The organism is Oenococcus sp., assembly GCF_047725585.1.
Taxonomy (GTDB): Bacteria; Bacillota; Bacilli; order Lactobacillales; family Lactobacillaceae; genus Oenococcus; species Oenococcus kitaharae_A.
The window spans coordinates 57,672-477,931 of record NZ_JBDNNF010000001.1; the positions used below are offsets into that span (position 1 = coordinate 57,672).

The 420,260-nt window shown below is 43.3% G+C and carries 414 protein-coding genes, 5 tRNA genes, 3 pseudogenes and 2 riboswitches (1 of these 424 only partly in view); of the genes and pseudogenes, 125 read left to right on the plus strand and 297 right to left on the minus strand.

The window, feature by feature from the left end:
- The 3 genes from ABF487_RS00255 to ABF487_RS00265 form a co-directional block, all read right to left on the minus strand.
- On the minus strand, positions 1–239 hold the beginning of the coding sequence (locus ABF487_RS00255) for a sigma factor (RefSeq protein WP_007747251.1). 325 nt of this gene lie to the left of the window's left edge; 239 of the gene's 564 nt are visible here — the first part of the coding sequence; it begins with the start codon at positions 237–239; the stop codon falls past the left edge of the window.
- A gap of 206 nt (positions 240–445) precedes the next feature.
- Positions 446–1,180 carry a 23S rRNA (guanosine(2251)-2'-O)-methyltransferase RlmB gene (rlmB, locus tag ABF487_RS00260; protein WP_415624768.1) on the minus strand — a complete coding sequence of 245 codons (735 nt, stop codon included), beginning with the start codon at positions 1,178–1,180 and terminating at the stop codon, positions 446–448.
- A complete protein-coding gene (locus tag ABF487_RS00265) occupies positions 1,173–1,577 on the minus strand; it encodes a Mini-ribonuclease 3 (RefSeq protein WP_263779677.1) in 405 nt (134 codons plus the stop codon). The genes rlmB and ABF487_RS00265 overlap by 8 nt, the downstream gene beginning before the upstream one ends.
- A 70-nt stretch (positions 1,578–1,647) precedes the next feature.
- On the opposite strand from ABF487_RS00265, the gene ABF487_RS00270 reads away from it, so the two are divergent.
- From ABF487_RS00270 to ABF487_RS00280, 3 genes are read left to right on the plus strand one after another with little or no spacing between them, the layout of a single operon-like run.
- The gene (locus ABF487_RS00270) at positions 1,648–2,505 is read left to right on the plus strand and encodes a transporter substrate-binding domain-containing protein (RefSeq protein ID WP_415624767.1); all 858 of its coding nucleotides are present in this window, start codon (positions 1,648–1,650) and stop codon (positions 2,503–2,505) included.
- A 3-nt stretch (positions 2,506–2,508) separates the two neighbouring features.
- On the plus strand, positions 2,509–3,201 hold the full coding sequence (locus ABF487_RS00275) for an amino acid ABC transporter permease (RefSeq protein ID WP_007747258.1): 693 nt from the start codon (positions 2,509–2,511) through the stop codon (positions 3,199–3,201).
- The gene (locus ABF487_RS00280; protein WP_007747260.1) at positions 3,194–3,946 is read left to right on the plus strand and encodes an amino acid ABC transporter ATP-binding protein; all 753 of its coding nucleotides are present in this window, start codon (positions 3,194–3,196) and stop codon (positions 3,944–3,946) included. Before ABF487_RS00275 ends, ABF487_RS00280 begins: the two co-directional genes overlap by 8 nt.
- Positions 3,947–3,986: 40 nt before the next feature.
- Here the strand turns inward: ABF487_RS00280 and ABF487_RS00285 are convergent, their stop codons facing one another.
- From ABF487_RS00285 to ABF487_RS00315, 7 genes are all read right to left on the minus strand, one after another.
- Entirely contained in the window at positions 3,987–5,135 is a 1,149-nt protein-coding gene (locus tag ABF487_RS00285) for a low temperature requirement protein A (protein WP_415634165.1), read from the minus strand.
- A 77-nt stretch (positions 5,136–5,212) separates the two neighbouring features.
- Complete coding sequence (locus tag ABF487_RS00290) at positions 5,213–6,217, minus strand: tRNA dihydrouridine synthase (protein ID WP_415634166.1); 1,005 nt, start codon at positions 6,215–6,217, stop codon at positions 5,213–5,215.
- 1 nt (position 6,218) lies between these two features.
- Complete coding sequence (locus ABF487_RS00295) at positions 6,219–7,466, minus strand: NlpC/P60 family protein (RefSeq protein ID WP_007747266.1); 1,248 nt, start codon at positions 7,464–7,466, stop codon at positions 6,219–6,221.
- Between the two features lie 58 nt (positions 7,467–7,524).
- A complete protein-coding gene (locus tag ABF487_RS00300; RefSeq protein WP_415634167.1) occupies positions 7,525–8,499 on the minus strand; it encodes a LysM peptidoglycan-binding domain-containing protein in 975 nt (324 codons plus the stop codon).
- A gap of 316 nt (positions 8,500–8,815) precedes the next feature.
- Positions 8,816–9,721, minus strand: coding sequence for a S1C family serine protease (locus ABF487_RS00305; protein ID WP_415634168.1), 906 nt, complete (start codon positions 9,719–9,721; stop codon positions 8,816–8,818).
- A gap of 74 nt (positions 9,722–9,795) precedes the next feature.
- A complete protein-coding gene (locus ABF487_RS00310) occupies positions 9,796–10,389 on the minus strand; it encodes a guanylate kinase (RefSeq protein ID WP_415624762.1) in 594 nt (197 codons plus the stop codon).
- Between the two features lie 88 nt (positions 10,390–10,477).
- Positions 10,478–12,046, minus strand: coding sequence for an ABC-F family ATP-binding cassette domain-containing protein (locus ABF487_RS00315; RefSeq protein ID WP_415625799.1), 1,569 nt, complete (start codon positions 12,044–12,046; stop codon positions 10,478–10,480).
- Between the two features lie 50 nt (positions 12,047–12,096).
- Here ABF487_RS00315 and ABF487_RS00320 point away from each other — a divergent pair, with 50 nt between their 5' ends.
- Complete coding sequence (locus ABF487_RS00320) at positions 12,097–12,417, plus strand: lactoylglutathione lyase (RefSeq protein WP_415634366.1); 321 nt, start codon at positions 12,097–12,099, stop codon at positions 12,415–12,417.
- Between the two features lies 1 nt (position 12,418).
- On the opposite strand, the gene pta is transcribed toward ABF487_RS00320, so the two are convergent.
- Both pta and ABF487_RS00330 read right to left on the minus strand, forming a co-directional pair.
- Positions 12,419–13,408 (minus strand): phosphate acetyltransferase, encoded by a 990-nt coding sequence (gene pta / locus ABF487_RS00325; protein WP_415624760.1) that lies wholly within the window; start codon positions 13,406–13,408, stop codon positions 12,419–12,421.
- Between the two features lie 45 nt (positions 13,409–13,453).
- On the minus strand, positions 13,454–14,134 hold the full coding sequence (locus ABF487_RS00330) for a uracil-DNA glycosylase (RefSeq protein ID WP_263779667.1): 681 nt from the start codon (positions 14,132–14,134) through the stop codon (positions 13,454–13,456).
- Between the two features lie 15 nt (positions 14,135–14,149).
- Here ABF487_RS00330 and ABF487_RS00335 point away from each other — a divergent pair, with 15 nt between their 5' ends.
- Positions 14,150–14,689, plus strand: a complete 540-nt coding sequence (locus ABF487_RS00335) for an LURP-one-related/scramblase family protein (protein WP_263779666.1) — start codon at positions 14,150–14,152, stop codon at positions 14,687–14,689.
- Here the strand turns inward: ABF487_RS00335 and smpB are convergent, their stop codons facing one another.
- From smpB to helD, 3 genes are all read right to left on the minus strand, one after another.
- Positions 14,690–15,157 carry an SsrA-binding protein SmpB gene (smpB, locus tag ABF487_RS00340; protein ID WP_415634169.1) on the minus strand — a complete coding sequence of 156 codons (468 nt, stop codon included), beginning with the start codon at positions 15,155–15,157 and terminating at the stop codon, positions 14,690–14,692.
- A complete protein-coding gene (gene rnr / locus ABF487_RS00345; RefSeq protein ID WP_415634170.1) occupies positions 15,157–17,334 on the minus strand; it encodes a ribonuclease R in 2,178 nt (725 codons plus the stop codon). The genes smpB and rnr overlap by 1 nt, the downstream gene beginning before the upstream one ends.
- Positions 17,335–17,438: 104 nt before the next feature.
- On the minus strand, positions 17,439–19,727 hold the full coding sequence (gene helD / locus ABF487_RS00350; protein WP_415634171.1) for an RNA polymerase recycling motor HelD: 2,289 nt from the start codon (positions 19,725–19,727) through the stop codon (positions 17,439–17,441).
- A gap of 89 nt (positions 19,728–19,816) precedes the next feature.
- On the opposite strand from helD, the gene ABF487_RS00355 reads away from it, so the two are divergent.
- Positions 19,817–20,512, plus strand: a complete 696-nt coding sequence (locus tag ABF487_RS00355) for a histidine phosphatase family protein (protein WP_415624757.1) — start codon at positions 19,817–19,819, stop codon at positions 20,510–20,512.
- An 18-nt stretch (positions 20,513–20,530) separates the two neighbouring features.
- Here the strand turns inward: ABF487_RS00355 and ABF487_RS00360 are convergent, their stop codons facing one another.
- The 9 genes from ABF487_RS00360 to ABF487_RS00400 all read right to left on the minus strand — a co-directional run bounded on the left by ABF487_RS00360 (position 20,531) and on the right by ABF487_RS00400 (position 29,342).
- A complete protein-coding gene (locus tag ABF487_RS00360) occupies positions 20,531–21,370 on the minus strand; it encodes a class A sortase (protein WP_263779661.1) in 840 nt (279 codons plus the stop codon).
- Complete coding sequence (locus tag ABF487_RS00365) at positions 21,370–22,386, minus strand: lipid II:glycine glycyltransferase FemX (RefSeq protein ID WP_415634172.1); 1,017 nt, start codon at positions 22,384–22,386, stop codon at positions 21,370–21,372. Before ABF487_RS00365 ends, ABF487_RS00360 begins: the two co-directional genes overlap by 1 nt.
- Complete coding sequence (gene rfbD / locus ABF487_RS00370; protein WP_263779659.1) at positions 22,386–23,225, minus strand: dTDP-4-dehydrorhamnose reductase; 840 nt, start codon at positions 23,223–23,225, stop codon at positions 22,386–22,388. Before rfbD ends, ABF487_RS00365 begins: the two co-directional genes overlap by 1 nt.
- 196 nt (positions 23,226–23,421) lie before the next feature.
- Entirely contained in the window at positions 23,422–24,651 is a 1,230-nt protein-coding gene (locus ABF487_RS00375) for a DUF2075 domain-containing protein (protein WP_415634173.1), read from the minus strand.
- A 203-nt stretch (positions 24,652–24,854) separates the two neighbouring features.
- Positions 24,855–25,844 (minus strand): dTDP-glucose 4,6-dehydratase, encoded by a 990-nt coding sequence (gene rfbB, locus ABF487_RS00380; RefSeq protein WP_415634174.1) that lies wholly within the window; start codon positions 25,842–25,844, stop codon positions 24,855–24,857.
- Positions 25,845–25,846: 2 nt separating this feature from the next.
- The gene (rfbC, locus tag ABF487_RS00385; protein WP_263779656.1) at positions 25,847–26,416 is read right to left on the minus strand and encodes a dTDP-4-dehydrorhamnose 3,5-epimerase; all 570 of its coding nucleotides are present in this window, start codon (positions 26,414–26,416) and stop codon (positions 25,847–25,849) included.
- Positions 26,417–27,292 (minus strand): glucose-1-phosphate thymidylyltransferase RfbA, encoded by an 876-nt coding sequence (gene rfbA / locus ABF487_RS00390; protein WP_263779655.1) that lies wholly within the window; start codon positions 27,290–27,292, stop codon positions 26,417–26,419.
- Positions 27,293–27,319: 27 nt separating this feature from the next.
- Positions 27,320–28,189, minus strand: coding sequence for a glycosyltransferase (locus tag ABF487_RS00395; protein WP_415634175.1), 870 nt, complete (start codon positions 28,187–28,189; stop codon positions 27,320–27,322).
- A gap of 295 nt (positions 28,190–28,484) precedes the next feature.
- Positions 28,485–29,342, minus strand: coding sequence for a glycosyltransferase (locus ABF487_RS00400; protein ID WP_263779653.1), 858 nt, complete (start codon positions 29,340–29,342; stop codon positions 28,485–28,487).
- Positions 29,343–29,479: 137 nt separating this feature from the next.
- On the opposite strand from ABF487_RS00400, the gene ABF487_RS00405 reads away from it, so the two are divergent.
- Positions 29,480–30,712, plus strand: a complete 1,233-nt coding sequence (locus tag ABF487_RS00405) for a Fic family protein (RefSeq protein ID WP_415634176.1) — start codon at positions 29,480–29,482, stop codon at positions 30,710–30,712.
- Position 30,713: 1 nt separating this feature from the next.
- Here ABF487_RS00405 and ABF487_RS00410 read toward each other — a convergent pair whose 3' ends face one another.
- The 7 genes from ABF487_RS00410 to ABF487_RS00440 form a co-directional block, all read right to left on the minus strand.
- Positions 30,714–31,622, minus strand: coding sequence for a nucleoside hydrolase (locus tag ABF487_RS00410; protein WP_263779651.1), 909 nt, complete (start codon positions 31,620–31,622; stop codon positions 30,714–30,716).
- Positions 31,622–33,328, minus strand: a complete 1,707-nt coding sequence (locus ABF487_RS00415) for an adenine deaminase C-terminal domain-containing protein (protein WP_415633691.1) — start codon at positions 33,326–33,328, stop codon at positions 31,622–31,624. Before ABF487_RS00415 ends, ABF487_RS00410 begins: the two co-directional genes overlap by 1 nt.
- 12 nt (positions 33,329–33,340) lie before the next feature.
- The gene (locus tag ABF487_RS00420; protein WP_415633690.1) at positions 33,341–34,405 is read right to left on the minus strand and encodes an ABC transporter substrate-binding protein; all 1,065 of its coding nucleotides are present in this window, start codon (positions 34,403–34,405) and stop codon (positions 33,341–33,343) included.
- 21 nt (positions 34,406–34,426) lie between these two features.
- Positions 34,427–35,476 carry an ABC transporter ATP-binding protein gene (locus ABF487_RS00425; RefSeq protein ID WP_415634177.1) on the minus strand — a complete coding sequence of 350 codons (1,050 nt, stop codon included), beginning with the start codon at positions 35,474–35,476 and terminating at the stop codon, positions 34,427–34,429.
- A 9-nt stretch (positions 35,477–35,485) separates the two neighbouring features.
- A complete protein-coding gene (locus ABF487_RS00430) occupies positions 35,486–36,274 on the minus strand; it encodes an ABC transporter permease (RefSeq protein WP_263779646.1) in 789 nt (262 codons plus the stop codon).
- 2 nt (positions 36,275–36,276) lie between these two features.
- On the minus strand, positions 36,277–37,095 hold the full coding sequence (locus ABF487_RS00435; protein ID WP_415634178.1) for an ABC transporter permease: 819 nt from the start codon (positions 37,093–37,095) through the stop codon (positions 36,277–36,279).
- Between the two features lie 203 nt (positions 37,096–37,298).
- The gene (locus tag ABF487_RS00440; RefSeq protein WP_263779644.1) at positions 37,299–38,393 is read right to left on the minus strand and encodes a helix-turn-helix domain-containing protein; all 1,095 of its coding nucleotides are present in this window, start codon (positions 38,391–38,393) and stop codon (positions 37,299–37,301) included.
- A 219-nt stretch (positions 38,394–38,612) separates the two neighbouring features.
- Here ABF487_RS00440 and ABF487_RS00445 point away from each other — a divergent pair, with 219 nt between their 5' ends.
- Genes ABF487_RS00445 through ABF487_RS00470 form a run of 6 tightly spaced genes read left to right on the plus strand, consistent with a single transcriptional unit; the run spans position 38,613 to position 44,454 of the window.
- Complete coding sequence (locus ABF487_RS00445; protein WP_263779643.1) at positions 38,613–39,695, plus strand: ABC transporter ATP-binding protein; 1,083 nt, start codon at positions 38,613–38,615, stop codon at positions 39,693–39,695.
- A complete protein-coding gene (locus ABF487_RS00450; RefSeq protein WP_415634179.1) occupies positions 39,688–40,644 on the plus strand; it encodes a carbohydrate ABC transporter permease in 957 nt (318 codons plus the stop codon). The genes ABF487_RS00445 and ABF487_RS00450 overlap by 8 nt, the downstream gene beginning before the upstream one ends.
- Positions 40,644–41,474, plus strand: coding sequence for a carbohydrate ABC transporter permease (locus ABF487_RS00455; RefSeq protein WP_263779641.1), 831 nt, complete (start codon positions 40,644–40,646; stop codon positions 41,472–41,474). Before ABF487_RS00450 ends, ABF487_RS00455 begins: the two co-directional genes overlap by 1 nt.
- The gene (locus tag ABF487_RS00460) at positions 41,471–42,838 is read left to right on the plus strand and encodes an ABC transporter substrate-binding protein (protein WP_415634180.1); all 1,368 of its coding nucleotides are present in this window, start codon (positions 41,471–41,473) and stop codon (positions 42,836–42,838) included. The genes ABF487_RS00455 and ABF487_RS00460 overlap by 4 nt, the downstream gene beginning before the upstream one ends.
- An 18-nt stretch (positions 42,839–42,856) precedes the next feature.
- Complete coding sequence (locus ABF487_RS00465; protein ID WP_415634181.1) at positions 42,857–43,552, plus strand: glycerophosphodiester phosphodiesterase family protein; 696 nt, start codon at positions 42,857–42,859, stop codon at positions 43,550–43,552.
- 35 nt (positions 43,553–43,587) lie between these two features.
- Positions 43,588–44,454, plus strand: coding sequence for a metallophosphoesterase family protein (locus ABF487_RS00470; protein ID WP_415634182.1), 867 nt, complete (start codon positions 43,588–43,590; stop codon positions 44,452–44,454).
- A 59-nt stretch (positions 44,455–44,513) separates the two neighbouring features.
- Here the strand turns inward: ABF487_RS00470 and ABF487_RS00475 are convergent, their stop codons facing one another.
- From ABF487_RS00475 to ABF487_RS00490, 4 genes are read right to left on the minus strand one after another with little or no spacing between them, the layout of a single operon-like run.
- Positions 44,514–45,350, minus strand: a complete 837-nt coding sequence (locus ABF487_RS00475) for a carbohydrate ABC transporter permease (protein ID WP_263779637.1) — start codon at positions 45,348–45,350, stop codon at positions 44,514–44,516.
- The gene (locus ABF487_RS00480) at positions 45,347–46,207 is read right to left on the minus strand and encodes a carbohydrate ABC transporter permease (protein ID WP_263779636.1); all 861 of its coding nucleotides are present in this window, start codon (positions 46,205–46,207) and stop codon (positions 45,347–45,349) included. The genes ABF487_RS00475 and ABF487_RS00480 overlap by 4 nt, the downstream gene beginning before the upstream one ends.
- Positions 46,207–47,403 carry an ABC transporter substrate-binding protein gene (locus tag ABF487_RS00485; RefSeq protein ID WP_415634183.1) on the minus strand — a complete coding sequence of 399 codons (1,197 nt, stop codon included), beginning with the start codon at positions 47,401–47,403 and terminating at the stop codon, positions 46,207–46,209. The genes ABF487_RS00480 and ABF487_RS00485 overlap by 1 nt, the downstream gene beginning before the upstream one ends.
- A gap of 49 nt (positions 47,404–47,452) precedes the next feature.
- Positions 47,453–49,099: an alpha-glucosidase gene (locus tag ABF487_RS00490; RefSeq protein ID WP_263779634.1), complete on the minus strand. Its 1,647-nt coding sequence runs from the start codon at positions 49,097–49,099 to the stop codon at positions 47,453–47,455.
- A gap of 86 nt (positions 49,100–49,185) precedes the next feature.
- Here ABF487_RS00490 and ABF487_RS00495 point away from each other — a divergent pair, with 86 nt between their 5' ends.
- The gene (locus ABF487_RS00495) at positions 49,186–50,085 is read left to right on the plus strand and encodes an AraC family transcriptional regulator (RefSeq protein ID WP_263779633.1); all 900 of its coding nucleotides are present in this window, start codon (positions 49,186–49,188) and stop codon (positions 50,083–50,085) included.
- A 248-nt stretch (positions 50,086–50,333) separates the two neighbouring features.
- Here the strand turns inward: ABF487_RS00495 and ABF487_RS00500 are convergent, their stop codons facing one another.
- From ABF487_RS00500 to ABF487_RS00515, 4 genes are all read right to left on the minus strand, one after another.
- On the minus strand, positions 50,334–50,501 hold the full coding sequence (locus ABF487_RS00500; RefSeq protein WP_263779632.1) for a hypothetical protein: 168 nt from the start codon (positions 50,499–50,501) through the stop codon (positions 50,334–50,336).
- A 310-nt stretch (positions 50,502–50,811) separates the two neighbouring features.
- The gene (locus ABF487_RS00505; protein WP_263779631.1) at positions 50,812–51,768 is read right to left on the minus strand and encodes a GRP family sugar transporter; all 957 of its coding nucleotides are present in this window, start codon (positions 51,766–51,768) and stop codon (positions 50,812–50,814) included.
- Between the two features lie 29 nt (positions 51,769–51,797).
- On the minus strand, positions 51,798–52,721 hold the full coding sequence (locus ABF487_RS00510; RefSeq protein WP_263779630.1) for a sugar phosphate isomerase/epimerase family protein: 924 nt from the start codon (positions 52,719–52,721) through the stop codon (positions 51,798–51,800).
- A 69-nt stretch (positions 52,722–52,790) separates the two neighbouring features.
- A complete protein-coding gene (locus ABF487_RS00515) occupies positions 52,791–53,840 on the minus strand; it encodes a Gfo/Idh/MocA family protein (protein ID WP_263779629.1) in 1,050 nt (349 codons plus the stop codon).
- A gap of 208 nt (positions 53,841–54,048) precedes the next feature.
- On the opposite strand from ABF487_RS00515, the gene ABF487_RS00520 reads away from it, so the two are divergent.
- From ABF487_RS00520 to ABF487_RS00540, 5 genes are all read left to right on the plus strand, one after another.
- Complete coding sequence (locus ABF487_RS00520; protein ID WP_263779628.1) at positions 54,049–55,041, plus strand: LacI family DNA-binding transcriptional regulator; 993 nt, start codon at positions 54,049–54,051, stop codon at positions 55,039–55,041.
- A 218-nt stretch (positions 55,042–55,259) separates the two neighbouring features.
- Positions 55,260–55,571 (plus strand): PTS sugar transporter subunit IIB, encoded by a 312-nt coding sequence (locus tag ABF487_RS00525; protein WP_263779627.1) that lies wholly within the window; start codon positions 55,260–55,262, stop codon positions 55,569–55,571.
- Positions 55,568–55,912 carry a PTS lactose/cellobiose transporter subunit IIA gene (locus ABF487_RS00530; RefSeq protein ID WP_263779626.1) on the plus strand — a complete coding sequence of 115 codons (345 nt, stop codon included), beginning with the start codon at positions 55,568–55,570 and terminating at the stop codon, positions 55,910–55,912. Before ABF487_RS00525 ends, ABF487_RS00530 begins: the two co-directional genes overlap by 4 nt.
- A 56-nt stretch (positions 55,913–55,968) precedes the next feature.
- Positions 55,969–57,399, plus strand: a complete 1,431-nt coding sequence (locus ABF487_RS00535; RefSeq protein ID WP_263779625.1) for a 6-phospho-beta-glucosidase — start codon at positions 55,969–55,971, stop codon at positions 57,397–57,399.
- 74 nt (positions 57,400–57,473) lie between these two features.
- Complete coding sequence (locus ABF487_RS00540) at positions 57,474–58,211, plus strand: GntR family transcriptional regulator (RefSeq protein WP_263779624.1); 738 nt, start codon at positions 57,474–57,476, stop codon at positions 58,209–58,211.
- Here the strand turns inward: ABF487_RS00540 and ABF487_RS00545 are convergent.
- Complete coding sequence (locus ABF487_RS00545; protein ID WP_415634184.1) at positions 58,208–59,122, minus strand: ROK family protein; 915 nt, start codon at positions 59,120–59,122, stop codon at positions 58,208–58,210. The two genes, ABF487_RS00540 and ABF487_RS00545, sit on opposite strands and share 4 nt — an antisense overlap.
- 200 nt (positions 59,123–59,322) lie before the next feature.
- Between ABF487_RS00545 and ABF487_RS00550 the strand changes: the two genes are divergently transcribed.
- On the plus strand, positions 59,323–59,688 hold the full coding sequence (locus tag ABF487_RS00550) for a hypothetical protein (RefSeq protein WP_415634185.1): 366 nt from the start codon (positions 59,323–59,325) through the stop codon (positions 59,686–59,688).
- 56 nt (positions 59,689–59,744) lie between these two features.
- Here the strand turns inward: ABF487_RS00550 and ABF487_RS00555 are convergent, their stop codons facing one another.
- The 3 genes from ABF487_RS00555 to ABF487_RS00565 all read right to left on the minus strand — a co-directional run bounded on the left by ABF487_RS00555 (position 59,745) and on the right by ABF487_RS00565 (position 63,795).
- Positions 59,745–60,770: a polysaccharide pyruvyl transferase family protein gene (locus ABF487_RS00555; RefSeq protein ID WP_263779622.1), complete on the minus strand. Its 1,026-nt coding sequence runs from the start codon at positions 60,768–60,770 to the stop codon at positions 59,745–59,747.
- The gene (locus ABF487_RS00560) at positions 60,763–62,154 is read right to left on the minus strand and encodes a sugar porter family MFS transporter (protein ID WP_263779621.1); all 1,392 of its coding nucleotides are present in this window, start codon (positions 62,152–62,154) and stop codon (positions 60,763–60,765) included. Before ABF487_RS00560 ends, ABF487_RS00555 begins: the two co-directional genes overlap by 8 nt.
- A 231-nt stretch (positions 62,155–62,385) precedes the next feature.
- Positions 62,386–63,795, minus strand: coding sequence for a C39 family peptidase (locus ABF487_RS00565; RefSeq protein WP_263779620.1), 1,410 nt, complete (start codon positions 63,793–63,795; stop codon positions 62,386–62,388).
- Positions 63,796–64,147: 352 nt separating this feature from the next.
- On the opposite strand from ABF487_RS00565, the gene ABF487_RS00570 reads away from it, so the two are divergent.
- Positions 64,148–65,680 carry an ATP-binding cassette domain-containing protein gene (locus ABF487_RS00570; RefSeq protein ID WP_263779619.1) on the plus strand — a complete coding sequence of 511 codons (1,533 nt, stop codon included), beginning with the start codon at positions 64,148–64,150 and terminating at the stop codon, positions 65,678–65,680.
- Here ABF487_RS00570 and ABF487_RS00575 read toward each other — a convergent pair.
- The 5 genes from ABF487_RS00575 to ABF487_RS00595 form a co-directional block, all read right to left on the minus strand.
- Complete coding sequence (locus ABF487_RS00575; RefSeq protein WP_263779618.1) at positions 65,677–66,840, minus strand: class C sortase; 1,164 nt, start codon at positions 66,838–66,840, stop codon at positions 65,677–65,679. The genes ABF487_RS00570 and ABF487_RS00575 overlap by 4 nt on opposite strands.
- Positions 66,837–67,724 (minus strand): class C sortase, encoded by an 888-nt coding sequence (locus ABF487_RS00580; RefSeq protein ID WP_415627806.1) that lies wholly within the window; start codon positions 67,722–67,724, stop codon positions 66,837–66,839. Before ABF487_RS00580 ends, ABF487_RS00575 begins: the two co-directional genes overlap by 4 nt.
- Before the next feature lie 76 nt (positions 67,725–67,800).
- A complete protein-coding gene (locus ABF487_RS00585; protein WP_415634186.1) occupies positions 67,801–69,321 on the minus strand; it encodes a SpaH/EbpB family LPXTG-anchored major pilin in 1,521 nt (506 codons plus the stop codon).
- Positions 69,318–70,481 (minus strand): pilin N-terminal domain-containing protein, encoded by a 1,164-nt coding sequence (locus ABF487_RS00590; protein ID WP_415634187.1) that lies wholly within the window; start codon positions 70,479–70,481, stop codon positions 69,318–69,320. The genes ABF487_RS00585 and ABF487_RS00590 overlap by 4 nt, the downstream gene beginning before the upstream one ends.
- Positions 70,478–73,117, minus strand: a complete 2,640-nt coding sequence (locus tag ABF487_RS00595) for a SpaA isopeptide-forming pilin-related protein (protein ID WP_415634188.1) — start codon at positions 73,115–73,117, stop codon at positions 70,478–70,480. Before ABF487_RS00595 ends, ABF487_RS00590 begins: the two co-directional genes overlap by 4 nt.
- Positions 73,118–73,463: 346 nt before the next feature.
- On the opposite strand from ABF487_RS00595, the gene ABF487_RS00600 reads away from it, so the two are divergent.
- Complete coding sequence (locus tag ABF487_RS00600) at positions 73,464–74,219, plus strand: MerR family transcriptional regulator (protein WP_415624714.1); 756 nt, start codon at positions 73,464–73,466, stop codon at positions 74,217–74,219.
- Between the two features lie 28 nt (positions 74,220–74,247).
- On the opposite strand, the gene ABF487_RS00605 is transcribed toward ABF487_RS00600, so the two are convergent.
- The 34 genes and pseudogenes from ABF487_RS00605 to ABF487_RS00770 form a co-directional block, all read right to left on the minus strand.
- Positions 74,248–74,547, minus strand: coding sequence for a hypothetical protein (locus ABF487_RS00605; protein WP_263779610.1), 300 nt, complete (start codon positions 74,545–74,547; stop codon positions 74,248–74,250).
- 288 nt (positions 74,548–74,835) lie between these two features.
- Positions 74,836–74,972: pseudogene (locus ABF487_RS00610) on the minus strand (hypothetical protein); the annotation flags it as partial.
- A gap of 441 nt (positions 74,973–75,413) precedes the next feature.
- Positions 75,414–76,055: an energy-coupling factor transporter transmembrane component T family protein gene (locus ABF487_RS00615; protein WP_415634367.1), complete on the minus strand. Its 642-nt coding sequence runs from the start codon at positions 76,053–76,055 to the stop codon at positions 75,414–75,416.
- 5 nt (positions 76,056–76,060) lie between these two features.
- Positions 76,061–77,437 (minus strand): ATP-binding cassette domain-containing protein, encoded by a 1,377-nt coding sequence (locus tag ABF487_RS00620; protein WP_415624713.1) that lies wholly within the window; start codon positions 77,435–77,437, stop codon positions 76,061–76,063.
- The gene (locus ABF487_RS00625; RefSeq protein WP_263779606.1) at positions 77,434–77,733 is read right to left on the minus strand and encodes an MTH1187 family thiamine-binding protein; all 300 of its coding nucleotides are present in this window, start codon (positions 77,731–77,733) and stop codon (positions 77,434–77,436) included. The genes ABF487_RS00620 and ABF487_RS00625 overlap by 4 nt, the downstream gene beginning before the upstream one ends.
- A complete protein-coding gene (locus ABF487_RS00630; RefSeq protein ID WP_415634189.1) occupies positions 77,730–78,308 on the minus strand; it encodes an ECF transporter S component in 579 nt (192 codons plus the stop codon). Before ABF487_RS00630 ends, ABF487_RS00625 begins: the two co-directional genes overlap by 4 nt.
- Positions 78,309–78,459: 151 nt before the next feature.
- Positions 78,460–78,549, minus strand: a riboswitch (TPP riboswitch).
- A 175-nt stretch (positions 78,550–78,724) separates the two neighbouring features.
- Positions 78,725–82,291: a glycoside hydrolase family 68 protein gene (locus tag ABF487_RS00635; protein ID WP_415634190.1), complete on the minus strand. Its 3,567-nt coding sequence runs from the start codon at positions 82,289–82,291 to the stop codon at positions 78,725–78,727.
- Between the two features lie 329 nt (positions 82,292–82,620).
- On the minus strand, positions 82,621–83,016 hold the full coding sequence (locus ABF487_RS00640) for a type II toxin-antitoxin system HicB family antitoxin (protein ID WP_415625858.1): 396 nt from the start codon (positions 83,014–83,016) through the stop codon (positions 82,621–82,623).
- Positions 83,016–83,213 (minus strand): type II toxin-antitoxin system HicA family toxin, encoded by a 198-nt coding sequence (locus ABF487_RS00645; RefSeq protein ID WP_415634191.1) that lies wholly within the window; start codon positions 83,211–83,213, stop codon positions 83,016–83,018. The genes ABF487_RS00640 and ABF487_RS00645 overlap by 1 nt, the downstream gene beginning before the upstream one ends.
- Before the next feature lie 275 nt (positions 83,214–83,488).
- On the minus strand, positions 83,489–84,625 hold the full coding sequence (locus ABF487_RS00650) for a YcjF family protein (protein WP_415634192.1): 1,137 nt from the start codon (positions 84,623–84,625) through the stop codon (positions 83,489–83,491).
- A gap of 73 nt (positions 84,626–84,698) precedes the next feature.
- Entirely contained in the window at positions 84,699–85,937 is a 1,239-nt protein-coding gene (locus ABF487_RS00655; RefSeq protein WP_415634193.1) for a hypothetical protein, read from the minus strand.
- Positions 85,938–86,087: 150 nt separating this feature from the next.
- Positions 86,088–86,240: a hypothetical protein gene (locus ABF487_RS00660; protein WP_415634194.1), complete on the minus strand. Its 153-nt coding sequence runs from the start codon at positions 86,238–86,240 to the stop codon at positions 86,088–86,090.
- Between the two features lie 51 nt (positions 86,241–86,291).
- Entirely contained in the window at positions 86,292–86,531 is a 240-nt protein-coding gene (locus tag ABF487_RS00665; RefSeq protein ID WP_415634195.1) for a hypothetical protein, read from the minus strand.
- A gap of 70 nt (positions 86,532–86,601) precedes the next feature.
- A complete protein-coding gene (locus ABF487_RS00670) occupies positions 86,602–88,143 on the minus strand; it encodes a lipopolysaccharide biosynthesis protein (protein WP_415634196.1) in 1,542 nt (513 codons plus the stop codon).
- Positions 88,144–88,176: 33 nt separating this feature from the next.
- Positions 88,177–89,358, minus strand: coding sequence for a glycosyltransferase family 4 protein (locus tag ABF487_RS00675; protein ID WP_415634197.1), 1,182 nt, complete (start codon positions 89,356–89,358; stop codon positions 88,177–88,179).
- Positions 89,351–90,643, minus strand: coding sequence for a hypothetical protein (locus tag ABF487_RS00680; RefSeq protein WP_415634198.1), 1,293 nt, complete (start codon positions 90,641–90,643; stop codon positions 89,351–89,353). The genes ABF487_RS00675 and ABF487_RS00680 overlap by 8 nt, the downstream gene beginning before the upstream one ends.
- Positions 90,633–91,469 carry a glycosyltransferase family 2 protein gene (locus ABF487_RS00685; protein ID WP_415634199.1) on the minus strand — a complete coding sequence of 279 codons (837 nt, stop codon included), beginning with the start codon at positions 91,467–91,469 and terminating at the stop codon, positions 90,633–90,635. Before ABF487_RS00685 ends, ABF487_RS00680 begins: the two co-directional genes overlap by 11 nt.
- A 26-nt stretch (positions 91,470–91,495) precedes the next feature.
- Entirely contained in the window at positions 91,496–92,173 is a 678-nt protein-coding gene (locus tag ABF487_RS00690; protein WP_415634200.1) for a CpsD/CapB family tyrosine-protein kinase, read from the minus strand.
- Complete coding sequence (locus tag ABF487_RS00695) at positions 92,142–92,942, minus strand: YveK family protein (RefSeq protein ID WP_415634201.1); 801 nt, start codon at positions 92,940–92,942, stop codon at positions 92,142–92,144. The genes ABF487_RS00690 and ABF487_RS00695 overlap by 32 nt, the downstream gene beginning before the upstream one ends.
- Positions 92,943–93,021: 79 nt before the next feature.
- Positions 93,022–93,669, minus strand: coding sequence for an acyltransferase (locus ABF487_RS00700; protein WP_415634202.1), 648 nt, complete (start codon positions 93,667–93,669; stop codon positions 93,022–93,024).
- Positions 93,662–94,816 (minus strand): glycosyltransferase family 4 protein, encoded by a 1,155-nt coding sequence (locus tag ABF487_RS00705; RefSeq protein WP_415634203.1) that lies wholly within the window; start codon positions 94,814–94,816, stop codon positions 93,662–93,664. The genes ABF487_RS00700 and ABF487_RS00705 overlap by 8 nt, the downstream gene beginning before the upstream one ends.
- Entirely contained in the window at positions 94,813–96,003 is a 1,191-nt protein-coding gene (cps2T, locus tag ABF487_RS00710; RefSeq protein WP_415634204.1) for a beta 1-4 rhamnosyltransferase Cps2T, read from the minus strand. Before cps2T ends, ABF487_RS00705 begins: the two co-directional genes overlap by 4 nt.
- 561 nt (positions 96,004–96,564) lie before the next feature.
- Positions 96,565–96,981, minus strand: a complete 417-nt coding sequence (locus ABF487_RS00715) for a hypothetical protein (protein ID WP_415634205.1) — start codon at positions 96,979–96,981, stop codon at positions 96,565–96,567.
- An 87-nt stretch (positions 96,982–97,068) separates the two neighbouring features.
- A complete protein-coding gene (locus ABF487_RS00720; RefSeq protein ID WP_415634206.1) occupies positions 97,069–98,157 on the minus strand; it encodes a hypothetical protein in 1,089 nt (362 codons plus the stop codon).
- A 144-nt stretch (positions 98,158–98,301) separates the two neighbouring features.
- Entirely contained in the window at positions 98,302–98,592 is a 291-nt protein-coding gene (locus tag ABF487_RS00725) for a helix-turn-helix domain-containing protein (RefSeq protein WP_415634207.1), read from the minus strand.
- A gap of 24 nt (positions 98,593–98,616) precedes the next feature.
- Entirely contained in the window at positions 98,617–98,973 is a 357-nt protein-coding gene (locus ABF487_RS00730; protein ID WP_415634208.1) for a type II toxin-antitoxin system RelE/ParE family toxin, read from the minus strand.
- Between the two features lie 188 nt (positions 98,974–99,161).
- Positions 99,162–100,064 carry a phosphotriesterase gene (locus tag ABF487_RS00735; protein ID WP_415634209.1) on the minus strand — a complete coding sequence of 301 codons (903 nt, stop codon included), beginning with the start codon at positions 100,062–100,064 and terminating at the stop codon, positions 99,162–99,164.
- An 18-nt stretch (positions 100,065–100,082) separates the two neighbouring features.
- Positions 100,083–101,228, minus strand: a complete 1,146-nt coding sequence (gene dgoD, locus ABF487_RS00740; RefSeq protein ID WP_415634210.1) for a galactonate dehydratase — start codon at positions 101,226–101,228, stop codon at positions 100,083–100,085.
- Between the two features lie 38 nt (positions 101,229–101,266).
- Entirely contained in the window at positions 101,267–102,550 is a 1,284-nt protein-coding gene (locus ABF487_RS00745; protein ID WP_415634211.1) for a PTS galactitol transporter subunit IIC, read from the minus strand.
- A 33-nt stretch (positions 102,551–102,583) separates the two neighbouring features.
- A complete protein-coding gene (locus ABF487_RS00750; RefSeq protein ID WP_415634212.1) occupies positions 102,584–102,886 on the minus strand; it encodes a PTS sugar transporter subunit IIB in 303 nt (100 codons plus the stop codon).
- Positions 102,879–103,352 carry a PTS sugar transporter subunit IIA gene (locus ABF487_RS00755; protein ID WP_415634213.1) on the minus strand — a complete coding sequence of 158 codons (474 nt, stop codon included), beginning with the start codon at positions 103,350–103,352 and terminating at the stop codon, positions 102,879–102,881. Before ABF487_RS00755 ends, ABF487_RS00750 begins: the two co-directional genes overlap by 8 nt.
- A 13-nt stretch (positions 103,353–103,365) precedes the next feature.
- On the minus strand, positions 103,366–103,989 hold the full coding sequence (locus ABF487_RS00760; RefSeq protein ID WP_415634214.1) for a bifunctional 4-hydroxy-2-oxoglutarate aldolase/2-dehydro-3-deoxy-phosphogluconate aldolase: 624 nt from the start codon (positions 103,987–103,989) through the stop codon (positions 103,366–103,368).
- Between the two features lie 14 nt (positions 103,990–104,003).
- Positions 104,004–106,085 (minus strand): BglG family transcription antiterminator, encoded by a 2,082-nt coding sequence (locus ABF487_RS00765; protein WP_415634215.1) that lies wholly within the window; start codon positions 106,083–106,085, stop codon positions 104,004–104,006.
- Positions 106,086–106,602: 517 nt separating this feature from the next.
- Positions 106,603–107,445 (minus strand): MurR/RpiR family transcriptional regulator, encoded by an 843-nt coding sequence (locus ABF487_RS00770; protein WP_415634216.1) that lies wholly within the window; start codon positions 107,443–107,445, stop codon positions 106,603–106,605.
- 134 nt (positions 107,446–107,579) lie between these two features.
- On the opposite strand from ABF487_RS00770, the gene ABF487_RS00775 reads away from it, so the two are divergent.
- The 4 genes from ABF487_RS00775 to ulaG are packed head-to-tail and all read left to right on the plus strand — an operon-like array spanning position 107,580 to position 110,738.
- Entirely contained in the window at positions 107,580–108,038 is a 459-nt protein-coding gene (locus tag ABF487_RS00775) for a PTS sugar transporter subunit IIA (RefSeq protein WP_415634217.1), read from the plus strand.
- 1 nt (position 108,039) lies between these two features.
- On the plus strand, positions 108,040–109,359 hold the full coding sequence (locus tag ABF487_RS00780; RefSeq protein ID WP_415634218.1) for a PTS transporter subunit IIC: 1,320 nt from the start codon (positions 108,040–108,042) through the stop codon (positions 109,357–109,359).
- 21 nt (positions 109,360–109,380) lie between these two features.
- Positions 109,381–109,668 (plus strand): PTS sugar transporter subunit IIB, encoded by a 288-nt coding sequence (locus ABF487_RS00785; RefSeq protein WP_415634219.1) that lies wholly within the window; start codon positions 109,381–109,383, stop codon positions 109,666–109,668.
- Entirely contained in the window at positions 109,665–110,738 is a 1,074-nt protein-coding gene (ulaG, locus tag ABF487_RS00790; RefSeq protein ID WP_415634220.1) for an L-ascorbate 6-phosphate lactonase, read from the plus strand. Before ABF487_RS00785 ends, ulaG begins: the two co-directional genes overlap by 4 nt.
- Positions 110,739–110,921: 183 nt before the next feature.
- Here ulaG and ABF487_RS00795 read toward each other — a convergent pair whose 3' ends face one another.
- The gene (locus ABF487_RS00795) at positions 110,922–111,689 is read right to left on the minus strand and encodes a hypothetical protein (RefSeq protein ID WP_415634221.1); all 768 of its coding nucleotides are present in this window, start codon (positions 111,687–111,689) and stop codon (positions 110,922–110,924) included.
- A 457-nt stretch (positions 111,690–112,146) separates the two neighbouring features.
- Here ABF487_RS00795 and ABF487_RS00800 point away from each other — a divergent pair, with 457 nt between their 5' ends.
- The 5 genes from ABF487_RS00800 to ABF487_RS00820 are packed head-to-tail and all read left to right on the plus strand — an operon-like array spanning position 112,147 to position 117,157.
- Positions 112,147–114,201, plus strand: a complete 2,055-nt coding sequence (locus ABF487_RS00800; RefSeq protein ID WP_415634222.1) for a BglG family transcription antiterminator — start codon at positions 112,147–112,149, stop codon at positions 114,199–114,201.
- Positions 114,182–114,634: a PTS sugar transporter subunit IIA gene (locus ABF487_RS00805; protein ID WP_415634223.1), complete on the plus strand. Its 453-nt coding sequence runs from the start codon at positions 114,182–114,184 to the stop codon at positions 114,632–114,634. The genes ABF487_RS00800 and ABF487_RS00805 overlap by 20 nt, the downstream gene beginning before the upstream one ends.
- A gap of 21 nt (positions 114,635–114,655) precedes the next feature.
- A complete protein-coding gene (locus ABF487_RS00810; protein WP_415634224.1) occupies positions 114,656–116,077 on the plus strand; it encodes a PTS galactitol transporter subunit IIC in 1,422 nt (473 codons plus the stop codon).
- 27 nt (positions 116,078–116,104) lie between these two features.
- Positions 116,105–116,395, plus strand: a complete 291-nt coding sequence (locus ABF487_RS00815; RefSeq protein WP_415633998.1) for a PTS sugar transporter subunit IIB — start codon at positions 116,105–116,107, stop codon at positions 116,393–116,395.
- Between the two features lie 30 nt (positions 116,396–116,425).
- A complete protein-coding gene (locus ABF487_RS00820) occupies positions 116,426–117,157 on the plus strand; it encodes an L-ribulose-5-phosphate 4-epimerase (protein ID WP_415634225.1) in 732 nt (243 codons plus the stop codon).
- A 662-nt stretch (positions 117,158–117,819) separates the two neighbouring features.
- Here ABF487_RS00820 and ABF487_RS00825 read toward each other — a convergent pair.
- Together ABF487_RS00825 and ABF487_RS00830 are read right to left on the minus strand one after the other, a co-directional pair.
- A complete protein-coding gene (locus ABF487_RS00825; RefSeq protein WP_415634226.1) occupies positions 117,820–118,779 on the minus strand; it encodes a hypothetical protein in 960 nt (319 codons plus the stop codon).
- A gap of 223 nt (positions 118,780–119,002) precedes the next feature.
- The gene (locus tag ABF487_RS00830; RefSeq protein WP_415634227.1) at positions 119,003–119,260 is read right to left on the minus strand and encodes a hypothetical protein; all 258 of its coding nucleotides are present in this window, start codon (positions 119,258–119,260) and stop codon (positions 119,003–119,005) included.
- Positions 119,261–119,638: 378 nt separating this feature from the next.
- Here ABF487_RS00830 and ABF487_RS00835 point away from each other — a divergent pair, with 378 nt between their 5' ends.
- Positions 119,639–120,667 (plus strand): DUF6625 family protein, encoded by a 1,029-nt coding sequence (locus ABF487_RS00835; protein WP_415634228.1) that lies wholly within the window; start codon positions 119,639–119,641, stop codon positions 120,665–120,667.
- Positions 120,668–121,096: 429 nt separating this feature from the next.
- On the opposite strand, the gene ABF487_RS00840 is transcribed toward ABF487_RS00835, so the two are convergent.
- From ABF487_RS00840 to ABF487_RS00890, 11 genes are all read right to left on the minus strand, one after another.
- On the minus strand, positions 121,097–122,002 hold the full coding sequence (locus ABF487_RS00840; protein WP_415634229.1) for an LCP family protein: 906 nt from the start codon (positions 122,000–122,002) through the stop codon (positions 121,097–121,099).
- A gap of 180 nt (positions 122,003–122,182) precedes the next feature.
- Positions 122,183–123,469 (minus strand): O-antigen ligase family protein, encoded by a 1,287-nt coding sequence (locus ABF487_RS00845; protein WP_415634230.1) that lies wholly within the window; start codon positions 123,467–123,469, stop codon positions 122,183–122,185.
- Positions 123,470–123,534: 65 nt separating this feature from the next.
- On the minus strand, positions 123,535–125,004 hold the full coding sequence (locus ABF487_RS00850; protein WP_415634231.1) for a flippase: 1,470 nt from the start codon (positions 125,002–125,004) through the stop codon (positions 123,535–123,537).
- Between the two features lie 66 nt (positions 125,005–125,070).
- The gene (locus ABF487_RS00855; protein ID WP_415634232.1) at positions 125,071–126,069 is read right to left on the minus strand and encodes a hypothetical protein; all 999 of its coding nucleotides are present in this window, start codon (positions 126,067–126,069) and stop codon (positions 125,071–125,073) included.
- Entirely contained in the window at positions 126,053–127,273 is a 1,221-nt protein-coding gene (locus tag ABF487_RS00860) for a glycosyltransferase (protein ID WP_415634233.1), read from the minus strand. Before ABF487_RS00860 ends, ABF487_RS00855 begins: the two co-directional genes overlap by 17 nt.
- Before the next feature lie 29 nt (positions 127,274–127,302).
- Positions 127,303–128,298 carry a DUF6625 family protein gene (locus ABF487_RS00865; protein ID WP_415634234.1) on the minus strand — a complete coding sequence of 332 codons (996 nt, stop codon included), beginning with the start codon at positions 128,296–128,298 and terminating at the stop codon, positions 127,303–127,305.
- A gap of 17 nt (positions 128,299–128,315) precedes the next feature.
- Positions 128,316–129,281, minus strand: a complete 966-nt coding sequence (locus ABF487_RS00870) for a glycosyltransferase family 2 protein (RefSeq protein WP_415634235.1) — start codon at positions 129,279–129,281, stop codon at positions 128,316–128,318.
- 35 nt (positions 129,282–129,316) lie between these two features.
- The gene (locus ABF487_RS00875; protein ID WP_415634236.1) at positions 129,317–130,474 is read right to left on the minus strand and encodes a glycosyltransferase; all 1,158 of its coding nucleotides are present in this window, start codon (positions 130,472–130,474) and stop codon (positions 129,317–129,319) included.
- Between the two features lies 1 nt (position 130,475).
- On the minus strand, positions 130,476–131,147 hold the full coding sequence (locus ABF487_RS00880) for a sugar transferase (protein ID WP_415634237.1): 672 nt from the start codon (positions 131,145–131,147) through the stop codon (positions 130,476–130,478).
- A gap of 22 nt (positions 131,148–131,169) precedes the next feature.
- The gene (locus tag ABF487_RS00885) at positions 131,170–132,912 is read right to left on the minus strand and encodes a polysaccharide biosynthesis tyrosine autokinase (protein WP_415634238.1); all 1,743 of its coding nucleotides are present in this window, start codon (positions 132,910–132,912) and stop codon (positions 131,170–131,172) included.
- Positions 132,912–133,613 carry a YveK family protein gene (locus ABF487_RS00890; RefSeq protein ID WP_415634239.1) on the minus strand — a complete coding sequence of 234 codons (702 nt, stop codon included), beginning with the start codon at positions 133,611–133,613 and terminating at the stop codon, positions 132,912–132,914. Before ABF487_RS00890 ends, ABF487_RS00885 begins: the two co-directional genes overlap by 1 nt.
- A 211-nt stretch (positions 133,614–133,824) precedes the next feature.
- Here ABF487_RS00890 and ABF487_RS00895 point away from each other — a divergent pair, with 211 nt between their 5' ends.
- Positions 133,825–134,946, plus strand: coding sequence for a helix-turn-helix domain-containing protein (locus tag ABF487_RS00895; RefSeq protein ID WP_415634240.1), 1,122 nt, complete (start codon positions 133,825–133,827; stop codon positions 134,944–134,946).
- Between the two features lie 34 nt (positions 134,947–134,980).
- Here ABF487_RS00895 and ABF487_RS00900 read toward each other — a convergent pair whose 3' ends face one another.
- From ABF487_RS00900 to ABF487_RS00910, 3 genes and pseudogenes are all read right to left on the minus strand, one after another.
- On the minus strand, positions 134,981–137,413 hold the full coding sequence (locus tag ABF487_RS00900) for a SpaA isopeptide-forming pilin-related protein (RefSeq protein WP_415634368.1): 2,433 nt from the start codon (positions 137,411–137,413) through the stop codon (positions 134,981–134,983).
- 45 nt (positions 137,414–137,458) lie between these two features.
- Positions 137,459–138,238 (minus strand): annotated as a pseudogene (locus ABF487_RS00905) (MSCRAMM family protein); the annotation flags it as partial.
- Between the two features lie 50 nt (positions 138,239–138,288).
- Positions 138,289–142,536, minus strand: a complete 4,248-nt coding sequence (locus ABF487_RS00910) for a SpaA isopeptide-forming pilin-related protein (RefSeq protein ID WP_415634241.1) — start codon at positions 142,534–142,536, stop codon at positions 138,289–138,291.
- A 411-nt stretch (positions 142,537–142,947) separates the two neighbouring features.
- On the opposite strand from ABF487_RS00910, the gene ABF487_RS00915 reads away from it, so the two are divergent.
- From ABF487_RS00915 to ABF487_RS00925, 3 genes are read left to right on the plus strand one after another with little or no spacing between them, the layout of a single operon-like run.
- Complete coding sequence (locus ABF487_RS00915; RefSeq protein WP_415634242.1) at positions 142,948–144,051, plus strand: hypothetical protein; 1,104 nt, start codon at positions 142,948–142,950, stop codon at positions 144,049–144,051.
- The gene (locus ABF487_RS00920) at positions 144,048–145,256 is read left to right on the plus strand and encodes a hypothetical protein (RefSeq protein WP_415634243.1); all 1,209 of its coding nucleotides are present in this window, start codon (positions 144,048–144,050) and stop codon (positions 145,254–145,256) included. Before ABF487_RS00915 ends, ABF487_RS00920 begins: the two co-directional genes overlap by 4 nt.
- A complete protein-coding gene (locus ABF487_RS00925) occupies positions 145,253–146,155 on the plus strand; it encodes an ABC transporter ATP-binding protein (RefSeq protein WP_415634244.1) in 903 nt (300 codons plus the stop codon). Before ABF487_RS00920 ends, ABF487_RS00925 begins: the two co-directional genes overlap by 4 nt.
- Here the strand turns inward: ABF487_RS00925 and ABF487_RS00930 are convergent, their stop codons facing one another.
- The 4 genes from ABF487_RS00930 to gnd all read right to left on the minus strand — a co-directional run bounded on the left by ABF487_RS00930 (position 146,156) and on the right by gnd (position 149,934).
- Positions 146,156–147,034 (minus strand): LppW family protein, encoded by an 879-nt coding sequence (locus ABF487_RS00930; RefSeq protein ID WP_415634245.1) that lies wholly within the window; start codon positions 147,032–147,034, stop codon positions 146,156–146,158. It lies immediately after the preceding gene.
- A 44-nt stretch (positions 147,035–147,078) separates the two neighbouring features.
- Complete coding sequence (locus ABF487_RS00935) at positions 147,079–147,960, minus strand: DegV family protein (protein ID WP_415634246.1); 882 nt, start codon at positions 147,958–147,960, stop codon at positions 147,079–147,081.
- Position 147,961: 1 nt separating this feature from the next.
- Positions 147,962–148,849, minus strand: a complete 888-nt coding sequence (locus ABF487_RS00940) for a DegV family protein (RefSeq protein ID WP_415632859.1) — start codon at positions 148,847–148,849, stop codon at positions 147,962–147,964.
- 182 nt (positions 148,850–149,031) lie between these two features.
- Positions 149,032–149,934 carry a phosphogluconate dehydrogenase (NAD(+)-dependent, decarboxylating) gene (gene gnd / locus ABF487_RS00945; RefSeq protein ID WP_415625754.1) on the minus strand — a complete coding sequence of 301 codons (903 nt, stop codon included), beginning with the start codon at positions 149,932–149,934 and terminating at the stop codon, positions 149,032–149,034.
- A 94-nt stretch (positions 149,935–150,028) separates the two neighbouring features.
- Between gnd and ABF487_RS00950 the strand changes: the two genes are divergently transcribed.
- Together ABF487_RS00950 and ABF487_RS00955 are read left to right on the plus strand one after the other, a co-directional pair.
- Positions 150,029–150,877, plus strand: a complete 849-nt coding sequence (locus tag ABF487_RS00950; RefSeq protein ID WP_263779553.1) for a MurR/RpiR family transcriptional regulator — start codon at positions 150,029–150,031, stop codon at positions 150,875–150,877.
- A gap of 72 nt (positions 150,878–150,949) precedes the next feature.
- Positions 150,950–151,924: a Gfo/Idh/MocA family protein gene (locus ABF487_RS00955; RefSeq protein ID WP_415634247.1), complete on the plus strand. Its 975-nt coding sequence runs from the start codon at positions 150,950–150,952 to the stop codon at positions 151,922–151,924.
- 41 nt (positions 151,925–151,965) lie between these two features.
- Here ABF487_RS00955 and ABF487_RS00960 read toward each other — a convergent pair whose 3' ends face one another.
- Genes ABF487_RS00960 through ABF487_RS00970 form a run of 3 tightly spaced genes read right to left on the minus strand, consistent with a single transcriptional unit; the run spans position 151,966 to position 154,176 of the window.
- Entirely contained in the window at positions 151,966–152,337 is a 372-nt protein-coding gene (locus tag ABF487_RS00960) for a hypothetical protein (protein ID WP_263779551.1), read from the minus strand.
- 48 nt (positions 152,338–152,385) lie between these two features.
- Positions 152,386–153,309 (minus strand): alpha/beta hydrolase, encoded by a 924-nt coding sequence (locus ABF487_RS00965; RefSeq protein ID WP_415634248.1) that lies wholly within the window; start codon positions 153,307–153,309, stop codon positions 152,386–152,388.
- Positions 153,310–153,327: 18 nt separating this feature from the next.
- A complete protein-coding gene (locus tag ABF487_RS00970) occupies positions 153,328–154,176 on the minus strand; it encodes a DUF368 domain-containing protein (RefSeq protein ID WP_415634249.1) in 849 nt (282 codons plus the stop codon).
- A gap of 78 nt (positions 154,177–154,254) precedes the next feature.
- Between ABF487_RS00970 and ABF487_RS00975 the strand changes: the two genes are divergently transcribed.
- Together ABF487_RS00975 and ABF487_RS00980 are read left to right on the plus strand one after the other, a co-directional pair.
- Entirely contained in the window at positions 154,255–154,683 is a 429-nt protein-coding gene (locus ABF487_RS00975; protein ID WP_263779548.1) for a helix-turn-helix domain-containing protein, read from the plus strand.
- A complete protein-coding gene (locus ABF487_RS00980) occupies positions 154,673–155,470 on the plus strand; it encodes an SAM-dependent methyltransferase (protein ID WP_415634250.1) in 798 nt (265 codons plus the stop codon). The genes ABF487_RS00975 and ABF487_RS00980 overlap by 11 nt, the downstream gene beginning before the upstream one ends.
- Here ABF487_RS00980 and ABF487_RS00985 read toward each other — a convergent pair.
- The 4 genes from ABF487_RS00985 to ABF487_RS01000 all read right to left on the minus strand — a co-directional run bounded on the left by ABF487_RS00985 (position 155,457) and on the right by ABF487_RS01000 (position 159,340).
- Entirely contained in the window at positions 155,457–156,323 is an 867-nt protein-coding gene (locus tag ABF487_RS00985; protein ID WP_415634251.1) for a fructosamine kinase family protein, read from the minus strand. The genes ABF487_RS00980 and ABF487_RS00985 overlap by 14 nt on opposite strands.
- A gap of 270 nt (positions 156,324–156,593) precedes the next feature.
- Complete coding sequence (locus ABF487_RS00990; RefSeq protein WP_415634252.1) at positions 156,594–157,832, minus strand: ABC transporter permease; 1,239 nt, start codon at positions 157,830–157,832, stop codon at positions 156,594–156,596.
- Entirely contained in the window at positions 157,825–158,754 is a 930-nt protein-coding gene (locus ABF487_RS00995; protein ID WP_263779544.1) for an ABC transporter ATP-binding protein, read from the minus strand. Before ABF487_RS00995 ends, ABF487_RS00990 begins: the two co-directional genes overlap by 8 nt.
- Before the next feature lie 82 nt (positions 158,755–158,836).
- Positions 158,837–159,340: a hypothetical protein gene (locus ABF487_RS01000; protein WP_263779543.1), complete on the minus strand. Its 504-nt coding sequence runs from the start codon at positions 159,338–159,340 to the stop codon at positions 158,837–158,839.
- Between the two features lie 92 nt (positions 159,341–159,432).
- Here ABF487_RS01000 and ABF487_RS01005 point away from each other — a divergent pair, with 92 nt between their 5' ends.
- A complete protein-coding gene (locus ABF487_RS01005) occupies positions 159,433–160,836 on the plus strand; it encodes an MFS transporter (RefSeq protein WP_415634369.1) in 1,404 nt (467 codons plus the stop codon).
- Positions 160,837–160,868: 32 nt separating this feature from the next.
- Positions 160,869–161,546, plus strand: coding sequence for a hypothetical protein (locus ABF487_RS01010; RefSeq protein ID WP_007744333.1), 678 nt, complete (start codon positions 160,869–160,871; stop codon positions 161,544–161,546).
- A gap of 56 nt (positions 161,547–161,602) precedes the next feature.
- Here the strand turns inward: ABF487_RS01010 and msrA (ABF487_RS01015) are convergent, their stop codons facing one another.
- The 6 genes from msrA (ABF487_RS01015) to purR form a co-directional block, all read right to left on the minus strand.
- On the minus strand, positions 161,603–162,145 hold the full coding sequence (msrA, locus tag ABF487_RS01015; RefSeq protein ID WP_007744334.1) for a peptide-methionine (S)-S-oxide reductase MsrA: 543 nt from the start codon (positions 162,143–162,145) through the stop codon (positions 161,603–161,605).
- Between the two features lie 10 nt (positions 162,146–162,155).
- Positions 162,156–162,989 carry an energy-coupling factor transporter transmembrane component T family protein gene (locus ABF487_RS01020; RefSeq protein WP_263779542.1) on the minus strand — a complete coding sequence of 278 codons (834 nt, stop codon included), beginning with the start codon at positions 162,987–162,989 and terminating at the stop codon, positions 162,156–162,158.
- Positions 162,982–164,673 (minus strand): ABC transporter ATP-binding protein, encoded by a 1,692-nt coding sequence (locus ABF487_RS01025; RefSeq protein ID WP_007744336.1) that lies wholly within the window; start codon positions 164,671–164,673, stop codon positions 162,982–162,984. Before ABF487_RS01025 ends, ABF487_RS01020 begins: the two co-directional genes overlap by 8 nt.
- Positions 164,674–164,676: 3 nt before the next feature.
- Positions 164,677–165,246, minus strand: a complete 570-nt coding sequence (locus ABF487_RS01030; RefSeq protein WP_036593654.1) for an ECF-type riboflavin transporter substrate-binding protein — start codon at positions 165,244–165,246, stop codon at positions 164,677–164,679.
- A 99-nt stretch (positions 165,247–165,345) separates the two neighbouring features.
- Positions 165,346–166,635 carry a bifunctional N-acetylglucosamine-1-phosphate uridyltransferase/glucosamine-1-phosphate acetyltransferase gene (locus tag ABF487_RS01035; protein ID WP_007744345.1) on the minus strand — a complete coding sequence of 430 codons (1,290 nt, stop codon included), beginning with the start codon at positions 166,633–166,635 and terminating at the stop codon, positions 165,346–165,348.
- Complete coding sequence (gene purR / locus ABF487_RS01040) at positions 166,622–167,476, minus strand: pur operon repressor (protein ID WP_007744347.1); 855 nt, start codon at positions 167,474–167,476, stop codon at positions 166,622–166,624. The genes ABF487_RS01035 and purR overlap by 14 nt, the downstream gene beginning before the upstream one ends.
- 103 nt (positions 167,477–167,579) lie before the next feature.
- Here purR and ABF487_RS01045 point away from each other — a divergent pair, with 103 nt between their 5' ends.
- Positions 167,580–168,959, plus strand: coding sequence for an aspartate kinase (locus ABF487_RS01045; protein WP_415634253.1), 1,380 nt, complete (start codon positions 167,580–167,582; stop codon positions 168,957–168,959).
- Here the strand turns inward: ABF487_RS01045 and thrC are convergent.
- Positions 168,956–170,419, minus strand: a complete 1,464-nt coding sequence (gene thrC, locus ABF487_RS01050) for a threonine synthase (protein WP_415634254.1) — start codon at positions 170,417–170,419, stop codon at positions 168,956–168,958. The two genes, ABF487_RS01045 and thrC, sit on opposite strands and share 4 nt — an antisense overlap.
- Before the next feature lie 54 nt (positions 170,420–170,473).
- On the opposite strand from thrC, the gene ABF487_RS01055 reads away from it, so the two are divergent.
- Together ABF487_RS01055 and thrB are read left to right on the plus strand one after the other, a co-directional pair.
- Positions 170,474–171,775 carry a homoserine dehydrogenase gene (locus tag ABF487_RS01055; protein ID WP_415634255.1) on the plus strand — a complete coding sequence of 434 codons (1,302 nt, stop codon included), beginning with the start codon at positions 170,474–170,476 and terminating at the stop codon, positions 171,773–171,775.
- Positions 171,768–172,661, plus strand: a complete 894-nt coding sequence (gene thrB / locus ABF487_RS01060) for a homoserine kinase (RefSeq protein WP_415634256.1) — start codon at positions 171,768–171,770, stop codon at positions 172,659–172,661. The genes ABF487_RS01055 and thrB overlap by 8 nt, the downstream gene beginning before the upstream one ends.
- 32 nt (positions 172,662–172,693) lie before the next feature.
- On the opposite strand, the gene ABF487_RS01065 is transcribed toward thrB, so the two are convergent.
- From ABF487_RS01065 to ABF487_RS01090, 6 genes are all read right to left on the minus strand, one after another.
- Positions 172,694–172,945 carry a Veg family protein gene (locus ABF487_RS01065; RefSeq protein ID WP_007744363.1) on the minus strand — a complete coding sequence of 84 codons (252 nt, stop codon included), beginning with the start codon at positions 172,943–172,945 and terminating at the stop codon, positions 172,694–172,696.
- A 70-nt stretch (positions 172,946–173,015) separates the two neighbouring features.
- Positions 173,016–173,894 (minus strand): 16S rRNA (adenine(1518)-N(6)/adenine(1519)-N(6))-dimethyltransferase RsmA, encoded by an 879-nt coding sequence (gene rsmA / locus ABF487_RS01070; RefSeq protein WP_263779535.1) that lies wholly within the window; start codon positions 173,892–173,894, stop codon positions 173,016–173,018.
- Positions 173,887–174,447, minus strand: a complete 561-nt coding sequence (rnmV, locus tag ABF487_RS01075) for a ribonuclease M5 (RefSeq protein WP_263779534.1) — start codon at positions 174,445–174,447, stop codon at positions 173,887–173,889. Before rnmV ends, rsmA begins: the two co-directional genes overlap by 8 nt.
- Positions 174,432–175,232 (minus strand): TatD family hydrolase, encoded by an 801-nt coding sequence (locus ABF487_RS01080; protein WP_263779533.1) that lies wholly within the window; start codon positions 175,230–175,232, stop codon positions 174,432–174,434. Before ABF487_RS01080 ends, rnmV begins: the two co-directional genes overlap by 16 nt.
- A 23-nt stretch (positions 175,233–175,255) precedes the next feature.
- The gene (locus ABF487_RS01085) at positions 175,256–176,194 is read right to left on the minus strand and encodes an L-lactate dehydrogenase (RefSeq protein WP_415634370.1); all 939 of its coding nucleotides are present in this window, start codon (positions 176,192–176,194) and stop codon (positions 175,256–175,258) included.
- Positions 176,194–177,045, minus strand: coding sequence for an aldo/keto reductase (locus tag ABF487_RS01090; protein ID WP_415634257.1), 852 nt, complete (start codon positions 177,043–177,045; stop codon positions 176,194–176,196). The genes ABF487_RS01085 and ABF487_RS01090 overlap by 1 nt, the downstream gene beginning before the upstream one ends.
- A 53-nt stretch (positions 177,046–177,098) precedes the next feature.
- Between ABF487_RS01090 and msrB the strand changes: the two genes are divergently transcribed.
- A complete protein-coding gene (msrB, locus tag ABF487_RS01095; protein WP_263779532.1) occupies positions 177,099–177,542 on the plus strand; it encodes a peptide-methionine (R)-S-oxide reductase MsrB in 444 nt (147 codons plus the stop codon).
- Here the strand turns inward: msrB and ABF487_RS01100 are convergent.
- From ABF487_RS01100 to ABF487_RS01125, 6 genes are all read right to left on the minus strand, one after another.
- On the minus strand, positions 177,527–177,802 hold the full coding sequence (locus tag ABF487_RS01100; protein WP_241778146.1) for a hypothetical protein: 276 nt from the start codon (positions 177,800–177,802) through the stop codon (positions 177,527–177,529). The genes msrB and ABF487_RS01100 overlap by 16 nt on opposite strands.
- A gap of 27 nt (positions 177,803–177,829) precedes the next feature.
- Positions 177,830–178,690 (minus strand): HAD family hydrolase, encoded by an 861-nt coding sequence (locus tag ABF487_RS01105; protein ID WP_263779531.1) that lies wholly within the window; start codon positions 178,688–178,690, stop codon positions 177,830–177,832.
- Positions 178,687–180,093: a cysteine--tRNA ligase gene (gene cysS, locus ABF487_RS01110; RefSeq protein ID WP_415634258.1), complete on the minus strand. Its 1,407-nt coding sequence runs from the start codon at positions 180,091–180,093 to the stop codon at positions 178,687–178,689. Before cysS ends, ABF487_RS01105 begins: the two co-directional genes overlap by 4 nt.
- Positions 180,094–180,270: 177 nt before the next feature.
- Positions 180,271–180,759, minus strand: a complete 489-nt coding sequence (locus tag ABF487_RS01115) for an MscL family protein (RefSeq protein WP_263779529.1) — start codon at positions 180,757–180,759, stop codon at positions 180,271–180,273.
- A 90-nt stretch (positions 180,760–180,849) separates the two neighbouring features.
- Positions 180,850–181,794, minus strand: a complete 945-nt coding sequence (locus tag ABF487_RS01120) for an AEC family transporter (protein ID WP_415625730.1) — start codon at positions 181,792–181,794, stop codon at positions 180,850–180,852.
- The gene (locus ABF487_RS01125) at positions 181,794–183,419 is read right to left on the minus strand and encodes a malolactic enzyme (protein WP_415634259.1); all 1,626 of its coding nucleotides are present in this window, start codon (positions 183,417–183,419) and stop codon (positions 181,794–181,796) included. Before ABF487_RS01125 ends, ABF487_RS01120 begins: the two co-directional genes overlap by 1 nt.
- An 83-nt stretch (positions 183,420–183,502) precedes the next feature.
- Between ABF487_RS01125 and ABF487_RS01130 the strand changes: the two genes are divergently transcribed.
- On the plus strand, positions 183,503–184,390 hold the full coding sequence (locus ABF487_RS01130; protein ID WP_415634260.1) for a LysR family transcriptional regulator: 888 nt from the start codon (positions 183,503–183,505) through the stop codon (positions 184,388–184,390).
- A 23-nt stretch (positions 184,391–184,413) separates the two neighbouring features.
- Here the strand turns inward: ABF487_RS01130 and ABF487_RS01135 are convergent, their stop codons facing one another.
- Together ABF487_RS01135 and ABF487_RS01140 are read right to left on the minus strand one after the other, a co-directional pair.
- Complete coding sequence (locus ABF487_RS01135; RefSeq protein ID WP_415634261.1) at positions 184,414–185,439, minus strand: alpha/beta hydrolase fold domain-containing protein; 1,026 nt, start codon at positions 185,437–185,439, stop codon at positions 184,414–184,416.
- 5 nt (positions 185,440–185,444) lie between these two features.
- Positions 185,445–186,515 carry an alpha/beta hydrolase gene (locus ABF487_RS01140; RefSeq protein WP_415634262.1) on the minus strand — a complete coding sequence of 357 codons (1,071 nt, stop codon included), beginning with the start codon at positions 186,513–186,515 and terminating at the stop codon, positions 185,445–185,447.
- Positions 186,516–186,643: 128 nt separating this feature from the next.
- On the opposite strand from ABF487_RS01140, the gene ABF487_RS01145 reads away from it, so the two are divergent.
- Entirely contained in the window at positions 186,644–187,009 is a 366-nt protein-coding gene (locus ABF487_RS01145) for an acylphosphatase (RefSeq protein ID WP_263779523.1), read from the plus strand.
- Positions 187,010–187,054: 45 nt separating this feature from the next.
- Entirely contained in the window at positions 187,055–187,462 is a 408-nt protein-coding gene (locus ABF487_RS01150) for an NUDIX hydrolase (RefSeq protein WP_415634263.1), read from the plus strand.
- Here ABF487_RS01150 and msrA (ABF487_RS01155) read toward each other — a convergent pair.
- On the minus strand, positions 187,455–188,303 hold the full coding sequence (gene msrA / locus ABF487_RS01155) for a peptide-methionine (S)-S-oxide reductase MsrA (protein ID WP_415634264.1): 849 nt from the start codon (positions 188,301–188,303) through the stop codon (positions 187,455–187,457). The genes ABF487_RS01150 and msrA (ABF487_RS01155) overlap by 8 nt on opposite strands.
- Positions 188,304–188,408: 105 nt before the next feature.
- Between msrA (ABF487_RS01155) and murQ the strand changes: the two genes are divergently transcribed.
- Together murQ and ABF487_RS01165 are read left to right on the plus strand one after the other, a co-directional pair.
- The gene (murQ, locus tag ABF487_RS01160) at positions 188,409–189,326 is read left to right on the plus strand and encodes an N-acetylmuramic acid 6-phosphate etherase (protein WP_415634371.1); all 918 of its coding nucleotides are present in this window, start codon (positions 188,409–188,411) and stop codon (positions 189,324–189,326) included.
- The gene (locus tag ABF487_RS01165) at positions 189,313–190,335 is read left to right on the plus strand and encodes a serine hydrolase domain-containing protein (protein WP_415634265.1); all 1,023 of its coding nucleotides are present in this window, start codon (positions 189,313–189,315) and stop codon (positions 190,333–190,335) included. The genes murQ and ABF487_RS01165 overlap by 14 nt, the downstream gene beginning before the upstream one ends.
- A 37-nt stretch (positions 190,336–190,372) precedes the next feature.
- On the opposite strand, the gene ABF487_RS01170 is transcribed toward ABF487_RS01165, so the two are convergent.
- From ABF487_RS01170 to ABF487_RS01185, 4 genes are read right to left on the minus strand one after another with little or no spacing between them, the layout of a single operon-like run.
- Complete coding sequence (locus ABF487_RS01170; protein ID WP_415634266.1) at positions 190,373–190,792, minus strand: PTS sugar transporter subunit IIA; 420 nt, start codon at positions 190,790–190,792, stop codon at positions 190,373–190,375.
- A gap of 18 nt (positions 190,793–190,810) precedes the next feature.
- Complete coding sequence (locus ABF487_RS01175; RefSeq protein WP_007744400.1) at positions 190,811–191,629, minus strand: PTS system mannose/fructose/sorbose family transporter subunit IID; 819 nt, start codon at positions 191,627–191,629, stop codon at positions 190,811–190,813.
- Complete coding sequence (locus tag ABF487_RS01180; protein ID WP_007744401.1) at positions 191,613–192,518, minus strand: PTS mannose/fructose/sorbose/N-acetylgalactosamine transporter subunit IIC; 906 nt, start codon at positions 192,516–192,518, stop codon at positions 191,613–191,615. Before ABF487_RS01180 ends, ABF487_RS01175 begins: the two co-directional genes overlap by 17 nt.
- A 16-nt stretch (positions 192,519–192,534) precedes the next feature.
- Positions 192,535–193,029, minus strand: coding sequence for a PTS system mannose/fructose/N-acetylgalactosamine-transporter subunit IIB (locus tag ABF487_RS01185; protein ID WP_007744402.1), 495 nt, complete (start codon positions 193,027–193,029; stop codon positions 192,535–192,537).
- A gap of 225 nt (positions 193,030–193,254) precedes the next feature.
- On the opposite strand from ABF487_RS01185, the gene ABF487_RS01190 reads away from it, so the two are divergent.
- The 4 genes from ABF487_RS01190 to ABF487_RS01205 all read left to right on the plus strand — a co-directional run bounded on the left by ABF487_RS01190 (position 193,255) and on the right by ABF487_RS01205 (position 197,163).
- The gene (locus ABF487_RS01190) at positions 193,255–194,121 is read left to right on the plus strand and encodes a YihY/virulence factor BrkB family protein (protein ID WP_007744403.1); all 867 of its coding nucleotides are present in this window, start codon (positions 193,255–193,257) and stop codon (positions 194,119–194,121) included.
- An 86-nt stretch (positions 194,122–194,207) separates the two neighbouring features.
- Positions 194,208–195,491 carry an ABC transporter substrate-binding protein gene (locus ABF487_RS01195; protein ID WP_415634267.1) on the plus strand — a complete coding sequence of 428 codons (1,284 nt, stop codon included), beginning with the start codon at positions 194,208–194,210 and terminating at the stop codon, positions 195,489–195,491.
- Positions 195,492–196,358 carry a carbohydrate ABC transporter permease gene (locus ABF487_RS01200; protein WP_263779515.1) on the plus strand — a complete coding sequence of 289 codons (867 nt, stop codon included), beginning with the start codon at positions 195,492–195,494 and terminating at the stop codon, positions 196,356–196,358.
- A complete protein-coding gene (locus ABF487_RS01205) occupies positions 196,348–197,163 on the plus strand; it encodes a carbohydrate ABC transporter permease (protein WP_415634268.1) in 816 nt (271 codons plus the stop codon). Before ABF487_RS01200 ends, ABF487_RS01205 begins: the two co-directional genes overlap by 11 nt.
- 4 nt (positions 197,164–197,167) lie before the next feature.
- Here the strand turns inward: ABF487_RS01205 and ABF487_RS01210 are convergent, their stop codons facing one another.
- From ABF487_RS01210 to fabZ (ABF487_RS01300), 19 genes are all read right to left on the minus strand, one after another.
- Complete coding sequence (locus tag ABF487_RS01210) at positions 197,168–197,800, minus strand: L,D-transpeptidase (RefSeq protein ID WP_415634269.1); 633 nt, start codon at positions 197,798–197,800, stop codon at positions 197,168–197,170.
- A 65-nt stretch (positions 197,801–197,865) separates the two neighbouring features.
- Complete coding sequence (locus ABF487_RS01215; protein ID WP_415634270.1) at positions 197,866–198,648, minus strand: tyrosine-protein phosphatase; 783 nt, start codon at positions 198,646–198,648, stop codon at positions 197,866–197,868.
- Between the two features lie 37 nt (positions 198,649–198,685).
- A complete protein-coding gene (gene upp, locus ABF487_RS01220; RefSeq protein WP_263779510.1) occupies positions 198,686–199,315 on the minus strand; it encodes a uracil phosphoribosyltransferase in 630 nt (209 codons plus the stop codon).
- A 22-nt stretch (positions 199,316–199,337) separates the two neighbouring features.
- Complete coding sequence (locus tag ABF487_RS01225; RefSeq protein WP_263779509.1) at positions 199,338–200,354, minus strand: L-threonylcarbamoyladenylate synthase; 1,017 nt, start codon at positions 200,352–200,354, stop codon at positions 199,338–199,340.
- A gap of 1 nt (position 200,355) precedes the next feature.
- Complete coding sequence (gene prmC / locus ABF487_RS01230; RefSeq protein WP_415634271.1) at positions 200,356–201,183, minus strand: peptide chain release factor N(5)-glutamine methyltransferase; 828 nt, start codon at positions 201,181–201,183, stop codon at positions 200,356–200,358.
- Between the two features lie 14 nt (positions 201,184–201,197).
- Positions 201,198–202,271, minus strand: coding sequence for a peptide chain release factor 1 (gene prfA, locus ABF487_RS01235; RefSeq protein ID WP_263779506.1), 1,074 nt, complete (start codon positions 202,269–202,271; stop codon positions 201,198–201,200).
- A 94-nt stretch (positions 202,272–202,365) separates the two neighbouring features.
- Positions 202,366–203,136: an acetyl-CoA carboxylase carboxyltransferase subunit alpha gene (gene accA / locus ABF487_RS01240; RefSeq protein ID WP_263779505.1), complete on the minus strand. Its 771-nt coding sequence runs from the start codon at positions 203,134–203,136 to the stop codon at positions 202,366–202,368.
- Positions 203,133–203,996, minus strand: coding sequence for an acetyl-CoA carboxylase carboxyltransferase subunit beta (locus ABF487_RS01245; RefSeq protein WP_263779503.1), 864 nt, complete (start codon positions 203,994–203,996; stop codon positions 203,133–203,135). Before ABF487_RS01245 ends, accA begins: the two co-directional genes overlap by 4 nt.
- Positions 203,993–205,375: an acetyl/propionyl/methylcrotonyl-CoA carboxylase subunit alpha gene (locus ABF487_RS01250; RefSeq protein WP_263779722.1), complete on the minus strand. Its 1,383-nt coding sequence runs from the start codon at positions 205,373–205,375 to the stop codon at positions 203,993–203,995. Before ABF487_RS01250 ends, ABF487_RS01245 begins: the two co-directional genes overlap by 4 nt.
- A 10-nt stretch (positions 205,376–205,385) precedes the next feature.
- Positions 205,386–205,823, minus strand: coding sequence for a 3-hydroxyacyl-ACP dehydratase FabZ (gene fabZ, locus ABF487_RS01255; RefSeq protein ID WP_263779501.1), 438 nt, complete (start codon positions 205,821–205,823; stop codon positions 205,386–205,388).
- Positions 205,820–206,314 carry an acetyl-CoA carboxylase biotin carboxyl carrier protein gene (accB, locus tag ABF487_RS01260; protein ID WP_263779500.1) on the minus strand — a complete coding sequence of 165 codons (495 nt, stop codon included), beginning with the start codon at positions 206,312–206,314 and terminating at the stop codon, positions 205,820–205,822. The genes fabZ (ABF487_RS01255) and accB overlap by 4 nt, the downstream gene beginning before the upstream one ends.
- A 2-nt stretch (positions 206,315–206,316) precedes the next feature.
- On the minus strand, positions 206,317–207,549 hold the full coding sequence (fabF, locus tag ABF487_RS01265) for a beta-ketoacyl-ACP synthase II (RefSeq protein WP_263779498.1): 1,233 nt from the start codon (positions 207,547–207,549) through the stop codon (positions 206,317–206,319).
- Between the two features lie 26 nt (positions 207,550–207,575).
- Positions 207,576–208,307 carry a 3-oxoacyl-ACP reductase family protein gene (locus tag ABF487_RS01270; RefSeq protein WP_415634272.1) on the minus strand — a complete coding sequence of 244 codons (732 nt, stop codon included), beginning with the start codon at positions 208,305–208,307 and terminating at the stop codon, positions 207,576–207,578.
- A gap of 20 nt (positions 208,308–208,327) precedes the next feature.
- Entirely contained in the window at positions 208,328–209,320 is a 993-nt protein-coding gene (locus tag ABF487_RS01275) for an ACP S-malonyltransferase (protein WP_415634273.1), read from the minus strand.
- Positions 209,256–210,215 carry a nitronate monooxygenase gene (locus tag ABF487_RS01280; RefSeq protein WP_415624611.1) on the minus strand — a complete coding sequence of 320 codons (960 nt, stop codon included), beginning with the start codon at positions 210,213–210,215 and terminating at the stop codon, positions 209,256–209,258. The genes ABF487_RS01275 and ABF487_RS01280 overlap by 65 nt, the downstream gene beginning before the upstream one ends.
- Positions 210,216–210,220: 5 nt before the next feature.
- A complete protein-coding gene (locus tag ABF487_RS01285) occupies positions 210,221–210,472 on the minus strand; it encodes an acyl carrier protein (protein ID WP_263779494.1) in 252 nt (83 codons plus the stop codon).
- A 42-nt stretch (positions 210,473–210,514) separates the two neighbouring features.
- The gene (locus ABF487_RS01290; RefSeq protein ID WP_263779493.1) at positions 210,515–211,486 is read right to left on the minus strand and encodes a beta-ketoacyl-ACP synthase III; all 972 of its coding nucleotides are present in this window, start codon (positions 211,484–211,486) and stop codon (positions 210,515–210,517) included.
- Positions 211,473–211,943 carry a MarR family winged helix-turn-helix transcriptional regulator gene (locus ABF487_RS01295; protein ID WP_263779492.1) on the minus strand — a complete coding sequence of 157 codons (471 nt, stop codon included), beginning with the start codon at positions 211,941–211,943 and terminating at the stop codon, positions 211,473–211,475. Before ABF487_RS01295 ends, ABF487_RS01290 begins: the two co-directional genes overlap by 14 nt.
- A gap of 20 nt (positions 211,944–211,963) precedes the next feature.
- Entirely contained in the window at positions 211,964–212,428 is a 465-nt protein-coding gene (gene fabZ, locus ABF487_RS01300; RefSeq protein WP_263779491.1) for a 3-hydroxyacyl-ACP dehydratase FabZ, read from the minus strand.
- A 266-nt stretch (positions 212,429–212,694) separates the two neighbouring features.
- Here fabZ (ABF487_RS01300) and ABF487_RS01305 point away from each other — a divergent pair, with 266 nt between their 5' ends.
- Together ABF487_RS01305 and ABF487_RS01310 are read left to right on the plus strand one after the other, a co-directional pair.
- The gene (locus ABF487_RS01305) at positions 212,695–213,684 is read left to right on the plus strand and encodes a biotin--[acetyl-CoA-carboxylase] ligase (protein WP_263779489.1); all 990 of its coding nucleotides are present in this window, start codon (positions 212,695–212,697) and stop codon (positions 213,682–213,684) included.
- Entirely contained in the window at positions 213,677–214,228 is a 552-nt protein-coding gene (locus tag ABF487_RS01310) for a biotin transporter BioY (RefSeq protein WP_263779487.1), read from the plus strand. Before ABF487_RS01305 ends, ABF487_RS01310 begins: the two co-directional genes overlap by 8 nt.
- Positions 214,229–214,255: 27 nt before the next feature.
- On the opposite strand, the gene ABF487_RS01315 is transcribed toward ABF487_RS01310, so the two are convergent.
- Complete coding sequence (locus tag ABF487_RS01315; protein WP_415634274.1) at positions 214,256–214,681, minus strand: hypothetical protein; 426 nt, start codon at positions 214,679–214,681, stop codon at positions 214,256–214,258.
- Positions 214,682–214,762: 81 nt separating this feature from the next.
- Positions 214,763–215,377, minus strand: coding sequence for a thymidine kinase (locus tag ABF487_RS01320; RefSeq protein ID WP_263779485.1), 615 nt, complete (start codon positions 215,375–215,377; stop codon positions 214,763–214,765).
- A gap of 48 nt (positions 215,378–215,425) precedes the next feature.
- Between ABF487_RS01320 and ABF487_RS01325 the strand changes: the two genes are divergently transcribed.
- Positions 215,426–216,787, plus strand: a complete 1,362-nt coding sequence (locus ABF487_RS01325) for a MurT ligase domain-containing protein (protein WP_263779484.1) — start codon at positions 215,426–215,428, stop codon at positions 216,785–216,787.
- Positions 216,787–217,521, plus strand: coding sequence for a type 1 glutamine amidotransferase (locus tag ABF487_RS01330; protein ID WP_263779483.1), 735 nt, complete (start codon positions 216,787–216,789; stop codon positions 217,519–217,521). The genes ABF487_RS01325 and ABF487_RS01330 overlap by 1 nt, the downstream gene beginning before the upstream one ends.
- Positions 217,522–217,524: 3 nt before the next feature.
- Here ABF487_RS01330 and ABF487_RS01335 read toward each other — a convergent pair whose 3' ends face one another.
- Positions 217,525–218,706 carry an MFS transporter gene (locus tag ABF487_RS01335; RefSeq protein WP_415624601.1) on the minus strand — a complete coding sequence of 394 codons (1,182 nt, stop codon included), beginning with the start codon at positions 218,704–218,706 and terminating at the stop codon, positions 217,525–217,527.
- A 262-nt stretch (positions 218,707–218,968) separates the two neighbouring features.
- Positions 218,969–220,894: a glycoside-pentoside-hexuronide (GPH):cation symporter gene (locus ABF487_RS01340; RefSeq protein ID WP_263779481.1), complete on the minus strand. Its 1,926-nt coding sequence runs from the start codon at positions 220,892–220,894 to the stop codon at positions 218,969–218,971.
- Between the two features lie 211 nt (positions 220,895–221,105).
- Between ABF487_RS01340 and ABF487_RS01345 the strand changes: the two genes are divergently transcribed.
- The 4 genes from ABF487_RS01345 to ABF487_RS01360 all read left to right on the plus strand — a co-directional run bounded on the left by ABF487_RS01345 (position 221,106) and on the right by ABF487_RS01360 (position 226,041).
- Positions 221,106–222,119, plus strand: coding sequence for a LacI family DNA-binding transcriptional regulator (locus ABF487_RS01345; protein ID WP_415634275.1), 1,014 nt, complete (start codon positions 221,106–221,108; stop codon positions 222,117–222,119).
- A gap of 171 nt (positions 222,120–222,290) precedes the next feature.
- Positions 222,291–223,463, plus strand: a complete 1,173-nt coding sequence (locus ABF487_RS01350; protein WP_415634276.1) for a galactokinase — start codon at positions 222,291–222,293, stop codon at positions 223,461–223,463.
- A 26-nt stretch (positions 223,464–223,489) separates the two neighbouring features.
- Complete coding sequence (galT, locus tag ABF487_RS01355; RefSeq protein WP_415634277.1) at positions 223,490–224,965, plus strand: UDP-glucose--hexose-1-phosphate uridylyltransferase; 1,476 nt, start codon at positions 223,490–223,492, stop codon at positions 224,963–224,965.
- A gap of 32 nt (positions 224,966–224,997) precedes the next feature.
- The gene (locus ABF487_RS01360; protein WP_415634278.1) at positions 224,998–226,041 is read left to right on the plus strand and encodes an aldose epimerase family protein; all 1,044 of its coding nucleotides are present in this window, start codon (positions 224,998–225,000) and stop codon (positions 226,039–226,041) included.
- 102 nt (positions 226,042–226,143) lie between these two features.
- Here the strand turns inward: ABF487_RS01360 and ABF487_RS01365 are convergent, their stop codons facing one another.
- From ABF487_RS01365 to ABF487_RS01380, 4 genes are all read right to left on the minus strand, one after another.
- On the minus strand, positions 226,144–226,917 hold the full coding sequence (locus ABF487_RS01365; RefSeq protein ID WP_263779475.1) for a glucose 1-dehydrogenase: 774 nt from the start codon (positions 226,915–226,917) through the stop codon (positions 226,144–226,146).
- Positions 226,918–227,013: 96 nt separating this feature from the next.
- Entirely contained in the window at positions 227,014–227,379 is a 366-nt protein-coding gene (locus ABF487_RS01370; RefSeq protein WP_263779474.1) for an ArsR/SmtB family transcription factor, read from the minus strand.
- Between the two features lie 9 nt (positions 227,380–227,388).
- Complete coding sequence (locus ABF487_RS01375; protein WP_415634279.1) at positions 227,389–227,985, minus strand: cadmium resistance transporter; 597 nt, start codon at positions 227,983–227,985, stop codon at positions 227,389–227,391.
- A 92-nt stretch (positions 227,986–228,077) separates the two neighbouring features.
- A complete protein-coding gene (locus tag ABF487_RS01380; RefSeq protein ID WP_415634280.1) occupies positions 228,078–228,911 on the minus strand; it encodes a metallophosphoesterase in 834 nt (277 codons plus the stop codon).
- Positions 228,912–229,250: 339 nt separating this feature from the next.
- On the opposite strand from ABF487_RS01380, the gene ABF487_RS01385 reads away from it, so the two are divergent.
- From ABF487_RS01385 to ABF487_RS01400, 4 genes are all read left to right on the plus strand, one after another.
- Positions 229,251–230,336, plus strand: coding sequence for a BMP family lipoprotein (locus ABF487_RS01385; protein WP_263779471.1), 1,086 nt, complete (start codon positions 229,251–229,253; stop codon positions 230,334–230,336).
- 62 nt (positions 230,337–230,398) lie between these two features.
- Positions 230,399–231,976, plus strand: a complete 1,578-nt coding sequence (locus ABF487_RS01390; RefSeq protein ID WP_415634281.1) for an ABC transporter ATP-binding protein — start codon at positions 230,399–230,401, stop codon at positions 231,974–231,976.
- Positions 231,973–233,103: an ABC transporter permease gene (locus ABF487_RS01395; protein ID WP_415634282.1), complete on the plus strand. Its 1,131-nt coding sequence runs from the start codon at positions 231,973–231,975 to the stop codon at positions 233,101–233,103. Before ABF487_RS01390 ends, ABF487_RS01395 begins: the two co-directional genes overlap by 4 nt.
- Complete coding sequence (locus tag ABF487_RS01400; RefSeq protein ID WP_263779468.1) at positions 233,100–234,056, plus strand: ABC transporter permease; 957 nt, start codon at positions 233,100–233,102, stop codon at positions 234,054–234,056. Before ABF487_RS01395 ends, ABF487_RS01400 begins: the two co-directional genes overlap by 4 nt.
- Positions 234,057–234,102: 46 nt before the next feature.
- Here ABF487_RS01400 and ABF487_RS01405 read toward each other — a convergent pair whose 3' ends face one another.
- The gene (locus tag ABF487_RS01405; protein ID WP_415634283.1) at positions 234,103–235,632 is read right to left on the minus strand and encodes a peptide ABC transporter substrate-binding protein; all 1,530 of its coding nucleotides are present in this window, start codon (positions 235,630–235,632) and stop codon (positions 234,103–234,105) included.
- 318 nt (positions 235,633–235,950) lie between these two features.
- Between ABF487_RS01405 and treR the strand changes: the two genes are divergently transcribed.
- Complete coding sequence (gene treR, locus ABF487_RS01410) at positions 235,951–236,676, plus strand: trehalose operon repressor (protein ID WP_415624591.1); 726 nt, start codon at positions 235,951–235,953, stop codon at positions 236,674–236,676.
- Between the two features lie 29 nt (positions 236,677–236,705).
- Here the strand turns inward: treR and treC are convergent, their stop codons facing one another.
- The 11 genes from treC to ABF487_RS01465 form a co-directional block, all read right to left on the minus strand.
- The gene (gene treC, locus ABF487_RS01415; protein WP_415634284.1) at positions 236,706–238,364 is read right to left on the minus strand and encodes an alpha,alpha-phosphotrehalase; all 1,659 of its coding nucleotides are present in this window, start codon (positions 238,362–238,364) and stop codon (positions 236,706–236,708) included.
- Positions 238,365–238,367: 3 nt separating this feature from the next.
- Positions 238,368–239,879: a PTS transporter subunit EIIC gene (locus tag ABF487_RS01420; RefSeq protein WP_415632819.1), complete on the minus strand. Its 1,512-nt coding sequence runs from the start codon at positions 239,877–239,879 to the stop codon at positions 238,368–238,370.
- A gap of 18 nt (positions 239,880–239,897) precedes the next feature.
- A complete protein-coding gene (locus ABF487_RS01425; RefSeq protein ID WP_263779462.1) occupies positions 239,898–240,386 on the minus strand; it encodes a PTS glucose transporter subunit IIA in 489 nt (162 codons plus the stop codon).
- A 190-nt stretch (positions 240,387–240,576) separates the two neighbouring features.
- Positions 240,577–240,846 carry a hypothetical protein gene (locus ABF487_RS01430; RefSeq protein WP_263779461.1) on the minus strand — a complete coding sequence of 90 codons (270 nt, stop codon included), beginning with the start codon at positions 240,844–240,846 and terminating at the stop codon, positions 240,577–240,579.
- A 191-nt stretch (positions 240,847–241,037) separates the two neighbouring features.
- Positions 241,038–241,110 (minus strand) — tRNA-Gln (locus ABF487_RS01435).
- A gap of 39 nt (positions 241,111–241,149) precedes the next feature.
- Positions 241,150–242,565 carry an APC family permease gene (locus tag ABF487_RS01440; RefSeq protein ID WP_415634285.1) on the minus strand — a complete coding sequence of 472 codons (1,416 nt, stop codon included), beginning with the start codon at positions 242,563–242,565 and terminating at the stop codon, positions 241,150–241,152.
- Between the two features lie 112 nt (positions 242,566–242,677).
- On the minus strand, positions 242,678–243,010 hold the full coding sequence (locus tag ABF487_RS01445) for a thioredoxin family protein (RefSeq protein WP_415634286.1): 333 nt from the start codon (positions 243,008–243,010) through the stop codon (positions 242,678–242,680).
- A 121-nt stretch (positions 243,011–243,131) separates the two neighbouring features.
- The gene (locus tag ABF487_RS01450) at positions 243,132–243,500 is read right to left on the minus strand and encodes a hypothetical protein (RefSeq protein WP_263779460.1); all 369 of its coding nucleotides are present in this window, start codon (positions 243,498–243,500) and stop codon (positions 243,132–243,134) included.
- Between the two features lie 67 nt (positions 243,501–243,567).
- Positions 243,568–244,551, minus strand: a complete 984-nt coding sequence (locus tag ABF487_RS01455) for a Ppx/GppA family phosphatase (RefSeq protein WP_007744487.1) — start codon at positions 244,549–244,551, stop codon at positions 243,568–243,570.
- Positions 244,552–244,577: 26 nt separating this feature from the next.
- Positions 244,578–246,665 (minus strand): polyphosphate kinase 1, encoded by a 2,088-nt coding sequence (gene ppk1, locus ABF487_RS01460; protein WP_415634287.1) that lies wholly within the window; start codon positions 246,663–246,665, stop codon positions 244,578–244,580.
- Between the two features lie 56 nt (positions 246,666–246,721).
- Positions 246,722–248,611 carry a M13-type metalloendopeptidase gene (locus tag ABF487_RS01465; RefSeq protein ID WP_415634288.1) on the minus strand — a complete coding sequence of 630 codons (1,890 nt, stop codon included), beginning with the start codon at positions 248,609–248,611 and terminating at the stop codon, positions 246,722–246,724.
- 166 nt (positions 248,612–248,777) lie between these two features.
- Here ABF487_RS01465 and ABF487_RS01470 point away from each other — a divergent pair, with 166 nt between their 5' ends.
- On the plus strand, positions 248,778–250,157 hold the full coding sequence (locus ABF487_RS01470; protein ID WP_415634289.1) for a class II fumarate hydratase: 1,380 nt from the start codon (positions 248,778–248,780) through the stop codon (positions 250,155–250,157).
- Between the two features lie 106 nt (positions 250,158–250,263).
- Here the strand turns inward: ABF487_RS01470 and ABF487_RS01475 are convergent, their stop codons facing one another.
- From ABF487_RS01475 to ABF487_RS01600, 26 genes are all read right to left on the minus strand, one after another.
- Positions 250,264–250,932 carry an amino acid ABC transporter permease gene (locus ABF487_RS01475; protein ID WP_415634290.1) on the minus strand — a complete coding sequence of 223 codons (669 nt, stop codon included), beginning with the start codon at positions 250,930–250,932 and terminating at the stop codon, positions 250,264–250,266.
- Positions 250,929–251,585: an amino acid ABC transporter permease gene (locus tag ABF487_RS01480; protein WP_415634291.1), complete on the minus strand. Its 657-nt coding sequence runs from the start codon at positions 251,583–251,585 to the stop codon at positions 250,929–250,931. The genes ABF487_RS01475 and ABF487_RS01480 overlap by 4 nt, the downstream gene beginning before the upstream one ends.
- Positions 251,582–252,445: a transporter substrate-binding domain-containing protein gene (locus ABF487_RS01485; RefSeq protein WP_415634292.1), complete on the minus strand. Its 864-nt coding sequence runs from the start codon at positions 252,443–252,445 to the stop codon at positions 251,582–251,584. The genes ABF487_RS01480 and ABF487_RS01485 overlap by 4 nt, the downstream gene beginning before the upstream one ends.
- Before the next feature lie 12 nt (positions 252,446–252,457).
- The gene (locus ABF487_RS01490) at positions 252,458–253,189 is read right to left on the minus strand and encodes an amino acid ABC transporter ATP-binding protein (protein WP_036593922.1); all 732 of its coding nucleotides are present in this window, start codon (positions 253,187–253,189) and stop codon (positions 252,458–252,460) included.
- Between the two features lie 119 nt (positions 253,190–253,308).
- A complete protein-coding gene (locus ABF487_RS01495) occupies positions 253,309–255,123 on the minus strand; it encodes an ABC transporter ATP-binding protein (RefSeq protein WP_415634293.1) in 1,815 nt (604 codons plus the stop codon).
- Positions 255,123–256,886, minus strand: coding sequence for an ABC transporter ATP-binding protein (locus ABF487_RS01500; RefSeq protein ID WP_007744498.1), 1,764 nt, complete (start codon positions 256,884–256,886; stop codon positions 255,123–255,125). The genes ABF487_RS01495 and ABF487_RS01500 overlap by 1 nt, the downstream gene beginning before the upstream one ends.
- Positions 256,887–257,088: 202 nt before the next feature.
- A complete protein-coding gene (gene manA / locus ABF487_RS01505) occupies positions 257,089–258,057 on the minus strand; it encodes a mannose-6-phosphate isomerase, class I (protein ID WP_415634372.1) in 969 nt (322 codons plus the stop codon).
- Positions 258,058–258,127: 70 nt separating this feature from the next.
- Entirely contained in the window at positions 258,128–258,508 is a 381-nt protein-coding gene (locus ABF487_RS01510) for a DUF956 family protein (RefSeq protein ID WP_007744501.1), read from the minus strand.
- Between the two features lie 105 nt (positions 258,509–258,613).
- Positions 258,614–259,531 (minus strand): PTS system mannose/fructose/sorbose family transporter subunit IID, encoded by a 918-nt coding sequence (locus ABF487_RS01515; RefSeq protein WP_007744503.1) that lies wholly within the window; start codon positions 259,529–259,531, stop codon positions 258,614–258,616.
- Between the two features lie 19 nt (positions 259,532–259,550).
- Positions 259,551–260,354 (minus strand): PTS mannose/fructose/sorbose transporter subunit IIC, encoded by an 804-nt coding sequence (locus tag ABF487_RS01520; protein WP_007744506.1) that lies wholly within the window; start codon positions 260,352–260,354, stop codon positions 259,551–259,553.
- A complete protein-coding gene (locus ABF487_RS01525) occupies positions 260,355–261,341 on the minus strand; it encodes a mannose/fructose/sorbose PTS transporter subunit IIA (RefSeq protein ID WP_415634294.1) in 987 nt (328 codons plus the stop codon).
- Positions 261,342–261,546: 205 nt separating this feature from the next.
- Positions 261,547–261,620 (minus strand) — tRNA-Pro (locus tag ABF487_RS01530).
- 35 nt (positions 261,621–261,655) lie between these two features.
- Positions 261,656–263,503 carry an APC family permease gene (locus ABF487_RS01535; protein WP_415634295.1) on the minus strand — a complete coding sequence of 616 codons (1,848 nt, stop codon included), beginning with the start codon at positions 263,501–263,503 and terminating at the stop codon, positions 261,656–261,658.
- A gap of 68 nt (positions 263,504–263,571) precedes the next feature.
- The gene (locus ABF487_RS01540) at positions 263,572–264,417 is read right to left on the minus strand and encodes a peptidylprolyl isomerase (protein ID WP_007744512.1); all 846 of its coding nucleotides are present in this window, start codon (positions 264,415–264,417) and stop codon (positions 263,572–263,574) included.
- 103 nt (positions 264,418–264,520) lie between these two features.
- On the minus strand, positions 264,521–266,341 hold the full coding sequence (locus tag ABF487_RS01545) for an oligopeptide ABC transporter substrate-binding protein (RefSeq protein ID WP_263779448.1): 1,821 nt from the start codon (positions 266,339–266,341) through the stop codon (positions 264,521–264,523).
- A gap of 144 nt (positions 266,342–266,485) precedes the next feature.
- Entirely contained in the window at positions 266,486–267,391 is a 906-nt protein-coding gene (locus ABF487_RS01550; RefSeq protein ID WP_007744515.1) for an ABC transporter permease, read from the minus strand.
- Between the two features lie 12 nt (positions 267,392–267,403).
- On the minus strand, positions 267,404–268,363 hold the full coding sequence (locus ABF487_RS01555) for an ABC transporter permease (protein WP_007744516.1): 960 nt from the start codon (positions 268,361–268,363) through the stop codon (positions 267,404–267,406).
- Between the two features lie 2 nt (positions 268,364–268,365).
- Complete coding sequence (locus ABF487_RS01560) at positions 268,366–269,367, minus strand: ATP-binding cassette domain-containing protein (protein ID WP_007744517.1); 1,002 nt, start codon at positions 269,365–269,367, stop codon at positions 268,366–268,368.
- Positions 269,364–270,401 (minus strand): ABC transporter ATP-binding protein, encoded by a 1,038-nt coding sequence (locus ABF487_RS01565; protein WP_148126080.1) that lies wholly within the window; start codon positions 270,399–270,401, stop codon positions 269,364–269,366. Before ABF487_RS01565 ends, ABF487_RS01560 begins: the two co-directional genes overlap by 4 nt.
- Before the next feature lie 109 nt (positions 270,402–270,510).
- On the minus strand, positions 270,511–271,515 hold the full coding sequence (locus ABF487_RS01570; RefSeq protein WP_415634296.1) for an NAD(P)-dependent oxidoreductase: 1,005 nt from the start codon (positions 271,513–271,515) through the stop codon (positions 270,511–270,513).
- 26 nt (positions 271,516–271,541) lie between these two features.
- On the minus strand, positions 271,542–272,612 hold the full coding sequence (locus ABF487_RS01575) for an AEC family transporter (RefSeq protein WP_415634297.1): 1,071 nt from the start codon (positions 272,610–272,612) through the stop codon (positions 271,542–271,544).
- Between the two features lie 88 nt (positions 272,613–272,700).
- On the minus strand, positions 272,701–273,057 hold the full coding sequence (locus ABF487_RS01580; RefSeq protein ID WP_007744524.1) for a type II toxin-antitoxin system PemK/MazF family toxin: 357 nt from the start codon (positions 273,055–273,057) through the stop codon (positions 272,701–272,703).
- Positions 273,050–274,210, minus strand: a complete 1,161-nt coding sequence (alr, locus tag ABF487_RS01585) for an alanine racemase (RefSeq protein ID WP_007744526.1) — start codon at positions 274,208–274,210, stop codon at positions 273,050–273,052. The genes ABF487_RS01580 and alr (ABF487_RS01585) overlap by 8 nt, the downstream gene beginning before the upstream one ends.
- Complete coding sequence (gene acpS, locus ABF487_RS01590; RefSeq protein ID WP_007744528.1) at positions 274,191–274,586, minus strand: holo-ACP synthase; 396 nt, start codon at positions 274,584–274,586, stop codon at positions 274,191–274,193. Before acpS ends, alr (ABF487_RS01585) begins: the two co-directional genes overlap by 20 nt.
- Complete coding sequence (locus ABF487_RS01595) at positions 274,583–276,160, minus strand: DEAD/DEAH box helicase (RefSeq protein ID WP_007744530.1); 1,578 nt, start codon at positions 276,158–276,160, stop codon at positions 274,583–274,585. The genes acpS and ABF487_RS01595 overlap by 4 nt, the downstream gene beginning before the upstream one ends.
- 112 nt (positions 276,161–276,272) lie before the next feature.
- Positions 276,273–277,658 carry a UDP-N-acetylmuramoyl-tripeptide--D-alanyl-D-alanine ligase gene (locus ABF487_RS01600; protein ID WP_415634298.1) on the minus strand — a complete coding sequence of 462 codons (1,386 nt, stop codon included), beginning with the start codon at positions 277,656–277,658 and terminating at the stop codon, positions 276,273–276,275.
- Between the two features lie 409 nt (positions 277,659–278,067).
- Between ABF487_RS01600 and ABF487_RS01605 the strand changes: the two genes are divergently transcribed.
- Positions 278,068–279,294 (plus strand): MFS transporter, encoded by a 1,227-nt coding sequence (locus ABF487_RS01605; protein WP_007744534.1) that lies wholly within the window; start codon positions 278,068–278,070, stop codon positions 279,292–279,294.
- A 9-nt stretch (positions 279,295–279,303) separates the two neighbouring features.
- Here the strand turns inward: ABF487_RS01605 and ABF487_RS01610 are convergent, their stop codons facing one another.
- Positions 279,304–280,818, minus strand: a complete 1,515-nt coding sequence (locus ABF487_RS01610) for an ABC transporter permease/substrate-binding protein (protein WP_415634299.1) — start codon at positions 280,816–280,818, stop codon at positions 279,304–279,306.
- Between the two features lie 55 nt (positions 280,819–280,873).
- Here ABF487_RS01610 and ABF487_RS01615 point away from each other — a divergent pair, with 55 nt between their 5' ends.
- A complete protein-coding gene (locus tag ABF487_RS01615; RefSeq protein WP_263779440.1) occupies positions 280,874–281,458 on the plus strand; it encodes a TMEM175 family protein in 585 nt (194 codons plus the stop codon).
- A gap of 70 nt (positions 281,459–281,528) precedes the next feature.
- Positions 281,529–281,969, plus strand: a complete 441-nt coding sequence (locus ABF487_RS01620; protein WP_263779439.1) for a universal stress protein — start codon at positions 281,529–281,531, stop codon at positions 281,967–281,969.
- Positions 281,970–282,011: 42 nt separating this feature from the next.
- Here the strand turns inward: ABF487_RS01620 and ABF487_RS01625 are convergent, their stop codons facing one another.
- The 6 genes from ABF487_RS01625 to tpiA all read right to left on the minus strand — a co-directional run bounded on the left by ABF487_RS01625 (position 282,012) and on the right by tpiA (position 288,903).
- Positions 282,012–284,153: a copper-translocating P-type ATPase gene (locus tag ABF487_RS01625; RefSeq protein WP_415634300.1), complete on the minus strand. Its 2,142-nt coding sequence runs from the start codon at positions 284,151–284,153 to the stop codon at positions 282,012–282,014.
- The gene (locus ABF487_RS01630; RefSeq protein WP_007744548.1) at positions 284,150–284,593 is read right to left on the minus strand and encodes a CopY/TcrY family copper transport repressor; all 444 of its coding nucleotides are present in this window, start codon (positions 284,591–284,593) and stop codon (positions 284,150–284,152) included. The genes ABF487_RS01625 and ABF487_RS01630 overlap by 4 nt, the downstream gene beginning before the upstream one ends.
- Positions 284,594–284,660: 67 nt before the next feature.
- Positions 284,661–285,293, minus strand: a complete 633-nt coding sequence (locus ABF487_RS01635; protein WP_007744550.1) for an NAD(P)H-binding protein — start codon at positions 285,291–285,293, stop codon at positions 284,661–284,663.
- A 55-nt stretch (positions 285,294–285,348) separates the two neighbouring features.
- Positions 285,349–286,695, minus strand: a complete 1,347-nt coding sequence (gene eno, locus ABF487_RS01640) for a phosphopyruvate hydratase (protein WP_007744552.1) — start codon at positions 286,693–286,695, stop codon at positions 285,349–285,351.
- 102 nt (positions 286,696–286,797) lie between these two features.
- Positions 286,798–288,006, minus strand: coding sequence for an ABC transporter ATP-binding protein (locus ABF487_RS01645; protein ID WP_007744554.1), 1,209 nt, complete (start codon positions 288,004–288,006; stop codon positions 286,798–286,800).
- Positions 288,007–288,168: 162 nt separating this feature from the next.
- Positions 288,169–288,903, minus strand: a complete 735-nt coding sequence (gene tpiA, locus ABF487_RS01650; protein WP_007744555.1) for a triose-phosphate isomerase — start codon at positions 288,901–288,903, stop codon at positions 288,169–288,171.
- 20 nt (positions 288,904–288,923) lie between these two features.
- Between tpiA and ABF487_RS01655 the strand changes: the two genes are divergently transcribed.
- On the plus strand, positions 288,924–289,904 hold the full coding sequence (locus tag ABF487_RS01655) for a hypothetical protein (RefSeq protein WP_007744556.1): 981 nt from the start codon (positions 288,924–288,926) through the stop codon (positions 289,902–289,904).
- On the opposite strand, the gene ABF487_RS01660 is transcribed toward ABF487_RS01655, so the two are convergent.
- The 5 genes from ABF487_RS01660 to murB are packed head-to-tail and all read right to left on the minus strand — an operon-like array spanning position 289,876 to position 295,097.
- Positions 289,876–290,184, minus strand: a complete 309-nt coding sequence (locus tag ABF487_RS01660; RefSeq protein WP_007744557.1) for a hypothetical protein — start codon at positions 290,182–290,184, stop codon at positions 289,876–289,878. The genes ABF487_RS01655 and ABF487_RS01660 overlap by 29 nt on opposite strands.
- Positions 290,184–291,194, minus strand: a complete 1,011-nt coding sequence (locus ABF487_RS01665; RefSeq protein ID WP_007744558.1) for a YbbR-like domain-containing protein — start codon at positions 291,192–291,194, stop codon at positions 290,184–290,186. The genes ABF487_RS01660 and ABF487_RS01665 overlap by 1 nt, the downstream gene beginning before the upstream one ends.
- Complete coding sequence (gene cdaA / locus ABF487_RS01670; RefSeq protein WP_007744560.1) at positions 291,181–292,059, minus strand: diadenylate cyclase CdaA; 879 nt, start codon at positions 292,057–292,059, stop codon at positions 291,181–291,183. Before cdaA ends, ABF487_RS01665 begins: the two co-directional genes overlap by 14 nt.
- A 15-nt stretch (positions 292,060–292,074) precedes the next feature.
- Positions 292,075–294,192 (minus strand): cation:proton antiporter, encoded by a 2,118-nt coding sequence (locus ABF487_RS01675; RefSeq protein ID WP_415634301.1) that lies wholly within the window; start codon positions 294,190–294,192, stop codon positions 292,075–292,077.
- Positions 294,192–295,097, minus strand: a complete 906-nt coding sequence (gene murB / locus ABF487_RS01680; protein WP_318528712.1) for a UDP-N-acetylmuramate dehydrogenase — start codon at positions 295,095–295,097, stop codon at positions 294,192–294,194. The genes ABF487_RS01675 and murB overlap by 1 nt, the downstream gene beginning before the upstream one ends.
- 45 nt (positions 295,098–295,142) lie before the next feature.
- Here murB and ABF487_RS01685 point away from each other — a divergent pair, with 45 nt between their 5' ends.
- Complete coding sequence (locus tag ABF487_RS01685; protein WP_415634302.1) at positions 295,143–295,967, plus strand: exodeoxyribonuclease III; 825 nt, start codon at positions 295,143–295,145, stop codon at positions 295,965–295,967.
- On the opposite strand, the gene ABF487_RS01690 is transcribed toward ABF487_RS01685, so the two are convergent.
- The 9 genes from ABF487_RS01690 to ABF487_RS01730 form a co-directional block, all read right to left on the minus strand.
- Positions 295,964–297,097 carry a toxic anion resistance protein gene (locus ABF487_RS01690; protein WP_007744568.1) on the minus strand — a complete coding sequence of 378 codons (1,134 nt, stop codon included), beginning with the start codon at positions 297,095–297,097 and terminating at the stop codon, positions 295,964–295,966. The two genes, ABF487_RS01685 and ABF487_RS01690, sit on opposite strands and share 4 nt — an antisense overlap.
- Positions 297,098–297,105: 8 nt before the next feature.
- The gene (locus ABF487_RS01695) at positions 297,106–298,242 is read right to left on the minus strand and encodes a hypothetical protein (protein ID WP_415634303.1); all 1,137 of its coding nucleotides are present in this window, start codon (positions 298,240–298,242) and stop codon (positions 297,106–297,108) included.
- An 89-nt stretch (positions 298,243–298,331) separates the two neighbouring features.
- Complete coding sequence (locus ABF487_RS01700; RefSeq protein WP_162141368.1) at positions 298,332–298,475, minus strand: hypothetical protein; 144 nt, start codon at positions 298,473–298,475, stop codon at positions 298,332–298,334.
- Entirely contained in the window at positions 298,447–299,064 is a 618-nt protein-coding gene (locus ABF487_RS01705; RefSeq protein WP_415634304.1) for an N-acetylmuramoyl-L-alanine amidase family protein, read from the minus strand. Before ABF487_RS01705 ends, ABF487_RS01700 begins: the two co-directional genes overlap by 29 nt.
- A gap of 11 nt (positions 299,065–299,075) precedes the next feature.
- Entirely contained in the window at positions 299,076–299,609 is a 534-nt protein-coding gene (locus tag ABF487_RS01710) for a 3'-5' exonuclease (RefSeq protein WP_007744576.1), read from the minus strand.
- Complete coding sequence (gene tsaE, locus ABF487_RS01715) at positions 299,606–300,064, minus strand: tRNA (adenosine(37)-N6)-threonylcarbamoyltransferase complex ATPase subunit type 1 TsaE (RefSeq protein WP_415624558.1); 459 nt, start codon at positions 300,062–300,064, stop codon at positions 299,606–299,608. Before tsaE ends, ABF487_RS01710 begins: the two co-directional genes overlap by 4 nt.
- Before the next feature lie 15 nt (positions 300,065–300,079).
- On the minus strand, positions 300,080–300,928 hold the full coding sequence (locus tag ABF487_RS01720; RefSeq protein WP_415634305.1) for an amino acid ABC transporter substrate-binding protein: 849 nt from the start codon (positions 300,926–300,928) through the stop codon (positions 300,080–300,082).
- A gap of 2 nt (positions 300,929–300,930) precedes the next feature.
- The gene (locus ABF487_RS01725; RefSeq protein ID WP_415633638.1) at positions 300,931–301,572 is read right to left on the minus strand and encodes an amino acid ABC transporter ATP-binding protein; all 642 of its coding nucleotides are present in this window, start codon (positions 301,570–301,572) and stop codon (positions 300,931–300,933) included.
- On the minus strand, positions 301,572–302,222 hold the full coding sequence (locus ABF487_RS01730; protein ID WP_007744581.1) for an amino acid ABC transporter permease: 651 nt from the start codon (positions 302,220–302,222) through the stop codon (positions 301,572–301,574). The genes ABF487_RS01725 and ABF487_RS01730 overlap by 1 nt, the downstream gene beginning before the upstream one ends.
- A 439-nt stretch (positions 302,223–302,661) precedes the next feature.
- On the opposite strand from ABF487_RS01730, the gene ABF487_RS01735 reads away from it, so the two are divergent.
- The 5 genes from ABF487_RS01735 (at position 302,662) to ABF487_RS01755 (ending at position 307,579) form a co-directional block, all read left to right on the plus strand.
- Complete coding sequence (locus ABF487_RS01735) at positions 302,662–303,672, plus strand: LacI family DNA-binding transcriptional regulator (RefSeq protein ID WP_007744582.1); 1,011 nt, start codon at positions 302,662–302,664, stop codon at positions 303,670–303,672.
- Between the two features lie 119 nt (positions 303,673–303,791).
- Positions 303,792–304,547, plus strand: coding sequence for a sugar phosphate isomerase/epimerase family protein (locus ABF487_RS01740; RefSeq protein ID WP_415634306.1), 756 nt, complete (start codon positions 303,792–303,794; stop codon positions 304,545–304,547).
- A gap of 1 nt (position 304,548) precedes the next feature.
- On the plus strand, positions 304,549–305,811 hold the full coding sequence (locus tag ABF487_RS01745) for a gluconate:proton symporter (RefSeq protein ID WP_415634307.1): 1,263 nt from the start codon (positions 304,549–304,551) through the stop codon (positions 305,809–305,811).
- A gap of 25 nt (positions 305,812–305,836) precedes the next feature.
- The gene (locus tag ABF487_RS01750) at positions 305,837–306,619 is read left to right on the plus strand and encodes a glucose 1-dehydrogenase (RefSeq protein ID WP_007744586.1); all 783 of its coding nucleotides are present in this window, start codon (positions 305,837–305,839) and stop codon (positions 306,617–306,619) included.
- Between the two features lie 24 nt (positions 306,620–306,643).
- Positions 306,644–307,579: a phosphoglycerate dehydrogenase gene (locus ABF487_RS01755; RefSeq protein WP_007744591.1), complete on the plus strand. Its 936-nt coding sequence runs from the start codon at positions 306,644–306,646 to the stop codon at positions 307,577–307,579.
- Between the two features lie 93 nt (positions 307,580–307,672).
- On the opposite strand, the gene ABF487_RS01760 is transcribed toward ABF487_RS01755, so the two are convergent.
- From ABF487_RS01760 to ABF487_RS01770, 3 genes are all read right to left on the minus strand, one after another.
- Complete coding sequence (locus tag ABF487_RS01760; RefSeq protein ID WP_415634308.1) at positions 307,673–308,614, minus strand: nucleoside hydrolase; 942 nt, start codon at positions 308,612–308,614, stop codon at positions 307,673–307,675.
- Between the two features lie 38 nt (positions 308,615–308,652).
- The gene (locus ABF487_RS01765; RefSeq protein WP_007744593.1) at positions 308,653–309,363 is read right to left on the minus strand and encodes an aspartate/glutamate racemase family protein; all 711 of its coding nucleotides are present in this window, start codon (positions 309,361–309,363) and stop codon (positions 308,653–308,655) included.
- 107 nt (positions 309,364–309,470) lie between these two features.
- Complete coding sequence (locus tag ABF487_RS01770) at positions 309,471–309,830, minus strand: iron chaperone (RefSeq protein WP_007744594.1); 360 nt, start codon at positions 309,828–309,830, stop codon at positions 309,471–309,473.
- Between the two features lie 306 nt (positions 309,831–310,136).
- On the opposite strand from ABF487_RS01770, the gene ABF487_RS01775 reads away from it, so the two are divergent.
- Positions 310,137–310,877 (plus strand): SDR family NAD(P)-dependent oxidoreductase, encoded by a 741-nt coding sequence (locus ABF487_RS01775; protein ID WP_415634309.1) that lies wholly within the window; start codon positions 310,137–310,139, stop codon positions 310,875–310,877.
- A gap of 273 nt (positions 310,878–311,150) precedes the next feature.
- Here the strand turns inward: ABF487_RS01775 and ABF487_RS01780 are convergent, their stop codons facing one another.
- From ABF487_RS01780 to ABF487_RS01835, 12 genes are all read right to left on the minus strand, one after another.
- Positions 311,151–311,696, minus strand: a complete 546-nt coding sequence (locus tag ABF487_RS01780; RefSeq protein ID WP_415634310.1) for a GNAT family N-acetyltransferase — start codon at positions 311,694–311,696, stop codon at positions 311,151–311,153.
- Positions 311,697–311,814: 118 nt separating this feature from the next.
- A complete protein-coding gene (rlmD, locus tag ABF487_RS01785; protein WP_415634311.1) occupies positions 311,815–313,197 on the minus strand; it encodes a 23S rRNA (uracil(1939)-C(5))-methyltransferase RlmD in 1,383 nt (460 codons plus the stop codon).
- On the minus strand, positions 313,194–314,231 hold the full coding sequence (locus ABF487_RS01790; protein ID WP_028291811.1) for a diacylglycerol kinase family lipid kinase: 1,038 nt from the start codon (positions 314,229–314,231) through the stop codon (positions 313,194–313,196). The genes rlmD and ABF487_RS01790 overlap by 4 nt, the downstream gene beginning before the upstream one ends.
- Positions 314,232–314,314: 83 nt before the next feature.
- Positions 314,315–315,748 carry an Asp-tRNA(Asn)/Glu-tRNA(Gln) amidotransferase subunit GatB gene (gene gatB / locus ABF487_RS01795; RefSeq protein ID WP_415634312.1) on the minus strand — a complete coding sequence of 478 codons (1,434 nt, stop codon included), beginning with the start codon at positions 315,746–315,748 and terminating at the stop codon, positions 314,315–314,317.
- On the minus strand, positions 315,748–317,211 hold the full coding sequence (gene gatA / locus ABF487_RS01800) for an Asp-tRNA(Asn)/Glu-tRNA(Gln) amidotransferase subunit GatA (protein WP_415634313.1): 1,464 nt from the start codon (positions 317,209–317,211) through the stop codon (positions 315,748–315,750). Before gatA ends, gatB begins: the two co-directional genes overlap by 1 nt.
- Before the next feature lies 1 nt (position 317,212).
- Positions 317,213–317,515: an Asp-tRNA(Asn)/Glu-tRNA(Gln) amidotransferase subunit GatC gene (gene gatC / locus ABF487_RS01805; protein ID WP_007744617.1), complete on the minus strand. Its 303-nt coding sequence runs from the start codon at positions 317,513–317,515 to the stop codon at positions 317,213–317,215.
- 79 nt (positions 317,516–317,594) lie between these two features.
- Complete coding sequence (locus tag ABF487_RS01810; RefSeq protein ID WP_415634314.1) at positions 317,595–318,149, minus strand: DUF402 domain-containing protein; 555 nt, start codon at positions 318,147–318,149, stop codon at positions 317,595–317,597.
- Positions 318,150–318,205: 56 nt separating this feature from the next.
- A complete protein-coding gene (locus ABF487_RS01815; RefSeq protein WP_415634315.1) occupies positions 318,206–318,766 on the minus strand; it encodes an NUDIX hydrolase in 561 nt (186 codons plus the stop codon).
- Positions 318,759–319,550 carry a recombination regulator RecX gene (recX, locus tag ABF487_RS01820; protein WP_415634316.1) on the minus strand — a complete coding sequence of 264 codons (792 nt, stop codon included), beginning with the start codon at positions 319,548–319,550 and terminating at the stop codon, positions 318,759–318,761. Before recX ends, ABF487_RS01815 begins: the two co-directional genes overlap by 8 nt.
- A 24-nt stretch (positions 319,551–319,574) precedes the next feature.
- The gene (gene map / locus ABF487_RS01825; RefSeq protein ID WP_415624544.1) at positions 319,575–320,387 is read right to left on the minus strand and encodes a type I methionyl aminopeptidase; all 813 of its coding nucleotides are present in this window, start codon (positions 320,385–320,387) and stop codon (positions 319,575–319,577) included.
- A gap of 27 nt (positions 320,388–320,414) precedes the next feature.
- Positions 320,415–321,389, minus strand: a complete 975-nt coding sequence (locus tag ABF487_RS01830; protein WP_415634317.1) for a glycosyltransferase family 2 protein — start codon at positions 321,387–321,389, stop codon at positions 320,415–320,417.
- Between the two features lie 2 nt (positions 321,390–321,391).
- Entirely contained in the window at positions 321,392–322,768 is a 1,377-nt protein-coding gene (locus ABF487_RS01835) for an APC family permease (RefSeq protein WP_415634318.1), read from the minus strand.
- Between the two features lie 104 nt (positions 322,769–322,872).
- Here ABF487_RS01835 and trxA point away from each other — a divergent pair, with 104 nt between their 5' ends.
- The 7 genes from trxA (at position 322,873) to ABF487_RS01870 (ending at position 329,122) form a co-directional block, all read left to right on the plus strand.
- Positions 322,873–323,187 carry a thioredoxin gene (gene trxA / locus ABF487_RS01840; RefSeq protein ID WP_007744629.1) on the plus strand — a complete coding sequence of 105 codons (315 nt, stop codon included), beginning with the start codon at positions 322,873–322,875 and terminating at the stop codon, positions 323,185–323,187.
- A gap of 112 nt (positions 323,188–323,299) precedes the next feature.
- The gene (gene alsS / locus ABF487_RS01845; RefSeq protein ID WP_415634319.1) at positions 323,300–324,982 is read left to right on the plus strand and encodes an acetolactate synthase AlsS; all 1,683 of its coding nucleotides are present in this window, start codon (positions 323,300–323,302) and stop codon (positions 324,980–324,982) included.
- Positions 324,982–325,698 (plus strand): acetolactate decarboxylase, encoded by a 717-nt coding sequence (gene budA / locus ABF487_RS01850; RefSeq protein WP_007744634.1) that lies wholly within the window; start codon positions 324,982–324,984, stop codon positions 325,696–325,698. Before alsS ends, budA begins: the two co-directional genes overlap by 1 nt.
- 266 nt (positions 325,699–325,964) lie before the next feature.
- Entirely contained in the window at positions 325,965–326,840 is an 876-nt protein-coding gene (scrK, locus tag ABF487_RS01855) for a fructokinase ScrK (RefSeq protein WP_007744637.1), read from the plus strand.
- Positions 326,841–326,937: 97 nt separating this feature from the next.
- On the plus strand, positions 326,938–327,939 hold the full coding sequence (locus ABF487_RS01860) for a zinc-dependent alcohol dehydrogenase family protein (protein WP_415624539.1): 1,002 nt from the start codon (positions 326,938–326,940) through the stop codon (positions 327,937–327,939).
- Complete coding sequence (locus ABF487_RS01865) at positions 327,936–328,718, plus strand: fructose permease (protein WP_415624538.1); 783 nt, start codon at positions 327,936–327,938, stop codon at positions 328,716–328,718. Before ABF487_RS01860 ends, ABF487_RS01865 begins: the two co-directional genes overlap by 4 nt.
- A gap of 14 nt (positions 328,719–328,732) precedes the next feature.
- Positions 328,733–329,122, plus strand: coding sequence for a VOC family protein (locus ABF487_RS01870; RefSeq protein WP_415624537.1), 390 nt, complete (start codon positions 328,733–328,735; stop codon positions 329,120–329,122).
- A gap of 260 nt (positions 329,123–329,382) precedes the next feature.
- Here ABF487_RS01870 and ABF487_RS01875 read toward each other — a convergent pair whose 3' ends face one another.
- Positions 329,383–330,372, minus strand: coding sequence for a D-2-hydroxyacid dehydrogenase (locus tag ABF487_RS01875; RefSeq protein WP_007744643.1), 990 nt, complete (start codon positions 330,370–330,372; stop codon positions 329,383–329,385).
- 117 nt (positions 330,373–330,489) lie between these two features.
- Between ABF487_RS01875 and ABF487_RS01880 the strand changes: the two genes are divergently transcribed.
- The 5 genes from ABF487_RS01880 (at position 330,490) to ABF487_RS01900 (ending at position 336,639) form a co-directional block, all read left to right on the plus strand.
- Positions 330,490–331,134 carry a TetR/AcrR family transcriptional regulator gene (locus ABF487_RS01880; protein ID WP_007744644.1) on the plus strand — a complete coding sequence of 215 codons (645 nt, stop codon included), beginning with the start codon at positions 330,490–330,492 and terminating at the stop codon, positions 331,132–331,134.
- Positions 331,127–332,851, plus strand: a complete 1,725-nt coding sequence (locus tag ABF487_RS01885; RefSeq protein WP_007744645.1) for an ABC transporter ATP-binding protein — start codon at positions 331,127–331,129, stop codon at positions 332,849–332,851. Before ABF487_RS01880 ends, ABF487_RS01885 begins: the two co-directional genes overlap by 8 nt.
- Positions 332,851–334,728: an ABC transporter ATP-binding protein gene (locus tag ABF487_RS01890; RefSeq protein ID WP_007744647.1), complete on the plus strand. Its 1,878-nt coding sequence runs from the start codon at positions 332,851–332,853 to the stop codon at positions 334,726–334,728. The genes ABF487_RS01885 and ABF487_RS01890 overlap by 1 nt, the downstream gene beginning before the upstream one ends.
- A 1-nt stretch (position 334,729) precedes the next feature.
- On the plus strand, positions 334,730–335,590 hold the full coding sequence (locus tag ABF487_RS01895; RefSeq protein ID WP_415634320.1) for a hypothetical protein: 861 nt from the start codon (positions 334,730–334,732) through the stop codon (positions 335,588–335,590).
- A 101-nt stretch (positions 335,591–335,691) separates the two neighbouring features.
- On the plus strand, positions 335,692–336,639 hold the full coding sequence (locus ABF487_RS01900) for a GRP family sugar transporter (RefSeq protein WP_007744651.1): 948 nt from the start codon (positions 335,692–335,694) through the stop codon (positions 336,637–336,639).
- A 49-nt stretch (positions 336,640–336,688) separates the two neighbouring features.
- Here ABF487_RS01900 and ABF487_RS01905 read toward each other — a convergent pair.
- A pseudogene (locus tag ABF487_RS01905) lies at positions 336,689–338,368 on the minus strand (oleate hydratase); the annotation flags it as partial.
- Between the two features lie 464 nt (positions 338,369–338,832).
- Between ABF487_RS01905 and ABF487_RS01910 the strand changes: the two are divergent.
- The 7 genes from ABF487_RS01910 to ABF487_RS01940 all read left to right on the plus strand — a co-directional run bounded on the left by ABF487_RS01910 (position 338,833) and on the right by ABF487_RS01940 (position 344,635).
- Complete coding sequence (locus ABF487_RS01910) at positions 338,833–339,711, plus strand: MetQ/NlpA family ABC transporter substrate-binding protein (RefSeq protein ID WP_007744662.1); 879 nt, start codon at positions 338,833–338,835, stop codon at positions 339,709–339,711.
- A gap of 30 nt (positions 339,712–339,741) precedes the next feature.
- Positions 339,742–340,881: a vitamin B12 independent methionine synthase gene (locus tag ABF487_RS01915; protein WP_415634321.1), complete on the plus strand. Its 1,140-nt coding sequence runs from the start codon at positions 339,742–339,744 to the stop codon at positions 340,879–340,881.
- Positions 340,882–340,910: 29 nt separating this feature from the next.
- Positions 340,911–340,982: transfer RNA gene (locus ABF487_RS01920), tRNA-Met, on the plus strand.
- Positions 340,983–341,060: 78 nt separating this feature from the next.
- Positions 341,061–341,522: a YbaK/EbsC family protein gene (locus ABF487_RS01925; RefSeq protein ID WP_415634322.1), complete on the plus strand. Its 462-nt coding sequence runs from the start codon at positions 341,061–341,063 to the stop codon at positions 341,520–341,522.
- A gap of 20 nt (positions 341,523–341,542) precedes the next feature.
- Positions 341,543–342,889, plus strand: a complete 1,347-nt coding sequence (locus tag ABF487_RS01930) for a M20/M25/M40 family metallo-hydrolase (RefSeq protein WP_415634323.1) — start codon at positions 341,543–341,545, stop codon at positions 342,887–342,889.
- A complete protein-coding gene (locus ABF487_RS01935) occupies positions 342,882–343,946 on the plus strand; it encodes a methionine ABC transporter ATP-binding protein (RefSeq protein WP_415624530.1) in 1,065 nt (354 codons plus the stop codon). The genes ABF487_RS01930 and ABF487_RS01935 overlap by 8 nt, the downstream gene beginning before the upstream one ends.
- Positions 343,943–344,635 carry a methionine ABC transporter permease gene (locus ABF487_RS01940; protein ID WP_415624529.1) on the plus strand — a complete coding sequence of 231 codons (693 nt, stop codon included), beginning with the start codon at positions 343,943–343,945 and terminating at the stop codon, positions 344,633–344,635. The genes ABF487_RS01935 and ABF487_RS01940 overlap by 4 nt, the downstream gene beginning before the upstream one ends.
- A 53-nt stretch (positions 344,636–344,688) precedes the next feature.
- Here the strand turns inward: ABF487_RS01940 and ABF487_RS01945 are convergent, their stop codons facing one another.
- From ABF487_RS01945 to ABF487_RS02025, 17 genes are all read right to left on the minus strand, one after another.
- Entirely contained in the window at positions 344,689–345,399 is a 711-nt protein-coding gene (locus ABF487_RS01945) for a GntR family transcriptional regulator (protein WP_415634324.1), read from the minus strand.
- Entirely contained in the window at positions 345,396–346,550 is a 1,155-nt protein-coding gene (gene nagA, locus ABF487_RS01950) for an N-acetylglucosamine-6-phosphate deacetylase (RefSeq protein ID WP_263779401.1), read from the minus strand. The genes ABF487_RS01945 and nagA overlap by 4 nt, the downstream gene beginning before the upstream one ends.
- A gap of 39 nt (positions 346,551–346,589) precedes the next feature.
- Complete coding sequence (clpX, locus tag ABF487_RS01955) at positions 346,590–347,846, minus strand: ATP-dependent Clp protease ATP-binding subunit ClpX (protein ID WP_415634325.1); 1,257 nt, start codon at positions 347,844–347,846, stop codon at positions 346,590–346,592.
- 79 nt (positions 347,847–347,925) lie between these two features.
- Positions 347,926–349,245 carry a trigger factor gene (gene tig, locus ABF487_RS01960; protein ID WP_263779399.1) on the minus strand — a complete coding sequence of 440 codons (1,320 nt, stop codon included), beginning with the start codon at positions 349,243–349,245 and terminating at the stop codon, positions 347,926–347,928.
- A gap of 190 nt (positions 349,246–349,435) precedes the next feature.
- Complete coding sequence (locus ABF487_RS01965) at positions 349,436–349,948, minus strand: hypothetical protein (RefSeq protein ID WP_415634326.1); 513 nt, start codon at positions 349,946–349,948, stop codon at positions 349,436–349,438.
- A gap of 66 nt (positions 349,949–350,014) precedes the next feature.
- On the minus strand, positions 350,015–350,647 hold the full coding sequence (locus ABF487_RS01970; protein WP_415634373.1) for an ABC transporter ATP-binding protein: 633 nt from the start codon (positions 350,645–350,647) through the stop codon (positions 350,015–350,017).
- Between the two features lie 8 nt (positions 350,648–350,655).
- Positions 350,656–352,809, minus strand: coding sequence for a hypothetical protein (locus ABF487_RS01975; protein ID WP_415634327.1), 2,154 nt, complete (start codon positions 352,807–352,809; stop codon positions 350,656–350,658).
- Between the two features lie 130 nt (positions 352,810–352,939).
- Positions 352,940–353,233 carry a lactococcin 972 family bacteriocin gene (locus ABF487_RS01980; protein ID WP_007744680.1) on the minus strand — a complete coding sequence of 98 codons (294 nt, stop codon included), beginning with the start codon at positions 353,231–353,233 and terminating at the stop codon, positions 352,940–352,942.
- Between the two features lie 197 nt (positions 353,234–353,430).
- Positions 353,431–354,303 (minus strand): helix-turn-helix domain-containing protein, encoded by an 873-nt coding sequence (locus ABF487_RS01985; RefSeq protein ID WP_007744682.1) that lies wholly within the window; start codon positions 354,301–354,303, stop codon positions 353,431–353,433.
- 272 nt (positions 354,304–354,575) lie between these two features.
- Entirely contained in the window at positions 354,576–355,448 is an 873-nt protein-coding gene (locus tag ABF487_RS01990) for a helix-turn-helix domain-containing protein (protein ID WP_415634328.1), read from the minus strand.
- A gap of 222 nt (positions 355,449–355,670) precedes the next feature.
- Positions 355,671–356,447: a hypothetical protein gene (locus ABF487_RS01995; RefSeq protein WP_007744685.1), complete on the minus strand. Its 777-nt coding sequence runs from the start codon at positions 356,445–356,447 to the stop codon at positions 355,671–355,673.
- Positions 356,444–357,067 carry an ABC transporter ATP-binding protein gene (locus ABF487_RS02000; RefSeq protein ID WP_007744686.1) on the minus strand — a complete coding sequence of 208 codons (624 nt, stop codon included), beginning with the start codon at positions 357,065–357,067 and terminating at the stop codon, positions 356,444–356,446. Before ABF487_RS02000 ends, ABF487_RS01995 begins: the two co-directional genes overlap by 4 nt.
- A 10-nt stretch (positions 357,068–357,077) precedes the next feature.
- Positions 357,078–357,707 (minus strand): hypothetical protein, encoded by a 630-nt coding sequence (locus ABF487_RS02005; RefSeq protein ID WP_007744687.1) that lies wholly within the window; start codon positions 357,705–357,707, stop codon positions 357,078–357,080.
- Positions 357,695–358,396: a hypothetical protein gene (locus tag ABF487_RS02010; RefSeq protein ID WP_007744688.1), complete on the minus strand. Its 702-nt coding sequence runs from the start codon at positions 358,394–358,396 to the stop codon at positions 357,695–357,697. Before ABF487_RS02010 ends, ABF487_RS02005 begins: the two co-directional genes overlap by 13 nt.
- The gene (locus ABF487_RS02015; RefSeq protein ID WP_007744689.1) at positions 358,393–359,091 is read right to left on the minus strand and encodes a hypothetical protein; all 699 of its coding nucleotides are present in this window, start codon (positions 359,089–359,091) and stop codon (positions 358,393–358,395) included. Before ABF487_RS02015 ends, ABF487_RS02010 begins: the two co-directional genes overlap by 4 nt.
- Before the next feature lie 114 nt (positions 359,092–359,205).
- Positions 359,206–359,637 carry a DUF2712 domain-containing protein gene (locus ABF487_RS02020; RefSeq protein WP_007744690.1) on the minus strand — a complete coding sequence of 144 codons (432 nt, stop codon included), beginning with the start codon at positions 359,635–359,637 and terminating at the stop codon, positions 359,206–359,208.
- A gap of 168 nt (positions 359,638–359,805) precedes the next feature.
- Positions 359,806–359,973: a hypothetical protein gene (locus ABF487_RS02025; protein WP_007744691.1), complete on the minus strand. Its 168-nt coding sequence runs from the start codon at positions 359,971–359,973 to the stop codon at positions 359,806–359,808.
- Positions 359,974–360,168: 195 nt separating this feature from the next.
- On the opposite strand from ABF487_RS02025, the gene ABF487_RS02030 reads away from it, so the two are divergent.
- The 12 genes from ABF487_RS02030 (at position 360,169) to ABF487_RS02085 (ending at position 365,455) form a co-directional block, all read left to right on the plus strand.
- Entirely contained in the window at positions 360,169–360,588 is a 420-nt protein-coding gene (locus tag ABF487_RS02030) for a cytidine deaminase (RefSeq protein WP_007744692.1), read from the plus strand.
- 143 nt (positions 360,589–360,731) lie between these two features.
- Positions 360,732–360,998 (plus strand): hypothetical protein, encoded by a 267-nt coding sequence (locus tag ABF487_RS02035; RefSeq protein ID WP_415634329.1) that lies wholly within the window; start codon positions 360,732–360,734, stop codon positions 360,996–360,998.
- A gap of 51 nt (positions 360,999–361,049) precedes the next feature.
- On the plus strand, positions 361,050–361,370 hold the full coding sequence (locus ABF487_RS02040) for a hypothetical protein (RefSeq protein ID WP_415634330.1): 321 nt from the start codon (positions 361,050–361,052) through the stop codon (positions 361,368–361,370).
- A gap of 183 nt (positions 361,371–361,553) precedes the next feature.
- Complete coding sequence (gene mazE, locus ABF487_RS02045; protein WP_007744700.1) at positions 361,554–361,793, plus strand: type II toxin-antitoxin system PemI/MazE family antitoxin; 240 nt, start codon at positions 361,554–361,556, stop codon at positions 361,791–361,793.
- Positions 361,771–362,127 (plus strand): type II toxin-antitoxin system PemK/MazF family toxin, encoded by a 357-nt coding sequence (locus ABF487_RS02050; RefSeq protein ID WP_007744701.1) that lies wholly within the window; start codon positions 361,771–361,773, stop codon positions 362,125–362,127. Before mazE ends, ABF487_RS02050 begins: the two co-directional genes overlap by 23 nt.
- A gap of 211 nt (positions 362,128–362,338) precedes the next feature.
- Positions 362,339–362,983 carry a hypothetical protein gene (locus tag ABF487_RS02055; protein ID WP_263779132.1) on the plus strand — a complete coding sequence of 215 codons (645 nt, stop codon included), beginning with the start codon at positions 362,339–362,341 and terminating at the stop codon, positions 362,981–362,983.
- Positions 362,984–362,993: 10 nt separating this feature from the next.
- The gene (locus ABF487_RS02060) at positions 362,994–363,239 is read left to right on the plus strand and encodes a hypothetical protein (RefSeq protein WP_415634331.1); all 246 of its coding nucleotides are present in this window, start codon (positions 362,994–362,996) and stop codon (positions 363,237–363,239) included.
- A gap of 12 nt (positions 363,240–363,251) precedes the next feature.
- On the plus strand, positions 363,252–363,479 hold the full coding sequence (locus ABF487_RS02065) for a hypothetical protein (RefSeq protein ID WP_415634332.1): 228 nt from the start codon (positions 363,252–363,254) through the stop codon (positions 363,477–363,479).
- 37 nt (positions 363,480–363,516) lie between these two features.
- Complete coding sequence (locus ABF487_RS02070; protein WP_415634333.1) at positions 363,517–363,882, plus strand: hypothetical protein; 366 nt, start codon at positions 363,517–363,519, stop codon at positions 363,880–363,882.
- A gap of 102 nt (positions 363,883–363,984) precedes the next feature.
- Entirely contained in the window at positions 363,985–364,362 is a 378-nt protein-coding gene (locus ABF487_RS02075; protein ID WP_415634334.1) for a hypothetical protein, read from the plus strand.
- 120 nt (positions 364,363–364,482) lie between these two features.
- Positions 364,483–364,878, plus strand: a complete 396-nt coding sequence (locus ABF487_RS02080; RefSeq protein ID WP_415634335.1) for a hypothetical protein — start codon at positions 364,483–364,485, stop codon at positions 364,876–364,878.
- Positions 364,879–364,966: 88 nt separating this feature from the next.
- Positions 364,967–365,455: a DUF5626 family protein gene (locus ABF487_RS02085; protein ID WP_415634336.1), complete on the plus strand. Its 489-nt coding sequence runs from the start codon at positions 364,967–364,969 to the stop codon at positions 365,453–365,455.
- Here the strand turns inward: ABF487_RS02085 and ABF487_RS02090 are convergent.
- The 5 genes from ABF487_RS02090 to ABF487_RS02110 form a co-directional block, all read right to left on the minus strand.
- Positions 365,452–365,628, minus strand: coding sequence for a hypothetical protein (locus ABF487_RS02090; RefSeq protein WP_415634337.1), 177 nt, complete (start codon positions 365,626–365,628; stop codon positions 365,452–365,454). The two genes, ABF487_RS02085 and ABF487_RS02090, sit on opposite strands and share 4 nt — an antisense overlap.
- A 20-nt stretch (positions 365,629–365,648) precedes the next feature.
- Positions 365,649–365,888 carry a helix-turn-helix domain-containing protein gene (locus ABF487_RS02095; RefSeq protein ID WP_415634338.1) on the minus strand — a complete coding sequence of 80 codons (240 nt, stop codon included), beginning with the start codon at positions 365,886–365,888 and terminating at the stop codon, positions 365,649–365,651.
- A 139-nt stretch (positions 365,889–366,027) separates the two neighbouring features.
- A tRNA-Thr gene (locus tag ABF487_RS02100) sits at positions 366,028–366,100 on the minus strand.
- 70 nt (positions 366,101–366,170) lie between these two features.
- Positions 366,171–366,243 (minus strand) — tRNA-Asn (locus ABF487_RS02105).
- A 122-nt stretch (positions 366,244–366,365) separates the two neighbouring features.
- Positions 366,366–367,016 (minus strand): TetR/AcrR family transcriptional regulator, encoded by a 651-nt coding sequence (locus ABF487_RS02110; RefSeq protein WP_415634339.1) that lies wholly within the window; start codon positions 367,014–367,016, stop codon positions 366,366–366,368.
- Positions 367,017–367,149: 133 nt separating this feature from the next.
- On the opposite strand from ABF487_RS02110, the gene ABF487_RS02115 reads away from it, so the two are divergent.
- The 3 genes from ABF487_RS02115 to ABF487_RS02125 all read left to right on the plus strand — a co-directional run bounded on the left by ABF487_RS02115 (position 367,150) and on the right by ABF487_RS02125 (position 371,112).
- The gene (locus ABF487_RS02115; protein ID WP_415634340.1) at positions 367,150–368,049 is read left to right on the plus strand and encodes an ATP-binding cassette domain-containing protein; all 900 of its coding nucleotides are present in this window, start codon (positions 367,150–367,152) and stop codon (positions 368,047–368,049) included.
- On the plus strand, positions 368,049–369,662 hold the full coding sequence (locus ABF487_RS02120) for an ABC transporter permease (RefSeq protein ID WP_415634341.1): 1,614 nt from the start codon (positions 368,049–368,051) through the stop codon (positions 369,660–369,662). The genes ABF487_RS02115 and ABF487_RS02120 overlap by 1 nt, the downstream gene beginning before the upstream one ends.
- Before the next feature lie 82 nt (positions 369,663–369,744).
- Positions 369,745–371,112: an MFS transporter gene (locus tag ABF487_RS02125; RefSeq protein ID WP_415634342.1), complete on the plus strand. Its 1,368-nt coding sequence runs from the start codon at positions 369,745–369,747 to the stop codon at positions 371,110–371,112.
- Between the two features lie 3 nt (positions 371,113–371,115).
- On the opposite strand, the gene ABF487_RS02130 is transcribed toward ABF487_RS02125, so the two are convergent.
- From ABF487_RS02130 to ABF487_RS02160, 7 genes are all read right to left on the minus strand, one after another.
- The gene (locus tag ABF487_RS02130) at positions 371,116–371,475 is read right to left on the minus strand and encodes a hypothetical protein (RefSeq protein ID WP_415634343.1); all 360 of its coding nucleotides are present in this window, start codon (positions 371,473–371,475) and stop codon (positions 371,116–371,118) included.
- A 59-nt stretch (positions 371,476–371,534) separates the two neighbouring features.
- Positions 371,535–373,025, minus strand: coding sequence for a lysine--tRNA ligase (gene lysS, locus ABF487_RS02135; protein ID WP_415633454.1), 1,491 nt, complete (start codon positions 373,023–373,025; stop codon positions 371,535–371,537).
- A 73-nt stretch (positions 373,026–373,098) separates the two neighbouring features.
- Complete coding sequence (gene hslO / locus ABF487_RS02140) at positions 373,099–373,977, minus strand: Hsp33 family molecular chaperone HslO (RefSeq protein WP_007744711.1); 879 nt, start codon at positions 373,975–373,977, stop codon at positions 373,099–373,101.
- A gap of 41 nt (positions 373,978–374,018) precedes the next feature.
- Positions 374,019–376,199: an ATP-dependent zinc metalloprotease FtsH gene (gene ftsH, locus ABF487_RS02145; protein WP_415625469.1), complete on the minus strand. Its 2,181-nt coding sequence runs from the start codon at positions 376,197–376,199 to the stop codon at positions 374,019–374,021.
- A gap of 55 nt (positions 376,200–376,254) precedes the next feature.
- Complete coding sequence (hpt, locus tag ABF487_RS02150; protein ID WP_415625470.1) at positions 376,255–376,800, minus strand: hypoxanthine phosphoribosyltransferase; 546 nt, start codon at positions 376,798–376,800, stop codon at positions 376,255–376,257.
- Between the two features lie 48 nt (positions 376,801–376,848).
- Positions 376,849–377,751: a tRNA lysidine(34) synthetase TilS gene (gene tilS / locus ABF487_RS02155; protein WP_415625471.1), complete on the minus strand. Its 903-nt coding sequence runs from the start codon at positions 377,749–377,751 to the stop codon at positions 376,849–376,851.
- A 27-nt stretch (positions 377,752–377,778) separates the two neighbouring features.
- A complete protein-coding gene (locus ABF487_RS02160) occupies positions 377,779–378,216 on the minus strand; it encodes an FtsB family cell division protein (RefSeq protein ID WP_415634344.1) in 438 nt (145 codons plus the stop codon).
- Positions 378,217–378,715: 499 nt separating this feature from the next.
- Here ABF487_RS02160 and ABF487_RS02165 point away from each other — a divergent pair, with 499 nt between their 5' ends.
- Positions 378,716–379,888: a pyridoxal phosphate-dependent aminotransferase gene (locus tag ABF487_RS02165; protein ID WP_415634345.1), complete on the plus strand. Its 1,173-nt coding sequence runs from the start codon at positions 378,716–378,718 to the stop codon at positions 379,886–379,888.
- Between the two features lie 64 nt (positions 379,889–379,952).
- On the opposite strand, the gene ABF487_RS02170 is transcribed toward ABF487_RS02165, so the two are convergent.
- From ABF487_RS02170 to ABF487_RS02205, 8 genes are all read right to left on the minus strand, one after another.
- Positions 379,953–380,228 (minus strand): RNA-binding S4 domain-containing protein, encoded by a 276-nt coding sequence (locus ABF487_RS02170; protein WP_007744719.1) that lies wholly within the window; start codon positions 380,226–380,228, stop codon positions 379,953–379,955.
- Positions 380,215–383,778 carry a transcription-repair coupling factor gene (gene mfd, locus ABF487_RS02175; protein WP_415634346.1) on the minus strand — a complete coding sequence of 1,188 codons (3,564 nt, stop codon included), beginning with the start codon at positions 383,776–383,778 and terminating at the stop codon, positions 380,215–380,217. Before mfd ends, ABF487_RS02170 begins: the two co-directional genes overlap by 14 nt.
- A complete protein-coding gene (gene pth / locus ABF487_RS02180) occupies positions 383,778–384,350 on the minus strand; it encodes an aminoacyl-tRNA hydrolase (RefSeq protein ID WP_007744727.1) in 573 nt (190 codons plus the stop codon). The genes mfd and pth overlap by 1 nt, the downstream gene beginning before the upstream one ends.
- Before the next feature lie 38 nt (positions 384,351–384,388).
- The gene (locus tag ABF487_RS02185; protein WP_007744728.1) at positions 384,389–385,183 is read right to left on the minus strand and encodes a DUF6681 family protein; all 795 of its coding nucleotides are present in this window, start codon (positions 385,181–385,183) and stop codon (positions 384,389–384,391) included.
- Positions 385,183–385,572 (minus strand): hypothetical protein, encoded by a 390-nt coding sequence (locus tag ABF487_RS02190; protein WP_036593678.1) that lies wholly within the window; start codon positions 385,570–385,572, stop codon positions 385,183–385,185. The genes ABF487_RS02185 and ABF487_RS02190 overlap by 1 nt, the downstream gene beginning before the upstream one ends.
- Before the next feature lie 52 nt (positions 385,573–385,624).
- On the minus strand, positions 385,625–386,752 hold the full coding sequence (locus ABF487_RS02195; protein WP_415634347.1) for a DUF4097 family beta strand repeat-containing protein: 1,128 nt from the start codon (positions 386,750–386,752) through the stop codon (positions 385,625–385,627).
- Entirely contained in the window at positions 386,745–387,095 is a 351-nt protein-coding gene (locus tag ABF487_RS02200) for a PadR family transcriptional regulator (protein ID WP_007744732.1), read from the minus strand. The genes ABF487_RS02195 and ABF487_RS02200 overlap by 8 nt, the downstream gene beginning before the upstream one ends.
- Positions 387,096–387,167: 72 nt before the next feature.
- On the minus strand, positions 387,168–388,079 hold the full coding sequence (locus ABF487_RS02205) for an RluA family pseudouridine synthase (protein ID WP_415634348.1): 912 nt from the start codon (positions 388,077–388,079) through the stop codon (positions 387,168–387,170).
- A 71-nt stretch (positions 388,080–388,150) separates the two neighbouring features.
- Between ABF487_RS02205 and ABF487_RS02210 the strand changes: the two genes are divergently transcribed.
- From ABF487_RS02210 to ABF487_RS02235, 6 genes are all read left to right on the plus strand, one after another.
- A complete protein-coding gene (locus ABF487_RS02210; protein WP_415634349.1) occupies positions 388,151–388,756 on the plus strand; it encodes an ECF transporter S component in 606 nt (201 codons plus the stop codon).
- A 32-nt stretch (positions 388,757–388,788) separates the two neighbouring features.
- Positions 388,789–388,882, plus strand: a riboswitch (TPP riboswitch).
- 45 nt (positions 388,883–388,927) lie between these two features.
- A complete protein-coding gene (locus tag ABF487_RS02215) occupies positions 388,928–389,545 on the plus strand; it encodes an ECF transporter S component (RefSeq protein WP_007744736.1) in 618 nt (205 codons plus the stop codon).
- Positions 389,546–390,817 (plus strand): ATP-binding cassette domain-containing protein, encoded by a 1,272-nt coding sequence (locus tag ABF487_RS02220; protein WP_415634350.1) that lies wholly within the window; start codon positions 389,546–389,548, stop codon positions 390,815–390,817. It abuts the gene before it with no gap.
- On the plus strand, positions 390,814–391,464 hold the full coding sequence (locus ABF487_RS02225; RefSeq protein ID WP_007744738.1) for an energy-coupling factor transporter transmembrane component T family protein: 651 nt from the start codon (positions 390,814–390,816) through the stop codon (positions 391,462–391,464). The genes ABF487_RS02220 and ABF487_RS02225 overlap by 4 nt, the downstream gene beginning before the upstream one ends.
- A gap of 4 nt (positions 391,465–391,468) precedes the next feature.
- Positions 391,469–392,560: a YdcF family protein gene (locus ABF487_RS02230; RefSeq protein ID WP_415634351.1), complete on the plus strand. Its 1,092-nt coding sequence runs from the start codon at positions 391,469–391,471 to the stop codon at positions 392,558–392,560.
- Positions 392,560–393,474 carry a magnesium transporter CorA family protein gene (locus ABF487_RS02235; protein WP_263779380.1) on the plus strand — a complete coding sequence of 305 codons (915 nt, stop codon included), beginning with the start codon at positions 392,560–392,562 and terminating at the stop codon, positions 393,472–393,474. The genes ABF487_RS02230 and ABF487_RS02235 overlap by 1 nt, the downstream gene beginning before the upstream one ends.
- A 24-nt stretch (positions 393,475–393,498) precedes the next feature.
- Here the strand turns inward: ABF487_RS02235 and ABF487_RS02240 are convergent, their stop codons facing one another.
- Genes ABF487_RS02240 through alr (ABF487_RS02255) form a run of 4 tightly spaced genes read right to left on the minus strand, consistent with a single transcriptional unit; the run spans position 393,499 to position 398,304 of the window.
- Complete coding sequence (locus tag ABF487_RS02240; protein WP_007744741.1) at positions 393,499–395,685, minus strand: LTA synthase family protein; 2,187 nt, start codon at positions 395,683–395,685, stop codon at positions 393,499–393,501.
- Positions 395,686–395,721: 36 nt separating this feature from the next.
- A complete protein-coding gene (locus ABF487_RS02245; protein WP_415634352.1) occupies positions 395,722–396,186 on the minus strand; it encodes a GAF domain-containing protein in 465 nt (154 codons plus the stop codon).
- A complete protein-coding gene (locus ABF487_RS02250) occupies positions 396,179–397,189 on the minus strand; it encodes an NAD(P)/FAD-dependent oxidoreductase (protein ID WP_415634353.1) in 1,011 nt (336 codons plus the stop codon). The genes ABF487_RS02245 and ABF487_RS02250 overlap by 8 nt, the downstream gene beginning before the upstream one ends.
- Positions 397,189–398,304 (minus strand): alanine racemase, encoded by a 1,116-nt coding sequence (gene alr / locus ABF487_RS02255; RefSeq protein WP_415634354.1) that lies wholly within the window; start codon positions 398,302–398,304, stop codon positions 397,189–397,191. Before alr (ABF487_RS02255) ends, ABF487_RS02250 begins: the two co-directional genes overlap by 1 nt.
- 118 nt (positions 398,305–398,422) lie before the next feature.
- Here alr (ABF487_RS02255) and ABF487_RS02260 point away from each other — a divergent pair, with 118 nt between their 5' ends.
- The gene (locus tag ABF487_RS02260) at positions 398,423–398,878 is read left to right on the plus strand and encodes a GNAT family N-acetyltransferase (RefSeq protein WP_415625912.1); all 456 of its coding nucleotides are present in this window, start codon (positions 398,423–398,425) and stop codon (positions 398,876–398,878) included.
- A gap of 3 nt (positions 398,879–398,881) precedes the next feature.
- Here the strand turns inward: ABF487_RS02260 and ABF487_RS02265 are convergent, their stop codons facing one another.
- Entirely contained in the window at positions 398,882–399,892 is a 1,011-nt protein-coding gene (locus tag ABF487_RS02265) for a ribose-phosphate diphosphokinase (protein WP_007744747.1), read from the minus strand.
- A gap of 64 nt (positions 399,893–399,956) precedes the next feature.
- Here ABF487_RS02265 and rpiA point away from each other — a divergent pair, with 64 nt between their 5' ends.
- Positions 399,957–400,658 (plus strand): ribose-5-phosphate isomerase RpiA, encoded by a 702-nt coding sequence (gene rpiA, locus ABF487_RS02270; protein ID WP_263779377.1) that lies wholly within the window; start codon positions 399,957–399,959, stop codon positions 400,656–400,658.
- Positions 400,659–400,714: 56 nt separating this feature from the next.
- Entirely contained in the window at positions 400,715–402,379 is a 1,665-nt protein-coding gene (gene ade, locus ABF487_RS02275; RefSeq protein WP_415634355.1) for an adenine deaminase, read from the plus strand.
- A gap of 70 nt (positions 402,380–402,449) precedes the next feature.
- Here the strand turns inward: ade and hflX are convergent, their stop codons facing one another.
- From hflX to ABF487_RS02340, 13 genes are all read right to left on the minus strand, one after another.
- A complete protein-coding gene (gene hflX, locus ABF487_RS02280) occupies positions 402,450–403,763 on the minus strand; it encodes a GTPase HflX (RefSeq protein WP_415634356.1) in 1,314 nt (437 codons plus the stop codon).
- A 33-nt stretch (positions 403,764–403,796) separates the two neighbouring features.
- Positions 403,797–404,702 (minus strand): ribonucleoside hydrolase RihC, encoded by a 906-nt coding sequence (gene rihC, locus ABF487_RS02285; protein ID WP_415634357.1) that lies wholly within the window; start codon positions 404,700–404,702, stop codon positions 403,797–403,799.
- 53 nt (positions 404,703–404,755) lie between these two features.
- Complete coding sequence (locus ABF487_RS02290) at positions 404,756–405,724, minus strand: substrate-binding domain-containing protein (RefSeq protein WP_415634358.1); 969 nt, start codon at positions 405,722–405,724, stop codon at positions 404,756–404,758.
- A 10-nt stretch (positions 405,725–405,734) separates the two neighbouring features.
- Positions 405,735–406,694, minus strand: coding sequence for an ABC transporter permease subunit (locus tag ABF487_RS02295; RefSeq protein WP_415634359.1), 960 nt, complete (start codon positions 406,692–406,694; stop codon positions 405,735–405,737).
- A gap of 3 nt (positions 406,695–406,697) precedes the next feature.
- Entirely contained in the window at positions 406,698–408,176 is a 1,479-nt protein-coding gene (locus tag ABF487_RS02300; RefSeq protein ID WP_415634360.1) for a sugar ABC transporter ATP-binding protein, read from the minus strand.
- A 12-nt stretch (positions 408,177–408,188) separates the two neighbouring features.
- Positions 408,189–408,587, minus strand: coding sequence for a D-ribose pyranase (rbsD, locus tag ABF487_RS02305; protein ID WP_007744774.1), 399 nt, complete (start codon positions 408,585–408,587; stop codon positions 408,189–408,191).
- Complete coding sequence (rbsK, locus tag ABF487_RS02310; protein ID WP_415634374.1) at positions 408,584–409,510, minus strand: ribokinase; 927 nt, start codon at positions 409,508–409,510, stop codon at positions 408,584–408,586. Before rbsK ends, rbsD begins: the two co-directional genes overlap by 4 nt.
- Before the next feature lie 123 nt (positions 409,511–409,633).
- A complete protein-coding gene (rbsR, locus tag ABF487_RS02315; RefSeq protein ID WP_415634361.1) occupies positions 409,634–410,641 on the minus strand; it encodes a ribose utilization transcriptional repressor RbsR in 1,008 nt (335 codons plus the stop codon).
- 34 nt (positions 410,642–410,675) lie between these two features.
- A complete protein-coding gene (locus tag ABF487_RS02320; protein WP_415634362.1) occupies positions 410,676–412,238 on the minus strand; it encodes a bifunctional metallophosphatase/5'-nucleotidase in 1,563 nt (520 codons plus the stop codon).
- A 3-nt stretch (positions 412,239–412,241) separates the two neighbouring features.
- A complete protein-coding gene (locus ABF487_RS02325) occupies positions 412,242–413,309 on the minus strand; it encodes a PhnE/PtxC family ABC transporter permease (protein ID WP_007744781.1) in 1,068 nt (355 codons plus the stop codon).
- Positions 413,306–414,100 carry a phosphonate ABC transporter, permease protein PhnE gene (phnE, locus tag ABF487_RS02330; RefSeq protein WP_415634363.1) on the minus strand — a complete coding sequence of 265 codons (795 nt, stop codon included), beginning with the start codon at positions 414,098–414,100 and terminating at the stop codon, positions 413,306–413,308. The genes ABF487_RS02325 and phnE overlap by 4 nt, the downstream gene beginning before the upstream one ends.
- Positions 414,097–414,876: a phosphonate ABC transporter ATP-binding protein gene (gene phnC, locus ABF487_RS02335; protein ID WP_415634364.1), complete on the minus strand. Its 780-nt coding sequence runs from the start codon at positions 414,874–414,876 to the stop codon at positions 414,097–414,099. The genes phnE and phnC overlap by 4 nt, the downstream gene beginning before the upstream one ends.
- Positions 414,877–414,944: 68 nt before the next feature.
- On the minus strand, positions 414,945–415,859 hold the full coding sequence (locus ABF487_RS02340; protein ID WP_007744786.1) for a phosphate/phosphite/phosphonate ABC transporter substrate-binding protein: 915 nt from the start codon (positions 415,857–415,859) through the stop codon (positions 414,945–414,947).
- Positions 415,860–416,102: 243 nt separating this feature from the next.
- On the opposite strand from ABF487_RS02340, the gene ABF487_RS02345 reads away from it, so the two are divergent.
- The gene (locus ABF487_RS02345; protein WP_415634365.1) at positions 416,103–416,765 is read left to right on the plus strand and encodes a phosphatase PAP2 family protein; all 663 of its coding nucleotides are present in this window, start codon (positions 416,103–416,105) and stop codon (positions 416,763–416,765) included.
- A 46-nt stretch (positions 416,766–416,811) separates the two neighbouring features.
- Here ABF487_RS02345 and ABF487_RS02350 read toward each other — a convergent pair whose 3' ends face one another.
- The 3 genes from ABF487_RS02350 to ABF487_RS02360 are packed head-to-tail and all read right to left on the minus strand — an operon-like array spanning position 416,812 to position 419,862.
- Entirely contained in the window at positions 416,812–417,744 is a 933-nt protein-coding gene (locus tag ABF487_RS02350) for an N-acetylmuramoyl-L-alanine amidase family protein (RefSeq protein WP_415633464.1), read from the minus strand.
- 47 nt (positions 417,745–417,791) lie between these two features.
- Entirely contained in the window at positions 417,792–419,180 is a 1,389-nt protein-coding gene (locus ABF487_RS02355) for a sensor histidine kinase (RefSeq protein ID WP_007744789.1), read from the minus strand.
- A complete protein-coding gene (locus ABF487_RS02360; RefSeq protein WP_263779368.1) occupies positions 419,161–419,862 on the minus strand; it encodes a response regulator transcription factor in 702 nt (233 codons plus the stop codon). The genes ABF487_RS02355 and ABF487_RS02360 overlap by 20 nt, the downstream gene beginning before the upstream one ends.
- Positions 419,863–420,260: the final 398 nt, after the last annotated feature.

Genomic DNA, 420,260 nt, shown 5'->3' on the forward strand with positions numbered 1-420,260 from the left:
TTATGCTGCAGTGCAGCGTAATAATAGGTGGTAAATTTGCAGTTCCCATTTGTATGGTAACGACGCACTGCGTGCATGAGAACCGTCAAACACTCACTTTCCCAATCATCCAGCTCCAAAACATTGCTTAAATAATGATAATAAATTTTTCTGACTAATCCCTTAGTGACCAAAATAATGTGTTCATAACCCGTCTCATCCCCTTGACTAATTTTATTCAGTGCCTTTTCTATCCGCATCAACTTAACCTCTTCCAAAATTTAAAGTCAGCTTAGCTTACACGATCGATTAGGATAAGCGAATATATGTTCGTATTTTCAGGAATTATCGTGAATAATGTTTTACTAATAATTAAAGGGCACTCGGGGGCGGTGGCTTTTTTCAACAGAAAAAACCGCTCAGCTGAGAACAAAGTATTAAAATAATAAAATTTTAATAGATTACATTAAGACCCAATGCGGCGGCTATTAAAGCCTTGATAGATTAATAATGCGGCAGCAACGCCGGCATTCAGCGACTGCACGTGCCCGACCATTGGAATCGTCAGCATTTGATCAACTTTCTTTTTAGTCTGCGGCGAAATGCCGCGTCCTTCATTGCCGATGACCAATGCGACTGGTCCTTTAGCATTCCATTGGGTATAGTCCTGACCTTTCATATCCGTGCCGAAAATCCAAAAGCCCGCATCTTTTAAACTGTCAATAGCATTATTGATGTTGGCCACGCGGGCAACTGGGACGTGCTCAATTGCTCCGGTTGAGATTTTAGCAACTGTTTGCGTCAATTGGACGGCACGTCTTTTCGGAATAATGATCCCATCAATGCCTGCTGCATCAGCCGTTCGTAAAATCGAACCTAAATTCTGCGGATCTTCGATCTCATCTAAAATAACCAAAAAAGGGTCGTGATCAGTTTTTTTGGCTAGAATTTCTGGCAATGACACGTAACTGTAGGCTTCTATTTCAACTGCCACACCTTGGTGGTTGCCATGATCGGTCAATTCGTCCAAACGTCGGTTATCAACTTTAACAATCGGCTGATGACCAATAACAGCCTTCTTTTCAATCTCCAAAACACGATTTTTTGCCAGAGAATCGCTTAAATAAATACGGCTGACGCTTTTATTGTTATCCAGCGCCTCGATGGCGGCATGAATCCCGTATACAACTTCTTTAGCCACGTGTCTGCCCGCTTTCTACTTTCTCTATCATCCAATTAATGATCTGATCCAAACGCTTTTGATCATTTTTTAAATACAAGTAACCCAAAACAGCTTCAACACCCGTCGAAATCTGATAGGTAGCAAAATCAGTATTTTTGGCCTTCGTATGCGGATGCGAATTGCGCCCGCGTTTATAAATCTCGGTCTCTTCTTCAGTTAAAATGTGTTCTTCTTCTAATAAAAAGTAAAGCTTGGCATGTGCTTTGGCAGCAACAAATTCCTTGGATCGTTTTTGAAGATCGTTCACTTTTGTTAATCCCGTGGAAAGTAAATAAGTTCTAATTTTCAGTTCATCAACGGCATCGCCGATAAAAGCCAGCGAAAGTCCATTGAAACCCTTGACATCTGCAATCATGGTCTTTATTATAGTGTGCAATTCACTTATTTTAGTGTGAAGATTTAATTATTTAGGAGAAAGTTTTAAAATGAAAAAATTAGTAAGCAAGTTTTTTAGCGGTTTAGTGTCGGCGATTGCAGTTACTGGTATTTTTGCGACAGCTGGAAGTCAAGTTCAAGCGGCGGGAAATAAACAGGATGTGCTGTATTCGAAGATCAAAACCCGAGGAAAATTGATTGTTGGTACGTCTGCTGATTTCCCGCCGTATGAATTTTTAGCACAAAAGAATGGCAAGCAGACGCCAGCAGGTGCCGATATGAGTTTGGCTAAAAGGTTGGCTAAGGGTCTGGGCGTCAAACTAGAAATCAAAAATATGTCTTTTGATTCTCTACTCGTGGCTCAAAAATCCGGCAGAGTTGATGTCTTAATTGCCGGCATGGGTTCAACGCCGGAAAGAAAAAAACAAGTAGATTTTTCAATTCCATATTACACAGCGAAAGAGACTCTTGTCATCAACAAATCTGAAGCCAAGAAAATTAAGTCTTATAAAAACTTAGCTGGTAAAAGAGTTGGCGTTCAAACCTCAGCACGTCAGGAAAGTCTGATCAAAAGCTCATTGGCGAAAAATAAACTCTCAGCTGCTCATTTCGTGCAGATGCAGTCCAACAACGATTTAATTTTGGCTTTGCAGACTAATAAAATTGACGCCGTTGCTTTATCAGGCGGTGTCGGCCAGGCTTATGCACACAGTGTATCGGGTTTGAAGTACGTTTACGCAAGCTATCCTAAAGGTGTGCAGAACGAAGAAGGCATGCAGGTTGTGATCCCAAAGCATCAGCAAACACTGGTTGCGCATATTAACAAAATTATCAAAAAAGTTAACAAGCAAAAAGTATTTCCAAAATGGATCGCACAAGCTGGCAAGCAATTAGGTAAGGCAAAGTAAGTGATGAATTTTTTATCCAACACGCTGGCTTGGCGCTTTAGAGACGAGATTTTATCCGGTTTAGAAGTGACGCTGGTTATTTCTATCGCGTCAGTTATTATCGGCTCGATTTTAGGTTTGATCATTGCACTCATGCATATGTCGCATCATAAGACAATCCGGGCAGTTGCCGGTACTTATGTCGAAATTCTTAGAGGCACGCCGATGATTGTACAGTTGGAATTCGTGTACTTTTCGCTGCCTTTGATCTTGGGTGCCATTCTATCGGTCACAGGTATCCATATTCAGCCAAATATTGCCACAATTCCGGCCGGCATTATTGCCGTTTCGATTAATTCATCAGCTTATGTTTCAGAAGCTATTCGCGGTGGATTTAATTCGGTTAATATCGGTCAGACCGAGGCAGCAAGATCATTAGGCCTTTCGCAGAGAACAACAATGCGTTTTGTTGTCATTCCGCAGGCTTTGAAAAATATTTGGCCGGCACTGGGAAATGAATTCGTCGCCCTGATCAAAGAGTCGTCAATTGTCCTGATTATCGGTGCGCCTGATATCATGTACCAAATAAATAACATGCGAGCAACTACTTTTAACGGCGTAACACCTTTAATTATTGCAGCTGCTATTTATTTCATACTCACTTTCAGCCTATCTAGAATCATGAAACATTTTGAAAGGAAGATGAAACATGACTGAAGATACGATTATCGAATTAAAGGGGCTAACCAAGAAATTCGGCAAATCACTTGTTTTGGATCATATTAATGCGAAAATCAACCGTTCTGAAGTAGTGACTTTGATCGGCCCTTCCGGAACCGGAAAATCAACTTTAATCCGTGACCTGAACATGCTGGATACGCCGACTTCGGGATCTGTGTTGTTTGAAGGTCAGGATCTAACAACTTTAAAGGATAAAGAATTGGACGCTGTCCGCCGTAAAATGGGGATGGTGTTTCAATCATTCAACCTCTTTCCACACTTAAATGTTGAACGCAATATTACCTTAGCACCAGTTAAATTAGGTTTGATCCCGGCTTCTCAAGCGCGGGCAAAAGCTCAGGAATTATTGGAAAAAGTCGGTCTGACAGAAAAAATCGATGCCTTCCCCAGTTCCTTATCAGGCGGGCAGGCACAGCGTGTCGCCATTGCAAGAGCACTTGCGATGAACCCGGATGTGATGCTCTTTGATGAACCAACCTCAGCGCTGGATCCAGAAATGGTCGGCGAAGTATTGAAAGTCATGCAGGATTTAGCAGCTGAAGGTATGACAATGGTTGTTGTCACGCATGAAATGGGATTTGCCAAAAAAGTTGCTGATCGCGTCTGGTTTTTAGATCAGGGTAAGATTGCCGAAGACGCTAAGCCCGATGAATTTTTCTCTCACCCGCAAAATCCGCGGGCACAGGAATTTCTCAGCAAACTGCTCGAAGTTAATAATTAAATAAAAACCCGCTCACAGGTTATGAGCGGGTTTTTATGTACTAATTTTCAGCTTTGACCGGTTGGATATAACGATAATGCAAAATGACAAGCAGCATAATCAGGTCTAGGCACAGAATCATCCAACTTTTATGCAGAAAAGCCACAGTCAGCATAGCAGCAAACTCAAACATGAAAAATAAGGGTTTATTTGTACCCCTTGCCTGTTTATCGTGCGAAGTGATCCTCTGAATCAACCACATCACAAAAAGGCTTGCAAACAGCAAAAATGACAGCCAGAGCCTTTGTGCAAGCTGATCTTTCTCCAAGACAAAAATGAGAAAAACACCAAAAAGCATTACCGCATAGATATCCAGCAAAAAAAGCCAGCGTACAGCCATAACCTGAATCGAGGAGGCCATCTGTACATGCAATTCACCAATCACCTGGTAATAGACAGCTGTCACCAAAGCGACGAGAACAATGCTCATAATAAACTCTGTTAGGCCAAGCATTGTCACCGGATGACCAATAGCTTCATAAAGGCCAACAATCACTTCGCCTAAAGCGATCATCGTCATCAGGCCGTACCGCTCAATCAGCGAATCCTTCAAAACAAAAGGCATATGCGTGTTTTCATATTCTCGTCTCAAACGCGGATTTGCGAAAAAAACAACCAGATAATTGATCAGCAGCGTGGCTAAAATGATCACAAACTTACCAGCTGTTGGTGCAAATAGGCCAATAAGCAGCAAAAGCAGAGCAAAGCTGTAGACTGTCGCCCAGGCACGCGATGCCGGCCCATGTGTCGGATCAAAATGGCCGATAATGTACCAAACCGCAATCAGCAGCAATTCCATCGGCACAAAAGCAATTAAGATATTTGTATAATTGCCAGCAATCGCATCAGGAATAAACAAGGCAGCAATACCTGCCAAAATCAGTTGAACATTAATAATCAAAACATTCAGGATGCTGTCATTGCCGTGGTTATCAAAATAGCCCGAGGTCTCATGCCAGCTCCAAAAGAACCAGAAAAACAAGACACTAGCATTGAAAAAACGCGGCCATGAAAAATCTGCCACTAATCCGCTGGTCAGCCTTTCCAAAACAACCGAAAAAATTAAATCGTAGAATAGTTCCAACCAGCTGATTTTACGGTGCCTGATTTGTTCGGTAATATTCCTTGGTCTTCCAAAAAAGTTCAGCATCTTGATCTGCCTCAATTATTTAAGATTATAAAACATCCGCCAAAGGGCTCAGCCATTTTTGTTCTATATCACAACATTCAGCTGAGGCTGCAGGCTCGTTCACGCAGTTCGGTGATAATCGCACGGGCCTCATCAGAACTATGTGTGTTGACCAAGCGGTCCCGATACTTTGCGGCCTCAGCCAGCCCACGAACATAAATTTTGAAGAAACGTCGCAAGGCTTCAAAACGTTTCGGCCCAACCTCAGCAACATATTGGTCATATAAATCTAACTGAAATTCAAAAAGATCCAAGAGCTCCCCTAGGGAATGTTGCTGGGGTGTCTTTTCAAAACAGTAAGGATTTTCAAAAATACCGCGGCCAATCATAATTCCATCCAACCCAGGATGCTGCTCAGCCAATTCGATGCCTTGCCGCCGTGTCTTGATATCGCCGTTTATCTGCAGCATTGTCTGCGGTGCAATTTTGTCTCGCATCTTGACGATCTGATCAATCAGCTCAAAATGTGCCGGGACCTTGCTCATTTCCTTTCGCGTACGTAAATGAACAGTTAGGACTCTAACATCCTGCCGTAAAAGCCAAGGCAGCCAATCATTCATTTCGTCCACACGAGAAAATCCTAATCGCGTCTTCACAGAAACCGGCAGCCCTGCCATTTTGCTAGCAGCGATCACATCGGCAGCCGTCTGCATATGACGGATTAAATCCGAACCACCGCCGTTTTTAACGACGGTTGAATCGGGACAACCCATATTCAAATCAATTGCCTTAAAACCTTGATTTTTGACCGTTTCAGCAGCCCTTGCAAATGCTTCAGGCTGGTCGCCCCATAGTTGGACAACCGGCCGCTGCTGTTCATTAGGTGAAACATGCAGCCGGCCCATCACAGAAAATTTGGCTTTCGGGTGTGTAATACTTAACGCATTTGTGAATTCCGTATTAAAAACGTCCGGCGCGGCCGCCTTTGCGACCACTTGACGAAAAACGCTATCTGTGACAGCCTCCATTGGTGCCAGACTAAAAAAAGGCTCACCAGATTTCTTTGCATTTGTCTGAATGTGATCCCAAAAATCTGCTGTCATATTAGTAAATACCCTCAAATGCGACAGGCGATCCTGTGACTGCTTGTATCTGAACCCGACTATTCGGGCCTTTTAAACCGATCGATTGGCCACCGCCAATGTACATAGCCACGCTGAACTCAGCGCCCTTTCTCCCCCAAAAAAGCAGGTCTCCAGGCAAAGATTGGGCGTAATTCTTTTCTCGCCTTCCGGCTTGGCGCAGACTAGCAGCCTGGACATACACTTTGTCTCCAATGTCGCTAAGACCAGAAATCAAGCGCAAATATGCAACAAAACCCGGTATATCCAATCCTTTTTGATCATTTCCGCCCCAGACAAAAGGAATATTCAGCAAAGATACAGCATTGGCTAGTGTCCTTTTTACTGAGATAATTTCTCGAGTTTGATATTTTTTTGGAATTGCAGTTGGTGACTTGCGTACGGGCTGATACACATCAGGCCCGAAAACAGTATCCTCGCGTCTAATCCGCTGCAGATTTTTAAAAATATCGGCCTTATGCTTTAATTCGGCAATTTCGGCATCGGAAACATGAGGGAACAAACCGCTGATTTTGCTTTGGACATCAAAAGCGTTTACCTTGTCCAATTGTGCGGCGCCTGAACTCTCCCAATTATCAAAATCAGGTGTCAAATTTACGGCTAGGAAACTGGGTGATCGTTCAGCCTCGATCCTTCGAACGACCAATTCCTGATTATTTAGTTCGTCAATAAAGGGCTGAACCTGTTTAAAGACGGCTGATGGCTGACCTGCCAAGCCAGTCTGGAAATCACGAAATTTTAATAGATCGCTTGTTCTGGCAAAATAATAATTCAGTTCTTCAAAACCGCTCACCTCATCATCAAGCCAACGCCCGTGTTTGACGAGATCCAAAATCGATTGGTTGCGAAAAATTTGGAAAGTATAACTCAAATTCTCGCCACGCTGACCATCAGGATTTTCGAAGGGAATAATGCCAATGTTGACTGCAAAAAGAGCCTCATTGTCCGAATATTGATCGCGACTGTAGGCCCACTGGTCAACCGGAAGCATGTGATTGATAAAAATATCCGTCAAACCATCCAAGGCAGATTGGACAGAGGAAAAATTCTTTTCAGCAGCGGCTATCTGAGCAATTAAGTCGTCCGAAATAAAACGGCCTTTAAACTGAAAAGTCCTAAAGTCAGTAAAATACTGACTAACCTCGCCAATGGAAGTATTCGGCGAGAAAATCCAATGATTTTTGATTGTCAAAAAATTGCGATATTGCATATCTCTAATTTACCGTAAAAAAAAAGGCCGGAGCCTAAAATTTTTTTGAAACAGGAACTTACTTGGCATGAATGTATTGGTAACTAGATGCGGAAGCAACAGTTCTTGTACTAATCGCGTTGCCACCGGCATTGCCTTCTTTAATACGGATTGAATCACCATAAACAGCTGTCACAACAGCCACATGGCCATAAGCAGCGCTGGCACCAGCTTGGCCGCCTTGGAAGACAACAACCGAACCGATTGCAGGAGAGTGATCAACACGGAAACCTTGCGCAGCAGCTGATGATGCCCACTGATTAGCATTGCCAAGCATATTTGGTACCCAGCTAAGCATGTTCTTCACGTACCAAGTGCACTGGCCATAATAATATGTATTAGTAGTCGATGCAGCAGTTGAATAACTAGGAGTCACTGCTTTTTTGACAGCAACAGGTGCAGCTGGCGCTGCGGTTGCTTTGGCTGCTGGTGCAGCAGCACTAGCGGGAGCAGCTGGCGCTTGACTTGCGGGTGCCTGACTTACAGGTGCCTGACTTGCCGCCGGTGCGGCTGGGGCCTTAGCTGCTGGTGCGGCGCTGACAGGTGCGGCAGTCAAAGACAATTTTTGGCCGCTAGTGATAAACGTGGATCCATTGTTGTTTGCAATCAGAGTAGAGACAGAGACGTTATAACGGGTGGCGATACCATAAAGCGTGTCGCCCGCAGCAACAGTAACTGTACCATCAGCATTCTTGGGTGAAACACTTGTTGCGGCAGTTGAAGTTGCGGCAGAAGCTGCGGCTGCCGGAGCGGCAGGCGTCGCACTGTCAGGAATATTCAGAGTTTTGCCGGTCAAGATCAGATTAGGATTTTCCAAGCCGTTTGCTTTGATGATGTCGGCCGTGGTCGTCTTATACTCTTGAGCCAGTTTCCAAACGCTGTCTCCTTGCTTGACTGTGACTGTATCAGCGTTAGCCGAAACGGCACCAACCGCTAAAGCAGCCGCTGCCCCAGTTGAGACCAAAAGTACATTTTTAACAGTTTTCGTAGTCATCTATTCTCTCCAACGTGCAAAGTTTCTTTTTTCTAAAAATCTATAAGGATTTCTAAAGCACGTCCTTTAGAATAGGTGGCTTTCTTGACATTAGAATTAATACTTTTTTAAGGTTGCTTTACATTGTTACAAACATATTACATGACCTGCTGTGAATGCCTTAGGCAAGGCTTTTCCACTTGTCAAGTTTTTCACTATAAAAAGATGGCCCACGCTGAATTCCGTAAAAAAGGTCGCCTTAACAGAAAAAATCAACTGATTTCTGTTCACAAAGGCAGCCCATAGCTTAAAACAAAATTTAGATTTTGTTCGCCTCTTAATTGTTCCCCGCAGCCTTCACAATTTCACGAATAGTCGAAACAACTGTATTGGACGGGATGGAAAAACTCATTCCTTCGACGCTGTTGCTGCCATCACTGCTTGAAGAAATTTTCATGGAGTTAATACCAATGACACCACCAGCCATATTAATCAAAGGGCCGCCGGAATTTCCGGGATTAAGTGCAACATCCGTTTGGATGGCCGTCAAACGAACCGGATCGTCATTAATCTGCCGATCATTGGCTGAAACGATTCCCGAAGTTAATGAGTTCGCGTAATCCGACCCTAAAGGAGAGCCTAGCGCTAGAACCTGCTGGCCAGGTACAACACTGCTGGAATCGGCAAATTTGCCCGTTTGCGTCACATTTGCTGACGAAATGCGCAGCACAGCAATATCATGACTGACATTCCGTCCGACTAGGCTGGCCTTGATTCTGCGCCCATTACGGAACAATAATTCAATTTCATCAGCACCGGCCACGACATGATTATTTGTCACAACATAAGCATCACTGCCATCCTTTTCATAAACCAGGCCAGTACCTTCAGCTGCCAGTTGTGGCTGGTCGCTGGAAGAATCAGAGGAACTGCTGGATCCGCCAAAACCGCCAAACCACTGGGAAAAATAATCATTAGCCTGAGCCGAGGGACGCTGATAGTTTTCAACTGTTACTACAGCATTTCTGACTCGTTGATAAGCTTGAGTGGCAGTCGAGCTGTGATTATTGCTTAAATTCACAGTTCTTGTGATGCCGGCTTGTTTTGCAGAATTTGTTTGAGTCCTGTCAGATGCCGGCAGCAGATAAAATTGATAGAACAGCGTCAATACAATGACAGCGCCCACGATGGCGCTCAATAAGCCGATCGCAAAAATACGTAAACCGTGAAAATCTTTTTTCATGCTCTCATCATTATCCACAAAAATAAAATTAAAGTTAAATTTGTGAAAAATCAGTATAAAAAAAGCCGTAGTGTTTAAACGACTTGGTCTGTCATAAAACGGTTAATAACCTGATCAACTGTTTTTTGAGTCAGCTGCCAATCATCGTTGACAATCATCGTTGCGTCTTGTGCGAGTTCGTCAGGAATGTGCATATCTCGTTCGAAGTCTGAGGAGCTGGTTCTTTCAAGCACGTGTTTGGGGTCATCCCCGCGCGCAATTAAGCGTTTTTGCAGGCCAGTCACATCACTGACCGTGACAAACCAGATCACTGCCTGTTCTTTAATCGTCTGTCTATATGTGATGGCTCCGATCGTGTCAACCACGAGACTGATAATACCCGGATGATTGGATTGCCTAGATTTACGCCACGCACGTTCCAAGCCTTCGTATGACGAGCCATAACGATGGCCGGAATAACTGATTTCCTCGATAAAATGATTATCGTTCCAAGTCTGCGCTGTCTCAAAATAATAATCAACACCATCAATTTCGCCTTCTCTTGGTTCGCGGGTCGTGTGGGTAATCACACGCGGCACCCCGTATTTAACCCACAAATATCGAGCCACTGAAGTCTTGCCGGCTCCAGAGGCTCCTGTAATTACGATCACGCGATTTTCGTTTGCCATATTGATTAAAATATTACCAGCTAAAAGCAGATTTTCAATGTGAACAGACAATTTTTTCTACAAACGGTTTTCAAAAAACAGGCAGCTGTTATTCCTCAGTACCCTGTTCCATCTTCGACATAGACGCGATGTCTAGAACTTTATCAATCCAGCCATCGTAAAAACTCTTCTCATGTGTTACAAGAATCAGACTGCCATCGTAACGCTGAATGGCTTTTTTTAAAGCAATTTTAGTCGTCTCATCCAAATGGTTGGTCGGCTCATCTAAAATCAGGAAATTAGACGGTGTCAATTCCATCAAGGCTAATTTGACTTTCGTCTGCTCACCACCGGACAAAAGGCGCATCTGTTTAGTCGCATTGTCAGCATTAATACCGGCCGCTCCCAAACGCTGGCGCAATTGACGCTGTGCTTCTAAGGGATAGGCGGCCTGCATGATCTGCAAAGGCGTCTTTTTATCGTCATCCCAGATTAAATCCTGATCAAAATAATTCGTCTTGGCTGAAGGCGAAAACTTAGACTTACCTGAAATCGGCGGCAGAATTCCTAATAAGGTCTTAATCAAGGTCGATTTTCCGGCGCCGTTGAATCCTGTGAAGACAACTTTATCACCCGCCGACATACTAAAGGTCACAGGATTTAAGACGGGTTTGCTTGGATCATAGCCGACAACCAGCCTCTCGGCTTTTAAAGCATCCGTAGATTGAGAATCGACATAAGGGAAAGTGAATGTTGCTTTGGGATTGGTCTGGGGTGCTGAAATAATATCCATATGCGCCAGCATTTTTTCACGTGATTTGGCCCGGCCCGTCGTTGAAGCACGCGCTTTGTTCTTTTGGATAAAGGTCTTGGTCTTTTTAATCACTTCCTGCTGTTTGTTATAAGCACGCAGCTGCTGTTCGGCTTTTTCAGTCTTTTGCCGCATCGCCTGGTCAAAATTACCGCGATATTTGGTCAGTGTATTAAAAGAGACATCCAAAATGACGTTAGCAACATTGTTCAAAAAATCAAAGTCATGGCTGATAATCAAAGCCGCGCCTTCGTAATTTTGAATATAGCCTTCCAGCCATTTGATGTGCGACACATCCAAATAGTTGGTCGGCTCATCTAAAATAATCACATCGTTAGATTCCAGAAGCAGTTTTGCCAGAATGATTTTGGCACGCTGTCCGCCGGACATTTCGGAAATAATATGATCACGACCGATCGCATCCAGCCCAAGGCCTGTAATGACCTGCTCGACATTATTGTCGATCGAGTAAAAGTCAGCTGCATCCAATTCATTTTGAAAGCGTGTTGCCCGTTCCAGCAGATGGTCGTCGACCGTTTCAGCGTATTTGCTGTACAAATCCGTCATTTTCTTTTCTTTGGCATATAAATCGTTATAGGCCGTATGCAAAAAATCGATCAGAGACATGCCTGAAGGAATATCTGCGTACTGATCCAAATACCCGATCTGAATGTTGTTCTTCCACTCGATCCGGCCGGCAATTGGTAAAACTGCGCCCGTCAGAATGCGGATTAGCGTCGATTTACCGGCCCCATTCTGTCCGACAATCCCGACATGTTCCCCTTTTTCCAGCGTGAATTCCGCATCTGTATATAATTTTTTATCCGCGTAGGCCATCGTTAGGCCGCTTACATCTAATAAAGCCATCAGAGATAGTCTATCATGCTAGAATAATTGCTGATATGAAAGCTCGAAAAATGCGTCCAAAAACAATCCCGGCAGCCGATGTTAAACGTGCTTATCGTTTTTATCGCGATGTTTTTGGTTTTTTACGCGACCCTAAAGACCAGACCACTTTAATTGTCGATGGCCAAGCGATCAATTTCGTCCAAAGCGATCAGCGCATCGAAAGCGAGATTATTGTTCGAGATCATTTGACACAAATCCGTGAACATTTAGCTAATAACTTTCTGGCAGAGATTGGTCAGGCAGAAGAGCGTTTTAACCAAAAAATTGCCCTGAGAATTCACGATTCCGAGGGCAATATAATCGTGATTGAAGGCAATCAGGACAAGTAAATTATTTAGCTAGGGCCTGGGCGGCTGTGATAATCGCCACTTTATAGACATCTTCTTCATTAGCACCACGCGACAAGTCAGATACCGGCGAGGCCATCCCCTGCAGGATGGGTCCGATCGCTTCAAAACCGCCCAAACGTTGAGCCACTTTATAAGCAATATTGCCTGATTCCAGACTCGGAAAAATAAAGACATTGGCATGCCCGGCAACTTTGGAACCTGGCGCTTTTGACTGGGCGACAGAAGGTACAAAAGCTGCATCAAACTGCAATTCACCGTCGATACTGTCAGCCAGATCTGGTGCTTTTTCCTGCGCCAATTTAGTTGCCTGAATAACTTTATCAACCAAAGGATGTGTGGCAGACCCTTTTGTTGAAAAGCTCAGCATGGCTACTTTTGGCTCAATACCAAATACTTTGGCCGTGTGTGCGGACTGAATGGCAATCTCGGCCAAAGCTTCGGCATCAGGGTCGATATTAATGGCCGAATCAGCAAATACATAACGTTCGTCCCCTTTTTGCATCACAAAAGCACCGGAAATCCGTGAAACGCCGGCAGCAGTCTTGATAATCTGCAGCGCCGGGCGAACCGTATCGCTAGTCGGGTGAGCAGCTCCGGACACCATCGCATCGGCTTTACCGCTATAGACAAGCATCGTTCCGAAATAATTGGCATCTTTGAGCCAGACAGCAGCCGTCTTAGCATCTGTCTTGCCGTGACGGCGTTCTACCAACTGATCCACCAGATCATCAAATTGGTTTTCTTCAACCTCATTTTGGTCAATCACAGTCAGGCCGGCTAAATTGAAATGATATTCGGCCGCAGTCTTCTCGATGGCTTTCCTAGATCCCAAGAGAATCGGTACCAGCAGGCCGTCTTTTTCCAAGCGCACGGCTGCGCCCTGGATTCTAGGATCCTCGCCCTCAGGAAAGACAACCCGAATGTGGCGGCCCCTAATCTTATCTGCTAGTTCCGTAAATAGTTCTGTCATATTGCCTCCAGCCTTATTATCATAGAAAACGCTTCCATATGCACGTTATTTCAACCAATTAATTGCATTTCTGCCGTGTGCCTGCAGCCAGTCATTTGTCTGGCTAAAGGGCCTGCTGCCAAAAAAGCCGCGATTAGCCGACAAACCAGACGGATGTGCCGACTGCAGAATCAAATCTTTTTCAGCGTCGATTAACGAGGCTTTTCTCCGTGCGAAATTGCCCCAGAGGATGAAGACTTTCGGCTGCGGCTCGGCACTGGCCAGCTGAATCACTGAATCTGTAAATTTCTCCCAAATCAGCCCGGCATGCGAATTAGCTTGGTGTTCTTTAACTGTTAGCACTGAATTCAAAAGCAGCACGCCTTGTTTGGCCCAAGGGATTAAATCGTGCGATTGCCTTGCCTGTCCCAGATCAGTCTGAATTTCTTTATGAATATTCTGCAAACTGCTAGGTGCCGGAAAATCGTCAGGAACGCTGAAACTCAGCCCTTGTGCTTGGCCCAGCTCGTGATAAGGATCCTGGCCGACGATAATCACCTTCGTATCAGCTAAGCTTGTATCAAGCATAGCAGAAAAAATCTTGTCAGCCGGCGGGAAAACACGGTCCGGCCCTTCATAACAGTCAGCTAAAAAGTTATTGATCTGTTTAAAATACGCTTCACCCAAGACTGGCAGCAGGTGTTTGTACCAATCGGTCTTTTTTAAATTTATTAAATAATCATTCACGGTTAAAATTATAGTATGAGTCGATATTTTTTAACCCAACAGCATGATACGCGTCAAAAAGAAAATCGCGCCTACAACGAAGATTTGACAATCGCTTTTAATATTTCCGGTAAAATCGGCAGCAAAAACGATGTCCTGTATGTTTATGACACACACGGCGTTGAACAGGCCCGTATCCGCCAGGTTTCATATGGTATTCTGCCACGTTTTCAACTGCTCTATCACGATAAATATGTGGCCTCGATCGGCTTCAATTTTGCAGGGTTAGGAGATATTATTTTCATTCGCTACTTAAATTGGGTCGTCACAGGCGAAATTACTTCCGGCAAATACCGCATTCGCCATGGCCGGGTCAAACTGTTAGAAGTTAATCCTGTCTCATTTCCAGACGGCCTGTACTATCAATTGGACGTGACCAAAGACGCCCAAGCACCAGTCCATGTGGCGATTGCGGCCTTATTAGACCGATGGGGTGTTAAAAAAAATCGCAGCCTCCTGCAGCTGCCGACTCGCGCAACGAAATACAAATACAAAATGGCCACGAGAATCAATTAATCAATGATAATTTTTTAGATTTTTGCCCAATTCGCGCTGCATGTCACGCTCTTTGATTGTCTGCCGTTTATCGTAATTCTTTTTACCAGTACCAATAGCAATCAGTATTTTAGCAAAACCTTTTACGAGATAAACGCGCAAAGGGACAATCGTCTTGCCGCCTTGCATAACAGCCTCGTCTAAAGCAGCAATTTCGCGTTTGTGCAGCAATAGTTTGCGCCGCCGGAGCGGATCACTATTGAACTGGTTGCCCTGCTTATAAGGCGAAATATTGGCGTTATTCAAATAGGCCTGACCGTTGCGAATTGTAACGTAAGCATCCCCAATCGTGATTTGGCCCAAGCGGACAGATTTAATTTCCGTACCAGTCAATTGAATACCGGCTTCATAAGTCTCGCCAATCAGATAGTTAAAAGAGGCTCGGCGATTATTGGCCAAGGCTTGGTCTTTTTTCTGTTTTTTAGCCATTAATGCCGACCTCCGCGGAGACGATATTTACCTGTCGACTTGTAGGCTCCTTTTTGTGGACGCTTCTTTTGCCCTCCTTGGCTATTTTGAGAATTATTGCCTGGCCGATGATTATTATCATGATGAAAAGACCGGCGTTCAGGCTCGGCTGCCAGACGAATCTTGGTGATTGGTGCTGCTTGCGGGTTGACCAGTTTGAAATCAATTTTGCGCGTCTCTTTATTGGCATTGACAACCTGTACTTTGACTGCTAGGCCAATTGTAAAAATCCGATGGCGCGTGCGGCCAATCAAAGCCTGTCGCGTCTCGTCATACTGATAGACATCATCGTCCATCGTGCTGATATGGACAAGGCCTTCAATCGTATTAGGCAAACTGATAAACAAGCCGAATTTCAAAGCCGAATTGACAACACCGTCGTATGTCTCGCCAATATGGTCCTCCATATATTCAGCGAATTTCATGTCGTTGGTGGCTCTTTCGGCATCAACTGCGCGGCGTTCTCTTTCAGAGGTATCAACACCGATTTGAGGCAGCTTGTCGCGGACGGCTTCAGTAGCCTTTGGTCCAGTGCCGAATTTGGCATAATGTTTGATCAAACGATGAACGACCAAATCCGGATAACGCCGGATTGGCGAAGTGAAATGCGTATAATATTTGGCCGCAATGCCAAAATGGCCAATTGGCTGAGGAGAATAATGGGCTTGTTTGGTCGCCCGCAACATCATGGTCTGAATCATCATCTCTTCAGGCAAGCCGGCAACAGCTTCTAAGGCGGCCTGGAAATCTTTTGGCTTTAAATTCTTCGGATCAGCCTTAATCGGATGGCCGATTGCACGCATGAATTCAAAGAAATTGGTGACTTTATCGCCTTCAGGCACTTCATGGACACGATACAAAAAAGGTACATGCAGATGATCAAAATGCTGAGCCACGGTCTCGTTAGCAGCCAGCATAAAGGATTCAATCATACGCTCGCCAATCCCGCGATCGCGTACAACGACATCAGTCGGATGACCTTTTTTATCAACGATGATCTCAGCCTCATTGGTCTCAAATTCAATGGCACCGCGAGCTGTCCGCATTTTAGCTAAAATTTTATGCAGCCGGCCCATTTGTTCGATCATTTCAGCCAGATCAGCATATTTGGCCCGTTCGGCGCTATCACCGGCTAAAATTTTATTGATCGAATCATAGGTCATACGTGCATGTGAGCGAATGATACTGGGCTGGATTTTATGTGAAACAATTCTTCCCTGCAAATCAATTTCCATCTCGCAAGACATGGCCAAACGATCCTCATTCGGATTCAATGACGCAATGCCGTTAGAAATTTCTGTCGGCAGCATCGGAATAACGCGGTCAGTCAAATAGACTGAGGTACCGCGTTTGTAAGCCTCCTGATCCAAAGGCGTCCCTTCAGGCACGTAATTAGACACATCAGCGATATGAACACCTAAATGGTAATTGCCGTTGGGCAGCTTCCAGACAACAACCGCATCATCAATATCTTTCGTGTCGGCACCATCAATCGTGATCAGCGGCTGGTCGCGAAAATCAGGCCGGCCATCAGCTAAAGCCTGTTGTAAATCAATTGATTGCGGAATCGCTTTGGCTTGTGCTGCGGCTTCATCCGGGTAAACACTGGGGATTTTCAAGCTATAAACGATCTCAAGGATGTCAACACCAGGCGCATCGGAACGACCGATCACTTTGGTAACAGATCCGATCAAAACGGTCGGATTGCTGCTGGTCGGAAACACACTGGTCGTTGCTGTCACGGAATCGCGATCGCTTGGCGTCAGGCCTTTATTGTCGACAAGATACTTAAATTCCTGCATTTTGTCATCGCTAAAGGTAATTGTCCCGATAAACTGGCTAGGATCCATTGGGTGCGGCAGATCGTCACGATTGACGCCCGAACGAAAAACACCCACCACCTGTTGATTGGCGTGACTGAGAATTTTTTCAACTTTGCCTTCTGGACCGCGGCCATCACGACCAGCATGAACGATTGAAGCCAGCACTTCATCGTTTTGCATGGCCAGATTCGTGTTGGCTCGGCCGATAAACAGGTCTTCTTGACCCTCATCAGTCTTAACGAAGCCAAATCCCTTGGCGTTAGCAACGAAAGTGCCGTTTATGAATTTTTCTGAAGCGAATTGGGTAGTAGGCATACTTTTCATTATATCGGTTATATGAGCAATAAAAAAACGCCATGATCCGAAGATCATGGCGGGTAGGTAGATAGATACTACCTCAGCTGGTCGCATTTATTATATCAGATTTTTTCATAAAGATGCTCATCAACCTGATTAAACAAGCGGCTAAATTCTTGGTCTGAAAGAATCGTGAGACGGTGCATCGCACGGCTGGCAACTGTATACAACAATTCACGGTCATTTTCGCCACTATAATTACGATTATCAACCTGCCATAAAATGACGGCATCAAATTCCAGACCCTTGGCCAGATAGCCCGGTATGACAATCGTACCCGGCACCAGACGCTGGTTTTCCAATGTGATCAGCGTTGAGGCGGCGCCAGCTTGCAAGAGATCTTCATGGACTTCTTTAGCCTGAACAGCAGTTTTTGTGATAATCGCCGTTGTTAATTCATCAGCCAAATTATCCTTTAGTATCTTGACTAAATTAGCCGCGGCATTGCCCTTGATAAACTGCGGTTTTTGTCCCTCACGGGCAAAAGCCTCGATATTTTCTGAATCAGTCAGCAAAGCACTCGTAAAATCAGTGATCTGTTCGGTCGAACGATAAGTCTTTGTTAATTTGATCGTTCTCGACTTGTCCGGGTCAAACAGCTGATACATGGCGGATTCCAGGCTGCTAGCATTTGTCCGTGTGAAGATGGCTTGGTTCAAATCACCCAAAAGCGTGAACTTGGCCTGCGGGAAAGAAAACTTCAAAAATGCCAGCTGGAAGGCCGTGTAATCCTGAACTTCATCAACGAAAAGGAAACGAATCGACCGGTCACCGTGATGGCCGTTGACCAAATCAAACAAATACAGATAAATAGCCGTATCGTTTAAATTCAGCTTGCCGTCTGCTAAATCAGCAGCCGAACGATCACAGGCACGAGACCACTCGTCAGGCTGAATGCCGAATTGATCCAAAGACAGCAAAGTTGGGACGGCTTTGAGAAAACCGAGGAACAACTTGTTAGGATTCATGAAAATACCACGGCGGATGCGTCGGAAAACAGGTTTTAACGCTTCGCGGACGATTTTTTTAGCCAGTTCGTTGCGCTCTTTTTTTTCGGATTCGAATTCTCGTTTGTCCGGATCACCCAGTATCAGCTCAAGATCACTAGCTGCTAGATTTTCAATCGCGATATCCACCCAGCGTTTTTTCATCTCTGAGGAAATCCGGCCCATCGTCTTGCGCAGCAGTGCTTGTTTGGTCGCCTCCAAACGTTGACTGAGCGAATAATTGCCATTGAAGGAATAATAAATTTCAGCAATTTCTTCAGATGAGAAAAAGATTTCTCCTTGAAACATGAGATTTCGAAAGCTCATGCCTGAACGGCCGATATGTTGGGAATACTGGCGAACTGCCTTAAAGAAAGGCAAACTGCCCTTAAAATCAGTCATTTTCACAGACTCAGGATCGTTTTCGCTTTCAAAACGCTCAGCTAGAGTCTGCACTTCGATTTTCGGCAGGCGGTAATTAGCATATTGATAAAAGGTCATTTGAATCATGTTGTTTTCACCCAGATCCGGCAGCACCTCATTCACATAGTCATTAAAAATCTGGTTTGGTGAAAACAAGACGACTTGTCCGGACGTGATCTTGCCGCGGTAGCGATAAAGCAGGTAAGCGATTCGCTGCAAAACAGCCGCCGTTTTTCCCGAACCAGCAGCACCCTGAACAAATAGTAGATCGGAATCTGTGTCTCGAATGATCCGGTTCTGTTCGCGCTGAATCGTCGTCACAATCGACTTCATTTTCGTCGAGGAATCCGAAGATAGTGCCTCTAAAAGCAATTTATCGCCGACCGCTTCTTCAGTGTCGAATAAAGTCAAAATCACGCCATCAGCGATTTCAAACTGGCGTTTTAACTTGACGTCGGCCGTCTGCGTCCCATCAGGTGCCTGGTAATCAATCTTCCCTAAAGCGCCGTCATAATAAATAGAAGAAATCGGGGCTCGCCAATCATAAACGTAAAAATGCCCGCTTTCATCAGCAAACGACGCAAGGCCAATGTAAATTGTCTCTTTTTGAGCTGCCTGATCACCCTGATCAATAAAATCAATCCGCGCAAAATAAGGCCGGCCCTGCAGCTTTTTTAATGTCGCCATCTGAACTTCAGCCTGGGATTGATCGCGTTCGCGCTGTGCCAAAATCTGCTGCTGGGCATGGACGGATGCGCCGGTCTCAACCACCGCATTGAAGTCGGAAAACTTCACGCGAATGTCCTGCCAGCCCTTTTCAGCTTCTTTTAAATTGTCTTTAGCTCTGCTGATCCGTGTACCGGTCTCGACGATTTTCTTGTCAAGTTCCTTTAGCACCAGATCCAGATGCTGTTGTTCATTGTCTCTTATCGTATCTGTCATAAAGTCGTCATAATATTATACGCCAAAAACACTGATTAAGCAGGCAGAATTGCCGGCGGTGGATTTACGCGGCGTGCTAGAATGAAATTATGACAGAACAAGGTATTAACGTATTTTTTGTCCGCCACGGACAGACCTATTTTAATTTGATGGGCCGCTTTCAAGGCTGGTCGGATATTGATCTAACTGAAAAAGGTATTGCAGATGGCAAAGCAGCCGGAATTAGGCTGGCCGGCGTACATTTTAAGGCTGCATTTTCTTCCGACCTGCCCCGTGCCTACAATACAGCCCGCTTTGTTCTAAACGCCAATCAAGCTGATTCTCCGGCTTTGCCAACAGCTGAAAAGGACTTTAGAGAAATCTTTTTCGGCAGCGCTGAAGGCTTGACCATTCAGCAAATTGTCGCTGAATATGATCACGGTTTTGACAAGACTATGCAGGCAGAAGCCGTCGGTTACGGCGACACGATTGAAAAATTCGGTTTTGATGGTTTGATGGATCTCTTTAAAAAGAATGATCCGCTGCATCTTGCCGAAGATTCAGCTGAATTCAATCAGCGTTTAACACATGGCTTGAATATGATCCGAGAGACTTTCAAAGCTGGCGATAATGTGCTTGTTGTGACGCACGGCAGCCTTATGCGTGCCTTAGCGAACAAATTTCAATCAGCCGAACTCGCCTCTCACAAACTCGATAATGGTGCGATTTCTAAATTGATTTTTGAGCCAAAAAAAGACGGCCGTGTGACGATAGCCGCTTGGAACGATACGGAAAAGATCTGGTAACAGGCCTTTTTTATTGCGTTATTTTTTGAATCCGCCCATTGCGCCGTTTGCACCCTCTTCTTGCCCAGGATTAAACCAATTGACGTGTGCATTAGTCTGATTAAGACGCATATCAAATATGCGAAGCAGCGCTTTAGGTGCGGTCATCAAGGGGTATTTTTCGCTCAAGACCGCTCGTGTGATAATCCGGTAATTGATATTGGGAAACAGGCAGGAAATAATCGTCAGTGTCGGCTGTTTGCCAACGGTATTAGCCGGATCCATGACTGATACTTGGTCTTTGTAAACAGTATTTTGGACAACGACGCGATAAACGTATAAATTTTCTTTATCGGCTGCATACACTTTAGTGCCGTCCAAGGCATGCACATCATGTGTACCACCGCTGGTTAAATAAGGCGCATTCTGATTTTCAGTCAGCTGCAAAGGCGAAAATCCCGTCACATGGTTGTTAAAATTATGCGCAGCCAGCGAGTAATTGCTTGGTTGGCCTAGCTGCTGGCCCTTGACTGAAGCTGCGCCTAAATTCAGTGTCTGGCTGCTGTATGGATTGACGTAAATCGGCAGCAGAATATGCTGGCTGGGAATGGCGACATAGCCGATTTTTGTCTCATTTTCATTAGCGTGAGGATTCCATTGAATCATTTTAAGAATCTCGGCAGCATAGGAACGGTCAGGCCGTTTGGCAACTTTTCCCTTGGGTTCATAGACTTTTAAAGGCTGAATGCGCGCATATAATTCTTGAAAATGCTGGTAGCCCAAATATCCTAAAGCAGACAAAAAAATAATCAGCAAAAGCGCCGGCAGCAGCCAGCGGCGAAAACGGTGTTTACTTGTCCCAGTCTGCTTTGTTGCCATCACTTAAAGGTCTGCAGATACTGTTCGTAAGCCGGCTGGTCTAAGACTTTGTCGACTTCGCCGATATATTCCCGTGGTGCATCTTCGTAGGTAAAGCCATGTTTGAAACGGAAAAGACCGTCGGATGGGTCGAACTGACCGACACCGCCAAAATCATATTCGGCTTTGCCTAGTGATAAGCCCCATTTAGTCATCTCCCACTGTACAAGATAAGGCGCATAATGTTTGGAAAATTCCCGATCCGAGCCAGCATACATATACCAGATCTCATCCCCGTGAGCAAAACCGATTCCTGACGCGATTACCTGGCCTTGAAAATGAGCAACAAAGATCTTCAACAGGCCGGTCTGGGCAAACAAATCTACCATGCGGTAAAAATAGCTTTCCGGGCGATAGGTAATCTGCTGATAACCGGCCATTTTTTTATAAGTATCGTAAAAAGCGTCGACAAAATCCCGATTACATCCAGAAGTGACCGTCACGCCGTCTTTGATAGCCCGACGAATCTGGTTGCGGTAGTCACGTTTGAAATGTTTCATCAAATCGTCCGTGTTTGCCATGCCTTTATAGCTCATCACCATATTTTTGCGTGGCTGAATATTGCCATGCATCGTCATGACCTGGCGATTGCGTGTCTGAAAACCGGCCGCAAGATAACGCCGATTCAAATCATCATCATAAGCGACTTCCGGATCCATGCGCAGCAAAAAAGTATTCTTGGGCAAAGCAGCAACAGCTTCATCGACCAGGCTGGCAATTAATTCAACATCCTGAAAATCGGCGATCGGCCCGCGCGGTGAATAGGCTAAAAGCCGTCCTGGCACGGCTTCAATTGTCAAAACAGCCATGGCCGCAATCACCTCGCCCTGATCATTTTCACGATACACAAAAAGATGCCCCCAATTGGCTTTCAAGCCTGCCCAGAGAGTATCCTGTGTTGCCTGCCCGCGCCAGTTCGTGCGGACAAAGCGATTATATTTCTCAACTGCTTGTTTATCTGTTAAATCTAATATCATTACTTATCTATCATACCCGACATTTTCAAAGCTTCCTGCCAAGTCGGGATTTTAAATCCGGTTGCTTTAGCTTTATCTAAATCCAGAATCGAATGACGCGGTCGATAGGCTTTTTGCGGGAATTGTTCCGATGTCACAGGTTCAATGGCGACCGAACTGTTCTTCAAAATTTCTTGGGCAAACCGGTACCAGCTGGCAGTACCGTCGTTTGAAAAGTTATAAATACCCGGTTCTTGATCGCTATCGACTAAATGCTGCATAAATTCAGCCAGCGATTTGGTCCAAGTAGGCCGGCCGATCTGGTCATTAACAACCGTCAGCTTCGGGTGTGTCTCAGCTAATTTTTGCATCGTATAGACAAAATTATGGCCGTATTCGCCATAAACCCAGCTGGTGCGGACCACATAGGCCTTGGCATGCGAAGCAAGGACGGCTTTTTCACCAGCGAGTTTGGCTTTGCCATATTCGTTTTGAGGATCAACTGAGTCCGTCTCCAAGTAGGCTGTCTCTTTTGTGCCATCGAAAACATAATCCGTGGATACATAGACCAGTGTTGCACCAAAAGCCGCGGCAGCCTGAGCTAAATTCGTCGTACCGTCGACGTTAACAGCCCAATTTCGTGCTTTGCCTTCATCTTCAGCGGCATCGACTTTTGTATAAGCCGCAGCATCAAAAATCACGTCAGGTGCCTGAGCCTGAACAGCTTCAAACACAGCTTGCCGATTCGTAATATCCAGCATTTTAGAATCGTAAGCAGAAAATTCTAAGTTCTGCGCTTCTAGTAGTTCGTGCAGCTCGCGGCCCAATTGGCCGTTTGCACCAGTAATTAAATATCTCATAATCCCATCATAGTAAAAAAAGCCGTCATTGCGGTTTTTTCCAGCAAAAACTCACGATTGATCAATCGATAAACAGAACTCAAAAGTTGAAAAGATCGTTTTAGACCGCTTGTCAGAGCTAACTGCGGATCGCAACTGACAAAGATGCAATCTAGCATAAAAACAGCAAACTAAAGCAGCTCGCAGAAGTTGTTTTTCATACGTCAGCCACACTTCGATCATAATCGGCAATCAAGCGCTGCCGTAAAGTCTGATCATGTGCGAAAATATATAATCCTTTAATGCCGCGTTTCATTAAAATATTGACTGTATTTAACACAAGGCTCTCTTTTACCCTTTGAAAGGCCTGCTGATCAACCAAATCTTTGCGTTGCTGAAAAGCTTCTTTGCTTGTGACCTTTGTTAGGTCAACTGCGATGTGATTCTGCTCCTGTAAATAAATCGGGGGCCCTAAAATCAAACCAACGTAATTTAAATCAAAACCTTGGCAAGTATAAACGGAGCCAACTTCGTTAACCGTTTCCGGAATCTCAGCCCAAGGAATTGATTGATAATTATATTGATCCCAAGGCATACAAAAATCACCTTCCTGAATATAGTGCTTTTCCCCATCTAAAAGCGATGCATAGCCCGTCGTCGATACAATACGGGAAAGCCCGACCAACTGGTTTTTGGCAACAATCATCTCACGCATTTGTTCCGCATCGGCGAAAATGCGAAAATCAAATCCTTGCCGAAAGTCTGCTTGTATCGGTAACAGCCGGCGATCTTTTGTGAAACTGTTAATCCAATCAAGCAGATCCGATCCAGCCTGCATGCGAAACTGTTCTTTTAAATGCACGACTTGTTTAGGATAGGCAGAAATCACGTCTAGCAAACGCCGCTCTGTCCAATAATCTTTCGTCTTAATCACTTGCCGACTATCAAAAACCAATACAATGACTTTGGCCAATTTCAAAATTTCGGCAAGCTGATTGTCGGCGGTAAAATTGTTGTAAGGATCGGATCGCGATAACAGCAGATGCGCCTCATCGATAATGACAGCATCGGCAGTCCGACCCTCTTTGGACAAGCGATTAATAAAAGTTGTGGGACGTTGAAAATCCTTTTTCAGTAACTGCGGGTAATGGCCAGCAATATTACGATACACTTTCAGTAATTCCGGATGATTGACAAGAAAGTAATTCCTGCTTCCAGCTAATGATCCGAATTTTTCTCGAGCTGCCTGCTGCAAGCGGAAAAACAAATGGCTTAAGACAACGCTTTTCCCGCTGCCAGCATCCCCAGATAAGACAAAAACAGCCGGAAAATCATGTTTCTCATGTCTGCGAATAAAACTTATTATTTGTTCAATCAACTTTGCTTGTTTATCCGTCAATTTCACTGTGGGCGCTAGTTTTTCTTCGGAACGATTAATCAAATCCATGTTTCTTATCGTAAAATAAAAAACCGCTGCTGCCAAATAAAAAAAGCCATAGACTCGCTTGGGATATTTTAAAATGACCACGCTCCAAAGACTAAGGGATATTTTTTCATATTTAACAAAGTTCCCAAAAAGTCTATTCATCACACGCGAACATTTGCCCATAAAGTCATAAAAAAGCCCAAATATCGGGCTTTTTAAACAAATTATTTCAAGACTGCCTTGCTTTTCAAGGGCTGCCACCATTCTTCGTGCGTCTTATACCAATCAATGGTTTTGACAATGCCTTCGTCAAACATAATCGTCGGTTCCCAACCCAGTTCGCGCTTGATCTTGCTTGGGTCGATTGCGTAACGGCGGTCATGGCCCAAACGGTCAGCAACATACTTGATCCGGTCGGCTGATAAACCAAGATTATCAATAATCAGATGGACGATCTGATTATTCGTCTTCTCATTGTGGCCGCCAACATTGTAGACTTCACCCGGCTTGCCATTGCGCAGCACAAGATCGATCGCGCGGCCGTGATCTTCGACATAAAGCCAGTCACGGATGTTTTCACCATCACCATAAATCGGCAGCTGTTTGCCGGTCATGCCATTAGTCACCATCAAAGGAATCAGCTTCTCAGGAAATTGATAAGGGCCGTAATTGTTTGACGTACGCGTGATATTGACATTCAGGCCATAGGTCTCATAGAAAGCACGTACTTCCAAGTCGGCAGCGGCTTTTGAAGCCGAGTATGGCGAATTAGGTGCCAGAGGTGTCTCTTCATTAAAGTAGCCGCTTTTGCCCAAGCTGCCATAGACTTCATCAGTTGATACCTGGAGAAACTTTTTAATGCCGTATTTTTTGGCTGTCTGCAGTAGATTGACAGTGCCCTCGACATTGGTCTGGACAAACAATTCCGGATGCAGAATCGAGCGGTCGACATGCGACTCAGCGGCGAAATTCACGACTGCGTCAAAATCATAAGTCTTGAATAAATAGTCAACCAGTTCTGCATTGCGAATGTTGCCATGCACAAAAATATGATGCGGATTATCTTTAATATCGTCAAAATTATGCAGATTGCCAGCGTAAGTCAGCAGATCCAGATCAATCAAATTATAATCAGGATACTTGTGCAGCATGTAATGAATGAAATTTGATCCGATAAAACCGGCACCGCCTGTGACAAGAATATTCATAGCCATGTTTATATCTCTCCGTAGACAAAATTATTTTCCGCATCCTTGAAAAGCGGATGATGCTGATCCTTTTCTGAGAGAATCGCATGGGAAACATCAGTCGGCCACTGAATACCGATCTGCGGATCATTAAAAGCGATCCCGCGATCTGCTTGCGGCGCATAATAACCATCAACTTTATAGACGAAATTGACATTCGGCGTCAAAGTAACAAAGCCATGAGCAAAACCTTTTGGCACGAGCAGCTGACGGTGATTATATTCAGAAAGAATGTAGCCTTCCCATTTGCTATAAGTCGGGCTGCCTTTACGCATGTCGACTAAACAGTCCCAGACGACACCAGTCACAACACGCACGATTTTCGTCTGTGTGTAAGGCGCCATCTGATAGTGCATACCACGTAAAACGCCGGCTTCAGCCGATAAGGATTGGTTATCCTGCGTAAAGTCAAATTTCAGGCCGAGTTTTTCAAATTTTTCTTTTGTCCAAGTCTCGGTAAAAAAGCCGCGGCTGTCACCAAAAACGTCTGTTTCAATCAGCTTGACGTCTTGAAGCTGTGTATCAATCAATTTCACCATTTAATTCTTCTCCTGTCCGGCAATTCTCAATAAATATTGACCATAATCATTCTTTTTTAAAGGCTGAGCCAAAGCAATCAGCTGATCAACAGAAATATAACCCATGCGATAAGCGATTTCCTCTAAGGCTGCCACTTGCAGATTCTGCTGTTTTTCAATTGTCGCGATAAAATTCGATGCATCCAAAAGCGAATCATGCGTGCCTGTATCCAACCAAGCAAAACCACGTCCCATGACTTTCACGTCCAGGTCGCCGCGCCGCAGATATTCGGCATTAATATCGGAAATTTCAATCTCGCCGCGTGCTGAAGGCTGGACTTGTTTAGCAATATCGACGACGTCATTATCGTAAAAATACAAGCCGGTAACCGCATAATTCGATTTTGGCTGTTCAGGTTTTTCAACAATTGACAAGGCATGTCCCTGTTTATCAAATTCAACCACGCCAAAACGCTCCGGGTCTTTGACTTGATAGCCGAAGATCGTCGCGCCTGTCTCTTTGGCTTCGGCTGCCTGCAGTAAGGCTGATAAACCAGCGCCGTAATAGATATTGTCGCCCAAAATCAAAGCAACACTGTCTTGACCAATGAAATCTTCACCAAGAATAAAAGCTTCAGCCAGCCCCTTGGGTTCTGGTTGAATCTTGTACTCAATATGTAAGCCGATTTGAGAACCATCAGCGAACAATTCTTGGAACTGAGGCAGAAATTCCTCAGTAGTAATCAGAAGAATATCTTTAATTCCGGCCAGCATGAGTACGGACATCGGATAATAGATCATTGGTTTGTCATAAATTGGAACCAGCTGTTTACTCGTGGCTTTTGTTATCGGATACAGACGCGTGCCCGAACCGCCAGCTAAAATAATGCCTTTCATGAGGCTCCTTTCAAAACTGTCGTCTTTTTATGAGACCGCCAGTTTGGAGAAATCGGCAATTTTATGCTGAATCTCTCTTTCTAATTGAATATTTGCAAATGTTGTGCAGAGATGATCCCCCATCAAAACCTGCCGAATCATTTTCAAGTAAGCCAGGAAATTCGGGTTCTCATCAACATCTTCGATAAAGTGGCTGGGGTGACTTTTCATCTCCCTTTGCCAAGTGCTGTCCTGGTGCGCACGCCGATATAACAAGGGCTTGTGCAGGTGATACAAAGAGCCCCGCAAAAGTGCCGACAGCCAAGTGGCCTGGTCATGCGATTGCGGCAAACCATTGGAATCGATCGATACTTTTTGGAAAACTTCCTTTAAAAACGGGATTAATGTTTTTCTAAATGCCAAGGTACACCCATCGCGTCTAATTAATAGATTGAACAAATTCGGGATCACTTTATAAAGCGGACCCTGTCCACTTTCAGGAATTTTCGCCATTGGTAGAATATTCTGATTTTTTGGAATGAAACTGTAGTCAGATACCAAAGCCTCTATGCCGTTATTTTGACTAAAGCAATTTAGGTAATCTGAAACTTTATCCTCATGCCATAGGTCATCCTGGTCAGTATAAAAAATCACGTCCGTTTTGGCCTGGCTAATCATTTGAATAAAATTCTGACGCCAGCCTTTTCTGATTGGATTGATTTTAAAGTCCCAACTCTTTTCGAGATGACGGCTGCTGATAAATTGCTCAACAATCCGAGCTGTATCATCGCTGGAACGATCATCACGAATAATGACCTGATCCGGCCGGATTTTTTGATCATAGATTGATTGCAATTGATCAGAGATAAATTGCGACCCGTTATAGGTCGCCATGATTGATGCTGCTGTTAATTTCATAACCACCCCCAATTCTCATTGTAAATTTTTCTGACAAAAGGGCAAACGACAGGTCAGCTTTTAGAGGGATTATTCAGAGGACAACAGCTCAAATCTATCAAAGGCAAATGCTGCTGCAAACAGCCGAAAACCCGCTGTCAACAACAACTTCAGTATACAAAGGATTCTTCATGAAATACGAAAAATTTGATCATTATGAACAAAATGAAATTTTAATTTTTTCAAAAATATTAATTTGTTTAAATTAAAATCAAACAATTTTCTTTATTTCGTAATTTTTATGTTTTTAACGAAATCAAGCTTCGGAACGTAACAAACGAGTTTCGATTTCGGTTAATAATTCATTAGCAAGCTTCGGATAGGACAAAGAATGATGATTAAGATATTCCTGGACCGATTTGATGAAGAGCGGAAAATGGTCGTTTTCGCTTGGAATAGCGGCAAAGTGGCCGCTATTAGCCCGTTTTTCCAGTTGCCAGGCACTATCCGCATGGGCACGGCGAACAAACAAGGCTTTTTTAATATGATACAAAGACTGTCTTAACAAGGCCGCCAGCCATGTCGGCTGGTCGTGTGTCTGTGGCAGCCCGTTTCCGTCAATTGGTATCTCGTGAAAAATATTAAGAATGGTTGGGATGATAGTTTTCCTGACAGCCATCGCACAACCCGGCCTTAAAGTAATTAAATTCGCCAAAGTAGCTGATACGCGTGTCAGATTCTGATCATTTGATTCGTCAATTGCAAACATTGTCAGCAGGTTCTGCCTGGCCGGTAAGTAATCAAAGTCTGATACCAGCAGTTCGGCATTCGGATGACTGGCAAATATTTGCATTGACTCAGACACCTTGTTGGCATACCAAAGATCGTCTTGGTCGCAATAAAAAACGATATCTGTGTCCGCATGAGCCAGCATGTGAATAAAGTTTTCCCGCCAGCCTAAACGTTTGGCATTTACTTGAAAATCCCAGCTGTCAGATAAATGATGCTGATAGATGAAATCCCGCGCCACTTTTTCAGTGTTGTCTGAAGAACCATCATCAGAAATCAGCACTTTTGTGACGGGCGTCTTTTGCTCATAAATCGATTGCAGCTGTGCATGGAGATATTTCTCACCGTTGTAGCTTGCGATAATTACCGTGGATGTTAGATTCATGGTCACCTCCTAGTTTCATTGTATGATGACTTTTAACGAACAATTTTCGTACATTGGCCCAAGTAAGCGAAAATACCGTGATTATTGTTTTTAAATTCCCTCATTTTGCTTATTTTGTTAAAATATGAGGGAGCAAGATGGTTTACAAAACATTAAAAACAGTCGCCTACGAGGCGCATAATGATATCAAGACAATTCAGTCCGAGTACGACCGCCGTCAGCAGAACTATGGTGTTTTCAAAACTGGCCTCTTCCCATATTTGAAAAAAGGACGCGCCTTAGCCGAAGATAGCCGAGAAATGTTTCTAATTCCTTTAAGAGAAATCGCAATCTCCTCGGAACGGATTGAATATAACTCAGCGGAAATCAAATCACTGATGGCGCAGCTGCCAGCCCAGGCCCAACAGCTTTATATCGACAACAAGCTGGCTTTAGAACTGCTCAAGACCAATCAACTGGCTGGTTTGAAAACCTCTCAGCCCGAAATCACCATCGCGATGGCACAAGCTGATACAAAATCTTTTCAGCAGGTACGCTTTGCTCCGATGGCGCGTATGTATCGCAGGCTTGTTAGAAAAGACTATCAGCGGATTGAAAGCCTCGTTGATATCCGAAAAATCTATGATCAGCTGCTAGTTGGCTTGATCGATTCTCAGCAGCTGCCGGATGGCGCCTTTTTCCGTGCCGGCCAGACGACTGTACTGGATAAAAATCGTGACAGCGCTTATGAGCTGCCGGCTGATGAAAACGGCTTGGAAAATCGTTTGCAGCATTGGCTGCAGTTTATTTCTAATAAGAACATTCCCTTTATGATTAAAGGCTTGCTGGCACATGCCTATTTGATTAATATCCGGCCTTTCTATGACGGCAACCTGCGAACAGCCCGTTACATGCTGACATCCTATCTCGCCAGAAAACTCGATATTATCACGGCCCTCAGCCTTGCCAGTGCTATCAGTGATGACCAGGAAAAATTTCAAAAAGCACTGTCAACTATAGACGACTACCGGAATTACGCAGAGGGCAGTTTCTTTGTTTTGGATATGCTGTCGATGATTGAGGAAAAACAACAGCAATTGCTGGAAGAATTAAGTGCCAGCGGCCAAGCGTTTCAGCTGAAAAATGACAAAATCCGGCAGCAGCATGCGACGGCCGCGACGGATTATTATGTCTTGAACACACTGCTGCAGTCCGGCCTATTTGCGGCTGATATCGAGCAAGGCCTGCTGGATCGAGACATTCTCAGCCAAGCAAAAAATTTTGGTTTATCAAAACGCGCTGTCGGCCTTGCCTTAAAAGACCTCACAAACAGGCAGCTTATCCAACTGGTCAAGAAAAATCCGATGCAGCATGTGTTTGACCTGAATTAATCTATTGCCATTGTTGTTCAAACCAGTGCGAAAAAGCGACACTATCGATGCTTTTAGCTACTTTAGCATTGGCAGACTGCTTGAGCTTACCGCGATCGTCAATGAGGCTGGCACCACGTGTATATCGACCTGAAGTTTCAATGGCAACAAACGCCGGCACGAGAGTAAAATATTCCGGATGGGCCAAATAAGCCATTGTCAGAGCATCATAAATATTAAAAGCATCTTTAGAACCGCTACGATAACCAGCAAGCATATCAGCGATTGATCGGCCAACTCTGCCAGAAGCTGCTATGGTTGGCAGTATCGTTTTTTTAATTTGTGCTTGTCGACCAATCTCCAAAGGTAAAACTGTTAGTGTCAATCCTTGATTAAAGACAATCTCAGCTGCTTGTGGATCATTAAAAATATTAAATTCAGAAAGAACACCGGCATTTCCGCGACCCCAAGCACCACCCATGATGACGAGATTAGAAATTTTTTCTCGATCTTCAGGATGTTGCTGCAAAAGACGCGCGATATTGGTTAAAGGTGCAATTGCCACAATCGTCATCGGCTGGTCGGCTTTTTTTAATACTCTATCCATGGCGGTCACGGCATCTATTTCAATAACCGAACAGGTAGGATCGGGTAATTCCAAACCGCCGAGGCCATTTGGCCCATGTACTGAGAGAGCTGTCACAGTCTTACCGGTTAAGGGAACAGCGGCGCCAGCAGCCACCGGTATGTGTTTTCCCCAAAAGCTAAGTAGTTTCAAAGCGTTTTCCGTTGATTGTGCCAGGCTGATATTGCCATGAACTGTTGTCAACAAATCAATTCTTAATCCTTCGTTCATAAAGGCCAGTGCCAGTGCCAAGGCATCATCTACACCAGGATCAGTATCTATTAAAATGTGTTTGATTGACTGCATTAAGGCTCCCCTGTCTCTTCTAGCAAAGGAATCTGCCGCTGGCTTTTGACATCGAAAATGCCCTTATCAGAAACCTTAATGGCAGGCGAGACCAATAGCGATAAGGTCGACAGAGACATGATCTCATTACTATTTTCGTAACCCAATTGTTGCATTGCCTTTCGGACTGCTTGCAGTTTTTCACCCAAACATGCGATCGGTTCATCGCTAATAATGCCAGCGATCGGCAAAGGAACATTAGCCAAAACTCTGTCATCTTTGACAACCAAATAGCCCCCCTGTTGGGCCGCGATTTGCCGATAAGCGATCGCCATTGCTTCGGGATCTGTCCCCATCACCATGAGGTTATGATGATCGTGCGCCCAGGTCGTTGCGATGGCACCGGGCTGCTTAATCGCACCGGCAACGAGTGCCAAAGTCATTTGGCCGCTTTTGCCATATCGTTCTTGGACTGCCAGCAAAGCCAAACCCGCACTTTGCCAATCGACTAATCCATGATGCACCGGCAATCTCTTTTTAACCGCTTTCGTAAAGGTACCCTTGGTTGAAATTTGAATCACATTAGCTGTGACTTGATTAACGTTAGCTGACAAACGCACTTGAAAATCAGCTGCCGAACGTTCGGGCACATGAATTGAATGATAATACGACTTATCAAAGCCCTTATGAGGAGGGATGGCTAATTGGTCAACAGGAACGCCCCTTTTATAAACATTTTGGATGGAAAACTGATCCAAATCATCTAAAATAACAAAATCAGCAATCCTACCTGGCGCAATCATACCGCGATCGGCCAAATGCATACGGCGCGCTGGTGTGTAAGTCGCCATATAGATTGCCCACTGGATCGGCAAGCCACACGCCACGGCCAGTTTAATAATCATATTCAACTGGCCGTGCCGCAAATCATCAGCCATTGTGTCATCCGTGACGAGTGCTGCATAATCAAAAAAACGATTCGCGACAATAGCAGCAATATTATCTTGATCGATAGATTTCTTTTGCAATTGGATGAACATACCATTTTCAATCTTTTCTTGAATCGAAGCTGGTGTCTGCTGTGTGTGATCCGATGAAATACCAGCATACATAAATTTGGCCAGATCCTCTCCACTAATAGCCGGTACATGACCCTCTAAGGGCATTCTCGGACGTTGCTGCTGACATAACGCAATGATTTGACGAATTAAAGAGTCGGGTTCGGAAGTAATACCGTTAAAATTCATGGCTTCACCAAGGCAAATAATCCTCGGATCAGTTAACAGTTCGCGCACCTCTTTTAAGCCAATATGGCCGCCAGTTGTCTCCAATTCCGGCGTCGTAGAAGGAACCGATGATGGAATGGCAAAAAAAGTGTCAATTAAAGATGGCTGATTCATAAAGTCTTTCAGACCCTGCAAACCATTTGTATTGGCTATTTCATGAGCATCGGCAATGATTGTTGTGGTACCAAAAGCAATGGCGGCCTGACTAAAATTAGTCGGCGTCGCCATAGAACTTTCAATATGCATATGTGAATCGATAAGACCGGGAATCACATAAGCTCCATTTAAATCAACGATGTTTTCAAAATAAAAATCATTTGGTAATTCATCTGCAATTTGAAAGAAGTTGCCATCAACGATAGCAACTTCCTTTTTTGAAAACGACTGTGTAAATGTATTATAAATTTGGCCATTAATCAATTTAAGATCGGCTTTAATCAATTTTTGTTCTCCTTAATTATTAATCAACGAATTCCAGCGTGTGATCCAAGTCTTTAAGTGCTTATTAACGTAATTGAAATCAACTGTCCTAGCACGGTCAGCCACCTTGCCATAAGTTTTATTCTTAGCTGCAGCAGCATTGAGTTTGACTTTTTGGTTTACTGGTGCATTATTCAAAGAAGTTGTCTTAGCGACCCGCTTTTGTACCGACTGAGAAATTCGAAAATCCAAATACTGATAAGCCGCTTTCAAATTCTTGCTGCCCTTGACAATTGAGACGGTATCATAGTTAGCATATGTGCCACTGTCAGGAACGACGTACTGCAACTTAGAATTTGAAGCCTGCAGCATTCCGACTGCATAGTCCCCGACAATCGCGGCGCTGATTTGACCTGAATTAAACATATTAGCTAAATCGGAAGATTGTGCATAGGTCTTAACTAAATTGGGTTTCAATGTTTTTAGAGCTGAAAAAGCTGCGGCACCGCCCTTATTGGTGATGCTTTTGCCAACGTGGTCAGCAGCAACATACATTGTCGCTGGGCCAAAAGTCGTCGTGATATCAGGAATGGCCAACTTATTTTTGAATTTAGACGACCAGAGCTGGTTCCAATTCGTTATTTTTCCAGTCTTGCTTTGATCATAGATGATGCCGAAACTGTTAATCGTATAAGGTATACTGTTCGTCTGCCGAGCCAACTTTTGCTGACTCTTTGATAAATATTTAAAGTTTTTTAATTTGGAAAAATCCAGTTTCTGAAATACTTTCGCTTTATTAGCTGTTAGTGCATTGTTCTGCGACAATTCAATCACGTCGACACCACTATTTTTATTTTTTTCCACTTGTGTTAAACGGGTCGCACTATCACCAAATTGGGCATTAGTCTTAACACCCGCTTTCTTAGAAAATGGTGTCAATACATCGGTTTGCATTTGTTTAGTACTAAGGCCAAAAGTAGAAATGGTTAAGCTTTTGGATCCCTTCGCATTTACGCTGCCAGCTGTCAGAGATAGGACTGATAAAATAGCCCCAGTGGCAAACATCGCACGTGTCAATAAATTCTTCTTAAATCTCATTTTCAATTCCCTTTAAATTCATTATTTGTTTAAGCCGAGTAATTTCCGACTAGGAAAATCCAAGAAAACAGCTTGCCCGGCCGGATATTTCTTGTCAGAAGAAGAAACAGCGATCACTGTTCCCAATGCTGTCTGAATTTCGTAGCGGTAGCTATCGCCTAAATAAGTCGAAAACAGCACTTCCCCCGGTAAAATATTTTGGCCATCAGCGTCCGGCTGTGTTTCTAAAATATCAATATTTTCAGGTCGGATCGTTAAACTGCTGCTATTTGGAGAAGCACCAGCCGCCTTGAAGACTTGGCCTTCTTTTAATAGAAAATGCTGACGGTCCAAACTCTTTGTGACTGAAAAGAAATTCTCATATCCGATAAAACGAGCAACGAATTCTGTCGCAGGTTCGTGATAAATTTTTTCCGAGCTGTCAAACTGTTCGATCGTACCACGATTCATAACCGCAACATGATCAGAAATAGCGAAACATTCCGATTGATCATGTGTCACAAAAAGCATCGTGAGTTTTAAGCGTTGTTGAATGGCGCGAATCATTTCGCGCATTTCCACTCGTAACTTGGCATCCAAATTGCTCAAAGGTTCATCTAAGAACAGCAGATCGGGTTCAGTGACCAAAGACCTCGCCAACGAGACACGCTGCTGCTGGCCACCAGACAATTCGCTTGGAAAACGTTTTTTATAATCTAACAAACCAACCATATCCAGCATTTCGTCAACTTTTTTGCTTAGCTCCGGCTCTCGCACGTGTTTATTTTTGAGACCAAAAGCCACATTATCTGCCACGTTCAAATGAGGAAATAAGGCATAACTTTGAAATACCATCCCGAAGTTGCGTTTGTAAACAGCTACTTTGCTAATGTCTTTACCGTTCACAAATATTTGTCCCTGGTTGGCTTTAATTAATCCAGCAATCGAACGTAGCGTGGTAGTCTTGCCACACCCGCTTGGTCCCAGCAGAGAAACTAATTCACCGTCTTGGACGTGCAGATTAATATCATTAAGTATTTGTGTTTTGCCATCATAACTTAACGCTAAGTTTTTTACATCTAAAGCAGCCATGTGCCCCCCCTAACTAACGAAACCCTTTAATCCAAGTTTTTTTTCAGCCAGCAGCATGAAAAGCAGTGTTAACAGCATTAAACAGCTTGAGATTGCTGAGACAGTCGGATCATAATTATTTTGCAGATAATTCAAAATTGCCGTCGGCAGCATATTGACATTAGGACCGCTCAAAAATACGGAAACGGGAATATTATTGAAAGAATTTATAAATGATAATAGAAAACCGGACAAAATACTTGTCGTAATATTAGGAACTAATATTTTGAAAAATCCGCTCAAACGCGAACTGCCTAGTATCCAAGCAGCTTCTTCAGCGCTGCCGTCAAACTGGCGCATACCTGCAATGATTAGCCTTGCGCTATATGGCAGGCAAATGAGAAAATGACCAAATAAAAGACTGATAAATAAAGGAAAATGCGCATAAATCACGAGAGATGAATAAAGCGAAAAACCTAACACAACTTCTGGTACCATCACAGGAGCCAAAAAGACATTTTCTAAAAAGCGGTTCATTCGATTACGTTTTCTAGTTAAAGCGTAAGCTGCTGGCAAAGCTGCCGCAGCAGCTGTCAAAGATGCCAACAAAGCAACCTCAAGGCTAGTGATAAAACCCTGAATAAAAGTGTCTTGCGCAAAAATATTAGCATACCAAGAAAAAGTGAAACCTTTAATCGGGAAAGAAATCGTTGGTTCGCTGCCAAATGAGGTCACGACAATCAAAAGCAAAGGTGCCAGTAGAAAAAACAAGGTTACAATACCAATAATTCTCATAAACAAATGCTGATTAGTGGCCATCTTTACCTCCTCTTATCCACTCTCTTTTGAAATTGCCGTAATAAGAGCGTCACGATTAATGCGATGACAATCATCACGGTCGCAATCACGCTGGCAGATTGCCAATTACCTAAAGTCATCGCTTGCTGGTAGAGCAAGGTTGACATAACTAAGCGCCGGTTCCCGCCTAAAATCTGAGGTGTTGTATATGCGGTTAACGCACCAACGAACACAAGCGTGACACCGGTGATAATGCCAGTAGTTAATTGGGGTATCGTCACTTTCCAAAAAATCTTAGCAGGCCGAGTCCCAAGCATTAAAGCTGCATTATCTAACTCTGGATCCAATTTTTCAGATTCGCCAATCAATGTGATGATCATAATTGGGAGAAACAAGTATACAATACCGACCACGATTGAACCGTCCGTATAAAGAAGCGGTACGGACTCCTGAGTCAGGTGCAGCAGTTTTAAAAGATTATTGACAATACCGTTGTTCCCTAAAATCGTAATCCAAGCATAATTTCGAACCACGCCGTTCGTTAAGATAGGGAAAACCACCAAAGTCATCAATAATGTTTTTTTAAAGCCCAGCTGTTTTGATAACCAAATACTTGTCGGTATGCCCATGACGAGAATAATCAGCGTAGCAATCAATGCAATGGTTACCGTACGGAATATAACTAATTGATTTTGCTGATTGGACAAAAAAGACACATAACCATCCGAAGAACTGCTAGAGAAGAAGGTCGGAATCACCATCATGAGCAGTGGGTACACAAAAGTGACAAGCAATAAAGCAATTCCGGGAAATATGAGTCCTATTTTGAATTTCTGTGGCACTTAACTACCTAACCTTTCGCTCTGTAACAACGTGATAACCAATTCATCTTATCACTATTTAACGAACTATATGACCCTAAAATACCTCAACGTTCCTAAAAAAATATTAAAAAAAGCTTAAATTGCTTTTTCATTCGTCTTTGTTCGGATTTTTCTGTGATTGGGCAACGACGAATCTGATGTCTGAATTTTTTTTAGAAAAATTATTCCTTAAAAAATAGACTACGGCGATACTGCTTAGGTGTCATACCTGTTTCGGCATGGAATAATTTAACAAAGTAACTCTTGTCTGCTAAGGAGAGCGCATTCGTGATCTCCTGGAGACTTTTTTTATTTGCGGCCAAAAATTTTTTGGCTAAGGCGACCTTCTGCTGGTTCACATATTGTTTGACTGTCAGACCAAAACTATTTTTAAAAATTGGATTCAAAGCTTCTTTTGAGATGCTGGCAACCTCCGCAATTTCTTTCAAACTTAATTTTTTGTCTAAATGATTGTCGATGTAGTCGCGACAAATCGTCGCTGTATCAGAATTTTTTTCGCCATTTTGCAGTTTGAGCGCATCGAAATAAGGCCAAACTAATGCCTTGATTTCCGAGTGAAAGTCCACGATTGTATGTTTATAAATTTGATCTATCAGCATGATACGAATTTGAGCAGCCGCTTCCAAACTCAAACCGGCATCCAAAGCATGGTCAGCCAAACTGCAAGCTAAAGAAATCAGCAATTCTTTCAGGCGACGCTGGTTTGGCAGTGCTGTGAGTTGGTTTTGATGAACACGGTTGGTAAACAGAGACTTCATTTGATTCATACCACGAATCACGCTTCTTTGATCAAGCGCCTGTAAGGCATCAGCCAGTTGTTCCTGATAAAAAAAGAAAAGTTTTTCCCTATCATCAGTTGATTTGGCTGAAGGCTGGTTTACCAATCCTAGCTGACTATCAGCCAGTACATAAAAAACCACCTGCTGGCACAAAGGTATCTTCTGCCCAGCCGACATGCTGATCAAAGAAGCTAACTGTTGGATTTTTTCAAAAGTCGATCCACTAGGTAAAGAAGACAAAGACGAAAGTTCTCGTTGAAAAAAATCATTAGGCAGGACCAGTAATTGATGGTTCTTGTCCCAAGGGAGAACAATCATTATACGGCTGCGAGCATATACGAAAACAAAATTATCGGCGGCAGCCAGGCGCGATATCTTCTGCAAATCATCGTCGGCCAGACCGAGCAGTACATTGTTATCACTGGTCAAGGCTGTTGCTTTCTTGGCATCCAGCCAAAAAAAAGCTTGATCCGTCATGCAACTTAAAAAAATAAGTTTTTTGTCTGCTTCCTTCATCCGCCCAATAACAAGTAGCCCTAAAAAACAAATTTACACAAATTCATTATATCGTTACACGAATTATCTACGAGGATTGTTAGCATACAGTCATCAATTAAAAGAGGAGATGATCAGCTGCAGAATTGAGAAGATCGTTTGACACAATTTTAAAAAATTTTTGAAAAATGGAGAATTATTTTGTCAATAGAATTTAAGAACATTGTCAAAACTTATGATCAGTCGCCGGTTCTTGAAAGTATTAATGCGGAAATCGCAAATGGCGAATTCTTTGCAATAGTTGGCCCCTCCGGATGCGGCAAGAGCACACTTTTAAGAATGCTGGCCGGGCTGATTGATGTGACTGACGGCGTCATTAAAATAGATGGACAGACGGTCAATAATGTGCCACCAAAAGACCGTAAACTGACGATGGTGTTTCAAGACTATGCTCTATTCCCTTTTTTAACCGTCGAAGAAAACATCGCTTTCGGGCTTAAAGCTCGCAAAATGCCAGAAACTGAAATCAGTCAGCGCGTCACTCGAGCCGTTGATATGGTTGGCCTCGCGGATTTTCGATCAAGAAAGCCTAAAGACTTGTCGGGTGGTCAAAGGCAACGAATTGCCTTGGCACGTGCGATTGCCAGTGATGCCAAAATATGCCTGATGGACGAGCCCTTATCCAACCTGGATGCACAACTGCGTGACCGTATGCGCACTGAAATTCGTGCTTTGCAGCGCAAGTTGCAATTGACTTTGATTTATGTCACGCATGACCAGATTGAGGCGATGACGATGGCCGATCACATTATGGTATTGAACGATCACCATGTACAACAGATCGACACACCATTAGGAATCTACAATCACCCGGCCAACGAATTCGTTGCCAACTTTTTCGGTTCGCCCCAGATTAACTTTCTTTCAGGCAGTTACAAAGAGCACGAACGAGAAATCGTGATTGATACAAAATTGCGTTTGCCTATACAGAATCAATTGACAAAAGAAAACTACTTGGTTGGCATCCGACCGAATCAACTGGATTTTCAGATCGCGAAGAATAATGGCGGTAATGCTTCTCTTACAGATCTGACAAATTTGGGTTCGCAGACTTTATTAACAGCCCGCTTAGATAATGGCCAGCAGTTAAGGCTAACAAAATCGGAACAAATCTCAATGCCGATCAATCAACGGATTGATTTGCATTTAAAAGGCCAGGCTTTTATTTTTGATCCGGAAAAAAAGAATCTTGCGGCTGTGAGTGTCGGAGTCGATCATGGATGAGAGCAAAAATATTATCCATGAGACAAGAATCCCGACATTGGCTGAAAACACAGGCTTGTTTAAAAAGACGAAAATGCGAGCACAGAGGACTAACCAGCGATATGCCCTATTGTTTTTAGGCCCTTCGATCCTGCTCCTAGCAGTGTTCATCTTTTATCCCATGCTTAAAACGATTTATTTAAGTCTGTTTCTGACAAATGGGAGTGGTCATAATACAGTTTTCGCTGGCCTGGGTAATTACGCGGCTCTGCTGAGTTCTCCCGGATATTTGGCCAGCTTGATGTCGACTTTGATTTATGTCGTCGGCGTCTGGGCACTCACTTTGGCTCTGGGCCTGATTTTAGCCAACGCGGCCAGTGTAAAAGTCCGTGCTTCTTCATTTTTTAGAACGATTTTCTCATCCACGATGGGTGTTTCGATCTCCGTTTCAGCTATTTTCTGGCTTTTTATTTTCAATCCGTCTATCGGCATCCTGAATCAAATCGCAGCCTTCCTGCATTTACCGCTATTAAATTGGGCCACCGATCCTAACTTGGCGATGATTTCGGTCATTATTTCAACGGTCTGGATGAATTTAGGGTTCGCTTTCCTGGTGCTATTCAGTGCCTTTCAATCCTTGCCGCTTAGCTTGTATGAAGAGACAGCTATTGAAGGCGTCGGTCCTGTTTATCGCTTCTTTCACGTGACGATTCCGCTGATTTCACCCACTCTATTTTTCGTTTCAATCATTACTTTTATCGAGGCCTTCAAAAGTTTTGGCCTAATTGATTTAATGACGGCTGGCGGTCCGAACAACGCGACTAATCTCTTGGTTTACCATATTTACCAGAATGCATTTTTAAACGGCAACTATTCTCAAGCTAGTGCGGAATCTGTCATTTTAACGATCATCATCGCCTTGCTTACCTTTTTGCAGTTCAGATATCTGGAAAGGAAGGTTAGTTACTAATGGAAAATCTGACACAATGGACGGCCAACCGAAAGTTTTGGCATTATGCCCTTTTAATTATTTTGTCGTTTTTGATTCTCGCCCCTTTTGCAATCGGTCTTTGGACCAGTTTGCTGCCAACTGCTGATATCTCTAGCGGCCACCTCTTTGGGGGATCTATTTCTTTGGACAATTACTGGGCTGCTCTGACACAGACACCGATTATTCGCTATCTTGTCAACAGTGTTCTGATCTCCCTATACACAATGCTGCTGCAGCTTTTCTTCTGTTCAATGGCTGCATATGCCTTTGTCTTTATTAATTTCAAACATCGTGATTTTTATTTTTACCTGGTCTTGTCGACGATGATGCTGCCTTTTGAGGCCGAAGTTATCCCTAACTTTCAGACGATCAAGGCTTTCGGCTTGTTAAATAGCTATACAGGTATGGTTCTTCCTTTTATGACTTCGGCCTTCGGCATTTTCATGCTGCGGCAGGCTTTTAAACAAATTCCTTTTGAATTAAAAGAGGCTTGTGACATTGAAGGCTTGAGTCACTGGCAGTTTTATATGAAGTGTGTATTGCCTTATAGCCGTTTGAGCTTATATACACTCGCTGCTTATAGTTTTCTTTCTGCTTGGAATCAATATCTTTGGCCGATGCTGACGACTTTTAGTGACAACATTCGTCCAGTCCAAGTAGGCCTGCGCGAGTTGCAATCTCAAGAGACCTTTAATAATTGGGGCATGATTCAGGCCAGCGCCGCAATCATCGTGATCCCAACGCTGATCGTCTTATATTTTGGCCAACATTATTTTAAAAGCGGCCTGAATGAAGGAGCTGTCAAATGACCAGTCACAGAAGCATATCACGTTTCCTAATTCTGATATCGGTCAGTTTTCTTGTGACCGCGGGTTTACCATTTACTGCTTGCCGATTTGCACAAGCTGCCAATCCTAAAAGGATTAAAATTGTCTTTTGGAACGAGATGACCGGCCCAGCTCAAGCTCAACTGACGCAATTCGTACAAAAATTCAACCACTCTCAGAGCAAATATGAGGTCGAATCGCATTTCCAAGGAAGTTATGAAGAGGCTGTTCAAAAAATTTTAAACACACATGGCAGCAATGCTTCGCCGGCTCTATTTCAATCTGCTGATATCTCTGTGAGCCAGCTATATCACAGCGGCTATATTACAAAAATACAAAAATTCATTGATCAGGATAAGCAATTTAACATTAATAAAATTTCACCAGTCGCACGATCATTCTATAGCCAAAAGGGTCAACTGCTGGGAATGCCTTTTAATAGTTCACAACCTGTACTTTATTACAATGCCAGTTTGCTAAAAAAATATAAAATTACGCCACCGCCTTTGGACCCGACCTACGCGGATGTGACACGAGTGGCTACGCAATTGTATCAACGCTCCGGAAAAAAAGTGAAGGGTATGACAATGGAGGTCTATGGCTGGTTGTTTGATCAGCTGGTCGCTAATTCAGGTCACTACAGCGTCAATAATGAAAACGGCCGGATTGCAACCCCTAGCAAGGCAACCTTTATCAACCCAGGATCCATAGCAGCTATGAAATGGGTTCAAGATAACATTAAGAAAGGAAACTTTATCAATTATGGTTCCGGCGGCAATGCCTCAGCCAATGAAATCGCAGCTTTCTTATCTGGTAAATTAGGCATCTTTATGGAGTCATCAGCTGAAATCGGACAACTTACTCTTGGTATGAAAAATCAAAAATTAGGTGTCAGCTATTATCCGCATCAAACAGGCAAAAAAGCTAATGGTGTGGCAATTGGCGGTGCAGCTCTTTGGATTGGCAACGATAAACCTGCCGCTGTTCAGCAAGGTGCTTGGACTTTTATCAAATATTTGGAAAGTGCCCAAAATCAAGCCGATTGGCAAAAAGCAACCGGTTATCTCGCATTAAATCGTGATGCGAAAAAGACGAAGACCCTGCAAAAACTGTATCAACAAAACCCGGCTTTAAAAGTACCCAGCGATCAGTTAGCAAGAACCGAGGCTAATAATGCCAATTCCGGCATTTTCGTTGAAGGAATTGTCCAGGAACGAATCATTTTAAACACGGCTTTGGATCAGATTTATAGCCGCAGCAATATTCATACAACGCTGCAGCAGGCCGAAAAGGCCATGAACACCTATATCAGCAACAACAACCGAGCCAATGGCTGGTCAAATTAATTTTAGAAAGTGCCTCATATGCCAGATAAAAAAACACTGATTTTTGCCCATCGCGGCATTCCCGCTTTAATAGCAGAAAATTCTCTTTCCTCTTTTCGATATACACTTGAGCATCATGCCGACGGCATCGAATTCGATGTCCATCTCACCAAAGACCGCATCCCCGTGATCATGCACGATGAACGTTTGGACCGCACAAGTGACGGCAGTGGTTTTATCAAAGATAAGACTTTTGCCGAATTGAGAAAGAGCCATTTAAAAGATGGGCAGCAGGTTCCGTCTTTAAAAGAATTCTTGGAACTCGTTAATCAACAGCCTATCCGCTTGAACCTAGAATTTAAAACCGATCTATTTCATTATGCAAATATTGAAAATATTGTGATGGACATGGTCGGCCAATATGATTTGAAATTCCCGGTCATTTACTCTTCTTTCTATTTAAATTCGCTTAGGAATTGCTATGCAATTGATCCGACCGGCCAATATTGTTTCCTTCATTCGAAATACGTACACAATCCGGCGCATTTTATGAAGGCCAATCATCTTGCCGGACTGCATTTAAAACACTATCAAAAGCTCACTAACGGGTTGCCGCAGAGAATCTGGACCGTTGACGATCCTTTAGTAGAGAAAAAACTCTTGAGGAAAGGCGTCGCTGGTATTTTTACAAATAATTTTCTGAGAGCGGGCCAAGTCGCAACCTTTTTCCAGTAAAATTAAGTTAGCAGCAAAATAATAGGAGCTTTCTCATGGAATTATTGTCCACTGACCAACAAGCCTTCAGGATCTGCCAGCTAACCGATCTGCATCTGGGCAGCCGTCCTTTTTCCGTCGAAGATCAGGAGACGCTCAAACGCATCAGCCGGGTGCTGGCCAGCGAACATTTTGATCTGATCATGATCACAGGCGACTTGATTTGGGGAAATAGAATCAAGCAGCCTGAAGAAGTCCTGAGTTATTTTTATCGCTTGTTTGACCAAATCGGCACGCCAATCGCTGTGACCTACGGCAATCATGATACAGAGGGAGATTTTGGCCGTAGCCGTTTGCGCGAGCTGGAAAAATTGATTAAGCACCCTGCCAGCAAATACGATATTTTTGTTTTTCATGACTTGGAAAACTATGTCTTAAAAATCTTTGGGCGTGATAACCGAGAACTCTCTCACCTGCTCTATGTCTGGGACAGCGGCGCCTACAGCCGCAATAATCGTATGGGCTTGTATGAGCCGATCAGTCCCGAACAGATCCGCTGGTTTGCTCAGCTACCTGAGCCAGAAGACCCGGATCGCGCTGATTTAGGTTTCATCCACATTCCGATTCCTGAATTTGCACAAGCACAAAATCTGATTCGTGATGGCCAAATTGCCGAGAAAGTCGGTTCACCAGAAATCAACTCGGGCCTCTTCTACAGCTTGCTGAAAAAAGAGAATTTCAAAGCTTTGTTCGCCGGCCACGATCACAACAATAATTTTACGGGCAGCTATAAGGGAATTGACCTGGTCTACGGAAACGTTAGCGGCTATAACACTTACGGCAACCTGGCCCGTGGTTATAAATTAATTGAACTGTATCCCGATCATGCAACCTATAAAAATATTCCCTTTATCATTGATTGATTTATATGTATAAGAAAAGACCGCTAAAAGCGGTCTTTTTATGTGGCTAAGGAACAAAATTACTTCACAGCGCCATTGACGACACCGCTGATAATCTGCTTTTGTGCAAATAGGTAGAAAACCAGAACTGGCAGCGAGGCCAGCATATAAGAAGCAAAAGCCAGGTTATAATTTGTTCCGAATTGTGACTGGAAAACCAATTGCGCCATCGGCAGCGTAACAGCTGAATTGCCGTTTCCGCTCAAAACAACCAATGGCAGCAGCAAGTCATTCCATGAGGCTAAGGCTGTCAGAATCGCCACTGTGGCGTGCATGGGTTTGAGCAATGGAAAAATAATTTTCCAGAAAATCTGCCAGCTGTTGGCACCATCCAGATAGGCAGCTTCGTCTAAGCTGACCGTGATATTTTTCAGATAACCAACATACAAGAGAACACTCATTGACATTTGAAAGACCAGATACATCAGCACCAGGCCGAATTTATTGTCAATTCTCAAAAATGACAGCTGTTTGACCAAGGGCAGCATCAGCATGGAAAATGGCACAAACATCGCGCTCACAAGATAATAGTAGGTCCAGCGATAAAAACGCTTATTCATGTTACGGGCAATCGCATAGGAAATGATCGATGTCAGCAGGACAACGACAACGACACTGCAGACCGTGATGACCAGTGAATTGAAGGCCGTTTGAAAGAAATTAGTCGTCGTGATTGCATCTATAAAATTAGCAAACTGTAAAATTTTCGGAAAACGGAAGAAGTTTGCCAGATTGGTGCCCATTTCCGAAGGTTTTTTCAAAGAAATAATAATTGCCATATAAAGTGGTATTAGGATTAGGACTGATAGAACCGTGACAAGAATTGTTGTCAGCCAATTAGTCTTGTGAGCCGTCATAACTGTACCTCCCGTTTATTCAAAACTTTCAACTGGAACACAGAGATTGCCACAATGATGATGAAGTAGATCACTGAATTGGCGCTTTGGTAACCGAACTGATTGCCACTGAGGCCGTTTTGATAAATCAGCATCGAAATTGAGGTCGTCGAAGAGGCTGGACCGCCGCCAGTCAAGGACATGATCTGATCGAAGACCATCAAAAAGTTTCTCATGCTGACAACCAGATTGATCGTAAAGAATGGTGCCAACAGCGGAAATGTAATCGTCCAGAAAGTGTTCCAACTGCTGCTACCATCCATTTTTGCCGCTTCATAGATATCCGTGGGGATTGTCTGCAGACCGGAAATATAAATCAGAATGTTAAAGGCCACAGACTGCCAAGCGACCGTAATCACGATTCCGGTCCAAGCTGTATTGGCGTTTCCCAAAATACTGGAAGAAAGAAAGACCCAGCCCAGTGCTTTGCCCACTGATGGCAGCATGAAAGTGAAAATGTAATTGAAAATATAACCCACGATCAAACCGCCTAGGACATAAGGCAGAAAATAAATGCCTCTAAAGAAAGTCTTGAACTTCACATTTGAATTCAAAGCCAAGGCCAATAAGATACCAATCACATTGACCACAACAGTCGTGACAACCGCAAATTTAAATGTGAACCAATAAGAAGATAGAACTGATCCGTCCGTAAACAGACGGAAATAGTTGCTCAGACCGATGAATCTAAAGGTGCCAAATCCCTTTGAATTGGTCAAACTATAGACGAATCCTGTCAGCAGCGGCACCGTATCAAACAGGAAGAAAATCACGACCAGCGGTACTGTCATTAATAGAAATATTTTTTTGCGGCTCATTATTCGCCATCCCCTTCCGGACCCAAAATATTCTTCAAGCCGCTGTTCATCTGATTAGTAAAGGTCTTGGTCTTCTCGTGATTAACCAGATATGCCTGCAGCATGCTTGGTATTTGCAACTCAGTCGGATACATATATTGCGGCGACATCGTGATGCGTCCCTTGCGTAAATTCGGCACCACATCACTAATGGAGGCAGGATAAGTATTGACTTTTTTCAGCGTTGACAAGGCAAACTGCTGCTTAAGATATTTTTGGTATGACTGTTTTGCCAGTAAATAAGTCAACAATTTTCTCGTCGCGGCATAGTGCTTGGTCTTTTTTGAAATTGAAAAGACAATATCGATCCCGGAAACACTCTTGCTGGGTTTGCTATTGTTGGCAGGGAAGGTAAACATGCCGAGATTAATTTTAGGATTAACCTGTTTGATTAAAGGAATTGCCCAGTTGCCCTGCAGGTACATGTAACTTTTGCCGTTGGCAAAGGCTGAGGTTGCGTCGTTGTAATTATAGGAAAAAACATCACCCTGCGAATACTGACCAAGCTGGCGCAGTTTTTGCAAGGGCCGATTATATTCGGCATCATATTTCCCGATGGTCGCAGCCGTGATATTGAAGGCACGTGCTTTCATCAAATTTCCAGCCAAGGGATTAAAGGCCTGCTGAATCGTCCAGTCATCCTTATAGCCCAAATGCAGCGGCGTCTTCCCTTCGGCTTTCAGCTTTTGGCATAAAGCGATAAATTCCGGCCAGGTCTGTGGGATTTTCAATCCGGATTTTTCAAACAGCGTCTTATTGTACAAAACACCCGAGACATTGGCCGCATATGGTACGCCGTGGATTTGGCTGCTCTTTTCCAGAAACTTCATGTTTGCCACATAGGAAGAGCTGAACTGCTTTAAAATCGGGTCATGTGTCAAATTCCGAAAAACATCTGCCTTGGCGTAATCAACATAATACTGTTCACCGCCCAGGCCGATTAAATCCGGCACCCGGCCTTTGACCATACGTGTTTTCAAAACCGTGTAGGCATCGCCCGGCGCAGAAAGTTCAACATGAATATTTGGATTTTGTTTCTCAAAACCATTAATCAGGCTTTGAAAAGTTGCGGTCGCCTCCGGCTTGAAAACAAATAATTCGATGCTGACACCTTTCTTTTTCGGCGTCCGGACAGCCCAAATCGAGAACAGGGCCATCAGAACTGCCGCAGCAATAATTATCCATATATAAATTTGACGACTTTTTTCATGATGACTCCTTTTTGGACAAGAGCCAAATGGCTTCATAAGGCCTCAGGACGGCCTCTTTAAAACTGCCCTTTTGACGATCCTGATAATTGGCAGCCAGTATAGCAGTGTCATTGGCCAAAAATGGCGAATCCCAAGACAAGTTTTGATCGGAAAAATTTAAAATAACTGACAAATCAGCTGCGGCATCCGATCGCGAAAATGCGAAGACCGCTTCTGGCGTATCAGGGATTTCTCGGTAATCGCCATCCTGCAAAACTGGATTGTCTTTTCGCAGCTGAATGATCTTTTTGTAATAAGCCAGAATAGAATCTTGATCCTGCTGGCTTTGGCTGACATTGATTTTAGAAAAGTTCGGATTGATGCCAATCCAGCTTTGGGCATCTGTAAAACCGGCGCCAGCTTCTGTCCCAGACCACTGGATTGGCGTCCGGGCGTTATCCCGGCTGTTTTGTCCGATACGCGCCACAATATCTTCTTGGCTGAAACCTTCAGCTGCCATCTTGTCGGCATAATTCAGCGACTCGACATCGCGAAAATCCGACAAGGCCTGCCAAGGATAATTGGTCATGCCGATCTCATCTCCTTGGAAAATATAAGGCGTACCCTGCAGAGAAAAAATCAGCGTCGCCAACAGTTTGGCACTTAAATCCCGATATTGCAGGGAATCATTGCCAAAACGCGAGACAATCCGCGGAAAATCGTGGCTGCCTAGGAACTGTCCCGACCAGCCTTGCCCATTCAGTTCAGTCTGCCAAAGACCGATAACACGTTTAAAATCCGCCATCGTAATCGGCCGTTTGACCCAATCGCCGCTGCGCAAATGGTCCAGATTCATTAATTGAAACTGGAAAACCATCGTCATCTCACCGGTCTGCGGGTTCGTATAACGTTTGGCCTCTTTAATATCAGCACCGCCAGTCTCGCCAACTGTCAAAATTTGCGGATCTTTGCCATAACTGCGATTCTTTAGTTCAGTCAGATAACGATGCGTCAAGTCTGAATCATGGGTAATTTTCGTCTGCAGAATTTTTCCGATACCGTCAATAGCATCAAAACGAAAACCTTTAGCACCTTTAGCCATCCAAAAATTAACCACTTCAGCCAGTTTTTCACGCACGAGTGGATTGTGCCAATTCAAATCGGGCTGGCTTTTATCAAAAGAATGATAATAATAACTTTGTCTGAGCTCATCAAACTGCCAGACAGAACCGCCAAAAGAGGCCTCGTCTTCAGATCCAGAGCCTGCCATGTCCTGCGCATCGCGCCAAATGTAAAAATCATCATAGGGCTTGATCGAAGCACGCGATTTGATGAACCAGTCATGCTGATCCGACGTGTGATTGAAAACCATATCCAGCATGATGCCAATATGACGGTCGGCCGCCTGAGCTGTCAAGGTTTCAAAATCAGCCATCGTACCGAACTCAGGATTGATAGCGTAATAGTCGGACACATCATAGCCATTGTCGTGGTTAGGTGATTTGAAAATCGGTGTCAGCCAGATCATTGTGATGCCTAAATCGTGCAGATAATCCAGTTTCTCCGTGATGCCAGGCAGATCGCCAATACCATCATGGTTGCTGTCTTTAAAACTTCGCGGATAAATCTGATAAATTACCTGTTGATTGAGTTGCTCATTCATCGTTAAACTTTCCCCCAAAGAAAAGAATATTTGTTTTTGTAAGCGTTTTCTATTAGAATAACAACTAAAAGTATAACGATACTGACATGAATAAATTGACGAACACATTAAAAGATTTCACAAAACACGGCGACCCGCTCACACCGCTCGCCATTTACGACCAGAATTATCCGCATGGTGGTTTGAATGTGCCCTACCATTGGCATGACGAATGGGAATGGATTTGGGTCCAACAAGGCGATCTCAGTTTTACGATTGACGAAAAGAAGCTGATTGTTCACGAAAATGACATGGTTCTGATTAACAGCTGCGTGCTGCACGAAATCCGTTCAATCAAAAATACGCCTTCCCTGCACCATGCAATTGTTTTTTCTCCGGAAATTTTAAAGAGCAGTTACGAAGATCAGATGATGGTGGAATTGATCAAACCCTTTCTGACTGGGAAAATCGTTTTGAACACCTTGCTGCCGGCCGACCGCAATGCGAAATACCGGGCTTTGATGCAGGGTATTATCACAGCACATGCGACCGGTCAAAAAGATTGGTATTTTCAAAGCAAAATTTTGATTTTGGAACTATTGAATCTTTTCTTTTCGGATCATCTTTATCAGACCCGCCAAGAAAAAGACCACGTTGATTTAAATGAACATTTCTTCCAAGCGGTCAGTTACATTCACGAAAATTACGCCAAAAAGATTACGATCTCTGAGTTGTCGCAGATAACCGGCCTCTCTAGCGAATATTTTATTCGTAAATTCAAAAAGACTTATGACCAGACGCCGCTTACTTACATCAATAATTTCCGCCTTTATAAGGCCAGTCAAATGTTGGCTGAAACGCACAATGACATTACCGAGATCTGTTTTGCCTGCGGATTCAACAGTGTCAGCTACTTTATTAAGCTATTCAAACACGAGAAAAACATGCCACCTGGCAAATACCGCAAACAAGCCCTATCCAACAAAAAGCGTGCAACTGAAAAGTGATCTTCAAGCAATTTAAAAAAATAGTTTAAGCACGTGCATTTTCAAAAATATGTGTTAACATAATTGGTGTAAGCGCTTCCGAAGTTATTCCACTCATAAAAGTAATCACTTAAAGCTATCAGTAGGTCGCTTACATTAATCAATTCCATTTATGCTCGACCCGCAAGCAGGTACATGGTTCTCCGCCCTTATTGCTTGCGGGTTTTTATATACAAAAAATCCCCGGCGAATGTCAGGGATTTATGTTTTTACATCTTCTTTTTTAAATTGAAAAGCGTCCCAACGGCAAAACCGAGTGCCACGCCCAGGGCAATATTAGCTGCCGCAAAGGCAAGGACTGGTTTGACAGGTAATTTTGTTTTAATGGTCAATGGTCCGCCGAACATGTCATGTGCTGGTTTGTTATGGTCTTTCATTCTTGCCTCCTTGTATAAAAAAACAGCTCCCCCGACAGTCTTGAATCATTTGGCACTGCCCAAATGCTCTCACTGTAACCATTTCAATGCCGATGTCTTGAAAGCTATTGCTCAAACACCGAAACATAAATGCTGGTAGGAACTGCTCCGGGTCTCATGAGATCCAATTTGCTCATACGAGAAATCTTTCGAGTGGCTTAAACCGCTTTTATGATCTCTTAAACCCTATAAACATCATAACATAGATCTGATTGAAAAGAAAGCGCTCTCACAAAATTATCCTAAACCTTTAATGCCAAAATCCGCGATCTCATAAAAGATTGGTCAAAAAATCCAAGTTGCTCATGATTGCAGCTCCAAATACTGCAATAATCGTACCGATGATAATCAGCCTCATCTGATAGCTAGTCTTCTTTTCTTTCAATATGAAAATACCACCAAAGGTACCAACAATAAAGCCCATAGAACTGAGCGTTGAAGATACGGCCTGGCCAAGATTTGGATTGGCAATTGAAATAAATAATGCGATGTTGCCAATTCCCCAAACAAAACCAGGAATAAAGTTTTTAAAAGTACTGGCGTTAAAAATCTGCTTAGTCTCATGCGTGATCAAATAAATAAATAAGAAGGCACCGATCACCATACCAACGGACTGCGGAAAAATGATCGTAATCATATATTGGACTCCGTGATCCGCGTTAAGAATACTTTGAGAGACATGCATCCAGCTTTGCAGCAGACGCGGCGTAATAAAGTAGCCCATGAAGCCAAGTGTTGAGAAAGTCAAGGGCAGTAGACCCGCTAATGATGACTTTTCTCGATTGTCAGACCTAGTCTGCGTGCGATCACGCGTCTGAATAAGCATGGCCCCGATAACAATCAAAATGATACCGATAATCGCAACAAACCACTTGGCCATAGTTTGCCACTCTCCTAGTACAGCTGCCCCTAACAATGCATTACCAACAATTTGACTAGTCATCGATAATGGCACTGCTCTGGAAACTCCTAAAGATTTAATCGCAACGAATTGAAAACCTTGTCCAACAGTCCATAAGATACCTGATATTGAACCAATCACAACAATCGTCGAATTCATTGTATAGTTGTGCGGCAATACCCATAATAAATAAATTAGCACACCAAATATCAAGCCACCAAAAGTTAATCCTAGTGTCTGCTGAGATGAATTCCCGCCAAATTTTGTTGCAAACAATCCAAGTGATCCCCAACACAAAGCTGGAATCAGTGCAATGATAATCGCCATTTCTTTGTCCTTCCTAAACCCAGTTTTACTCAAAACAGATATTGAGATAAATAGTGTGCCGACTGAAGCATCCCGGCTTTTCGAACAGCTAGGCTCTTATCAAAGGCCGCGTCTTCCATCTCAACTGCGCCGGTACCATCATAACCAACATCTGTCAGTGCTGAAACAAACTTGCCAAAATCAACATCACCCAGCCCAGGAAGCTTCGGTACCATAAACTGCAGAGGTGTCGCTAAAATACCAACATCGGATAACTTATTCTCTAAGACTTTAATATCTTTGAAATGAATCTGAAAAAGTTTGTCTGAGAATTCATAAATCGGGGCAATGTAGTCCATTTTCTGCCAAACCATATGCGATGGATCGAAATTAATTCCTAAGTTTTTGGTTGGGAGAATTTTGAATATTTCGCGCCATGTCTGCGGTGAATAAAAGATATTTTGCCCTCCTGGCCATTCATCATTTGTAAACAGCATTGGACAATTTTCAATACCAATGCGAACATGCAAGTCCTCAGCATACTGCAGAATGTCTGGCCAGATCTTGGCAACTAATTTATAATTATCTTCTAAATTCGTATTCTGTTTTCTACCAATGAAGGTATTGACCAGGTCCAATCCGAGAATATGTGCTGATTGAATGACCTTCTTCAGATGCGTAATTACAAAACTTCGTCGATCCAAATCCTGATCCATCACATTTGGATAATAACCAAGTGCGGATAGAGAAACACCATGATCGGACAAATATTTTTTGATATAGCTTGCATAGCCATCATCGGCTATTACTTTGTCAACATTTAAATGACTGACGCCAGCATATTTTCTTGTCGCCTTTTCCTCTGGCCAGCTCGCTAATTCGATTTTCTGAAAATGATTTTTCTCAGCAAAATCAACTACCTCTTCAAAAGTTAGATCTGGAAATATTGCACTTAAAAAACCTAATTGAATCATTTTTACTCCTCTCAATATATAGATATATAGAAAATTTTCAAACCATTGATAAATTCATGTAGTAGCTAGCTACTTAGTCACCTGAACCGTTTTACCTAATTTATTAGATTCAACTGCAGCAAAGACAGCTCGCATCGCAGCTAAAACAGTGATCGCATCAATCATCGACGGGCGCTTTTCTAAAATGGCACTGACAAATTCATCAATGACGCCTGAATTGGCTTGGTGATCATTTGTCTGAATCTGATCAGTGTCGTAGAAAATCTTTTCACCATTTTTCAAAATAATTTTAATTGCATAATGTGGATCATCATAAATTTTCATGATGCCCTTGCTACCATAGAGAATCGTAGAATTATCTTCTTCGCCGTAATAGGTCCAGCTAGCAGACATAGTACCGATGGCACCGTTAGCCATTGTGTAGATACTGATCGCATTGTCATCAACCGCAATAAAATTACCGTCAGCATCTTTTTTGTCCAAAGTGGCCATCTTGGCCGATACTGAAACAACCCTGCTATCTAACAAATATTGAATCAGGTCTGTTTTGTGGACGCCTAAATCAAAAATAGCGCCAAACTTAGAACGATTTTGATCAAAAAACCAGGTACCAGGTCCAGCGTTCACACTCCATTGTTCAGGCCCACCGTGGCCAAAAGTAGTCTTAAAACTTAAAACTCTGCCGATCAATCCTTGAGACAGTAATTTTTTTGCAGTCAAGTGTGCCTGAGCCAAGCGCTGGTTGTGGCCAATCATTAAAGCGCGATGATAGTCTCGAGCAGCGTGAATCATGGCCTTGCAATCTTCGATAGTAGTCGCCATAGGCTTCTCACATAAGACATCTTTCCCAGCTTCAAGTGCCTGAATCGATACTTGAGCGTGCGCAGCATTGGCTAAGCAAACACTCACAGCATCTATTTTGCTATCAGCTAATAGTTCCTTGATACTCGCATAGACTTGTCCACCATACTCTTGAGCTGCCCTGGCAGCGCGTTGTGCCGTGTAGTCAAAATAGCCAACCAAGGTCACATTTGGATTCGCTGCATATTCTGGCAGATGCCTCATCTGAGCAATCTTTCCGCAGCCAATAACAGCAACGTTTAATTTTTTTTTAGTCATTTTTCTCCTTTCGTCTGCTCAACAGAGATAATTATATTCTAGAAGCGCTTACATTTCAATTAATATTTCATTTTATAAAATATTTCATTTTTAATTTCATTATTCAATGGAAGAAATCTGCGAAAGAACTATCGCATATAATTGAGCATATGAAGATTTTGCTCAATTTACACATAAAACAGCATTTGCAGAAATCGGGTCCAAAGCAATGAAAACAAAGATAAACGCTTACGATATTGCCAAGGCTGCCAACGTTTCAGCGGCAACTGTTTCTCGTTTTATGCATCACCCTGAAAAAATCAAAAATAGCACAGCTGAGCGCATTCAAGCAGCGATAGACAAGTTCGGCTATGCACATAAAGATACAAAACAAAATGGCCAAAAACGAATTATTTTACTAAACGTGCCTGATATTACGAACATTTTTTACGCAGAAGTGATTGAAGGTGCCAAAGAATCAGCTGAATCCAATGGCTATCATTTACTTGTTGATCAGACTGCCTTGAACGCATCCAATATTCTGCTTTTTGCGACTCTAATTACGAAGCTGCACGTCTTCGGCGTAATTATTCTCAACCAGCTGCCAACGTATATTTTGAACAAGATTGCTAAAATGACGCGTGTCGTCCAATGCTGTGAATATAATCCTAGTGCTCAACTGCCATTCGTATCTATAGACGATTACAGCGCTGCCAAAATGGCAAGTAAACAATTTTTAGTGAGTGGCAAAAAACAACTTGCCATGATCAATGGCAATCAAGACTTTAAATATGCGCATGAACGAGAACGTGGTTTCTGTTCCGCTATCACGGAGGCGGGCGCAAAAATCAATCCAGATTGGATTGTGTCCTTGCCTGTGATTAGTTATGATCTTGCCTATTCAACAGCTGTTCGTCTCCTAAATCAGAAAAACCATCCTGATGCCTTCTTTTGTGTTTCAGACACTCTTGGGGCAGGGGTTGTTAGCGCTGCTCGCAAATTGAAATTAAAAATTCCTGAAGATGTGGCAATTATCGGTTTTGACAACACCATTATTTCGAATGTGATCAGCCCTTCTCTCACAACTATTAATCAGCCAAAATGGCAAGAAGGTTATTTGGCAGTAGATCTGCTTGTCAATAATTACGATCGCGAGCAGCTGAACAATCCCGATAAACAAATTAATTTACCAGTTGAACTGATTGTCAGGGAGTCTACTTAAGTAATAAAGAAAGCGCTTTCAAATAAAATCATTTAGGCCCTTTTTCCCAGTTTACTCGTAAAGAAAGCGTTTACACTAATGAAGGGTTATGCTAACATGAAGTCGTTCGGATGAGTGCTCATTCGAATGAGTCTGTTTGCCGGCCCCGCCTTTTCGGCTAGCGAACAACTTCTTTTAAAGAAAAATGTAAGCGCTAACAATAAGGATTGGAGTTTAGAATGGCTACTAAAATTTTATTAGTTTGTGCAGCTGGTATGTCGACCAGTATGCTGGTTTCCAAAATGAAAAAAGCAGCTGAAGCCGACGGCATTGACGCGGAAATCCAAGCCACGGCAGCGTCTGACGCCGGTAACATCATTGAAGAAATGCATCCGGATGTTCTAATGCTCGGCCCACAAGTCAGGTACATGGAAGATGACTTTAAAAAGAGAATCGATATTCCGGTTGAAGTAATTAATATGCAGGATTACGGCCTAATGAAGGGCGACAATGTTTTAAAGTCTGCTCTGGCCCTGGTAGGACAAAAATGACAGAAGCAAAAACACTCGAAGAAAACGATCAAGAACTGCAGGTTGTGATGCAGTTGATTATGTTTGGCGGAAACGCAAAAAGCTCGGCTTTTGAAGCCTTAAGAGCTGCTAAGACAGGTGATTTCGACCAAGCGGAAGCCAAATTAAAAGAGGCTGACGGCTTCTTATCACAGGCTCACAACGCCCAGACTGCCATGCTGACAGATGAAGCGAATGGCAAGCACGCCCATGTGTCGCTGCTGATGGTACACGGCCAGGATCATATTATGAACGCAATTACCTTCCGTGACTTGGCCGGCGAGTTGATTGACTTGTATCGACGTTTGGATCAGCAAAAATAAGCATATCTGTACAGAAATTGGCGAAAGCCGCAATTAGGCTAAATTGGAGGTATTTTTTGGCGTTCTCAAAAAACTTTTTATGGGGCGGCGCTGTCGCCGCCCATCAACTCGAAGGCGGCTGGCAGGCTGGCGGCAAAGGTATCAGTATTGCTGATGTGATGACAGCTGGTGCCAATGGCGTTCCCCGAGAAATTACAGATGGTGTCATCCCCGGCAAGAATTATCCCAATCATGAAGCGATCGATTTTTACGACCGATATCAAGATGATGTGAAACTTTTTGCTGAATTAGGCTTGAAGTGCTTTCGGACCAGTATTGCCTGGTCTCGGATTTTCCCTCAAGGCGATGAAGAATTGCCAAACGAAGCCGGCTTGGCTTTCTATGACAAGCTTTTTGACGAGCTGCTGAAATACCATATCCAGCCCGTCATTACGTTGTCTCATTTTGAAATGCCCTACCACCTGGTCAAAGCCTATGGCGGCTGGCGCAATCGTAAACTGATCGGCTTTTTCACACATTACGCCGAAGTTGTCTTCAAGCGTTACAAAGACAAAGTTACCTATTGGATGACTTTTAACGAAATCAATAATCAGACCAGCGGCATGAACGACTGGTCGCTGTTTACGAACTCCGGCCTGCAGATTCAGCCAGGCGAAAACGCCGAACTGCTTATGTACCGTGCCAGCCATCATGAATTAGTGGCCAGCGCATTAGCCGTCCAAATCGGCCATCGAATCAACCCGAATTTTATGATCGGCAGCATGTTTTCCACCGGGCCTGTCTACCCGGCCAGCCCTGACCCTAAAGATACGATGAAGGCTCAGAAACTGATGCAGGCCAACTGCTGGTATGCTGACATCCAATGTAAAGGCAGGTATCCAGCTTGGCTGAAACATTATTTTTCCGTTAAAAATTATGATATCGGCATCACGCTGGCCGATGAAGACATATTAAAGGCCGGTACTGTCGACTACATTGGTTTTTCCTATTATGCTTCGCACGTCGTCAAAGCGGCCGCAGACGAACCAGCTGATTTTATGACGCCGGGCCAAAATATCGAGGTTAAAAATCCGGCCCTATCCCGATCCGATTGGGGATGGGAAATCGACCCAGTCGGCTTAAGGGTCACTTTGAATTGGTTCAGCCAGCGTTTTGACCTGCCGTTATTTATCGTCGAAAACGGCCTTGGTGCTTTTGACAAACTAGACGGTGACCAGATCCATGACGACTATCGGATTGATTACCTGAAAAAGCACATTGAACAGATGGCACTGGCCGTCGACGAGGACGGTGTCAATCTGCTTGGCTATACGCCTTGGGGGATCATCGATCTGGTCTCAGCGGGCACCGGCCAAATGGATAAACGCTATGGACTGATTTACGTCGATAAAAACGATGCCGGAGAAGGCAGCCTCAAGCGCCTTAAAAAGGACTCCTTCTATTGGTATCAGAATTTGATTCGGCATAATGGCAGTCAGCTCGCTTAAAATTTTTTAAAACGCATCCATGAGCGGATGCTTTTTTAAACGCCGCATATTTTGCCTGCTAGAAAGGATCTATCATGACACAACAAATCAGCAGCTTGGATACGGCCGCATTGGTTAAGAAAATGACAGCTGAAATTCAAAAAGGCCATATCGGTGACCACAGCCGTAAATTGGCGAGCGAACCGGAACTGATGGCTCGCTACGATGTGACCCGCTACACGCTTCGCCAGGCCTTGTCGCAGTTGGCCAGCATGGGCTACACTTACCAAGCCCATGGCATCGGGACTTTTGTTCGGCCGCGGCGAAACAGCCATACGATCACAATGCAGAATAAAGTTAACCTGGCTGAAGAATTATCACGCCAGACTCATCGGCTGGAGACAAAAAAAGCCCGTCAGCGAACCATTCCTCTTCAGGAAGCTGAATTTTTGCCAATCGGCTGCGAACTTCCGATCGGCACGAGATTAATTGAGGTCAAACGTTTTCGAACTCTGGACGGTGCGCCCTACGTACTGGAATGTTCTTATTATCTGGACGATGTTGTCGGTGCGATTCCAGAAGACGCTTTATATGGGTCTTTATTTGACTTTTTGCGCTCGCAGGCCACTATTAAACCGGGATTCTTAGACGAGATCATTTCAGCCGACACACTGACTGAAAAGGAAGCGGATTTCTTCCATTTGTCTCAGGGCGCACCAGCTTTGGTCGTGCGCGATGATTCCTATCTGAATTCAGGACAGCTTTTTGCCTTTTCCAAGCTGAAATATAATTGCGGGACCACACAGCTGTTTATGTTTAAAAAACTCAGTTAAATCCCTCCCTGATCGACTACCAGTAGCATGTGATACAAAGCCCCATACAGATTGGCATCGTTGTGGAATTTGGCCTCCATGATTTCAGGCATTTTTAAAGTCGCGTCCAGCACCGGAATTGCTTTTCTCAGTGTCAGATATTCCTTTTGAATCGTCTCGATCACGATATTTTGGGCAGAAATGCCGCCGCCAATCACGAAACGTTCACCATCAATCACGGTCTGGACATTATTAATCAAGGCTGCGATTGTTCGGCAGAAATCTTGGAAAATCGCCAAGACCCTTGGGTCTGAAGCATTGATCGCTTTAAAGACAGCTAAGCCGTCTTTTTTATTTGGCAAGTTTAAAAGCTCGGCAATCTTCTGAATCATGACAATTGCCGAACCAGTCTTCCCAATGGTCGTATCGGTTTGAATGTCCTGCCAGTCGGACATAAAGCTCAATTCACCGGCTTGAAAATGGCTGCCATATAAAAGTTGGCTGTTGGCAACGATACCGCCGCCGACGCCCGTGCCTAATGTAATCACAGCACCATTTTTAATGCCCTTTAAATTTCCCAGCCATAATTCTGCCAGTGCGGCTGCTTTGGCATCGTTTTCCACGGTGACAGGAATGGTCTCGCCTAGATTCAGCAATTCCGGTAAGGATTTGTGATCCATAAAAGGCAGACTGCCGCCACCATAAATAATCTCGCCATGGTCATGATCGATTGTGCCCGGCACGCTGAAACAAATACCGCGAAAACGGCCGTCGAAACGTTCGATAATCGTTTTAATTGCAGCCATGAACACATCTAAATTCTGGTCCGGCGTCGCCACTTTGTCGTGTTCGATCAGATTGCCGGAATGATCCAGCAAACCATATTTAATATCCGTCCCGCCAATATCAAAGGCTAAATAATCTTTCTGCATCTTCATTATCCTCATTGCCCATTTAAAACAGACTACCTACATAAACAATTATATATGAAAGCGTTTACATTAGAAACATGTTCGTATTATAATTAAATCAGGCGTTAATTTGCCTGTTTCACCGAACTATTGCAGCACAGTTCAAAACAACCTATTGAAAATCACAGTCAACTTTAATAACCAAAGGAGTGTTCATTTCCATGGAAGAATTCAAAAAGTTTCTCAAAATTACCGCATCATTTGCTTTGATTACCGGCGGTATCTTGGTTGCCAGCACAGTATTTGCGGCTAAGAAAATTGATGAGTCGGCAGACGATTGGACGGACAAAGCCGATTCGCTGAAAGATAAATTCACAGATAAGGTCAAAAAAATCTCTGATAAAACTACCGGCGAAATCTTCCAAGAAGGCAAAAAGACACTTGGCGATGCAGCCAGCAAAGTCAAAGATGTCTTAACTGATGCAACTGGTGTTGTCAAAGACAAGGTCGGCGAGCTTGCCAGCAAAAAAGACGACATGATGCGTAAAGTCGATGAAGTAGAAAAACAGCAGAAAAAACAGGACTAAAAAAAGGACCACAAGGGTCTTTTTTTGATTGAGTCCGTATAATTAAGGGCACAAAACTATTTCATCGTCTGCAAATGCCTGGCAATCAAGCGGTGCAGCTGATCAAAATCGGGGCGAAGATCAAAATCATGTATTTTGCTGGCCATTAAACGATCAACAATCTGCTTCAAGCGATTGGGATCCGTCTCATCCGTATAATCAATCCAATCAATATGTTCAAGCCAATCGACATAAGCATGTTTGCCCTTGCCGTAACTGTTGCCAAAAAGCAGGCACGGTGTCCCGGTCAGCACAGAAAAGACCATGGCATGCCAGCGGTCGGTAATGATCATTTCTTGATGGGCAAACAATTCCAACTGCTGGTTAAATAAGGTTTCGCGTGTCAATGGACTAATTTTGTCAACCGAATCCAAAACCGTATCTGTCCGGTTAATCGGCCGGCCGTTATTCAGGATCGTCTTCATCGAATCCATCAAGGGTTCGTCAACAACTTTTTCGCCATCATGGCGCAGCACAAAAAGTGCACCCGACCGTTTAAAATTGAATTTTCTTGGCTTAAAATACAGCACCATATCAGGCGTAAACAGGACACGATTCTCAAAAGTGGTCTGCATACGGTGATAGCTTTGTGCATCACGTGCAAGCAAAAACAAATGCGGATTTTTCTTGTAGGCCGCTTGGCTTAACCGCTGTTCTTTTTGGCCAAAAGGCGTCTCTTCGAAATGGATAGATTGCGGAAAAGAAATCGTCAAATTATTAACAAAAGTCGAGAAAACGGCACGGCGCGCAGTCTCGTGGTCCGTATAAAGGCTGCCCATGTTGCCGCCGCCAACAAAAGCGACGATATCTTGGGAAGTGATGATTTTCTCAACTGCCGCCATACCGCTTTCGTTATCATCTTCCATAATTTCAATGTATTCAAATTCAGGAAATTCAGCTTCAATATATTTACGTGCAGCTAAAGAGACAGCCTGATCACCCATGTTCGTATAACTAGGAACCCCAAACATAAAAAATTTCGGCCGGCTGTTAGTTGGCAGCACAGAAGCTGCTTTGGTCGTTTCAATAAAAAAATCAGGCATGTTTTTCTCCTTTTTGTGTGACATATTCGTTTTGCATATAGGCTGTGTGGACGCGGCGGCCGTCCAAAACAAAGATTGACAGCAGCACACTGACACCGTTTGCAGCCGTGAAGATAAAGAAGACTGCCGCAGTGCCGAGCGCTGTGATCAAGATAGGATAGATCAAAGCAATCAAAAAGTTCGTCATCCAAAGTGTCGTGGTTGATAAAGCCATAAAACGCGCTTTAACACTGGCTGGGAACATTTCCGACATAATCAGCCAGGTAACAGGGCTGACAACACCTTGGTGACTGGCCAAAAATAGTGCTAACAGGAGCAGAATCACAATGTTGCTAAGCCAGCCTGTCAATAGATGGAGCTGCAGAACCAAGCCCAGAAGCCCTAAAAAGAAGATGTTTCCGGCCAGGCCGATCAAAAGCATTCGATGATGGTCATAACGATCGATCATGCTCGTACCAATAATGCTGGCAATCACTGAGACAATCCCGATCAGAATATTGGCATACAGCGAAGCGCTTTGTCCCATGCCGCTGCGTTCCAACAGAATCGTGCCGTAATACATGACCGTGTTGACCCCCGAAATCTGCTGAATCAAAGCAACAATTGAGCCCGAAATCAGCAGATAAATCAAGCTGCGGCTTTTAAAAATACTGCGCCAGCTCAGTCCCTGAGATGCCTGCCCTTTGGCCGGCTGACTCTCTTTGATACGAACCAGGTCAGCTGCATCGAATCCGAGTTTTTTAAAGGCACGCCGCGCTTTTGCAAACTGCTTTTGCAACAATAGCCAATGCGGGCTGTTAACGATATGAAATGAATTAATCCATAGGACAATCGCAGGCACGCTGGCTAGTAAAATCATGATGCGCCAGATTGGGCCCCAACTGCCCCAGACGTTTCCCAAAAGGGCATTCATACAAAAGGCTGCTAATTGCCCCAAGACAATAAAAATGGCATTTTTGTTCACATTGAACGCCCGCACAGCCTCCGGCGAGATTTCAGCTAGATACATGGGTGACAGACTCGATGCTGCACCAACGGCTAAGCCGAGGATGAATCGAAAGACTGCCATAAAAACAAAGTTCATCGACAAAGCACAGAAGATCGTCGAGACAGTAAATAAAAAAGCGACCCATCGAAGGCTTCGGCGGCGGCCAACTTTATCGGCAACGCGTCCGCTGGCCAAAGCACCAAAGCAGGCGCCGAGAACCAAAGAACTCGACACAATTCCCTGCAGCGCCGGTGTTAGATTCAGCTGATCAGGTTTGCTCATGAAGACCAAAGCACCATTAATGACGCCAGTATCATAACCGAACAGAAAACCGCCCAGTGCAATCACATAGCTGCTGTATCGCAAAAAGCCGTTGCTAATTGAATTTTTCGACATTTTATTAAAGAAAATAACCGCCTCCTAACGGAATTTGTTCATGACGCCAAATAAAAAAGGAAAAAGATCTTAAATAACTTCAAGACTGGCAAGAAAATACCAACCCTGATTCCCGCAAACATGTTGCACAATGAAAACTCTCTTAAGAAAAGATTACCCTTTTTTTACTAATTTTTCAGCAAGACGGATGAATTTCAGTCGGAAAAAGCACAATAAAAGGGCGGAAAAGCCTTAAATGATCGGCATTTCGGCAATATAGGTTTTATCCAGCGCAGCCATCACATAAAGGGTTAATCGGCTTTTTTTGCCAGCAGTCTGTTTTTTGATTTCTGATAAATCTAGGTAAACATTCCCAGATTTAGTCGCGTGCGTATAGTAAAAATGCTGCCCCGCCAAATCCTGGTCTTCTGGATCAGCTGTCAAACTATAAGCCAAGCTGCCGGACTTAATTTTCAAAGGATCGCTGGCATCGGCAAAATCAGCAGGAAAAGCAAGTCGGTGCTGACCCAAATACAAAGCGAAAGTATTTTTTTCATCGGTCGGGCGCAAAAAAGCCTGCTGTCGTTTTGTACGGTCAGCAATCACAGCTGGCTTATTTTCATGAATGATATAGGCCATATGTGTCGACCAGGCGTTTTGAAATTGCGACAGACGATAGCGTTTGGCTGCCTGCTGATTGGAAGCGGCAAAAGGATCGTTGACTAAGACATACTCTGTGTCGTCGATCGTCTGAAAACCGCGTACCAGCAGCAAATGGCCGTGAGTCGGCCCATAGGTGTTTTCCAGATGAGGCAGTGTCTTATCATTGGGGTCATTTGTATACTGCACGCTGACCCCGACCGGATATCCAGCCGCAATTTCTTTTTTCAAGCCGTCAATTGTCGTGAATTCGGCATAAGCCTGAAAACCGTAACTGCCGGCCAAAGCCATGTTAAAAGCCCAATTGCCAAAACCTTGATAGACGTAATCGTAATCCTGATAAGCCGTCTCTTCGACTAAAAGATTGCGGCCCATCCGGTTCATCGCCATCGTGATCGTCGTCGGGCTGCAGATATTGGGCGCCAGCTTCGGATCCCGTACCAGTTGGGCATAGGCCGGCGTCGGGATGTCTTTATTCAACGGCATCCCACTATCATGATCGTGTTTTTGTTCATCTGTCAGAACAGAGAAACCAATCAGCTGCAGCGTCGGCGTCAAAGTCGTGTGATCGCTATGCAAGAAGGCCCTGATTTGGACTTGATCGGCCCGGGCATCGTGCCTGACAATCAGCGTATCTGTATCGACAAAAGCCAGAGAATCGGCATCGTTGGTCACGCTGGCAGAAGCGATCGTGGTTCCCCATTTGCCCCAAGAAAGCCAAGCCGACCACTGATCGCCGACTTTCACGCGTGCCTGCAATTCCAAATAAGTGCTCTGGGGTGTTTGACCATTCCAAGACATTAACAGCTGTGAAAAAGCCGGTGTTTTAAAGGTATCGGACTGAAAAACGCCTTGCGTCTCGTAGTTATCGTCTGTCTTTGCCAGTGCCAATTCCGCCTGGCCCTGATGCCGGTGCAGCGTGAGATCCGTCAAACTGCCGGCAGCGAACTGTCCCTCTTGATTAATTAAAAAAGTATTATCGGCTACTCGGATGAAATTCATGATCAGAAAGGCCCTTTCATGATGATTTTGCTGTTATCGTACCTTAAAAAAGCCGACAAATCAAAAAAATTCGTGAGTTTTCTGAAGGCGGTTTTTCTGTTTGATGCCGGAAGTTGCCGGTGATATTACTGTGATACAATAGCAATAATTATTTGGAGGCTATAGATGCGGAACTAAGCGCTTGTTTCAAATTTTCAAAACGTGATGTTTTGTTAATTCAAAGCAATGGCTGCATGCGCATAAAAATAGTTTTTAAAGAGACGCGCATCAGCCCTAATTTCGAAAGAAAAGAGGGCTTTTTATTATGACAAATTTAACTTTTTAATTCACGAAATGTTAAAAAGGAGAATTTATGCAACTATTAACGATCACAAAGCTGCGAAAAGAAATCGCCGGCCAAGTGCTTTTTTCGATTGACCATTTGGCCATGTCCAAAGGCGATCGTATCGGTATCGTGGGCAATAATGGCAGCGGTAAAACAACACTATTGAAGGCAATTTTCAATAAAGACACAGCGATTCATTACCACGTGTCTGCGGCGATGCTGCCACAAATCCAAGACCTCAATCAGCAGAGCGGCGGCGAAAAACAGAAACAAGTACTGCTGCAGCTATTGAAAATGCCGGTTGAAATCCTGTTATTGGATGAACCCAGCAGCAACCTTGATGCAGACAATCAGCAATGGCTGATAAGCAGTTTGAAAAAATTCTCAGGCAGTCTGATGATTGTGTCTCATGACCGAGCTTTATTGGATAGCCTGGCAAACAAGATTTGGGCTTTTTCCGGCGGGCAGGTCACAGAATATAGCGGCAATTACACGGAATACCAAGCACAATTAAAGGCCGCCCAAGCACGCCAATCAGTCGCTTATGCGCTTAATGAGAAGAAGAAATCCCGCCTAGAGGCTCAGGTTATTAAGCGCACTCAAGCTGCTTACCGCGTGAAAAAAGGCAATCGCGGCAAGTTGTCGCAATCTGACAAGAAAGCGGTCAGCAGAAGCAGTCACGATCATTTGGAAAAGAAGCTCCAGAGCGGCGCTAAAGCTATAGAAAAACGGATTGCGCGCATGCCAAAATTGAAAAAACCAGCACATGAATCCCGACTGCAATTTGTTGATTTATCAAGTAAGGAAAAACATGGGCAAACTTTACTCCGTCTTTCGAATTTCACACTAATGCGAAATCACCAGCAGCTGATTGCCGGCATCGATTTAAAACTGATTTTCGGCGAGCACCTCGTTCTAAGAGGACCAAACGGCAGTGGTAAAACAAGCTTATTAACAGCAATTGCTGGCAGCAAAGACCCAAAAATCTGGCGGAATTCTTCGGCTAGAATTGGCTATTTCAAGCAGACACTGCCTCTAGCATCTCCTGATGAGACACTTTTTGCTCTTTTACGCCGGCAATCCAAGCAGACGAATCAAGTGATTCTTCACTTATTAGGCAGCCTCGGTTTTAATCAAACTCTATTTAACCGGCCGATGAAACTGCTTAGCGGCGGCGAACGCGTAAAAGCAAATTTAGCGGCCGTGCTGCTGGGCCGATTCAATCTATTGCTGCTGGATGAAGCGACCAATTTTTTAGATATCAGGGCCATGGATGCCCTGCGGGATTTCATTAATAGTCATCCTGGCGGTGTAATTCTTGTTTCCCATGACCAAAATTTTGCTGACCAAATTAAAGCAGGCCAATTAGAAATTCATCAAAAAGAGCTGATTAATCCAACTGTGCAGCCGAAATCGTCAAAAAGCAACCAGCTGCTGCTTTTAGAGCAGAAAAAAATCGAGCTCATGTCAGACCCCGAGCCCGATTTTATTGCCATTCGGAAAATAACAAGTTTGATTGCTGATTTAAGCCAGCAATCAAACTCATGCAACAAAATTTAATGATCCAAGTAAACAGCCAACTGGCCATCATGATTGATAAACAGCCACTTTTGCCTGCCATCCGGGTAAAAACGCATCTGGTGGTCGCCCAAATGGCGCATCCCCACCTGGCAGCCATCCCCATCAGTCCCTTCAGTCAGCTTCAGGTAATAGAGACCGCCAGGCAGATCAGCAAACAGCATCCGCCCACGCAGGTCTGAACGCGCCATGATTGGTCGCCCGCGGCGTTTTAAAGGTTTCTTACGGTTGACGGCCATTAAATAACCAGTGACACCGGCCATTTCTTGGCGGCGGCGGTCGTAAATCCGCAGTGCCAAATCAACATGATTTTTCGCTATCAATGAAGCATGAATACTGCGGTATAACCACCGTAATTGACCAGCGGCCAATAATAGAACTGCCGCTAAAATCGAGATTTGAATCCAGTTGTTGGCAGTCGCCGCCTGCCTGGCCTGCTGCCCCATGGCAGGATGATAAGCCACGCGATGGCCTGTGACCAAAAGCCGGTGGGAATTGATCATATAAGGCGTACAAGTCAGCAAAGTCACCAGATCACGGCCGGGCTCGATCCGCAAAGCACGATAATTATTCGGTTTAACGACACGAATCCGATCCACCCGATAAGCTAACTTCTTTTTCAGCACGGTCAGGATAAATAAATCGCCTTTTTTCAGCTGATTTAAATTCGTAAACAAAGTCCGTTGCGCCAAGCCGCGATGGCCCGTGATCACAGAGTGTGTGTTCGGTCCGCCCAGTGGAAAGGAAGTTCCCTGCAAAACACCCGCGCCGTAGTTTAAGATTTCTGAATTAGTCTCATCAAATAGAGGAATCCGCAGGCGTATCTTGGCAATTTCAACACTGCCGATCAAATGTTTTTTCAAATCAACACGGTGCGCGGTATCAGCCCCGGAAAAGGGGTCGACGCCTGGATGCAGGCCGAATTGCGTAATCTGCGCATTCTTTTTAGCCATGGCCGCTTCTTTTTTACTAATATCAGCAGCCGTCTCTTTTTCCAGCAACCTGATGCGCTGCTGGTCAATAAAATTATTCACAGCACCAACGTAAAAGGGATAAAGGGCAATCAAGGAACCAGCCATAAAGAGCAGGATCAGCCACAACTTGTTTTTGTGTTTTTTACGCGAAGAACGGTCTTTTTTCATGGCTGCTCCTTTGCTTTATCGCGATAAAAGCGGCGAATCTGCCAGTAGACAAAGTAGATAAATAATAATAAGGCTGCCGCAATCAGTGAGAGATAAAAGGTCAGATAGGTCGTCTGAGTGCTGACTGTTTTTTTCTGTGCCCGGTCAAATTGACGCTTATCCAATCCAACATGCCGGCCCGTCACTAACAGACGATGGGTATTAATCATATAGGGTGTGCAGGTGACAAGCGTGACAAGGTCCTGATCCTGTTTGATCTGAACATCTTTTAAATCGTCGGGCCGCACGACTTTGATGTCAAACACCTGATAAGCCAATCTTTTCCCAAGAATCTTCAGGAAAAATTTATCCCCTTTTTTCAGGCGGTCGATATGCGTAAACAACTGCTGGTCAGGCAGGCCATTGTGTCCGAGCAAGACAGCATGGGTACTTGATCCACCCGTCGGATAGGAACTGCCATCAAGTAACGTAATCCCTTTTTCCAGCAGGGTGTCGTTTGTCTTATCAAAAATCGGCAGGCTGAGCGATATTTTTGGAATAAAGATACTACCCAGTGAATGCTGATAATAATATTGGCGGCTTTTATTGGGCACGCGCTTGACAGCCCGACCAAGAATATCTTTAATCGGCGAAATCCCGATCTGTTGATTTTCAAGACTCTTCTGGCGGTTTTCTTTTTGCAGGCGTGTGATTTTAGCGGCCTGGCGATCGGCGTTACGTGAATTTTCCTGAGCAACCTTTTTGATCTGCCCTTGGTAGGCGAAATTAATCACACTGTCGGCGGCAAAAGGATAGAAGAAGACGAGAAATCCGATCAAAAACATCAAAGCAATGAACAGTTTTAACAAGACGTTGAAAGTTTCCGGACGATGTTTTTTCATCATTCCTGCTCCGCTTTCCAGCTAAGAAAAACTCCGGACCTAGAGAAACGGCATCCGAAGTTTTAAACAACTTTTGAAATTAGATTTCTGTTTGGTCTTGACGCTTCTTGTTCCAGAGATAGGCACTTGCCATCAAAATCGAACCGATGACCAGGAAGATCACAATTCCCGAACCGCCGGTAGCAGGCAGTATACCCTTTTGAATATTGACAATCGTGATTGTGTTTCTGTCACCATAGCTGCCCTGAGTCACAGTGAACTTAACAGGAGCGGTCAAAAGCGCATAACCTGTAGGTGCTTTTGTTTCCAACAGCGCATAGCTTTCGCCGGCTGCCAGCTTAGCAGAGTAGGCAAGGCCCTTCAGGCTCAGCATGCCTGCGGCATCAGAGGTATAAACAGTTGCGCCTGCTGCTGCGGCATTCCAAGTGTAGCTGCCGTCAGCAGCTTGTGTTGCGTAGGCAACGATGTCGCCACTGGCATTAACTCTCACGAGCTTGAATTCAGCACCAGCTAATTTAGCGGCACTTTGCTTGTCTTCCTTTATGAACTTAGCACCGCCAGTATAGATAACCGGTCCCGGTGTATCAGTTGTTGTCAAGTCTGTCCCATTTCCGATAGCCAGAGAAGCAGTGTTGTTCAATCCGGTATCGGGTGTTGCGGCATTAGTCAGAACTGCCTGATAAGTAATCATTAATTTCTTACCAGCTTGTGCACGAACAGCTGCACTGCTTGTATCAAAGGTAATCTTGTAGCCCAAGCCTTTGCCGGCTGGCTGATTAGCAGCAACTGTATAATCAGTGCCCTTGACCAAGCCTGCAACAGCAACTGAGGCTGTATTAATATCGATACCAAGATCAGGTGTATCAACAACAGTAAAGGTATCTTTGTCCTTGATGTTCCAGGGAACAGCGACCTGGATTGTATAACCGAAGGTCTGGCCGTAAGCAGCGTTGAAAATCTTGCTGCCATCAGGCAGAGTCACAGTCAAATCCAGTTTGCTTTGATCAGTCAAATCCTTAACGATCGGATCTGCCTTTTCATTTTTTGGATAAACATGAATATTGGTATTAATCTGTGTATCAGAACCGTTAGCGTAGATTGGCATAGCCAATACGATTGGTGCGGCTTTGGCAGTCACGTTCGTTGGTGAATCAGTTTCAAGGAAAAGATAAACTTTATCCTTATTGCCATCTTTTAAAGCGAGATTCATAAACGTGTAGGTGCCGTCAGGTGCTGTGGTAACGCCGCTGGAAAGCATTGTTGCATATGCCGGCGCACCATCCGTCGAAGCTGCCTGAATTTTAGCGATGGCCTGCTGGGCTGTATCGCCGGACCCACGGAATGTCAGATATTGATCGGTAACATCGTAGGCTGTAAAAGTAACGCCTGCGAGCGGCATGCCGCCAAAATCCGTTGTAACTTCACCGGTATTTTGTTTATCAGCCGGTAATTGTCCTTCATCGAAAACCCGCTTGTGCAGTGTCACATTAACTGTACTTGTGTCGGCTGCAAAAGCCTGGGTTGAAGCAACGAAAGATGAAAGTGTCAGCGGAAGCAGCAGAATTAAGCCGGCTATAAATGTCCATAGCTTATTTTTCATTTTTCAAGGTTCCTTTTCTTTTTTTGAAGCCATATGAAACTGGTTGCTAATATTGCCAGCAGTCCGGCTAGAGAAATAAGACCGATTGATTCGCCCGTCTGGGGCAGGAATGGAAAGACCTGGCCGTTGCTGCTTTTAACTGCTTTTTCGTAGTTATAGACTCTTGGTGATGCGTTTTTAAAGACATCGGCGGGAATCTGCCCGGCTACTGTTTTTGCAAGTGCCTGGCCGTTGACCGTGATTGCCGGTATATTGGCCAATGCTGAAGCAGCGGGGATTTCGACTTTGATCTGCGTGGCCGCAGCCGAAATTTCATATCCTGTCAGTGTCTGCAATTCTTCAAAATAATAGCTGCCGGCCGCCAATGTGCTGTTATCCAAAGCTACCAGGCCATTAGACCCGGAAACGATTTTTCTAACAGCAGGATCGGTCAAAGGATGATCGCTTGCCTGCCAGCCGTTTGCATTCGTCAGATAGCTTTTCTTGCCAGCGATCAGCTGATAGAAAGCGAATTTAGCGCCTGCAAGAGGCATCTGCGTATTCGTCCGTGTCCGCCCGTATTTGAAGAAATAAGGAATCCGGTTGACGATGGCGGACTTCGTGTAAAGATGAATCACAGACAGCGGGACATTGCTGTTCATTGCGTAAATTGGCAGACTGAAGGCAATCGGATCCGACCGCTGTTCAAACATCAGCTGGTTAACCGACTGTTCGTTGTTTTGCAATTGCACAATCAGGTAAGCCTGCTGAAGGCCGTTTGTCAGGTTAAATGAGGCAATGCCTTGGGCATCAGTGGTTTTTTCAGCCACTTTGGTCAAGCTATGATCAGCAATATAACTGTTGATGGCCGCTTGATCCATCGTCTTAAATTGGCTTAGGAAAACAGCCGAATCGCCTGAGTAGCTTTTCAATTGGTTACTGATGTCGTAAACGGCAAAAGCCGTATTTGCACCAGCAATCAGCCCATCCGAGCCGGCCCGTTCTAACCCGTCGTTTGCCGTTTGGGCCGGCAGATTATCCCAGCTCAAACGATGATGGAGCATGACAGTCACCTGCCCGCTTTCATCGGCCCGCGCAATCGAGGTCTTGACACCATTGACAGCAAACAAGACACCCATCAGAAGAGACGCAATAAGCAGTGATAATATCTTTTTAATCATGACTTATGCCTCCTCTTAATCCGAAATAGATACAGGCCGCTGGCTGCCAAAGCAGTCAGAATAAAGGAAAGCGAGATAACGGCATATTTTTCCGTTCCAGGTCCGCCCGTTGCCGGGAAGACGTTTTTCACAGTATTTTTAACTGTCAAAGCGATTTTATTATTGCCGTTAGCTTCCAATGAAGAAGTCCAGCCATCACTATTCGTCACTGTGACAGTGCCGTCAGCAGCAATTGTGACTGTAATGGTCTTATTGAAGGGCATATAACCGTTAGGGGCTTGTGTCTCTGTCAGCGTATAGGCGCCAACCGGAAGGCCATTGAAGGTAAACGTTGCTGTTGCACCGCTCTCTTGAGCGTTAATAACCGTACCATTCGCGTCTTTTAACGTGAATTGTGCACCAGTAAGCGACTTGCCAGTCGTCTGGTCGATCTTATTGACCACCAGATTAAAGGCTTTGAGCGCATCATACTTGGCCAGCACAATCACAGGTGCACCGAGAGTAGTCTTCTTAAGGTAGAAATTGTCGACACCCGGCAGCGCCGCAGACGTGATTTCTTGATTACTTGCATTAAAGAATTTTCCTTGATCATCAACACGGAAATTAAAGGCCGTTGTCTCTAAAGCGTAGCCGTCCGGGGCTTTGCTTTCCCGGATTTGATAATAGCCCGGTGTAATTTTCGTATTTGCTGATTGATTGCCGTTAATCGTAATCGGGCTGAAGGATAAATCGACAGTCGTCCAATTACTGTTGTATTTCGTAATCACAAATTGCGATCCTGCCAAAGGAGCTTGGTTGTTGCGGCTGTATTTCTCCGCATTGACGCCGAGTTCGCTGTTCGTGATTGTAAAGACACCGTTATTATTAGCAATATTGGAAACAAATCCTGTCACTGCATCTTCGGACACGACCGTATAAACGAAATTCGCACCTAAATTATTGAACTTAGGCAGATAAACCGTATTCGCGCCGCTTTGCAGCTGTGTGAAGCTTTTTGTCCAATTGTCGGACTGAGCCAAGGACCCTTTAGCTTGCTGCCAAGCTGTCGGTGACGTGGTCGAAGCACGATTGACAGTGAAGGCAACCGCTGATGGTAATGGGCTGGCAGATGTCAGCAGATTCCAAAGCTTGTTGACCTGTATCGAGACGCCCGGTGCTTTTGCCGAAGGTATCGCAAAGTCAACTTGGTTGGTCGGGTTGGCACTGTTAGGGGTTAACAGAGTCCGCCCGTTGGTCTGATACCAATGATCAGGCTGGAAAGCCGCATCTTCAGTATTAATGCGAATCTGATAATGAATCTGAACTTCCTGATTCAAGCCGATATTTAGATTTGTCGCCTGCAGATTGCTGCCTGAAATCACAGCCGTCGGCAAACTCGTAATCACATTGCTGCCGACACTGTTCACTGATAAACCAGTCGGATTGGCATACAAGAACTGGCTGCCAAGCGGGTCGTTAATAGGACCATTACTGATTGTGCTGAAATAGCTCAGTGCTAGTTGCGACTGTTCGTATAAATATTGCTGAATAGCGGCCGGCGTATTGGCAGCTTGATAGTATGGCAAACCTGTTGAATCAGTACTTGCTAAGAGCTTCATTCGTTGTTCAACTTCAGCCTGTGTTAAGTAAGTACCATCGTTAGCTAATTGGATACCTAAAGCATGAATTTCAGCACCAGCCGCCTTTTGAATTCTAGCCTCACCAAGCGTGGCCGCCCAAGTATCAGCAATCGTAATACCACTCGCTGAATAACTACTGTTGAGTCGGGAAGTATTTCCTGGTTGATCCAGTGTCGTCGAAAAGCTTGTACCGTATGCCAGGCCACCGATAATGCTTGCATTCGTGACTTTGTATGAGAAAGTCGGAACGCCATCTGTCATCAGGATCATCATTTTCTTATGATTGGCCGGTAAAGATGCCAGCATAGTACTACCATCACGAATACCCGACTGAGTGAAGGTACCGCCAACAAACGTTGGTGACAAAGCGGTATTGATTGCCGCCGCTTGAGCACTTGTGACTGGCGCAGGATTCACATGTGCACTGGCATAATTATTACCAGGACTAGAATATCCGACTAAACCAACATTGATTTTATCAGCATAACCGGAATTCAATAATGTTGCTAAGAAATCTTTGACACCTTGCCTAGCAGCCGCCGCTTTGGCTGATTCCATACTGCCTGACATATCAACAACCAAAACAATATCCAGTGGATCAACCTGCTGCTGCTCATTACCTTTGACATTCAGATAAACATCATACAGACCAGGTACAGCAGTTTGTTTCGCATACTTCCGGATCGCAAAATCCGGATTATTTGTATTGCTGCCGTACTTGATATAGGAATTAGTCTTATTGGCAGGATCGCCATTCCAAGATGTCACCCCGTCCCAAGCACCAGCTGTACCGCCTTGATGATTAACAACATCCGTCTGTCCAGGGATGCTCCAGCTATTTGCCGGAGCCGGCCGCGTGCCGCTGCTATCGGTCTGATAATTCGGTGCGATATTAGAATAAACAGTCCCGGCAGCCTGTGCAGACCTATTTGCATGCAGTAGACCAGTCATTGGCAGGAAAATAGAAAAAAGCAAAACCAGCAGTGAAAAAATGGTTAAATTTCTTGTTCTTTTCAAGTCATCATTGTTCCTTTCTTCATAACACACGACCAAGAGAACTTATACGCAATTTCCACCATGGCCCAAAATGATCGTGGTTTATGATTGTTTTCCTCTTAAGATGTATACGAAGAAGGACAAAGTGATTTCCCAAAAACCTAGACTGAGAATACCTGTCCGCGTTAAATATACCATAAATTGTAAGCGCTTACAATATGTTTACCACTTGATTCTAATAAAGATTTGTGATAGCGATTCCACATTTTTCACATTTTCGATTATTCCAGAAAGAAAAATAGAACGATCTTGATCTTGACATTGACCTTAGGTCATACTTTAAGCTAATCTTTGTCAAGGAGGCAGCATGTATCAGACCAATGAATTAGCCGAGCTAGCCGGTATCACGCCCAGAGCCGTTCGATATTATGAAAAAGAAGGCTTGCTAAAAGCCAGACGCGAACCCGAAAACAACTACCGGCTGTTTGATGAGCAGCAAGTTGATCGACTCCAGCAGATTCTCTTTTACAGGGAACTCGACTTGCCCATCCAGCAGATTAAAAGAATTCTATCGTATCAACATATTGATCGTTTGCAGATCTTAACAGTACAAAAACAGGCCTTGCAAGCTAAAAGACAAAAGCTGGACGCGTTGATCAGGCTGGCTGATCAGACAATTCTTGACGAGAAAGGACAAAAACATATGACAGACGAAGAAAAATTCACAGCTTTCAAAAGGCAGATGCTGAAAACAAATGAGCAAAAATATGGTGACGAAATCCGAGAAAAGTACGGCAGACAAATCGTCGAAGAAGCCAATGCAAAGATGCTGCACATGACTGCAGCAGATTACGAGCGTTTTCAAAATTTGGAAAAAGATCTATTCAAACAGCTGATCACACTGTTAGCAACTCAGGATCTCAATGGTCCAGAAGCCAAACAGGTTTTTGAAGACCATAAATCTTGGCTGAAAATGACGTGGACTAGCTATTCCCCAGCAACTCACCGCGGCCTAGCAGAGATGTACCTGCAGGATAATCGCTTCCAAAGCTACTACGATGATACAGTCGGTGTCGGCGCCACGGCCCTGCTTTGTAAAATTATCAAAAAATACGCAAAATAAAAACGGGTTTTGCCCGTTTTTTTAATCATCATTTCCTGACAAACAAACTCACAACATGTTGCAAAACCCGGTCCAGATAACAGCCAGGCGTTAAAGGCGTCTCGCCTAACAGCATGCGGTACACAATAATTGCCAGGATCACGAACAGTTCGACTGCAGCCGCAAAAAAGAGTGTAAATAGCACACCATCTAAATAAGACTGTTTAATCTCTTGTTTGACCCGCTTATAATCGCGTGCCCATTTCAAATTCCTCTGTTCTGCCTCGGACAAATACCAAGTGTGAACACCGCCTTGATTCGGCGACTGATAAACTCCCTTTGATGCCATGCTGCTCCTAGTAAAATCAATTTTCAGTTAGAAATTAAGATCATTATATGGTAAAAATATGTTTCCACCATTTACCGAAAAGTGGAACTTAATATAAGCGTTAATTTTATCACGTATTTTGTCATCAATTTTCCTATTATGAAGCAAAAGGAATCGCACTTTAGCCACTTATAAAACCCTTGAATTGTCCATATATGCCGATTCGGTGTTTTTTTATAACTGTTAGATACATCATCGCTTCTTGGAAATTGTTGTCCTAGAATCTTCAAACATGGAAGCAGTTGCCTGCCAATGCTTTTTTTCAAAGATGCCGCTGTCTTTAGCAGCTCATCTTGGCTAATCGCCTGCTTCCAATATTGTTCTGTTGCAAATTTTAACTCTCGATGTGCACCTATCCTGGGAAAACCGATGATAGTAGTTGTCATAAAAACCTCTTTTCAAATATCTACTCATTGACAAAGCAAAACTTCTGGCACTTCCTAATGCGTAATCACACAAACACAACAGATTTCAATCCGGAAACAAAGGTATAAAAAAATCGCTCCTGAAATACAGAAGCGATTAACGCGTTACCATCCTGCTTTACTTGTTTTGTTGCCAAAAACAAGTCTTGCCAACCATCTAAAGCAAAGCGTATGAGCTGCCTCTAATGGCGTGCCCGGTAACGAGGGCCATTCCGTCTGGTGTTTTCCGTAAACGGTTCGCACCAGCCAATCACCGGCCATGTTCATCTCTCCCCGCACGTTGGCTTGCATCAAACGCCAACTTTCTCTGCTTTGGTTCAAAACTACTCTCCGGATCAAGTCGTTTGAAATCTATGACTCCCAAGATAACACAAAATTCCTAATTGTCAAACTAATCAAAAATTACAAAAATACCACAGCAAGTTGCATGACGACCAGTAGTACACTCGCAATCACGATATCTCTTTTTTTGATCACAACTTTTTTAAAGTGAGTCCGCGGCGCATTCTCAGTGAAGCCATGAGAAATCATGGCCGTCGACAGACGGGACGACCAGCGCATGGAAATCAGAATAGATTTAAAAAATAATTGCGGTGAATAGGGCGCCATTTTGACGCCGCGCATCATAGCAGCAACGCGAATTACTTTAATTTCCTGTTTGACGCGAGAAACAAAGGACAGTGCGCCGCGCAAACCGTAAATAAACACAGTCGGAAGATGAAAATTTTGTTCCAAAGAATCCAACAGCCAGTCCATATGTGTCGTAAATGAGAAAGCGGCACCCAGATAAACATAAGCTAGGATACGTGTCATCATGACCCAAGCCATCTCCCTGCTGCCAAAAGTATTAAAGGATGTCCAGGCGCCGAGCATGGGAATGATCGGCAAAAAGATCAGCAGCAAATAACGGTGCCAGCTTAGTCTGGAGGCCAACAAGTAAATTATGGTACATCCAGCAACGACTAAATTAACGCGATAATCCAAAATCACCGTGATTTCCAGACTGACAATCAGAATTAAAATAAATTTGATACTCGGGTTCATGGCATTCATGATAAACGCTCCTGATAATGCAAAGTCTGATTCTCTAGTCGCAGATAAAAATCGACTACCGGCAGCAATTGATCCAATTGGTGACTAATGATCACAAAACGCTGACGCTTGCGATCGGCAATTTCACGTAAAATGGCGGCCACCTGCCTAACAGATTGAAAATCCAATCCAGCCAAAGGTTCATCGAGCAATAAGACCGGTGTTTCCATAATCAGCATCACAAGCAATTGCAATTTTTTCTTTTGGCCGCCAGACAGTTGATAGACAATGTGATCACCGAGGCCTGACATATTCAAACGCTGCAAGTAGGCCGCGACCGCTTCTGGCTGCCAATTCTCTGGATGACGCGTTTGCTGCAAACTTAATGCTAATTCCTCATCAACAGTCATTCGCAAATACTGTTTCTCAGAATTTTGAAAAACAAGTGCGACTTCCTCCAAATAAGAAGGAACCTTTAATTTAGAAATATCCCGATCTAAGTAGGTGATTTCCCCCTCGTAATCTTTCAACCGCGTTAGGGCGTTAAACAAAGTTGACTTGCCAGTTCCATTATCCCCAGTCAAAAGTGTAATACCGGCCGCCGCTAAAAGCAGATGCTGAATTGAGAAAAGTTTTCTGTCCCCGACCGAGACCTTTAAATCATCACAAACAAATGCGCCCCTTGTTGGAACTGCGAAATCAAAAACCTGTTTAGTCGGCAAACGTTTCTTAAAATCACTTTCGCTGATCGCCTGAATCGTTTGGTCAGCCATCAGCCAAACTTGATTGGCTAGGTCCTCATAACCGGATAAATCATGATCGACAACAATAATGGTCGTGCCGTCTGCTTGCAGCTGCTTGACTTTTTTTAGTAAATAACGTCTGGACGGCTGATCGATATTAGCGAAGGGTTCGTCTAAAAGCAAGACTTTACTCTGCATAGCCACAATGACAGCTAAGGCAACTTTTTGTTTTTCGCCGCCAGACAGTGTATTTATTTTTAAATTAGACAGTTGGTTAATCCCGACAAAGTCAATCGCTCTCTGTGCTTCTGCTTGAATTCGTTCTTGAGGAACCTGCAAATTTTCCAGCGTAAAGACCAGTTCATCAAAGGGTGTTGGCATAGCAAATTGTGTATTCGGATCTTGAAAGAGCATACCAACATGACGAGCGCGCTGATTGGCCGGCAGATTATCGACGATCGTATTATCGGCAATCACCTCACCTTTCAACTGCGGATAAAAGCCTGCCAAAACACGCAAGAACGTCGACTTTCCAATACCAGAAGCGCCAATCAACAAGTTAAAACTAGCATCCTGAAACGAAATACTGAGATCATTAATAATTTTTTTATTGCCATAAGAAAGAGTCACATGGCTTAAGCTGGTCGTCATTTATCCCGATATTTATCCGTTTTCTTGGCAATCGTGAGTACATCTGATTTTGTTGCCATGTTAATTTTGCTATAAACCATGACCGGTACATCTGTAATTTGAGCAGCAACTTTGGGCAACTCTTTTAAAATAGCCATCAACTGGTCGTAGTCGCCTTCCAAGGTAGATTCAAACGGCCCGACCTGATAATTAACACCACTTTTATCAATATAAGCAATCACGTAATCGACAATCCGAATGACGTCGTCCCGATCTGCCGTGATGGGCAATACTTGCACTGCAATACTAGAAATCATTTAACAATCTCCGATTTATCGTTTGAAAGAATGCCCGATTTTGCAATTAGTTTCTCCGTGAAATACACAATCACACCCGAAAAAATGGCAGCTGAAATCAGACGCGTGATAAACAGACCAATCAAAAGTCCTAATGCGTATTGTGAGTAACCGTTTCTCAATAAATCCCAAATAAATGTGACAAGCGTAACAGTCACAACCGACAAAGATAGGCTCATCTTATCCCAGCGGCGGTAACCAAAGGCGGCAAAGCCAATTTCCGTCCCAAAACCCTGAATAGCGCCAGCGACGATATCCATAATGCCCCACTGTGAACCAAAAACCATTTCAACGATTCCAGCCAGTGTTTCCCCAAGAATAGAAGCACCAGGACGACGTAAGATATAACCCGCCATTGGTCCAGCCATCAGCCAAGGGCCAATGGTGGCATCATTGGCAAATGGACTGAGTCCCATCGGTGTTAGCACGGCTGCGAGGCCGTTATAAGCAAATGCCCATACCCAAAAAATAAAACCAAAAAAAATACTGATCAAAGCCAGAAAAATGAAATCACGCAAGGACCATTTTGTATGCATAAGATACCCTCCAAAAAAAATTTTTTAAACATCGCCATGCAGGACTTACCATCAAAAAAGCCAGTCTCTGTAAGAAGACTGGCTTGAAAAGTATCTATTACGACCGAATATTTATGTGATCAGAACAACGAGCACACGATAATAAAGCGGTAAATCTCTCAAGTAATCTCCCTACGCTAGTGCAAACTAGATCAGGTTATGTGGGTGTAATCTCAGCCTTCAGGCACCCCAGATTTTGATGTTTTGGTTATTTGCGATCAAATAACAATCTAAAGTTTATCATAGCTAATTCCAGCAAGCAAACGCAATTACTGATGATGATCGCATACCTTTTTCCAAATACATAATTTTCTATTTTTTGAACAAACTGAGTCTCTTGGAATCACAGCATCTTCATAACCTAATGCCGACAGTTCTTAAGCCAAGGCACGGCGGTCAACCCAAAAGATTTGATTAGTACCAGTAACTCGCACTTGTGCATATTCATATAATCGCGGCTTCGTTCTGCTGCCGCGATTGGTCTCGACAACCGCTAGCACAGTCACAGTGCGATTTTGCAAATTCAAACTGCTTAACGATGCTGTTGGCAGAACCGTATCATCACTCGTCAAAGCCGGACCATCGGTATAAACCATATCCTGCCGTCCCCAAGGTTCAATGATCCGAGCTGAACTGGCAAAGTTAGTGATTGTCCGCCTTGTGGCATAAGGCTGTACATTCAAAGAACGAGCGTCGACCCAAAAAGTCTGAGAACCATTCGTAACCTGTACATAGGTGTAGCGAAGATTATTGCTTGCGCGCGTCGTCGTGACACTCTGAAGAATCCGAACCGACTGATTACGATAATTATCGATTGAACCATTGCCGTCCAGAGTAGCAGTGCTGGTCAATGCCGGCCCTGCGTTATAGATTGAGTCAGTGCGGCGGCCAGGATCGATAACCGCATAATGGCCAGTTGATGCAGTTGGCGCAGATTGGCTGTCAAAAACCGAAACAGATCGTGTGTCAATCCAATATTCGTTGATACCAGCACCATTTTGAATATTCTGATCATGAACGCGCAAATAAATATAATGCTGACCGTTAGCCCGAACTGTATCCACAGACTCAAGCACAGTGACAAGATGATGATTGACGGAATTAGATACCGCAAAATAATGTTGCGCGCCAGGTGTCGATAAGGCTGCAGCATCCTCGTAAAGGCCATCGTGACGAATGCCCGCCGCAATATAGGCCTGGTAATTCAATCCATATGAACTGTGAACAACAAGGGAAAACGGTGCAAAGTTCAATGCACGTACATCGACCCAATAAGACTGATTGCCATCGCTAACATAGGCGTACTGATAATCTCGATTATTAGTCTTTCTGTGAGTTGTTTCGATTTGCAGAACATACACATTATGCCCATTGAAGTCAGAGGCCCGCCCGTTACCACCAGCAGCAGAGGTCTCCACGCTTGTGTTTGCTGGGCCAAGAAGATAAATACCATCATAAGGACGGCTGGCAACGGTTGCCCACTGATTTCTCGGTTGACTCAAAATAACCGAATCATATTCATTAGCAGCCACACCTCGCTGGTCGATCCAGAATATCAAATTGTTCTTATCGACGTCCCGAACCCTCAAAAATGTGTAATAGCCGCCATTAGAACGGACTGTTAATACTTGCTCTAGTACTTGAACACGGTCTCCTTGAAAATGCGAAGAATGATATTCAGCAGAAGGTACATTCGTATCAGCGGAAGTAAGCGCAGGCCCATTTAAAAAGATACCTTCATCGCGGCCGGACAAATTCCTGATTGTGCCGGTATAATTTGTCGCATTAGAAGACACAATTGCAGCTTCATAATGATCGACTGTGGCCAAAAGAGCACCAATGGCTTTAGCCGAGGCACTTTCAGCAATCGCTCCTTGAGCCATGACAGAACCCGGAATCACACTGGTCTGATCCCCGTTAATAGCGATTTCAAAAGAAGGGCCGAAGGTGGCATAATTATTGGCCCCGGCCGCGAAATTACGATTCGTCATATAAGTGGTAATAATCACACGATTACTGTTGGGCACTTTGATCGCAAAATAAGAATAATTGAAAGTCTTACTATTGCCAGGTTGCGAACTTGATACGACTAAGCCGTTGCCATTCAAAGGACGGTATTGACCGTTAATCGTATCCGAAACAAAGCCTAGCATCATCACATTATCTCCGTTGTCAGAGTTATTAATCGAGGAACGCCCGATCCTTGTCGAGGTAAACAAGTAATACTTGCCATTTAGGTAAACCATCGATGGGCGCTCTAACTCTTCTGAAGCCAAAGTTGCTGTAATTATCGGTGCCATAACCGTGACGCTATTGTCATCGTTCAGCTTAATCAAACCAATCACGGAATTGGCAACTTTAGCAATATTGATACTGCCACTATTAGAAGCTAGCAAAGAATATTGCTGATTGACAGCATCTTGAGAATCCGATGAATAGGAAGATAAATTATTCAAATCTTGAAGATGGTCTGATGTGTTAATAGGTGCCGAACCTTCAAAAGCCAAGTAACGGTCGACGCCGCCATTTGCATTGGCAACGAAAATGATATGCGGGTCACGCAGAGCCGTATCCATTAACGGCTGGCCATTTTTCGTTGCCTGGACCTTACCGTTGTAAGCTTGTTCATTGGTCATATATTGCTGGCCGTCAGCATCAAAAATAATATGATCATCCAAAACTTTCGTGTAGAGGCTATCATCGGGATTCGCATATAACCCAAGCTGCGCCGTCGCTAAATGCGAATAATTATCAGCAATTTCGACAGAGGTGTAATAAAGCTGAATCGTATTATCCGCATTCAAGATAGCCGAACCCGACCATTGCTGAGATTCAATCGGATATTGTTGATGAAAATCCAAACGATCATCTTTGATAGCTGGATTAGAAGCAGCATAAACATGTGCCTGAGGGGTATCGGGGTTATACCCCCACTGGTAATTCTCTTGCACCACATCATTTTGAAAAATTGCGCCGGTTGTTTGCCATTGATCAATCGCAGCTGATGACAAATCGGTGCTTTTTTGATCATCGTTTTTATAAAAAAGATACAAATGCCCGTCAGACCAATTAGCGCCAACACCAGCCATGGCAATCACCACTTGATATGTATGCTGACCGATCGTAATTGTTTGAATCGAGCCATCGGTTGGATTCTGCACTGGCCATGAATCCCAGACATCCAATTGCGTTGGTTGATGATTGACACGACCGCTTGCAGGATCCGGACTAGTATCGACCGTAACTGCGGCTGGTAGATTTTGGATTTTTGTGGGATCGACTGCTGGGTAGGAATAATTAGGATTCTGCCAGTTTGCGGACTGGTTCATACTGTTCAAATCAGAGATGGTCAGATTTGGCGTTCCTTGATGAGTATCCCAATGATCGTTGTTTAACGCGTTGATCTGGCTATCAGTCAAAACATTAATTGATGCATCCAAAAACCCTGAATAAAATACACCATTATCATTTAATTTTGTATAGTGGGCATGAAAATATTGTGAACGAGCCTCTTGGACATCGGTATGAGTCAACCCATCGCGGCTATTATTTGTATTTGTCGAAATAGGCGCAGTAGGAGTTTCAGGCTGTTGTGCATTGGCCGCTGGCTGAGATGTCGTTCCTTCATTGGTTGTCGATGATTGGCCAACAGCATTTTGTGAACCTGCATCGGCTGTGCTGCTATCGGTCTCAGGACTTGTTGTCACTGGATTATTATTAGTAGGCTGTGTGTCCGTAGTCGAAGACTGATCGGCTGTCTTTGCTGCAGGATCTGGATTGGCTGGCTGTTGAGAAACCTGCTCAGCTGTCGTCTGTCCTTGCGGTGTCTGTGCTGCATCAGCCGAAGCCGAAAGTTGAGGAGCGACGACGGCAACAGCCGCGATAACAGCACCAACCACCCAATTTTTACCAGATTTATAAAGTTTCTTTCTTAAAATTTGCACGCTGTGCCCCAAACTTTACCAAATATTCTCAAAACATTAACAGAGCGAAGCGGAAGAACATCTTTATCTTTGCCTATCTCAGAAAATACTCAACAAACATCATTTCATTAGTAAATCAGTTGTTAATTTTAGCATAAACCTCTATTCTTGTACTAAGCCATTTAGTTTGAAAACGCATACATTATATTTTTAAATGGTGAATCACCAGCAGGTCAATGCCTGACTGAAACGAATCGGACAGCTGTAATTAACAAAATAAGGCACATAAAAAAACGACCAATCATGGTCGCTTTTTTGTCAGACAACTATTAAGAGCACAGAAGAGATAATTAGCAGACTTTAAGTTTTTCCTCTAATGCCTCAGTCAGAGTTTGGGAGAAATTAATTCCTTGTGCTTCGGCTCTCCTAGCTAAATCCGCTGGGATAGTTGTGTTCTTTTTTACCGATAAAGATTTAGTTTGTTCGCGTGCTTGAACCAAATCAACTTCAACTGGATAAACGGCTTGTTGGCCCTGAACTTTAATCTGACTAATATCGGATGCGGTTGGATAGGCATCTCGATAATCAACAATTAAGATGGAACCTAGTACTTCTGATGCGCGAATCAAAGCCTGCTTGAGATTATCCCCTTCAGTAAAAGCATTAGGTATATCGGGAAAATTGACAACATAGCCTTGCCCATCTTTCTCAAAAATGGCTGGATATACGAGATAACGTTCTTTCATCAATTTACCTCCTTGATGCTGCGAATAATCGACTGATAAGTCTCAATTCGAATAGCATCTTTTAAATGACTATACGGCACCGGTATCGAACGTCTGCCTGGTTTCTTGAAAATATGGTGATCACCGTTAATATAACTTTCAATATATCCGGCCGCTTTCAACAATTCCACAACTTCTTTTGCCCGGTGTTCCACCATGTAAGACATATTTTATACGTATCTATACGTATTGTCAAACAGCATGCATGCAAGCTGTTGCTCTTCAAAAATCGGCATATCTCCTCCAATCCTAATAGTTCCGTCCTTCTAGCCTAAGCCGACAAATTTGAATTAACTAGACAAATACCTGAGAAATCGTAATGCAAGATTGTAGAAATCTTTTCAACAAAAACACCGATGACAATAAATAGTCATCCAGCCGATCGTTAATTTTCAAAAAAACATACCCTCTGAGGATATGTTTTTCAAATAATTCATTCAGCCTTTTTAACTTGTGCCGAGGGGCTGTGCTGCAAATAATCGGCTAGCAACCCCTGAAATAACTTTTTCAAATCATCAGGCGCTATAGCATCAAGGTTGACTTTACCAGCGATCACGAGTTCCATTAATTCAATATATGCATTACCCAAAGCAATAGTAATTGTGCCGCCAACGGCACCAGAAATCACGCCGCCAACAGCAGTACCAACTCCAGGAATCAGCTTCAAGATGGAAGAGGCCAGTGACTTGCCACCGGCAATCGCTCCCAGAACGCCAAGCACTGCAGGTATAACAGTTTCTAGTGTTTTCTTTTCTATATCAATCCCATACATGGTCGTAATATCGGTAATCATTTTGGTCTGTGTCGGTGCCATCATTGCTGCATCAGCGAGTGGCAGAGGAACAAAGCCCTCGCCAAAAGTAGCTGCCGAATACATTAGCACACGTTGCCGAGCCACATGCCGCTTTAAAGCAATCGATCCCTGCTGTGCATTTACAAAAGAGGTCTGAACGGCCTCAGGAATAATTTTACAAGTAGCCTCAACTAACTGCGAGACACCGAATGCAGCTACACCTTCATCACTTTGAGCTAGCACCGGAATACAATCCGACACTGCCTGAGCTCTAGAAGTAATATCAGCTCTTAACTCTTCTGCAGACTGTTTAGAATAGGCTTTGGTCAGGACAACAATAACCGGAATGCCTTGTTTAATAATATCATCAATGAAACCTTTTTCAGCTTCTTCAAAACTACCTCCTAGAGCGTTGACACAATACCACATGCAATGAACATCGTCGTCAGGATCATCAGTTTTGCTGGTCTTTTTAACAAGTTTTTTAATGTTCTTTTCGGACTGCTTCAAATCCCGTGGATCCAATTCAAACCCAACTGTATCGTAAATCCGAATAGGTAAACCCTCTTTTTCTATTAAACGGATCGTCTTCGTAACGGGTTCGCCAGTTCCGGTAGTGGCCAAATTCTCACGGAATGCAGTATTAATCAAGGTGGACTTTCCAACACCAGTCTTCCCCGCAATCAGAATATTAATCTTCTTTAAATTGCGCTGACCCTGTTTCAATTTCGCTAGTGCATCAGCAACGAAATTCATATAGTCAATCTTATTCGCCATTTCAGCCTTCCCATCCTTATCCAATATGATTTTATTTTACTTCACCATATCGCATGAAAATGTTGCGAATTAATTACTTCTCAGCCGCTTCCGGCAGCCACAAAAAAGTCTTTCCACCCTTAAGCATCAACTGCACATCCTGACCATATAGGCTGAAATCCATCTGTTCACCTGGCTTAGGCACGGCCAGTTCGGCTTCGATCTTGTTCGCCAAGACTGGATCCAGCTCTGTATAATGCCAATCTTTATTGATCACACCAGTAACTACTGCAATTGCACCCTGTATACCATCTTTTTGGCGTCTATGCTGATCGAGATCAATTTCAAAGTGCTGAATTTGCTCACGGTGCCAGGCAACGAGATCTTGATCAAGTTTCAAAGATGGTTTTTCGTAGGTCTCAAGCAGCGAGTAGCTATAGTCGCTGGATAGTTTTCCGTTTCCAAACACCAGAGTTAATTCGCCAATTTTTTGCAGCAAGGCCAATAAAATTTGTTGATAACGAATCAAACTCTCAAAATCACTGACCAAGGCCGTATATTCCTTATAACTCAGATCGTTTTTTGGTGCCATTTTATCCTGCAATTCCAGATTTACCTGAGATAAAAGTTCCGTGGCCTTCTCTGACAAGTCCTGCAACTGCAAAAGTTTGTTATTGCGAATCGTTTTGTCTTCAAAAAGTTCTTGACTGAATTTGGATAAGGACTGCACTGTAACGACAAGTGATTGTAAACGGCTTTTGAATTCTCGTTTCTGATAATCACTGATTTCGCTGACCGACTTATCCATTTTTTCTAACTTGCCGTTAATTTCGGTCATATAGTACTGGCCAACAACTAAGGAAGCAACATTCATCACATTAGCGACTGCAGCAATAGGCAACTGATTGCCCTTAATCGGGATTAGATTTGGCATTCCGTTAATGCCGTTTTCCCCTCTGGTAATACCACGAAAGGCGCCATCCATGGTTCTTGACTTTACTAGGCTCTCGCCATTTTTTAAAACCGCTCTATATAAAATCCCGTTTCCCTTGCCAGTCTTTTGTGAATTCGCAAGAGCGTTCACGATTGCCGGAGTCAAAGAAGCTACTCGTGACAACAAATTCTTATCCGTGATTTCACGCAGCAGATTCGGCTTAATCTCAACAGTAGCAGGTAATTTGCTTACCACGACTGCTGGTTGACTGGGCTCTTCAGATACCGCTGGCATCATATCAGCAGCCCCATCATTTCTTTTACGCGAGTGCCGGCTATATAGAAAAATAAAAACTGTCAGCGTAATCACAACTATGCCGCCCACAATCCAAGCAATCATCTCAAACTCCTAAATCCTTATTTTGAAAATAGCTTAGCACTGTTATGGGCAAAATGGCGGCGCTCACATGCCTATTTTCGGATATAAAAAAACACCTCACAGGTCCCAGCCCGATGCAGTGTTTCCTTTGTTATTGCAATTACCAACTCATTAAACTTTGGCGAGCTTTGACATGACCTTTTTAATATTTTTATTGGTGGTAATACTTTCCAGCATTTTCTTCTGTAATTCTGGTTTGGAAAGACGGTCTTCAATAATTTTTTTTGCAGTGGTAGTAGTCAATTTAGGCGAAATATCGTTCATTTGAGGCCTCCTTGAAGAGATTGTATCATGTTGGTCCTCCTCAACAAACCACTACCAATCGTATTTCTCCCATAGCTTTGTTGTATTGGGCACCGAGACCTTAAAAATATCGTTAATATACTCGTCATGAATGACATGACCGAAGTCGTCCACATAACCGTGAAAATCCAGTTTGCCCTCGTTGGTCCACTGCCTGAGAATACGCAGCAGCTCTTTTTCATCCAAGCCGCAGAATTTCAAGAGGTCGTCATAACGCATCTTAATTGCGACTAATTGCTTATTCGTCAACATACGATCATCATACGAACACATGTTCCTATAAATAAGATTCACTACGATTTTTTGAAAAATGGTTCCCACATCATGCAGCTTTCTTGAATCTAGCAAGCAGCTGTCGAATCATACCCCACAAAAATGCAAACTCCTTTTTTCTGCCAAAAAGTAGCAGAAAAATAACCAGATCCATAGCGAAAGAAATCAAGACAGTTAACAATAGGCCGCCAAAGCCTCGCCATAGAAACATTTTGGACATATAAAAATTTAAAACCATGCTGATAGTCAGGACGACCATATAACCAATATAGTCCCACCAATACTTGAGGGATTTTTCTTGAATGCCATATTTCAAAACAAGGCTGGGTTCCCACCAGGAATTTATCAGCAAATTGCTTAAAATAGTTCCCAGCAGCGTTCCAGCAATGCCCCATCTCATGACGGCAATAAAAAAAAGCGAGAGAAGCAGGTTGAACAAAGCTTCAATCATTGATTTCCAGCCAATTCTGCTATAGAGGCCATAGGCAGCCACAAAATTAATAAGCGGCTGTCGCATCTGATTGATAGCAAAATTAGCAATAATAGCCAAAACTGTTAACTCGGTTAATAAGTACCGCTGCCCAATCCACACATGAATAAAAGGGTTTAAGCAACTTGCCAATAGCGAGGATGAAAAAAAAGTCAACGTAAAGTTGATAAAAATATAGCGCTGAAAAATCTGAAAAACATGTGACTTTGATTCGCTGATAGTAAGATTCCCCAAGCTGGCTGTCACAGCACCCACAGCCTTATTCAAGATGCCCGTTAGAGCATTCACGACTAATGTGTAATTAGCAAACAGTCCGACCGATAACAGACCCAAAAAACTCGATATCAGCAAATTATCGGTTCCAAAAACGACAATGCCGCCTATTTGCGATCCGATTAAACCGATCGTATTATGTACAATCGTATCCAAATCTTTTTTTGGCAATGTGCTATCCGATAACTGTTTCAAATAGTCATAACGACGATCCACAAGTCGCGAAATAGTCACATTAGAAATCAGCGTACAGATAATTTGAATAATCAAAAAGAGAAAATAATTCTGCCAAATTAATAAAATGATGATTTGCAAGACTGATTGCACGGAAGTAAAAATAAATTGATTGGTCAGATTAACATAGTCCTTCTGATCAGCAGTCAAGATGGCCCGTTTATATGCAAACAAATAACTAATGACAGTGTTGGCCAAAAAAAGACAAAAATAGATGCGAATATTTGGTAACGAATTATGTCTGATTAACAAATGAAGAAACGGCAGAACAGCTAGGCCCAACAGCCCAACGATCAACGCAATATAAAAATAAGCTTTGCGATACAGTGCCAGTAAAGCCCGTATTTCGCTCTGCTTGCCCAAAGCCAAAGGACGATACATAGAAAACACAATCGCTGAACCTAGCCCTAGCTCACTAAAGGACAGTAGCATCAAAATATTATTAAAAAGACCGTTCGCTCCTAAATAACGCAGACCTAATTCGTGGATAAAGGTAGTTTGTACGATAAATTTAATTACAATCGTCGCCATCTGTGTCAAGCTAGCGACGCCAGAATTAAGTAACGAATATTTTAATCGGTTAGGTTCTTCCAATCAGCAGTCTCCCTTAGAAAGCCTTTACGCGATCTATTTCTTTTCTTGGCCAGACAGAAGATCCGTATAAAGCGCCAAAACTTCTGAAGCTGTCTTACTAACATCATAGCGGCTGATAGATTCTTTAGCTGCTTGATGAGCAAGGTTCGGTATTGTTTCGCGATTTTCAGCTAGAAAATTAAGTTTTGCAGCTAAATCCGATACGCTTCCCGCTTCATATAAGATCCCATTGTGACCGTCTGAAATGAGTTCACTATTTGCACCACTATTTTCAGCAATCACAATTAGTCCGGCCATCATATACTCAACAGTTGTCAAACCAAAGCCTTCAGGCGAACTAACGACTCCTATCTGGTAGCCTTGCAGACGCGTCATCGCATTTGTAACATAACCACGCAAATGAAAGATGCCAGACATTTTTTCTCTGCTAATTAAGTGCTTCAATTGATTAATATATGATGAATCACCATCGCCAATGAAATCAACCTGAAACTTCTTGCGAATTTTTTCTGGCAATAAAGCCAATGCTTTAATCAATCGGATCTGGCCTTTAAAATCAGAAATACTGCCAATTTGTACAATTTTCAGGTAGGCAGTCGAGGAATACCTCCTATTAACATCGATGATCCTTGCCGAATCAATACCATCAGCTATTTGATAAATCTTATCCACTGGCAGCCCTAATGACTGCCAACTATTTGAAACATATTCGGAAATCGCGACGAAGCGATCTGCGTGTGCCTTCATAAAACTAATGGCATGCCCAGGAACTGTAAAAAAAAGATTGCCAGTAGTGAAGGTTTCTCTTAAATGCCAAATATGCGGTAAATGATATTTTGCCGCCAAATAAGCTCCAAGAGGATTGATACTGACATTTGTATGTATGAGATCTATTTTCGAAAAATCGACCACTGTCGCACTATGTTTAATCGCAACAGATAATTGATATTTAAAAATGCAATAAAAGAGGGGCGTGGCCAAACGCTTCACGAATTTTTTCCATTTCCTATCAGTGCCCACGTACCAGCCAACGCGGCCAATAACATGGTTCTCGATACCCAAATTATTTAGCTGGTCATTCAGCGGCCCGGAAATGGCAGTCAGAACAACAGGCCTAATCTGATTTTGTTTTTGAAAAGCTTTTAAAAGTACCAAAAGCTCATTCGGCGATCCAAAATACTGATCGACATCCACTACATAGAGAACACTAAGCAACTTTAATGGCCTCCTCTTTAAGGCGTACCGTCAAAGCAACGCTGAAAACAAACCAGGAAAAGAAATAGAGAATGTAATAGTCTCTAAATGGTTGCGAAATGACAGTAACTAAAAATAAAGCTGCCAGCAGCCCAACCCAGGTAATTAGCTTATATGCCGGGCGTTCGGCAAAGGAAAGAAAATTTTTCAAATATAGGCCATAAAAAGCCAATGCCACGACGTAAAAACGAATGCCACCCATATACAAAAGTAAAGATAAACTATTGATCGCGAGATGAATATGAATATTCTGAGTATTTAAATCAAGAACATTGAGTCCAACTCCATAGCGAGCAGCCTGATATTTTTGGAAGGCCATCTGTATTAGGTACGCACGTTCATTGGTCGTATCTTGTCCATTATGTTCGATCAATTGGCTTCCAAGACCAAGAAGCTGGTTAATGTAAGGCCGAAAATCTGGGAAAATAAAATATATAGCCGCGCCACTCACAATTAAAATAATAATCCCACCAAAGAAACGAATTAAAAAAGTCAACAGATTTTGATCATCTAGTAGGGCTAGCGCAAGGACAAGGCCAAACACGACCGCTGTTGGAATAAAGGATTTATTTTCATTGTAGAAGATCGAAAAATACAACATGAATAAGCCTTCAGCCAGAGTCAGCCAAATTAGCAATCTTTTCCGATTAAAATAAAAATAAATCACATTCGATACAAGTAAAGACACCCAAAAAAGATTAATGATGTTGGTCCCGCTGTAGCCAATGAGGCCGGTAATGCTATCGGGGATATAAGGATTCCAAGAAATGAACTTCGCAATCATAAAGGAGGAGGTCATTTTTTCAAGGATAATAATCGGCACGTTGAGCCAAAAATAAATATTGGAAAAAGTCAATACCCAGTTAAAAAATTTCCAAAGCAATTTTGAATCATATTTATCAAATAAGTAACAGAAAAAGACCAACAGCAATATTGGCGAAAACACCATAAGCAAATTGTTCACCGCGAGCAGACCAACTCCTAAGGACAGCAAATTTCCTATGATATTGGCTATCAAAAAAAAGATTGACGCCAAATAGAGAATAGTCAGCATTGGCATCTTCTTTTTGTGCAGGAAATCATTCACATCGAAAAAACGCTGATAACAAATGAACAGAAAAACAGCGATCAAGGCGGCCATCCAAATCTGATAATCGGAAGGGAAAAAATATCTGCCAACGAAAACATGGGCAGTGAGAGCAAACAATATAATTTTGTCGGTCAATGTGAAATCTTTATTCTGCATGAGGGGTCTTAATTAATTCCTTCTGTAGTTCATGACAAATCCGCTTAATTGGATTAGGCAGCAAAATAAAAAGGCGCGTGCTTAAACGATTAAGGGGGTATTTTCTGTCAATAATCTTTTTGTGTTCCGCTGTGCGAATCTGTTTGTGGCCTTTAAAAGAGGCAGAACCGGAATGGTAGACAAATGTTTTCAGCGACGCAGCATTCTGCCAGCCGAATTTTTTGATCCTCTGGGAAAAATCAACCTCTTCTCCGTAACCGCTAGCGAAAATCCTCTCGTCAAACCCGCCAACCGCCGAGATTGCTTGACGCTTAATATAGACACAGTGGCCAATACAGGTCGGCAGCCACGCAGCCGGGGCTTTATGGGCAGTAATACGAAGCAGTAAATCCGAAAACCTTTGTGGCGTAATATGGCAAGGCAATTCAGAGTCCTGATTGAACTTCGGCACCGAAACAATGGTGCCTTTATTCGTTAATGCTGTCGCTGTGCCAATCTTCGATTTCGAATAGGCTGCTTCACGTAAATAATCAATCCAATGATCATTTACAACTGTATCAGAATTCAAGATGATCACATCGTTTTTGCTCTGATGAAAACCAATATTAATCGATTTAGAGAAACCGAGATTGCTCGCATTATGGATAATTTGCACATTCGAAGCTCCCTCGAATTCCAACAACAGCAGTCTAATCTTAGCATCAGGTGTTCGATCATCAACTAAAATCAAACGAAAAGCACTTTGATTGACAACAGTCATGATGCTACGCAGACAACGCTTAGTTTGCTGAAATCCAGCAAATATTGGAACAACCACATCTATCATTTGCTTCTCCACTCCCAAAATATCAATTAATATTTATTTTTCGTGACTACTTTATTGAATACGGCCCCTAACAAATTAGCATGGACGCTTCGCAGAAATTTTGCCGCTTTGATAACACTGTGTTTTCTCGCAATACCCTGTGGTGTCACTAGGATAACACCATCAACCTTGGTAGCTAGAATCCGGCCGTCAGCAACAGGAAGAATAGCGGGCGTATCGAAAATAACCATATCAAAGTCTTTTTTAAGCTCTTTAATCAAGTGCGTCATGTGGTTGGAATTCAGAAGATCGGCAGGATTTTCGGAGGAAAAACCACTGGTCATAATCGATAATTTCTTAATTTGAGTTTTCTTGATTGTCTTTTTTAAAGAGACATCTGAATCGTCAAGCATCGAGGCCAGGCCAAGCTGGTTACTGACGCAAAAAGTATCATGAACAGACGGATTTCTTAAATTTGCATCGATAAAGATAGTTTTTTTGCCTAATTTCGCCCAAGAAACAGCTAAATTAGACGCAACAGAAGAAGTTCCTTCCGATTGTTCGGCAGAAGTAACCATGAGTGTGCTGACCGCTTTTTCTGACGAAAATTGAATATTCGTCCTGATTTCGCGGAATTGTTCGGCAGTAATGGAACTTTCGTCAAAAGCCGCTGGCAAGCCAACAATATTTTTTCTAGCGCTTTTTTTGGGGGTGCTTTTTTTCATGCGTAGGTTCATCCGTTTCGCTTTCTTGTGTGATTCGATCCAGCTTTATATTAGCCATCATTGTATTATTATCAATAACTTGATCAGAAATGTTAAAAACAGTACCAAGATTCGGCAACTGAGCTTTTTCAATCAAAAACTTTTCATCTTTAACTGAGTTATCGAAGTATTCATAGAGCAGTGCGATCAAGCCGCCCAAGAGAACGCCGGCAACCAAGCCAACCGCAATGAACAATTTTTTCGGAGGGAAGATCGGCCCTTGCGGAATACCCGCCTTGGAAATAATATGAACATTTTTGATAGACATCAAATTGTTGATACGATTTTTGAAGCGATAGGCTACAGCGTTGGCAATTGCAGCTGCCATCCTTGGATTGTTATTGGAAGCAATAATCGTAAACACTTGCGAATCCGATCCACTGGAGACAATCACATTTTTTTGCAGCTGGGCCAAAGGAATATCAAGCTGATAGCGATCAATTAAAGTCCTTCTGACACCATTGAGAATGATTGGTTTGCGAATAAAATCCTTATATGTATTGATCAGTTGAATATCTGTTTGAATTTGATTGTATTGTTCAATCGAATTACTGTTAGTTTTCCGATTGACGAGCATGTCTGTGCTCGATTGATAAACAGGTGTCACAAAAAAAGTCGTAACGATCATTGTGAGCAAAGCAACCAAAAATCCCGAGAAACTGATGAGTTTCCAATGAGTCTTGAGAATCCTGCCTATATTTTTTGAAATATATTCTTTTTGGTTATCCATAATTTTAATCTAGCGGGTTAGTACTGAATCTATTCAGTTTTCTCCTTTAGTAGTCGGTTGAATAATAATATTCATGAAATTACGTTCGTCTTTTAATATACCTTTCTCGCTTATCAATTAATATAGATTTGGCGCTTAAATCTCGGCTAACCAGGCTGCCAGCACCGACGATCGCACCTTTTCCAATTCTGACACCATCAAGAATGACCACATTAGTGCCAATCCAGACATCGTCTTCAATCACAATTCCCTTCTGGTTCACGCCCTGTTCTTTGATTGATTGACTGCTATCAGCAAAATTATGGTTCTCGGCAATCATCGAGACATTGGGACCGATCATCACATTGCTGCCAATTTTGATTGATCCGGAACAACCAACAAAGCCCATCGGTCCGATCGAACTATTGTCCCCCATCTCCAAACCAAAGCCGATGTGTCCAACGCCATAATAAGAGCTGGGCCGAATCTGTGTGCCATAACCAATCGTCACATTATTGCCAAGAACGATGTCGTGTGTTGACAACCCTTGAACTTCGCTTAAAGCCTCGAATTTGACATTTCTGCCCACATGAATATGCCGCCGATTATGAAGAGAAACATGTTTGCCAATAAACAGCAAACCTTTACTGTCTGCTAAAAAAATTCGGCACCAAAAACCTCTCAATATTTTAATAGCCGTCTCTCGACAAATATTTAATTTTTGCAAGACTGTTAGTCTATTATTCATTAGCCAAAACACCCGTATAAATATCAGAAATTTTTTGACAAAAGGTTTCTATGTCAAAATTATCCGCAATTCTTTTTCTAGCCGCTTTGCCTATTTTTTCTGCCAATAATCTATCCTCAATCAAACCCATCATCGCAACCGAGACTGCCGTTAAATTCCCAAGCGGTACGAGAATCCCTGATTTTTTGTCTTCGATAATTTCTTTTGGCCCGGACACATCATAAGCAATCACGGGCTTTGACCAGGACATCGCCTCTGCAACAACCAGAGAGAACGCTTCACGACGGTTGCTCGTCGAAACAAAGACATCTATCGTCCGATAGACTTTGGCTACATTTTGCTGAAAACCTAAATAATGTATCTTGTCTCTAAAAGGAAACTGGCTAATGGCTTTTTTAAGCTCTGCCTCGCGCCAAGCCTCGCCTCGAAAAGCGTTGCCCGAGAAAATAATCTGCATCTTTGGAAATTTTGGCATCAGTGCCGCGGCGGCCTGCAAGAAATCCATCTGGCCCTTCCAAGCATTGATTCTTCCTATATGGCCAAAGACAAAAGCATCTTCAGGGATCTGTAGTGAGGACCTGAAATCCGACTTTTGGCGTAAATCCGGAATCAGGATACCATTATAGACGACAGCAATTTGCCCTGTCTTGCTATAGCCAGCTTTTGTCAGGTTATCTTTCACCGCCTGAGAGACGGCAATGATTTTATCGGCATATCTAGCAGATAGAAAAGCCGTTAACCGCCACAAGAATTTAGGCTGTTCAATAATCTCATGTACATGCCAGACCAAGGGCTTATGAATGCGTCTTTTTAATAGAATGCCCTCCAGCACCGCCAAAGTGTTTACGTGAATAAGATCCGCCTCATACTTTTTTGCGAGCTTGGCCAAAGCTGTGACCGAAGCAGTGTAATGACGTACATAATCGAAGATACCCTTAGGATTGAAATATTTTCTTCGTAATATCGGATAAGCGACGACTTCTGCAATGATGCCGGACGCCTTCAGTGCATCAAGTAAAGGGCCTGCCTCTGGTAAAATCACGATCGGCCGAAATTGTTTTTTGTCCAGTCCTGTAACTAGATTTAGTAAGACTTTATCAGAGCCATAAAGTTCGGCACTCGCATGGAGATAGAAAATATTTTTCATTGGACAAACAGGCTTTCGTATTTATCCACAATGTGGCTCCAGGTAAATTCATCTGTAACGCGCTTCTCAGCGGCTTCATCATAAGCCTCGATTTGATCATCGCTGAGTCGCCCAGCTAAATTAATCAAATGAGCCAATTGGCCAGCCTGCTTATTCCAATACAGTGCGGCATCCTCTGCAACATTTCGATTGAAGGGCACATCAATAAGCAGATTCAGTCTAGTCATTGACAAAGCTTCCAAAAGACTTGGGTTGGTGCCGCCGACCTCGTGTCCGTGCAGATAGGCAAAGGCATTTTGACGAATATATTTTAGAAGTTCCTGGTCATAGACCGTACCGACAAATTTAATTCGGGAATCATTCTCAAAATGCGTCTTTTTTTGCAGCTGCTTAAAAAATTTATTCTTGCGAACATTTGTCACCAGAACGAAATCTTTTTTTGTTCGGCTAGCAATAAACTCCTTGATCATTGTCTCGAAATTATTCTCGGGTACAAAGCGCCCAACAGCCAGAAAATAGCCATTTTGTTGTACGTGGAAACGATTGAACCACTCATAAACTTTCTCATCTTCTGCATTCAGTAGTGAGCCGATTACGTATGTGCCGTACGCAATGCAAATTGTCTTAGGCTTTAGATTTGCGTAAGTCTTTTGTATGTAAGTTTCGATAGCTGGGTTGTCCGCAATGACTAAATCCACCGCCGCAACCATCTTCTTTTCAGAATAACGCCAATATTTTTTGACGAGAAGCGGCCATTTGGCCCTGGCCCATTCATGACCATCGGGATTGAGATAAAATTTTCCACCAATGTGGTGTATTTGTCTAGCGAATTTGGCAGCAAAGGGACCGATGCGATTAGCTAGTACGTAGAAGATCGGTTCGAAATCATGATTTTGGGTACTAATAGCGATGGCTTCTTTTAAGGCTAGATAATCATAGAGCACTGCTTGAGCCGGACCGATATGGGGCACTTTGATCGAGAAAACATCGGCGCCATTATGTATAAAATGATTATTTTTTTCGGACTCCGGACTATTATCGTAGCGGCTTGCAACATGATAACAAATCTGCGTATTCTTGCGCTCCTCTGTCAATTTTTCGACAAAGGTCTCAAAACCGCCGTAATTTGCAGGAATCCCCTTCGATCCAATAATATAAACTTGCTGAACTTTTTTAATATATCCCATACAAACTTTCTGAATTATAATTTGAGAAAACCGGCCCCCGGCGGAAGTGGTATCAAAAAAACAATATTCTCAACAACCTTAGTAACTAATTGTAAATCATAAAATTATGATTTGTAGGATTTAAAAAACGAAAATACAATTTCTTTCTAAGTAATCATAAAAAAAGAGCATAAGTATCGGCTTTGTATCTACATATTTGAGCAGACTTGGGACTTTTGTATCAGTCCATCTCATTTCCAACGATTTCAAAAAAATTATGGCAAAATTACGCCATCTAGAAGTTCAACCCCTAAATATAAAACCAGAATAAAAAGACCGCCCTATTGTGCGTGAACTAAGTTCAGAGGCCTAGGCAGTTCTGTTGATATTTATCATACATGATTTTGGATTCATAACTAGTATTTTTTCAACATTTGTTATCTTACACGGCCAGATATATTCCAAGAGTTTCTCCAAAAACAAGTCTGCCTTAATAGCGATGATCTATTCTTCTAAACCATATATATTTTCCAAAAAAATCAGTGATATTACCAACCTTTCAGAAGTCTTTTCAAAAAACACCTAGTTTTTTTCTTGAGAAACCAGATACATAGCAACCAAGTATTGAAAATAAATTTCTCTATCGCTGCTGCCAAGAGGGTCAATAACATAGTATTGATTCAAAATGGGTATCATTTCTAGCAGCATAGCGATAGCCCATTCAGCGTTAGTGGCGTTAGCACCGGTTTCCCAGTTAGATTCGCTCATCCAAGCCTTACCTTTAGCAGTGAGCTTTGTTACAGCACTCCCAGCTGAATAAGCATCACTTGAAGACAAGTATTCATTGATTTTACTTATTTGATAATGAAAATCCTGACCAGCGGTATCGCGAATTGCTTGAGTATCGGGATGAAATAAGTCAAGTGGATCATCAGCAGATATCCATACACCAGCGTTTAGTTGCATATTTTGTAAAGCACTTGCATAATCGAAAACCAATTTTTCAACCGCCGTTCGGAAAAGATCAGTCTTTGGATTAGAATGAGTCTTGAGAAATGTGAGCAATCCGTACGTCTGTTCTAGATCCTAAGAAATATATTTTTGACCACTACTGTCTTCATTTCTTTCCACTCTCCTTGGAAATCTTTTTTCAGTTTCTTCTAAAAGGATCTCAAAATACTTTTTATTTAATGCGGTTGGTAAATGAATTTTTGTTGTTTGCAATAATTTGATAGTTTTATTTAATTCTTCAGAAAGGGCTAGTGACAATTTATCTAGAGACTTCAAAGCAATTTTGACCGGCCATAAGATATCTCGTTCCAAAAAAACATCGTGCCAATGCGTCAGTTCACCTTGCCGATTTAAAGCTAAAACTACATCACTGTGATGATGAGAAGTATCCAATCTGAAACTGCTAGAAAGTTGAGTATCTTCTAACCATCGTCCTGTTTCTTTTGTAAATCCAAATTTAGGAAAACTTGTGGTTCCCATAGGATGAGCCAGAGTCAGACTTCTAATCAAACGAAAATACTCAATGGTATCTGCCTCATCTAAAGTGATGGCGGATTTAAAAGAGAGATTACAATCTCCTAATAGTTCCCGTACATATTTGAATAAAAATTTGTCCACCGCATCAATTATGAAATCTGCTTTTATGACAAGCTGATACCAGGAATCTAGTTTGAACTCATTTCGATTGGCCAGAGTAATGATGTGGTTTATATCATCAATTGCGTAATTAATATTAACTTTAGCCCCAAATATCTGCTCCGCTGTAGCCGAAGGATGGAGATCCAAATATTCATTTGTTACATCATTTAATTGAATATAGCTGGTATTGGAGATCTTTTCTATCTGAGGTTCTCTCAATACAAATTCGTGATCTTTCATATAGCTCTCTAGATGCTCTCGATCTCGAAAAGAGTATCGTGTTTTGCGACTGCATTTATAATATTTTTTTACACCTTTAAAATCTTGCAAATCATTTATTATTTTCTGCGTCTTGTCATTAGGCTCACCAGTATACGCAAAACTATTCAGGCGTTTCAACGTACTCATACTAACGCCACTTAAGATTGCAAGCCCGTGATAAGAAATGTTCAATTGATTTTTCAAAAAAGAAACATCTGCCATGAGTACATATGGAATTTTTAACGTTCCTAAATGTTCGTTCATATCCACTCTTTTCTCATCATTGTTGATCATTTTTGTTCAAGAAACTGGCCTTCTACACAGGGATTGAAGTGGCAACAATAAAAGTGCCTGGCATATTGTCCTGTTCAACACTGGTGAAGTACAGGAACCAACAACCGTAAGCATTCATACAAATCTGATTTGGAGACGCTTCCCTAAATTATTAGCTATTTCTTCAATAGTTCCAAAGGAAGGATTGACGTTTCCGCTCTCAATTCTGGCAATCGTTGACTGCGGTTTTCCTAATCTTTCAGCTAGTTCTCTTTGGCTGAGGCCCGCTTGTTCTCTTAAATTTCTTATTTTAATCGCAAGATCTAACCTTTGGCTCTCTTTTTGAATAGCTTGTTTGAATCCGGGTTCTTGACTTTCTCTTTCTGCAATGTATTCATCAATGTTATCAATAACTCTTTTTGGCATGCCTATTCTCCTTTGTGAAATCAGTTAATTATTATTTTCCATAAATCTATCCCGTCTCTGTCTACCTTTCTCTAATTCTTTAGAGGGTGTTTTATCGCTTTCCTTTTTAAAGCCATGCGTGATCACATATTGGTTTGCCTCGAAATGAAAATAGATGCCTCTCAAATACTCTTTCCCAATTCTTGTACGAATTTCATATAAATTGTCTTCTAATTTGGCTGCCCATTGCATTTTAAAAGCCTCTTGCAATCCAACTTCTTGAATCTTTTTGATTACAGAAACTAGTTTGATTCTTTCATTCTTGGGTAGAGAATCCAAGAAATCGGCAAAGTCCGAACGTCCCTCTGAGTTTTTGTCGAAAATAAATTGAACTCTCGTCAAACTTGATGATAGCATATAAGCTATCACATGATTTCCCTACGAAACCAAATTCGGCGAGATTTGGAAAAAGGCGTGAAATTATTAGATTGGTACCCACAGTGATACGTTTATCAAACAAAACAAAAACCAGAGAGTTAATCATCTCTGGTTTATGAATTAGAAATGAATCATATGAATTGAAATAAAAATTAGCTCACAAGAATCCGAGCTGGATTGCTTGTAATCATCTTCTGATAATCTGATTCTGAAATTTTATCCAATAACGCTGTTTTGAGATCGGTCAGGATATAACGTAAGCCTGGCTGGCCACCATAAGCAATCAAATATTTTTTTCTTCCCATATCACCAGCCAAGCATATGTGATCAGCAAATCCATCAGCGACTAGCTGAGCAATCATTGATACTCGCAATGCATCATGATCTTCTAGGTGACGCCCAATATGATCAAAACTGACACTGGCGCCGGTGTCACAAATATGTTCAATATAATCGACATCTTCCGCCAAATCTACATGGCTCAAACACACATGAGTTAAATCAGCCCCGGCTTTTTTCAGGCCTTGCAACTGCTCTAATCCCATAGTTCCACCGTCGCAATGCGTGATAATTGGAATATGAGTATCTCGTTGTACTTGTCCTTCAACGTCAATAAGTCTGCTTTCAGCCTTCGTAATTTCATTCAAACTTGTACCAAGTTTCATAGCCCCTGGCAATATATGGTCACCACCAATACCATTTTCAATTTCGTTGACAAGAAACTGGTAGAGTGCTTGGCCAGACATAGCCGCTAACCACTTTGGCTGGAACTGTTCCTTATGGAAACCTGTCACGCAAATTATATTGACATTAGCGGCTTGTGCAATTTTACGAAGAAGCATAGGGCTACGGCCGTAATTAATTGGCGTTAAATCAACTAATGTACTGCCACCAGCATTTTTAAACGAAATTGCCTCAGACACATTCTTGTCAAGATTATCTAATGTGTAATCTTCATGCTCAGGCAAAGCATCAGGATAGACGTAAAGATGTTCATGAATATAAGTAACACCTAGCGCGTCATCTTTAATTTTCCCCTGTACTGTGTTAATCATAATCTCGCTCCTGCGCCCTTACCACTCAGCTATTGTGCCGTCATAGTTCTTCCATTTAGGGTTGGTCCAAACAAGTCCTTCTTGAGCAACTTCTTTAATTTTGTCTTCATCCATATCAATACCAAGCCCCGGGCCTGTAGGGAGTTCCACATAACTATCTTTATATTGAAAGATTTCTTTATTTTTAACAAAATCAAGCAGATCAAATCCTTGATTATAATGAATCCCCAGACTTTGTTCCTGAATAAAGACATTCGGTGTGCAGGCATCCAGCTGCAGAGTGGCAGCCAAGGCCACAGGGCCATAGGGTGCGTGTGGTGCCACGGCCATATCATAAGCTTCGGCCATGGCGGCAATTTTTCTTGCCTCAAGGATGCCGCCGCACATAGCTACATCCGGTTGAACAATATCGATTGCCCCTTGATTAAATAGTTCTTTAAATTGCCAGCGTGTATACAAGCGCTCCCCAGTGGCAAGAGGAATTGAGACCTCGCGTGCAATATCGTCAAAAGAATCCCAATTTTCTGGCAGCACCACCTCTTCAAGAAACATGGGATGGTAGGGCTCCAGAGCCTTAGCCAAGACTTTGGCCATTGGGCGATGAACACGGCCATGAAAATCAATCCCAATCTCTAAAGCATCCCCAACGGCATCTCGGATAGATTTAACACGATCTACCACAGCCGTCATCTTGTTATAAGAATCAATATAATGCAATTCAGATGTTGCGTTCATTTTAATCGCTGTAAAACCGAGATCCACGCGTTTCTTAGCTTGTTCAGCCACATCGCTAGGACGATCGCCGCCAATCCAGGAATACACGCGAATCTTATCGCGAGCCGGACCGCCGAGCAGTTCATAGACTGGCACACCGAGCGCTTTGCCCTTAATATCCCAAAGCGCCATCTCTAGTCCAGAAATAATCGTGCCATTAATTGGGCCGCCTCGGAAAAAGGAACGGTGCATTTCCTGCCAAAGCTTTTCAATCTGATTGGGATCTCGGCCAATCAGTGTACGGCCAATCTCATAAGCACCACTGACAACTGTTTCTGTTTTGGTGCCGGAGATCATCTCGCCCCAACCAGAAATGCCTTCGTCAGTCATCACTTTGACAAAAATCCAACGAGGCTTAACTTTGTAAACAATCACATCTGAAATCTTCATAAAATTAAATCTTCTTTCCTACACTAAAATTTAAAAAATCAAATTCCCGGAATAATGGCTTTAAAGAAATTTACAATCTCATACCAGATAAAGGACATAATATGTGTGCCTGCATCCTCAGTTGAAACCATACTCATTCCCTTAGTCAATTTAAATCCACCTGCGAGTGCTAATTGTGTATGAACCGGTGCAAGGGCTGTTGCAATCCAAAGAACACCACACGTAATGATGATGGTGGACAGAATTCCACGAAATACGTTCCCCTTTCCAAACGCGACCGGCCATGCAGATAGCCACATTGCCTGATAAGCAATATCAGAAATTGGCAGCAGCTTATTCCCCGGCAAAACAGCAGCAATAATTAATGTGATTGGGACCATAATAATACCGCAGGCGATGGCTGACGAATTAGCAATCGTAAGCGCCGCATCGACACCGATCGTAAATTTATTTCCTGGAAAACGTTTATTCAATAGCTGCTTAACAGAATTTGCAAACGGAATTAATCCTTGCATCAAAATTTGCATCATTTTTGGTGTTAATACCATCGTTGCAGCCGTGCTCATGCCAATAACAAGTACCGTACCAAACGGTTCTTGAGCCAGCAGCCCAATTGCTAGTCCAATAATAAAACCCATGAATAATGGTTCACCAACAAATCCAAATCGTTTCTGAATTTTTTCTGGTCGTGCGTCAATCTTATTAATACCAGGAATAATATCCCATAATTTGTTCAGTAACCAAGCAATTGGTGCCCAGCCCACGGAATTAGCCGTTGGAAACGATATACCTTCTAGACCAAAATATTTTTGAGCTAATGGTGCAGTCCAATCAGCTAACTTGAAACTCACAGCGGCATCCAAACCAGCAACTATTAAGGAAATCCAGGCATTTTTTGTTAGATACCAAACTAAAGCACCAGTGAAGATATAGTGGTTATAACTCCAAAAATCTACCATAACCGTATTAGTGAGTTTAGTAACCAGCATTAATGCGTTTACTCCCAATACAACAAAGACAACGACTGCCGCCAGTGGAAAAGCCCAGGTTGCCGCGGCGCGAGCTGGCCAGCCAACATCCATAATGGATGTCTGAATTCCCCAATGCGCCACCATTGAATGTACTGATGGTCCAACTTGTGCAACGAACCAATTAATCACAATTGTGACACCGGCGAACCCAACACCGGTAGTTAAAGCAGATTTAATCAGCACATTCATCTTCACTCTGAATATCAAGCCCAGAACGAAGATAATGAGCGGCATCATGACCATTGGCCCAAGTTGGCTAATCCAATTTAGTGCATCAACAACAATTTGCATTTCTTTCACCTCTTATTATTGTTCTCAATAAAATTACGCCTTGAGTGCCTCAAGAATTTTTGCTTCGGCTTGATCTTCATTAACACCAGTAACGAAAGGTGTGCCACTAATCGTTTTCACACCATGTGTGACTGTCTCATCCAATTTTCCTGTTGGCACAATGAAATCAACTTTATTCGTTGATAGTTCTCCTTCGACTTCAGAAAACTTGCATTGAATAATATTAGGTTCTGGTAATCCGTTGTCGGCAGCGACTTCACGTACCTTGCCAGCGGCAACAGTTGATGTGATCATAGAAGAAGCACAGCAAACAATGACAGTTTTTTTATTATTCATGATATAAACCCCCAAACTCTTTAAACAATGTTTTCATTTTTTCCGTATCTGTTTCGTTCAGAATAGCCTGCAAATTTTGCTGGCTTTGAACAATTTTCATAATATATTGCAGCATTTCAGGTTGTTTTTCAGCATTGTTGAATAAGATCATAATCGCTAAATTCACAGGAATCGTCTTATCAAAATCATCCATTTGGTGAAAAATAACTGGTTCTTGGAAAGTAGTTACAACAAGTTGTGTCACATTAGAATTCGTAAAATCAGTATGTGGAATCGCCACTTTAATCGCTCCAGTATCGAGACCTGTGGGATATTTCTGCTCGCGCTGAAGGATATTACCCAAAAATTGCTCCTTCACTTTGCCTTCTGGGAACAAGTGATTATACATATCTTCAAAATATTCTTGCGGGTCTGAATATTTTTTGTTAATGAAGATATCCGATGTATCAATCAAATTTAAAACCATATTCATCCACCACTTATTTCGGTACCTTCCCGAGAAAATTACGAACAGATAGGCCAATACCTTGCTCATTCTTACCTTGAATATCTTTACGTTCAAACATGCCTGAGCCGATCCCCAAATAACTAGCACCATTCTCAAAGAATTCTGCAGCGTTATTAATATTTAAACCACCAACTGCCATCAAACGCAGCGTTCCCAAGGGGCCTTGTATCTGTCTAAAAAATTTTGATCCAACTGTTATGGCCGGGAAAATCTTAACGATATCTGCTCCTAATCGAAATTGATTGACGACCTCGGTTGGCGTCATGGCAGCGGGTATAGTTAATACATGTTTTTGTCGCGCAAGTTGAAAAGTAACAGCATCAAACGAGATAGGCCCTAGCATAAATTGTGCTCCGGCTTCAATAGCATCAGAGGCCTGTTTCACATTCAAAATTGTGCCTACGCCGATGCTGACTAGTGTTCCGAATTGATTGTTGCCGTCACGTATGATGCGTAAATAGTCTGGATTGTTTGTTGTCACTTCAACGCCAACTCGGCGGTGGAAGCTTGCTAATACTTTAATGACTGTAAGTGCTTGGTCATATGTGTAGCCACGCATAATAGTCGTAATTTTCGGATAATCATTTATATCCACTTTGTCCTCCTTTTTTATAAAAGCTTATTCAATATTTGAAAAATCTTGAGTTCAGAACCTGCATTTGTAATTTCATTCAACAGGCCTTTATTCCCTGATAATGCAACCAATTGATTGACTGCCCGCAAATGCATATCCGTGTGGACGATCGCGATCGGCACGACGATTTTTATCGTTGAACAACCCGGAAAATCAAAATGGTCTTGAGCAACAAGGAATCCAAAGCCATCTCCAAGTGCGCCATATTCAGGTACTGTATGGGGAATAGCAATCACATTTTTTAAATAAGTTGAGTTATTATCATTTCTTGTTTGTTTAATTAATTGATCTACATATGCTGCTTGAATGATTTGTCCATTAACTAATGGGCGGCACGCCATTTTGATGGCATCTATCCAGGAAAGCGGTGATCGTGCTATCTGAATAAAATTCGGCTGTACATAAGAGGAGATAGCAGGCAATGTCTTGAATCTTTGCTGGTGAGGTGCTGAATAGTTTGAATAGTTCAAAAAATAATCAGTTAAAGTTTTTTTAAGCGCAGATTCGTCGACATTATCAGCATTTTCATGAACCATTTTCAAAATCTGTTTAACATCCCTGTCCGTACTCTGCGGATAAATATCCGTCAAGACTCTGAACCGTAACCTGGATCTTTCTTCCGGTGTCAAAACCGGGTTGACAATGTATTGTGGAATCTCAGTGTTCAACAAAGTCGTTGTAAAAACTAAGTCGTAATCAGATTGGTACTCATTAAATCTGCGCACCGAAGTAGCAGATACGAAATTAATTTCTGGAAAAACATCTCTCAGCATATTGATCATCAAACGTGCGAAGACCAGGCCGTTTGCGCACACAACAGCAGCTTTTTTCTTGATTAATGTGACACGATCTGTGTAATTACCCAATTCCGATCCCAAATAAAAAGCGATCAATTGAAGTTCATCTTTCGGTAGTTTTTTGCCGATCAATTTTTCTACCGGCCCAACACTGTCTCGGACTACATTCATGAGATAATCGTTTTGAGTAGGATCTTCAATCAGTTTTTCAAAATTAATATCATTTAATTTCAAGCCATATTTGGTTCGATAAATAGCCGGCAGCATATGCTCCGTTAATCTTCTAACAAAATCACTATGATTTTGGATCACGATATACGTCTTATTTTGAAAAGCATTCAGCATTTGCTGAACAGCTTCGATGAGTGCCGGCCTGCTGGTCAAAGATTCATTTTGTATGGTGTTCGCTGAAAGAAAAGCCAAAGCCAGCCATTCAATAAAAGCTTGCGAGTTGATATGCCAAGATTGTCGAGAAAATGTATTTTTTAAAAATGTGTATTCTCGAGATTCTGTTACTTCAACATTCTTTGGCAAACTATCATCAGATTCACCATGTTCCATGTGAGCAAGTACAAAACGTAATAAATTAGTCAGTAACTTAAAAGCTGTATCAGAGTACGAGATAACCAATGATCGTTCCATCGTCGAAACTAAATTTAAAGTACGCGACTTTTCAATTCCTGGTATTTGATCCAGGATAATTTCACCCTCTGAGTCAGCCAGCACGTCTCGAACAGTTTGAGAAAGATGTCCAAGAATCTGAAATTCTTGTCCCGCTATCTGATATCCGAATTTTCTAGAATGCGTGATTTCAATTTTTTCTTCTTGAAGGGTCTTGCTTGCTTGACGAATATCTTTTAGAAAAGTATTACTGCTGACCTTCAAAAAATCCGTAATATCATGAAGTCTGAGTCCGGAGGGATGGCTGGCTAATAAAATGAAAATGATCTTGACTCGAGTGAGTTCATCAAAATAATCTAATTTATCGCTTTTGCGATGTAAATTATTTATTGCAGTTGCAGGCAAAGGCCCCACATGCCCAATCAAGTATTCTCGGCTTTGCGGCTTTAATTCAAAACGACCAGTACGCAATTTTTTCAGCGGCTCAAGCTGCTGATGTCTCAAAATCAGATTAATCTTAGAAATTGCGTAATTCAGCTGACGATGAGATAAATTAAACTTGTCCTCAAGCTGCGTTGAAGTCGTATCAGGATTCGTCAGAATCGTAACCAATAAGGATAGAGGTCTCTGCTCAAGCAAATTTTTAACCCCCTTTCACTTTTCCAGTATAGGTACTTAAATTGTAACCGTTTTCATTTAGCCAATCGCTTTTGTCAGCAAACTAAACTAAAATTGTTTGTTAGTGCGAGTGGCGATCTGACTAGATGTTCTTACGTACATAAAAACCATCGCAATGATGCGATGGTTTTTAATTAAAATGATTCAAATTATGAGTATTGATGAAACAAAACAGTAGAAATCGTTGCATGCCAAGTAGTTCAAAACTGAAAATAATTAATAATTTGAAGGTGATGTTGATATGAGCAGATTGCTAGACATAGAAAATAAAATAAATCAATTGGGTGGCTCTGCTTTTCAACTTCTCTGCGACACTTATCTTAAAAAGAGTCTTTTCGCAGAATTGGAATATCATCCTTTAACTAATAAAAATACTATTCATAGATTAAAGGATAGGCCCGCCGGAGCTTATTTTTTAGCCGTACTGAACTTATCCGAAATTTACAGTTTAGCCCACCAAACGCGGCAATACCACAAATCAAGAAGTATGCTTTTTTAATATCGTTGATCGAATGCCTTGGAGAATCCGATCGGCAGAATGACCGAAGCGCTGGGCGACCAGCATATAGAGACAATCATTTATAGCCAGTTGGGAAGTCAGAGAAATTAAGGCCTCGGATCGGAATTGGAAATCTTCAGACACCGAGAAAAAACAGACCTGCCCGAATGCCGCTAGTGGTGAACTCGGAAAGCTTGTAATAACGATCATTGGAACATGGCGTTCCGCTAATGATTCCCCTAATTCCAATGTGTCGGAATCATTACCGGTATGAGAAATAATCACAGCACAATCTTGATCTGTTAACCGGGTCGTCTGCATCAAAGCCATATGATACTCCGTATCATAAATCAAAGTTAGAGGCACTCGTAAAAATTTGTGATAGGCATCCAAAGCCACAATGTTGGACCCACCCAATCCAAAAAAAGCGAGTTTATTGGATTTTACGATCATGTCCGTTGCTTTGCTAAGATCCTTTTCTTTCATCAAATTAAAAGTTCCGTTAAGTGTGGCAATGTTTTCGTCGAAAGTCTTCTTGGCCACCATCATTGGGCTGTCACCCTCGCTAATCGAAACATCAGATAAATTCTTTGAGTTAATTTGATTGGTAAAATCCCATTTGAATTGCGCAAAGTCCGTATAACCCAGGCGACGAATAAAACGGGAAATCGTCGATATTGAAACGCCGCTCGCTGCAGAAAAAGAACTCACATTTACAGGAATCTCATTGTTGGCAAGAGCCAAATAATCTGCGATCTTTTTTTGGCCTGAGCTTAATTTTGGATAAATGCTTTTGATTCTTTTAACAATACTCAGTTCCATTTCAATCCTCCAGGAGAACATTTTATCATTGCAATGAAAGCGTTTTCGTTTATAATAATAAATGAAAAAATGAATCAATTAAATTATACATTTTATGACTTATTTTTTCATATCATAGACGCATTGGAGGAGAAATGGAAGTTATTCCAAGATTATTACCTGATCAAATACAACTAAAGAAACATGCCGAAGATTGGCAATCGGCTCTTCAATTAGCAGCTAAACCACTATTAGCAGGGGGATACATTACAACAGAGTACGTGCAGAACATGATTGATTCTGTCAATAAATTAGGGCCTTATATTGTCATTTCACCTGGCTTAGCACTTGGCCATGCCCGGCCATCCAGTGCGGTAAAAAAGACAGGATTTTCGATTACAACTTTGGATGAAGCGGTTAAATTCGGCAACAAAGATAATGACCCAGTGGATTTAATTGTAATTCTCGCTTCGATTAACAATGTTGATCATTTAGCTCTCTTGCAAAAACTGGTGTCATTTCTTAATGATCCAAAGAATTTAACCTCTTTGCGTCAAATGACCACATCAGATGAAGCAACGAAAGTTGCGCAACAAATAAACGGAGATTTTTAACATGAAAATAATCAATTTTCTTGTCTATCAAGTCCTCAGCAATGAAACCATTTTTCTTGGTCTGATTGCTTTAATAGGATTACTTTTACAAAAAAAGAAGTTTCCTCAAGTAATCGATGGAACCGTTAAAACAATCATAGGTTTGACTGTTCTGTCTTCAGGGGCTGGTATACTGATCAGTTCACTCTCGCCAGTCGTCACGAAGCTAAACCAGACGCTGCACGTCAGAGGCGTTTTGCCAACTAACGACGCTGTATTCGGCGTGGTTCTAAGATTTGGCACAATCGCTAAGAATACTGTCATTACTTTTCTTTTGGCATTCTTTCTGCACTTGCTGCTAGTGAGATTGGCACGCCATCAAGTATTCAAAAACGCCTACCTGACAGCCCATCTTATGCTCTACCATGCAGCTTTTATGAATGTGACCCTGCCAATCGTCTTAAAAACAAATAGTTTTTGGACAATTGTAGTCGGTACCATTTTAAACGCAGCGTATTATACCTACTCACCAGCCATTACAAGAGTCTTAGCTCGTCCTTGGATGCATGATGTCTCAACATTAGGCTTCATGGATCAAGTGGGTTCGATCATTGCTCATTTCATCGGCAAATGGTTTGGCAGTACAAAACCTGAACAAGATGCCGACAACATGAAACTGCCAAAATGGGCTTCAATGTTCCGTGACAATACAATCGTTTTGTTCTTCTTGATGCCGATCATTTTCATTGGTATCGGATTAGCTGTTGGACAAAAAGGCATCCAAGCACTAGCTGGTACTGGTGCCGGTTCGACCAATTGGATCATTTGGTTAATTCTCGAAGGATTCACATTCACGGCTGGCATCGTCGTTTTGCTTCAAGGCGTCAGGATGTTTATCAACTCAATCGTGCCAGCCTTCAAAGGTATTTCTGATAAATTTCTGCCCGGCGCTATCCCAGCACTTGACGCACCAACCATTTTCCCATACTCCCCTATGGGCGGCATGTTCGGGTTCTTGGGCTCAACTGTCGGTTGTATCTTAGTGACTATCGCTACTATTATTTTTCGTTCGCCTGTCATAGTCTTTCCAAGTCCGATCATTATGTATTTTGATGGCAATGTCATGGGAGTCTTTGGAAACAAAGCTGGCGGCTGGCGTGGTGCTATCGCAGCCGGCTTAGTAACCGGTATTATCTCATCAGCCGCTGTCATCTTGTTCTACCCACTGACCGGTGCAGTCTACGGTAGTGGTTTAACCTGGTCCAATATCGACTATGCCGTCGTGTGGATGCCGATTATGTATCTTTTGAAATTAGTTCGTGGTGTGATTGTAGGATTCTAAAAAATTAAGGAGAATATCATTATGAAAATCGTTGCCGTATGTGGTTTAGGAGTTGGTTCTAGTATTATCGCAAAAATGAATATTGAAAGCATCCTTTCTGACGAAGATAAAAGTGATGTCACGGTAGATACTGTCGATCTCGGCAGTATTACCAGTGCACCAGCTGATATTTATGTCACTACTAGAGAATTAGCAGATGAGTTTCCTGAAGACCTCAAGGAAAAAACCATCGTCCTAACAAATTTTGTTGACAAAGCCGATATTAAAGCACACTTGGATCCAAAAATGGAGGAATTAGAAGGTAAATGACAGAAAGAAACATTAACCAAATTACTGAACAAACTTGGATTAATGAAGTGTTTCCGGAATGGGGTACGTGGCTAAACGAAGAAATTGACAGAACCACCGTTGCGAAAAACAAATTTGCTATGTGGTGGTTAGTAAATATGGGTCTTTGGATTAAATCTGATCATCAAACTAATTTAGCCATTGATCTCTGGTGCGGTACCGGTAAAACAACACACGACAAAGCAAAAATGTCGCCTAGACATCAGTGGTCTCGATTAACTGGTGGCAGAGAGATCCAACCCAATCTACGAGCACAGCCAATGGTTATCAACCCTTTTGCTATCCATAATTTGGACGCCTACTTGGTCACACATTTTCATCATGACCATATCGACATCAATGTTGCCGCTGCGATTCTGAAAAATGTCAAGAATCCTATCCCTTTTATTGGCCCCAAATATGTTGTCGATCAATGGATCAACTGGGGCGTTCCCAAAGCAAGATGCAAAGTGGTCAAACCGGGAGATGTGCTGCACATTAAGGATGTTGAAATAGATGTGACTGATTCCTTTGACCGATCTGTTTTGATTACTGACCCGGATAATGAGGAAATACCAGCCGATACAGAAGTACCGGATATGGACCTGAGATCGGTCAATTATGTGATTAAGACAAGCGCCGGTACGATATACGATGCTGGTGATTCGCATTTTTCATCTTACTTTGCAAAACATGGGCAAGATTTTGATATTGATGTGGCTATCGTTGCTTATGGCGAAAACCCTATTGGCATTCAAGACAAGATGACCTCTATTGATGTACTAAGGACAGCGGAAAATCTTAATACAAAGGTTATTATTCCGCTGCACTGGGACGTTTGGACCAATATGCTTGGCGATCCTTTTGAAGTCCAGAAACTTTGGCAGCTCAGAAAGGACAAATTTAATTATCAATTCCATCCTTTCTCATGGCTGCCCGGAGGAAAATTCACCTTCCCAGATGATAAAGATAAATTAGTCTATTATCACGAAAGAGGGTTTAAAGACAAATATACTTATCCGATCAATCTGCCTTACAAATCTTTCCTATAATTGTGTTTCCAACAGTTAAAATATAACTCCTCGGAAATCAAAATACCCTTATTATTTAAGCCGAACACGCTCACATAATAAGGGTATTTTAGTTCCCACATTTTTTTGAAAAATTCATCTGTGCCGTTTTCATAAGGCATTTACATCAAAAAACCGCCAACCCCAGCCAGCCAACCCCCCCGCTCACTCCACAGACACCACCACGTTCTGTGCTTCAATAATCTGCTGGTCATCGGCCTGCAATGTCTCGGAGAAGACCTTGATCAGCCTCTTGCCCGTTGGACGGAAGGTCAAGAAAGTCAGACCGCCGGACGCGATGCCGCCAATAATGGGAACCGTCTTGGTGACTAAGCTGGAAGCGGTCTTTTTAGTAACCTGTACACCGATGGCAGTGCCAATTTTTTTCATCAACGGATACCAGAATGTTTTTGTCAAAGCCGCCTGCAGCATTTTTTTGCCGGCAGTCGCGCCCAGCCCACGGGAAACAAGCATCAAGCCTGAATTAGCTGCAGCCACCCCGAGCATGGCACCTAAATACAGCATCACTTCTCGTTCGCCAGCTTCAGTCAAAGCACCATCTTCATTAAAAATGCTCGGCCGGCCAAACACATAAGCCACCTCTTGGGCCATGCGGACAGCAAAGGCAAAATACTGCAGAATATCCGCCGTTGCGCTGCCAGCCATAATCACAGGATTAGATGGCAATCCCGCGGCAAAAGAGAAAACCGTACTTTTCTCCGTATCATTCAGCACCACGCGATTAGCGATCTTAATCAGATCCTTGGCTTTATACAGGCTCTGCGGGCCCTGATCCACAAGTTGTGCCAATTCCGCGCCCTTCAGATGATTGAAAGTCTTCGCCAAAAAGGCTCTCCGATCTACCTTGACTCCTGGTAATTTAATCGCTTTTGAAACAATCTCAGGTAGGAACTGGTCCTCTTCTTCGTCCATCGTGCTCTCCATAATTTATTAACTTAAAAAGAAGTATACATTAAAAAACGCCATTCATTGATGAGGTTTTACATCGATCACCAACTATTAGGCAAATCAAGATCCCTCAATTGCACCCCACTGAGAAGTAATACCAGAACATGATTAGGGCATTATCCAAAACAAAGAAAATGTCCCACAGTATGCAGAAATCCCCTTGGGACCAACCATATAAACCCGCTGAACTTTCTTATCTCGTTTCACATAAACTTTCTAAAATTAAACTTGAAGAAAAATGCTCATCTCAGGCTGCCTATTAACATTCCGGCTCCAGCTGCAATATTCAAGCCAGGCACGATCTGCCAGATTTATATTCAAGGACATTTATTTGACTCGTGCTGCACAAAAATTGTAAGAAAGCGCATACATTTTGTACTAATTTAAAAATACAATGAAGTTGTCCCAAGGAGGAATTCTTTTGAATGATAGAGATACTGCAATTCTTACAGAGATTATTAAAAATCCAGGTTTAAGAAGCAAAGAATTGGAAGATAAATTCCACCTAACAAGGCGCCAGTTATCTTACTCTATTACTCAAATCAACAAAGAACTGGCGTACGCTAACTTGCCTCGCATACAACGCACACCCCTTGGGACAATTTCTGCACCAAGTGAAATAGCTAATTATCTTGTCGAAGACAAAAAGCTACCGCAGCAAAAATATGTCTATCACACGGAACAGCAACGTTCCATGATTATCATTCTATATATTTTAACTGCCCCGGGTCCCTTGTCCTTGATTAACATCTACCATCTGTTAAGCGTCAGCCAAGCTACCGCTGCCAAAGATATGAGAAACGTTAAAAATCTTTTAAGCAACCGTCATCTCGAATTAAAAAATAGCTGGCAGGATGGTTACTGGATAGACGGAGAAGAATTAGTACAGCGGTCATTAATCAATGAAACAATTTCTAGTCTGGAAAAATATACTGACAGTTCTCAGATAGTCAATCGCTTATCTACCATTTCTATCGATGAAATGATTCACTTCGTTCGACAAATGGAACATACAATTGGCAGCTCTTATTCTGACAATGCATTTAGGTATCTAATCTATTCATTACTTATGAACATAGCCAGAAATCGGTCAGGACGCGTGCAAAATACTAAATATTTTTTCAATCAGATTTCCGACACGAAAGAATTCAGAACAATTTCTCAATTAATTGATCCGAGTTGGGTTCAATCACAATCAGATATAGAGTGGATTTCCATCTTATTTCTTTCCGCTAATACGATTAAGGGTGAGTTTTCTTTCTCTGATTATACTGTTCTACAAGCTATTACCCAGATGGTAGCTGCTTTTGAGCAAAAAACACTCGTTAAAATTCAGAATCATGAAGAATTTGAGAAACGCCTGCTTGCTCATTTGAGACCAGCCGTTTATCGGGTCAAATATGGTTTACACCTTAGCGACATTGATACCTCTCGAATTTCCATCGAGGGACCTCAATATGAATTTTTAACTTCCAGTATTAGAAAAATCATTTCTCCTCTCGAAAAAATCGCAGGAAAAAAATTTCCAGAAGAAGAAGTTAAGCTAATCGTCTTTTATTTTGGTGGTGATTTAGAAAATGCGAAAAGTCTATCGGTGGTTAAACCAAAAGCTGCAGTTGTCTGCACGAACGGTGTCATTGTATCCAAACTTATGTTTCAAAATTTGGTTCATTTATTCCCTGAAATTACTTTCTTATCAGCAACTTCCGTACGAGATTTTGAAACGTTCTCTGCCGATTATGATTTAGTCTTTACGACTGTTCCGCTCAAAACTAGGGCCAGACAGTACGTCATACAGCCAGTCTCCTCTTCTGCGGATGCTATGAGATTACGGTATAGAGTGTTGAATGATTTCGGTCTCAAGAATATGGAACTTGCTTTAGACCAAATTACACAAATTGTTCGCAAGCATACAGAGTCCGTTGACATTTCGGGTCTTAAGGATGATTTAAAACAATGGCTTTCAGCGGAACAACCTACTGCCGGTATTCAAAAAGAACTTCCAGATTTATCTATGTATATTTCCCCACAACTTGTCCGTCTGATAGATAAAAAAGTTGACTGGCGCGATGCTGTACGACTTGCCACAGAGCCACTGCAAAAAAGCGGTATTGTGAATCAGGACTATTTAGATACTATTTTGGAAAATACGGAATCTAAAAGCAACTATAGTTTTCTGGGTTCACGGATAGCTATCCCTCATACGACAGCTGGCCATGGCATTATACAAGACGGCTTTGGTTTCAGTGTTTTCAAACGGGCCGTCAAATTCCCAACTGGACAAAATATCAGTATTATCGTACCAATTGCCATCCTAAATACAAAGAAACATTTGCGCGCGATTGAGCAACTGACGTCAATAGCAAGTGACGATGACCTAGTTAGTAAAATTATTTCTGCCTCAGATACAGAATCTATATATCGATTAATAAAAGTAAAAGAAAAGGAGATAAAAATTGACGTTAATAGACTCTAATCTAATTTTCACCAATATTGAAGCAGATGACAAAACCAGCTTGATTGATTTTTTGGCGAATAAATTATACAGCCGTGGCAATGTCAAGAGCACCTTTAAAAATGCGATTGAAAAGAGAGAACAAACATATCCAACTGGTTTGCCTACAGGGATTATCAAGGTAGCTATTCCACACACCGATGCTCAGTATGTTAATCAGTCGGCTATTGCCTTTGCAAATTTAGAGCATCCAATTGAATTTCAAAATATGGCTGCCAACAAGGAAGCCTTAAAAGTGTCGGTCGTGATGATGTTAGCAATTGCAGAACCACATGGCCAAGTTAAAACACTTGAAAAACTCATGTCTATTTTCCAAGATGAAACTCTTTTAAAGTTTTTATCTAGTGAACATGATTCAGAAAAAATTTATGAAAAACTTGTAACTCTTTTATAGAAGGAAAGATGGTGTTTATCAATGAAAGAAATTGTTAATTTCATTATGTACATAGTCAGTCTGGGGCCAACTGTGATGATCCCGATTGTCATGTTGATCTTTGGCTTGGCTGTCCGAGTACCATTTACAAAAGCCTTACGCGGCGGCCTCATGGTCGGTATTGGATTCATCGGTTTAAACGCAACTGTTTCCATTTTAACCAGCGTCATGAACCCAGCTATTCAAAACATGATTAAAATTATGCACATGAATCTTAAAGTCATCGATGTTGGCTGGCCATCAGCTAGTGCGATTGCTTACGGAACAGCCGTTGGCGTAAGCATTATTCCTCTTGGAATCTTAATCAATATCTTAATGCTGATTTCCAAGACAACCTCGACAATTGATGTCGATATCTGGGACTTCTGGCACTTCGCATTTTCCGGTTCATTGGTATTTGCATTGACACGAGACATTACATTCAGTCTTTTCTGTGCATCGATGAATATGGTCATCATTATGGTCATCGCGGATCGAACAGCCCCTCTGTCCGAGAAATATCTGGGGCTGCCAGGTATCTCCATTCCCCATGGCTATGCGGGTTCTTTCGTCCCGATTGCTCTTGTTATGAATTGGGTTCTTGAAAAAATACCCGGCATAAATAAAATTCATCTTGATGCCAAGGGTTTCAACAAAAAATTTGGCGCTTGGGGTGAACCAACATTATTAGGTTTCATTATCGGATGTGCGATTGGTACGTTAGCCTATGTTGCTGCCCCAGCGCTGTCCATTCCTGATAAGCTGGGCAGAATTATGCTGATGGGTGTCACATTATCAGCTGTGATGATCATTACCCCAAAAATGGCTGCCCTGCTCCTCCAAGGTGTTGTTCCTGTATCGGGTGCGATTCAGAAATTCACCCAAAAGAAATTTTCTGGAAAAAGAAAAATTTATATCGGAATGGATACTGCTGTAGGTATCGGAAGTCCGGTCGTATTAGCTTGTGCTTCTCTGATGATTCCAGTTGCTTTACTCTTTGCCTTTATCCTACCGGGTAATCAGTTCCTGCCAACGATCGGGCTAGTCGGATTTGTCTTCATGTTCCCATTAATCGTAGCAGTGTGCCATGGCGATTTCTTCCGCTCCTTTATCATTGGTGCAGTCAATGTCGTGCTAGGACTATGGATTGGGACTAATTTAGCACCACTCATTACCAACGCGGCACGTGCTGCTAAATTCTCCATTCCAAAGGGATCATCTTTAATCAGTAGTATTGATTATGGCTCTAATCCTTTCCCTTGGATTTTTGTTCACATTGCACAATTCAAAATTCTAGTCTATATCTTTGGCACAATTTTATGCGTCGGGCTGGCTCTTTGGAATCGAAAGAAGATTATCGAAGGCGAAAAAGCAGCAACCGTTGCAGCAGAAACACAATCAGAAAATGCTAAAGGAACGATTTAATATAACGAAATTTGGAGGATATAACTCATGAAAAAGATCTTTGTTGCTTGCGGCTCTGGCGTTGTCACTAGCACAATCGCTATTAATAAACTCAAAGAAGGATTAGACGAACGGAACATTCCTGAGGATGACTATAAAATCGGTCAAGGTTCAGTTGGTGAGATTGAGTCCAACGCTCCTGAATACGATGCTGTCTTGGTTACCTCACAATATGAAAGTGACAATGTTCAAATTCCCATTATCAATGGCATATCGCTCTTAACCGGTGTTGGGGCAGACGAAGTATTAGATAGAATCGCTAAGATTGTCAAATCTTAATCTGCGTCACTAATCGAAAGGAGGTTAGCCATGCTTGAAGACTTAAAAGAAGAAGTCTATGAAGCGAATATGCAGCTGCCTAAGCTGGGCCTTGTCACCTTCACTTGGGGGAATGTTTCGGGTATTGATCGTAAGAAAGGCTTGTTTGTGATCAAGCCTTCTGGTGTAGATTATGACCAATTAAAGCCTGAGGATATGGTTGTCGTGAACTTAAAAGGCGAAGTCGTCGAAGGAGATTTAAACCCTTCTTCAGATACACCGACTCACACGGTCTTATATAATGCCTTTCCGGCCATTGGCGGCATCGTGCACACACATAGTCCCTGGGCTGTGGCCTTTGCACAAGCCAAGATGGATATTCCGGCTTTAGGGACGACCCAGGCAGATACCTTTTATGGTGATGTGCCGGTCTCTGAAGCTTTAAGTAAAGAAGAAATTGAGGCAGCCTATGAAGCAAACACAGGCAAAGTGATTGTCAAAACCTTTCAAGACCGAGGATTAGATCCGCAGGCTATGCCGGCTGTCTTAGTGGCCCAGCATGGTCCCTTTACTTGGGGAGCGACGCCAGCTAAAGCGGTTTATAACGCCAAAGTCTTAGAAGTCGTGGCCGAAATGGATTATCACGCCCTGACGCTAACGCATAACGATAGTCATGTCCCCCAGTACCTATTGGACAAGCATTATGATCGTAAACATGGTCAAAATGCCTACTACGGGCAGCACAATGCAGATTCCAAACAGCATGCGGCACGTGCTTCATAAACTGATAATTTAAAAACTATTCCAATCATCATGTGCCATATCACTCAAACTTTTGCAACAAACTACTTGAGTGAGCATGTTTATGGACAACAGGTGCCGCAAAACCGTTGTATGAGAATACAGCGGTTTTTATGTGAATCCAAAAACCATTATTATTGATAATGCTTTGAACAGGCCACAATTCGTCTAGAAGCTGATAGGACTGGATACCCCCTGTGATTAGCAATTTTTTTGAAACAGCGATCAAGTTTGGATTGGTTAATCTCACTATAGAACGAATCCTTGACTTCGAAGGACAGCCCATCCTCAGCAATACTTTTTTATGAAAATACTAACTGCGGTTGCAAGATTCAGCTCCGAGCTCTCAAAGAGAACTGCTTATTGCTATTACGTATTTGCCATCACGATATGAAGATGCCAATAATAGCCGTTGCTGCTGTCACGATTGCAAAAACAAAAGTCATGTTAAATTTCATAGTAAGTATGTCCTTCTTTCAATGGAGGTAAACAATGCTTAGAGATGTAAACCAATTCTTTTAGTATACAGGAACAGTCGGATGCATCAACACACTACAAAAAAATCGGGACCCTTTGGAAATATTCTGCAAACCTTGTTAACCAGATCTATGAGTAATAATGAACAGATGTATATTGGATAAAAATTAATTATCTTTCAAAGTATCAAAATCACTAAATTTTGAACAACATTCCAGAGCTAACCTGGTATATTCGTCCTTCTTACTTTGATTTGTCATAATTTCTTCAGGAGCTGAATAAATCTCCAAATGATTATTCGTTAATAGAAAATGCCCCGCACTAATACCGTGTCCTTCAATAAAAATCGTTTGTTGCCGGTATTCAGAAATGGAACTAATAATAAGGAAATCCGCTCCATCACTGTTGCTGATGCGCCTAATTCCATTGAGTTTATCCAAATTGTATATTTCTCCAGAAAAAACGATCCCATTATTACCCAGAAAATTATCAGACTGATCATCTTGAGGAAATTTGCGTGTATTCGAACCATCATCTCGAGAAATATAATAAAAATACCTAACGCTATCAACGTAAGATACCGCTCCCCTGTTAGATAACAAAAAAATTTCTTTATTAACCTGTGGCATTAGCCACCTAGGAAGGCTGTTTCGCTTTTTCTCTTTTTCTTTTCCCTCTTTTAATTTTTGGCTTTCCCTTTCTTTCTCTTCTTCTCCTTCAACCACGGAACGGTCATGAAGATAAAGGGCCATAAAAACACTAAAGATGGTTCCGGTCCCAGTAAAAAGAGGGCCATAAACATCCGCAAGATGATTGTGTGATGTCGATTTAATCAAAATATATGCAAATACGGCAGATAAAACGAGAAAAGCCAAAGCAACATAAACTTCAAAATTGATAAACTGTTTTTTCTTAATAGCCTTGAATCTCTTGATAAGATCCCCTTCTTTATAGACCAAAAACGTGCTTCCTAAAAAGAGGAAAACAATTCCAAGATTCATCCAATTCATTGGTTGCCTTAAGAGAAATTTGGGATAATACATGATGATCAAAATAATTCCGAAAACAATCAGCAAAATACAGAACCAAGTTTTCGAACTAGTTTTATCATCGGTTTTTTTCGGCATGCTTTAATTGTAGTGTTCTTAGTAAAAAACACCAAAGCTGATCGCTGGTATAGATTTAGTCATTCTTCACAACCTAGAACCGCATCATATGATTACCAAAATTAGCCACAATTAAGATACGAATTACGTTGAAAGCCTTACATATCAGCATTCAAGCGCCTATCCTAAGCACTAATCTCATGATTTTATTGGTCGCGCCAAAACTTGCTTTTGATCTGCTTAATTACCTACCCATTCTCTCTTTAATCAATTTAACCGGAGATATATGAGCACCCCAGCTCATGATCATGACAACAAGAAGCATTGATAATGCGAACCAAATAATTTTGAACAGTAGTTCCAGCACACCGACCTTAGCGAACTGAGCATTGATAGAAAAAATTTGTACCGCCAGTAGCAGTGTGCCCAACAATAACATATCTAAGTAATTTCCTGTATATTTACGCCAAATGCCATGCCGCTTATTCCGGAAAATGATCATGGGCTCCCACCAAGAGTTAACAAAGATATTGCTGGTGATAGTACCCCATAAGACACCTTTCAAACGTACGGCTTGTGTAAAACGATGTTGCCCCCCCTGCTGCTTCCAGCGAAGTTCGCCTTATGATAAATAACCTGTTCGAATTTTAGCTATAATCTTAACTAAATTTGCTCTTAACTGTTCTTTGATCTTTGTGCCCCCTGAAAATCTTTTTCTATAAATAGAATGAAGTCTTCTTCGCTCCAAGCTAATCAAAACAAAAAAATCATATCGTGTACTGACTGGATTTACTAGATTTAAAAATCCCCATTAGTTTGTAATATTATTCAAATTTATTCATTTATACTAGATAGAGTTGGTTTGAGAAAGGGGCTTCTATTGAACAAAGTTGCCATTGTAATTCCTTATATGGGGAAATTGCCTAAAAATACTAAAACTTTTTTATTGAGTTGTTCTTATAACCCAGAGATAGATTGGAAAATATTCATTGACCAAGACACTGAATATGAAACATTTGCTCCCAGTAATGTCACTTTTATAAAAAGTTCCTTGAAACAAATAAAAGAGAGAATTATCAAGATTACGAAACTGAAATCGATTAACTTGACAAACGGTTATAAGCTTTGTGACTACAGGCCTCTATACGGCCAGATATTTTCAGATTTCCTCACTGGTTACGATTATTGGGGATATTCGGATATGGATGTCGTTTATGGCGACCTAATGAAATATATTAAAGCTGGCATTGGCCAGCATGTTGAAAAAATTGGTGAACTTGGACATCTGACTATTATTCGGAACAGTGCAATTGCTAATAAACGTTACTTATTGCCAATTTCAGAAAATGAAAAACGGATTAATTTATTTAAGGATGTTATCTCGCAAACTGATAAAATATGTCACTTTGATGAGGGCCCAGGATTAGATACTATTTATCAGCAGTATCAGTTAGATGTTTACCATAATGTTGATTTAGCCGGAGATATTTTATTTGAAAATCTAGATCTTAATTCAAATGATAAGCGATTCACAAATAAAAAAAGTTGTTATGTCTGGCATGCCGGACACGCATATTACTCATATCACCGAAACAAAAATATATTTAAACATGAATACGGCTATCTACATTTTCAGAAAAGACACTTCCAGAATTTTATTTCGGAGACTAGTCATCTACGTACTTTTTCAATAACCACTAAGGGATATAGCGAAATGGAGGATTTTTCCGGTTCGAGTATCACTGCAGCTATAGCCAATAATCATTCGCCACTGTTTCAACGCTTAAGATATACTGGGCATTTATACTTTAAGACGAATACATTTACTAACCGAAAAGCTTTTGGATACTATTTACCTGTTAAGTATATTTTGTGGAGAATTTTTAAAAGACGGGACTTTAGAATTTAAATAATGGCAACAATTCAAGCCATGACTACCCATTTTAATAATTAAAGTTGGGTATATACAAATTAAAACAAAGACTATAGATATAAAATCGCCATCTTTGATTAGACAATTATCATGAAATCTGCCTTCATCAATTTGCTTATCTAAATATCTATAAAAATCTTTATAACTAGTTTTAAGTCCTAAATGAAGATCAAAAACCATTTCCTATCATGTAAGTTACTGTTACCAAAAATATGGTCCCATCTGTGGTTACTTTTTACATCTGGAATCATAATCAAATTCTAATTCTTGGTTTTCGATAAATAGTCCAAAACACGCAGTTTGCGCCAACTTTGCAGCTATTAATTTAAATAAAAAAAGAGAGGCAATCGCCACTCACATATAGATAATTATTTTAAAGAAACAGTTTAGCAAAAGATCATCAAGTTACTTTAAGGCATTCTCCAATTCATTATGGACACGGTCTTTTTCAGACTGACTCATTAACTGCATCGATTGACCACCGATCATGGCACCAGTCCCGCGCATCTGGTCTGACTGAATGTTATTTAAAGCAGCGCGATATTTTGTTGCCAGACCGCTAAAACTATTCCAGGACATATCCGTTAAGATATTGGATGACAGAGCATTGATGAATCCTTGGTTAAAGATGGTACTAACATGCCGACGCGCCTTGGCTAAAATAGCCTGCATGACCTGCTGCTGACGCATCTGACGACCGTAGTCGCCTTGTGGATCAAAATGCCGTTCGCGCACATACATCAATAACCTGGTTCCTCTTAAGTTAGGATAAGTTTCTCCTTTAGTAAAGGAAATATTATCTTCTGTGAAAGTTAGATTAGAAGTAATATCGACACCGCCAATCGAATTAGCAATCGACTCCAAGCCGCCCATGTTAATCAAAGCATAACCATTAAATTTGATGTTCACGAGTTTTTCGACCTGTTGAATCGAGGAATCAGCTGAGCCGTAGGCATAAGCGGCATTCAACTTGACCATCTGGCCATTGACATAAATGGGTGTATCGCGCTGCAGGCTCATTAAAAGCGTCTGTTGTTTTTGCGGATTAATCACGGCAATCATCATCGAATCAGTCCGGCCCTTATAGTTACGATCTAAAGCACCTGTATCTGTTCCTAATAACAGAATCGCAATCGGTTTGTTATGCCGGCTTAAGGTGTCGACCCGATCTGTCTTTTTAATCGCCGTACTGGGCTGATGCATCTTTTGAATGGCACCATGAGTGGTCCAGACAGCATAACCGCCGATACCAATGACAGCGATCACAGCAACAGCAATCAAGGAGGTAATAGTGATAATAATTTTCTTCATTTAAATAAATTCCTCAATCTTCCATTCATATGGTCCATTATTTTTAGCAACAATATTTCGATAAGTTCTATCTTTTTATGAGAAACCTGGACATACTGTTTTCTTTATCTACTAATAGTTTTCCCAAGAACATCATAAATTGCAACACTACAAAAGCAGTTCTGAAATAGTCTTGTCAATTTAGCCTGTATAAGCTACTGGCAGAAAATAAGCCAGGGTAACAATGAAAAAGAACAAGAAAGAACTATCAGACATCGTAAAAACCATCAGAACCATAAAGAAAAGAAAGAATAATATGTTTTGGTTGTTTTTGGACCAAATGACTCTTATCAACGGAATTAAAAAACTAAATGCAAATTGGTAAATACCGCCACCAGCTAAAATATTAAATAGCCCCGATGAAAAACCCGAATTGCCACCCAACATGGTTCGGCTATAGCTCATTCTACTGATAAGTGCATCAGAATTATCTAGTCCATCACCAAAAAGAGGTTTACTTCTCCAAGCATTGAATCCAACTTGAAGATCTTCTAAACGCGTTGATACAGAATCATATGTATCATTTTGAGATTTTGTTCTCAATATCCAATATACAAAGAAAGCTACCACCGGTACTGCTAAAACAAAAAATAATAACGCTTTGTTTCCTTTATCAACAACATAACTGGCTGCATAAGCAATCGTACCAACGATGATCCCAGTAGATGAAAAGGTTGAAAGAATCGTGATAACAAAAATAATGTTTTGGGAATCAACTTTAACTCTTTTGTCTACGACAAACAGTTTTAGCAATAGCCCAATCGTTAAAACAAAAGAGTACATAGGCGCTTCAGCAAAAAAAGAGGTATTTCGCAGAAGAGTCATATTAGCTAGGTTCACGCTTTGTGTTTGAAACTGAATACCCAGCAGACTAGGTGTATATCTGATTTGCCCCCAGTCAATCATTGTACTGCCTGTCCAGCGATTGCCTATCAAGGCAATGACCCACATTACTAAGGACAGACACGCAATTGCTACTATCGCTTTAACCATCAAAGAGACAAAGTCGAGCAAATTTCCTTCTTGAAGCAACGAATTAATAAACAAAGCGGCTAATAAAGGGAAAAAAATAAAGAGCAGGCCCTGTCTCACATGAAAGAAGCCAGATGCAACATTCATTAGGACAAAGGGAATCACCATAATCAACCACAAAAAAATAAAATAAACGAAAGGTGCTAAATTTATTCGTTTGTGTATTGTACTTACGATTGAATTTAGAGAAATAACAATTAACAGTAAAAACAAGATAAGAGTTATAACCTGACTATTACGTGTATTGACAGAGACCCAATACACTGAGTTACAAGTCACAAGCAACACAACACAAAAAAACATATAAATCATTTTCTGGAACGCGGAAAAACCTACATGAGTACCGGCATCAATTGTATTTTTTTTAACTAAACTCACACTCAATTCATTATTCATCTTATACTCTCAATCTTATCAATAAATAACGACTCAAATTATTTACGTCTTCTTTCATATCATCCTTAATCCTTTTTTGTCGTTCTTCCCAGTTTTGACATGAATAAACCCTGAAATCTAGTATACAAGGAAATAATTGGCGCATAGCGAAAACCAAAACATAACAAAAGGTACGCAATGACGCCTATTACAATATCCAGAAAAATAATGATAAAGTTAGATGCTGATTGCAGAGGATAAGCATTAATTAAATCCAGACCCAGCCACATAATAACAGCAGCTGAAAACGGCTTCCAAATTTCGAAAAAGAGACCGTGTATATCAAGTTGCGGATGGACGCTCCAAAGTTGATAAGTTGTCACTGAACCCTCCGCTAAAACCGTGGCAAGCATAACACCATCAATGCCCAAAAATGGTATGAAAATTAAATCCAATAAGATATTCAGGATGGAGCCGATGGTTACACTAATCGTATATGATTTGATCTGGTTGCTGGGAATCAAATATTGAACGCCTATCACATTACTCCAAGAAATGATAACAATGACAAAGGCTTCGATAATGATTAAATCTGCAACTTTATCAAAACCAGGACCAAAAAACAAGGGCACAAAATTTGATGCAATTGATATCAAACCAAAGCACATGCCGCAGCTCAGTAAAGTGATAAACTGAAAAGATTTTTGAATATGATTTTTAACTTCCTGCATTTTTTTTTGTTGAAATAAATTGGAAATGTGCGGCATCATTGCCGAACCCAATGCCATAGAGACAGTCAACAGTAATTTCACTAAGGAATCGGATTGTGCATAAAAACCAGCCGCTTTAATTGACACAAAAATACCAGCTAAAGTTTTGTTTAAATACACATAAAGAGAAATAGCAATAGTTGGTACAAAAAGCCAGAAAGATTGAATAATGGCTCTTGCAAAGGATAAGTCCCGGAAGTGAACGAAACGGATATATTTCTTTAGCATAGGAAACATTGTCAAGTTACCAATCAAAGTAGATCCAGATATAATAAATGCATAAACCCAAACATCGGATGATTTTTTAACAAGCAACAATACAGCAGCAAAGCTGGCAATCTTCACAACAGAATTCCTAATAACCGTAACTTTGAAATTTTCCATCCCCATAAAAAACCAAGATACATCCAAAGCTGCGCCTACCAAACCGATAGACTGAAAAATGTAAACAAGAAAAAATCTTTCATGGTTAATATACACTAGCCAAAAGCAAAAAGCAGCGAAAGAAATAAGTATAAAAAAAATTCTAGTAATGAATACAGACCAAAAAACCGATGATCTTTTTTTGGGATCATTTTGATAATAAGCTATTTCTCGATTACCATAAGTAGCCAAACCAAAATTACCAAACAGCAGAAAATAGCTGATGATCGAATTAGTAAAATTCATAATACCAATGCCCTGTGGTCCGATAACTCGAGACACGTACGGTGTCGTAACCAGCGGCAGCGCAATGGCTAAAATTTGATAGGATAAATTGTAAAGAACGTTTTTAAAGACTTTCATTTGTTTTTACATCATAATGATTCCCAAAAACGGAGTTAACTGATCTGATGAACAATTATAATCCGATCAGCGCTTATCCAGAAGCTGTTCAGCTTGTGCGATAGCAACTTGAGTAAATTTAGCACTTCTCAAATCTTTAGCAATATTTTCTGCATTAGATTTCATCTGGGCGTAATCACTATTAGTCATACTCTTGAGCCGTTCTTCTAATTTATTTAGATTTGAAACTGTAATACCAACTTGGTAGTCTAATACAAAATCGGCAATCGCCGCTTGATCCCAAACTATCACAGGAATGCCCATGCTTAAATAAAGGGAGGTCTTATGTGGATTATTATACTTTGTATATTCCCCGTAAACACCGGCGCCAGACGACAAAGAATCACCATCCCAAACTAGCCCGAATTTAGCGTCTAATTTTTGCGGTACTTCGTTCGGAGAAAAATTGCCTACATAATTAATATTATCTGGGTAAGATGATGCAGGATTCGGTCCTAAAAGTTGGATCTTAATGGTAGTCTGCCAATTCGATATGTACGGAACCTTATTCAAGTTTCCGGCCATGACTAAATCAAATTTGGGCGTTTCTTTTCTAATTGCGGCATCGTTAAGATAATCAAAAATTTGTAAACAAATCATCGGCGTACGCACACCATGTTCACTTAACCATTTTTTCATTCTGTTATTATGCACAATTAATGCATCAAAGCGATTTAAGGAAACAATCTCTTTATTTTGGTTACTAACAGAATTAGTAAAAAGTCGCAGAGATTCAACATCATGCACCAATCCAATGGTTTTTACAGGAAACTTCCGGGTAACTTTAAAAAACATATCAGTAAATACATGACTATAAGTGGGGTACTGATAAACTAGAAGTGATGGGATGTTGGATAATTTATTTTTCCAAAAGAAATAGCTAGCAGGTGGGCGTAGCAACTTATTCCATCTCGTAATGTCGAATGTTAGTACTTCATAACCTTCTGACTTCAAAATTCTGGATATATCAGACTTGGCTTTGAATCCTGCAGAATTTAACATACCAGTATCAGTTTGAAGGACCATTTTTTTCATTATATTGTGACCTTTCTTTGGACAAATAGATTTTCCTAACAAATGTATCAAATCCTTTGTCTATATTAAACACTGTTCCTTTGAAAATTCGGTTATCATCTGCCCTCGCCGCAAATGGCACTTTGTTTTCAATCATCTGGTTCATAACATTTCCCCAGTGTCCAGGCCCCTGTTGTAGCGAGGGAAAGAAGTGCCCACTCGTTACGATACCCCCTTTATTTTCACTTTCTGATGATTGGATGATTTTCAAGCCGCTAGCCTGTGCTTCTAAAACCACAAAGGGCATTGCTTCGAAACGTGAAGGCAATAACAGAAAATCAGCCATGTTCATCAAATCTGCTACATCTTTCCTGAGGCCTAAAAATTTAATATAAGTGTGGTAGGGTTTAGATAATGTTTGTAAATCGGCGCTTTGTGAGCCATCACCAACCATGATTAAGAATACTTTTCCCAGCAGTTCTGGATGGTTCTCTAGCAAACTCTTGAAGGCCAAAATACCAAAGCTAGGATATTTTTGGTATTCCAAGCGTCCTACAAAGAGGAAAACACTTGCATTCTTCGGAATATCAAAAGATTCACGCATACTCAATCTTTTAGCTTGGTCCACAACATAGTTGCTCGGGTTCACACCGTTTGGCAAAGTTGTAAACTTTTGTTGATGAAACATCCATTTACCAGCTACATCACTTGCAGCTACCCTGGTCAAATTGGTATGGTCTAATACTTTTCTAAAGCGATGAATTTGTCCATAATAAAGAATTTTTTGAGTGAGATTCTCAAAGCTTAACGAAGTGTTGTGAGAATGGAAAACAATTTTAGTATTTGTTCCTTTGAGTTCACTAACATATACAGCAAAAGAAGGAGAATTAGCATTAATATGCACAATGTCAAAAGGATTTTGATGAAAAAACTCTTTAAGTATTTTTACCTTTTTAAAATGATTAATCCTTCCCAATGGCACAAAGACTTTCATAATTTTGACATTCATTTTTTTTAAATTATCTGGTACCGAAATCCCTTCTTGAGTGTCATCTAGTACATATACATCGAAATATTTCTCAAAATTTTTTCTAAGAAATCCAGCCATGTTAAAAATAAATGTTTCTGTTCCACCGCGATTGCCACTCATTCCAACGAAAAGGATTGAGATACGTTTAGTTGGAGCTGGTGTAACAAGCTCTGTTTTCTGTGTCATTAATGTATACCTTTCATACTTTTATCAAGCTAAAACTTTCTCTTCAAAATTAGTTGGCATCTAGATAATTGTTCTCCCGAAATAACTGTGTTTTTGTAATATTTAAAAAGCCGAGAAAAGTCACCTTCAGGCCAATGCATTTTTTGTCGGTCTAATTGGGCTCTGATGAATGCCATTCCCTGCAAATCCGGTTTGACAAAAAAATGGTTTTGATCGATGCAAAAATCTGTCAAATGACTCAAATCAGTTTGGCCCACTTGCTTTTTTAAATTCAAAATGGACATTTTTCTTTTTTGAAGATGCAGATAACTAAATTCAATTTTTTGATCCTGAGCATATCCAGTTAATGTACCGTTTTGCCACTCAAAAATAAAAAAATGGGTTGATTTAGGGTGAGTCGCTTGGACCAAAGGATATCGTTTAACGCTAGTATCGAAAAGAGCCCCCGGTGTTAAGTCATTTTTCAATGGTTTGCTAGTGTGAAGATTATTAAAAAAAGTATTAATACCCCACATCTCATCAAAGTGAAAGATTCTGGGGCTGGAAAATGCTTCTTTGCAAGAAAAACCAAGATGCCCACTATCAGACAAATAGGATTTAACTATCGATGAGGTGTTTTTAAAAATCGACAAATGCCCTCTATCACCAATTCGGTCAAAGTTAGAAAGATCTTTGATACTAATTGTATTAGACAAGTTGCCTAATACAATATCCAAATCAAAATATCCCCAATGAGTGTAACCGATTAGTTCTCGAGAAAAAAGATCACCATAGATCGGTTTGAAATCTGACAGTTTGTATGGAACGCGTAAATCAATTCGAAATGGCAAGATGGCTTGTATTCTCTTTTTCAATTGAGAAAAAGTTGTTTTAATAACTTTGACATTCTGGGGCAAATCATAATCAACTTCAACATCACTGAAAATCAGAAAATCAAAATTCGAGTTCTTAGCAGCTGACAATAAAAATATAGGAAAATAGTTTGGGAATTCACCAAAATAAACATTAATTAATCCAATCTTCATAGAACCCCCCTTTTTTTTTAAAAATCAATACTTTTGTACAAAACAGATGCAATTTTCTTTAAACGGTATTTAAAAATAAAATATTGAATTTTCCTCTTGATTTCTTTGCCGGAAGAAAATTCAGTATGAGGGAATAGCTCAACAAACTCCTTAGCATAATGATTGGCTTGACCAGAATTACCTAATCTCCAATTCAGTATGATCAGTGGTATTATCGCACCCAAAATCCTCGCATTTGCCGCAGGTATTAGTTCATGAAAAGGTGAAGCAAGAAGGCTAGCTTTCATCAACCGAGTACTTGCCAAACCATTTTCATAATCCTCAATCTTTAAATTATGAACCACTGAATCATCTCTCGATACATAGTCATAATAAACTTCCGAAGAACAATATATTTGAGATGTTTGAGGTAACATTCTCACTAAAACCTCTTCATCTTCCAAAAAATAAATGTCCTCATTTAAAAAAATATCTTGCCACATTGCTCTTTTAGCAATAACGGCAAATAAAAAGCCATAACCAGATTGCTGTAGAATTTTTTTCACAATTTTTGTGCTACTTATTAAACCGGATCCTGATGTTTTCTTAATTATTTTATCCGTTTCTACCACATTGATAGCAAAAATAGCAGCATCTTTTTTTTGTTCTAAGACGGTAGACAGATATTTTTCGATAAAATCATCATACGGTCGATCATCAACATCAGCAAACATGATAAAGTCACCATCAGCCATCGACAATCCCTTATTTCGGGCTGCAGAGACGCCCGCGTTTGGCTGAAAAACATATTTAATATTCGTAAATGCTGTCTTCTTTGCAAAATCTAAAATTTTTTGCTTGCTGTTATCAGTACTGCCATCATCAACGATGATCCATTCAAAATTCGAATATGTTTGATGAAAGATTAAATTTAAGAAATTGTCCAAATATTTGGCACCATTATAGACGGGTGTGATCACACTCACTTTAGCTAAGTCCCTCATTCATTCTCCTTTTTGCTATCTATCAGCCATGGCACCTACTGTTTGATATATGAACTGTAAATGTGCCTCATAATATCATCGACGTTCTGTTTATCAAAAATTAAATCATCTTTCCTAATGACTTGTGGTGCAACACGACGATGCCGCTGTGATTCCTTCTCAATAAGCATAGCTAAAGTATTTACATCCTGCGGATTAAACAAGAAACCTTTTTGGTCCTTATCAATGTAATCTTTTATTCCTTGAGCTGAGGATCCTAAAATCCTCTGCCCGTCTGCAAGAGCTTCTAAGCCTGCCAAGCCCAGTCCTTCACGTAAGGAAGGAAAAACGAAAAGATCCGTTGCAAAATGAAGTTCATGCAAATCATTACGATAACCAAGCAGATGAAATTGTTGACGAATGTTCAACTTATCTGCTAATTCTTCCAAATAACTTTTAAGTGGGCCTACACCGGCAATGAATATCTGAATCTTAGAGTTATTCAGATGAGCTACAGCTCTAAGAATGACCTCATGATTTTTTCGTTTACTTAATTCACCAACGGACAAAATGGCGAAATCATTCTCTTCTAAGCCTAGCTGTTTCCTTAATACTGATCTTGATTTTGCTTTGTACGTATCAGAAATTGTCAATGATCCTCTGACATCAACACCAACTCCTGGGATATATTGAATGTTTTTTTGCCTGAATTTTGCACTGGCAATTTCGAATTCTTCTTTATCAATCGTAATGAGTGTATCAGTGTAACCAGATAAGAACTTTTCGATTGGGTAAATCAACCAATTCTTTTTTGGGCCTCCCTTAAAAAAATAAAAACCGTGGGGCGTGTAGATGGCAGGAATGTGTTCTTTATGTGCTGCTAATCTGCCAATAACACCGGCCATATGTGAATGCGCATGGATTAAATCAATATGATTGGTTTGGATAATTTCGCGTAATTGTCGATATGATTTTAAATTTGCTGAAACAGAACCTAGTTTCCGTAAATAATTCACCTGATGTGCAATGACACCATTTTCATGCATCCATTTTTTTAGTTTCTTGTTTTCATCTGAGGACATGGAGCCAAACTTTTCAAAGTTTGTTGCGACATGTACCTGGAAACCTAAAGATTCGAGAATTTGGATGTTACGTTTATTAAATTGCCAAATCATATTCGCCTTAGCGGATGTTAATAAAATTTTTCTCGGCATTTTAGTAGGCTCCTGTTTTGTTGTGACTCAAAAAAACTAGCCGAATTGTCTTGAGGCAAATCTTGATATCATTTATTGCCGACCGCTCTTCTATGTATTGGAGATCAAGCCTAATCATGTCACCAAAATCCAGATCAGAGCGGCCAGATACCTGCCAAAGGCCGGAAATGCCAGGCTTGACCAACAAACGTTGCTTGTCATAGTCTGAATACTTCCGCAACTCTCTTTGCAGACAAGGCCGCGGTCCGACAAGCGACATATCGCCCTTAATTACATTCCAGAATTGTGGCAGTTCATCCAAAGAATAATGGCGGATCATCCGGCCGATTTTCGTAACGCGCGGGTCTTCTTTCATCTTGAACATGCCACCATGCAGTTCGTTCTTCTCCAAGAGTTCGTCTTTCATATCATCGGCATTGGGTACCATGCTGCGGAGCTTGTACATCGTAAAAGGACGGCCGTTCTTGCCAATACGCTCTTGGGCAAAGAAAATCGGGCCGCCATCTTTTTTGATCACAATAGCTAAAAACAGCATTGGAATAATACTCAAAATTAGGCCAATGCTGCCTCCCAATAAATCGAACAGTCTTTTAGCACACAAATAAAAAATTGATTTCTGACTAAAACCATTCAAATTTTTAATGTGGTCGTCTTCTGCCCGCAATGCCTTCATCTCCTGCTCCTCTCCTTTTAGATCAAAACTCTTCCGCAGCGATGCTATCGACTGGCAGCCCACTAATAATGCGAATCGCATTTTTCTTGAGAATATCAACACTTTGCCGCCCAACCGCACGCGTCAGCAAAGCATAAGCATCTGATAAATGATAGCGTTGATTCATCTCAGAACTATCCGCTCCGCTGGCCACGGCCGCGGCTAAACCTCTGCGGACTAGATCCAAAGCGAGATTAGCGACTTCACTGCCGAATTGGCCATTAATTGAAGCTGCCGCGACTTGCAGAATCGCGCCTTGTTCAACTAAACGATTCAATTGCCCAGGATTGGCCAAGATAGCACGATTGGTCTCAGGATGCGCGATAACCATGGTCACGCCGCGTGTCTTCAATTGAAAAATAATGCTGGCCGCGATCTCTGGAACCTGATCCTCCGGCAGCTCGACTAATAAGAATTTTTTACTATCAGCTAACGTCAACAAATTGCCATGATCGAAAGCTGCTAGAAGGCTCGCTGTCAAAGGTACTACTTGTCCCGGCAGAATGTTAATAGGAATCCCTGCCTCTTTGAGTGAATTCCTCAAAGCGGCGATAGCTGCTTGGATGTCATCGGCTGTATTAGCCTTCTTATCGGCCGATTGGTAAGGTGTGACAACCAAGGTCTGGATATTATCGGCGACCGCCGCTCTAGCTGCCTGCAAAGAAGCGTCAATCGTCACAGGCCCTCTCGTCGGATCAGGCAGCAAATGGGCATGTATATCGACCATTGGAACAATCTTTACAGCTGTCTCTTCATTAGCTGCAGTGCTGGGGGCAGGCGGCGTCTTGGCCTGCCTGCTGGCAGTGCGATTGGTCGTCTCAAAGCTTGACCAGACTTTGGTTGGTTCGACAGCCGGCTTTTTCGGTATTGTCTCTTTGCTTGTGACCTGGTTCTGCACTGTCTCAGATTTTTTTTCCAGTCTATGATGGTGGGTATTCTGATGAACCTGTGCATTAGAAGCTCGCTTCATGGCGTCGCTGCTCATGATATTAGTCGTCGTATAACCATATCCATAACCATATCCATAAGCTTTCTCAGCTCTTTCAGGATCTCTGGATACAAGACCTAAGAGGTGGGCACGAGCTAAGGTCAAAATATGTGCTGCTTCCAAAAGACTCTTTTTCTTTGTCTTGCCTAGTGTAGCAACCAGCACGACTCCATCGGACCGCGGAATCAAAGACTGGGCATCCGGCACCAGCAATAATGGTGTCGAATCAATGACAACAAGATCGAAATTACGACGCATCCAGTCAATAATCTGCACCATCTTATCAGAAGCTAGTAATTCAGAAGGATTTGGCGGCATCGGCCCAGAAGTCATGATAAAGAGATTGGACTGCTCTGAAGTATTGATAATTTCCGCCGGTTGATCATTCATGGCTAAGACGGTTGTCAGACCGCGATCGTTCGTCAGGCCAAAAGTCTTATGTATTGTCGGGCGACGGAAATCTGCATCAACTAAAAGTACCCGTTTTCCTGTCTGAGCCCAGGCAACAGCCAGATTTTGTGCAACTGTGGATTTGCCGTCAGACATCTCAGAACTTGTGAATAGAATCGTCTGGAAATGATTAATGGAGGCCGCCGCAAAATCAATATTTGCACGCAGGACGCGGAACTGTTCCGAGACGACATCTTGCGGATCATCCAGCGTGATCAAAGGTACGCCGTAACGAGAGGATCTTAAATCAACTGCCGATGCTTTTTTAGATCTCTTTTGTGATGACATTATTTTGTCCTCCCTTTATGGAACGATGCATAATTGACCGTACCAAGGCTATTCAATTTCAGTTGTTCCAGAAAGGCCAAATCACGGTAGGTATTATCAGACATTTCCTTAATTAGGACAAACAGTACCGCGATAAATCCGCCCAGCAAAAAACCAGCTAAAGTACATAACCGGACATTCGGAGATACAGGCGTATTAGCTCGCAAGCCCCTTGAGACGATAGAGACATTAGAAATAGATTTACCCATCACCTGAACAGCTTTGGTCTTAAAAACATCAGCCGTCATATTAGCGATATCGCGTGATTCGACTGGGTCATTGGAACGAGCGCTGATAGAAAAAATCTGTGAATTTTGGACACTAGAGACTGTCACCATTTTCGTCAGGCCATTGGAAGTAATGTCCGGGTAACGGTTACGCAGATTACGAGCGACTTGATCCAAAATGACCGGACGTGTCGCTAAATCCCGATATGTATAAATAATTTGAATATCAGCCTGCTGGTTGCCTAAAGCTGCATTTGGATCAGTATTGCTGCTGCGATTGACTAATAAGGCCGCCGTGGACTGGTACTTAGGATGAATAAGGAATTTGCTGCCGGCATAGGCTGCCGCGGCCAGTACCAGAGCCGAAATAATCAGCAGAAAAAAATTCTTCTTGAACAGTTCCCATAGCCGCTGGTAAGAAATCGTTGTGTCCATTAACTCTCCTAAAAAACAACCTAATTAAGTAACAATTTTAATACTAGCACGTATTTATATAAACAATAGTTGATATAAATTGCAATTCTGTTACTTTTCATGTTTTTTAATCCAGATGAAATTGCTTAATAATTTGTCAGCGAAAAAGTATTGGCTATTTTTTGGAGCTAATTAAGTATTTCAAAAAAAATAATATAATATAAACTAAAAAATGCACAATAAAAGTTTAGATTGGCTGGCTAGTGCCGCTTCAGTCGATATTTTTACCTATAGTGACCACAAATTACAGGATTTATCGACGGGTGATAAGCACTTCAATCGTGGTGTCATGCTCAAAGCAAGTAAGCAGGCTAAAAGTGGCCTATACACGATTGTTCAGTATAAGTCTGGTTATATGCTTCTCATTCCAATAAATAAAAATGCAGGCCTGATTTTATTGCCAAAAATGGCTATCAACGAGGACCTTAGGAATGTTTTTTCCAGCATTGATTTTGTTAATCATTCGATTAATACGGCCAAGCTTGCTTTTCATCTTTATACAGGGCTAGATGCGCCAGACTGGGATATCACAATGGTCCAGTTGCATGGTGATTATAAAATTGTCGAACAAACACGACCTATGAACGAGATGGTGGCTTTCCATGTGTATACCGTGAAAATGATCGAGGCCCTCAGCAATCTGGACGAGGATCAATTCAAAGAAAGCCTAGCTGATATGAAAGGCTGCCGCGTCTTTGGTGAAGCGCTGACGACGACGAATATCATTCGCGGGCAGAAAGATATCCTAATTGATTTAATCAGCAAATTAACAGACAATGTTACCAAATTAGGATTGCCGATTGAAAAAGCCATTCCGATTCAGATGGGATCGATTCAGAAGATCGAATATCAGACCAATATCCTGAATTTCGATGCCTGGTTGGAAGAGATCCCTCGAATCTTCTTCAATACTTTTCGCAATTATCGTCAGTCGCTTTTCAAAGATAAAGCCGAGCGAATCAAAGATTATCTGAAAAATCACGCGCAGGATAATCTGCGTTTGAAAGATATTTCTGAAGTCCTGGGAATTTCCGAGCAGAACCTGAATGTGATTTTTAAAAAGAAATTCGGCGCGACAATCAAGCAATTCTCGATTCGGCTGAAGGTCGAAGCAGCCAAAGGCCTGCTGACCACAACAAAGCTGAAGATTAAAGACATCGCCGATTACCTCTCATTTGCCGACGAGAGCTACTTCGTCCAGACTTTCAGCAAGTTGATCGGTGCGACCCCAGCTAAGTTCCGGCAAACACATATTCAGACAAAATTGGAAGAAACAAAAAACGCGCAGCTGTAACACTGCACGTTTTTTTATTGCTTAATTATTAATCTTAATCTTCGTGACGCTTGCGCTTGAGCAACCAAGCTTCGGCAGCTGAAATCGCAATTAACGTCCCGCTGATTGTAGAGAACCAGAAGACCTGTTCGCCCGTATTAGGCAGTTCATTGTGCCGATTAGAGAAGGCAGCAGCAGATGGCTTCTTGTAGTTGACCAGTTTACCAGCGTTAACCGTTTCCGGCTTCCCGGCTGCCTGATCGACAATGACGAAGCTGACCGCCTTGCCATTGAGCTTGTAACCAGCAGGTGCTTTGGTCTCGATGAATTGATACTTGCCCGGAGCCAAGTGATCGACTTTTACAAGACCATTTTCGTCGGAGACAAGGCCTGACTTAATCGTCCGGCCAGTCTGATCGACAAGCTTGAATTCAGCACCAGCTAATGGATTACCTTGTGCATCAGTCTTTGTGAGAACTGCAGAACCTTGATAGTTGACAAAGTCTTGCGGCATCTTGACTGTCACTGGCTGGCCCTTAGCAGAAGCAGCGATCGTGAAGTCGGCTTTCGTCGTATTCAAGATGTAACCCTTTGACGCTTGTGTCTCGACGAAGCTGTAATCGCCAGGCTTCAGATCCGTGACGGTGACATGGCCCTTGGCATTCGATATCAAACCGGTCTGAACATCCTTGCCATCTTTATCAATGACTTTGAATGTTGCGCCAGCAAGTGGATTACCTTGTGCGTCAGTCTTCGTCAAAACAGCCGAACCCTTGTAGTTTATCAAAGTAGTTTTAACCGTTTCCGGCTTGCCCTTGGCAGAATCAGCAATTGTAAATTCAACTGGGCTTGTGTTCAAGATATAGCCAGTAATCGTCTTGGTCTCAACAAAAGCGTATTGACCAGGTGCCAGATTATCAATCGAGACATGACCATCTTTATCAGAAATCAAGCCCGTTTTCACATCATTGCCATCCTTGTCGATGACTTTGAATGTTGCGCCAGCAAGTGGATTACCTTGTGCGTCAGTCTTGGTCAGCGTTGCAGAACCTTGATAGTTAATGAAGTTATCAGAAGCATCGACTTGTACCGGCTGACCTTTGGCAGCTGTATGAATCGTAAACGGAATACCCGTCTTGTTCAAGATATAGCCAACTGGTGCTTGAGTCTCGTAGAAGATGTACTGACCCGGTGCCAAGTTAGCAACAGTCACCTTACCATCAGAACCAGTCGTCAACCCAGTTTGAACATCTTTACCGTTTTTATCAACGACTTTGAAGATAGCACCAGACAATGGATTGCCTGCTTCATCTTTCTTAGTCAGTGTTGCAGAGCCTTGATAGTTGACAAAGTTTTCTGTGACTTTGACAACTGCTGGTTCGCCCTTGGCGGCAGTGTGAATCATAAATGGTACACCAGTCGTATTCAGGACATATCCGGCAGGCGCTTTAGTCTCATAGAACTCATATTGACCAGGTGCCAGATTGTCGACTGTGACATGACCATCTTTATCAGAAATCAGGCCAGTCTGGACATCTTTGCCCTGTTTGTCGACAACTTTAAATGTTGCGCCGACAAGCGGATTACCTTGACTGTCAGTCTTAGTTAACTGAGCAGAACCCTTATAGTTAATGAATTGATCAGAGGCTGTCACAATCGTCGGCTCGCCTTTGGCTTGCGTATGGATTGTGAATGGCGTACCAGTCGTATTTAGGATATAACCAGCAGGTGCCTGTGTCTCGACAAATTCATATTGGCCAGGTGCTAGCTTGTCAACACTGACAACACCTTGATCATCAGAAGTCAAATTAGAGGCAACGACTTGTCCAGCTTTATTGCGGACTTCAAATGTTGCACCAGCTAGTGGCTTGCCATCTTTGTCTGTCTTGATCAGCTGTGCCTTGCCTTGGTAATTGACGAAGTTAGCTGCGACAGTCACGATAGCTGGTTCACCTTTAGCAGAAGTGTGAATAGTGAACGGCGTACCAGTCGTGTTCAGCACATAACCTGCAGGCGCTTGTGTCTCATAGAAGAGATACTGTCCTGGAGCAAGATCCGTGACTGTGACCTTACCTTGGGCATCGGACTGCAAGCCAGTTTGGACATCTTTACCGTTTTTATCGACAACTTTGAAGATCGCGCCTTGTAATGGCTGACCTTGTGAATCAGTCTTAGTTAGTTGTGCAGAACCCTTGTAGTTAATGAACTGAGAAGCTGCATTAACAACAGCAGGTTGTCCAGCTGCTTGGGTGCGAATCGTAAACGGTGTGCCTGTCGTATTCAAGACATAGCCATCAGGAGCTTGTGTTTCAACAAATTCATATTGACCCGGTGCTAGCTTAGTAGCAGTGACAATACCTTGTTCATTCGAAGTCAGGCCAGTCTGAACATCTTTGCCGTTTTTATCAACGACTTTGAAGACAGCGCCTTGCAAAGGATTGCCCTTAGCATCTGTCTTTGTCAGTGTGGCTGTGCCTTGGTAGTTCATGAATTCAGAGGAAGCATTCACAACGGCTGGTGCGTTTTGTGCAGAAGCAGCAATTGTAAAGTCGGTCTTATTCGTATTCAAGACATAGCCATCAGGTGCTTGTGTCTCAACGAAGCTGTAATCACCAGGGGCTAGATCAGTCACTGTGATCTTGCCGTCAGCGCCAGAAGTCAATCCAGTCTGAACATCATTGCCATCTTTATCAATGAGTTTGAAGATTGCACCTTTCAGTGGATTGCCTTGTGCGTCAGTCTTTGTCAAAGTAGCAGAACCCTTGTAGTTGGTCTCTGATGCTGTGGCAGGAGTGCTTGTTGGATTGAAGGCAATTGTGAATGGTGTGTGGACAGTATTCAGTACATAACCATCAGGTGCCTTTGTCTCGACGAAGTAATAATTACCAGGGAGCAAGTTATCTTGACGGATGCGGCCATCTGAATCAGTTGTCAGATTCGAAGCAACAACACTATCGTCAGATGCCTTGCGAATTTCAAAGACAGCGCCTTCCAGATTTTGGCCGTTGCTGGACTTCTTTGTCAGAATGACGGATCCGCGCTTTTCAGCATTTGTGACAGAAACTGTTTTAACATCGGTTGCTGATGGATTGAAGTCAATCGTAAAGGCGTATGTCTTATCAGCATCAAATGAATAACCTGCTGGTGCATCAGTTTCTTTAAAGTAGTAATCACCAGGCTTCAAGTTATCGACTGTAATGTAACCATCATCACCAGTTTTGAGATTAGATTGGATCTCGTTACCGTCGGCTTCATAAAGATTGAAGTAGGCACCGGCAAGTGGCTTATTCGTGTCAGCATCAGTCTTGGCTAGACGAACAGAACCAGTCTTCTCTGTGTTTTGAGCACTTACGCCAAGTGGTGTTACGGTGTTACTTGGTTGAAGGCAATCGTGAAGTTATGGTGAGAGCCATCAAGGACATAACCGTCGGGTGCTTTTGTCTCGACGTAGTAGTAATTGCCAGGCAGCAAACCACTGGCTGTAAATTGGCCATTGGCATCAGTAGCCTGGTTTGACAAAACTGGTTGGGCATTCCCAACTCTGTAGATAGAGAAGACGGCGCCTTGCAAAGGCTGATTCGTGTCAGCATCAGTCTTGTTCATAACTAAGGAACCGCGTTCCTCGGTGTTGCCTGCATAGACAACTGCAGCGGTCGACTGTTGGCCCAATACGATTGAGAAAGGATAAATTGTATTGCTATCTGGCGGATTATATCCAGCAGGTGCCGATACTTCTTTGAAGTAGTAATTGCCAGGTTTGAGATCGCCAATCTGAATTGTACCAGCAGCATCAGTTGTCCGGTCACCACCAATTTGCGTGCCATTAGCTTGATACAAGCGGAAGACAGCACCCTGCAAAGCTTGGTTCGTATCAGAATCAGTCTTATAGAGGATGACTGAGCCAGAGGTTTCAGAATCCGACACATTCACATTAGTCGTGATGTGGCTGGAGTCCAAAGTAAAGTTATGATGCGAAGAATCCAAGTTGTAGCCGGCAGGTGCGGCCGTTTCAACAAAGTAATAACTGCCAGCATCTAAGCCTGAATAACTTAGCTGACCATTTTTATCAGTTGCCAAACCAGCCTGAATCAAATTGCCATTAGCGCTGTACAAGCTGAAGATGGCACCTTGCAGGTTGGAACCGGTATCGGCATCGGTTTTCGTTAAGGTAACGGTGCCTTTTTGATTAGTAACTGGTTGCGTAACGGTCGTGCCGTTCGTTGAGTTATTTGGAACGGTTATTTTGCGTCCCGAAATCAGATCAGCCGGGACAATGTAACCATCAGTTGTTGGACCTTGTGTTTCAAATAAAAGATAATTGCCACTCTTGATGCTGCCCCAAGTGATTTGGCCTGAAGCATCGGTCGTGCCGCTTCTCAAAAGCATACCCTTTTGGCCATTGCTGATAGACCACAATTCGAATTTAGCCCCCGCCAAAGGCGCACCGGAGTTCTGATCAGTCTTAACAATTTGCAAACTGACATTTTTGCCGCTCGCTGAACCGCCATTGTTAACAACACTAGTTGACTGGCTTTCTTCTTGAGTAACCGTCTTTTCACCATCCGCTGTAACTGAAACAGTGTTGGACAAAGTATCATTTATCAAAGAAGAATTAATCAAAGCACGATAATCAACTGAATAAGCTGTAGAAATCTCATGTAAGAATTTAATAGTTAAAGTCTGTTCACCAGTGGTCTGATTAGTTTGTAAATCAACAGTGTAGTCAGTACCTTCGGTTAATTTTATGGCCGTATTTTCTGTGACTGTACCATTTGTGGCGATTGAGGTGCCATACACCACAATCGAATTCGGATCAACAATTTGATTGGTTGAAGGATGATCAACAATAGTTAAATTTTTCACTGTCGACTGAGATTTATTCACCATCAAATTCCAGCGAGCATAAGCTGAATTTGTCGGATCCTGTTCACCAGTCTTCTCAACATAACTGCCACTATTAGGGACCGAGACTGAAGCAGTCAAATCGTGCTCGCTCTGTCCATTCATATATTTGGCCGTATTATTGTAAGACCCTTGATCAATTACCTTTCCTGTTAAATCAGTCTGATAGGTTAAGATGTAAGTTTTGCTGCTTGGACTTGGCAGAACCGCAGTCAAAGTACCTTGTGTACCACTGGTCGTATCCGTGGCAGGCGTGTAAGTGATGTTAGCAGAATCAACCAGATTCCCCACAATTGCTTGCCCGTTGGATGGATTAATCGTTGCTTCATGTAATGAGGCACTACCCGCAACATAATCCTGGTCACCGATGATGTCATCAGAGATACTTGCATTGCTTAATTGTTGTTGGTTGTAATTAGCAATGACAGTCCAAGTAATGCGCTTAGTCTGTGCATTATAACTGCCAGACTTTGTTCCGTCGCTAATAAAGGGAGCATTTGGTTGAAATGGATTGCTTGCAGTGTTAGTGTGATCGTCACCATTTTTATCTTTCCAAGTAGCCTTGGCGGAATTGGTCCATTGGCCGTTAGCAGGCAGTTGCAAAGCATCGAAATTAGTTGTGTAACTCAAGGTATAGTTATCACTCGTACCGTCTAATGCACTATTAAAGGCAATCGTGAAGCCATCACTTGTCGGTGTAATGGTGTAATTAGAAGCTGCAACATCTTTATCTGTGACATTATCATGTAGCACATATGAACCAGGCACAATGGTTAAGCCAGCCGGTGACATAGTATCTGTCAGGCTGTAGTCATGCATTTCCTGGCGACCATCATTAATATTCAGATGCCATTGCAGTGTTCTGTTGTTGTAGTCGACATGGTCATGGCCCTTGGTCAATCCTTCTTCACCAACCTTTTGTTCACCAGAAGTTGCCGTTTTGTCATTACTCGTAACTGTGTTATCAATTGTCGTACTGCCATTGATGGGTGTGTTTACTTGCGAGTCATAATTAATAACGATGCCACTATCCAATCCATTAGGAAAAGTAATTGTCATTTGCTTGTTGCTAATATCATAAGCAACCTGGTAATCAGAGCTCGGCACGGTTCCGCCATTACGATAGGTTAATGTCGGCGTTCCTGTATAAACTTGATCACCAACCAAACTATCTGTCAGCGTTGTACCTGCAGGCAAACTTTTTTCACCATAATTATAATCAATATGCCACTTATAGTTTTGGCTGCCACCATCAGCACCATCGAATCCTTTTGCAAGTAAGCCACCATATGTCGGCGAGACAGAAGCAGAAGATGTGTAATCTTTACCATTATTGGTTAAAGTCGCTTGGTTAGTGAAAGTACCCTTGCCACCATCGTCCGGGATGGCTGAGGAATTGATGTTTGTCGTATATTCAATCTTAAATGCCTGGTGTGTATGTGCATACTGACCAATAAATTGAACTGTGCCATTCGCGTCCACTGTGTAGTCAGTTCCAGGAACCAAAGCCGCACCTGTAGCGGTCACGTTACCGTTCATATCAATTGTTAACGGATAAACAGCCGTATTGCTAAGTGTGGTGCCAGTCGGCATTGGATCTGTCACGGTTGCATTATCAAGTTCTTGGCCGTCCGTATTGACAGTAACATCCCAAAAAACTTGTTTAGGATTAGGGCCTGAAGGTAAGCTGCCGGCTTTTGAGATATCATGCCCACCGGTTGGATTAACAACGATGTTGGTTGTGTCATTACCACTTTTAACAGGAATATCGATTGTAGTCTTGCCGGGAACGGTTACGTTGATTTGTGATTGGTTGTAGTTAAAGGTGCCACTAATGTCTGAATTATTTTCTACTTGATCATTGAAAGTGAAAGTAACCTTACCTTGAGCATCGATCGCGTAACTACCAAAATCACCTAAGGAGCCAGTACCTGCTGTATAAGTGATGTTAGACGGTAATTGGAAACTAAAGTAATCGCCTGCCTTTGGCTGATAGCCATTTAATAAATCATTAGGAATAGACCAGGTATAAGCAAGATCAATTTTGTCACTAGTATTCAGTGATTGGCCATCTACAAGGGGTTGACCGTTCACTGTAATTGCAGCCGAATCAATAATCGTACCATTATCCTTGCTTGGCAAATATTGAGAAATATCGTTACCATCGCTTGCAGCTAAAACCTTCGGAGCCTTCACTGCCGGCTTAGCAGCACTCGAACTCGAAGTAGCTGAACTCGAAGAACTTGCAGCTGACGATGAAGCCGCTTGAGTCAGATCAGCAGAAACTTTCTGATCTTGATAAGTCAGCTCGATTTTGCTCGTGCTGCCAATTGAGCTGCTGTCCAAAGTGACTGGAATGGTCACTTCACCTTGGCTGCCAGCTTTAGCAGCCAGCTTGATATCGTTCTTTTCCGTCAGATAAGTAACTGACGAATTCTCTTTTGTCGCTTGTTTTTCAGCTGTTTTAAAAGCCAGTGGCGAATTCAGAGAAATCTGATAGTCGCTGTCAACAGTTGCCGTTGGCAGATTGACCTTCAAATTATATTGATTTGCATTCTCTGGATCGGCTTTAACGCTTTCCAAGCGAATACTTGTATCACTCTGTGTCGGCGTCGTGACGGCATAGACTTGCGAGCCGATTCCAATATATTGGAAGGCCAAAATCAAAGTCATGATAATCGCATACGTCCGTTGAAATACCTTATACATAGATAAAAACTCCTCAGTGAATTTAAAACTGCAGCAATGCCCGATTAGTTTGTCCTGACGTAATCTAGTCAGAATCAGCCGCTTGTGAAAGACTCTAAAAGAGCTCATCACAAAAACGGGCGGAATGTGCCATAAAGGAATATAGCACTTAGGCGCAGAAAATGAATGTAAAAAAATAATGTATTAGTGTAATTTTTTAATAGTTTTTTGAAATTCTGAGAGTTTTTTTATAAAAACAACGATTATCCAGTCATAAATGTGAAATCGTTATCATAAAATCTCATTTCCTATGAAAATATTTGTGCAGTCTTTTCTTAAAATAAAGTATTTTTCACAAATGTTTACAGCAGTCTGCCAGACAAATACACAAACAGCCGCCATCCCCGGTTGTTTTTCTTTATAATGACTTTAATGCAGGTGCTGGGAGCTTTAATCAGATTTACTTTCATGCGGTTGAAAAAATCGCATTTTTTTGCTGTGCTGGCCGGCCTGATCGTTGTTGTTAGTTTTGCCTTCAGCTTTACATCTCTTCTCGGACAATCCGGCAGCCGCATCAGTGAGAATACAAGCGAGTATGAAGCCACCCAAAATGCGCTCATCGTTTACGACGGTTATGCCAAAATCCCGCGCCCGATCCAAGCCAGTTACAACAATCTTCATAACCAATTAAATCAAGTAGCCGGCGTCTTAGCGGATGACCAGATGGAAAACGGCAGCTCCTACAGCCAGCTGGATTTGCAGCTGCGGAAAACGCAATTAAAGGAACTATCCTACGCGCACCATATCTCAGTTAAAGGCGCTCTTTCCTATCCACAAGTCCAGGCGCGGATTGCACTGGACCGCTACTACCTAGCTCATGGCCGCAATGAAAATTCGCATATCCGCACACTAGCTGATGTCTTAAGCAACTGGACGGGGCTTTTATTAACGGTCTTCAGTCTTTTCTCTGCCATTATCGCAGCCGCGGTCAGTGCTATCAGCGATACGCAAAAATCGACTTTCAAGGGCCTACCCGTGAAAAACCGTCACTATGCCGCCGCTAATTTCCTCACAACAGCTGCTATTACTCTGGGTTCTCTAATCACCAGCAGCTTATTAGTGGGCCTGTTTGCCTTAATATTTGGTGCTCGCCTAACACTCTCCAAAATTGTCTTTTTGTCTTTTGGCCGCTTTCAGGCTATCAATTACTGGCTCGTATTCGCACTGATTCTTTTAACCAGCCTGATTTTATCGCTGCTTTTTTCCTTATTAGGACGCATCATCGAGCAATTTACATCAATTAATTACTTTTTCGGCATCGGCTTTGGCCTGCTTTTCTCCCTACCGGCTAATATCTTTGGCATCTTGTCACTGCTCAATCCTCAGCAGATTCTCAGCGGCGATGCAGGCTTTATCACAGGCCTGCATACCAATCTGCTGCCGATTTATTACCTGATTCTGCTGGGCCTGATCATCGTCAGCTATCTGGCCATGATCCTGCTGGCCGATCATAAAAAAGGAGGCCTGCTGTCATGAGAGCGAATTTTGTCTTTGAATTAAAACGCATTCTAAAAGGTAAAAAGAATCGCCTAGCGATTGGCCTGTTTCTGATTCTGGCTATCATTTTTGCAGGATTTTTTAGTCAAAGCACCTTTGATGGCGAGCAGATTAATCCTGAATTGCTGCGGCAGACTAATCTTTACCAGGTCCAGACACTGCGGCATGTTGAAAAACACGAGGTCCCCAATGGGCCAGTGCTGCAATTCTATCCACCTTCTATCAAAATTAATAGCCGCCGAGTTGCTGACCTGCAAAAACACGATTGGTCAAAATACGCCCGTGACAGCGCTGCTTATTTTCCGGCCTTCACGCGCTGGTATCAACAAGGCGCTGCCCAAAACATGAGTTATCCGACCAACTACGGCGATACGAATAACTACCCAATGGGTTTTGTGGATTCGGCCAATTATTATTATCGTTATTCAGCCAGCTACTATCGAGCAGCAGCTAAAAGCAAGTCTGTCAACCGTCACATGCTTGAAGAGGCTTCATCGGCCGGCAGTACGCTTAATTTTCTAAAATCCGACGCAATTTCAGTCTTTTTTCTCCTTTTGATCATCATCGTCTGCGATCAATTGGTTTCCGATAGAAAACATCGGTCGATTTTTCTCGGACAACCACTTTCTTTGTATCGGCGTACTTGGTCCAAGACGGCCGCGGCATTGACGAGCTGGCTGATTCTTTCGGCCATCGCGATCGCACTGGTCGCCCTTGTAAACGGCCTGCGCTTCGGCTTTTCCGACTGGTTGATCAATCATCCTCTGGCACATAATGGCCGTTTTTACCCCTATTTCACACAAATTCAACCTGCACTAGAATTGCTTCAGGCAATCGCATTATTAGCAATTTTGGGGCTTTTGATCAGCCGGCTAGCCATCTTGCTGAACCTTATTTTAAAAAACGAATTCCTGACAGCATTGGCCTTGGCCGTTCTCGTCTTTTTTGAGCGCATCTACTGGTATCCTTACTGTGGCATCGCTAGCGATTATTCTATCTATCCTTTTCCCTACTTTCAGGTCGGTCGACTGGTCACAGGCCTGCAAAGCTTTATGTACGCGCAAAACGGGCTAACCTTCGCTAAGGGGATGCTCGTGATCGCCTGTTATGTGCTAGACCTAGAAATTCTAATTCAAATTATCCTACTGGCGACAAAATCAGGCTATCTAAGGAGAAAATCATGATCAAAGTAAGTCAATTAGACAAAAGTTTTAAAAATAGAGGCAGCCGGCAGGATGTCTTAAAACAAATCGATCTCACTTTCAAAGAGGGCCAGATTATTGGTCTAGTCGCGCCAAACGGCACTGGCAAATCGACCTTAATCAATCTGATCATGGGCTATCTGCAGCCGACCGCCGGATCGATCGAAATTGATGGCATCCGTTACAAAAATGAAAGTCAGCGCGTGAAAATCCACCGGAAAATCGTCACTTTACCGGATCAATTCGACTTGGAACCGTCCCTTTCCGGCCTGGATCACCTCAAACTTTACGCCGGTGCCTACGGCCACGATAAAGAGCGCGTGACAAAAATTATTGACCAGCTAAACATGTCCGGCTATGTGAAGAAAGCAGTTTCCAGCTATTCCTTAGGCATGCGCCAACGGCTGACTTTTGCGATGGTACTGGCTGCTGATGCCGATTATTTGATGCTGGATGAAGTCATGAACGGCCTGGATTTAAATAATGTCGAGCTGCTGTCGGATATCCTGCGGGCACTGCGCGATTCCGGGAAAACCTTGATTATTGCTTCGCATATCCTAGCTAATCTGCAGTCGATTGCCGACCGGATTATCTTTTTGCATCACGGCAAGGTCGTCTTGGATTCCACGCAGCAGCAAGAGGAGCAATTATTCGTGAAAGCCGATCTGACCCAAGCAGAATTAGCCAAATTGCCCGACGTATTAAGTCGCCATGCCATCAATTCTGTCGGTTACCGTAAGCTTTTTCCGGTTAGTGAACAAGGCTACAATTATGTGATTCAGGAAATCAAAAAAATCTCGCCGGCCGAAATCAGTTTCGGGACGAGAAATCTGGAAGATTATTATTGGAAATTCTTTGGCCGGGAACAATCGGCCGTCTGACTACTTTTTAATGATTGAAGCTGCAATTCGGCTAACCAATTGTTCGCCGCTGGTCTGATCGGTGTTATTTTGTGTCAGGATCGCGACTAGGTAACGTTCTTTTTCAGAAAAACCGATCGAATTCACATACCAGCTGCCATTGTCGGCATTGAGCCAACCGTTTTTAAAGGCAGGATCTTTCATGACACCAATACCAAAACGCTGGCTGGCAGTAATACCCTTCATCAAGTTCAGGATGTAGTCATGATCAACAGCCGGAAGCGTTTTAATGTCTTGCAGCAATTTAATCTGATTGCCAGCTGTGGAAGTAGACAGCCCAAAACCATTGTAATTAGGAATGGTTTCAGTCATACTCAGATTCGACCACAGCCGTTCTAAGGCTGGAAATCCACCAGCAGCGTCAAACAAATCAACGGCAGCATCATTATCTGAATAAGTGATCATAGCTTGAGCCTCTTGATCCAAGTCGCCAGTCAGAGGGCCGTCTTCTTTGACTAAAGCCGTTAAAATCGAGGCCTTAACCGAGCTGGCCAGCCAAAAATTTGCACCGCCGTTGTAGTAGGTCAGCTTATGGCCGGTTTTCGTGTCCAATACATAGACATCAGCCTTGGCCGAGCCAACTAAAGCGTTCACGCGTTTAGTGAAATCAGCTTGCGGCAGCATTTCCCCAACAATCGCAACATTGCGTTTTTTGTTTTTTTTAGCAAAAAACATTTTATCAAAAACACTTCTTGCCTGACTTTCAAACATCACAAAACGATTGATCGGCCGGCCCTTTACGGTCTTGGCCACTACTGGAAAACTATGGACTACGCCGACACCGAGCAAAAGGGTCGAAAGCAGCAACGCGCAGCATATAGATAGGTACTTCTTTCTCATTACAAACTATCATACGCTTAATAAATATAATGAAAAAAAATTGATTAAGCTTCCCGGGCGATCGTTTGCCAATCGTCCATATAGACAAATCCGACGGCCTTTTCTCCTGTATGTACACCGATCAAAGGACCGATCGTGATCAAGTCGCTTCGCAAATCCGGATAGGCTTCTTTAAAAGCCGCCTGCCACTTTGTCGTCAGCTCACGGTTGTTGGCATCAGCCAAAAGCACGCGGACTGGTTCGTCAAAACTGGGACGATCCAACTCAAAGCGTTTTAATACCCAATCCCAAGCGCGCTTCAGATGCCTTTCTTTGGCAATCGCCACGATTTTGCCTTCGTCATTAAAAGTCAGAATCGGCTTGATATTCAAAAGCCCAGCCACCAAAGCAATACCACCGGCAAGACGCCCAGTCCGTTTTAAATGGCTGATATCATCCACAATGATAAAGACGTGGGTCGAATTGCGCAGGCGGGCGACTTTTTTCATAATCGCCTCTCGCGTCTTGCCTTGTGCCGCCAGATCAGCTGCCATCAATGCCTGCACGCCAGAAACCATAATCGTAAAACGCGAATCCCAGACTAAAATATCCAAGCCTTCGTAATCGGCGGCCAGATTGACGGCCAGATTATAAAAACCGGAGATACCGCTGGACATAGTCATAAAAATAGCCTGCTGATAGCCATCGGCTTTGACTTGATCAAAAGTCTTCAGTACATCGGCCGGGCTGGCCATGGATGTTGACGGCATCTCTTTGGCTGCATTCATATCTTTAAAAAACTTGGCCGGGCTGCTCCAGTCCGAATCGTATCTGACTTTACCATTGAACAGGATCGGGGTCGGAATGACATAGATACTGTATTTTTTTTCGTCTTCTTTGGAAATGTAAAAAGTGCTATCAACAATAATAGCGATGTTTTTTGCCATTTCAGTCCTCCAATGATTTATAGTCTTGTGCCCAGATAAAGCCGACAGCTTTCTCGCCCGTGTGGACGCCGATCAAAGGACCGATAATGCCACGCTCAAAAACAATATCCGGCCATAGTGCCTTGCCTTTTTTCACCCAAGAATCAGCCAGCGCCGGATTATCAGCATCGACAATCGTCACGCGCATGGGCCAGTTCGAATGAGCATAGCCTTCAACAATTTTACCGAAATTTTCCTCGATATACTTCCAAGCACCGGTCATTTTCCGCTCTTTAGCAACGGCGACAATCTTGCCCTCTTTACTAGGGTCGATATTTAAGATCGGCTTGATACTCAGCAGCCCGGCGATTAGGGCCTGGCCGCCGGAAAGACGGCCGGTCCGCTGCAGGTGTTTGATCGAATCAACCACAAAGAAGACGCTGGTCCGGTCTCTTAGCAGCCTGAGCTTTTCCAGAATATCTGCCATCTGCCAGCCTTTTTCTGCCAGATCAGATGCCAATAAAGCCTGATTGCCGGCACCCATGGTCGCAATCCGCGAATCCCAGACATGGACATCTAAATCCGGATACTGTGCCGCTGCGGCAAAAGCCGCTTGATAAGTGCCGGAAAAGCCTGAGGACAAGGTAACTAAAACAGCTTGATCGTAGCCGTCTTTTTTAACCTGATCAAAGATCGCCATCAAATCCCCGATCGAAGGCTGGCTGGTCGTCGGCTGCGCAGAGCTGGTCGCCATCTGTTTGTAAAAAGCCGCATTCACGGGCCAGTGAGATTCGTGATACACTTTGCGGCCAAACAGCACAGGGTTATCAGCCACGTAAATGTGTTTGGCCAACTGGATTTCATGAGGAATATAACTGGAACTATCAACAATGATGGCAATCTTGCTCATAAATTAAAATCTCCATTCAGAATCTAAGAAAGTTTCGCTAGAAAAAAGGGTCATAAGCTATTCTAACCCACTTGTTAAAAATCGTGATCCAAAAAAAGCACAGGTAAACTGTGAGCCTTTTCATTTGGAAACAAAAACAGTCTGCCCTTTTAATAGGCAAACTGCTATGTCAGACTTATGGTTTAGGCTTTTTTATCGACTGCATGGCCGCCGAATTCGTGACGCAAAGCAGCCACCACTTTACCTGTAAAGGTATCATCCTGCATGGAACGGTAACGCATCATCAATGACAAGGCAATTACCGGTGTCGGAATGCGCAAATCCATGGCTTCTTCCATGGTCCACTTGCCCTCACCCGAAGAGTGCATGCGTCCAGCGATGTCGTCAAGATGCGGATCTTTAGAGAAGGCATCTTCGGCCAGTTCCATCAGCCAACCACGGATAACCGAACCGTGATTCCATAATTTGGCAACGGCTTGATAATCATAATCGAATTGTGAAGCTTCCAGCACTTCGAAACCTTCAGCAATCGCCTGCATTTCGCCGTACTCGATACCGTTATGCACCATCTTCAAGTAATGGCCGGATCCAAGCTTACCGGTATATAGATAGCCATCTTTTTCAGAAATGGCTTTAAACAATGGCTCAATCGTCTTCCAGGCTTCAGGATCATCTCCGCCGATCATGAAGTTGCCGCCTTGACGTGCGCCTTCCATTCCGCCCGAAGTACCGGCATCAAAGAATTTAATCCCGGCTTTGGTCGTGCGGACGTTTTGTTCCAAATTATCTTTGAAGTTGGAATTCCCACCGTCGATTAAGATATCACCAGCGTCCATCTTGCTGATCAAGTCATCGATGGTCGAGTTGGTTGGTTTGCCAGCTGGTACCATCACCCAAATGATGCGCGGGCTTTCCAGCTTGTCGACTAATTCCTGCGTGTCTTTAGCGGCTTGGGCGCCGTAGTCGACCGCTTCTTTGACTGATGCCGGGTTCAAATCCAAGCCAACGACTGAAATATCGTGGTCAATCATGTTCTTAACTAAATTCAGGCCCATCTTGCCAAGGCCGATCATACCAATTTTCATCTCTGCTCCTGCTCCTAATGTCCTTTATTATTTTATGAAATTAATTTACTCATATCAAGTAATTTAATGTAAAATATTTACATAGAGGTAAATCATGAATAATGTCGCAGAAGCAATTCGTTCACAATACCAGCAGCTCCATCCGGGCGAGAAAAAAATTGCCGATTATATTTTGGCTAATCAAGAGACGGTTGCTGATGCCACGATTCAGGGCCTGTCACACAAAATCGGTACCTCAACCGCGTCCATTTCCCGTTTTGCCCGTCATATCGGCTACCCGAATTTCCGTGATTTTCTGATCGCTTTATCAGCCGGAAGAAAAAGCAGCAGCTCGGATTTTTTCACAGAGATCAAGCAGGAAGACCAAAGCGAACAGATCGTGAAAAAACTGTTTTCTGCCGGTGTCTCGGCGCTAACGGCCACAGCCGCCAAATTAGACATGGCTGATTTGAACAAAGTCGTCGATTGGCTGGTCTCGTCATCGAAGATCGGTTTTTTCGGCATCGGCGGCTCGTCAATTGTCGCTTTTAACGCCTATCACAAATTTTTACGCACGAATCTGAATATCGTCAGCCATCCGGACTATGATATCCAAATCATGCAGGCCGCTCATCTGACCAGCCGCGATCTTGGCATTGTTATCAGCCATTCCGGCCGAAATCAAGACACCTTGTTAGTAGAAAACAAATTGCGGGAAAACGGCTCAAAAATCGTTGCCATTACTGCCTTTCCAGAGTCACCGATTGCTAAAAACGCGGATATCGTTTTAAACTCCTACTCTGAGGAGGTAAATTTCCGCCAGGAATCCATGAGTTCTTTGGTCGCACAAATTACAATTATCGACACGCTGTTTACGCTGGTCGGCCATCGCTTGAATAAAGAGACGGACCAAGTCATCGGCGCCATGCGGCACGTGATTGAGCAGACACGCGTGCGCAAATAGTTTTGTCTATCAGAAAATTGATAAAATATAGCTGTAAATCCGATTTAGGTCGGATTGGATAAGAGGACGATTATGCCGCAAACATATCATTGGGCAATTGTTGGTCTCGGCCATATCGCCGAGAGTTTTGCAAAAGCGTTTCAATCGGATGAAGGGCAGCTTTATGCAGTCTGCTCGCGGTCTATCGAAAAAGCCGAAGCTTTCGCTGCGGCTCATAAGATTCCTAAGGCTTATGGCAGCTTGGATGACTTATTGGGCGATCCAGTCGTGGATATCGTTTACGTGGCCACGCCGCATAATTTTCATATCCAGACGATTCTGCCGGCCTTAAAAGCCGGTAAACATGTTCTCAGTGAAAAAGCTATCACGATGACCAGTTCGGAATTGGCGTCAGCCGTCGACTTGGCCGATAAGCAGCAGCTGGTCTTAGCAGAAGCGATGACCGTTTATCACATGCCTCTCTATGCCGAACTGCATCAATTTGCCAAAGACCGTCAATTAGGCGGACTGAAAATGATTCAAGTCAGTTTCGGCAGCTATAAAGAGGCTGATCCAAGCAATCGCTTTTTCAATCCGCAATTGGCGGGCGGTGCTTTATTAGACATCGGCGTCTATGCCTTGGCTTTTGCAGCGGAATTTTTAAAGGGCCGGCCCCAGATGACAGGTACGAGCATGCATCGCTTTATCAGCGGTGTCGATGAGTCTTCAACTATTGCCCTGCGGACAGATCAGGATGAATTAGCCAACCTGTCGCTGACCTTTCGCGCCAAAATGCCAAAAATGGGTATCGCCGCTTATGAACACGGCTATTTGACGGTCACCGATTTTCCTAGAGCTGACCAGGCTGTTTTCACGAGTACAGACGGCAGCACTGAGCTTATTAAGGCTGGCGACAGCAAACTGGCTATGGCTTATGAAATTCATGATTTTCAGGAAATGGTGGCCGGGCGAGAAAGCAATCACAGCCTGAAAAAAACAGAGACGGTCATGCGCCTGATGACTGAAGTCCGCAATCAATGGGATTTTCGTTATCCCTTTGAAAAATGAGTACAAAAAAAGCAGCCAAGGCTGCTTTTTTAATTGAGTGATTAATAACCGCTGCTGCTTTGGCTGCTGTTCGCACCACCACTTAGCAGCGTGGAGATAATTGCGAAAATAACCTGATAAATAATCAGATATGAGCCAAGGAGCCACATTCCTGAGTAAAGCCAGAAATAACGCTTATAGAGGCCTTTTTTGGCAACTGATACGACCGTTTTTTTGGCCGCTGCCGGCTTATCTGTACTGTCTGCCTTAGCCGTTTTGACTGCTGGTGCAGCTGCCTGGTCCAAACCAAAACCGTGTGCGCGGATGAAGAATCCGCCCCAGATCAGGGCAATTCCGAGTCCAAGGAACAAAATCTGCTGCAAAATGATGTACAACCAATCAATGATGGTTATCCATATATTAATATTTGACATGTGTCTTCCTTTCGAACAACTTCTTTATTCTAACAAACGGTTTGAGATTTACTTAAAATACAGATTAAGAAACTTCTGGACTTCTGCTTGATAGGCTGCCGTATGCTGGCCAAAGGCTTGTACATGGCCGGAACCGTCACCGATCCATAATTGTTTTCTCGGATCCGGATCAGCTTTATAGAGGCTGTAGACCATGCGTGTCGGTACGTAAGTATCAGCACCGCCATGCATAAAAAGCATCGGGCGCGTATTTTTGGCCAATTGTTTGACTGTGCTTGCCTCCTGATAGGAATATCCGGCAATATATTGTGAAAACAGGCTGACAGTCGGAATAATCGGGTCTTTAGGCAGGTGATACATTTGTTTGGCCTGATAAGCCACCTCGTCTTCAACACTGCTGTAGCCGGAATCTTCGATAATCGCCCGCACATTGGCCGGCAGCGAATCGCCAGAAAGCATGGCTACGGTTGCACCGCCCATGGAAATACCAAAAGGCACAATCTCAACATTCTTATTTTGTGCCACTAGATACCGGATCCAGGCTTCGACATCATTTTTATCCAGCCAGCCAAAACCGACAAAATTCCCCTGCGACTGGCCGTGACCGCGATTATCGACAGTCAGTGTATTGTAGCCCAGCCGGTAGAACATATCGGCGTAGCCTTTCATACCAGTCTTATTGCTGCGAAAACCATGCACGACAATCACAGTCTTATTAGTCGGACGAGCAGCAGGCAGATAATCAGCATCCAAGGCCAGGCCGCGATTTTGAATCGTCAATTGCCGGCCGGATTGGCTAAAACGCTGCTGAAAATCATCAACATAAGGCCTCGAAGTCGGTGTGAGCCCTTCGTATGTATAATCGCGATTATTATGATTATTGCGAATCTCGGCAACATTAAAGAAATAGGCACAAGCCGCAATATAGACAACTATAAGTAAAATAAAAATTCTAAATAACCAACGTAACATCCGTTTAAATATACCATTCTATTTATATTTTTCTTCTAATCCGCCCATCCACCAGCCAAGCAGCCAACCCAAAGCAAACATCACCAGAGCCAAAATTCCCTGCATCAAATCCAGCTGGCCATAATCGGCGACAGGCGGCAGCACGATCAACAGCGTCGAAGCAAGCACGATGCCCAAAATCGCGTGATAAAGTTTGCTGTAATAATGATCCAAAATTGCCGCCACTAGACGGGAAAACAGTGCTAACGCCAGCAGTGCGCCAATCGCCATCGGGAAAAAAACTGACAGGCTGCCAGCTTTAAAAGCCGTAATCATCGGATCAAACAAGCCTAACAACAACAGAAAATTCGATGGGCTCAAGCCGGGAATAATAATCCCTAGCGCAATCAAAGCACCGGCTAATAACCAGCTAGCAAAATTAGCCGGCAGCTGCCCGAATAGATTATCCATGTTAGCCAAAAAAGCCAGCGACACAATAAAAGCTAGTGTCAAGACCAACCAATCGGACTTGCCACGGCCGTTTTGCCCAGCCTGTTTATATAAGGACGGCACCGTTCCAAGAATTGCACCAGCAAAGGCCCACATAACAATCAGGTTATAGTTGGCAAGCAGCCAACCAATCGGATTAGCCAAGGCAATAATGCCGGCCAGCGCGCCGATCCCAACCGGCAGAAAATAGCGGACGTTTAACCAAAAATGTTTCAGGGGATGAGCCATAAAGGCCAGCAAACGTTCATAAATACCTAAAATGGCGGCTAGGACACCGCCGGAAACGCCCGGAAGGATAAATCCCAGAGCAATAAAGACACCTTTGAAAAAACGGAGCAGGTAATCGAGAATCGGGTTAACAGCAGACTTATTTTTCACTATATTTTATTCTCTCATATCTGGAGACGAACAAAGGTGCGCGTTTAATAAGCAGGCTTTTCCTGATAAGATAGAGGCATGTTTCCAGAGAGACTCAGAGCTTTGCGGCGCGGTAAAGGGATCACCTTAAAACAGCTCGCAAAAGCATTAAATCGGAATTTGACCAAGGGCGAATCAAAGAACACAGAATCCCAGATCGGCAATTGGGAACGCGGCGAGAGAAACCCGAATTACCTTGAAGTCAAAAAATTGGCCGATTATTTTGATGTCTCGATGGATTATTTGGTCGGCCGCTACAATAACGATCAGGTTGACTTGGCTAAGGCCATGATCACGACTTCTAAGCTGACCTATAACGATACGCCGCTGGACAATAACGACAAATACGAAATTCTCCAACTGGTTTCCGGCTATCTGCACGCTCGCGGACGCCGTTCGACCGGTGATTTGCTAAATATCGATCATCAAGAGACTCTGGATTTATTCGACAACCACAATGGCTTTTAATCTGGAGACTTACATCCCCCGCCTCAAAGCCTGCCGGGATTATTTTGCCAAACTTTATTCTGTCAGCGATCTAATTGATGCGCTGCTTTTTTCTGATCTGGCCATCAGCCGGCAAAAACTTCCGGAAAGTCTGCCTGAGCTGGCCTTATCTGATTCGATGATGGTCGATATCCAGGATTTTTTGTCCAAACAGATTACAGCCGGCATGTCGGAACTGGAAATCCAGCAAAAAGTCCGCCCCGCTGAAGAACTGGATCAATTACTGGGCGACTACCGTCAGTATCTGATCGAACGTTACGGTATGTTTGCCTATATCGCCAAACCCTGGATTAATGACTTATATACCTACCTGGATGGCCGGCCGGCGCTGGAAATTATGGCCGGCAACGGCTTTTTGACTGCTGGATTGCGGCAATTACAGATTGATTACCCAATCACGGCCACTGACAATTTCGATTGGAAACTCATGGACCGGCAGATAACACCGATTACAAAAGTCGTCAAGATGGATGCCTCGGCTGCTGTCGAATATTATTTAAAAGATGTCGAGGTGATTGTATTGTCCTGGTCACCCCAGCACGCTAATTCGGACTGGCTGATTTTAAATTTCCTGCGTGTCCATCATTTCTTTAATCGCGGTGGTGAATTGATCGTGATCGGTGAGAAAAACGGCGTCACAAATTCCAAAAAATTCTGGCAGCAGGCTCAATTGAGCGTTCCGGTTTTGCTCAACCAAAATTGGCCGCGTTTTGACTTGGTCAAAGATCAAGTCTTTACTGTGAAATAATCTGGCGCAGTTTGCCGCGATAGGCACTAATATAGGATCCGGAAAATAGATGAGCATGCACCATTAAGTAATAAAGCTGATAGAACATCAGGCGTTGATCGACACCGGTTTGAAAAGGTCGGATACTCTGGTAACCCGCATAAAAATCACGCGTAAAACCGCCAAAAACAGTCGTAATTCCGATATCAAATTCGCTATCGCCGTAATAAACATCCGGATCAATGAAAATCGGTTCGCCATTATCGGCATCGAACATAAAATTGCCTGCCCAAAAATCACCATGAAGCAGGCTGGGTTGAACTTGGCGTTTTGCCATTAACTTGCGGAAAATCGAAATTGCCTGATTATAAGCCGCGTCATCCTGCCATTTGCCTTCGGAAATTAAGAGACGGCGCAAGACATTCAGGCGTTGTTCGATAAAAAAATTGGTCCAATCAGACTGCCAGCTGTTGATTTTGATTGTTTTTCCGGCTTTAAAATCGCTATCCAAGCCAAATTTATGGTTCGGACTCGTGATCGCGTGAATCTTGGCTAACCCCTGGCCCAGCGCGTATTGATTGCCGCTGTTAGTTGTGTGCAGGTACTCTAATAAGAGCCACTGATCTTTGCCGACTTCACCCAAAGCAAGTACCTTAGACACACGGGCAGCCTGGCCTAATAAATGCAGCCCATCGGCTTCGTGCTGGAAAAATTCCGGCACTGATTTGGGCTGGACTTTAAGAAAATAGTGCCGCCCTTGACTGTCGGTCAAAGCATAAGCCCGATTGATGTCGCCGCCATGGACTTCTTGGAAATCAACGACTGGCGAATCTGTCGGTACTTTTTGCAAAAATTCTCGACTTAAAGTAAACATACTTTCATGATAAACATTTTCAATAGGCAGAAAAGCACATAAAAAAAGACGATCCGAAGATCGTCTAGTTTGGCTTTGCAGCTTTACGTTAGCTGCTAACGACAATTGTTACCAATTGCATCCACGTACTGTTAGTCCAGCAGCCTAGCAACTTCCACAAGATCCTAGGCGGCGGCGGAAATGCGTTCCTTGAGATTAAACTCAGCCGTCCGTGTTAGAAACGCGCCGTAGCAAACGTTTCCTCGACTCATCGCATCGAATAATAGTATATCACACACGACGCTTTTTGAACGCACGCAGTAACTTGGCCAGCGGTTTGCCATCATCATAATTCAGCGCATTGCGTGCATAAATACCAGATGCAAAACGCAGCATAATGGCAATCGTGATTACTTCCAAGCCGAAGGCGACCAGGCCATCCAAAGTTGTGGCCGAACCGACTGACATTCTAACCGGCATCACCGATTGGCTGAAGAAAGGAACGAAAGAAATAATTTTAAAAATTGGCGTGTTGGCTGCGGCCAAAGCTGCATAACCCAGGAAATAAGGCACAATCGCCACCCACATGACCGTCGAAGTCGATTGCGGTACATCTTCTTGGCGGCTGACCATTGAAGCAAAGACAGCTGCCAAAATAATATAGATGACAATAGCTCCGATCGTAATCAAAGAAGTCGAGATGATATAGCCGCTTCCCAGCTGCGACCAATCGATTAGATTGAGAAAACGTGCATAGCCGAATGGTCCAGCTAGCATAACGGCAATCACAGCTAAGATGGCATAGAAAATCAACTGGAAAATAAATAGCGAGACAATTGCAATCACCTTGCCGGCAAAATGCTGACGGGCAGGAACGGCCGCCAAGATACTGTCGAGGATCCGTGACCCTTTTTCCGTCCCCACTTCACTACCAGTCATCTGGACATAGACGGTCAGGAAGATGAAGATCGCGACCAAGGCAAACTGAGCAAAAGCATAACGCACGCCGCGATTTGTATTATCGTTGCTGGTACCGCCGTTTGTCACAGAAACATAACGGCTGTTAATCACGGCCGGGCTGGACAAGAAACTAACTTGCTCCGCTGTCAAATTCAAGCTGCTGATAGCAGATTGCACTTTCAGATTCGTGATCGCCTGACGGACCGTGTCGGCATCAATGGTGGCATCGGATTTATTGTTCGATACCAAAGTTGCCTTGGCATAGTCGCTGGAAACTGTCAGATAAGCATCAATGTGTTCTTTGGAGAGGCTTTTTCTTGCTTGAGCAGCTGTGTCCTGACGACGGACATCAGCCTGCCCTTTCAGTGAGGCTCTGATTGCCTGCACCTGCTGTCTGTTAGCGACAACGCCTAATGATGGCTTGTTATCAGAAATCGAATTCGTGACCAAAGCCGCAATACCGATACCGACAAGAATGAAAATAAAGGGCGACAGCAGCATCCAATAATAGGCCGGGCTTTTCAGATTTTTGAGAAAAACGTGTTTGGCTACAATCCAGGTCTTATTCATGAGTAAGTCCCTCCTTTTCGGCCTCGTCAATGGCATCCTGACCGATTTTCATCTTGAAAATTTGTTCCAAAGTTGGCGGTTGTTGATCAAACGCTGTGATATAGCCGTTTTTAGTCGCCAGCTCAAAGACTTGGCGTCCGACTTTTGGATCCGATAAAGTCACCTGCAGGCCGCCGGCATAATCCTCGACACTGACAACGCCTGGAATTGCAGATAGCTCGGCTTTTGTTGCAGGCGATTCCAAATAAATCATGGTCCGGCCAAAGGACTGGCGGACTTGACCGGTCTCACCATTTAAGACAACGTGGCCGCGATTAAGCATAATCACATCGTCAGCGATCGCCGAGACATTATTCATGTCATGTGATGAGTAAATAATCGCGGCGCCATTCTTTTTCTGTTCAACAATAATATCCAATAAAATCTGCGCGTTGACCGGATCCAAACCGCTGAACGGTTCGTCTAAAATAATTAATTTTGGTTCATGAATCAAGGCTGTGATCAGCTGGACTTTTTGCTGATTTCCTTTTGACAGCTTTTTGACTTTATCAGTCAGCTTGCCTTTAACATCAAATTTATCCATCCACTGCTGCATTTTCGGCCGGATTTCCTGGCGCGATTTACCATGCAGTTCAGCAAAGTAAAAAATCTGTTCGCCGATTTTCACATCCGGGTACAAGCCGCGTTCTTCCGGCAGAAAGCCAATCTCATTCATGACCTGGCTGTCAATTTTGCGGCCGTTCCAGGTAATCTGGCCGGAATCCGCTTCGATAAAGTTCAGGATCATCTTAAAGGTCGTGGATTTCCCAGCGCCGTTTTGACCGATTAATCCTAGAATCCGGCCATCGGCCAGTTCCCAAGACTCGTCGACAACCGCGCGAAGATCCCCGAAGGTCTTGCTGATATTTTCGAGTTTTAACATATCGCTCCTCTGAAACAAGTTTGATATCATAATAATAGCATATTAATACCACTGCTTGCTTTAAAAGCGCCAAAGAAAAAAGTCACTTTTTCGTGGCTTTTTTTCTTGTTGTTTTCTTGGCTGCGGCCTTTTTTGGTTTAGCTTCAGCTGCAGTATCTTTCTCTTCTTCTTTGGGCACTGGCGCAACCCAATTCTTTTCGATCTCAAAAAATGCCTCGATCTGATCGTTTAATTGGGTTAGATCATCCAATTGGACAATTTTCATTTTGGAATTGCTGATTTTCTCCGATTCGAATATCAAGTAGGTATGAACTGGAAGCTGAGCATCAGGATGGATCAGCTTGCGATATTCATTTTTATATCTCAAAGGCAGGATATAAGGTGCCAGCTCTAAAGAAATTGTCTGTCCGCCGCCTTCGACGCCACCGGCGATTTGTACTTCGCTGCGGTTAATCTGTGTGGAATCAAAGTTGCCTTCTAATGTATCAGCGACAGCTTGTGTATATTTGTCAGCTGGAAAGGAAATCACGGCATAGTTTTGGCCGTCAATCAAATCCAGTATTGTTTGTCCTAAAATTTCAGTCATCTGCTCCATTCTAACAAAATGTTAGAATGACACTTGTGCAAAAGACAAAATCATCAAGTTCAGACCATTTGGATAAAGATCATATTCTGATTATGATCGCATTAGGCATTTTCACTTTTATGAGCGTTCTGGACGGCTCAATTGTGAATATTGCCCTGCCCTCAATCTCAAAAGATCTGGCCATTCCGCTAAACCAGGCAACTTGGACTGTGATTGTTTATTTAATCGTGATCTCGGGTCTATTGCTGCTGTTCGGCCGTATGGGAGATGTTTTTGGTAAAATCAAAATCTTTAAAATCGGTACGATCATCTTCACAATTGGTTCCTTTTTAGCCGGCATTTCCCGTTTCGGCCTCTACTTCTTGCTAGCAGCGCGTGTCGTACAAGCTGTGGGCGCTTCAATGACCATGTCGACAAGTTTTGGAATCACGACCTCTAATTTCCCAGCCAGCATGCGGGCACGAGCCATGTCTGTGATCGGGATGTTCGTCTCCTTGGGCGCAATTGCCGGTCCAGCTATCGGTGGCGCCATCCTGAGTATCTTCAATTGGACTTTCATTTTTTGGGTAAACGTGCCGATCGGTTTGATCGCCATCGTGATCGGTATCAAATATTTTCCGCAAGATGCGATTGCCCAGCCCAACGAAAAAATCGACTACAGTGGTTCAACACTTTTCTTCTCCTTTGTCGCTGTTTTCTTCTTAGCGATTAATGCCGCCGAGGTAGTTGGTTTCCAAGATATTTGGGTCATCATCGGCTTGGTCGTGGCCCTTTTGCTTTTAGCAGCCTTCATCAAAGTCGAGAATTTAATCAAGTTTCCAATGATCAAACTCGAAATTTTCAAAAACCAGCTTTATTCCATTTCTTTGACAACGGCTTTTCTCGTCTTTGCGGTGAACTCCTATACAAATATCCTGATGCCCTTTTATTTGCAGGATCTTCGCGGCCTGACACCGGGTCAATCCGGCCTGATTTTAATGGCCTTTCCGATTGCCAATTTTATTTTTTCGCCGATTTCCGGATGGGCCGGCGACAAATTTGATAAAGAACTGATTACATTAATCGGTTTAGCCGGACTAATGCTCAGCCAGGTTGGCTACTTATTGATCAACGGCGGCTCACCCTATCTATTAATTATCCTGACCTTGATTGCAAACGGGACTTCGGCCGCCATCTTCCAGTCACCTAATAACGCTTTGACAATGAGTACAGTTCCCAAGCCTTTGTTAGGCATTGCCGGATCTGTCACCGCTTTAGCCAGAAATATTGGTTTTATTGTCGGCAATACATTTGCCACAACCATGCTGTTTCTCGGTATGAGTCATCTGGCCGGACGACGTGTTTTAAATTATCTGCCTGCACATCCTGATTATTTTCTGCAAGCCATGCACTGGAGCTTTATATTCGCCGCGGTCTTGGCTTTGGTAGCTTTTGTCCTGACCCTGTACCGCATGCTGAAACGACAAGTTCTCCAAAAATATATTGCTAAAAATTAACATTTTCACCCTTAGCATGCTTTAATGGAAACATGTATTATTCAAACGGGGAGTATTTTGAACTGACATTCAAACAAAAACTCTCGTATTTCTTTATCTCACTGGTCATTATTTCTTTGGGAAACGGCTTATCGATTGCTGCTGCCATGGGGGCAGCCCCTTGGTCGGCCTCTGCTGTTAATCTAGCCAATGTCACGCATCTGCCTACGATGCTTTTTTTAGCTATTGAGGCGATATTGGCGGCCGTTGTCAATCTTTTTTTGGTTGAGCATATCAATTGGCAAAGGACTTGCGGCAATATCATTTTTGGTCTGCTGTTCAGTCTGTTTGTGGCGGAATTTGCCAATCTGTTTCGTCCCTTATTTGTCGGTCTGGCCACCATTCCTAAAGTGATCATCGATCTGTTCGGTATTTGGTGCATCGGCATCGGCATTTCTGTGATTCAGCGCGCTAATTTCGTACTTCATCCCTTGGATAACTTGACAAACGTGGCCCGTTTTAAATTCTTCCATGGGTCGGCGCCATTAGGCCAATTATCCAATTTCGTGATCGCCGTCAGCATCTCGCTGGTTTGCTGGGCAATGTCGGGCCAGCTGCTGAGCTATGGTATCGGCACAGCCTACTGTTTCTTCCTGCAAGGCAATAATATTGCTTGGGGAGACCGGCACCTGTTCAAGCATCTTTTACATATTGATCCGACCAAAATATAAAAAAAGCTTCAGGCAATTTAACGCCTGAAGCTTTTTTTATTGGAAACAGCATCAGCTTAATCAGCACTTTTGCTGGTGTCCCAATGTTGTTTGATGAAATGGTCACGCTGCATATCCTGTAACGCCATGCGTGCTTGATGGTATTTGTAAAAATCTTGATGATAATCTTCAGCATCCCAGAAAGTCTGGGCATCTTCAATTGTTGTCACGATCGGGTCATCGCCAAATGTCCCTGAAGCAGCTAATTGTTTTTTAGAAGCCTCAGCAATTTGGCGCTGTTCTGGTGAATTGACAAAGATGACCGGTCGATAATTATCGCCGCGATCTTGGAATTGGCCACCCGCATCCGTGGGATCAGTCACTTGCCAATAAAGTTCGACCAGTTTTTCATAAGACATTTTTGCTGGATCGAACCAGATTTTAACTGCTTCGGTATGACCGGTCGTGTGTGACGAGACCTGCTCATAAGTGGGGTTGTCGACATGGCCGCCTGTATAGCCGGAACGCACTTTGATAATACCAGGAAGTGAATCAAAGGGTTCGACCATGCACCAGAAACAACCGCCGGCAAAGATAGCCGTTTGAATTTCGTCTGTCATAGAGCCTCCTTCAATGGAACGGATTCCAAAATCGTCCGCCATTGACAATTATCAGGATAAACCCAAAAATCACAATTAACAAGACAAACGACAAGACGGCCCAGTCGAGTGCTTTCAGTTTCTCAGAGAAATACCAGCTGCGTCTCTTTTTGGCACCAAAACGGCGTAGTTCCATAGCTTGGCTGACAGATTCAATCCGATCAATCGAGCTTAACAATAAGGGCACAAGAATGGCCGAAGCACCCTTCAAGCGTTTGAAAAATGGTGCTTTTTTAGAAATCTCGTTACCTTTGGCCTGCTGGGACAAGCTGATCTGGTGATATTCGCGTGTCACATCAGGAATATAACGCAAGGCCAACGAGACCGAATAACTGATTTTATAAGGAATGCCGATGCGGTTCAGGCTGGCTGCGAATTCAGATGGATTGGTTGTCAGCAGAAAAATCAAAGCCAGTGGAACAGCTACGATATATTCCAGGCCAATGTTGACCAAATACAACAATTCCTGCTGTGTCAAAGCGAAATAGCCGCTGCCCAATAAAATATCTTTGGATTGATAAATCTGACTGCCATAATTTGGCGCAAGGACATAAATCATGACCAGATTAATAGCCATAAACACAAGCACCAGCTTCATCAAAGCGGCCACTTCTGACATTTTCACGCGACTGATTTTCAGCAAAATCAAAGATAGAATCACAAGAAAAATCAGAAAACGTGTGTCTAAAACGATCATGGCAATGCCAGACAGCAGCACAAAACCCAGCAGTTTACTGGCACCGCTGCAACGATCCAGCCAAGTTCCACGATTTTTATAAGCCAAGCTAAAAGAATTATCAGCCACGAGTCATCTCCTCTTGTACCAGCCTTTTAGATAAAGCAACAGCATCTAGACCAGTCGATTCAGCTAAATCGTAAAGACTGGTCGGAGCAAGCGAGGCGCGTTTTAATAGGGCCGGATCATTGAGCAGTTCGGCCGGTGCCATGTCAGCAATCACCTGTCCGTCTACGAGTGCAATGGCACGATCTGTGTATTCCAGCATCAGGTGCATGTCGTGTGTGATCACAATGATCGAACAATCTTGTGTGCGATTCAGTTCTGCCACAAAATTCATCAGTGATCGGTAGTTGAGATAGTCCTGTCCAGCAGTCGGTTCGTCTAATATGAGCACTCTCGGCGCAAGTACCAGCACTGAAGCAATTGTGACACGTTTTTTCTGGCCAAAGCTCAAAGCTGAAATCGGCCAATGACGCATATTATCCAAGCCGGCTACTTCCAGCATGGTCCGTGTCTTAGCCTGGATCTGGTCATCAGACAGGCCACGCAATTTTAGCCCGTAAGCCACTTCATCGTAAACGATATTCTGGCTGATCATCTGATTTGGATCTTGAAGCACGTAGCCAATTTTATCGGCCCGTTCTTTGACTGACTGGCCATCTAGGGGCTGGTTATCAAACAAAATCCGGCCGCTATCAGGCTTCAAAAAGCCGGTCACAAGATTGGAAAATGTCGATTTGCCTGACCCGTTTTTCCCAACGATGGCGGTCATCTGCCCAGCAGGAAATGTCAGGTTCAAATCAGAAAACACAGCCTGTTTCGGGTAAGCAAAAGATAAATGCTGAATGGATAGAATAGGCTCCCTGGATTTTTTAGTCTTGTCGGGCTGTTTTTTCTCAAGCCAGACACTCAGCTGACGCTTGATTGCCTGGTGATCCAGTGAGGCTAAATCCGTAATATGTGCGATTTTGTTTAAATCCACGCCGGCATCGCGCATGGCTGTGATATATAAAGGTTCACGAAGGCCGGCCGAAATGACTGCAGCACTTGTTAAGACACGATCGGGTATATCATTTGCAATAATTTTGCCATGATCAATCACTAAAAGCTTGTCTGCTTGAATCCTCAAGGCTTCTTCCAAACGGTGTTCAATAATAATCACAGTCAAGCCGAGCTTCTTTTGCAGATCGGCAATCAATTGAATCGCCAAACGGCCGGAAGCCGGATCTAAATTAGCCAGTGGTTCATCAAACAGCAAAATTTTACTGTCGGAACTTAAAACACCGGCCATGCTGACACGTTGTTTTTGACCGCCAGAAAGTTCTTGAGGTGAATGTTTCTTCAGGGCTTCTAAATTTAATTCTTTTAACCAGTTCTCTGTTTGCGCAAGTAATTGGCTATGTTCTGTATTCTCATTCTCTAAAAGAAAAGCGGCGTCTTCAGCTACGGTCATGCCGACAAATTGGGCGTCCGTATCCTGCAGGACAGTACCGACTTCAAAAGAGAGCTGAAAAATATCCATTTTGGCAGCATCTTTGCCATTAATCAGAATACTGCCTGAATACTCACCAGGGACACTTTGCGGAATCAGGCCGTTAATCAAGTGGCCAATCGTTGTCTTGCCAGATCCTGAGGGGCCGGCGATAATGATTTTTTGCCCATAATCAAAAGCAAAGCTAACATTATGCAATGTAGCTTGGCTCTGAACACGATATTTAAAATTAACCTTTTGAAATTCGATCGCTGGCATGAATTATTTTTCAGACTTTAATGATCCGGTGCGAGTTCTCGTACGGCTGTATGCAACAAGCAGGATGCTTCCTACAATTGCAATGCCGACCATATTACCGATTCCGGCCCAAAAACCCTGAAGAAATACTTTAGCTGCTGGCTGGCGATAGACAACAATATCACCCAAAGGTGCAATCACAAACCAAGCAATCACGTTGGCAATCACCTGCCAGATATTGAAAAACCACAATTTTTTACTGGTCAATGTCTCTGTATCCAGCTTTAAATAGCGTTTTGCCAATCCAAGCAGCAGGCCCAAAACACCATCAGCAAAGACCCAAGTCCACCAGACGCCCCACCCGGCAACTGTGTCATTTAAGGCGTGACCGATAAATCCGACAAACAAACCGACAATCGGACCAAAAATAGCGCCGATCAAAGCCAGCCATGGCTCTGCTAAGTTAATCGTCGTATTTGCGACCGGCGTTGGAATAGCAACGAAACGCATCAAAACGAAAAAAACAGCAGTTCCGATACCAATAGCAACGACATCCCTGACGCTGATCCAACTCTTCTTCTTATCCTGCATCATCAATCTCCATTTTTAAAAATTATTGCGCAAACAAATCTACCGACATAACTTAGTAGACTGAATTAATATAAAACACATTGAAGCTGACTGCAAACTTATTCAGCTTTCGTCTGGTGCCTGGTTCTCCTGGCGTTTTTTCTCTCGATAAGCCTGGGCAAAATCTTCATGCGGCAAACGGTCCCAGAATTCCGGCTTATTCGTCTGACGCTGACGTGCAATCCCCATCGCGTGCTCGGCAACATCAGCTGTAATCGTCGATCCGGCTGCCGTAATTGCTTCTCTAGCGATGTCGACCGGCGCAATCAGTTTTGTATTGCTGCCGATAAAAGCATGGTCGCCGACCTTGGTAATGTGCTTATTTTTGCCATCGTAATTGACGAAAATCGTCCCTGCACCAATATTGACAGATTCGCCAATTCGAGCATCCCCGACATAGGTCAAATGGCCGATATGCGTATGGGCACCGATTTCAGCATTTTTTGTCTCGACAAAATTACCAATATGGACATCCGTACCTGTAACTGTCTTTTCACGCAAATGGGCATAGGGGCCAATTTCATTATCAGCACCAATCACAGAATCACGCTCAATCACGGTACCGGGTTTGATAACAGTGCCGGCACCGACGACGACATTGGCATCGATATAGGTGCTTTGCGGGTCAATCATCGAGACGCCATTGGCCATTAACTGTTCGTTGATGCGTTTGCGAGCCAGTTGATTAGCATCCGCCAATTGTTTTTGGTCATTAACGCCTAATAAATCGCGCCAGTCGTCTGCTTGAACAATTCGGGCACCAGGCAGCGCATCAGTCAGATAAAATTCTTTTTGCGCATTATTAGCTGTGACTTGTGAAATGGTGCGTTTAATATATTCTGTCCGAAAAAGATAAATGCCGGAATTGATCAGCTGAATTTGACGCTGGTCATCAGTGGCGTCTTTTTCTTCGACGATTTGTTCAACGACATTGCGTTGTCCAACAGGAATAATCCGGCCGTAACCAAAAGGATGCTTCAAAATTGTCGTCAAAACAGCCGCATCGAAGCCCTCGCCTTTTGCAACCAAATCAGCTAAAACATCACCTGTTACCAGCGGCATGTCACCGTTAATCACGAGAATTTTTTCGGCATCAACTTTAGAAAAAGCTGCCTGCAAAGCATCAGCAGACCCTAATTGCTGGGCTTGAACAACTGTCTCGTCAACATAAGATGCAAAATCTTCGCTCGCGGATTGAACCGCAATAATTTTATGCGGCTCAATTTTTCTCACAGCGCGGCAGACCCACTCTAAAATCGGCAGACCGGCAACCTCATGCAGCGGCTTGGGAAAATTATCTTTCATCCTGCTGCCCTTACCGGCCGCAAGAATGACTACATCAATTTCGGACACTTCGGTTTTCCCTTCCTCGGAATATATTTTCCTTGTAGTTGCCAATCTGCACTTTGATCACTTCACCGGAATCCAGATTTGTATCAACGTGCAAAAGCGACGTAAAATCATCTACCTGCCGCTGGCGGGCACGCCCTTCAGCAAACACAGCTACACCTTTAACGTGAGAATCGAATTCTTTAGCCAAGGTCTTCATGCCGTTGATCGTACCACCGGCTTTCATGAAGTCATCGACAATTAAGATATTTAATCCTGTCGGCAGGCTGCGGCGGGACAATTCCATTTTTTCAACATGTTTGGAAGAACCGGTCAGATAATTAACTGAAACAGTTGGGCCTTCGGTCACTTTATTTTCTCCGGAACGGACGATCACAAAAGGTACATTCAATTGAGCCGCAACAGCGGCTGCCATCGGAACACCCTTGGTCGCAGCTGTCATAACGGCTTGAATATCCATATCCAGATATTCGGTGGCAATAATGCGGCCGACTTGGCGCAAAATAGCCGGCTGACCTAAAAGATCAGACAAATAGACGTAGCCGCCTGGCAGAACACGGGTCTCATCGTTAACTTGTTTTAACATGTCGTTAACAAATTCGTCAGCTTCTCGCTCCAGAATATAAGGATAGAATTTAGCACCGCCAGCTGCACCAGGAATTGTCTCTAACAAGCCAACACCGCGCTCTTTCAGTGTTTTTTTTAAAATAGTCAAATCTTCGGAAATTGATGACTTAGCCGAAGAAAAACGATTGGCAAAAAAAGTCAGCGGGACCAATGTCCGCGGCCTTTCCATTAGATAACGGGTCATATCAACTAAACGTTCAGCTCGAGGTGTTTTCATAAATCTCCTTTCGCTAATATTCTACTAAAAAAAAATATAATTAACAGCAGATTCCGAACATTCGTCATTTCAAGCCGTCGGTTTTTCGGTTAGAATAAGGCTTATGAAAATCGTGAAATTTGGCGGAAGTTCTCTTGCAAACGGCGATCAAATCTTAAAAGTCATCAAGATTGTCAAAAGCGATCCGGCTCGGCGTGTCATTGTGGTTTCAGCTCCCGGAAAACGTTTTAGTGGTGATCGGAAAATTACGGATCTGCTTTTGGACTTGGCACAAGCTGTCTTAAATAGGGAAGACCCGCAGGATATCTATGACAGTATTTTCCAACGCTATGCCCAAATAGCGGCTTTTTTCAAATTGGATCCAGAAATTCTAACAGAATTGAAAACACATTTGTTCCAAATTACCCAAGCATCCTACCCTTCTGACGTTTTCTGCCAAGCTGCTTTATCAGCACAGGGCGAATATATGTCAGCCCGTTTAATCACGGCCGTCTTCAATCAAGTCGGACTAAAAGCGCGTATGCTGACACCGATGGCTATCGGGATGACTGTTTCCAAAGAAGCCAGAAATGCCCAGATTCTGCCGGCTTCCTATGCCAAAATCGCTCAGACAAAAATCGCTGACGACGAAATTATTATCTTCCCCGGCTTTTTTGGTATTACCAAAGACGGCTTGATCAACACTTTTTCTCGCGGCGGTTCTGATATTACGGGCGCAATTTTGGCTCGCGGGCTGGATGCCGATCTCTATGAAAACTTCACGGACGTCGATTCAATTTACGCGGTCAATCCAAAACTCGTCGACAATCCAGCACCGATTCATGAGATGACTTTTAGCGAGATGCGTGAGCTCAGTTATGCAGGTTTTGCCGTTTTCCACGATGAAGCTATTCTGCCGGCCATCGAAGGCAATATTCCGATTAATGTGAAAAACACGAACCATCCCGAAGCGGCCGGTACCATGATCGTCCCGCGCGCCAGGCTGACACACAAAAATAAAATCACAGGTATTGCCAGCGCCAATCATTTCCAGGCCATATACATCCATCGTTACCTGATTAATCGCCAAGTTGGTTTTACAGCAAGTATTTTAAAGATTCTCGCCGATCTGAATATCTCATATGAGCACATGCCCTCAGGAATTGACGACATCACGATTATTTTTGATAAAAAACAGCTTACAGGCGGCCGCAAAGAAAAACTGACACAGCGGATTCAAGAAGAAATTCAGCCCGACGCATTGGAATGGAAAAACGATTATGCGATTATCATGGTTGTCGGTGAGGGCTTGATTAATCGTGTCGGGGCTATGTCAGACGTCGTCGACCCTATGCGCGATGCCGGCGTCTCCTTGACCATGGTCAATCAGGGTGCTTCGGAAATTTCGATTATGCTGGGCGTCAAGCCTGAAGACGAGGCCAAAGCTGTCCGGGCCATTTATGACGCACACTTTGAAAACGGCCATGCAAAAAAAGAAGATTAAAGGCCAAGGCTGGCTTTTAAATCTTCTCCTAATTGATCAATTGTTAATTGTTCGTGAAAACGGACTTTTTTTGTAAACAAGTCTGCGATCGCAGCCGGCACAGGCAGCTTGGCAATTTGCGCGACTTGTTTGAGATTCGCGGCCGGATCATCAGCCGGCTTTTGGCCTAGTGCCGATAGGACAATTTCTGCAAACTTGAAAGGACTGGCCGTTGAAACAATTAATTGCTGCCGCTGAGTCGTAAACTGCTGATTTGCGTAAACAGCCACGGCCGTATGCGGATCCAATAAATAATCATGATCCCTGAAAGTCTCTTTGATCGTCTGGCTGGTCTGGTCAACATCAGCAAAAGCTGCGTTAAAAGACTGCTGCAGCAAGTCAAGGGTTTTGTCGTCGACTGTAAAGGTTTGCTTGTCAGCTAAATCGGCCATCCAGTGACGCGTCTTTTCAGCACCCGCAACATCAAAAAGCAGACGTTCCAGGTTGCTGGAGAGCAGAATATCCATGGCCGGGCTGGTCGTGACATGAAAATCGCGTTTGGCATTGTAAATTCCGCTGGCAAAAAAATCTGTCAGAACATGATTGGCATTGGAAGCGACTGTTAATTTGCCTAATGGCAAACCAAGCTTTTTAGCCCAGTAAGCCGCTAGAATATCACCAAAATTACCAGTTGGTACGGTCACGTCCAGTTTTTCACCAGACTTGAGACGACCGGATTTGAGCAGCTGCGCATAGGCATAGATATAGTAAATAACCTGTGCGACTAAGCGGCCAATGTTAATCGAATTGGCCGAAGAAAAACGCAAGCCGGCCGTCTGCATCTGTTTGGCCAATTCAGGATCCGCCAGCAGTTTTTTAACAACACGCTGAGCATCGTCAAAATTGCCTTCAACCGCCACAACATGCGCATTTTGACCTGGCGTTGTCGTCATTTGCTGACGCTGCAAAACCGAGACGCCAACTGATGGATAGTAAACAACAATCTGTGTCTGGCCGATATCGCTAAATCCTTGCAAGGCTGCACCGCCCGTGTCCCCAGAAGTGGCCGTCAGAATAACCAAAACATCCTTTTGGCCGGTCTTTTTAACAGCCGCCGTCAATAAATAAGGCAGCAGCGATAAAGCCATATCCTTAAAAGCCAGTGTTGGACCGTGAAAAAGCTCTAGAAGCTGTCGTTTGCCATCTAAGGCATGGACTTTGACGATCTCCGGCCTATCGAATTGTGCATAGGCTTGATGCAGAAAATCCGCTAGCTCTCCTTGGCTGAATTCGTCAAAAAAGGTCGAGAGAACCAGCTGCCCAATTTGAAAATAATCGGCTTTTGCCAACTGGTCCCAATTAAAATCAATCTTCGGGAAAGCTTGCGGCACATATAGGCCGCCGTCCGGCGCCAAACCGTTTATCAGCGCCTGCAGGCCGCTGACGGCCGGCGCATTGCCACGCGTACTTTGAAATTTCATATAACCTCTGCGGTCATAATAGCAGAAAGGCGGATTTCGTGTTAGCATTTGTTCATGAAAAGTTATCGAATCGGTATTTTTGGTCTTGGCACTGTCGCTACAGGTGTTGTCAAAATCCTGCGCGAACAGGCCAAGACTTACGCCAAACGTTTTAACGTCGCTTTTGAAGTCGTCCAGGTCGTCGTCAGGGATACTGAAAAGTTGCGCGATCCCAAAACACAAGATCTCCCGATTTCCGATGACCCGAAAAGTATTTTGGAGAATCCTCATATCGACATCGTGATCGAACTGATCGGCGGTGTTAAGATCGCCAAGCACATCATCGAGCAGGCCTTAAAAGCCGGCAAACACGTAATTACAGCTAATAAGGATCTAATTGCTGCAGACGGCAGGCGTTTAGCAAAATTAGCTGAAGAAAATCAGGTTGGCCTTTATTATGAAGCGGCAGTCGCAGGCGGTATTCCGATTCTTCGGGCCTTATCGACCAGCCTCTCTCCGGACGAAATCCAGCAGATCAACGGTATTATGAACGGTACTTCGAATTTTATCCTGACACAAATGCGCCAGCACAAACTCTCATATGAAGACGCTTTAAAACTGGCTCAGGACAAGGGTTTTGCCGAGGCTGACCCGACCAATGATGTTCAAGGTATTGATGCAGCCTATAAATTACGCATCTTAACTGATTTTGCATTCGGCAAACAGGTCTCGCAAAACGATATCCAAATGACCGGTATTTCGACGATCACACAAACTGATTTAAAAGATGTCTCTGATCTCGGTTATGAAATCAAATTATTAGCGACTGTTAGCAAATCAGCAGCTAATAAATTGCAATTGTCCGTTGCACCAACACTGATGCCTAAAGACCACCCGCTGGCTTCTGTACAGAATGAGAACAATGCTATTTTCGTCAACAGCCGCTATTCCGGCGGTTTGATGTTTTACGGCCCTGGTGCCGGCGAATACGCAACGGCTAATTCCGTCGTCGCTGACTTATTAGCTCTGGTTACAGGATCGGCCGCACCGGCAAAATTTAATACACATCCCAGCAGTTCCTTGGCACTAGCAGGACCAAAGGATCGCATTGCCAGCCGTTATATGGTCTTTAAAGTCGCTGACCGGCTCGGCATTATCCATAAACTATCAGCTTTCTTTTTAATGAGCAACATTAATTTCCGAAATATTCGCCAGTACGATCCAGTTGATGACAGTACCCGCGTCGTGATTATTACCTATCCAGCTTCTGATGCTCAATTAAATCCAGTCAAGACGACAATCCGCCAGGCACGCGGCGTCAGTTTTATCCATGAATATAAATTGCTGGTCGAGCCAAAGGAAAACAGCCATGACTAAAATTATCGTGCCGGCAACCAGCGCTAATATGGGACCAGGCTTTGACTCGCTGGGCCTAGCCGTTAATCTGTATTTGACAGTGACAATTGTCGGCCCCAGCAGCCAATGGCTGGTGCACCACCCCTTCGGCCCCGATGTTCCCAGCGATGAAAAAAATATGATCGTCTTATCAGCATTGACTGTCGATCACGATATTGAGCCGCAAGAGCTGCGGATTGAATCAGACATTCCTTTGGCTCGCGGCCTAGGATCATCCTCTTCAGCCATCATCGCCGGCCTCCTATTAGGCAACGAATTATCATCCACAGTTACATTAAGCAGCGAAACAATTTTCCAGCGTGCTGCTCAAATCGAAGGCCATCCTGATAACGTCGCTCCAGCAGTCTTTGGCGGCATCGTTGTCGCTGGGCCCAACCCAGCCAAGCCAAAAACTTTTTTGCACTACCAAGTTCAATTGCCTGCTGATTATCTGCCAATTGTTGTGATCCCTGATCGGCAATTAGCAACAAGCACATCTCGTGATGTCCTGCCCGACCAGACTGACCGTCGTCAATCAGTGCAAAGCAGCGCACAAAGCAATATTCTTGTGGCATCACTTTTCAATAACGACTGGGCTAACACGGTACTCTTGTTAGAGACAGACCGTTTTCATGAACCTTATCGTTTAAAACTCGTTCCGGAACTGGCAGAAGTTCGTCGCATCGCACATGACTTGGGCTTATCCGGCAGCTATTTGTCAGGGGCCGGTACGACTGTCATGACAATCGTCAAAAAAGATCAAGCAGACAGGCTACTTGATCAATTAAATAAATCCGAAAAATTAAAGGATGCCCAAATTGCGGCTTTATCCTTTGATGCCAAAGGGGCACGGATTATTAGAGATTAAAAAAAGATCCTCATGATGAGGATCTTTTTAAATCACGCGCTTTTAACCTCGCGGCCAAAGTTAATATCAATATTCTTCGTTAAAATATCTGTATAGCTATAAGAAACACGCTCGAACGTTCCTTCGGCCTTATCCAACTGAACAACGAACAGTGACGGATAGGTCTCCAATAAAACACCTTTGCGAGTCGTGGTCTTTTTGCGACCAGCCTGAGCGATTACCGTGATTTGACTACCGATTTTTGAATCGAGATCGTCTTTGATATTCTGCAGTACTTCTGGCATATAACCTCCTCGCGTTTTTACACTCTTACTATTTTAGCAGATATGAGTAAAATTTACAAGTGTTTGACAATTAGCCAGCAGAAATTACAGCGTTTTTGCGCAGATTCAACAGTAATTGTTCGTAATTTTCTAGGGTTAAACGCTCACCGCGAATCGAAAGATTAAAGCCGCTGTCAGTCAGAGATTGTTCAATCCGAGCACGATTTTCATCTGTTTTGCCGTAGCGGAAAAGCAGGTTGTTGACCAGAGATTTGCGCCGATGAGCGAAGGCGGCTTTAATCAAAGAAAAGAGCTCTTTTTCATAGGGAAAGGCTTTAAAACCGGCCTTGGGCGTCAGCATTACGACTGCAGAATCGACATTTGGCGAAGGCATGAAGGCTGACCGGGGTACTTGCAGCTGAATGGCCACGTCCGTACGATATTGGATAGCCAGACTTAATTCCCCGTATTCTTTGCTGCCGACTTGTGCCTGCAGGCGTGCGGCCACCTCTTTTTGCATCATGACCGTAATTGATTTAAATGCCAATTTTTCATTCAGCAGGTAAAAAAGGATCGGCGTTGTGATGTAATAAGGCAGGTTGGCAACAATTTTTAAGGACTTCGTACCGTCAAAAATTGAAAAATCAGCCTTCAAAATGTCCTGATTGATCACTTTGACATTGTCGTACGGCGCTAAAGTCTCCGCCAAGACAGGAATCAGTTTTTTATCAATTTCGTAGGCAACGACCTGCCCGGCTGCTTTAGATAATTGCTCAGTCAGCGAACCAATACCAGGGCCGATTTCCAAAACCGTATCATCCTGATTAATTGCTGCTAATTCAGCAATTTGACGCAGAACGTTTAAATCGATTAAAAAATTCTGTCCAAAACGTTTGCTAGCACGCAGATGATATTTATTCAAGATACCGGCAGTCCGTGCGGGACTGCCTATTTCTGGTCCTTCAATCAAAATTTTCTACCGCTTCTTTCAATTCTTTTTTTGTGATGCCAAACATATTCAGGCGTTTTAACAGTTGCTTGCCATTGGTTTGGCCCAGATGCAGCTTGTCTGTTAATTTGCTGCGGCGAACTGCCGAATCCTGTTGGCCAATCAGGCCCAAGCCGCTTAAATCAGCACGTGTGATGGCTGGTGCTGTTTCAGCGACCGGCTGCTGGACATATTGTGCCAGTAATTTGCGTAGGATGGCCGGATCGGCATGCTCAACACCTAAAGAGCCTTTATGATGGGGCCGGCCTTCTGACTTTTGCAAGAAAGCCTGTCTGATTGTCGGCACCCGATGACTGACGATTTTTCTAATCCGCTCTCCTTGGAAATCGGGATCCGTTAATAGAATCAATTCATGCTGCTGACTGGCTTGGTCAATCATAGCCAGCACAGCCGGACTGATTTTTGACCCACCCGTCTCAATTGTCTGGACTTGATTGCCAAAAGCCAAACGAAGCCTGGCCGTATCGTCTTTGCCCTCGACAATAAAGATCGTGCTTTTTACTTTTTCGGCCATAGACGATGCCCGTTTCTCATCGTAATTTGGGCTAATTCATCACGATCAATGCCTAAAATAGCGGCCAGGCCGTCAACGACAAATTTCGTCCAAGCCGGTTCATTGGTCTTGCCGCGATTAGGAACCGGCGCCAGATAAGGCGCATCTGTCTCGACTAAAAGCCGGTCTAAAGGCACGACTTTAGCCGCTTCATGAATTTCTTTGGCATTTTTAAAAGTGACCATGCCGGAAAAACTAATATAACCGCCCAAATTAACCAGCTTCTCTGCCTGATGCCAATCACCAGCAAAAGAATGCATTTCGAATTTTTTGATGCCTTGTTCCTGCAAAATACGGTAGATATCATCAAAAGAATCGCGCATATGAATTGTGACCGGGAGATCAAATTCAGTGGCCAATTGTAAATGTTTTTCAAAAGCAGCCAATTGTGTCTGACGGTCAAATCCTTTAAAATGCCAATCCAAGCCCGTCTCGCCAACGCCGATCACAGCCGGATCAGATAACTGCTGGCGTAAAAGTTCTTGGGCAGCAGCATCAAATCCGCCCGTATCTTCAGGCTGAAAACCAACAATTGCCCGCACACCCTCATCAGCAAAATCATGGGCAATCTGAATGGCACGCAAATTAGCTTGAGCGTCATAACCGACCACATTCATTTCCATTACACGAAATTCGTGTGCACGGCCAACATAAGCCGCCACATCGTGATATAAAGCGTCATCATTTAAATGCGTATGGGTATCGTAAACATCCCCAGGAATTTTAGTCGGATCGTAAATAGTCATGTTTCCAGTATAAAAGAAAAAGGCTATCTAGTTGAGCCTAATACCTGTGCAGTCTTATCTTTAATAAAGTTAGCTGACCGCTGCAGTTTCTCTTTCTCCTCGTCAGTCAGTGCCAAAGCCAGCTGCTTAACAATTCCCTGCTTGCCGATAATTGCCGGATAACCTAAATAACAATCCAAAGGTGCGTAATAATTTGAAACTGGTAGCTCTTCATGAGCATCTTCGATGATCGCTTTTAGCAATCGACTGGCGGCGGCTGCGATTCCAAAATTCGTATAACGCTTGCCAAAGAAAACCGTATGGCCGCCCATTTTAGCATCGTGATCAATTTGGTCTAGATCCAGCTGGGTCTTAGATTCGGCCAGCAATTCTTGAATCGGGCGGCCTAAGACACGCACAGTCGACCAAGCGACAAATTGCGAATTGCCATGTTCGCCCAAGCTGTAACCATCGACACTGCGCGGATCAATATCCAAAGCGGCGGCTGTCGCGCGTTTCATACGAGAAGAATCCAGCAGCGTGCCGGTTCCTAGAACGCGATTTCGATCAAAACCGGTCAAGCGCTGAAATAACGATGTGATCACGTCGCAAGGATTGGAAATCACGACCAAAACACCATGAAAACCGCTAGCCTTTAATTGTGGTGCACTCTCCTCGACATATTTTTTTGTAAAGGGCAGCTCAGCAAAACGATCCGTCGGCGTCTTCCAAGCCTCAGCTATATTGCCAAAAGCGCTGACAACAATATCAGCATCCTTCAAGTCTGCATATCCGCCAGCAAAAACACGCGTATGAGAAGCTAAATTAGCCTGCATATCCTGTAAATCCATGACATCAGCGGCCACCTTATCAGCTTTCGGATCAATTAAGACTAGTTCGGAAGCCAAACCCAATGTGACGATCTGCTGGGCTAAAGTCGAGCCGACATGCCCACTGCCTAAAATCCCAATTTTCGTCATGATCAGCCCTGAGTCCTATTGTGAGAGTGCATCGGAGCCGCATCAGCAGAAGCGTTTAAAACGGCCATATCTGCGTCTGAAATCTGAAAATCAAGCTGGCTGTCTTCTTCAATATGCTGCCGGCTGCGTGCTTTTGGCAAGGTGACCGTGCCATTTTGCAGAGTGAAACGCAGTGCTAACTGCGGCACGCTGACCTGATACTTGTCAGCCAATTGCTGCACAGACGGCGTGTTTAAAATATCGCCCGTGGCCAATGGCGAATAGGCTTCAATACGAATGTCGTTTTCCTTAGCAAAAGCCGAAATTTTCGGCTCGGTAAAACCAATATAATACTGAATCTGATTGACTACCGGCTTAATTTCAGCAATATTCAAAATGTTTGTCATATCATGGACATCGAAATTAGACAAGCCGATCGAACGAATCCGGCCGGAACGCTGCAATTCTTCCAGCGTTTTCCAGGTCTCTGTATTCTCACTGTCAAAGTGGCGACGGCCGGCTTGCGACCAAGGCCAAGGGCCGTGAATCAAATACAAGTCGATATAATCAAGATTTAAAGCTGTCATTGAGCGGTCAAAATCGGTCAGAATGACATCACGTGTCTTATCACCGGCTGGTAATTTGGTCGTCACCCAAAGATCTTCTCTTTTAACATCAGAATCCGCAATCGCTTGGCCAACAGAATGTTCGTTGCCGTAAGCACGGGCTGTGTCGATATGGCGATACCCTGTTTGCAAAGCTAAACTGACTGCATCATAAGCCGTCTTGCCCTCAGCTGTCTGCCAAGTGCCAAAACCGATTTTTGGAATCTTAGTTCCGTTATTTAAAGTATACGTATCTGTTAAAACTGACATCGCTGCCTCCTACTAATGAACATTATCCTGCTTCAAAGTGAGAAAATTAAGGTATGGCAGAAAAAGATTTATCACGTTTAACTAAAGAACAATTTAATGTCACACAAAAAGGCGCTACTGAACGCCCTTTTAGTGGAAAATATGATAATTTTTACGAAGCTGGTATCTATGTAGACGTCGTCGATGGCACACCGCTGTTTTCCAGCCAGGATAAATATGATGCCGAATGCGGTTGGCCAAGTTTTACTAAGCCGATTGCCGACCCGAATATCGTCGAAAAGACCGACACCTCTTTTGGTATGACACGCACGGAAGTCAGAAGTAAGGCCGCCAACAGCCACTTGGGCCACGTCTTTGACGACGGTCCCTTAGACAGCGGCGGATTGCGCTTTTGCATCAATTCAGCTGCCTTGCGCTTTGTCCCGCTGGCTGATTTAAAGACCGAAGGCTACGGCGATTACGCTAAACTGTTCGACAAGCATCAAGCGCAGTCGTAACTGGGTTTTTCGCCTTCGTAAACATCAAGAATTTTACCAGACGGATCGACCGTGATTTCATCATACTGCCCGAATAATTCCTCATAATCCGGATTGATAGGCAGATCTTGAAGTTCCTTTTCATTGGCCGTTGGGCCGGAAATAATTAGATGCTGCGGATCAATTTGGTTCAGCAGCTCTTTTTTTTGAAAAATACCGTAATCACTCATTTTCAAATGTCCTTGAATCATTTCGTACACCCCGCTTTCTATGTTAAACATTCGCGAAAATTTTGCATTGCACCGCGTTTAACGACTTAAAATTGCTAAAATCGTGTCCAGCACGCCGTCATGATTGTTATCAGCAGCTGTCAAACGGCTCTTGTCAAAATACTGCTTCAATTCCGCTTGCGAGTTGGGCATGATATAGGGTTGGCCGACATATTGGAGCATCTCCAAATCATTCAGCCCGTCGCCGAAGGCTGCCATCTGGCCAGCCGGAATTTTCAAGTCATTGGCCAGCCTTTGCAGCCCAGTCGCTTTATCAGCACCGGCATTGACAATATCGATCGCGCCAAAACCCGACGTCGGCGTACGCAGGCCGGTTAACAGCGGATCATTTTCCAGCATGTCTAAAAACTGCTGGCCGGAATCCTGTTTCCAGTTGAGTGAAATTTTATCAATCGGGATCGTAATCTGGTCAAAAGAATCAATTGCCTGCCAATTAGGGTAAAAATCGCTGATTGTTCCAGCAAAAAAAATCTGTGTCTTGGGATTTTGGACCGATTCCTGCCAATCAGGTGCAAAAGAACTGCCCTCTCCGGCAAACACAGCCGAAGTCGGTTTCGTGTCCAAAACCTGCAGCAAATCATAAATTCGCCTGACTTTTATCGGATTAATGACAGATTGATGCAGACGTTGATGACCCTTTTGAATGTAAGCGCCGTTTTCTGCAACCATGGAAATCACATCCCCTTGCGGATCAAAGGGCGAAAAGAATTTGTTGATGCGCATGGCTTGATTGCCCGTCGCCAGCACGAAATGCTTCTTTTGCTGGCGCAGCAAGTCGACGACCTGTTTCATTTTTCTCTGATTGAAGTGATTATGGCTGTCTAACAGCGTCCCATCCATATCACTGGCAAATAAGCGAATCGTTCCTGTCTCTGTCATGCTTTCTCCGTGTGCTGGCCATCGGGTAAATCCTTGACTAGATAACCTAAGGCGCGAATTTGATCGCGCAAACGATCAGAAGCGGCCCAATCTTTGTCAATGCGAGCCTGTTTGCGAGCCGCCAATAATTGTGACACATTATCAGGCAGCGGACGAGCGGCAGCATTGGCTTGCAAATCAATCCCAAAGACGCCCATCAATTGGGACAGTATGGCGAGAATGGCATCAGCAGAATCCTGTTTGGCTTGACCGCTGTCAGCATAGGAATTAGCTAGCTTTACGAGCTCAAAAACGGCTGACAAAGCGTTAGCAACGTTAAAATCATCATCCATAGCTGTGACGAAATTCTTTTCAATCACGGCCAAATTATCTGTAATCTCAGCATCGGCACCAACTGTTTTGCTGGCATGGGCAAGACGCTGATAAGCTTGGCGGATGCGGTCCAATTCAACTTTGGCACGATCCAATTCATCAGCTGAATAATTGATCGGACGGCGATAATGTGTGGCTGACATGAAATAGCGAATCACCTGCGGGTCATCATAGGAAGCCAAAAGATCATGCACAGTCGTAAAGTTGCCCAGCGACTTGCTCATTTTTTCGTTGTTCACATTGACAAAGCCGTTATGCAGCCAGTAATGAACAAATGTCTTGCCCGTATGTGCTTCGGATTGGGCGATTTCATCTGTATGGTGCGGGAAAACTAAATCAATGCCGCCACCGTGAATATCAATCGTATCGCCAAGATACTTGGTCGACATGACTGAGCATTCAATATGCCAACCTGGACGCCCCTGTCCCCAAGGAGACTGCCATTTAATCACATGGCGCGGCTCGTTTTTCCAAAGAGCAAAATCCAGCGGATCCTCTTTTAGTGCCAAAGCACCGTCATCCAGACGGCCTGAAGCACCTGTTTCCAAATCATCGAGGCTTTCATGTACCAAAGCCGTGTAATTCTTGGCCTTTCGGACACGAAAATAGACATCCCCAGATGATTCGTAGGCATAACCTTTATCAATCAAATCAGCGATGAAAGCGATAATGTCATCAATGACGTCAGTGGCTTTCGTCCGCGTTGTGGCCGGCAGAATATTAAGCGGCTTGGTATCGGCGTAAAAGGCCTTGATGTATTTATCGGCGATTTCCTTTTCGCTGAAACCCTCTTCTTGGGCGCGATTAATGATTTTATCGTCAACATCCGTAAAATTCGAGACAAAGTTCACCTGATAACCGCGATAAATCAGGTAACGGCGGATTGTATCAAAAGCAATCGACGAACGCGCGTTTCCCACGTGAATATAGTTGTAAACGGTCGGCCCGCAGACATACATGGTCACTTTTCCGGCTTGGATGGGCTTGAAGACTTCTTTGCTTGCACTTGCGGTGTTGTAAACTTTCAGCATAATTCTATTTTACCTATCTCTGTCAATTCGAACATCGAAGCGCATTCAATTCTATTTATTTATTCGTGTGATTGAAAATAGTTGGCTGCGGCCGAATTGAATTCATGAGCATTCCTGCACTAGTTAGAAAAACAATGATCAAAAAACAATACTTTTAAGCGGCTGTGAACGTAAGCCTTAATGCGAAGATTTATCCGAAGATGTGCTATTTTTTAACAATTCCTTTTGCAGTTTTAAGGATTGTTCCAGCAAATCATTATTGCGCTGCTGGGCTTTCAGCAATTTTTTGGTTTCTTCCAACTGAGCATTGTAGCCGAATGCTTCAGAGGCGTTTTTCACAAGGAATTTATTGATTAGTTTCACAAAAAAGAAAACGCAGGCCGCGATCGCACATAAGGTGAGGACGTTTTCAAAAACAGTTCTGAAAGGATCCAGCACCAGTCTGAGATTGGCTGTATGGCGCGGTGAAAATAAAAGCAGCGACATAAAATAAAACAAGTTCGATGCCAGGCTGATGACGCTTTTGATTAAATCGGTCAGGCTGCCGCCGACGATCACACCAATTGACAGCTGAATGATCGTTGGCGAGGTAATAAATTTCCGAAACTGATCGGCCTGTTCGCTGGCCAAAGTATCTTTAAGCTGGATTTTAAAATTCTTTTTCATCAGATTGCTCCTGTCAACCGTATTACTGTCTATTTTTCCATGAAAAAACCCGCTAATCAAGCAGCGGGTTTTAAATATGATGATTTATCTTCAAACTAATTGCATCAAGATCGGTACAACAATGATAAACAAGACGGTCGAAGTGGTCACAACATTTGTGGCATATTCAACATCCCCATGGCTCTGTCCGACCAAAATAGGCAGGACCGCCAATCCTGGAGCAGCCGATTGAATAATCAAAGTTGATGATTCCAAGGATGGCATACCAACAGCAAACAAATGTAAAATACCGATCATTAAGGCTGGTGCAATGATAAAGCGGCCGATCAGGACTAGGACCGAATCTCGATCAAAATGAATTGATTTCAATCCAGCATCGGCCAGCACAATGCCGATATAAATCAGAGACATCGGTGTGACAATCCCGCCAACCGTAGAAAAAGTCGTATCAATCCAGGCCGGTACTGGAATGGCCAGCAATAAGAACACCAGCGAAAACAGGAAACCAACTAAAGGCATCGGCAGTAGTTTTTTCCAATTAAAGGATGTTTTGGTGCCTTTGTCTTTTGTCGGATCATCAGCTGAAATGAAGAAGACGCCAATCGCCCAAGTCGAAATCGTATTCATAACATAATAAATCAAGAAATAAGGCATAGACTTGCTGCCAAACAAAGCCAGATTCAAAGGCAGGCCAATGAAAATCGTGTTTGCGTTGACAAACATATTAATAAAGGTACCGCGCCGTCCAGCACGAATTCTAAATATTTTTGTCAGTAGATAAGCAATGACATAACCCAAAAAGAAGCTGGCCGCCGCAAATAACAATCCGCCTGACAGAGAAACCAGCCGGCCGCGCGTCAAATAACGCAGCACGCTGACAAAAATCGATAAAGGCAAAGCAATATTCATAATTAAATAAGAAATATTGCCTTTAAAGGAATCGCTCAATTTGCCTGAGCGCCGCAAAATATATCCCAAAGCGATGATCAAAACAATTTCAACTACGCTTTGAACACTTGTAATAAAGGCATTCATTAGTATTCAGGCTCCCACTTCAAATCATCGACGGCCTTATTAACGTCTGCAATCGGCTCTCGGTTTAATCCTTGTTCAACGGCTTTTTTAGCTACAGCAATCGCCAGGGTGCGCGAGAATTCAGCCAGCTTAGCAACTGGTGGCAAGACAGCGGCACCAACCTTGCTAGTATCAACAATGCCGCCCAAACTATGAGCAGCGGCTGAAATCATTTCCGGCGTTAACAATTTAGCTTGTGCAGCAATCGCGCCTAGACCCAGTCCTGGATAAATCAAGGCATTATTCGCCTGGCCGATTTGATAGGTTTGACCTTTATAGCTGATATCAGAAACAGGCACGCCGGTCCCGATCAAAGCTTGGCCATCGGTCCATTTCAAAATATCCTCGGCTTTGGCTTCGGCTAATTTTGTCGGATTAGAAATGGGGAAAATAATCGGACGAGCTGTATTTTTAGCCATTTCCTTAACGACTTCTTCTGTGAAGGCACCCGGCTGCGTTGAAGTCCCAACCAAAATCGTCGGGTGAATGACCTTAACAGCAGCAGCTAAATCGGTTAAATCAGATGAATTGGCAAAATCTGCCCGTGACGCTGCGAAAGGTTTTTGTTCAGCAGTCAAAGTGTTGTCGTCATCAAAGAGCAAGCCTTGTTTGTCAACCAAGAAGAAATGCTTTTTGGCTTCCTCGTCGGATAAACCTTCTTGAACCATTTCTTCATGCAGCTGCTTGACAATTCCCATACCGGCAGTTCCGGCACCAAAACTCATGTAAGTCTGATCCGTCAGCTTTTCGCCGGAAATTTTTAAAGCACCTAAAACGCCGGCTAAGACGACGATACCAGTTCCCTGGATATCATCATTGAAAGTGGCGATCTTGTCTTCATATTTATTTAAAATCTCAGCTGCATTGGAACGACCGAAATCTTCCCAGTGCAGGTAGAGATTCGGGAAAAGTGTTTCAGCCTGATCCACAAAGTGATCAATAAAATCACTATATTTTTGCCCGCGTACACGTTTGAAACGATTGCCCAAATATAAAGGATCGTTTAACAGTTTTTCATTGTTCGTGCCAGCGTCAATCACAACTGGCAGCACGGTTGCCGGGTCAATGCCGGCAGCAGTTGTATAGACCATCAATTTTCCGACAGCGATATCGACACCTTGGACGCCCCAATCGCCGATACCTAAAATACCTTCAGCGTCCGTCACGACCAAAAGCTTGATATCACGGCCGTTAGCAGCGTGCTTTAAGCTATCCTGAATATTTTCCGGATGCATGATGTCCAGAAAAGCAGCGCCTTGTGTTTGCACAAAAAGACTGGAATAATTTTCGACTGAATCGGCGATCGTCGGGTCATAGACAATCGGCATAAATTCAACCACGTGCTGAGAAAATAGTTTATAAAACAGTACATGATTCGTGTTGAAGATTTCCATTAAAAAGAGACGTTTTTCTAAATTAGTCTCTTTACTTTGAAATTGTGCGTAAGTCTGGTCAACTTGCTGCTGCAAACTCTGAATTTTGGCTGGCAGCAGTCCGTTCAAACCGAGTTCTTTACGTTCAGCTTCCGTAAAAGCCGTGCCCTTATTTGTAAAAGGGTCGTTTAAAATGCTTACTGGATCTGTCATATTTCTCTCCTAACAAACCCGATCAGCATAAACTTGTGCATCACGCATAGTCAAAATTTATAAATACGATAAAATTAATTTATATGAAATTGACAGACCTTGAGTACTTCAATAAGTTAGTGGATTTAGCTTCTTTCTCAAAGACGGCCGCTTTTTTCAATGTCAGCCAGCCGACGATTTCCTATGCAGTTCAACGTTTGGAACATGAATTTCAGCAGAATTTAATCATCCGCAGCCGTTCTCATGGCAGAGTTCAATTGACAAAGGCTGGCCAATTGCTGCAAATGCACGGTCAAAAAATTATGCAGGATATCCTGGCTGCTCATGAAGAAATCGATCGTCTGGCACTGCCGACATTAGAATTCGGCTTACCGCAGATCATTGGTAATTTTTACTTTCCGAAATTAATTAAGCATTTTATTAACAGTGCCATGTTTCAAAATATTTCCACCCATGAAGCGGGTTCAGGTCTGCTGTTAAAAGCACTGCAAAAACATCAATTGGATATGGCACTGCTGTCATCAATAGAAACTATCAGCATGCCCGGCTGCCAGACAGTCGAGATCGATCGGCGGCAATATAAGATCGTGGTTAATCGCCGACATCGGCTAGCCAAACAGAAAAAAGTCGCTTTTGCAGATTTAAAAGATGAAAATTTTGTTGCTTTAAAAGAAGGATTCGTCCATCCGATTGCTTTTCGTCGATTAGAAGAAAAATATCGCATTTTCCCGAAAATCATTTACGAATCACCGGATATCAATATTATTAAAAAAATGGTCGCAGGAAACGCTGGAATTGCTTTTCTAGCTGAAATTGCCGTCAGCCCAGCAGACAAATTAGCGACACTCGAGATCGCTGCAGACAAAACGCCAGAATTTATAATCAGTCTCGTTTACCGCAAAGATTTGCAAATGGAAGAGATTGATCATTTTGCTCACGAATTAAAAAAAGAAGTTACAAAAACCCGCTGAATTGAGAATAGCGGGTTTTTAATTTATTTCGTTGCATTGAATGTTTGCGTCAGCCATTGGTCATAAGCAGGAATCCAGCCGTGACGATAACCATATCCATGAGGGATGCCTTGTAGGACTCGGCTTTGGGCTGGAACGCCCGCCTGCCTTAGGGCTCGGATATTGGCCTGGAATTCATCGACAAAGGGATCTTCAGTTCCATAGCAGAAATAGGTCGGCGGCAATTGACCGCGGCGCAATTCATTGACATTGCGAGAAGCGATACTCAGCTGACCATAAAAGGAATAGATCATACCATCAGCAGCGACGTCAATCGGAATGCGGTCCAGGCTGTCGGGCTGGTATCGTTTATCTAAAGCCTGGCCCGTGACTGTGCTATCATAATTCAACAGCATTTCACCGGCTAAAATACCACCGGCTGAGAATCCCATGACAGCAATGTTCTTTTTCGGAAAACCGTAAACATCGGACTGTGAACTAACATAGCGGACACCGCGGGCCAAATCCAAGGCACCTTCCTGCTGTGTATATGGCAGCACACGATAATTCACGACAAAACTCACATAGCCTCTTTTGGCCAGTTCTTCGGCGACCGGATAGCCTTCATTGACATTGCTGCGAAATTGAAAAGTACCGCCAGCACAAATTAAAACGGCGCCTTTGATTTTTGTGCCTCTTGCTACTGGAAAACTAATCATGTTCGGCCGGAAATTAGCACCGTCATCATTGCCGCCAGCGGCTTTATAATCCGTCTGTGTGGGCACATTATTTTTCTGCCAGAGATCAAAGGTCTGATGACCATGCGCATCGGCTTTCAAAGTTGGCGACACGACACCAGCCAATGGTGCTTTAGGCCTGCCTTTGTCTGTGCTCGATTCGCCTGAATTTCGAGGGTTTGGATTCTGAGCAGCCGAATTTTGATTGCCTGTAGAGCTTTGACTCGCCTGATTTTTTGATGCAGGAGTCCAAAATGGCCGTAAAAGAAAATAACCAATAGCCGCAATCACGACGAGAGCAGATAATGCGATAATCCATCGATTTTTTTTCAAAAAAATCACCTCTTTTGATTGGGAGCCAGCTGCCGTTCCCAAAAAGCCAAAGCTGAATTCTGCCAGCCCTCGGCACTAGTCCCGATTCCTAAAGCAAAACCATGTTCCAATCGCGGAAAATGATGAAATTCAGCTATCACACCGGCCTTTTTCAGATTATTGATGCGTTGGCGCATGATCGCCGGTGGGACAATCGCATCATCATCGCCCACTACGGCATAAGTTGGCGGATCAGTCCGACGAAATTCACTGCGCGACGTATATTGCATGATTACAGCTGCCGGCCGGCTTTTGAAATCAGCACCAAAGGTATCCGGCCCATAACTGGCAATATCTGCAGCCATTCTAGCGCCAGCTGAAGCGCCCCAGACTGAATAATTTCTTAGGGAGACTTGCAGCTGTTTCTCATTGCAGGAAATAAAAGCCAGTCCGGCAGCAAAATCTTCCGCAGCTTTTTGCTCGCTGCCAAGACGATATTGGACGCTAAAAGCACTAGCATTGTAGCCCTTTTCACTCAATGCTAGTGCTAGAGGCATACTTTCATGAATCGCACCGACATATTCAAAACCACCGCCGGGGCTAATAACAGCTGTAGGCGCGTTTTTCCGGCCACGAAAGAAAAATAAGCCGCTATTGCGTTTTTCGGGATCTTTTCTCATTTCGGCTTCCGAATAGATCGGATAAAAGACCTTTTCCTGCCGCTGAGGTGACTGAATCAAATCATTCACGACACGCACGGTCGGGGCTGTGTCGATATGGCTGTGATAAGGCAGTAGCGGCTGAATATCATCCAAACGCATGTCACGATCCGGCAGCTGCTGATTAATTGGGAAAATGAATTCTGCAAAATCTTTAAAAGCCGGCAGGCCGATCACATCACGCACGGCCGTCTGTCCAGTAACCAATTGACCCTTTTTTAAAGAACTGACAGGTAATTTCAAACGTCTTTGACTAGATGCTGCCTGGTCAGCTGGTGCTTGCTGATTAGATCGTAAATTGATTGTGATAACCATCGCTGTCAGACCAAGAATGGCAATGACAATAAAGGCATATATTGCGTGTTGATACTTTTGCATGCGGGATCTCCTAAGGTCTTTGAATTGGAAAGGCTGTTTGGCGGCGAATCGCAAACAAATCTAATCTGGGTCATAATAGATGGTGTGTAATAAACGAACTTTAAGTGAGCACAATCGATCGAGAAAAAATGAGCTTATCTAAAAAAATCAAAGATCTTTTGCACAATCAGCCACCCAAGACTGAAAATCAAGACGATCCGGCAGCAGCAATCTCAGGCGACGGCCTAGTCCGTTTTCACTTACTTTTTTCTGGCCGTGTTCAACAAGTAGGCTTTCGCTACGAAGCCCAGCAGTTGGCGATCACCCTGAAGCTGACCGGCTGGGTGAAAAATTTATTTAACGGCCAAGTCGAAATGGAAATTCAAGGCCAGCCTGAAAAAATTGAGTCATTGATCAATCAGTTGTCGACCGTTGGCTGGATCAGAATTGATAGCGTTGAACGCCAGCAATTACCCGTCGACAGGCAGGAAAAACAGTTTATCGTAACGGGCTAACTGCGGCTGTCTTATGAGATAATTTGTTCATGAAAAGAGGCAGTTATGCGTGTGAGAAAAAGTATCGAATGCTGGTTATACGAAAGCAAGTTCAACAAGTTTCTGCTGCTTCATATTCGGAATCCGAAAGATGATTTTTGGCAGCCAATTACTGGCGGGATTGAAGCGGGCGAGACAGGCGTTCAAGCAGCAATTCGTGAGATTAAAGAAGAAACCACGATTAATGTACAACAGGAATCTTTCACATTTATTGGTAAACAATATGTCCCTATTGATGACGGCTTGGCCATTGATAAACAACTCTTTTTTTGTCGGGCTAATAATAAGGATACAAGCACCCAAGTCTCTGACGAACACGTCGGCTACAAATGGGTTGATCCAAAAAATGCAGCAAACTGGTTAACCTGGCCGAACAACAAAGAAAGTCTCATCAAAGCACTAGCACTTATTTAGCACTCGCCTTTCGGCTCAGACGCCGGAAAAACAAGTGTATCTTGGCACGCAGATGCTGGTAGGCCTGGTATGTGTGTCGCGAACGTTCTAGTTGTTTGTAACGGCGCGGATTTTTTTTATAAAACTGCTGGTGAAAGTTTTCTGCTGGCCAAAAAGTGCCGGCCGGTTCAATCGCAGTGACAATCGGCTGATCATACAGGCCCGACTGAGTCAATGCTGTTTTAGAGGCTTGTGCGATCTGTCTTTGTTTGGCATCGCGAACAAAAATGACTGGCCGGTAATTGTCCCCACGGTCAGCAAACTGCCCCAAAGCATCCGTCGGATCCGTCAGCTGCCAATAAAGCGCCACGAGATCTTCATAATGAACAATCCGTGTGTCAAAAATGATTTCCACAGCTTCAACGTGCCCAGTTCCGCCTTGCAAGACTTCTTCATAACTGGGATTTTGCGTGCGCCCGCCCGTATATCCTGACAAAACCAACAGAATACCCGGCTTATTTTCAAAGGGCTCGACCATACACCAGAAACAGCCGCCGGCAAAAATGGCCCGGTCGACATAGTCCGGGTCTTTTTCATAATGCCTAGACAAATCAAATTTCGCTTCACTACTGGCATTGTTCGTAAGTTTTAAATAAAAATCGGACAGGTCAGCCGTTAAATTATTGCGGGCCGCCAAGGGACGAAGCTGATATTCTAGATCAGACAAAACTCCCTTTAAAGGATGGCCAGTTTCAGCTGCCTTTTTAGCTGTCAAAAGCTGTTTGCGCTCCCAGTCACGTGTGGCTGGATTTAAAATCAGGTTATAAATGTCATTCAGGATGTCTTCAGGATCGTTTGTCATCTGGAGCACCGCCTTTTCGCTGAGGATGAAATCAACTTCTGTCTTCATTATAAGGCGACGGCTGCCGACACGATTATCATAGAGATTATGGAGAAGCAGGAAAACATGGAAATCACGAAACTCATCACAGAATCTAGGAATCCCAACAGTATGCACATCGACCGTATGCCGACAATTGATCTGGTTAAGACCATCAACGCTGAAGATGCTAAAATCGCCAAAGCCGTAGCCAAACAATCCCAGCAGCTTGCCCAAGCCATTGATGCAGCCAGCAGTCGTTTTAATCAAGGCGGCAGGCTGATTTATTGTGGGGCCGGCACTTCTGGGCGTCTAGGTGTCTTAGATGCCGTTGAACTACTGCCGACTTATGGCCTGGATCCTAAACGCGCAATCGCTTTGATGGCTGGTGGACAATCAGCTATGTACCGCGCCGTCGAAGGTGCTGAGGACTCAGCCGATCTGGCTGCAAAAGATCTGGCTGCCTTGCATTTATCTGCCAAAGATACGATCATTTCACTAGCAGCCAGCGGGCGGACGCCTTATGCGATCGCAGCCGTTCGTTTTGCCAAACAAGCAGCAGCCTTAACAATCGCCGTGACCTGTGTAGCAGACAGTGAACTCAGCCAATATGCCGACATCACGATCGCGGCCGTGACTGGGCCAGAAGTTGTCACAGGATCGACGCGCATGAAGGCCGGAACAGCAGAAAAAATGATTCTGAATACATTATCGACGGGCATCATGATCAAAGCCGGCAAAGTCTATGAAAATCTCATGATTGATTTATTGGCAACAAACGCTAAATTGGTCGAGCGCGCAATCAATATCATCCACATCACCAGCGGCTGTGACTTAACAACAGCCCAAAACATTTTCCAACAGGCCAAGCATCAACTGCCGCAAGCTATCATCATGGCTAAAACAAAATCCGGTTATCAGGCTGCCGAAAAATTGCTGCAGGCTCACGCTGGCAATGTTACGGCGGCTATCGCAGATTGGCAGGCTGAAAATGATGCAGAATAGTCAGGCGATCGCCGACTTAATGCGTGGCGCGATTGCCGATCAAGCTGTGTATGGTGTTTCCTACGCCCTAATTGGCAAGAACGAAAACGAATCCCATTTTCTGGGCTTTCAAGGAGAAAATGCTGATGCTATCCCGATCGAAGCCGGCATGCGTTATGACTTGGCTTCTTTGACAAAAGTTGTCGGCACAAGCAGCCGGATTTTGCAGCTGCTGACTGCTGGCAAACTGCGTTTACAAGACCCAATCGGCCGTTTTATCAGCGGCTTGGGCAAACCCGAAATCACAATCAGACAGTTATTACAGCATCGTAGCGGTTTGCGAGCCGACATTGCTCATGTCTGGGATTTTGACCGCGGCAGCTTAATTAAAGCCGTCAAACAAATGCCGCAACTGTGCCCGGCTGATACAAAAACTATTTACTCGGATCTGAACTTTATGCTACTCGGCTGGCTAATTGCTAAAATTGACGGTGACTTATCACAAAGTCTGCAGGAGCATCTTTTTAAACCTTTGGACATGACAGATACAGGCTATAATCCCGACCAACACAATCTGGCAAATATCGTTCCGACTGAATACCAAGCCCAGCGCGGCGGTATCATTCGCGGTGTTGTTCATGATGGAAAAGCTCGTTTATTAGATGGCGTCAGCGGACATGCCGGCCTGTTTTCAACGATCAAAGATCTAACACATTTTTCACAAATGTATCTTCATGACGGCCAATACCAGGGCCAGCAAATCTTACCAGCAAGTGCTTTTCAGCTTCTGTCTGATAACGTGGCAGGGGGCCGGACACTTGGCTGGCGCTGCTGGTCGCAACCAGCTGGATTAAAATTGTGGCACACGGGTTTTACTGGCACCTCAATAGCGCTGGATTTGGCCAATCAAAGGGCCTTTATCTGTTTGACCAATCGCGTTTACCCAACCAGAGAAAACAAGCGCTGGCTCAGCTGGCGTTTAATGGCGATTCATGCTTTTTACGGCCAATCCGCGATGCAAATACAATGACAAAAAACGAGCCTTTTGACTCGTTTTTCATTTATTCTTATTCTTCATCTTCGTCATCATCGACATTTGCAAGCTGCGCTTTGACATCGACAATCCCATCTTTGCTCATGCTCAGCAGCTGGTCAAAATGCAGTGTGCCGCCCAGCAATTGCTGATTGGCAAATTCGATGACCATCGGCAGATTCATCCCCGTGACCACATTTAGCTGAGGATAGACAGCCAGCAATTTACTTGTGACATTAGCCGGCGTGCCGCCCAACAAATCCAGTGCAACGACAATATCAGAATCAGCCGCATCTTTTTTAATCACCGCTTCAATCTGCGCCTGCAGTGTATCCGGACTCATACCCGACTGCAGGCTCAGCGCCGTGACACCTGCCACTTTGCCGACAATCATTTCTGCACTTTGCAGCAAGGCCTGAGACAAAGGACCGTGACTGACTAAAATTAACTTCATTGAACCTCCTTGTTTACATTAAGCAGCTTTGCCCAAAAGACCCAATGCCGAGCAGACAACGGCCACAATAATCACAATAAAAATCGCACGCGTTGACGTCATGCGTTTGCGGCCCAACATCCAGTATATAAGCCAAACAGCCAAACCAGGAATCAGTTTTGGCATAATCATATCCAAATGATCCTGCAGATTGATGGTCATCTTTCCGATATGAGCAACAAAGGGAATATTAACATTAATCAGGCTGGCGACCAAAGCACCTACAACATAGACACCCAGCAAAGTGGCCGCATTAGTCAAAGCATTCATCTGCCCTTGCAGCTTGGTCACAAGGGTAATACCGCCTTTATAAGCGAAAGCCAGCTGACGCCAGCGGAAATACATAATTGCTAAATTCACAGCCAGCCAGATAAACAGGCCTGACGCGTTACCTTGGACAGCCATATTCGCAGCGATGGCACCAATGATCGCCGGAATCAAAGAAGCAAAAATCGTATCGCCAATTGCAGCCGTCGGACCCATGAGCCCGTTTTTCAAACCAGCGACAGTGGCTAGAGAATTAACACCCTCTTTTTCTTCCAAGGCCAGATCAACACCTTGAATCATCGTATTCAGATAAGGATTCGTATTGAAAAACTGATCCTGCACACGCATGGCTTGTTTTAACTCCGGCGTATGATCACCATATAATTTACGCAGCTGCGGCAGCATGATAAACAAATAACCGGAACCCTGCATCTTTTCATAGTTCCAGCCTAACTGGTTCATGAAAAGATTTCGCCGGTTCATCTGCCGGAAGTCTTTTTTGGTTAACTTGTAATTAGTCTTCGTCGCCATTGATCTCACCATCCCCATCATCATTTTTAGGTGCAGCTGCTGTGCTATGAGAGGCCGGCAGTTTGCCCACCTCTTGTTTGTAAGCATTCAAAGCCAAGGCAAAACCAATCAAGGAAATGGCTACCATCGGCATGGCACTGAAACTGTTCGTAAAGCCCTTGGCAACAGATGCAAGGCCTGTGCCCAAAGACTGAATATTTGTGAAGACTGTGCTCAAAAGTGCTGTTAACGTAAAGCCCAAAATCAAATAGGCAAAATGTTTTTTAACCGGCAGATAACGCAGCAGAATCGCAAAACCAACAGCTGGCAATAAAGCGCCCGCCGTTGCCAGACCATTACTGAGCCAGACCATCTGTGTATTCAGCACTTTCACAATTTGTGCAACCAGTCCGCCGCCGAATTGTAAAGCAATAAAGACTGGGATACCGCGGGACAAAGCCCAAGGAATCGTGCCATAAAGATAGTTACGTTCAAAACCGCGATAGTTTTCCTCTTCGATCATTTTGTCGACCCGGTGCTGGAAGAAGGTGTTTGTAAAACGTCCTAAGACATCGGTCTCAATCATTAAAGAAGCTACCGGCACACCAATTGCGGCGACGGCCGTTTGGGCATTCATACCGGAACTAATTGAAAAAGCCGTGGCCAAAATCGTGCCAGAATTAGCATCGATTTTAGAGGCACCGCCAAATGTCCCAACACCCAAAACAGTCAGCTGCAAAGAACCACCGATGATCAGGCCTTGAGTCATGTTGCCCATTATGGCTCCAGTAATTAATCCGGCCCAGACTGGCTGTGCCAGAGAGGAAATAAAGGTCAGATCATCAATAATTTGATACATTGAATAAATCGTTAACAGGATTACCTGCCAAAGCAAAATTTGCCCACTCATGCTACTACTCTCTCCCTTATCTTACTTGACTAAATTTGTGTAACAGCTGCATCAAATCCAGCAATGGATCACTCGGCACCATTTGGACTGTCAGATTGACGCCTTTATCATGCAGTGCCATAAAAGCGTCAACATCTTCCTGCAGAACGTTAATTGATTTGGTCAGCGGACGCGTCCCCTCCGACTCGGACATATTGCCGACATTGACATCTGTAATCGCCACGCCAGCTGCAAGCAGATTGACAATCACTTGCGGTTTACGAGCTAGGATAAACACGCGCTGACTGTCATACCGTCCCTTCAGGATATGATCAATCGCTTTTTCCTCATTTAAAATACTTAAGTTAACACCAGCTGGCCGAGCCAACTTAATCGCCGCTTTTTCAATTTCTGAATCGGCTGTTGCATTGTCAATGACCATGATCCGAGTAGGCTTGATCACACTCGTCCACATATTAGCCACTTGTCCATGTAACAAGCGCCCATCAATTCTCACCGCTGCAATTGCCATACTTACACCTTCCATCTAAAATCAGCTTCCCGGCTGATCCCTGTTCTCCTAGGTACATGCCCGAATTTTAGCCTACCTGGCCGGTAAATCCTGAATGATTGTTAGTAAAACTAACATTGGTCTATATAGTTCACACAAGAAAATCACTGGCAAAAAAGCGGTCAAGTTTAATTCGATATAATCAAGTTGTCACCAGCTTCTACTAGCAGATTGAGGCCATCCAGTATGATTATTAAAATCCCGAAAAGATTAAAAAAAGGGCTGGATTTGTTTATCCATTATTTTCAGCAGGCCGATATTTCAAACAACGCCATCGTCTTAGCTTATTACCTGCTCTTATCTTTGCCGCCGCTTCTTTTGGTCTTAGGCAATCTATTGGCCTATCTGCAGGTGAGAAACGCGGACGCCATCAGCTACATCCTGCAAGTAACGCCGGCCGGCATGTCGGGCTATCTCAAACCCATCATCAGCTCTTTTCTCAATCAAGGCAGTAACGAAAGCTTATCTTTGGGCATTTTAATAGCCGTCTGGTCGGCTTCCGGCATGATCGCCACATTACGAAGCTGCTTTAACAAAATCTATCAGCCGAAAAAGCAAGAGAATCCGCTGCTATCACGAGCACTATCTTTTCTGCTGCTGGTCTTGGCTTTGCTGGCATTTGCGAGCCTGCTGACTTTGATCATTTTTGGCCAATACTTGTTAGACTTACTAAAAATTGACTGGCAGCATGCCTCCTTTTGGCTTTTAGAAATCGTTCAAGCCAAGAATCTGCTGGCCTTTGCTGGCTTTTTTGTCCTATTGTGTTCTCTATATTATTTCGTGCCCGAGACAAGGCCTAAAGCCAAATATGTCTGGTTAGGTGCCTTGTTTACCGATTGCTGCTGGTTCATGATGGCCGCGCTTTTTCAAAATTATGTGGCATTATTCGCTCATGGCATTTCTTCTTATCAGACGATCGGTACCTTTATTATTCTCATGTTCTGGTTAAACTTTTCCAGTCTTTTTCTGCTGTTAGGAGCTGTGATTAATGCCTGCTATCAAGCCTACTTTGAGCCGGGACGGCCAAGAAACAGCCAAGTCAAACGATCGTAAGATTTATATATTATAATTAAATTATTATCAGACTATTTTGTAGGTAGAGTTTCACTTTTCACGCCATCGACAGGAGGTGACGACCTATGAATCTGAAAAGAATGTCGCTTTTATTACTCACGCTTTTTTGTGTCATCTCAATTGCTGTTTTAGAATTTGCCAATTACGGCTCGACCAGCAATAGCCATACGATTGAATTTTTCAATCAAAAACCCGAGGTCACGAGCGGCTATCAAGAGCTGGCTCGTTTATACGAGAAGACACATCCCAATATTAAGGTGAAAATTACGACCGTGGGAAACGGCAGTGGCGCTTCGGCTTTACAAGCCAAGTTTGTTTCCGGGGATGCCCCTGATATTGTGATGCTGGGCGGCTTGCCGGAAATTGACCGTTATCATAACCGCCTGCTAAATTTGGACAATCTGCCCATTCAAAAGAAAATTGTCCCGTCCTTAAAAAGCGGCGGCCGGATATACGGCCACAGCCTTGGCGTCGCTGTTGATATTGAAGGCTACGGTTGGGCATATAACAAAGCCGTATTCAAAAAAGCCGGCATCGATGCCGGTCGGATCGAGGACTATGCCAGTTTCAAAGCAGCAGTTGAAAAATTAAATGCCCAGAAAAAAGCACTCGGCCTCTCTGGTGTTTTTGGTTTTAACGGTGCTGACACAAGTTCAATCACATCATTTTCAGCACAGTTTTTGTCCCAGTCTTATCACAATAATCTGACAAAAGCCTACCGCAGCCAGCACTTAAACTGGCGTTATAGCAAGCGAATGGCAGACTATGTTGATTTGGTCAAACGCTATAATGTCAAGCCGATTTTGTCAGTTCGATATGACGCTTCTGTCCAAGATTTGTTTTTTCATGGCAAAGTAGCCATGATTCCGCAGGGAAACTGGATTATTCCGACTTTGGACGAGGCCCAAAAAGGTTTTTCGGCGAAAAATCTTGGCATGCTGCCTTATTTCGTCAAAGGCCAGGGACAAATTATGACCGGATCCTCTTGGTATTTAGGTATCACCAACGAACATCCGCAGCGGGAAAAGGATGCCAAGGATTTTCTTCAATGGCTTTATAATTCACCCGAAAGTGAAAAAGTGATTGTCCAGCAGATGCGCTATGTCCCGCCAACAATCAATTTTGATCTGAATAAATTACCAGATCCGCTTTCAAAAGAAATTTATCGGATCGGTACTGGCAAACATGCGCAAGTTCCCGTGCACAAACAGTTTCCCAACGGCTTTAATCAAGAAGCTATCGGTCCAAACATGCAGCGTTATTTTGCAAATAAGATCAGCTGGCAGCAGTTCGTACAACGCACTGAATCACAGTATTATCAGCTGCGGCAGATCCAAGGAGGCAAGTAAATGTTTCAGAAAAAATATTATTACTGGCTTTTTGTCCTTCCCAGCCTGCTTCTCATTAGCATCATTATTCTAATCCCCTTTTTAATCGGCATCTATTACTCTTTTACAAATTCCAACGGTATCACAGCTTCATGGATTGGCTTGAAAAATTACTTTCTGCTATTCAGCGATGCCAATTTCCTGCAGAGCTGCTGGCTGACCTTCCTATTTTCACTTTTGTCAGTCGCCGGTATCAATGTGATTGCGCTTAGTTTCGCGCTCCTCGTCACTCGTCAGGATAATCGTTTCACTAAATTTCTACGAACAATCTTCTTCATTCCGAACCTGATCGGCGGCATCCTGCTGGGATTTATCTGGCAATTTATCTTTATTCAGGTCTTTGGTGCTCTTGGCAGTCAGCTGCATCTCTCCTTTTTTAGCGGCTGGCTAAGCACGCCTGAGAGCGGCCTTTGGGGTCTGGTCATTCTCTTCTGGTGGCAGATGAGCGGTTATATCATGCTGATTTATGTTGCTTTTCTCAATGCAATTCCGCGCAGCACGATCGAATCGGCAAAACTAGACGGCGCCAACGAAGGCCAGATCTTCTGGTGGATCAAACTGCCGCAGCTGGCCCCGGCCTTCACGATCAGTCTTTTCTTAACGCTGGCAAACTCTTTTAAACTCTACGAGCAAAACCTGGCCTTAACTAACGGCGGCCCTTACCGGTCAACGGAAATGATTGCGATGAATATTTACAACACGGCATTTGTCAACTACCAGCAAGGTTACGCGCAGGCAGCCGGTATTCTGCTCTTTATCTTCGTGGCGTTGATTTCCTTTGGCCAGCTTTACTTCTCCAGAAAGGGGGAACACCAAAATGAAAGCTAAAGTTGTTAAAAACATTACCTGGATTATCAGCATCCTGTTGGCATTAATCTGGTTATATCCTTTCGTGATCGTGTTCATCAATTCGCTGAAAACAAAATCAGACTTGTTCAGCAATCCATTGATGTTGTCCTGGCCGACTTTCGGCAACTACACTGAGGCCTTCCGCTCTTTGAACTATGTCCAAAGTTTTTTCAATTCGGTTTTAATCACGGTCACGAGTGTGTTGCTGATTACACTGCTGGCTTCGATGACAGCCTATGCTTTGGCTCGAACACACGGTAAAATCAGCTCAATCATTTACTACCTTTGTGCGGCAACAATGCTGATTCCTTTTCAGTCGATTATGATTCCGCTGATTTCCATTTTCGGGCGAATCGACTTTTTGAACCGGATCAGCCTAATCCTTATGAATACAGGATTAGCTTTGAGTTTATCGATTATTTTGTATTACGGAGCCTTTCTAGGCGTCCCAACAAGTATTGACGAGGCAGCCATGATTGATGGCGCTAATACGGTCAAAGCTTTCTTTTCAGTCATTCTGCCGTCTGTCTCACCAATGACTGGAACCGTTGTCATCTTGAATGCCATGAAAATATGGAACGACTATCTGCTGCCATCGCTCGTGATTAACAAAGACGGCATGTACACAATTCCGCTGCGTATGTATTTCTTCTTCGGTGAAAACAATAGTAACTGGCAGTTGGCGCTAGCAGGACTCGTGCTGGCAATTATTCCAATCATTATTCTCTTTATTCTGCTGCAGAAACAGATTATGCAAAGTGCCACCGAAGGGGCAATCAAATAATCGCTTAATCGCCAATGACAACTTTTGTGTTAAAAGGAACATTTTCATAGAACCATTTGGCGTCAGATACAGTTAGACGAATGCAGCCATGAGAGGCTGGATGACCCAGTTTCTCAGCTTCGGCCACATTGTAACTTTTATCAGCACTTGTCGGCACACTATGAAAAAGATAAACACCATGATCTTTAAAAGAGACCCAATAATTAGCACCTTCATTTAAGGATGGATTGAAAAAAGAAGGCCCGCGTTCAGCCTGAATATAAAAAGTTCCTGTCGGTGTCGTATTATCCAAGCCTGATGAACAATACATCGTATAGAGAATTCGGCCGGTTTGCGATTTAATATAAACACGCTGTGCCTTCAAAGAAACCTGCACCCAAGTGCCGGGGTTTTCCGAGAAAACAGGGTAAGCCTTCTTTTCAGACGCGGCCTGCCAATCAATTTTGACAGGAAGTGCTTTTTTGACCGGTGTCCTGCTGCCGGATGCAGCGGTCTGACTCTTCTGTGACTGTGATAGCAGGGACGAACTTTGACCCTGAGTCCTTGCCGCATGCGGACGAACCACAAAAAAGAGTGTAAAAAAAGCCGCTAATAATATAACCAAAGCAGATAATACAATTAGTTTTCTTCTTGCCATTACAAAGTTAATTCTAGCCTAGTTGCTGATTCAAAATAGACAGGCGTGCCAGTTTTAAAGGAATATTAACGTAGATAACGCTGTTTTAATTCAGCCAAACTATCCTGATTCAAACCGATTATCTGTGTGAGATAGGCTTGCAGACTGCCAGCCACCTCATTCATTGCTGCAAAAGCGTTGGCAAGATAATCTGGGTCTGTCATGATAAAATGTTTGGCATTATCGATATCAGCCGCCGAAGCCCCTTGGCGAACCATTTTGGCCAACTCAGCTTCATTTTCAGGCTGATTAAATTGATCAGTTAACGCATAATCCCGAAAAACTGTCTCTTTATCAACACCAACTGCAGATAGAAAAAGTGCCGAGGCCAAGCCAGTGCGATCCTTACCCTTTGTACAATGAAATAACAAAGCGCCTTGACGGTCATCCAACAAATAGTGAAAGAAAGCCTGCAGTGTCTGCTGAGAAAATTCATCGACCACCATATTGCGATAAGTGGCCATCATCCGTTCATAGGCAAAACCGAATTCATGTGCCTGGTGCTGAAAGTCATTGGCATCAGCCGTGGAATTGGTTGTATCCTCGTTTAACAAAGGCAGTTCAATCTCTTCAATTGACTCCGAGTAGGCATCTGGATCATTCAAACGTTCGTCTAGGCTTCTAAAATCAATCACGCGTGCAATCTTATGATGCTTAAGTACTTTTAGATCATGAGTTGAAAAATCGGCCATTTTGGCGCCACGAAAAAGACGACCCCAGCGGACCTGTCGATTGTCAACCGTCGAATAGCCGCCCAGATCCCGAAAGTTGCTGCCACCTTTGATGTTTAAAATACGTTTCTCGAACATATCACCTCAAAAAGAAAAAACCGCTATCGCGATTTAATTATTTTGTGCCGAATAAACGATCTCCGGCATCACCCAATCCTGGTACGATGTAGCCTTTATCGTTCAAATGATCATCTAGTGCTGCTGCAAAAATATCAACATCCGGATCAGCCGCTTGGACAGCTTTGACACCCTCGGGTGCCGCAACCAGAACCATTAATTTAATATAACGAGCACCACGCTTTTTTAAAGCCGCGATCGCATCTTTAGCCGACCCACCTGTCGCCAGCATCGGATCAACCACGATGACTTCACGTTTCTCAATATCTTCAGGCAGCTTGATAAAGTATTCATGCGGCTCCAGTGTTTTCTCATCTCGATACATACCGATATGACCGATGCGAGCTGCTGGAATTAATTTGACAACACCATCGACCATACCTAATCCCGCACGCAGAATCGGCACAACCGCCACTTTTTTTCCTGTTAACTGCTTGACGATCGTGTGTGCGACCGGCGTGTCAATCTCGACATCTTCCAGCTGCATATCACGACTGACTTCATAGGCCATCAAAGTGGCAATTTCGTTGACCAGCTCGCGAAAATCTTTTGTGCTCGTATTCTTGTCACGCAAAATCCTCAATTTGTGCTGAATCAACGGATGATCAATAACTGTAAATTTAGACATTTTAGAACCCTTATCTATCCTATCATTCCAAATGAAAATGTTGGCCGCCAGCTGACTTTTCCAAACGATTCATGTAAGCTTCGCCGATGCCTTTTTTCGCTAGACCTTGGACATAGATTCTCTGGATACTGTCACGGTCGTCAAAAGCGCGCAAGGCAGAAAACAATTCCTCAGCAGCTGAATTAGCATCCTTTCCTAATGACCAGCTTCGTTCTTTTGGAAGATCGAACTTCGCTAATATGTCCGTTAAAGCCAAGACTGCATCACTGGATTTCAGCACGGTTTTTAGTTGTTCGGCATCTTCAGCCTGAAAAATAACCACGTCTTTGCTTGGCGCATAATGACGGTATTTCATGCCGGGTGCTTTTGGCGCAACGCCCTTAGCAACTGTAATTGGTGAGCTAGGGTCGATGACTTTTTGGCCAATCACTGCCGCAATTTCATCAGCTGTGACTGCACCAGGACGTAAAATCGTGGCATCAGGGACTGATAAATCGACAATCGTTGACTCAACACCGATTTGCGAAGGGCCATCATCAATCACAGCATCAATTCGGCCGGCCATGTCATGCATGACATGTGCAGCTGTTGTCGTTGAGGGCTTCGTTGACAAGTTGGCAGATGGGCCAACGATCGGATTGTTAAAAAGACTGATCAGATTTCTCGTCACTTGGCTTTTAGGATTACGAAATGCGGCTGTTGGCAAACCGGCCGTGACATTACTTGGCAGAATTTCATCATCAAGTAAAGGCAGAATCAAAGTCAAAGAACCCGGCCAGAAATGCGCAATCAGTTTCTCAGCCCGCTGATCTAGTTTGGCAAAACGACGCAGCATCTGGTCGTCAGAAACGGTCACGATTAAAGGATTGTCATGAGGCCTTTTTTTGGCTGCAAAAACTTTATCAACTGGCTCGGACTTTGTCGCATCAGCACCAATGCCGTAGACTGTCTCAGTAGGAAAGGCTACCACGCCCCCTTTTGCCAAAATATCAGCCGCGCGCTGAATATCTTGATCATTCGTATGTAATAGTAATGTCACTTCAATTCCTCCATGCAATAAAACGATTAAGGCCAGCCATATCTTGAAAGACTTCCGGCTGGGCCTTGGGAAAACTAGCTTGAATTAGTTTGGAAATCGCCGGCCCTTGGGCATCATCCATTTCAAAAATAGCATATCCGTCCTTTTTTAAATGGCTAACCATTTCCGGGATTAAGCGGCGGTAAATAGTCAAACCATCTTCTCCAGCAAAGAGCGCCTGATGAGGCTCATAATCCAATACCTGCTTGTCGACACTGTCAGCGCCTTGCGAAATATAGGGCGGGTTAGAAACGATCAAATCAAATTGGCCGGTGACATTGTCCAATAAATCAGATAAAACAAATTTCACATTGGAAGCTGAGAGATTTTGTGCGTTTTCCCTGGCCAAATTTAAGGCTTTCCTGCTGATATCAACTGCTAGCACTTTTTCCGCTTTTAACTCCAAAGCCAGTGTAATGGCGATATTACCGCTGCCCGTGCCGACATCTAAAATAGAAAAATCCTTCTCCAAAGGCAGCAGAACCGCATCTTTCACATGATCAATCAGTTCGGCCGTCTCGACTTCCGGAATCAAAACTCGCGAATCAACTTTAAAATGACGCCCGTAAAAATTTGCAAAACCCAACACGTATTGAACCGGTTTACCCAAGACAACCTGCTGGAAATCTGACCTTAACTGTTGTTCTTTGTCGTCCGGGATTTCATCTGAAAATTTCAGGAGCAGCTCGGTATTATTTAAGTTTAATTCACCACGCAAAAAAAGATCGATTGTTTCAAAATCAATCGACGTCTTAAAAAAATCATTTCTTATTTTGCGTAAAGTCGTCATGTTCCCTATTATAGTTAAATCATTTCCTCGAGCTGCTTTGTCTGGTCAGCAATAATCAGAGCGTCGATGATTTCTTCTAAATCACCATTCATAACACGATCTAATTTATTCAAAGTAAAATTGATGCGATGATCCGTCACACGGTTTTGCGGAAAATTATAAGTCCTGATGCGTTGAGAACGATCGCCGTTACCAATTTTAGTCCTTCTTTGCTGATCATAGAGCTCACGATTTTCTTGAGAAAAATGATCGTAAACACGCGAACGCAGAATCTGCCAAGCTTTAGCCCGGTTCTGCTGCTGAGAACGCTGCTCCTGCATTTCCACTTTGATACCCGTCGGCAAATGCACCAGTCGAACGGCCGAACTCGTCTTATTGATATGCTGGCCGCCGGCTCCCGAAGAGCGATAGACATCTTCGCGCACATCTTTAGGGTCAATTAAATCGTCACTATCAATATCTTCAAATTCCGGCATCACTCCGACTGTGGCCGTACTCGTATGAACACGTCCCTGCGTTTCCGTAACGGGGACACGTTGGACACGATGGGCACCGGATTCGAATTTGAGCTTGCTATAAACTTTCTCACCGGAAATATTGGCTACGACTTCTTTAAAACCACCAGCTTCGCCAGGCGTCTGATCAACAATTTCAAACTGCCAATTCTGAGACTGCGAGTAGCGTGCATACATGTTCAACAAATCGCCGGCGAACAAATTAGCTTCATCCCCGCCTGCGGCACCCCGGATTTCAATAATAATGTTTTTATCATCATTGGGATCCTTTGGAATCATCATCAGTTTCAGTTCGTCAGCCAGTTTTTCTTGGGCGGGTTCTAGTATAGCCAATTCCGTTTTGGCTAAATCAGACATCTCCTTATCAGCCAAAAGTTTTTTATCGTCTGCGATTTCCTGGGCATTTTTTTTGTACTGCTGATAGCTTTCGGCAATCGGCGTGATCTCGCCTAATTCCTTGGCATATTTTGTGTATTTATTACTGTCGGCCGTGACTTCCGGATCTGCCAGCAGTTCGTTTAATTCGTCAAAACGATCAACAACCTTTTCTATTTGGGCAAAAAATTTATCCATCTCTTCTAGTATACGTGCTCGCTTTTAAAAATTTCAGTCACAACATTTCCTTATCCAATAACAAAAAACCAGTCGTCACGGCTGGCTGATTTGTTTAAAATTTCCGAAAACGCGCATAGCGCTGATCAACTAATTTTGCAGCTGGCATCGCAAATAATTCTTTAAATTCGGTGACTAACTGCTGTTTTAAAGCTGTGATATCCAACGGTTCAGCAATAATCTGGTCGACAATCCCATCATCCAGCAAAGCCTTGGGCGTCAGACCCATTAATTCAGCCGCTTCCGCAGAGCGCTTAGCATCTTTCCATAAAATTGAGGCAAAGCCTTCCGGAGATAAGACCGAATATTCACTATGTGCTGTCATCCACACCTGGTCAGCACTAGCCAGCGCTAAAGCGCCACCACTGCCGCCTTCTCCAAAGATCAAAGCAATCACAGGTACTTTTAAAGACATCATGGTCGCGATACATGAAGCAATGGCTTCGCCTTGCCCGCCTTTTTCAGCATCGACACCTGGAAAAGCACCCGGCGTATTGATCAAAGTTAAGACAGGCCGGCTAAAACGTTCAGCCTGTTTCATCAGGCGAATCGCTTTGCGGTAGCCCCAAGGTTCTGGACTGCCAAAATGTGTAGCCAGACGATCTTTGACCTCAATCCCTTTTTGCGTGGCAATCAATGTGATTGGCTGATCGGATAGACGCCCAATACCAGCAATAATGGCCGGATCATCACCGCTATGACGGTCACCATGGAATTCGTGAAAGTCTGTCAGCAGCTGGTCAATGAACTTTCGACTGTCGCTTTTTCCATCACTGCGGGCCTGTTTGACAACTTCGGCGGCAGAAATGGCTTTCTCTTCTGTCATATCGCTGCCCCCCATATACGCTGTTGATTTAAAGCCAGCAGAGATTCAAGTTCCTGAGTTAAATTCTGGCGCGGGACGATTTCATCGACAAAACCGTTTTCCTGCAGTTTTTCAACACTTTGAAAGTCGTCCGGCAATTTACCACCCGTTGTCTGTTCGATCACACGCCGGCCTGCAAAGGCTACCAGTGCCTTAGGTTCGGCTAGTGTAATGTCGGCTTCCATAGCAAAACTCGCCGTCACGCCGCCAGTGGTCGGATCAGTTAAAACGACAATGTATAATAATCCCGCCTCGGCGTGACGGCTAACAGCTGCCGTAATTTTAGCCATCTGCATCAAGGAATGAATCCCCTCCTGCATCCGCGCACCGCCAGAAGCAGTAAATAGAATAACCGGCAGTTTCTGTTCAGTGGCTCGTTCAAAAAGTCGTGCTAGTTTTTCTCCGGTCGCTTGGCCTAGACTGCCCATCACAAAAAAAGGATCCATGATACCGACTGCAGCCAAATACTTGTTCAAACGAGCGCGCCCAGTCCAGACACTTTCGTTTAACTTGGTAGCTTTTCTGGCCTTAGACAATTTTTCCTGATAGCCGGGAAATGACAAAGGATCGGAGCTGACAACATCTTCATCCCATTCAGTCACGTCATTGGACAAGATTTTCAATCGTTTCCTAGCTGGAATCCGAAAAGCATAACCACAATCAGGACAAATTTCCATGCTGCCTAGACGCCGATAATAAAAACGCCCGTGACATTTCGGACATTCACGTATGATCCCTGAAGGAATCTGTGATGAGTATGTATGCAGCAGCTTATCGGTCTGCTGTTTTGAGAAACTTGTTAATCGGTCGAACCAAGTCATGAAGCCTCCTTCTCAGTAAATTTTTGTTTCCAAAAAGGCAAAAACTCTTTTTCGATATAATCGGTTGTCGAGCTGTCCTGAACAACTGCCGGGGCATGCATTAAATCACGCTGATAATCAAGATTTGTTTTAACACCCTCGATCGACATTTCAGCCAGCATACGATCCATAATTGATAATGCTTCTGGTCGGTCTTTTCCGTGAGCAATCAGCTTAGCGATCATCGAATCATAGAAAGGCGGAATTCTGCTGCCAGAATCCACGCCAGAATCAATGCGCGCACCTGGGCAGCCCAATGGAAAATGAATCTTCTTAATCAGGCCGGCTTGCGGCATAAAATGATGCCGCGGATCTTCAGCGTTAATCCGGCACTCAATCGCACTGCCATCAATATGAATATCCTTTTGCTGCAAACGTAAGGCCTCTCCGGCCGCAACGTGAATCTGCATTTTCACAAGATCAAGTCCTGTTACCATTTCTGTGACCGGGTGTTCCACTTGAAGACGCGTATTCATTTCCATAAAGTAGAAATGATGCTGGCTGTCCATTAGAAATTCAAAAGTACCTGTGTTCAAATAATCAATCTCATTCGCAGCTTTAGCCGCTTGAGCTAATAAAGCCTGGCGTTCTTGTGTATTAATTAAAGAACAAGGACTTTCTTCAACCATTTTCTGGTGTTCACGCTGTAAGGAACAATCACGCTCCGGAAAAGCCAGTACGTGGCCAAAAGCATCGCGCATGATTTGTACTTCAATATGTTTCGGGTTTTCGATCACTTTTTCCAAATACATACTGTCATCATCAAAAGAAAGCTTTGTCTCGTGTTGGGCATCAGCAAACTTCTGACGAAGATCCTCTGCACTGTTGATCACACGAATACCCTTGCCGCCGCCGCCAGCCGCCGCCTTTAACATGACTGGATAACCGATCTCATCTGCAACCTGTAAAGCCGCATCGACAGATGTAACAGCTTCTTCACTGCCTGGGATGACCGAAATACCATGTTTTTTCATCGTATCGCGAGCATTGGATTTGTTACCCATTAACTCAATTGTGTCAGCTTTAGGACCAATGAAAACCAAACCGCACTCTTCACAAATGCGCGCAAACTCAACATTTTCAGATAGAAAACCGAACCCTGGATGAATGGCATCAGCACCTGAAAGGACAGCTGCACTGACGATATTTTGAATATTCAAATAAGAATCCGCCGGTTGCGGACCGCCGATGCAGACAGCAATGTCGGCCAGCTGAACATAAAGACTGTCGCGATCAGCTGTTGAATAGACCGCAACAGATTCTATTTTCATTTCACGAAGTGCTCGAATAATTCGAACTGCTATCTCGCCACGGTTGGCAATCAAGACCCGTTTAAACATCATGTTTACCTCACCCAATCAGAAAAAGTAAATCCGCTGAACAAGCCTTTTCCCCATCAACGGTCGCAAGTGCATGAGCGCTGCCGATATTTTCCTTCAATTTGTCCAAAGTAACTTCTAACTTTAACACATCGCCAGGGCGGACCATACGGCGGAACTTAACTTTATCAACACCGCCAAAATAAGGTGTCTTGCCGGCAAAACGATCCATTTTAAGCAGGGCAATTGCACCAGCTTGTGCTAAAGATTCAACAATCAAAACACCAGGCATAACTGGGTTTCCAGGAAAATGACCCTGAAAAAATTCTTCATTGATCGTGACGTTTTTCTGTGCTGTAATGCTTTCTCCAGGAACTAATTCCAAGACTTTATCAACCAGCAGCATCGGATAACGGTGCGGTAACACAGCTTGAATTTCTTCAGCTGTCATTTCAATTTTATCTGTCATTTTCCTACCTCTGTTTTTACTTTGATCAAGGGCTGATCGTAATCAACCATTGATTCATTATCAATAAGAATTTCTGCAATTTGGCCAGCGACCTGGCTCTTAATTTCCGTCATCATCTTCATGGCCTCAATCACACAAACCACATCACCGACTTTCACCTGATCGCCAACTTTCACATAACTTTGAGCTTCTGGGTTGGGCTGCAGATAAGCCACGCCGACTAAAGGTGATTTAATTGTTTGAAAATTATCCTCAGATTCCGCGGCGGTTGTTTTTGGTACTTCTTCTACGGCCTGAGCAGCATTATCAGCTGCTGAAACTGGTGTATCCGAAGCCTTCAACTGCGAAGTATCTGCTGTTGCAGGCACACTGTGATTGGCAGTCTTATTTTTAGATAAATAAAGATGTACGCCATCAACCGTCAAGTCAAATTCACGGATACTGCTTTGATCTACCTGTTCGATTAAAGCTTTAATCGCTTTTTCGTCCACTTTTAATCACTCCATCTCTTTAATGCGAGCACCGCATTGTGCCCGCCAAAACCAAATGAATTGCTCAAAGCATAATCTGCTTGTGTCTGCTTATTGGCTTCATTGACCAATTGAACTGGACATTCTGGATCTTGTTCAGTGATACCGACGTTAACTGGCAGCTGGCCGTCTGATAATGCACGAGCAGTCGCAATTGCCTCGATCGCACCGGCTGCACCAAGTAAATGGCCAGTCATCGATTTGGTACTGCTGACCAAAACATGACTATCGCTGCCAAATAATTGATTAATTGCAGCAGCTTCTGCTGAATCATTACCTTTTGTAGCAGTACCGTGTGCATTAATATATCCGACTTGTGTTTTGTCTATGCCAGCTTCTTCAATAGCAAGCTTCATCGCGCGAGCGGCTTGCGTACCCGCTGGATCTGGGCTGGTAATATGATAAGCATCTTCTGTCGCACCATAGCCGACCAATTCGCCTAAGATCTTCGCACCGCGTGCACGGGCATGTTCTAAGGATTCTAAAATCAAAGTACCAGCACCTTCACCCATGACAAAGCCGTTTCGGGCTGTATCAAAAGGCAGAGAGGCTTTGGTTGGATCTGTGGATTTTGACAAAGTAGATAAAGCAGCGAAACCACTGATACCGATTTCGTTGACTGAAGCTTCTGATCCGCCTGTCAGCATGATATCCGCGCGTCCAGCTTGAATTGTCCGAAAAGCTTCTCCAATAGCATTGGCACCCGATGAGCAAGCAGTGACAATGGTCATACAAATACCCTTAGCACCAAAACGGATTGCCAAATTGCCAGCGGCCATGTTCGCAATAGAAGTCGGAACAAACATCGGCGATACGCGATCGTCTCCAAGATCATGCATGCGGATCACTTGATCTTGAATCGTTGTTAATCCACCAATACCAGAACCATAAATGACACCAAAGCGTTCGTCATCGACGGTTTTTTCATCCAAGCCAGCTTGTTCATAGGCTTCTAAAGCAGAATAAAGTGCTAATTGAGAAAAACGGTCCATTCTGCGCAAATCTTTTTTAGTCAAACGCTGTAAAGGGTCGAAACCATCTGTTTCACCAGCCAAGGTAACCCCTGTTGCACTTGAATCAAAAGCCGAAATAGGACGAAAACCAACTTTTTCCTGTCTCAATCCCTCGATAAATTCATCGGTCGAGTTTCCCAAGGGCGTTACTGCCCCCATTCCTGTGATTACTACTCGTGTCATACATTTCCTCCATCGTGAAATTAAAATCAGACCATAGCCAGACCGCCATCAACTGTGATGACTTGACCTGTCACATAATCGTTTTCCGCTAAAAAGACGGCCGTTTGAGCCACTTCATCGGGCTGGCCAAAATGGCCTAGCGGAATTTCGGATTTTAATTTTTCTTGTGTTTTTTCAGATAAAACAGCCACCATATCTGTATCAATCATGCCAGGTGTAATCGCGTTGCAGCGCACATTTCTGCGGGCCGCTTCTCTGGCAATCGTCTTTGTCATGCCAATCAAGCCGGCTTTACTGGCTGCATAATTGACCTGGCCAACATTGCCTATTAAGGCAACGACACTGGAAATATTAATAATACAGCCGCTGCGGGCACGATACATGGCTTTTAAAGCAGGCTGTGTGACGTTAAAACTGCCAATCAGATTAGTCTCAATCGGCGCCTTAAAGTCTTCCAAAGTCATGCGATTAGCCAGCATATCGCGTGTGATGCCGGCATTGTTCACCAAGATGTCCAATTGACCAAAATGTGCAAGTGCCTGAGCAACCATCTCCTGTGCTTCAGAAGCATCCGCCACATCACCCGTCACAGCAAACACGCGCTGCGAATCAGTAAATTCAGCTAATACTTGTTCCGGAATAGTTTTGCGTCCGTTTAAAACAACTCGGCATCCGGCTTGATAAAAAGCTTTGGATATTGCCAGCCCGATACCGCGTGTACTTCCAGTAACCAAAACTGTTTTATTTTGTAAATCCATGCAAGAAAATCCTCCGAATATCAGTTTGAGACCGCTGCTAATGCTTCATCCAATGATTGCGCATCACTAACAGCCTGATAACTGTCGAGTTTGATTGTTTTTTTAGCGAAGCTCACCAAAGAATGGCCAGGACCTAATTCAATCACCTGAGTCACACCTTGACGCTGCAATTCTAGTAAGCAATCTGTAAAACGGGTCGATGACACCATCTGCCGGCTTAACGTCTCTTTGATTGTGCCTGCTTGAAAAGCTTGACCTGTCGTGTTACTGATCACATTGATCGCCATTGGCCTAAAATCAGTTTCAGCTAATTCCTGAACAAATTGGTCGTTAGCCGTTGCCATTAAAGGTGTATGAAAAGCACCGCTGACCGGTAAATCGACGATCCGCTTGATACCGGCTTCCGTTAATTTCGAAACCGCTGCCGCCACAGCTTGTGTCTGACCGCCTATCACCGTCTGCTTGGGAAAATTATAATTAGCCGGCTGAACAATCTGATTGGTCTGCTGCGAAATTTCTCGGCAGACGCGTTCAATTAAATCAGTATCAGTACTCATAACAGCTGCCATAGCACCAGGAAAAGCTTCACTAGCTTGCTGCATTAATTCAGCACGTTTTTGAATCAGACGAAAAGCAGCGTCCCATTCTAATGCACCGGCCGCTGCCAAGGCGCTATACTCTCCCAAACTCAAGCCAACTAAAGCTTGTGCCGCGGGCAATTGATTAGAGATAACGCGGTACAAGGCTGTACTCAGCGTAAAGATAGCAGGTTGTGCAAAACGCGTTTGTTCTAAACGTACATCTCCGGTCTGCCACATTTGCCAAAAATCAATACCAGAAATCTCTGCAGCTTTTTGAAACACTTTAGAAAAAACTGGAAAACTTTCATATAATCGGCTGTCCAAAGGGGCAATTTTGCCGCCTTGTCCGCTAAACAAATAAGCTAACTTAATTTTCTTGCCCTCCGAGCAGTGCCGCTGCCTGGTCAGTAACTTCCTGCAAAATTTCAGCAACCGGTTGTATTTTATTGACCAATCCAGAAATTTCACCAGCCATGTAAGATCCTTGTTCCGGATCGCCGGTCTGTACGGCGCGCCTTAGGCTACCGTTACCGAGTTCCTCAACTGCCGCATAATCAGGATCGTTTTTTTGTGCTTCGATCTTTTCATCACGGATAAAGCGCACAGCCATTTTATTTTTCAGCACGCGCGCCGGATGACCGATATATTTACCAGTCACGAGTGTGTCAATGTCTTTAGCTTTTAAAACAGCCTCTTTATAAAGAGGATGAATGTGACATTCTTCGGCTACGAGAAAACGCGTGCCCATCTGGACGCCTTGGGCACCCAGCATCATGGAAGCTGCCAAACCACGGCCGTCGCCAATACCGCCCGCAGCGATCACAGGAATATCAACTGCATCAACAACCTGCGGTACCAGAGCCATGGTCGTCATTCGGCCGATATGCCCACCGGATTCCATACCTTCAGCAATTACAGCATCAACACCTTCACGTGCCATAATCCGAGCCATGCCAGTTGAAGGCACAACAGGGATCACCCGAATACCAGCTTGTTGAAAAGCAGCTAAATATTCAGAAGGATTGCCAGCACCAGTCGTTACCAAAGCAATTGAATCTTTTTCTGCCAAAATGACTTTAATGACTTCCTTAACATGTGGAGAAAGCAGCATCACATTAATACCAAAAGGACGCTTGGTTAAAGATTTAGCAATCTCAATTTCACGTTGGACGACATCAGCCGGTGCATGACCGGAACCAATAATTCCCATGCCGCCGGCGTTAGAAACAGCAGCTGCCAGTTTCCCATCTGCCACCCAAGCCATGCCGCCCTGAAAAATCGGATAACGTAAACCGAGTGATTTGAAAAACGGACTTAATAATTCCATCGGATTTATTCTCCCTTTTTTGCAACCAATTGCTTTGAGACAAAATCGACCAAGTCGCCAACCGTATTCAAACCTTCTTCAACTTCGATCTTGACATCCAATTGGTCTTCGATCTCGTTCATTACTTCAAAAACATCCAAACTGTCGGCATCCAAATCGTTTTTAATGTCGGTCGTCATTTCAATTTTGTCTGCATCTTCACCAGTCTGATCGGCGATAATGTCTTTTACTTTGTTGAATAATTCTTCTTTAGTCATGTGTTTGTTTCTCCAAAATTTTTAATAGTAGTTGATTGATGTTTAAAAATGATAAATAATCGTGCCAACACTCAAACCAGCACCAAAGCCGCTGAGTGTTAATAACTGGCCTCGCTGAATCACACCCTGGCGGATAAACTGATCCAATAGCAGGGGGATACTTGCTGAAGACGTGTTGCCGAACTCGCTAACGTTGCTAAGAAAACGCTCATTAGGCTGCCCTAAAATCTGCGCTGCCTTATTCATGATTCGCTGATTAGCCTGGTGCATGAGAAAGTAATCCGAGTCATCCGGCGTCTGTTCAATTTGGTCAAAAGCCCGTCGAATAGACGCTGGCACCTGTCGCGTGGCAAATGAATATACCGCTTTACCGTCCATTTGAAAATAAGGACTGCCTGTCTGCGGCTGCTGCCAAACTTTAGAAGTTTCATAGCTGCCGACTGTCAACGATTCGGCCTGTTCACCATAAGTGCGCAAATCAGTTGCCAATATACGGTTTGCTTCCTGAGTTGTTTCTAACAAGACACCAGCCGCACCGTCACCAAACAGCACGGCAGTACTTCGATCCTGCCAATCGACTAGTTTGGACAACACTTCCGAACCAATGACGACGCCATAACCTGCTGACAAGCTATTCACCAGCCCCTGGGCTAGCTGCAAGGCGTAAACAAATCCCGAGCAGGCAACGTTAACATCAAATGCAAATGCATTAGTAAGTCCCATCGCAGCCGAGATCGTAGCTGCCGTTGAAGGCGCTAGACGGTCAGGACTCATCGTTGCCACAATCACATACGAAATTTGTTCGGGATGGATACCGCTGTCTTGAATCAGTTGTTTTAGAACGCCAGCCGCCAGAGACGAGGTTGTCTCAGTGACCGCAATATGGCGATTAGAGATACCGGTGCGGCTCTTAATCCAGTCATCTGATGTATCCATCATGGCTGCCAGATCGTCATTGCTGACAACCTTTTTAGGCACTTGGCTGGCCGTGGCAATCATCTTAACTGTCTTCATCGCTATTGCCTTTCTCAGTCGTGATTTCTAAGAAGGACCGTAAATTAAGCATGGCACGTTCGATCAAATCGACTTGGCTGCTATCCATTCCGCCTAAGAAAGTTTCGGTCATTTGGCGATGGAAAGATTCATGTGCACGATAGATGAGCCGGCCGCGTCTTGTAAGGCCTAAGCGAATGACACGCTGGTCATCAGCAGATTGCAGCCGTACAACGTAGCCCTTTTTTACGAGTTTGTCGATCGAAGCCGTCACAGTTCCTGGAGAAAGCTGCAATTTACGAGCCACAGCGGTCGTGGTCTTGTGGTCATACATCGTAATCGCGTCAATCGTGTGCACTTCTTTGACTGTAATATCTTTAAAACGACTCGTACGAAGATATTTTTCTTCAACTTGCAGGATATCGTTATAAACTTCGATCAGCAGGCCGCTGATCTTTTTAATTTTTTGATCAGTCATACGCTGTCACCCGCGTTTTTTTAATGAACAAGTTCGTCCTTTTCCGGTGAAGCTGTCTCCTCGGGTGAAACAACGAACAAAAGCTGTGCACTCGCAATTTGTTCTGTGCCCACCAATGCCGTACAGTCGACGACACCCATGTTTTCACGCACTTTGGTCAATTCAATACTGAGTTCGACCTGTTCACCTGGAAGCAGCGAGCGCACAAATCGTGCTGAGTGAATGCCGCCTAAGTAGGCAGTCTTATGCGCAAACTTCGGGGACTTCAGAATTAATATGGAAGCCGCTTGAGCCAGCATCTCGATAATCAAAATATTCGGAACGGCTGTGATGTCTTGCCGCCCTTGCATGAAATGTTCATTGACCGTGATATTTTTGACGGCCGTGATTGATTCGTCCGGTGTAAATTTCGTAACGCCGTCAATCCAGGCGATCGGATATCGGTTAGGAATCAAATCAGCGATTTGTCGAGCATTTAATAACAACAGTCAACCTCCTTCAAATTTATTTCAAACATCAAAGTGTTTGTGCTTTGTATCTTAGCAACAGCTCTGCGTATTGTCAAACCTCAAGCACTTCCAAAAACGCATAAAAATATCATTTATGCCCAAATAAAGGCATACAAAAGAAAAAATTACAAATTAATTTTCCTATTAAAAACAAATAAAAGTAATTCGAACATCAAATAAAAAGTTCTTGACAATGGTCAACTTATACCTGACAATTGGTTAACAAATGGGGGTGATTTTTATTGTCAACAAGTGAGACCCTGCTCGCATTTCTCAGCCGGCATCCAGGAGAATGGCGTTCAGGAAATGAACTGGCAACTCAATTAGCTATCAGCCGAACGGCGATTTGGAAGGCGTTTAATACGTTAAAAAATCAGGGTTATCTCATCGACAGCAGACATGGCTTAGGATACAAATTATCAGCGAATGACCGTTTAGACGAAAAGATTATCCGTAGTCTTCTGACAATACCTGCCGGCGTCGCGCTGCATCTATTTGAAAACGTCGATTCGACTAATACACTAGCCAAAAAAATGCTGGCTGAGGGCTTAAAAAAGCCAGCAGTTATCATTGCAAACGAGCAAAGCAACGGTCATGGCCGTCGTGACCGCAACTTTTTTTCACCGGCCAACAGCGGGATTTATATGACTTTTGCTTTGCCGCTGAAACAAGGTGAGACCGTGATACCCGGCCTGTTAACGACCGCTTCTGCCGTTGCTTGCGGGCGTGCTATTAAAGAAGTTTTTGGTATTCAAATCCAGTACAAGTGGGTCAACGATCTCCTATTTCAGGATAGAAAATGCGGCGGGATTTTGTCTGAAGCAATGACGGACTTGGAAAGCGGCCAAATTAGTGCTCTGCTGGTCGGGATTGGGATTAACGTAGCCGAACCGCAGAGCCCCATGCCTGTTTCCTTACAAAACAAGGCCGGCAGCCTGGGCCAAGATGACGGCCAACAGCGAAATGTTTTAATCGCTGCCTTGATCAATCAGTTTTTCGGACTATATGCATCATATAAAAGCACTAATTTCCTAGGCGAATACCGACAGCATTCCTATATCCTGCATCATCAGGTTGTACTGGAATTGAATCATCAAAAAATCAGTGGTACTGTCCGGCAAATCGATGACGCCGCTGAGCTGGTACTAGAAGACAGCAAGGGCCAACAACGGCATTTTACGGCTGGCGAAATTACAAAAGTAAATTTAAAAGAAAGGTTATATCATGGATAAATTCACCATTCAAAACAATTTAAAAAAGATCGGACTGGCTTTCTTATTAGCTATTTTCCTAGGATTCAGTTCGCAAATCACAATCCCATTAATCTGGGTCCCGATTACAGGCCAGACCTTGGCTGTTGGCCTAATTGCCAGTATCTTCGGCTTGACTGTCGGGATTGAGTCCTTGTCAATCTATATCCTGATGGGCTGGTTAGGACTTCCCGTCTTCGCTAACGCCCACGCCGGCCTGAGTGTTCTATTGGGACCGACTGGCGGTTATATCTGGGGATTTTTAGTCTACATCCTGCTGGTTCGTTTGATCAATCGTGATCATAATAGTTGGCAATTAGGTATTGCCAATCTGTCAGCAGCCACGATTCAGTTAATTATCGGAGCTGTCTGGCTCATGTTTGCCGCGCCAATGACACTGCCGGCTGCCATAGAAAACGGCATTCTGCCTTTTCTAGTGCCGGGATTGATCAAAATTACAATCATCTGCGGTATCACAATGCTGTCTTGGCGTTATCTACCGAAATTAAATCCGATTAATAAATAATAAAAAACAGGCCTTGAGCCTGTTTTTTTAATCTTTGACGATATTTTTACGAACTAGCATGACCAGCAAAATCACAGCCAGCAGCAGGTCAATCAATAGTCCCCAGGTATAAGTGAAAAAGATGCCGGCGGCTGATGCGAATCTGCCTTGCAGCAACGCTGGAAAAAAGGGGCTAATCGCCGACAATAAGATCGCGAGATGGACAACTAACGCTAGGCCGACCATCATCATGACAACTTTACCTGCCTGCTTAATTTGCCAAAATAAGGCCAGCAGCAGAAAAATCACAAGTAGAAAAAAAGGAAGCAGATAAGTCGGTGTGGAAATAAACTGCCAGTAATTTTCATGACGGGTCGAAAAATTCGCCGCGTCGCCGTGACCACTATGTGTTAAAAAGATTGACACTAGCAAGAGTAGCAGCAATAAATAAGTGCTAATAGGATTCTTTTTCATAAAAAAACTCCTTTTGCTTGCAAATTATAACAAAAAGAGATATATAAAATCATTATTTAATTAATTCCACTACAATCTGTTTTAGTCAGCAGGCTGATCTTTTTGAGGAAATAGCTCTGCAAGGCGCTTTTTATCAGGATGATGCCAATGCTTGCGGCAGACAGGCACGTAAGCCTCATCTCCACCAATGAAAACTTGGTCACCGGCATACTGTGGTTTGCCATTAACAATACGCAATTGTGTAATGGCTTTTTTGCCGCAGAAGGTACAAATCGTTTTCATCTCTTCTAATTTATCTGCGATTTCAAAAAGCCGTTGGGAACCAGGAAAGAGATGATTAAAAGCATCCTGACGCAAGCCGAAAGTCATGACAGGAATATTCAAATCGTCAACAACTTCTGCCAGTTGATCAACCTGCGCAGCGCTTAAAAACTGGGCTTCATCAATCAAAACAGCAGAAATTGCCTCCGTGTTCTTAGCTACTTCGTCAAAGAGATTGTCTTTTTTATGAATCGCAATCGCTTCGCGTTTTAAGCCAATACGGCTGGCAATAATGCCGACACCAGCCCGGTCGTCAACATCGGGCGTCATCAGTAGGACCTTCTTGCCTTGTGATTCATAGTTATGTGCTACCTTCAGGATTTCGATTGTCTTGCCGGATCCCATAGCACCATATTCAAAAAATAGCTGTGTCATGTTTCCAATTATATCAGTGATATTTTTATGCTAGTCTATAATTTGTTTATGACTATTAGAAGCAAATTCGCCTTGTTTGCCGGATCGACAAGCTACATACTATTACATAAAATTCTTCATCGCGGCGGTACCTCGCTCCCCGGCAAAATCGCTTATCAGCTGGATCCAGCTATTTTAAAAGAATTTGCCAACAAAATCCAGACCGTGATTATCACAGGCACAAATGGTAAAACGTTGACAACTGCCCTTTGTGCGCGTGTCTTGTCTCAAAGCGGCCGCTTGATTATTACAAATAAATCCGGTTCCAATATGATTCAAGGTATCGTCGCCACAATTATGGCCCACGCTGCTCAAATCCGTCAGGCTAATCGGCAGGGACAAAAGCCAATCGCTGTCTTAGAAGTCGATGAAGCTAACGTCAAAGCAGCGGCTCAGAGTCTGCAGGCCAGTCATTTTGTTTTGACAAATATTTTTCGCGACCAAATGGATCGCTATGGCGAAATTTATACAACTTATGAAAAAATCACCGATGGTATCAATAGCAGCCCAAAAGCTGAAGTGATTGCCAACGGTGATTCTCCGATTTTTGCACGCAAACCCTATCCCAATCCAGTTGTCTATTTTGGTTTCGCCGACCGTCCCGAGACTGGCGACCACCGCGCACCAACGAACACGGACGGCATTTTGGCTCCGACCGATGATCAGGTACTGCATTACCACTATTTGACTTACGCCAATTTGGGCAGCTATTTTACGCCTGATAAAAGTTTCAAACGGCCCGATCTGAAATACGCCGTCACCAAAGTCGATTCGCTAACGCCAGCTAAATCTGATTTTGAAATTGATCAGCATGCTTTCACACTGCCTTTAGGCGGTCTCTACAATATTTATAACGCGCTGGCTGCTTATGCTTTGGGCCGTGAATTCGGGTTGTGCGCTGATCAAATTTTCGCTGCGCTTAATGAAGACTCACGTATCTTCGGCCGTCAAGAACAGCTGCACATCGGCGACCACCTTGTCACGATTGTGCTGATTAAAAATCCCGTCGGTGCTAACAGCGTCATCGACATGATGATCAGCGATCCCCAGCCCTTCAGCCTCGTTACGCTGCTAAACGCTAATTACGCTGATGGGATTGATACCAGCTGGATTTTTGACGCGGAATTCGAACGTCTCCATGAGACAAAACTGGCTAAAATTATCGTTGGCGGCCAGCGTTATCAAGATTTTAGCGTCCGTTTGAAAATGGCCGGTTTCCCCGACCAAATTGTCGAACAGGATTTTGGCAAACTGATTGACCGCATTAAAGCCCTGCCAACGAAAAATGCTTACGTAGCCGCAACATATACGAGCATGCTCATGTTCCGAGCAGAATTAACCAAAGCCGGCTTGGCAAAAGGGAGTTTTTAATGACAGCTTATAAGCTTCGAATTGCACATTTATATGGTGATTTGATGAATACATACGGCGATTACGGCAATGTGATCGCTTTGACTTACTATGCTAAACAAATTGGTGTGACCGTCGATTATCATCTCGTTTCGCTCCATGACACATTTAAGGCTGACGATTATGATTTCGTGCTTTTTGGCGGCGGTCAAGACTACGAAGAATCCGTGACCGCTAAAGACCTGCCGGGCAAATCAGCGGAAATCAAAGCTTATATCGAACAAGGCGGATCATTATTGGCTGTTTGCGGTGGTTTCCAATTATTAGGCCGGACCATGGAATTTGCGGATGGCAAAGTCATCAACGGTATCGGCGTCATGTCGCATCATACTGTTAATCTCAATTCGCCTGAATTAAAAGATGGTATGCGCGGCAAACGCCTAATCGGCAATATCGAAATTAAAAATAACGAAAACGGCGAAACCTATCATGGTTTTGAAAACCATCAGGGCCGTACTTTTTTGGGCGAGGGCGAAAAAGCTCTGGGTCATGTTATTTCCGGCAACGGCAATAACGGCGATGACCAGACAGAGGGCGTAATTTATAGACAAGTCTACGGCACCTATTTTCACGGGCCGATTCTGACGCGTAATGGTAATTTAGCCAAGCGCATCCTGAAAAACGCGCTGTCAAAACGCTATCCAGAGATTGATTGGCAAGGCAAATTAGCCGCGATCCCAACTGAAAGTTTTTAAAAATCAAGCAGCTTGTTTTCTGGTGACCAACGTTTCCCAAAATAATAGGGCACAAAAGATCAATCCCAGTAGACCAAAAGCCATCGAAAAATTCACAATTTGGATTAAATAACCGACTAATGGAAAAACAACAATCATCGATAAAGAGAACAGCATGCTGGCCGTGCTAATCAGGGTCGCTCGTTGACCGCTCGGAATTAATTGATTATTGTAATTGCTGAATAACGGTTCCACAGCTGCAGCCAGCAAGTTGACAATTAAATAAAGGCCGATTAAAGTCGGAATCCAATTAACCCATGTCAGCAGCAGGCACAATGTCAGCAGAGTACTAAGACCAAAAATTAAATGTTTTTGAGAAAAACGGCTCTGCAAATAGGGCGTCATCTGAACAGCAGCAATGTTGGTAACAGCTGAAACCAGCATCAAAAACGAAATTAACCAGCTGCTGAAATGATAGTCGGCCATCAGAGACTGGAAATAGTAATAATAACAGGTACAAATGCTGGAAAACACAGCCTCAATCAGCATCAGATGCTGAAGCTGTTTGGTCTGATATAAAAATTTTGCCGATTCTTTAATAATGGACCAAATGCGCGGCTGTTCCGTGGCTAAACGATCATTTTGTCGGATCGGCTCATGCATCCTATAAGCTGCCAGACCGGCGATGATGGCGCAGGCAATTTCAATCCAGTAGGTTATTTGAAAATGCCAATGCACAAAAACAGCAGCTAACATGGCGCCGATTGTGCTAGCGGCTTCGATTAAAGAATTGCTGACGCTGACCACATGCGGATATCGGCCATGACGATCCTTTGGGTCCAATGATTCATACATCAGGGCATCAATCGTGCCGGACTGCATATTGTAAGACCAGGCACTGAAAATAAAGGAGACAGCAAAGAAAAAGAAATTATTGGCAAACAGCATGATAACTGCGCTAATAAGAGCCATCAGCCGGCCGAAAACCAGAACGGTTTTGTATTTGAAACGGTCGGCTAAAACACCTGTTGGCAGTTCAAACACAAAACTTGCAATATGAAAAATGCTTTCACAGAGGCCAATCTGCCATAAGGACAGACCTTGCTGCCCCAAGTACATAACCCAAAGGCTTGTGATACCGAAATAACTAGCAAATTGGTAGATATAGCCTTTGTAGAGATTTTGACGAATTATTTTATTGTCCATATGACACTCCAAAGAGCATGTCAGACCGCCAATAAAAAAGTGGTCAGCTCATCGCCGACCACTGATCAAGTGTTTATAGTTCGGACTAACAGCAATAATTATTTGAATGTGTTAAAAAAAGAGACACTTGTCCCCTTGAGCACTAAAACATTGATTATTGCGTGTTGTAAACTAATCCAAGCCGCCAAGAATAGAAAAGCCTTTCCTATGAATTAGATTTATTTTAACAAAAAAACATCCGCACAATCGGATGTTTCAAAAATCATTTTTTAGTTAGCTTTAATATCAGATCATCTTTAGTGACTTGGCCGCTGCTTTTCACGAGTTCAAAATGCGACAGGCTGTTAGAATTCGTAATCACAGCAATTACGGTATCATCGAAGCCAGCTTTTTGAATGGCTGGATCCCAGAACTCGATCAGCAAATCACCGCGTTTGACATGCTGGCCGCTTTCGAAGTAATTAATAAAACCAGTCCCGCGCATGTTCACCGTCCCAACTCCGATATGGATCAGACTGGCAATACCGTCATCAGAAACCATCCCGACGGCATGCCGTGTCGAGAAAGTCGTTCGAATGATACCGTCAAAAGGTGCATAAACCCGGCCATCATTGGGCTTGATCGCAAAACCTTCACCCATGGATCCGGAAGCAAAAGTCGGATCAGAGACATCCTTCAGGGGTACGAGATCACCGGAAATCGGCGCATAGTAGGCGAATTCACCTTCTTTTAATGCAGCAACGGGAACCCTAGCGTTTTCCTTGCTGTCACTGAAGTTTTTGCCCCAGCTTTTTTCCAACTGATCAACAATTTTGGCGTGTGCTTTTTCATCCAAAGTGACTTTCTTAAAGAACACAATCGTGGCAATGGCCACTAGCAGCAAAGGCAGGCCGAACATCATAATTTTGAAGATCGTACTTCCCTGACCTGTGACTGTATGAGAAGAAGCACCAGCCGTCATGCCGGCCCAAACAGCCGTGATACCGACAACACCGTTTGAAATCGCGCCGCCCAGCTTATCAAGCAGAGGGCGAACAGACAAAGTCAGGCTTTCGTCTCGATGTCCGAACTTTAATTGGCCGTATTCGACAGAATCCGTAATTGTCATCAAAACGACTAGGAAAACCAATGGCTGTGGAATAAAGAAGAGTTCAGCACCGATCAGAACCAGCAGTAGAGAATTGCCAGCCATCGTAAACACGGCAATACCGACAATCAAGACAGCAATCGAAATGAAGAAGACGTTTCGACGATTGAACTTTTTGGCCAGCGGCGGGAACAATAAGACGGCCAGCAAGCCGATAAAGGTGTTTAACGTAGCTAGAATTGAAAACTGGCTGGCGTTACCCAAGATATAAGTAAAGTAATACAGTTCCAGAGCGTTCGTGATCTGAATACCAGTTGCATAAAAAGCATAAGACAGAGACAGCCACATCAACTGATCATTGCGCGTCAAAACATGCAAAACGTCCTTCAGCGAGGTCTTTTCTTTGTTTTTACGCAGATCAGAATCAATTTCTTTAGTTCCTAAACCAACTGCAATGGCTGAAATCCAGGAGACCAAGCCGATAATTAAGGCAAAAGCAAACCAGCCACGATTGTCTCCCTGCCCGTTATTGCTGTTCAAAGAGAAGAAAAGCACAATCGGCATGACAATTACACCGACAATATTCGCCCCGATCGTTGAACCAACACGAGCAAATGTCGCTGTCTTTTCACGTTCGCGAGAATCAAATGACAAAGCCGGAATCATTGACCAAAAGCCAATATCCTTAAAAGAATAAAACACGTCCATCGTGATATACAAAACAGCAAAAATAATTAAATACAAGATCGGATTAGATATATTCAACCCGCCGAGATTTGTAAACAATAATGTCAGTGCAATCGATCCAACAGTACCGCCAACAACGACCCAAGGCTTGAATTTGCCCCAACGCGTTGTCGTATTATCGATCGTATTGCCAATAAAGGGATCAATCGCCAATTCGATAAAACGCAGTACCATAATGATCAGCGTAATATAGCCGATCATGCGGGCACCTGATGCGCCGCTTTCCTTATCGAATAGATGCGATGTCACAAACATAATGAAATAGGTCGATAAGGTCGCATAAAACATGTCATGGCCAAAAGCACCAAAAGAATAAGACAGCCTCGAAGTTACTGTCTTCTTTGTTTTTTCCATAAAACTCTCCTTAATCCAGGTTGTATTGCCAAACATTTGTAGGGATAGAACCTGCAAATTATAGTAAGCGCTTCCAAAATAAAAGTCAAGTTTTTTACTAAATGTTTATTAAAAAAATTTGAAACACCCGCTGTCAGCTGTAAAAACTGCATATTTTCATGTGGCTTAAGTAAAGCGCTAACAAAAATATTACAATGAATTTAACTAGACTATGACAGTAACGATTAAGGAAATTGCAAAACTCGCAGCCGTGTCCCCTGGGACTGTTTCTCGAATCTTAAATTCAGATCCGACTTTATCTGTGACTGAAAGTACGCGCAAACGAGTGAAACAAATCGCGGGCAAGCTGAATTATGAAAATAATCGCGAGCAAAGAAGAAAGAGCGTCGCCACGATTGCTGTTGTTACCAGCATGTCCGAGCAAAGAGAGGTCGACGACCCTTATTGGCGCAGCGTCCACCAAGGCATTAAACAGGCCGCAAAACAAAGCAGAGTCACAATTGCGGGTATTTTTCGCTTGACCGATGGCCTCAAAGATATTGATTTAAGCCAATATTCGGCCGTCATCGTGACCGGCGACCTATCTATTTCTGCCATTAGGCAAATCAAGAAAATCAACCCGAATCTGGTGCTTGTTGATTCCCGAGATCGATTAGCCGATATCGATTCCGTCAATCCAGATTTAGCGGAAATGACCGAGAGAATTTTAAACGAATTCAAACAAAGCGGCCGTCAGCGTATTGCCTTTATCGGCGGGATTAACGAACGAATTGACCTGGATGGCCAAATCAAAAACCGCAGCAAGGATCCACGGACAATCGCCTATGAAAAATGGATGTCCCAGCAGCAGCTTGAGAGCAACGAAATACTGGGCGGCTGGTCGTCTGCTGCCGGCGTGGATGCGGTCAAAGCACTACTGCAGCAAAACAAGCCTTGTGATGCTTTATTAATTGCTTCGGATGTGATCGCAATCGGTGCCATCAAAGCACTGCAGGAGAGCGGCCTCATTATTGGAACAGACTTGGTTCTGGCCAGCTTTGATGACTTAGATACCGCTGCCTATTTGAGTCCCTCTTTGACCAGTGTAAATCTGCCCCAGCACGCGCTGGGCGCAAGCGCCGTCAGCCAAGCCAGCGAACTCGCCCAAAGCAGTCGAACTTGGACTAAGTGGGTCACTATCCCCAGCCGGCTGATCTATCGAGATTCTTTTCAAAAAAATGAGTAAGCGCTTTCTTGTAATGCGTTTTTGTGGTAAACTACTTTTCGGATTTACTAAATGTTTACAAAAAATATCTCAGTAGGAAAGAGAAGCTGAGTAGGCAGTTAGATAAATCACACCTGCAAACACGCATTGTTAGAAAGTATTGATTTCGAGACGAAATTTGGAGTTTTATTCATGACGGATATTTATACAAAATTAGAGACTATTTTTCAGGAAAAATTTTCAGCTCAGCCAGAGAGGCGTTTTTTCTCGCCTGGACGTATCAATTTGATTGGTGAGCACACAGATTATAATGGCGGACATGTCTTTCCAGCTGCAATTACATTGGGCACCTACGGTGTTGCATCAAAAAGACAAGATCGGACTGTCCGCCTCTACTCAGGCAATTTTGAAGAACAGGGCGTTGTCAGCTTCAATTTGGACAATATTCAAAAAAGTCCTAACAACAGCTGGGACAATTACGTCAAAGGCATGATTCTCGCCCTTGAGAAGGAAGGCTTCCAGATTCCTAACGGTTTTGACCTGGCCATAGAGGGCAATCTGCCAAATTCTTCGGGCCTATCCTCGTCAGCTTCACTAGAGTTGTTGATCGGTGTTGTTTTGGAAGATTTATTCGATCTGAAAACTACACGCTTGCAGCTGGTTCAAGCCGGTCAAAAAGCTGAGAATGACTTCATTGGCGTCAACTCAGGCATCATGGATCAGTTTGCCATCGGCTTTGGTAAAAAAGACCAGGCCATCTTCTTGGACACGAATACACTGGACTATGAATTGGTACCGGCTAAGTTTGACGATAATGTGATTTTGATTATGAATACAAACAAGCAGCGCAAATTGGCAGATTCCAAATATAATGAGCGCCGTCAGCAATGCGAAGAAGCACTGAAAAGACTGCAGAGCAAGCTGTCTATCAAATCTTTGGGCGAATTGAGCATCAGCGAATTTGATAAAAATACGGATCTGATCGCTGATGAGACCTTAATTAAGCGTGCACGCCATGCTGTTTATGAAAATCAGCGGACCCTGTTGGCTAAAGATGCACTGACAAGGGGCGATCTCAAACAGTTCGGCCAACTAATGAACCGTTCTCATAAGTCTTTGAAAGATGACTACGCGGTCACTGGTGATGAGTTGGACACATTAGCCGAAACAGCTCAGCAGCAGGAAGGTGTTTTAGGTGCTCGTATGATTGGTGCAGGATTCGGCGGCTGTGCAATCGCCCTTGTTGACAAAGATAAAGTGGATCAAGTCAAACAAGTCGTTGGCGACCGTTACTTTAAGAAATTCGGTTATCGTGCCGGTTTCTACGTTGCACAGATCGGCGACGGTTCAAAAGCAGTAGATTAAAACAATATTTTTATGGAGGATTTTTAATGACGCAGAATTTAGCGGAGACTTTTGCGGATTTGGTGATCGGCTGCGGTCGTACTTATTCAGAGATGGATAAATTATATTTAGTCAATCGGATTTATGCCTTAAGTGGTGAAGAACATCAAGATTTTCCGACTGGCATTTCTGACAAAGATATCCTGCAGGTACGTGATCAGCTGCTTCAAACAGCCGTTGCGAATGGAAAAATTGAAGACTCACTCACAGATAAAGAAATTTTAGGTTCTGAGTTAATGGCTTTCACGGTTCCAAAACCCAGCACGGTTAATCACATTTTCTGGGAAAAATACAAACAGTCACCTAACACAGCTACAGATTATTTCTTTAATTTGTCCAAGGCCAGCGACTACATCAAAACTAAAGCAATTGCCAAAAATATCGCTTTTCAGACAAAAACGGATTATGGCAATCTAGAAATCACAATCAATTTATCCAAACCGGAAAAAGATCCTAAAGCCATTGCTGCAGCCGGAAGACAAGCTTCGACCAGCTACCCGCTTTGCCAGTTATGTATGGAAAACGAAGGCTATTCAGGGCGTCTAGGCTATCCGGCTCGTGCTGAACACCGCATCGTGCGTCTGCCCTTAAATCACGAGACTTGGGGCTTTCAATATTCGCCTTACGCTTATTTCAATGAACATGCGATTTTTATTGCGCCAGTACACCGCCCCATGCATATTGACGCCGTCACGATTAATAACCTTTTGTCGATCGTGACCAAGTTTCCTGAATATACGGTTGGTTCCAATGCTGATCTGCCAATTGTCGGCGGATCGATTTTAAGCCACGACCATTATCAAGGCGGCCGGCACGAATTTCCGATGGCCAAAGCACAAGTAGAAAAGACTTTTGCTTTGACAGACTTTCCCGGTGTTTCAGCTGGTATCGTGAAATGGCCCATGTCTGTGATTCGTTTGGCTGGCAAAGATCAAGCTGATCTAGTCAAAGCAGCCGCACATATTTTGGACAGCTGGCGGCACTATTCCGATGAGTCGGTTGATGTGCGTGCAGAAAGCCAAGGCACCAAACATCATACAGTGACACCGATTGCGCGCTTTATAGACAACCAATTTGAATTGGACCTGGTCCTGCGCGACAATCAGACTTCCAGCCAATATCCTGATGGCATTTTTCATCCGCATCAAGATGTCCAGCATATTAAAAAAGAAAATATCGGCCTGATTGAAGTCATGGGATTGGCTATCTTACCAGCTAGACTGAAGACTGAATTAGCCGAAGTGGTTAAATTTGTGCTCGGTCAAGACAATCAAATGGCTGATTACCATCGTCTCTGGGCTGAAAAATTGAAGGCGAGTTTTACAGGCAATGCCCAAGAAGCAGATGATTATGTTTTGCAGGCTGCAGGGCGTGTCTTTGCTCGCGTCTTGGAAGATGCTGGTGTTTTCAAACGCAATGCACAAGGTCAAGAAGCCTTTGATCGTTTTATTAAACAACTTTAAAACGAAATCGGCCTCTTAAAAAGGAGCTCAAAATGATTTTTCGTCAAGATGCTTTTGGCAGATATAATAAGCAAAAAGTGATTCGCTATACACTGGTTAATCAGCATGGAACTAAAATTTCTGTCCTGAATTTCGCCGGCATTTTGCAAGAATTTTCTGTCTTGGATGCCGGCAAACGGCGTCAGCTGTTGTTAAAGTCAGATGATTTAAGCAATTATACCGACAATGATCTTTATCTCAATCATGTGGTTGGGCGCACCGCTGGCCGCATTAAGAATGCCTCATTTCCACTGAACGGCCAAAATATTTCTCTGTTAGAGAACGAAAACGGCAATTCACTGCACGGTGGGCCGCAAGGCTTTTCTTTTCAATTCTTTCAAGTCGAGCAGGCAGATGACCGTGGCAAAATTGTTTTATCCAAACAGATGACGGCCGCTGAAGACGGTTTCCCTGGTGATTTATTGCTGACAGTCAGTTATGAATTAAGCGAAGACGATCGTCTAACGGTCACCTTTGCAGGCAGACAAACTCATGCAGATGGCGTTTTTAACCCGACACTGCATACCTATTTCAATCTGGCTGACGATGAAGTTGGTGATATCACAGGGCATAATCTATGGCTGAATAGTGATCAGCATTTGGCTTTCGATGCCAGCAAAGCCCCTGACGGTCATCTGATTGTAAATCAAGGACCTTACGATCTTAAAAATCAGCCAGACTTGGGCAAAGCGTTGGAACAGTTACAAAAAACGACTTCTGAAGGCGGGTTCGACGACGTCTTTTTGCTGGATCCGGACAATCGCGCTGGCACTGATTCTGCAGCTGTCATCACGGATCGCAGCAGTGGCAGACAAGTCCGTCTCTATTCCACAAGAAACGCTATTGTCGCTTATTCAGCAGATGCAATTGATCGGGGACTGACTTTTAATCATGGTGCAGCCCGCCCTTGGGCCGCTATGGCCTTGGAAGCTCAAACTGCACCTAACAGTGAGAACATTCCAAGCTTAGGCGATGTTGTGATTAAAGACGGCAGCACAAAGACTTTCAGCATCGATTATCAATACTGCCACCTATAGATACACGCTCTTTAAAGCCCTTTGGGGGCTTTTTTTTTAAAAAAGCTTATTATCTGCAAATTCAGATAATAAGCTTTTACATAAATGTAAAGATCAGACAAATTAAGAAAACTTGATCCCACCATCAACAGCAATAGATTGGCCCGTAATATAATCACTTTCATCGCTAGACAAAAAGCTAACTAGTTTGGCAACATCTTCAGGCTCCTCGCCTCGTCCCAAAAGAATACCGTCAATAAAGGCTTGGCGTGTCGATCCCAAAGGTACATTCTTGCGCTCTGAGAAACGCTGATCGATTTCATCCCACATTGGCGTTAAAACGATGCCTGGGTTATAAGCATTCACTCGAATCTTATCAACAGCCAATTCTTTAGCAGCCGCTTGCACCAGCCCGCGTGTGGCAAACTTTGTCGCTGAATAAATACCCAGCATCTCAAAGCCTTCCATACCAGCAATTGATGATGCCAACACGATCGATCCGCCGTCACCCGATTTGCGGATTAAACGCGGTGCCGTCTGCAAAGCCCAAATTTGCGACTTCAGGTTAATATTAATGACATTGTCAACCTCTTCAACCGGCGTTTCTTCAATGTTATCCACCCAGTCAATTCCAGCGTTGGCAACAAAAACATCCAGACGGCCAAATTCGTCTTCAGCCTTCTTAATTAACGCCACATTAACAGCGCGATCCGAAACATCCCCGGCAAAAGTCACGGCTTGACCGCCAGCTGTCTTGATTTCTTCAGCGACTTTATCCAATTTGGATTGCGTCCGGCCGTTAATAATGACAGCATATCCATCATGTGACAGGCGCTTGGCAATTCCCTCGCCGATTCCTTGTCCGCCACCGGTAATAATTGCTACTTTTTTTGTCATCTCATTCACACGTCCTTTGTTTTTAAATTCACAAGTGTTATTGTACAACTTTTTAAAAGCGGTTACATATGGATAGCAATACCTTGTTAAACATTTTTAATCTTTGTTGATGTCAAAACAGTCCGAAACATGTTTACCAGCATGGTCCTCGCCTAACAACAAATGGTCAACGTGACCCAAAAGCTGATTGAGTGTGTCGACAATATGCGGGTCGTCCAATTCGTAATAGACAGATTTTCCGATCCGTTCTTGACTGATTAATTGATAGGCACGTAGTTTTTGCAGCTGATGGGAAACTGTCGACTGCTCCGATCCTAAAGCCGAAACCAATTCGCCCACATTCAAACGATCCTGCTCTAGCAGATTCAAAATCTGGATTCGCGTTGGACTAGCCAGCACCTTGGCGATTTTGGCCGCTTCATCCAGTTTGGCCTGGTGGATCAATTTTAAACTTTCGGACATACCTCTATTTTAAAGCATTGACAGCAAATACCGCATCGTCCCTGATTCCCACATGATCATGACACCGAGAAACACATAAACAACCAGCTGGAAAAGATCTGCATAGCGATTCAAAAAACCGCGAATCAGTGGAAACTTCGTCATTTTCAAGGCAGTTAAAGAAACAATCGACAACACGAGCAAAAAGACAATCAAGATCATCGGCAGATAACTAAAACTGACACTGGAAAAAAAGGGAACGTAAATCGCAAGATTGTCAGCGCTGCAGGTGGTCAGCGTCATCAGCACAACATCACGAATCAAATGCGCATCGGAGGCCTTGGCTTTGGCAGCTTCGTCTTCTTTGGAGAAGAAAGTCTTCAGACCGACAGCAATTGGAAACAACCCCAGCAAACCTAAAATCCAGCTTTCCGGAATAAACTTCAACAGATAAGCCATCAACAAACTAACCGCTATCAAAATACCGTTGCCGATCAATTCACCGATGAAAATCCGGCGGTGGCAGCGGCTTTTTTTATGTTTCCCAAAAATTGCCAACAACATGACAAAGTAATCTGAAGTCGTCCCGAAATAAGACAGAAAAGCACCTGATAAAACTGTCAACATAGCTCGCCTCTGATTAACACATGATCAACTATTCATATGTTTATATGCTCATGTTAGCATATGATAAATAAATAAAAAAGCCCCTTGGCAAATTAAGCAAGCAAACGCGTCCGACGGATTTCACTACCATCTTTATCCAAAATCAAAACATTCAACGCTGCCTCTATTGAAGCAGAATGCGATCCGCCGTCAATGTCATACCGAACACGATCACTTGCATCATGCTGCATGGCTGCAATCGGGTTGCGGCTATTGCCAGTCAGCAGAAAAGTCGGTGTATGCCCCGTCACAATCACTTTGTCCGTCTGATTACGATGCCAAACAGAATCAATCGCCCCTCTTTTCTTAGGGTCTTCCAAATACGCCTTCATGCCGCTGCTGAAAATATAGGGTTCGCGAATCCAGATCAAATCTTCAATAGCAGTATCATGGTAATCCTGTTTGCTCCAATCCAGGCCCGCATGGACAAACAAACGCTGCTGGTCTTCGATACCATAAGGAATCCTATCCAAAAAATCAATATAATGGGCGTACTTTTCGTTCAGCTCTTCTTTTGTCAGCTCGATATTAATATCATTTGGTGTTAGTCCGAGACGTTTCTGACTGCCTAAAATACCATTCCTGCCCCAATTAAAAAACTTATCCGAATCCCCAATGGCCGTACCATACAACATATCGTCGTGATTGCCGTGAATGGCCAGCGCGCCATGATATTCAACCTGATCCATAATAAAATCAATCACCTTGATTGGTTCGTGTAAATTATTGCCATTGCTATCAGTGTAATCACCTAAAAAAATCAGCGTATAACCGTCCTGGCCAAATTCCGGCAGCTGGGTAATTTTTCTTAATGCCTGCCAATTTTCGTGAATATCAGAGACTAAAATTGTTTTGTCGAGTTCGTTATGCCTTTCAAATTTATTCATTAAGAATATTTTAATATTCTGCAATGGCTTTTTCCGAACTTTTTAGAATTGTCAAAGCTTTTACATCTATCTTTTCAAGCTTTTAGCCATAACAAGATTCGATCAGACATTTTTCTTGCTAACAAATAATCGGTCTGTAACAACGGTTGGCAGTACTTTTTTTAATTTTGCAAGAAGACTGATATTTTTTGAAAAAAAGATAAAAAAAATAACGTTCGTGTATTTTTGGGCTATTCTACATTTAAGCTAATTGATAACGCGTTTAGGGTGGTAATCCGAATATTTTTGGACAAAACGCTATTAGTGTGAAGATTTAGCAAAAAAGTTTAGGAGAGTTTTATGAATCGTTTTCGTTGGACTATTGTTGGAATAGTCGTCGTAATCATCGCAGCGGTTGGTATTTACTTTGGCGTTAATAGCGGCAAATCAGGCACCAACAACGCAGCTGGAAAGAGATCAGTTGCTATCATCACTGATACTGGTGGTATTGATGATCACTCATTTAACCAGTCTGCATGGGAAGGATTGCAGAAATATGGTAAGAGTGCAGGTTTATCCAAGGGAAATGGCGGATATAACTATTTCCAGAGTAACGATGAATCTGATTATCGGCCAAATATTAACTCAGCCGTTCAGGCTAAGTTCAATACCATTATCGGAATCGGCTTCTCTTTGGAAACAGTCGTTAAGCAGTCCGCTAAACAGAATCCAAAAGTTAACTACGCCATTATCGATGATGTCATTCCAAATGTTAAAAACGTCGTTTCAGTAACATTCCAGACCGAACAGTCTTCATACCTGGCCGGTGTGGCAGCGGCAAAAGCTTCAAAGACTCAAAAGATCGGCTTCATCGGTGGCGTGAAGGGTGACGTCATTGATACGTTCCAGGCCGGTTATGTTGCAGGCGCTAAGTCTGTCAACAAAAATATCCGTATTGATGTTCAATATGCGAACTCGTTTGCTAACGCAGCCCAAGGCCGTACAATTGCTTCTGCCATGTACGCCAACGGCGATGATGTGATCTTTACAGCTGCCGGCGGTACTGGTAACGGTGTCTTTGCTGAAGCGAAAGCTTTGAACCAGAGGAATACAGCAGCTAATAAAGTTTGGGTCATTGGTGTTGACCGTGACCAAAAAGCTGATGGCGCTTATACCGACAAAAACGGCAACAAGTCAAACTTCACTTTGGCTTCGGCTGTTAAGGAAGTCGGACAATCAGTGATCGATATTGCAAAACAAGCACAAGCCGGCAAGTTCCCTGGTGGCAAAGTTGTTACCTTCGGCTTCAAGCAGAATGGTGTTTATCTAGCAAGGGATTCAATGAGTGCCAGTGTTTGGCAAGCTGTTCAAGCTCAGCAGAAGCGGATCGAATCAGGCGCAATTAAAGTACCTATTCATCCAAAGTCTTACGCTTCGGTACAATAAGATTAATCCTGCCCATCGCTTTACGGCGGTGAGCCTACATATTGGGGAGACACGAGGAAAGCATGGTAAATCAAACCCAGCAGGACATTCCTGCAATCGAAATGAAGCACATTGTCAAGAAATTCGGTGATTTTGCCGCCAACGATGATATCAATCTAGATGTTAAAGCTGGTGAGATTCACGCTTTGCTTGGCGAAAATGGTGCTGGAAAGTCTACGCTGATGAATATCTTGTCAGGTCTGCTGCAGCCGACCTCTGGCGAGATTTTTTTGCGCGGTCAAAAAATCACAATCAAAGATCCCGCGGCCGCAGCCAAGCTCGGTATCGGTATGGTTCACCAGCACTTTATGCTCGTAGATGCCTTCACAGTGGCTGAAAACATCATCCTTGGTGCCGAGACCACTAAGGGCATGTCCTTGGATTTAAAGGCAGCTAAACAGAGAATTCAGGAACTCGTTGATAAATACAAACTTGCTGTTGATCCAGAAGCTTTAACAGCCGATATTTCAGTCGGCCAGCAGCAGCGTGTTGAAATTTTAAAAACACTTTACCGCCAAGCTGATGTCCTGATTTTTGACGAACCTACTGCCGTTTTGACCCCGCAGGAAATTCAGGAATTAATCGCGATCATGAAAAATCTGGCGGCTGAGGGCAAGGCAATTATTCTGATTACACATAAACTAGAAGAAATCAGGCAGGCTGCTGATCGCGTAACGGTCATTCGTGCCGGCAAATCTTATGAAACATTTGATGCGAAAAATGTTTCTGCAGTCACATTGGCCGAAAAAATGGTTGGCCGCAAAGTCTCCTTTACGACAGAAAAAAAGCCGGCCCAAGTTGGCAAAAACATTCTTGATATTGAACATCTAACTGTTCAAAACGCTGAAGGCGTCACCAAAGTCAATGACTTATCTCTAGATATCCATGCGGGTGAAATCATTGGTGTTGCGGGCATCGATGGTAATGGCCAGACAGAGTTGGTCCAAGCAATTACAGGCCTAGCTCATATACAATCTGGCAAGGTCACGCTGGACGGCAAAGACATTACGAATAAATCTCCTCGAAAAATTATTCAATCCGGTACCGCACATATTCCTGAAGACCGTTTGCGCCACGGTCTGGAAGTCAACATGTCTCTTGCTTACAACATGGTCATCCAAAATTATTATGAGTCGCCTTATGCCAAAATGGGCGTCCTCCAGTGGAAAGCTATCGCGGATCATGCGCGCAAACTAGTCGATCAGTTCGATGTGAAGATTACTTCTATTGAAGAACCGGCCGGTGCCCTTTCAGGTGGCAATCAGCAAAAAGCTGTTTTAGCTCGTGAATTATCCCGAAAATCAAAGATCGTCATCGCCGCTCAGCCGACTCGTGGCCTAGATGTCGGCGCGATTGAATATATTCATAAACAGCTCGTTTCACAAAGAGATCTCGGAAAAGCTGTTTTGCTGGTCAGCTTCGAACTCGATGAAATCCTGGATTTGGCTGATAAAATCGCCGTCATCTCGTCTGGAAAAATTATTGGTATCGTTGATGTCAAAGAGACGAGCAAAGAAGAACTGGGCCTTATGATGACGGGCATGAGCCTGCAAAAAGCAAGACAGGAATTATCAACAACCAAAGCGGAGGCCAAACAATGACACAAACTAACAACAAAGCATTGATTGCGATTCTATCTGTCATCTTCGGCTTAGTTGCCGGTGCCATCATTATGCTGATCTTCGGTTACAATCCCTTCAGCGGGTATGGTTCTTTGATTGCCACAGCTTTTGGTACGCCACAAAATATTGGTGAAATTTTCTCACAGATGACACCGCTTATTTTGACCGGTTTATCCTTTTTGGTTGCGCAACAGGCTGGTTTTTTCAATATTGGTATGTCCGGCCAACTCTACGCCGCTTGGGTGGGGAGCGTTTGGTTTGCCTTAACCTTCCCACAATTACCAGATTTCCTGATTATTATCGGTGCAACCCTTTTTGGTGTCATACTTGGCGGCATTTCTGGCTTGATTCCCGGCTACCTGCGCGCGAAATTTGGCGCATCTGAAGTCATCATTACGATTATGCTGAACTACGTTATTCTCTACCTTGGCAATAGTGCAATCACATCTTTTCCAAAGGCCATCAGGCAAACAACTGATTCGACTAACCAAGTTGGTGATCACGGCAGCATCGCAATAAAGTGGCTGTCGGATTTAACCAATCAGTCCTCCATTTCTGCAGGTATCTTTATTGCCGTGATCGTGACAATCCTAGTCTGGTTTATTATGAAAAAAACGACCTTTGGTTTCTCGATAGAAGCCGTCGGTAAAAATGCTGATGCGGCTAAATATGCCGGTATCAATGAAAAAGCAACACAGATCTGGGCAATGACCTTATCCGGTGCCTTAGCTGGCTTAGGTGGTGTAACGGAAGGACTGGGCCATTATGGCAACGTCTTTGTTCAAAACTCGACACCAGAAACAGGATTTAACGGCATGGCGGTTGCTCTGTTAGGATCCGGCTCCTTTATCGGTGTTATCTTGGCAGCAGCTTTATTCTCCGCCCTCACGGTTGGCGGATCCGGTATGCCCAACATTTCAGGCGTACCAACCGAACTGGTTTCGATTGTCATCGCCTTGATTATTTTCTTTGTCGGTTCCAGTTATTTGATTCAGCTCCTAATTAAAAAGATCAAGGCAGCTGATGCCGCCTCTGCCGGTTCTGGAAAAGGTCCGAAGGGTAAAAAACCTAAGAAAACAAACCAGACTGAGGAGGCACAGGCATGAATATCTTATCAATTTTAGCCTTGTTAATTAGTACCACCATCATTTACTCGGCTCCTTTGGCTTTTACAGCAATCGGCGGTACTTTTTCTGAAAGAGGCGGCGTGGTCAACGTTGGCCTCGAAGGTATCATGACCATGGGTGCCTTCAGTTCGATTGTGTTCAACCTGTCTTTCGGCAACAGCCTCGGGCAGCTGACACCTTGGCTGGGCTTGGTTGTCGGTGCCATCGTTGGTTTGGCTATTGCATGGCTGCACGCACTTGCGACTGTCACTTTGCGCGCGGATCATATCGTTTCCGGTACGGTTATCAATCTGATTGCGCCAGCCTTGGGTGTCTTTTTAATTAAGGTTATCTATGGCAAAGGACAGACAGACCAGATTAGCCAGAGTTTTGGTTATTCCGATATTCCTCTGCTGGACCGTATTCCGATTCTAGGCCGACTGTTCTTCCATAACACAAGCTACCCAGCTTTGCTTTCCATCTTGGTTGCTTTCTTAACCTTTTACATCATCTATAAAACACGTTTCGGTTTAAGACTCAGGTCAGTCGGTGAAAACCCTCAGGCCGCTGATACTTTGGGTCTGAATGTTGCTCGGCTGCGTTACGAAGGTGTCCTGATTTCCGGCATTCTTGGTGGTATCGGTGGTGCCCTTTACGCCGAATCAATTGCGCTGAACTTCGCTGTTTCAACGATTGCTGGTCAAGGATTTATTTCGATGGCTGCCATGATTTTTGGCCGCTGGAATCCGATTGGGGCCATGCTGGCAGCCATGTTCTTCGGCCTATCACAGTCCTTATCAGTCATTGGCGCACAAATTCCTTTAATCAATCAAGTGCCATCTGTTTGGTTGCAGATCTTCCCTTATGTGTTAACAATCATCATTTTGACAATCTTCTTTGGCAAGACACGAGCACCAAAAGCAGATGGTGTTAATTACATCAAATCAGAATAAAACAAAAGCGGTTTTCCCAGGAAAACCGCTTTTTTGATAGCTAAACTTATTTCTTAACATAAGCGTACTTGTAGTAGAAGGAATCACCAGAATTAAAGTTCTGCAGTCCCTTCAATTTCGGGTTAACCAGGCTTGGGTAAGCATTCCAATAAACTGGTGCCGCACCTGCGTCCTTGGCCAAAGCGACTTCGGCATCGACTTCATCTTTCGTCCTGGCTTTGCTGTTCAAAGCATCTTGATCCATCGCCCGATTAAAGGCATCTGTATAGGTCTTTGACTGCCACTTGCCATCATTGTTAGTACCATTATTTGTAAACAAAGTCAGATAACCAGTCGGCTCGGAATAATCAGATGACCAGCCCGCAACCATCACATCAAAATTCTGGTTCTGCTGATCGTGCAGACGCTGCTGGAAAGGCACAAATTTCTCAGACACTTTGACGTTTCCCAATTGCTGCCATGCCTGCTGAAGATAATCAACTTCAGGCTTAGAAACAGGATTTTCAGCCGTTGCTTCCACAGAAAGGGACAAACTTGTCAAGCCTGCTTGTTTCATCCCTTTTTTGAACAATTTTTTAGCCTGCTTGAGATTGTAACGATAGTAACGGCCTGTCTGCTTGCGCACAACAGTCCCAAAATTTTTGCCATCGGCCGTTTTGCCGCCAGCACCAACAGGTACAAGCCCAGTGGCAGCCTTATACATGCCGCCTGATATTTGATCAGCAATCGCCTGCCGGTCGATTGACCGGCTCAAGGCAAGGCGGATATTGCGATTAGTCAGCCCCTTTGTCTTGCCGGTCTGATTGAATTCCAGGTAAAAACTGGCATTGCCGTCATAAGTCTTGAAGTCCGACCGGTTCTTATTGGCCGCAACAGCCTGTTGAGAACCAAGCGGCGTCAAGTCTAAACGGCCTCTTTTATAAAGTCCGATAGCTGCCGTAGGCTCTTTAACGACTGTCTCGATAACCTTATCTGTCTTAACGTGTTTTTTATCCCAATAGTTGTCGTTTTTAATCAAGCTGAAAGAACCATTAGTGCCATTCCAGCCAGCCAAACGATAGGGGCCGTCATAAACCTGCTTATTCGAGGCTGTACCCAGCTGTTTGCCGTATTGGCGTGCAACCTTAGGGTTCTGAGCGAAGAATTGCGGTGCAGCCATTTCCAGCTCGAATTGCGGCATCGGGTGATCCAATTCAACGACAAAAGTCCGGCTGTCTTTAGCGTGTACACCCAGAGAACTGGCTGACATCTTGCCCGCTTGAATAGCATCGGCGTTCTTGATTCCTAAGAATTTATAGGCCGCTTGGCTGCCGGTCTTTGGATTGACAATTCGCTGCCAGGCAAAAACAAAGTCGGAGGCTGTCAGCTTATCCCCGTTTGACCATTTGAGTCCTTTTCGTAATTTAAAAGTCCATGTTTTGCCGTCGCTGCTATGCGACCATTTTTCAGCTAAGCCAGCCTTAATCTGACCATTTGCTTGGCGGCTTAATAAGCCTTCCTGCACGTTGATTGCAATTTGATCCGCATAAGCATCAGTCATCAAAGCTGTGTCCATTGTCGTTAAATCGGTCGGCATTGAAAAATACAATGGTGGCCTTTCTTTAGCCTAGGCTGCCAGTGGTACTGCCGCCGAAACACTTAAGCCGGTAATTAACAGCGCTGTCATCAAAGCGGCGCGTCCTCTTGTTTTTAAAATCATGTTTGAATACTCCTTTCCTTCTCAATTCATGTCGAAAATAAAATTCCTTTATTATAACCACGAAAATGCATGAGAATCAAATCAATTGAAAAAAATGTTCAACGTGGGGCAAATACGCCGCTAACATTTGCAAAATGATTTTTTCCAGTATAATTAAAAACAGAAATCGGCTTCTCAAAAACCGGCAGCAGCAACATGACATCGCGCTATATAGAAATTTATCAACAATTGAAAACCGAAATTATCCAAGATAAATATCCGATCGGTTCCTTTTTGCCCAGTGAAAGCAGAATGGCGGATCGTTTCAACTGCTCGCGGGATACCATTCGAAAATCTCTGTTACGGCTTGGTGAAGATGGCTATATTCAAAAGCAGCATGGCCGCGGTTCGCAAGTCCTGCATCACAATCTGATTAATTTTCCTATTTCCGGTTTGACAAGCTTCCAAGAACTCAAACAAGGCCAAAAACTCAATGCCAGCACAAGAGTCGCCGTCTTTGAAGAAATACAATCCACGGCGGCTAATCATCAATTGACCGCATTTCCGATAGGCAGCAGGCTTTATCATGTGGTTCGCGTTCGATTCATCAATGGCTCTCCCAGTGTGATTGACGAAGATTACTTTGATAAAAAAATCGTCAGCAAGTTAACACCCGAAATCGCTGCCGCCTCGATCTATGACTATTTGGAAAACCAAGTCGGCTTGAAGATCGCCTACGCCGAAAAATCCGTCACTGCCACACTCGTAACTGACCAAGACCGTAAACTGATGCCGGATCTGCCCAAATACGAAAATAGACTGATTCAAATTGAAAGTCGTGTCCATTTAGCTGACACGACTTATTTTCAGCATACGATCAGCCGTCATCGCCCGGATAAATTTCAGTTTCACGAATTTTCCAGACGCCAAAAGACAAACTAAAACCCAGTTGCAAAGACTGGGTTTTATAATCAATATTTAATGGCAATAACTTCATAAGGGCGCAGGACAAACTTGTCAGCCATTCTGCTATCTGCATAATTTGCCAGCAACAGGCTTCCTGATTGGGCCTCTTTTGGCAAATCGACCGTGACAGCCTTTTCGCCAAAATGTGTCACGACAAGCAGATTCTGATCTTGCAGCTGGCGTTTAAAAGCATAGACCTCAGGCACATTAGCAAACATCGGCTGATAATCACCTAGTGCTATCACGGTTTCTTGCTTTCTTAAAACGATCAAGCGCTGATAAAATTGGAAGAGCCCTTGAGGATCAGCCAAGTCCTTAGCAGCATTAACCTGCTGGAAATCACCGTTAGCCAGCCAGGGTTTATGATCAGAAAAACCGGCATACTTGTCTGCGTTCCATTGCATCGGAATCCGAGAATTATCACGCGACTTGCTTTTCACGATCGCAAACGCGTCATCGGCGCTCATCCCTTTAGCCAGCAGTTCTTGATAAGCATTTTGGGACTCGACGTCGACATAATCAGACATCGACTTAAAATCAGGATCGGTCATGCCAATCTCTTCACCCATATAAATATAGGGTGTGCCGCGATTGAGATGAATGGCCGCCGCCAGCATCGCTGCACCGAGATGATAATACTGAGGATTTTTGATGAAACGGTTAATCGCCCGCGGCTGATCGTGATTGTTCCAAAACCAAGCTGGCCAGCCACCACCATCAGAAAGCCCCTTGCCCCATTCATGGAGAATATGACGCAGTTTCTCAAAATCATAGGGCATTTTCGTCCATTTATTGCCATTTTCATAATCCACTTTTAAGTGGTGGAAACTGAAGGCCATGGATAATTCATGTCTGCCAGCTGCCGTATAGGCAATGGCATTATCGACAGTTGTTGAGCTCAATTCGCCAACCGTGATGACTTCTGGATGTTTAGCAAAGACATCTCGATACATATTCTGCAGATAGTCGTGCACAATTGGACGATCAGTATACATGGCTTTGCCGTTGCCGCCATGCGGATCATCCAACAGTTCCTGATCTTTACCGACAACATTGATCACGTCGAAGCGGAAAGCCTTGGCGCCTTTATCCAGCCAGAAATTAAGGACCCTGTTTAATTCGGCAATGACTTCTGGATTCCGCCAATTCAAATCAGCTTGCGAAACGTCATATAAATGCAGGTAATCCAGATCAGTATGGCCAAAAGGTGCCCAAGCACTGCCGCCAAATTTTGATTCCCAACTTGTCGGAGCCGACCCATCGGCTTTTTTAGGACGCAGAATGTAGTAATTCTGATATTTTTTGTCACCAGCTAAAGCTTTTTGAAACCAGGCATGCGCCGTTGACGTATGATTGAAGACCATATCCATCATGATGCTGATGTGATCGGCTGCCGCTTTAGCAACTAACTCTTCAAAATCCGCCATCGTGCCAAAGACCGGGTCAATCGCACAATAATCGCTAATATCGTAGCCGTTGTCGCGCTGTGGCGAAGGAAAAATCGGGTTCAGCCATAGATAATCAATACCCAGTTTAGCCAAATAGGGCAGTTTTTCAATAATTCCGCGCAAGTCACCGATACCATCCCCATTAGTGTCCTTGAATGATTTTGGATAAGCTTGATAAACAACTTTATTTGCAAATGTAGATTGTGTTTCCTTCATAAATTAGTTAACCGCATCCTTAAAGACATTTTTCTTTTCAACATTCCGGACTGTATCAACATCACTGTCTTTAAAGCCCCAAAGATAAACAGCCAAGAAGGACACAATCGTCGTAATGGCACTCGCTAGCAAAAAGATGTAAATATTATTCGGATTTGTTTTTGAGAAGAAGGATGGGAAACCAATCCAAGAACCCGTAAAACCAAACATATCAATTTTCAAAAGACCTGCAACAAAGGCACCCACGGCACTACCAACATTAGCCATCCAAAAGACACGGCCGTACTTCAAGTTAATACCATACATAGCGGGTTCAGTGACACCGGCAAAGCCTGACAGCGCACCGGCTAATGACAAACCTCTAATATCAGCTTTCTTACTCTTAGCCCAAACTGCTAATGCACCAGCACCTTGTGCGATCATCGTGAAGTTAATCAAACCATTTAAGACAGAATGACCAGTGGAGGCAATATCATTAGAGATCAACGGAATAACCATCCAGTGAAGGCCAAAGATGACCAAACACTGGTAGAAACCACCAATAACCAGCCCAGCAATAGCTTCGTTGGATGTGACCAAGAAGTTGATCACAGCAGCCAAACCAGCAGAAATAAGTGAAATTACCGGTCCAAAGAGTACCAGCACAGCAGCCGATACGATAAACAAAGTGAATAGTGGTTGGAAAATAGAACGCAGGCTTAACGGCAAGACTTTCTTGAACCAGTTGCCGACCGGCCTTGCCAGCCACGCTGCGAAAATAATTGGAAAGATTGAGTAAGTATATTGCGGAATGTGAATCGGAATACCGAACAGGCTGGCATTCAATGGAATACCGAACAACGTGCTCATTCCTTTTGTAGGTGCTGCCCACAGAGCAGCAATTGTTGGGTGAACCAGCACGCCGGCAATCGCTGCCACAACAATTGGATCAGATCGCAATTGTTTAGCTGCGGTGTAACCAACGAGAATCGGCAGGAAATAAAAAGTCGAATCGCCCATCGCGTTAATAATGATATATGTGGATGATTTGACATCAATCCAGCCTAAGTTGAAAGTGAACAGAGTTAAGAGACCTTTTAAAATACCAGAAGCAGCTAGCAAACCAATGATCGGAATCATTGATCCTGTGATCGTGCCGATCAAAACCTGAAAAGCATACTTGATCCATCCCCAAAGATTAGTGGGGCGTTTCTTGGCTGTTTGGGCCTGTGTGGCTGCGATTGCCTGATTGGTTGCGTCTTCATCGACAACACGATTACCCAGTTGTGCAATGACTTCGTCATAGACATCTGTCACGGCTGGTCCGATAACCACTTGGAACTGATCCAATGCCGCATTATAGACAGCCCCGGCAACACCATCCAGACTAGATACCTTATTGGCATCAGCCTTCTTTGGGTCCTTCAAATAAAAACGCAGTCGCGTAATACAGTGAATTAATTTATCAACATTATCAGCACCGCCGACACCATCAATAATATCGGCAGCTAATTTTTTATAATCTTGTTTTGCCATAATTACCTTTCTAATAAATTATTTGCTTGTCGCCTGGCCAATTTCCTGGCCTTGCTGAGCCGGTCCGTAATTAACCGAGAACTTGTCCAGCGCATCTTTGGAATTTGTAATCAGTACCATCGTGGTTAAAGGAAAACCAGCAGCTTTGATCATCGGCCAATCCACCTCAGCCAATTTATCACCACCAGCCACGACATCACCGACCTTCACAAAGAGTTTAAAGGGCTTGCCGTTCATGCTGACCGTATCAATGCCCATGTGTACAAGCACTTCTAAACCATCAGCACGCTTCAAGCCGACTGCATGCGGCTGAAGCACAGTGACCGTCCCGGCAGCAGGTGAAACGACAACCGGGTCTTCTGGTTCGATCGCAAAACCTTCGCCCATCATCTTTTGAGCGAAAACTGGATCGGAAACCGTTGTCAGGTCTGCCACTTTCCCGCTGACAGGCGCGTATAACTTTTCATCATTGATTAACTCTTTTTTCTTTTTGCCAAATCCGAACACATGACCCTCCTTAACTTGTACGTACAACATTGACCTACACCGTAATCATAAGCGATCCAGACACTCATTGCAAGCGTTTACATAAAACGCTTTCAAAAATATTATTTCACAAATAATCACACATCAAAAAAGCCCGTTTAACAGGCTTAAGAATTCAACAAGAATGAGATTGTGATCAAAAATGATTGGATCAATTGTTAGTTTGTGATGAGTCTGAGGCCTGCGCTGAGATTTGCTGACCCGAAATTTTCAAGACCTGATCATAATCGCGTAAAAAGCGAGTATCCACTTGGTGTTCGATTTCAATCACTGTCGCTGGAAAGGCCAGGATTAAGTGATGGATGGCCAAAGCACTAGTAGTATCCAGCCCTGAAAGAGCTTCATCAACTAGAAGAATTTTCGGATGATAAAGCAGTGCTGTGTCGGGTACAACGGAATGTAGTACAAAAACCCGCCTCACGAAGAGACGGGCTTGTATTAAGGCAAGTTATTCCATAAGGGCCTGCACCAAGCCCTCAGCCAACATTATAAAATAAAAAAACACAATATATTCACGATCCGGCAGGTTTACGCAGTTTGTCTTAGTAGATGCCGGCACTCCTATAGCAACAAAAAACCGCCAACTCAACGTTGACGATTATCCCTCTTGAATTGCCCTTGCTGGACTCGAACCAGCGCATGATGGCACCAGAAGCCATTGCCTTACCAACTTGGCCAAAGGGCATTAACAAGATATCATTTTACCATGATATCACGTTAAAATTCAAGCATTCGTCTGCTGTAATTTTGAATGATGAAGCCCATAGCCGTAATAGATAATCAAGCCAATCACCGTCCAGATCGCAAACATCAGTAAGGTCTGGCTCCTCATCTGCGTAATGAAAAAGAAACTCGTAATTCCGCCAATAATCGGAATAATCGGATAACCAGGGACTCGAAAACCATCCGCATTAGCAATATCAGCTCGGTGTCGAAGCGGCAGGATACCAAAGTTGACAAAGACAAAGGCCGCTAAAGTGCCAGCATTGATCAAAGAAGCTAATTCTGAAAGAGGTACCAACCCAGCTAGGAGAATCTCGATCAAACCAGCAATCAGTAGAGAGTTCATCGGGACATGCTGCTTACCGGTGATTTTACCAAGAAATTTCGGTAATAAACCGTCCCGGCCGAATGAGTAGATCAGACGGGATGAAGCAAATACCAAGGCCAACACACCTGTGAACATGCCAATCATCGAACCAATGCCAATCACAGAAGCCAAGCCGCCCTGTTTGACATAACTGAAGGCAAATGACGCAGGATCACTCACATTCAAGTTTTTATAATTAACCATGCCGGTTAAGATAATAGCAAACAAAGTATAGAGAACCGCAGCAACCAAGACCGTATAAATAATGCCACGTGCCATTTGTGTTTTTGGTTTTTTAACTTCAGCTGTATGTGCCGCCAGGGTATCAAAACCAATGAAAGCAAAGAAGATGCCCGAAGTACTGGCCCAGATGCCCCCAAGTCCAAAGAGGCCGGTCTGAAATTCTTTTGGATAGAAAGGCACGTAATTACCCGGTTTGATAAAGAAGATACCCACGGCAATGAAAAGTGTCAAAATGAGCAGTTTGATCAAAACGAAAACATTTTCTACCCAGCGTGTCGTGGACAGGCCGATCATCTGAACCCCAAGGATCACCAATAATAACAGCACGGCCGGCAGATTGATAATACCGCCTTCAAAGGGGCCAGCCAACACAGCTTGAAAACCTTTAATATGATTTGTTTGCAACAAGCCGCCCAAGTAGGACGAAAATCCTACAGAAACGGCCGAAGTCGCTAAGAAATACTCCAAAATTAGTGACCAGCCTAAAAACCAGCCAACCACCTGCCCAAAGACAACCGACCCATACGAGTAGGCCGAACCAGCGACCGGCATCGCGCTGGCAAATTCTGAATAGGCCATGCCGGAAATACCGGAAATGATGGCTGCAATCAAAAAGCCGATCGCCACAGCCGGGCCGGAATGCTGTGCTGCTTCAGTCCCCGGCAAGATAAAAATACCAGTACCGATAACTGTCCCAATTCCAAGTGCGACTAAATCTTTTGTGTCCAAAACACGTTTTAAGTGCGAATCTGCACTTGCAAACTGTGCAATCGAATCACGACGAAAAGATCGTTTAAAAATTCCCAAAATTGCCTCCCTTAAAAAGTAAATTGTCAAAATTATGCCATGTAAGTAGACGAATGTAAACAAAAAAAGCCAAAGAATTCTCTTTGGCTTGTGAAATATTTGTTAACTTTAATTAAAGAGTCGCGTCATACCAGGCTAAGACTTGTTTAGGTGTCAGTCGTTCGCCATCTCCGATGTGAGAAAGCTGTTTGCCATCCTGGAAAAGAACAAAGGAAGGAATACCTCGAAGCCCTTGAGCTTTAGCAATCTCAAGATTGGCATCGCGATCGGCGTCAAACCAATTAGCAGTCTGCGAGACGTGACCCCTGATGCTTTGGACGAAGGGTTTGATAGCTTTGCAGTCGCCGCACCAGTCAGCTGACAAAAACATTACCTGCCGTCCCGGCTCATTTATCTTATCTTCAATTACTTGATCGCTATTAACTTCTGGTTCATAAAAGTTCATACTTACATTTTATCAGTAAAATACGATTTGCCAAGTCCTTGAACACTTTTAACTGCAGGCAGACACAATGGCCGCCGAATTCAAGAGAATGCTGGTTGTTCGGACCATTGAGTCTATCTGATTATCTATATATCTGGCGTAATTGTTTGAAAAATAAATCAACAAATGCCATTAATTTTTCACGCGTTAAATAGACATTGTCGCCATTTTTGAAGGAAAGGACACTTTCGTAAGGAAAACCATCAGGAAACACAATCGGGCGGCCAGTCATAATTGCTTGATTAATAATTCGCAACTCAATCAGCGAATTAAAGCTTTCAGTAATTTTGTCTGCCTGATCCAAGGCTCTATTTGCAAACCGGCGATCCAAAGATAAAAGCACACTTTGCAAGAAAATTTGTTCTTTAGACTGAACCTGATCTAATAAGAGATGCGTCTGTCCCTCGGACCGATCAATATATTCTTTTGTATAATGCTGAATTGCTGGCATATCTGCTCCTCAAAATATCATTCACAGTTGGACAGCAAATGCTGTAGATATATAAATAAGGTTTATCTTATATATCTTCGTTTTCCGTGTCGACTAAATCATCATCAACCTTAGGATCCTGCACTTCATGCCCTGTAATTTTCTGAATTTCTTCAAAAAGAATACCCTCGCGCAAACCGGATTGAGAAAAAATCACTTGATCAGAATCAATGTATTGAAACAATTTAATCAAAGGCAGCATACCACCAACGATAATATCGGCGCGTTCTTTGGCTAGACCCGGCATTTCACCGCGTTCTTTGGCATTTTTTGACAAAACCTCTTCAAAAATTTGATTTGCCTCAGTAGCCGGCAAATGATAACCGTGAATCGATAAGCCAATCATTTCCTGCTTGCGTCTGGAAATTTTAGCCATCGTTCGATTAGAACCGCCAATAGCCACAATTGGGAAATTTCGCACTTCTGTCAACCAAGCGACATCCGTAAAAAGACGCTGTAAAGCTGTAATTGCTCTAAAAAATGAGACAGCCGTTACTTTGTCTTTTTCCAGATATGTTTCCGTCAAATTGACGGATCCTGCCGGCAGGGAAACAGCATGTATCTCCTGTCCATCCCTCACCATGACCATTTCCGACGAAGCACCACCAGTATCCAAGATCAAAGCATTTTCGATTGGCAAAGTTTCAATGATGCCTAAATAGTCATAATGTGCCTCTTGCAGGCCAGGAATGACTTCCAAGGGCTGATCCAAGGCACTTTGGAATTTACTTAAAAACTCTTTTTGGTTAGAGGCCTGCCGGACAGCTGCAGTAGCAACTGCTCTCACAGTAATCTCATCGTAGGCATCGATTTCTTTTTTGAAATTCTTCACTGCCTGGATTGTCCTGTCGATCGCATCGGGTTGCAAAACACGTTTTTTGCCCATGCCAGCCGATAGCCGTACCATTTCTTGAAAACGACCCAAAATCTCATACTGGCCGTCCTTCTCGTATTGACTGATTGTCATACGAACAGAATTTGATCCCAAATCAATCACTGCAAATTTTGCCATAAAGCCTCCTTTGTCTCCAGTGTAACTTATTGATCACCAATAAATTTCTCAGCAAATTTATCTGAAACGAATTTATGGTCCAGAAAAAGCTGCTGGCTATCAACACTTCGTCGACGTTTGGAATGTTTGATATAACTGCCATCAGCTTTCATTTTCCACATGTTGACCGTGTCAGCCCACATGGTTTCAAAAATTTCCGCTACCTCAGCTTCACAGGCGGGATCGAGAATAGGAACCATCAATTCTACGCGCCGATAGAGATTTCGAGGCATCAGGTCTGCACTAGCAATGTAAGTCAATGGCTGCTGCCCGTTAGCAAAACGATAAATACGCGAATGCTCTAAAAAGCGGCCGACAATGGAGTGAACTTTAATCTTATTCGTGACTGATTTTATTTCAGGTTTTAAGGTCTCAATACCTCTAATTAACAGATGAATCGGAACACCCGCTTGACCAGCAGAGACTAAATGATCAATAATCTCGGTATCATTCAACGAATTTGCTTTCATCCAGATACCGGAACTTTGGCCTGCCGCTGCATGAGCAGCTTCTTGATCAATCAAGTCGGTCAGTCTCGCCGCAATACCGTTGGGTGAAATATAAGCGAGTTTAAGTTCGCTTGGCATTGAATAACCGGTTAAATAATTAAAAATCTGAGTCACGTCATCTGCCAGCTGTTCGTTTGCAGTGAACAAGGAAATATCTGTGTATAGGCGGGCTGTGATTTCATTATAGTTGCCCGTACCAATGTGCATATAGCGTGTCGTTTTGCCAAATTCTCTTCTAACGACCAAAGCCATTTTGGCATGCACTTTCAAATTCGGCAAACCATAAATGACATGAACACCTTCTTTTTCTAATTCTCCGGCCCAATGAACATTGTTTTCTTCATCAAAACGTGCCTTAACTTCGACCAAGGCTGTCACTTGTTTGCCATTGGCAGCGGCTCGTGCCAAAGCCGCGATAATTGGCGACTGGTCTGACACGCGATAAAGGGTCATTTTAATCGCCATCGTCTCGGTATCATCAGCTGCCCGATTAATAAAGTTGACCACAGGCGCGTAGTCATCATATGGATGCTGCAGAATCACATCATGGTCAGCAATTGTTTCAAAAATACGTGAACCCATCAAATCGCCTGCCAGTCGAGATTTGAAAGGTTCATACATCAGTTCGGGCCGCTGGGCCTGCTTGATCAAAGTATCCAAAAAGGCCAGATCCACAGGTCCTGAAACACGATAAACACGTCTCTTATTCAGAGGAAGCGCCTTCTCGAGGTGTTTTTCCAGTTTGCGCGACATCTGTTTTTCAGCAACCAGTCGAATTACCTGACCCCGCTCGCGCTTTTTCAACTGTGTCTGAACTTCTTTTAATAGATTGGGTGAATCTTCCTCGGCAATTTCCAGCTCCATATCACGCAGAATATGAAAAGCGGATACCTCTTGAATATCATAATGATTGAACAGAAGGCTAATAAATTCCTGAATAGTATCTTCGATTAAAACATATGTCTGGCCATCCCCAGTAGGCAGCTGAATGACACGCTGCAGATTTTTCGGAACTTGAATAAAGGCATAACGATCAATTTTGCCTTTCTTCTTGCTGCCAGCTGCTAGTCGAATACCTAAATTCAAACTATCATTGGATAAAAAAGGAAAAGGCCGCGTACCATCATCAGCCATGGGCGTTAGAATTGGTAAAATCTCCTGCTTGAAATAATTTTGCAGCCAAGCATATTGATCAGGCTGCAAATCAGCTACTGCTAAGACATTCACGCCGCTTTTAGCCAGCATCGGAATCAAAGAACGCGCATAAAGGGAATGCTGTTTTTTTAGTTGTGTTCCGGCAGCAGCGGAAATTAAATCCAGTTCGGCAGATGGGGTTAAACCAGTGGGATCCTGAGTTATCAGATGCAGCTGCACCATTTGATGGATCGAAGCTAGTCGAACCATAAACCATTCGTCAAGATTTTTTTGCGTAATCGACAAGAAACGCGCCCGCTCCAGCAGCGGGTGCCTGATGTCTCTGGCTTGAGCTAAGACGCGGTCATTGAAACGGAGCCAAGAAATTTCGCGATTGACAAGATACTTTGAATTTTTTTCGTTTTCAGCCATAAATACAATTCTTACTTATTCTTACTTATGTACAAAAAAGGGCAGCCTCCCTGCAATTACCAGAGGCTGACACGTTTTTCAGGCGCACGATACATAGCGTCTTTAGGGCCAATGTTAAAGGTCTCAAAGAAATCCGCAAAATTCTTAACCGGCTCATTAGCACGCAATTTATTCGGTGCGTGTTCATCAATACTTGTCAAAAGTTTGATATATTCGGTACTAGCCTTCATACGCCAGATCTCAGCCCATGTTTTGAAAAATAATTCAGCAGAGAATTGATCATCCTCTTTTGCGGCCTGCAGCGCCGCTGAAAGTCCGCCCAAATCGGCAATGTTTTCCGTTAAAGTCAGTTTCGGATTAACTGGTGCACCATCAACGTCTAGGCCGGACCAGGAATCAACGATTGCTTGTGCTTTTTCTTGGAATTTGGCCAGGTCCTCGTCAGTCCACCAATTATTCAAAGAGCCCTTTTCATCAAAACGAGCGCCATTTGTATCAAAAGCATGTGAGACTTCATGCGCAATAACAGCACCGATACCGCCATAATTAGCTGATGCATCACGATCAAAGTCATAGAAAGGCATCTGTAAAATACCAGCCGGAAAATTAATTGAATTGGTCTGCGGATCATAGTAAGCGTTGACTGTATCGGGTGTCATGACCCATTCAGTATTATCAACCTTGGTGTCCCAGCGGCCCAAATTGAATTCGGCTTCTTGTTTGACCAAGACGCGTTCGTTTTCGGCCAAACTGGCAGTCAAATCAACTTTGCGAGCCAGAAAACGTGCCGGTACCTGATCTGGATAACCGATTTTAATCGCAATATGATCTAATTTACTGATTGCTTTTTTAATCGTCTCTTGACTGAGCCAATCGTTATCAGTCAGGCGGGACCGGTAAACACCGATCATTTTATGAATCATGGCCTCTACATTCTTTTTGGCTTCTGGTGAAAAATGTTTGATACGGAAATATTCGCCTAAGAGAAAACCAAACTGGCGGTGTGCCAAAGCATAGGCAGCACGAGCTGCTTCAGGTGCTTGAGCGGCACCAGTCAGTGTCCGAGAATAGCTGCCGGCAATCTTATACAGATCATAAGAGGCAAAACGCGCGTAAGCCGAGGCATTGGCTGCTATTAGCCAGTTCTTAAAAATCGGCCAGTTCTCAGAAGCGAAGACTTTCTTGCCTGCTTCCCAAAAACGTTCAGAAGTCAAAACAACGCGATCGACATTTTTACCGACTAGTTGGTCAATATAATGTTTCAAATCGACTTGATCAATAGTGGCTGCAAAATCATCAATTGATTTAGGATGATAGTTCTTATAATATTCCATTTGTTCTTGACGGCTAAGCACCAATTTCGGCAGCAAAGCATCAAATTTTTTAGCATCGGAGACAATCTTGGCAACATCCTCTTCGCTATAACCAGCGGCTGCCAAAATTTCGCTGGTCATTTTAGACCAAGCTGCCAGTAAAGCTTCTTTTTGCGGATTATCATCAGCATAATAAGTCGTATCCGGCAAGATAGTATCAGGTTCGTCTACCCAGAAAATATAGTGGTCAGCTTCTTTAAAATCGGGTGCAACGCCAAAATTAAAACCAGTTGTGTAACCCTGCATATCCAAATCAGCAGCTTGATCAGAAAAATCCTGAAAACTCGTTAGCTTGTCAAGGACGGCTAGAGCTTGTTTGACCGGTTTGGCACCATCAGCATTCCGCTTTTCCCAATCATCGGCTAATTTATAAAAGTCAACAAAATTCTTTAAATAAGCCGGGGCCTCTTTCTCCCCCTTGGCAAAAGCCTCAGTATCGGCACGCATATCATCCTCAATCGACAGGTATAAATCTGTAAACGAACTTGCAGCCGGCATATCGGGACGAATTTTTGCCGTTTTCAACCATGCTTCATTGACCGAAGCAAAGAGATCATCTTGTACTTTAACCATGTTTCCTCCTAAATTGTTTCAATTCTAACATTAAAAAGACCGCGATTGCTTGTTTGCCAAAACCACTCAGCATTTGTTAGCCGCTATCATTGACTCAAGGCTTTCTGCAAGAATACTATAAAAACAGACCAGTTTCTGATGATAAAAATACGGAAAGAAGGACCTTATGGACGAATATCGTATTGAAGAAGACAGCTTGGGGCCAGTGAACATTCCACAAAATGCACTTTGGGGACCACAAACCGAACGCAGCCGCCAAAATTTTTCTGCCGGCAGCAAGATGCCTTTAGTCTTAATCAAAGTGCTGTTGCAGCTGAAAAAGGCCGCAGCTGATGCCAATCGAGCAGCAGGTACTCTAAGCGATGATAAAGCGAATTTGATTATTCAAGCTGTTGATAAATTACTCGTACTCAATGATAAAGATCTCAGACAAGACTTTCCCCTGGTCATTTATCAGACAGGATCTGGTACCCAGACGAATATGAATGTCAATGAGGTCGTGGCACATATGGCAGGGCGGCTGAATTCACAAATTCCTATTCTTCCTAATGATGACGTCAATCAGGGACAAAGTTCAAATGATATTTTCCCGACTGCCATGAATATCACAGCTGCTTTGGCTGTCACTAAACTCAATCAGGCCATTCAACATTTAATCAGAGAATTAAAAAAGAAAGAAACGCAATATTGGCGGACTGTTAAGGTTGGCAGAACGCACCTTCAAGATGCCACCCCGCTGACTTTTGGGCAGGAAATCAGCGGCTGGGTCAGTCAATTGCAGCATGATTTGTCTTATCTGCAGACACTAGCACCGACGCTTAATGAATTGGCCATAGGTGGAACTGCTGTCGGGACGGGCCTGAATGCCGCACCAGGTTTTGCCCAAACAATTGCCAAAAAAATGGCTGATCTTTATCACATCCCTTTCACTGCTGATTCCAATAAATTCTATGGGTTAGCAGCACATTCCGGCCTTAATGTTGTGCACGGCGCGATCAAAACATTAGCCAGCGATCTCTTAAAGATTGCTAATGATATTCGTTTTCTAGCCAGCGGGCCAAGAGCGGGTTACGGTGAATTAACAATTCCAGCCAATGAACCTGGATCGTCAATTATGCCCGGAAAAGTGAATCCGACACAAGCCGAGGCCATCACAATGGCCGCAGTCCGAGTGTTAGGTAACGATGTCGTAATCAGTCTAGCGGCCAGCCAGGGAAATTTTGAAATGAATGTCTATAAACCTGTTTTGATTAGTGCCTTTTTGGAATCCGCTGATTTGCTCAGCACAACAATTACCTCATTTACAGACAAATTAGTCGTTGGGCTCACAGCAAATGTTCAGCGCATGCAAGAACTGTTAAATCAGTCCTTGATGACTGTGACTGCCTTATCGCCGCATATCGGCTACCACGATAGTGCCATGATCGCTCAGCTGGCGCAGAGAGAGGGGCTTACACTTAAGGCGGCAGCATTAAAATCTGGCAAAGTATCAGAGAAACAGTTCAATAAATGGGTTGTCGCGATTAACATGACCAACATCAAATAGGCCACCAGGAATGAAACACCCCCAAGTGAACTCAGACAAACAAAAACCGCAAGCTCATAAGCACAGAGCTTGCGGTTTTTGAAAATGTTTAATATCGTGATAAATTTTAAGCTGCTGTACGACGATCAAACCATTTAGCAATCAGAGACAGGCCAAAGTTCAAAATGAAATACATAATTGCCAGGGCAATGAAGACTGGAATTGTGTAATTCGAATTTTGAGCATAAACAATCTGCCCACGGAAAGTCATTTCAGCTAACACAATACCAACTGCCAAACTGGTATCCTTCACCAAAGAAATCAGCTGTGAAATGATTGGCGGAATCATCTTCTTGATGCCTTGCGGCAGCACAATGTGCATCAAAGCTTGGGCATTACTCATCCCAACTGATCGTGCACCTTCCGTTTGACCAGCTGGCACTGCCAGCAAGCCGCCTCGAATAATTTCAGCCAGCATTGTCGACTCAAAAACCGTCATCGCAATCACAGTCGCCCAGAAAACCGGCAGATACAGGCCAATTCTCGGGAGCACAAAGTAAATGAAGAAGATAATCAATAGAAGAGGCAGATTACGTATAACATCATTAATAATCGTCACGTAACGAGATAGAAATGGCACTTTTTCGTACATAATCACGCCAACAAAAGCACCAATCACGAGACTGGCAATCACAGAAATAATCGACACACCAATAGTTATGCCAAGCCCTCCAAGAAGGTAATTGATGTTGCTTGGTGTAAAAGCGTCAAATATACTTGCAGCGATAATCATCATGAGTCCTCCTTTGCCAATCCCTTAGTTTTTGCTTCCAAATATTTCATGTAATAACTCAAGGGCAAGGTAATAATCAGATAGAAAATACCAACAATAATATATGAGTTAAAACTATCAAAAGTAGCAGCGGCCACGTTATTAGCTGTATACATCAAATCTCCACCGGCCACAAAAGCTAGAATTGACGAGTTTTTTACCAAGTTAATGAATTGGTTTCCCAAAGAAGGAATCGCAATTTTGTAAGCCTGCGGCAGGACGATAATGCGTAAAGTTTGCGAAAAACTCAAACCGTTAGCACGAGCACCTTCCGTCTGGCCAATATCGACAGCGTTGATACCAGCGCGGACGGTTTCTGCGATAAAGGCCGATGTATACAAGGAAAGCCCAATCGTACCTGCAGTAAAACCATCCAACGCAATAACCCGTGTACCGACAAGGTAGAAAAACATCACAATAATCAGCAAAGGAATATTTCTGAAAACCTCAACATATATCCTGGCAATGCCGCGCGCAACCCGACTCGGAACGATCTGCAAAATTGCGAAAAGTGTCCCCAAAATCAAAGATGCAATCAGAGCAATAATACTAGACAAGACCGTATAACCGAAAGCCGTCAGAAAAGCACCAAAATTAGAAGTCAATAAATTTATCATCTCTCAAGCGACCTCCAGTTCAGTCCGGGAACACCACGGAACCATTTTCTGATCAAACGGTTATACGTACCGTTTGCAATAATTGCCTTTAAAGCGCGATTAGTCTGCTTAACCATGGCTGTCTGATGATTATCGTAAGCGACACCATAAGGTTCAGTGGTAAAAGTGCCGCCGACAACTGAATAGCCGGGGTTTTCTGTGGCAAGCCCGTATAAGATACCATTATCAGTTGTGAGCGCCTGACCTTGGCCGGCCTTTAAAGCAGCCATAGCCTGGCCATAATCGCCCAATGCCAACACTCGAGCTTTAGGAGCAAATTTTTTAATATTAATAACAGAGTTAGATCCAACAACACCAAGAATTGTCGATTTACTATTATTCAAACTACGCACATTTTTAATACCAGAACCGTTCTTAACCAAGATAGCTTGTCCGGCTTTAAAATATGAGTTTGAGAAATCAATGATTTTTTCACGTTCGGGTGTAATCGTTGCCGTGGCGATAAAACCATCAATATTCGCATTTTTTAATAACTGAATTCGAGTATTTGAAGTCACTACCGTAAAATCAGCCCGCATCGGAACACCAGACTGCTTTGACAGTTGAACCGTCAAAGCCTTAGCAATATCAACATCAAAACCTTCTGGCTCGCCGCTTTTGGTATTCATTAAGCCGAATAATTTAGTATCGGCCTTAACGCCCCAGCGAATGGCGCCCAAACGCTGAACACGTTCCCAGGTATCAACATGCCGAGCATTTCTGGCTGCCACAGCCGAAGCAAAAATGACACCTAAAATGATAACAACCGTTAGGATGATCGAGGTGATGATACCGATTCGCCTTTTTTTTGCTTTTTCCATTCAGTATCCTCCTTAATGATCCAAAACTTGATCAACAAATTGCTGAGCACGTTCACTTGTTGGTTTGTTGAAGAAATCTTCTGTTTTGGAGTCTTCGAGGATTTGGCCATCAGCCATAAAAATAACGCGGTTGGCTACTTTACGGGCAAAATTCATTTCATGTGTCACGATCAGGCTTGTAAGGTCAGAATCATTAGCAATCTCCTGGATAATCCTTAAAACATCACCGATCATTTCTGGATCGAGCGCTGAGGTCGGTTCGTCAAATAGCAGCGCTAACGGCTTCATAGCAAGACTTCGAGCAATAGCGACACGCTGCTTTTGGCCACCAGAGAGCATGCTTGGCATCGAACCAGCCTTGTCTTTTAATCCAACTCGATCAAGCAGATCTAAGGCATATTTTTCGTTTTCCTCTTCCGGAATATGATTCACAATTCTAGGAGCCAACATGACATTTTCCAGCACCGACTTATTGTTGTATAAGTTAAAATGCTGAAAAACCATACCAACACGTTTGCGAATCTTATTGATATCGGTTTTCGGATCATGAATATCAAAACCGTTGACGGTCAGATGCCCTTCCTGAATTGGTTCCAAACCGTTAATCGCCCGAATCAGGGTTGATTTTCCGGAACCTGATGGCCCGATCAAAACAACCGTCTCGCCACGATCAATGGTCAGATTTACTTTTTTCAAAGCGTGAAAACTACCGTAATATTTTTCTACGTCCTGAAACTGGATCATAATATCCTTTTTTTCTTCGGCCATATAAACTCCTTTCAAATAGGTCTTCTGGTTAATGAAATTATACAGAACATTGATCGGCAAAAACAAAAAATTATTAATTTTAATAAAAAAACGCCTTACTTGCCGGCGTTTTCCATACTCTGCATTTTATAAAGATCGTAATAATAACCTTTTTGAGCTAATAACTGGCGATGTGTCCCTTGTTCGACCACAACGCCTTTGTCCAAAACGAGAATCAAATCAGCATCTTTGATCGTCGACAGTCGATGGGCAATGGCAATTGTTGTTCGATTGGTTCGCATATTCTTGAGTGCTCTTTGAATAGCTGCCTCAGTCTGCGTATCAATGTTAGCCGTCGCTTCATCGAGAATCAGAATTTTTGGATCCCGGACAATGGTTCTCGCAAATGAGATCAACTGTTTCTGTCCAGCCGACAGAGAGGACCCGCCTTCCAAAACTGGTGTTTTATAGCCGTGAGGCAGCGAATCAATGAATTTATCTGCATCAACAAAACGTGCAGCGTCTACAATCTGCTGATCTGTAATTGAATCATCATACATCCGGATATTTGAATTGATGTCCCCATAAAACATAAAGCTATCCTGCAAGACCAGTCCCATTTTTTTCCGAAAATCGACAGGATCCAGATCTCGAATATCCTGTCCATCAATTAAGATACTGCCCTTTTGGAACTCATAGAAACGCATCAGCGCATTAATTGTGGACGATTTCCCAGAACCGGTGTGACCGACTAAAGCAATCGTCTGCCCTGGTTCAGCTGTAAAAGAAAGATCATGCAGAATAGTTGTCTTGCCATCATAAGAGAAATCGACGTGGCGAAATTCAATCTTGCCATCAGTAATTTTGCCATTAGCATTCTCATGCTGAGCAGGTTCATAAGTCGTATCATCGAGAATCTTACCTGCACGATAACCGGAAACGACGCCATCCTGAAAAGTCGACAAACTTTGCTGCACATTATTCAAGGGATTAAAAATGTTGCCGATCCAGTTCGTAAAGGCATAAATCGTCCCGCCAGCAACAGCAGCCGTAAAGGACTGATTCCCTAAATACCAGAGAATGAACACTGTCGTCATACCAAGTAAAAGCTGGTTCATCGGGCCAAGGAGCCGTGAGTCCATTTTGACCATGTGAAAACGTGCATCAAAATATTCCTGATTGATCTTTTCGAATTCGCTCTTCATGCGTGTTTCTTGATGAAAGTTCTGAATGGTCTCGATGCCATTGATCGATTCAGCCAACTTAGCATTCAGAGCGGACAATTTAGCACGCATATTACGGTAAACACTTGAAGAATACTTTTGATAAACCCAGATCGTCAGCAAAGTCACAGGAACGATTAATAGCAGCCAATAGGACAAACCTGGATCTGAAGCGAACATAAAGATATAGACACTAATGATTGAAGCAACCGCATAAATTAAATTGACCAGCAGCATCCAAAAATCAAAAAACGATTCGGTATCATTCATAACTCGTGTAACAAGTGCACCGCCAGGAACCTGATCAAAATAACGCATACCCAGTTGATGCAGTTTGGCATATAGACGCTTACGAACGTTATTTAAAGCCGTTTCAGAGGCTTGTCCATACCAGAAATTCTGAAAATAAGTTAATATAGCAGAAAAAATTTGGATTGCGCCGAAACCTAGTGCAAATGAGATAACGGCATTCAGCGGCGTCTTAGGGTCAGCCAACTGCTTATTCATGAAATTCTGCAGAATAAAAGGCAGATAGCCGCTGATTAAAGTTGAGATCAGAGCAAATAAGATCGCACCGGCAAACATCCAATAGGCTGGTGTGGCCATTTTAATCAAACGCCAGACAACAGCTAGCTGTTCATGTACTGGAATTGATTGCGACCAAATGCTGTTATTTTTTTTGTTTTTTTCTACAGTATTATCTGCCATTAGTTATCACCTCCAGTCAGTTTAGCTTCATAATGAGAGGCCATCTCCTGCTGATGGAAGGTATCTGCATAGTAGCCGTTTTGTGCAAGAAGTTCTGCGTGGCTGCCGCGCTCGATGACCCGTCCATGCGCAAAGACAAGAATTTCGTCTGCGTTAATAACCGAAGAAATTCTGGAAGCAGAAATAATTGTCGTCTGATCTTGACGCTGATTTTTCAAAGCTCCCAAAATCTCTTTTTCTGTACGAGCATCAACAGCTGAAAGAGCGTCATCTAAAATAAGAATTGCTGGATCGACAATCAATGCGCGGGCAATGGCAACACGCTGCTGCTGGCCGCCAGAAAGGCTGATGCCGTTTTCGCCGACTTCAGTCTCATATCCATTCGGCATTTGCAAAATATCGTCATGCAGCGCAGCTAATTTGGCAACTTGCTCGATTTCTTTTTGCGGTAGCTTTGGATTTGAAAAAGCAATATTTTCCGCAATACTGGTCGAAAAAAGGAAATTATCCTGGCTGACATAACCCAAGGAACTCAAATAGGCCGAGAGCTTATAATCGCGGATATCGTGTCCAGAAAAGTCAATCTCACCATCATATGAATCGAATTCACGCAAAAGCAGGCGTAATAATGTCGTTTTTCCGGATCCCACCGGGCCCACTAAACCCAGGGTCTTGCCACGGCCGACCTTGACATCGATATTTTTTAAAACCGTCTTGGTACCATCCGGATATGCGAAGCCCTTCAAACGAATATTCAATTCGCCTGGCTTGACCTGGGCAATGCCATTGGGATCATCGTGGATAGCACTTTTCTCATTCATCAAGTCCATCACACGATCATAAGAAGCATTGCCTCGCTCTAGAACATTGAATAATTGTCCCAAAGCAAACATCGGCCAGACCAATTGACTCAAGTAGGCCGCAAAACTAACTAATTGGCCAATAGAAATTGTCCCCCGCAGAACAAATTCGCCACCCAAGATAATCGTTAGCACATATGAAAAGGACATCACAATTGTTGCCAGCGGGTCAAAAAGAGAATCGACGCGGGCAACATGCGAATTCGTTTTAATCTGTTCGTCTGTCTGATGATTGAAATAATCGATATCTTCCTTAGACTGGCCAAGCGTCTTAATAACTTTCATACCCAAGAAGGATTCCTGTGTATGATCCGACATCTTGGAAAAACCTTCCTGATAAGCTGTAAACGCTTTACGCAGTCTCGGCATAATCAGTGAGACACCAAAAGCCAAAAATGGCAGCGGAATAATCGCAATCAGCGTTAAACGCCAGTCAACGGTTAAAATCATTGATGCCAAAACCAGAATGATGTTTGCCGATGAATCAAAAGTCATTAAGATGCCGCCGGAAGCAACTCGCTGGATCGAAGACAAATCATTAGATGCGTGGCTCATTAAATCGCCAGTCCGGTATTTTTGATAAAAGGGCGCATCCATTTCCATGTAGTGATCATAAAGACGTTTGCGCAGGGTCCGTTCCAACAAGGCAGCACCCTTAACGATGTGCGTGTTCCAGCCATAACGAAAAACATAAGACGACAGAAAAAGCAAAGCCAGAATCAGCAAAAACACCAGCAGATATTGCCAGGTCAAATCTCTTTGAACGACCTTGTTTGTAAATAGGCCGATCATGTAGGGCGGGATGACATGCGACAAGTCAGTCAAGAACAGCAAAAATATCCCAACCGCGTACATCCGCCAATGTTCTTTAAAGAACCATTTTAACTTCAAAAATATACTCATAAAAAACTTGCTCCGAATAAAAAGTCGAATTAAAAATCCCGATAGCTTCCATTCTATCTCATTGCGTCAAGCCCATGTTTACAGCTATGATACAAATTTTTCCGCTCGCTAAGATCTGCTCGCTGCCAATTGGATTTGTGATCTAGCCTAAAAAACTGCTGTCATTGCAATGATCAACAATAACAGCAGTTTCAAATTCAACTTAATCGACGGCTTCAGAAGCAATTAGGTGTAATTGGCCTTCAATTTGCCAATCAGATACCGTTGCCGGGATTAAAAAATGCATCCCCTTTTGCAGCAAATGTGATTCGTGATTGATAACAAGACTGCCCGAGCCAGAAATAACGGAGCAGAGTGTATAGGCACCAATCTCATGATGCAAGACTAGACTGTCGAAAATTTCCCAGCCCCAGACTGCAAAGTAAGGTGAAAGGGGTGGTTCAACATAATTTGTTATGACATTGTCTCCGATCCGTTGATAGGAGATCTTCAGTTCTGGCACCTTGAAAGGTACCGTTATCACCTCTTCAGACTTTTGAATATGCAAGGATCGTTTTTCATGAGTCTGCTGATCCACTCGGTCATAGTCATAAAGACGATAAGTCGTGTCCGAACTCTGCTGAGTTTCAAGCGCGACAATTCCTGCATTCAAGGCATGGACCGTACCACTAGGCACATAGACAAAATCACCAGCCTTCACAGGCAGCCTTTTTAAAAAATGTTCCCAATCGCCCGCTGCAATCATCTTTTTCATCTCATCTCGAGACTTGGCCTGATGGCCATAAATCAGATAGGCGCCTGGATCAGCACTGATAATATACCAACATTCCGTTTTCCCTAATTCATGCTCATGTTCTTCAGCATAGGCATCATCGGGGTGTACTTGAACCGAAAGGCTGTCTTCGGCATCAAGAATTTTCGTGAGTAAAGGGAAGGGTTTGTCAGCATTATGGCTGCCAAACAATTCGGACTCGTGCGCCCATAAATCATCTAAAAACTGTCCACGATAAGAACCGTTCTCTACTTGCGATCTACCATGAGGATGAGCTGAAATGGCCCAACACTCGCCAATCCTGCCATCTGGCAGATCGTAGCCGAACATATCAGCCAACTTACGGCCACCCCAAATTTTTTCATGAAAAACCGGTTTGAAAAATAAGACATCCACAATATTTCCTCCATCCGGACAGCCGTCAATGCAAATGCAATTTAGTCAAGGAGGTCAAACATTTGTTCAGTAATTATGCTTTTTTATGGCTAAAAAGCGCTTTGATACCACGTCTGATTACTTGAAAAAAAGTCAGCGAACGTACCATGTGACCAGGTTTCACATACTTCTGCATGGCTTTCAACACTTTTTGAGGCTGACGCGAAGCAAAGGTATAACTGCCGTTATGGTTCGTCTGCACCGTATAGCGCGGAATCCATTTGCCCTTAAACATCACTGAAGCAATGACGTAGTTAACATCTTTCCAGGGGATCTGAATATACTTTCGCAAATCTTTCTCGTTGTAAAATTCAAAACCCTTGTTGCCAATCATGATCTTGCCGTATTCAGATAAGCCTAAAAAAGACGTTGCCGGAATAACTAAATCAACTTTCGAATTAAGCGACTGTACCATTTGGTTCTCCTTTTTAATAACAGCGAAACTAGCTTTTCAGCAAAAGAACGATCCCATTCAGTAAGCCTGAACTAAGATCGTTCTTAAATAACTTATAAACTCGGCTTACAAGATATTCAATACGTGAGCCACAATACCAAAGACGAAGATACCAATAATAATGATAATTGGCGAAACCTTTTTCTTTAATAGCCACATGCAGAAGAAAGTCAGCAATAAAGCTGCCAGTCCTGGAATCAAAGAATCCAAGTTATTCTGCAAGGTGGTAACACGTGTTGCACTCAGCGCCAAACCGCTCTGATATTGAGTGAAAGCTTCCTGCAATCCGTTGTGGGTCAAAGGAATCTTGGTCCAATCAATGTAAGCACCTTTAGCCAAACGCACATTAGAAACGACTGGCGTAAACCGAATTGAAACCCAGCGCTGTACCAAGGCTGCCAGAACAAACATACCCATGATTGAAGCGCCCTTTGTCACATCCTGCAGCAAACCGCCGGAAAGGTCTTCTGTAATTCGAGACCCGGCCCGATAACCAAATTCCTGGGTATACCACATAAATCCCCAACGAATAATGTTCCAAAGAACAAAGAACAAGATTGGTCCAAGAATATTACCGCTTAAAGCTAATGAAGCACCTAAAGCACCTAAGATAGGACGAACCGTGTACCAAAAGACTGGATCACCGACACCAGCCAGCGGACCCATCATGCCGACTTTAACACCTTGAATGGCAACATCATCAACAGCTGCACCGTTCGCACGGTCCTCTTCCAAGGCCAAAGTCACACCGATAACTGGTGAAGCCAGATAAGGGTGAGTGTTAAAGAATTCAAGGTGCCGCTTCAGGGCGGCTATCCGATCATCTTTATTTGGATATAATTTCTTGATAGCTGGGATTAAGGAAAATACCCAGCCGCCGTTTTGCATACGCTCATAATTCCATGACCCTTGGATAAAGGTGGAACGCCAAGCAACAGCTAAACGGTCTCTCTTAGTTAAATGAACCTTTTTTTCATCTGCCATTTTCTATTCCTCCTTTTCCTCAGTAATCATTCAAGATATTGTCAATCGGATCACCAGCATTGCTGCTGCCACCGCCATTTGACGAACTGCCTTTTTTAGAAAGATCAAGATAGATCAAGGCAAGCGAGATACCAATAGCACCAATCGCAATCAAAGTCAGATTTGTGACGGTTGCAATAACAAAACCGAGAATAAAGAATGGCCAAACTTCGCGGCTGGACATCATGTTGATAACCATTGCATAACCAACAGCCACAACCATGCCACCACCGATTGTCATACCGGCGTTCAGCCATGCAGGCATCGCACTTAAGACACCTCTAACGGCGCTAGCCGGAATGAAGAGCAATAGTGCAGCGGGAATTGCTATACGCAGGCCCTGCATGCAGATCGCAATAATATGCCAGAGATCAATACTCCCAATATCACCACGATCCGCGGCCCGGTCCATGATATGGATAATCGGTACGGCTAAGGTACGTGCGACCATTGTTAGGAACAAGCCAGCAACAGCCAGCGGAATCGCTAGGCCGATCGCAGAAGAAACACCCTTAGTTCCTTGTCCACCCAAAACCAGAATAATTGATGAAGCAACTGAGGCCAGAGCGGCATCAGGGGCAACTGCGGCACCAATGTTAGCCCAGCCCAAAGCAATCAATTGCAAGGATCCGCCTAACATGATGCACGGAACCAAATCACCGGTAACGAGCCCGATCAATGTACAAGCGACCAAGGGCTGATGAAACTCAAACTCGTCTAGGATACCTTCCATACCAGCAAAGAAGGCAACTATGACAACTAAAATCATTGATATGACTGACATTTACTCTTTCTCCTTCGTGTCATCCAGCTGGAATCCGGCTTTTTTAATCATTGGCATCAGATCCTGACTGTTATCTGCAGGCACCTTCCGAACATCAAACTTGACACCTTCATCACGCAAATGTTCAAAAGTCTTGACATCATTTTCATCAACGGCCAACACATTGTTGATCATGGTCTTGCCTTCTGAATGGGCTAACGAACCAATGTTCAACTCAGGTATTTTGACACCGCCATCTACCGCGCGGGCAACATCTTGTGGTGTTTCAAAAAGAAGCAGGAAACGCTGATTACCAAACCTTGGATCATGCCAAATCTCTATCAATTTCTCAATCGGTATAACATTGGCTTTAACTTCTGGGGGAGCCGCTTCTGTAATGAGCGACTTCCTTAATTGGTCCTTGGCTACCGCATCAGAGACAACGACAATCCGTGTCGGATGAACCGACTTAGACCAAGCAGTTGCCACTTGTCCGTGCAGCAGGCGAGAATCCAGCCGAGCAAGACTGATCTTCAATTGCCCATTGCCTTGAGCAACCATTGCTGGTGCAGGCTTGGGCTGAGGTGTGTTTCCAGTATCATTCCCAGCCAAGCTCTCAGGCTTGATACGAACACCAGCCCGGCCTTCACCAAGGATGTGAGCTGCAATCTCGTGAGCGCTATTTAAACTCAAACGCGAAGAGTAAGCTTCAATCAGCATCGGCAAATTCAAGCCGGTGACAATCGCCATCTTATCCTTGTGTTCTTCGTAAATAGCATTCGATTGATTGAATGGAGAGCCTCCCCAAAGATCAATCAGGAACAGAACTTCATCGTCACTCCCAAAGCCGGCAATGGCAGCTTCCAAATGTTTTCTTAAGTCTTCCGGCCCTTCATTGGACATAAAAGTAACAGCAGTTACTTCTTTTTGCTCTCCGAAAATCATAGACCCCGACTGAAGAATACCCTTGGCAAATTCGCCATGACTTGCGATGACTATTCCAACCATCGTGCTATCCTCCTTAACTTCCATTCTGGAAGTTTCTTCATCGTACTTGATCTATTCTAATCTCTTTCTGAGATAATCGCAAGCGCTTACATATTTAAGCGCTTACATTTTGTAAATTTTTCATATTTTCTAAAAGAGATACGAAAAAACAGGCACAAAGTCCTGCTTTAGCATCGAATATCCTGAATTAAAAACATTGATCTGATCGGGATGACGGGATTCGAACCCATGACCCCCACGTCCCGAACGTGGTGCTCTACCAAGCTGAGCTACATCCCGTACATGCGGTTTTTAAACCCGCAATAACTATTGTATCAGTCTCTGAGGTGATAGTAATAAGAAGAAATTGTGATATCGTCACGAGAGATAAAAGCACTTCTCAGCCTAAATGCAGTCTGGTTGTGCATAGCATTCTGCCACCAATGCTTGGGAACAAACTGCGGCACCATAATCGTCAAAGACCAATTGCGTTTGGCTGCCTGCTTGCTCATGGAGTCAATGAATTCACGTGCAGGCTGAATGACCGAGCGATAACTGGAATGGATGTCCACATAACGAATACCCGGGAAATACTTTTCAAATTCCTCGGCAGTCTCTTTCTCTTTTTTGATATTTGTATCAAAAGAGACATGCATGCCGATAACCTCGTCCCCAATGGACTTGGCATAATCCATAGCAGAAATTGTGACCCGCGTAACATTACCCATAAACACAATCACCATCGCACCGTCATAATTATGTCGATGCAAGCGGGCTGTAGAAGGTGTTAATTTCAACTGTTTAGCAATGCTAACATAATGTGAATGTACATCATTAAAGAAGTGCAGAAGTATTGGCATAATGATTAAGTAAGGCCAAACACCACCAAAATGCAGTGCGAACATCGAAATAACCAGCACCAAAGAGATCAAAGCACCTATGAAGTTAACAAACGCTTTAAAAATCCACAGTCGGCCGCGTGCGCGCCACCAGTGAATAATCATGCCGGATTGGCTCAAAGTAAAAGGTACGAAGACACCAACTGCGTACAAAGGAATCAGAGCCTCTACTTTGCCCTTAAATACCAGCAGCAGAACAATCGCACCAATTGACAAACTCACAATACCATTAGAATAGCCGAGACGATCACCACGGTCTTTAAACAAATGAGGCATAAATTTATCGTTGGCCATATTATAGGCCAGCATCGGAAAGGCCGAAAAACCCGTATTCGCGGCCACAGTCAGGATAAGCGCAGTTGATAGTTGGAAAAGATAAAAGCCAATTCCGCCCGCTCCAAAGATACTACCGGCGATTTGCGCCATGACAGTGGTTTGGCCATTAGGCACAATTCCCAAAAAATAACTGAAGAATGTCACAGAAACAAAGAATAGCCCTAACACGATGACAAGAATAACCAATGTCTTTGACGCGTTACGTTCCTTTGGACTATGAAAATTCGGAACTGAATTCGATATAGCTTCCACACCTGTTAATGACGAAGAACCAGAGGAGAATGCCCGCATAAACAAAATGAAGCCCACGCTCATGGTTGGTGCTATTTTTTCAGCCATTGTAGGTGCTTGATAAACAATTTGGCCCAGGCCAATCCGTACAAAACCGATAGCTAACATTGCGAACATGGCCACAATAAAGAAATATACCGGTATCATCAAAAAATTAGCAGATTCGCTCAATCCACGCAGATTCATCAGCATTAGAAGGATGACAATGATAATAGAAATCAGTAAAGAAAGATGCCGCACTTCTGGAATCGCTGAAGAGATGGCATCAGTGGCTGAAGCGGCCGATACAGCCACAGTCAGCATATAATCCACTAATAAGGATCCACCGGCAACTAAGCCGGTCCAAGAGCCCCAATTTTGAGAAGCCACAGCATAAGCACCGCCACCTGACGGATAAGCGTGGATGATCATCACATAAGAAAGTGCAATCGCACCCAATAGTAAAAGAACCAAGCCCGCGATTGGCAACTGCAGCCACAAAGCCGCCGCGCCACCGGCAAGCAAGGCCGTGGTAATCATTTCAGTTCCATATGCAATGGATGATAGTGCATCAGACGACAAGAGCGCCAATGCCTTAAATACATTCAGACTTTGAGAGCCTGTATCGTTAGTCTTTAATGGCTTCCCGATCAATGCTCTCTTCAAATACTTCAACATGACTAGATCATTATAGTAGCTTCACACTTTTTTGTCAGACAAAAACAAAAATAACCACACCTAGGTGATTATTTACTTTCTTCGACTGTGACCTTAGTGATTTTAATCGGGTTCTTAGGGAAAGTCTTTTCGGAAGTTGTGGCATTGGTTGTCACATCCGCTTTAGCAATCTGATCAACAATGTTCATGCCGGAAATTACCTGACCAAAAACTGTATAACTGCCATCCAAGCTCGGTGTGCCGCCATTTTTATAAGCATCATATATCTTAGTCGGATAAGCATTTTTATCCGTAATCTGTGCCTGTACATTGCTGCTGCTCTCTTCAATAAAGAACTGTGAGCCATTCGTATTAGCAGTCCCGGCATTCGCCATACCAATCGCACCACGAATGAAATATAAATTAGGGCTGATCTCGTTTTTAAACCCTGTACCAGCATCAATTTTAGCGTTCTTGTGTGCACCAGAGGCCCAGATCGATTGGCCGCCAGTACCAACATTTTTCGGATCACCACTTTGAATCATAAAATCTTTATAGACACGGAAGAATTCCAATCCATTGTAATAGCCCTCTTGAGCATGAGTCAGAAAGTTCTCGGCTGCCAAAGGCGCGTATTTATTGAAAATTTTAGCTACAACCGTTCCGGCTGTGGTTTCAAAAGTAACTTTTGTTTCTCCGCTGCCGATTGTTGTTGTTAATTGAGGTAAAGCCATGTTGTTCAACTCACTTTTGGAATATTTCGCATTTAGTGCACTACTGCTGCTAGAACTGGTATCACTGGCTGCCGTACTACTGGAAGATGAGGCAGCCTCACTAGCACGATTCTGCTGATAAATCGCAACGCTTTCCCATATAAAGAAAACCGCCACTAGGACCGATCCTAAAATAATTAAAATCTTATTTTTTTTATTCATAACCTATCCATCATAACGGTATTGCCCAAAAATTTCATTAAACGGGCATAAAAAAGACTCGCGTTTCGCGAGTCTTTGAATTTTTTTATAGATACTCGAGAGATTACTTTTTCGCAAGAGTCTTAGAAACAACTTGCATAGTCGCCCAAGAATTACCCTTAGTACCACCAGGGTTGTTACCATATGCCGAAGAGTAAGTCTTAATACGGTTATTATTCGGAATCCAGTTAATAGAATAAGAAGTTGGAATAACGAAAGCTGTATCATAAACATACTTTTGATACTTTTGGAACTGCTTGACACGATAAGAAGCCTTCAAAGACTTTTGGTTGTTAGTAGCATTCAGCAAAGAAGTCAAGCGCTTAGAAGCAAAATGGCCAAAGTTGAATGGTGCAGTAGCGGAGAAGAGATCAGTCTGTGATGGTTCAGAAGATGTGGACCACGCACCATCGGTGAAGTCCCAGCTTTGATCAGCGGTCGGATCAGTCATCATCGAAACCCAAGTGTTGAAATCAGTCAGTTTGCCCTTATAAAGCTTAACGGTAATACCAACCTTCTTCCACTGTTGGATGTAGTTCTGCGCAATGATTTCTGAATTGGCAGCACCAGAACGTGCCAAGTATGTCAGAGTCAAACGCTTTCCAGTAGATGGGTCAATACGGAAAGTCTTCTTGCTGTTCCATTTGAAGCCAGCTTTAGTCAAAAGACTGTTAGCACGTTTCAAATTCTGAGCAGCGGCATATCCAGGAACTGAAGAATCCCAGAACTTACCAAAAATAGGAGGTACAGTCGTATTAGCAGGAACAGACAAGCCATTGTTATATTTCTGCAAAACTTGAGCTGTGTTACGTGCATAACCGATAGCCTTACGCAGATCGGTCTTTTGCAATGGCGTCTTACGGTCGGTGACGTTCATACTTGTCTTGGCATCATAATGTCCCAAATTGAAGTACAAAGCTGAGAAGTATAGCGCTTGATTTCCAGTAATGGTATAGCCCTTAATACGGCGAGCCTGCTTATACTGATCATTGCCCAATCCTTGGTAAATATCGTATTGATGTGAACGCATAGATGCAACAGCTTGAGCAGTAGAAATGATAGTAACATTCACACCGTTCAGCTTTGGTTTAGCGCCCCAATAGTATGGGTTACGTTCGTAAGCAATTGATTCACCTGGAACAATTTTCTTAACACGGAAAGGTCCAGTAGTCAATGGGCGTGTAGTCGTCTTGGCATCAGAAACTAGTTTCTTAGGATCAACTGACTTCAAATACTGATATGGTTCAGCTGATTCCAAGAAAAAGCCATTTCCCGATTGAGTAAAACCAGGACGCATCGTCTTAAACTGAATGCGCAAAACTTTCCCATTTTCACCATCTGGATAAGTAATACCAGAAATTGTCTTTGCCTTACCAGCATGATAATCAGCCAAACCAACAATATCAGCTAAAGAATCTGTCCATCGAGATGAACCATAGGCTGGATTTGCAATCAATTCATATTCATATTCGACATCTTTGGCAGTTACTTGAGAACCGTCAGACCATCGAAGATTTTTACGCAAAGTAATCGTTGCAGTCTTATTACTGTTGTTGAAGGTGATGTTAGCAGGGCCGCCCTTTTTGAATTTGAACTGTGAATCAGTCCAGAACAATGATTCAAGAGCTGGTGCCTCAACATCGGCATCAGTAGCCTCTTGTGAAAGTGCCTGAACCCACTGCCCAACGAAGGGCGTATCAGATACCTCAGCTACTTTAACAGTGCCGCCCTTAATTGCTTTTTTCGAGCTCTTATAGGTCACAGGGAACGGATTTTTAATTTTGGTAGCAGCACTAGCGGTTAGTGGAGCAACAGTAGCAACTGCTGATCCAGCTAACGTAGCGAATGCAGTGGTACCGGCAAACCATTTAGAAATTTTTTTCATAAGTACATTCTCTCCTTATCCTTCCAAAGAATTGAAAATAATATTATACGAATATTAAATAGTTGTCAACTAGTTTGTTATCTTTTTTACCGATAAAATGGACCAGAAACTATTTGAATGTTAGCTTGTCTGACAAATTAGCGATCAAGCCAAAGATTGGCGTTGATCAGCCACACGGCGCAATGCTTGACCGATAAAGATCAGTGAAACAGACAACGCAAGAATCAAAAAGGAAGCTGGCAGCCACATCCATGGGCTTTGTGTCATAACCTCTGGATCAGTCGCTTTATTAACCAAGGTTCCTAAAGACGGCGTTGTGTATGGCAAGCCATAGCCTAAGTATGAAATACCTGTTTCCAAGCCAATATTGCCAGCGAAAGCCAAAGCGGTTTGTGCATAAAACTGAGAACTCAAATTAGGAAAAATCTGTTTCCACATAATAGCTAACGAACTCGACCCGCTGAGCTTGGATGCTTTAACATAGTCGTTCTCTCGTTCGGCAAAAGTCAAGGCTCTGAAAAAGCGCATGGAACCAATCCAGGAAAATAGAGAGATCACCCAAACCAAAGTCCAGATACTATAGTTATTGATGATCGTTAACAAAGTCAGCAGGATCATCAGAGTTGGGACAATCGACAGATAGTCGGTAATTCTCATCCAAATCCAATCAAAGAAACCACCATAGTAGGCAGACATTAATCCTAGAAAAATGCCAACAGCCATGATCACAATCGTGACAGGGATCGAAATTGACAACGAATTTCTAGCAGCGATGACAACCAACAGAAATTCATCACGTCCCCCATCGTCAGTACCCAAAATATGACCATTTGTGAATGGGGCAAGATTCGTGTCCATGATATCAACATTTGAAAAAGCATCTCTTGGGATAAACATTGATCCGATAAAGACACCGAAAACAACAATTACGAGAAAAAAGAAGCTAATCATTGCGATCTTATCTCGTTTAAATTCACGTACAGCTGCTTTCAAAAAAGAGTGAGCGTGCGCTTGCGATTCTGATTGTTCTATTTTTTTTGCTTTTGCCATATCAGCTCCTCCTTATTTAATCCTGATTCTTGGATCAACCCAAGACATAATAATATCGTTCAGCATGGATCCAATAAGCGTCAAGGTTCCAGAAAACAGCATGATGGCATTCATTGTTGTATAATCACGCGTCGTGATAGATTGAACGAATAGCCTGCCCATGCCTGGATAACCGAAAACAGTTTCCAGAATAACCGCACCGGAGAAAATCCCAACAAGATCAAAACCGAAGGTAGAAGCAACCGGGAGCATTGAATTTCTAAAAATATGACGCCAGAAAACACGTTTATTAGAAACACCCTTAGCTCTGGCTGTCCGAACATAATCAGCTGAGCGGGCATCAAGCAATGAGGTCCTTAAGGTATTGAACAGTGAGACGGTACTGAAGAGAGCAACTGACAGCGCCGGCAGGATCAAATGATAAAAGCGGCTGCCCAATACGGGCCAAAAACCGTTAGCATCGATGCTGACAGAACCCGTCGTAGGAAACCAGTTCAGTGTGAATCCAAACAAGAAGAGCATAAAGATGTAAATGACGAATGCCGGGATACCACCTGTAATTGAGTTATAAGTAGTCCAGAAACGGTCTCTGAAAGATCCTTCATGGGTCGCAGAAGCAACGGCCGTCGGAATACCAATTGTATAAACTAGGCCTAAGCTCAACAAGCCAAGCCAAACGGTATTCTGGATTCTTTGGCCCAGTAAGGTCGCGACAGGCTTCTGCAAAACAAAGGAATTTCCTAGATTACCATGAAAAATATTATTAATCCAACGAAAATATTGTGTTGGCCATGGATCGTCCAAACCTGCTTCCCGACGAAGCCTTAATAGCGTATGAATATCAGTGTGCGCTGAGAAACGTCCCGTAAATGGGTCTCCTGGCATCATCTTTGCAAGTGCAAATAGCAGGATCGTCATCAAAATTAATTGTGGAATCATAATTAAAAAACGACGAAGTATTAATTTCCACATTGTTACTCTCCTCCCTTTGCCAAAGCATCAGCCTCAGCTTTGCCCGAAGCCACACCTGCCGCTTCGGCCTCTTCACGCGTCATCGCAACAGAATGCGTATCTGTCAATTTGCGCATCGGATACGGCCTGCCGCTGGCATCATAATAATCTGCATGGTGGTCCTGATACTGCTTCTCAATTGCCAAACGATGCGCTTTATTTTGTTCACGATTGGTGACATCCATTTCCGGAATCGCAGCCAATAGACGTTTTGTATAAATGTGCTGTGGATCATCAAAAACATCATCACGAGTACCGATTTCAACAAAACGACCCAAATGCATAATCGCAATATTTTTCGTCATATGCCGAACGACGCCTAAATCATGGCTAATAAATAAATAGGAAATATTGAATTCTTTTTGAATGTCCTTCATAAAATTCAATACCTGAGCCTGGACTGATAGATCCAAGGCCGAGACTGGCTCATCAGCAACAATGAGCTTGGGATTGGTCGCAACCGCTCGGGCAATACCGATTCTTTGGCGCTGGCCGCCGGAAAACTGGAAAGGATACTGATATAAAGTCCGTTGCGGCAGGCCCACAATATCAAGCAATTGTTTGATACGTTTATCCATAGCATTGTTATCCAAATGCTCAAAGTTGTGCAATGGTTCAGCAATGATCTGATAAACCGTCTTTCTAGGGTTCAAAGAAGACATCGAATCCTGGAAAATCATTTGAACATCTCGGTTATAGTGTATCTTGCGCCGAGACGAAGCTTTGGTGACATCCTGGCCCTTATAGATAACTTTTCCAGCAGTTGCTTTCTCTAAACCAACGATCACCGATCCAATAGTCGTCTTACCAGAACCAGATTCGCCAACCAAGCCATATGTTTCACCCTCATTGATTGAAAAATTAACACCATCAACCGCATAAACATAGTCTGTAATTCGATTCCAAAAACCTGTCCGAATCGGATAGTGGACTTTGAGGTCTTCAATTCGCAATAATTCCGTCATTTACTTTGGGCCTCCTTTTGTCTGCGGCCGGGTTCAAGGTAGCCATCTTGAAATTTGAAGTCTTTCCATGCGTTGCCACGGACAAAATGGCCTTCTTCGGGTTCGGCCGGAACATCAGAAACTTTTTCTTTAGCGGCTTCCTGCATCCAAGGAACACGCTCCAAAAATAAATCACGCGAATGATCCATTTCCGACAACGCAGGTACAACGCCTGGAATGACGTAAAGTTGATCATTCAGCGTATCCAATGATGGATTAGCACGCAGCAGCGAACGCGTATAAGGATGCAAAGGATTCTCAAAAACTTGTTCGGCAGTCCCGCGTTCAACAATCTGACCAGCATACATAACAGCCACAGAGTCCGCCATTTCGGCCACAACCCCCAAATCATGAGTAATCAACAACACACCAATATTTTTTTCCGCTTGAATTTCCTTAATTAAATCCAAAATTTGTGCCTGAATCGTAACATCCAAAGCCGTAGTTGGTTCATCAGCAATCAGCAGATCGGGTTCATTGGCAATCGCAATCGCGATCATAACGCGCTGGCGCATACCACCAGATAATTCATGAGGAAACTGATCAGCAACTAATTCAGGTTTGGAAATACCTACTTCATCAAGGAGCTTGATAGTGTGTTCCTGCCATTGTTCCTTAGGAACAATTGAGTGAGCTGACATGGATTCCTGAATCTGGTCGCCAATCTTCATTAAGGGGTTTAAGGCAGACAAGGGATCCTGGAAAATCATGCCGACCTTAACGCCGCGAAGCTCCCTCATTTCTGCTTCCGTTGCGTCAACGATTTGATGACCATCGAGCATAATCGAACCAGTCACACGCGACTGGTTGGGATTATGCAAAGCCATAACGGACATCGCAAAAGTCGACTTGCCAGACCCCGATTCGCCAACAAGCGCTAATACTTCCCCAGGCTTTACCGAGAGATCAACGTTATAAAGTGCTGTCAGCCATTCACCATTGATTCTAAAATCAACACCGACACCTTTGGCTTCCAGCAAATTTTTGCCAATTATCATTTCAATCCTTTCTCTTTTAGTTTAATTAATAGTATGTAATGACTATACACAAAAAGCAATTATTAATCACAAAGAAAAAGACCAATTCTCAGAAAGGTCTTTTAAATTATTTGGCTTTTAAAACATTTTTGCTGGTACCTGTTGTCAGCACATCGTTGAAATTTTCATATGAAATCGAAATCATGTCGTGCAGCGCTTCTTGCGTATAGGAACCCATGTGCGGTGTGATCAAAACCTTGGGATAGAGCTTTAAGGCACGATCCGCTTCGAAATCACCAGTAGGCTGGCCATTGAAGTTCTTCCCAAAAATACTACCTTCATTTTCAATCACGTCAGTCGCAAAGCCTTGAATCTTGCCGGAGGCCACAGCATCCAAAATAGCAGATACATCCATAATTTCAGCTCTAGCAGTGTTAACTAATATGGCACCGGTTTTCATCTTAGCCACATAATCCCGATTGAAATAATGGTGATTGCTATTCGGGAAATACGGTACGTGTAATGAGATGATGTCGGATTGGGCCAAAATCTGATCTTCATCAACATATTCCAAAAGTTCTTTGCCTGCTTCAGATGGATATAAATCATAGCCAAGAACATGTGCATTGACACCTTTCCACAACAGTGCCTCATCTAGACCAATTCGGCCTGTGCCAATAATGCCGACTGTTAAATCATGAATTTCTGTTGCAAATTCATCTGGCTTAATTTTAAAATCCCCAGCAGCTGTACGAGAGGTCGCTAAAGCAATATGCCGTTGCAGCGTCAAACCTAGACTAAAAGCTAGTTCAGAAACCGAAAACGGTGAGTAACCGGGCACATAGGCGACAATCTGACCATTTTTTTCAGCAGCCTTTAGGTCAACATGGTTGTAACCGACCGTACGTGTGAAAACATATTTAACACCGTAAGCCTTTAGCTGGTCTAAATTCTGTACATCACCGACACTGTTGCCACGCAGCAAAACAGCATCACAGCCTTCAGCTGTCTGGACATTATCATGAGTGAGATTTGCAGCAATCAATTTTAAATCGTAGTGATATTTATTCAAGTCGTTAAAACTTTGGATTTCGTTTTCGCGAACACCATAAGCAGCTATTTTAAAAGTCATTTTTTTCCTCTTAATCTAAAAATTAGTTATTTGAACAGACCTGTCGCACTTAAAATTTGCGTAGCAACGATCCAAAAAGGCATCAGCACTGTGGCGACAACTGTCGATAGCAGCGACGCGTTAGAAGCCAACACGGCCTGCCGGTCAAAAGCGATGGCGTAAGTCGAGGCAACGGCAGCTGTCGGTGTAGCCATCATGATGACAATCGTTTCCAAGGCATCAGCGCTCACAGGCAGAACGTGAGTAAGAGCCAGGATAGCCAACAGCACGATATTAATCAAAGGCACCAATAATACCTTATTAAACGAATAGTACCAGGAATCGCGATCAACAGCAGCTTTACTTAAGGAAATCGATCCCAACGTCGAACCAATACCCAGCCAAGCCAGAGGTGAAGCCAAACCGGCCAGATAAATCAGCGGCTGGCTAATCCAAGGCGCGGTCAAATCAATTCGATAAAAAGAAACGCTGCTCTTGACACCGGCTGCATCAACCACATTCATATGTGGAATCCAACTAGCATTTTGAATCAGCCAGAGAATTAAACCAGCAAAAGTTGCAATCACAATCGGATTTAAAAACATCTGTTTGATATTCTTCGCTTCCATTTTTAAGCCAGACATCTTAATGTAGCCGTATGAATAAAGGAAGATACGATAGCCAATATTAAAGACTGAGGCATAAATCACAGCTTTCGATGTCGGCCCAAAAATGCCAGCCACAATTGGAATACCAAAGAAAGTCGTTGAACCAAAATCAGTTAGGACACGCAGCACATCACTCTTATCCTTACCGTATTTCAGGTACATAAATTTTGTCACAAAAATTAAAATGATATAAATGGCGATACCCCAAATCAGGACATTCATACTTTGTTTAAATGTTGCGTAATCAATGCCCTGCATAAAGGAATTAAAGGCTAAGGCCGGCAAAGCGACTGCCAGGACAACTTTAGTCAGAACTTTTCCAAAATTTTCACCAAAAGTCCCGCGCTTGCGCAGGTAAAAACCTAATAAAATAATCGAAATTGTCGAAACAATCGCCTTTACAACATTCATGTTTTCAAAGGTCGATTGAATCGCATTAGCAATATTCATAATCTTCTCTCCAAGTTATGTTATTTTCTTCACACATAAGATTCAATTGTATCATATCACTTGTGAAAAAAACGACAAAAATAAAAAATCAGTCTAAATTCAGGCTGATTTTAAGTGCTTTAACAACATCATTCAAATTTTTTTCTTCTAAGGTGTCAACAAAATCGTGCAAACGCCGTTTGTCGATCGTTCTGATCTGTTCGAGCATAATAATCGAAGGCTTTTTAAGTTTCGTCGCACGAGCCGGCAGCCAAACATGCGTCGGCAGCTTGGTTTTAGACAATTTTGAAGTCATCGCAGCAATAATCACGGTTGGTGCTTTGATGTTTCCTGTGTCGTTTTGCAAAACCAATACCGGCCGGACACCACCTTGTTCAGAACCGATAACCGGGGATAAATCTGCAAAATAAATATCTCCGCGTTCAGGAACTTTTTTCCTAACCATTATTTGCACCAATGACTTCGGCTAAATCACCTGTATAAATCCGTTTGATACGAGGTGCTAAAGTAGTCTGAATCTCATCCACAATCGTGTGCGAGTATGCCGCAACCGACTCCAATGTAATTTCCTCCGGACCATCTTTGCCAATTAGCGTTACACGCGTCCCGAGCGGGTATTTCTGATCCAAGAGCACCATCGTCTGGTCCATCGTGATTCTGCCCAAAATCGGCATTTTCTTTTGATTAATCAACACGGAACTGCCTTGCATTCGCCGCAGCCAGCCATCATTGTAGCCAAAGGGCATCGTACCAACGTAACCGTCTTGCGGCATCGTTTGTGTGGCGCCATAACTCAAAGCTTGTCCTTTTTTAACGAAACGAACATCAGCTAGTTCCGTATAGAGACCCAACACTTTTTCCAACTGCAAATCCCGAGGCATAGGCAAATCACCGTTACTGACATTCACGCCAGAAATCAGCTGGCCAGGACGGATAGCCGCAAAAGAAATCCGTGGATCTCCGGCGTGCCAGATACAAGTTGCTGAATTAGCCATACTAAACAAGTCAGGATCAAACCCTTGTCTATCAACTAAATCGTGCCAGCGCTGCAGCTGCATATCGAAATAATGCTGACTTTGCTCACCGGATTCATCGGCCGTTGCAAAATGCGTATAAACAGAAAAAAGAGATAGTTGCGGGTTTTGATCAATCAGCTGTTTGGCCGCCGCAATCTGGTCAGCCTGATCAAAACCAATACGTGTCATGCCAGTATCAATGGCAAGACTGAGCATCAGCTGCCCGGATAATATAGGAAGATGCTGCAGCCAGTCAAGACTCGGTACTGTTATCACGATCTTGTTTTTAATGAAAAGATCCAGGTCCTCATACCCCCAGGCGCCTAGTACCCAAATTGGCCTAACAATACCAGCTTGCCGCAGTTCTAAAGCTTCATCAAGATTTGAAACAACAAAGGCATCAGCTGCTGCTGTCGTCTCAAAAGCCTGAGCCAATTGCACGGCACCTAGGCCGTAACCGTTAGCCTTCAAAACCGCATAAACTTTCTTGGCTTTAGTCCATCGTCTGATTGCCTGTAAATTATGTGTGGCGGCGTCCAAATCAACGCTCAACCAAGTGGGTCTATGAATTGCTGTTACCATCTTCAACCTCGATTAATACCTCAGTAGCTACCAAATCTAATTTTAGCTTATGCGAGATTGAAACCTGACAATTTTTTGCGTTAATTAGGCGGGATTTACGAAAAACATTAATGGCCGGTTTGCCATATTCATCATCTAAAATCTCAATATCTGTAAAATTGACGTGTTTGCCAATTCCGAATCCGGTCGCTTTAGCATAAGATTCTTTTGCAGAAAAACGGCTCGCCAAATACTCGTAGTAGGCTGCGCCTTTCCTCTGACTGAGCTGTTTTTTTTCAGATTCGGTCAGTACTTTATCCAAAAAACGGCTGTGTTTTTCAACAGCCGTTTTAATGTCGCTTATAGATTCAATATCGATACCGATTCTAAAACTCATGATTTTTTAACAATTTTAAATTCACGTTTTTTAGGTGCAGCCTTAGCAACGCCTTTAGGGCGTGCCTGGATTTTTTGGTTACGACGATCAGCTGGTTTGTGGCCACGGTCAATCGTAAACTCGCTCTTAAAGCCGCCACGACGATCACCACCGCGTCCGCCACGACCATGACTGCTATCACTACGGCTGCTGCCAGAAAAACGGTTTCCGTGGCTGCTGCTATGACCATGATCCGATCCGCCGCCATGGCGATGCGGCAGAGGTTTCTCTGCTGCAATATCAACTGGCCGCGTCCGTTCACTGTCTTTTGACAAAGCATTCAACAATGCCGCTGCCAGAATCTTGCCATCATACTGATCGGCAAGTTCCGCAGCTTCGTCCTCAACTTTGTCCAAACTGGTCTTGCCCAGTACTTCAAATGCAGCCGACTTAGCATTTTTTAAACGTGCCAAATGGGCTTCTTCAGCTGTAGGCGGCTTCAAAGCTGCCATGCGCTTGTTCGTCAGTTTTTCGATAGCTCTTAGATAATCAATTTCACCACGTACTACAAACGTGACTGAAATGCCATGATGTCCGGCACGGCCGGTACGGCCGATACGATGCACATAAGAATCCGGATCCTGCGGAATATCATAGTTGTACACATGTGTCACACCAGAGATATCCAAACCACGAGCAGCGACATCTGTTGCCACTAAGAACTGTAATTCGCCTTTCTTAAAGGAACGGAGTGTCCGCATACGTGCAGCCTGGTCCAAGTCGCCATGGATACCAGCAGCTTTATAGCCGCGCAGCTGTAATGCTTTGGTCAGTTCATCAACACGACGCTTTGTCCGGCCAAAGACAATGGCTAATTCCGGTTGTTGAACATCAAACAACCGCGACATTGCATCAAATTTCTCATATTCCCGAGTGTTAACCAAATATTGGTCAACAAGGTCAATGGTCAAGCCCTTAGAAGCGATGTGAATCTCTTCAGGGTCTTCCATGAACTTAACACCTACCCTTTTGATATCTTCCGGCATTGTGGCCGAAAAGAGCAAAGTCTGGCGTTCGTCTGGTGTATAGTGAATAATCGTCTCAATATCGTCTAAGAAACCCATATTCAGCATTTCATCGGCTTCATCCAAGACCAGCGTGTGAATAGCGCGCAAATCAATCGTGTGGCGATTCAGATGATCAATCAAACGGCCCGGTGTTCCCACCAAAACCTGTGGGTGATCTTTTAGGGCGTGGATCTGGCGGCGAATGTCATAACCGCCAAAGACAACTTGTGTCTTGATATGTTTTTCTTCACCAAGCTTATTCAGCTCTTCTTCAGTCTGCATAGCCAACTCACGTGTCGGACTGATAATCAGCGCTTGAATCCGAGGGTCTGTCGGATCAGCCTTTTCGATGATTGGCAAACCAAAGGCAGCCGTCTTTCCTGTACCGGTCTGTGCTTGGCCAATAACATCAACTCCTTGCAGGATCAAAGGAATTGTCTTTTCCTGGATCGGCGTGGCTTCATCATAGCCATGCTTTTTGACCGCAGCCAAAAGTTCTGGACTGAGTCCAAATTCTTCAAATTTCAATATTATAATCTCCTAAATTTTCGAAACGTAAATGTGCTGCTAGCAAAATCCGTTGCCTCAACGCAGCGAGTCATTCCTGTTAAGTGTACGGGATTGCTTCGCGTTTTGCAAATTATATTAATGATTGTTCGACTTTCTCCAAATGAAGACCGTGGCTCGCCTTCAAAAGAACCACATCGCCGGGTGATAATTGCGCTTTTAAATCTGTGGTTAGACGATCTAAAGACTTTTGATCATAGTGAGGCGCATTAAGATCTCGAGCCAGATTCTGCATGAGCGGGCCAACTAAGTAGACATGATCAAATCCAGCGGTTTGAATAGGCTCCTTGAGCGCCATGTGCATCGCAGCAGCCTGATCCCCTAATTCAAGCATATCGCCAAGAACCAAAAATTTATGTCCCTTTGATGGAAAAGACTGCAAAATGTGAATCGCCTCTCTAGCCGCCGTTGGGTTTGAATTATAAACATCAGAAATGATTTTCTCGCCCTGGCTGCCATTTAAAAGCTGCAAACGGTTTTTAGTCAATTGCAACTGGTCCAAACCAGTTTGAATATCGGAGGGGGTGAGGTCAAAACATTCAGCAGCTGCAATTGCTGCAGCTGTATTTTTTGCATTAAAAGCACCTAACAAATTCACTTGGTAATGCTGTTGATTGAGATCAAACGACAATGTTGAATTCGATGACACATGTTCTAGCTTGTATCTATTTTGTGCTCCCAGGCCAAATGTGATTTTTCTGCCAGCAAACTGCCCAGCGCGCGCCGTCAGCAGGGGTTCATCCCCGTCATAAATGAATGTGCCGTCTTTCTTTAAACCTGTAATGATTTCTATTTTCGCGTCTGCAATTCGCTCACGTGTTTTAAAAAAAGCGATATGTGCTTCGCCAATCATCGTAATCAAAGCGATGTCTGGTTGAATCAGGCCAGAGAGCGCCGTTAGCTGCCCAGGACGGTCCATCCCTATTTCAAATACAGCAATCTGTGTATCCTCAGGCATATCTAAAATTGTTTTTGGCAAACCGATTTCGTTATTGTTGCTTGCTTCGGTATGGTGGACACGATATTTTGTTGCCAAAATCGAGGCAATTAAATCTTTCGTTGTCGTTTTACCATTGCTGCCAGTCACGGCTATGCGAGTTGGATTAATCCGTTTCAAATAGTCTGCTGCCAATTGCCAAAAAGCAAGCTGTGTATCTTCTACCTGAATGATAGGAAGCTTGCTATCCACAAAATGATCAGCTAGAGATGCTGCAGCGCCTTTTTTGGCAGCAGCATCAATAAAAAGATGGCCATCTACGCCAGCAATTGTATAATCGGCGAATTTTTCATGTATTTTTGGATGATCATGATCAGATATAGGTAGAAACAAACCGTTCTGTCTAATTCGGCGGCTATCAAAATCAACACTTGTGACAAAAAGCTGTCGGGCCTTTCCCTCATCAATATTCAGCAGTCTGCCATGAACAATCTCGTTTACCTGACTAAGTGAATATTTCATTGTTAATGATCGCCTCTTATTGCCACTCTTTAATTTTATCGGTATTGACAACTAAACGGCAACTTTTCTTGAGCCACGGCCGAATTAAGCCTTATTTGGACCGATTTGAATAGCGTATAATTAGATTAGCTAGGTGCAGCCGCAATGAAATATTTTGCAAAAGCATGTCAACAGCTGAAAAAACAGATCAGCTGTTGAGTACGCATTGAAGATCGAAAGATTTTTGCCAAACAAAATCACAAATAAGCAAGCGGTTGTATCGTGTGCCAAGAGCTGCAAACATACAACTCCAGCAGCCGAAGGCCTTATGAATATACAGCCGAACAGTTAAATAAACCACACAATACCATTCAGTTTAAAAACAGCTTGTTTGCGATCGAAAAATATGAAAACGATTTAAGGGGTAAGCATGCTGAAAAGACTCAACGATCTGCCAAGTTGGAAAAGAAATATTTATATTCTATGGTTCGGAACCTTTATTATTGGGGTCGGATCGGGTGAGGTACTGCCTTTTTTGAGTCTCTTCACCGAAAGTCTTGGCAACTTTACTCGCTCCCAAGTCAACCTTTATTCTGGTATTGCTTTTTCATCCACCTTCTTAATGACAGCCGTTGTATCACCAATCTGGGGGCGTCTGGCAGACCGTGTTGGCCGAAAACCGATGCTGATTCGGGCGGCCTTAGGCATGGCGATTGTGTATACGCTGACCGGTTTTTCAACAAGTGTCTGGCATTTAATCGGTTTGCGCTTTCTAATGGGCTTTTTTAATGGCTATGTCTCTAACGCCAATGCCATGGTCGCAAAAGACACACCTAAAATAGAAGCCGGGCATTCCCTTGGCATTGTTGTGACCGGATATACATCAGGCGCCTTATTAGGACCACTGCTGGGAGGCGTTTTGGCCAATCTTTTTGGTTACCGAGTTCCTTTTTTTGTAACGGGTATCATTTTCTTTATTCTGACTTTTTTGACCATTTTTGGAATTCATGAAGATAAAACGACTCTGATCACAGAGAAACCTCAGGGCAAACAGCCCTCTGCTTTAAAGTCTGTGAACTTCCCATTAATGACAGTTGGCTTGTTTATCACATCCATGGTGGTCAATCTGGTGACAAATTCTATCAACCCGATCCTATCTCAATACGTCCGCGAACTGATTTCCCCGCACCTTAGCCAATTATCTGTGATTGCCGGCTTAGTGGCTGCTGCGCCAGGCATCACCGCTGTTATTTTTGCACCGCGCTTTGGCCGCTTGGGTGATCGTATCGGATCAGACAAAATTCTAATTGGCGGCTTTATGCTTGGTGTCTGTTCAATGATACCAATGGCCTTTGTGTCAAACGTCTGGATTTTATTTGTGCTTCGTCTCTTTATCGGCCTGACCAACGCCGCTATGAATCCTGCTATTCAAGCAATTATGGCACACGAAACACCACAAGAATTTACAAGCCGTATCTTTTCTTATAATCAAAGTTTTTTGGCCATGGGAAATGTGTTAGGCCCTCTGCTAGGTTCCTTCGTTGCCAATATCGTTGATTATCGCGGCGTCTTTATAGTCAGCGGCATTATGATGCTGTTGAATATGGCTAGTTTCTTTGCTTTTTCCAAGCCTCTGCGTGTACGCGCAAATAATTAAACAAAGCCATTATCTCAACAAGCCGGTCACTTTCAAATAATGTTTTGCAACACGTGCTGGCGAATAGTGGCGCACATTAACCAGATAATTCATATGCTGCATTTGTACCTGAGTAATATGGCCAGCCAAGTGGTTCAATGCGGACACAATCTTGGGATGGCTTTTTGCAAAACGTGTTTTCATCAAAGGAGCACCTTGATAAACGGGAAAAAAGTGATGCTGGTCTTTTAAGACAACCAAATGATATTGTGCCAGCTGTGAATCCGTTGTGTAGGCATCAACTAAATTGCTTTGATTGTCATTCAGGGCTTGATAACGCAAATCAGGATCCATTGAAATGGTAGGAATATTAGGCAGGTGGTAATTCTTAACCAATCCTGGCCAGCCGTCGGGCCGATCCAAAAATTCACCGGTCATGCCGGCTTTGGGATTTGGCAAATTAATCAGGTCGCTAATGTTTTTCATATGATATTGCAAGGCTAGACTTTTTTTGACTGCAATGCCATAGGTATTATTATAAGCAAGCGGTTTTAACAGGGTCAGCTGTTGTGCGGCCATGGCTTTTTTAGCTGCTTGATAAGTCTGTACCGCACCACTGCCAGTGGGTAATTTAATCGGTTCTTTGGCTAACGTCTGCGTGATTGTCCCTGTAAACTCAGGATAAAGGGATATTTTATCTGATTTTAGCGCCGAAAAGAGAAAACTCGTTTTGCCGAAGTTTGCTTTTAAGGTAACTTGTGCTTTTGGATCTGACTGCTTGATCAAATCCTGATACATATTGATTAAAATTTCAGGTTCACTACCCAATTTCCCGGCAATCACGATACGATCCTGCTGACCACTAGCCAGCGCCGGCCAAGCTGTCGCTGTTATCATGCCAAATGACACAACTGCAAGCATCGCAATTGCTAATTGTTTTGGCAGCCGGGTCGTTTGATTAATCAGCCAGCCAATCAAAATAGCCATAAAAGTAGAGGCCAAGGCACCAATTATAATCAGATTTGTGTTATTCCGGTCAATGCCCAACAAGATGAAATCACCCAATCCACCACCACCTACCAGTGCTGCCAAAGTAGCTGTACCGATTGTTGTGACAGCTGCCAGACGAATGCCGGCAATAATGGCGGGCTTGGCCAGAGGCAGTTCGATTGACCTTAAAATTTCAAATCGTGAGAGTCCTAAAGCACGGCCAGCTTCGACAAGGCCGGGGTCTACCTCTTTTAAGCCTAAATAACTGTTTTGGAAGATTGGCAGCAGAGCATAAACAGATAAGGCAATCAGTGCTGGCATAAAACCAATCCCAACTAACGGAATCAGCAAGCCTAATAAAGCTAAACTAGGAATCGTCTGCAAGCTGCTAGTAGCTTGCAGCAGCCATTCTACGAGACGAGCATGACGAGAAACATAAATCGCTAAAGGAATCGCGATCAAAGAAGCAATCAAGAGTGCAAAGAAAGTCAGCTGCAAATGCTGCCATAAAGCTAAATAAAATTGTGATTGACGATCCAAAAAAGTATTGATCATAGATATCCTTATTTTAAGTCAGAATAAAAAAATCCCAGCGGTTTAAAATAGACCCATGAACAAAAACAGACTCGAAGCTTTCACAGACGCCATTATTGCCATATTGGTAACCATTATGGTCTTGGAATTTCATGTTCCTCACACCGCTAGCTGGCAAGCCTTAGTGCAGGAAAATGGCGTCTACTTCCTCGCTTATATCATTGCTTTTGCTGATGTCGGGGTTTCTTGGTACAACCATCATTATTTATTCGCTATTGCCCAAAGAATCAATAAAAACGTTTATTGGTCAAACATGTTATGGGTTCTCGCTTTATCCTTGATTCCCTTTGCAGTAGCCTTTATCGGAGCACACCCCAATAGCAGGGTGCCGGCCATTTTTTATTTATTGGTCAATGCTGCTTGGGCGGCGAGTTATTTAAATCTTTCCAAACAAATCGCGGCTATCAATCAAGAAAGTGCGGAGGCCATCAAGCAAATGCCCGTATATAAATTCTTGCGTTCTATCTGGTGGATTGCTTACCCAATATCGCTGATTATCTTATTTTTCTGGCCGCCAATCGTGCTGCTTCTAGCTGCTGTAGAGATTACAATTACGGCGTTTAAGTCCAACAATCCAGAACTCGACAAACTGGAAAAATAGCACGATAACTATAGTATTTTGCCACTAACAGAGAATTGATAATCCTTTAAAAAGTGTTTAAACTGAAGGTATGGAAAACGCATACAATACAATTTTAATTGCGACCGACGGCAGTAAAGAAGCAACAGATGCCTTCAAAAAAGCCGTCACAATGACCCTGCTGCATGGTGAGGATACCAAGCTCGTTATTACGCATGTGATTGATACTCCTTCACTGCAATCTATGGGCACCTTCGATGATACTTTTCTAGAAAAATTGACTAAAGAAGCCACAGAAGATCTTGAAAAACTGAAAAAAGAGGCTATAGCAGCCGGCGTCAAAGATGTACAGATTCACGTGGAATATGGGTCTCCCAGACAGCTGATCGCTTATCAGATTCCAAAAAAATATAATGCCGATCTGCTTATCCTTGGTGCTACCGGCTTAAATCAATTTGAAAAACTGCTGATCGGTTCAGTTACGTCCTTTGTTGTCCGGAATGCTAAAATCGATGTTCTGATCACAAAATAAAAACGTATCCACTTGTTGAACGCGTTTTTTGTTTGACCGTTTTTAGGCTTTCAGCGTTAAAGCGTTCGCTGCGACCACGATCGAAGACAGAGCCATCAAAATCGCGCCGACGGCCGGTGATAAAACGATACCAATTGGAGCTAATACGCCAGCTGCCAGCGGAATAGCAATTAAGTTATAACCGGCTCCCCACCACAGATTCTCAATCATCTTTTTAGTCGTGGCCTTTGCAATATCAATAAAACGGATAACATCAGATGGGTCAGATTTAACCAGAACGACATCGGCTGAATCAATTGCTACATCAGTACCAGCACCAATGGCAATTCCCACGGTAGCACGAGCCAGACTTGGTGCATCGTTGATACCATCACCAACCATCGCAACCTTATGTCCTTTTTCTAAAAGAGATGCAATGATTTTTTCCTTATCATCAGGCAATAATTGCGGGTAGACATCCTCAATGCCCAAGTTGGACGAAACAAGCGCAGCGGCACCAGCATTGTCGCCGGTCAGCATCGCAGGTTTGATACCGCGTGTCTTTAACGCAGCAATAAACGTCTTGGCGTTGGATCGAATCTGATCACCTTGTGCAACATACGCTAGTGCTTTTTCGGCGTGTACCAAGTATGATAGAGAATTTCCTTGGGCCTCTAATTGATCATTTTTTTGCTGATCAAAAGCGATCCCTTGCGTCTTAAGATATTTTGCTGAAACCACAAGATATGGCTGGCCATCAACTATACCAGACAATCCGGCGCCGGGAATGGTTTTATAATCAGAAACATTAGTTAAGGGTAATTGCTGATGTTTAGCAAAACTGATGATGCTTTTGGCCAAGGGATGACTGGATGCCTGCTCCAAGCTTGCAATAATTGCTAAAGTCCGATCATCGCTGTAATCATTGACGACAAATTTACCTTCTGTTAAAGTACCAGTCTTGTCCAAAGCAATCGTATCCAACTTAGTCGCATCTTCAATCGCTTGACGGTTGCGCACGAGCAGCCCTGTCTGAGCACTAATCGATGTGGAACGGGCAACCACTAGCGGAATCGCGATTCCCAAAGCATGCGGGCAGGCAATCACGAGAACGGTAACCAAGCGCTGCAGCGCACTGTCAAAATCATGTGTGACCAACAGCCAGATAACAAAGGTCAGAATTCCGACCACCAGCGCAACATAAAATAGCCAGGAAGCAACTGTATCGGCCATGTTTTCGGATTTCGATTTCTGCTTTTGAGCATTACTGATCATTTCCATGACTTGTGCCACAAAACCAGATTCGCCAGTACCAGTCACCTGCACTTGCAAACTGCCGTCCCCATTCAAGGACCCGCCAATGACTCGGTCACCAACTTTTTTGGCCACGGGCCGGCTTTCGCCAGTCAGCATCGACTCGTTAACTGCAGATGATCCGCTAATAATTTTGCCGTCAACGGGTACCTTTTGACCATTTTTAACGAGTACCGTATCACCGATTTTAACTGTAGACAAAGGCATCAGCATTTGATGACCGCCAGCATGAATCACAATGGCTTGAGCTGGGAGTAATTCAGCCATTTTTTCAACAGCACTGCCAGCTTTATTTGTGGCGGTCTGCTCAATCCAATGCCCTAAAAGCATGACATCGATCAAAGTAGTCAGCTCCAGCCAAAAGTCCATCCCCATGCCGGTAACGAGGGCATATACACTATAAAGATAAGCCACGATAATAGCCATGGCAATCAAACTCATCATCGCCGGCTTGTGCATTTGTAATTCCATGCGAGCATGTTGAAGAAAGAGACCACCGCCATATACGAAAATGACGGTCGCAATCACAGCTGCGAGCCATTGAGAAGCCGGAAAAAGAATGATCGGCGTTTTGAGCAAACCCATCAGATTTGATAAGAGCAGAACTGGAATTGTGAGAACCAACGAAACCCAAAATTTACCCTTAAAATCGGCGGCGGCCATCATATCAGCATGATCCATCTTCATACCTGGCATATCATGATGCTGGGCATGGCTGCTCATATCATCCACGTCCATATCCATGTGAGCCATTTTCATTCCTGACATACTATGGCTGTGATCAGCAGCTTTAGGGGGCATATCCATATGCTGATGCATATCGGCCATGGACTTGTTTTCACCACTATCAGATTTACCCATATCCATATTTTTCATATCATCCATGCTCATTTGCAGGCCATTCCTTTCCCCGGCAGACAATCGCAAGCTACCATATCAGGTGCATCAACTTTTTTTGCTGTCAATATAGTGATCATTTCGTCAATGTCGGACTTGGAAATATCCGTGTCCTCTACTAAATGTGTTAAAACCATGCCTTTTTTCATCGCACACATCGAGCTGAATAAATCATCCCCAGCACTCAGCATGGCATCGCTTTCAGAAATTAAAGGCGCAAAACTTCGGCCGCGAACAACACCGTCATCGGTCAAGTAGCCTTTGTTTTCTAAACGCCGCATTAAGGTCTTAACAGTCGAAGGCTGCCAATCTTCCTGCTGGTCCAAATTCTCAATTACCTCAGCCGTAGTCGCCGAACCAAGAGACCAAATAATCCGCATCACACGCCATTCAGCATTTGAGATAGGTTCTTTTTTTAAGTTTACATTTGTCATCTAATTAAAAGTCTACACTTGTAAACTAAAATGTCAATAAAAAACACTCTTTCGAGTGTTTAATTCTTTAATAAAAACTTGGTTTGGCAAAATTAGTATTCGGTTCAACAACACCATTGGATTCGCGAATGCCCAACTTCGGATCTTTGATCAGATCAATCACATATTGAGAAACAGCCTGGCGCGCAACCTGAGCCCCAATTAAAGGCTGTCCTTTCTTTTGAATCTCGTATTTATGATTGCCATCCTGATCATACAGCCAGGTCATACGCATGTAGGTATAGTCAAGATCGGAGTTTTCCAATTCCGTCACAGCTTGTTTATGTGGACGGTAACCAGACCCGATCATCATCTGATTCCATTTGCCAAAGGCGGCGGCTACTTCATCATAGACACCAAGTAGTCCGGCAACGATTAAACGCTTTTTACCTAGTTGATCCATGACTGCAATCACATTTTTAATCGCGATTGGATCGTCAAAATCCATAAAAACAACATCCGCATCAGCGATGGCCATTTTCACATCCGTGGCTTTGCTGGCATCACCATCGACAAGACGCACACGCGGCGCACTGTCAGTCAACAAACGCTGTGTTGCCTGACGCGCAAATAAGATTAATTCGGCATCTGTCTGATCCTCTAACATTGGAATCAAAAAACGTGGAATATGTCCAGCAGCACCGATAATTGCAACTTTCATTTTTCCTCCTTATAAAAAAATCGAACTGTTAAGTCCGATTTTATGAAACACATGATTAGCCTTTGTGGCTTTGAATTTCTTTTCTTGCTGCAGCATCCAAGTTGTAGAAAGAATTGATTCCTTTATAAACCGAAACACCTTCAGGTTCGCCCTGATTCAATTCATCTTCAATTCTCATTAACTGGTTGTACTTAGCAATACGATCAGTACGGCTCATCGAACCAGTCTTGATCTGACCTGCGTTAGTCGCAACAACTAAATCAGCAATCGTGGTATCTTCAGTCTCGCCGGAACGGTGAGAAACAATTGCGGTATAACCAGCTTCTTTGGCCATCTCAATGGCTTCAAAAGTCTCGGTCAAAGTACCGATTTGGTTTAATTTGATTAAGATCGCGTTAGCAGCGCCAAGTTCGATACCCTTCTTCAGGTAATCAGTGTTTGTAACGAAGAAGTCGTCACCAACAATCTGAACTTTTTTACCAAGGGTCTTGGTTAATGTTACCCAGTCGTCCCATTCGTTTTCATCCAACGGATCTTCAACAGAAACAATTGGGTACTTGGCAACCAATCCTTCGATATACTTTTCAAAGTCTGGTGCAGTGAACTCTTCGCCGGTCGACCACTTCAACTTGTACTTCTTGGTATCAGCATCATACAATTCAGATGCAGCTACATCAGTTGCCAAAGCAATATCTTCACCCGGCTTGTAACCAGCTGCCTCAATAGCCTTGACCAAGAATTGTAAAGGCTCTTCATTGTTGGCAAAGTCAGGGGCAAATCCGCCTTCATCGCCAACACCGGTATTTTTGCCAGCAGCTTCCAATAACTTCTTTAAGTTATGGAAAGTCTCAGATCCCATACGAATAGCTTCTTTAACTGACTTAGCGCCGACAGGCATAATCATAAATTCCTGAAAATCAACTTTGTTGTCAGAGTGCGCACCACCATTGATGACATTCATCATTGGTGTTGGCAAAACGTAAGAATTTGGTCCGCCCAAATACTGATACAAAGGCAAACCGGATTCTTCAGCGGCTGCACGGGCAACCGCAATCGAAACTGACAAAATGGCATTAGCGCCAAGCTTGCCTTTATTCGGTGTACCATCCAAAGCGATCATGGCCAAGTCGATGCCCCGCTGATCGGCGGTATCAAACTTGCCGACCAATGCTTCGGCGATCGGGCCATTGACATTAGCAACGGCTTTTGTAACACCCTTTCCTTGATAGCGGCTTTTATCGCCGTCACGCAATTCAACAGCTTCATGCTCTCCAGTAGATGCACCTGAAGGTACAATTCCGCGGCCAAAGAAACCGTCTTCTGTGTAAACTTCAGCTTCAACAGTAGGATTTCCACGTGAGTCAAGAACTTCACGCGCATAAATACTTGCAATTAATGACATTATTTTCCTCCATGCAACACCTAATATTTTAACAGACCTTTACATGTGAAAAATCTAAATGTAAATAAAAACACAATCAAACCTGATTGTGTTTCAACAAATTTAATAGCGTTTAGAAAACTTTTGGCCTTCCAGCTTCGTACCCTTGGTATTGGCCAAGTCCGACTCAGTTTTTGTTGGGCTTTTATAAACAGTCTCGCCATCCGGTACAACTACCAATTCCGTCTCGGGATCAAAGAAATGGGCATTGGGCATTTCAAAAGTCAGCTCAGCCTCATCGCCTGTTTGTGAAATTTCTCTAGCGCCCACACGAGCGACGAACTGCTGGCTATCAAGCTGGAAATAGTACATCGTCTCAGCACCTAAAGGTTCTACAAGATCCAAACGGACTTTGACAGTATCACCAGGATATGTGTCCTTGGCGATCGGTTCTGTGTGAATATCCTCCGGCCTAATACCAAAGATAATCTCTTTGCCTTCATAACCGCGTTCTTTTAGAAAATGAGCAGTCCCTTTTGGCATTGTGAGCTGGATTTTTTTGTCCTTGGAAACCAGTTGAGTACCAGACACTGTGAGGTTCAAAAAATTCATTGACGGCGAACCCATAAAACCAGCAACGAATTTGTTGCCTGGATGATTATAGAGGTCTTCTGGCGACCCGTCCTGCTGGATGACACCATGGTCGATCAAGACAATGCGATCGGCCATCGTCATCGCTTCGATCTGGTCATGCGTCACATAAATAAAATTGTTGCCTAATTCCTGATGCAGTTTGGCAATCGTCGAACGCATCTCAACACGCAGCTTAGCATCCAAATTGGATAAAGGTTCATCCAGCAACATGACTTTAGCATCGCGCACCATAGCGCGTCCCAGTGCAACACGCTGACGCTGTCCACCTGATAAATTAGCTGGTTTGCGATCCAAAAAATCTGTTAAACCCAGCAGGTCAGCTGCTTTATCCACAGCCGCTTTAATTTTGTCTTTAGGCTCTTTGCGCAGTTTCAAACCAAAAGCCATATTGTCAAAGACGGTCATGTGCGGGTATAGCGCATAATTCTGGAAAACCATTGCAATGCCGCGGTTCTTGGGTTCGACATCGTTCATCACTTTGCCATCCATTTTGAATTCACCGCTCGTAATATCTTCCAAGCCGGCAATCATACGCAGGACAGTCGATTTACCGGATCCCGAAGGACCGATAAAAACTGTAAATTCACCATCCTTAATTTGCAGACTATAATCAGGAACAGCCGCCACGACCTGCCCAGGGTAAATCTTGCGTATGTGTTCCAACGACATTTCAACCATATTATTCTCCTTGGGGAAGACATAATTTGCTAGCTGCACCACCGCTTGGCAGCTTCCCATTCATCTCAGAGTTTCATGATTTTAGACTAGCATCAATATGTCGTGTTAATCTAAAAACGCTTTAATTATAAAAGAAAATGCAATTAATGTAAACGTTTTCATTCATTTTTTAACAACTGCTGCGCGCTGCATAATTTTAACCAGTTCCCAAAAAGTCTGAAAGTCCAGCGAGGCCCTGCCAACTAAGCTGCCATCAATATCCGGCTGAGCGATAAGATCGGCCAAGTTATCTCTGTCGACAGACCCGCCGTAAAGAATTCTGATTGCTTGTGCGGTCGGTGCGCCATAAAGACGGCGAACCGTTTTTCGAATCTGCTGGGCAACATCTTGTGCGCCCTTGGTACTGGCTGACATGCCGGTACCAATCGCAAAAGTAGGTTCAAAACCAATAATGATCCCTTTCATCTGCTCTTCTGTGATACCTTCCAGAACCGGTTCGACCTGTTCCATCTCTTCAACGTCCACAATCACGTCCAAACCATCATTCAAAGCTGTCCGTACTTTTAAATTCACGGTCGAATTGGTCTCGTTGAACAATTCCCGCCTTTCAAAATGGCCGAGCATGACGTAATCAACACCAATATTAGCCAGTGCTTTAGGAGAAGTTTCGCCTGTAAAGGCGCCGAAATTCTCCCAATGCGCATTTTGAGCAACGATCGAAATAGGGCTGTCGTCCGCTATTTTAATTAAGTCGGGTAAAAACAAATCTTGGGCAGCAATGCCAACTTCGACAGTCTGGTTATGTCCTAAGCGAGCAAGCAGTTTCTGCAAAAAAAGATCAGCTTGATCACGTAAAAAATTCATCTTCCAATTAGCAACGATAATCGGTTTTCTCATATTTCCATTATAGTTGAGTTATGAATTGGGTGACCTTGACAGTTGAACCTTGGATGCCGATAGGCGCCGACAAAGCCAAAGAAGATTTTGCACAGATTGCAGCGGCGACGGGTTTTCGTGTTTTGAAAATTGATCGTGCCAGAAAAAAAGCCGATTTAGTCGGTGCCCAGCCAGGTGATTTGATCATCCATCAATATCCGAGCTATCTCGGTGACGACTGGGAACTGGCTTTTGAACACGAACTGCAGCAGAAAGGTATTCTGTTTGGTGTTCTCATTCATGATTTTGAGCCTTTGCGTTTACCAGCTCAAGCAGAAAATTCGGCTGCTTTTCAAATCATGCATCAAGCTGATTTTTTAATCGTTCACAATCAGCGTATGGCAGACCGATTTTCAAGCATTAATGCACATATTTTTAAGATTCAGCTCTTTGATTACTTAACCGAGCATACGATTCCGGAGAAAAAAACCATCCACCACGCACTGCTTTATGCAGGCAGCTTGGCCAAAGCCGCTTGGCTGAAACATTATTCCCTGCCAATTCCTTTAACAGTCTTCGGTCGGGTTCCGCGCGCTTGGGACTTTTCAGTATCTAAAACCATCCAAATCAAGAATCCTATAGATCCGTCTATCTTACCCGCTTCCTTGCCGGCTGCCTGGGGACTTGTCTGGGATGAGGATTTGGATCCGAACAAGACACACTATCAAGACTACGAAAAAATTAATTCACCGCATAAGTTAAGCCTTTATTTAGCAGCCGGAATTCCCATTATTGTCTGGCAGCGGTCTGCTTTGGCCGAATTTGTTCGAGAACACAGGTTAGGTCTGCTGATTAATGACCTCACCGATATTAGCGAAGACGCACTATCACATTGTCAGATTAATTTTGACCAGTTATCTAAAATTTCTAAACAATTACAGCGAGGTTATTTTAGCCAAAAAGTTTTGCAAAAAGTGATTGACATGAAAAAAGCTATCCCAGACGGTTGTCGTCCAAAATAGCCTGCATTTCTTTTTCAATTTCTGGTGGTTTTTTCCATTCCTCCCAGCTGGTCATCGAAAAACCGGGGTCGGAATAGTGTGCATTAATGTATTTTTCTACTTTATCCACGTGGTTAGAGTGAGGAATATTGAGTTTTAATATTCTAACCTGTTGAATGAAATGTTTTTCAGCAGCATATTCGGCTCTGCCATTCATAATCACGTTGCCCAATTCCTCATAGGTCGTGCCGTCCAGGCGTGTAATCTCCTGGACGAGATCAAACACCATATAATTAGCCATTAATTCCCTCCTGAACTTGAGTTTGCTGAACGAGATGTCAGCGTTACTTCGACAATTCTAGGTGAAATTTCCGTGACACCCTTGGGCAGCGGCAGTCTAATTGTCAGTACACCGCCGGTATTGCTGACTTTGTTGACGTTTACGGTTATTGGAATGGAATCGATGCGGTCAATCACAGAACGATCACCTGTAATCTGCACACTCGAAGTGCTCAAGGTGACATTATATGTCGAAATCGCGCGCGATCCGGTAAATGTCGGATTTAAAGAAACAGTCTTGGTTTCGCGCGTACTATTATTAACGGCATACTGGCTGGTGACATCCAAAGTGGCGATCACGGTACCAGGGTTGATTTCAACAGACACAACGGAACCATTGCGGTCCACTGCCTTCAAGGGCACATTGCGCGTGATACTGGATTGTGTATTGGCCGGCACATCAAGGTTGGTAGACAAGTGGTCAACTATTTTCACTAAATCGCTGGGGCCAACCACTCTGGCTCGGCGCTGAGAAACTTTAAATCCTGAAACAACATACCTGCTGGCAATATTGTCACGATTATAGGTCGAAATAATCGGTACCATTTTAGATACTTTGCGTGAGACGTTAACTGTCAAAGTCGATGGATCTAATTTTGTTACCAAAGTATCTGACAGACCAGTCAGCCTGACAGTGACTCTTTGAGAACCAATTTTTGGATTCCTCAGATTGACCGTTGCACGGATTGTTCTAGAATTTTGAGCCGCCGTGACCAGTCCGGATGGTCCAGTAATATTCACACGAACACTCTGAGGAACACCTGAAAGATAGTATTTATTGTCATTAATTATGGCATTTAAAGGTACGTTCAGGTCAGCAGTCTGCGTTGTAATTAATTGATTTTGACGATTTCGATTTCCCCGAACATTGCCGATCGTACCCGTTACATAGACAAATAATACGATTGCCAGAACAAGCGTTGCAAGCAGCTGAAACCATTTGGTTCGCAAGAGTGAATTAATGGTTTTCATTAGAATCCCCTCCCTTAGATCGATTTCGGTTGTTTTTTTTCATCGGCCCAGCAACCCAGGCTGTTAAATTAGCAAAAATATCGCTTTGATTTTTTTCATTCTCTGGAATCAAACGTTCCCTTAAAAATTGATCATATTGCTCAGGTTTTAAGCTGCGGTGAAGAACACCTTTATGGGCCACTGAAACTTCACCCGTCTCTTCGGATACGATGATAACAATTGCATCCGTGGATTCAGCCAGGCCCAGTCCAGCCCGGTGACGAGTTCCTAAGTCTTTTGAAGTCGTCGGATCGCTTGAGAGCGGCAGATAGGCTGTAGCGGCTACTAGACGATCAGCCCGAATAACTGCCGCACCATCGTGAAGCGGGGTGTTTGGAATGAAGGTGTTAATCAAAAGCGCCGAACTAACACGCGCATCCAGTGCAATCCCTGTCTCGATAATATCTGAGAGACTTGTTTTTTGTTCAATGGCAATCAAAGCACCAATCCTGCGGCGGGACAAATATGGCAATGCCTGGTCTAAGGCTGTCATCACAATTTCTTCAGAAGGTACCGAAGGACCAGAGGGCCTAAAAAAAGACCGCGTCCCTAAGTTCTCCAAAGCACGCCTGATTTCTTGCTGAAATAGAACCACCAGTGCTATCGGGCCCCAATTGATAATCTGATCCAAAAACCAAGAAATTGTCTCCAGGCCAACCCACCAAGCCACCAAGCGCACGACAATTAAGATGACAATTCCGCGAACCAGCTGCATAGCGCGCGTTCCGCGAACCCAGTTAGCGACGTTGTAAAGCACAAACCAGACCACGAGAATATCAATCAAATGAACAAAATTTTCATATGTAAAGATATTTGATAAATCCATTGATTTTAGTATAACTTAACTGCCGTTGGCAGAAAGTGCCGAGGTCTCGGCAAAATTAATCTCTTGCAGTAAAGTCAGGCCAAGCTGCCTGGGAATACGATGTGTTTCAAATAACCGTTTGACTGCATCACGCTCAGCATCAATAGATGTCAGCGAAAAAGCCAGAATCAGCGCATCGTAATTGCGGTTAAATCGTTTGCTGGCCTTGATACGCGATAGCCAGCTTCGATAGTTGATGATTGTGTTAAAAGCTGCCTGACGGTCAAGTTTGTCCAATGTCTGCTGCTCTAAGTGCCCTGCCAGTGCCTTAATACCAGCCTTGGCACGTGCACGATGGACTGCAGCGTTTTCCTTTTTTGCTTGTGCGGCGTTAATCCGGCTGACCTGCAATTCGGTCATCTGCATCATGCGCCGAATCACACGTAAAAACCATTGAAAAGAAAAACTTCGCCGATGACCGATATCACGCAAAGACCAGCGCACGCCTCGCATATTGGCATGGTAAACAGCTGCAGAAATTTTCTTTTGACTATATATTTTTTCAATCGCCTCAACTTCAGCCTGCAGCGCGATCACACGGAAATCCTGCTCGCGTATAGCTAGTTTCTTAGCACCTGGCAAACGGCTTTTAAGCTGTAAATCGTTGATTTTCTGCTGACGCTCAAACACAAGATCGTAGATAGCAGCTTGTTTAGGGTCGACCACTTCGCCGCCGAATTCCGAATCATGCAGCTGAAATTTGAGTGCTTGAATGCCTGATTGTAATTGAAAGATACGGGCTTCGGTCTCACTGATATATTTATATTGACGTTCCTTTTGACCAAGCTCATTCAAATTAAAATCGGCTTCTTGATTCATCAGCTGAATATCACTCGGCAAAGTCGAAACCGGCCCTGAGAGCTTTGTCAGAATCGGCAGCATAATTGATGCAACAATCAGAGAGAAAATAACGACAACAGCTGCGATGAAGACCATCAGATAGTAATGTGGAAAGACACGGCCGGAGACCATTTGAATTGACAGCACAGCAGCGAGTGCGATCGCACCACGGACACCGGAAAACGCCATAATCATCGTTTGCACAATAGTTGGTTTTGGATTTGTTTTGATATTTCTTTTGTAGCTGATATATTCGTTAATATAAGTCCAAACCGCCCGAATGACAAAGATAATGCACCAAACTAAAATGCCATATAGAATGCCTGTAACCAGATTCAGCTGATCATTGATAATCGCGTCCTCATAGGCATGAGGCAGCTCCAAGCCCAAGATAATAAAAATCGTGCCGTTCAAAACAAAGGCCAGAGCCCGCCAGATCGTTTCGGACAAAACGTTGAATTCAAAACTCGCATTGTAATCAGCATTATTGCGTAATTTTGTCAAAATCCCGGCCACAACAACCGCCACAACGCCCGAAGATTGTTCTAGATCTTCGGCGATATAAAAGATCAAAAAAGGCGCCAAAATACTGATAATAACCTGCATGATTTCGTCGTTAGCACCATGCTGACGGATGATTTCCCGTGCCCAGTCAATCATAGAAATCAGCAAAAACCCTGTCAACGCGCCAACAATCGTAATATATATAAAATTAAAAAAGGCATCATGCATGACAAATGAACCTAGCATCGTGGCAGATACTGCATATTTAAATGCCACCAGACCTGAAGCATCGTTGAGCAGACTTTCACCCATTAAAATGTGCAGTAGATTGTCTGGGATTTTGATACGGGACAGAATCGTCCCAACAGATACAGGATCTGTTGGTGACAAAGCCGCCGCTAGGGCGATACTAACAGATAATGGTAAGATCGGTATCAACACATGAATCAACCAGCCGCCGCCAAGAGCTGTGACAAATACAAGGACAAAGGCGTTTGCAATAATCGGCGCACGCAGCTGCCAAAGTTCCCGTTTAGGAAAACGCCAGGCATCATTAAAAAGGAGCGGTGCAATAAAAATAAGTAAAAACCATTCGGTATCCAAGCCAATGGTCTCTTCAATGAAAAAAGATAACCCGACACCACAGACGATCTGTAATAGGCTGACTGGAAGCAAAGGAAAAAAATGAGCCAATAAGCTGCTGGCAACAATTAAAGATATAACAATTGGAAACAGCAGTAATAAGTCCATTAGTTTTCAGCGAATCCTTTCCCGATCATTTTGATTTCTAATTCCATATTGATATCCTGATTCTGTTTGATCGTGTGCTTGACTAAGTTGATAAGTCTGACATAATCTTCGGTGCTGGCATGATCGACGTTGACAATAAAATTCGCATGTTTCGTGGATAACTGAGCACCACCGATACGAATACCCTGCAGGCCGGCATCTGCCACCAGTTTACCTGCGTAAAATCCTTGCGGCCGTTTGAAAACAGAACCATTGGAGGGTAGATTCAAAGGCTGTTTACTAATCCGCCGAAAATTAAAATCATCCATCCAGCGCCGGATAACAGCCTTATCATCAGGTGCCAGCTCAAAGACCGCTTGGAGAATATAATAACCATTTTGCTGAATACCTGAATTACGGTAAGAAAAACCCAGCTGTTCTTTGGTCAAAACAAGCGAGTGGCCGGCATGATCCAAAGCGATAACACTTTTCAGCACATCGGCCGTATTGCCGCCATAAGCACCAGCATTCATATAAACAGCACCACCGACTGATCCTGGCAGTCCAGCCGCCCACTCCAGACCCGACAGCCCATGCTCATAGGCAAATTCGGATACTTGAATCATATCAATTCCAGCATCGGCGATAATTTCATTGCCGCGGATTTGAATCTGCTTCATTTTGTCCATGATAATAATCAGACCGGCAACACCTTGATCCGATATCAGCATATTGCTAAGCTGTCCCAACACGTGCACCGGAATATCTTGATCAAAAGCTGCCTGGATTAGACGTTTTGTCTCCTGACTATTCTTGGGAAAAGCCAAATAATCAGCCTTGCCGCCAACCTGAGCAAAAGCGTACTCAGCAATAGGTTTGTCCTTATAAATCTCAATATCTGAAAATTGTTTAGTAAAATCTGCGATAACTTGATTTTATCATTGCAGGCAAACTTGGTTTAGACTGGTTTTATGAACTTTATTTCATGGAATATCGACAGCTTGAATGCCGCGATCGAACATAAATCACCCCGCGGCGAACTCACTTTTGCGCTGTTATCTCAGATAGCCGCCCAAAAGCCGGACTTCTTTTCTATTCAAGAAAGTAAATTACCAGTTACCGGTCTCAACGCTAAACAAACACAGGTTTTAAACGATCTGTTTCCGGGTTATTGCACTTTTGTGAGAAATAGTACGCCACCAGCCAAAAAAGGCTATGCCGGCGTGATTACCTTGGCAAAAGAACAGCCGATTTCTTTCAATTGCCCAACAATTGACGCACCGGACACAATGGATGAAGAAGGGCGCATTATTTTACTGGAATACCCGGATTTTTATCTCCTGAATGTTTATACGCCTAATTCAGGTGATGGTCTAAAACGTCTCGAGATGCGCGGTCTATGGGATGACAATTTTCGTGTCTATGTCAGCCAGCTGGCCGAAAGAAAAGCCGTTATCTTCTCCGGTGATTTAAATGTTGCCCACGAAGAAATTGATTTGAAAAACCCGTCAACCAACCATCAGTCAGCCGGTTTTACGGATCAGGAACGAGCTAAGTTTACTCAGCTTTTAGAAGCAGGATTTACAGATACCTGGCGTTTTCAGCACCCTGATGATATTGCTTATTCTTGGTGGAGCCAGCGAAATCGCATGGCTAAGCCAAACAACGCCGGCTGGCGGATTGACTACTATCTAGTCAGCAGCACGTTAAAAGATAAAATAAAAAAAAGCGGCATGATTGACAGTGGTACTCGTGCAGATCATGCGCCGATTTATTTACAAATGGCCTTTGATTAGTTCAAGTTTTTTCTCGCAGACAAATCTCCGTCATCTCTGGCGACTTTTCTAAGTTCGGTTTTCATCTGCTGTTCCAAGGCAGCCAGATCGTTTTCAGCCGCCAAACGCCGTTCGTGACCCTGATTTTGAATTTCGATCGTCTGTTGAATTGTTTCAATCAAATTCTGCTGAGATTTCTTTAATGTATCAACGTCAATCACGCCGCGCTCTGTTTCCTTAGCTGTATCCAAGGCAGATTGTTTTAGCATTTGAGAATTTTGTTCCAATAAATGATTGGTGGTTTCCGAAACAGCTCGTTGTGTGTTGATCGCATCACGCTGCTTAAATAAGGTCAATGCGATGGCAATCTGGTTTTTCCATAGTGGAATAGCTGTATTAATTGATGATTGAATTTTTGTCGATAACTGCCGGTTTGTCGTTTGAACAAGGCGAATTTGCGGCGCTTGCTGAATCGCAATTTGCCGAGTCAGCTTCAAGTCATAATTGCGTTTCTCCAAGGTGGCAAGCGTCTGGGCAATATCCTGGACCGTCTGGGCATCTAATTGATTCTGTGTTTTTTCGGCCCGCTTTTGAGCTGCAGTCAGAATATTTTCCCGAATATCTTTCTCTTTTAATTCCGCTCCGGCAATGTAGAGATTGAGCCGATTGTAGTAGTCAAGGTTTTTAGCGTATAAGCCTTCCAGCATTTTGTTGTCGGCAAGTAAACCCTTTTGCTGATCCGATAATTGTGCAGCAGCACGATCAATCTGCTGACCGACTTTCTCATATTTTGCACGCACTTCTAGAGCTGAACGCCGTACGCGCCCAAAAATCTTAGAAATCAAGCCGGCTTTTTGCGGCGCCAGTTCATCTGGTTTTGACTCATTGATTGTCACAACTAAATCGCGCAGATTATCGCCGATACTGCCTAAATCTTTATTTGAAACACTGTTCAAAACGTTCTGGGAAAAATCGGAAATTTCTTTTTGGACATCAGACCCATAACTAACAATCTGTTCAGGATCCAAGCCATCCAGCTGTTTGGAAATTTCTCTGGCTTGCTTTTGTTCTTCTGGACTCAAAGTTGGCAAAATAGCTCGCTCAGGCGACTTGTTTCCTGTCTTTTCAATTTCGTTATCACCGTTTGCCATTTGTCCTCCTAGACTGTCATACTTATATGTCTGCTATGTGCTTTTAACGACTGGATGTGCGTATACAGTTTCCCGACACTGAGTGAACTCGTATACATTTCACTACTGTTCTCATCCCCAATAATCAGACGAATAGCTTTTTGGCCAGCCAGCTGCAGTTTTAATTCTAGTCTGCTTGGCGCCTTTAAATCATCAACTTTAATATCACTTATATTTTGCCAGGAAATCAGTGATAACAATAAGTCATCTTGACCGGATTTTCTTGGGCTAGCGGGTTCTAACCCATAGGCCGTAAAAGAAGCAAAAGGCTGTCTGCCTTGTGATTGTCTTTTAAAAATGGCGACAGGAGATAAATCACTGCTGTCGGCTGAATGTTTGGCTGAACGCGTCCGATCGAAATATGCGTCAATTTTTTCCTTTGCCTTATCCAAAGCTGCACTGCCATTATCGAAAACATAATTCGTCAGCTTGTCTAGACGATCATCCGGCTGCGCCTCATCAGTTGTTTGGCTGTCGGCTTGTTTTTGGTCAATCGGATCTTGGCCGCCGGATTTGATGTAACTATCAACAATCTTTTTCAGTTCTGGAATCGCGATATTTTTGACTTCGTTTTGTTTAATCGTAAATGACCCATCAAGCGTGGCCACATATAACTGATAATTTAAGCCTTCTGTCTGTACTTCTGTGTAGTAAATCCGCGGCCATTCATAAATAATCTTGTGACGGAAAAAATAGCGGTGATCAACACGTGCCAGACAGAAATCCGTAATTTCTAAAGAAGTCCAGCGTTTAAAAGCCGTAATCAAAAAATAACCTGCAATGATGAACAGCGTCAGTTCCAAAGTATAGATTGGCCATCCGCCGATATTTCTCGCCGTAAAAAATCCAATCGGCAGCAAAGCGGCAGCTGCTGGAAACAGTTTCCACCAGTCATAGCGGTAAATCAATATACCGGTCTCTTTCTTTTCTCTTTTTAAGGCTCTTTTCTTCGCAGCACGATTATTTTTCACAATCTGCCGATAAATTACATAAATAATCGCTGCTGGAATGACAAAAGCCATTGCCGCTCCAATCAAGCTGGCCGCGATATTGAATAGAACGTAGATGCCGATAATCCACCAAAAAATTTTCCAAAAAGACTTCATGCCTATATTTTATCGGAATCCGAGAACAGTTTCCGGCCTCCTAATAAAAACAAAATAAAAACCGTCGTATAAACGGTTTAGCGACGGTTTTATGCTTGTTTTGCCTTATCTTGAGACTGTTTTTTGTCCTCATTGAGCTTGATTTTTGCAAATAGGCTATCCATTAACGGATCACTCTCGCCCATTTCGGCAGTCTTAATCGACTCAAACTTTTCTTTTTTCTTTTTTGCCATTTTCATCACCTGTATCTAGTCTCATTTTGACTTCTCGACGGAAATCGTCCATCGTTTTCGCGTGATACCGCCACCAATGTTCGGGATCCTGATGGTCGCTTGCCAGACCAGCTAAATAGCCTTCATGGTGGCTGATAATACTACCCGGATCAATGTGGTACTGTTGGCACAGAAAAACGGATAGCTGGATATCATTTTGCCATACTTTGTGGAAATATTCATGAAAAACTGACGGATCATAACCAATTAATTGAAAACCATCAGGACCGTAATGCAATCCTGCTGGTTCACAAGTCTCAATCCCGATAAAGCTGAGATTAGCGGGGCCGCCTGCATGCCAAGCACGCATCGTCCAAGGCAGATATTGGCAAACAACTTTGTCATCAACGAATGCGTGAACAGCTACTTGGCGATCTATCTGGCCGGCTGCATAAGATCGATCCCACAGATCAAACCAATCAGCAGCCATAATACCGGGTTCAGCTGTGGAATGAATCATGATACCTGAGGCTTTTAGCGGGTCGCCTTGCATAAAACAATCGTTATGCGTCATGTAGCGGCGAATAATTTTTAATTGCTGATCTGACAAATCTTTGCCCTCTACACCAGTTTGGCAAAATCCTTGATACGGTCCTCACCAAAATGATTGATTTCATAAATGAGGATTTCAGCTGCAGCCTGCGCATCAAAACTCGCATTATGGTGATGTTCCAAATCCAGGCCTAATTCAGATGCGACTGTGTCCAATTTATGGTTAACCATGTCTGGATGAAATTTTCTAGAAATTGAGACTGTATCAAGGCTAACATAATGCGGCACCGGCAGACCATAGTAACGCAATGTTTGTTTAAGTACTTGGTTGTCAAAACGAATATTGTGACCGACAACAGTTGGATAATCAGCATAAAGGTGCTTAATCTGTTCCCAGACATCCGGAAATTTGGGCGAATCAATAACATCGTCAGCGGTTAGCCCGTTAACAGCTGTGTTCCAATAGGAGAAAGTCGTCTCAGGTTTAATCAAAGAATACCAATTATCGACGATTTGATTATCCTTGACAATTGTCAGACCCAAAGAATCCGCTGACCATGCTTCGTTATTAGCTGTTTCAAAATCCATCGCAATAAAATTCATAGGCGATCCAGCATTTTCTCATAACGAGCGCCATGAGCGGTTAGACGCACATCTCGATCCTGGCCATCGTAACTGAAGGCAATTTCTAAATACTGATCAGGCAGAATTTCTTTCATGTAATCCGGCCACTCGACCAAAGTCAGGCCGTCAGCACCGATATAATCTTCAAAGCCTTGATCAGCGGCACCAATCGTTTCCAAACGATAAGCATCAAAATGATAGACCGGGAAAGGCAGCCCGTGGCCTGTATACTGCTGGAGAATTGTGAAAGTTGGTGAATTGACGATTAAATCAGGATCATCAGATAATGCGTGAACCAATTGGCGCGTAAAAGTCGTCTTGCCGGCGCCTAAATTGCCTTGCAATAAAATCAAGTCGCCAGCCGATAAAAAACCCGCCAAATGCTCAGCGAGTTTTTTTGTATCGGCCAATGATTGTTTTTTTAAAAAGATCATCGTTTAAATTTTAACTTATTTCAAACCCTTGTCAGCCCTGCCGAACCATTTTAGCTGCAAACTACGCATCTTCCCGTTCTGCTGGAATTGTTTCAAAACGCCATTCACACGTTCTCTTAATTGGACATCGGATTTTCTAAAACCAACACCGGTCTCATCAGTCGGATAACCACCCGTGATAATTTGGTAGTTCTGTGAATCCGGCAAGTGGTCAATATAATAGCCGGCATACATGGAATCAACCAGAATTCCTTGAATGCGACCCGCTTTCAGATCCATAAAGGCCTTATCAAAAGTATCGTATTTCGAAGGCTTACCCTTGACGTATTTTTTCAGCAGATTGCCATACTGAGAAAATTGTGTATCAGCTGTTGAAGCATTCTGTAGACCCAATGTGCGGCCTTTCATATCCGCAAAAGATTTCATATTATACTTTGATAATGTTACCAGCACCTGCGTCCCTTGTTTATAAGGGATCGAGAAGGCAACTTTCTTTTTACGAGCTGGTGAAATCGTGTATCCATTCCAGATTGCATCAATCTGACCGTTGTTTAAAAGCTGCTCTTTGGTGGCCCAATTAATCGGTTCCCACTTGACTTTGATACCTAATTTTTTAAAGGTTGCATCAGCCAGGTCGACATCAAAACCAACCAATTTGCCTTGTTTGTTGCGAAAACCCATCGGAATAAAAGTATCATCGAGGCCGATTGTCAGTCTCTTCTGCTGTTTGATTTTATCCCAACCATCCGTCTTGGCTTTGGTTGTACTGCTGGCTAGATAAGTCCAAGCTCCGGCAACAATTGCCAGAATTAAGACAATGATGCCGATGTTTACGTATAATTTTCTTCTTTTATTATTAGTCATTTTTATTCTCTCTTTACTTCTGTTTTGAAATCAAATATTCTATCCGAAATTTTTTCTGCAAAAGGGGCATCATGTGTAATCGCCATCTGCGTCACACCGCGATCCTTAAGTTCTTGAATCACCTGTACAACCTGATCTGTTGAAAATTCATCTAAGGCCGAAGTCGGTTCGTCGTAGGCCAGAATTTTTGGATCCATGGCTAAGGCTCTAGCAATGGCAGCACGTTGTTTTTGCCCGCCAGATAATTGATAAGGATAAAGGTCAGCTTTATCTTCAATTCCCAGCTCGGCCAAAATATGTCGAACCTTCTCGACCGCCTGCTCCCGCTCGGTCTTTTTAACAAGCGTTGGTGCTAGAATCGCGTTTCCCAGAACCGTATACTGAGGAAACAGATTGAAATCCTGGAAGATAACGCCAACTAAAGCATTGCCGCCTTTTTCTTCAACATTGACTGTCTGTCCATCAATGATCATTTGACCAGAGTCAGCCGTTTCCAAGCCGGCAATGATGCGAAGCAGGGTCGTTTTACCAATACCGGATGGGCCAACGATACTGAGAACCTCACCATCATTCACTTTGAGATTTAAATTTTTGAAAACGTTTTTCCCGTTAAAACTTTTTGTCAATCCTTGCATATCCAGCATCATGCCCACTCCCGATAATTTGATTCGATCTTTTTCATAATGACGGTCGCTAATGCTGTAAATATCAGATAAAGAACTGCCACAATCACATAAGGCATCAGGCTGACATCCGCCACCGCATGTCCTTGTGCAATATAGAGAATGTCGACCAGACTGATAACGTATCCCAGTGACGTGTCCTTGATCAGATTGATCACCTCATTGCCAAATGAAGGAAGCACGATTTTAAACACCTGCGGCAGGATGATTTTGCTGAATGCCTGACGATGGCTGATGCCTAGCACAAAAGCAGCGTCATATTGGCCTTGTGGAATAGCTTGAATACCACCTCTAAATATCTCAGCCAGATAGCCCGCATAATTCAGGACGAAGACCAGTACAGCTGCTGTCATTTTCGGAAACACAAGCCGGTTATCTGTCGCGAGCGGCAAACCGAAATAGAAAAACATCAGCTGCAGCATCAGTGGCGTTCCGCGAATAATCCACACATAGGCGTTTAACAACCAGCGCAGGATGAAAAACTGTGAACGCAGGCCGATGGCAATCAGGATACCCAAGGGTGTAGCACCCAAAAGGGTCAGAATGAATAGGCCAACTGTGATGTTCAGACCGGTCAAAATGTCGGGTAAAATTGAGAAAATGTAGTTCATGCTTTCCTTTCTGGAATAAATAAAAAAACGCCCTCAATCAATAAAGATTGAGAGGGCGTTGTGCGCGGTTCCACCTCTTAACGCTATTAAATTGCTTTAATAGCCTCAGTGAGTCAAAGACTCTGACGATAACGGGCGACCCGGCAGTATTTCGGCTGCACTCACAGGTGTGGTTCGCTTGTATCAATGATCGACTTTCCAGCAGTGCCGATTCTCTTGGCATCTCAAACAAGTTACTCTTCTGTTCGTTGTGTTATTTATTCGATTGCTTAGAAGCTTACTCGGATTAAAATAATTTGTCAATCCTTTTAATGACAGTTATTAAATACCTCCTCCAAACAAGGAAAACGAGCCACAGATATCAATTTATTTCATAAATAAGTCAACATAAAGTCTAAAAAAGCGCAAAATAAATCTAACAATCACTTTAAAATTCATCATGAATCAAGCAAGAAGATCAACAATCAACGACGTTGCCCGTTTAGCAGGTGTGTCGATTACAACAGTTTCTCGTTTTCTTAACCACAACTATACAAAAATGTCTGAAGCAACCCGGCAAAAAATTGATGAGGCCGTGAAGCACAGTGATTACCATGTTAATCGCCAAGCACAAACTCTCAAAAAGCAATCGAGCAGACTGATTGGTGTCGTTGTAGCTGACGTTGAAAACTTTTTCTCATCCTTATTATTTAAAGGAGCTGACGAAGTGCTGGCCAAAAAAAATTTTCAGATCATTTTAATGAATTCCAATAATTCCCAGATTATCGAACGACGACAGATACAGCGCTTGCTTGAATTGCAGATTGACGGGATTCTTCTACAACCAATGAGCAGCAAGTCTAGCAATTACAGTTATCTACAAAAGCAACGAATTCCGCTCGTAATTGTCGATCGACAAATCCAGCCAACTCTCTGGCCAGAGGTTGTGACAGATAACTATGCTTACTCCAAAAAATTAGGTCAATTAATGATTCAGATGCAGTATCCGCAAATTCTTGTTGTCAGCGAACCCATTGACAAAAACTCAGCTCGCCAAGAACGTTATATGGCACTCTTCGATTTGCAAAAACAAAATTCATTTCAATTAGGCCTCGTTGAAATTCAAAAAACAACTAATGATGAAGAAATTTTTCAATCATTGCGAAAAAAAACCAATAACTTTCACACGAAAACAGCGCTCTATGCTCTAAAGGGACCGCTGCTTTTGCGCATTATGCGTATTCTAAACCAGCGGCATGTTAGCGTCCCGGACCAAATTGGATTATCAGCTTTTGATGATTGGGAATGGGCCAAATTAACTCATCCAGTCATGACAACAATTCAGCAAAATCCAAAAATAATTGGATCAACAGCGGCTCAGGTGCTTGTGAAAGAAATAGAAGGGACAAAGCCCATTAAAGCAGAAACTATAATTGTGGAAAGTCAATTAAACGTTGGCCACTCCTTGTGAATTTTTTATGAATCCAATTGACAGTTAAAAAAGTGCGTAGTAAGCTAATCTTTGTGCTCAGGGAAAACGTTTTCCTAAAAAGAAGCATAGTTAATTTAAAATTAACAAAGGAGACCTTCTTGAAAAATAATCAAATTGTTATAAACACATTAGTATTACAGCAACAGCACGATAAAGGACAGACACAAACTGCATTGGTAGATCAACTCGTCAATGCGGGCATATGGCGTATTGAGCTTCGCCGCGAATATTTCCATTTCTTTTTGCAAGAAATGGAAGCGCTTAATTATGCAAAATTGGGAAAACGTTTGACCTTATTTTATTCGGTGCCCGATGTCCTGTTTATACAAGGACAAGTAAACCCCAAATTATTACAATATTTCGCTGAAGCCAAGCTATTTGGAGCTAGTTACGTCAAACTGAATGTTGGTGATTTTGCTAGCTTTCACGGCGATCTTCAAAGGGAACTTGGGAGCATTCTGCCCAAGTCAATCGAGCTTAATGTGGAAAACGATCAAACACCTTTGAGTGGATCAGCTGAAAACATCGAGTCATTTCTTAAGAACGCAAAAGACCATCACGTCAAAGTGGGATTCGTTAACGACTTAGGCAATTGGATTTTCACAAAACAAGATCCTTTCACAGCTACAAAACGATTAAATCCCTTCACAAATTATCTTCATGTAAAAGATTATGTTATCGAAAATGGTCAGCCTAAAACAGTTGCAATCGATCAAGGCAATCTGGATTGGCGAGCATTGCTCAATTTAACAGCCGGTGATTTACCAGTCGCTTTAGAATATCCAGTTGAATCAATGACCCAGCTACAATTGGATATCAGTACTTTGGAAAAATACATAGAAAGCCGGCCCTAAAATGACGAATGTAATCATCGGATGTTTGCTGTTATTAACCTTCTTTGCCTTCATCTATTTTGTTATGCGCGGCGGCAATATCATGATTGGCTTCTTTTTCATGGCCATTTTGTGGACTGTGATTGGTGGAATCCCCTATCACACTGCCATCAACGATATATTTTCACAGCCAGCAATGGACTATGGATCAACAATTGTTGTGATCATCTTTGGTTCTTGGTTCGGTCGAGTGCTTGTTGACACGAATATTGCTGGATCGATTAGCCAGGAAACCATTAAAGTGAGCCGCAAGCATCCAATTACTGCAACGATTTTGGTTTGCCTAGTCACAGCCTTCATTTTCACCAGTTCTTATGGTGTCGGCGCTGTCATTGCCGTTGGTGTGATATTGCTACCCATCTTGGAGTCATTAGGCCTGCCAAAAAATATTTCAGTGGTCGCTTTTGTGCTTTCAGTGGGTGCACCAATGTATGTCAACATTGTCATTATTAAACAAATCCAATTGTTTTTCCCAAAAGTTATATATGGTAGCAAATATTTAGCGTATGGCTTTTCGGCGATGGCGATACAAATGCTGTTTGTAATAGCTTTTATCATCTTTCATGCCCAATCAATCCATGCTACTGAAAATACATCTGTCGCCACTATGAACAAGACACCTGCTTATAGTTTTTTCATTCCTATCCTGCCGGTATTGATGAATTTAGTTTTTGGTTGGCAACCAATCCCATCTTTGCTTTTATCCATTATTCTAGCCTTGTTGTTAACTGGAAATATGAAAACCTATCATGATTGTTTGAATTTAATTAATAAAACTATCAGTCAATCAATTTCCGATATCTCCGGTTTATTAGTGATGCTGTTTATTTTAACTATGTTTAGCGCAGCGGCTGTTAAAAATACCGCACGTTTCAGCAGCATTCTACAAAATATCGTCCCACACAGTCCTTGGATTATCGCGATTGTTTTTGCCATTTTGGCTCCTCTGGCACTTTTTAGAGGGCCACTCATGGTTTGGGGGGCCGGATCAGCAACTGCAGCAGTTATTGCCGGAACAGGCTTTTTTAATCAATATTTCGCTTTCGCTTTGATCACAGTACCAGCTGTATCAATGGCTGTTTCAGCGTGTGTGACCCAATCCTGGAACTTATGGGCTATTGAATACACACACTTAAACCCCAAAAAATTTCTGTTAACAGGTATTCCTTGGGGCTGGACCATTTGTGCCGCCAACTTATTGCTGGCCGTGATTATGTTTAATTAAATGAATAGATTAGGAGATGCAAGATATGGAACAAGCTAATCATTTTGACACACAATACTTTCGCTTAGATGGTAAAAATGCCATTGTCACAGGCGGGGCATCCGGGCTGGGACAATACTATACACGGGCCCTGATGCAATCGGGTGCTAATGTACTGGTTGTCAGCCGTAGCGAAACTGGTTGGCAGGAAACGGCCGAATCAGTCAAAGGCAGTGGACAAAAAATAAAATTTTTAAAACAAGATATCACCGATGCCGATGCACCAGCCACCATTGTTAACTACGCCGAAAAGATATTCGGCAAGATCGATATTCTTGTTAACAACGCCGGTATGCAACGGCGCAATAAATGGCAGGATTTTAATGATCAGGATTGGCGGGCTGTGATTGATTTAAATCTCAATGCTGTGTATTTTTTGTCCCACGCCGTTGCTAAAGTCATGGCTGAACAGCATGCTGGCAAAATTATCAATATTGCTTCGATGCAATCATACCGAGCGGGCAAATTTATTTTCCCTTATACAGCTAGTAAACATGGCATCATCGGTCTAACCAAGGCCTACGCAGATGCCTTGGCAGCCAGTAATATCCAAGTCAATGCTTTGGCACCAGGATATATTAACACGCCCATGACACAGGCCTTACGTGACGATAAAGGGAGAAATGAAGAAATTTTGTCCCACATTCCAGCGGCACATTGGGCCGATCCATCAGAATTGATGGGCGCAATTGTTTTTCTCGCCAGCACGGCTTCGAATTATATTACCGGTGTCACACTGCCAGTAGATGGCGGATATCTACTGAGATAAAAAACCAAAAAAGGAGAAAGAACCATGAAAGTAGTTGTACCTAAAAATTTATCACAAGCAGGGAAAGATTATTTGTTAACGCATCATTTCGATCTAATTACAGTACCAGACGATCGACAGGAAACCATTTTAAAATACGGTCAAGACGCAAATGGCATTATTCTAATGACCGACCCTTTTGATAATGAGACGTTAAAACAATTTCCTAATTTGAAAATTATTGCTCGCCATGGTGTGGGATTCGATAATGTTGATCCAACATTTGCAGCCAAACAAGGTGTTGTTGTCACAATCACACCGACAGCAAATGCAGCAACCGTGGCCGAAACGACTTTAGCTGAAATTTTTGATCTATCGAAAAACTTAACACGCGTTTCACATGAAATGCGCCTGGGAAACTTCGCCTACAAGACCACTCATATGGGTTTTGATTTAAATGGTAAGACACTTGGCGTCATGGGGTATGGCCGAATCGGCCGAATCGTTGCCCAAAAAGCTGAAGCCCTAGGGATGAAGGTCTTAATTTTTGATCCGTTTATTAAAGACAGCCAAGTCGGAAAGCTAGTTGACCGAGACAGCTTAATCAGTCAAGCTGATATTATTACACTTCATTTGGTTGTCAATGAACAAACTACGCATTCGTTTGGAAAGCGCGAATTCAGTCTCATGAAAAAGACGGCTTCCTTGGTTAATTTGGGTCGCGGGGCTCTAATTGATGAAACAGCGCTTATAAAGGCCTTAGCCGAGCATCAAATCCGTGCCGCAGCCTTAGATGTGTTTGATGCAGAACCGTTGCCGTTAAGCAGTGCGTTTTATCAACTCGATAACGTACTGTTAACACCGCATATTGCTTCTAATACGAAAGAATGCATGGAAAGAATGGCTGTCGATTCAGCAAGTGAAGTTGTACGTGTTCTGTCTGGTAAAAAAGCCAAGTGGGCCGTGAATCAAGTGGAATGAGAATATATAGTTAACTAAAAAACTACCATTTACTATGGTAGTTTTTTAACAAAAATATGTGAATTATAGATTTAACCAAGATTATCTGGCACACTAATAGATTTTTTTACCTAATTCATCAATTAATTGGAAGAAACGGTCGTGATCTACCTTGGTAACAAGGGTGATCGGCCGACCATCGGCTGTTTCAAAAGTCCGGCCGTCTGACGGGCTGCTGACTGAAACATCACTCAAAACTTCTTTAGTTTCGGCCACGTCATGATAACCGCTGTATAGGGTCGTCAGCACATCCCACATGAAATAAGTCGAATTTGTCTCAAAGTGGTCTAGGGGTGGTACTAACGCATAACCCTGACCGATCAAATCCAAAATCGGATACTTGCGCTGTGATGCCCAGTGACGACGAATATCACGCGTCAATGGGACCTGGCGCGTACTTTCCAGCCCAACCATATGAATCTTGATGGACGAATCCCAGGCATCTTTAACGGCCTGCGGATCCCAGTAAGCGTTCCATTCGATTGTGCCATCTTGCTCAGGTTCGGCTACGTTGCCCTTGTTGTCTAAAGTACCGCCCATCCAATAAAGCTCGTCAATTTTATCCGTAATCGTCGGATCAATTTTTAAAGCACGAGCCAGATCACTCAAAGGCCCAGTCATGACCAAAGTGGTTTTGCCTGTCTGAGCCTGCAGTTTGTCAATTAAATCCAGATGCGCCGCTTTATCAGCGACAGCTGTCTGAATATGGCCGCTTTCGTTTAACAGTGGAAAGGCATCAAAAGAAAATGCATCCATGCGCCATTCTTTAGGAAAAGGATGAACAGCACGCGAGTCAGATGCTGCCGGCTGAATTTGCAGACCATGGCCAAAACGGTCAATCAGCTTTCTCGTTGCCGACAAGGCCGGTTCCAAATAAGAATCAGCACCCATGACGCCCACGCCGGTCAGGTTAATATCCTCCATTTGCATCAGCAAAAGCAGCGAAACTAAATCATCGACACCACCATCATGACTAAAGTACACATTTTTCTTCATTAGTAATTTTCTCCTCCTAAAAAGATTAACAAATTCGTTCAGCTAAATTGTAAAGAACGTGCCAGCTGCACCGCTCGACGTGCTAACAATTGCTGAGCATCGATCACGCGGTCCGATTCATAGGCTTCGCGCTGCTGAGCCACCGATAACTCTGTACAGGCTAAAATCACACAATCACACTTTTCATCGATGAGCATGTGCTCAATCAAGGCGTGGAAACGTACCCGGTTCACTTGGTCGGCTTCTTTAACATCCTTGTAAATGACATCCATGACTTTCTGCTGCCAAACAGGGTCGGGCAAGATTGTCTGATAGCCCAATGCAGCAATATGCGGTTGGTAAATAGCTGCATCAATCGTACCGGAAGTCGCTAATAAGCCAACACGCAAATTCTTAGAAGAAAATTGTTTACAAGCGGCCGCAGCTAAACTCGGCATATCTAAAATCGGCATGTGTGCGGCTTTTTGCAACTGGGGCAGAAAATAATGTGCCGTATTGCAGGTAATCAAAATAAAATCGGGAGAAAGCTGGTTCATTTGCTGGACATCTTCGATTAAAAAAGGCAGTGGATTTTTTTTAGAACGACCCAAAATATAGGCTGTGCGGTCTGGTATGGCTGCGTGATTAAAAACAATGTAATTCAAATAATCTTGGTCTTTTTGTGCCCTAGCCAATTGATTAATGCTGTCAATAAATGCCTCAGTCGCACGCGTACCCATGCCGCCTAAAATACCGAAAAAATTTTTCATGCCATACCTCGCAAATCTATTTAACGAGAATATACACTAAAGCTCTTTGAATATTGACGAGCATGTCATAAATCTTAACAGCAAAAGGAATCTTAGCGGCTCAAAGGTCATGCAGAATATCCGCCTGTTGTTTGCTGCGCAAGCCGCCAAACAACAATATCTGAAATTAATTGATAATCGATTGGCTGGTCAAAAGGCAGCTGAATCGTACCCTTGGAAGTTTTATAATTTTTCAGCCGGTCGGCAAAAACCGCGGGAGCTCGACCGCCCGGGTATATGCCAATGTGATTTTTAAAGGCCGCAAAATGAATCAAGTTCGTCCCTTGCCAAAAAGTCGGCATGCCATAAGAAATTTTTTCGGTGGCGTCTGGTGCGGCAGCTCTAATTGTTTGACGGATTTTCTGAAGAACCGGTTGTAAAGACTCCGCCTGTGCAGCTATATAATCATCAATATTGCTAGTTGCCATATGATTATCCTCTAGGAAAATTTTTAAATACATTCGGTTCATATCATTACAGTTCTTGATACTCTTTTTGCCTATCAGATGCCGATAACAAGGGCTAAAAAGTCTCAAGACAAGCATATTGTAACCTTATTTTCACTCGCTTTGGCTTGTCCTGTATCTCCCTGGCAGGCAACTATATCAGCTTAGAGAATATGTTATTATTATCACATACTGTTGAAGCGGACTCATCCAGAAACAGTATTGCAAATATAAGCGTTTTCAATAAACGCAGCATTGTCCGCAATCTTCTCATTGGAGAGAATGACTATGAAATTAAAAGAAAAGGTGGCTATTGTCACCGGCGGTACATCAGGTATCGGAGAAGCTTCAGCGATATTGTTCGCTGCTGAGGGCGCAAAAGTGGTCGTTGCTGGCCGTAATCAGGAAAACGGCCGTGCGGTCGTTCAACATATCAAAGATCAAGGCGGCGAAGCCGTTTTTGTTCAAGCCGATATGTTAAATACTGATGACATTGATAAGCTGTTGAACACCACAATTGAGGCATACGGCAAAATCGACATTTTATTCAACAATGCAGGTATTTCAGTGGCCAAACCGCTTGAGGAAATGACCTACGAAGAGTTTGACAATGTCATGGATACTAATCTGAAAGCACCTTTTCAGATGTGCAAACAAGCGATGCCTTATTTGATGAAAACCAAAGGTACGATTCTTAATACAAGCTCCATCGCGGGCCTCTCGACAAATTCAAATAGTTATGCCTATAGTGCTTCAAAAAGTGCCTTGATTTCTCTAACCAAGGTCCTGGCGCGCGATTACGCTGCAAAAGGTGTTCGCGTTAATGCCATCTGCCCGGGCATTACCGAAACACCGATCTTAAATACCGTTAATGGCGAACAGATGTCATACCTGGAGGCTATCATTCCAATGCAAAGAGTTGGACAGCCGATAGAAATTGCCAAGCCCGCATTATTCTTGGTCTCTGATGATGCATCATATATCACTGGTTCGACTTTAGTTGTTGACGGCGGCATCACATTAGTTTAACAGCAATAAAAAAGCCCTCCCTGCGAGGGTTTTATTGTGTCTAAAAGAGGAATCAGCAGCACACCCCCCACGTGTTTTGCAGTAGCGAGAATGATGCACTTTATTTCTAGAATTCAAAATTTTTTACCGCCCCGCGACAGTGCAAAACACTACCAAAGCAGGCAACTACAGACTCATAAGCTTATTTCATAATAATCTGTCGTGGATGCCTCCGCATAACCGCACACATCCTAAACGATACGAGATTTAATCATCCGAATAATTGGAACCATATCAGCCAAGTGCATCCCTCTCGATTTTCCACTCATCCATTTCTTCTTTAACAGGAACAAGCCCAAACTTTTCGTACATGTTCATTGCTTTGTCGTTGCATGCAGCCACCGTCAAAAAAATCGGTGTGCGATGAGTTTGTTGAAGTTTCGCGACAACGAAATTCAATAGCTTTTTCCCGTAGCCTTTGCCCTGAGACTGCGGTGTCACCATCACTTTCTCAACCTCATAACAGTTTTCCTCTTCGTTATGATAAATCCGAATGCTTCCGACAAGCTCATTGTTTTCAAACCAGAGATATGTTTCGCGTTTTTGAACTTCGTCAAGCGGGAAAAATTGGCGAATCGTGCTATGCATTTTGCTAAATAAATCAAAGAAGATTTCATTGCCAACTTTTTGATAGATATCGTAATATTTGTCTTCAAACAAAGTCAACTTCGGTCCCAGATCTGATGCGACAATGCCACCAATATATGTCATTCTTATAAACCAGGCGTATACAATCCCGCTTGCTTTATCTATTCGTAATGGATAATCTGCTCTCATCATTTTCCTTCTTTTATCAGTGCATGCAAATTGTATCGACCGCTAAAATCCCCTTCGCGAGTTTCAATATTTTTTAGTTGTCAATTTATAGCTCTGACTTTTTTAATCTCTTGCCTCTTAACTAATTCTTAACTCGTGTCATCAACAGCACGCACTCCACATGCATGGTCTGCGGGAACTGATCAATCGGCTGTACAGGTTTGGCCACTTGATAACCTTGCTGCCTAAGCAAAACGACATCGCGTACCAAAGTGGCCGGGTTGCAGGAAACATAGACAAATTTTTTCGGCTGCATCTGGCCAACAGCCTCAATCAGTTCTGGTGAAAGACCTTTTCTTGGCGGGTCAACAAAGACCACATCCGGGCGAATACCGGCCTGTGCCCATTTAACAAATTGTTCGGGCGCATCAGCCGCGATGTACTCGGCGTTTTGAATATGATTGGCCTGCATGTTTTTCTTGGCATCAGCGACAGCCGGTGCAACGACTTCCACACCAATCACTTTTTTCACTTGGCTGGAGATATACAAGCCAATTGTGCCGATTCCCGAATAGGCATCGACGGCTAATTCATCCCCGGCAAGATCTGCCATCTCAGCAGCTTTCTGATATAAAACGGCTGTCGTCTGCGGATTAACTTGATAAAAAGAATTCACGCCAATCTCAAAATCCAAGCCCAGTAGTGTGTCATGAATCACGGGGCTGCCATAGAGAACGCGATTATCCAGACCCAACTGGACATTAGTCTGCTTGGGATTGTAATTTAAAATCAGGCTGGTCAAATCCGGTAAAGCTTTTTTAATCGCAGCAACAACCGCTTTTTCCTGCGGCAATTTTTTGCCAGTTGCAACGATCGCCAGCATCATTTGACCCGTGACGTAGCCACGGCGCACCATTAAATAACGCAGCAAGCCTTCCCGTGTGATTTCGTCATAAGCGGAGACACCAAAACGATTCAGCACATCACGTGCAATTCCGACAGCAGCATCAATTTTCGGATCGTTTAAATAATAGTCATTGATTGGCACGAGCTTGTGCGACCCGCGGCGATAAAAACCCGTCGTCAGACGTCCCTGCTGAAACTTAATCGGTACGACCGTCTTATTGCGGTAATGAGTCGGGTTGGCCATGCCAATGGTCGGCAGCACCTCAACCTGATCGAGACCCGCTTTATGAAACAGCTGACGGACTTGTTCTCTTTTAAAAGCCAGCTGTGCCGGATAAGCGAGATTTACAAGCGGTGCGATGCCACTGGCAATCATGTCGGCATGCTCGCTAATCACGCGGTCCGGTGAAGTGGTCAGTCGTTTTAGCACACGAGCAAAGGCATAAGAATTTAAAACACGCGTAATGGCAAAAGAGATTTTCTCGCCTGGCAGGCTGTCGGAAACAAAAATCGGAAAGTCATCAATTTTGACGACCCCGAGCCCTTCATAGGTCAAATCGATGACATCCCCGACTAATTCTTGATTTTTAACCAAATTAGGACGATCTTTTTTACTCACTTACTGCCTTCCTTGTGCTTTTTGACCAATTTTGAGGCCGTTTTAAATTCTTCTTCAGCTCGCTTAACCATCACTTCATTGGCTGTCTGAGCCCGCATACGAGACCCGGGACGCATTTTGGAAGTCTCGGCAACAAATTCAATATGCTGCTGGAGATTTTCAAAGGCCATTGGCGCCACACCACCAAACTCGCCATCTAAATTCACTTTCATCTGGTCATTAGATAAAGGCGCAACGGCTACTTTGCTCGTCTTGATATAAGTGATCAGCTTGTCTTTGATGTGTGAACCATTGTTCAGCGCCTTGGTAATCAAGTTAAACAGCTGAACAATATTTGATTTTTCGACAATTAGCAAGGAAAATTTTCCGTCATCCAGTTTGGCATCGGGGACAATTTTTTCAAAACCGCCGACTGAATTGGTTAGGGCCAACAATACCAGGCTGACTTCACCTTCATAAACACCATCATCATAACTAATTCGCACTGGCACTGATTTAATCCGCGTAATCAGCTCGGCACCTTTTGTAATATAAGCCAAATAACCGTACAACGACTTCAGCATGGATGGCACTTCATAAGTCAATTCAGACAAAGTACCCAAGGCGCCGATATTCATAAAGTAGTCCAGGCGTGATTTGCCATCGGTGATTTTGCCGATATCCATTTTGATCGTTTCGTGCTTATTGATTGCTTTGGCTGCTTCGACTAAATCATCGCGCGGAATTTTTAAGGCACGCGCATAATCGTTGGTAGTCCCAGAAGGAATAACGGCCATTAAAGGGCGTTTGTCTAAACCTGAAATGCCATTGACGACTTCATTAACTGTCCCATCTCCACCGGCAGCCACAACTAAATCAAACCCATCTTGAGCTGCTCGTGCTGCTTCATCGCGCGCGGAAAAAGCCTTAGGTGTTGTTTCAAATACAGATGTCTCATAACCAGCCTTCTCGTAAACTTTCATGATTTCGACTAAATCTCTTTGAATGGCTTCACGTCCAGAGGAAGGGTTATAAATTATACGTGCTCGTTTCATATAAAAACAATTATAGAGGATAACGGGACGGCCATGGACAAAAAAAGACCGCTAGAGAGGCGGTCTTAGAAGTCATATGCAATTTAGCGCTTGCTCAATTCAGCCAGCAGCAGTTCATGAACCACTTTAGGATTGGCATTGCCATGCGTACTTTTCATTACTTGGCCAGTCAAATAACCAATCGCACGATCTTTACCGCCCTTAAAGTCATCAACAGATTGCTGGTTATTATCCAGAATCTGACTAATCATCGGCGTCAATTTTGATGGATCGGATAATTGTACAAGACTATTTTCCGTGACATAAGCCTTGGGGTCTTTACCTTCGGTAATTGCAGTGAAGACTTTTTTGGCTTGCTTCGTCGAAATTGTACCATCATCAATCAGCTTGATCAATTCAGCTAAATTAACTGCCGTCAATTTGGTGTTTTGAAGATCTAATTGCGTCTCGTTCAGATAGGCATTAACATCCCCGATCAAATAGTTGGCAGCCCGCTTTGGATCAGCACCGTTGGCAACTGTCTGATCAAAGAAGTTGGCCATTTCCAGTGTCTGCGTCAGTACAGCAGCATCTTTACCCGAGAGACCGAACTCAGTCGTATAACGGTGAACACGCGTAGCAGCCGCTTCCGGCAAACGCGACCTGACTTCATCAATCCAAGCATCGGAAACGTGAATTGGCGGCAAATCAGGTTCTGGGAAATAACGGTAATCATCAGCGCCCTCTTTGACACGCATCAAGATCGTTGACTTGGTCGGCTCATCAAAACGACGCGTCTCTTGACCAATTGTGTGACCGGCCATTAATTCTTCACGTTGGCGTTCCTCTTCATAAATCAATGTGTTGCGAGCATATTGAAACGAGTTGACGTTTTTAATTTCGACTTTGGTACCAAACTTCGCGGCCCCGATCGGACGAACGGAAATATTGATATCAACACGCATCGAGCCTTCCTGCATCTTCACATCAGAAATACCCGTGAATTGGATCAGCTGACGCAGTTTCTCCAAATAAAGGTAGGCTTCTTCAGGGCTGGTAATATCTGGCTGGGAAACAATTTCCACCAATGGCGTCCCTTGACGATTCAAATCGACCAAGGAATAGCCCTTGCCAGAATGCGAGTTCTTGCCGGCATCCTCTTCGACATGCAGTTCTTTAATTCCAATACGCTTAGTCTGACCATCAGGCATCTGAATTTCCACATAACCATCATGTCCGATCGGCGTCTGCTGTTGAGTCACTTGATATGATTTCGGGTTATCAGGATAAACATAATTTTTTCGATCCCAATGTACATCACGCGAAATCTGTGCATTCAGTGCCAAAGCGGCCATCATACCGCCTTCTAGAGCGGCTTTGTTGGCAGAAGGCAGAACGCCAGGATAGCCCCAATCAATCACGTTCGTATTTTCATTAGCCGGATCACCAAAATTAACCGGCGAAGGTGAAAAGGCTTTGGATTTTGTTTTTAATTCAATATGGACTTCCAGCCCAATTGTTGTTTCAAAACTCGACATTAGAAACTCACCTCCGGATGCTGTTCATATAGTTTTGTCGCCTGTTCAAAGGCATAGGCTGCACGGTAAATCGTACTTTCATCAAAAGGACGGCCGATAATCTGCAGACCGACTGGCAGATGATTAGCAAAACCGGCATTAATCGACATACCTGGCAGACCAGCCAAATTCACAGGAATTGTCAGCAAATCATTCATATACATTTTGACTGGATCATCATCTTCAGAGCCAAGGTCAAAGGCTGTCGAAGTCGTCGTTGGGCCCAAAATCAAATCATGATCCTGAAAAACTTTAGTAAAATCAGACACAATCAAAGTCCGGACCTGAGCGGCCTTTTTAAAGTAGGCATCATAGAATCCGGCTGACAAGGCGAATGTTCCTAACATAATTCGCCGTTTTACTTCTGGACCAAAGCCTTCAGAACGTGTCTTGACATACAAATCTTCTAGAGTCTGGCCTTCTTGACGTGCTGAATAACCGTAACGAATACCATCAAAACGCTGCAGATTCGAAGAAGCCTCAGACGAAGCTAGAATATAGTAGGCGGCAATGCCGTATCGAGAATGCGGCAGGGAAACTTCATCAACGACGGCACCTAATTCCTCAAATTTAGCAATCGCTTTTTTGATGGTTGCTTTGACGTCGTCGTCGATACCCTTAGCAAAATATTCCTTAGGCACGCCCACACGTAAGCCCTTAACACCGCCTTCAATGTTGGCTAAAAAGTCCGGTACCGGGCTGTCTTCGCTTGTCGTATCACGAGGGTCTTTGCCAGCAATCACTGACAAAACACGTGCATTATCTTTAACAGTCCGTGTCAAAGGACCAATCTGATCCAAGCTGGAACCAAAGGCAATCAGTCCCCAGCGTGAGACACGGCCGTACGTTGGTTTCAAACCAACAATGCCGTTAAAAGCAGCCGGCTGACGAATCGAACCGCCTGTATCAGAACCCAATGCAAATGGGATCAGGCCGGAAGCAACAGCTGCTGCCGATCCGCCCGAAGAACCTCCGGGAACCTTTGTATGATCCCAAGCGTTTGCCGTCTTGCCAAAGAACGAGGTCTCAGTTGAACCGCCCATGGCAAACTCATCCATGTTCGTTTTGCCAATCACGACCAATCCTAGTTTGTTCAGCTTTTCCATGACGGCTGCATCATAAATTGGGATAAAGTTGTCCAAAATATGCGAAGCAGCTGTTGTCCGAAGCCCCTTGGTGACAATGTTATCTTTGACAGCCAAAGGAATGCCGGAAAAAATATTGTCAGCGTCAATGCCGGCAGCGTCGATTTCAGCAGCGCGTTTTAAAGCACCTTGACGGTCCAAAGTGATATAGGCATTGACGTCTTTTTGGGCATGTTCAGCTTTATCTAAAGCTGCCTTTGCCAAGTCAACAGCGGTAATTTCCTTATTGACTAATTTTTTGTGCAAACTAACTAAATCTTCCTGAAAAAAATCAGTCATCTCAGCTCTCCTCATCAATAATCGCGGGAACTTTAATCTGCCCGTCCTGCGTTTCCGGCGCATTGGCCAATAAAGCAGCCTTTTGTCCTGACTTGACAGCCAAGTCTTCTCTTAACACATTGACATTATTTGAAACAGTATAGGTCGGCTCAACACCTTCCGTATCGACCTCGTTTAATGTCTCGACAAGGTCTAAAATACTGGCTAATTGACCGGTCAGTACATCTAATTGCTGATCGGAGAAATGCAGCTTGGCGAGTTGTGCGACATGGGCCGCATCTTCGCGTGGTAATGAATTTGACATAGTGCCCCCTTGCTAAAATTTTAACAGTTTGCGGCTTGGACAAAAAGAAAAAGCGGAATTGAATTCCGCTTACGACTTATCACATCTTATGTTTTACAAGTGTCTTATAACGCGAATACCAAAGATCAACATAACCCTGTGAAAAAGGTCCGGCATGTGTGTTAATCATGTTAATCAAAATCTTTGTGTGTGCCCGGAGGATTTCGTCAATCTCAGGCGGATAATGCCACAATTGACTATGCGCAACATATTCATCTGCATCAAGCAGATGTTTTGTGCCGTTTGTTAGTACTTTAATATCAAGGTCATAGTCGATGTACTTCAGCGCCTCTTTGTCCATGACGTAAGGACTTGCCAAATTGCAGTAGTAACTTACGCCGTCGCTGCGCATCATCGCAATAATGTTAAACCAGTATTTATTATGAAAATAGACAAGCGCCGGTTCGTGTGTGACCCAACGCCGGCCATCATCCTCTGTCACGAGCGTGTGGTCATTCAATCCGATAATGGCATTTTCACTGGTCTTTAGAACCATCGTATCGCGCCAGGTGCGATGCAGGTGGCCATCGTGCTTGTAACTTTTGATCGTGATAAAGTCGCCTTCCCGCGGATTGCGAGCTGCGTCTTTAGTCATAATCTTACCTCAAGACATTTCGTCTTCGTTTAAAGTTTAGCACAGTGGCTCCTTTTTCAGATGGCGGCTAAACTTTCCGGATGCAGCTTTAACCATTGATAAGCAATAATACCGGGCGCAGTCGTGACTTTGCCGGACAAAATCAATTGTTCCAATTCAACAAAAGTGACAAAAAGCGTTTTGACAAACTCACTGGGATCAAAATGTTTATCGCTTTTGCCGATCAGCCCGGAAAGCAGCATCAAATGAGTCGCTTCATTTGTAAATCCTTCACTAGTGCTGATTAGAAAAATCTCTTTGGCATCTCGATAGGACAAGCCCAACTCTTCTCGTGCTTCACGAAGCGCAGCTGTCTTGGGATCTTCGCCTGGATTAATCAGGCCGGCTGGAAAACTGGTCCTTTCGGCGTTCAAGCCGGCACGATACTCGCGGCCTAAAGCTAATTTAATGCCGCCATCTATGCGTATTGGTGCGACAAAAGCCACAGCATCCCCATGCAAAACGACTTGTCGATCAACGGTCAGCCCATCAGGTGTGTGAATCTTTCGATCCACAACATCGAAGATCTGGCCATGAAATTCTTTTGTTTCCTTTAAAATTTTTCCTTTTTCAGTCACCTTGTTCCCCAATCACTTTATCAATCAACTCGGCAGAAAAACCTTTTCCATACAGATACTGACGGGCTTTATAGGGACGTTCTCGGCCATATTTGCTATAACGCGGCCAAATTCGCGCCAGCACGCGGCGAGCGTTTTCTAATTGCACATCTGGATCTTCGCTAAAGTCTAATTTCTCTAAAACAGTTTTAATCAAATCAGCATCATAACCTTTGCCGTACAAAGCCTGATTAATTTTCTGTCTTTGAATCATGGCCGGATTTTTCGCATAATGTTTTTGAAATTTTTCCGCCAAAGCCAAGGCATTCTCCGCCTGATTATCAGTTTTATAATCTTGCATGGCAGCTTGTATATCGGCCGGCGCAATGCCCAATGCCTGCAATTTTCTGCTGATGACTAGCGGGCCGACGGATAAAAGACGCGCCTGCGTGTGGACAAAATTCTCAGCATAAATCCGATCATCAATATATTTTTCTTCTTTTAAATGCGTGACTGCACTATCGATTGCCTCGGCATCGAAATGCTGTGAACGCAGTTTATCACGAAGTTCCTTTTCGGTGCGAAGATGGTGAGACAAAAAAGTCAGTCCGCGCGAAAGCGCACGAGCCGACTCTTCAAACTTTTTAATCGTTGAAACTTCTTGATCATCCAATTCGCGATTTTTGGCCAAACCGAACTTAATCAGCGTCATTTCCGTGATGCCAAAAGCGAACTTGCCATCCAGCTCAAGATTATAACGGCCGTGAATTTTCTGAGCCGATATTTTTGTAATCTTTTTCGTCATTAATTAAATCATACGAAGTCTTAATTAGATTTTAAAGTTGTCCCAATCCTTAATCAGATATTTGTCATCAATATCCGGATCTTGTGAGGTCAGAATCTTCGGGCCGTCGTGGGTAATCACAAGCGTATGCTCAAACTGCGCCGACCAGCCGCCGTCTTTTGTTGAAACGGTCCAGCCATCTCCAGCGTAATCAGTTTTAACTTCCCAAGTGCCTGTGTTGACCATCGGTTCAATCGTAATTGTCATGCCGGGCCGCAAACGCAAACCGTGACCGGCAACACCAAAATGCGGCACCTGCGGATCTTCATGCATAGTTGGGCCGATGCCATGCCCGATATACTCGCGCACGTTGCCAAAATGGTTCTCATCTGTGACATAGTGGTCAATTGCAGCGCCAATATCACCAATACGGTTACCGACAACGGCCTGGTCAATACCAATATATAGGGCCTTATGAGCAACTTCATACAGACGTTCGATTTCCGGACTGACAGTTCCAACGCGATAAGTCCAAGCAGAATCTGCCAAACCATGATTCTTTTCGACAACTGTGTCGACCTTGACTAAGTCACCGTTTTCCAAAATCAGGCCTTTACGAGGAAAGGCGTGGGCCACTTCATCATTGACTGAAACAGTCACAGCATATTTAAAACCCTCAAAACCGATTTGACTCGCAATAGCACCGTGCCCTTCAATATAGGCACGTGATTTTTCTTCGATTTCCCAGGTATCCAATCCAGGCTTGATCAAACTGCGCAGCATGTGATGCATACCGCTAATCACATCACCAGCAGTATCCATCTCTTTTATTTCGTTAACACTCTTTAATGTAATCATACCTTCGATTATATGCCTTCTATTTTTTTACTTATGTTCTTTCTCAATATAGATTGGGCGCCGCTTAGACTCCAAGAAAATGGCCGCAATATAACGGCCGACAATCCCGAGGCTGGCCATTTGCAGACCGCCAAAAAACATAATAATCACGGTAATCGTCGTCCAGCCGCCAATTGCAATTGCTGGATCCAACAGCTTTCTGACAATCACAAAAATGCCGCCAATCAAAGCTAGAAGGGTCGTCACAGAACCCAAAACGGTCACAAAAGTCAGCGGTGCCGTCGAAAAAGAAATGATCCCGCTAATCGCATATTTGAAAAGTTTCCAAAAACCCCACTTGCTGCGGCCTTTTTCTCTTTCGATATTTTCATAACTGATGTACTCGGTATTAAAGCCGATCCAGGTGAACAAGCCCTTTGAAAAACGCTGATTTTCCGGCATGGCCAACAAAGCCTGAACCATCTGCCGGCTCATAATCCGATAGTCGCGGGCACCTTTCACTAATTTCGTCGAAGAAATCTTAGAAATAAAATGATAAAACAAATCAGAACAAAAACTGACAATAACCTTTTCGCCTTTACGATTCGACCGCCTTGTTGCCACGCTGTCTAGGTGCTCTGTCACTAATTTTTTCAGCATTTTTGGCAATAAAGCAGGCGGATCTTGCAGATCCACATCCATGATAACTGCAAAATCATAGTGCTGTGCATAAGACAATCCCGCATAGATTGCAGCTTCTTTACCAAAATTCCGGGAAAAAGACACAAAATGTATATGACTGTCCTGAGCCGATAGGGCCTTTATCTGTGCTAAAGTCCCATCGCTTGACCCATCGTCAATGTACCAGATATCATAACTCAGTTGATTTAAAGGCTCGGGCAAAGCAGCTAAACTGTCCCGGGTTAAATCCCGCCTGAGGGCATGATAAAAAAGTGGAATATTCTCTTCTTCATTTGTGACCGGCACAATAATTGCGAGTGTGGGACTAACGGAATTCGGCATACTTATAGTTTATAGATTTTTTTGGCGTAATAAAGCGGGACACCCAGGGCAACAATCAAAAGAGAGATAAGAATACCGAAAAGCTGCTGCCCAGTGGGGTCAGTAAAGGCATTCACGATTGTCGAAATTTCGATGAACAAAGTCCCAGCAATTGCCAATATCGGAAATAAGGGATGAAGCGGCGCTGAAAAATGCGGTTTTCTCTGCAGGCGGCGACGCATAATAAACACCGCCACAAAAGTCAGCAGATAAAATAGGAAGCTCACAAAAACCAGCCAATCGGATAAATCTTGTGAAGATGAAAAAGCATTCAATAACAAAGCTGCGATCACGATTTCAAAAATAGTAGCATAGTTAGGCGTTTTGGAATGTTTACCTAAAGTATGAAAGAATCCAGAAAAAGGCAGCTGCCCTTTGTCGGCCATTTCAAAAACAACTCTAGGAAAACTGAGAATTTTAGAATTCAAGGTGCCAATCACAGAAATCATGACACCAATGTCCATCAAGCGGCCACCAATCGGACCAAAAGCATCGGACAAAATATGGAAAGGTGCCTGATCACCCAAAGCAATGATTTCTTTTGCAGGCAGCGACTTGAAAACGCCAAAAGAGACACCCATGTAGGCCAGCAGCACGATAAAAATGCCAGTCGTCACAGCTCTTGGCAGTGTCTTTTGAGCGTTTTTAATCTCGCCGCCCAAATTAGAGATCACAACCCAGCCATCGTAAGCAAACAGCGTCGATAAGACGGCCACGCCGAAGTTGCCTTGCCCGATTTGATTGGCAAACAGGTTGACCAGACTGCTCGTTGCGCCAGCGTGACCGAAGAAAAGACCAAAAATAATCAAGGCAAAAATAGGGATCATTTTGATACTGGTTGTCGTAATCGCAAACACACGGCTGACACGGTTTTCCAGCATATTCATTAGTGCAATTAGAATACAAGCTGCTACGGCAATACAAAAAACACTATTAAGAGAGAAAATCCCAAAATCGAATTTTGCCGGTAAATGAAAAAAAGTCACAAAAAGGGTCGAAAAAAAGTAGGAAACTGAAGCGATTAAAGCCGGCCCGTAAAAAGAGATCTGCATCCATCCAGCTAAAAATCCCCAGAATTTTCCGAAAATCTTACTAATATAGATATAAATGCCGCCCGTCTGAGGCATTTCGGATCCGAGTTCGGCAACAGACATGGCTGACGCCAAAGTCACGATCCCGCCGACGAACCAAGCCAATAAGGCCATCGATGTCGATCCGGCTTCTTGAAGTACCCGCCCCTGTTTAAAAAAGATCCCTGATCCGATAACCGTACCAATGACAAGTGATAAAGTACCGAAAAATCCAAAATTTCGTTTGAGTTGCTGCTCGTTTTCAATCATAAGTTTGTCCCAGTATAATGGGCAGAAAACTTTAAAGCAAGTTTTTTTTAAACTTTTTTGCATTACTTATTGAAAGTAAGTACAATATAGGAAAGGAGATCATCATGGCAATTTCAGTATTAGATTCCGCTTCGTTTGAGCCGGAAACAAAATCAGGCGTGACTGTCACTGATTTTTGGGCAACTTGGTGCACACCCTGCAAAATTCAAGCACCGATTCTTGAGAAAATCTCTGAGACAATGACTGACGTCAAATTCAGCAAGATCGATGTTGACCAGAATCAGGAGACAGCTTCCGGATTGGGCATCCAGGCTATCCCAACTCTGATCATTAAAAAGGACGGTCAGGTTGTTGACCGCGTGGTTGGCGTGCATAATCAAAAACAATTGAACGAAATTATCAACAAATATCGTTCTTAAGTGTTGTGAAATTTTATACTTTTATTTCGAAAACCTGCATGATAGCGGGTTTTTATTTTTATTCTAAATTCACAAGTGATAGAATACAAACGAAGAAAAGAAGAGGTATTTAATGGCGGAAAACAAACGTTTTGGGGCCGATCTTGTACTCGAGTCCCTTTTGAATCATGAAGTTAAGTATATTTTTGGTATTCCCGGTGCCAAGATTGATCGGCTTTTTGAAGCAATTGCCCACACACCCGGTGCACCAAAATTAGTAATTACTAAACACGAACAGAATGCAGCTTTTATGGCCCAAGCAGTCGGCCGTTTGACAGGAAAACCCGGCGTGGTCCTTGTCACATCCGGCCCTGGTGCATCTAACTTGGCGACAGGAATTTTAACCGCACAGACTGAAAATGACCCGGTAGTCGCAATTGCTGGCCAAGTGCCGCGTAATGATTTGTACCGGCGGACTCACCAGTCAACGCCTTCGGTACTGCTGTTCAACGGTATTACGAAATTTACGACAGAAATTCAGGATGCTGAAAATATTTCCGAAGTAATTGCAAACGCTTTTGATGCCGCTACCAAAGCACCACAAGGTGCATCCTTTATCAGCCTGCCGCAAGATGTTGATGACAGTCCTGTCACAAGCAAAGCGCTTGCAAAAGTTCAGACTATCACGGCTGGCCCAGCTGATTTAGCCGGCATCAAATCCTTAGCAGATAAGGTTCGTCAAGCCAAACTGCCTGTCATTCTCGTCGGCCAAAGAGGCTCAGATGAAAAAGTCGTTGCAGCCCTGCATGCCTTTTTGCACGGGGTTAAATTACCAGTTGTTGAAACATTCCAAGGCGCCGGCGTGATTGATCACAGCCTGCTGCAGCAATCATTCTTCGGACGTGTCGGCCTGTTTGCCAACCAAGCCGGTGATCAGTTATTAAAAGCTGCTGATCTAGTAATCACAGTGGGTTATGATGCCGTCGAATACGAACCCCGTGTCTGGAACAAGGAAAACCGTTTGCAAATCGTCACGATCGATTCGACCGATGCGCAAATTGACGCACACTATAACCCAGCCTTCCAATTGGTCGGCAATATTGCTCAAACATTGAATTTGCTGGCTGATGAATTGCAGGATTACACAGTCAGCGACGCTGTTGAACAACGCCTGACAGCTTTTCGTGATCAGCTGCAGACAGAACCCGGCGGACCTAAATTCCAGCCTGCTGACGGCCTCTCGCATCCCTTGGATGTCGTTCATGCGATTCAAAAACAAGTCACAGATGACATGACCGTGACTTTGGATGTCGGATCTGTCTATATTTGGATGAGCCGTTTCTTCCGCTCCTACCGTCCGCGCCATTTCCTGATTTCTGATGGCATGCAGACTTTGGGTGTGGCACTGCCTTGGGCGATCGCCGCTTCCTTGGTCCGTCCTGATGAAAAAATCGTCAGTGTCTCCGGTGATGGCGGCTTTATGTTTTCCAGTGCAGAATTGGAAACGGCTGTTCGTTTGCACGCAAACATTGTCCACATTATTTTTAACGACCAAGGCCACTACGACATGGTCAAATTCCAAGAAGAAATGAAATATGGTCAGTCAGCCGGTGTTGATTTCGGCAAGATTGATTTCGTTAAATATGCAGAATCCTTTGGTGCCAAGGGCCTGCGCGTGGATAATCCCGATCAGATTGACTCAGTTCTTAGCGAAGCCTTTAATTGGAACAAAGGTCCGGTTGTTGTGGATGTTCCAGTCGATTACTCGCACAACACGGAGCTGTATGCTGATTTGATCCAAGGAGCGACAGACTAATGGCTGACTTTTCAAAAATTTACCAGCACGGTATCCTAGCACAAATCATGGATGGCCAATATGACGGTACGACAACAGTTGGTGATCTGTTGACTCATGGCGACTTTGGCATTGGCACCACCACCGGTATCGGTGTGGAATTAATCGTTCTAGACGGAAAGGCCTATGGCGTCCCAAGCAGCGGCAAAGTCCGTTTGCTGGATTTGCAGACTGAAAAAGTGCCTTTTGCAACTGTGAACTTTTTTGACAAACAGCTGCCTAAAGAAACTTTGACCGACATGACTTCAGCCGCCTTTGAAAAACACGCCGTTGAACACGGCGCTTTGCAAAATGTCTTTACAGCTGTCCGCCTGCATGGTGAGTTTACAGATGTCCTAGCGCGCTCTGCTGATCAGCAGCAAAAACCTTATCCGCCCTTTGCAACAGTTGCTGCCTCTCAGCATGAATTTCACGCCGATAAGCTGCAGGCGACCATCTTGGGTTACTACACACCTTCAGTATATGAAGGGGCTGCTGCTGCCGGATTTCACCTGCACATCTTAGCTGATGATCATTCCTTCGGCGGCCATCTGCTGCATTTTCATATCAAACAAGCTGATTTACAGCTGCAAGTATTTGATGATTTCCAACTGCATCTACCAACCAGCAACAAGATTTTCCGTGACCGCCAATTAGACCTACCGACTTTAAAAGCGGCCATGCGGAAAACCGAATAAAAAATTATTACTCTTTATGCCAGGCTTAGTTGCCTGGCTTTTTTATTGACAAAAAGTCCATTTTACAATGTGGCATAACTTCCAAAAGACCAGATTTTTCCCTTGACTCACCTTTATGAAAGCGCTACCGTAGATAGCGATGGGGAATGTGAGCGAACGGGTAAAAAACCAGTCATACCGGCACTTTTGGCTGTCACATTTTTCATGAAAAGCATAAAAAACGACCTGTAATCGTAAACTAAAAAAATTATCCAAGGAGGCAGCACGTGTTACTAGGAAGCATTGAAGCAGGCGGCACAAAATTCGTCTGTGCCGTCGGAAATGAAGATTACCGAACCAAAGATATTGTTCGTTTTCCAACCACAACACCAGAAGAAACACTAACCAAATGTATTGATTATTTCAAAAAATTTGATGACTTAAAAGCGATTGGTATTTCTTCTTTTGGCCCGATCGAGTTAAGGAAAAATTCACCCAAATATGGTTTCATTACCAATACACCCAAGCCGGGCTGGTCTGATGTCGACTTTGTCGGCCGGATCAAAAAGGCCTTTAATATTCCGATCCATTGGACGACTGATGTGAATGGGTCGGCCTATGGCGAATATGTCATTTCGACATTGTTCAACGAACATATCAATTCATTGGTTTATTACACGATTGGCACCGGTGTTGGCGCCGGCGCAATTGTCAACGGCCAATTCATCGGCGATCTCGGCCATCCAGAAATGGGCCATGTACGTGTTAAGCGCCACCCGGACGATCTTGATTTCCCAGGCATCTGCCCCTTTCATGGTGATTGCTTGGAGGGATTAGTTTCCGGTCCAACTTTTGAAGCCCGCACTGGCAAAAAAGGACAAGACATTCCCCTGACAGACCACGTCTGGGATATCATGGCCTACTATGTTGCCCAAGCTGCTTTGCAAACGACTTTGACTTTACGGCCTGCCAAGATTGTCTTTGGCGGCGGCGTGATCAGTGAGGAATTCTTAAAGAAAGTCCGCGTACAGTTTAAAGACTTAATGAATGATTACATTGACGTCGGCAAGCTGGAAGATTATCTTGTGATGCCGGCAATCAAGGAAAACGGTTCAGCAACACTAGGCGACTTTGCCTTGGCCTTGCTTGAATACCGCAAATAAATCGGTACGGATCGTCAAAGAACTTCCTCACCGCAAGCTTTTTTGGCGGTCAAAAATTGGTAAAATATTGAGAATATAAGGAAGGATTAAATTTATTATGGATGCTTTAGTATTAACTGCTGTTAAGCACATGGAAGTACAGGAGACTAAAAAGCCGACACCAAAGGCCAACGAAGTCTTAATTGAAAGCAAGTACGCTGGAATCTGTGGAACCGATCACGCTTTGTATAACGGATTACCAGGTTCAGCAGCTGCTGTACCACCAATCGTATTGGGACACGAAAACTCAGGCATTGTTGCTGAAGTTGGTGCTGAAGTTGTTGATTTTAAAGTTGGCGATCGTGTCACGGTCGATCCTAATATCTATTGCGGCAAGTGTTTTTACTGCCGTACCGGACGTCCAGAACTCTGCGACAATCTGTCGGCCATCGGTGTTACCCGCAATGGCGGATTGGAGCAGTACTTCACAGCACCTGAGACACAAGTCTACAAAGTGCCGGATAATGTTTCCTTAAAAGCTGCTGCCACGACTGAACCAATTTCATGTGCTGTCCATGGCGTGAAATTATTGAAATTGACGCCTTATCAGAAAGCTTTGGTAATTGGAGACGGCTTTATGGGTCAGCTCTTCGTACAGTTATTGCGTGCCTATGGTGTCCACCAAGTGGATTTTGCCGGTATTATCGATGAAAAACTCGCTTTGAATAAAGAGAAGTTTGGCGTCACAAACACCTTCAATACCACACGTGACCAGATTCCGGCTGACTATGATGTTGTTATTGAAGCCGTTGGCTTGCCTCAGACACAAGAGCAGGCTGTGAATGCAACTGTCAAAGGTGCTCAGGTCTTGATGTTTGGTGTCGGTAAACCAAATCAGGAATTCAAGATGAATACCTATGAAGTTTACCAAAAGCAGCTGACTATCCAAGGATCCTTCATCAACCCCAACGCTTTTGAAGATTCTCTTGCCTTATTGTCGAGCGGCAAACTGGATGTTTTGCCATTGATCAGTAACGAGCCTTCTCTCAAAGATGTGCCTGATTATCTAGACGGTACAATTAAAGACGTTAGCAAGGCCGTTGTGAAAGTCGGAGAATGACCCGGCCGGGTGTACCTCGCCCGCAAAACAAACCAGACGCCGCAAGTGCCAGTTTTCATACAACTTCCACCACGGCTTCTACAGCCAGTTTAATTGCCTACTTTGCAATCTCGATTGTGATTAATTCAGCCGGAAACGTCTTGACCTTGGTCACAAGTGCCAAGATCCATCCTTCCTACCTCGGAGCTGCCTATTGGACAGCTGCGACAGCCAATTTCGGTAATGCTTTGCATTGGAATCTATTTTGGTCATTTATCATCATCGGATTGATGACAATTGTCCTAAACGCCCTGTTAGTCGGGCATTGGTCTTGGCAGCGCGCCTTGGGAAATTTGTTATTTATGTTGCCCTTTTCCGCATTAATCCAAGTATTCGCTGACTTTTTCAACGGCGTCTATCCCTTTTTTGCAGGACTGCCCGCAGCGCATAGTCCAGCCATGATCATTTTTTACATCTGCCTGAATTTCTTCGGTGATGCTTTGATCGGGATTGCGATTTCTATTTATCAGCGTGTGAATTTGATTCTCCATCCTGCTGACGACTTAATGCAGATCCTGCGTTTTAAATATTTTAAAGGGCATGCTGCCACTGCGATGTGGGTTTCATACCTGCCGCCAACTATTCTGACGGTGATCGCTTTGATCATTTCACATCAATTTACGAATTTCGGTCTGGGAACAATTTTTGCCTTGTTATTCCAGGGCGGTATTACAGGTGCGGCCGATAAAATCGTCTTCCCAAGACTTCATCACCGTGCCATTCACGTTTCCCAAAATTAGGAGGTTTTATCAATATGGCTTTAAGTAATTATTTTACGGGTATTCAGCACGTCGGCATCCCTGCTGCTAATTTGGATGAGACAATCAGCTTCTATAAATCACTGGGATTCGAAGAAGCCGGTCTTTTCGAAAACGGCAGCAGTCATTGTGCCTTCATGCGTTTTGGCAATCTAACCATTGAGACTTGGGATGGCGATCCAACAGCTCAAAAAGCCGGTGCCATCAATCACATCTCGATGAATACAACTGATGTTGACAAAGCTTTTGCAGCAGCAAAAGCACAAGGTCTTCATCTCGTCGATAAAGAAATTCAATCCATTCCATCATTTTGGGACAACGGTATTCGTTTCTTCAATATTCTAGGACCAAATAAAGAAACAATTGAATTCTGCCAGATTCTCTGAAATTAAATCATGACATTTGAAAAGCACAGCTTTAATGGCTGTGCTTTTTTGTACGCGGTAAAATTTATTCAGATTTATTTTTCAGTGCTTCTTTGATTTCAGTCAAAAGTTTGACAATTTGGCGCAAACAATAAAGAACATACACAACCACCGCTATTAATAGAACATAAAACAAGAGATTAATAAACATAGCAAAGCCAAAATACATCATCGTCATCAAGTCCTTTTTCAGTTAGTCCGTCTCTTCAATCAATTATAATTTAATCAAAGATCTCGTTTTCGATTTTCTGGCCATTAGCCAAAGCGACAGCATCATGCAAAGAAATCCTGACCATATTTTTAATGGCTAAATCCGTATAAAAGGCAACATGCGGAGAAAGCAGCACATTATCCATGGCCATCAATGCTTGTGCATCGGCCGGAATTATTTTCGGATCAGAGACAGCGCTCATGAATTCATTTTCGTTGGGCAAGACATCCAAGGCTGCGCCGGCCAGCTTGTCACTCCTTAAATTAGCCAGCAAGGCATCGGTTACCACGAGGCCGCCGCGAGCAAAATTCAAGAAGTAACTACCTGCCTTCATTTTGTCAAAGAAAGCCGAATCAGCCATCCCCGCAGTCTCGTCATTCAAAGGTGTGTGGAAAGTCACCACATCAGCTTGTGCTAAGGCCTGATCTAGATCAACATAATCCAAAAAAGCTTCATTTTGAGCATGATAAACTGGGTCAACTGCCAAAACTTTGGCTCCCAGGGCATGCAGCATCTCAGCCAAAGCAGAACCAATCCGCCCAGCACCAATCACAGCAATAGTGAGATCGTGAATTTCGCGTCCTTGAGGCGCAGCCGACCACTGCCAATCGCCACTCGTCGTTGCCCGATAATAGCGTTTGTTGTTGCGGATTAAGTTCATCAATTGCGTCAGCGTATATTCAGCAATAGCTCTTGGCGAATAGGCAGCAACATTGGAAGCTCTCAAGCCGGCTTGATGAATGGCTGGTAAATCCAAAATATCGTAACCGACTTGGCGAATTGTAATCTGCTTGATACCAAATTCGGCTAATTGCTGATAGACAGAATCAGGAATCGCAACCGTCTGCTGAGTCACGATTGCATCATAGCCCTTAGCCAGGCTGACATTTTTTTCTGAGAGATAGTCAGTCAGCTGGTCGACTTGATGGCCAGTCTGCTGGCAGAATTCTTTAATATAGGGTTTTTCGTCGCCTAAAACGGCATACATCAGTATTTTCATATTGCTACAATCCTAGCAAAAAAGGGCATCGATAACAAATTTAATTGGCTTCTTCTTGACAAGTTCGTCAGCAGCGCATAAAATGACATATTGTCACATGACAGATCGTCACATTTTATGCCAAAAGAAACTTTTTACAATTTAAGCGAAGAGAAACGTCAGCGGATTCTGCGAGCAGCTCAAAACGAGTTTTCTCGTGTGCCCTTAGCGGAAGCCAAAGTTGCCAGAATTGTCTTGGATGCCGGGATTCCTCGCGGAAGTTTTTATCAATATTTTGATGATATCAGCGATCTTTATCACTATTTTTTTAAAAACAAGGCCCGCAGTTTTCAGGAAAATTTCAAGAAAGCTGTCCTAACACACGATGGCGACCTGATTGAAGCTTGGCGTTTTATGGATAAGCAGCTCATAGGCACAATCATTAAAAGCCGCAATTCGGTTCTTTTCGAAAATGCTTTATTAGGGCTGGATATTCAACGCAGTCAAAAAATGCTCCGGCATTTTTCTCATTTTGATGATCCGGCTATTCAATCTTTAGATGATCTTTCTTACATCGACTTTTCCGAATTGAGAATCGACAGCCTGGATGATTTCAAAGCGCTGGAAAAAATTTTTTCAGGTTTCGTGCTGCAAGCCGTCAGCAGTTATTTTGCAAAAAAACGCGCCGGCGAGGCTGTTGGCTTAGATCAGATTCTGGCACAGACTGATAAAGAAATTAATTGGCTGAAATACGGTATCAAGAAGGAGACAGAACATGATTAAACTTTCCAAAGGACGCATGAGTGCTTGGATTGTCGCACTATCGGTCCTATTTATGATCATCCAGGTCTATACAATGCTGCGTTTGCCGGATCTGACTTCCGATCTGATCAATAACGGTGTTGCTAGGGGAAACATTACATATATCTATCACACAGGTGCTTGGATGGCGTTTTATTCTCTGCTTTCCGTCCTATTCGGCGTGGCCAATACCTACACATCATCGGTGGCTTCCCAGAAACTGGGCATGCGCCTTCGACGCGATATCTACGATAAGGTCATGGGCTACTCTAATGAAGAGTTTGATAAAATCGGCACTTCTTCTTTAATTACACGAACAAGCAACGACGTGGTTCAAATTCAAAATGTTGTCATGATGTTTTTGCGTTTGATGATTATGTCGCCGATTATGCTGATCGCAGCCAGTGTCTTAGCTTACGGCAAATCCGCCCGTTTGACAGAGATCTTTCTCGTCGCCATCCCAGTATTGATCCTCATCATCGGCGTTGCCATGTATTATGCCGTGCCTTTATTTAAAGCCATGCAGAAGAAAACAGATCGTATCAATCTGGTCTTTCGCGAAGGTTTGACCGGCGTCCGTGTGATTCGAGCTTTTGGCCGCGACCAATTCGAACAGGACCGTTTTAAAGAGGCCAATCAGGACTTCACGCAAAACGCGGTCAAAGTCTTTTCAATCATGTCCGTGATTTTCCCGCTGGTCACTTTGGTCATGTCCGGCACAAATGTTGGTATCACCTGGTTCGGCGGACATTTGATTGCTGATCAAGCCATGCAGGTCGGTGATCTGGTCGCTTTTATGACTTACGCCATGCAAGTGCTGCTGAGTTTTATGATGCTGGCCATGATTTTCGTGATGGTACCCAGAGCCCAGGCCTCAGCTGATCGGATCAACGAACTTTTACAAGCACAATCCACGATCAAAGACCCCGCAGCATCAGCCAGCGCGTCTCAAACAGCTTCTCTAGTTTTTAAAAATGTCGGATTTAAATACACAGGTGCAGAGGATCCAGCTCTATCCGGCGTAACTTTTTCTGCCAAATCCGGCCAAACAGTCGCAATTATTGGCGGCACGGGTTCCGGAAAATCGACACTGATTAATTTAATTCCGCGCTTTTACGATGTGACGACCGGCAGTATCCAAGTAAACAGCCAAAATATTTCTGATTACAAGCAGGAAAATTTACGCGATTTGATTGCTTTGACGCCGCAAAAAGCCATCTTGTTTACCGGGACGATTCGTGAAAATCTGAAATACGGTAATCCACAGGCGACTGATATGGAACTTTGGCATGCCTTAGACGTTGCGCAAGCCAGTGATTTCGTCAAGGAATTGGTTGATGGCCTGGATGCTCACGTCGAACAAGGCGGCGATAATTTTTCCGGTGGTCAAAAACAACGTTTGGCCATTGCGCGAGCTTTGGTGAAAAAAGCGGCGATTTATATTTTCGATGATAGTTTTTCGGCCTTGGATTTTAAAACCGACGCCAAACTGCGGGCAGCATTAAAAACAGATCCTGAAATCCAAAAAGCCGTCGTCGTGATTGTCGCTCAGCGTATTTCGACAGTTGTTGATGCTGACACAATCCTCGTCTTAGAAGACGGCCGCATGACGGGTGCTGGTACCCATGCCGAACTTAAAAAGAGCAATCAGGCATACCAGGAAATCATCGACTCGCAAATTCGTAAAGGAGATCAATAATGGCTGAAAGCAAAAACACAAAACAGTCGCACGGCAGCGGTTCTTTTGGTCCTAGCATGGGCCGTCCCGTGCAAAAAGCCAAACATTTCTGGCCAACCAGCAAGCGACTGTTTGCTTATATGAAAAGACAATGGCTGGCCGTCACTTTTGTGATTCTCTTTGCGATCGGGTCAGCGATTTTCCAGACACAAACACCGAAAATACTCGGCCGGGCAACAACGGAAATTTTTAAAGGTGTCATGACGGGAGGAGCACAAATTAAAGCTGGCATCCCCATCTCGACTTTTCCAATTAACTGGCAAAAAATTGCCGGCATTATTCTGGAAGTAATTATCCTCTACGTCCTCGCGGCACTACTGTCTTTTATCCAGCAGTATATGATGACGCGTGTCTCGCAAAAAACTGTCTTTGATTTGCGGCGTGACTTGAAAGCCAAAATGGCCCGCCTGCCGATTAATTACTATGATACGCATACAAATGGAGATGTCATGTCGCGGGCAACCAACGACATGGATAACATTTCATCAACTTTACAGCAGAATTTGACGCAATTAATTACCTCCTTTGTGACCTTCTTTTCGATTCTATGGATGATGCTGTCCATTTCTTTGCAGCTGACTTTATGGGTCTTGATTATTGTGCCGGTCTCGATTGTTATCATCGGCATCGTGGCACCACGTTCACAAAAATTCTTTTCCGCCCAGCAGAAATCGCTTGGCCTGTTAAACAACCAAATCGAGGAAAGCTACGCTGGGTATACGATCGTGCGTGCCTATAACCATGAAGATAGCGAACGGAAAACTTTTGCCGAAGAAAATGAGCGTTTGTATAAGGCCAGCTGGAAAGCACAATTCGTTTCCGGCATGATTATGCCCTTAATGACTTTCATTAATAATTTAGGTTACATCGGCATTGCCATCATCGGCGGCATCAAAGTCGCTAATGGCCAAGTGACCATCGGCAATATTCAAGCTTTCTTACAGTATACGAATGAGTTCAGCCAGCCAATTACACAAATCACGAATTTGACCAATCAAATTCAGTCAACAATCGCCTCGGCGGAACGTGTTTTTCAGGTACTGGATGAAGATGAGATGCTGGATAACCATCAGAATCTGCCAGTAGTCAAAGAATCTGAAATTATCAATTTCGACCATGTTCAGTTTGCCTACGGCGATAATAAAGAACTGCTGATGACCGATTATAATTTACCAGTCAAACAAGGTGAAATGGTCGCAATCGTCGGACCGACAGGTGCCGGCAAGACAACGATGATCAACTTATTGGAACGCTTTTATGACATTCGCGGCGGCTCCATCCGCTTTAGAGGACGAGATACGCGCGACTTGGACCGTGCAGATCTGCGCAGTCATTTTGCTATGGTGCTCCAGGACACCTGGCTGTTTTCCGGATCAATTCACGATAATATCGCCTATGGCCGTGAGAATGCCAGTGAAGCCGACATTCTAGCAGCGGCCAAGGCCGCTCATGTTGATAGTTTTGTCAGGCAGCTGCCTAAGGGTTATGAGACACTCTTAAATGAGGAAGCTTCCAACATTTCGCAAGGACAGCGGCAATTAATCACGATCGCCCGTGCATTTCTAGCTAATCCAGAAATTCTGATTTTAGATGAAGCGACTTCGTCAGTCGACAGTCGGACAGAAATCCAGATTCAGCACGCCATGCAGAATCTATTAAAAGACCGGACAAGTTTCGTCGTGGCTCATCGTCTGTCCACGATTCGCGATGCCCAGCATATCGTTGTCATGAATCACGGTTCGATTGTTGAAACAGGCAGCCATGATTCTCTGATGGCAAAAAATGGTTTTTACGCTGACCTCTACAATAGCCAGTTTTCCGGAAAGGCGGTAATCTAATATGAAAAAGAAAAGTCGTCTTGTCATAACAATATCGGCGCTTCTGGTCATTATAGCTGCCGGCACGCTACTGTTTGTTTTCCGTCCGGCACAGTTGTCGACGACACACAATCATTACCGAATCAGCGGGATGTCTGCTAACATTCGCGGTACGGCCAGCCCCGCCAAACAAATTCAATATCGAGTCGGTAACGGTACAAAAAGAACGATAGCAGTCCGGTCAGGCAGTTTTGCCATTAATCTGCCTGCTTCCGACCACAAACAGATTGTCACGATTTATAATCACGGGCGTTCAAAAAAAGTCACTGTTTCTGCTGCAACAGCTTTAGCAGACTACCAGCGTTTCGCCGGAATCTATAATCAAGCATTAATTGCCAGCCGTTTGCCCAAACATCTCCAGCAGATAGCTAAAAATCCGGCTGCCGATCCCGCAAAAAGCCAGCAGCAAGCAGCAGAACTAGCTGCCGCAATGGCCAAAATTCAAAAAAACAGCCAAAAAGAACTGCTGCCAGTGCAGCTAAATAACACGATGCGCAGCCTGCCTGCCCAGCACAGCTACCAGCTAAGAATCAATGTCCGGCATCAGCAGCTGATCGGTATAACGCTTATCTCGCCTTTAGCCAGCCTGAGAAATCAAAAAGCACAACAAACAACAGGTTCTTTTGTCACTGTCTTAGCCCTGATTGCACAAGCCAGCGGTGCAGATCCCAGCCAAGTACTCAAGGATTTTGGCAAAACAGCTCGTCAGGCAAACAATGCCAAAACGACATCGCTGCGTCCTATTCGCTCTAAAGGCGTCCAGTTCGATCTGGGTGTTTCAACACAAAATTTGTATGTTTATGTTGGCAAATACGATCATTAATCAGCCTTTTTGTGATACTTGAAATCGTTTTCCTTTTGTTGGATAATGGAAAAGTTACGTAAAACGCTTTACACAACGTCTACCAATACAGAAAGGTTTTTATGGGAATTTTATTTGCACTAATCCCGGCCCTCACTTGGGGTTCGACGGGATTAATTAATACAAAAATGGGTGGTTCGGCCGCTCAACAGACATTAGGTATGACCTTTGGTGCTCTGATCTTTGGCCTCGCTACGATGTTTATCTTCGTGATTCCTCAAGGAATCTCCGTCGATTATCATATTTGGGTAGTCGGCTTGCTGTCAGGCTTGTTCTGGGCTGTAGGAACGGCTGGACAATTTGTCGCTTATAAGGATATGGGCGTGTCTTCAGCCTTTCCAATTTCAACTGCTGGACAGATCATCTCAAATGCCTTGATGGCTGCAATCGTCTTAGCTGAATGGCGGACTGTTAACATGTGGATCTTCGGTGTGATTGCCGTTGCCTTGGTAACGGTTGGTGCATTGCTTACCGCTGCTCGTTCCCGTGCTGCAAAACAGAATAATACGGCGCGGCCAGCTTCATATACGCACGGCCTGATTGCCATTCTGCTTTCAACAATTGGCTACATGTTCTACTTTGTTTTTCCGAATTTGATGTTTAAGACCGGCTTTATCAGCCCAGCGGTTCATGATGCGCACAATGGCGTTGATTACATGACTGCTATCGTTGGCCCGCAATCAATCGGACAAGTGCTGGGTGCCTTTTTGATCGTCTTATTCGTCTTCCATGAAGGCAATAGGATGTTTGAAAAACCAACTTGGAAGAACATTCTGACTGGTCTTAGCTGGGGTATTGGTAACTTATTCATGTTTATTTCCACTGCCAATCCGGCAATTGGACAAGCTACTGCTACCACGCTGTCACAGATGGGCGTGATCGTCGGTACCTTTGGCGGTATCTATCTCTTGCACGAAAAGAAGACACCAGATCAAATGGTCAAAATTGTCATTGGTGCCCTGCTGGTTGTTCTCGGTGGTGTACTGATTTCCAACTTGAATCATTTGTAATCCATCTCTAAAAGATATTAAAAAAACAGGCAAATGCCTGTTTTTTTGTTTAACGGAACATTGTTTTTAAGGCTTTTGCCATGACCACAGGATTTTTTTCATAATGATGCAGTTTGGTCAGCTTAGTTTCAGGGATGCCCAAGAAATGATAGACGGCCGTCTGAGCGGCGCGTATTGAATATTGTTCCGTGAAGACCATATCGAAAGGCATCTCGGAAAACTGGCTGATGAAGGCCAAATTTTTAGATCCTTTCGGAACGACTTTTGGCCGGTCGCCGACTGCCCGTCGGTTAAATAGTGCACTGGCATAAGGCATATAGACAGGGATTACGTTTACAATCGAATCCCAGATCTCATCTAAGTGGTTAGCTAATTTATCCTGACTATCATCAACTTCATTCAAATGACCAAGCAGCTCAGTCAGAATCTCGCGGCCAGTCATGTCAATAAAAGGCTTATCGACATAATCGCCATTAACTCTAGGAAACATCGCATAGCCCCAAAAGATCGTCTCATTTTCCTTTTGTGTTTTAAAATGCGGCTGGTGATGCACAACAATCGAAAGCAGATTACTGGAATCAACCCAAGTGTTCAAGGCGTTTCCGGGCTGCTGCTGCGTAATACGCGTAATTTGATTCAGTAGAAAATGATTATTCGTCGTGACTGTAAAACTCATCCATTCCGATTGCGGCCTGTCATTGAAAAACTTATCCGGCTGCCCTAAGGAGTAAAAGTGTTCAGTCGCTTGTTTCCACAGAGCTGCTGACGGCGCGTATTCGTCATTTTCGACAATCGGTGTATCGAGGTCGCCGATGCTGGCTGAATCCGTGATCGCACCGTTCGTATCAAAGACCAGATCGTCTTCTGCTAGGGCGATCGTGGACTTTTCACCAGCAGGCTGTTGCTCGATTTGCAGACCTTTGACGATAATATCATCACGCAAAGGCGTATCAGCAAAATCAAAAGCTGTCACTTTCACATCGTTAACGAATTTAGCGCCCTGATCAATTAAATATTGACGCATGGGCAGAATCAAGGATTCATATTGGTTATAGGGCGTTCGTGTGACCCCTTCCAGTGTGTTAATGCGGGAAAACTCCAAAATCATCCGGTTCATATAACGCCGCAGTTCCATAGCAGAAGACTCTTTTTTAAAGGCAAAAGTCGTTTCCCACATGTACCAGAAATTAGTTGTGAAAATATGTGGACTATTTTTGAACCAATCGGCGATCGACACATCGTTTAGCTGCTGCTCATCCTTTTCCGGGATCATCATCAATTTCGAAAGCAAAGTGCGGTCTTTCATATTAAACTGCATCTTGTTGTAATCATTCTTGCCGCGAATCCGCAAACCATCTGTCTTATCCATCAGCCTTGCAACATCGTGAGTCGGATGCTGATGATCAAAATTCAAAATATCATCAGTTACAGATTGGCCCGGGTTGTCTAAAGAAGGCACACTTTTTAACAGATCCCACAAATTTTCGTAGGTTTCTTCGTTCAACATACGGCCGCCCTCGGCTAAAAAGCCGGCTGTATTGGATAATTTAGGACCCTTATATTCTTTTGTGTAAGCTTCGACTTTGTCACCATCATTTGCACCATGAGAATTTAGGCCATAAAAAGTGATTTGATCGCCTGACCAATGGCCATCTCGGATCAAATACAGGCCGGCTGCCAAATTTCCGATGCCGCTTCCGATCATATACGCATGCTGTGTCATAAAATGCTCCTTTTTAGATTTACAAGATTATTGTGACACGAAACAGGCAGTGGCAGAAGCAAGGGTGGGATTTTGTAATATGACGTTGTAGATGTTTGACAAACGCGCCAGCTATGTTATATTTGTAGACATAGATTTCAAACGACTTGATCCGGAGAGTAGTTTTGAACCAAAGCAGAGAAAGTTGGCGTTTGATGCAAGCCAACGTGCGGGGAGAGATGAACATGGCCGGTGATTGGCTGGTGCGAACCGTTTACGGAAAACACCAGACGGAATGGCCCTCGTTACCGGGCACGCCATTAGAGGCAGCTCATACGCTTTGCTTTAGATGGTTGGCAAGACTTGTTTTTGGCAACAAAACAAGTAAAGCAGGATGGTAACGCGTTAATCGCTTCTGTATTTCAGGAGCGATTTTTTTATACCTTTGTTTCCGGATTGAAATCGTTTAAGAAAATGGGATGGTCTATTACATGGAAAACACACTCAAGAAAACTGCATACGTTTCACTCACGGTCTTAGCCGCCAGCGGATTGGCCTTCATTGCGCCAGCCGTATCTCAAACTAACACTGCCGATGCCAAAGCTAAGGCAATCACGATCAAAGTCGGTGTCATGACGATGAACGACGAGGACAAGGCCGAGTGGAAAGTCATCAGCCAATATGCTAAAAAACATGGCAATGTCAAACTTCGTTTTGTCCAATTCACTGATTATAGTCAGCCTAACCGTGCCTTAGCAGACGGCGACATCGATATCAATGCCTTCCAGCATTATTACTTTTTGGATAATTGGAACAAAGAAAATAACGCTAATTTAAAGCCGATTGCTAAAACAGTTATCGCGCCACTACGTCTTTATACGAAAAAGAATTACAAAAGCGTCAAAGATTTACCAAAGAACGCCCAGATTGCGATTCCTAACGATGCGACTAACGAAGGCCGCTCGCTTGTCGCTTTGCAGACGGCCGGCTTAATTAAATTAAAGAAGGGCGTCAAACTGGCAACGCCGTCTGACATTACCAGCAATCCCAAGAACATCAAAATTGTGCTTGTGGAAGCTTCGCAAACGGCCCGTTCGTTGGGCTCTGTTGATGCCGCTTTCGTTAATAACACCTTCGTTCCGGCTGCTGGATTAAAGTTCAATTCAGCCATCTATGTGGAGCCGGTTAACAAGGCTTCCCGTAAATGGATCAACGTGATTGCAGCTCGTCCGAATTACAAACAAAATAAGAGCAAATACGCTGCTTATAAAGAAATTATCAAGGGTTATCACGAAAAGAAAATCAAGCGTTTGATCAAAAAATACTCAGGCGGAACTTCGCTGGCAGCCTGGGATATCAAGCTGAAGTAAGCCAGCACTTAAAAAGCAGAGGACAAAATCATGTCAGAAAATACAGATACAGTTACATTAGTTAAGCCGCCTTTTAGAGCCGATATTGTCGGCAGCCTGCTGCGGCCACAAGATTTAAAGGACGCACATGCACAATTAGCAGCCGGTCAGATTGATCAAGCCCAGTTGTTAGAAGTTCAGCATAAAGAAATCAAGCGCATCGTTGATGAACAAGTCCAACTCGGATTAAAAGATGTGACTGACGGCGAATTTTCACGCAGCTGGTGGCATTTGGATTTTCTCTGGGGACTGAATGGTGTCGGTAAATATGATTATGAAAAAAGTTATAAGTTTCACGGCAGCAAGACGCGTACAGATAACGCCGAACTAATTGGAAAAATTGCTTTTAATCCTGATCATCCCTTCTTTGCCGCCTTCAGCTACTTGAAATCAATCACGCCTAAGGGTGTTCTGCCTAAGCAGACAATTCCATCTCCCAGTCTGCTCTTCCGCGACAACCGTAGTGATAACTGGCATCAGTTTTACGATAATTGGCAGGATTATTTGTCCGATATTGTCACTGCCTATCGTCAGACCATCTTGCATTTTTATGAATTGGGCGCACGTTACGTTCAATTAGACGATACGACTTGGGCCTTTTTGATCAGCAGCTTAAATGCCAGCAAAGATGATCCGGACAAGCACGCTGCTTTTGAAAAAATTGCGACTGACTCTGTTCAGATTATCAACCAAATTCTGGATGGCCTGCCTGAAGACTTAACTGTCACAACACATATCTGTCGCGGTAACTTTCAGTCAACTTATTTGTTCTCTGGCAGCTATGACACGATTGCCGACTATCTTGGCCAGTTAAATTACGATGGTCTCTTCTTGGAATACGACAGTGACCGTTCCGGTGGTTTCGCGCCCCTAACCAAGATTTGGAATCAAGATAAAAATAAAAGAATCGTCCTTGGGATCGTGACATCGAAGTTTCCTGAATTAGAGAGTCAAGAATTATTAGTTGATCGTATTAAAGAGGCTTCAACTTACGTACCCCTTTCTAATTTGGCCATCAGCACCCAATGTGGGTTTGCGTCCACTGAAGAAGGCAACAAGTTAACCGAAGCTCAGCAATGGGATAAGTTAAAACTCGTGATCCAGACTGCCAAAACTGTTTGGCCTGAATAAATTTCAAAGCGCATAAAGCGCTTGGTTCTAGTGATGTCGAGCAGCGGCCGCTCAATTGCTTCATAAGCAATGTTATGCAGGTTCGACTCCTGCCGTCACGTTCGGATCCTATAAGATCCCTCACGAAAAATCCGAAAGCATAAACTTGTGCTTCAAATAAAGTTTAAAAGGAGCAGCATATGTCAGTTGCAAAAGTGGCAGATTATTTTCAACAATACGGACTGGCTGACAGAATCCATGTTTTCCAAAAATTGACTGCGACTGTGCAAGAGGCAGCCGAGACATTAGGCATTCAAGCCGACCAAATCGCTAAGACTTTGGCTTTTGACTTGGATGGCAGCCCGTTAGTCGTCGTCACCAGCGGATTGACACGTGTCTCCAATCAAAAATTCAAGGCCAGTTTTGGAAAACGACCGACCATGATCGCCAACGATAAATTGGAACAAATAGTCGGTTACGTGGCCGGCGCTGTCTGTCCTTTCGCCTTGAATCCCGGCGTCCGTGTTTATCTGGACCGTTCATTAGAAAAACACGACCTCTATTATCCAGCCGCCGGAGATGTGAACGCAGCGATTAAATTGTCCCTACAGGAATTGACAGAATATTCACACCCAGCCGCCTGGGTCGATGTTGCTAAATAACAAATTTAAAAGGAGAAAAAATGCCTGAAAAAACAGAAATTAGACAAGAATATTTGGATAAACTCGCTGACTTGATCAAGATTCCCAGCGTTTCAGCGAAGAAAACCGGTTTAAAAGAAGCTAGTCAGCTGATCAGCGGCTACTTCCAGCAATTAAAAGCCGATCAAGTCGCCATCGATGATGAATTTGAATTCCCGCTCGTGATTGCCAAATTCAAAGCAGCAAAAGCAGGTGCAAAGACCATCTTGATTTACAACCATTATGACGTCCAGCCGGCCGAACCTTTTGATCTTTGGCACAGTGATCCTTGGACTTTAACCCAGCGCGATGGTAAACTTTTCGGCCGCGGCATTGATGATGATAAGGGCAATTTGTTAGCACGTTTGACGGCTTTAGCTGAATACTTGGACGAACACAATCATCAATTGCCAGTCAACATTGATTTTGTCGTCGAAGGTTCTGAAGAAACGGCTTCACGCGGCCTTTCCGACTATCTGATCAAACACGCAGCCGAACTGCAGAATGATTTGGTTATTTGGGAATCCGGCGGCTATAATAGCAAAGATCAGCAAGAAATTAACGGCGGCACTAAGGGTATTGTGACTTTTGATTTAGTTGCTAAGACCGCTGATCGTGATTTACATTCCAGTTTGGCACCTGTTATCGATTCAGCTGCTTGGCAATTATTAGAGGCGATTAATTCCCTGCGTAATCCGGACGGCACGATCGCAGTCAAGGGTGTTTATGACACAGTCCGCCCAGCTAGCACGCGTGAACAGGATCTGGTCGAAAAATACTCAACCATTGATCAGCATTTATTAGTCAACGATTTCAAACTAACAGCGCCGCTTTTAAACAGCAGCACCCGCGAGGAATTATTAAAAGCCCTCTACTTCTCGCCGGCTTTGAACATCGAAGGCATCAGCAGCGGTTATGAAGAGGCCGGTGTGAAAACTGTTTTGCCTGCTCAAGCCGTAGCCAAACTTGAAATTCGCTTGGTGCCAGACCAAGATCCGCATGATATTTTTGATAAAGTCGCAGCTCACTTGCAGGAAAAAGGCTTTACAAATGTCAAAGCCGTCTATACTTTAGGTGAAAAACCTTATCGCTCTGATCTATCGGCTGACGAAATCCAGCGTGTGATTGCGATTACGAAGCATATTTATGGTGATGATATTTCCTTGCTGCCGACTTCGCCAGGAACCGGCCCAGCTGCTTATTTCTACGACAACTTTAAATCGCCGATCGCAGCTGTTGGTATTGGCTATGCCGCTTCAGCAGATCATGCACCAGATGAAAATGTCCGTTTGAAAGATTATGATGATCATATCGAATTTATTAAGGAACTAATTAGCAGTTATGAGTGATCCAATCATCGATTTTAAAGATGTCAGCGTCCATTTTCAAAACGGCAGCGAGGCCGTAGATGCGGTTAAAAACATCAATTTACAGATTAAAGCTGGCGAGATTTTTGGCATCGTCGGTTATTCTGGTGCCGGAAAATCAACACTGGTTCGCTTGATTAATCTGCTGCATGGCCCGACATTGGGTGATATTTCTGTTGCCCACGTCCACAGCGTGGCGAACGGGCAAGTCTTAATCAAAGGCAAGGCTCTGCGGCAGTTGAGGCAAAAAATCGGCATGATTTTCCAGCATTTTAATCTGTTGGATCAGTCGACCGTTTTGCAAAACGTCCTTTTTGCCTTGAAACATTCTGGTCTTAACAAAACAGCACGCATCGCCAAGGCCAAAAAATTGATTGACCAGGTCGGGCTAACAGACCGGATTGATAACTATCCAGCTCAATTATCCGGCGGCCAAAAGCAGCGTGTCGCGATTGCCAGAGCCTTGGCTAATGATCCGGAGATCCTGATTTCTGATGAAGCAACCAGTGCCTTGGATCCCAAAACCACCAAGCAGATCCTCCAGCTATTAGCGGATCTGAATAAGAAGACCGGTGTCACGATTGTCTTGATTACCCATGAGATGCAGGTGGTAAAAAACATTGCCGACCGCGTTGCTGTCATGAAAAACGGTGAAATTATCGAGCAAAATGCGACTTATGATATTTTTGCCAATCCGCAAAAAGCCTTAACCAAAGAATTCATCGAGACAGCTTCCGGCAGTCAAGAAGCGCTGGAAAAAGTCTTGCAGCAGCCTGAAGTCAAACAGCTTCCCAGTGATGCACTTCTTGTCGAACTATCATTTAGCGGCAGTACGACTGGTGAACCAGTGATCTCCCTTTTGGCAAAAAAGTTTGATGTGACCGCTGATATTTTATACGGCAATGTTGAAAGCATCCAGGGGATCGCCATCGGCACGCTGATTGTGGTTCTGCAAGGCAGCAAGGCAAACATTCAAAAAGCCTTAGCAGAAATTAAAGACAGGAAAATCGGTTTGCAGACGATCAAGGAGGGAAAATGATTAACTGGTTAAATAAAATCATGCCCAACGTGATCTCAATGGGTTGGGGCGGCGATTACGGCTGGTGGCAATCTATCTATCAGACTTTGTTTATGACGTTTTTTTCAGCCCTAATTGGTGGTTTAATCGGATTGATTTTCGCAATCATCCTGGTGCTGACAGATAACGACGGCATTTTGCCTAACCGGCCGGTATTCTGGCTGGCCGATAAAATCGTTTCCGTCTTCCGTGCAGTTCCTTTTATCATTCTGCTATTCGTTATCTCACCTTTTACACACCTGCTAATTGGCACCACCTTAGGCGCAACAGCTGCCTTGGTTCCTTTGAGCCTATCCGTCGCACCTTTTTATGCTCGCCAGATTCAAGTCGTTTTGAAAGCTGTTGACCCAGGCAAAATTGAAGCTTCTCAGGCACTTGGCGCCAACAATTGGGATTTGCTCGTAATTTATATGAAAGAAAGCCTGCCGGAAATGATCCGTGTGTCGACTGTGACTTTGATTAGCCTGATCGGGCTAACAGCCATGGCTGGTGCGATCGGCTCTGGCGGCTTAGGCAACACGGTCGTCACCTTCGGCCAGCAGTCCAAATACGATGTGGTCTGGGTTGGTACGATTCTGCTGCTTCTATTAATTTTCGGTATCCAAGCAATTGGTGATTGGTGGGCCAAACACAGCAATCACGCCGTATAGCCATAAAAAAACACCCCACAATTGAGGTGTTTTTATTTGTCCAAGTATGATCGTCACTCACGCTGCAAATAAACGCGATAACGGTCACCAGCGTAGTAGGTTTGTACGAATTCAAAAGGTTTACCATCGGTTAGATAAGAAGTCTGCCTTAAGAAAAGCGCTGCCTGGCCGTTGGTTAAATCAAGGCGTTTACAAATATTGACATTCGGAACCAGCGCGGAAAATTCCTGAATTGCCTTGCCAAAACGAAAACCTTTTTCCTCCAAGTATTGATACAAACCGCCCGCCATCTCATTTCGCGTGATGTTGCCGACTAAGGCAACAGGAACGGTCGTAATTTCATAAGCAATCGGTTCATCATCACCGTAACGCACACGCTCCATCGTAATCACATCTTGATCACGGCTGATTTCCAAATTCGAGGCCTCGATCAAGGACGGCTGATGGCGTTTTAAAAAAATAAATTTCGTCTTAGCTATCTTACCTTGCGAACGCATAATTTGTGTAAAACTGGTCACGCCCTTTAAATTTTCTGAGACTTCATTATTTTGTGCTGAGACATAAGTGCCTGACCCCGGTTTGCGCAGCAATTTGCCTTGGTTAACCAATAGTGTCGTTGCTTGGCGCAGCGTCATGCGCGATACTTTATATTCTTGGGCTAATAAACGCTCTGATGGCAGCCGGCTGCCGCTTTCAAATTGCTGTTTGTCGATTCTTTTTGCTAAATCATCTCGGATGCGAAGAAACACTGGCACACTACTCATAAGGCTGCAGCGGCTTTTAAGCCATCTCCATCCACAAAATTGTCCAACAAATCCTGCTGGTCATTTAAAATGTTAAAGTTCGCCCGTTTGCCGGCTTCCAGCGTACCAACATCAGACAGACCGAACTCACGCGCCTGATTCACAGAGGTCATCTGGACAGCATCTTCGATACCGGCACCTGTAAATTTCTGGACATTCTTAAATCCAAGAATATATTTCAGAACAGATCCAGCAAGGTGGCCATTTTCCAAACGTGCAGCGCCATCTTTGATAATCACTTTCTGACCGCCTAATTCAGAAACTTCGTTTTCCTTTTGTCCCTTGGCGCGCATTGAATCGGTGACAATTTCAATCTCGTGCGGGCCCTTCAGCAGATAAGCCAACTTCACCATTTCACCCGACACATGAACGCCATCCGTAATTAATTCCACTTTCACGGAAGGCGTCAAAACACCATAACCCGTCACACCGGGCTCGCGGCCTTCCAGCTGCGACTGACGATTGTACAAATGCGTCACATGCGTCGCTAAAGTCTGGCCTTTATTCATCTTGAAATAAGACTGATCCGTATGCCCGGCGGACAATACCACACCCATATTATGCAGGCCGGCTTCAAAATCCGAGCCGGCTTCTTCTGGTGCATATGTCAGTAATTTAATCAAGCCATTAGCCGATTGCTGCCATTGCCTAAACAATTCCAAATCTGGTTTGATCACATATTGTGCCGGCTGAGCACCATTCATTTCCGCATTAATAAAGGGGCCTTCCAAATGAATACCGCGAATCATCGAATTATGTTCAGCGGCTTGGGCAATCGACTTTAAAGCTGCATCGATATGCTCTTTAGTCTGTGTGATCGTCGTCGGAAAAACAGTCGTGATCCCTTCTTGGCGCAAATGCTGCGTGAAACGGTTCAAACCGTCAACATCGGCATCCATCGTATCAAAACCATAGCCACCATGCGTATGGACATCGATAAAGCCCGGCACCAGGATACTGCCGGCTGTCGTTTGAACAAGCTCATCATCAGCTTCCGGCGTGAACTCAGCCATGCTGCCAACTGCTTCAATTGTATTAGAAAAGCGCAGAAAGCCATTTTTCACGACTCCTGCGCCAGTATAGATATCAACATTCTTAATTAATTTAGCCATAGCTCCATTATATATTGGTCTATCCCAATTAAACAAGCATTATGAAGCTAAAGCTTTTTTGGAAGCCGCAACCATCTTTGGCTGAGACTTGCCATCGACAGCTGCTTTGGTGACAGTCACCTGTGTAATTTCAGGTTTTGACGGAATCTCGTACATGGTTTCTTTCATCGTCGCTTCCATAATTGACCGCAGGCCACGCGCACCGGATTTCTTGGTGATCGCAATTTTAGCCATTTCTTTTAAGGCATTGGGCTCAAATTCAAGCTTGACGCCGTCTAAAGCGAACAAAGCTTGGTACTGTTTGACCAAGGCATTTTTCGGCTTCGTCAAGATTTGGACCAAATCATCTTCATACAGAGGATCCAAGACAGAAATAATTGGCAAACGACCCAAGAATTCCGGAATCAGCCCGAACTTGATAATGTCTTGATCGGTCAGCTGAGTCAAAGGATTCTCTTTGTTAAATTCCTGCTTGGCTTGCTGGTCTTCGTGACCGAAGCCGATCATTGATTCGCCAAGACGATCGCGAATTACCCCATTGACACCGTCAAAGGCGCCACCGACGATAAAGAGAATGTTCGTGGTATCGACTTGAATGTATTCTTGCTGGGGGTGCTTGCGGCCACCTTGTGGTGGTACCGAAGCAATCGTGCCTTCCAGCAGCTTTAGCAAAGCCTGCTGGACACCTTCGCCGGAAACATCACGCGTGATGCTGACATTTTCGGATTTCTTAGCAATTTTATCGATTTCATCGATATAAATAATGCCGCGCTGGGCTTTTTCAACATCAAAGTCGGCTGCCTGCAAAAGCTTTAAGACAACATTTTCAACATCTTCGCCCACATAACCAGCTTCAGTCAAGGTCGTTGCGTCAGCAATGGCGAATGGCACATCCAGCATCTTGGCCAAAGACTGTGCTAGATAAGTCTTTCCAGAACCAGTCGGTCCGACCATCAGAATATTTGACTTCTGCAGCTCGACATCACTTTTGTGTTCCAAAGATTCATTGACACGCTTGTAATGGTTGTAAACTGCGACAGCCAAAGTCTTTTTAGCTTCTGTCTGGCCAATCACATAGTCATTTAAGCGATTGACGATTTCTTTTGGTGTTGGTAAATCATCAAGAATGAGTGTCTGCTGCTCGTTGGCCAATTCCTGATCAATGATCTGCTGAGCCAAAGCCACACATTCATCACAAATATAAACACCGGGACCAGCGATTAATTTTTTCACCTGATCCTGCCGCTTGCCGCAAAAAGAGCAAGCGATCGTTGATTGCATCGATTCTACGTCCATAGCGTCTATTATATCAAAGTTTGCATATTACAAATAGTTATGAAAGCAAATAAAAAAACGCTTAATGCGTTTTTAATGATTACTTCTTTGCAACTGCTTTAGCGTTGCTGACAATGATGTCAACGGCTTTTTGAATCTTCAAATCGTGGCTCAGAAGACCGGCAGAAATTGATTTTTCAACTTCAGCTTCTTTGATATTGTACTCAGTAGCCAGGCTCTTAACCTGGGCATTGATCTCATCGGCAGTTGGCTGCACCTTCTCGGCACGGGCAACGGCTTCAAGCACCAAATTAGTCTTGACACGGTTAGGCGCGCCTTCTGTCATCTGCTGAGTCAGCTGTTCTTGGCTTGTGCCAGTGATCTGGAAATACATCTGCGGCTGGATGCCTTGAGAAGCCAAATTATTGAAAAAGTTCTGAGTCTGACGAGAAATGTCGTCCTGCAATAATTCATCAGGCAACTTGTCAGGATCCAAGCTTGAAGCATCAACCACTTTTTGGATGGCGGCATCTTCGAATTGGTCCTGGCTCTTGTCAGCTTTGTCTTTAGAAAGCTTTTCTTTGGTCTTGGCCTTCAATTCCTCAAGAGAAGAAACAGTATCATCAACATCTTTAGCAAATTCATTGTCCAAAGCGGGTGTTTCGAGTTTCTTCAATTCGTGGATTTTAACGGCAAAAACGGCTTCCTTACCAGCCAAATCCTTGGCCTGGTATTCCTTAGGGAACGTTACTTTGACATCGACATCGTCACCAGCTTGGTGTCCGACCAATTGGTCTTCAAATCCAGGGATGAATTGTCCTGAACCCAAGCTTAAGCTGAAGTTCTCAGACTTGCCGCCGTCAAAATGATTGCCATCAACAGCACCATTAAAATCAATCACAACCGTGTCGCCGTTCTCGGCTTTGTCGCCTTCTTTAGCAGGCACCAACTCAGCTTCGCCTTTTTGCAAACGAGCTAATTCAGCGTTCAATTCATCATCGCTGACTTCATCGGACTCTTTTTCGACTTCGATACCCTTGTAATCGCCCAACTTAACTGCTGGTGCCAAAACAACTTCAGCATGAATCTTCCAAGGACCGCCATGCTTTAAATCATCAGGAATGATCTGCGGACGGCCAACGACCGTGATGTCGGCATCAGTCACAGCCTGATCATAAACGTCTGGCAGAATCGCATTGAGAGCGTCTTCATATAGTGCCTCTTCGCCAAAACGTGCCAAAAACATGTCTTTGGATACATGTCCCTTTCTAAAACCAGGGATGTTGATTTTATCTTTTTGCTGATTAAAAGCTTCGTCCAAGCCACCGTTAATTTGTGCGGCCGGAATTTCGAAACTAAGAGTGCCTTTGTTGCCTTCGCCGGCTTTGAAAACGGCATTGGTCTTAATAATATCTACCATTATTCCTCCAGATACGTACCTATAAAATTATATCACTCGAAAGATTGCCTTCATTTATTACCTTTATATTAGTAGGAAAGAAGATCTGTTTTGCAAAAACGGACATAGATAAAGCCTGTTTGGTGACTATATCTTTAATAATTGCATTTTTCAGCATAACAAAAAAGACCAAAAGGTCTTACAAAATACACTATTTATCCAAAGGTTTATCCACCGCAACACCAATATCTTGACAGATGATTTTCAATAAATCGTCAGGACTGACCGTCTCATCGATGATTCTTTCCTGAGCAAGCCCGAGCACATCATGCGGAATGAACCAAGCGGCCATTTCCTTTTCGCCAAATGTCGCTCCCTGCTTGCTTTGATGTCTTTTTAAAGTCTCTTGGAAAGGCAGATCATAATAATAAGCAAAGACATCGTCCTCCGGCAATAAAGTCTGGCACAGCATCTGACCATATTTGCTGCTAGGCAGGATGCCCTCTAAAATGACGTAATCACAGTGTTGCTGACCATAAATCAGCATATTTTGAATTAAGCCGATTGCTAAATTATGCGGTTTGTCGGCTACCTTCAGCATGCCGCGGCGCACGAGATCTTGCGATATCAGCAAATTGCCGGATCCTAATAAAGCATGCAAACGGTTAGCGACAGTCGTCTTGCCACTGCCAGAATTTCCGCGAATCACGATCGTTTTTGCCATCTGTCCTCCTGCATGGAGATTATTCTATGGCAGAAAACAGCAAAAAATTGCACTTTAGTCAGATCTTCACATAATTTCAATCACACGATCAGTCTGTTTGGCAACATCGGGATCGTGAGTCACAATAATCACGGTCTTGCCTTGTTTGTGCATAGCAGTCAAAAGGCTCAGCACTTCATCACGATTTTCATGATCCAAGGATCCAGTCGGTTCATCAGCCAGCACAAGATCACCTGGTTTAATCAAGGCCCGTGCAATGGCGACTCTTTGCTGTTCACCACCCGAGAGTTCGAAAATTTTCCCTTGGTCGTACCCCGATAAGCCCACTTTATCAAGCGTCGAAGCAATCAAAGCTTTTTTCTGTGCCTTCCTGGCTTTATAATATTTCAGCGCCAGCATCAAATTATCCTCAGCTGTCTCCGTCTCAATCAAAGCAAAATTTTGAAACAGATAATTGATTTTATCGCGGATCATGATTTGCGCTAAACGCGAATTGGCTTTAATATTCTTTTTCCCAAAAAACAAATATTCACCGGCATCAAAATTCTCAATCAATCCCAGGATATTCAATAAGGTCGATTTCCCCGAACCGCTCGGCCCTGTAATTGCCAGTAATTCACCAGCTTGGATCATCAAATCAAAATGATGAAAAACAGTTTTCTTACCAAAACTTTTTTGTAAATGCCTCATTTCGATGATTGTGTCAGTCATGATTGTTCCCCTTTCAATGTCAGTGCGAGACTACTTTTCTCTCTAATTAGAATGAAGGCAACCGATATAGCGGCATCTAGCGCGATCAGCAGCAGGACAAAAGGAAGCAGCAGCATAGAACGCCCAAATATCATGATGGCCGCCAGCTGAATAATATATGAAGCAGCAAAACTGATAATCTCTGTCCGGTAGCGGTCGAACAATTTAATTCCTAATAAACGCTCAACGGCCAAACGATTAGCCTTGCTTTGGATAATGCAGGCTAGTAGGAAGATTGAAGAGACGAGGCTTAGGAAAAAGACAGCCAAGGTGACTGCTGATGAACGGTTAATTACTTCTGTATCAGTGGATGCCTGATCGGCCAGTAACGAATTATCTGTGACAAATTGCAGCTGCAGAGGCCTAAAGAAATTAGAATGGCTAATTGTCTTGATCTTGCTGCGATTAGCAGCAGTATTTTGGATTTTGATCGGATTGTTAATCCCGTTGTTGGTTAATATGATTTTTTCAAAAAAAGTCGCATTATTGTCGTCGAAAATCTGAAAAATAGGTTGAGCAAAATTATCTTTAGTATCAGCACTGTATGGGAAAACCGAGAGCTGAGGGTCATCGTAGTAATCAATCTGCACCGGAATATCAGTCAGATTAGTCCGCTTTTCTTCAGCCGAAGATAAATCACTGAAAATAAGATTTTGACACAGGTACTTAGTCTTAGCCGCTTGTTTTTTATAGGAAGAAGGTACTAGGAACTGGCGGATATTACTTGGATTTTTTCTTAATTCCAGCTGTCGATTATGAAAATGCTTAAAATAATTTTTGTTGACCGTCATGACTGGAAACTTGCTGCGTGCGAAATATAAGGATTGATTTTCTTTCTTTTGCGGGCCGCCCGTAGCGTATGGTTTAGTCATCTCACCATTTATGTATACGGCATCAGTTGACCTTTCTAGTTTTTTAAATAACACAAATAATTTGTCCGACGTTTGGTGTCCTCCTAACAAACTATCCTGAAATTCACTATTTGATTCGTGATACTGATTGAGCGTCAGGACTCGACCGTTTTTTTGCCAGCTGCGATTAAACGCATTCTGCTGCATCAGCGCATGTACATTATTGCCAATAAAAATCAGTAAGGCAGTAACCAACAACATCATGACGCCTTTCATGATCAGGCAAAGAATATTCCCCAGTCGAAAATTAAGAAAATTCTTCAATAATTTGCTAATTGTCACTTGCTTGATCGTTAGATAGACAAAAGCATTTAGGATAAGAAACAGAAGCAGAATGAACAATTGCGACACAAGCAGAGAAAGGAAAAAACCACTGGGCCGATAACGGAAATAAAACCAAGCTGTCGCATCAATTAACATAGATGCTAGGATAATGACGCATATGTTTGTTTTAATAAAATCCCAAAAAATCGATCTGTTACTAATACCATTAAGTTTCTTAATCCCAATCTCTTTGATTTGTGCCAGGGGCGTGTAGATGATCACAATAGCCAAAACTAATATAGTCATCACAATAATTAGGACAAACAGCATCAGTGAAATATTGATAAAGCTAGTGCCGCTGCCATAGCTGGACGTTAACAGCACCTTGGGACTAACGGCAAAAAACTGACTCAATTTATTGACAACGGCCGTCTTATTAATTGATTGAGTCGAGGAAACTGTATAAGTGCCATTGAGCGACTTGTCATCTTGGCGATAATAGCGGGCCATTGTCTGAAGCTGCACTTTATTAGCTGACCAAAAGACGGGGATAGACCCCGCTTGATAGCGGCTGTCAGTTTTAAAACTTGTGTAGATACTTTGGCCATTTTTAAATAAGTTGTGCGGACGAAGATGGAATTGTTGAAAAGGAAAACTGCTTTTTTCAAAAACAACCGACTTTAAGACAACATCACTATTCTGTCCTTTTGTATCTGTCCTAAAAATTGAGACTTTTTCTTTATCGGCTAATTGCCTGAAAAAGGCCAGTTCTTGTCGGGCAGTTCTATTTGTATTCGAAATATAAAACTGGAAAGAGGATGGCGTCTGCCCCAGATTATTAACAGTGATATAGTCTCTAGTCTCGTAAATATTGATGACAAGAAAACTGGCAAATATAAGCGCAATCAGCAAGCACAATGACGTAATTTTTTTCATGGCAAGAACCCTCTAAATGACCAAAAAGTCCATAATAACCGTACCACTTATTGTAGTACAGTTATTGAAAATAAACAGATTATTTTGAAATAACCTGTTTGTTCTGGATGAATTATTTGTTCATACCAATCTAAAACCCATAATAATAACTCATTCTAGTTGGGGGAAAGTGTTGGATACTGGCTTTAGACCAGTGGCCAGCTGCTCCTGTGCTTGTATTTGTTTCCGACCCTCTAACAACTTTTGACCAGTGCGACCTGCTGCCATGATAATAGTTCGAATAACCATAGTCACCATTCCACCCCACGCCATAGTTCCAGGTGCCTCCACTAACATTTGCAGCAAGAGCAATCGTGGAAAAACCAAAAGTACCAACAGTCAAAGTCACAATGACAATTTTTTTAATTTTGCTTCCAAAAGTCATATTTAAGTATCTCCAATCATAATGATCAATAAACAACAAAAGTTCATAACTAATTAGATCAAGGTATCGCGCACTAAGTTCGATACCTTAGCTTCTTTATACAGCGATCTGTTAAGCACAGATCAAAATTATCAGATACTATCAAAAAGCACTTTTTAAATCTTTTTTTAGTAGCAAAAAACGAGTTCTTCACAAATTTAAAAAGGGTGTTCTTGGAGAAATTTTTCTTGATATTCTTCATAAGAGGACGCTAATTGCTTAGAGCCAATAATTCTTAACGTATGAATAAGCGAACTATTATCTTGTAATGCATCAGAATTTTTAGATAAAAGATTTTTGAAAAAAGCCAACTTGATTCGAATCACGCTTGCTTCTTGACTCAATTGAGCATTCTCAAAAAATCTCACTAATTGTTGTGCCCCGGCTAAATCGTTTCGATTTAACAACACTTCTACAGCATTTACAATTGCCGTAAGAGCATACTCTTGATTATCATGCACATGAGCCATCTTGCTGATCTTAAAAGCAAGCTCCTTCATGATCGAATGAATCATTTGAGAACTTAAAATGGTCAGACAATTATTAAATATACTAATTTGAAAATTGCCCCAGTTTTCAACTGCCATCAAATAATCAAATAGCTGATTATTAATCTCGGGTTCTACAACAAAATTAGGATCCAGATCTTTAATCAAAGCAACCACCACCGCTTGTATCAATATGCCAAAATTACTTTCCTCGTTTTGATATCGTTTAGCAACATCATCCAGAGCCTCCCTTAGGCTTCTGATATCTTTATGAACATAATCTTGGTAGATTTTGTTTATTAAATCCTGGTAGCTGCGGCCAAAATCTGGTTCAATTAACTGAATAAACTCATCAGCGCTTATATGTAGCCTATCGAGGAGCATTATTACTTTCGCAAACGAAAGGTTGAGATCACCTTTCTCAAATTTGTTCAATGACGAAATAGAAGTAATACCAGCAACGAGGTCAGGCCCCTTATATTTCTCTTCTTTCCTCAATTGCCTAAAAGTTTCACCGATTTTTTTTGCTTCTAATTTCACCATAACTCTAGAATAATATAATAATAAGGTGAGTGCTGGATTACAAAAATAAAAAATTGAATCCCGCACGACGAGGCAGAATCAAAATGAAAAAAGCGAGTTCTTTAATTTTGCTCATTTTTGGCGTAATTATTGTAATCGGCGGCAGCCTTCAAGCGGAACATAAATCTAAGCCAATCGTGTCCGCTCAGCAATATCTCCAAAAATAAAAATCTATGTCTTGGAAGTATATTGAAAGTTCGATCCGTCTGAAGTGGTTTTGTTGTACCCTAAAATCAATTATTCTGACTATAAAACTCATTCATATAAGCCTGGTAAGCAGCAGCTAATTGTTTGGAGCCGAGCCGATCAAGTGAAAGGAGTAAGGCACCATTACTTTTCTTGGCCTCCTCAGCGTCTAAGAGTAGAAGATTTTTTAAAAAAATGAGTTTGAACCGTGCCAATAGAGAAATCTCTGGGATATCCATTGACTCGATATCGTTCACCAATTCCTTAGCATAGATGAAATCTTTTCGGTCAATCATGGCATCAATCGTGTTGACTAAAGCTAATAATAAATATTCTGAATTTTTTGAGTTTAACCTATGCTCCTCGTGCTGAGTAATCATCTCTTTAGCCATGATCTCAATCACGCGTGAGCTGATAATCGTCAAGCAATTGCCAAAAACCGTGATTTGAAAATTCTGCCAGCCACCAACTCTCAACAAATAGTTGGTCAAGTCCGAAACAAGTGCTTGATTAACTGGATAGTTGTGATTCAAATTCTTCAATAAAGCCATCGTTGTGGCAGCACATACGAGATCAAAATGGTCTTTATTAGACTGATACTGATGCAAATGAGATATAAAAATGTCCTCTAAATCAACCAGCTTATTCTCGCTATATAAAACATTCATCTGATTCAAAAAAATTTGATACTCATTATTGAAATTAGAATCTGTGATTTGAACGAAATCATCCAAATCAACATGCATTTTTTCCAGTAATTGAACCACTTTGATAAAAGACAAATTCACATCATTTTCTTCAAATTTATAAAGAGTCGAGACAGACAAAATACCATCTGCCACGGTGCTTGCAGAATATCCCCGCTCTTTTCTGATGGTTTTAAATTGTCTGCCTAGTGAGTGAGTTCGAGGATCATACATAGCTCTATAATAGACGAAAATGAGTAGCTTAAAATGAAAGGATTGCTTATGAGGAAATTCAGCGAAATTTTGAAAATGTTAGTCGGCATTGTTATTATTGTTGGTACTAATCGTATTATTAATGGTCTTCAGGTATTTTACGAGTTACCTCAACAGTGAGTGCAAAAAAGCAAGGGACTATGCATCCCTTGCTTTTTCAAAACATCATTTTGTCAACACAAATTACTTTTTAATAGGTGTCAAAAGAATTTTTAGATTTGGATCAATGACATTTGTCATACTGACTCGTATAAGGCGATTTTTTTGGACTCTCAAGAGCCCTTCTTTCATTCCTGCATCGTGTTTACTTGGTCCTTTATAGAGTCCCACAAGGAAATGATCTTTTTCGACACTTTGCATGACTGTAGAACCATCATACTTTGTTAACTCTAGGCTTAAATTTGTACCTGGCTTACCATCTGTAGCATGTGGCTCCTGCACAGACATCTTGCCTTCATACGTGACATGATAACTGCCCACCGGAATTTGAACGTCGGGTAAGTAATTACCCGGATTAGTAATGACATAACTATCGCCTTGTTTCTTTAAGGGACTAAATTTCGTCGGTGTTAATTGAATAGTTCTACCAGCTTCTAAACTAGTTGTTAAATTACCTATTAAGAGCAGTCCTTGCTCATCCAGCTGAGGTGTCAAACCATCCATGTTGAAATATTGTGTTGTCCCCCCAGTCAGGTGTGCATCATAAAAACCAGGAATTACTTTCATATCAGCGATCGTTTTGCTATCGATAGGCCCTGTCAGAGTTATGGCTTTGGCTGGATTCCTGTTTATATAATTGTTTGATTGGCCTGCCTTACCGACTTTTTTAACCTTAGGCACATAATTTCTGGCAGCATTTTGGCTGATTCTTTGGCTCAAAAAATTGTAGCTTAACAGCCCAAAGAGGCCAAGGACAATGATAATGAAAGCAATTAAAGAGGCTTTTTTACTGCTTCTCATACTAATTTACCTTCTTCCATATTGAAGACCTGATCTGCCAAGATGGACAAGTCTTCTGGATTATGACTTGCTAGAATAATCGTGGCACCGGCTTCCTTTTCCGCTTCAAAGATTCGGCGCATTTCTTTCACGCCCTCAATATCAATCGCATTAGTCGGTTCATCTAATAAAATCAATTTCGGTTTTTCAAACAGGGCTTGCGCAATCGCGGCCCGCTGCTTCATACCTAAAGAATATTGACGCACCTTTCGCTTATCTGTAGGATCCAACCCCACGCGTTTGATTGTCGCATCAATCATTTCCGGACTAGCCACTTTGCGAATTTTAGCCAGTAAAAGGAGATTTTTTCTTAAAGTGAATTCCGGCAGAACATTATTGTTTTCAATGAGCAAACCAAGTTCAGACGGAAAATCAATATCTCGGTGCAGGACTTTCCCATCAATAGTAATACTGCCTGAGTCCAAACGGATTAAGCCGGCAATCGCTCGCAGCAGCATCGTTTTGCCAGCACCGTTTCGGCCTTTTAGCCCATAAATTTTGCCAGTCTCGAAGGTCAAAGATAGATTGTCTAAGACCGTCTTATGGTTAATGGTTTTGATAATATTTTTAACTTCAATCATATGTATCTCCTTAGTGTGATCCAAAAAATTCTTTGCGTTGCAAAAAGAGGGCCGAGATGCACAAAACACATATGGTTGCTACACAAAGACCCAAGTAGCTCCATATCGGCACAGCGATGTGATTAATCAAAAAGAAGGCGGCCAGTCCAGCTGGTAATCGAAAAACTAATAAAGCTGTTAATAAAATCGCGCTAATAATCAGTAAGGCTGGGCCCGGTGAAAATAGCAGTTCAAATAACATATATAGACTGGTAAAAAAAATGTAGCCCATAATTAATGAAAAAAATTGTGGCCACAGGGCATTTTTTTCAAAAATGAAAAAGTCAGCCAACAGAATAAGCAGAGGATTAATAATTAAAATCATGACATTTCGTAAGTAGGTCTTCACGAGTAAATGCCAACGTGCCTTATAACGAATCAATTGATTCAGCGTGGCACCCGTCTCCCACTCTTTGACACTACCAACAATTGGCAAAAAACTAGTTAGTAACAAACCAAAAAAGAAGATGCGAGTAACAAGACTAACGTGCATATAATCAAAAAAATAGACAGCTTGGTGGCCTCGGCTCTGCATCAAAAAGGTTAGTAAGACCATCACGCTCAAGATAGCAAAGCGTAATCCATAGTTTACTTTATCCATTCGCGTCTCCGAATACTGTTTTGAAAAAAAATGTATAAACAGAAAAGAATAACTATATAAATAAATAAACCAAAAGTAGCGTAGCTAATTCCCGCTCCTAAAGCGTGAGGCGCGGCAAAAAGGGTTACTTGGGTTTGAGAAAAAATCGAATTGTTCAAAAGAGGCAGAGGAAGATAGGCAATCACAGCCATCACAGTATTGATAATTAGTCCTATTAGTATAGAAGACCAAGAAGTATAATTCATCACAATTTGTACAAGAGAGATAATGATTAATGTCCAGCCCAGAGATAAGGCGACCTGTAACGTCCATAGAACTAAAAAAGTCACCAATTCTGCACTACTTGGATTAAATTGAAAAATACGAGTCCAAGGTAACAGCCAATAGATTAAGGCAAACACAAAAGTGAGCTTCAGTGTCTTAATCATATACATACGGGAAAGTAGACTGCTTTTTTGTAGACGTACAACAGTCTGCACCGGAACCGCAATATTGATCGACCAATAAATAAGGAAAATAACTGAAAAAACCGTCTGCCAGTTAAGCCGGTAAAAGTAGATACCACCAGCTTCAGATGTTAACCAATCTCGATAAGTAATGGCCGACCAAGAGATACCAAAGACATAGCAGATGACCAAGAACAGAATCATCAGGAGAGTCGAGAACAAAAAGCGTGGATTTTTAATCATTCCAGTTCTCCTCGTTTGCGCCAAAAATAAATTGCCAAACTAAAAATCGCCAAGATGGCAAGAAGGTCTATCCAAGCATTCGCCCAATCTCGAACAAGTACCAAAGGTGCAAAGGTCTGAACCAAGGTCCCTATATTGAAAATTTGGCTACCTAACAAGACAGTAGCTAAGACTGTAACGGTTAAGACTTGATAAAAGCGATTCAGGATCAAACTAAAAGAAATCATCAACATGCCGACTAGAAAAGCGGCCAACAAAAACAAAGCTAGATAAAGCCAAAAGGTTGCCGCAGGATGCCGAAATTGCCAGAGTAAAAAATCATATTTAGGTATTTTTGGTGCAGACTGGAACATTTGTGCTTGACCATCCCATCTCGTAAAAGGAAATAATCTCAAAATATAAATGAGCAGGGCGTTCCATAATAAAGGCACAGCGAATAAAATCACACTGCTAATACCAGCACCGATATAATGGCCGCGCAGAAACTTGGCCACACCTACCCGACTCGCCACGTTATAAGCTTGGCCGGACTCAAAATCATTTAGCAAAGCAAAACCAGATCCCAACAAAATCCAGACGGGAAATAAACCAATCGTGAAAGCAATCAATAAATGACCGATATATGCCGCAACCAAACTGCTAGCCATAAAAGTTGAGAGCCAAGCAATTTTTGTGAAAGATTGTCCACTTGCCATTACGACATGTTGGATCGCATCAACGCTAGTTATGACAGTTAACACAAACAAAACGCCCCAAAAGCGTTTTGTCCAAATAATACGTTCTAAGCTATATCTAATCATAATTAATAGTTACCAAGTCTCCTCATCCCATGCACCAGTGATATAAAATACAGATGGTGTCCAAGTAGGATTGAATACTGCCATGCGGACATTCTGTTGACTTGCGTTAGAATAGGCTCCGCTATATACATACGGATAAGCTGGACCGGTATAGGCATTTTTGGTCGGCGAAGCAAGTGCTCCATTCTGCGATCCGTATAAATGAGCCGAATAGTAAGAGCCATTGCCTTCAGTTGAAGTATACACACCAACTTTCCATGGATTCGCCGTGGACTTCGTTTGTCTATAGCGCCAGCCTGTTGTTGATTCCTCCTGATAAGATTGGATTGTAAAAGCAAATCCAATATTGTTGTCAGACGCAAAAGTCGGTAAAGCGACACCGGCAACCAGTGAAAAAGCTAATACAAATAATGCAATATACTGCTTACTTATGTTTTTCATAAAGCCTTCATTTTTTCTCAAAAAATATAATTTATTTTGAGAAATTTTCTCCTTTTTTAAAATTCGGCACTTTATTTACAGGTGCCTTGTTTTTATTTATACCACGGCTTTTTTATTTTGGGAGAACTTAGCAGGATATTGATAAAAATCGAGCATTTTTTCAATCATTTATTCTTTTTTACTAAAATGCTCGCCAATCACACTCACAGCGATGCAAATAATCACGAGAGCCACATCAATAACTTGAGCGTTAGGCACGCGATAGAATTGCAGCAGCAACACGGCGGCTAACAAAATAACGATCGGCAATACTTTAAAGAGAAAACTTTTCTTCACGAGAGACTTCCTTATACGATATGAGACATTCCGACTAATTCCTGCCGATGTTTCATCATCTTGCATTAATGATACCGCTTTCAGTATTACCTCACCGTTCACCCTACGCATGGGTCTCAATTATAAATGACAGCATTTTATCGACTTCTTAAGCAGCCGGCCATCTTTGAGAGAAAATGAGAACAGGTATTTAAAATGAACAAAGAAATTGTACAAGAACAAGCGTTATTTGACCAGGTGAAGCAGAATTTAGAAGCACATTATCCAACAGGCTGGGGTGGTTCCGCTGGTGTTTTACTGGAAGATGGTTCAATTTTGACCAGTATATCACCGGATTTTCCCAACGCCGCTTCGTCCGTCTGCATGGAATTGGGTTCTTATCTGCAAGCGGCCAATTTGAACAAAAAAATAACTCACAGTCTGTGTTTGGTCCGGGAAAACGAGAAATCAGCTTTCCAAGTATTGACGCCTTGCGGTATTTGCCAAGAACGACTTAACTTTTGGGGCGACCAGGTTCTTTGTGCGGTTGAGATTGACAAACATCATTCAGTCCAATATCTTCCTTTAAAAGAACTCCAGCCGCATCATTGGCTGAATGTGTATCGGGAACAGTAGAAAAAACCAATAATTTTGTGTTACTAATCCGTGGCGCAACACCAACGCAACAAATTGTTGTGCTTTTGATGTACTAAGCCAGTGTTCACATGTTACATTAAAACTAATCCAAAATAGGAAGAAACAGAACTATTAATATTTATATGAAAAACTTAAAACAACTAACAAAATCAGCTTTAGCTTACGTTCTGTTGTTCGTTATCTTAGATTTGCTTATCATCTTTGGCTTGCGAGGCGTGATCGATCTGATTGCTGGACGAGGATATCGCTTCTCCAACTATTTACAGCATAGTTGGATAGACAGCCTTCGCACCTTCATCTTCTTTTTCTTTTGGGGCTGGGTCGAATATACGTATCGAAAACACCAGGCCAAAAAAAGAGCCAATGTCAGTAACACTAATCCCAAATAAAAACTGACAGAAGAATGATCTAGATAATTCCTTAGTCATAGAAGCTGATTATTGATCAGACAAGACAAACAAATTTTACAATTGCAGATCAACAACAAAGAAACAGAGATTCAAGTGATTGGCCCTCTGGCTAAAAAGCTGCGTTGTTTAATAAAAGTCAAAGCCGGCAACCTTGGAAAAATCAATTATTCTGCTTCAACCAATATCAGTCTTGATCATCAACTTCGCCGAGTCCTCACTGAGGCCGGCATCCCCTTACTGCAAGCTTATCGAGTTATTCGGCTGCTTTCCGCTGATGTCCTGCTGCAGATTCTCAGAGCATATGACATCAGCGGAAAGCCAGATGGCCTAGTTTTGACAAGAAAATATTGAGTCAGCCCAACCAAGTAGCAAACAGTATAGACTTTTCCTGAAGCTCAGTTCGAGAGGCCTTAGAGGGTCGTAGCTATTGACGGCTTAGTTGCATAAGGCAACATGAGGACCAGTGTGTTTTTTGCTTTTCAAACAGTCCTCGTATATACTTAATATATACAAAGACATACGGGGGTTGACACAATGATTGGTGCCACAGTTAAAATTAGAAAATCCGGCAACTCAAATATTCTGACGCTGCCTAAAGAGATAAAGCCAACTGCCAAGGAGTTTACCGTTTTCCAGGGTCGTGATGGTGAAATTGTCTATACACCCAAGAAAACCAACCCTTTCAAAGATGAAAAATGGGTCCAAGCACACGAACACTTAACCCAAAAAGAAGCGTTTGGAGGTTCGGATTTTGACACCGAGTTCTCAGATTAACTACATTCCGGATCAGCAGGATATTATCTATATTGACTTCAATCCCTCCGTCGGTGAAGAAATTAGAAAACGCCGTCCAGCTCTCGTTCTCAGCAGCCAAAATTATTCTCGCGTGACTGATTTAGCTGTCGTCTGTCCAATAACAAGTTCCGAAGATAATCGTTTGAAAGATTTTTTCATTCCTGTTTCTGGCGCTTCCACCGTCCACGGCTATATCAATCCACTGCAATTTCATACTTTCGATTACAAAAAGCGTCATGCACAAAAAGTCGGTCTGCTTCCCACCTCATCTTTTATTGAGGCTAAACAGACTATTTTGGATCTTCTTGAATAGTGGTCATGAAAAGTTCCTAATTTAGGAACTTTTTTCTGTCGAAGGAGTTGAAAAGAAAAGTGATTGAATTCAAGAAGGACCAGTCCGAGTTAAATGACTGTTGCACTCTGTTGTGCAACACAAACGCAACAAATTGTTGCGCTTTTTTATGCGCCACATCAGGCTTTAGGAACTAGAATAAGGGCAATTCTAAGAAAGGAAGAAAAGAAAAATGAAAATGAAGAAGCATTCATTGTTAGCTTCAGCCTTGGTCGCAGTCACGCTGTCAACAAGTATCACACCACTGGCAGCCTTTGCGGATACTAGTAGTGAGGTCATAGGATCAACATCATCGCAACCAAGCGACAACGCTGTCATTATGCCATCTGTCGTTAAAAGTGGTTTTTATACTGAAGGGACTCATTTATTCGTGGATGGGGTTTATATTGGTGAGGTGCCAGCGACTAGCGTCATCACTGGCAGTGCCTCAGCTTTATCTGTGACTGCCAAAGCTGCCAGTACTTGGACGAAAGGAAAGACTTTTCATACTACACTCAAGACTTACACTAAACAGCAAGCTGCCAAAACATTAGGGAATGGCATAGCTACAACTATCACTGCTGCTTTAACGGGTCCTATCGGCGCTGGCGGCGGCATAGCACTCGATATTTATGGTTACTTTAGAACCTATTATGCAACGGTCTATCCTAACCACAAGACCCCCAAGGGCAAGTATGTATCTTATTATTACAGCTATAAGATAATCGGCAGTGGCGAAGTTGAATACGAAATCCACTATAATTTTTACAGGAACTCAAATTATACCAACCTGCAACTGAGTCTCGTTGAGGGTCCAGTTTATGCAGATTTGAATTGAGGTGATGAAGATGAAAAATACGAGTAAAAGAACTTGGCGTTTTTTATATGATGCTCTTTTATATCCACTATTGATTATCGTGGCGGCTGTCTTCTTAATTATGACTGCTCAGCTCTTACCCTTTACGGCTTCAGAAAAACTGACTATTTCTGTTACGATTATCCTTATTTTGTTAGTTGAAACAATTATCGTCACTTATCATCTTCTCAAAAAGGACGGTTTTATTGGTCGAAAGAAATCCAAAATAAAGGACTAAAGAACAGCAACGATGCAACACGATAAAAGAACTTGGCATTTTATCTTTCTAGCTATTGTGCTGCCAATCATGGATATGACTTTTACGACACTCATTGTGCTTTATGCCTTGCAAAGCCCATTTTCAAATCTAGCGAAAACTCAAATAATCATTATTATCTTGGCTATTTTAATTACGTCACTTGTTTGGGGGACCTATCACGATCTAAAAGAAGCAGGCTTTATCAAAAAGAATAAATAAAACCCAGAATGAGCCTTGTTTTGGACTAGGTTCCTGATTGGCACACATTCCAGAGATAAATAACCGACGTCAGAAAGTGATCTATCAGTTAAAAGCCATTGTGCAACAACTCGTTGCGCTTTCCAAGTACCATGATGGCTTAAACTACAGCCATCATTATTGGCAAGGCTGGTTCTATTTATGGGACAATTTGGTATGTGGAGTGGTAATGAACAATAAATTAGCACAAATCAGTCTAGCTATTTGCGATTATATTTTAAGAGGCTTTTTTATGCTTTGGGGTATATCGCTTTTGTTAGCGTATCGAAAGAATGTGTTTCTTGTGTTTACAGGCATCTGTATGGTAATTTTTAATTTATTGACTATGTTATTCGATCGAAACTATCACAAGCAAAAAAAATAATGTTAATGTCCTAAACTGGTAAACTGGGTCTTGAAAACATTAGTTGAATCAAAAGGAGCAAGCCTAATCAGACCAGAGTATCGAACCTACTAAGGTGCCATCATGGAAAAGACAAGCAAATTTCAGCTAATTAATTATGTGAAAGCCGTCTGTCAAACAGCCTTGTTCGTCTGGCTGTTGATAGGCTTAACTGTTTTTTTGATTCAAGGGCAATCAACTGTTTCACTCAATTCTGCTTTTGTCAGTTTTACGATTGCTTTTCCTCTATTGTTTATGAGACTGGACCATAGTTTCCAGCGTTTAGGCAAGACAAAAGCAGGCCTGATTATCTTCTTGTGTCTCTATCTGCCTACAGAAGCCTTAGCTATTTTTCATATTGATCATTGGACACTAGCTCCTCTTAGCTACGCTGCTGTCTTGGTGATCTGGATCATACTGAATTTGATTGTGGCCTTCGTTAGAAGGGCAAAGGCATCGTGATTTTGTGTCACTAAGCTGTTACGCAACACAAACGCAACAAATTGTTGCGTTTTTTTATGCGCCAAATCAGGCTTTAGAGAGGATAATGAAGGCAATTCTAAGAAAAAGGAGGAAGAAGAAATGACTTTATCAAAAGTAACAGTTATAGGTAAATGGACTGCTTTGAGTCTGTTTTTGCTCACCATGATCAGCGAGCCGAAAATACTGAGACCGACTAACTTAGCTAGTATCCCTTTTATCTTACTGATCTTATGGGGTGTGGCACGTTTTTATTTCTTATACAACAGTTATCGTCCAACTCGTCGCTTACTGTGGACGATCATCTCTGATGTTGTCGCTTTAGTCTTATTGCCAATCTCCTTCTTACAAATCCAGCCGGTCGGCCAATTTATGACAGGGCTCTTACTCTATTTGTCTTTTTATCTGTCGATCATGATCTTTATGCCTAGTCCAGCCTGGTTCAAAGCAAATTTTAAACACTGGTTTAGGAACTTGTTCTTCCTAGACCGTTACTAATTAAGACTCTATCTAGTGAGCCCATCTGTGGATGGGCTTTTCTTTTGTACACATGTACCAACCATGATTTAAATTAAAGGAGCGATTTATGTTTCTTAAAACAAGGGCAAAATTTTTTCTCATAGCACTATTCAGCGTGCTGTTTTATCTCAACTTTTCAAATATTGCACAAGCTGATGATATATTTGTCTATGATTTACAAAATAATCAAAGTCAAAGCTTTCGAGGTATCGATGATCAAGGAAATAGTGAGAGTATAACAGTCACTCCCGATACTGATACACCAAGCAATAACCGCCGCATCATCTTAGCAGCCAGTTTAGCCAATCGTAGTTATACGATCAGCAAGAACAGCTTAGGCTGGTCAGTCAGCTATCATATCAGCGTAAACAACGATCGCATCACCAGCGCCTACGGTTTAAAAACCTCAACTTCTTTAGGCAGCTTGCGTGATTCTCATCTGAGCCACTTGAGCAGCCGCGAAGCTCGTTGGACCGCCAATTATGTCCTGCCCATGTTTTCTACTAACATCTCCTGCACAGCAATAATTGCCAGCGGCCGGCTAGCAATTCGTTAGCGGTAACTGGTAATTCCCCAATTAAAACGGTCCGCAATGATCACAGCCAAGATAAACAAGTTAGTAAGCAAAGAAACAACAGAGATGAGATAGATCAAACGATAGTAACGATTGTTGGCTTTGTTTCTCTTTATCAGGATCGGAGCCGCTATTAAGCCAAAGGGCATAATCATAAAAGACACCAAAGCACACATTAATAAGAACAAGCCTTCATCGGGCTGCTGACAGTCTTAGCGACAGGCGAAGTGACTCCTGTCATATTGTCCTCGTAGTAGAGTTTTCTCAGCTTTTGAAGGCTGTCAGGGTCAGGTATGGTTCGGCCTTGCTCCCAACTCGAGACTGTCTGGCGGGTCACATTCAATTGATTAGCAACTTGCTGCTGAGATAGTTTATTTTTCTGTCTCTGTTCTTTCAGTTCCGGCCCAATTGCCATCTCGCTTCCCCCATCTTAAAAATCATTGTACTAATGAAGGCCCTTTGATGTAAATGCTTGCTGCACTTGGTGACATTTTTGTGTGGTATAAAAGTGCGAATAAAAAACAGCGTCATATCACGCTGTTTTATAAATATGCTGCCGACTGGCGGGTTCGAACCGCCGACCCCCGGTTTACGATACCGATGCTCTACCAACTGAGCTAAGTCGGCTAGACTTATTAGAATCTGCCCAAGCATTTCCAATAAAAAACGGTTGGCTGTGAAATCAACCGACCGCAAACTCCGACTGTCGGGCTCGAACCGACGACAACCTGATTAACAGTCAGGCGCTCTACCAACTGAGCTAAGTCGGAATAATCATGTTGCTGAACAACCATTTAAGTTTAGGGCATTTTCAAACGCAGGTCAAGCAAATTAACCCAACAACTTATTCTACTATAATATTCAAAAACAGTGGCCATCCTCATGACGAAAATCAGTTTTCATACAGGTCCTTTAACATTTCCTGCCGTTTATCATCATTGACATTCAGCAAACCAAAATAAAATAAATCAGTCAATTGTGTCACCCAGGTCTTCAGATCAATTCCCTGAGCCCAGCGGCTATTCTTCGGGTCGGCAAAATAACTGGTCCAAATCTTAAAATACAGCATCAGCGATTGATCACTGATTCGCGAAGCGATATAGCCGCTGCTTCGAACCTGGGCGATCATATATTGCCAAAAAACGGTCAATTCCTGTTCATAATAGTCATAAATCTCATGATCGCCATTTTGCCCTTGGTATTCGGCGACAACATCTTCAAAAAACATTTTGGAGAACTCCTGCGTCTCTTGTTGGGAAAACTGAATGACTTTTAAGAAATTTTGCGGCTGATCGACAGACAAATCAGATAGGGCTTGTTTCATATTTGCCAATTCACGCTGGATCAAATCTTTCAGTAAAGCCTTAAAAAGCAGCCGCTTGGAAGCAAAATATTTATATAAAGTCACTTGCGATACGTGAGCTGTCTGGGCAATCTGACTCACTTTGGCAGCTTGATAACCAGTCCGATTGAAAACAGCATAAGCAGCTTGTAAAATTTTGTCCCGTTGCTGGGACTTATTTTTTTCGCGTTTTCCTGACATGACTGCACTTATTATATCGCTTAACTGAGCTATTCATCAAAAAAGTGAACTTTAACAATAAAATATTTCATTTTTTATTGACTTTCTGCACAAAACAGTCCAAGATATTCTCGTCAGCGGAAAGGACAAGAAAATGGAAACAGTTTTGCATATTAAACATCTACAAAAGAATTTTGGTAAAACGCAGGCTTTAAAAGACATTAGCTTCGATGTACATAAAGGCGAGGTCTTTGCTTTTATCGGCCCCAATGGTGCTGGAAAATCGACAACCATCCGAATTGCGTTGGGATTATTAAAAAAATCCGGCGGCGAAATCAGTTTGTTTGGCAAGGATGTCTTTAAAAACCCAGTCGAAATTCACAAGAATCTCGCCTATGTGCCCGGAGACGTCAGCTTGTGGCCGAATTTGACCGGTGGTCAGACGATTGATCTGCTTTTAAGGCTCGGCGGCCAAAAGCGTTCGCACAAGACGCTGGACTTAATCAAAGAATTTGATCTTGACCCTGGCAAAAAGAATCGTACCTATTCTAAAGGAAATCGGCAGAAGGTCGCCTTGATTGCGGCTTTCTCAGCTGATGTCGACTTCTATATTTTTGATGAACCGACCAGCGGCCTTGATCCCTTGCAGGAATTGAATTTCCAACAAGAAATTCTAAAGCTGAAAGCAGCTGGTAAGACAATCCTGCTCTCATCACACATCTTGTCGGAAATTGAAAAAATCGTTGACCGTTTGGCCATCATTCGACAGGGCAAAATCATCGAAGTTGGTGCTTTGGCTGATTTGAAACATCTTTCTGCTTTGAATGTCAGCGCCCTCGTCAAAGAAAAAGCGGATAAGCTGGCTGCAGTGCCTGGGGTGCGAGCTTTCAAACAAGATGGCAGCCGGATTAATTTCACGATTGACCGCGAACACCTGTCAGAAATGATGCAGGTGCTGGCGACTCTCTCCGTGACAGATTTACAGGTCACACCACCAAGCCTAGAAGAATTATTCCTCCACTTCTATGATGGTGGCCAAAAGAAGGTGAGCTGATGTTTGCAAACATGTTTTCAAAAAACGGCTTAATCTTAAAAGCAGCACTCAAGCGAGACAGCACTTTTATCATCGTGTGGATCTTAGCAATTGCGGCCACGCTTTTAGCCGGCGCCAGCAAATTCAACGGCATTTACGGAAATAGAAAAGCGATCGCGTCTATCATTGTTACTTTAAAAACACCTGCCATGACATCCATTTTTGGTGTACCGCCAACAGGCGGCAACATCTCGACGGGTCAAATTTTTATCGCTATGATGCTTGTCTTCACAGGGATATTCACAGTAATCCCAAATATTTTATTGGCCGTTCGGACCACACGTGCCCAGGAAGATAAGGGTGTTACAGAAATCATTCGCGCAACAGCTGTAGGCAGGCTGGCGCCCTTCTCAGCTGCTATTTTAGAAATAATCATTTTTAATTTGATACTGATGATTATTTCTTACCTGTCCATATGGGCTGCCAATATAACCGGTATGACCTCTGAAATGATTTCGCTTTTCTCCTTAGAGACGGTTTTAGTCGGCTTGATGTTTGGTGCAGCTGCCTTGTTGGCAGCTCAAATATTTAATAGTTCCCAAGCTGCCAATTCCGCCAGTTTTATCTTTTTCGCTATCTGCTATACAGTCCGTATGGTGACTGATGTCAGCGCAGTTAAATGGACCTGGTTATCCCCATTCGGATGGGTCGAGTTAGGCAAAATCGGGACACAAAACGATCTGACAGTCGTATGGCTGATGCTTGCCTTGACCGTCGTGTTTGCCATCCTGACTTTCCAAATTGCAGGCCATCGCGATTTGAACGCTGCTTTGATCCAAAGCGGGCGCGGACCAGTAACTGCACCGCGTTTCTTATCCAATCTCAATCGCCTTTCCTTCTACCTTCAAAAGTACATCGCTCTAATCTGGATTTTTGCCAATGTTGCTACCACCGCCATGTATGCATCAATCTTCCCGCAAATCAGCGATCTACTAAAAATCAATCCCAGCATCGCTCAAATTATTGGCAGTGATCAGGTCAGACAGGTCAGCAGCCAGATCCTGCTGCAGTTTATTTCCATGATAAGTTACTTTCTTATACTATTAGCGATCATCCCCGGCATCCAGATGATTGCAAAAATCAATTCCGACACTGCAAAAGGTCTTACGGAACTGGTTTACGCCAAGAAGACTTCTCGTGGCGGACTACTCCTGAGTTATGTCCTACCCGCCTTGACCACGACCATCTTAGCTGATCTCGGTGCGGTATACACAATGGCGTTGATAGGAAACGCCTTGTTAAAACACAATCTTCCCATTAGCCATTTCAACGAATTGGCACTTGGCCTGATGCCGGGTATTTTGACCTTCTTAGCTCTGGCACTATTCTTAATTGCTTGGCTGCCTAGAATTGTGTCAGTCTTATATGCCTACTTAGGACTGTCTTTCTTCCTGCTTTATTTTCACAACATGCTAAAACTGCCGAACTGGGTTTTGACCGTCACACCATTAGGCTGGATGCGTGATTTGCCGATTAAAAACATCGACTGGCCATTATGGTGGCTGCAATGGATCATCATGATGATACTAGTCGTCATATCTGCTTGGGGTTTTTACCGTCGCGATCTAATTTAAAAAGGCTCTGTTATCGCAGAGCCTTTTTATTTATAATCAAAACAGCGACGCATACAGTGTACTAGTAAAGAAAGAAGGATTAATGCCAAATTTATCAAATAAACACAAGAAATTTTTTATCAACTTATTATTAGCAACCAGTTTTACATTTTCGATCAGTCAGTCAGCTATGACAACCATTTACCCGACTTTAATGCAGCGTTTTTCTGTACCGATTGCAAGTGTCCAGTGGTTAACGACAGGCTTTATGCTGATCATGGTCTTGATGATGCCTTTATCGCCTTGGTTTTTGAAAAATCTGCCCTTTAAAAATTTTTTGTTAGCTTTACAGCTTATTTTTATGGTTGGCACCTTAATTGCAATCTACGCACCAAACTTTGATCTGCTGATGGTAGGCCGCTTATTAGAAGGCATCTCGGTCGGACTCTTATTTCCCAGTTTCCAGTCTGTGATTCTATCGATCACACCATCGGAGAATCGCGCCGCTCAAATGGGGGCAGTCGGATTGGTGATGGGTTCTGCGTTAGCTGTTGGACCAATTGTCTCCGGTGTCATTTTGCAGGCTTTTAATTGGCAATCCGTTTTCGCTTTTTTCTTACTAGTCCTGCTGGTCTTATTTCTGCTGTCCCTCAAATATATCAGTAATGTCATGCCGAAAGAACCTTATCATTTCGACTGGATCTCCTCTTTATCTTTAGTGGGGCTGTTAATGGTCTTATACGCTTTGCAAACATTATCTTCAGGTATCCGTGTCTGGCTGCTCATTTTATTAATTGCCGGTCTTCTACTAACTGCTTACTTTGTTTATCGGCAGCTGACAGTCAAAAATCCCCTCTTGGATTTGCATGTACTAGCCAAGTCTGCTTTTCGGCTTGGCATGTTTCTGACGGCTGGATCCTATATCGGTTTAATCGTGACAACGGTTTTAATGCCGCTGTATTTTCAAAGAATCCTGAATTTGAATAGTCTATGGTCAGGCCTTTTAATGGTGCCGGCGGCGTTAAGCTTAAGCATTTTGAACCGCCGCTCGGCCAAGGTCATGGCAAAATTTGGTCTGAAACGCACCATGCTGATTGGTGCGTCCATGATCTTTATTGGCTTCGCAGGTCTTTCATTAATCGTTGAACTGAAAAACTGGTTGTTTGCCGTCATCTTTGCCGCATTGGTTGAATCAGGAAACGCCTTTATGATGATGCCGGCCGTCACTTATGCAAACAACGCTTTAGATGATGACTTGATTCCCCACGGCACTGCTTTGATAACCACAGTTAGACAAGTAGCAGGCGTCATCGGTGTCTTAATTGTGAGTCAAGTGCTGTCCGTAGTTTCTCGTCCTAGACAAGTCTCAATGATCGGGATGCTGGCTGCTTTGATCGTATGTAGCGTCTTTGCTGCGATTTTGTTGTATCTGGTCTTGCGGATTAAACGGCAAAAAACCACTAATGTTTAATCTTTATTTTGGATTATCAGCATTAATCTTTTTTGCAAGTTCATCTATCTTTTTCTCCAAGCGGTCGACTGTCACTTGCAAATCGGCTGTTTGTTTACGATGAGCACGAACATGTTTATGAACACTAGTGCCAACACCAGCCGCAATGGCCGCGCCTAAGGCCGACAGGACATTCGTATAATTGCCTAGAATTAACTGGCTCGTATTCGATGGTTCAAGAAACTTGAGTTGCGGAATTAAACCCAAAATTCCGAAAATAACGAGATAAACAAACAAAAATAAGAAAATCGCGATCGATATCGGACTAGATAAAATCCGTGGAATGGCTTCTAAAAATTTATTAATTGTTGATTTCTTCTGCATGCAGCCTATTTTAGAACAAAAACCTTGATAAGGAATCATCAAGGTTTTTAAATACTGTTTTAATTTCTCATTGTTGGGAACAGTAACACATCTCGAATTGAAGCCTGGTCAGTCAAAAGCATCACCAGACGATCAATACCAATCCCCAAACCACCCGTTGGTGCCATACCGTGTTCGAGGGCTTCAATATAATCTTCATCAATCGACTCAGCTTCGTCATTACCATTTTCACGTTCAGAAGCTTGGGCTTCAAAACGCTGCCGTTGATCAATCGGATCGTTCAGTTCCGTGAAAGCGTTGGCATACTCGTTACCGGCAATATAAAGCTCGAAACGTTGAACGAAATCCGGATTGTCATCTTCTTTTTTAGCCAACGGACTGACTTCCAAAGGAAAATGATAGACAAAAGTCGGTTCGATCAAGGTCTTTTCGACAAAGGTATCGAAAAATTCAGAAATAATATGGCCGACACCCCAGAAGCTCTCATATTTAACATGATTATCATCAGCTAATTGACGGGCATCATCTAAATCCATCTTTTGATCGAAATCAATGCCGGTCTTTTCTTTGATCAAAGCAGTCATCGACTTTTTAGCAAAAGGTTTTGTGATATCTACCTGATGATCTTTATAAGTAATCAGACCATCTTCATTAACTGCCTGAGCAGCGGCGCGAATAATATTTTCTGTCTCGATCATCACATCTGACAAATCCCAATAAGCAGCATAAGATTCAAGCGTGGTAAACTCAGGATTATGAGTTGTATCCATACCTTCGTTACGGAAAATCCGGCCAATCTCATAGACACGTTCCATACCGCCGACAATCAATCGCTTTAAATACAGCTCTGTTGCAATTCGTAGGTACATATCAATATCCAAAGCGTTATGGTGTGTTACAAATGGACGAGCAGCGGCGCCACCAGCAGAGTTTTGCAGAATTGGTGTCTCAACTTCTATAAAGCCAACCGAATCCATATAATCGCGAATGGCTTTGACGATTTTCGACCGTTTGATAAAGATATCAAAAGAATCCGGATTTGCAATCAAATCCAAATAACGTTTGCGATAACGTGTATCAATGTCAGTTAAACCATGGAATTTATCAGGCAATGGCCGCAGTGCTTTTGACAGCCAAGTAATTTTGTCAACCAAAACCGTCGTCTCGCCAGCATCAGTCTTCATAACCTGACCAGAAAAACCCAGAATATCACCTAAATCAGCACGACGCAGAAGACTATAGTTTTCGCCCAAGTCATCACGACGTGCGTAGATTTGAACTGTTCCGCTGACATCTCTGATGTCAGCAAAAATAACCTTGCCAGCACCACGCTTGGCCATCATACGACCAGCAATAATGACATGTTTTTTGGCCTCAGATAGTGATTCGCCGCTTTTATCATCTGCAAAATTATGAATATCTTTTGCATATGTATCTCGTTCGAAACGATGGCCAAAAGGATCGACACCCAGGTCATCTTTTAAAGCCTGCATTTTTTGCAAACGTACTCTGAGTTGATCATTTAATTCTTTATCTGCTTTTTCTACCATAAAATCCCTTAAATATACCTAGTCTAGTGTATCAGAAAGCCAGGCCCTTCCCCATGCTTGATTCCGTATTTCATTATTTTCCTGCTGCAAGAATCGCTTTCAATTCCTCTTCACTGAATTGATATTTGTGCCCATTAAAACGATCAACGATTTCAGCACCGTGATCCTCAGCAATCATGGCTGTTAATTCAGTTTTCGGTAATGTCCCCAAAGCGTCTGCATACCATTTTTTGGGTAAGGGTGCTGCCAAGGTGACCGGAATTTTATCCAAAATCGTCATCTTTGTCTGTCCAAAAAATTTAGCAAAAATCTGTTCCGCCTGCAAGCCTTCTGCTAGCATTGACGAAATATTGGGTAATCTGCCTAAATGCTGTTCCAATAAGTTCAATTCATTATCGCTGGCACCCGGCATGGTTTGGATCAAAAAACCACCTGCCCGCTCAACCAAATTCTTAGAGTTAACAAAAACAGAGACACCGACTGCGCTTGGAATCTGCTCGGACTGCGCGAGATAATAGGTAAAATCATCACCAATTTCACCAGTTGTTAAAGCAACTTCGCCGGTATAAGGCTCCAACCCAGGCTGCACTTTCGTTAACCGCAGGCTCCCATTCAAGCCGACAAGGACGGGCACATTGGGTTGGCCGTCCGCTCTTTTAGCAACAGATGCCTGAGGATTAGTCACGTAGCCTCGCAGCTGCGCCTGGGCATTTGTCTCCGTAACAATTTGGCCAATCGGTCCACGGCCGTTGATAGCCACGTGGATCTGATCCGAACCCTTTAAAAGAGACGTACCGGTCAGAGCCGTCGCAATCAGTGCACGCCCTAAAACCGTCGTCGCGTCTGGACTGCTATGATGTATTTCAGCTGCTTTTCTTACCAGATCTGACATATCCGTCAGATAGGCGCGAAAGTGCCCATTGTGTGTGACGCTTTTAATCAAATAATCCATATCAATTCATAAAAACGCGGCTGTTTAAAGTCGCGTTTTCCTTACTTTTCATCTTTATCTTTTGTATCTGTATCATCATCAGTCTTAACAGGCTTTTTAGGAGCAGCCTTACGGCGAGGACGCGGTGTCGTTGTACTTGTTGTCTTTTTAGCCCTTGGTTTTTTAACTACAGGTTTAGGATCAGCGGGTGCGTTGGCATCATCTTTATTATCCTCTGATTGGTCATGTGAATTGTTCTTCTGTAATGCAGCTTTAGATTCTTCATATGACAGCGGTCGTGCATCAACATTTTTCGTTGCTGCCAAGTCGCTTGGAACTTCACCCGTCTCATACAATGACCTGATTTGTGCCTCATCCAAAGTCTCATATTTAAGCAGCGCCTCAGCAATCGCCTTATGCTGATCACGATGAGTTTGAATAATGTCGACAGCCTTTTGATAAGCCTCTCTAGTCAAACGACGCACTTCTTCATCAATCAATTCACTAGTCTTTTGCGAATACGGTGGGTTAGGATTATTCGGATCTCCGATAAATGCGTTAGCATTGCCTTCCAGCTGAACCATCCCTAATTTATCTGACATACCATATTGCGTAACCATTTCCCTGGCAATCTGTGTTGCCTGCTGAAAATCATTTGACGCACCGGAACTAGCTTGCTGATTAATAATCATTTCAGCAGCACGGCCGCCCATTAAGCCAGCCAATTCTTCTTTAGCGTCCTTTTCGGTCATCAAATACCGTTCATCTTTAGGCATCATTAAAGCATATCCGCCAGCGCGCCCACGAGGGACAATCGTAACCTTACGGACAACTTGTGCATCATTTAGAACCAAGCCGACAATAGCATGCCCGGCTTCATGATAAGCAACGGTCTGTCGTTCAATTTCGGTCGTCTTGCGGTCTTTTTTAGCTGGACCGGCAATCACACGATCTTCAGCTTCATCAATGTCGGCAGCTGTGACAGCTTTTTCGCCATTTCGAGCAGCCAATAGAGCAGCCTCGTTCAAAAGGTTTTCCAAATCAGCACCGACAAATCCAGGTGTCTGCTGGGCAATCACTTTCAAATCAACATCATCGGCCATCGGCTTATTCTTAGCGTGTACGCGTAGAATAGCTTCTCGGCCTTTAACATCCGGTGCACCCACCAAAATCTTCCGGTCAAAACGACCAGAACGGAGCAAAGCCGGATCCAAAACATCAGAACGGTTCGTAGAAGCCAGAACAATGACGCCTTCATTACCCTCAAAACCATCCATCTCAATCAAAATCTGATTCAGGGTCTGCTCACGTTCATCATTGCCGCCACCCATACCAGCACCACGGCGCCGGCCAACGGCATCAATTTCATCAATAAAGATAATCGATGGTGCAGCTTTTTTGGCATTTTCAAATAAATCACGAACTCGGCTGGCACCAACACCGACAAACATCTCCACAAAATCAGAACCGGAGATACTGAAGAATGGTACTGACGCTTCCCCGGCAACCGCTCTGGCTAGCAAAGTCTTTCCAGTTCCTGGAGGTCCTTCAAGCAAAACACCCTTTGGTATACGAGCGCCTAAACTAGTAAATTTCTTTGGATCCTTTAAGAATTCAACGATTTCAACCAATTCCTGCTTTTCTTCTTCTTCGCCTGCAACATCAGCAAAACGTACTTTATTCTGCTTCGGATCTGAAGGTTTGGCCTTGGAACGGCCAAAACTCATAATTCCGCCAGGTCCACCGCCAGAACCGCCTTGACCCCGCTGTCCGCCAAGCATCATCCAGTAAAGCAGCGCAAATAGAATCAGCGTTGGGACAATCATCGTCAGCATCGAGCCCCAGAAATTCGACGGAGCAGGCCTTGGATTAATCGCAACCCCGGCTCGGCGAGCAGTGTTCGTAATCTCTTTTAAGCTTGAGTCGTTAGGCAGTACGTAAGCGGTAAAACGCGTAACCGTTGCCTGATAACCAGAAATCAGGCTAACACCGCCATTATTCTGACTAGACTTCTGTGCCTTTTTAAAATCGCCGGAAATCGTATAGACACCACTATCTCCAGGCTGAATTGTAAAATCTTTAATTTTATTGGTCCGCAGCTGCCTTAAAAAGGCAGTCGTCGAAAGATGTTTGACATTACCATCACTCCGTCCGAAGAAACTATAGATTAAGAAGATAATCGCTAGTATCACAATGGCGTATGATAACGAACTACGGAAGAATCCGCGATTCTTATTCTGCATATATTACCTCGTTTACGCTAACACAATATTTTAACATTCCTAGATACAAACAACATTAAGAATAGACTTCTGGGTTCACAACACCGATAAAAGGCAGATTCCGCCAAACTTCTTGGTAATCTAATCCGTAACCGGCTACAAATTCATTTGAAATTTCAAAGCCGATATAATCGGCTTTCACCGCGACTTTATGTCCCTGCTGTTTATTTAGCATCGTGGCTGTTTTAACAGACTTTGCGCCGCGATCTGTTAGCAAAGAGATCAGGTATTGTAATGATAATCCAGTGTCGACAATATCCTCGACTAGGATAATGTCGCGCCCCCGTACATCAGAAGTCAAATCAGTTCTCAAAGTAATGGCGTTAGTCGACTTGATACCGCCATGATAACTGGCAATATCAATGAAATCCATCTCAACATCAATTGAAATATTTTTAAAGAGATCACCTGCCCACATGACAGCACCCTTTAAAACAACAACCAAAATAGGCGTTTTGCCGGCATAATCATGATCAATTTGTGCCCCAATCCGTTTGGCAGCATTTTCGATTTCATCGTGATCGTGGAGTATTCTTGAAAAACGGGGATCTGTATCAGTCATTTTATTGTTTTTATGTTAACACGAATCAGGCAGGGACAACAGCCAGTCTTATTCGTTTTCCTTTCTAACTTGAATTTCATCATGATGCTTGATTAATGATACTTGGCCGGCTAACTCGATTCTCCCATTTGGCGACTGCTTATTTTTCAATAAAGCCTCAAATTGGTCGATCTGAGAGCGCTTGATCGGTAAATCAGGTGCTGACTCTTTTACCCAGAGCTTTAACATTTCAAACAACTGGTCTTCTTTCAGATGCTTAATCTGCTCTGCAAAATCAGCGATGTGTTCGACTGCTTGAGGATTGATTTTTTCCAGAGCCGGCAGAACCACTTGGCGGATCTGATTTCGGCTCGTGTAGTCCGGGTCTTGGTTGCTGGGGTCTTCGATCCATTCAAGTCCTGTCGATTTGGCATACGCGTATAAATCAGCTTTTTTGATATTTAATAAGGGCCTGACAACACGGATATCAGAAGAGTTGTTTAGAGGACGCGACCAATTCATGGCAGAAATTGTTTCCCAGTCTCCCCCCCGGATCAATTTTAACAAAGTCGTCTCAGCCTGATCATTCGCATGCTGAGCTAAAATAATCGTCGAAATTCCCAGCCTGCTGGCTACTTCTTCATAGAATCGGTAGCGAAAATCACGCGCGGCGTTTTCGATACCTGAAGTTGGATGCTGAGAACGCGGCCAGATCTTATGGAATACCTGCAATCCGCGGCTTGCAAACTGACGATCAATTAATTCTTTCTCTTTAAATGAATCAGGTCGCAGTTGGTGATCAACATGGGCTAAAAAAAGATGATCAGATGGCTGGCTTTCATATTTAAAGAGCAAGTTCGCTAAAACAGTTGAATCCACTCCGCCAGAAATCGCCACAAGAACTTTATCGCGTCCGGAAAAAAGCCGATGGCTCTGGATATTCAATTGAAATTGTCTGTAGAGACTCTTCATATTAATAAAATAACAGCAAAAAAACTGTTATTTTGTGTCGCTTCCAGCAGGCAGATTAAAAATAACTTCGCCTTTTTTGGAATATTGATATTTATCACGTAAAACCTGTGCGAGGTAATCAGGCTGTTTGAGATTAGTCAACACAGTTTTCAATTTGCCGTTTTCACCGCGAGTACGATCCAATTGCCGATTAACTTGCCGCAGCTGGGCTAAGGCTGCATTCAGTTTGACAGCTGAAGACAACAGATTGACGGAAAAAATCACAACAAAGAAAATGCCAAGGCAGGCAATTAACCGGCGACGGCGAGCAATCTCTTTATGATAATGTCTCTCGCGAGCTTGGTTGGGCCCTTGTGCCCGACGGATTTGAGCAGCGGTATCAGCTTGCACCACATGCAAAGCAGGACCTTGCGGTTCTGTCTTAGGATTGACCCTTTTCGTTTGTCTAGCTGCACCGTTCCTCATCGCTTAAAATCAATATCGCACAGGATTCCAATGATAAAAACTGCTTAAGAAAATCGCAAATAAATCTTAATAATTCGCCACGGACAATCACCCTTCAATTTCGAACTAAAAGCTTTTGGCTGCTAATAGCAACCTGTATGAGACTCTCATTTGACAAAGCTGTATACGCATTTTATAATCCTTGCAAAGATGAGTATTGTCCTATTCCGATAAAGAGAACCGCGCGAAGCTGAGAAGCGGTCGGCCACAGAACAAGAAGATGGTCTTTTGATGCAATCATACTAGCGAACGGCAATGGCTGAATATTTTTTGCGCAAGCTAGTGTCGGCTTTTGCCCGTTAGCGCAATTAAAAAAGTGGGTGCAAGTCATGCATCAATGAAGGTGGTACCACGGTTTTCCGTCCTTTATCGTTTTTATACGATAGAGGATTTTTTGTATCTATTTGTGTCAGGCAAACATGGCTGGCCTGATGAAGCTTCAAAGTTAAAGGAGATTTTAATGGTTACATTTGATGAATCAAAAGTGTTAAAACAACTGCCCCAACAGTTTTTCGCCCAATTAGTTAAGAAAGTCAACGCAAAAATTACGACTGGCGCTGACGTGATTAATTTAGGCCAAGGCAATCCTGACCAGCCGACACCTGATTTTATTGTCAAAGCCATGCAAGAGGCAACAGCTGAGCCGCAGAATCATAAATATTCCCAATTCCGTGGCGATCCTGAATTAAGGCAGGCTGCAGCAGATTTTTACAAAAGAGAATACGGTGTTTCTTTGGACCCTGATAAAGAGATTGCAATCTTAGGCGGTTCTAAAATTGGATTAGTGGAGCTGCCCTTTGCATTATTAAACCCTGGGGACACGATGCTTTTGCCAGATCCGGGTTATCCAGATTACTTGTCCGGTATCGCGCTGGCTTCAGTCCGTTTAGGGCTGTTTCCCTTAAAAGCAGAAAACGGATTTTTGCCTGACTATGACACCTTCGACCCGGATTTGGCAAAAAAAGGCAAACTGATGTACCTGAATTATCCGAATAATCCCACCGGTGCCGTTGCCAATCCTGAATTTTTCCAAAAAACAGTCGATTTTGCCAAGCAAAATCAGATCGGCGTTGTACATGATTTTGCTTACGGTGCGATCAGCTTTGACGGACAAAAGTCATTGAGTTTTTTGCAGACACCCAGTGCAAAAGACGTTGGCATTGAAACTTATACTTTTTCTAAATCCTATAACATGGCCGGCTGGCGTCTGGGCTTTGCTGCCGGAAATGCCGACATGATTGAAGCGATCAACCTGCTTCAAGACCATCTTTTTGTCAGTGTCTTCCCAGCTATCCAAAAGGCTGGTATTGCTGCTCTAAAAAGCGATCAGCACACAGTTCATGATTTGGTGTCATTATATGAAAAACGCCGTAATCAATTCTTTGCCGCTGCTAGAAAAATCGGCTGGGAGCCTTATCCTTCGGGTGGGTCTTTCTACGCTTGGATGCCCGTACCAACAGGCTACACGAGTGAATCGTTTACAGACCTATTGTTAGATAAAGCAGCTGTTGCCGTGGCACCAGGGATCGGTTTTGGTAAAGGGGGAGAAGGTTTTGTCAGAGTCGGCTTGCTGATTGATGAACCTTATTTCACCGAGGCCTGCCAACGGATTGCGAAATTAAATTTGTTTTAAACACTAAATAGAGAACTCATAATCTAAAAATAGATGCAGAGATGAAAAACATATCCATAGCAGTTTAATGGATCGAAGAATTATCAGAATTTGATTCCGATGAAAGCAAGTCATACATCTCCCCTGCATCGTTTTTCTTCACAATTTCTGAAGTATCGGTAATTTTAATTGTCAAAATACGGGTGCCGAATGAAAGTACCAAGACATCCCCGATCGTCACGCTTGCCGAAGATTTGACAACTTTGCCATTGACTGTAACACGTCCCTGGTCAGCAAATTCTTTGGCCAAGGTGCGTCTTTTAATCAGGCGGCTGACTTTTAAATATTTATCCAAACGCATGTTGGATCTCCTTTGCAGCCGATTCGAGATAATCGGTTATTTTTCCTAAATAGGTTAGTTGCGGATCTTTGTTTAAAATGACGGTTAATTCTAATTGATCATCGATGGCTTTGACGCGAACCTTATAAGGCAGGTCCTGCAAGGTTTTAAAAACAGTCTCGCCAGCAAGTGCTCGGCTGGCTTTTTTGCTGAACAATATCCGGACTTGAGTCCCGTCGCCACGCAAATTAACAACATTAGCCAAATCAGCGGCATTTTTCAAACGCGCCAGCGCAAACAGATTTTCAACCTGTTGAGGAATTGCGCCAAAACGATCGATCAAATCCTGACGGACTTCGTCAAACTGTGCCTGGTTCTGAGACTTTCGGATCCGCTGGTACATCTCGATTTTCTGAGATGAATCACCCACATAGTCCTCAGGCAGCAGAGCCTCAATGTCCAAAACAATTTCAGCATTAGTCTGTATGGCTTTTTTGTGTTTGCCTTGCCTGGCTGCTACGGCCTCTTGCAGCATCTGCTGGTATAGTTCATAACCAACAGAATCGATAAAGCCGTGCTGCTGTTTGCCCAATAAATCACCGGCACCACGAATTGACAGATCGCGCATGGCCAATTTAAAGCCGGATCCTAGCTCCGTGAAATCACGAATGGCTTCCAGGCGTTTTTGAGCATCTTCAGTCGGTTGGCGATCAGGCGGAAAAGTGAAATATGCATAGGCTAGACGGTTAGAACGACCGATTCGGCCGCGTAATTGGTAAAGCTGCGACAAACCAAAACGCTGTGAATTCTCGACAATCAACGTGTTGACATTCGGAATATCAACACCTGTCTCGATGATCGTAGTCGTGACCAGCACATCATAGACGCCGTTTAAAAAGTCCATCAAAACATTTTCTAACTGGGTTTCGTTCATCTGACCATGAATATAGCCAACATTGGCATCAGGCACCAGACGTTGTACTTCACCAACAGTCCGTTCAATGTCCTGAACACGGTTATGCAGGAAAAAGACCTGTCCACCGCGTCCAATCTCTTTTTCCATCGCATCAGCAACGACTGGCCAATTACTTTCCAAAACATAAGTCTGAATCGGAAAACGGTTAGCTGGTGGTGTCTCTAGGACTGATAAATCACGTGCGCCGACAAGCGCCATATTTAAAGTACGCGGGATCGGTGTCGCTGTGAGCGTGAGGACATCGATACTGGCACGCAGCTGTTTGATCTTCTCTTTGTGTTTGACGCCAAAACGCTGCTCTTCATCAATAATCAGCAGGCCCAAATCATCAAAAACCACATCCTTGGACAAAAGACGATGAGTCCCGATAACCAGATCAATTTGGTGGTCTTTGATCTTTTTAATAGCCGCTTTGTTCTGTGCCGGCGTATTAAAGCGGGACAAAACAGCAATCCTGACATCCGGAAAATCGGAAAAACGTTCCAAGGCCGTTTCGTAATGCTGTTGGGAAAGGATAGTAGTCGGCGTCAAAAATGCAACCTGTTTGTGATCATGAATCGCTTTAAATGCAGCACGCAGGGCGACCTCAGTCTTCCCAAAACCAACATCCCCGACCAGCAGGCGGTCCATCGGCTTGGCTGACTCCATATCGCTTTTGATCTCTTTAATCGAACGCAGCTGGTCAACAGTCTCTGGGTAGGCAAAATCATTATCGAATTTGTCCTGTGCTTGATCATCAGCAGAGAAGGCAAAACCGCTTTCGGCTTCGCGCTTGGCGTATAAAGCAATCAAGTCATCAGCAATATCTTCGACTTTGGTGGCCACCTTGTGTTTTGTTTTGGCCCAGTCGGTTGAATTCAAAGAATTGATTTTAACTTTGCCCTGATCGCCGCCAATGTATTTCTGAACTAGGTTCAGGTGTGTTATCGGTACGAAAATCTTGGCGTTTTGTGCATAAGCCAGTGTCAAATAATCTTGTTTGCCGCCATTGGCTTCCAGTGTGGTTAAACCTTCATAGCGTCCGATACCATGATTAACATGTACTACATAATCGCCAACCTTGAGTTGGTTATAACTGGTAATTCTTTCGGCATTAGAAAAAGTTGCATGCCGCGGAATTCGCTTTTTGACTTTGGCGAACAATTCCGCTTCGGTTAGAACAACCAATTTCTGATCCGGCAATTCAAAACCGCGTGATAAAGCACTAACTTGTAATTGGGCCGTACCGGGCAATACCTCATCAGTGATAGCAAAATTCATATCAAAATCGTGCAAAGTCCGCTGCAAGGACAACAACCGTTCATGAGAAGCAGCAGCCAAGACCACGGTGAATTCTCGCTTACGATAAGAATCAACATCAGCTTTTAGGGCCGGCATCTGGCCAAAATACTGCTGCATCGGTCGGGTCAATAGAGTTTGTTTGGCAGTAAAAGCCAGGCCAACCAACCCACGGGTTAAATTACTCAAGAAAATTTTCGGATTGTGAAAACGCTGCAGTTTACCGGTAATATTCTGCTGTGATTTCTTCAAAAGATTAGTTGCATCAAGCTTGATTTTTAAATCAGGTAGGAGCCGAAACTCTTTTAAAGCATCAGTCATCCATTGCGCATCTTTTTCCTCTTGAAGTTTGGCCTGTTCATTAATTCTGGCGAAATCATCAATGAACAGCAGGTCGTCTTGCTTAGCATACTCTAAAAGCGAGTGTGTTAAAAAGAACTCAGCAAAAGGTAAAAGACCGCGATCAAAGCCGCTTTCCCTAGAACGAGCCAGTAGAGGGTCAAAAAAACTTGTAATTTTCTTCTTTTCGATCCCCTTCAGAGAATCACGGTAGGCAATAAAAGCATTTTGCAGTGTTTGCAAATCTGTGGAAAAATCAGCTTGTGACAGAAGGAAGTCCGAAACTGGAAACACAAAAACATGCTGGATTTTGTCCAAAGATTTTTGTGAATCGGCATCAAAAGTCCGCATAGACTCAAGCTCTTCATCGAAGAAATCCAAGCGTACAGGGCTATCCATATTGATCGGATAGATATCAACAATCTCGCCTCTGACCGCAAATTCACCAGGACTCGCAGCCAATGCTTCTTTGCGATACCCCATCTCGATCAATCTGCCGGCCAAATCCGCCTGCACATAGGTGTCCGATTTTTTAAGATCCAAAACAGCAGACCGAAAAACTGCCGGATCTGGATAACGACGCGTCAAGGCAGCTAAAGGCGCAACAATCATGGCTGGAGTGTTAGACTGCATGGCTCGCAAGGCCAAAACGCGACTCAAATCTGCATCGCGCGACGCAATCGCTGTTTCCGTCGCCAAGGATTCTTCTGCTTGAATTTCAAAGACATTATCCTGGCCGACGAGAGCTTCCAGGTCACCGCTAAGCCGATCAGCACGGAATTGCGTGTCTGTGATAATTAAGCTGTTTTTTTCCTGTTTTTCAGCTTTTAAACGCACAAAAACCCCAGCGGCTAACGCGGCCTTGGGGGTATCGTCAATGCCTGAAATAAGTTGCGCCGTATCCGGGCTGCTTTGGTTCAGGACTATACTTTCAGTCAAAGGCAAACGACTGATAAAATCTGTCAATGCGCTCATCATTAATTATTGTAACGATTCGTAATTGTATTCAGTGCAATGCCCTTAATAAAATCCTCTGACGCTAAAACGGCCTGGTCAATCTGGGGCTGAACCAAGTCCATTTGCGGTTTTGTGAAATCACCCAACACATGATTAATGACAGCCTGTGCAGCATGAGCGGGCCTCCCTGTGCCGATACGGATTCGGACAAATTTCTGACTCCCAATAGCTGATTCGATTGATTTCAAACCATTGTGTCCGCCTGATGCACCGCTTTTTTTGATACGCAGCTGACCATAATCCCGATCAATATCGTCAACAAAAACGATTAAATCATCTAGCCCGGCGTCAAAATAATGCATCACGGCCTCTACGGCCAGACCAGAATCATTCATCATCGTTGTCGGTTTAACCAGATATACTTTTTCAGATGCCACAACAGCCGTTGCGATAAATGCGTGCAGATTTTGTTTCAAAGAAAAGGTTGTATTGAGTCGCTGTGCGAGTTCGTCCACCGCCATAAAACCGACGTTATGCCGATTATGTGCGTATTTTGCACCAATATTTCCCAATCCTACGATAACTTTCATCATTTATTTATGTGACCCATCCCTTCTCAAAAACGGTTTTCTTAAATTTCTCTTTTTTTATAAGCGACTTCAGCCGTGATGTAATTTGCTAACGACACAGCCACAATTTTACTATGGGTCGGATCTAACTGGCGTCCCTGTCCGCCATGGATTACCACCGAGGCTAGCGATAACTGATAACCCTGTAATGCAGTCATTGCATCACTTAGTCCAACCTTAACGATTACACCAATCGGGCGAGCAGAAAACTGATTCATGCCGCCATAGATCAATAAACCGCTGGGCACGTATTTTAAATCAAAATACGGCAGCAGCGTACCCGGATAATTAGCCGATATTGTTTCATGCGCCAGCAGATACCTCTTTATTTGCGAGCGGGAAAAATGACCATAATTCTGTTCAATCAATTTGGCCTGCAGCATTCGCTGATAGAGATTGGATAAGTTTTCTTGTTCTTCTAAACTTGACACAATCACCGTACCCAGCACTTGATCACGTCGATAAAGGCCATTGGCCGGTACAGTTTTCAAGGCAGCTTCTTCTTCAGCTTTATCGCCACCCAAAAAGTGGTCAATCAAAGGCGAGATATCCCATTTAACTGTTTTGTCTGTAAAATAATAAATCATATTCAGCACAGAAAAATACAGCAAGACGACAAAAGCTAATAGGAAAACAATCCCCCAAATCTGACGATTGATGATTAAACGCACACCAACATAAAGGAGGTAAAAGTTAGCGATAAAACCGACGATTGAATAAATACGCCCTCTAGCCTGATTGCGAACACTAAAAAAACCAAGCCATTGATTAATTAAAGCCAGTAAACCAATTCCCATTATTTACCTCCTGCCGGCGGTGTGACAGCTGATGAACTAGTAGTGCTGCTGGCAGCTGGTGCTTTATCAACAGATTGCGAGCTTTCAGACGTACTGCTAGAAGAGCCGCTTGTTTCTGAAGGCGTTTTTTGTGAAGAACTGCTGCTGGACGCTGTGTCTGGCACAGATGAAGAACTGCTGGAAGACAAGTCAGAAGATGACTGCCGATCCGGTCTGGATGAACTCACAGCTGAACTCGTTGACGAACTTTGGCTGGGCGTATAGTTTGTTGGTGCACCACCCTCAGCTGTATGAGTTGTCACATTAGTCACAACATTAACCGCTGATAAAGCAATGATAATCGACACAATAGCCGGGGGTGTTAAAAAAGGCGGAACTCGTTTAGTCATTGATTAAATTATAAGGCGGCTGCAGTTAAACATAAATTAAGTTAAAAAAATTCTAATCAATCACGATTGTGCCCGAAGACACGCGACTGAGCAAGCGATAACTTTTAGCTTCGCCGACAGTACCTAATTTAGCAGAGGATGACTCGATATCATAATCCACTGGTGCGTCAAAAGCATCCTTCAAACGAACTGTACCGGTTTTAGCCGATAACTTGAAAGCAAATTCGTCTTGGCTAGGCAAAACAGCTCTAATCATGCCTGACAACGCGGTCAATTTTAAATCACCGGTTACCTTTTTAAAATCAGCACGCACAACCCCCGACGATAGATTGACACTACCGGCACCGGTTATTTTATTCAGGCGTACCGTGCCCGAGGTGGCTTTAATATCATATTTTGCCGTAACATTGTTCAAACGCAGCGTGCCTGATGAAAAATCTGATCCGAAATAATCGGCCAAGCTATCCGAAACAGATAGGCTGCCGGAATGAAAAGAACAGCCGCTTTCTGAAAAGACTGAATTTGAAATCTTCAAGCTGCCGGAATGAAAGGTGAAATTAGCGGCTGCGTGATTTTTAATCCCCTTTACCAGCATGCTGCCGGATCCAAAGTCGCTATTCAATGTACCTTTATAGCTGTTTGGCAATTCAATCAGCAATTTAGGCAGACGCGTCGTAGAAATAAAAACACCAATACTAATCGAGAATTTTTTTTCTGGTAAATGAATATTTAGATCACCGTTTTGGCTGCTGACTTGAACGATCGGATCATCAGCAGTCTGCGGATTTTTATACTGAGTCAGTTTCAATTTGTCTGAATCTGTCGAGATAATTTTTACAGCATCTGAATGGAATTTGAGATTGATTTTTTCAATCTCGTCTAAGGCAAACTCATCTTCGTAGACAACTTCGCTATCCTGTTGACTGAGGAAATGAAAATTGAATTTAAAAGTCCCGTTTCCTTTTTTTTCACCAATTTGATCGATCACTTTTGTCAGATCGCCCATTTGCAAAAATGCTTTGTCAACAGCTTCCTCATCGCTGAGGTGTTCTTTCTGCTGCAAATCTTTGGCACTTTCTTTGACATCATCGAAAATCTCGTCATGCAAATCATCTAAATCAGCAGTTTTTTCATAGCCTGAAAATAGTCTTGTCAGCTTTTTGTTAATTAAGTCATCCATTCTTCTTCTCCTGCAGCAGCGCATCAACAATTTCTTTTGAAAATTCCCAGTCGGTACGGGATCGATTGAGCTCTTTTTTGCCGCTTTCGGTCAAACTGTAGTATTTGCGGCGCCCGCCTTGATTTTCATCGTCATTGCCGTAGTAGCTTTTCACAAATCCTTGAGCTGATAAACGGCGAAAAACGGTATACAAAGTGGCTTCGTTGAGTTCGTAACGATCATCAGTGATCTGTTTGATCTGTTTGGAAATCTGATAACCATAGGAATCTTCAAACTCTAAAACACTTAATACAATCGCACCTGTCAGTCCGCGAATCATATCTTTCGATATTTCTTGAGCCATTGATCCTCCTCATCCTTCATGTATTAATTTACAGCATATTACTATGTGTGTCAAGGTAATGTGTTTAAAAAATTACCTCAAATATAGCTGTCTGGGAAAATCCGCCGGCAGCGGTGAGGTCACACGCCGCAGCTGCTGATAATCAGTAAATAAATCCGGCAATTCAATACTGGCCGAATGCAGCAGCAGGCGTGGATAATCCGGTCCGCCGTATAGTCGATCACCAATTAACGGGTGGCCGATAGCAGCCAGATGAACTCGGATCTGATGCGTCCGTCCGGTTGCCAGCTGAATACGCAGTAAAGTGTTTTGATAGACAACATGCATTTTGACCCAACGCGTCAGTGCCGGCTGTCCCGATGGATCAACAATACGGACATACGGATTTTTCGGATCCTGGGCAATTGGCAACGTAATAGTGCTGTTTGGCTCAGATAAATGGCCAGATACCCAGGCTAAATAGGTTCTTTTAATGATTTTTTTGGCAATCAGCTGATTCAAAACGGCAGCAGCCAGTGGATTTTTAGCAATCAAAACCAAGCCTGAAGTATCAGTATCGATGCGGTGAACCACATAGGCAGAGGCCGGTAGGCCGTGCGATCGACGGCCGGCTAAGGCAGCTTGAACAAAATTCAATAAGGTATCAGTCTCATTGGGTGAGTGCGGATGCATTTTCATTCCAGCTGGTTTATCAACGATGATGCAATCATCGTTTTCATAAACGATTGAAATCTGCTGCAGATTGTTGGACGGATATACCTGCTGTTTCTCTGAAAAATCATCAGCAGATAATTTAAAACTCAGCTTATCGCAAGCTGCCAATAAAGCTGCTGTCGAAACAGGCTGGCCATTTAAGAAAAGCCGTTTATCCTGCCGCAGCAATCCGCGGACATGCTTGGGGATCAAGAGCAGAGCCAGATACTCTTTGACACTTTTGTTAACAAAATGTTGTGAGATGACAAAATTAAATTGGTAGAATTGCACTATGTTAAAATTTTAGCGCTTCCAGATTTGTGCAGGCGCTTTTTAACATTTAAAGGGATAACGAGGTGCAGATGAAGAGTAAAAATTGGAAAATCAGAGATGTCATTTTAGCAGCATTAGTCGGTGTGGTATTCGGTGCCGTTTATTTTGCCTCAGGCCAGCCATATAACTTGTTTATCAGTATCCTAACGCCTATAGCAACTTTTTTGACCGGCCACTCACTGGCGAGCTCTTTATCGACCTCATTGGTAGCAGCTCAAGTCACAACAGCAGCAACAGTTGGCCTGTTTATGATGGCGGGTCCGATTGCAGCTTTAATTATTAAAAAACCAGGTGTTGCTTTCTTGTCTAATTTGATCGCTTCGGCCGTCGAGATGGTCATCGGGTCGTCTTGGGGAATTACAACTCTGCTATGGGGCATCGAACAAGGTGCTGGCATTGAAATCGGTTTTGCCAGTGTCCGCTATCGGCGGCCAATGGCTGGTCTGTGGCTATCTACAATTACCGGCAGTATTGTTAGTTTTGCTTACCACTACTTTGAGCGTTCTTATTACAAATTCGATGTTAATTATGTGCTGATTTTGTTTGTCATTTGGTTTTTGTCGATCTTTGTTTTTGCGGGCCTGATTAATCTATTAATCTTCAGTCTTTTAAAAAGAACCAAACTTGTGCAATAAACTTATGCTAGAATCAATTTAAAAGAGCTGAATACTTCTATCTGGGGTGCTTGCCTATAGCAAGCTGAGAATTACCCATTGAACCTGTAGGTTAGTACCTGCGTAGGGAGATAACAAAAAGAGTCGTTATCTTTCGGCTCTTTTTGTTATTCTTTGGAGGAATTTTATTTTATGACAGCACACACATCAACAAAAAATTGGCGGATCAGGGATGTCATTTTAATCGGTCTGATCGGTGTGATTTTCGGCATTCTGTTTTTTGCTTTCGGTATCCCTTGGAATACCATGGTCAGCTTGAGCGGTCCTTTGGTCAGCTTGGTCTCTGATCAATCACTTGCACAAACCATCGGGGCTTCGCAAATTTCTGAGCAGGTTGCCACAGCAGCGACAATCGGCCTTTGGGTCATGGCCGGCCCGATTGCCGGTATGATTATCAAAAAACCAGGTGCATCCTTGCTTGGAGAAACCTTAGCCGCCACAGTAGAAATGGCGGTTGGATCAGCTTGGGGCATTTCCGATATTCTCAGCGGCCTCATACAAGGGGCGGGTACAGAAGCAGGTTTTGCCCTGACAGGTTATAAACGTCCTTTTGCCGGATTGTGGCTTTCCACATTGACATCAACAGTTATCACTTTCGGATTTACCTATTTTCAGAATTCGTATAACCGTTTTCCTATCAGCTATACTTTGTCACTTTTTGTCATTTCTTACCTATCGATTTTGATTTTCGCCGGTATTGTGGTCTATCTGATCTACACCATTCTAAAGAAAGCTAAACTGATTAAATAAGTGTCGATAATTGATTTTAAAAATCAAAATATTGAAATTGATGGGCAGACGATTTTGCAAAACATCAACTTGAGTATTAACGCGGGTGACTTTATTTTACTTTCTGGGGCTTCAGGCTCCGGCAAGACAACTTTTATTAATGAACTCGTGGCAAAATATGATAAAACTGCAGCACGTGTTTTTCAAAGCCCTGGCCAGCAGTTTACAATGGAAACACCCTTTTACGAACTGGTCTTTTTGTTGGAAAATCTGCAATATCCAGCCGATCAGATTGAAAACAAAATTAATCAGATCCTGACGGAGTTTCACCTAGAAAACAAAAAAAACCAACTGGTCGATACCTTATCAGGCGGCGAACAGCAGCGGCTGGCTTTGGCAGAAGCCGTCAATCTAGGTACTCAACTCGTTATTTTAGATGAACCTTTTGCCAGTATCGATCGGCAGAGTATCCGGTTTCTGCTTGCCAAAGTGCAGGAATTGCAGCGGCGGGGTCGGACAATTGTGATAGCTGATCACAATCCTTTAATTTACGACGGACTCGCACAGCGCATTTTTCTATTTGATAAGCACACAATTACATCCTTACCAAAAACGGATTTCCGTCAATTCTATGATTCTTTTAAAAGACAGAATCACTTCCATCTAAAAAGTGATTTTCAGTCGGATAGGATTAAAATTGATCGGCTCTCCATCTCTTTTCCCGATCAAATCATTTTTGATCAAGCTTCTGCATTGATACCTGACAAAAGCAGTGTTTTAATTGTTGGTGAAAACGGTACCGGCAAATCGACCTTGTTAAAAGCCATTTCAGGTCTGCAAAAATTTAGCGGCAAAATTACTAGCCGCGGAAAAATTTCACTGGCCTTTCAAAATCCTAGCGACAGTTTTTTAAAAATCACGGTTCAAGAAGAACTGTCCTTAAGCCAGCACAAAAGTTTCCATGAAGCAATGGCTCCCGCCGCCATAGAAGATTGGCTGACGCGTTTATCTTTAAAGGATCGCCTGGATGCTTCAGTTTACACATTATCCGGTGGGGAAAAGAAAAAACTGCAACTTCTGTTGCTTGTGATTCAATCTCCCGACACCATTCTCTTGGATGAGCCTTTTGCCGGACTAGATCAAAAATCTGTCCTTGATTTGATTGCGTTGTTAAAAACTTCAGCGGCTACGAAAATTTTTATTAGTCATCAATTGTTCGCCATGGATCAAATTATTGACCATGCTTATCAAATTCAAGATCACAAACTCATCAGATTGGCGGAATTATCATGAGAGCGTCCTTAAAATTCCTTCTTGTTCTTGCACTTGCAATTGAGCTGGCCTTTGTGAGGTCCTTATGGCTGAACCTAGCCATCACGGCATGTGCCTTAATCTACGTTATTTATAAGAAAATTTCTTTTAAAAGAATTCTTTGGTTAATTATTGTCGGTATTCTCCCTTTTGTCGGGGGCTGGTTTATGTATTACACCATGAGCCCAGACCATTCAAAAACCTTTGCTTGGATTATGGCGACGCGTGTGTACGCCTATATTTTTCTCGGTAGTGTGCTAGCCTTCAGCCAGTCGATGACCGCTTTAATGCGTGGTTTTGAACAAGACTTGCATGTCAATCCGACTTTTGTTTATGGAATTTTAGGGGCCTTGAATTTCTTGCCAAAAATGACCCGTCAAATTAAGATCATTCGTGCATCTGCCAAAATGCGTGGTGTGCGTTTAACTGTCTTTTCCCCGCAGTTATATGTAAAAGCCATTTATAATTCATTTGTCTGGTCAAACAATCTCAGTCAGGCTATGTATGCCCACGGTTTTTTGGAAGGGAAGAAACGCAGCCATTATCATCATGAATCAATTCATGCGAAAGAAATTTACCTATTTATTCTGATTCTTGTCCTAAGTATTTTAATTGCATTGATAAAATGAACTTGTGTTCAAACAGTTGCAAACAATTCTTTTAAGTAGCGGCATTAATCCTGTCATACCGCTAGGGTTGGCGCTGATTTTTCTGCTCTTAGCAGTTTTTGTCTCGCACCTCAATCGCTATTCTCTCAAGTGCGGCTGGTTTTTAAACTTATCCCTTTATTCTCTGCTGGTTTTTTTCCTGTTGGCCTCGGCTGATCGGGGGTTGCTGGCCTTTACTGTCGTTTCAATTGCTATCGGCATACTCGCAGCTGCCATTATCGGCCTAGCCCTCTATTCCGCACTAACGCTGGTTGCTTGGAGCTTTAGGCTATCAGCCAACAAGAAATACCGCTCACGATATCATTTCGCGACCGATTTGGTTATTTTCATTTTTACAGTCATCTGTATACTGCTAATCATGGATTTTTTCCAGATCAAACTGCCAGCTGCTTGGGCAGCGTTGCTTGCCTTTGCCCCGCTATTTACGATTTATTTAGCTTTTGTATTCGCTAATTTTCTAACACAGACATTTTTAATTAATTGGCAGGGCCATCGTGCCGCCAGGCAAGCTGGCAGCTATGATTATGTGATTATCTTGGGAGCTGGATTAATCAACGGCAAGCAAATTTCTGCCAGTTTGGCCCAACGCATCAAAACAGTCATCTTTTTTGCACAAAATCACGGACAAGCAATAATTCTTGCTTCTGGCGGAAAAGGCAGCGATGAAAAACTCAGTGAGGCGGCGGCCATCGGCCAGGAACTACTCAAGGCTGGTTACCCGGAAAATAAAATTCGTTACGAAAATTCATCCACGAACACACGTGAAAACTTTAAAAATTCCCTGCAGCTCATTAGCCAAGAACATCATAATAGTGAATCGCTACAGCTGGCCTTTGTTAGTAACTCTTATCATTTGACCAGGGCCGCATACCTTGCCAAAAAACAAAAGATCAAAATCACGGCCATTCCGGCAAAAACGCCTAAAAATTATATCGCTTCCGGATGGTTTCGAGAATTTGCTGCCATGCTGTTGATAAAAAAACGTCAACAGATGGTCGTGCTATTATTGTTCTTGTTTGCCAGTTTATTTTTGGCGATGTTAATCTGGTTTTTCTAATGCTGAAAACACATCAAATAAATACAAAACTGATTTGGTACGAGGTGCAAGATCCCAGCCAAGCAGAACAGGATCAATTAATCAAACTGGGCGTGACCCGTGAGATGCTTTTTTATGCCTTGGATCCAAATGAATCGGCCCGTACTGAAATCGATTCGGTTAGCGGAAATTCACTGATTGTCTTTGATATTATCACACCAAATTCCCGCTTGGCTGCCACAGAGCCAGTTGGCATGCTGATTGATAAAAAAGGCAATTTTTATACCATTGCTCGTTCGACAACGACCAGAATTTCTGAAAAACTGTTTGCTACAGCCAGGGAAAATTATCCCGACAAAAGCCATTTGACAGCAATAGATATCTTTTTAAATACCAGTTCAGTTTTAATTGCAGAATACATCAGCACAATTACAACCGTGAACCGGCGGCGGAACGTCATTCAATCTAATCTCAGACAAAAAATTCAATCTGGTGCCATTTCATCTTTAATGGAATTGGAAACACAAATGATTTATATGCTGGATTCTTTGAGAACTGATCGGACAGCCATTTCACGACTGCAAGCCTATTTGGGCGGTCAGGTAGATGATCGGCAAAAAGAATACTTTGCCGATGTACTTGTCGAGAACACGCAAGCTGTTGACATGGCAAATCAAGCAGCTGAAGTGATTGGCGCTATTTCAGGTGCCTATACCAATTTGAACAATCAGCGTTTGGACAAGTCATTAAGAATTTTGACAATGCTGCAAGCATTAATGGCTGTACCGACAATTGTGACAGGCTTTTACGGGATGAATATGAAACTGCCCTTTACGAATATGCCCTATTCTTGGCTGCTGACTTTTGCAATTACAGGACTATTAATCATTGTCGAAATCTATATTTTAATCAAAGCACATTTTTTCGACCGCTAAAAAAGACGTCTTACGGCGTCTTTTTTATTTCGTCCGTCCTGCCGAATCATCAGGATTGTGATACTGGATTCGAGCCCAATTAGAAGGCTTAAAATATTGTTCTGGTGCATCAGTCTTATAGAGGCTAGCTGTGGTTTTATCATTATTTTTCGACCAAAGAGAAGTGGACTTTTTGCCTAAAATACGATTTTGCCTATTCAATTGCTGGCGTGTGTTGCGGATACCATAGTCATATCTTTTAGGATCAACATCTGTAAAACCTTGAGGGTGATAAAAACGCATCAAATCTTTATAGGTTAATTGGTCTGACAAAGACAGTTCGTCGCTGACTTGGTCTTGCCATTTTTTCACTTGGTTAGCAAGTTTTGGTAACATGGTTTTTTCGTCAATCGGCTGTCCACTGGCATTGTCCCATAATTTTCCGCCAGTATAAGTATATTTGGGTGTCACAAAATCCTGATCACGAAAGGCCACTAACTGTTGATGCTGCTTGCTAAGCAGATCCTGGCCAAATTGGAGATAACGTTTGTTGGATATTCCCAATAAATGTTCCAAAGTTGGTAAGGCATCTATCTCACCACCGTAGGTTGGATCGATGTGCCCGACTTTACTGCCCGGAATATCAATCATATAAGGTACACGCTGCAATTGCGCGTCGTCGTTTGCTGTCCAGGTTGCTGGATCGCGGCCGAAAACAGTGGCTAAGGTTTTATTTTCCGAATTTGAAATGCCGTAATGGTCACCGTACAAAACAATGATGGATTTTTTCAAAAGGCCGGCTTTGTCCAAATAAGCATAAAATTCTTTGATAGATTGATCCAAATAATGGTTCGTTAAAAAGTAATTATCAATAATCGGATCGCCGGTCGCGGTTGTCTGGAATTTAGGGTCTTGATCAATTTTATCGAGTTGAAACGGATAATGGTTAGTCACAGTCAGGTATTTAACGTAAAAGGGCTGCTGCATTTTTTCCAGATACGGAACGGAATCCTTAAAAAGGAGCTTATCTTTCAGACCCCAGCCCTCCGATTTATACCCGCTAACATCGAAATAAGAGGCGTCAAGAAAATGCTGATAGCCTAGTGATTTATAAACGACATTCCGGTTCCAAAAAGAAGCAACGTTTCCATGAAAAACGGCTGTTGAATAGCCCCTGCGCTGATTGATGATAGCTGGCATAGCCTGAAAGGTATTGGTTGCATATTTGTTAAATAGTGATCCCGTCGGCAGGCCGAATGTCGATGTTTCTAACATATTTTCCGCGTCTGAAGTTTTCCCTTGTCCTACCTGGTGGAAAAAATTGGAAAAAGCGATTGTATCTTTGCCGTGGTAAAGGGAATTCAAAAAAGGCGTGACTTCCTGACCATTAATTTTCAAGTCGATTGCAAACTGCTGAAAGGATTCCAAATGGATATAAATAACGTTGCGTCCTTTGGCAATTCCGAAATATTTCTTGTTCGGTTTGGCGTAATGTGATCGAATAAATTGTTTAATTGGATTTAAATCGCTTGGTTTAGCAGAATTTCTCAGGGTATTGATCTGCACAGTATTAATCGCGTCTTGTACCGTGTAAAAATTGATTCCCATGTATTTCACAAAATATGTATCATCAAAACCACGTGTCAGCAATTGTGGACGCGAGCAGTCAGCTAAAAATAAATTAAAACATAAAGCCAAAAAACCTAAAGACAAAGCTAGAAAAGAGTGTTGCTTGCTCACTGATTTTTCCTGCATCCTAACTCGTCTCAATAGCAGCAAAACGATGATAACGATCAGGTCCAGCCAGTAAAATGGATCCTGAAAATGCATGAGAGACAAAGATGCGCTCCCAAGGCCTTGGTTCACTTTGGAATAGCCCAGCATCACATTAACTGATACAAAACTAGTCATTTCTCGATAGTAAATACAGTTAATATACAAAAGGAGCGTCAGCAGTGCGTCAACGCTCAAAGCCGTGATATAGAAAGGCAGTTTGTGCTTAATGAATGAAACAAGTGAAAAGATAATGATCATCGTGGCCAGAGGATTAATGATCATAATAAAAAATTGGAAAGGATCAGCCGCACCAAGACCGGCAAAATCTGAAAAGTAGGCTAATAACGTTTTTGCCCAAAAAAATAAGGTCAGCAGCCATAGGAAGGCAGCGCGACTACGATTAGGATTGAAACGATTAATAATATGGCCGGCAAAAATTTTGAGAGCTGAAGTCATTGTTTATCATTATAACGCCGAACAAAAAGACGGGTATTAAATGTGGGCAATCAAAGTTGCTGAAAAGTCATTTAAATCCATCTTAATTTGCTCATCAAAACGGTTGATTGTTGTCGAATCAATGTCCATCACACCGATTTTTTGGCCATCAGCTTTTGTCAGCGGCAAGACAATTTCGGCATTTGAGGCTGGATCACATGCAATATGTCCGGCAAACTGATGAACGTTCGGTACAATGATAATCTGTTGTTTGGCGAATGCGGTCCCTACAACGCCCTTTCCTTGGGCAATCCGTGGCGTGGCCGGCAAGCCTTGAAAGGGACCTAGGACTAAATCGCCATCCTCCTTAGAAAACAGATAAAAACCGGCCCAGTTAATGTCCTCGACAAATTGGAATAATACAGCTGCCGCATTGGCCAAATTGGCCGTCGTATCCTTTTCGTCTTCGTAAGCGGCCAAAAATACTTTGCTTAAAGTTGTATCAGCTTTTAATTCAGTCATGAAATTCTCCTAGATTCAAACTTGTGGAATGGGCTGGGCCGCCGCGTTCGGGATCAAAATAATTGACAGCCGAGTTGACAGCTGTTGGTACTTCGCCAAAACCGCTGGCGATAATATCCGCTTTTCCGGCATAACTGCTGGCATCCCCGACCGCAAAAATGCCTGGAATTGAGGTCATTTGTGTGGGATCAGTCACAAAACCATTGTTAATTTTGACTGGCAGCGTCTCCCATAAGTCCAAGCTGGCCGATGAGGCAGTAAATCCGTACCCAACAACCAATTGATCGGTCACAATAGTCTGCAAGCGGTCATCGTCAATATTCTGCATTTGAATTGCCAAACGACCGTCTGATATTTGAAGACCGACAATTTTATTAGGCGTTTCAAAAGTTGCCAGCGGGTTTTGCTGTAATTTGGTAATTGAGGATTCTAGCGCTCTGAAGCGATCCCGACGATGAATCAGATGTACCTGTTTACCGTGCTCGATTAATTCCAGTGCATAATCGACTGCTGTATTGCCGCCGCCGACCACAGTGAAATCCTGATATGGGCTTTTAGCCAGATTCGGCAGCAGATATCGCATCCTGCCGGCTTGGAACGTTTCCTCAGCACCAGGTACAGACAATTTACGGGGGCTAAAAGAACCATTTCCGCTGGCAATAATGACTGATTTAGCTGTAATCAAAGCATGATTATTAATTTCTAATTCAAATTGACTATCTTGTTTTCTTAAATTCGTGACATTGGAGTTCAAAAAAGTTTTGCCATCAATCAGATTAGCCTGCTCCTGTAATTTTTTGACAAGATCACGGCCAGAAATACCGGGAAAACCAGCCACATCCAAAATATTTTTCTCAGGATAAAGAGCTGTAATCTGCCCGCCCAATTGCGGTGTCGCCTCAATCAAAGCCGTTTTCAATTCACGCAGACCGGCATAATATTGCGCAAAAAGACCCACTGGACCAGCACCAATTATTGCAAGATCAAATAAATCGTTTGCCATTAATCCACCACGATTCTTTTCAAACGGTCCGAGAAAGCAACTGTAATTTTCCAAGGCGGCACACCTGAATGCTTATGCAGATCATATAAGGTATTTTCTTCGCTGCCATCTTTGCCGATCAAAGTCACTTCGGTCCCGATTGGATATTCTTTTGGCAGCAAAACCATCATCTGATCCATTGCAACCTGGCCTATTTGTCGGCAGCGCTGGCCATCAATCAGAAGCGAAAAGTCCTGATATTCAGCCAGCCAGCCATCCCCGTATCCAATCGGAATCGTGCCGATCCAACTGTCTTTATCTGTCACAAATTTAGATCCATAACTAATGCCTTCGCCGGCGGGAATTTTCTTGACAAAATTCAAAGCTGATTTTAATTGAAAAACAGCCTTTAATTTGTCGATTGGGCCAAGTTCTCCCTCTGAGGGTTCAACACCGTAAACCACTGTACCGACTCGAGCAATATTGTTGCATCCAGGCAATTCATCGGCGTGATACATAGCCGCGCCTGAATTCATGACGTGCACAAATTCAGGCATCGGCAAACCCTTTGTCATATCATACCAGCGCTGCTTCTGTTTTTGAAAATAACGATCATCAACATTATCCGAACTGGCAAAATGCGTATAAATCCCCTGATACTTAAAATGGTCCTCATGTGCTTTTAAATAATCAATTTCATCCTGCAGCGCCTGTCTGTCGCGAACCCCAATCCGGTTCATGCCTGTATCGACAGCTAAGTTGACTGCCAAACACTGATCACCTAACAACTTGTCTGCCTGCTTTAACCAATCCAAAGAAGGCACAGTCGTTAAAAAACCGTACTTAGCGGCCAGAGGCGCGTCTGCAACATCTGTCGGCCCTAAAATGAGGATGAAATCGTTCAAACCCGCTTTACGAATCGCGATACCCTCATCAATCTCAGCCACGGCCACACCATCGATTCCTGCTTGTTTGGCTAATTTTGACACCAAAAGCAGCCCATGCCCATAAGCATTAGACTTGACTGCCAGCCATAATAATTTGGCACCAGAGACTTTTTTTACATATTGAACGTTATAAGCCAGAGCAGATTTGGAAAATTCCAAACGAGTCGGCCGATGTATCGCTTCTACCATAAGGGCAATTATATAATGAAGCCGTCTTTTTTTCTAAAATTTATTAACAATCCAAACAATTTTCAGCCTTGTATAAGACCATTTTAGATTTTGCAAAACAGCCTATAATTAAGTGATTATGTCAGATAACGAAAAATTAATTATTGCCAGCCAGTTCGGACCTGGCAAAGTTCTTGATGATGCTATGAAAATCCGCCGAGCTGTCTTTATGCTGGAAGAAAATGTCAGCCCAGCAGACGAGATAGACGGGCAAGATGGCCATTGTCTGCATTATGTCGGCTATGTGCAGGACTGGCAGCCGGCCACGACCAGCAGAATCTACACAGTGAATCATGATAGCTGGCACATTGGGCGTGTTGCAACTTTCAAAAATTTTCGTGGAAAAGGATTTGCCAGCCAATTATTGAAACAGATTGAAATCGACGCCAAAAAACAACATATAAAAAAACTTGAGCTGGAGGCTCAAGTTCATGCAATTTCTTTTTATGAAAATTTAGGATACGCCGCCTATGGCGACATCTTTTTGGATGCTAACATTCAGCACCGCAAGATGCAAAAAATACTGACAGCCTAAAACTTAATCGCTTTCAAATCCGCGGTGGTATCTATTTTGAAATAATGGGCTGACGCTGCCGTTTTCTTGGACAGCCGTGATGGCTCTAGCAAACAAATCATCGGCGCTGACAATCTGCAGCTTGTCAAAACGCTTGGATTCTGGAATATCAATCGAATCGGTCACGATCACGTGATCAAAATCAGAATGCTGCAGTAATTGCGGTGCATCGCCCGATAGCAAGGCATGGCTGGCAACAACAATAATCTTCTTGGCACCCTTTGCTCTTAACAATTTGGCACCTTCAACAATCGTATGCCCTGTATCGATCATATCGTCAATGATGATGGCGGTCTTCCCATCGACGTCTCCGATTAAATTCAAAACTTCGACCGTGTTCTTCTTATCAACAGGACGGCGCTTATCAATCACAGCATAAGAATCCGGCAGACCCAAAAACTGGTTCAGTTCCCTAGCTCGACGGACACCGCCATGGTCTGGTGAAACAACAACTGAATTTTCTGGATCAATCAAGTGGTTGGATAATAAATAATCAGCCAAGATTGGCGCACCCATCAAATGATCGACAGGAATATCGAAAAATCCTTGAATTTGAGATGCGTGCAGGTCAAAGGCGATCACACGTGTGGCACCAGCTTGTTCCAGATGATCGGCAATAATACGTGCAGCAATTGATTCTCGACTGCGCGCCTTTCGATCCTGCCTAGCATAACCGTAATAAGGCATCACAATGTTAATTGCATGAGCCGAAGCTCGTCTCAAAGCATCAACCGCGATGAATAATTCCATAATGTTGTCATTTACGCTGGCATGCGGTGAAGCGGCCGTCGGTGCAATCACGAAGACATTGTCTCCGCGTACCGAATTATTAATGTTCAAGCGAATTTCACCATCCGCGAATCGATCCAAATTAACATCGGCCAAAGGTTGATGCAGACGTTTTGCGATTTTCTCAGCCAGCGGCAGATTGGCAGAAAGTGCCATTAAAACCATGCGATGTTCATTAGCAGTCATATATTAAAGCCCCTCTGTTTTTAAGTATATCAGCCAATTAAAGGGAAAGACTATAATGTAAGATATGAACGAGGAACTTCAAAATAAATTAAAAAAGGCCGCTGCAGTTCGAGTAGCCGATTACGTGAAAGACGGTATGATAGTCGGCCTTGGCAGTGGTTCGACTGTCCGGATGCTTGTCGATGAACTTGGCCAGCGTGTTCAAGAAGAGGGTCTGCAATTCACAGCCGTTGCCACTTCCATTTTAACTGCGACGCAAGCTAAAAAATTAGGTATCAAGGTTGTTGATTTGGATTCAGTTGACAGTATTGATCTCACGATAGACGGTGCTGATCAAGTGGACAGCAATTTTAACGGTATCAAAGGCGGCGGCGGCAACTTGCTGTGGGAGAAAATCGTTGCCATCAATTCCAAAAAAATTGTCTGGGTAGTCGATGAATCTAAAATTGTCGACACAATTGGTGCCTTTCCTTTGGCGGTCGACGTAATTCCATTTGGCAGCCAGCATGTTCTCGCAAAATTCAACCAGGCAGGTTTTGAGCCGGTGATTCGAAAAGATCAAGCGGGCCATGTATTTAAAACAGACTCCAATAATATTATTTTGGATTTGCATCTGCACAAGATCACACAACCGGTCGAACTGGCAGATGAATTAATCAAAACTGTTGGCGTGGTTGAACACGGCCTTTTCCTTAATATGGTTAGCGAAGTTGTTGTCGGTAAAGAAAGCGGCCCAGAAGTATTAGTTAACCCGAATCTTGGTTAGTTTAGCTTACAAAGACTTTCTTTTTCGCTTTTTGTTATGTCATAATGGTTGCCAATATGGGAAAGCAAGTTGACTTACACATTTTTAACGCCAAAATTTTGGATGTCTTTAACCAAAAATTTGAAGATACAGATTTATGGATTGATCATGGAGCTGTCTATTTCCGTGGTAAATCAGAAAAACTAACAGCTGCTCACGATTTTGACGCAGAAGGCAAATATATTGTGCCGGGTTTGATAGATGCTCATTTACACATCGAATCATCACTTTTGGCACCATCAGAATTAGCCAAACTGGAATTAGCGCACGGTGTCACTCGAATTTTCGCCGACCCGCATGAAATAGGGTCTGTCTCGGGTGTCTCTGGGCTTTTTTATATGATTGAAGAAGCCAGAAACACGCCTCTGCATATTCACTACATGCTGCCAAGTTCGGTTCCAGCCACAAATTTCGAACACGCAGGTGCTGTTTTACACGCCGATGCCTTAAAACCTTTTTACGGTTTCCCAGAAATCAATGGTTTAGCCGAGGTCATGGATTTTCCAGCCGTCGAAAACCAAGATCCAGACATGTTACAAAAAATTAAAGATGCTCAAGCAGCAGGCCACCACGCCGATGGACACGGGTCAGGCTTAACGCGTGAACAATTAGCTGTTTACAGAGCTGTCGGAATTGACACCGATCACGAAAGCACATCCGGCAAGGAAGCCTTAGAAAGAATCCAATCCGGTATGAAGGTTTTTATCCGTGAAGGAACTGTTGAACGCGATGAAAAATCAATTCTACCGGTTGTCCATAAAAACAATCAGTCCTATTTCTCTTTTTGCACGGATGATAAATCCGCGATTGATGTTCAAAAAGAAGGATCAATCGACAATAACGTCCGTTTAGCAATTGATGAAGGCATTCCAGCTGAAAGAGCTTTTACAATTGCCAGTTATAATGCCGCCGTGGCACAACATTTGGAAAATGTCGGTGCGCTGACAGACGGCTATATTGCCGACTTAGTTTTGACGTCAGATCCCAAGAATTTCCAGGCCGAGAAAGTCATGACCGCCGGTAAATGGGTAGACAAACTCGATTCCAAAGTATTGACTTTTACCAGTCCGGCTATCAGTGCACATCTAACTCTGGATGATCTCAAGTTGCCTTTAAAAAGTGATCGCGCTCACGTCATTAATGTCCAGCCTCATCATATTACAACGCAGCATACTGTGGAGACCGTTTCTCGTGATGAAACAGGTAATTTTGTTGCCGATGAGGACTATGCAAAAATTGTCGTGGCCGAACGCTACCATAATTTAGGTCATGGATTGGGTATTATTCACGGCTTTAATCTTAAAGAAGGTGCAATCGGATCAACCATTGCTCACGATTCACATAACATGATTATCGCTGGTGTTGATGACAAGGCTATGATTATCGCCTACGATCGCTTAAAGCGCATGGGCGGCGGCTTGATTTTGGTTAACAAAGATGGTTTTGCTCGTGAACTGCCTCTTGAAATTGGGGGCTTAATGTCTAATAAGCCGTACCAAGAAGTGATTGATAAACAAAAGAAACTGCTATCGGCATTCAAAGACATATCAGATGATATTAATTTTGATCCTTTCCTCACGCTCTCTTTCATGGCTCTGCCAGTTATTCCAAGCTTAAAGATCACGGATCAAGGCCTCTTCGATGTTGACCAATTCAAGTTTATTGATATTAATGCCGACTAAAAGATTGTCAACACAACATATATGATCATAGAAAAAGCTCGCACAACATTGAGTGCGAGCTTTTTTAACACTATTTCTGAACAAATGCCTGATAAGTTTCAATTTGAGCAGCCGGTAATTCTACACGCAGTCGAGTACCCTGGGCGGTAAAGTCTTGCTCTAAAACGTTATTCCCATTTAGAATTTGATTCACCACAGCCCCTTGATCAAAAGGAATCATTAGTTCAACTGTTTTAAAATCGGCGAATAATTTCTCATCCAGCAGCTTGATGAAAGCATCTAAGGAATTGTCGTCCAAAGCACTGGCAATTAAATCCTCGCCGCTGCGTTCTGGATAGGTAACACCGGCCTTGTCTGCTTTATTAAACACCGTTACCATTGGAATCTGCTCGGCGCCAATCGCAGTTAAAGTCGATTTTGTCGTCGCCATCATATCGCGATAATGCGGATCGGAAACATCGACAATCTGCACCAGCAAATCTGCATGCACAGCTTCATCCAATGTAGATTGAAAGCTGGCAATCAAGTTATGCGGCAGATTAGAAACAAAACCTACCGTATCAGACAACAAGAAACGCCTTTTATTAGGCAGACGTATCGCACGAACTGTTGCATCCAACGTTGCAAAAAGCATGTCTTTTTCAAAGACTTTTTTGTCATCGATATCTTCTTTGCTTTCTGAATATTTTTCGATCATGCGATTCATCCAAGTTGACTTGCCGGCGTTTGTATAGCCGACAAGGGCAACCGTTTTTAGCCCAGAATGATCGCGCTGAGATCGCTGAACGGTTGAAGCAGACAATAGCGTTTTTAGCTCGGCTTTGATTTGAGCAATTTGATCCTCGATTGTGCGGCGGTTTAATTCCAGTTTTGTTTCTCCGGAACCACGGCTGGTAAAGGACCCGCCGCCAGCTCCGCCCTGCTGATCCAATTCATTAGCCAAAGCCGTATGCAGCCGTGGCAATTGATATTGTTTTTGTGCCAAACGTATCTGCAGCTTGGCCAATTTACTCTTCGCGCGAGAAGCAAAAATATCCAGAATTAAAGCCGTACGATCAACAACTCTTGTACCGCCACCTATCATTTTTTCCAGATTACGAATTTGAGTGGCCGTCAGATCATCATTGGAAATCACCAATTCGGCCTCTCTAGCAGCAACGAGCTCTTTTAATTCTGTAACTTTGCCCTTGCCGAAATAAGTGCCGGCATTAGGACGATCATATTTTTGAGTCAAAACGTCCACCACATTTAAATTGTTGGCGGCCGCTAAATTTTTGAATTCTTCGATTGTGTAAGCAAAACTTGCCGAGTTTTTTTGGTTTTCCAAGGCCACTAAAATGACCCTTTCTTTTGCCTGCTCGGTGTTAAATAATTGTTCGGCCAAAAAATCCTCCTTTAAAATACATAAGATAACTGATTAAGGCATTTTTGCAATTTGGTCTTGAAGCCAATCGCGAAAACGTGCGGCATCAATATCAGTCAGCACTGTGGCATTTGTCCTGCCTTGATGATAGGCAGCACGGATATCGACAACCGTTTCACCAATTGCCGGTCCTTCTGTTACGATATCAACCCATACATCCTTAGTCTGATAAAACTCAGGGTGGCATAAATAGCCAATCGTATTAGCATCATGAATCGGCCAACCTTCAGCATGAATGTCGTTATAATGTGAAATCAAAGCTGCTAGCATTTTTCCGGATCGATTCATAGCACCGATGTGATGGATCCAATCTTGGTTGACCATGGCTTTCAGCGTGACATCCAACCCAACCATTGTGATCGGCAGCCTGGCAGAAAGTAAGATCTTAGCAGCATCAGGATCAGTGAAAACATTAAACTCAGCCGCACTGGTCATATTGCCGCCACAGATACTGCCGCCCATTGCAAGCACGCGATCAATTTTAGCCAGATCCTGTGGATATTGACGAAACCATAATGCGAAGTTAGTGTAAGAACCGGTTAAGACTAATGTGACCTTCTCATCACTTTGTACCAGTACATTGTGCCAAGCTTCAGCAGCCGTCTGCTTAATTGGACTGCTTTGTATGGCTGGAAAAATGTAGCCCTCCATGCCTGATTCGCCATGAATACGGGCAGCATCTTCAAAAGCTTTAATTAAAGGCTGACTAGCACCAGTCGCAACCGGCGTCTGCATATTGAAAAATTCAACAAGACGCAAAGCATTCTTCGTGGTTTTATCAACGGTTACGTTACCAGCAACTGTTGTAATCAATTTAACATGAAAAGCCGGGTTGTTTAAAATAACTGACAAAGCGACTGCATCGTCAATGCCTGGATCAGAATCAATAATTACGTTCATAACTTCTAAGTATAAAGAAAAACGGCCATCGCCGTTTTAACTACACACAATCTTTACTTCACTAAATTACGATATTGTCTATTCGCTACTAGAGCAATTGGTGATTTTGTCCATTTAGCAATCTTTTTACCTTGAAAATGCTGAATCGCAATTTGAATGGCAATTTCACCCATTTTTTGGGGATGCTGCGCAACAGTTGCACTCATTTTGCCGGAACGGACAGCAGCAACACCATCTGCTTCACCGTCGATACCGACAATCACAATGTTTTTACCATTCACAGCCTGTGCGGCACCTAAAGCCATTTCATCGTTTTGCGCAAAAATACCTTGGAGATCAGGATGCCCCTGAATAATATTTTCCGCGACCGACAATCCTTGAGAACGGTCGAACCCGGCTGTCTGCTTGGCAACAATCGTTAACTTTCCTTGAGCGTTGCCATCAAAACCTTTTCCACGATCACGCGTGGCTGAGGCACCAGGAATCCCCTGCAATTCAGCCACTTTAGCATTGTTTCCCAAAGCTTTGATCAAAAAATCAGCAGCCATTCTGCCTGCCAAGACAGAATCTGACGACACCAGAGAGAGCACTTTGCCGCCAGTGGAAGACCGATCAATGGCGATCACAGGGATGCCGGCATCATTAGCCGCCTTCACTTCAGGTGTCACCGCATCAGAGTCGACAGGGTTAACAATCAGCAGATCAACTTTTTGCTGAATCAAATCCTCAATGTCGTTGGACTGTTTGGATGTATCATTTTTACCATCATCAATAATCAGTTGTTTAACACCTTGCTGACGGGCCTGGGTTCTGATGCCTTTCGCTACTGAAATAAAGAAAGGATTATTCATCGTTGAAATAGAAACACCAATTTTCAGCTGCTTGGCATCGATACGTTTATTCTGATCAATTCGGACCCAAGGATTATTCAGTGTCAGCAATGGTTTACCGGAAATAAACAGAGCGACCAAGATAATGACAATGAGACCGATCGAGATAATTGAAGTTTTTTTCTTTAACATCGTTTCCTCCTCAGGCCTTACTCTTCTTGCGGTCTAGTAAGACAGCAATCAAGATCACAACGCCCTTGACAATCTGTTGGTAAAAACTCGAAATACCCAACAAATTCATGCCGTTATTCAAGACCCCGATAATCAAAGCACCAACAAAAGTACCGGAAATCCGACCTTTTCCACCAGCCAAACTTGTGCCGCCTAATACGACCGAGGCGATGGCATCCATTTCATATCCAGTTCCCGCATCCGGCTGTGCCGAGGACAAACGAGAAGTTAATATCATGCCGGCCAAAGCCGCTGCGGCTCCAGAGATCGCATAAATCCAGATGAGAATTTTATTTGTTTTAATACCAGAAACAAAAGCTGCTTTGATATTGCCGCCAATTGCATAAGTTTTCCGGCCAAAGCTCATGCGATGAAGCAGCAGGTAAAGGACTACAAATGCGGCAAACATAATGATTACCGGAACCGGAATACCGAGAAAGTATCCCCGCCCCAGAACTTGAAAACTATAATTATTTGTAATTTTCGCACCGGTAATTGGTGAGCCGTCAGTGAAAACATAGGTGGCACCACGAAAAATGGTCATCGTAGCTAAAGTGACGATAAATGGCGCAGCACCGCCTTTTGTGATTAGTAAACCATTAATTGCACCGGCAACACCACCCAGTAAGATACCGCTAACAACAGCGATAACAGTTGGCACGCCGCTAACAATTAATTGAGCTGTTATAGCGCCAGAAAAAGCCAGGATCGAACCAACGGACAAGTCAATGCCGGCAGTTAAGATGACAAAAGTCATCGCAAAGGCGATAATGGCGTTAATTGAGACTTGTCTTAATAAATTTAAAAGGTTGTTAATGTCCAAGAAGGCCGGGTTCAGGATTGCCACGATCAGTACTAAAACGATCAGAGCTCCCCATGGTCCAAGTTTGGCCAGGAAAGACTTTACAGAATTGCTTGTACCTGTTTTCATTTTTTATTTCCCCTTTGTCGCAAGTGCCATAACCTGCTCTTGAGTTGCTGTTGTGCCATCTAATTCACCGACCAGCTGCCCCTCATACATCACTTCAATCCGATCCGACATGGCAATGACCTCAGGCAGATCAGATGAGACTAAAATAATGGCAACTTTTCGATCCGTCAATTCGTTCATCAGATCGTAGATCTCTTTTTTGGCACCGACGTCAACGCCTCGAGTGGGTTCGTCAAGGATTAAAATATTTGTTCCAGCACCAATCCATTTTGCCAAGACAGCTTTCTGCTGGTTGCCACCCGATAGACTTGAAACCAGATCATATTCACTCATGGCTTTGACACCTAGGCGTTTAATTAACGCTTCGGTAAACTCATCGACAGCCTTCTCATCAATAAATAAACCTTTTTTAAAACCGTCAATACTTGGCAGAACAATATTTTCTTTCAGATTGAAGTCTAAAATCAATCCTTCATCTTTACGATTTTCTGTCAAAAAACCAATATTCTCTTTAATCGCTTCAGCAGGATTGGCAATCCTGTTTTTCTGACCATGAACATAAATATCGCCAGCGGTCACCCTATCGACACCAAATATTGCCCGCATCGTTTCTGTACGGCCGGCACCCATCAAACCTGAAAATCCTAGAATTTCACCTTCGTGAAGCTGAAAGTTGACATTGGAGAAACTCGCTCCGCTCAGACCAGAAACTTTTAAAACCTCCTTGCCTAATTGCGGCGTTCTTTTCGGGTAAAAATCACCTATATCCCGGCCAACCATGTCTTTAACTAGTTGAGTAATTCGGCTTTGTGCTGTCGGCCGGCTAGAGACACTGACGCCATCGCGCATCACAGTCACTGTATCCGTAATTTGGAAAATCTCCTCCATACGGTGAGAAATATAAATAAATGACACATTCTGCGCTTTTAATTTTTGAATATTTTTGAATAAGGATTTGATCTCAGTCTGTGTCAGAGCCGCTGTCGGTTCGTCCATAATAATGACTTGGGCCTTGGTCATTAACGACTTGGCAATTTCAATCACTTGCTGCTTGCCGACCGGCAAACTGCCGATTTCATCGTAAATATTGACATCCGATCCCATTTGGGCAAGATATTTTCGAGCAATTTCGGCCATTTTTTCTTCATCCAAGAGACCGAACTTGTTTTTGATTTCACGATTAATAAACATGTTGTCCAGAACTGACATCTCGCTATAATTGTTCATTTCCTGATGAATAAAGGAAATACCAGCCTGTTCAGCAGCCATTGCATCGGGATATTGAACAGCCTTGCCATCAACGATAATTTCGCCTCGATCAGCTTTTAAAAGCCCGGTCAAAATGTTCATTAAAGTAGATTTGCCGGCCCCGTTCTCACCAACCAGGGCATGTACTTCCCCTGGCTGAATCACTATATTGACACCCTTTAAAACTGAGTTTTGGCCAAAGGCCTTCCAAATGTTTCTCAGCTCAATTTTCATGTTTCCTCTTTTCTAGAAGACAACGCCTGATTCTAAAATCACGTTTGAAAAAGGATGTTCCTCGCCGGTGCGGACAAATGCCCGCGCATATTTAAGGTCTTTTTTCATTTGTTCGTGCGGAATAAACACAATTTCCACTTGACTGCCCAGAATATCAATTAGGCTCTTTAATCCTTCTGGATTATTTGTCTTCATTTCTAAAGCAACATAGGCTCTTTGAACTTCCAATTCTTGAAGAATTGTTTTTACAACATCATCAAAACGAGGTAAATCTTTTGTCACAGCCAAATCGATTTTTTTAGTACCGGCAGGCACAGGCATGCCGGCGTCACCGATAGCCAAAGTATCAAAGTGGCCCATATCAGCAACGACAGCCGAAATTTCAGAATTTAACAGAACACCTTTTTTCATTTTTCATCTGCCTCAACCTCTGCAAAAGTAGGAATAGAAGGCAAAGCGCCAGCTTTTTGGACAGTCAGCGAAGAACTCCGGCTGGCCCAAATCAGCGTTGGTACCAAATTGCTCAAATCGTTTTTGATGTTGGCCGCAAAAACACCGATAAAAGTATCACCAGCGGCAGTCGTATCGACAGCTTTAACTTTAAAACTCGGAATCATACCGGATTTATCAGCGACTTTGTAAAAGGACCCTGACTTCCCCAAGGTAATCAATGTATTTTTGACGCCTAATTTTTCTAATGCTTGAGCAGCATTCATGAGTGAGTCCTGATTAAAGGCAACATCCTGGTCAATTAAAACCTGTGCCTCGGTCTCATTAGGCGTGACAAAATCAGATAAACGCAGCAGTTCCGCGTCAATCTTTTTCGCCGGGGCCGGGTTTAAAATCGTCATAACGTGATGCTTCTTCGCAATTTCAAAAGCACCGATCGCAGCTGGAATCGGCGTCTCAAATTGAGTGATAATCGCATCTGCTTCAGCAATTTCATCTTCGGCTGCCTGAACGTCTTCCACCGTTACCCGCATGTTGGCACCACCATATACTAGAATCGTGTTGCTGCCATCAGCTTCCAGCAGAATCGAAGCTGACCCGGTTGGTACCGACTTAGTCACAATCCGAGAAACATCAATCTGATTATCAGCCAATGCTTGTTTCATAAAACGGCCATTAGCATCATCGCCCACGGCTCCGATAAAGCTGACTTGCGCACCTTGCCTAGCAGCCGCAACGGCTTGATTGGCCCCTTTGCCGCCCGGTGCACTCGTCAGACTGTTAATGTGAATCGTCTCGCCGCGTTCAGGCAATTTATCCATGTGCTGAATCGTATCGACATTCAAAGACCCCAAGACAACAATTTTTTTATTTTGTTTTTCGATTACGTCCCCCTCCGGCCGAATCCCCAGCCGCTCACTGCATCCCTTTGTATGGTAAAACGGTTTACCATCTGCGAATAGTATAACAAATATTCAACGAAAACGCTTACATTTTACTGAAAGAATTTAAATTTCTCGAACCGAGTCGCGTACAATCAACTCAACATCAACAGCCATAACCTGCCAGTCTATTTGGGGATCCGCAATTCTATTCTTCAGCATTTCCAAAACATATTTGGCAATCAGCTCTACGGGCTGGCGAACAGTAGTTAACTTAGGATTTGTGAATTCGGCATAATCTGTATCATCGTAACCAACTAAGGAATAATCCCGCGGTACCTGCTCGCCGGCGTTAAATAAACCGCCCAAAACGCCAATTGCTAATTCATCGCTTAAAGTAAAAATCGCACTTGGTTTAAAGGCTAGAATATTTGGGACAGCCCGCTGCCCGCCATGTTTCGTAAAAGCAGTTTTAACAATTTGAATTTGTGTTGTTTGAATACCTAAATCGCGGCAGGTCTCTGTAAAACCTTGTAATCGCAAGGCTAAATTGACAGTCATCGCATTTTTATCAGGCACCACGACACTGAAGCGGCGATGTCCTAACGAATAAAGATAGTGTGCAACAATTTCACCGCCATGAAAGTCATCAGAAGCAATAAAATCAGAATTTTTGCTGCTATTTTGATCAAGCACAATATAAGGGGTGCGATTTTCTTTTAACAAATTGGTCACTTGAGAATTTTCTTGAATGGCAACTGCAATAATCAAGCCGTCAACATTCTGGCCAATCAAACCTTCAATCGCAGAATACAGCTGGCTTCTGTCGCCATCCAAGCCGACCATTAAAATATGTGTATGAGCATCGGAATGGTTTTCCAGCAATTGTAAAAATTCACTAAAAAAAGGGTTGGAAATTGTTGGTACCAAGACCCCGATCGTAGAATCCGTCTTATTACTGAGGTTTCTTGCGGCAGAATTTGGTACATAATGCAGCTCCTCTTTTGCCTGCAGAACCTTTTGAATATTTTTTTTGGAAAAACGCGCGCCTTTGCCATTCAGGATTTGGCTGACGGCCGTAGCTGATAACCCGGCCTTAGCAGCAACTTCTTTAATCGTAATTTTCCTACCCATACAGCCAAGTATAAGTAAAATGATGCCAAAAAACTCATTTTGAAATAATCGTTAAATTTGTTGGCTGTTGCGACTTGATCGGTGAATGATCAGCTATGTAATTGCTTATCAGATCCACCATGTCTACGGTCGAACTTTCAACAATTTTGTCAACTGAATAACTAGTGTAGCCTCCAACACCCGAACTGCGATAGTTCGAGATAGCTAGACGATACTTTTTATTTAACTCGATCTTTTTACCCTGATAACTGACATTTTTAACACGATGGCCAAAAGGTTGTGTAAGATCAAAAGTATAATCAATGCCTGAAAAATAATCGTAGTTATAATGTTGAATATTAGTAATACCAAAACGGTCCGAAATGTTAATTTTGCCGTCAGAATCTACAATGAAATATTCCGCAGCACGCTCCAAAGCTGATAGGAGATCGCGTCCCGATACTTCTTCAGCCACGGCCGTATTAGGAAAAAGATAGTTTGTTGCAATGGCACGACGTGTGACAACGTTTCCTAATCCAAGCTGCCCATCGGAAAACAAGGCAGTAGCAGAAATATCAGCGTGCACGGCCTGCCCCTGTACTTTGTTGATCATCGATAAATAAGGATGGCCATGCAGACGAGCAGCGAGCGGATCCTTAATTAGCATGTCGGGTTGGATTTCGCCAATTTTTTCATCCAAGAAACTATCCAATTGCTTCTGCACTTGATTCAGTTTCTGCATGATATCTGTGTCGGCCACAAAATTTTTCGTTGATAGCAGGCAAGCCTCACTGCGCGTGATTTGCTTATTCGCAGGATCAAAATCCAATTCGATTTCCCCGACTGCCTCCGCCTGATAACCCGGCTGGGTAACCGGTACGGAACAGTGCCCAGCATCAACTAATTGTGCCAACTTACGGTGCTGGTGACCAGTAACAAGTGCATCAATACCGGAAACTTGCTGCAGGAGTTCATAAGCACGGTTCTCACCAGTAAATTTTTCCGTCGCTTCGCCACTATTTAAGTCACATTCAAAACCGGCATGGTAAGCCACGACAATAATGTCAGCCCCTTGAGCACGCATGATAGGAATGTACTTTTTCGCTGTTTCAACCGGATTTTCAAAGTGGACATTGCCAAGGTGGGCAGCTGTTTCCCAATGCGGAATATATTCAGTCGTTAATCCCAAAACACCTATTTTCGTGGAAGCGTAGTTGAAAATCTTATAAGGATTTGGGTATAAATTTTTTTGTTCTTCAAAGACATTAGCATCCAAAACGCCCGCATCCGGCCCAATTGCTTTTTTTAAAAAAGACAAGCCATAATTAAATTCATGGTTGCCTAAAATTCGCACATCATAGCCAATAATATCGGCAAATTTCTGATATAGTGACGCATATTCAGGATGTTTTTGAGCAATAAAATTCGTCAAGGGAGATCCTTGAATGAAATCACCGTTCTCTATTGTCAGAACTAGATCGTTTGGATGATCCAAACGAAATTTTTTAATTAAACTAGCCGCTCTAGCCAAGCCAAAATCCGTTTGCTCCGAATCTACAAAATTACTTGGCGCAATGTAACCATGTACATCAGACGTGGACAGGATATACAACTTCATAAATTAGATGATCCGCTTTCTCAGTTGCCCAGATATAAAGTCAATCAGTGTCACCATAATCACAACGCCAATCAAGATAATGCCAGCCCGCGGCCAATTACGTACCTGCGTGCTTAAAATCAAATCCTGTCCAATACCACCGGCACCGACCATTCCTAAAATAGAAGCAGATCGTACAGAAATTTCAAAGCGATACAAAGTGTTGCTCAAAAAACTTGGCATCGCGTTTGGCAGCGTTGCTAACGTCAAAGTATCTAATTGCGTCCCACCAGCAGCAACAATCGCTTCATTAGGGCCGCGATCCAAATTTTCAATTGCCTCACCGTCTAGTTTACCCAGCATACCAACTGAATGAACGGATAAAGCCAGCACACCAGCAAAAGAACCCGGGCCAACAGCTTTGATAAACATCAGAGCCAGGACAATTTCAGGAAACACACGTATAAAAGTCAGAATAAATTTACCATTAGTGGATTTGGGACGAAAAATCGTATATTTACTGATATCTTGCACGAGGCCATTCGCAACAATAAAGAGGCTTTCAAAAAACCAAAGCACAAAAATGAAGATAAATAAATTTTTCGGGAAAACATCAAAACCAAAAATTAAACGAAATCCCCAGATGATTAACGCAACAGCTAACATACCAACCGCCAAATAGAGAATAGCTTTGGCGCGTTGTTTCCAAGACTCGCGGCTTCTTCCTTCAGTGCGTGCTGACAAAAAAGCAAAGGGAATAGCCAGGAAAGCCGAAACAAAGGTTCCCAAAAATGCAATCGCAACTGTCTGCAGAAGTTTGGCCACCAAATCTTCACCATCAGCCGTCGCCAAGGTCGAAGGAATGCCGGTTTGAAAAGTTGCATTCAGCCATCTGTCCAGCGGTGCAGAAACAAACTGCCAATCTGGATGAACCAGCCCGTTAAAAACGGCAGCCGTGATCTGTCCAGCCATCTGTTGAATACCATTAAATTGAATGCCGGCAAAGGCCCAAATATAGATCGCAAGAATGATAATCGCAATCACGTAGGGCTGAATTTTTCGAAGAAAACTTTTTTTCGGAATATCTATCATGCCAGCTTCTCCCGCAAATAATTGTTCATAAATTCAATTAATACAACCACTATCAAAATCACAAAAATAATGACAGCTGTTTCATCGTAACGGAATTGATTAATCGTCACTTGGAGCAGCTGGCCAATACCGCCAGCGCCAACATAGCCAATCACAGTTGAAGCGCGCACATTAACTTCGAATGTGTATAAAAAGTTCGAGAAAAAGGTATTCAAAACTTGTGGTACAACAGCAAAGATAATGATTTGTACTTTGCTTGCTCCGGCAGCTTCTAACGCCTCTAATGGCCCCTGATCAATTGTCTCGATCGCCTCAAACATCAGCTTAGCCATTTGTCCAAAAGTGAAAATCAGCAAAGTCACCACACCAGCCAAAGGGCCGAAACCCAAAATCGCAGTGAAAACAGCTGCCAATAAAAGATCAGGCAGCGTTCTAACCAGATTAGAAATAACGCGGATGACACCACGAAGCCAGCCTAGCGACACAATATTTCTTGCTGATAATAAGGCAAATGGAATGGCAATAATGGTACCTAGAAGCGTTCCTACCAGTGCCATTCTGATTGTGTCTAGTAATGGCCCAACAACATATGACCAGTAAGGCCAATAGGGATGAAACATCTTCTGCCAAAGGACTGCAAACTGGCCTAATGAATCATGATTAAAAAATTGGTCCAGTTCGGTACCGGTAATAATTGAAGAAAAAATCAACAAAAAAATGATTAGAAAAAAGTACAGAATCCCTTTGACGTGAAAACGCTGCGTATTGCTTCTTTTTGGCAGGACATTCATTTGGATTCCGCCTCATGTTTATCTTGAACAGATTGATAGATTTGTTGAAAATCCGATTCGGAAACTTGATCGGCCTCTTTATCGAAAATCAGCTCGCCGTCTCTCAATCCAACTATCCGAGAACCATATTTTAACGCCAACTCCTCGTTATGCAAATTCGCTACCACTGTGATACCTAAATCCTGGTTGAGTGCTTTTAAATCATCCATAACAAGATTGGAAGTCGCCGGATCCAAGCTTGCCGTTGGTTCATCTGCCAACATAATTTTCGGTTCCTGCATTAAAGCTCTGGCAATTGCAACACGCTGCTGCTGTCCACCGGATAACGCATCGGCACGGTCATAAAATTTCTCGGCTAAATTGACCCGTTTGAGAGCCGTGACGGCACGCTGAACATCCTCTTTCTTCCAAAAACCAAAACTCGAACGAAGAAAGCCATAATAGCCAACCCTGCCAGAAAGTACGTTCCTCCTGACGGAAGCACGTTTAACCAAGTTAAAGTTTTGAAAAATCATCGCAACGTTGCGTCTCATCATACGCAAGGCTTTACCGCTGGCATGCTGAATTGATTGCCCGTCAATCAGAATATCGCCGGACGTCACGTCGTGGAGACGATTAATTGAACGTAGTAAAGTGGACTTTCCGGCTCCGGATAAACCGACAATCACAAGAAATTCGCCCTTTTTAACATTCAGATTAATGTCTTTTAAGCCAACGACACCGTTATCATAAATTTTGTTTACATTTTTGATTTCGATCAGGTTAGTATCAGTCATAAGTCTTCTTTATTATCTATGTAGGAAGAAAATTGAGCAAGCATTTTCACTCAATTTTCAACAATTTATTAATTGCCTGTAACAGCTTTATCCGCTTTACGCACAACGGCAAAATTCGAATTCTTGGACTTTGCAAATCCTGCAATGTCGTACAGATTTTCTACTAATTTGTTACCTTTCTTGGTTTTAGCAATCTTGATAAAGGCATTTTGGACCTTAGTGGATAATTTCTTAGACAAACTCTTACGCGCTGTAACGGTATCGTTAGGAATCTTCATCGTTTCAGCTAAAATTTTTGTGTCCTTGAAAATAGTTGGCACATCACCCTTAACAATATTACGAGCATCTTGGAAGACAAAGGCAGCATCGGCTTGCTTATTCTCAACAGCTAAGACACCTTGATCATGCCCTTTAACTGTGACTAAATTAGAATTCTTAACAACGTTGATACCTTTACTTTTCAAATAGTAAATTGGGAAGATGTATCCCGAAGAACTTGTAACATCCTGCACGGCAATATTCTTACCCGTGAGGTCTTTGATACTTTTAACTTTTGAATCTTTACGAACAAGGATTAAAGCTCGATACCAGCTCACCATCTTTTTCTGGAGACTGCCATCGTTATTGACACCATTTCGAACCGTCTGCAAAAGTACTCTGGCACCATATTGTTTATGTGCCTGAACATATCCGTCAGGCGGCAAAAATCCGATATCAATCTTTCCTGAACCAAGTGCTTCAACAATCGAATTATAATCAGTTGAAACCGTCACAACGACCTTTTGTCCCAATTGCTTTGAGAGCATCTGTCCCAAAGGTTTCGCCCGAGCTTCCATGGTTGTTGCATTACTCGAAGGAACAAACCCAACGCGAAGCGTCTTCGGATTTGCTGCTTGAGAAGCACTAGCAACGACAGGAACTGTTGTTGCCAGAACGCCGGAAACAATAGCAAGAACTGCAGCAGAATGTGCGAATTTTTTCATTACTAACCTCTTCCAAATTTTTGCCACCCTAATGGCTAAGAAAATCGTATCATAATTACAGACGAATCCGAATCATTTTCCCTTTTTTGTAATAAATTACGAATTTTATCCACAAGCAAAAACCGAATGTTCGGTTTTTACTGTCTATGTGATTTTTGCCCCAAATCATATAAATAAAACACGATGATAAAAGATACCTTTCAGCTATAATGAATATAATTAAGGTTTTATTAAGAGGTTAAGATGATTGTTAGGATGCCAAAATTTTTGAAAAAAGCCGGGCTTGCTGCCGCACTTGTTTTTTTGCTGCTGCTGGTTTTGGTCGGCATTAGATTTGGAATGACAATAGCCATCGATAGATGGTTGACAAGTTCGCTAGGAAATACAAGTTTTTCCTTTGGAGATGGCTTAATGACCATTATATCGGCACTGGGCTCTCCTTTGGCAACTTTTATTTATGCGGTCGTGATCGCTGGGCTACTGTATTTTTCGAATCTGCGCATTCCAGCTATTTGGGTATTACTTACATATATCAGCGGTTTAGCAATTGGGCAAATCTTTAAAGTCGCTGTTGGCCGAGCCCGCCCTATTGGCCACTTAGCCTCAGGCTACGCTTTCCCTTCTAATCATGCTCTAACTACATTTATCATTATCACGATCATTTTCGTCTTGGTTCTGCCCAATCTTTCTTCGACAAGCCTGCAGCTTTGGTTTGGCTGGGGAACGATTACATTTGGGTTGCTGTTAATGGAAGCAACGCTTTACCTTCAGGATCATTTCTTAAGTGATGCGCTTGCCGGTGCAGCTTTCGGTATTGCTTGGGTGACATTATGGGTGTGGCTCTATGAGAAATATGCACGAGTTTTGCACGATCGGATTCCGATGCTGCAGTACGATGCCATTTAAAATATAAAAAAACGTTTGGTTAGGAACACAACAGCCAAACGTTTTTTTATATTTTAATTAGAGCAGTTAAATCAGTCCAACCCAGAATATTATTGTTTTGAGAAACCAGTGCCAGAACTTGGCCATTAGATAAAGTATCAATTTCTTTAACTGTCACATTTTTGGCAGATAAAGTTGTTGAGTTACCGATAACCTTGCCGGCAACAGACCGGTCGAAAATTTCTGTATTTCTGCCAAATTTCAGCCAACATGTTTGTGTATCACGCTTAATAATGCTTGGCAGGCCATACCCTCGCATGAGAGTGGCTGATTTTATTTGATTAACCAGCCATATAAAATCATCCATATTGTAACTGCCGGAAAACCAATTGGAAGCAGAATTATTCCAATAACTTACCGGGTCACTATGATTGGTGCCTCCCAAAACACGGCTAACATCATCATGGCTCCAAATAGTAGCTCTCCGACGACCCGTACCAAGCCGGTAATAGGACAATTGATCAGCCGTAAATTTAGCTAAATTCAACTGCTCGCGTGCGAAATCATCTTTGCTATGAACTTCCAGCTGTTCTACTTGAATAAAGCGCTGATTGGCAATCGTACCAGCACCCCAACAAAGATAATCTGTATTAGCAACACCCACCAAATGATTAGCGTCAACAAATTCGTGCACAAATGCCGACTGCCAGTGTCCATACATATACGAAATTTCATTGTAAATCGTTGATGTCGGGTTAGCAGTTTCATGAATCACAATTCCTTCCGGGCGGCCTTGCCCATTGCGATAATTATTTCTCGGCAGCATTCCTGACCGATTCAAAAAATTTTCTTCTTGAACGGGCTGCCAAGATTTGCGCGCTATCCCTTCTTGTATGTACTGAATAACAAGATTACTGGATAAATCAGCCTGTGCGCTTTCATTAAATAACCAAATCCCGCTTAATAAAGATGCCGAAAATAAAAACTTTGATAATTTCATAAATCCCTCTAATAGTTAGTACGAATTTACGAGACAATTCAAAGTTTTTAATGAGTTGCTTTTAATTTGGGTAAGACCACCTTAAAAACACTGCCCTCCGGATAATTGTCGCTCACAGTAATCTTTCCCTTGAATGCGTCCACGATCCACTTGGCAATCGAAAGTCCAAGGCCAGTACCGCCTGTATTACGGTTTCCTGATTTTTCTTCCCGGTAAAAACGATCAAAGACATGCCGTTTGGCTTCCTGAGAAATTCCGCGACCCGTGTCAGCCACTTCCAGGATCAAATTATTTTTATCCCGCCGTGCTTTAAGTGTGATGCTGCCTTTTTCATCTGTATATTTCAATGCGTTATCCAAGAGAATCACAATTAATTGGTGAACACGCTTATTGTCAAAAGTCATTTGCCCTTTAACGTTGATATCGCTATTGAAAACCTTATTTTCAGACTGCGCAATTTCGGAATACGGCTCAACGACTTCATCAATAAATTTCTTTACATCGATGGTTTTAGGATCCAATCTCGACATATTTGAGCCTGTCTTTGCTAATGTCAGCATATCTGAAGTCAATTGATTCAGACGACGAACCTCAGATAATGACACTACAATGTTTTCAGAAACATCAGCCACTGGTTTGGTTGGCGTACGCAGTAGATTCTCTAACTTATTTTGAATAATAGTTAAAGGGGTCCTGAGTTCATGGGCAGCATTATTAACAAAATCTTGTTGCTGTTTCCATGATTGCAAAATGGGTTTCATCACTCTTAAGGTAACTAGCCAACTGACCACTAACGATAAGACTGCTGCAAACAACAAGCTCCAAAGTAGAACCGATCTAAAAGATTCAATATTCGCCAATTCAGAATCGAAATTATATGTGACAGCCGCATAATCAGCTTTGCCCAATAAGATGCTGTCATTTTTTTGATCGTTGTAAACCAAAATCACAGGTTTTCTCAGACGAATCAAACGGACTCTGAAATAGGACCCTCCTAATTTGACTGCTTGAGTAGTGGAGAAATCACCCATAATTTTTTTATAGAGATTTTCATATGTAAAATAGCGCAGCCCCAAAGAATTATAGTTAATGATATTGCCGTCTTTGTCATAATAAATCGTATCCTGCCCGGCAACATCTGGTTGGATAACGCCCACACCTTGCACAGGATTGGTGCCAGCTGGCGAGTTTTTGCTAGGATCATTGTCGTTACTTTCCCGGCCTGGAATCGTTAATCGTTTGACACCGCTTAATTGAGAGTCTCTTTGGACTCGCATCACCATCGTGCTAAGAATTTGATCAAAGTTCTCTTGAACAGAACGCGTATATGTAAAGTAAATGTATCCGCCGACAAAAGAAAAAATCATTAAAAAACCGATCGCTTCAAGAAAAAACAATCGCACATATTGTTTTAAATTAATTTTTGCTTTGTTCATCGTATTCGAGAATAAAACCAACATTTCTTAAAGTTTTTATTAAGTCATTTTTCCCGACCGATTCCAACTTGCGTCGTAGATTATTCAAATAAATATTAACAACGCTGGTCGTTGTTTCGGAATCAAGTCCCCAGACACGGTCGAAGATCTGATCTTTAGTGATAATAATATTTTTATTTTTGGCCAAATAAACCAAAATATCATATTCTTTTCCGACCAACTGTACATTTTGCTTACCGACCGTGACAGTACGGTTAGCTAAGTGTATCGCCAGATCACCAATTTTAATTTCTTTTTCTTCTGTATCGATACCAGCACGCCGCAATAAGGCTTGGACACGAACTAGGAGCTCCTCACGATGAAAAGGCTTAGTCAGATAATCATCGGCACCGACTTCAAATCCCTTAACTTTATCATCCACAGAATCCTTAGCAGTCAAGATTAATACTGGAGTCTCGATATGCGAGTCCCGCATTTCCTTAATAATATCCAATCCATTCATTTCCGGCAGCATCAGATCACAGACGATTAAATCATAAGGCGCTTCAACCGCTTCGTATTCACCATCCGCACCATTGAAAACCTGTTTGACAGTCGCAATTTCAGAAAGCATGGCAGCGATATCATCGTTAAGTGTCTTATCATCTTCAATTAAAAGAATTTTTACAGAACTGTTTGCCATATTCAGGATTTTGCTCTTTTCCGATTAAATTTACATTAACTCTCCTACCCATTTTACACTGAGACGAAAAAAACGCCTTGATAAGCGTTTTTTGGTTTTTCGGGATTATTTATGAAGAGAGTTTTTTTATTTGGAAGGGATAGTTTATTTTTCAGAGAGTGCTCCGCGGGTGGTTTCCTTTGGAACAAGATTAGTATCGTCGGACCAGATTAAAAGAATATAAAAAGGAAATAAAACGAAAATTAAAGCAGAAGATAGAGGGCAGAAAAAGTTAATAAAAACGTAAAAAATTCAATTGTTACAAATTTTCTTCTTGTTAATTCTCATTCTTGTATAATACAACATATGTTAATTCTTCAAACTGTCACAAATTTGTTATCTAAAGACATTTTATCGTA

What these genes read in the sequence shown, in the direction of transcription:
- ABF487_RS01635 (WP_007744550.1), bottom strand. Translation starts at nt 285,293, where the DNA reads ATGAAAGTTGCAATTATCGGTGCTGCTGGACATATTCCACGTTTTTTG.
- ABF487_RS00265 (WP_263779677.1), bottom strand. Translation starts at nt 1,577, where the DNA reads ATGATTGCAGATGTCAAGGGTTTCAATGGACTTTCGCTGGCTTTTATC.
- ABF487_RS01325 (WP_263779484.1), top strand. Translation starts at nt 215,426, where the DNA reads ATGACTATTAGAAGCAAATTCGCCTTGTTTGCCGGATCGACAAGCTAC.
- ABF487_RS01180 (WP_007744401.1), bottom strand. Translation starts at nt 192,518, where the DNA reads ATGAGTGGGCAAATTTTGCTTTGGCAGGTAATCCTGTTAACGATTTAT.
- ABF487_RS01515 (WP_007744503.1), bottom strand. Translation starts at nt 259,531, where the DNA reads ATGGCAGATGAAAAAAAGGTTCATTTAACTAAGAGAGACCGTTTAGCT.
- ABF487_RS00290 (WP_415634166.1), bottom strand. Translation starts at nt 6,217, where the DNA reads ATGACAGCAGATTTTTGGGATCACATTCAGACAAATGCAAAGAAATCT.
- ABF487_RS01940 (WP_415624529.1), top strand. Translation starts at nt 343,943, where the DNA reads ATGATTAACTGGTTAAATAAAATCATGCCCAACGTGATCTCAATGGGT.
- ABF487_RS02090 (WP_415634337.1), bottom strand. Translation starts at nt 365,628, where the DNA reads ATGATTATGCCCTTTGGCTTAATAGCGGCTCCGATCCTGATAAAGAGA.
- ABF487_RS01170 (WP_415634266.1), bottom strand. Translation starts at nt 190,792, where the DNA reads ATGAAGTTAATTTTAGTCAGTCACGGTCCTTTGTCTCAGGCCTTGCTG.
- ABF487_RS02250 (WP_415634353.1), bottom strand. Translation starts at nt 397,189, where the DNA reads ATGGCAAACGATTTATTTGATCTTGCAATAATTGGTGCTGGTCCAGTG.
- trxA (WP_007744629.1), top strand. Translation starts at nt 322,873, where the DNA reads ATGGCAATTTCAGTATTAGATTCCGCTTCGTTTGAGCCGGAAACAAAA.
- ABF487_RS02235 (WP_263779380.1), top strand. Translation starts at nt 392,560, where the DNA reads ATGCTGAAAACACATCAAATAAATACAAAACTGATTTGGTACGAGGTG.
- ABF487_RS02085 (WP_415634336.1), top strand. Translation starts at nt 364,967, where the DNA reads ATGTTTCTTAAAACAAGGGCAAAATTTTTTCTCATAGCACTATTCAGC.
- ABF487_RS01700 (WP_162141368.1), bottom strand. Translation starts at nt 298,475, where the DNA reads ATGGCAAAAAAGAAAAAAGAAAAGTTTGAGTCGATTAAGACTGCCGAA.
- alsS (WP_415634319.1), top strand. Translation starts at nt 323,300, where the DNA reads ATGGCGGAAAACAAACGTTTTGGGGCCGATCTTGTACTCGAGTCCCTT.
- clpX (WP_415634325.1), bottom strand. Translation starts at nt 347,846, where the DNA reads ATGGACGTAGAATCGATGCAATCAACGATCGCTTGCTCTTTTTGCGGC.
- ABF487_RS01760 (WP_415634308.1), bottom strand. Translation starts at nt 308,614, where the DNA reads ATGAAGAAAAATGTGTACTTTAGTCATGATGGTGGTGTCGATGATTTA.
- ABF487_RS00310 (WP_415624762.1), bottom strand. Translation starts at nt 10,389, where the DNA reads ATGGCAAACGAAAATCGCGTGATCGTAATTACAGGAGCCTCTGGAGCC.
- ABF487_RS00540 (WP_263779624.1), top strand. Translation starts at nt 57,474, where the DNA reads ATGACACAACAAATCAGCAGCTTGGATACGGCCGCATTGGTTAAGAAA.
- ABF487_RS00400 (WP_263779653.1), bottom strand. Translation starts at nt 29,342, where the DNA reads ATGAATCTAACATCCACGGTAATTATCGCAAGCTACAACGGTGAGAAA.
- hslO (WP_007744711.1), bottom strand. Translation starts at nt 373,977, where the DNA reads ATGGATTATTTGATTAAAAGCGTCACACACAATGGGCACTTTCGCGCC.
- gatA (WP_415634313.1), bottom strand. Translation starts at nt 317,211, where the DNA reads ATGACTGATTTTTTTCAGGAAGATTTAGTTAGTTTGCACAAAAAATTA.
- ABF487_RS00570 (WP_263779619.1), top strand. Translation starts at nt 64,148, where the DNA reads ATGCAACTATTAACGATCACAAAGCTGCGAAAAGAAATCGCCGGCCAA.
- prmC (WP_415634271.1), bottom strand. Translation starts at nt 201,183, where the DNA reads ATGACGACTTTACGCAAAATAAGAAATGATTTTTTTAAGACGTCGATT.
- ABF487_RS00555 (WP_263779622.1), bottom strand. Translation starts at nt 60,770, where the DNA reads ATGCCTGATTTTTTTATTGAAACGACCAAAGCAGCTTCTGTGCTGCCA.
- ABF487_RS01055 (WP_415634255.1), top strand. Translation starts at nt 170,474, where the DNA reads ATGAAAAGTTATCGAATCGGTATTTTTGGTCTTGGCACTGTCGCTACA.
- tpiA (WP_007744555.1), bottom strand. Translation starts at nt 288,903, where the DNA reads ATGAGAAAACCGATTATCGTTGCTAATTGGAAGATGAATTTTTTACGT.
- ABF487_RS01395 (WP_415634282.1), top strand. Translation starts at nt 231,973, where the DNA reads ATGACACAAACTAACAACAAAGCATTGATTGCGATTCTATCTGTCATC.
- fabF (WP_263779498.1), bottom strand. Translation starts at nt 207,549, where the DNA reads ATGACACGAGTAGTAATCACAGGAATGGGGGCAGTAACGCCCTTGGGA.
- ABF487_RS01885 (WP_007744645.1), top strand. Translation starts at nt 331,127, where the DNA reads ATGATTAAACTTTCCAAAGGACGCATGAGTGCTTGGATTGTCGCACTA.
- ABF487_RS02115 (WP_415634340.1), top strand. Translation starts at nt 367,150, where the DNA reads ATGGAAACAGTTTTGCATATTAAACATCTACAAAAGAATTTTGGTAAA.
- ABF487_RS01280 (WP_415624611.1), bottom strand. Translation starts at nt 210,215, where the DNA reads ATGGAATTATTAAGTCCGTTTTTCAAATCACTCGGTTTACGTTATCCG.
- ABF487_RS01720 (WP_415634305.1), bottom strand. Translation starts at nt 300,928, where the DNA reads ATGACTAATAATAAAAGAAGAAAATTATACGTAAACATCGGCATCATT.
- hpt (WP_415625470.1), bottom strand. Translation starts at nt 376,800, where the DNA reads ATGACTGATACAGATCCCCGTTTTTCAAGAATACTCCACGATCACGAT.
- ABF487_RS01465 (WP_415634288.1), bottom strand. Translation starts at nt 248,611, where the DNA reads ATGGTTAAAGTACAAGATGATCTCTTTGCTTCGGTCAATGAAGCATGG.
- ABF487_RS01010 (WP_007744333.1), top strand. Translation starts at nt 160,869, where the DNA reads ATGTATTATTCAAACGGGGAGTATTTTGAACTGACATTCAAACAAAAA.
- ABF487_RS01335 (WP_415624601.1), bottom strand. Translation starts at nt 218,706, where the DNA reads ATGGACAATAAAATAATTCGTCAAAATCTCTACAAAGGCTATATCTAC.
- ABF487_RS00510 (WP_263779630.1), bottom strand. Translation starts at nt 52,721, where the DNA reads ATGATTCAATTAGGTTTTTTAAGTGCAATATTTCCAGATCTAACTTTT.
- ABF487_RS01245 (WP_263779503.1), bottom strand. Translation starts at nt 203,996, where the DNA reads ATGACTTGGTTCGACCGATTAACAAGTTTCTCAAAACAGCAGACCGAT.
- gatC (WP_007744617.1), bottom strand. Translation starts at nt 317,515, where the DNA reads ATGTCAAATTCATTACCACGCGAAGATGCGGCCCATGTCGCACAACTC.
- ABF487_RS00960 (WP_263779551.1), bottom strand. Translation starts at nt 152,337, where the DNA reads ATGTCAAATATTAATATATGGATAACCATCATTGATTGGTTGTACATC.
- ABF487_RS00440 (WP_263779644.1), bottom strand. Translation starts at nt 38,393, where the DNA reads ATGACGGATCAAGCTTTTTTTTGGCTGGATGCCAAGAAAGCAACAGCC.
- ABF487_RS01880 (WP_007744644.1), top strand. Translation starts at nt 330,490, where the DNA reads ATGCCAAAAGAAACTTTTTACAATTTAAGCGAAGAGAAACGTCAGCGG.
- ABF487_RS00630 (WP_415634189.1), bottom strand. Translation starts at nt 78,308, where the DNA reads ATGCATACAAAATGGTCCTTGCGTGATTTCATTTTTCTGGCTTTGATC.
- ABF487_RS00465 (WP_415634181.1), top strand. Translation starts at nt 42,857, where the DNA reads ATGCCAGATAAAAAAACACTGATTTTTGCCCATCGCGGCATTCCCGCT.
- ABF487_RS02245 (WP_415634352.1), bottom strand. Translation starts at nt 396,186, where the DNA reads ATGACTGAATTAAAAGCTGATACAACTTTAAGCAAAGTATTTTTGGCC.
- ABF487_RS01090 (WP_415634257.1), bottom strand. Translation starts at nt 177,045, where the DNA reads ATGTCAGTTTTAACAGATACGTATACTTTAAATAACGGAACTAAGATT.
- rpiA (WP_263779377.1), top strand. Translation starts at nt 399,957, where the DNA reads ATGAACGAGGAACTTCAAAATAAATTAAAAAAGGCCGCTGCAGTTCGA.
- ABF487_RS02265 (WP_007744747.1), bottom strand. Translation starts at nt 399,892, where the DNA reads ATGACTGCTAATGAACATCGCATGGTTTTAATGGCACTTTCTGCCAAT.
- ABF487_RS00410 (WP_263779651.1), bottom strand. Translation starts at nt 31,622, where the DNA reads ATGCAGTCAATCAAACACATTTTAATAGATACTGATCCTGGTGTAGAT.
- ABF487_RS01510 (WP_007744501.1), bottom strand. Translation starts at nt 258,508, where the DNA reads ATGGTACAGTCGCTTAATTCGAAAGTTGATTTAGTTATTCCGGCAACG.
- ABF487_RS01685 (WP_415634302.1), top strand. Translation starts at nt 295,143, where the DNA reads ATGAACTTTATTTCATGGAATATCGACAGCTTGAATGCCGCGATCGAA.
- ABF487_RS01005 (WP_415634369.1), top strand. Translation starts at nt 159,433, where the DNA reads ATGATCGCATTAGGCATTTTCACTTTTATGAGCGTTCTGGACGGCTCA.
- ABF487_RS02185 (WP_007744728.1), bottom strand. Translation starts at nt 385,183, where the DNA reads ATGGGAATTGGTTTACTGGCTTTAATTAATCAATGGCTTGGTTTTTTT.
- smpB (WP_415634169.1), bottom strand. Translation starts at nt 15,157, where the DNA reads ATGGCTAAAAAACAGAAAAAAGACCAAGCCTTGGCCAATAATCGCCGA.
- tilS (WP_415625471.1), bottom strand. Translation starts at nt 377,751, where the DNA reads ATGAAGAGTCTCTACAGACAATTTCAATTGAATATCCAGAGCCATCGG.
- ABF487_RS01400 (WP_263779468.1), top strand. Translation starts at nt 233,100, where the DNA reads ATGAATATCTTATCAATTTTAGCCTTGTTAATTAGTACCACCATCATT.
- ABF487_RS01385 (WP_263779471.1), top strand. Translation starts at nt 229,251, where the DNA reads ATGAATCGTTTTCGTTGGACTATTGTTGGAATAGTCGTCGTAATCATC.
- ABF487_RS00885 (WP_415634238.1), bottom strand. Translation starts at nt 132,912, where the DNA reads ATGTCATCACAAAAGAGATCTAAAAAAGCATCGGCAGTTGATTTAAGA.
- ABF487_RS01290 (WP_263779493.1), bottom strand. Translation starts at nt 211,486, where the DNA reads ATGAAGACAGTTAAGATGATTGCCACGGCCAGCCAAGTGCCTAAAAAG.
- ABF487_RS00420 (WP_415633690.1), bottom strand. Translation starts at nt 34,405, where the DNA reads ATGAGATTTAAGAAGAATTTATTGACACGTGCGATGTTTGCCACTGGG.
- ade (WP_415634355.1), top strand. Translation starts at nt 400,715, where the DNA reads ATGGGAAAGCAAGTTGACTTACACATTTTTAACGCCAAAATTTTGGAT.
- cps2T (WP_415634204.1), bottom strand. Translation starts at nt 96,003, where the DNA reads ATGGGATATATTAAAAAAGTTCAGCAAGTTTATATTATTGGATCGAAG.
- ABF487_RS02000 (WP_007744686.1), bottom strand. Translation starts at nt 357,067, where the DNA reads ATGATTGAAGTTAAAAATATTATCAAAACCATTAACCATAAGACGGTC.
- ABF487_RS00865 (WP_415634234.1), bottom strand. Translation starts at nt 128,298, where the DNA reads ATGAAGATTGGATTAATTAATGTTTATTTTGGTGAATTCCCAAACTAT.
- ABF487_RS00545 (WP_415634184.1), bottom strand. Translation starts at nt 59,122, where the DNA reads ATGCAGAAAGATTATTTAGCCTTTGATATTGGCGGGACGGATATTAAA.
- ABF487_RS00620 (WP_415624713.1), bottom strand. Translation starts at nt 77,437, where the DNA reads ATGACGACCAGCTTAAGCCATGTGACTCTTTCTTATGGCAATAAAAAA.
- ABF487_RS01365 (WP_263779475.1), bottom strand. Translation starts at nt 226,917, where the DNA reads ATGACAAAAAAAGTAGCAATTATTACCGGTGGCGGACAAGGAATCGGC.
- ABF487_RS01480 (WP_415634291.1), bottom strand. Translation starts at nt 251,585, where the DNA reads ATGATAAATTTATTGACTTCTAATTTTGGTGCTTTTCTGACGGCTTTC.
- ABF487_RS02355 (WP_007744789.1), bottom strand. Translation starts at nt 419,180, where the DNA reads ATGAACAAAGCAAAAATTAATTTAAAACAATATGTGCGATTGTTTTTT.
- ABF487_RS01695 (WP_415634303.1), bottom strand. Translation starts at nt 298,242, where the DNA reads ATGAAGTCTTTTTGGAAAATTTTTTGGTGGATTATCGGCATCTACGTT.
- msrA (WP_007744334.1), bottom strand. Translation starts at nt 162,145, where the DNA reads ATGACAGACGAAATTCAAACGGCTATCTTTGCCGGCGGTTGTTTCTGG.
- ABF487_RS00305 (WP_415634168.1), bottom strand. Translation starts at nt 9,721, where the DNA reads ATGAAAAAAGATTTTCACGGTTTACGTATTTTTGCGATCGGCTTATTG.
- eno (WP_007744552.1), bottom strand. Translation starts at nt 286,695, where the DNA reads ATGTCATTAATTGCAAGTATTTATGCGCGTGAAGTTCTTGACTCACGT.
- ABF487_RS00645 (WP_415634191.1), bottom strand. Translation starts at nt 83,213, where the DNA reads ATGGTGGAACACCGGGCAAAAGAAGTTGTGGAATTGTTGAAAGCGGCC.
- ABF487_RS01625 (WP_415634300.1), bottom strand. Translation starts at nt 284,153, where the DNA reads ATGAGCATGGATGATATGAAAAATATGGATATGGGTAAATCTGATAGT.
- ABF487_RS00660 (WP_415634194.1), bottom strand. Translation starts at nt 86,240, where the DNA reads ATGAACGATATTTCGCCTAAATTGACTACTACCACTGCAAAAAAAATT.
- ABF487_RS01250 (WP_263779722.1), bottom strand. Translation starts at nt 205,375, where the DNA reads ATGTTTAAACGGGTCTTGATTGCCAACCGTGGCGAGATAGCAGTTCGA.
- ABF487_RS01150 (WP_415634263.1), top strand. Translation starts at nt 187,055, where the DNA reads ATGCGTGTGAGAAAAAGTATCGAATGCTGGTTATACGAAAGCAAGTTC.
- ABF487_RS01285 (WP_263779494.1), bottom strand. Translation starts at nt 210,472, where the DNA reads ATGACTAAAGAAGAATTATTCAACAAAGTAAAAGACATTATCGCCGAT.
- ABF487_RS01995 (WP_007744685.1), bottom strand. Translation starts at nt 356,447, where the DNA reads ATGAGAAGCAGTAAAAAAGCCTCTTTAATTGCTTTCATTATCATTGTC.
- ABF487_RS01105 (WP_263779531.1), bottom strand. Translation starts at nt 178,690, where the DNA reads ATGACAGAGACAGGAACGATTCGCTTATTTGCCAGTGATATGGATGGG.
- ABF487_RS02345 (WP_415634365.1), top strand. Translation starts at nt 416,103, where the DNA reads ATGATTGTTAGGATGCCAAAATTTTTGAAAAAAGCCGGGCTTGCTGCC.
- ABF487_RS01545 (WP_263779448.1), bottom strand. Translation starts at nt 266,341, where the DNA reads ATGAAAAAAATTTCTAAATGGTTTGCCGGTACCACTGCATTCGCTACG.
- ABF487_RS00725 (WP_415634207.1), bottom strand. Translation starts at nt 98,592, where the DNA reads ATGCCAAAAAGAGTTATTGATAACATTGATGAATACATTGCAGAAAGA.
- ABF487_RS01675 (WP_415634301.1), bottom strand. Translation starts at nt 294,192, where the DNA reads ATGGACTTATTACTGCTGTTTCCAATTGTTATATCTTTAATTGTTGCC.
- ABF487_RS00850 (WP_415634231.1), bottom strand. Translation starts at nt 125,004, where the DNA reads ATGAAAGTCTTTAAAAACGTTCTTTACAATTTATCCTATCAAATTTTA.
- map (WP_415624544.1), bottom strand. Translation starts at nt 320,387, where the DNA reads ATGATTACATTAAAGAGTGTTAACGAAATAAAAGAGATGGATACTGCT.
- ABF487_RS00780 (WP_415634218.1), top strand. Translation starts at nt 108,040, where the DNA reads ATGAAAATAATCAATTTTCTTGTCTATCAAGTCCTCAGCAATGAAACC.
- ABF487_RS01535 (WP_415634295.1), bottom strand. Translation starts at nt 263,503, where the DNA reads ATGTTGAAGTATTTGAAGAGAGCATTGATCGGGAAGCCATTAAAGACT.
- ABF487_RS00890 (WP_415634239.1), bottom strand. Translation starts at nt 133,613, where the DNA reads ATGGACACAACGATTTCTTACCAGCGGCTATGGGAACTGTTCAAGAAG.
- ABF487_RS00965 (WP_415634248.1), bottom strand. Translation starts at nt 153,309, where the DNA reads ATGTTACGTTGGTTATTTAGAATTTTTATTTTACTTATAGTTGTCTAT.
- ABF487_RS01600 (WP_415634298.1), bottom strand. Translation starts at nt 277,658, where the DNA reads ATGAAATATTCACTTAGTCAGGTAAACGAGATTGTTCATGGCAGACTG.
- ABF487_RS01710 (WP_007744576.1), bottom strand. Translation starts at nt 299,609, where the DNA reads ATGAATTTTATTGCGATGGATTTTGAAACAGCTAATAACGAAGCATGG.
- ABF487_RS00650 (WP_415634192.1), bottom strand. Translation starts at nt 84,625, where the DNA reads ATGGCGAATAAGATTGACTATATGAATTTCGTTGCTGATGCACTAGCG.
- phnC (WP_415634364.1), bottom strand. Translation starts at nt 414,876, where the DNA reads ATGACTGATACTAACCTGATCGAAATCAAAAATGTAAACAAAATTTAT.
- ABF487_RS00500 (WP_263779632.1), bottom strand. Translation starts at nt 50,501, where the DNA reads ATGAAAGACCATAACAAACCAGCACATGACATGTTCGGCGGACCATTG.
- ABF487_RS02010 (WP_007744688.1), bottom strand. Translation starts at nt 358,396, where the DNA reads ATGATTAAAAATCCACGCTTTTTGTTCTCGACTCTCCTGATGATTCTG.
- ABF487_RS00375 (WP_415634173.1), bottom strand. Translation starts at nt 24,651, where the DNA reads ATGGATTTGATTAATCGTTCCGAAGAAAAACTAGCGCCCACAGTGAAA.
- ABF487_RS01215 (WP_415634270.1), bottom strand. Translation starts at nt 198,648, where the DNA reads ATGTTCGAGAAACGTATTTTAAACATCAAAGGTGGCAGCAACTTTCGG.
- ABF487_RS02055 (WP_263779132.1), top strand. Translation starts at nt 362,339, where the DNA reads ATGAAAATGAAGAAGCATTCATTGTTAGCTTCAGCCTTGGTCGCAGTC.
- ABF487_RS01790 (WP_028291811.1), bottom strand. Translation starts at nt 314,231, where the DNA reads ATGAAACGAGCACGTATAATTTATAACCCTTCCTCTGGACGTGAAGCC.
- ABF487_RS01770 (WP_007744594.1), bottom strand. Translation starts at nt 309,830, where the DNA reads ATGGCAACTAGCAATATTGATGATTATATAGCTGCACAGGCGGAGTCT.
- rfbD (WP_263779659.1), bottom strand. Translation starts at nt 23,225, where the DNA reads ATGAGATATTTAATTACTGGTGCAAACGGCCAATTGGGCCGCGAGCTG.
- ABF487_RS02165 (WP_415634345.1), top strand. Translation starts at nt 378,716, where the DNA reads ATGGTTACATTTGATGAATCAAAAGTGTTAAAACAACTGCCCCAACAG.
- ABF487_RS01270 (WP_415634272.1), bottom strand. Translation starts at nt 208,307, where the DNA reads ATGGATTTACAAAATAAAACAGTTTTGGTTACTGGAAGTACACGCGGT.
- ABF487_RS00815 (WP_415633998.1), top strand. Translation starts at nt 116,105, where the DNA reads ATGAAAAAGATCTTTGTTGCTTGCGGCTCTGGCGTTGTCACTAGCACA.
- ABF487_RS02160 (WP_415634344.1), bottom strand. Translation starts at nt 378,216, where the DNA reads ATGAGGAACGGTGCAGCTAGACAAACGAAAAGGGTCAATCCTAAGACA.
- ABF487_RS01575 (WP_415634297.1), bottom strand. Translation starts at nt 272,612, where the DNA reads ATGAATATTGCTAATGCGATTCAATCGACCTTTGAAAACATGAATGTT.
- recX (WP_415634316.1), bottom strand. Translation starts at nt 319,550, where the DNA reads ATGACGAAAAAGATTACAAAAATATCGGCTCAGAAAATTCACGGCCGT.
- ABF487_RS01775 (WP_415634309.1), top strand. Translation starts at nt 310,137, where the DNA reads ATGAAATTAAAAGAAAAGGTGGCTATTGTCACCGGCGGTACATCAGGT.
- rfbB (WP_415634174.1), bottom strand. Translation starts at nt 25,844, where the DNA reads ATGGCTATGAATATTCTTGTCACAGGCGGTGCCGGTTTTATCGGATCA.
- ABF487_RS02240 (WP_007744741.1), bottom strand. Translation starts at nt 395,685, where the DNA reads ATGACTTCAGCTCTCAAAATTTTTGCCGGCCATATTATTAATCGTTTC.
- gnd (WP_415625754.1), bottom strand. Translation starts at nt 149,934, where the DNA reads ATGAAAATTGGTATGATCGGCCTTGGCAAGATGGGCCTGAATTTAGTT.
- ABF487_RS00700 (WP_415634202.1), bottom strand. Translation starts at nt 93,669, where the DNA reads ATGAATAATAGACTAACAGTCTTGCAAAAATTAAATATTTGTCGAGAG.
- ABF487_RS00275 (WP_007747258.1), top strand. Translation starts at nt 2,509, where the DNA reads ATGAATTTTTTATCCAACACGCTGGCTTGGCGCTTTAGAGACGAGATT.
- ABF487_RS01935 (WP_415624530.1), top strand. Translation starts at nt 342,882, where the DNA reads ATGAGTGATCCAATCATCGATTTTAAAGATGTCAGCGTCCATTTTCAA.
- ABF487_RS01860 (WP_415624539.1), top strand. Translation starts at nt 326,938, where the DNA reads ATGGATGCTTTAGTATTAACTGCTGTTAAGCACATGGAAGTACAGGAG.
- gatB (WP_415634312.1), bottom strand. Translation starts at nt 315,748, where the DNA reads ATGTCGAGTTTTGAAACAACAATTGGGCTGGAAGTCCATATTGAATTA.
- ABF487_RS00280 (WP_007747260.1), top strand. Translation starts at nt 3,194, where the DNA reads ATGACTGAAGATACGATTATCGAATTAAAGGGGCTAACCAAGAAATTC.
- ABF487_RS01350 (WP_415634276.1), top strand. Translation starts at nt 222,291, where the DNA reads ATGACGGATATTTATACAAAATTAGAGACTATTTTTCAGGAAAAATTT.
- ABF487_RS01755 (WP_007744591.1), top strand. Translation starts at nt 306,644, where the DNA reads ATGAAAGTAGTTGTACCTAAAAATTTATCACAAGCAGGGAAAGATTAT.
- ABF487_RS00855 (WP_415634232.1), bottom strand. Translation starts at nt 126,069, where the DNA reads ATGGTCCTTCAAACTGATACTGGTATGTTAAATTCTGCAGGATTCAAA.
- ABF487_RS00860 (WP_415634233.1), bottom strand. Translation starts at nt 127,273, where the DNA reads ATGACACAGAAAACAGAGCTTGTTACACCAGCTCCAACTAAACGTATC.
- ABF487_RS00910 (WP_415634241.1), bottom strand. Translation starts at nt 142,536, where the DNA reads ATGTATAAGGTATTTCAACGGACGTATGCGATTATCATGACTTTGATT.
- ABF487_RS00565 (WP_263779620.1), bottom strand. Translation starts at nt 63,795, where the DNA reads ATGAATTTCATCCGAGTAGCCGATAATACTTTTTTAATTAATCAAGAG.
- acpS (WP_007744528.1), bottom strand. Translation starts at nt 274,586, where the DNA reads ATGAGTTTTAGAATCGGTATCGATATTGAATCTATAAGCGACATTAAA.
- purR (WP_007744347.1), bottom strand. Translation starts at nt 167,476, where the DNA reads ATGAAAACACCTCGAGCTGAACGTTTAGTTGATATGACCCGTTATCTA.
- ABF487_RS00450 (WP_415634179.1), top strand. Translation starts at nt 39,688, where the DNA reads ATGGATGAGAGCAAAAATATTATCCATGAGACAAGAATCCCGACATTG.
- ABF487_RS02215 (WP_007744736.1), top strand. Translation starts at nt 388,928, where the DNA reads ATGACAGCACACACATCAACAAAAAATTGGCGGATCAGGGATGTCATT.
- ABF487_RS00705 (WP_415634203.1), bottom strand. Translation starts at nt 94,816, where the DNA reads ATGAAAAATATTTTCTATCTCCATGCGAGTGCCGAACTTTATGGCTCT.
- ABF487_RS00460 (WP_415634180.1), top strand. Translation starts at nt 41,471, where the DNA reads ATGACCAGTCACAGAAGCATATCACGTTTCCTAATTCTGATATCGGTC.
- ABF487_RS01610 (WP_415634299.1), bottom strand. Translation starts at nt 280,818, where the DNA reads ATGATCAATACTTTTTTGGATCGTCAATCACAATTTTATTTAGCTTTA.
- ABF487_RS02200 (WP_007744732.1), bottom strand. Translation starts at nt 387,095, where the DNA reads ATGGCTCAAGAAATATCGAAAGATATGATTCGCGGACTGACAGGTGCG.
- ABF487_RS01485 (WP_415634292.1), bottom strand. Translation starts at nt 252,445, where the DNA reads ATGGAAAAAGCAAAAAAAAGGCGAATCGGTATCATCACCTCGATCATC.
- ABF487_RS00950 (WP_263779553.1), top strand. Translation starts at nt 150,029, where the DNA reads ATGAATAATGTCGCAGAAGCAATTCGTTCACAATACCAGCAGCTCCAT.
- ABF487_RS01210 (WP_415634269.1), bottom strand. Translation starts at nt 197,800, where the DNA reads ATGGCAAGAAGAAAACTAATTGTATTATCTGCTTTGGTTATATTATTA.
- ABF487_RS01000 (WP_263779543.1), bottom strand. Translation starts at nt 159,340, where the DNA reads ATGACTGAAATTTTAGGACAAACAATACTGGATTTGATTGACGGCCAA.
- rnmV (WP_263779534.1), bottom strand. Translation starts at nt 174,447, where the DNA reads ATGGCCGAAAAAGTAAAAAGCACGATCTTTATTGTCGAGGGCAAAGAC.
- ABF487_RS01865 (WP_415624538.1), top strand. Translation starts at nt 327,936, where the DNA reads ATGACCCGGCCGGGTGTACCTCGCCCGCAAAACAAACCAGACGCCGCA.
- ABF487_RS00270 (WP_415624767.1), top strand. Translation starts at nt 1,648, where the DNA reads ATGAAAAAATTAGTAAGCAAGTTTTTTAGCGGTTTAGTGTCGGCGATT.
- ABF487_RS00810 (WP_415634224.1), top strand. Translation starts at nt 114,656, where the DNA reads ATGAAAGAAATTGTTAATTTCATTATGTACATAGTCAGTCTGGGGCCA.
- ppk1 (WP_415634287.1), bottom strand. Translation starts at nt 246,665, where the DNA reads ATGGCTGAAAACGAAAAAAATTCAAAGTATCTTGTCAATCGCGAAATT.
- ABF487_RS00560 (WP_263779621.1), bottom strand. Translation starts at nt 62,154, where the DNA reads ATGTCGAAAAATTCAATTAGCAACGGCTTTTTGCGATACAGCAGCTAT.
- ABF487_RS00690 (WP_415634200.1), bottom strand. Translation starts at nt 92,173, where the DNA reads ATGAAAAAAAGCACCCCCAAAAAAAGCGCTAGAAAAAATATTGTTGGC.
- mazE (WP_007744700.1), top strand. Translation starts at nt 361,554, where the DNA reads ATGATTGGTGCCACAGTTAAAATTAGAAAATCCGGCAACTCAAATATT.
- ABF487_RS01925 (WP_415634322.1), top strand. Translation starts at nt 341,061, where the DNA reads ATGTCAGTTGCAAAAGTGGCAGATTATTTTCAACAATACGGACTGGCT.
- upp (WP_263779510.1), bottom strand. Translation starts at nt 199,315, where the DNA reads ATGTCTAAATTTACAGTTATTGATCATCCGTTGATTCAGCACAAATTG.
- ABF487_RS02020 (WP_007744690.1), bottom strand. Translation starts at nt 359,637, where the DNA reads ATGAAAAACATAAGTAAGCAGTATATTGCATTATTTGTATTAGCTTTT.
- ABF487_RS01145 (WP_263779523.1), top strand. Translation starts at nt 186,644, where the DNA reads ATGAGCTTATCTAAAAAAATCAAAGATCTTTTGCACAATCAGCCACCC.
- ABF487_RS02095 (WP_415634338.1), bottom strand. Translation starts at nt 365,888, where the DNA reads ATGGCAATTGGGCCGGAACTGAAAGAACAGAGACAGAAAAATAAACTA.
- ABF487_RS00655 (WP_415634193.1), bottom strand. Translation starts at nt 85,937, where the DNA reads ATGATTGCTTGGATTGTGGGCGGCATAGTTGTGATTACGCTGACAGTT.
- ABF487_RS00355 (WP_415624757.1), top strand. Translation starts at nt 19,817, where the DNA reads ATGACAGAACAAGGTATTAACGTATTTTTTGTCCGCCACGGACAGACC.
- ABF487_RS01120 (WP_415625730.1), bottom strand. Translation starts at nt 181,794, where the DNA reads ATGAATGCCTTTATTACAAGTGTTCAAAGCGTAGTTGAAATTGTTTTG.
- ABF487_RS00995 (WP_263779544.1), bottom strand. Translation starts at nt 158,754, where the DNA reads ATGTTAAAACTCGAAAATATCAGCAAGACCTTCGGGGATCTTCGCGCG.
- pta (WP_415624760.1), bottom strand. Translation starts at nt 13,408, where the DNA reads ATGACAGAACTATTTACGGAACTAGCAGATAAGATTAGGGGCCGCCAC.
- ABF487_RS00580 (WP_415627806.1), bottom strand. Translation starts at nt 67,724, where the DNA reads ATGATGAAAAAACATCGTCCGGAAACTTTCAACGTCTTGTTAAAACTG.
- ABF487_RS01190 (WP_007744403.1), top strand. Translation starts at nt 193,255, where the DNA reads ATGATTATTAAAATCCCGAAAAGATTAAAAAAAGGGCTGGATTTGTTT.
- ABF487_RS00615 (WP_415634367.1), bottom strand. Translation starts at nt 76,055, where the DNA reads ATGAACCCGAGTATCAAATTTATTTTAATTCTGATTGTCAGTCTGGAA.
- ABF487_RS01725 (WP_415633638.1), bottom strand. Translation starts at nt 301,572, where the DNA reads ATGCTGGATATGCAAGGATTGACAAAAAGTTTTAACGGGAAAAACGTT.
- ABF487_RS00515 (WP_263779629.1), bottom strand. Translation starts at nt 53,840, where the DNA reads ATGACTAAAAAAAAATTAAACGTTGCTGTTATTGGCTGCGGAAAGATT.
- ABF487_RS02260 (WP_415625912.1), top strand. Translation starts at nt 398,423, where the DNA reads ATGTCAGATAACGAAAAATTAATTATTGCCAGCCAGTTCGGACCTGGC.
- murQ (WP_415634371.1), top strand. Translation starts at nt 188,409, where the DNA reads ATGGAAATCACGAAACTCATCACAGAATCTAGGAATCCCAACAGTATG.
- ABF487_RS00335 (WP_263779666.1), top strand. Translation starts at nt 14,150, where the DNA reads ATGAGTCGATATTTTTTAACCCAACAGCATGATACGCGTCAAAAAGAA.
- ABF487_RS00735 (WP_415634209.1), bottom strand. Translation starts at nt 100,064, where the DNA reads ATGATTAACACAGTACAGGGGAAAATTAAAGATGACGCGCTAGGTGTT.
- ABF487_RS01405 (WP_415634283.1), bottom strand. Translation starts at nt 235,632, where the DNA reads ATGCCGACCGATTTAACGACAATGGACACAGCTTTGATGACTGATGCT.
- treC (WP_415634284.1), bottom strand. Translation starts at nt 238,364, where the DNA reads ATGAAGGAAACACAATCTACATTTGCAAATAAAGTTGTTTATCAAGCT.
- ABF487_RS00490 (WP_263779634.1), bottom strand. Translation starts at nt 49,099, where the DNA reads ATGAATGAGCAACTCAATCAACAGGTAATTTATCAGATTTATCCGCGA.
- ABF487_RS00625 (WP_263779606.1), bottom strand. Translation starts at nt 77,733, where the DNA reads ATGATTTCTAGTATTGCAGTGCAAGTATTGCCCATCACGGCAGATCGG.
- ABF487_RS00935 (WP_415634246.1), bottom strand. Translation starts at nt 147,960, where the DNA reads ATGGCAAAAAACATCGCTATTATTGTTGATAGCACTTTTTACATTTCC.
- ABF487_RS00425 (WP_415634177.1), bottom strand. Translation starts at nt 35,476, where the DNA reads ATGGCTGCTTTAGATGTAAAAAACTTAGCGTTAAGTTATGATGGCAAA.
- thrB (WP_415634256.1), top strand. Translation starts at nt 171,768, where the DNA reads ATGACTAAAATTATCGTGCCGGCAACCAGCGCTAATATGGGACCAGGC.
- budA (WP_007744634.1), top strand. Translation starts at nt 324,982, where the DNA reads ATGGCTGACTTTTCAAAAATTTACCAGCACGGTATCCTAGCACAAATC.
- rihC (WP_415634357.1), bottom strand. Translation starts at nt 404,702, where the DNA reads ATGAACGTAATTATTGATTCTGATCCAGGCATTGACGATGCAGTCGCT.
- ABF487_RS00745 (WP_415634211.1), bottom strand. Translation starts at nt 102,550, where the DNA reads ATGCAAATTGTTGTTGATGCACTAAATTGGATTAGCCAACTTGGGCCA.
- ABF487_RS01080 (WP_263779533.1), bottom strand. Translation starts at nt 175,232, where the DNA reads ATGACTATTTACGATCCGACTAAAATTCCTGGGGATGTTTACGATACC.
- ABF487_RS00575 (WP_263779618.1), bottom strand. Translation starts at nt 66,840, where the DNA reads ATGAAAAAAGACCGTTCTTCGCGTAAAAAACACAAAAACAAGTTGTGG.
- ABF487_RS01330 (WP_263779483.1), top strand. Translation starts at nt 216,787, where the DNA reads ATGACAGCTTATAAGCTTCGAATTGCACATTTATATGGTGATTTGATG.
- ABF487_RS02340 (WP_007744786.1), bottom strand. Translation starts at nt 415,859, where the DNA reads ATGAAAAAATTCGCACATTCTGCTGCAGTTCTTGCTATTGTTTCCGGC.
- ABF487_RS01930 (WP_415634323.1), top strand. Translation starts at nt 341,543, where the DNA reads ATGCCTGAAAAAACAGAAATTAGACAAGAATATTTGGATAAACTCGCT.
- fabZ (WP_263779501.1), bottom strand. Translation starts at nt 205,823, where the DNA reads ATGACAGATAAAATTGAAATGACAGCTGAAGAAATTCAAGCTGTGTTA.
- dgoD (WP_415634210.1), bottom strand. Translation starts at nt 101,228, where the DNA reads ATGAAGATTTCAGATGTGATTGTTTACAAAGTTAAGCCTCGTTGGATT.
- ABF487_RS01750 (WP_007744586.1), top strand. Translation starts at nt 305,837, where the DNA reads ATGGAACAAGCTAATCATTTTGACACACAATACTTTCGCTTAGATGGT.
- ABF487_RS00585 (WP_415634186.1), bottom strand. Translation starts at nt 69,321, where the DNA reads ATGAAAAATAAGCTATGGACATTTATAGCCGGCTTAATTCTGCTGCTT.
- ABF487_RS01560 (WP_007744517.1), bottom strand. Translation starts at nt 269,367, where the DNA reads ATGACGGAATTATTGCGAATTGAAGACCTCAAAGTCCACTATCCGATT.
- ABF487_RS00830 (WP_415634227.1), bottom strand. Translation starts at nt 119,260, where the DNA reads ATGATCATTTTCCGGAATAAGCGGCATGGCATTTGGCGTAAATATACA.
- galT (WP_415634277.1), top strand. Translation starts at nt 223,490, where the DNA reads ATGACGCAGAATTTAGCGGAGACTTTTGCGGATTTGGTGATCGGCTGC.
- phnE (WP_415634363.1), bottom strand. Translation starts at nt 414,100, where the DNA reads ATGAATGTCCTGCCAAAAAGAAGCAATACGCAGCGTTTTCACGTCAAA.
- ABF487_RS00395 (WP_415634175.1), bottom strand. Translation starts at nt 28,189, where the DNA reads ATGAAATTAACAGCAGCATCAATCATGGCGACCTATAACGGGTCGCAA.
- ABF487_RS01315 (WP_415634274.1), bottom strand. Translation starts at nt 214,681, where the DNA reads ATGAAAAAGAATCCTATTAGCACTTATTTATTGCTGCTACTCTTGCTA.
- ABF487_RS00985 (WP_415634251.1), bottom strand. Translation starts at nt 156,323, where the DNA reads ATGTTTACTTTAAGTCGAGAATTTTTGCAAAAAGTACCGACAGATTCG.
- ABF487_RS00365 (WP_415634172.1), bottom strand. Translation starts at nt 22,386, where the DNA reads ATGATATTAGATTTAACAGATAAACAAGCAGTTGAGAAATATAATCGC.
- ABF487_RS02350 (WP_415633464.1), bottom strand. Translation starts at nt 417,744, where the DNA reads ATGAAATTATCAAAGTTTTTATTTTCGGCATCTTTATTAAGCGGGATT.
- ABF487_RS01030 (WP_036593654.1), bottom strand. Translation starts at nt 165,246, where the DNA reads ATGATGCAGGATAAGAAGAAGAGTTGGATCAGCGTCAGGGATGTCGTT.
- ABF487_RS00695 (WP_415634201.1), bottom strand. Translation starts at nt 92,942, where the DNA reads ATGGATAACCAAAAAGAATATATTTCAAAAAATATAGGCAGGATTCTC.
- ABF487_RS00845 (WP_415634230.1), bottom strand. Translation starts at nt 123,469, where the DNA reads ATGAATAATGAATTGAGTGTGAGTTTAGTTAAAAAAAATACAATTGAT.
- ABF487_RS00900 (WP_415634368.1), bottom strand. Translation starts at nt 137,413, where the DNA reads ATGAACTACCAAGGCACAGCCACACTGACAAAGACAGATGCTAAGGGC.
- ABF487_RS00880 (WP_415634237.1), bottom strand. Translation starts at nt 131,147, where the DNA reads ATGAAGGCATTGCGGGCAGAAGACGACCACATTAAAAATTTGAATGGT.
- ABF487_RS01570 (WP_415634296.1), bottom strand. Translation starts at nt 271,515, where the DNA reads ATGACTTTTAAAATAGCTGCTTATGGTGTTCGCGAAAACGAAATCCAA.
- ABF487_RS02060 (WP_415634331.1), top strand. Translation starts at nt 362,994, where the DNA reads ATGAAAAATACGAGTAAAAGAACTTGGCGTTTTTTATATGATGCTCTT.
- rfbA (WP_263779655.1), bottom strand. Translation starts at nt 27,292, where the DNA reads ATGAAAGGCATTATTTTAGCTGGCGGTTCGGGCACGCGTCTGTATCCG.
- ABF487_RS00320 (WP_415634366.1), top strand. Translation starts at nt 12,097, where the DNA reads ATGCGTCCAAAAACAATCCCGGCAGCCGATGTTAAACGTGCTTATCGT.
- ABF487_RS01655 (WP_007744556.1), top strand. Translation starts at nt 288,924, where the DNA reads ATGAATTGGGTGACCTTGACAGTTGAACCTTGGATGCCGATAGGCGCC.
- ABF487_RS01520 (WP_007744506.1), bottom strand. Translation starts at nt 260,354, where the DNA reads ATGTCAGTCATATCAATGATTTTAGTTGTCATAGTTGCCTTCTTTGCT.
- ABF487_RS00600 (WP_415624714.1), top strand. Translation starts at nt 73,464, where the DNA reads ATGTATCAGACCAATGAATTAGCCGAGCTAGCCGGTATCACGCCCAGA.
- ABF487_RS01745 (WP_415634307.1), top strand. Translation starts at nt 304,549, where the DNA reads ATGACGAATGTAATCATCGGATGTTTGCTGTTATTAACCTTCTTTGCC.
- ABF487_RS00550 (WP_415634185.1), top strand. Translation starts at nt 59,323, where the DNA reads ATGGAAGAATTCAAAAAGTTTCTCAAAATTACCGCATCATTTGCTTTG.
- ABF487_RS00990 (WP_415634252.1), bottom strand. Translation starts at nt 157,832, where the DNA reads ATGAATAAGACCTGGATTGTAGCCAAACACGTTTTTCTCAAAAATCTG.
- ABF487_RS01965 (WP_415634326.1), bottom strand. Translation starts at nt 349,948, where the DNA reads ATGGCAAAAACGATCGTGATTCGCGGAAATTCTGGCAGTGGCAAGACG.
- ABF487_RS00605 (WP_263779610.1), bottom strand. Translation starts at nt 74,547, where the DNA reads ATGGCATCAAAGGGAGTTTATCAGTCGCCGAATCAAGGCGGTGTTCAC.
- thrC (WP_415634254.1), bottom strand. Translation starts at nt 170,419, where the DNA reads ATGAAATTTCAAAGTACGCGTGGCAATGCGCCGGCCGTCAGCGGCCTG.
- ABF487_RS01835 (WP_415634318.1), bottom strand. Translation starts at nt 322,768, where the DNA reads ATGATTGAAAACGAGCAGCAACTCAAACGAAATTTTGGATTTTTCGGT.
- ABF487_RS00315 (WP_415625799.1), bottom strand. Translation starts at nt 12,046, where the DNA reads ATGGCTTTATTAGATGTAAGCGGCCTAACGATGGCCTACGCGGATAAA.
- ABF487_RS02005 (WP_007744687.1), bottom strand. Translation starts at nt 357,707, where the DNA reads ATGGATAAAGTAAACTATGGATTACGCTTTGCTATCTTGAGCGTGATG.
- ABF487_RS00520 (WP_263779628.1), top strand. Translation starts at nt 54,049, where the DNA reads ATGAAAACAAAGATAAACGCTTACGATATTGCCAAGGCTGCCAACGTT.
- ABF487_RS01555 (WP_007744516.1), bottom strand. Translation starts at nt 268,363, where the DNA reads ATGTGGAAATTAATACTTCGTCGTTTTTTAATTATGATTCCACAATTA.
- ABF487_RS00665 (WP_415634195.1), bottom strand. Translation starts at nt 86,531, where the DNA reads ATGTTGACGAATAAGCAATTAGTCGCAATTAAGATGCGTTATGACGAC.
- ABF487_RS00980 (WP_415634250.1), top strand. Translation starts at nt 154,673, where the DNA reads ATGGCTTTTAATCTGGAGACTTACATCCCCCGCCTCAAAGCCTGCCGG.
- alr (WP_007744526.1), bottom strand. Translation starts at nt 274,210, where the DNA reads ATGGTAACAGCAATTCATAGACCCACTTGGTTGAGCGTTGATTTGGAC.
- ABF487_RS01445 (WP_415634286.1), bottom strand. Translation starts at nt 243,010, where the DNA reads ATGAACTTTTATGAACCAGAAGTTAATAGCGATCAAGTAATTGAAGAT.
- ABF487_RS01490 (WP_036593922.1), bottom strand. Translation starts at nt 253,189, where the DNA reads ATGATCCAGTTTCAGGACGTAGAAAAATATTACGGTAGTTTTCACGCT.
- ABF487_RS01945 (WP_415634324.1), bottom strand. Translation starts at nt 345,399, where the DNA reads ATGAGTAGTGTGCCAGTGTTTCTTCGCATCCGAGATGATTTAGCAAAA.
- alr (WP_415634354.1), bottom strand. Translation starts at nt 398,304, where the DNA reads ATGGTAGAAGCGATACATCGGCCGACTCGTTTGGAATTTTCCAAATCT.
- ABF487_RS00770 (WP_415634216.1), bottom strand. Translation starts at nt 107,445, where the DNA reads ATGGAACTGAGTATTGTTAAAAGAATCAAAAGCATTTATCCAAAATTA.
- treR (WP_415624591.1), top strand. Translation starts at nt 235,951, where the DNA reads ATGACATCGCGCTATATAGAAATTTATCAACAATTGAAAACCGAAATT.
- ABF487_RS00430 (WP_263779646.1), bottom strand. Translation starts at nt 36,274, where the DNA reads ATGGCCACTAATCAGCATTTGTTTATGAGAATTATTGGTATTGTAACC.
- accA (WP_263779505.1), bottom strand. Translation starts at nt 203,136, where the DNA reads ATGACAGAAGAGAAAGCCATTTCTGCCGCCGAAGTTGTCAAACAGGCC.
- ABF487_RS01175 (WP_007744400.1), bottom strand. Translation starts at nt 191,629, where the DNA reads ATGGCGACGAAGACTAATTACAAGTTAACCAAAAAAGACTTCCGGCAG.
- ABF487_RS02295 (WP_415634359.1), bottom strand. Translation starts at nt 406,694, where the DNA reads ATGAAAACAGGTACAAGCAATTCTGTAAAGTCTTTCCTGGCCAAACTT.
- ABF487_RS01185 (WP_007744402.1), bottom strand. Translation starts at nt 193,029, where the DNA reads ATGGCAATTGCAGCGGTGAGAATTGATGGGCGCTTGTTACATGGACAA.
- ABF487_RS02075 (WP_415634334.1), top strand. Translation starts at nt 363,985, where the DNA reads ATGGAAAAGACAAGCAAATTTCAGCTAATTAATTATGTGAAAGCCGTC.
- rbsR (WP_415634361.1), bottom strand. Translation starts at nt 410,641, where the DNA reads ATGGGTAGGAAAATTACGATTAAAGAAGTTGCTGCTAAGGCCGGGTTA.
- ABF487_RS00940 (WP_415632859.1), bottom strand. Translation starts at nt 148,849, where the DNA reads ATGAGCAAGATTGCCATCATTGTTGATAGTTCCAGTTATATTCCTCAT.
- ABF487_RS02210 (WP_415634349.1), top strand. Translation starts at nt 388,151, where the DNA reads ATGAAGAGTAAAAATTGGAAAATCAGAGATGTCATTTTAGCAGCATTA.
- ABF487_RS01875 (WP_007744643.1), bottom strand. Translation starts at nt 330,372, where the DNA reads ATGAAAATACTGATGTATGCCGTTTTAGGCGACGAAAAACCCTATATT.
- ABF487_RS01045 (WP_415634253.1), top strand. Translation starts at nt 167,580, where the DNA reads ATGAAAATCGTGAAATTTGGCGGAAGTTCTCTTGCAAACGGCGATCAA.
- rbsD (WP_007744774.1), bottom strand. Translation starts at nt 408,587, where the DNA reads ATGAAAAAAGGTGTTCTGTTAAATTCTGAAATTTCGGCTGTCGTTGCT.
- ABF487_RS01915 (WP_415634321.1), top strand. Translation starts at nt 339,742, where the DNA reads ATGTCAGAAAATACAGATACAGTTACATTAGTTAAGCCGCCTTTTAGA.
- ABF487_RS02225 (WP_007744738.1), top strand. Translation starts at nt 390,814, where the DNA reads ATGAGAGCGTCCTTAAAATTCCTTCTTGTTCTTGCACTTGCAATTGAG.
- ABF487_RS01550 (WP_007744515.1), bottom strand. Translation starts at nt 267,391, where the DNA reads ATGGCAAAAGCAAAAAAAATAGAACAATCAGAATCGCAAGCGCACGCT.
- ABF487_RS00360 (WP_263779661.1), bottom strand. Translation starts at nt 21,370, where the DNA reads ATGGCAACAAAGCAGACTGGGACAAGTAAACACCGTTTTCGCCGCTGG.
- ABF487_RS01665 (WP_007744558.1), bottom strand. Translation starts at nt 291,194, where the DNA reads ATGAAAACCATTAATTCACTCTTGCGAACCAAATGGTTTCAGCTGCTT.
- ABF487_RS01375 (WP_415634279.1), bottom strand. Translation starts at nt 227,985, where the DNA reads ATGTTGACAGTTTTATCAGGTGCTTTTCTGTCTTATTTCGGGACGACT.
- ABF487_RS01615 (WP_263779440.1), top strand. Translation starts at nt 280,874, where the DNA reads ATGAACAAAAACAGACTCGAAGCTTTCACAGACGCCATTATTGCCATA.
- ABF487_RS01065 (WP_007744363.1), bottom strand. Translation starts at nt 172,945, where the DNA reads ATGCCAGAAGTACTGCAGAATATCAAAGACGATCTCGATTCAAAAATC.
- ABF487_RS01295 (WP_263779492.1), bottom strand. Translation starts at nt 211,943, where the DNA reads ATGACTGATCAAAAAATTAAAAAGATCAGCGGCCTGCTGATCGAAGTT.
- ABF487_RS00590 (WP_415634187.1), bottom strand. Translation starts at nt 70,481, where the DNA reads ATGATTAAAAAGATATTATCACTGCTTATTGCGTCTCTTCTGATGGGT.
- pth (WP_007744727.1), bottom strand. Translation starts at nt 384,350, where the DNA reads ATGATGAAAGTTATCGTAGGATTGGGAAATATTGGTGCAAAATACGCA.
- ABF487_RS00480 (WP_263779636.1), bottom strand. Translation starts at nt 46,207, where the DNA reads ATGAGCCGCAAAAAAATATTTCTATTAATGACAGTACCGCTGGTCGTG.
- lysS (WP_415633454.1), bottom strand. Translation starts at nt 373,025, where the DNA reads ATGGTAGAAAAAGCAGATAAAGAATTAAATGATCAACTCAGAGTACGT.
- ABF487_RS02190 (WP_036593678.1), bottom strand. Translation starts at nt 385,572, where the DNA reads ATGACTAAACGAGTTCCGCCTTTTTTAACACCCCCGGCTATTGTGTCG.
- ABF487_RS01730 (WP_007744581.1), bottom strand. Translation starts at nt 302,222, where the DNA reads ATGAACTACATTTTCTCAATTTTACCCGACATTTTGACCGGTCTGAAC.
- ABF487_RS01320 (WP_263779485.1), bottom strand. Translation starts at nt 215,377, where the DNA reads ATGACACAGCTATTTTTTGAATATGGTGCTATGGGATCCGGCAAGACA.
- ABF487_RS01620 (WP_263779439.1), top strand. Translation starts at nt 281,529, where the DNA reads ATGGAAAACGCATACAATACAATTTTAATTGCGACCGACGGCAGTAAA.
- ABF487_RS01900 (WP_007744651.1), top strand. Translation starts at nt 335,692, where the DNA reads ATGGGAATTTTATTTGCACTAATCCCGGCCCTCACTTGGGGTTCGACG.
- ABF487_RS01690 (WP_007744568.1), bottom strand. Translation starts at nt 297,097, where the DNA reads ATGGCAAACGGTGATAACGAAATTGAAAAGACAGGAAACAAGTCGCCT.
- ABF487_RS02360 (WP_263779368.1), bottom strand. Translation starts at nt 419,862, where the DNA reads ATGGCAAACAGTTCTGTAAAAATTCTTTTAATTGAAGATGATAAGACA.
- ABF487_RS00955 (WP_415634247.1), top strand. Translation starts at nt 150,950, where the DNA reads ATGCCGCAAACATATCATTGGGCAATTGTTGGTCTCGGCCATATCGCC.
- ABF487_RS01735 (WP_007744582.1), top strand. Translation starts at nt 302,662, where the DNA reads ATGAATCAAGCAAGAAGATCAACAATCAACGACGTTGCCCGTTTAGCA.
- ABF487_RS01200 (WP_263779515.1), top strand. Translation starts at nt 195,492, where the DNA reads ATGTTTCAGAAAAAATATTATTACTGGCTTTTTGTCCTTCCCAGCCTG.
- ABF487_RS01870 (WP_415624537.1), top strand. Translation starts at nt 328,733, where the DNA reads ATGGCTTTAAGTAATTATTTTACGGGTATTCAGCACGTCGGCATCCCT.
- ABF487_RS00505 (WP_263779631.1), bottom strand. Translation starts at nt 51,768, where the DNA reads ATGGCGATTATCATTGCACTGATTCCAGCTTTGTGTTGGGGATCACTT.
- ABF487_RS01340 (WP_263779481.1), bottom strand. Translation starts at nt 220,894, where the DNA reads ATGGAAAAAACAAAGAAGACAGTAACTTCGAGGCTGTCTTATTCTTTT.
- ABF487_RS00405 (WP_415634176.1), top strand. Translation starts at nt 29,480, where the DNA reads ATGGTTTACAAAACATTAAAAACAGTCGCCTACGAGGCGCATAATGAT.
- ABF487_RS00875 (WP_415634236.1), bottom strand. Translation starts at nt 130,474, where the DNA reads ATGCCGAGAAAAATTTTATTAACATCCGCTAAGGCGAATATGATTTGG.
- ABF487_RS02195 (WP_415634347.1), bottom strand. Translation starts at nt 386,752, where the DNA reads ATGGATGACTTAATTAACAAAAAGCTGACAAGACTATTTTCAGGCTAT.
- ABF487_RS01380 (WP_415634280.1), bottom strand. Translation starts at nt 228,911, where the DNA reads ATGAATAAATTTGAAAGGCATAACGAACTCGACAAAACAATTTTAGTC.
- ABF487_RS00530 (WP_263779626.1), top strand. Translation starts at nt 55,568, where the DNA reads ATGACAGAAGCAAAAACACTCGAAGAAAACGATCAAGAACTGCAGGTT.
- ABF487_RS00930 (WP_415634245.1), bottom strand. Translation starts at nt 147,034, where the DNA reads ATGAGAAAGAAGTACCTATCTATATGCTGCGCGTTGCTGCTTTCGACC.
- ABF487_RS00925 (WP_415634244.1), top strand. Translation starts at nt 145,253, where the DNA reads ATGATCAAAGTAAGTCAATTAGACAAAAGTTTTAAAAATAGAGGCAGC.
- cysS (WP_415634258.1), bottom strand. Translation starts at nt 180,093, where the DNA reads ATGCTGAAAGTTTACAACACCGCAAGTGCAAGCAAAGAAGTCTTCAAG.
- ABF487_RS02080 (WP_415634335.1), top strand. Translation starts at nt 364,483, where the DNA reads ATGACTTTATCAAAAGTAACAGTTATAGGTAAATGGACTGCTTTGAGT.
- nagA (WP_263779401.1), bottom strand. Translation starts at nt 346,550, where the DNA reads ATGGCTAAATTAATTAAGAATGTTGATATCTATACTGGCGCAGGAGTC.
- ABF487_RS02300 (WP_415634360.1), bottom strand. Translation starts at nt 408,176, where the DNA reads ATGAAAATTGAGCTGAGAAACATTTGGAAGGCCTTTGGCCAAAACTCA.
- ABF487_RS01140 (WP_415634262.1), bottom strand. Translation starts at nt 186,515, where the DNA reads ATGCAAAAGTATCAACACGCAATATATGCCTTTATTGTCATTGCCATT.
- ABF487_RS01780 (WP_415634310.1), bottom strand. Translation starts at nt 311,696, where the DNA reads ATGATGAGAGCAGATTATCCATTACGAATAGATAAAGCAAGCGGGATT.
- ABF487_RS00300 (WP_415634167.1), bottom strand. Translation starts at nt 8,499, where the DNA reads ATGACTACGAAAACTGTTAAAAATGTACTTTTGGTCTCAACTGGGGCA.
- ABF487_RS01025 (WP_007744336.1), bottom strand. Translation starts at nt 164,673, where the DNA reads ATGCCAGCGATCGAATTTCAAAAGGTTAATTTTAAATATCGTGTTCAG.
- ABF487_RS01195 (WP_415634267.1), top strand. Translation starts at nt 194,208, where the DNA reads ATGAATCTGAAAAGAATGTCGCTTTTATTACTCACGCTTTTTTGTGTC.
- ABF487_RS00785 (WP_415634219.1), top strand. Translation starts at nt 109,381, where the DNA reads ATGAAAATCGTTGCCGTATGTGGTTTAGGAGTTGGTTCTAGTATTATC.
- ABF487_RS02015 (WP_007744689.1), bottom strand. Translation starts at nt 359,091, where the DNA reads ATGGCAAGTGGACAATCTTTCACAAAAATTGCTTGGCTCTCAACTTTT.
- helD (WP_415634171.1), bottom strand. Translation starts at nt 19,727, where the DNA reads ATGACAGATACGATAAGAGACAATGAACAACAGCATCTGGATCTGGTG.
- ulaG (WP_415634220.1), top strand. Translation starts at nt 109,665, where the DNA reads ATGACAGAAAGAAACATTAACCAAATTACTGAACAAACTTGGATTAAT.
- ABF487_RS00285 (WP_415634165.1), bottom strand. Translation starts at nt 5,135, where the DNA reads ATGCTGAACTTTTTTGGAAGACCAAGGAATATTACCGAACAAATCAGG.
- ABF487_RS01580 (WP_007744524.1), bottom strand. Translation starts at nt 273,057, where the DNA reads ATGGTTAGGAAAAAAGTTCCTGAACGCGGAGATATTTATTTTGCAGAT.
- ABF487_RS01165 (WP_415634265.1), top strand. Translation starts at nt 189,313, where the DNA reads ATGATGCAGAATAGTCAGGCGATCGCCGACTTAATGCGTGGCGCGATT.
- ABF487_RS01500 (WP_007744498.1), bottom strand. Translation starts at nt 256,886, where the DNA reads ATGAGTATATTTTTGAAGTTAAAATGGTTCTTTAAAGAACATTGGCGG.
- ABF487_RS00820 (WP_415634225.1), top strand. Translation starts at nt 116,426, where the DNA reads ATGCTTGAAGACTTAAAAGAAGAAGTCTATGAAGCGAATATGCAGCTG.
- ABF487_RS00840 (WP_415634229.1), bottom strand. Translation starts at nt 122,002, where the DNA reads ATGAAGAAAATTATTATCACTATTACCTCCTTGATTGCTGTTGCTGTG.
- ABF487_RS01540 (WP_007744512.1), bottom strand. Translation starts at nt 264,417, where the DNA reads ATGAATAAAAAAAATAAGATTTTAATTATTTTAGGATCGGTCCTAGTG.
- ABF487_RS01390 (WP_415634281.1), top strand. Translation starts at nt 230,399, where the DNA reads ATGGTAAATCAAACCCAGCAGGACATTCCTGCAATCGAAATGAAGCAC.
- ABF487_RS01810 (WP_415634314.1), bottom strand. Translation starts at nt 318,149, where the DNA reads ATGACTAAAGACGCAGCTCGCAATCCGCGGGAAGGCGACTTTATCACG.
- ABF487_RS01470 (WP_415634289.1), top strand. Translation starts at nt 248,778, where the DNA reads ATGGACGAATATCGTATTGAAGAAGACAGCTTGGGGCCAGTGAACATT.
- ABF487_RS01980 (WP_007744680.1), bottom strand. Translation starts at nt 353,233, where the DNA reads ATGACTTTTGGAAGCAAAATTAAAAAAATTGTCATTGTGACTTTGACT.
- ABF487_RS00475 (WP_263779637.1), bottom strand. Translation starts at nt 45,350, where the DNA reads ATGACGGCTCACAAGACTAATTGGCTGACAACAATTCTTGTCACGGTT.
- ABF487_RS01360 (WP_415634278.1), top strand. Translation starts at nt 224,998, where the DNA reads ATGATTTTTCGTCAAGATGCTTTTGGCAGATATAATAAGCAAAAAGTG.
- tig (WP_263779399.1), bottom strand. Translation starts at nt 349,245, where the DNA reads ATGGTAGATATTATTAAGACCAATGCCGTTTTCAAAGCCGGCGAAGGC.
- rfbC (WP_263779656.1), bottom strand. Translation starts at nt 26,416, where the DNA reads ATGGTGAAATTGATTGATACACAGCTTCAAGACGTCAAGCTGATTGAA.
- ABF487_RS00640 (WP_415625858.1), bottom strand. Translation starts at nt 83,016, where the DNA reads ATGAAAGAACGTTATCTCGTATATCCAGCCATTTTTGAGAAAGATGGG.
- rnr (WP_415634170.1), bottom strand. Translation starts at nt 17,334, where the DNA reads ATGCCTACTACCCAATTCGCTTCAGAAAAATTCATAAACGGCACTTTC.
- ABF487_RS01975 (WP_415634327.1), bottom strand. Translation starts at nt 352,809, where the DNA reads ATGAAAAAAATTACGTCATTGTGCTTGCTGATTGCGCTTATATTTGCC.
- ABF487_RS02130 (WP_415634343.1), bottom strand. Translation starts at nt 371,475, where the DNA reads ATGCAGAAGAAATCAACAATTAATAAATTTTTAGAAGCCATTCCACGG.
- ABF487_RS00720 (WP_415634206.1), bottom strand. Translation starts at nt 98,157, where the DNA reads ATGAACGAACATTTAGGAACGTTAAAAATTCCATATGTACTCATGGCA.
- mfd (WP_415634346.1), bottom strand. Translation starts at nt 383,778, where the DNA reads ATGATGAGCGCATTGACAGATTTTATCAGTCGTTTGCCTTTGACTGAA.
- ABF487_RS01450 (WP_263779460.1), bottom strand. Translation starts at nt 243,500, where the DNA reads ATGCCAGCAATTCAGCATTATACAAAAGAATATATTGATCGGTCCGAG.
- msrB (WP_263779532.1), top strand. Translation starts at nt 177,099, where the DNA reads ATGGCAGAAAAAGATTTATCACGTTTAACTAAAGAACAATTTAATGTC.
- ABF487_RS01890 (WP_007744647.1), top strand. Translation starts at nt 332,851, where the DNA reads ATGGCTGAAAGCAAAAACACAAAACAGTCGCACGGCAGCGGTTCTTTT.
- ABF487_RS00920 (WP_415634243.1), top strand. Translation starts at nt 144,048, where the DNA reads ATGAGAGCGAATTTTGTCTTTGAATTAAAACGCATTCTAAAAGGTAAA.
- ABF487_RS01345 (WP_415634275.1), top strand. Translation starts at nt 221,106, where the DNA reads ATGACAGTAACGATTAAGGAAATTGCAAAACTCGCAGCCGTGTCCCCT.
- ABF487_RS01420 (WP_415632819.1), bottom strand. Translation starts at nt 239,879, where the DNA reads ATGGCAAAACAAGATTATAAAAAATTAGCTGCCGATATTATTGATGGT.
- ABF487_RS00525 (WP_263779627.1), top strand. Translation starts at nt 55,260, where the DNA reads ATGGCTACTAAAATTTTATTAGTTTGTGCAGCTGGTATGTCGACCAGT.
- msrA (WP_415634264.1), bottom strand. Translation starts at nt 188,303, where the DNA reads ATGACAAACGATCCTGAAGACATCCTGAATGACATTTATAACCTGATT.
- ABF487_RS02120 (WP_415634341.1), top strand. Translation starts at nt 368,049, where the DNA reads ATGTTTGCAAACATGTTTTCAAAAAACGGCTTAATCTTAAAAGCAGCA.
- ABF487_RS01310 (WP_263779487.1), top strand. Translation starts at nt 213,677, where the DNA reads ATGGATAAATTCACCATTCAAAACAATTTAAAAAAGATCGGACTGGCT.
- ABF487_RS01130 (WP_415634260.1), top strand. Translation starts at nt 183,503, where the DNA reads ATGAAATTGACAGACCTTGAGTACTTCAATAAGTTAGTGGATTTAGCT.
- ABF487_RS01990 (WP_415634328.1), bottom strand. Translation starts at nt 355,448, where the DNA reads ATGTATGATCCTCGAACTCACTCACTAGGCAGACAATTTAAAACCATC.
- ABF487_RS02325 (WP_007744781.1), bottom strand. Translation starts at nt 413,309, where the DNA reads ATGATAGATATTCCGAAAAAAAGTTTTCTTCGAAAAATTCAGCCCTAC.
- ABF487_RS00495 (WP_263779633.1), top strand. Translation starts at nt 49,186, where the DNA reads ATGAATAAATTGACGAACACATTAAAAGATTTCACAAAACACGGCGAC.
- ABF487_RS00685 (WP_415634199.1), bottom strand. Translation starts at nt 91,469, where the DNA reads ATGATAGATGTGGTTGTTCCAATATTTGCTGGATTTCAGCAAACTAAG.
- ABF487_RS01475 (WP_415634290.1), bottom strand. Translation starts at nt 250,932, where the DNA reads ATGATGATTATCGCTGCAAGTATATTTGACGCTTTTACACCAAGCAAC.
- prfA (WP_263779506.1), bottom strand. Translation starts at nt 202,271, where the DNA reads ATGGATAAATTTTTTGCCCAAATAGAAAAGGTTGTTGATCGTTTTGAC.
- ABF487_RS02320 (WP_415634362.1), bottom strand. Translation starts at nt 412,238, where the DNA reads ATGAAGTTGTATATCCTGTCCACGTCTGATGTACATGGTTACATTGCG.
- ABF487_RS02030 (WP_007744692.1), top strand. Translation starts at nt 360,169, where the DNA reads ATGAACAAAGAAATTGTACAAGAACAAGCGTTATTTGACCAGGTGAAG.
- cdaA (WP_007744560.1), bottom strand. Translation starts at nt 292,059, where the DNA reads ATGGATTTATCAAATATCTTTACATATGAAAATTTTGTTCATTTGATT.
- tsaE (WP_415624558.1), bottom strand. Translation starts at nt 300,064, where the DNA reads ATGATCTTTTTAAAAAAACAATCATTGGCCGATACAAAAAAACTCGCT.
- ABF487_RS00825 (WP_415634226.1), bottom strand. Translation starts at nt 118,779, where the DNA reads ATGCCGAAAAAAACCGATGATAAAACTAGTTCGAAAACTTGGTTCTGT.
- ABF487_RS00755 (WP_415634213.1), bottom strand. Translation starts at nt 103,352, where the DNA reads ATGGTTTTAAATTTGATTGATACATCGGATATCTTCATTAACAAAAAA.
- ABF487_RS01455 (WP_007744487.1), bottom strand. Translation starts at nt 244,551, where the DNA reads ATGGCAAAATTTGCAGTGATTGATTTGGGATCAAATTCTGTTCGTATG.
- ABF487_RS00680 (WP_415634198.1), bottom strand. Translation starts at nt 90,643, where the DNA reads ATGCAGAATAAAGATTTCACATTGACCGACAAAATTATATTGTTTGCT.
- ABF487_RS00295 (WP_007747266.1), bottom strand. Translation starts at nt 7,466, where the DNA reads ATGCAATATCGCAATTTTTTGACAATCAAAAATCATTGGATTTTCTCG.
- ABF487_RS01630 (WP_007744548.1), bottom strand. Translation starts at nt 284,593, where the DNA reads ATGACAAATGTAAACTTAAAAAAAGAACCTATCTCAAATGCTGAATGG.
- ABF487_RS01125 (WP_415634259.1), bottom strand. Translation starts at nt 183,419, where the DNA reads ATGACAGATCCAGTAAGCATTTTAAACGACCCTTTTACAAATAAGGGC.
- ABF487_RS01495 (WP_415634293.1), bottom strand. Translation starts at nt 255,123, where the DNA reads ATGGCAGATAATACTGTAGAAAAAAACAAAAAAAATAACAGCATTTGG.
- ABF487_RS01830 (WP_415634317.1), bottom strand. Translation starts at nt 321,389, where the DNA reads ATGCCGAATTCCGTTAGTCCCACACTCGCAATTATTGTGCCGGTCACA.
- ABF487_RS02125 (WP_415634342.1), top strand. Translation starts at nt 369,745, where the DNA reads ATGCCAAATTTATCAAATAAACACAAGAAATTTTTTATCAACTTATTA.
- ABF487_RS01765 (WP_007744593.1), bottom strand. Translation starts at nt 309,363, where the DNA reads ATGAAAAATTTTTTCGGTATTTTAGGCGGCATGGGTACGCGTGCGACT.
- ABF487_RS01660 (WP_007744557.1), bottom strand. Translation starts at nt 290,184, where the DNA reads ATGGCTAATTATATGGTGTTTGATCTCGTCCAGGAGATTACACGCCTG.
- ABF487_RS00915 (WP_415634242.1), top strand. Translation starts at nt 142,948, where the DNA reads ATGCAGGTGCTGGGAGCTTTAATCAGATTTACTTTCATGCGGTTGAAA.
- ABF487_RS01645 (WP_007744554.1), bottom strand. Translation starts at nt 288,006, where the DNA reads ATGGTTGAAATGTCGTTGGAACACATACGCAAGATTTACCCTGGGCAG.
- ABF487_RS02290 (WP_415634358.1), bottom strand. Translation starts at nt 405,724, where the DNA reads ATGTTAAAGAAAAAAACTTCAATTATCTCGATCGGTCTCATTGTCATT.
- ABF487_RS00470 (WP_415634182.1), top strand. Translation starts at nt 43,588, where the DNA reads ATGGAATTATTGTCCACTGACCAACAAGCCTTCAGGATCTGCCAGCTA.
- ABF487_RS01205 (WP_415634268.1), top strand. Translation starts at nt 196,348, where the DNA reads ATGAAAGCTAAAGTTGTTAAAAACATTACCTGGATTATCAGCATCCTG.
- ABF487_RS01525 (WP_415634294.1), bottom strand. Translation starts at nt 261,341, where the DNA reads ATGGTTGGAATAGTCATCGCAAGTCATGGCGAATTTGCCAAGGGTATT.
- ABF487_RS01895 (WP_415634320.1), top strand. Translation starts at nt 334,730, where the DNA reads ATGAAAAAGAAAAGTCGTCTTGTCATAACAATATCGGCGCTTCTGGTC.
- ABF487_RS02170 (WP_007744719.1), bottom strand. Translation starts at nt 380,228, where the DNA reads ATGCGTTTGGATAAATATTTAAAAGTCAGCCGCCTGATTAAAAGACGC.
- ABF487_RS00775 (WP_415634217.1), top strand. Translation starts at nt 107,580, where the DNA reads ATGGAAGTTATTCCAAGATTATTACCTGATCAAATACAACTAAAGAAA.
- ftsH (WP_415625469.1), bottom strand. Translation starts at nt 376,199, where the DNA reads ATGCAGAATAAGAATCGCGGATTCTTCCGTAGTTCGTTATCATACGCC.
- ABF487_RS00870 (WP_415634235.1), bottom strand. Translation starts at nt 129,281, where the DNA reads ATGAGGGACTTAGCTAAAGTGAGTGTGATCACACCCGTCTATAATGGT.
- ABF487_RS00750 (WP_415634212.1), bottom strand. Translation starts at nt 102,886, where the DNA reads ATGAATAATAAAAAAACTGTCATTGTTTGCTGTGCTTCTTCTATGATC.
- ABF487_RS01370 (WP_263779474.1), bottom strand. Translation starts at nt 227,379, where the DNA reads ATGTCCGAAAGTTTAAAATTGATCCACCAGGCCAAACTGGATGAAGCG.
- ABF487_RS00455 (WP_263779641.1), top strand. Translation starts at nt 40,644, where the DNA reads ATGGAAAATCTGACACAATGGACGGCCAACCGAAAGTTTTGGCATTAT.
- ABF487_RS02035 (WP_415634329.1), top strand. Translation starts at nt 360,732, where the DNA reads ATGAAAAACTTAAAACAACTAACAAAATCAGCTTTAGCTTACGTTCTG.
- ABF487_RS00485 (WP_415634183.1), bottom strand. Translation starts at nt 47,403, where the DNA reads ATGGCCCTGTTCTCGATTTGGGCTGTCCGGACGCCGAAAAAGAAAGGT.
- ABF487_RS01910 (WP_007744662.1), top strand. Translation starts at nt 338,833, where the DNA reads ATGGAAAACACACTCAAGAAAACTGCATACGTTTCACTCACGGTCTTA.
- ABF487_RS00895 (WP_415634240.1), top strand. Translation starts at nt 133,825, where the DNA reads ATGCACAATAAAAGTTTAGATTGGCTGGCTAGTGCCGCTTCAGTCGAT.
- ABF487_RS00975 (WP_263779548.1), top strand. Translation starts at nt 154,255, where the DNA reads ATGTTTCCAGAGAGACTCAGAGCTTTGCGGCGCGGTAAAGGGATCACC.
- ABF487_RS01985 (WP_007744682.1), bottom strand. Translation starts at nt 354,303, where the DNA reads ATGGTGAAATTAGAAGCAAAAAAAATCGGTGAAACTTTTAGGCAATTG.
- ABF487_RS02110 (WP_415634339.1), bottom strand. Translation starts at nt 367,016, where the DNA reads ATGTCAGGAAAACGCGAAAAAAATAAGTCCCAGCAACGGGACAAAATT.
- ABF487_RS02065 (WP_415634332.1), top strand. Translation starts at nt 363,252, where the DNA reads ATGCAACACGATAAAAGAACTTGGCATTTTATCTTTCTAGCTATTGTG.
- ABF487_RS01115 (WP_263779529.1), bottom strand. Translation starts at nt 180,759, where the DNA reads ATGAAAAAGAATTTTAAAATCCAGCTTAAAGATACTTTGGCCAGCGAA.
- ABF487_RS01100 (WP_241778146.1), bottom strand. Translation starts at nt 177,802, where the DNA reads ATGTTTAACATAGAAAGCGGGGTGTACGAAATGATTCAAGGACATTTG.
- ABF487_RS00795 (WP_415634221.1), bottom strand. Translation starts at nt 111,689, where the DNA reads ATGGACGAAGAAGAGGACCAGTTCCTACCTGAGATTGTTTCAAAAGCG.
- ABF487_RS01605 (WP_007744534.1), top strand. Translation starts at nt 278,068, where the DNA reads ATGCTGAAAAGACTCAACGATCTGCCAAGTTGGAAAAGAAATATTTAT.